Raw genomic sequence first — 461,373 nt, forward strand, 5'->3', positions numbered from 1 at the left:
GCCCAATTTAAGACCATGCAGGATGTTGTTAAGTCTTACTTGTAAGAGTTATGGAAGCTGTTAAATCATTGGTGATTCCGTTTATCTATGATCTTGATGGGATTCCCTTGGAGCAACTTAATAAGACACTTGCCTCCTCTGGGTTCTCGAGTAAAATAGATTAAATTGACTGGGAAGCATATCGTTATAAGCCTTCGGTGGATTTTTACCTAGCGCACAACAATCAGCATCTTTTCATATTTTACAAAGTAATTGAAGAAAATCACGAGCGAAGCATATAAACGAAAATAATGCCGTTTGGGGGTAGTTGTGTGGAGACGTTTATCTTGAAAGGTAAAAACGAGCGGAAATTCAATTTTGAAGCTAATTGTATTGAAACAGCCCTTGTTCGTTTTGGCAAAGGACGGCACAGTAGGTTTCATCCGGGGCCAGCCAATTTCCCCACTGGGGACTAATTATCATCAACCTGTTTTTTAGAGGGTTAGTATTGGAATAATGCCGATTAAAACAAAAGGGGGCTTTGTTGTCTGTATGGTAAAATTGATATTTTTTTCAGCCATTTGGTTTAGGATATCGATATGGAATATGATAAAATAACGATTGCAGAACATACCAAAGCATATGGGAAATCCGTTATCACTATCCGTGTGATTATACCAAACCAACCCTTATTCGGATTATGAGATTATTGTCTTTACTTGCCCTTGTCCTTTTGACAACCACATCAAGTTTATTTTCCCAGAACACCACTTATGAAAAACATTGGGAACACTTGTTCAGGAATGAACGAAAAGAAGCTTTGTCGACCTTGCGCAAATCAAAGGATGACGATATTGCCTATTTTTTATCGCAGGAGATCATAAAGGCGGAAAACGGAAATTTCACCAACCCTGATGATTTTATCCAACAATTGATGGCGTATAAGGATTTTGAGTATTACCTCTATGCGCTATGGACACAGAATTTCTTTTTCGACGGCTATATTGAAAGCGGTTTCAATAATAAGAACAGTAAGAATATCAAGGATATCGATCTGGGTCTCATAAAGAATCCTACGGTTTTGGAAGCCATGAAATACCTGAAATCCATAGTTGCAAGACATAATAACGACTGGGAGGGCTACTACCGGAAGAATTCGGAAATGGCATCCATTAAGAAATGGCAGTATTGTGGCACCTTTGAGAACCTGAATGGCAGTGGTTTGGATATTGCCTATGAGCCTGAGGAAAAAGCCTATTCCGAAGAGGATTTCAATGCCAATAGCAATGGTTTTGTCAATTGGTACAACAATGGTGCCTTAGCAAGGGAAGCCTATCAATTTTACTCCAATCATTCCGAATATGGGGCGGGTGTCAATTATGCGCAGACCTTTATTGCCAACCCTATTGGGCAAAGGGTGGTTTTGCGCTTGGGCAGTTCGGCCTTGGCAAAGGTTTGGGTCAATGATGTCGTGGTTTTGGAAAACACCAATGATGGCATCACCGACCTCGATGCCTATAATGTTGCATTTACATTGCCTAAAGGAGTAAACCGAATATTGGTCAAGAATGCCGACCAGAGTGGGATCGGGTATTTTATCGCCCGATTGACCGATGTTGACGGAAATGCACTCAACAACCTGGAAGTAGACCCAACATACCGTGCCTATAACAAAAGCAGCCTGGCCAGCTTGCAACCCGTAGGTGTTGATAATTCGGTGGAAGCCTATTTTAAGGTGAAAGTTGCCCAAAACCCAAATAACTTCTTTTATACCTATTGTTTGGTAAGTACGTATTTGAGGAATTCAAAATACACCGAGGCCAAAAAAATCATTCTGCCATTGATCAAAGCCCATAACAACAGCTCCTTTTTAAGGCGTTTGTTGATTTTGAGCTATAATTTGGAAAAGGATTATACCTCCTCCCAAGAACTTCAAAAGAACATTGAAAAAGACGATGGGAAATATTACCTGTCGTATGTATATCGCTTTCAGGAGTCTGGAGAACTTTTTAAGTTGCCCATCAAGGAATTCGAAAAGTTTACCGATGAGTTCAAGGCGGCAACCGATATGCCGATATTACAGCATTCGGCGGACTTGATGTTGAGTATCCGGAAAGAGGATAAGGGTGCTATCAAGGAAAAATTGAAATATATAACCACCAATTTCAAGGATCAGACAAAACTGATCAAGTTGTACATCTCATTGTATTCCGATTATTTGAACGAGGATGAAAATGCGATTGAGGTATTGGAATCGATCAATGACCTTTATTTCGACTATCCGGCCCTTAAAAAATTGGCTGGCTTCTATGACAAACAAAACAAAAAAGAACAGGTAATACAACTTTTCAAAGAACAGTACAACGATGTTAATAGTAGTAATTCCTACCTGAAGGACTATATTGAATACCTGCATGAATATAAGAAATATGAAGAATCGCTGCCCTTTATCAAAAAGGTATTGGACAATTATCCCTATTCCTTTATTGGGATGGAGTATATGGGAAATGCACTGGAGCAGTTGGGCAGGAAGAAAGAGGCCTTGGTGTATTACAAAAGGTCGTTGAAGCACAATGGTGGCAATAGTGCGCTCAGAAAGAAAATTGAAGACCTTTCCGGAACCAAGGATTATTTCGAGGACTTGGCAACTGGGGAGATTTATGATTTTATCGCCAAGAACCGGAATAAGGAAACCAAGAATAATTATGGGTACAATTATTTGCTCGATGAAACCTTGGTGCAATTATATGCTGAGGGTGGCTACAGAAACAAAAACAGTTATGTGGTCGAGATTACTTCGGAAAGTGGTATAGAATCAATGAAAGAACTTGATTTAGGACTTCGGGGGAATTATCGAATTACCAAGTCGGAAATTGTCAAACCCACCAAAACTGTGGTGCCTGCATCAAAAAATGGATCCAATCTGGTATTCGGTAAATTGGAGGTCGGGGATGTTATTTATATCGATTATGAAAGTAGCTCGAGTTCAAGTGGGAGGTTTTATAAGGATTATGTAGATTATTTTCAAATGGATTCGTATCACCCAATTCTAAAGAATTCACTTAAAATCTTAGTGCCAAAGGAAAAACCGTTCAAATTTCGCATGATGAATGGGGGAGTGCCCCACCAGGAAAGGAAAATGGACGATTACATTTGCCATATTTGGCAAATAGACAATCTGAAACCCCTGGAACAACAAGAAGATTACATGCCCAGTATGGCTGATATTGCAAGATATCTACACATAAGCACCATTGATTCATGGGATGATATTGCCACGTGGTATGCCGATCTTGTCCGCCCCCAAATGCAGATTAATTCCGATGTGGAGGAGGCCTTTAAAGAAATATTTCCCGAATCGGTCGATATGTATTTTGACAATGAAAAAGCGGAGCGGATCTATTACTACTTAATGGAGAACCTAAGTTATAGTTATGTAAGTTTTAGGCAAAGTGGTTATGTGCCACAGCGACCTGCAAAAACCATTAAATCCAAGTTGGGCGATTGTAAGGATTTTTCAACCCTATACGTGACCTTGGCGCAAATGGCGGGATTAAAGTCCCATTTGGTTTTGGTATTGACCTCGGATTATGGTAAGCAAGCAATGCTATTGCCAAGTCAGGATTTCAATCACTGTATCGTAAAGGTTTTTATTGATGGTAAGCCACAGTATTTGGAACTTACCGATAATAACCTGCCCTTTAAGTCCATACCCACAAGTTTGGAGAATGCCACGGCCTTGGACATCCCCAATAAAGTGGTTAAGGATGTTCATCAGGGGGTTTATTTACTTAATGACATTGCCCATACCCCAACTGTCATTGAGAGTAATATGGTATATCGGTTAAAGGACAAAGAACACCAACTGAAAATTGAATCGGTTTTAAAGGGTAGTATCAATTCGAATTACGCAAGTATCCTGAAAGAAGATAATTATGAGGTCATCAAAACAAAGATCACAGATGATTTTAAAGGAAGGTTATTAGAGGATTTTAGTTTGGATTCCATTTACGATATCCAGTATGATATAAAATCACCCGTAATCGCCTACACCTCGGATTTGACCATTAACGAAACCATTGATGAAATAGGAAGTATGAAGGTCTTTCGAATTCCGGCGGTGAACAATGCGTACAACAGTGGAATTATTTCGGATGAAAAAAGGAACTTCCCTATCGAATACATTTTCTATGAAAATGCCGATGTCTATAAATCATCCTATAAAATTTTACTGGGCGAAAATGAAAAATTTGTTGAGGTGCCTGAAAGTGTCGATTTTAAATACAGGAAGCACAGCTACAAAATCACTTATGAGTTGATAAAACCTAATGAATTGCAAATCGATATACTGGCAAATACCTCAAAGGAAAGGATTGAACCCAGCGAGTATGAAGCGTTCAAGTCTTATGTGAAATCGGTATTGGATACAAAAGAACAATTGATTGGCTATAAAAAGATAAAGCCACAGCCCTGATTTTGGCGAGAGGGTACCCAATACCCAAAAGTCTCCTTCTGCAATAGGGTAAATAACCTAAATAAGTTAACTTTATTTCGTTAAAGCATGCATTATGAAAAATAGGGTTATATCAGTCGATATTTTTAGGGGACTGACCATTGTGTTGATGATTTTAGTGAATACCCCGGGAACCTGGTCGCACGTGTATGCACCGTTATTGCATGCTCATTGGCACGGGTATACCCCGACCGATCTTGTATTCCCTTTTTTCCTTTTTATAGTAGGTACTTCCATTGCGTTTGCCTATCAGCATAAGACAGCGTCTGGGGCCACGTATAGGAAAATCATAGTACGTAGTTTAAAATTGGTCGGACTTGGATTGTTCCTAGGGGCGTTTACCATTACTTTCCCATTTATAAAGGACTTTGCCGACATCAGGTTTCCAGGGGTGTTGCAGCGTATCGGCGTGGTCTTCTTCTTTGCTGCCCTATTGTTCATGAATTTCAATTGGAAAAGCCTGATAGGTATCTGTGTGGCATTTTTGGTCGGCTATTGGTTGTTGATGGCCTATGTACCTGTTGAGGGGGTGGCATCTACTTTTGATCGGGCCCCCAATAATTTGGCGAATTATTTGGATGTCAAGATATTTGGTACCCACAACTATAAACCCGATTATGATCCCGAGGGACTGTTGAGTACCCTGCCCTCCATTGCAACCTCTTTATTGGGAATTTTTACAGGCCTGATCTTGACTTCTAAGAGGGAGCGTAAAGAAATGGTGCTAATGGGAATGGGAGCGGCTATGTTGGTCCTGGGGTATCTCTGGGATATGGTGTTCCCAATCAATAAAGCCCTATGGAGCAGTAGTTTTGTGTTAGTGACCGCTGGGTGGGCCAATATGTTCCTAGCCCTAATCTATTATCTCTCCGATGTTCGGGGAATTGCATTCGGGGGTATTTTCAAAAAAGTGGGGGCCAATGCCATCACCATTTATTTTCTATCGAGCTTTACCGGTAAGGTCATGGGTAGGATACCTGTAGGCGACACGTCCTTGCACGGGTGGCTTTTTCAGAAAGTCTATGTACACGATTTTATGTCTATGGAACTTTCCTCCCTTTTATACGGACTAACCGTGGTAAGTTTTTATGTACTACTTGCACATGTCCTCTATAAAAAGAAAATATTCATAAAGGTGTAAACCTTTTTATTGGGAAAGGGGTTGCATCATTCGAGCAACGTATTTTCCGATTACATCAAATTCCAAATTCACGGTACTGCCTACTTTATAGGTGTTGAACCTTGTGTTTTCGTAGGTATAGGGTATGATGGCCACACTAAAGGTGTTGGCTCCAGAATCAACTACGGTAAGGCTGACGCCATCAATGGTGATCGATCCCTTTTCGATGGTTACATTATTATAGGTAGTATCATATTCGAAGGTAAAGAACCAACTACCATCTTTTTGGGATACGGCAATGCATTTTCCTGTCTGGTCTACATGGCCCTGTACAATATGCCCATCCAATCGGGAACCAAGGACCATGGCCCTTTCCAAATTCACCTTGTCCCCCACTGTTAATTCCCCAAGATTGGATTTTTGTAAGGTCTCCTCAATGGCGGTAACAGTATAAACTGGACCCTCAATGGCCACCACGGTTAAACAAACACCATTATGGGCAACACTTTGGTCAATTTTCAATTCGTCGGTTATGCCCGACTTGATGCTGATATGAAGATTGCCCCCTTCTTTTTCCAGTTGTTGAACTTCTCCCAAAGATTCGATTATTCCCGTAAACATGTGTCGTTTAAATTAAGTAGTTTTGTGTAATTGAATTAGTGTTATTTTTTAGTAATAACCACTACACAAAGGTAATTATATAATGCAGGAAAGCCGAATAATAAGGGTAGGAATATCAATAGGGGATTTAAATGGAATTGGGTGTGAAGTGATACTCAAGACTTTTGAGGATACACGTATGTTGGAATTTTGCACGCCAGTGATTTTTGCTTCCAACAAGACCATAACCCACCAAAAAAACGCCTTGGGGATTACCATTAACTATAATGGGGTGCATGATGCGTCCAAAGCGATTGATGGTAAGACCAATGTAGTCAATGTTTGGAAGGAAACCCCTAAAATCGAATTTGGTAAAGAGACCAAGGAAGGTGGGGCTTATGCCATTAAATCGCTACGGGCTGCCGTAGAGGCACTAAAAGAAGATAAAATAGATGTATTGGTCACAGCACCTATCAATAAAAAAAATATACAGTCCGAGGACTTTAAATTCCCCGGGCATACGGATTATCTGGCCAAGGAGCTTGAAGGCGAAAGTCTTATGTTCATGATTACCGACGACTTAAAGGTAGGGTTGCTCACCGATCATATTCCGGTCAAGGATGTGCCGGCCTCCATCAATCCCATAGTAATACGGACCAAAACACGTATCATCGAGAAATCGTTACAAATGGATTTTGGTATACGAAGGCCTAAAATCGCACTTTTGGGCATAAATCCGCATTCTGGGGACCATGGGGTAATCGGTAAGGAAGATGAAGAGATAATGAAACCGGTCATTAAGGAGATGTCCGAAGCTGGCCACTTGGTATATGGACCTTATTCGGCAGATAGTTTTTTTGGGTCCGATGGGTATAAAAAATTCGACGCCATTCTTGCTGCCTACCACGATCAAGGACTCATACCTTTTAAAACACTGTCGTTTGGTAATGGGGTAAATTATACGGCCGGACTTTCGAAGGTGCGGACATCACCCGATCATGGTACTGCATACGAAATAGCCGGTCAAGGTAAGGCCGACCATAATTCGTTCAAGGAGGCGCTTTTTAAAGCGATACAAATATTCAAGAATAGGGAGGAATACCGTCAGTTGACGGAAAATGCCCTGCAAAAACAGAAGATTAGACGCTGATTTGGGGCACAATCAACCAAAATATGATTTTTTTGATGCCTTTTACGGGATAATTTCTTTCCAGTCAAAAGCAAATCAAAGATTTAGGTGTCAATAATTGGCGTTTTAGAAAAAAAAAGTATCTTTGCACCCGCCTTAATGTGGGCGAAAGTATTAAAAACAAGTGTTGAAGTGATGAAGCAAAAGGAGTTCAGTATTCCTTTCTCTGGTTTGAAGCAAGGAAAACACGAGTTTGATTATAATATAGACAATACGTTCTTTGAATCTTTTGGATATAATGAGTTTAATGATGCATCATTGGAATTGCATGTGGTTCTCAATAAAATGAGTACAATGTTGGAATTGGAGATGCAGACAGAAGGCACGGTGAATGTAGATTGTGATACAACCAGCGAACCCTATGACCAGGAAATTTCCGGTAGTATGGAGTTGGTGGTCAAATTCGGTGACGAGTTCAATGACGAGAATGATGAGATTATAATTATTCCCCATAGGGAACATCAAGTGAATATTGCACAATACGTTTATGAAATGTTGGTATTGGCCGTACCGCAAAAAAGGATTCATCCAGGTGTTTTGGATGGGACCTTACAATCGGAAGTACTCGATAGGTTGGCCGAACTTAGTCCAAAAGAAGAAAAAGACAATCGTGAAGATAGTGATCCCCGTTGGGATGAATTAAAGAAGTTACAAACGGATAAATAATTAATAATGGCACATCCTAAAAGAAAAATTTCCAAAACCAGGAGAGATAAGCGAAGAACGCATTACAAAGCAGTAGCCCCTACAATTGCCAAAGACCCAACAACTGGTGAAATGCACTTGTATCACAGAGCGCACTGGCATGAAGGTAAATTATACTATAAAGGACAAATTCTTATAGATAAGACCGAGGAAGCCGAGGCTTAGACTCGATTCTTAAGATAATAACGACCCCCTGCTTGGATAAAGCGGGGTTTTTTTATGTCTTAATGTCAATCAATTAGCACAAGAACTATTGGGGCATTTCAATATTGGGAGAATAATCTGACAAAGGTGAATATGCTCAAATTAGTCACAAACAATGACTTTTTGGACAGATAGTCGCAAAAAATCATTATTTTTCCCCACTTTTGATGCTTTTTTGAAAGTTTTTGATTTATAACATAAGCTAATATGGGTAAACTAAGTGCAGCGATCACAGCTGTCGGGGGATATGTCCCTAAATTCATCTTGACCAACCAAATGCTCGAGGGCATGGTTGATACCAATGATGAATGGATCACTACACGAACGGGCATCAAAGAGCGAAGGGTGCTTAAGGAAGAAGAGGGGCAAGGCTCTTCGTACCTGGCAATACAAGCCGTACATGATTTAATGAAAAAAGGGGATGTTGATCCCACCGAGATAGACTTGGTCATAGTAGCTACCGCAACCCCAGATAGCCTTGTAGCCTCAACAGCGGCTTTCGTAGCATCTGAAATAGGGGCGACCAATGCTTTTGCCTATGATCTTTTGGCCGCTTGTTCCAGTTTTTTGTTTGGTATGTCTACAGCGGCCAGTTATATTGAATCGGGTAAATACAAAAAGGTTTTATTGATAGGGGCCGATAAAATGTCCTCTATAATTGATTATACCGACAGAACAACATGTATTATCTTTGGGGATGGCGCCGGAGCCGTTCTTTTTGAACCCAATACCGAAGGTTTGGGCATGCAGGATGAGTATTTAAGATCGGATGGTGGTGGAAGGCCTTATTTAGGCATGGACGCAGGTGGGTCTTTAATGCCGGCAACGGAAGAAACCGTAAAGAACAGAAAGCATTTTATTTACCAGGAAGGTAGAACCGTATTTAAGTTTGCGGTTTCCAACATGGCTGAAGTCGCTGCCAAAATCATGGAGCGCAACGACCTTGATGATCAGGATGTGTCATGGTTGGTGCCCCATCAGGCAAATAAGCGTATTATAGATGCCACTGCCAATAGAATGGGATTGGACCAATCAAAAGTAATGATGAATATCAATAAATATGGTAATACAACATCCGCTACCTTACCTTTGTTACTTTATGATTATGAAAATCAGTTAAAGAAAGGGGACAATCTTGTATTCGCTGCTTTCGGGGGTGGATTTACTTGGGGTTCCATTTATCTAAAATGGGCATATAACAAATAAGCAATCAATTATATAAATTATTTTCCATGGATATTAAAGAAATTCAAAGCCTAATTAAGTTTGTCGCCAAATCGGGTGCGAGTGAGGTGAAGTTAGAAACTGATGATATTAAGATCACCATTAGAACAGGTTCAGCAACCAGTGGTCATGAGACTACTTATGTGCATCAAGTGCCAGTTGCCCAGGCAACCATGGCACCAGTTGCTGCTGAGGCACCTGCACCTACAGCCGCAGATCAAAGTAAGGCTGAGGAGGATTCTAAATTCATAACCATCAAGTCACCGATCATTGGTACATTCTACAGAAAACCTTCGCCAGATAAACCTTCATTTGTAGAAGTGGGGTCGACTATAGCCAAAGGGGATGTTCTTTGTGTTATTGAAGCGATGAAATTGTTCAATGATATTGAATCTGAAGTTTCTGGTAAGATTGTTAAGATATTGGTCGATGATGCATCTCCGGTAGAGTTTGATCAACCTTTGTTCTTGGTTGATCCATCTTAGTGCATTTTAAGTTGAAAATAAGTGCACTGCACTATTCAAAACGGAATGCTTAAACTTAAAACGACAGAAGATGTTCAAAAAAATACTTATTGCAAATAGGGGTGAGATTGCACTGCGAATTATTCGGACCTGTAAGGAAATGGGAATAAAGACCGTAGCTGTATATTCTAAAGCCGATGAGGAAAGTTTACATGTACGGTTTGCAGATGAGGCTGTTTGTATTGGTCCCGCACCGAGTAGCGAATCCTATCTTAAAATCCCAAATATCATTGCGGCGGCGGAAATAACCAATGCCGATGCCATTCATCCAGGGTATGGCTTCCTATCTGAAAACTCAAAATTCTCTAAGATATGCGCCGAGCACGATATTAAGTTCATTGGGGCTTCGGGAGAGCATATCGATCGTATGGGCGATAAGGCTTCGGCCAAGGAAACCATGAAAAAAGCCGGTGTACCCACCGTTCCGGGTTCTGAGGGTCTATTGAAAGACGTAGCTGATGCCAAGAAGATAGCCAAAAAAATGGGTTATCCCGTCATGATCAAGGCAACTGCCGGTGGTGGTGGTAAGGGAATGCGTGCCGTTTGGAAAGAGGAAGATATGGAAGACCTCTTCGACAGTGCGGTCCAGGAAGCTACTGCTGCTTTTGGCAATGGTGGAATGTACATGGAAAAATTGATCGAGGAACCACGCCATATTGAAATACAGATTATCGGTGATCAATACGGTAAGGCATGCCATTTGTCTGAACGGGATTGTTCCATACAACGAAGGCATCAAAAACTTACAGAGGAAACCCCTTCACCCTATATGACCGATAAACTTCGGGAAGATATGGGTAATGCCGCCGTAAAAGCAGCGGAATTTATTAAATACGAAGGAGCGGGCACTATAGAATTTCTAGTCGATAAGCACCGGAATTTCTTTTTTATGGAAATGAATACCCGTATCCAAGTAGAGCACCCGATTACAGAACAGGTGGTTGATTACGATTTGATTCGGGAGCAGATTTTGGTAGCTGGTGGGGTTCCCATCTCCGGAAAAAATTATTATCCAAAATTGCACGCTATAGAATGTAGGATCAATGCCGAGGATCCATATAATAACTTTAGGCCTTCACCAGGTAGAATTACGACACTACATACCCCAGGGGGCCATGGTGTGCGTATGGATACCCATGTGTATAGTGGTTATACGATTCCACCCAATTACGATTCTATGATCGCGAAGTTGATTACCACGGCCCAAACCCGGGAAGAGGCAATCAATAAAATGAAACGGGCACTGGACGAATTTGTTATTGAAGGGGTGAAAACCACTATACCTTTTCACAGGCAACTCATGGTGCATCCCGATTATCTGGCGGGTAACTACACCACCAAGTTCATGGAGGATTTTGTAATGGATCCCCCACCGGAAGAATAAAATGCAAAGCCCTGACGAAACCGTCAGGGCTTTTTTTTATCTTTCCGTATGAACCTGAGTTATTGGGAATATAAAACCTGGTTGTCCAATATCGATTTTACCATTGTGGGTAGTGGCATTGTCGGATTGAATTGCGCCTTGGTCTTACGTCAAAAATATCCTGAGGCCAAAATAATGGTGCTCGAAAAGGGTATTTTACCAGAGGGGGCAAGTACCAAGAATGCCGGTTTCGCTTGTTTCGGTAGTATTTCCGAGATAATCGCTGATTTAAACCGTCATTCTGGGGAGGAAGTGGTACAATTGGTAAGCCAACGATGGAAGGGAATCCAATTACTGCGAAAGAACTTAGGGGACTCCGCTATTGGTTATCAACGGTACGGGGGCCATGAGCTCTTTATGGAATCCAAGGAGGAGCTGTATGCCACATGCCGGGAAAGCCTTGAAAGGGTAAATACGCTTTTGAAACCGGTCTTTAAAACGGAGGCATTTCAATTGCAAGAGAACCGATTCCATTTTAAAAATATTAAGGAGCAGTACATTACAAACATCCTTGAGGCCCAGATTGATACCGGTAAAATGATGAGGGCCCTCCTACATTTGGTTGCTAAAAACGATATTCGGGTATGGAATGCCATACAAGTCGAGGAATTTCAAGAAACCGGTAATGGGGTGGAGGTAAGGACCAATGCTTTTGCCTATAAAACCAAGAAATTATTGATTGCCACGAATGGGTTTGCTTCCCAGCTTATAAAAGAAAAGGTGCAACCTGCACGCGCCCAGGTCCTGGTTACAAAACCTATTCCCAATCTTCATGTCAAGGGAACGTTCCATTTGGATGAGGGGTATTACTATTTTAGGAACATCGATAATCGTATACTTTTTGGGGGTGGTCGTAATTTGGATTTTAAGGGGGAGGAAACCTATGAACAAAGCGAGACACCATTGATTCAAAACCGTCTTGAAGAAATGTTGGCCGAAATCATTTTGCCCAATACACCTTTTGAGGTGGAAAGGAGATGGAGCGGAACGATGGGGGTTGGAGCCGTAAAAAAGCCAATATTGAAACAACTTTCAAACAATGTGTATTGCGGTGTGCGATTGGGGGGAATGGGAGTGGCCATTGGTAGCCAAATAGGGCGTGATTTGGCAGAACTTTCGTTTTAGAAAATTACCCATTGTACATTTTTATTTTTATATTGTAGGTCTGTTTGATCAATGACCTGCCCTAGGTCTTATTCTGCCTCAAAATCATTTATAAGTGCTATGAATAATTGTTATCGATGGTATCCGTGTACTATCGATACGTTTTTTTATATTTAAAATGATTTTTTATGACCAAGAGTACTTTGGGGAGATTTATTAAAACGGCTATCGCTGTTCTGTTTTTAATGGTTTTCGGTAGTTGCATTTCGTCCAAGTCAAATTATCAGCGGGAATATACGCGTCTGTGGAAAGAGATTATCAAGTCGGAAGCCTGGAAAAATTCGTTGGTTGCCGATAATTCCAAGGAAAGGCCCACATATGATCAACTTTATGCCACTACATCGGAAGACGTTATTCTAGAAGATGATTACACTACACATTTGGATAGGGAAGCCCTTTTTGAAGTGCGCTTCGAGTCCTTGGTCTCAAGGGCTTATTTTAAGATCATTGCGGAGGCAGAGCATGCTGATAGCCGGTTAAGGGCGGAATATGATCGTTGGAATTCGATGCAACAGGATTCAAGTATCGCCAAGGACAGGACATTCAGAAAAGATCTTGGAAAAATCATCAAAAAGTACAATGCCCACAAGCGCATGTTAGAAGGACTTAAATCATGGAATATTTTTAGCGAGTTTCGTTCCAATGATCTCGATTTCTTTAAGGCAGAGAACAAGAATGAAGTTTATAGGATGTATACTACTGGTAGTACGGAGGATCATATGATCGGTTATTTGATGTATCGATTGGCCGATTTGTACCACAATGATAATCATTGAGGTTGCATATCCAATTCCCGTAGTTTAATGAGCATTGAATTTAATTTTTGATTAATGAGCAGTTTAGACCTAAAAAAGAACTTATATTGGTTCTGTATGGATTTTGTACAGGAACGGATTTCCCGAATCCAATCCCAAATGGAAGAGGTTCAAGAAGCTTTGACTTCAGAAACGAAAAGTAGTGCTGGGGACAAGCATGAGACAGGTAGGGCCATGCTCCAATTGGAAAGGGAAAAATTAGGCAGGCAATTGGCAGAGGCTGAGAATATGTTGCAAGTATTGAATAAGGTTGATATATCCTCGAAAAAGGAAATAGCTTCCTTGGGTAGTTTGGTAAAGACAGCTGGGGCACATTACTTTTTGGCTATCTCTGCAGGGGAATATAAAATAGGGACTGAAAAGTATTATTGTATTTCCATGAATACCCCAATAGGCATTATGCTGTTTGGCAAAGGTGTGGGCGATACCCTTAATTTTAATGGGAATGAACTACGGATTTTGGAAATCGTTTAATTATATCAATCCAATTTTGGCCGACCACGGTTTGCCTTTTTTAAGGCATCCTTTTTCTTTTTGCGCAGTCTTTTTTCTACCGATGATCTCGAGGGTTTTGTCTTTCTACGCTTTTTTTGGATCTTAATGGCATTCTCCAATAGCTCCAAAAAACGTTTGATAACCAGTTCCTTGTTTTTAAATTGACTCCGGGTGGCATCGGCTTGGAGCATCAGGATATTGTCCTTGGTGAGTCTTTTGGCAAGTTTGTGGAGTACACGTTCTTTTTCGATGGAAGAAAGCGCGTTGGAGTTGGCGACATCAAAGGCAAGTTCCACTTTCGTTGAAACTTTATTCACATGTTGCCCGCCCGCCCCACTGCTTCTAACCGCTTTTAAATTTAGTTCTTGGAGTAGGCCGGCTTTATTCATAATGGCTATATATTCAATCGTTGGTTTATGGTATCGATCGAGACATTCAAAAATACTTTTTTATCGGCTTCCAAGGCTGTCCCATGGTTGAAAAAGATGCTTTGTCCTTCGTAGACACCTTCAATCATATAATACCCGCCCTTATAGTATGAACGTTTTACTTCGACCTCCAATCCCGATTTTTGGGACACCCTGAATTCATGGGCGTAAACAATGATACGACGTTGGGTGTCGGCATAGGATTTAATAATATTAATGGGTATTTGATTTGCTTCACCGAATAAACCTGCGATATATAGGTCTTTAGGATGTTCAAACAAATTCTTCGGGGTATCCTTGGCAATGATCTTCCCGTTTTTAAGTACCACCACGGTATCGGCAAAAGGCAGCATATCATTGTGGTCGTGAGTGGCCGTGATTACCGTCACCCCTTTTTCCTTTAGATAGCCGAAAAGGTTTCGACGGAGGCTATTTTTTCGAAAATTATCGATATGGCTAAAAGGTTCGTCGAGTAGCAATACCTCGGGACGTTGGGCTAGGACCCGTGCCAAGGCCACGCGCTGTTGTTGGCCACCACTTAAATATTTGACCTTTACCTTGGCAAATTCCGTCAACTCGATCATCTCGAGTAATTCTTGGGTGCGTTCCTTGAGCTGCTCGGGTTCAAAGACCGATAAAAACTGACTCACATTTTCCTCGACCATGGTAAAAGGCATGAGATCAAAATCCTGGGACAGGTATTTCATGTAGGGTTCGCCCGGCACCAAATTGAAATTGGGACCCAAAATACGGTTGTCATTCCAAAATAATGCTCCGTCCTCAACATGTAAAAGTCCGTAAATGATCTTTAATAAGGTGCTCTTTCCACATCCGCTTTCGCCAATAATAGAGACATGTTGACCCTGCTGCACTTTTAGATCGATGTCCTCAAGAACAGGGGAAGTATTGTAACGAAAGGAAACATGGTCCAATCTCAGCATAAAATGGTTCTTTTTAATGATATAAAAGTCCGTCTCAAAAGGGAAACGGACTTTGCGTTATTATATTGATGCAAAATTTGTGTTATTCCTTGAATTCTTTCAATACCGCTTTATTCGGTAGTTCCCCATACCCCATGTTGTACAGGGTAAACCCGAAAATGTCGGCATATTGCTCTATGGTTTTGCTCACGGGAGTACCCGCACCATGACCGGCATTGGTTTCTATTCGAATCAATGTTGGGTTTGTACCTGCTTGTTTCGCTTGGAGTTCCGCTGCAAACTTAAAACTATGGGCAGGCACCACCCGATCATCGTGGTCACCAGTGGTTATCAAGGTAGCAGGATATTCAGTTCCTTCTTTCACATTGTGTACGGGGGAATATCCCTTGAGGTATTCGAACATTTCCTTACTGTCTTCCGAAGTACCATAATCATAGGCCCAACCGGCACCTGCCGTAAAGGTATGGTAGCGTAACATATCCAAGACCCCAACGGCTGGTAAGGCGACTTTCATCAAATCCGGGCGTTGGGTCATGGTGGCTCCAACCAGTAGTCCACCATTACTGCCCCCGCGAATGGCCAAGTAGTCTTTGGAGGTATAATCATTGGCAATTAGGTATTCGGCTGCGGCAATAAAATCGTCAAAAACATTTTGCTTTTTCGTCTTGATACCTGCATCGTGCCATTTTTTACCGTATTCCCCACCCCCTCTAAGATTTGGAACGGCATATATGCCTCCTTGTTCCATCCAAACGGCATTGCCAATACTGAAAGATGGGGTTAGGCTGATGTTGAAACCGCCATAGCCATAAAGAATCGTCGGATTTTTGCCGTTCAACTCCAACCCTTTTTTATACGTGATGATCATGGGTATTTTGGTGCCGTCCTTTGAATGATAGAATACTTGGTGTGATTCGTAATCCTCTGGATTGAAATCTATTTCCGGTTTCCAGTATTGTTGGTATTCCCCGGTTTCTACATTGTATTTATACGAAGAGCCTGGAGTGTTGTAATTGGTGAACGAAAAATAAAATTCCTTATCCTCTTTCTTTCCACCAAAACCAGAGGCACTACCCAATCCGGGTAATTGTACCTCACGAACCAGTTTGCCATCATAATTATACTGGAATACTTTTGAAATGGCATCTACCATATATTCGGCAAAGAAATACCCACCACCAGTAGTTGGGGAGAGTACATTTTCTGTTTCAGGGATAAAATCCACCCAATGTTCAGGTGTGGGATTTGAGGCATCCACAGTGACGATTTTCTGGTTAGGTGCGTTTAAATTGGTAACGATATACAGTTTTGAACCTACATTGTCGATGACATGACTATCGGTTTCGGTATCATCCAAAATGGTTTGAAGCTTTGCGTTGGGTTGGGTCAGATCTTTTAGAAAAAGCTTATTCCCAGAGGTGGAGATCGATGCGGAGATATACAAGTAACGATTATCCTTACTGACGCTAGCGAAAACATACCGATGCTTTTCCGCTGGTTTGGCTCCGTAAATAACCTGATCCTCCTTTTGTGGAGTACCTATCTTATGGTAATATACTTTATGCTGGTCCGTTTTGGCAGAAAGTTCACTTCCTTTAGGTTTGTCATAACTGGAATAATAAAAACCATCATTGCCTTTCCAAGAAACGCCACTGAACTTGATGTCGATCAAGGTGTCTTCAACAACTTCCTTGGTTTTGGCATTTAAAACGATGGCTTTACGCCAATCACTACCGCCTTCTGAGATAAGGTAGGCAGCCATGGAACCGTCCTCGGTAAAATGAAGTCCGGCCAAGGAGGTAGTGCCATCTTCGGAGAAGGTATTGGGGTCTAAAAACACCTCTGGTTCCCCATCCCCCTTCTGGCGATAGACCACATATTGGTTCTGTAGTCCATCATTCTTATAAAAATAGGTATAATCCCCCTCTTTGAATGGGGAGCCCAATTTTTCATAATTCCATAATTTTTCAAGTCGGTTCTTTAGGTCGGCCCGAAAAGGTATTTTTTCCAAGTAGCCAAAAGTGGTGATATTCTGTTCCTTGACCCAAGCTTCGGTTTCGGGACTACGATCATCCTCTAACCAACGATAGGGATCTTTTACTTCGGTTCCAAAATAAGTGTCTACGGAATCGGCTTTATGGGTAGTAGGGTAATTCACTGTTATGGGTTCTTTTTGGGTTGTGGTATTGCATGCACCAAGGAGTAGGGCAGCAACCGGAAATAACATGTATTTTTTCATGGACCATGAGATTAATTGGTCCTAAAATTAATACAAAAAAACCTTTGGAACTAATTCGTATCCAAAGGTTTTAAGCGTTAAGGTTATCTAGAAACTTGGTTCTAGACCAATTTGTTTTCGACCAAATATTCCGCAATTTGTACGGCATTCGTTGCGGCCCCTTTTCTAAGGTTATCGGCAACAATCCACATGTTCAAGGTGTTTCTTTGGGTTTCATCCCTACGAATACGACCTACGAACACCTCGTCCTTATCATGGGCGTATATGGGCATGGGGTAGGTGTTGGTATCAGGATTATCCTGTACGGTTACCCCAGGGGTGTTGTTCAATAATTGACGGACTTCGTTCAAATCAAAATCGTTTAGAAACTCAACGTTTACCGATTCTGAATGGCCACCGGCCGTAGGAATACGTACCGCGGTTGCCGAAACGGAGAAAGTTCTGTCATTGAATATTTTCTGGGGCTCTTGGGCCAATTTCATTTCTTCCTTGGTATATCCATTTTCCAGGAATACGTCGCAATGCGGCAAAGCGTTGCGACCTATGGGATAGGGATATGCCATTTCACCCTTAATTCCGGCAATCTCATTCTCCAATTGTTGAACGGCTTTTACGCCGGTTCCTGAAACGGATTGGTAGGTAGAAACCACAACACGTTTCATTTTATACTTATTATGAAGAGGTGCCAAGGCCATCACCATTTGAATGGTAGAGCAATTGGGGTTGGCTATGATCTTATCTTCTGCAGTCAATTCGTTGGCATTGATCTCGGGTACGATCAATTTTTTTGTAGGATCCATACGCCAAGCAGAGGAATTGTCCACTACGGTGGTACCTACTGCGGCAAATTTTGGGGCCCATTCGGTGGAAGTATCCCCGCCTGCCGAGAATATGGCGACATCAGGCTTGGCTGCGACAGCATCGGAAAGACCGATAACCGTATGTTCTACTCCCTTATATTTTAATTTTTTACCTACAGAACGTTCTGACGCTACCAATAATAATTCGGTAATAGGGAAATTTCGTTCTGCCAATACTTTTAGCATTACTTCGCCAACCATTCCGGTGGCCCCGACAACTGCAACTTTCATATTAATTTAATTTAGAAGGCAAATGTAGTTCATGCGATCAGATCGAACAAGACAAATCAGTTCTATTAATCAAAATATAACATAATGTTACAAATATAACAATTGTTTGATTCACGTTAATTAGGTTTCCCAATAAGGCGCTAATATCCATGAATAAAAAAAACCGGCCCTTGCATAAGGACCGGTTGAGTTAGTTTCCAGTGTAGCGGTTGCCAGTAGTACAACTGGCATATATGTAGACTATTGTTTTTTCAACAAGTCCCTGATTTCAGCCAATAAATCTTCTTGACTTGGACCTGCTGGTGCAGCTGGTGCTGGAGGGGTTTTTGTTTTGTTGTAAGCCTTAACGATGATAAACATTACAAAACCTACGATCAATAAGTTAACGATAGTGTTTACCCATTTACCCCAACGAATTGCATTTTCAGCAACAAAACCTTCTGTTCCTTCAACTCCGGTAGCCTCGGTCAATACTATTTTTAAGTTGGCAAAGTCCATACCTCCTGCGAAGTGACCAACAATCGGCATAATGATATCTGCCACAAATCCGTTCACTACAAGGCCTACGGCTCCTGCAAGAATAACAGCAACTGCAAAATCAATTACATTGCCTGTCATAATAAAATTCTTGAATTCTTTTAACATTTTAAGTGTTTTTTTATAGTTAATTATTAATGTGCCTGCAATGTAGGTAAAAAAAGGATTGCTAACAAAATGTTAAATAGGATTTTATACCCCCTTGATTACCCTAGTAACCCGTTGTGAGATGGCGGTTAACAATTCATAGGAAATGGTATTGGCATATGCCGCAAAGGTATCTGCGTTGGGGTGTTCCCCGAAAATGACGACCTCATCCCCTTCTGAGCATTGAATATCGGTTACATCGATCATGATCATATCCATACAGACATTGCCTATAATGGGTGCCATTTTCCCATGTACATTGACAAAAGCCTTTCCATTACCGTATTGTCGGCCAATGCCGTCGGCATGCCCAATGGGGAGTGTTGCTGTTACCCGTTGGGTATTGGAGGAATAGGCCCTGTTGTACCCTACACTTTCATGGGGTTCTATTTTGTGGATTTGGGAAATGACCGTTTTTAAGGCGACAACGGGCTTTAATTGTGAATCAATTTCAGGTTCATTGCCTAAACCATAAAGTCCGATACCACTACGGACCATGTTAAACTGGGCTTCCGGATAATTGATGATACCAGAGGTGTTGAGGATATGTTTAAGTGGACTATAGCCCAGTTTTTCCTCAAAATCCAACACGATGTCAGTGAATGTATCAATCTGTTTGAGGGTAAACTCCCTTTCATTGGGATCTTCGGTGGCGGCCAAATGGGAAAGTAAGGATGTTATTTTCAGTTCCTCCCTATCCTTGAGCAGATTTAGGATATGATCAACATCATTCCTTGAAAACCCCAAACGATTCAAACCGGTATTGAATTTTATATGAACCGGGTAATTCTTTTGATTGTTCTGTTTTGCGGCCGCTATGAACTCTTGTAAGATTTTGGGGGAATATAGGCTTGGCTCCAAACAATTTTCGATAAGCGCATCAAAATGTATGGGTTGTGGGTGCAATACCAGTATAGGTTTGCCGATGCCGGCTTTGCGCAGGGCAATCCCTTCCTTAGTGTAAGCTACAGCAAAATAATCAATCCCTAAAGCCTCCATTTTTTTGGCAATACTAATTGCTTCGGAACCATAGGCAAAAGCCTTGACTACGGCTAAAAATTTAGTATTTGGTCTTAATCGGGATTTTAGGTACTTAAAATTATGTTCAAGAGCGTTAAGATCTATCTCTAAAACGGTTTCAAGGGTTTTTGGCATTGGTGTCTTTTTTAGTTTTAGGGATTTCCTCAACATCCACATCAATATCCCTTACCCTTTCCTTTAGCATTGCCTTGTAATAGGCGGCCCTGCTCAAAGGTTCATATTCGTTGGTTTCCCCCAGCATGACCAAGTCATCACTACTAGCTTTCCTAAAACTATAGTTCGCTAAATTTCCTGTTCGTGTACAAACGGCATGTACTTTGGTCACATATTCGGCGGTTGCCATTAAAGCGGGCATAGGACCAAAGGGATTGCCTTTAAAATCCATGTCAAGACCAGCAACGATAACACGTATCCCTTTGTTGGCCAGATCATTACATACAGTTACGATTTCATCATCAAAAAATTGGGCTTCATCAATACCAATAACATCGCAGGTGTCAGCCAAAATACGGATATTGGCAGCGGCAGGTACCGGGGTAGAACGTATTTCGTTCGCATCGTGGGAGACCACCATCTCTTCATCGTATCGCGTATCGATCATAGGTTTAAAGATCTCAACCTTTTGTTTTGCGAATTGTGCACGCTTTAGCCGACGGATCAATTCCTCGGTCTTACCGGAGAACATAGAGCCACAGATAACCTCGATCCAGCCGAATTGTTCTTCATGATTAACGGTATTTTCGAGAAACATTTTGTAATTTTAAGACGAAAATAAGGTCTTTTTTCGTTGTTTATAAATAGAAGGATAAAGTTATTCAAAATTGACCCACTTTTTTCCAAAAGAAAATAAAAGATGAAAAGAAAATTGAAAGAGGAATTGGTGAAAATGTCGAAGGACATAATCAATTCCAATAATTTAAATGAAATCAGTGAACTGTATGAGACCGCAAAGAGCCTCTATGAAAAATTGGCGGTATTGAAATTCATTGAAGAAGAATTGAACGATATAGAGGTAGATGTAACAAAGAATGTAATAGCAGCCAAGTTTGAAAAGATGGCAAATGCGGTGTTGAGCGCCAATTCATCGGTACCTGAAAGTAATCCGCATGAAGAGGATATCATTACCCCAGGGATGCAGACTATAAAGGATATGGTCTCTGAGATGCCCAGTGGTGAAGGCCTTGAAGAGGTCTTGAAAGAGTTTATGGGCAAACCCCAAGTAATGAAGGGCGACAAGGAGTTGTTTACGCCTACTGCGGATAGTGGCATACATAAGGATACAAAAGTAAAATCACTAAACGATAAGTTGGCAGAAAAGGAGTTGAAGATTGATTTGAATAATCGCCTAGCCTTTGTAAAGCATCTTTTTAATGATAGCACGGAAGATTACAACAGGGTATTGTCGCAATTGAACACCATAGATTCAGAGGAACGTAGTATTGCCTTTATTGATAATATGGTGAAACCGGATTATAACAACTGGAAAGGCAAGGAAGAATATGAGGAGCGATTTAAGGCTTTAATAGCCCGTAAATTCTCTTAGATTGTTCAAATAAAGATTAATACTTTGGCCGAAAGTTGGTTTGGTGACTTTCGGCTATTTATTTTTAGTGCATGGGTAAACTGTATATTGTACCGACCCCGATTGGGAATCTTGAGGATATCACCTTACGGGCCATACGGGTTTTAAAGGAAGTTGAACTGGTCTTGGCGGAAGATACCCGTACCAGTGGTAAACTGCTACACCATTTTGAAATTGGCACCCCAATGCAAAGTCACCATATGCACAATGAGCATAAAACGGTTGATAACCTAGTACAACGACTAAAAAATAGTCTAGGTGACATCGCCTTGATTTCGGATGCGGGTACACCGGCAATCTCTGATCCGGGATTTTTATTGACAAGGGCTTGTTTGGAGCATGGTATTGACGTTGAATGTCTTCCTGGGCCAACTGCATTCGTACCGGCCTTGGTGAACAGTGGGTTGCCCAATGACCGATTTGTATTCGAAGGCTTTCTCCCGGTAAAAAAAGGAAGACAGACCCGATTGAAACTTTTGGCAGAGGAATCGCGTACGATGATTTATTATGAATCGCCCCATAAATTGGTAAAGACCTTGACCCATTTTGCGGAGTATTTTGGGGAGGATCGATTGATTTCCGTTTCACGTGAACTGACCAAACTCTATGAGGAGACCATTCGGGGTACGGTTAAGGAAGTCCTCGGGTATTATACCGAAAAGCCCCCCAAAGGTGAAATTGTAATTGTGGTTTCGGGAAAAAAATAATGCAAAAATTACTTTCGGAAATACGAAGTTGCGAACTGTGTAAGGCCCATTTGCCATTGGGGCCTAACCCTATCGTGACCGCAGATCCAGCGTCCAAAATCGTGATCATTGGGCAGGCCCCGGGTATAAAGGTGCATAAAACGGGAGTGCCTTGGGATGACCCCAGCGGTAAACAACTTCGAAAGTGGTTGGGTGTATCGGATCGGGACTTTTATGATCCCACAAAAGTAGCGCTGATTCCAATGGGTTTTTGTTACCCTGGAAAAGGCAAGTCCGGAGATTTGCCTCCCAGACCCGAATGTGCTCCGCTTTGGCATAAACCATTGCTTTCTAAAATGCCCAATGTGGAATTGGTCGTTGTTATTGGTATGTATGCGCAAAAATACTATTTGGGTAGTGAAGCCAAAAGAACGCTTACTGAAACGGTGGGGGCATATAAAACCTACCTCCCTGATTTTTTTCCTTTACCCCATCCATCCCCAAGGAACCGATTCTGGTTGACAAAGAACCCTTGGTTTGAAGAAACGGTCATTCCTGAATTACAACATAGGGTTTCAAAATTGGTATAGTGTTGGGTCAGGGGCTCATGTCATTTCGACCAAAGGGAGCAATGGCATCCTGTGAATGGAAAAATGGGATTTCTCCTCACTGTTGTTCGTTCGAAATGACTTATGGTTTTTTTAATTCCAACTTAGGAGGTACATTCTGACCATTGCGTTGCCCATGATTCCTGCCGTCCACTAAAGTCGTTATGTATGGTGGTCATTTCGACCAAAGGGAGAAATCGCATCCCGCTGGTCATAGTATGGGATTTCTTCTCACGGTCATGGTCTAATAGCTAGACCCATCATGTTTCCCTTTTTCCCAGCCATATTTCCCCAGATACTGTTCACCACTTTCCACGGCGCCATCTTCAATGGAGGTTCCCATAGAATCGTTCCAACGGTTTAGGTAACCAAAGAGGGAAATAACCCCGAGCATTTCCACAATCTCCCCTTCATCCCAATACTGATAAAGTCGTTCCTTTATCTCGGCATTCATCGCATTCGGTACTTGGGATGCAGCCAGGGAAAAGTCCAACGCAGCCCGTTCCGCTTCCGAAAAAGCGGAATGGGTCCGGTACTCCCAAATATGGTCCAGTTGTTCCTGTTCCGCCCCATAACGTTCAGCAGCGCGTATGGCATGTGCCTGACAATAACGGCACCCGGCGGCATTGCTGCTTACCCAAGCGATCATTCGCTTCAGTGCGGATGTCACCTTGCCTTCATTGGCCATTACCGCCTTGTTCAAGGTGATGAACGCCTTTGAAATGGCAGGCCGATGCTGCATCGTTAGAACGGAATTGGGGCAAAAGCCCAAGGTCTCGTTAAAGAACTCGGCTAGCTTTTTGGTCTCAGGATCATGCTGTGGGTCAAGGGGTGTTACGAGTGGCATATTTTTGTATTAATATCGTATTTTTACACTTTACAAGAAACGAAAAATTATGGGTACTACAAATCATATTACCACCAAATGGTTGGGCGGAATGGCCTTCGAAAGTAATAATCCCTCAGGACATGATCTTCGAATCGATGCGGGGCCCGATAATGGTGGGGAAGGTAATGGCTTTCGACCTAAAGCCCTGATGTTATCGGCATTGGCCGGATGTTCAGGATTGGATGTTGCCTCACTTATAAAAAAGATGAAATTAAAGGTCGACGATTTCCAGATTGATACCATTGCCAATTTGACCGACGAACATCCAAAATATTACGATGCGGTGACGGTGGAATATCATTTTCATGGCAAGGATTTGGATGAAAAAAAATTGCAAAGGGCGGTTGACCTTTCTGTGGAAAAATACTGTGGGGTAATGGAAATGTTTCGACAATTTGCTAAGTTAGAGATCAAAACTATTTTTCATTCGTAGGGCTATCCCGTCACTTCACGTGATTTCGATTTAAACCGAAATAGTCTAGGGAAGTTCATAAAAATAGTCGAGGGCAAAAAAGGAAACCTTAATTAAAGGCGATTAAAAGGTTTTGTCCTATTTGGCCAAAAAGAAATTTCAATAACTTGTTCTCGGAACAATCGAACAGACGTTATTGATATAAACCCATTATTTGAACCCAAATAAAAGTATGCGTTGGACGCTTAAACCAAAACCGGAACCACAACAAATAGAACAACTTGCGAAAGCGTTGAAGGTTGATGGGTTGGTGGCACAATTATTAGTGCAACGAGGAATTACAACCTATGAGGAAGCCAAGAAGTTCTTTCGACCGGAGTTGACCGATTTACATGACCCCTTCTTAATGAAGGATATGGATTTGGCAGTGGCCAGGATCGAAAAAGCGATTGCCGCAGGTGAGAATATTCTGATCTATGGTGATTACGATGTGGACGGGACTACCTCCGTAGCTTTGGTCTCTTCTTATTTGTTGACCTATTATCCGAATGTAGCCACCTATATCCCCGATAGATATGATGAAGGTTATGGTGTTTCCTATAAGGGAATTGATTTTGCCCATGATAATGGTTTTTCTTTGATTATCGCTCTGGATTGTGGGATAAAGGCCATCGATAAAGTCGATTACGCTAAAGAGAAAGGAATCGATTTCATTATTTGTGACCATCACCGACCCGGGAGCCAATTACCCAATGCCATCGCAATCTTGGATGCAAAAAGGGACGATTGCTCCTATCCTTATGATGAACTTTGCGGTTGTGGGGTGGGATTTAAATTAATTCAGGCTTTGGGTTCCCGTCGTGGCGAAACCATTGATGATTTAGTCTATTATCTTGATTTAGTGGCTACTGCGATAGGTGCAGACATTGTGCCGATAACTGGGGAGAATCGAATATTGGCTTTTTATGGACTGAAAGTTATCAACGAACAACCTAGGATAGGGTTTAAGGCCATCATTAATCAGATCAAAAAAAAGGAATTGACCATTACCGATGTGGTATTCGTTATAGCACCACGGATAAATGCTGCCGGGCGGATGAAGCATGGGCAACATGCGGTTAATTTACTTGTAGCGGAACATTTGGATGCGGCTGAAAAATTCGCTAAGGAAATTGAACAATTCAATTTTGATAGAAAAAATCTTGATCAGGAAATAACGGCCGAGGCCTTGGCGCAGATTACGGAAAACGGGGAAGAAAAGCGATTTACCTCAGTGGTCTTCAAAGACACTTGGCACAAAGGAGTAATCGGAATCGTTGCCTCCCGTTTGATCGAGACCTTTTATAGGCCAACCTTGGTTTTTACCAAAAGCGGTGATCGGCTGGCAGCCTCTGCACGTTCGGTCAAAGGTTTCGATGTTTATAACGCCCTACAGGAGTGTGCCGATTGTATTGAACAGTTCGGGGGCCATAAATATGCGGCTGGGTTGACCTTGTTGCCAGAGCAGTACCTTCCTTTCAAGGAAAAGTTTGAGAAAGTGGTGACCGAGACCATTGCACCTCATTTGTTGACACCTGAGATTTTGGTAGACGCGACGATCCCCTTAAATGACATTACCCCTAAATTACTTCGAATCATTCAGCAATTCGCACCATTTGGCCCAGGTAATATGACCCCTGTTTTTATGGCGGAAGGGTTGTGTGATACAGGTTATGCCAAAGGGGTGGGGGAAGATGGGAAACATTTGAAATGTAGGGTGATCCAAAACAGTAATGTTTCCTCGAGCACGGTTGAGAGGTCCATTAATGCCATTGGTTTTGGTTTGGGGGACAAATTGCCGGCTGTACAAAATGGAAGGAACTTCAGTGCCGTTTTCTCCATCGAGGAAAACGAATGGAATGGCAACGTAAGCCTCCAATTAAAGTTAAAGGACATTAAAGAATAGTAGCATGAAAATCGAACATCTTGCTGTTTGGGTAAGGGATTTGGAAAGGATGAAGGATTTCTATGGCACTTATTTTGAGGCTGTCGCAGGAGAAAAGTATCACAATCCAAATAAAAATTTCACTTCTTATTTCTTAAGCTTTGACGAAGGTCCCCGATTGGAATTGATGTACAACCCCAATATTTCCGAGAACTTACCTGGGGATGTGGTACATTTGGGACTTGTTCATTTTGCCATATCCGTGGGGTCAAGGAAAAAGGTAGTTGAACTGACCGAAAAATTGAGAAATTCGGGTTTTGAAATAGTAGGAGAACCGAGGACCACTGGTGATGGTTATTACGAAAGTGTGGTCTTGGATCCTGAAAACAACAGAATTGAAATTACAGAATAATTAGCGATACCTTTTTTAGTCAATGGATCCGTATGCTGCTTTAAGGATTAAAGAGTTCAATGTTTTTTTGGGAGCTCGTTTTGCCATGGTTTTTGCATGGGCCATGCAATTTATCGTTATAGAATGGCAGGTCTATTCGCTAACCAAGGATCCTTTGTCATTAGGGATTATCGGACTAATGGAGGTGATTCCCGCTGTGTCCATGGCCTTGTTTGCGGGTCATATCGTTGATCAGAAAGAGAAACGGAACTTATTGGTAAAATGTCTTTTAGGTTTTTCCGTTATCAGTCTTGGACTTTTTATTTTAAGTTGGCCCGATCTTTCCACCCAGGTATCTTCCAAAACTATTCTCTGGTCTATCTATGTCCTCGTATTTTTGGGAGGTATCGTCAGGGCTTTTTTAGGGCCAACGATTTTCTCGTTGATGGCTTTGATCGTGCCGAAGAAATTATATCCGAACGCGGCGACCTGGAGCAGTACGACCTGGCAGTTTGCGTCGGTCCTAGGACCGGCCACAGCAGGATTTTCAATTGGCCTGATTGGGGTTCACTGGTCTATGTGCCTTATTTTTATATGTACGTTAATCGCCTTAACGGCCATATCCCGGATTTCCCGGAAACCAATTTTAAACCCTAAGATAGGGGAGCCTGTTTTTCAGAGTTTAAAGGAAGGGATTCGGTTTGTGTATAAGACAAAGGCTATACTCGGTGCACTTACCCTGGATATGATTGCCGTTCTTTTTGGTGGGGCTATAGCACTTCTCCCGATTTATGCACAGGATATTCTTAACGTGGGTGCTGAAGGGTTTGGTATTTTAAGGGCGGCCCCGGCAGTAGGGGCAGCGCTGACCATGGTTGGTTCAACCCGTTTCCCACTGCATAAGAATGCAGGTAAAAAGTTATTGTTGGCCATTTTTCTATTCGGTTGCTGTATCATTGTTTTTGGGTTGTCTACGTCATTTTGGTTGTCGGTGGGCGCCTTGTTTATAAGTGGGGCCGTTGATGGTGTTTCGATGATCATTCGCCAGACCATATTACAATTAAAGACACCCGATCATATGAGGGGTAGGGTGGCATCGGTCAACTCAATGTTCGTTGGGTCCTCAAATGAGCTTGGGGCTTTTGAAAGCGGGGCAACGGCAAAACTTATGGGAACGGTTACGGCAGTTGTTTTTGGTGGTTGTATGACCATATTCACCGTCGGGATTACAACACTGGCTTTACCTTCATTTAGAAGATTGGATCTACGAAAGGATATTGAAGAGCATGAAGAGGAAAAATAACCTATTGTTTTTCCAGTGTGAATTTTTCGCCATCGAAAACGCCATAAGTAAAGAAAGATAGCCAATCCCCTAGGTTGATGTACTTGGATTTTTCATTCAGGTCAATTTCCAATGGTAGATGGCGATGCCCGAACACAAAATAGTCGTAATGGTTTTGCTCCAATTTTCGGTGGCAATACTGTACCAACCATTCTTTGTCCTCCCCAAGAAATTTGACATCCTCATCACCGGAAATCAATTTGTTCTTTACCGAAAGGTGTTGGCCCAAACGTACTCCCAAATCGGGATGTAACCATTTGAAAAACCATTTGGCCACAGGATTGGTAAACACTTTTTTCATGCGTTTGAATCCTAAATCGCCAGGTCCCAATCCATCACCATGGCCAATAAAAACTTTGCGGTCATTAAATGTGAATTGTTGGGGTTTGTGATACACTGGAATATTCAGTTCTTCCTCGAAGTAGCCGTTCATCCAAAGGTCATGGTTTCCAACAAAATAGAAGACAGGTATGCCCGAATCCGTAATTTCGGCAAGCTTGCCCAACGTACGGGTAAAACCTTTGGGGACAACGGTTTTATATTCAAACCAAAAATCAAAAAGATCTCCCAGTAAAAATATCGCTGCTGCATCCTTCTTGACCACGTCTAACCAAGCCACGAATTTCTTTTCGCGTACCAAACTTTTTTCCATGGTCGGGGCTCCCAGATGGTTATCACTGGCGAAGTAGACTTTTTTGCCTTTGAGGATGTCGATAGATTTCATTAGTGTTGTAAATATAGGAAAATCCCGTTGCCCTACTAATTGTCAGAGGCATACCATTCCGCAAAGGAAGACTCGGTCTCCTGAAGTTTCAATGAATGTAGCTTAATGGATTCAGGAAGTCTGGCCTTGATTTTTTCTGCAAAATCGATGACCATATTTTCGCTTGTCGGTTGGTAATCCGCGAGGATTACATTATGGTCACGACGCATTAATTCCTTGGCCAATTCGAGATGTGGCGTGTTTTTGTTAAAAATGGTGGCGTGGTCAAAAGGGTCCACGATTTCTTCTTTTACGATTTTCTTTAAATCACCAAAATCGATGACCATACCCAATTTAACATGGGAAGTATCAGTAATCGGGGTGCCGATTACCGTGACGGATAGTTTATAACTGTGTCCGTGAACATTCCTGCATTTGCCATCATACCCATATAATGCATGGCCCGACTCAAAAGTGAATTGCTTGGTGATCCTAATATTGCTCATTGCTATGAATTACGGCGCGAAGTTAATCAATATCAAACATTTTTTTCCTTCATAATTGAATTGATTCGGTACAATCAAGAAATAAGTTTCTAAATTATTCTGGCTTGAAATATTCATTCCAAACGACGGTTTGTCCTGTTTTGGCAGCCTGTTTCGCCGCTTCCAAGATTTGAACCACAATCAAATTGTTTTCCATGGAGCCCAAATCATATCTTTTGAGCGGAAAGTCTTCCCTTACCAGTTTTGAAAAATAGGCAAAAGGATCATGTACTCCTTTGGGCAGGGGGTCGGCTTTTATCGATTTTGGACCATCTTTTTCATTGGCCATGATTTTCATGTCTTCGTTGTTTTCACAAATCACATAACCGTGTTTGCCATAGATCGCCATATCTTTTCTGCTGTGCGACCAATTCCATGAAGCCTGGATAACGACTTGGGTTTTAGGGTAGGTCAAGACAATGATTGCATCATCCTCTACCTTTGGGTATAGGTCAGGTTTTGTTTGTTGGGTTATGCAGGTAACCGTTTCCGGGGTTTCTCCCTTCATAATGTATGTGGATAGGTTTGCCCCATAACAACCAAAATCGGGTAAGGCTCCCCCACCATTCAATACGGGGTCGGTCAACCACGCTAAAAATTCCTTACTACAGCCTATTTCCTTTGGACCCGGATGACCCGTATTAAAAACGATTTTCCCTATTCCACCAATAGTATTGCCTTTATCGATAATCTCGAAGGCCTTGGCATTACTGGCATACCAGGAAGTCTCATAATTGGTCATTAAATGAATTTGGTGCTTTTTTGCCAAGGCAATCATTTTCTTGGCGTGGGCAACATTGACGGCCATGGGTTTTTCAACCATAATATCGATTCCTTTGGGGGCAAAGAATTCGACGACTTTCAAATGATCGTAAACCGAATTGAAGGCCATGACGGCTTCCGGTTTTCTGGCTTTGGCCATTTCTTGCATCGAAGCAAAAACCAAATCCATCGAAAATCCGTATTGCTTACTGTATTTAATGGCTAATGCCGTGTTGGGCTCAACAATGCCTACTATTTCAATATCCCCAATCTTTTCCCTACCTAATACCCAGTGTACATGATCATGCACCAACCCAATAATGCCAACTTTTAGTGGTTTGGTTTCATTATGGATTTGGGGATGAGTTGCACTATCTTTTGGAAAACCAGAACCAGTTGTGATCATCAGGATAAAAAAGGGAATTGTCTTTAGAAGTAGGCTGGAAGAATACATGGTCATTTAGTTATTGATGTAACCAAATATACTGAAGTATTGGTGCAATCTGAACCTATTGCGATAATATCAGCCCCTACTATACAACAAATAACTACCACCAAGTATCAAAAAGGGAGCTGCAATCATAAAACAAATGACGCTCCAACGGTATAACCCCCAGAAGGAAATGGTTTTTACGTCTTCGCTATTTTTCGGGTTATAGGTAATCTTTATCCTATCCCCAATTTTATACGGGGCTGGGTAAGAGCTAATGGAACTGATATAGGTGTGCTTGATCTGGGATCTATCCAAAAACTCAAAAACCGGTTTGTACATGGTGTTGTTTTCGCTTTGGGTTTCGATAAAGCCAACAACGGTAGCCATTGTTTTTGTGCCTTTAGCCAATAACCCCTGTGTTTGTCGGTATTGGGAATAGGCCAGATAGGATAATGAAGCCCCTATTAAAAAAAGGAATGCGTAGAAAAATACCCACATAGCATGGGAGTTAGTGGTCATGGCCAGCGTTGGTTAAAACGGAATTACCTTTTGTATTTTCTTCGGGAACGGATACGATTCACAAAATAGATCACCACAATAAAAAATGCCAATAAGGGAAAAACAAGGTTCCCGTTTAGGAAGTTCAATATCTCCATGTCGATGTTTTTTGATAAATAAAACGGATATACGTAAGGTTTATTATTTCTTGTATTTGGATAGAGCTTTTGATGTGAAATCGGATAATACCAATGATCCGGAAATTGCTGCCCTTTCGGTAAGTAGCTTATCCCAGTGGTCGGTATCTTCCCAAAGTACTTTTTTCCATTTATACAATGCTTCAGGATTGTAGTTGGATAATTGATGGGTAAAGAAATCGATCTCTTTGTCCATTTCCTTGATAGAATCGAAGACCTTGGCAAACAATCCTTTTTCTTTGGCCCAATAGGCATTTTGCCATTCTGTTGGGGCCAACGAGAGTTCGGATAAGGCCGCTGTCCCTATTTTACGTTGTACTGCAGGTGCAATCACCAATGGCGCTATGCCAATGGTTAATTCAGACAGTCGAATAGAAGCTTCAATCGAAGCGAAAACGTAGTCGCAGGCCGCTGCAAGACCAACCCCGCCCCCAACCGTTTTCCCTTGGACACGACCAATAATGACCTTTTTGCATTTGCGCATGGCATTGATGACATGGGCAAAGCCACTAAAGAATTTTTCGCCTTCTTCCAGATTTTCTATGGCTGTCAGTTCATCAAAGGATGCCCCCCCGCAGAAGGCCCGTTTGCCTTCAGAACGCAGGATAATGACGGAAATGTTTTCATTGTTGGACAAGGTGTTGATTTCAGTGGTAAGGCGATCCAATAATTCAGTAACAAATGAATTGCCCGCAGGATGGCCAAATTCAACTGTAGCCACTTTATTGTCAATTGTGGTATAAAGGCTTCCGTTTGCTCTGTCAGTACCCATATATATTATATTTTATTCAAAATTAGGTGTTTTGCAACAAGGGACGAAACTTTCTTCTAAACTTCCAAACCAATGCACCACCACGGATGACCATCCATACGGTAAGTGCTATCCATATTCCATATAAGCCCCAATGTGCATATTTGGTCAAGAACAATGTCGGTACAAAACCAAGGAAGGTTGCTGCCAACAATACATTCCTAAGATATTTCATTTCACCCAAACCTTTAAAAACACCATCAAAAACAAAGGCCATGGTGTTAATGGGCAGTCCAATGATCACAATGAAAAAGATACTGTAGAATGTTTGGAGCACAGCTGTCTCATTTGAGAAAATATGGCCGATAGGAGTATAAAACGCGAATCCCAAAAGCATCAATAGGATGCTTACTATAAAGCCATATTTCATTATTTTCTTTGCGAGTAACCAGAGTCCATCATAATTTCCTGCCCCAAACAAACGTCCTCCCATAATGTTGCCCGCCGCACCATAACCATCAATAAAAAAGGCAGAAAAAAGCCAAAGGTTTATGGCAATGGTATGTGCACCGATATAGTTGTCACCAAGAGCCGTTGCTTCCCTTACCGCTAAAATCAGGGCAACATTCAAGGCTATTGCCCGAACAAAAAGATTAAGGCTCATGAATATTAATCGATTTAATTCCTTGTGCAATGGAAATCGGATTTTCAGGCTTATATCCGTTTTGGTCAATAAAAGAACAAAAGCCATGATGGCCATGATTCCTTGGGCAATTAAACTGGCCCATGCGGCACCTTCCAGGTACATAGCCTCTACGATGCCATCTATGCCATATACCAACATAAAATCCAGGCCTATATTAAGTACGGCCCCTACAATGGCTATCAACATGGGATAATAGGTGTTTTGTAGGCCTCGAAATATGCCCATGACGGCAAACACGAATAATGTTAGGGGGAATCCCCATACCCGTATGGAATAATAGGAAATGCAATAGTTCAGTATTTTTCCAGAGGCGTTCATCAACTGAAAGATTTCGTCAACAATGAAAATGGTCGATAAGAGGATGATGATACTCAAAACGATATTCAAAAATATGGCCTGCGCGGGCAAGGTCTTTACCTCTTCCAATTTGCCGGCACCCAAATATTGGGAGATAATGGCAGAAATGGCACTGCGTGTCTGTCCCAAAATCCATATCAACATCGATAAAAAAGAACCTACGATTCCGGCAGCGGCAAGGGACTCGACACCGTCAACAGGGATGTTGCCTACGATGGCAGTATCGGTAATAGAGAGAATGGGTTCGGCAATACCCGCTATGGTGGCAGGAATCGCCAGTTTGTTGATTGTTTTAAAGTTTACGACTGTTTTCAAAAGTATATTTTGGGATTATAATACCAATTCATAACAATGAAATGGATGTTCACTTTGTTTGGGGAAATAAATGTCTGCAAGTTTACGATATCCACGGGCTTCATAAAACCTTTGGTTGCGTTTGTTTTGGCTGAATGTATCTAAACGAACAGATATAAATCCGTGTTCTCGGGCATGGTTCTCGGCATGGTCCATCAATTTTTGGGCAAAACCTTTCCCTTGTTGCCCGGGAAGTATGGCCAATCTGTGGATATAAATGTTCTTGTTGTTGGGGGTGAGCCATTGAATGGGGCGATATTCCTCGTCCATTAAAGTCGAGATAACGAGTGTGCCGATGATACGTTCTTCTTTCTCGAGCACATACAATTCGGAGCGTTCGATGTCTTTTTCAAAGGCTTTTTTAGAGGGGTAATTCCCATTCCATTGGTAAATGCCGTTTTGGATCATATATGCCGCACATTCCTTGGTAACATTTAAAATGTCATGAATTTCCGATATCTTTGCACGACGAATCACAAATAGGATTTATTTTAATTGTAAATTTAAAGTATTAATCAATAATTGCCGCTATGCGAAATATTCTTGTCCCCATTGGTACCTTACCCAACGTTACGGAAACATTACAATATGCTGTTGATTTTGCCGCTGATTTTTCGGCAAAAATATATGTGATGGATGCTTTTAATATTAGTGCAAAGGCGGGTAGCCTGGCCAATATTTCCGAAAGATTGGCGAAGAGCGGTAAAGAGCGGATCAAGGGCGTTATCGATCAAGTGGATTCCCGAAATGTTGATATCAAAATCGCAACATTCAATGGGGAGTTGGTCGATGGCATCATGAAAATAAACAAGGAACTAGGTATCGACCTGATCATACTTTCTCCCAAGAGTAACCATGTCCATGAAGGTCTTTATCTTGGCAACACCTCGGGTAAAATAATTAAAAGGACCGATATTCCTGCGTTGATTGTTCCTCAAGGCGCCAAATACATACCCTTTAAAAGTATCCTGACCGCATTTAAATCCGGTGTCTTAAAACGTAAGCGGATTTTGAATCCATTAATAACGATTCAGAAAAAACATGATGCGACAGTAAATTTGTTGTTGGTTAAAACACCCGAGTATACTGATGACGATTTAAAGGTGAATACGGCATTGATGGATTTATGTTCTAATCTTACCGTAACAGAGAATGCTACTACATATCTTGGTGTCATGGAGCATTTTCAGTCCAAACATCCCGATTTACTTTGTGTTTTCAGAAGAAAAAGGGGCTTTTTCGTTAAGCTATGGGAAAAGAATACCATCAGTAAATCTGAATTCTCGGTACCGATTCCGGTTTTGATCCTGAGTGTCAAGAAATATTGATTTTTAGGCGGTAAAGGATGAATCGCGAACCAATAGGCTGGTTTTGATTTCTACCGTTTTGATCGCTTCATCATTATCTGGGTTTTCTATTTCTTTAATCAGGTATGCAACGGCAGTACGCCCAATTCTATCACCAGGTTGGTCCACAGTGGTCAAGGCAGGTTGTATGATTGTGGAATTTACCGAATTGCTGAATCCCACCACGGCGATTTCCTGGGGTATCTTTACATTGAATTTATGAAGTGCTTTAATGGCCCCTATGGCTGCGTTGTCGGTAATGGCAAAAATGGCGTCGGGCCTTTTCTTTAAACTTAGGAGCATTCTGGTTAGTCTACTGCCATTCTTTAATGAAATGTCCTCAGTGCTGAGTATTATCTTTTCATCGATGGCTATTTCGTTGTTTCGCAAAGCTCTTAAATAGCCGGCATATCTTTTTTCAGAATTAAAGGAGTTTTCAGTTTCCTTAAGGATGGCAATCCTTTTTTTTCCTAGGTTGATAAGATGTTCAACGGCATTGTAAGCAGCTTCTTCTTCGTCGATTACAATTTGGGTACAGGGTATTTTATCAGAAACTTTATCAAAAAGGACCATAGGTTTATGGTTCAGGATTTGTAGAATGGCATCCAAGGCAGCGGTTTTTTTCGCTAATGACATTAAAATGCCGTCTACACCGAACTGGGTCATCGTTTTTAACATCTCAATTTGTTTGGATTCATTGTTCTGTGATTCGGAGATAATGACACGATAGCCTCTAAATTCGGCTTCTTCTAAAATACCTTTTAAAATTGTTGAGGTGAACAAGTGGGATATGTTTGGTACGATAACCCCTAAAATATGGGTTTCCTGCGACCGGAAACCCCTTGCAAAAAGATTCGGTGCGTAATGCTTTTTTTTCGCCAAATTTTTTACGATTTCCTTTGTGGCGGGACTAATATCAGGATGATCATTCAAAGCCCTGGATACTGTGGAAATGGAGAGCTTTAGTTCGTTTGCCAATTCTTTTAGGGTTGTAGTTCTTTTTTTGGCCATAATCTTATAATTCAAGGGTTTATGTGTTTTTAGGGCAGGAAAACTAAGTTACAAAACAAATTGCAAACGTTGTCGCAAACGTTTGCATAAGAATATGGCAATAAATTAGCATCAATAATGCGATATACCAATAAATTTACCGTCAGATTGTAGATATAGTAATATAACAGTCGAACTAATCACTATAAACTCAATAATTATGAAGAAAATTATTTTTGCGGTAATCGGTCTTCTAATAGGGACAATTAGCTTTGCCCAGACCGAAATCACAGGGAACGTAACTGACAGTTCAGGAGAGCCCATACCAGGGGCGAACATTATTCTAGTTGGAAGTACTTCGGGAACCACATCGGATTTTGATGGTAATTTTAGTTTTAATACCGATGCAGAAGGTGAACAAACCATTAGGATATCCTATCTGGGATATTTAACCGTTTCAAAAAGTATTCTACTTACCGGTTCCACGGTTAATATGGATTTTATTTTGGAAGAGGGAGGGGAACAATTGGATGAGGTTCTTTTAACGGCTACCTCCACAAGAAGATCACAAAAGGAAACACCATTATCTGTTACTTCATTGGGAGCGAAACAATTGGCGAAGGTGAATACGAGTAGTCAGGCCGATGTACTAAGAAGTGTGCCGGGAATCACCGCAGAGGGCGGCGGTGGTGAAGTGGCCTCCAATATTTTTGTGAGGGGTCTTCCCTCTGGTGGTCAGTATCAATTTAATCCTTTACAAATAGATGGAATGCCCGTACTGAGTACTTTTGGGTTAAATTCCTCAGCTCATGATGTTTATTTCAGAAATGACATCGGTATGAAAAGCTTGGAATTTGTCCGTGGTGGTTCCTCCATTTTGTATGGCGTTGGTTCTGTTGCGGGAATTATTAACTACACAAGTATTACAGGTACCGTTCAGCAAAAAACCACGATAAGGACCGAAGTGGCTTCCAATTCGAGGTATAAGGCTGATTTTGTTACCAGTGGCCCTCTTGGAGGCGGGGATTCCAAAACATTTTATGCGCTTTCCGGTTTTTACCGTTATGATGAAGGTCCACTTATCACAGGATTACCCACTGAAGGGTTCCAGTTAAGAGGTAATCTTAAACATATGACCGAAAAGGGCTCGATCACGATTTCAGGTCAGTTTATCGATGATCAGGTACAATTTTTCCTTCCTTATCCATTGGAAGGAGGTACCCGTAAACGACCCGTAGGCAATGATGGCAATAAAATATTTACGTTACAGACAGCGGAAGCCTCTGATATTTCCTATCAAACCCCCGATGGAATTTATAGTTCCCCAATTGAAGAAGGTGTGGCTACACAGGGGTCCTATGTTATGGCTAATTTTAAACATGGTTTTGACAATGACCTGAAGTTGGATGCCAAGTTGCGCTATTCAAAATATGAGCATCAGTTCAATTTATTTTTGGATGGTAGTGGGGTAGGCGGTGCCAAGGTAGTAGAGACCCAGCAAGAATATTTAGATGCAAGGGGATTGGCATCTGGGGATTTTACTTTTCTGAATGGCGAAGCCTTAGATTCCGATGCACTTCTTTTTGAAAATCGAATTTTAGATAGACAAAGGCCATTGAAAGAGCTGATGGCAGATATTAAGTTGACAAAAACAGCCGGGAACCACAATATTACACTGGGTACCTTTATGTCCCGTTCAAGTGCTGGGGATTTTAATGTAATCACCAATTATCTAGGGGAGTATAGCAATAGGCCAAGAATGGTGAATGTTTCTGATTATAGTATTAATGGTGTAACCAATAGGGGAACCGCATATACAAACAGAAATATTTCCAGCAATAAAATCGCAGCTTTTATTGCTGATGAGATTAAGTTGGACCGTTGGAATCTGGATTTTGGTTTGCGCTATGAAAGGGCTTCAGGGGATATTGAGAACGAAGGTACTGCTTCCTATGAAGTTGATGATACCGGAATTGCCAACTTGGATAATGTCACCTGGGGTAACGGTAGTTTTACAAGAGGTCATGTTTCAGCGAATGATTTTGCCCTGGCCGCTGCCGCATTATATAAGGTAAATGACAATTTGAGTGCATATGGTAACTTTTCCAGAGGGTATTTCTTTCCTGAATTAAGGGGTACCAAGTTTGATGCTTTAGGAAATCCTGCCTCTTATGAAACTGAGAAAATCCTTCAAGGAGAGTTAGGTGTAAAATATGGCAAGGGAAGTTTTTCAGGTACGGCTGCAGTATATTCAGTTAGTTTGAAGGATAGAAGGTCAATAAGCTTTGTGAATGCGCCTGGAGGGGGCTTCATAGAGGAAGTAGATACGCAGGACACAAGTACCATTGGTTTTGAAGGAACTTGGAATTGGAGATTGCTTGATGACCTTTCCTTTAATGGATCTTTTACCTACCAAGATCATGAAGTAACAAAGTCGGAAAATGACCCTTCAATTGAAGGAAATCAATTGAGAAGACAGCCAAAAGTAGTCAGTTCTTTCGGGTTTGATTATGATAATGCCATAGTTGATGCTGGCTTTAATTACAATTATACCGGTAAAAAGTTCACGAATGAAACCAATGCCATAGAATTGGATGCCATTGGGATAGCCAACCTTAACCTTGGGTATACTTTTGATCTGGGTGAAGATGGGGAAACATTACGGGTAGGTACACAAGTCTTCAATTTGTTCGATTCTGACGGTATTACAGAAGGTTCACCAAGATTAGGCAATAATCAGACCGAAGAAGAATTCTTTGTTGGCAGACCTGTTTTACCTACGCGTTTATTCTTTAATGTAACATTCACTTTTTAAAAATAGTTCCTGTTAGTTTAAGTTAGTTTTTTTAATTCTAAAGTCATTGGCGGTCTAAAGCCGCCAATGTTTTTATCAGATTCAATTTATGAAAGAAAATTTAAGAAAGAGGGCCATTGAGGTATTGGATGCCAATTTTCAAGAAGGTGGCTTTACAATTCCAAGTAAGGGACTTTATCCTTTTCAATGGAAATGGGATTCAGGGTTTATAGCCATAGGCTTTGCCCATTATGATGTTGAAAAGGCAAAAACAGAGATTCATTCGTTGCTGGATGCCCAATGGGAAAATGGTTTTATACCCCATATTGTTTTTCACAGTGATAATGACTCTTATTTTCCAGGACCCGATTTTCATCAGTCAGAACGGCACCCACTTTCCTCAAAAAAGTATAGGTCTACCGGGATGACACAACCACCGGTAACCGGTTTCGTTTTACAGGAAATGTATCGAATTGCTGAAGACAAGCAAGATATGCTGGCTTTTGTCAAGGACCATATTGATAAGGTTTATGCTAACCATGTTTATTTTTATGAAAATAGAGACCCCCATAACGAGGGTCTGGTCTATATATACCATAATTGGGAGTCAGGCACGGATAATTCCCCCGTTTGGGATGATATATGGAGTACGATGAATCCGCCAGAATACACTTTTGAACGTAGGGACACTACCCATGTAGATGCCTCCCAAAGACCAACAAAACGTGAATATGATCATTATTTATATCTTATTGATATTGCGAAGGAACATAATTATGATGATGCAAGAATTGCGGAATTATCACCTTTTTTAGTACAAGATCCATTGTTCAATGCCATGTTGATCAAATCTAATGAAGCTTTATTGGAACTTTATAAGCTTATAGGGGGTAATGGGGATAAAGAAAAGACCTTGCAACAATGGCAGAAAATGAGTATCCGAAATTTTAATAATAAATTGTTCGACTCAGAGCTTGGAGCTTACGTGCACTATGATTTAAGAAATGGCAAGCCTATTCGTTTTGTTTCTTCCTCCTCCTTTTCACCTTTGTTCGCCAATATACCGGATCAAGAAAGAGCTGAAATTTTGGTGAAAACCATGATGGAGAGGTTTGGGGGTGAGGGTAAATACCTCTGTGCTTCTTTTGACCCTACCAATGAACGGTTCAATCCCAAAAAGTATTGGCGGGGACCCGTATGGATCAATATGAACTGGGTTTTGTATTATGGACTGAAAAATTACCGTTTTGATGAAATTGCGGAACGTGTGAGACAAGATTCCATAGCTTTGATAGAACGTGATGGGTTTTTTGAATATTTCGATTGCAGAAAAGATACAGGGGAATCTCAGCGAACAGGCTATGGGGGCAATAATTTCTCGTGGAGTGCAGCATTGCTATTGGATCTTTTAAAAGAGGGATAATAGTGTCATGACCCACAATTATGCAGACCCTCATTTCACTAAGGATTGTATTTTAAGGATTAATTGCACGAAAAGAAGAAAACCGAATTAGTATTACAAATTAAGGTATGAACTATTTAGATTACATCATCATCGTCGTTTACCTTGTTGCATTTCTAGGAATAGGGTACTTTTTTAAAGAGAATAAGAATTCAGGTGATTATTTCTTAGGTGGTAGAAGTATGGGATGGTTGCCGTTAAGTTTATCCACGATGGCCACACAATTGTCTGCCATCAGTTTTATTTCCGCACCTGCATTCGTAGGATTAAAGGAAGGCGGGGGAATGCAATGGTTAACCTATGAGTTTGGGGTGCCGTTGGCGATGGCATTTTTATTGATTGCCATAATCCCCACCCTGTATAAATCAGGAATCGTAAGTGTTTATGAATATTTGGAAAAAAGATTTGATGCTTCCTCACGTTTGTTGATCAGTTTGGTCTTTCAAATCAGTAGGTCTGTGGCTACGGGGGTAATGGTCTATACTATGGCGTTGATTTTACAAGCGACCATTGGGGTCGACTTTTGGATTTCGGTATTGATCATTGGGGTAATTACCCTGATATATTCTTTTCAAGGGGGTATGAAAGCCGTCATTTGGGGTGATGTCATCCAAATGGTGATATTGTTTATGGGCATCGTTATTTGTTTGGTTTATGGTATTAGTGAGCTTGGGGGTTTTGAGAATTTCCTTACCCATGTAGACAAAGACCGTCTTACCGCCGTTGACTTTACCAAGTGGGGCTTTAGCAATGGGGATAAAAATGATGAATTCGGTTTTTGGCCTATGGCCATTGGTGGTTTTTTCCTTTATGCGTCCTATTATGGTACCGATCAGACACAATCACAACGCTTATTATCCGCTAAGGATATGCCAACCATAAAAAAGTTGTTGCTTGCCAATGGATTGGTGCGTTTTCCATTAACGTTGACCTATTGTATTATGGGGCTGGTATTGGGTACCTTATTGATGCAAGATGCGAATTTTCAGGAATTGATCAATAGTGTTTACCAGAGTAACATAAGTTCTTTAGAGGGTAAAAAGGCCGATTTAATGGTTCCTGTCTTCATTATAAAATATTTACCAAATGGCATTATCGGTATTCTGATCGTTGCGATCATGTCCGCAGCCATGTCTTCATTGAGTTCAACGGTAAATTCGCTTTCCGCAGTCACCATGGAAGATTTTGTTAAACGTTTTAAACCCGAAATGGAAGGTGACCAATATGTGCGTACATCCAGGTTTCTATCCATCTTTTGGGGACTGGTCTGTTTGTTTTTCGCTTTTTTTGCTGGTAATATAGAAGGAACGGTAATCGAAGTGATCAACAAGATAAGCTCTGTTTTCTATGGTCCTATCTTGGCTGCCTTTATCTTGGCAATCCTAACCAAAAGAACACATGCACTTGGTGCCAATATTGGTATCGTAGTAGGTGTGTTGTTCAATATTTATCTTTGGTTATATGTGCCCGAGATATTCTGGTTTTGGTGGAATGCACTAGGGTGTATTATGACCTTGGTAGTTGCTTATGTTATAAGTTTGGTGGTTAAAAGAAACGTCAACCAAGGCTTGGAGGTGGTTTATTATTCTGGGCGAAAGGAAGTGCTTATCTTGGTAGGGTTTTTTATTGCCATTGTCCTATTCAGTATTTTTCTACCTGAATTATTGCATTAATTTTAACCTATGAAATTTATAATCGCTCCAGACAAATTTAAAGGGTCCTTAACCGGATTCGAATTCTGCGATGCCGTGGAAGAAGGTCTTCTTATGGTATTCAAGGAAGCCGAAATCCTAAAAATGCCCTTAGCCGATGGGGGTGACGGAACCATGGAAGTCGCACGGCATTATATCAAGGGCGATAGGGTCTCGGTAACGGTTAATGACCCACTTTTTCGGCCTATTGGGGCATCCTATCTTTATTCCAGGAGTACCAAGATTGCCTATATTGAAATGGCCGAGGCATCCGGACTCAAGTTACTTCAAGAGGGTGAACGCAATTGTATGCATACGACCACATTGGGTACGGGCGAACTAATTGTCGATGCATTGGAAAAGGGCGCCAAGGAAATTATACTGGGTATCGGAGGAAGTGCCACCAATGATGGGGGTATGGGAATGGCAAATGCCTTGGGATATGGATTCTTGGATGATAAGGGGAAAGAATTGAAACCCATAGGAAGTAATCTTTCCGCGGTACGGAAAATCGATGATTCGAACAAAAACCCTAAACTCAATGGAGTAAAGGTAAAGGTCGCTTGCGACGTTACGAATCCGTTTTATGGCAAAAATGGTGCGGCCTATGTATATGCTGGGCAAAAAGGGGCATCAGACAATGAAATTGCACTATTGGATCAAGGGCTGAACAATTTTGCCAAGGTTATTGAAAAGCAGTACAATATAAATTTACAGGAATTGGGCGGCGTCGGTGCAGCCGGTGGGGTTGGAGGCGGTGCCCTCATTTTCCTTAATGGTGATTTGACTTCAGGTATTGATCTGATCAAGGAATTGGCGGACTTTGATAAAACAATCGAAGGTGCTGACTGGATTATCACAGGGGAAGGTCAGTTAGATGAACAAACACTCTCTGGGAAGACCATCGATGGGGTCGTTACCTCGGCAACATTAAAACAGATACCCGTAGCTGCCTTATGCGGATCGGTCAGTATATCCATAACACAACAACAAGCATTTAAACTCGATTATGTAGTTTCTATAGTGAGAGGAATATCCAATTTGAAGGAAGCTATGGAGAAGAGTTATGACAATCTCGTCAATGCCAGTTATAACTTTGCCAATCTTATAAAACAAAAGACCTCGAAATGAATTTGGAGGAGTATAAAAAGAATGCGATAGGCTTTTACAAAATGGCGTACGAAGGTAATCCCAGATAGGCTATTCAACAGATAATGGAAAAGGTCTTGAACAACAATAAAATGTATTGATTGAATTCAATGAAAAAGGTCAAAAGCAATTCACAAATCGATTATTGGGTCAGCCCATTTGATTTATAAAATACATCAATCAACTTTTTTCCAAAATCAGTTCATTTTTTAGGTTTTTCGATCACCTGTACTTCTTTATTTATTGGAAACAAGAAGAACATTATTAAGATAATCGCGGTGAGCAAAAACAATCCTATTAACCAATTGGACACTATTGGAAATACCGAAAAGACAAAAAAATAGGATTGGTTTTTGGCCCACAGAACGGCAAGAACAAGTAGTATCGATGAACTAAATTGTATCCATCGCAGCCCTAAGTGATTACCTGATCGTACTGTTAGTCTTCGTTTTTTCAAAGCGATTTCCTGTACGAAACTTCGCATTCGCCAGGCTAAAAAGAATAAGTAAGAACCAATAAATATCCATAGCACCCTTATTACCTGAACAATCTTACCCATTCCTATTGACGGAAATCCGTTCCATTCGGCCCAATCTGTCAAGACATAACCAAAAAAGGGCCAACTCCGCTGGCTATTGGTCAAGATAACAATACCATCGCCAGTTTGGGGAACGGATTGAAAATGGGTCATCCAGCCAGAACCTTGACCGCCATGTGATACTGATTTTAAACCATTTGGCAGGGTTTCTATAAAGTGGCCAAAGCCATAATAATCAAACACAAAGCCATAATATCCAGATAGTTCCACTTCGGGTTCGTAAAGTTTTTCTATACTTTGTACACGCAACACTTGGAGTCTTTTTTCGGAAAAGGCTGGCATTCCGGCAATAATAAAATTAGCAATATCATCAACCGTTGCGAAAAGTCCACCCGAGGCTTTATCAGGATATACATAGACAGGGATGGGTTTATTGTTCGAATCATAACCATTGGGGACTTCCGGTTTAAAATTATCGCTCCAAGAATAACTGGAATGGTGCATGCCTAAAGGAATTAAAACATTCTCCCTCATATAGGTATTAAAGTCTTGGGCAGTAAGCTCTTCTATGAGTAGTTCAAGAAGATTGAATCCGGTATTGGAATAGGAAAATGATTGTCCGGGCTCTTGGAATAATATGGCATCTTTGGACAATTGCTCTTTTAAGGAAGGCTTCTCGGCCGTTGGGGAATATCGTACGCCTATCGTACCTAATGGCATGCCAGATTGCTGACTTAGAAGTTGCCGTATGGTTATTTTTTCTTCGGAAAACTTAGATTCGGGAAGTTTCCAGCTTTTTTGATAATCGACAAGGGGACTGTCCAAGTTTATTCTGCCCTGTTCTGCCAATTTCATAACGCCCCATGCCGTAACCGATTTTGATATGGATTCAACCCTACAATAGGTATCATTGGTCATTCTACGTCCTTTTTCCAAGTCGGCATAACCATAGGCATGAGTCCAAACAATATCACCTTTCTTTACAACAGCTATGGTAGCACCTGGAATCCCATATTCCCTCATTAGGGAGGGAATACGTCTATTCATATAATCCGTAAATTCTTCCAAGGTAGTATCTGTATCAATTTTTTGCTTGGTGCACCCCATGAATGAGAAAATAAATAAGCACGATAACAATATGTTGAAATAAGAAGGTGGTTTTCTTTTCAAAGCGTATGGTATGGAATATTTGTCGTTCATATTTTTTCTGGCTTAAAAGGCCTCACCCAATGTCAAATAGAATCCACTGGTGTCTTTCCCAAATCCGAAATCGACCCGTATAAATGTTGAGTCTGCCTTATTGATATTGTATCGTAATCCAGTACCCAAAGTCCATTTTGCTTGGCTAAACGTTATATCGCCTAACTTAGGGGCAATGTTTCCTGTAGCCGCGAATAAAACCATCCCGAAACGACCTTTGATGAATTGGCGATATTCTGTTTGTATTTGAAGGCCCACTTTGTCCCTAAACCGACCTTCCATATATCCGCGCATCATCTTATTACCTCCCAAAAGGGACATATCTTGAAAAGGGACCTCCCCGATATTCAATTTTGAAAAAAATTGGAATGCGAGTACCCTTTTCCCATGGGTGTCAAAGTCAAAATATTTCCTAACATCCAAGGTGTAGGTTTGAAAGGAAAAATCGCTAAGCCAGTTTTTAGCATAGAACAACGCGGAAAATTCCACAAAATGGTTTTCCGTGGGGGTTAGGATACTGTTTCGTTTGTCCCATGTGCCACCAAAACCGATACCGATATTAGTGCCTCCGTCACCACCGGGTATATCGGAAATATCCAAGGGCTTCCCATCATCAACATTTTTAAGGTTGATATCGTACATGCTCCTGAAGTTGACTTTCGGTCCAATGTAGAAGCCATTATTTATATTTCTGTACAAACTTTGTTCAAAAGCGATATTCCTGTAGTCGATTGTAATTTCATCATCATCTTTGGTATTCGGGCCCACTCCCCAATAACGTATTGGCCATCTTTGAAAATAAACGGCCCCGTTCCATAGCCATTTCTCTTTTGGGAAAACAATATTGTAGTAAGTCTCTATACTGGTCTGTTTTTCAAAAGTGAAGGCCGCTGAGGCCATTAAATTTGATGGACGTGTCTCCAAGTCGGACTTTTTTGGCTTGAATTGGGCCAACATAAACGCACCTAACACCAGTCTGGTATCAGGGGAATAACCAATGTTGGGTAGGGGAGTGATTTTGGTTTTATAAACAGTGGAGTCTGTTGATACTTGGGCATCTACCGTCAGTACCACCGATAATAATAGTATCAGGAAAATACCGTTCACATTTTTCATGAGTCCCAATCAATTTTTATCCCATACTTTTTATTTCAATCGTAAGACACCCAAAATGGGGTTATAGCTACCATTTTTTTGGGTTTATAATTCAATGGGTTTTTTGGCATGTGAAAATGTGGCGTTTTGTTTACTGAATGTTTTCATCTTCTTTACTTATTTGGTTTGAAACATTATAATCAATATGCTTCACATTGAATTTCCCATATATAAATTCCCCGTCGGGATAATGCCAAATGGCCTCTCCGTAAGTTGGGAGATTGTAGCCGTTGATGTTTTGATAATTCTTTACAGGAGTGGAAAACGGAAAGGTTTTCATTTCCGAAACGGAGTAACGGTCGTTGGAAACAAAATTGACCAGTTGTCCTTTTTCATTAAAGTGTAAAATCGCGGAAATGCTTGTTCCGTTCGTGGTAAACGAAGCTCTGACCGATAGTTCGTCAATCGTTTCCCAGCGTATGCGGTCATCAATTAGTGCGGCCGGTGCAAAAAGGCATAGGTCATTGAGGAAAGTGACCGTCTCTGTAGGAAACATTTTGGGTCCATCGATATCGACCACCGGAAATAACGATAGTAATTTAATATGCATTCGGGCACCTTCGATATTGTATTTATGATACCCATTTATAGGTAGTCCTTTTATTTTGGCTTTCATAAAGAAAAAACGCGAGGGTGGTCGTATAAAATTGTATTGTTTCGAAGTGAAGTTGAACCAATCCTTTCCCTTATCCCTCATTTCTCCCTCAAATACAATTCTGACGTTGTTTATTTTGGGCATGTCCACTACCCCCACATACCTCAAATAATCTTGAACGATCTTGGGCAGCCCTATCAGGTCATTTTCAGAAACCGTTTTATTGGCCATAGTGGAATTATCCATTACGGACAGGACATCTTTTCTAAATGAATTATGGAAATTTTGGGTACCTAGACCAATGATCGCTGCCATCAGGATCATCATATTGGCAATGGTACCGAATTTGGCATCCTTCCAGGCTATAATGATCAAGATTTGTGATATGAGAACGGCGATGAGGGCGAGGATTGGCCATACGTCTTTTTTAAATACAATGAGTACAGAAGACAGCACGAACAATAATCCTGTTACCAACCATATAACACCCATGGGTAATGAAATCTGCTTGGAAAATTGCGTTAAATTTCCAAAATCGATGGCTTTGGCAAAGCCCAATACATGGATAAGGCCATGCATAAAAAGAAGAAAGGTCAGTACAGTTTTCATAATTTTTCAGAAAGCTATAGCTATTTCTACTCCAATAATCATATAATTCAAGTTTGGATCAAAAGTCCCAAAGCCATTTTTTTGGTTCTGGAAAAGGGTGTTTTGGCTGCATGCTGTCTTTAAAACCCGTAATTCCCTCACTGACATTGGTACCGTGTTGTCCATAACTATTTGTCCAAGCCAAAAGGAGTATGAACCCCGCTAAAACTTACTTGTATGGTTTTACATAGCAAGAATTGAAATTTCATTATAAAAATATTTTGACCTCGGTGGATTTGCAATGACGAATATCATGATGTCATATGTAGTTAACAACAATCTGATAATCAGGTGGTTAAAAAAACCTAGTTATGGATATGCCTGCTAAAAATTCCGTCACCGTCTTTATGGGTGGTCTTTTTCATTTGTTAAGTCCGCTTCATTCGCCATGAAAATTCATATACCGTCGTATTTTGCTGACGGTTGCCAGAGTAAAGGAAGCTGCCCAGAAAATATAGGTACGCGAGTCATGTTTTTTTATTTACATCATTGCCGTTCCCTCCCAAAAGGCAACCTAGCATTAAAAAAAACAAAGTCGCTGTAGGTGTATAATTTGTTTTGATAATTGAAAGTAGAAAAGGGGAGGTACAAAATATTGCGCCTCCCCATTGTTTATTTTTATGTCCTCGTAACCGTTATATGTGTTTTCTATATTAAAATACACCGATAAAGTGACTTCCTTCTACATTCACCAATTCCGCACCTTTAGTTACTTCTCCAGTTTCAGTATCTACAACGTAAATGTTTCCGTTTTGCCCTACAGCGCCTTGGGTGAGGTATATGTCTGTTCCATCAACCACAAAACCTTGGTATTGGAATAAGTAAAAGTCTGGATCATAAGGAATGGCATCAATTTTCTGAGCGGTTTTGGCGTTCAAATCAGCAAGGGCAAAAAATCCTTGGGCACCTGCTACACCTTCTGCAGACCCTGAATGACGGTACGCTATTACAGCTTTTCCGTTTCCTGCTGGTCTCCAAGCAAGAATATATGCCTCTTCTATGCCTAAAGCATCGTCTAGATTAAACACATAAGAATCGTCATATTGGTTGTCTGCATCAATTTTCAAAATATGAGATCCTTCTGGATCACTTTGATTTGCTTGATAAACACTTCCGTTTAAAAGGAAAGCATTGATACTTCGGTATCCATTCGTATTTCCGTGTCCAACGGTAGAGGTAATCACTGACGGATTCAATAAAGAAGGGTAATCCAATACAATGGTTTTAGAACCTAAAATAACGTAATTACTGTCACTTTCCGCAGTAGCGGGGTCCACCTTGCTTAAACGCGCACCGATATATAATTTATCTCCTGCAGCATTTAAAACGGGCATATCAATTCTAGAGATATAATAGCCGTTGGCTTCTTCCTCTGCACTTAAAGCTACACTGTGTTCTTGGAATTCCTTTATTGAAGAATTTACTAAATCCAAAGTCACTACACCGATGGTAGCCTCCGTACGCGTGTAATTATCGTCTTCGTCAAATTCGTTTTCTGTAGACACATATACGGCAGCACCTGTTTGATCTCCGTCAAATAGTTTTATCCATCTTGGAGCAGTACCTACGTATGGTGCAATACTGACTTCTGAACCTGTAGGGGTGAATGTTTGCCCACCCTCTACGGTGTATTTAGTATAGTTACCCCCCGTATCCCCTGCGTAGCTAATATTGAAAATAGTATTGCCATCTTCGGAAGATTGCAACCGTGCAGTTCTGTTCGAAGGTGCGATAAAGCCATTTTCAAAGGGTGCTATGGATACCGAAGGATCTTTGGCATCATCGCTAGTAACGGAATATATTAAAGTTCCTCCGTTACCGTCACCAGGGTTATCTCCCATTTTTGCTCCGGCAACGGTAATCCATCTAGCTTCTTCCGGTTCCTCAGTACCTGGTTCTGGGGTCACAACTGGATCATCATCACTGCTGCAAGCGGTCATTAGTCCGGCTGTTAGTATTAGGGTAGCAAAGGTTTTAAGGGTAAAAAGAATTCGTTTCATTTTTGGTATTGTTTAAAGAATTAGAATTTATTTAGTGTGTAATTTAATTTTAGGTAGAAAGCTCTTCCTGGTTTTTGTACGGATAAATTATCATAAACGGGTTCATCAAAAATATTTTTGATATCAAAACTCATCACGAACTTGTTGTTTGGGAATGTGTAACTAAGTCCGAAATCTTGTGCTAATTGTTGGGGCACGTCAAAAAATTCGTTTCCCACGGTATTTGATCCTTGTGCAGTCAAGAATGAAAATTTATCAGTGAAATAGATATTATAGAATAGATTTAATCGTGATTTCTTTTGAATCAAATTTTTTAAAGAGTAGCGTAAACCACCATTCATGGTGAAAAAAGGTGTGTTTGGAACGTCTATTTCCACTCCTTGATTGACAATCTTTAAATCGAAACGGGAAACATTAAAATTGAGGGTAAAATTGTTGTTGTAGGTATAATTCAATTGGGCGTCGATTCCTTTGGATGTGCCACTACCTTGATTTACATATACGATTAATTCATCATCAACATTTAATGATGTTTCAATGGGTAAGCCAATTCTATCTTTAATATTTCGAGTGAAAACATTTGTTGATACGGTAAAACTGTGCTTTTTGATATTAAATGATCCAAATCTGAATCCTAAGTTGTAGTTGTCACTACTTTCTGGATTAATACTTGAATTGGCCACTACATTATCTCCGTCATTACCAAATACCTCTGTTTCGTTAGGGAGTCTTATGGCTTTTTCCGCCGAAGTTAGAAGCGTAATATTTGGAATTATCACATAAGAAGCCGCAAGGCCATATCCGTCATACTTTTTATTGCTGATTACCACTTCATCCACTATCACATCGTTTCCATCTGTGTCTGATTCAATAGCAGGGTCACTACTTATCGTTTTTTGTTGATAATGCTTTCCAAATAAACTCGCTTTTAATTTTTCATTGAAAGCCGTTAACTCATAGGTTAAGGAATATATGTTTTTGTGTAAATCCCGTGTTCCAAGAAATGTGTTTTCCAATACAGATCTCAGGGCATCACTGTCTTCCCTGTCAATACCACTATATACATGATTCACTAATACCTTGTGATGGTCATTAATAGCGTAAGAAACCCCTGTTCTAATGGATGCAACATTTCTTTTGGTTTTAGCTAGTGTAGGGCCTCCTTCTTGTTGAGAACCCCATGTGTATTGGTATTCATCTCCCCTAAAATCAATAGCAGGTTCTCCGTTCCAACTATATGCCCAAGCAACGGTATCGTTTACCGCGCGGTTTCTTTTACCATATAAGCCGTTTACATTTACATCAAGTCCTTTGGTGAAAAGGTCTTTCTTTTGATAATTTAAACTTGCCAGTAGCGCATCAGATTCCAGGAACCTGTCTTTATAGGGAGTAATTGTCATAAAAGCACCGTGTTGTACCTCTTTATAATCATCTGAACCGGTAAGGCCAATGAAAAATTGGTCCGCCCATTTTACATCGGTATAACCTATTTGGGCCATTCCACCTGTAGACCTATAAGCGTCATTAAACCTTCTAGCGGTAATAGGAGTTTGTACACCTCCTAAACCGGTAACCACAACACTTCTGCCTGATACTTTATAGTCATTATCAGAGTAGTTATGGAAAAGGGATGCTTTTACTGTAAATCCTGATTTTTCGAAACGATAAAGCCCATTAACGCTGGTTTGTAGTGTGTTGAACGATCCATAGGAAACCGAAGCATTGAAATTGGTTTTTGCATCATTATGTAACACTATGTTGATGGCTCCACCTAAAGCGTCGTCTGCCAGATGCCCTGGAACAACTCCTTTGTACACTTCAATATTCTTGATCATTGAAGGAGGGATGCTGTTTAGGTTAAATGAATTACCATAAGTGGAGATTGGGATTCCGTCGATAAAAATGCGTACTGAGTTACCTGATAATCCATTTAAACTATAGCTGACATCAGAACCTAAGCCTCCATTCTGACGAATTTTAACACCAACTGTAGTATTTAACAATTCGTTGGTTTGGATATTTCGTAGACTAGCTTCCTCTGTTTTTATGGCATTTATGGCAAAGCCTTTGGTCTCAAGCACTGTCTCCTTGGTCTTACCGTTGACAATTACCTCATCTAGGTTCTCTACGGTTTCCTGTAGGGTAAAATCGATATTGATGTTACTTATGCTTTTGTTGACTTCAATGGTCTTTGAGCGTCTACCGTATCCGATAAATGAAACTACTACCCTGTATTTTCCGCGGGGTACCTTACTTATGGAGTATGCACCATTATCGTCTGTAAGAACACCAAGTTTTAGACCTTCTACCAAAACGTTTGCATAGGGTAATGGTTTCCCGGAAGCATCACTTACCGTTCCTGATATTGTACCGAAAGCTTCTTGACCTTGGGCAGACAAGAAAATAAAGAATAATGATGCTGAGAGTAGTTTTTTCATTAAATAGCCACTATATTAATTAAGATTAAGTCTAAATAAGTAACTTTACAAATCTAAAACAGCATTGTGCGGCGAAGTACCGTAAAAGGAATTTTTATATACGCAAAAGGAAGTAATGAGGTTAGGAGCGGAAAATGGTAATAGCAGACAATTATTACACAAGGAAATATATGTTGATAAACTGTTTAAAGACGGTTATATTGAAAATTCTGTTCAATTCAATAATGTTGAGGTCACCAACAAAGATGGTATCGCATTAATAAGCGGGATTGATTTTTCCAACACAAAACGGCTCTTTGAATTCGATTCGGAAATAGTTGTCACCAGTGATGAGCACTTGATAAAACTACACTTTTCCCTCGAAGGCACGTACTCTTATCAGCCTTTGAGCCATATAAAATATTTGGTTCAAATTCCTGAGAATCACTGCAACATGTTTTATTATCCGACTTCTGAGGGGCGGGATGTTTTTTTTAATGGTAATGCCAAGGTATTTGAGGTATATATTAAGCCCAATTTGTTGCAGAAACTCTTGGGTGCCGAATATAGAAGTTCATTCGGTAAATTAAAGGATGCAATTTCCAATTCCAACTCCTTTGTATTATGGGATAAAAGTAAGTTTATACCCCCTCATATACGAAGTAAGATCAATGAGATATTACTGTGCCCGTATAAAGGAGCGGTTCGAAAAAGATATTTGGAAAGCAGCTTGACCGTATTGCTTCTTGATTTTTTGCTGGGAAGACAAACTTCCAAAATTTCAAAAGGCAAAGTTAAATTACTAAATTCAGATTATTTGGCGCTTGTTAAGGTTGAGGCCTATATCAGGAATAATTTGAAGGAACCACTTAAGATTTCAGAACTTTCAGAAATAGCCGGATTCAATGCGACTAAACTTAAAAGGGATTTTAAAAAGGTATATGGCATCCCTGTTTTTAAATACATCACTGCGTTGAGAATGGAATTTGCTAAAACTTTAATTACCCAAGAAGGAGCATCTATCGCGCATGCAGCATACGAAGTAGGTTATGCAAATCCGCAGCATTTTACCACGGCCTTTAAAAGAACAATGGGGTATCTGCCAAGTCAGCTTAAGTATATCGTTTATTTTACATGCTCGTTTTTGTTGGAAGAGCCTATTTGTTTTATGGGGTTTTAAGAACTGTTGTTAATAAGTGACAAGTTGTAGAACCATATGCCCTATGTTTTGTTCTTGATTGCTTAGAGGGCTGAAATCAACTGTTTTCTTGATATTTGGATGTGCATTTTCCATAGCGAAACCAACATCTGGATAAGCGAACATTTCAAGATTAGTTTAAAAATAGCGAGGATCATTACTTCGTTGTATTTAAAACGCAGAAAAGCATTTCTTTAAAAGTCCCATTTGTCGTCTCGTTAACTGACTTTTAAAGAAATTGGATTTTTTAGTTGGGAATGGGGAAACATCAATTACAACAAAATGCATCAATCTTGATTCATAACTGGATGTGCGTGCAAATGAAAAAAGCTTCAAAAGTCAAAAACTCTTGAAGCCCTATAAAACTTGGTGGAGAATACCGGAGTCGAACCGGTGACCTCTTGCCTGCCAGCAAGAGGATTAGCATACCAAATAGAACCAAGACAACACATAACAGATTATAAATCAATATCTTAAATAAATATGTATTCGTTTGATATCAAACAAAACCATCTATTTGCGTGCAAATTGCGTGCAAATTTTTTTTACCTTTGATTAGGATGAACACTAATGTAAAACTTTCTTTGGATACCCGCAGGCAGAAAAAGGATGCCTCTTATCCAGTTATTTTACGATTGACTCATTTTCGCAAAACAACGTCAATAAGTTTAGGCCAATCTGTGCAAAAGGAGTTTTGGGACAATAAAAACGAGAAGATAAAAAGAGCGTTTAAAGGCACTTCATCCGTTAGTAAATTGAATAATCAGCTCTTGAAAGAAAAAACAAGAGCCGTAGATATAATTAATGATCTTCACGAAAAAGATGAGCTTAACTATTTATCAATCTTACAGCTTAAAAGTAAGATTATAAGAACTGCCTCATTTGATTCATTTTTTGAATTTAGCAAGAGTATTGTATTAGAGTTAAAGAAAGCAGAACGTTTTGGAAATGCTAATACATACTATGCTGTAATTAAAGTTTTGGAAAAATTTACTAGTGGAAATGATATTAAATTCAATGAAATAAATTATGATTTTCTCAAAAGATTTGAGAGCTGGCATTTTTCTAGAGGAAATTCTGTAAACGGCCTTTCAGCTTATATGAGAACAATAAAAGCCATTTTAAACAGGGCCATCAAAGCTGATGTCATTTCCTTGGATGCTTATCCCTTTACTAATTATAGAATTAAAACAACTCCCACCGAAAAAAGAGCTCTTGACATCAAAAGCATCAAATCTATAATGCTTTTAAAACTGGAAGAAACCGATAGCCTGTTTCATTACAGAAACTACTTCTTAGCATCTTACATGCTCTATGGTGTTTCATTTATGGACTTGGCTTTTTTAAAAGTTGAAAATATCATTGATAACCGCATTAAATTCCAGAGGAAAAAAACATCCAAACCCTATGATATAAATATAACATCACAGTTAATGGCGATACTTTCATTTTATCTTAAGAACAAGAGAAAATCAGATTTCATATTTCCGATAGTTAAAAGGGACACCTTTGAACTTCAGTATAAGGATGTGTTGTGGGCTCGGAAGAGATATAATAAGGGTTTAAAAAAGATTGCAAAAAAATGTAAGATAGACCAACGGTTGACATCGTATGTGTCACGCCATAGCTTCGCAACCCAAGCGATGTTACAAGATGTTCCTTTACAAGCAATTTCGGCCATGCTTGGCCATAATCGTTTATCCACTACCCAAATATATCTTAAGTCCTTGCCGAGTGAGATATTAGATGATTACAATAAAAAATTGGTTGAAATATAGATTTTAAGTAATAAGCCCCCCAAATCTTACCCTTAAACTTTGCGCATGGATTCTATGGAATTTTTGTAGTGTTCCAGTAGATAAGCGTCAAGCAAAAATTCCATAGGGCGCACCCTACTGTTTCTTTGGAACGCTATCTTTTTCTTTTATCCATTTCCGGTATGATTCGTAATGCTCGGGGTTTTGGTCAAAATATCCTTTTAGGTTTGAAATTACTTCTTGCTCACCTTCGGCGAAGGCCTTTTCTTTTAAATCATCTATTCGAGATACTTTGAAAGCTAAATAGCCGATAATAATCAAGGAAGTTATCCAGATAGAATAGTGGAGCCATACCTGTACTTTCGGAACCAATATTGCTTTTGAAATCTTCTCGGTAATACCTCGAACGGATTCATCAAGCCTTGAATTATTCGCCTTCTCGGAATTCAAATGTTCACGGAGCAACCTTTCTATTTCGGTGGTATCCGGTTTAATCTTGAGGTTATCCGTGTTTTGGGTCAACCGTTCCAGTCTGACAAGCGACTTGTTAAACCCGTCCAGCTCGTCGGTGAGCAGTTCCATTACTTCATCCAGTTTTTTATACCCCATAGTTTTCAATTTTAAATTCCGATTCCTGTATCAATGGCCTTCTTGATTGTTTTTTTATGATGTTTTTGGCGATGCTCGTAGCAAGATTGGTGCTCATTTCCACGGTTTTCCCCAATAACTGTATGGACTTGCCAACCTCTACTGGTTTTGTTATACCTCTATTTTGGGTAAGTTGCGCCATTATTCTTCCTCCGGACATGGGGCGGTGTACTTCGCTTGCCTTGAAGCTATGTCCCTGGTATTGAAACCGGAATCCTTGCAACTTATTAGATTTATTTATGCTTGGGATGACTTCCACATTCCTTTCCTGCATGGCCTTGATATAACTATCCAAGGTTTTTGGTCTTTGGTTCTCCATTACCCTCTGATGAATGTTTTTTATTTCTAGGCGTACTTTTATGGAATCCAGTTCCTTTTCCAATTGCACTTCCTTGACCGTGGTCAGCCCCATTTCCTTGGCCACGTTCTCGGCTGCCAGTTGACTCCGCTTTCCGATAAAACTGTCATTGTAGGCCTTACCATCGAATCCAATCCGGTTTACGTAGAGATGCACATGGGTATGCGCCTTGTCCCGATGCACGAATGCGATGGCCTGCCGTTCCTTCAGCTGCATTTCCTTAATGAACTTTTGGGTCAGCTCCCCTAGTTGTTCCGTGGATAGGTTTTTACCATCTTCCTGTGTCGGACTAAGAATAAAGCTCAGGGTGTTCTTTTGGCAACGGGTATTTTCTTCTTGGATAAGTCTGAACTCCTCGGTTATCTCTTGGGTATCGGTTCCCGCCAGATGTTGGCTAAAGACGATTTCCGCATCCTTCTCCTGGTTCCAACCGTATTCGATACTTGTCCCCGTGTGCGCTATGGAGGTTCCCTTTCCTATCATTACTTTGTTCTTTTGAAATTATAAAGGTGTGTGCGTATTTCCTCAGCCAATTGCTCGACCTCGCTTGCCAGTTTCGGGTTGTGTTTTTTGAACATATTTCCGATACGGGTAAAGTTGCTCTTGTACTTCACTAGCATTTTATAATGTGTCAATTGTTCGTCCGTCAACCGTTCGATGACGGAATTGCCGAAAGCGGAGTTACGGCAATATTCGGAAAGGGAAATACCCGCCCGTTCAGCTCTTTTTTTTAGCAGCTTTTTCTCATAGATAGAGCACCGGAACTTGATGTAGGTCCTTTTCATTTCTTTTTTACTTTGCGACCGCCGGGAGTAAAGCGAGTTTGTTTTTGTGGCAACAAAAACACATCTCGCGCTTCCTGACCAAGTCCCTTTTTAGCAATAGATATGAGCCATTCGTTCATATCCTTAAATCCTTTGCATATGGTTGATTTGTCAATGCAGTTATTCGAATGGGCAATCAAGTGTCCGGTGGTTTCCTTTCCATTTTTGTCATTATCCAAATAGAGGTCGATTTCGTTATATCCATCAATGACTTTTATCGCTTTCCGTAGAAACGCCGTAGAGTTTAAGACTAGAAAATCATATTCCAATTTTAAATCTTTAGTACTCTCCAAAATCGATAACAGGTCGAACATCCCTTCGGTAACGATAAGTTTTTTATTACCGTTTTTGATATGGGTGGTATCTTTCGGGGAACTGGAACTCTTATAGTATTTGTTCCGTAGTTCCCATCCTCCCGAATCATTCTTCAAACCGATGGCGAAGTATCGTCTTCCTTTATGTAGATAGTGGACTTCCTTACAAATGGTCGATGCCGTAGCAATGGAAATTTTTCGTTCAAAAAGATATCTTAACAGACCGTAATGCCGAATCGGTCGTACATGGAGAATCTGTAGGCCATTGCTGTTATCATTTATTAAAACTGGCCGCTGTTGAAAAGAGAAAGAGGTCTGGTCTTGTCCAATAAACTTTAAAGCTTCCTTTACTGACGATTTGTTTATCAGGCATATCAAGTCGATAACATTTCCACCTTTTCCAGCTCCATGGTCGTACCATCTATTGAGCTTCTTGGCCACCTTGAAAGAGGCTTGGGTCTCGAGCCGGAACGGACTCAGGAACCAAGCTTCTTTTTCGGTTGATTTGGTCGGAAAGTGCCCTAGTTTTGCCAGCGCTTTTTCGATGGGAAAAGCTCGGGCTCTTTCACACGATAATCCAATTGTTCTTTCTTTTTTCATAAGCCAAATAGTTTTGAGCAAAAAATTGATGTTTTGATGACAGAACATGGGAAAGCCTTTCTTTACTTAGGTTTCCGTAGCATCGTTTTCTTCATCGATTCATCATTTTTATATTTTTTCTATGTTTTCTTGTCATCGTTTTATTTTTTGATGAACAAATGATGATATAATGATGACAGCCCTGGCATCGATAGATATTAAGAAAAGTTCAATCTGTCATCGTTTCATCGAAATTGTCAAGCAAAAAGGATTTTTTCACAGTAAAATACCTCCCCTTGGCATCCAATAATTGCATGGAGGCATCCTGCCAGATTACCAGTTTTTGATAGCTCAGGGAGTTGTCCTTGTTCTCCAGTTTCCAATCCCTCTTCAGCAGTCTTCTGAGTTGTGTCAAATCGGTCTTTATCCGTGTCCTGTTCAACAGCTGTAATGCATCCAAAGGGCAAAGGTGTATTTCTTCGGTATCAAACTGTTCCATGGCCCCAAGCAGAATCGTGGCAAGTTCCTTTTCGACCCTATTGCGATTATTCTGTACCAACTTTTTCAAGGCTGGTGTCCGTATCTGTTTTGGAGTGAACCACATCCTTGTAGTATGCTTACTTGATAACTGTCGCTTTTGCAGGTGATGCAAAAAAGCCGGTATTTCCGACATCAATCGGTTCAAGAAATCGGTCTCCTCTTTTTTGAGCACGGGTATTTTCAGTACCCAAAAACGGGTCTCGTTCCCGTCTATCTTGATGAAATTGTCCTCATTGTTGCTGCATAGGACGAACTTGCCAAAGAACTCCACTTCCCGTTTATCCTTTCCCTTCGCCTCCAACTTGTTGATATTGGTGGTGCTCAGGTATTTGATACGTTCGGTCAGCTCTTCCTTGTTGAACAGTACTTCGTCTATACAGATGAGCAGCTTGTTCGCCCAGTCCGCATTGAACTGGCTACTAAAACTGTCATTGGTCAGATAGGTCATATTGTTATCGAAGATGGCCTTCAGCCATTTCAGAAAGGTGCTCTTGCCCGTGGAACGTTCCTTGGACACCAAACATAGGATTGGCAATACCTGTACCGGTTTTGTGTACAGTAATTGCAGGTAGTCCAATCCCAGATCATAGTGCTTACCAAAAATATGTTCGATGAAACTCAATGACGTACTGCATTCGCCTTCTTTGGGAATTGTGGGCAAAGGAGAATAGGTGTTATAGAACCCTTTATACTCCTGTTTAAAATCGACGTGGCTAGGGATGCAGGTAAAGCCATCATATTTTGGAACTTTGCTCAGGTAATCCTTGCCATGATCTTGGCGGATGGTCTCTATGTTCCAGTGTACCAGAATCTCATTGAAATGTCCGGCGATGGTCGGTGCCTGCACCAATTTATAGTACGAAGTGCCCACTCGTAAGTATGGTACTGTTTTCATAGAATAACGTTTTGAACACCAAGAGGATTCCCAAGATGTAGTTGTGAGTTGATAAAAAATTCAGAAATGGTATCGCCAGCTATTACCTAACGAACGGGCTCCGCTATCACTTCGATTTCCGGTATGGGTTTTCGTTCGTTTTGGAGTAGCCAATTGACGATCTTCTTCTTTTCGAAAAAAATCAGTTTTCCGTTGGGTTTTGAGTGGGGAATATTTCCCGCAGCGGTAAGTTTGTACAGATAGCTCCTGGATATCCCTGTATAGTCACAGGTTTCCTCAAAGGTCAGTACCTCTTTATTGGCAATCAACAGTTTTTCCAAACGGTCTAGCCGTTCGAGTATTAAAAAATTGTCCATTTTGTTTCTTTTTAGGGTTACGAAATGAACAAAAGCGCTTTTGTTTTCTTTCAATATTGCTATTGGATAAATGTATGAAAATAGGCAAACGGAGAAGTAGGAAAAAACAAATAGTTATTCACAAATAACTGATATACAACAAATTAAATTAAATATTGCCAAACTAGATAGTGCTAATGGACCGGAAGTTTTATTTGGTTTCATTTGATGCCAAAGGACACCAATCTAAATAAGGGTTTAGTTTGGGGTTTAGCAGAAAATTGTGGGTTATCAACAATGGGAACAGCAAAAACAAGAAAATAATAGCTTTAGAAAGGCAGGTTTTAAGATTTGGGTTATCTAAATCATGGTTCGATATTTTGTTACTGCGTGAAGAAAGATTGGCATTCTATGTAAAAATACTGTTTCAAAAAACCTTCCTTTTACAAAACTGTTGGCATAGAGGAGCTTTGCAACACAGTTGCATGTATTTCTTGCTATCTTCGCAAAGTGAAAATAATCGCAGTCATACTATCCTTATATTTTTTGGCACTCAACTTAGTGCCTTGCGGCGATGATGCTCAAATTTCCGATTCGGAAACAACCGAGTTTCAAGTGGGTTTGGACCATAATCAAAATCACGGCGATTGTGAACTTTGCTCACCTTTTTGTCAATGCCATTGCTGTCATTCGCACACCATTGTCTTTGATTTGGACATCTATGAGCCTATCGAACCTATGGTCATGCAAGAAAGTTTTTCCCATTTTGAAAGCGTAAGCGAAGACCCGGTATTTACCCTCTTTCAACCTCCGAAGATTATTGGCTAATTACATATGCGATGACATCATCGCCCTCCAAAAAAAATTAGTCAATTAAATTCAAATTACAATGAATAAATATGCAATAAGCCTTTGGCTTATGCTCATTTGCTGTGCATTCGGTTATGCGCAGAATACGCTGAAAATCAATATTTTTACAGCAGAAGAAAAAGAACCTTTATTCGGGGCGACCATTTTCATTGTGAGCCTGAACAAGGGAGTTACCACCGATTTTGATGGTATAGCCCTATTGGAGGATGTACCCGATGGTCAATACAATCTCCAAATCTCGTACTTGGGCTTCGAGACTTTGGAAACCAATATTGTTGTACCTACGGGAGACGATTTGGTATTTTATCTGAAGGAAAGTGCAAACGCCTTGGATGAAGTGGTAGTACAGTCCTCAAGAAGCACTCGAACCATACAAAGGATACCCACCCGAATAGAGTATGTCGGGGTTGAGGAATTAGGGGAAAAAGCGATAATGAACCCAACGAATATTTCCATGGTACTCCGTGAAAGTACGGGAATCCAGATGCAACAGACCTCGTTGAGTAGTGCCAACACCAATATTCGGATACAAGGTTTGGACGGTCGTTACACCCAGCTCCTTCGAGATGGTTTTCCCCTCTACGGAGGTTTTTCAAGCGGTTTGAGTATTCTACAAATACCACCGTTAGATTTGAGACAGTTTGAAATTACAAAGGGAAGTTCTTCCACATTGTACGGTGGTGGAGCCATAGCAGGTTTGGTCAATATGGTTTCCAAGACTCCAAACGAAGAACCTGAACTGGATATCATGCTTACCCAGACCCAGGCATTGGGAAGCACGGCCAATGTTTTCTATAGTGAACGTAATGATAAATGGGGATGGACACTTTACGGCTCTGGTCATTTACAAAAAGCTTTTGACCCTGAAGATGATGGATTTAGTAACCTTCCTCGTACCCGTTCCTTAAGTTTCAACCCCAAATTGTTCTATTATCCTTCTGAAAAAACTACGGTGTGGTTTGGTGTCAACGGAACCTACGATGATAGAAAAGGAGGTGATATTACTAAGATTGAAGAGGGTGAAAATGGAATTCATCAGTATACCGAAGAAAACCTGTCAAAGCGAATCAGTACACAAGCTGTTTTCGAAACCCATATGGATTCGACCCAATCCATTTCGATCAAGAACAGCGTTGCGTTTTTTGATAGAAGTCTTGAAATCCCTGACCTTTCTTTCAAAGGAACGCAATGGAACACTTTTTCGGAGGCTACATATCAGAAACAGGGCTTAACATCAGATTGGGTCTTGGGAGCCAACCTTTACACTACTTCTTTTTATGAAATGGAGAATCCCGTTGAACGTGATCAACGCGATATTACATACGGACTATTTCTAAATAGCATCCATGATCTTTCGGACCGATGGATTCTTGAAACAGGTGTTCGAACGGATTATGCTGAGGATTGGGGATTCTTTCCACTCCCAAGGGTCTCCTTGCTTTACAAATCAAACACTAGTTTTTCAAGTAGGCTCGGTGGTGGACTAGGGTATAAAATCCCTGATATTTTTACGGAAGAAGCAGAGTTCATCAATTTCAAGGATGTACTTCCCATTGATAGGGAAACTATGAAAGCCGAACGGTCGTACGGTCTGAACCTTGATTTTAACTATCAAACGCGATTATCTGACGAGCTGGGCTTTTCTATCAATCAATTGTTTTATTTGACCGCTATCAGAAATGGCCTATTGCTCAACTCTTTGGGTAATGGTTTGTTCCAGTTTGAAAATGCAACAGGGGAAATCTTGAGCAAAGGCTCAGAGACGAATATCAAATTCAATTTCAGGGATTTTCGATGGTTTTTAAATTACGCGCTTATCGACGCGAGATTGAATTATTTACCTGGCAATCCTCAAAAACCTTTGACCGCCAAGCATAATGCGGGAAGTATTTTAATGTATGAATCCGAAAAATGGCGTATTGGGTATGAGACCTATTACACAGGAAAACAATTACTATCAAATGGAACGGAAACTACTGATTTCGTAACCATGGGGCTCTTGTTGATGCGCAACTTTAAATGGGGAAGCACATTCATTAATTTTGAAAATTTCACGGACAGGAGGCAGAGCCGTTTTTCACCTTTGGTATTGCCCCCACACGAAAACCCTACCTTTCCAGAAATCTATGCCCCCACGGACGGATTTATCTTTAGCGTAGGCCTTATTTTTAAACCATTTGGAAACGAAGACAACGATTAATTGAAAATACAATGATACAAGCAGATAAATTTATGGAAGAAAAAGGGGTTCGCCCTACGGCAATGCGTTTGTTGGTCTTCCGGTTCTTGGCGGAAAGCAAAGCTGCGAAAACGCTATCGGATATTGAAAACACATTTGCAAAGGCGGATAGGACCACTTTGTATAGAACCCTCAAAACCTTTGAGGATAAAGCGATAGTACATCAGATAGATGATGGTACGGGCATGACCAAATATGCACTATGTGAAGAAGGCTGTAATTGCGAACTCGAACAGGATTTGCACCTTCATTTCCATTGTAACAACTGTAAGGAGACGGTCTGTCTTACGGAACATAAAATTCCATATATCAATCTTCCGGACGGTTACGTTGCAGAAGATGCGAATTTGGTATTGAAGGGAATCTGTGACAAATGTAGCGGACAATAAATGCACTTCTGTTGCATGGTTCCATAATGTACCTTGCATTAAAAAAGTAGTAATCCATGAAATTCAACACAACTATACCAAGCGGACTCAAAGGACATTACTTAAAAGAGATTGAACTGTATCGTTCATGCCTTCAAAAGAATGATTTAACAAGGGCATGGCATCATCTTGAACGTTCGCATGTTTTGGGGCAATCTTTTCCTTTGGAGCATACATATTCCCATTGGCTGATGCTTAAATTTGGTTTCAGACAGAGAAACCTAATAGAAGTCTTGGGACAACTACTTCGGTTGCTCGTTGGCGGTTGGAAATCGTTCATTGACCATGTTCCGCTTGGAAATACAGGTGGAAGTAATGTGCCACCTATGAAGATGATGGAAATACCACCAGACTTAACTCTTATTTTGAATAATCACGGAAAAGGTCAATGAAAAAGCTAAACATAAGAGACCTTGATACCCAAGAACATTTAGGGGAGCACAGTCATGATGACGGACACAATCACAGCAGTCCAGAAGAAGCATCCAATTTCAGAACGTATCTGCCTGCGATTTTCAGCTTCGTAATGCTAATGATAGGTATTGCGGTTGATTATTTCGATGCTATTCCTTTTTTCAAGGGATGGGTCAGAATTGTTTGGTACACGATAGCTTACATTCCAGTAGGGTTTCCAGTAATCAAGGAAGGATGGAATAGTATCAAAAATGGAGATTTCTTTACGGAATTTTTACTGATGTCCATTGCCACTTTGGGAGCTTTTGCGATAGGCGAATATCCCGAAGGCGTGGCCGTAATGTTATTCTATGCTGTAGGCGAATTATTCCAACAAGCAGCCGTTAATCGGGCGAAAGGGAACATCAAGGCATTATTAGATGTACGACCTAATGAAGCTCTGGTATCCCGCAATGGCGACTTCATTTCTGTTCATCCTGAAACTGTAGCGATAGGCGAAAAAATTCAAGTACGTGTGGGCGAGAAAGTACCTCTAGATGGAATTCTACTTTCAGATAAAGGTTCTTTTAATACTGCAGCCCTTACGGGAGAAAGCAAACCCGATACCCTCCAGAAAGGCGCATCTGTGTTTGCTGGAAGTATTAATCTCGATGGGGTAATAGAATTGGAAACTTCGAAAGAGTTCAAGGACAGTTCCATTGCGCGTATTCTCGATATGGTTCAAAATGCAACCGCTCGCAAATCTAAAACCGAACTTTTCATTAGAAAATTTGCTCGTGTTTATACACCTATCGTTGTTTTTCTCGCTATAGGTCTAACGTTGCTTCCCTATTTCTTTGTTGATGATTATGTATTAAGAGATTGGCTTTATAGGGCTTTGATATTCCTTGTGATTTCCTGTCCCTGTGCATTGGTCATTTCTATTCCTTTGGGTTATTTCGGTGGTTTGGGTGCAGCGTCCCGAAACGGTATCCTTTTCAAGGGCGCGTCCTTTCTCGATGCAATGACAAAGGTAAATACCGTAGTGATGGACAAAACAGGAACCGTTACCAAAGGTGTCTTTAAAATCAAGGAAGTGGTAAATAGTTCCACTTTCCCTGAGACGGAATTTATGCAATACCTGATGGCTATGGAAGAACAATCCAACCATCCGATTGCAAAAGCAATTTTGGAATATAAAGCCGAAGGTGCGGATTTTGAAGCGACTGATGTCTCAGAAGTTGCTGGAAAGGGATTGAAAGGAACTGTTAATGGGAAAACAGTTTTGGTTGGCAACAAAGCCCTAATGGCCTCGAACAATATAGAGGTGCCTTCAGAAACGGATAATATCATAGAATCAATTGTAATGGTCGCCATTGAAGGAAAATTTGCGGGTTACGTTACTATAGCAGACGAGTTGAAAGAAGATGCCCATCAAGCCATCAAACAAATTAGGGAATCGGGAATTTCCAAAATCATTATGCTTTCTGGGGATAAAGATTCCATTACCCAAAAAGTCGCCAAAGAATTAGGTGTCGATTGGGCAAAGGGTGGCTTATTACCTGAAGATAAACTCAATGAAGTAGAAAAGCTCAAAGAGCAACCAGATACAAAGGTTGCCTTTATAGGCGATGGTATCAACGATGCTCCCGTTTTAGCGGCAAGCGGCGTAGGTATAGCAATGGGGGGCTTAGGAAGTGATGTGGCTATTGAAACAGCTGACGTTATCATTCAAAATGACCAACCATCAAAGATTGCACGGGCAATTAAAATAGGTCGCTCAACAAGAAGTATCGTATGGCAGAATATTGCCTTAGCTTTTGGAGTTAAAATCATAGTACTTATTTTGGGTGCAGGTGGTCTCGCAACAATGTGGGAAGCTGTTTTTGCCGATGTGGGTGTGGCATTACTTGCAATTCTCAACGCGGTGCGATTGCAGAAGATGAAGTGGAATTAAATGTAAAGTATTGTTAAAGGGTACAACAAATTGTAATATTTCGTAGTTTTGTTTAACGAATGAAAGAAACACTACATAAAATCACCTCTACTTTAATGGCACTTATTGTGCTATTATCCACATTGTCTTTCTCTGTGGATATGCATTACTGTGGTGACCATTTGGTAGATTTCAGTATGTTCGACAAGGTAGACACCTGCATGATGAAAGCAGAAAAGTCGAAAGACTCTAATTCCTGTGAAGTTATGGAAATGGAGACCGAGACAAGCTGTTGTTCCGATATAGAAGTTACAATTGAGGGTCAAGATGATTTAAAAATCTCATTCGACAACCTTACTTTTGAACAGCAACAATTTGTTTATTCTTTTGCTTATTCCTTTATAAATCTCTTTGATGCGGTAGACGAAAATATAACTCCGTTTAGAGACTATGTCCCGCCTCCACTATTACGGGATGTTCAAATTTTAGACCAGACTTTCCTTATTTGATTATTAGACAGTATTAAGTGTGCCCTACGATAACTATCGTTTAGGGCTCAATTTGTTGTGTTTGTTTTTCTGTTTTCTAGAATTTCAAATCTTTCATAACTGTTTAATTATCAAATCACATGCTTAATAAAGCTATCAAATTCCTTATCGAGAACAAACTCGTTGCAGTATTAATGCTCGCCTTATTTGTAGGTTGGGGTATCGTAAATGCACCGTTTGGTTGGAATACAGGCTTTCTGCCTTCAAACCCCGTGGCCGTAGATGCTATTCCGGATATTGGTGAAAACCAACAAATTGTTTTTACGAAATGGGAAGGCCGTTCTCCACAAGACATTGAGGACCAGATTACGTATCCGTTAACCACTTCTTTGCTCGGTATACCAGGGGTAAAAACTATCCGTAGTTCTTCTATGTTCGGTTTTTCGAGCATCTATATCATTTTTGAGGAAGACATCGAGTTCTATTGGTCACGTAGTCGGATTTTAGAAAAGCTAAATTCATTGCCGGCTAATCTATTGCCAGAAGGTTTAAACCCAGCCCTGGGGCCTGATGCGACAGGATTGGGTCAAATCTATTGGTACACTTTAGAAGGGCGTGATGAAAATGGAATTGTAACTGGTGGATGGGATTTACAGGAACTACGCAGCATTCAAGACTACTATGTGAAATATGCGCTTTCAGGTGCTAGTGGTGTCTCGGAGGTCGCCTCTATTGGTGGTTATGTACAGGAATATCAAGTTGATGTGAATCCTGAGAAAATGCGCCAATATAAAATAAGTCTAAGCCAAATTGTAAAGGCAGTAAAGGAGAGCAATCAGGATATAGGAGCGCAGACCTTAGAAATAAACCAAGCTGAATATTTAGTTCGCGGATTGGGATATGTCAAGTCTATTGCGGATTTAGAAAATGCAGTTGTTTCTTCTGAAAATTTCACATCCTTACGTATTAAAGATGTAGCCAACGTAACACTTGGCCCTGCAACTAGGCGTGGCATTTTAGATAAAGAAGGAGCAGAAGTTGTTGGTGGTGTCGTTGTTGCTCGCTACGGTGCAAACCCAATGGAAGTCATCACGAATGTAAAGGCACAGATTGATGAGCTTAAAGATGGCCTGCCTTCAAAAGTACTGGCAGATGGCCGTACATCTCAACTTACCGTAGTTCCTTTTTACGACCGTACAGAGCTGATTGAAGAAACACTCGATACACTTAATGAAGCATTGACATTAGAAATTCTAATTACCATTTTGGTAATTATCATAATGGTCTTCAATTTAAGGGCGTCTATCTTAATTTCTGGATTATTACCCGTCGCTGTTTTGATGGTTTTTGTTGCCATGAAAATCTTTAATGTAGATGCGAATATAGTGGCGCTTTCAGGTATCGCCATCGCTATTGGTACCATGGTCGATGTTGGTGTTATTCTAGCCGAAAACATGATACGGCATATGGATGATAAAAAGTTGCGTTTTAGCGAAAACGGAACTGAATACACCACAAATGAAATTATCTATAATGCCACGTCTGAAGTTTCTGGAGCAATCTTAACTGCAGTCCTAACTACCATTATAAGTTTTGTGCCAGTATTTACGATGATTGGTGCAGAAGGAAAGCTATTCCGTCCCCTTGCTTTTACTAAAACAATGGCACTTTCGGCTTCATTGGTTATCGCCTTGTTCATAATCCCACCATTGGCGGCATATTTATTTAGAAAGCAGAACATAAAATCTTCGTTTAGCTATGTACTTCAAATTTCGCTTTTAGTATTGGGAGCAATCGCAATGTTTTCAGGCTATTGGTTAGGGATTGTTTTGATTGCTTTTGGTGTAACGGGACTTTTAAATTTAAGGGGTAATCTTAACAAGAAGAAAGTAAATCTGATTAACATTATTATATCGTCAACTGCTATAATATTTATGCTAGCAGAATATTGGAGACCCTTAGGCTTTGATAGAAGTGTATTTGTCAACCTGATTTTTGTAGCGTTAATTTGCTTTGGAGTTCTAGGGATATTTTCTGTACTGAGAAGGTATTATGGTCAGATTTTGGAATGGGCATTAGCGAATAAACTCTTGTTCCTAATCATTCCTGCAACAGTACTTATTTCTGGTGTCTGGATTATGAACAACACCGGAAAGGAATTTATGCCATCCCTAAACGAAGGCTCGTTCCTTTTAATGCCCACCTCTTTACCTCACGCTGGTGTAGAAGAAAACAAACGGGTATTGCAACAACTGGATATGGCAGTTGCTACTATTCCAGAAATAGAAACGGTGGTTGGTAAATCTGGCAGAACAGAATCCGCACTCGACCCGGCACCGCTATCCATGTATGAAAATATGATTCAGTATAAATCTGAATACATGCATAATACAAAAGGTAAAAAGCAACGCTATAAAATAAATGACGACGGGCTTTTTGTGCTGAAAGATGGTAATCTTGTTATCAACCCAAATACGGATATAGATAGTGAAAATTCGAGTTACGATGCATCAAGATTAAGAGACCCATTTGCTATTCATTCGAAGCATTTGGTTGAAGATGACGATGGCGAATTCTACCGTAACTGGCGACCAGAAATTAATAACCCAGATGATATATGGAATGAAATAGTTAAGGTGACCAAATTACCAGGGGTAACTTCCGCACCGAAATTACAACCCATTGAAACCCGATTGGTAATGCTACAAACAGGAATGCGAGCACCTATGGGAATCAAGGTTAAAGGGCAAGATTTAGCCCAAATAGAGGCCTTTGGTTTACAGTTAGAAGGTATTCTGAAACAAGCCGAAGGTGTTAAGGAGCAGGCTGTTTTTGCAGACCGTATTGTGGGTAAACCTTACTTATTAATTGATATCAAACGAGAGCAACTAGCGCGATATGGAATATCCATTATGGATGTTCAGCAAGTTCTAAAAGTAGCTGTTGGCGGAATGCCTTTGACGCAGACAGTTGAAGGTCGTGAGCGTTATGGAGTTCGTGTGCGTTACCCAAGAGAATTACGTGGGAATGAAGAAGACCTTAAAAACATTTATGTTCCTGTAGAAAAGGGAAGTCCCGTGCCATTGGGCGAACTCGTTGACATACGTTACGAACAAGGTCCACAAGTGATTAAAAGTGAAGATACCTTCCTAATCGGATATGTACTATTCGATAAGCTTGACGGTTTTGCTGAAGTAGATGTCGTAGAAAATGCTCAGGCTTTAATCAAGGCAAAAATCGCTGCAGGGGAATTAACCGTACCTAAAGGAATCAGTTATCAATTTACTGGAACCTATGAAAATCAGTTGCGAGCTGAGAAAACACTTTCAGTTGTAGTTCCGTTGGCACTAGCAATCATTTTCTTGATTTTGTATTTCCAGTTCAAATCTTTTTCTACTTCACTTATGGTCTTTACAGGAATAACGGTGGCTTTTGCAGGTGGTTTCATTATGATTTGGTTGTATGGTCAAGACTGGTTCTTCAATTTCAACCTGTTCGGAGAGAACATGCGTGACCTATTCAATATGAAAACCATCAATCTGAGTGTGGCGGTATGGGTCGGGTTTATTGCACTATTTGGTATTGCTACCGATGACGGAGTAGTAATGGCAACCTACCTCACACAAACCTTTGACCGCGATAAACCAACAGATAAAAAGGGTATCAGGCATTCAGCATTAGAAGCTGCGAAAAAGCGAATACGTCCTTGTCTGATGACCACGGTAACTACAATTCTTGCCTTACTTCCCGTATTGACATCCACAGGAAAGGGGAGTGATATTATGATACCAATGGCCATCCCAATTTTTGGGGGAATGGTGATTGATATTACCTCCTATTTCATTGTACCGGTATTGTACAGTTGGAAGGAAGAATTCAAACTAAAAAGAGCAAACTAATGAGAAATATAAATATGGTTATCTGTCTTTTGTTTGTTTCCGCTTTTGCGAAAGCGCAACAATTACAATCATTTATTAGCGAGGCGGTAGCTAATAGCCCTGAGATTAAGGCGTACAATCTTCGTCATAACATAGCTGAAGAAAAAGTAAACGAAGCCGACTGGATTCCGAATACAGAATTCAGCGCAGGCTATTTTGTGAGTGAACCTGAAACTAGAACAGGTGCGCAACGTGCTCGATTTTCGGCGAGACAAATGTTGCCTTGGTTCGGTACGATTACGGCTAGAGAAAATTACGCGAGCGCAATGGCAGATTCAGAATATGTAGAAGTCGTGATTGCAAGACGTAAACTGGCACTTGCGGTTTCTCAATCCTATTATAGACTCTATAGTATAAAGGAGAAACAAAAAGTACTTGATGAGAATATTCAGTTATTAAAAAACTATGAAAAACTGGCACTTACTTCTGTAGAAGTTGGAAAGGCATCTGCAGTAGACGTATTACGGTTGCAGATTAGACAAAATGAGTTGCAGCAGCAAAAAGAAGTATTAGATGAAGGGTATTTAGGCGAGCAAACATCCCTTAATAAATTTCTTAATCGAGATGGGAACACAGAAGTAGTTATTCTTGAAAAATTAATGCTCCCACATGAAGATGGCGTGTTTGCTGAGGATGCTTTAACACTTAATCCGGAATTGCTCAAATATGACAAACTCTATGAATCCGTAGTACAATCAGAAGAATTAAATCAAGCAGAACGCAATCCTATGATTGGCTTTGGATTGGATTATGTGCCAGTTTCCGAGCGACCTGATATGAGTTTTAGTGATAATGGTAAGGATATTTTTATGCCCATGGTCTCTGTTTCTGTACCCCTTTTCAATAATAAGTACAAGTCTACTTCAAAACAGAACGAACTGAGACAGCTTGAAATAACATCTCAAAAAGACAAACGCCAGAATGTTTTAGAGTCTGCTTTTGCTCAAGCGATATCACAACGCAATCAGGCTAGGATTAAATACAATACACAAGAGAAAAACTTGAAGCAGGCTAATGATGCGGAAGAAATCCTAATTAAGAATTATGAGACCGGTACTATCGATTTTAATGATGTACTCGATATTCAAGAACTACAATTAAAGTTTCAAATCAATCAGATAAGTGCCATCACAACTTACTATGCCCAAAGTGCAGTAGTCAATTATTTAATAACTCAATAAACACAAAAAAATGAAAAAATTCAGAACAATTTTAGGAGCAATGTTAGTAATAGCCTCAATTGCAATGGTCTCCTGTAAGGACAATAAAAAAGAGGTGATAACGGAAACAAACGCCGAGAACCAAGGTAAGGAATATACTTCGGCTTATGTATGCCCTATGCATTGCGAAGATAGTGGTAGCGATAAAGAAGGAAAATGTGGTACCTGCGGAATGACACTAGTAAAAAACGAAGACCATAAATCAAACGGTCATAAGCACGAATAAATTTTGTTAAAAGTATATCAGATGAAACACACCTTTCACATAGACGGTATGACCTGTAACGGTTGCCGTAATCACGTAGAGCGAACACTTTCTAAAGTGGAAGGTGTGACTAATGTTTCGGTAGATTTAGAGAAAGCAGAAGCAACTATCGAAATGGATTCACACATTGCTATTGAGACTTTTCAGAAAACGATGAAGAATGATGGCGGTGCATACAGCATTCATAAGCTTGGAGAGCATCATAAAACAACGGAGTCAAAAAAGGAAAAGTCCGTGGGCAAAGGAACAGGAACGTTTTATTGCCCAATGCATTGTGAGGGCGATAAGACCTACGATAAACCTGGCGATTGCCTTGTGTGCGGAATGGATTTAGTACCAATGCAGCCAGACCTTTCTTCAGAAGAGAAGACCTATAAAAAGTTACTCAAGAAATTCTGGATAGCTGTAGCTTTTATGCTGCCTATCTTCATAATCGCAATGAGTGAGATGATTCCTCACAATCCATTATACGATATAATGGAACAAAAATCGTGGAATTGGATTCAGTTTGCACTTTCTATCCCAGTCGTATTCTATGCAACTTGGATGTTCTTTGAACGTGCCTTTAAAAGTATAAAAACATGGAATCTCAATATGTTTACGCTGATTGGTATCGGTGCAGGTGTAGCTTGGCTATTTAGTGTTTTTGGGATGTTGTTTCCTGATTTCTTTCCTGAGCAATTCAAGACCGAATCAGAAGCCGTACATGTTTATTTTGAAGCTGCAACGGTAATACTTACTCTCGTATTAATGGGTCAGGTTTTAGAAGCTAGAGCACATAGTAGAACCAATTCAGCCCTAAAAGAATTATTGAAATTGGCACCTAATAAAGCAATACGAGTTGTTGATGGATATGAAGAAGAGGTTTCGATAGACCAAATTCAAAAAGGCGATGTACTACGTGTTAAACCAGGCGATAAAATTCCTGTGGATGGTTCAATTACAGAAGGTCATACAACAGTAGATGAATCTATGATTTCGGGCGAACCTATCCCTATGAACAAAGCTGAAGATGATAAAGTAAGTAGCGGAACTATCAACGGCAATCAATCCTTTTTAATGAAAGCCGAAAAAGTAGGTAGTGATACTTTGCTCTCCCAAATCATACATATGGTAAACGATGCTAGTCGTAGTCGTGCACCTATTCAGAACCTAGCAGATACTGTTTCAGGCTATTTTGTGCCTGTAGTAGTAATTATAGCTTTAATAACCTTTGGTGTTTGGGCGATTTGGGGTCCACAACCAGCATATGTATATGCGCTTGTAAATGCGATTGCAGTATTGATTATAGCTTGTCCTTGTGCTTTAGGGTTGGCAACACCTATGTCAGTAATGGTAGGCGTCGGTAAAGGGGCGCAGAACGGTGTTCTAATTAAGAATGCCGAAGCCTTAGAGAAAATGGACAAGGTAGATACTTTGATAGTTGATAAGACAGGAACGATAACAGAAGGAAAACCAACTGTTGAAAAAATGGGGTCGTTCAATGATTTATTTTCTGAAATTGAGATAACGCAACTTATAGCTTCCTTGAACAGTTCTAGCGAACATCCACTGGCCGAAGCTACCGTCAAGTATGGGAAAGAACAAAAAATAGAAATTCGTAAAGTGGATGGTTTTAGTGCCGTTACGGGAAAAGGAGTCGAAGGAAAAGTAGATGGTAAAAAGCTGGACTTAGGAAATGCCAAAATGATGGAGTATGCCAATGCAGCTAGATCATCAGCAATGGAAGCCGAAGCGCAATCATTTCAAAAACAAGGAAAAACCGTTTCCTATCTGGCAGTAGATGGCCATGTGTCTGGTTATGTAGTGATACGCGATAAAATAAAAGGTACAAGTGCCAAAGCCATTGCAGCACTTCAAAATAGAGGAATTTCAGTAATAATGCTTACTGGCGATAATCACGATACTGCACAAGCCGTTGCCACCGAACTCAACTTAGCAAACTTCAAGGCTGGAATGTTACCAGAAAATAAATTGGAAGAGGTAAAGAAACTACAAGACGAAGGTCATGTCGTAGCAATGGCAGGAGATGGAATCAATGATGCCCCAGCCCTCGCAAAAAGTGACGTAGGTATCGCAATGGGTACGGGAACAGATGTTGCAATTGAGAGTGCAATGATTACCCTAATAAAAGGGGATTTACATGGTATTGTAAAAGCAAGAAATTTAAGTGATAAAGTAATGCGGAATATAAAACAAAATCTATTTTTCGCTTTGATATATAACACTCTAGGTATACCCATAGCGGCAGGGGTTTTATTTCCTGTTTTTGGAATTCTCTTATCACCAATGATTGCCGCATTAGCAATGAGTTTTAGTTCAGTTTCGGTAATTGTAAATGCACTCAGACTCAAAACAAAATCAATTAATTAATTAGTTATGAAAAAGAACATCTTATATCTCAGTATTGCAGTAATTATTGGACTAATAGGAGGTTACTTAATATTCGGCAATAGCTCGGATTCAAGCAATCAAAAAATAACAGAAGTCCATGACCATTCTGAGGATTCAACGAATGAAATGTGGACCTGTTCAATGCATCCGCAGATTATGCAGCAAGAACCCGGTGATTGCCCAATTTGTGGTATGGAATTGATTCCTGCAGAGGCAAGTTCTGAAGGTCTATTGGCAAACCAAATTCAGATGACAGAAAATGCAATGGCATTAGCGAATATTGAAACTACCATTGTTGGAAACCTTATGGAAGGTAATGATGATGGGGTAATTTCACTATCTGGTAAAATTGCTACAAATGAGGAAAACAATGCTATTCAAGCAAGTTATTTTGATGGTCGTTTGGAGAAATTAAATGTAAGCTTTGAAGGGCAAGTAGTAAAAAGAGGGCAATTATTAGCAACAATCTATTCACCTAATCTTGTAGCTGCTCAACAGGAATTAATTACAGCGACTTCTTTAAAACAATCTCAACCGGCTTTATATAAAGCTGTTCGTAATAAGTTGAAACTATGGAAGCTTTCTGCAAGTCAAATCGACAATATAGAGTCAACGGGAGAAGTACGTGAAAACTTCCCCTTATACGCAACGGTTTCAGGAACAGTAGCGATGGTAATGGCGGCAGAAGGTGATTATTTAAAACAAGGTCAGCCTATTCTAAAAGTAAGTAACCTTAATTCAGTTTGGGCAGAATTTGATGCTTATGAAAATCAAATTTCACAGTTTAAAAAAGGGCAGAAAATAAAGGTTGCCACTAGCGCATATCCTAAAAAGGAATTTGATGCGGTCATATCATTTATTGACCCTGTGTTGAATAGTAGTACAAGAACTGTGACGGTGCGCTCAACCTTAAAAAACAATGAAAATTTATTCAAGCCTGGGATGTTTGTTTCTGGAAAGATAAAAGGCACAGCCCAATCTGCGGAAGAATCATTGAATATTCCAGCAAGTGCTGTATTATGGACGGGGGAACGCTCTTTGGTATATGTAAAACCAAATCCAAATAGGCCTGTTTTTGAAATGCGAGAAGTTACTGTTGGTCTTCGTAACGGAGATAATTTTACGGTTGTTTCAGGATTGGAAAATGGAGAGGAAATTGTAACCAATGGTACATTTACTGTAGATGCAGCGGCGCAATTACAGGGCAAGAAGTCAATGATGAACAAGTCTGGTGAGAAAACAATGACGGGTCACGAAGGTCATTTAGGAATGCAAGGAGATTCAGAAAATAAATCTGATGCTATTTCAACAATGAAAATGAAACTACCAATGGCATTTCAAACAGCTTTTCAAGCTGCATTAAAACCGTATTTTAAAATGGGGGATGCCTTTGTAGCAAGTGATGCGAGTCAAGTATCTGCTTTAGCAAAAACGGTATTAGCAAAAATGAAAGCGATAGAAGTGGGTGGTTTGGGCAAAATGGAAAAGTCTCATTTATCGAAAAGCATTGCAATGTTAGATGCAATTTCATCTAGTTCTGATTTAGAAAAACAAAGAGCTCAATTGGTTGTTTTAAATGAAAATACTGTGGCCCTTGCAATGAATATCAAATCACCTACAGAAACATTGTATGTTCAAAAATGTCCTATGGCCAATGGCAACAAAGGTGCAATTTGGTTAAGCACCGAAAAAGAAATCAAAAATCCATATTATGGGGATGATATGTTGACCTGTGGTAGTGTAATTGATAGTTTGAAATAAAAGGAATTTCTGTTGATAAACTTTTAGAGTTAATAAAGAATTTGACCATACAATTATGGTCTAGTTTTAAGAGAAAATCTTAATCCCCAAAGATGAAGAGGCTATGCCTCAATCAATATCCACTTATTTGCAAAATGGCGAAAATGCTTATGAAGGAGTTATTGAATTACAAGTTTTGAACTACAATTCGATTTCTATTATTTAACTCTTACACAAAATATCAATTTTTATTAATGTAAGGTCCTTTAAAACGGCCGTTTCGTAGGACACTTTTACAAAATGAAAACTCTTTTCTAAAAGATTCCCATTCTTGATCTCTTTTAGTATTCTCGTTAATTAACCTTTTGTAGGACATAAATTCCTTTATCTAATACTGAAGTTAAAGTATCTATTGGATGTGATACTTTTTCAAAAAAATATTCTGTAAAGGGTAAAGAAGTATTAAAATAGAACAATTTGTATCAAACAATACCAAGCTTAATTTAAAACCTGTTTGCGTGCAAATTGCGTGCAAATAAAAAAGGCTTCAAAAGGTAAAAACCCTTGAAGCCCTACAAAACTTGGTGGAGAATACCGGAGTCGAACCGGTGACCTCTTGCCTGCCAGGCAAGCGCTCTAGCCAGCTGAGCTAATCCCCCATGGCTTTAAGACGTCAAAGGAAATACTTTTTGTTCAAGTATCAAAATAGTATATTCGTTTTCTTTAACGGGTTCTAATAAAAAAAACAAAAATATGTCAAATTTAAGAGGAAAAGTAGCTTATATCACGGGTGGTTCCAAAGGAATAGGGTTCAGCGTGGCCAAAACATTGTTGGATGCGGGAATGAAAGTGGCCATTAGTGGTAGAAATATGGAAACAGTTGAATCCGCGGCCAAACAATTGAATGATGGGAATAACGTCCTTGCCTTACAATCCGATGTGTCCCAACTTGGGGATGAGCAGCGCGCTGTAAAGGAAATTTTGGATACGTGGGGGCAATTGGATGTTGTTTTGGCCAATGCGGGCGTAGGGCATTTTGCGCCTGTGGATGAGATGTCGGAGGATCAGTGGAACAGTATGATCAATACCAACTTATCCGGTGTGTTCCATACCTTAAAAGCCTCTGTGGAGGCCCTAAAGGAGTCTAAAGGGTATTATATGACCTTGGCGAGTTTGGCAGGAACGAATTTCTTTGCCAATGGAGCGGGCTACAACGCAACAAAGTTTGGTGTTGTGGGCTTTACACAAGCGGTGATGCTCGATCTGCGAAAATATGATATCAAAGTTTCTACCATAATGCCGGGATCCGTGGCTACCCATTTTAACAATAATGAGCCTTCGGATAAGGATGCGTGGAAAATACAGCCTGAGGATATTGGAAAATTGGTATTGGATCTATTAAAAATGCATCCACGTACGCTGCCAAGCAAAATAGAGGTAAGACCGACAAGGCCCGACAAAAAGTAATGTCATACTTCTTTTTCGATAAAGGGGATGTTGGGATTACAGATTTCCAGGACAAGTCGTTTTAATTCCTTGGTGAAATCGGAAAGGGTGTCGGGGGTAATGGCAATGTTTTTACCGGATCTGCTGTTTTTACTCGATTTTACCGCGAAATTCAATAATCCGGCACTAAGGTTCTTAAAGGAAATGATGCCAGCCTCAATCTCGTAGTCTTTTTTTCCTTCGGTGTACATCAAGGCATAACATAACAATTGGAAGGCCTTGCTGTATTTGTAATCTTCGGTAAGTATGGTCCAGTCAAATATTTCTACTTGATTGGCCAATACTTTACCGGATTTATAATCGATGATACGGAGTCTACCATCAATTTCGTCAATGCGATCCAATTTGCCTTTGAGATGTACTGGAAATCCCACTTCGGTAAAGCTCAAGGCGATTTCCATTTTTTGTTCCAGGCCAAGGATTTTGATCGCGTGATTTTCGCTTTCGCGGATCTCATAGTCGATAAAAGACTGTATGTATTTGAGAATAACATTGTATGCGATGAGGTTCTTGCCACGTAGCACTTCTATAGCGGCATACGACTTTGCGAAATGGTGTTGTACCAAGCCTTCTATTTGGCCTTTCATTTTTGTCAGAAGCTCTTTGTTCAAAAATTTACCGATCAGGGGGGTATAAAGGTCCTCCAAAGTGTCGTGGATAATAGTACCGAAAGTATTGGCGGCTACCGTTTCCTCAACTTCGGGAAGGTCATTGATCTTTAAAAGGTTCTGTTTATAAAAATCCAAGGGGTTTCTGATATAGTTACTTAGGGAGGAGGGGGAGAAACCTTTAAGGGCATGCCCTTGTATAAGCTGCAGTAACGCTTGATCCTTTTGAATACGGATTTCCTTTTCAGGTTCCACCTTTATATCCGGTATGGCAACATATTCGGTAATGTTGTTTTTAATATTTTCATCGGTTAATAGTTGTGTAATAAGGCGACTTCTTTCACCACCTTCCAATACATCGGGTTCTGTGTTGTAAATGAGGTAAATGTGTTTGGCACGCTGTAATAGGCGATAGAAATGATAGGTATAGACGGCGTCCTTTTCTTTAAACGTGGGAAGACCGAAATTTCTTTTTAAATCGAAGGGGATGAATGAGTTGTTCGATTTTCCAGCCGGAAGGATCCCCTCATTGACAGAAGAGAGTATGACGGTTTCAAAGTCGAGGTTTCTACTTTCGAGCATTCCCATAATCTGTAATCCTTCAATGGGATCACCTTTAAAATCAAGCGTTTCCATGGATACCAATTCCTGAAAAAGGGTTTGTAACGATTTCAGGTCGTTTATGAACTCGTGCTCTTCGAGTATCATGGCAATTTGATTAAAGATGCCATAAAAACGATACAATTCTTCCAATGCCAGTGAATTGTTATTGTTTTGGAGCTTGGTCTTTAAAATGGCCGTGATCTCTAGACAATGTCTTATGAATTCAATGGGGGAAGGAATAGGCTCGTAAAACAAGGTACCCAAAAAAGGGTGATCAATTTTTATGAGGGATAACAACTGGTGTCGGGTTAAAAAAGAGAGATTGTGTGTTGTTATTTCTTGTACTAAAACCTCGGATAGGGCGATATGATCATCATTTAACAATAAATGGGTGTACGGGTCGGAAAGGAATGACAAAATATTCTTGTAGTACCAGCCATGGGGTTGTTTATGTACGTAAAGATCAAAGAATTGGTTAAAGAAATTTTTAAATGAAGTCTTGTCCAACGGGAAACCCATTGTAATATTGACCTTTTCGATTTCTTTGGGTATCGAATTCAATAAAGGATTCAGTAATGACTCGTCATTGAGTACAACGGCCGTACTGCTTAGCTTACCATTTGTATTCAAGGCCATTTGCTTCAACAGCGAGCCAATATACTTGGTTTGGGATATATTCTTTGGTACCCCGATGATCTCAATCCTTTTGTCCTGGATAAAAGAGCTGCTTATGCCTTTAAGGGCGTGCTGTTCTAAATAAGGCCAGGTCTTTTTATGATTTCGTATAAAATATCCGGCGTCGTGTATTTGGTCTTTCAGGAAATACGAATCCAAATCCCAAAAAATATCGGCATTACCGGTTTGTAATATACTTTGAATTATAGTGCTCTCTGCCGTATTTAAGGCGTTGAAACCAATAAAAACATGGCGTTTGTGTTTCTGTGCAAGGATATAATCCTTTAATTTTTCATTCGCCTTACGGTATACTAGTCCTTGATGCCCAATATCTTTTTTGAGTAATCTTTTATTGAAGGAATGATAAAGCTGGTCAAGGGTATTCCAGAAATTGACATAGTCTTGCACCATTTTGGTTTTTTCCGCAGCGAGATACCAATGGTTTATTTCCTGTATGGCCGATAAGTTGGAAAAGAGGGACTTTTCATCAATAAGGTATCTATCGATTTCATTGAAATCCTGTAAGAGTGTTTGTCCCCATTTAGAGAAATCTAGAAAACTGTCCTGGTCTTTTTCCGGTTGCTCTAAGTAAGCGTAGTATAGTTCAAAAAGTTGCTGGGTGTTTGTTGCGGTGGAGAGGCCTGAGATCTCTGAAACAAATTCTTCGATACTATAGATGATCGGTGCGAATATAGGATTCTGCGTGATTTTCGCAATGCCCTTCTTTAAGTATGAACCGGCCCTCTTACTGGGAAGGACAAAAATGGTATTTTCAAAAGAACCTTGGTCCTTGTATATTGTAGATAAAACCTGTTCTAGAAAACTTTGCATGACCAAAAATAAAAAAAGCCCTGACGATATCGTCAGGGCTTTCCAAAATTATTTTTGAAATAATGTCTATAGAAGAATTATTTGATCAAGTTGATTTCAACCCTTCTGTTTTGTTTTCTACCGCTTCTAGTATTGTTTGTAGCGATAGGTTTTTCTTCACCGTAACCTACAGCAGACAATCTGAATGCATCGATACCTTTTTCTACTAAGAAGTCTTTTACAGAAAGAGCTCTTGATTCAGAAAGACTTTGGTTCAATTTAGCACTACCAACACTATCAGTGTGACCTTCAACAGCAAACTTAGCAGTTGGGTACTCTTTCAAGATTTGGATAATGTCAACCATTACTGAAGTAGACTCAGCTTTGATAGAAGATTTACCAGTGTCGAACAAGATAGTTCTTGCATAGTCGTTCAATTGTTTTTGAACTTCCTCAGTAACTTCAGGACAACCTTGGTTAGCAACAGTACCTGCTACTTCTGGACATTTATCATCTTTATCCAATACACCGTCGTTATCTTTGTCAGTCCAAGGACAACCTTTGTTTTCAGCAGGACCAGCTTCGTTAGGACAAGCATCATCTTTGTCAGCTACACCGTCACCGTCAGCATCAGGACAACCAGCAAGAGCGGCTACACCAGCTTCGTTAGGACAAGCATCATCTTTATCAGCTACACCGTCACCATCAGCATCAGGACAACCGTTCATTTCTTTAGAACCGGCAGCGTTAGGACAAGCATCCTTGCTATCTTCGATACCATCACCGTCAGCATCAGGACAACCGTTGAAAGCTTCAAGACCAGCAACTTCTGGACAAGCATCATCTTTGTCATAAACACCATCACCGTCAGTATCAGTTCCACCAAATTTAACAGAGATACCTGCTAGGTGTTGCATATGAGGTGCAAGATAATCTTCGAAAGCATGTTTGTATTGAGTCTGTAAAGTAAGACCAATGTTTTCTGTAAACCAGATATTAACACCAATTCCACCGTTAGCAGTACCAGCACCGATTTCGTCGATCCAAGTATATCCACCACCGATTTCTACGAAAGGATCGATAACCGTGTTTTTCAAAATGTTATATTTAATCGTACCATCAATAGAGTAGTATGATAAATCATCAACATCATTATCACCCCATTTGTCGATTTTATTTAAAGAACCTCTAGCACCTACAGAGAAACCATCTCCTACAGATTTAGATACACCAACGTAAGAAATAGAAGGAAGAATGTTCCAATGGTCAGTCGCATTAAAGTATTCATTCCCGAAAGAACTGCCTGGGAAGTCACCAGTAGGATACACATCAACGGCATTCACCCCAAAACTAATCTGCCAAGGGTTATTCTCGTCTTGCGCTTGTAAGTTGTTAACTCCTACAAAAAGTAGGGCAACAACCAATAATTTGCTAAGATGTTTCATGTTCAAAATTTTAAGTTTAAGTGTTTATTAGCTGCAAATGTAAGTTGTTAAATATTATTAACAAAAATAAATTCCTATTTTTTTTAACGTTTTTAATAGATAAAATAGCGCATTTAAACGATATTTAGTTGTTGCCCTACCTTGATGAAAGCTTTTATGGCCTTATTTAAATGCTCAATTTCATGTGCGGCGGATAGTTGAACACGAATCCGTGCCTTGCCTTTAGGGACTACCGGATAATAAAATCCGATTACATAAATACCCTCTTCAAGAAGTAAGTCTGCCATTCGTTGTGATAATTTGGCATCATATAACATTACCGGTACTATGGCGGAATCTCCATCTATAATGTCAAATCCTGCTTCTTTCATGCCTTTTTTAAAATATTCCGTGTTCGATTGTAGCTTGTCACGTAACGCGGTGTCATTGGCGAGCATTTCAAATACCTTTATAGAGGCCCCTACGATAGATGGCGCCAGGGAATTGGAAAATAGATAAGGTCTGGATCGTTGTCTCAGGAGTTCAATGATTTCTTTTTTCCCTGTTGTATAACCACCCATTGCACCGCCGAGGGCTTTTCCCAAGGTACCTGTAATGATATCTACCCGGCCCATTACCCCTTTTTCCTCCAAGGTGCCCTTGCCATGCTTACCGATGAAACCAGCGGCATGGCATTCATCTACCATGACCAAAGCATCATATTTATCGGCCAAGTCACAGATTTTATCCAAGGGGGCCAATAGTCCATCCATAGAGAACACCCCATCGGTAACAATGATCTTGAACCGAACCTTGTCTTTTTGGGTCTGTTTCAATTGGGCCTCCAAATCGGCCATATCACTATTGGCATAGCGATATCGTTTTGCTTTGCAAAGGCGAACACCATCTATTATTGATGCGTGGTTGAGCGAATCTGAGATGATTGCATCCTCAGGGCCCAGCAAGGGTTCAAAGACACCGCCATTGGCGTCGAAGGCAGCAGCATATAATATGGTGTCTTCGGTTTCATAAAATTCCGCTATTTTCCTTTCAAGTTTTTTATGGATATCCTGCGTACCACATATAAACCGAACCGATGACATTCCAAAACCGTGGGTGTCCATAGTGTCCTTGGCGGCTTGTATGACATCTGGGTGGGAGGAAAGTCCCAGATAGTTGTTGGCGCAGAAGTTGATTACCTCATCCCCGGTTGATAATGTAATTACGGCAGCTTGTGGTGATGTTATGATCCTTTCACTTTTGTAAAGTCCGTCATCCTTTATCGACGTCAATTCGTCAGTTAGATATTTTTTTATTTCTCCGTACATAGTGCGTTGGTTTTAAACATATTCTATAGTTACATCTTTATTGATATAGACGATTATCTTATTTGCAATGGTATAGCCCATGCGGTCCAAGACCTGGGCATATGTGTTCAATTGATTTTTATAGGAGGTGTTGTGCTTTCCGGTTTTATAATCAATAATAGTGGCGCTTTTGTTTGAAATGACCAAGCGATCAGGACGAAGCATTTCGCCATTTTCAGTAATGATTTCCTGTTCATTCATTATAATATTTCCCTTTGAGAAAAACGGCATTAGGGCATCATGTGCAATAACGGACATTATCTTCCTTTTTAAAGTGGGTGCCACTTCATCGGTAATCATTCCTTTATGTGTCAAATGCTCAAAAACGGCATCTACATCTTCCTGTACTTCGATCAATCCCAGGATATGATGTATGAGGTTTCCTTGCAGAATGGCCTCTTCCTGTACCGTATCCCAAAGCATTCCTGCATTTGTCATGATTTTGAAACTGGGATTCTCCTTATTGGTATACTGATAAGGAACGGATTTCTCCATTGTTTCGTTTTTTGAGGAAGGGGTATGGTTTTCCAGACTTCCAAAAGAATATATGGTTTCCGTGTCGTTCCAAAGTTGTTTGTTCTTTAGGTAATCTATAAAGACATCCGAATAATGGGTCTTTCTAGTCGATTGTATCGCCTTGGTATCTTTCAAGGAGATGATGAACAACGCCCTTTCTGCCCTGGTCAACGCTACATATAGTATATTGAAGGCATCCAACTCGAGCATGTGCTGTTCTTCCTCGTAGGCTATTGCGGCATTTTCATTGTAATCAACGACTTCCTTTTTCTTGTTGATCAACACCTCCTTAAATCCGTTATATTGGTCTTCGTCAACGGCAAGCCATAATTTGGGATCTATTTCCTTATAGATATTAGAATTGGCATAGGGGAAGATAACGATGGGGAATTCGAGACCTTTCGATTTATGAATACTCATGATCTTGACGGCATTCAAATTGTTGGGCGCCGCAATACTGTGTTTGTCCTTTTTCTTATCCCAATAAGACAGGAAAGTGACAATTCCGGTACCCTCCTTCTGCTCTACCTCCAGAACAATATCCAATAAAAAAGTAAGATAGGCATCGGAACCTTTTATAAGGTCGAATTTTTTGATGGCGAGTTCCAACCCATCATAAACAGACATGTTCTTAAATTCCGAAAACCTGAAATTGTATTCATCTTCCAGGAAACCCTCAAGATTATGCAGGTTGCCACTGATCAGTGAATGTTCGTCATTGCGTTCGCCTACCAGATAATACAGAATATTATAACTGGCTTCCATATCGTCTGCTTGGCTACTGAAATGTAAAAGATCGATTAAAAACCGCACCTTGCGGTCATTGGCGATCAATAAGGAATCTGGGGAAATAACCGGAATCTTATTTTCGGTCAAATAATCGGCCAAGATATACCCATGCTTGTTGTCCCGGACCAAGATCGAAATATCATTGAAAGAAAAACCCTCTGCCCTAACTTTGTCAATAGTACGAAGTACTTCATCGCAATACAGTAAATCCAAGTCCTGTTCCTCCGCATCCTCAAGAAAGGTAATCTGTACGTACCCTCCTTTTTTCGTGTTGGTTTTCTGTTGGTTTCCCTGTTCAAACAATTCCTTATAAAGTTGATTGTTGAGTAACGGACTGGTTACTGTGAAAAAGTCATTGTTGAAATTTATAACCTCCTCATGACTTCGATAATTTGAAGGAAGATTATAGGTTTTTGGGGGTATGACAAACGGATTGGTATGCTCATTGACCAAATTAAGGAATTGTTCCGCATTGCCACCCCGCCAACGATAGATGGCCTGTTTGGCATCACCGACCAAAAATAGGGAGCCCTTACCTCCTTGGTCATCTTCACTTTCCAGGGCATTACCCACTAGGGGGACTAGGTTGTTCCATTGTAATTCGGAAGTGTCCTGAAATTCATCGATGAGATAATGACGGTACTTTTCGCCCAAACGTTCATAGATAAACGGGGCAGGTTGGTTCTTTATCTCGTTTGAGATTAAGGTATTGAATTCAGATATTGATAGTTGGCTCCTCTCTTCTTGAAGCGATTTCACTTCTTTTTGAATGGCATTCAATACCGTTAGGGGCACTAGATTCTGATGAATATTGTTCAAGAACAGTGCTTGGTTATAGGTTTCCTTGATTTTGGAGAAAATAACACTGAATCTTGGGTGTAGCCCATCTATGATCGACTTTATGTTTTCTGGGCAGGATTTTATGTACAGTGGTTCGGTTTCGAAATTCCGTTTCCATCCAGCACCAAAATCAAGATCAAAATCCCCATTTGCGATTTTTACCATGAACTTGGGAAAATAACCGGATTTGAAATTACCATGGACCAGCCCATTCTCTTGCATCATGGCCAAGGTTTCATCAGCACTCGCCACTAAGTCGCTTTTGAACTTTTTGATTCTTTTTTGAATGATTTTCCTAAGTGTGATAAAATCATTTATTTCTTTCGGTTTCAAAAGATCGAGGTGCCCAAAATTGGTCTCGTTAAAAAGAAGTTTTCCGATTTTATATAGATCAAAGGAAATATCCCAGCTTTTGTCCTCATCGATCTTGTCCAAGGCAAACTCCATCAATACCCGGGTCAAGGCTTCATCCTGTCCTACTTTTTCCAAAAGATTGTCGACCGCTTCAAACAGTAATAGGTCAGTATCGAGGACAACCTCAAAATTCTGGGCGATCTTGAGGTCCCTGGCAAATGTCCTTATAAGCCTATGGTTGAATTTATCAATGGTCGATATATCGAAAAAACCATAGTTATGAAGAATGAGCTTCAGGGTAGTTTTGGCCTTTTGTCTCAGGGTTTCAAAATCAAGTCCCAATTCTTCGCGTAGGTCATTGAACATTACGGAAGCGGCGTCTTGGGATTGGGTTGTTGAAAATTCGAATAGGCTTTTTAGGATACGCTCCTTCATCTCGTTGACCGCCTTATTGGTAAAAGTAACGGCCAGGATTTGGCTGAACGAACGGTCCGAGGAAAGTACAATTTTGAGATATTCCTTGGTTAGGGTATGGGTTTTTCCCGAACCTGCCGATGCATTGTATATTTTAAAGGAATGTCCTAACACGGATTTTTATTCTGCAAATTACATAATCTATAATTGTTCTTAACAATTTATTGGCTGAATTAGTCTGTTAAAAAATGTAAATTTGATCAACATATTTTCTAACTAAAAAACTATAATTATGGCTTTTGAATTACCTAAATTACCTTATGCATACGATGCATTGGAACCACATATTGATGCCAGGACAATGGAAATACACCATACAAAACATCACAATGGGTATACCAATAATCTAAATGCGGCGATCGCCGGAACCGATTTGGATAAGAAATCAATTGAAGACATTTTGACCAACTTGGATATGGGTAACGGTGCAGTACGTAACAACGGAGGTGGTTTTTATAACCATTCCTTGTTTTGGGAAGTAATGTCACCAAATGGAGGTGGGGAACCTTCAGGTGAATTGGCCAGCGCCATTAATGATGCCTTTGGCTCTTTCGAAGCTTTCAAGGATAAATTCAGCAAAGCAGCAGGTACCCGCTTTGGTTCTGGATGGGCTTGGCTATGTGTACATAAAGGTGGAAAATTGGAGGTGTGTTCAACACCTAATCAAGACAATCCACTTATGCCAAATACAGGATGCGAAGGTTTTCCTATTCTTGGTTTGGATGTTTGGGAGCATGCCTATTATTTAAATTATCAAAATAGAAGGCCTGATTATATAAACGCTTTTTTCAATGTAATCAATTGGGAAAAGGTTGCAGCGCTTTATGCTACCAATAAATAAAAGACAATCTTGCAAAAAAGCCCTTTAAGTCCCTGACTTAAAGGGCTTTTTTATTGTCCAAAAAATAGAAAAGGGCGGAGAAGCCTCCACCCTTTTCGTCCCAAATCTTACCATAAACTTAACCTACTTATGCTATGGCGAGACTAAAATACTGGGTTTGTGGGAAATAAAAAAGGAATTTTAGCAAATTTTAGGCTTCTTTCATTCTCCCTATGTGGGTTTTAATTTGTTTAAAGTAAGGTTAAACCTGTTAATTGTTGGGCTTATGCAAATAAAAAAGGTAGGGCAACGCCCTACCTTTTTTCCCCAAATCTTACCATGAACTTAACCTACTTATGCTATGGTCCCACAAACATAGGGTATAACGTAAGGGTATGGAAAGGTATTAGGTAAACTTCCTGTTATTGGGTTGAAATGCTTTGGGTTGTGTTTAATGAAAATAGGTTTGGAAGAAAGCGGTTGGTGTAAAAATAAAAAGGTAGGGCAACGCCCTACCTTTTTCCCCAAATCTTACCATGAACTTAACCTACTTATGCTATGGTCCTACAAACATAGGGTATAACGTAAGGGTATCGAAAGGTATTAGACAAACTTCCTGATATTGGGTTGAAATGCTATTTTGGGATGTTTTATGGATGATCTGGTTTAGAGGGAGTGGAATAGTGTAAAAATAAAAAGGTAGGACATTGTCCTACCTTTTTCCCCAAATCTTACCATGAACTTAACCTACTTATGCTATGGTCCTACAAACATAGGGTATAACGTAAGGGTATCGAAAGGTATTAGACAAACTTCCTGATACTTGGTTAAAGTGTTCGATTAGATGGAAAAACTACTTGGCGTATGCAACCAACTTTAAGGATGCTCAGTGCTAGCGATATTTTTTTTGGATATAAATCGAAGGAAAGGAAGTTGGATTTAGTGCAATAAAAAAGGTGGAGAAGTCTCCACCTTTTTTGCCCCAAATCTTACCATGAACTTAACCTACTTATGCTATGGCAGGTCTAAAGTAGGTGGGTAGGTTTCGTTCTTGACTATAAAGACGATAAAACCCTTAAATTATCGATGAAATGCACATTTAATATGTATTTCATCGATAAAGTGTGCTAATAAGCTCTTTCGTTCTTTCCTTGGTAGAAGTTGATAAATGCCTTGTTTACAACCCTATTGCCCCCTTTTGTTGGATAGTTACCGGTAAAATACCAGTCCCCTAGGTTTTTAGGACAGGCTTCATGCAGGCTTTCTATCGTTTGATAAATAATCTTGACCTCGGCCTTAATATCGATAGGGCTCAAGAGCTCTCCTATTTTATCGGATATTTGTTGGGCGGTAAAAGGTGCGTAGAAATCCTTGACATAATTAACGATGTCATCATCCTTTACATTGAGCTGGGCCAGGCATTTATTGTAAATGGCTGTTACCTGATCCATGGTATTGTGGTCTTCATGAAGGGCGAGTGCAGCCTTAAAGGCAACGAAATCCTCCAATTTGGCCATGTCAATACCATAACAATCCGGATATCGAATCTGTGGGGCAGAGGAAACAACAATGATTTTTTTGGGCGATAAGCGATCTAATATCCGTAGGATACTTTTTTTAAGTGTTGTTCCCCGTACGATACTGTCGTCAATGATAACAAGGTTGTCATTCTTTTTTACGGAACCGTAAGAGATGTCATAAACATGGGCGACTAAATCATCCCTGCTACTGTCCTGGGTTATAAAGGTTCGTAGCTTGGCATCCTTTATGGCTACTTTTTCAATCCTAGGTCTTACCGCCAGAATTTCATGAAGCTCCTCGCTTGTGATTTTAGTACCGATGGATAATATTTGTTCCTCCTTCTTTTTGTTCAAATAATTCTGCGCCTCCTTGACCATGCCAAAGAAGGATGTCTCTGCGGTATTCGGTATATAGGAAAAAACGGTGTTTTTTATATCGTGGTTGATGGCCTTCAGGATCTGGGGAAAAAGAAGTTTCCCAAGTTTCTTGCGTTCTTGGTAGATTTCCTTGTCACTACCCCTTGAAAAATAGATGCGTTCAAAGGAACATGCTTTTCTTTCCTTTGGTTTCAATATCTCATTGATTGAAGAACTGCCATCCTTTTTGATGATCATGGCATGGCCCGGGTCAAGTTCCTTGACCTTTTCAAAAGGAACATTGAATACGGTTTGTATGGCCGGTCTTTCTGAAGCGACCACGACTACCTCGTCATCTTTGTAGTAATAGGCGGGTCTGATACCGGAAGGGTCCCTTAGCACAAAAGCGTCCCCGTGGCCCAACATACCGGCCATCGTATAACCACCATCCCAGTTCTTTGCGGCCCTTCGTAGTATTTTATTGAGCTTTAATCTTTTTGCGATTAAAGGTGAGGCTTCCATTTTATTGAAGCCTTCTTTCTTTATTTGTTTATAGAGTTTGGCTACGGCATCATCCAAAAAATGACCTATTTTCTCCATCACCGTTACGGTGTCGGCCATTTCCTTTGGGTGTTGTCCGAGTTGTACAAGATTGTCGAAAAGCTCATCCACATTGGTCATATTGAAATTACCGGCAACGATAAGGTTACGGTGCATCCAATTGTTCTGTCTAAGAAAGGGGTGTACGTTTTCAATACTATTCTTGCCAAAAGTACCATAACGTACATGTCCTAATAGTACTTCACCAATATAGGGTATGTTTTTTTTCTGTGCCGCAACATTCTCTTGGTATTCAGGGTGTTCCTTAAAAGCAGAATTGATACGGTCATTGATTTGATCAAAAATATCCTGAATGGGCTGTTGTTGTATCGAGCGTACCCTGCTCATATAGCGCTCACCGGGATCCATATCCAATTTGATACTCGCAAAACCAGCACCATCCTGACCGCGGTTGTGCTGTTTCTCCATCATAAGGTACATCTTGTTTACCCCGTAGAAAGCCGTACCGTATTTTTCTTTATAATAGGATAAAGGTTTTAGTAAACGGATTACCGAAATACCACATTCATGCTTAATTGCGTCGCTCATCGCTTCTTTAGATTAAAAAAGCCCTGGCAATTGTTGCAGGGCGTATCATTGTTATTGTATTTCAATATCAAATTGTGTCAATGCCTTGAATTGAAGCATTCTCCTGTTCACTTCATCCTTGTCCAGATTTTGCATTCTTTCGGTGCCGAAACGTTCAACACAAAAAGATGCTAGATTAGAGCCGTGAATGACCGCATTCTTAATATTGTTGAATGATGTGTTTTCCGTGGCTGCCAAATATCCCGAAAAACCACCAGCAAAAGTGTCTCCCGCCCCAGTTGGGTCGAAAACTTCTTCTAGCGGTAAGGCCGGTGCAAAGAAAACATTGTCTTCGTTGAACAAAAGGGCGCCATGTTCCCCTTTTTTAATCACTACATATTTAGGCCCCATTTCCTGTATTTTCCCAGCAGCCTTTACCAAGGAGTATTCATTGGTCAGTTGTCGTGCCTCTTCATCATTGATGGTAATGACATCGGTGTGTTTTATGACCTTCATCAATTCATCAAGGGTATTGTCCATCCAAAAATTCATGGTATCCAAAATAACCAATTTGGGTCTTTTGGTCATTTGGTCGATTACACTCATTTGAACATTGGGGTGCAAGTTGCCCAACATGACCACGTCGGCATCCTTGAAATCATTGGGTACCACAGGGTTGAAATCAGCCAAGGTGTTCAACTCGGTGACCAAGGTGTCCCTGGAATTTAAATCGTTGTGGTATTTCCCCTTCCAAAAAAAGGTCTTGCCGCCCTTCACCACTTCAAGTGATGAGGTGTCGATATTTTTATTTTTAAGAAGATCGATATATTCTTGCGGAAAATCGTCGCCAACTACGGAAACGATAGCTGATTGTACATCAAATTGGGAAGCCGAAAGGCCAATATAGGTAGCTGCACCGCCCAAAATCTTATCCGTTTTACCAAAAGGTGTTTCAATAGCATCGAAGGCGACAGTGCCGACAATCAGTAATTTGCCCATTACATTAAAATTTTGCTGCAAATATACATTAATGATGGGCTAAAATCCATAGGGATGTGGCCTTATTGTAAAAAGTTGTCAAAGCTTTATTTTCTTCCAAAATCTGCGGGAATTTCACCCCAAGCCTTGGTTTCCCACTTAACGATCGTTGTATTGTAAGTGTTTTTGTCCAACCAATCAAGGGCCCTTCGGACCAAATCGAATAGGTCTTTGTTCTTGGGTGTTTCCACTAACTTCGTATTACAGGTTTTTTTTCGGACCCAGCTCATAGCTGTTCTTGAGTCGGTATAAATGATACGGTCACTTTTCTGTTGTTTTAAAAAGGCCAACCCATGAACAATGGCCAAAAACTCCCCAATATTATTGGTTCCTTGTTGAAAAGGCCCTTGTTTAAACAGTACTTTACCGGTTTTGGTGTCGACACCTTGGTATTCCATAATACCGGGATTGCCACTGGATGCGGCATCTACCGAAATGGAGTGGTAATTTGGTTTCCCTATTTTCTGAAGCTGTTCCGGGGTTAATCTTGCGGTGGAACTCTTTTTGCCTTTATACGATTCGTAATCGGAGTTATAAGCCTTTTTTGCCATATCAAAGGTGGCAAATGACTTGTATTGGGCACCTTTGTAGCCGCTTATTGCAGCCTTGCAATCGCTCCAGGTGGTGTAAACCCCTGGGCGTTTGCCTTTCCAAACCACATAAAATTTCGACTTTTTTGCCATTATTGGGCCAATAACAGTTGTTCAATGACTTTGGGAAAATGGTCATACTCCAATGCGTGTACCTTCGCCGCGATGTCTTCCACCTTGTCTTCGGAAACTATTTTGGTTTTCGCCTGATGGATTATCGCTCCCTCATCGTAATGCTCATTTACATAGTGAATGGTGATACCCGATTCATCATCCTTGTTCATTTTTACGGCTTTGTGCACGTTGTCCCCGTACATACCTTTACCACCGTATTTTGGTAAGAGGGCGGGATGGATGTTGATGATCTTGTTCGGGAACGCTTTGATGATGTTTTCAGGGACTTTCCATAAAAACCCGGCTAAGACAATTAAATCCGGTTTGGCGCATTTTAAAATATCAAGGATGCAATCTGTTTCTTTAAATGCGGTTTTATTGAAGTATAAAGCATTGATATTTAATCTGTTGCATCGTTCTAAAACTTTGGCATTGCTTTTGTTAGTCAATACCATGGCTATAGTAACGTTTGGCTTATCCTGAAAATAGCGGATTATATTTTCAACATTGGATCCAGAACCAGAGGCAAATAAAATAATTTGTTTGGTTTTCAAAAGAGTAGGATTTTTTTAGAAGTATATAGTTTTTATTATCGGTAGGGCGACTAGGGAAAGAAACCGGGATTAGAGAACATAGCAGGCACTCTCAAATATTAAAAAGGGCTAAAATCCATAATCTTTGCTTTCCTTTTCCACACCGTTACCGAAGAAAATATTTTGGCTAAATTAATACACTTGTGTTTAAATTTCTTAAATTACTAACATTATTAAGCACAAAAGGTATTATTAACACCAAAGTTTTTTATTTTTGCCAACAATTTAAATTTTAAAAACCAAAATTATTATGTCAGACATTGCATCAAGAGTTAAGGCTATCATCGTTGATAAATTAGGAGTTGATGAAAACGAAGTGGTTTCAGAAGCGAGCTTTACCAACGACTTAGGGGCGGATTCACTGGATACGGTTGAGTTGATTATGGAGTTCGAAAAGGAATTTGATATTCAAATCCCTGATGATCAAGCTGAAAATATCGCAACAGTTGGCCAGGCCATAAGCTATATAGAAGAAGCGAAGTAATCATATGATTTCTTGAATACGTTAATAATTATCCATGCGGTACACATGCTGCATGGATATTTTTATTTAATTTCACTTGGCTTATTAATTTAAAGTTAGTTCAATGCAATTAAAGCGAGTTGTAGTTACAGGATTAGGTGCTTTGACACCTATTGGTAATAATATTGAGGAATATTGGGAAGGTTTGGTCAGCGGAAAAAGTGGTTCCGCCCCAGTGACCTATTATGATGCTGAAAAGTTCAAAACCAAGTTTGCCTGCGAACTTAAAAACTTCAAAGCTGAAGATTATTTCGACCGAAAGGAAGCACGTAAATTAGACCGGTTTGCCCAATATGCCTTGGTTTCCTCTGATGAGGCCATACTTGATTCCAAGTTAGATCTGAATGTTGTTGACAAATTTCGGGTCGGTGTAATTTGGGGAGCAGGTATAGGGGGTCTTGAGACATTTCAGAACGAAGTGATAAACTTTGCAAATGGGGATGGTACCCCAAGGTTCAACCCTTTCTTCATTCCTAAAATGATAGCGGATATTGCACCTGGTAATATTTCGATCAAACACGGTTTTATGGGACCAAACTATACAACGGTCTCAGCATGTGCCTCATCGGCAAATGCCATGATCGATGCCCTTAACTATATTCGTTTGGGTCATTGCGATGTTATTGTTACCGGAGGTAGCGAGGCAGCCGTAACCATGGCGGGTATGGGCGGATTCAATGCCATGCACGCCCTTTCGACTAGAAATGATAGTCCTGAAACCGCTTCAAGACCTTTTGATGCAACCAGGGATGGTTTTGTGTTGGGAGAAGGGGCAGGAGCTCTTGTTCTTGAGGAGTATGAACATGCCAAGGCAAGAGGGGCTAAAATATATGCCGAGGTACTTGGTGGAGGAATGACAAGTGATGCGTACCATATGACCGCACCGCATCCCGATGGGATTGGTGTTGTACAGGTTATGAAAAATTGTTTGGAGAACGCTGGTCTAAAACCGGAGGATGTCGATGCGATAAATACCCATGGTACGGCTACTGTTTTGGGAGATGTAGCGGAACTTAAGGCAATATCAGAAGTATTCGGAGACCATGCGCCAAAAATCAATATCAATTCAACAAAATCAATGACGGGTCATTTATTGGGAGCTGCCGGTGCGATTGAAGCCATTTCGTCTATCCTGTCCATGAAATATGGTATTGTGCCGCCGACGATAAACCATACGACTTTCGATGATAGAATTGATCCAAAACTGAACCTTACCTTGAATAAAGCGCAAAAAAGGGAAGTAAATGTGGCCATGAGTAATACCTTCGGATTTGGAGGACATAATGCATGTGTTGTTTTTAAGAAAATCAGTTAATAAGATTATGAATTTCCCATCCAATATATTTAATTCCCATCCTAAGCAGGATGGGGATTTTTTTTTGGGTGTCACGGATATCTTGGGTTTTAAGCCGAAGCGACTCGAAATTTATAAAAAAGCCTTTTTACATCGATCGGTAAATAGAAAAGATAAAAAAGGCAACCCAATGAATTACGAACGCCTCGAATTTTTAGGGGATAGTATGTTGGGAACCATAATTTCGAGGTACTTATATAATGAAGTGCCCGAAGGGGATGAGGGGTATTTGACCAAAATGCGCTCTAAGATTGTTAGTAGGGAACATTTGAATGAACTTGGTAAAGATCTAAATTTGATCAAACTTGTCGAAAGTAGAATTCCCAAAACCCATTTTGGGGATAATATCCATGGCAATGTTTTTGAGGCATTGGTAGGGGCCATTTATTTGGACCGGGGGTATAAATATTGCGAGAAATTCATCTATGATAGGGTTATAGGACCTTATGTTGATATTGAACAACTCGAGGGTAAGGTCATTAGTTATAAGAGTTTGATCATAGAATGGTGCCAAAAACAGAAAAAATCGTTCAATTATAATGTATATGAAGATACCGGCAAGGATGAATTGAAACATTTTGCCGTAAAGCTATCCATAGGGAATAAAGTTGTTGCAAAAGCGCGGGCAACATCTAAAAAGAAGGCTGAGGAGCGCGCTTCAAAACGTGCATTCTTTGCCCTTCAGGATAGGATAGGTTAATATTGCACTAATAAATTGAAAATATACCATTATTGTTTTAACAAAAATGGCTTTAGTCTATAGTCGCTTAGGCTGTATATTTTATTAATCATATATTTACGCTTTTGTACGCATATGGCAGCAGTGCATAAAATTAGTGGTGATTTTTACGAGGAATCCTTTACCCTAATCGCATTACATAGTTCTATGCAGGACTATTCGATTGTGTATGCCTTGAATATGGTGCTCAATTCATCATTTGTTAGGGCTTCGAAAGATTTGGAACTGTCTGAATATAAGTCGTTTCCTTTCTTCGAATGGCAAGACGACCAGCATGATCGGTATTGGACATTGATTGCCAATAAGAGTATAAAAAAAGAACTTTTGGTACGGGATGGACTTTTTCAAGATGAGCCTTCATTTGCAAAACACTATTTGGTACCAGAATATAAAGAGGTCGATTATTTTGTCAAGATTGAACATGATGATGATTTAGACTCATCCTTTCTGGTGAAAGATTTATTGACCATACCTAAAATAATAACTGCATATAGTTTGGATGCAGATACATTGAAATCAAGAAACAACTTAATTTTTTAATTGATGCCAAAAATAAAAAAGACGAAAATAGTTGCAACCTTGGGTCCTGCTACGAGTACAAAGGAAGTAATTGTCGATATGATAAAGGCCGGGGTTGATGTATTTAGAATTAATTTCTCACATGCCGATTACGAGGATGTAACGGCACGTGTAAAAATGATTCGTGAAGTCAATGCGGAAATGGAGACCAATATTGCTATTTTAGGGGATTTACAAGGCCCTAAATTGCGGGTAGGTGTAATGGCTGAAGAGGTAGTTGTGGCCCCTGGGGATGAAATTGACTTTGTTACCGGAACGCCTTTTGAAGGAAATGCTGAAAGGGTATATATGAACTATGCCGCTTTTCCTAAAGACGTAAACCCCGGTGAACGTATTTTATTGGACGATGGTAAGTTGATGTTCGAAGTGATATCGACCAATAGGAAAGATCTAGTACATGCCAAGGTAATCCAAGGCGGACCGTTAAAGTCCAAAAAGGGGGTGAATCTGCCTAATACGAATATTTCCCTGCCGGCACTTACTGAAAAGGATGTCAAAGATGCCATTTTTGCCATTTCATTGGATGTCGATTGGATTGCATTGTCCTTCGTGAGACATAGCCAGGACATCATTGATCTACAGAATATCATCAAGGAACATGGCCAACATAAAATTCCGATTATTGCAAAAATCGAAAAACCTGAGGCAGTCGATAATATCGATAAGATCGTATCGTATTGCGACGGTTTAATGGTTGCCCGTGGTGATTTGGGTGTTGAGGTTCCTGCGCATGAAGTACCCTTGATCCAGAAAAAATTGGTGCTAAGGGCCAAAAAAGCCAGGATTCCTGTGATAATCGCAACACAGATGATGGAGACGATGATCACTAGCCTTACCCCCACAAGGGCCGAGGTCAATGACGTAGCGAATTCCGTTATGGATGGAGCCGATGCCGTAATGCTTTCCGGGGAAACCTCTGTAGGTAATTACCCAGTCGAGGTTATAGAGAAAATGTCAAGCATTTTGTCAAGCGTTGAGAATTCGGAACTGATTATCGTGCCTCAAGAGCCACCACACATCAGAACCAATAGATATATTACAAAATCGGTCTGTTACCACGCCGCGATCATGGCGAATGAAATTAAGGCAAAAGCCATATCTACCTTGACCAATAGTGGGTATACGGCCTTTCAAATTTCGGCATGGAGACCTAGTGCCTATATTTTGGTGTTTACTTCCAATAGAAGAATATTAACCCAATTGAATCTACTTTGGGGTGTTAAGGCATTTTATTATGACAAGTATGTTTCTACCGATGAGACCATCGAGGATGTGAATGTCATTGCCTGTAAAAAAGGATTTTTGGAGGAAGGTGATATGCTCATCAGTTTGGCGGCCATGCCGATCAAGGATAAAGGTATGGTGAACACATTGAGGGTGACCGAAATAAAGAATTGTGGTTATTAATTGTAGCTAACCTAATGTTATAGGCCCAAACACAAGCGTGTTTGGGCTTTTTCTTTTAGTAAGTTTTCCAAACAGGGTTAGACTAATACTATGAGGTATTATAAAAACAAAGTATGAAGTTTGAATTTTACAACCGCAAATTGGGAGCTATTTTCGGTTTGACGGATGACATTAAAAATGAGGGACAAGGTTTTTCCATCACTTCAGGGACCATTAATTTCCTGTGGAATAGGAATCGCGAAAATCTGGAAATCCTTATTGATGGTCTTCCTGTCGTATTGCAACCAAACCAGTTGACCACGACAACCTATTTACAGCACATTTCTTATAAGAACACGAAGTTGCCGTTAACATCCTTTTTATTTAATAGGGAATTTTACTGTATTTCGGACCATGATGCTGAGGTCTCCTGTAATGGCATATTGTTCTTTGGAACACAAGACTTGCCGATAATAACCATACCTAAAGAACAGGAACGGAAGTTTAATACACTGTATGGGATTTTTGAGGATGAGTTTACGACATCGGATAAGATTCAAGGGGACATGCTTCAAATGTTATTGAAAAGATTGATAATAATGTCAACAAGGCTTGCCAAAGAGCAGTTGATACTTAAAAAACTCGATAATGATCAAATAGATGTTATCCGTAAGTTTAATGTCTTGGTGGATGAACACTTTAAAACAAAAAGAAAGGTAAGTGAGTATGCCGAGTTGCTTTTCAAAAGTCCAAAAACACTATCCAACCTTTTTGCGATCTACAATCAAAAATCCCCACAACAAATTATTTTGGACCGTTTGGCTTTGGAGGCCAAAAGGTTGATCAATTTCACAGACAAGCAAAATCAGGAAATAGCGTACGAGTTGGGATTTAACGATCCAGCACATTTTAGCCGGTTCTTTAAAAAAGTAACCTCTTATTCCCCAACGGAATACCGGGAAACCCACAATATCCTTCACTAAGGGAAATTTTTACAAGCAGTCGGGAAATGCGTAATAACAAAAAGCCTGATTGCTGTCACATCTTTGCATTGTAATTATAAAACAAGGCAAGATGAAAGTACATATCAAATCCATTTTCAACCTTATCGAGATTTTTGGTAAGACAAAAAGGGCAGAGCCCCAATCCCTTAATCTAGAAAACCATTGTGCGCATGAACGCCATCACGATTTCTATTGTGATGCGGAAAAACCGTTTATATCCTTCTAATCATTACCAATAACAGGGATTCAATAAGTCCCATTAAACAACAACATAAACATGAATGATTTTAATGTACCCAAAAGGGAAGAAGTAAGTGCTACGAACCAGGCAATTTTTGACAATCTGGAAAAGGCAGTAGGTTTTGTGCCAAATTTATATGCGACCTACGCATATTCTGAAAATGCACTGCAAAATTATTTGGCATTATCCAATGCTAAAACATCCTTAAGTGCCAAAGAGAAGGAGGTGGTGAATTTGGCAGTGAGTCAAGTTAACGATTGTTCATACTGTTTGGCAGCCCATACGGCAATTGGGAAAATGAATGGTTTTACCGATAGTCAGATTTTGGAATTGCGCTCAGGAAAAGCAAGTTTCGACACCAAGTTGGATGCTTTGGCAAGGTTGGCCAAAAACATTACCGAAAATCGTGGGGCTACCGATAAAGCTGTTATAGCGGATTTTTTCAGTGCAGGTTGGAGTAAAGGCAATTTAGTGGATACGATAGTATTGGTAGGCGATAAAACAATTTCGAACTATTTACATAAAACAACGGATGTACCGGTAGATTTCCCAGCTGCCCAAACATTGGAAGCTATAGAAGCATAAATAAGTATGAATAAGGAATAACAAATTTAAAACGATGAAAAAAATTATAACATTGGTAGTATTGGCATTTGGAACGGCATTTTCGGTAAATGCCCAGGATAAAATAATGAACAAGACCCAAAAAACGATTTCTTTGGAGCAAACATCCGGGGAGTTCACCCAAAAACAAATCACGGTTTCTGAAGGAACATACGTTTTTGAAATCGCAAATAATGCGGTGGGCCATGATGTCGGATTTGTGTTGGTTGAAAAGGGAAAGGACATTGGTAAACCGGAAAACCATATTCAAACGGCATATGTCACGGAGGCTGTGGCAACGGGTAAGACCCAAAAATCCAAACCTACGAAATTGGAAAAGGGGGAGTATGTGTATTTTTGTCCTTTAAACCCTACGGCAACAGACAATACCCTTATCGTAAAATAATTTCCAATAAACATGATAAAGAAAGCCTCGGTATAATATATATATCGAGGCTTTCTACATGATGTGCGTACCCAATGGCCCAACTGGAATGGCATATCGACTTTAACCCATTTTTGGTCCTCAGTGAAAAAGTGGCACTTTCAAATGTCATAATGACATTTTTTTTAATACTTCTTTAATAATTGGGAATTGACTTTCTTAAATTGTTTTAAAACTTTTCCCCCTACGTCATATTTTTTCAATTTCGGCACCCAATTTGTTGCTACTGCAATGATTTTTAAATAATTGTCTAACTTAAAAATTTTGTCGTTATGAGTAATTTGGTAACAGCAGGAAATGGAAGTTTGGCAAAAACAAATACCAGTGGCCTAACTTATCCAACATGGTCTGCATGGATAGATGAAATGTTCAATAGGGATCTACCTTCGATTTTCACATCCAATTTCAATACGGGAATTACGCTTCCCAAGGTAAATATCAGGGAAACCAAGGATGCCTATTATGTTGATATGGCTGTTCCGGGAATGAAAAAAACCGATTTCCATATTGATTTGGACAATAAGGTATTATCCATTTCAAAAGAGGTCCACGAGGATAATAAGGAGTCCAAAGGGAATATGGGGGATGAAGAAAACTACACACGAAGGGAGTTCGGATATGCTACATTCAAACGTTCGTTCTCTTTACCCGAAACCATAAAGGAAGAGAATATCAAGGCGGAATATGTAGATGGAATCCTCAGTATCCATCTTCCCAAAAAAGAGGAGGCCATTCAAAAGCCACCACGAATTATAGAGATTAAATAAGTTTTACATGGGAGGCCGGATGGGCCGGTCTCCCATTACATTTTAACGGTTAATCATAATTCTTCTTAAAGATGAAAGTATTTGGAAAAGAAATAGGAAAGGATTTTAAGATACCACCCTTTTTAGACAACTTTTTTGGAAAGCTATTGCCACATAAGAACAATGAGGAATTGGTCACCATCCCTTCAACGAACATTAGTGACGAAGAGAAGGTCTTTGAGCTTTCCATGGCCTTACCGGGATTGGACAAAAACGATGTGCAAATTCAAATAGAGGATGATTATTTGATCATAAGCGGGCATAAGAGCCAGAGCCTGGAGGAAAAAAATAAAAACTGGGTGCGAACAGAATTTGTGGGCAACTCATTTTATAGGGCATTCGCATTGCCAACGAATGCCGACCCAAATCGTATAGAGGCCAAAATGAAGAATGGAATATTGGATATTAAGGTGGGGAAGAGGCCCCAGGCCGAACGAAAAACCAGGATTATCGAGGTGGCCTAGTTTAACGGTTGCTTCATGTAATCGAAATTCATATGCGATGGAAAACCTTTTTAATTCGAATAAAATACTTTCTGGAATTGAATAGTGATTTTTTAAAAAGGATGACTATGAAAGTAAGGAAATTCAAACCCGGTGATTGGGTTAAGGTAAAGGGTAGTCCGGATACGACAAAAATGGAGGTCGTAAAATACATTTTAAACGACTTCCCAATTCTGGACAAGGTTAATGATGGTAATTATCTGGAGTGTGTTTATTACAGGAACGGGGAAAGGATTTCGAAAATAATTCATGAAAACCGCTTATTGAAACATTGGGAAACAGGCGGTATATATAAAACCTAGGATGTTGAATATAAGATCATTCAAAATAAATTTAGTAACCTTAAAATCATTGTATCATGAAAAAGTATATTGTATTGGCTATTTCGGCACTTCTAACAATAAGTTGCAATAGCCAGGAAAAGCAAAACAAGGATGATGTCCAAGGTGATACCAAAGCTGAAATTACCGAGGCACCTAAAGGTAGTTGGAAGGTCAATAGGGAGTTTGATGAACAGGGGAACCTCATTCGATATGACTCAATATATTCATGGTCTTCGAGTACCGACCTCGACAAACTGGCCAGTATGGACAGGGATAGCATTTTACAATCCATGCAATCTAGGTTTTATCACGGTTTTTCAAATTTTAACCATGAAGGATTTTCTGACCTGTTCTCTAAGGATTCATTGTTTGCCAAACAGTTTTTCAATGATGATTTCTTCGATAGCGATTTCGGCCATGATTTTATGGATATAGACCGTTTTCGTGAGCAAATGGAAGGCATGCAGCGCAAATTTTTGGAAAGGTACCAATCCGAGTTTGAGAAAATCGGGAATGAAGGTACAGGTGAAAAATCATAGGATTAATAAGGCCGTATGGGCCTTGCCATCTTGAATAGCGGTCAAAAGTCGAACTGTAACTGTACCAAGACCGAGTCTTTTTTAGTCTCGGTTTTATTTTTGTCGGTATTTAGATTGGCCAAGGAAATACCCAAAAGACGCACCGAATTTTCCATTTTTTCCTGATAGAGTAATTCTTTGGCCGTTTCCAAGATCAGCGACTTGTCGGTCACAAAATAGGGCAGGGTCTTACTGCGGGTTTGTAATGTAAAATCGCTATACTTGATTTTTAAGGTAATTGTTTTACCGGCAATTTTCGATTGTTTTAAACGTTTTTCCAATTCGTTCGCAATATGGTCTAGCCGTTCGAGCATAAAGATCTCGCTACTCAGGTTTTCACTGAAGGTACGTTCCGCCCCAACTGATTTGGGAATGCGATGTGGCTTTACTTCACTAGTATGGATGCCCCGAACGACATGAAAATAGTGGGAACCACTTTTCCCGAAATGCTCTTCGAGAAATTCAAGTGGTTTTTGTTTTAGGTCTTTCCCTGTAAAAATGCCCAATTTGTACATTTTCTCGGCGGTCACCTTGCCCACCCCATAAAATTTCCGGATTTCCAGGTCTTCCAGAAACTGGGGTACTTCCTCGGGGTTTACGGTTTTTTGGCCATTGGGTTTATTGAAATCACTTGCGACCTTGGCAATGAATTTGTTTATTGAGATGCCAGCCGAGGCTTTTAGTCCGACTTCATCAAGAATGCGTTTCCGGATTTCCTGGGCTAGCAAGGTTGCCGAAGGGTTTCCTTTTTTATTGGTGGTGACATCCAAATAGGCCTCATCCAAAGATAGGGGCTCTACCAAGTCGGTATAGTCGAAAAATATTTTCCGTATCTGTCCCGATATTTCCTTGTATCGGGCAAAACGCGGTTTTACAAAAGTGAGGTGTGGACAATTTTTCTTTGCCAAATACCCGCTCATAGCACTGTGTACACCAAATTTTCGGGCCTCATAATTGGCTGCGGATACAACGCCCCTTATTTCAATACCACCCACAGCAAGGGGTTTTCCGATTAATTCAGGATTGTCCAACTCTTCTACGGATGCATAAAAGGCATCCATATCTACGTGTATGATCTTTCGTAAGGGAAAATCCGTTTTCATGTTGTAAATTTATAATAACTTTTAACCAATTCAATAGCGGTGAAAACGGCAATAATCTTAGGGGCAACAGGATTGACAGGAGGTAGATTGTTAGAACTCCTGTTGAATGATTCCAGGTATTCCAAAATAAAATTATTCTCTAGAAGTTCTGTCGGAGTAACGGATCCCAAAATTGAGGAATATCTTGGTGATATGTTCAATTTGGAGGACTATAAGGACGATTTTAAGGGCGATGAGGTTTTTTGCTGTATCGGAACAACAAAATCGAAAACCCCTAATAAGGATTTCTATAAAAAAATAGACTTTGGTATTCCCAAAAGTGCGGCGTTACTCGCAAAATCAAATGCAATAAACACCTTTATTGTCATTTCGGCATTGGGGGCCAATGCGAACAGTTCCATCTTTTATAATCGCATTAAGGGCCAGATGGAAGAAGCGGTCTTAGAAGCGCATATTCCCAAGACCTATATTCTACAACCTTCATTGATAGGGGGCAAACGCGAGGAAAGAAGGTTGGGTGAATGGGTTTTTAAACAATTGATGAAAGTGGCCAATCTCGTAATGGCCGGACCCTTGAAAAAATACAAGACAATTCATCCTGAGACTATTGCCAAAGCCATGGTTTGGTTGGCCAATAATGATTTTGACGGGGATAGGATACCGTCTGATGCCATCCAGGAAATAGCCCAGCGTTTATAAATTATACGTACATGCCAATATTTCATTTATAATGATATTATGTATGGACATATGTACATGATAATTGTTATATTCGTGTACTCCTAATTATAATTAAGTATGATGAAAAGAAAAACATCCCAATTTTTAATTCCTGTCGAAAAAAAAGAACAGATTGATTCATCCTATAGCATTTATCCCTCGTTTTCTATTGAAAGTGGGGCTATCAATGAAGGGTATACCACTTTGGCTATGGAATTGGCCAAGTCAGACACTTTGGTTTTGGATGGTTATGTAGGTGTGGATTGGAATGAGGTAATTACCTCCTTGAATGCGGCGTTTCAAAAGATGGGGCTAAGTACCTCTATCCAGAATATTGATGGTTTCTTAAAATCGGAAGGGGAATTAAAGTCCATGGTAGACCCATTTTTGGGTGGTGATGATCCAATTTTCGGTTTTAGGACAAACTTGGAACTAAGTGATTATTTCGATAAAACTAGAATGTCCAATGTCTTGGATGACAAGGTTGATATTAAAATCGTTTATGGTACGGGAGCCAGTGAAATGGACTTGGACGGGAAACTTGTTTATTTTGACCTTCCCAAGAATGAGCTTCAGTATCGCATGCGGGCCAATGCCATCACCAATTTAGGTTTTGGTTCCCCTAAAGACCATAAACAAATGTATAAACATTTCTATTTTGTTGATTGGCCTATTTTGAACAAGGAAAAGAAAAAATTATTGCCGAATATTTCGATTATCGTGGATCAGCAAAGACCAGGGCATCCAGTTTGGATGAGTGGAAAAAAATTGAGGGATGGACTCAAAAGAATGTCCCAAAGTCACTTCAGGGTCAGGCCATGGTTTGAACCTGGTGTTTGGGGTGGCCAATGGATGAAAGACCGGTTCAAGGAGCTGAATCCGGATGTGCCCAATTACGCTTGGTCTTTTGAGATGATCGTACCAGAGAACGGTTTGTTGTTTGAAAGTGATGGGGCCTTGTTGGAAGTCTCTTTTGATATGTTGATGTTCCAGGAAAGTGAAAACGTTTTAGGTAAGGCAGCGCATAGGTTTGGTGATGAATTTCCAATTCGGTTCGACTTTTTGGATACTTTTCAGGGAGGAAACCTATCGGTGCAATGTCATCCGAAACCGGAGTATATCAAAAAGGAGTTTGGGGAGAATTTCACACAGGACGAAACGTATTACATCCTGGATGCCGGTGAAGATGCCGAAGTGTATTTGGGCTTCCAAGAGGGTATTGATCCCAATGGTTTTAAAAGGGCCTTGGAACATAGTTATACATCCAAGGAGGAATTGGATGTTGAGAAATACGTACAGAAACTTCCAGCACATAAGCATGATCTTTTTCTAATTCCCCACGGTACCATTCATTGTTCCGGGATTAACAACATGGTTCTGGAAATTAGTGCAACACCGTACATCTTTACCTTTAAGATGTATGACTGGCAACGTATGGATCTAGAGGGCAACCCTAGGCCTATGAATATTGATAAGGCTTTTGAAAACCTCAATTTTGATAGACAGGGGCCAAAGGTGTCCGACACACTGGTGGCAAAGCCTAAAACTGAAGTATCAGGGGATGATTGGGAGAAAATACACCTACCAACACACAAGGATCATTTTTATGATATCTATAGGTATGAATTCGATAGTAAGGTCGCTATAGGAACGAATGGTCAGTGTCATGTGTTGATGTTGGTCGAGGGTGAGTCCATTGAGTTGGAGGTCGAGGGCTGCGAAGCCCAAACCTTCCATTTTGCGGAAACTTTTGCGGTTCCCGCATCCGCCGAAAATTATTCCTTGGTGAATAAAGGGAAGACCAAGGCCAAGGTTATTGTATCTTTTGTAAAGGATGAAGCATGTTAAAACTAAAAAATATGAATTGTTTAAAGTTTCGATTTTTAATTATCGCGGTAGTATGGTTTACCACTTCGCAAGCACAGGATTCAACGGTTTGGAAAATCGGGGATTCCGATGATAGTAGCTCGGAATTTGCCTTGGCAAATTCTGGGTATACAAAGTTTTTGGAACATGATTTTGGATGGGAAGACCGGTTTTATTTAGTCGGTTTTTCCAATGAAAAAAAAGACTTTCCTTTTGTATTGCCAGGTGCAATGGATTATTGGGGAGGTACTTCGGGATTAGCGGGTATACGTCCACATGAAATAAATATTCTGTTTGGAATTAGCGAAAAACCAAGCAAGGGATCTTGGAGATTGGTAGTTGATGTTTTGGATTGTAACCCTGAAACACCACCCTTCTTTAAAGTAAGCGTCAATGATGAATCATGGAAGTTCAAGCTCGATAAAGGGCAGAATGCCGAAGCCTTAAAAGGGGTTAATAAGGAGACCAAGGAACAAAAATTGAGTATCCCTATTCCGGAAGGATTGATCAAACATGGTGGCAATAGAATACAATTGACGACCTTGGAAGGCAGTTGGTTGGTTTTTGACCAGGTACGTTTGGAAGGGCCTGAAAATGTGAAGTTGATAAAGCCCGAAAACGCATTCTTGAGAAATGTTACAGCTGCGGACTACGAATTGAAGATCGATAACAAAGAAGTCCAGCCTTTGTTATTGGATGTTCAGCATCTTTCAGGAAATCCATTGCTTCGGGTAGAGTTGGAAGGTAAGGTTATATTCAAAGAAACCGTAGAGCATGGTCGAAGCATTTATGAAGCACCCATGACGGCCGTGAAAACATCAAAGACCAGTAGTTACACGGTTTTATTGGATGGTAAACCAATTGAAAAGGGAACTGTGGAAAGGTTGCCTAAAAAGCAAAATCTATTAGTTGATTATGTCGACACCAAAATAGGAACAGGGCATTCTAGATGGATGATCGCCCCTGGACCATGGATGCCGTTCGGGATGGTTAAAATAAGTCCGGATAACCAGAAAAGTGGATGGCAAGCAGGATATCAACCTTCATTTGAAAGTGTAGGCACATTCAGCCATATCCACGAATGGACTATGGCCGGTTTGGGAACTTTTCCAACCAATGGCCCTTTGGTTACCGAGGTAGGGAACCCTGGAGAACCCGATTCAGGTTATCGTTCACGTGTTGACAAAAATACAGAGCAGGCACCGTTGGGGTACTATTCCGTGTTTTTAAGTGATTATAAGATCAAGGCGGAACTCACGGCTACTACGCGTGCTAGTTTTCAGCGGTACACCTATCCTAAGGATAAGCCCAACTCCAGAATACTTGTTGATTTACAAACACCTTCAGAATACAACTATAAGATTGAAGAAGCTTATATTAAAAAAGTAAGCGATTATAAGATTGTTGGTTATAGTAAGCAAATATCCCCTTCGGTTTGGGGAGAAGGTTATTATAGGAAACAATTTGTCGAAGATGGTGATAAGCCCAAGGAATGGGATGATATAGCACAGGAGTATACCGTACATTTTGTGATGGAGTTTGATGCCCCAATCAAGGATTTTGGTGTTTGGGTAGATGGCGATAAAGAAGGAAAGGATGATGCCGCCATTACGAATACTGCGGAATTTAAGGTTGAAAATCCGGAGGACGTAGTCGCCTTTGTTGAATTTGATACCACGGATAATCAAGTGGTACAGACAAGAACCGCTATCTCGTATGTAAGTATAGACAACGCTGCCCTCAATTTAGAGGAGGAAATAACAAAACCTTTTGGTTGGAGTTTTGAAAAAGTTCGGGAGAATCAAGAAAAGGCATGGAACGATTTATTCGAAAGGGTCCTGATTACATCGAATGACCGATTGGAAAAAACAAGGTTTTATTCAAATATGTACCGTGCTTTGGTAAGTAGGAATATTTTTAGTGATGTTGATGGTAGTTGGGTCGATGCCGAGGAGCAGGTTCAAAAAATTGAAGACCCCAATGGAGTGGCTTTAGGGTGTGATGCCTTTTGGAATACATTTTGGAATTTAAACCAATTTTGGAATTTGGTAACCCCGGATTGGTCATCGAAATGGGTGAATTCCCAGTTGGGAATGTATGATGCCAATGGCTGGTTGGCCAAAGGTCCGGCTGGAATGGAATATATTCCGGTAATGGTAGCAGAACATGAGATTCCACTTATCGTCGGGGCCTATCAAATGGGCGTTGGCAATATCGATGCGGAAAAGGCCTTTGAGGCTGTTTATAAAATGCAGACCACTTTAGGGCAAAAGGTAGGGAATGGTTATGCGGGGAATAGGGATTTGGAGCCCTATCTAAAATACCATTATGTGCCGTATAACAAAGGGCGTTTTTCAAATACCCTGGAATACTCTTTTGATGACTTTTCGGTGTCCCAATTGGCAAAGGCATTAGGTAAGGATAAGGAATATGACGAATTTATACGAAGAGGGTATTGGTGGAGAAATGCCATTAACCCAGATGGGGGCTTTGCCCATTTAAGGCATTCCGACGGTTCTTGGTTCCCCGATTTTGATCCTATTAAAACGGCAGGTAATTTTCAGTTTGTTGAAGGTAATGCGTGGCAATTGACATTTTTTGTTCCACAAGATGTCCCGGCACTGGCGGCCATCGTTGGTGAGGAGGAATTCGTAAAACGCTTGGATGATGGTTTTAATATCAGTAGTCCCTGGCGGTACAATGCGCCCAATGAGTTGTATTGGGATTTTCCGGTTACGCAAGGAAACCAGCAATCCATGCATTTTTCATTCTTGTTCAATTGGGTTAAAAAACCGTGGTTAACGCAGAAGTGGAGTAGGGATATTATCGATAGGTATTATGGTTTTGGTTTGTCCAACGCCTATTTGGGCGATGAGGATCAAGGGCAAATGAGCGCATGGTTCATGATGGCATCCTTAGGGCTTTTTCAAACAGATGGCGGGGTTCGTGTAGATCCCATCTATGAAATAGGAAGTCCTATTTTTGAAAAGGTGGAAATAGATCTAGGTGGGCGATACGGAAGGGGTAAAACTTTTGTTATTGAGGCAAAAAACACATCCTTCAATAATAAATACGTACAAAGTGCAACGTTGAACGGAAAAAGATTAAAGAACTTTTGGTTCCCTTCAAAGGAGCTGTTGAAAGGAGGGAAACTAGAATTGAAAATGGGCCCCAAACCCAATAAAAAATGGGGTGTATCAAGCCTTCCACCATCAACGTTAAACGATAAATAATTAAAAAATGAGAATACTGATCACTATTGTATTGGGTTTGGTCTTGCTAGGTTGCAAAGACCGTAATGAAAACAAGGAACTCGCCCAAAAAGTACTTTCCAACCAACAATTCGATGCCGTCAAAAAGCGGGCCTTGGCGGTTATCGAAACCGGTTTTAATGCTGGTGATGGCTATCGTGAGGTTTGGATTAGGGACTATAATACATTTATTGAACTTTCAGCGGAAGTATATCCGCCAGAGGAATTGAAGGAAAACCTTTTGGTGTTTTTTAGAATGCAGGGCGATGATGGCAATATTATCGATGGGTTTACACCTGCCGAAGCCATTACCAAAGAAGAAACCGATTTCAGCTACTTCGAATTGGAGCCCCGCTATGCAGGCCATAAGAACACTGTTGAGACCGATCAGGAAACTTCTTTGATCCAAGCTGTATACAAATATGTAAAGACGACAGGGGATAGCTCCATTCTCAACGTGGAAATAGGGGATAAAACAGTGGCCGAACGCATGGAGTGGGCGGTACAGTTTTTAATGGACAAGCGATTCTCTAGGGAATATGGACTTATTTGGGGGGCAACCACTGCCGATTGGGGAGATGTACAACCAGAGCATGGTTGGGGTGTCGATATTGATGGGAATACGCATAGGGCCATTGATATCTATGACAATGCCATGTTGATCATTGCCTTGGACAATATGCTTGAACTAATGCCAGACATCAAGGAACAATGGCTACCAATCAGGAGACGATTGGCAAAGAATGCCAAAAATCATCTGTGGGATGGTAAGGCCCAAAAGTTCATACCCCATATTTATTTGGACGGTTCTCCCTTTCCGGAGGATTTTAATGAGCGCGAAATCTACTACTTTGGGGGTACTGCAGTGGCCATAGAGGCGGGGCTGCTTTCAAAGGAGGAAATTAAAGTCTCTATCGATGAAATGGTTTCCAGGGTGAAACAGGCCGGTGCGGGATCGATTGGTCTAACCCTATATCCCCCATATCCTGAAGGATACTTTGAGAACCCAATTATGAATCCGGAATACAGCTACCAAAACGGTGGCGATTGGACCTGGTTTGGGGCAAGAATGATTCAACAATTGGTGAAATATGGTTTTGTTGAGGATGCTTATGAACAATTATTACCGATGACCGATAGGGTTATAAAGAATGATGGCTTTTATGAATGGTACACTGTTGATAATAAACCGGAAGGTTCAGGCACTTTTCGTGGTTCTGCTGGTGTACTTTACACAGCAATTCTTAACTTTGAAAAATGGGCGAATTCCCATAACGAATAGGTGAGGATGATCAACGACGGAATATGGAAAATGTTTGGTTATGGACTTTAAAATAGACCAAAATAGCCCTGTGCCACTTCATGCACAGATTGAGGGATACTTGAGGTCTTTGATTGTTCAGGAAAAATACCGAAGTGGGAAATGTTTTTTGCCAAAGGAAGTAACCTTGGCGAAAAAATTAGGCGTGTCCAGAAATACCGTACGCCAAGCCGTAAATACACTGGTTCAAGAACAACTCATTGAACGTAAAAAGGGGGTTGGCACCAAAGTCCTCAATAAAAAAATCGCTACACGACTCGATAATTGGATCAGTTTCACCAAAGAAATGGGGAAACTGGGTATTGAAGTCGTCAACTATGTGGTAAAAGCTTCCTTGGAAATTGCCCCGGACGAAGTTTACGATGCCTTATCCGTTTCAAGCTCAAAGAAAATCTGGAAGCTTGAAAAAGTACGTGGTTCGAACAAGGCGAAGTACCTATATTCTGTATCCTACTTTCATCCAAGGGTGGGGATAACGGGGGAAGAGGATTTCATTACACCACTTTACGAACTGTTAGAGACCGAACATGATACCATCGTAGCGACTTCCAAAGAGCGGTTAAGTGCGGTAAAGGCGGATCAAAATTTGGTTTCCATATTAGATCTTGCCCCGGAAGTACCTATTTTACGAAGGGAACGATTGGTATGCGATCCGGGGGATAGACCGGTTGAATTCAATATAGTGTTCTATAATACCGATTACTTTACATACGATATTGAAATAAAAAGGGATTTATGATGTGTTTTTTAAAAGATCTTATAAGATCTACCACCTTACTATATACTTAAATGAACTTTCGGGGATTAAATATCGGTGTTGCATTTCTGTCAATTTTAGTTTTGATTATTGTCCCATTGGGGTGTAATTCCGACATTGAAACGAAGTCTCCCCAAAAAGAAAATCTTTCACAATACGTAAACCCCAATATTGGTACCGCGCACAGTCGTTGGTTTTTTTATACCCCCGCTGCAATGCCCTTTGGTATGGCAAAATTGGCACCCTCGACCAATGGTTCTTATGGGAATAAAAGTGGATGGGAAGCTGTTGGTTATGACAGTCGGCAGAACAGTATAGAGGGATTTGCAAACTTGCATGAATTTCAAATAGGAGGATTTCTTTTTACGGGTATTACGGGTGGACTAAAAACAATTCCAGGTGCCTTGGAGAAACCCGATGAAGGGTATAGGTCCCGTTTCGATAGGAAAGATGAGGTTGCCATACCAGGTTATTATAAAGTACTCCTTAAGGATTACAATGTACAAGTGGAATTAACGGCGACAAAAAGGGTGGGTTTCCAACGGTACACCTTCCCGAAATCGGATAATTCCTATTTGCTTTTTGATATTGGGAACCAATTGGGGGAAAGTGGAAAAGTAAAGGATGCCAAGGTAACCTATAACAATGATGGTACCCTCCAAGGTTATGTGGTCACCTACCCCGAATATGTAAAAAAGTATCAAACCGACGGCGATATAAAAATGTTCTTTTACGCCGAAGTAAGTAGGAAACCCGAAGAGCATGGTGTTTTTAAGGGGGAAAATGTCAGTAAGGATGTAGATTCCATTACAGGTGTTGGCGCCGGAATGTTCTTTAAGTATAAAACCTTGGATGCCGATGAAATCACCATAAAAACAGGCCTGTCCTATACATCGGTAGAAAATGCGAAGATCAATCTTCGGACTGAGGCCGCAACCTTGGATTTTGATCAGGCAAAGGAAAAGGCCACCACAGCTTGGGAAAACGAATTTGATAAGATCAGGGTAACCGATTCTTCCAAGGTCAATAAGACAAAATTTTATACATCGCTCTTTCACGCCCTTTTAGGCAGGGGATTATCCAATGACGTCAATGGCCAGTTTCCACAAAACGATGGTACTGTTGGCCAATTGCCCTTATTGGCTTCGGGGGAACCAAAATACAATGTCTACAATACCGATGCGGTGTGGGGTGCATTTTGGAATCTAACACAATTATGGGCTTTGGTGTGGCCTGAATACTATAACGATTTTGTACAGTCCCAATTGGAAGTATACAAGAACTCCGGTTGGCTGGCAGATGGGATAGCCAATGGCAGGTATGTTTCTGGGGTAGGTACCAATTTCACAGGTTTGGTTATAGCTGCTGGCTATCAGACGGGAGTTCTTAAGGATAACATTGAACTTGCCTATGAAGCGGCATTGAAAAATGAAGTCGGATACCAAGACAGAAAGGAAGGAGCCGGCAAAATGGATCTAAAGAGCTTTATTGAAAACGGGTTTATACCCTACATTGAAAGAAAGAGGAACCATAGGGCAAATGTTCCTGAGGGGTCGGCATTTTCTGTTTCACATTCGTTGGAATACGCATTTAGTAGTTATGCAGTGGCCCAAATGGCCCATAAAATGGGAAAAATGGATGATTATCGCATGCTGATGCAATTGTCCCATGCATGGAAAGGATTTTACGATAAGGAAACAGGATTCTTTAGGCCTAGATTGAAAGATGGCGAATTCATCAAGGATTTCGATCCTTTGGCCCCATGGATCGGATTTCAGGAAGGCAACGCATGGCAATATACGTTTTACGTTCCCCATGAACCTGAGGCCTTGGTGGAATTGATTGGAAAGGAAAAATTCAATACCCGGTTGGATTCCATTTTTAGGATCTCTGAAAAAACGGCATTTGGTGGGGAGGGTATCGATGCCTTCGCAGGTATAAAAACGTTGTATAACCATGGGAACCAACCCAACCTACATATTTCATGGATGTTCAATTTTTCGGGAAAACCATGGTTGACGCAGAAATGGACCAGATTGATCGAAGATGGATTTTATGGTACAGGGGAAATACATGGGTATGGTTATGGACAGGATGAGGACCAGGGACAACTTGGTGCTTGGTATGTTATGTCGTCCTTGGGTATTTTCGATGTTAGGGGATTAACCGGTGAGGAACCAAGTTTCCAATTCGGAAGTCCTACGTTTGATAAGGTGGAGATCAAGGTTAAAAACGATAAGGGACAGCCTTTTACGATAACGACGTCCAACGCTAAAAAAGGCAACTTTTATATCGACAGTATTGAGTTGAATGGTAATCCGTATGATAAACTGGATATTCCTTTTAAGGAAATAACCAAAGGGGGTCATCTGAATTTTCATATGTCCGATGTCCCACAAATGAAGTTGAAAAATCAATAGAATGATTAATCCATTTTTTAATAAAAAGCGAACCTAAATAGAATAAATATGACCGATCAAATAGCAATTGGGGCAGATATTGGTGGAAGCCATATTACGAGCGCAGCTGTTAATTTAAGAACCTTTGAAATTCTTGAAAATACGACGTTTTCTGCAAAAATAGACAATAAGGCATCGAAGGATGTCATTATGCAAGACTGGAGTAAGGCCATTAACAAGACCATTGAGAGTGTTTCAATGCAGACCACGGCAGATATCGGATTTGCCATACCGGGTCCATTCAATTATAAAACAGGTGTTGCCATGTTCGAGGGGGAAAATGACAAGTACGAAAGTCTGCACAATGTTTCAGTACCCGAAGAACTGCCTAAATTCATCAATAGCGAAAAAGTAAACCTCAGGTTTCTGAACGATGCTACTTCTTTCGGCGTTGGGGTTTCTACCCAAGGAAAGGCGAAAAAATGCCAAAAGGTTATTGTTGTGACCCTAGGCACAGGTTTTGGTTCTGCCTTTATCAATAATGGTGTTCCCCAAGTGAATTCGGACGATGTCCCCCAAGATGGGTGTTTATGGGATAAACCCTATAAAACGGGAATAAGCGATGATTATTTCTCAACCCGTTGGTGTATTGAACGATATTTTGAACTCACCTCCCAACGTGTAAAGGGTGTAAAGGAAATCGCTGCGGCGGATACCGATGATTCAAGAAGGGTTTTCAATGAATTCGGTGTTAATATGGCAGAATTCATGATGCCATTCGTTAAAAAGTTCCAAGCGGAAATTATAGTTATGGGTGGTAATATCTCAAAGGCCAGCGACCTTTTCTTGCCTAGACTAAAGAGCGATTTACAAAAGGCGGGTTTGCAATTGGAGTTTGAAGTGTCTCCCTTGATGGAAGATGCGGCCATAATCGGTAGTGCCAAACTTTTTGTGAACGACTTTTGGAATGTAGTGAAAAATGAACTCCCTGAAATTTAAAATAATTATATATGGCTACCAATAAAATACAACTAAACAAGTTTTTCCCAGTATTCCTGACCTTCATTATTATGGGGTTTGTTGATATCGTGGGCGTTTCAACAGGATACGTACAGAAAGATTTCGATCTTTCGGATTCCATGGCACAGTTTATCCCATCCATGGTGTTCATATGGTTTTTCGTCTTTTCAATTCCCGTAGGTGTACTACAAGATAAAATAGGGAAAAAGAAAATGATGAACCTCGGTATTATGATTACTATTTTTGGACTTCTCCTACCGTTTATTTACTACTCTTTTGTGGTTATTTTGATTGCCTTTGTCTTTATGGGAATCGGTAATACCATTGTACAGGTCGCGGCAAGTCCATTGCTACAGGAAGTGACCCCAAAGGAGAAACTATCGAGTTTTTTAAGCCTTTCCCAGTTCATGAAGGCCATTACTTCCTTAACAGGGCCTATCATTGCCACCTATATGGCAATCACATATGACAAATGGATCCTTGTATTCGCAGTATATGCCTTAATATCATTGGCCAATTTGCTTTGGCTTTCAAGTACCAAGATAGATGAGAGCATAAAATCGGAAACTCCGGCTACCTTCGCATCGTGTATGAAACTGCTAACCAACAAGTTTGTACTTGCGATGGTAATCGCAATATTCCTTATTGTTGGGGCTGATGTAGGAATGAATTCGAACATTCAAGGGTTTCTTATGAAGCTTCACGGACTCACGCTCGAGAATGCATCCTACGGTATAAGTGTTTACTTTACAGCCTTAATGATCAGTAGGTTTGTTGGAGCCATTTTACTGCAATTCCTAAAACCTATTTTCTTTTTGGTAACGACTACGATTTTGGCTATTGTAGGAACCTTGATGATCATGTTCTCCACTACCGAAATGATGGCTTATATCGCTATTTTCATTGTAGGCCTTGGAGCAGGTAATCTATTTCCATTGATATTCTCCATCGCCATAAATAAAATGCCCTCAAGATCGAATGAAATATCAGGATTATTGATCATGGCAATCGTAGGTGGGGCCGTAATTCCACCAATTATGGGCTTTGTTAGTTCCAGCTACGGGATTATGGGAAGTCTTATTGTATTGGTTGCGTGTTTTGCATACATGTTGATCATACCATTTACGGCCAAGCAGGATAAGGTAGAAAAGGCCTAGCTTTTAATAGAATCACTTTTATATTCCAAGAATCCCCATATTATTTATGGGGATTTTTGCTTTCATTTACATACTTTTAGTTTTGAAGACCTTTCGATTATGGTAGAAATAGAACGTAAATATTTGGTTATGGACATTTCCTATCGGGAAGTGGCAATCTCCCAAAAAAGGATAGTGCAAGGGTTCCTTAATACCGACCCCAATAGAACGGTACGTGTGCGGATTAAGGGCGATGAGGGTTTCTTGACCGTTAAGGGTATTTCCAATGCGTCGGGAACTACAAGGTTCGAATGGGAAACGGGCATTAAGGTTGAGGAGGCAGAAGCGTTACTTCAACTTTGTGAACCATCGGTAATCGATAAAATAAGGTATGAAATCCCAAATGGGAAGTATTTGTTTGAGGTGGATGAATTTCATGGGGCCAATGAGGGATTGACCATCGCCGAAATTGAATTGGAGAATGAAAAAGACTTTTTTGAACACCCCGATTGGCTTGGAGAGGAAGTGACCGGTGATATAAGATATTATAATTCACAATTGAGCAAAAATCCTTTTACGGAATGGTAGCGGTTTTTCTCATAAAATAAACCCTTTAACATGAGTCAATTTGATTCATGCCAAAGGGTTTTGATTTCCTTTTTCAATAGTTTCTTGTACTTGGTTTAACCTATATTTTGTGGTTAAAGGCCATTAAAATAATCGTTACTGCCATCCACCACCCAATGAACGGTATAACTCCACGGTGGCCGATAATTGCGAAAGTTTATTGCTTACCAAACTCAATTCGGCATTCAAGGCATTTTCCCTGGCAGTCAATAAATCGAGATAGGTTAAGTAACCGCTGTTCAATAATTCTTGGGAATTATCCTCAGCCCTGCGTAATGCTACGACCTGTTTAGATATGAAAGTTTCTTTTTCGAGCGATATATTATAATCATACAAGGCCTCTGAAACTTCTTTTCCTGCAATTAAAAGGGCTTTTTTAAAGTCCAATAACGCTTGTTCCTGATTGGCTTTGGATACCTCATAGGCTGTTCTTACCTTCCTTCCATTGAATATGGGTTGGGTAAGTCCGCCCACCAAATTGGCAAAAATAGAACTGGAGTCTATCCAATTATCCAACTCCAAACTTTGAAAACCACTATTTGCAGAGAGTGTTATCGAAGGGTAAAAATTACTTCTTGCCACATTGGTAAGTTCAAAACTATTCACTAAAGCATATTCGGCCTGTAAAATATCGGGGCGGTTTCTCAATAATAGAGAAGGAACGCCAAGTTTCATTTCATTGGCCAATGTTTGGTCTTCGAGCGTACTACGAGAGTAGGATCGTGGTTCTTCACCCAATAATAAACTCAACGTATTTTCTGTGATGAAAAGCGAATTTTTAAGGTCTAACAATTGACTTTGGGCACCATAGAGCTGTGCGGCGGTTTGATCTACCCCAACTTGATTTGCTTGTCCCGCATCTTTAAGGGCCTTAATGGTCTCAAGGCTACTTGAACGGTTTATAATGGTTTCTTCAGTGACCTTTATCTGTTGATCTAGGGCCAAAAGCTGATAATAAGTAATCGCTATTTGTGCCACTAAGTCGGTTTTTACGGCCTTATGGGCAGCAACGGTTTGTAGATAACCGGCATCACTCGCTCTTTTGCTACTCCTTATCTTTCCCCAGATATCAGCCTCCCAGGATAAAGCCCCAGTAATATCAAACTGATTGTAAGGTTGGGTGAATAAACTTCCAAATTGTCCATTTTCACTGTTTCTCGCCGTCCTAGAAGCGGTTGCCGAAGCATTTAGGGTAGGAAAGTATCCGGCCTTGCCTTGTTTAACATAGGCCTCGGCAGCATTTATACGCTGCAATGCTATCCTAATATCCAAATTGTTCTCCAATCCTTTTTCGATGTAGGTTTTTAGATATTCATCGGTAAAAAGGTCTTTATAGGAAACTGAAGCGAACGAAACACTGTCTTGTGGCAGTTGATCGGTCCTAAATAGATTCCCGGTTTCCATGGTCGGCCTTTCGTATGTTTTAGCTACAAAACAGGATTGTAGCAAGAGCGGAAGAAAAGCGACTAGTATAAGTTTATTTGTGACTATTTTTTTCATCGTTATTGTTCTTTTATTTCTGGAATTTCTTGGTCAGGGGTACCGGTCAATCTTTCTTGTAATGTTTGGAAGATGACATATAGGGCCGGAATTATCAATACCCCGAATAGGGTTCCGATCAACATCCCCCCAACAGCACTCATACCAATAGATTGGTTCCCCACGGCACCGATACCTGTTGATAAGGCCAATGGCATTAAACCAAAGATAAAGGCGAATGATGTCATCAGAATGGGTCGAAGCCTGGCTTTGGCACCATCAATTGCAGATTCCATTATAGACATTCCGTGCTTTCTACGCTGTAGCGCAAATTCAACAATTAGGATTGCATTCTTGGATAGAAGACCGATCAACATGATCAATGCTATCTGGAAATAGATATTGTTCTCCAAACCTGCAAAATGGATAAATGCTATAGCACCGGCAATACCTACCGGTAATGACAGTAGTATGGAGAATGGCAAAATATAGGATTCATACTGGGCACTCAACAAGAAATAAACAAACACCAAACTCAATATGAAAATAAGGATGGTCTGGCTGCCTGCATTATTTTCTTCCTTGGTAAGCCCAGAGTATTCATACGTATAATTGTTCGGCAAAACCTTTGCGGAAACTTCTTCAATGGCCTTGATGGCATCCCCCGTACTATATCCCGGATTTAAGGCCCCGTTGATTTTCACCGAGCTGAGCAAATTGAACCTGCTCACCACTTCCGGTCCATAAATTTTCTTTAGGGACACGAACTGTGATACCGGCACCGATTCGCCCATTTTATTGGTTACGTACATATGGTTCAACGAACCCTCGTCAGCTCTATCCTCTGGTTTTGATTGGATCATGACACGGTATTGTTTCCCGAATTTGTTGAAATCCGTGGTATACAATCCACCGTAATATCCCTGCATCGCATTAAAGACATCGGTTACGGCTAAACCGGCTGATTTTGTTTTCTCTATATCGACCTGCAGTTCATATTGTGGAAAATTAGGATTGAATTGAGTAATGGCGTACTGCACCTCTGGCCTTGCATTCAAGGCAGCCAAAAATTGATTGGTGGTATTCCCTACCGTTTGCCAATCGTCTGCATCCTTACTCTGTAAGTTCATTTCAAAACCCGTTGAGTTTCCAAATCCCTGAACACTTGGTGGTGTAAAGAAGAAAATACGGGCATCTTTTAGTCCTGCTGTTTTAGCAAAAAGACTCCCCACAACGGCTTGTACGGATTGTGATGCTTCTTTTCTTTCGGCCCAGTTTTTAAGACGGAGTACAGAGAACCCATAGGAACCTCCATTTACCCTGTTCAATAAACTGAAACCGGTAACGTTCATTCTCGCATCTATAATATCCATGGAAGCATAGATGGAATCCAGTTTTTTAACCGTTTTCTGGGTCTGTTCCAATGTCGTTCCCGGAGGCAAACTAATATCGGCCATGATAAGTCCCCTATCCTCATTGGGAATAAACCCTGAAGGTGTGGTTTTGAATAATAGGATGGTTATACCTGTGAAAATAACCAGTGAGACTATTGTGATCCATTTTCTTTTGGCAATAAACCTTACGGAGCCTACATATTTATCGGTAATAGCATTAAATCCGGCATTGAAGGATCTATAGAAACGTTGTTTCAAACCCTTATCATGTTCTTCGGATGCTTCGTGCGGCTTTAAAAATAGGGCAGCCAAAGCCGGACTCAGGGTCAAGGCGTTCACTGCAGAGATTATAATGGCAATGGCCAATGTAATACCGAACTGTTGGTAGAAAACCCCTGAAGACCCATTTATAAAGGATACCGGAATAAATACGGCCGACATGACCAAGGTTATTGATATAATGGCCCCTGAAATTTCTGACATGGCTGTTTTCGTGGCCGTTTTGGCATTGGTAGCCCCTGCATCCATCTTGGCATGTACCGCCTCGACGACCACAATGGCATCATCGACCACAATACCAATGGCCAGTATCATGGCAAAAAGGGTCAACATATTGATTGAGTACCCAAATAAGGACAGGAAGAAGAACGTACCCACAATCGCTACCGGGACAGCTATTGCCGGTATCAAGGTAGACCTGAAATCCTGTAAGAATAGGAATACCACGACGAATACCAATAAAAATGCTTCAATCAATGTTTGTATGACGTGTGAGATAGAGGCATCAAGGAAATCTTTGGTATTATAAGGAATTACATAATCCAGTCCTTTTGGAAAATCCGCCTTACTTTCCTTTAGAATAGTTTCAATTTCGGTTATGATGTCGTTCGCGTTGGAACCAGAGGTTTGGAATACACCAACAGCGGTACCCGGTTTGCCCATACCTTCATTCTTGGTGCCGTAATTAAAGGCACCAAGTTCAATATCCGCAACATCCTTTAAACGTAAGAACTGCCCATTTTCTTGGGCTTTGATGATAATATCCTCATATTCGGATATTTCAGAAAGCCGTCCTTTGTATTTTAGTACATATTCGAAGACCCCATCTGCATTTTCCCCGATTTTACCAGTTGCTGCCTCAAGGTTTTGCTCAACAAGTGCACTTTGAATATCCGATGGCATTAGTTTAAAAGCAGCCATTTTATCGGGTTTTAACCAAATACGCATGGAGTAGTCCTTGGAACCGAATACGGTTACATTCCCAACCCCTTCGATACGTTGTAGCTTAGGTACCAAATTTATCCGGGCGTAGTTTTCAACGAATGTGGCATCATAATCCTTATTGTCTGAAAACATGGAGAAAAACAACAAGGCACTGGTTTGTGATTTTTGCGTCACCACACCTGTCTTTATAACAGCTTCCGGCAATACACTATTAGCCCTGGCGACCCTATTCTGTACGTTTACAGCGGCAATATCAGGGTTTATGCCCAGCTTAAAATAGACGTTGATCGTAGCAGCTCCGTCATTACTCGCATTGGAGGTCATATAGGTCATTCCTTCCACACCGTTGATCTGTTCCTCTAAAGGAATAACAACACTGTTGAGTACGGTTTCAGCATTTGCCCCTGTGTACGTTGTGGTAACCTGTACCGTAGGCGGTGCAATTTCTGGATATTGTTCAATCGGTAGGGAGGTTAATCCCAAGATTCCGAGTATGGCAATGATGACCGATATCACCGTAGATAGTACGGGACGATCTATGAATTTTTGAAACATGTTTTTTAGATTATATGTTGTGCGGAATATTTATTGAACGGGATTAATGGTCATTCCATCCCTTAATTTTGAGACGCCTTCAGTAACAATGGTGGTTCCAGGTTGTATGCCACTGGTTACAATGAACCCCTTTTCGGTATTTGCGGAAATCCGTATAGGCTTTGTGGTTATGGTGTTGTCATCCTTTACAATGAATATCAACTTATTGCCTTGTAGGTCTATGGTTGCTTTTTGAGGAATCTCAAAGGCATTTTTATAGAGATATGGGATTTTAATCTTACCTGTACTACCACTGGTTAACAGGTTGTTCGGATTTTTAAAATCAACTCGTGCCGTGGCACTCCCTGTAGTACTGTTGATAATTGAATTGATCATGGCAATCTTACCTGGTTCAGGATACTCTTCCCCATTGACCATCACCAATCGTGCGTCATTGGCATTCTCAAGGTCAAACTGGTTTTTCTGGTTTAAGGGAATGGACTCCTTAAACTTCAATAATTCTTTTTCGCTTAAGGAAAAGTAGGCACGAACCTCACTGATATCGGAAACAGTTGTTAGTGGACTTGCCATGGCAGAACTTACCAAGGCTCCGGTCTTATAGGGTATTTCCCCGATAAAACCATCTACCGGACTTGTGATTCTGGAGTAGTTTATATTTGAAACAATACTTTCATAATTACTTTGCGCTTGTTTCAGTTTTGCATCGGCAGTTTCCAATTGAACAGTACTGATAATTCCTTTTTCTACCAAGGGACGTAACTTATCCACTTCGACTTGGGCCACATTTACCGCAGCTTTGGCCGCTTTGGCATCTTGATTCATCGTTTGGGTCTCTAACTTGAACAATAGTTGTCCTTTTTTGATTTTCTGACCTTCCTCTACATAGATGTTTTGTATAAAGCCAGATACTTTTGGCCATATTTCCACATTTTGCTTGCCTTCAAGCGTAGTGGAAAATTCGTTGAATATGGTGATGTCTTTTTGGCTTAATGCTAGAACTTTAAGACTTGGGGCCGGCATTTTCGGGGCATTTTGCTGCTCTGGGGCCTTTCCAAAACAAGAACTTAATAGTATCAATAGACTAAGGGAACCTATAATTGATATTTTTTTCATTTTAAATGGATGATAAATTGTTATTAAAGTTTTGTTAATTCTGTTGGTTCGGTACAAAACGAACCAATGGTGTAAAAAAATTATTCTTTTAATGTATTCAGTTGATCTATGGTCTTTTGAAAAATATCCTTTTGTTCCTTTAAACAGTTCATATATATTTTCTTCATTTTTTGGCTTGATTTAAATTTTTCAGGATTGAACTTTTCGTTGTAATCCGCTAGTTTTCCCATCATTTTCTCTTCATTCTCTAGTTGTTTAAGTGCTTTGCTTAATTTTTTAACCATAAAGGAATCCTTTGCGGCTACGGTGTAGTATCGTTTTCTATCCCTTGATTTCGTGAAATATTTAATAAACCCCATCTGTAATAAAAGATTGAGCGAGGTTGATATTGAACTTTTACTTGCGCCTCTTCTTGTTAAGCAATCATCAAAAGTCAACCCGTCTTCTTCCGTCATAATCAACGAGGCAAAAATTCGGGCCGATAGAGGGGGCAAGGAATATTCATTTTCAAAATGAATTCCTAAATCCTCTATAAGTCCTTTTCGATATTCTTCCTTGTCCATAATGTTTAGAATTGAAGGGGCAAAGATATGGTTAGTTCGGAAACAACCAAACCAAACGAATTTAATTTTATGTTAAAAAAAATGAAATGATCTTAAAAACCTTAAAATACCTTTATGGTTTAATGGTTGATTTTAGGGAGTCGAAATGAATTATATGATTGTTGAAGACTTCAAATACGGACTATGTGGCGAATATTCCTGGTTTATGGATAATAGGGATATCAACCAGATTCCCTTCGGTAATGGTGTCCTTCCCGAAAAGGAATTTCCTTTCGTATAATTTACCCTCGGCAAAAAAAGTGACGAAAAATTCGTTGTTCAATTCGAGGACATCATCTTGAATGAGCTCTATCTTGGCGTATGATTTTGGTACCATGACGGCAATCGAATGTCTCATTGTTGAGGTTTTCCGATGTTCATCATATCCTTTTGAGACAACAAGAACCATATCAATAGGAGTGTCCCGGTCGTTCAGAATGTAAGCATTCCATTTTTTCTCCAGAAAATCATCGTTCCATTCCTGTATCAACGCAAGATATACGTCCTTAACAATGGGTATTTCTATATCCTTTTTCAAAAGGGAAAAATTAAAGGGTGCTTTTGAATTGATCCAAGAAGCGAACATCATTCTCACTCAATAATCGAATATCGGTAATTTGATGTAGCAACATGGCAATACGATCAATACCAACACCGAAAGCGAAACCGGAATAGATTTCCGGATCAATGCCACAATTGGTTAGAACATTAGGGTCAACCATACCACAGCCACCAATTTCCAGCCAGCCGGTACCTTTTGTGATCTTATAATCCGATTCGGTTTTCAATCCCCAATAAACATCAACCTCTGCACTTGGTTCGGTAAATGGGAAATACGAAGGGCGCAACCTTATTTTCGACTTTCCAAAGAGTTCGGTAGTAAAGATCTGTAAGGTCTGCTTTAGATCGGCAAAGGAAACATCCTTGTCAATATAAAGTCCTTCAACCTGATGGAAAAAGCAATGTGAACGGGCGGAAATGGCCTCATTTCGATATACCCTACCTGGTGATATTGTTCTGATAGGGGGTTTGTTGTTTTCCATATAACGCACTTGAACCGATGAGGTATGCGTACGTAGGAGGATATCGGGATCGGTCTGAATAAAGAAGGTATCCTGCATATCTCGCGCAGGATGATATTCGGGAAGGTTCAAGGCAGTGAAATTATGCCAGTCATCCTCAATTTCGGGACCTTCTGAAACATTGAACCCAATTCTTGAAAAAATTTCGATAATCTGGTTTTTCACGATGGAAATGGGGTGTCTTGATCCTAGGGCCATGGCTTCACCAGGTCTGGTCAAATCACCGTATTTCCCAACTTCCTCTGTCTGGCTGTCCAAGGTTTCCTTGAGCAGGTTGACCTTTTCATTCGCCGCTAATTTTAGGGTATTAATGGCCTGGCCAAATGCTTTTTTTTGGTCATTGGGTACGTTCTTGAATTCAGCGAAAAACTCATTCAGTAGCCCTTTTTTGCCTAAATATTTAATACGAAAGGTTTCAATAGCTTCCTTGGTGTCGGCATTGAATTTTTCTACTTCCGTAATATGTTCCTTTATTTTATCGATCATGATATTCAAGTGAGGGACAAATTTAAAATATTCTACGAAGAGGAGGGGGAATTAATTCAATAAAAAAACCGTGCCTTTATGGAAAGCACGGTCTTATAGGAGTATTACAATGACTTAATGCGTGTCTTTTACATGATTCTTGATCCAATCGGTACAGCGATCAAAGTTCTCGAAAATATGTTCTTCCGGAATGAAATCAGGAATAATATCAATACGTTCCATCATATATCTCGGCTGTCTTTGTAAATCTGTAAAGAGCACCGTTATATTGTTTTTATTCAATTCTTGAAGCACATCCTCCATGGCATACAGGCCGGATTGGTCCATGTACTGCATGCGATCTAAGCGAATAATAGCGTAAGAGGCTGTTTTTGGGATTTGATCCGCGAGTATTTGAAAATCGCTGGTTGTACCAAAAAACAAAGGTCCTTTTATGTGCTTGATAAAGACTTCTTCCTTAAGATTTTTTGGAAAGTTGGCTTCATCTGCCCACGCTTTTTCCTTGTCCAGCGACTTAACATCCGATCGTTCACCTGTAAGGTCCCCGATTTTTTTCATGAACATCAAAGAGGCGATTATCAGGCCGATACCTACCGCATAAACCAGATTCCATACCGTTGACAATACCAAAACAACGAGCATCACCACAACTTCGGAACTTAGTTTTAGAGGCCCGATTTTAATATCCTTTGGAAGGTTGGGAATAGCCTTGAGTCCCTTGTAATCCATGACCGAGATTCCTACGGTTATAAGTATTCCAGCCAAGACTGCTGCCGGGATTTGTGAGGCTATGGGCCCCATTGCAAGTAAGATGACCAACAACAATACACCGGCAATCATCCCTGAGAGTTTGGTTTTACCCCCCGAATTGATATTTACAACGGTACGAATCGTCGCACCGGCCCCTGGTAAACCACCAAATATGGCTGCTATCGTATTACCGATTCCCTGTCCAACCAGTTCCTTGTTTGGTTTGTGTTTGGTCTTGGTCATGTTATCTGCGACCACAGAGGTCAACAAGGAGTCAATGGCCCCCAATAGGGCCAGGGTCAATGCCGTGAAAATATAGGGTGATATGGCTCCAATCTTAAATTCCGTGAAGATTTGAAGATTGGGCATCGGAAATCCTTCCGGTATCTTTTCAATGGTTCTGTAATCGAGTCCTAGACCATACGCAATCCCGGATACCACGAGTAATGCTACCAAGGTACTGGGGACAGCGGTGGTAATACGTTTAAATCCGAAAATAATGATAATGGTAGCGAGGGCAAGCCCAAGCTCCAACCAATTGATATTCTGTAAGGCATTAGGCAAAACCTTTAAGGAGCCAATAACGCCGGATGCATTTTTGGCCGCTAAGGTTTTGGCCTCCTCGAGGACCGTCTCTTCGGTCACTTCGTTGGAGCGGGCAATGGTTTCCTTAAAGTCTTCCAATACCAAAATACCCTCCCCAGCTTCTTCACGGAGTATATTTTCGAGGATCAATTCCTCGGCTTGGGGCTTAAACGGTTCTACCCACGATTCATCCTCTTTGGGGTAATAACCCAAAGCAGGCAAAATCTGTGTAATCAGGATAATGAGGCCTATGGCGGTCATAAAACCGGAAACAACGGGATAGGGTATGTATCTGATATACTTTCCTATTCCAATAAATCCCAACCCTATTTGCATTAATCCTGCAAGTAGAAAAACAGTTAAAATGGCCGGTAGTGCTTTTTCCACGCTTCCGTCGAAAATGGCTACAATGCCGGCAATGACTACCATACTAACAGCAGTCATCGGAGCTGTGGGACCCGAAATTTGGGTATTGGTGCCTCCAAATAGTGCCGCGAAAAAGCTAATAAAAATAGCTCCATAGAGTCCGGCACTGGGGCCTAATCCGGAACTTACCCCAAAGGCCAGGGCCAAGGGTAATGCAACTATCCCTGCGGTTATCCCCCCTAAGAGATCACCTTTGAAATTCGAAAAGAAATTTTTCATAAAGTTAATTTTGTAATGTTATTTGGGTAGTAGCGAACTTTTCCAAAGGGATAAGTCTCCCCATTACCCTAAATAAGATTATTTTCTTGGTTTAAGGGCTGCCAAAGGGTAGCCCTTTATAATAAAAGGTGTTATGGTCAGGTTAATCCAAATGATAGATTTCCATGATATTGTGAAGGATTCCTTCAAAGTCAATTTTTAAATCTATCAACTTTCCGGTATGTATATCAAAGACCCACCCATATACTTTTAGATTCCTATCGCGGTATGCTTTCTGAACAGCAGCTGTTTTAATAAGGTTTACACATTGCTCCTGTACATTGAGTTCCACTAAGCGATCATATTTTTCGTTTTCATCCTTGATGTCTTTCAATTCATCCTTATGAATTCGATATACGTCACGAATATTACGAAGCCATGGGTTTAAAATACCGAGATCGGCAGATTGCATGGCTGCTTTAACACCGCCACAACCGTAATGGCCACATACAACAATGTGATTTACATTTAAGTGGTCAACGGCGTAATTGACAACGGACATGGCGTTAAGGTCAATACTGATGACCATATTGGCAATATTACGGTGAACAAATACTTCACCTGGACCCATGCCCATTAGGTCCTCTGCGGTAACCCTACTGTCGGAACAGCCGATATAAAGTAATTCAGGGTTTTGACCTTTGCCCAATTCGTCAAAGAAATCAGGGCTTATCGCTAATTTTTCCTTGATCCAATTCTCATTATTCTTAAATACGTTATCTATTTGCATGTTCAGTTTTTTTAAATTATAGTAAAAATTCTGCAAGTAGGATTGTCGCCAAAATACTCATGAAGTTAGGTTTTTTTACCCAACTAAATGGATGTTTTTACGATTAAATCGGGGATGCAGGGGCCCGTAGTGATAAATTCCTAAGACAAGTGTTATGCCATCAGGAATAAAGGACAACTAGCAAATTGGTTCTGGTGGAGGGAGCACGATTTCAGAATTACGATCGTAGTGACCCAATAGATAGAAATCATGGAAACCAAGGTTCTGTAGATGGGCAAGAAGATAAGCACTTGGCGAGTTGTTTTCCAAAATCAGTTTTTCACCAAGGTTCTTCTTTCCTTGTTCTTGTTGCTCTTCTTCGGTTATGTTGATTGATATTACCGCATTTCCTTCATCATTCAATAATGTGATGATAGGAGGGGCGAGTATGGCGAATATCCATACGGAAAGCAATACAATAAGGATGTTCAACCGAATCATTTAAAAGCATTTTGCACAAATATAATAGTATTGCTATTATAGTTAGTTAAGGAAATACTAAAAATCTTTTAACAATTTTATGCTTTCCGAGGGTATCCACCCGGTTTTGCCATCAGCGATTCTTATTTTTTTCCATTCGTTCAACCCATCAAGAACATTTACTTTCGTTCCTTCATGCAGTACGAATATGGGTTGACTTCCCTTGTTGGGTTCCGATTTTATACGAACCTCACTGGTAAAGACGATTGCAGGTTGGTCGGCCATAAAATCATTGTATTGGATAAAGGCGAAGACGACTGTCATTACCGATATGAGTAAACAGACAATACTTAGAATGAATGCGATACGTTTGTGCATGGCATATTTAAAATAGTAAAAGGCCAGATACAACAATACAAAGAGGATCATGAATATTACCGCAACATAACTCCATTGGTCAAAGGAAAGAAAACCGGTCAGTGTTTTGTATATTCTGGCAAGACCTGTTTCTGGCATTACCTCAATGGCATCAAGGGTCATGTTTTGTGCATAGCCCAGGTTGTTCTTGATTTCCCGATCGTTGGGGGAAAGTAAAAGCGCCTTTTCGTAATTGTATATGCTTGGGGCAATCTGGTTCAATTTATAATAGGCATTGCCCAAATTGAAGTAAAGTTCGGCCGAATGTTGGCCATTATCCAAAATACTATTGTAGTAATCAATGGCTTTTTGGTAGTCACCACTATTATAGGATTCCGTGGCCTTATCGAATAATGCTTCATTTTGGGCGGTCCCAATGAAGCTAATGAATACTACAATGATGTAAATTAACTTTTTCATTGTCTATAGTTGTTTGTCCAGGTTAGCGATTACTTTACTGGCCCTGTCATAATCCTGTTGCATTTGCACTTCTGAAAATGGACTGTACCGCGCCATCTCACAATTTTTCAATAACCCGATAAAACCATCAATGGTTTCTATATCAACATCCTTTTCGTTTAATAGGCTCGAAATTTTATCCTTACTGAATTCAGAGGTCTCAATTTTTAATTTGGCCTTTAGGTAATTATGCAATGCTTTTTCCATGGCAATAAAGAAAGCATCCTTTTGGCCTAAGGTCTTTTTGGCCTCCGACAAATATTTCCGGGCCAATCTGTTGGCTTTTTTAATTTTATTGCCTTCGACATCACTCGCTATGGCATCGCGCTTTTTGTGGAGTACAATAGCCAATGGTATCAATATAAGGGGGAGTAAAAGCCAAAGGTAAAAAGCCCTGGAACCAAAGAAATAATGGGTTCCTTTGGCCGTAAGATTAGGATTGAGTTTAATGAAATTGAATTGGTTTCCAGTGGTTACGACCGAATGTTTGGTATTCGTTGGGTTCGTATTGACATTCCCTTGGGAATTGGTAGGTCCCTCCAAAACATTGATCAGGATTTCCTTGGAATCCACGGTGTGGTACGATGCCGTATTTGGATTGAAATAACTGAAGGAAATACTAGGTACCGGATATTTGCCTTTAAAGGAGGGCACTATGGTGTAACTATCGCTTATCTTACCTCGGGTTCCGGCTAGAGTGGTGCGAACTTCCTCATTGTGTTCAGGGTCATAAACCTCAAGTGAACTGGGTAATTCGGGGGTTGGCAATTGGAATAATTTCAAATTTCCTTGGCCACTGACCTCTACAACGGCCTGAAGCGATTCGGATGCGTTTAAACTGGTCTTGCTTGTGGTGACCGAAAAATCGAAATCACCCACCGCGCCTCCAAAGTTCGCAGGTTTCCCAGCCGTAGGCAATGCCTTTACATTTATGGTTCGATTACCTGCCGAAACGGTTTTGTTTGTTTGGGTATATACCCTTCCGCCGAAAAAATCACGTTTGTTGGTAGGTACATCCACCGTAACATCCAAAGAGAGGGGTTCAATGTCAAGTTTTCCCGATTTTTGGGGATATAGTACAACCCGTTTCAGAACTACGTAACGATAGGCTTTGCCTTTATACGTTCCGTTTTCAGCATTCAAACGTTGTACGGGTATGTCCTGGCTCCAAAAATTATTGTATTTGGGATTATCCAACGGACGATAATTCGATACACGTATCGATGGACTCACATATAGTTTGTAGACCACAGTAATTGCTTCGTTCAAATACGGATTCGTTTTGGATACCTCCGCAACGAGATGTAGATTGTCATCGGCATAGTCATCGACATTCATATCGTCGTTTGGTTTTGCCACTGCGGCAGTGACCTCAACGGTTTTGGCCAAAGATTTATAGACTTTGCCATCAATAACAATCGAAGCCTGTTTAATGGTGAACTTACCCCGTTCTGTAGGGGCCAAGGTATAAGAATAGGTTTTAGAATAGGACCGGACACCGTTGATCCAAGAAGAACTTATGGCCTGTGATGGACCCATGAGTACCCGAAACCCTTTAAAATCCGGGGGGGAGAAATCATCGCCATCCTTGTTCATGGTGAACTCAACCCGTAACCTTTCATTGATACCGAGTTTTTCCTTACTCAGGTTCATTTCAAAGGTAACGGCATTATCTTGTGCGTTCATAACAAATGCTATGAACAAGAGAGGAAACAATGATATGAAATGTTTAAAATCGCTATACATTACCAATCTTTTTCATTTTTAACTTTAGCACCTTTGACCTTTTTGGCATCAATCTTTTCCTGCACTTTCTTTTCTTCGTTCTGCATGGCCTCTAACAGATTCTGGATCTGCTGCTTGGAAAGTTGATTGGGTCTTGGTTGTTGTTGCTGTTCTTGGGGCTTATCTCCTTGTTCGGGCTTTTTCTGTTCTTCTTTTTTCTCATCGCCTTCACCTTCCTTATTATCCTCTTTCTTTTCGTCTTCTTTATCCCCTTTGTCTTCTTGGTCCTTCTTATCGCTATCGTCTTTGTTCTTCTGGTCTTCCTTATTATCCCCGTCGTTCTTTTGATCCTGGTCTTTATCGTCTTTTTGGTCCTTGTTATCCTTATTGTCCTTGTTTTCGTCGTTCTTTTGCTGCTCGTCCTGCTGTTTTTTCAATAATTCTTTGGCAAGGGCTAGATTATAACGGGTTTCCTCATCCTTAGGGTTATTGCGTAAGGCCTCTTTATACGCCTCAACGGCTTTTTCATATTCCTTCTGCTTCATAAAGACATTCCCCATGTTATGGTAGGCCTTGTGCTTTTCTTCCTTGGCCGTTGCCTTCTCGCCCGCTTGCTTAAAACGTCCAAAGGCTTCTGCGTAGCTTTCTTTGTTATAATAGGCATTGCCTAAATTATAGGGGGCGACGGTATTCTCGTCACTTTTTGAAATAGCTTTACGGTAATCCACTTCAGCAGCGACAAAGTCATCCTCTGCAAGGTCTTTGTTCGCCTCCCAAGTGAGGTTGGTAGACTCGATTCGTGCCTTTTCCTTTAGTTTTTCCTCTTGTCCTTCCTGTGCAAAAGATATAAAGGCCACAAAAAACAATATGAATGCAATTTTTTTCATCTTATGCTGCTTCTTTATGGTTTTCGTTGAAAAGATTCAATTTTTGAAGCCATTTGGTTTTTCTGTCCAATACAAAAATGTCTAAAAATAGGAATAAGATCGCCCCTCCTAAAAACCATTGGAATTGATCTTTGTATTCGGAAAATTGTTTGGCTTCAAACTCGGTCTTATCCATTTCCAAAAGAATGTCCTTAATACGGTCAACGGCCTTTGCTGTATTGGTTCCATCAATATACTCACCATCACCATCATTCGCTATTTCCTGTAAAACGGTTTCATTGAGCTTCGTGATCACGACTTCACCTCGGGAATCTTTTTTAAGGCTTTCGACAATCCCATTTTTTTTGATGGGAATGGGCGCACCTTTACTTTTTCCAACACCAATGGTGTAAATACGAATACCTGCCTCAACGGCCTCGTCAACCGCTTTTGAGGTGGTGCCTTCCGAATGGTCTTCCCCATCGGATATAATGAACAGTACCCGATTGGTTTGCTCTTCATCATCGTAATAGGTTGTGGCCAAATCCAAGGCCTCATTTATGGCTGTACCTTGCGAAGTGAGCATATCGGTGTTCATGTTCTGCAGGAACATTTTTGCAGCACCGTAATCCGTCGTAATGGGTAATTGCGGGAAAGCTTGTCCTGCATAGGCGATTATGCCAATTCGGTCACTGGCCAATTGGTTGATGATTTCCGAAACCAGGCGTTTCGCTTTTTCCAAACGGTTAGGGGCAATGTCCTCAGCCAACATACTTTTAGAAACATCCACGGCAAATACAATGTCGACGCCCTCGCGTTTTACGGTTTCCAATTTCGTCCCGATTTTCGGATTCACCAAAGCCAAGGTTAAAAAAGTAATTCCCAAAAGGAAAAACAACAATTTCAAAACGGATTTAAAATTGGATTTCTCCGGGGTCAATCTTTTAAGCAGGGTGGATTCGGCGAATTTTTTCTGGGTCCGTTTTTTCCAAATTTGAAGAAATACGAACAGGACCACGATAACCGGGATTATCGCAAGAAGGTAGAAATATGTTTTTTCGTCGAATTGAATCATAATCTATATAAAACTTCTGAATAAGGTATTTCGGAGCAACCATTCAAACAATAGTAAAGCACCCGCCAAGAATACCCAAGAACGAAATTTTTCGTCGTATTTGTAATACTTGAATTCCTCTATTTCAGTTTTTTCCAATTTATTGATTTCTTCATAAATGGCTTCCAATTTTTCATTATCGGTCGCTCTAAAGTATTGTCCTCCTGTTGCTTTTGCGATGTCTTGCAATAGCTCTTCGTCAATTTCAACCTGTCGCATACCATATCGGAATGAGCCATCGGCATTGTAGGCGATGGGCGAAAGGGCATTGCCGTTGGTCCCTAGGCCTATCGTGTATGTTTTGATGCCGTATTCAACGGCTAGGTCTGCAGCTGTTTGTGGTTCGATAAAGCCGGAATTATTCACACCATCGGTCAATAGGATGATTATTTTACTGATTGCCTTGCTTTCTTTTAAACGGTTGACCGAAGTGGCCAATCCCATACCAATGGCCGTACCGTCATTCAATTGCCCATAGGTGATTTCACGTAGTGCATTAAGCACAATGGATTTGTCACTGGTGATAGGGGTTTTGGTATAGGCTTCCCCTGCATAGGCCACAAGACCTATTCTGTCGTTGGGTCGTTCCTTGATAAAATCCGCGGCTACTTCTTTTAGGGCGGATAATCGATTGGGCTTCAAGTCCCTGGCCAACATACTTGAGGAAACATCGATTGCCATTACAATGTCGATTCCTTTGGTGGTTTTGGTACGGGTTGAGATATCCTCGGTTTGTGGCCGGGCCATCGCAACAATAATAGCGGCCAAGGCCAATAACCGAAATACGAACAACAGCGGTTTTAGTTTAGGGAGCAGACCACTATTGGAAAAACCTTTTATACTCGAAATCTTAAGGGATGCCGTTAATTCCCTACGCTTAAAAAAATACCATAGGATAGCCAGTGGTAGCAATAAAAGCAACCAAAAGAACTCTGGATTCGCAAATGATATATTATCTAACATTTATACTTCAGTTTTAACTTCTACGGTACTTAATACCCGATTAAAGATTTCTTCCGCATAGGTATCCCCATCTTCCCAGGTTAGTAAGACCTGTTGTTGGAATCCTTTGCCACCAAAACTCAGAATGGCATATTTTCCTTTCACCAGTTCTTCGGAATCTGGGACCTTGAATTTGGCACTACCATAGGTTTTTAAGCCCTTAACCCCAGAAACAGTTACGAATTCCTCTTGTTTTGTGATTATGTTTTTGGCTCCTTTTGCTTCAAAATTACGCAAGAGTTGATCTATGGTTTTTTCGAAATCAGGTTCTACCGGTTGGGTAAAAGTCGTCGAGGTCGTTGCCAAGGTCAAAAAGGATTTATCTTCCCTAAACAAGAATGTTTGAAGGTCCTTTATGTTGGCTTTGGCCTCAGCAGGTATTTCCACTTCCTGGCGTACCAATACTTCCGGGGACTCCAAGCTTATAGGTGGGTATCCGTAGGAACTTGCGACCCATTCATTGTCCAGTAAAAGTTTGGAGGGATGTCCTGAAATCGTATCCCAAACCTTGACAGGGCCATAATATCCGATTAGTGCAATACCCGCAATCAAAAGCAGGCCTATGGCGGTAGTTCCCGCAATTACCCATTTTTTCTTTTCGCGTTTGCGGGCCAATTCATTTTGATATTCCTCTTGCGCCATTAATTCTTCCAAGGTTGGTTCCGGAATGGCCTCATGCGTTTTTACCACAATATGCTCAACTACCTTTCTGTCTTGCAGTGCTACATTGGTCGGTGGTTTTGATTTGGCGAATTTCACCAAATCGGCAGTCCTTAAAATGTTCTTGAACTGATTGATGGTATCTTTGTCGAGTTCAAGTTCCCCGGCATCCTTGAGCAGCTCCAATTTGTCGATCAACTCATCCGTAGTACTTTCCATGGCCGATACATTCGCATCTTCCTCAAGGTAAGAACGTACGATGTCCGTTAATTCGGAATAGTATTGTTTGTATTCGTCTTGGATAAGGTATTTGGAATTGTCCAATTTCTTTAATTCCAACAAAGCACGATCGTAAGGTGGCAATAGGGCTTCCTTTTCAGCATTGGTCAAGGGTTTCTTACGGAATACGAACCAATATAAAAGGGCGGCAGCCAAGGCCAATACCGCTAAAATCACTAAAAGGATCTTCCACCATCCCGGATTGGTTTTTTCTACCTGGATCAAGGGTTTAATATCGTACATCTTTTGCGCCATGGTATCAACCGGCACTGTGGCGACGTTTATGAGCAACGAGTCCGTAAAATATCCTTTCCCGTTGATATCAATTCGTTGCGCAGGCAATTTGTATGAACCGGAATCGAATTGTGTTAGTGCATAGGTTTTCAATAGGGTGATCCTGTCCTTTTTACGGGTGGTGTCGGTAGCAAATGCCTCGACGGTCTCTAAGGGCGAAAATGTTTGTCCTTCTGGAAAGATGACCATATCGGTCGAATCGACTTCAACGGTTACCTTGAATTTCAGTTGATCACCGATTTTGATAAAGGTCGTATCTACCGCTGAGGAAATTTTCGGTGTTGTTTGGGCAAACCCAAGACTACAGTAGCATAATGCGCACAGGAAGAAGCAGCGTACTAAAAAAGTACGCAAAACCCAGATTCGTATTTGGTAATTTTTGACACCCATCAACCTCTTCTTTTAAAATAGCCTAATAGCTTTTTAACGTAACTTTCATCAACCCTGCAATTCAGCACTCCGCATCCTGATTTGGTAAACGACTCCTGAAAATATTTTACCCTTTGACGATGGTGTTCCCCATATGCCATACGAACACTTTTTGATTGGGTGTTGACCAATTGTAGCTTGCCGGTTTCCGCATCCTCCATTTGAACCATACCGAGGTTTGGAATGTTTTCCTCCCGTTCGTCATAGATTCGGATACCGGTTACATCATGCTTGTTTCCGGTAATTTTAAGGGTCTTGACATAGTCATCATCAATAAAATCGGAAAGCACAAAGACAATGGCTTTCTTTTTCATGACATTGGTCAGGTATTTCAAGGCTTCGGCAATATTCGTTTTATTGCTTTTGGGTTTAAACTCAAGTAATTCCCTAATGATACGAAGTACGTGTGATTTTCCTTTTTTCGGAGGAATATAAAGTTCAACCTCATCTGAGAACAACAGGAGTCCTACCTTGTCATTGTTTTGCATGGCAGAGAATGCCAACGTAGCCGAAATTTCAGTGATAATTTCTTTTTTGAATTGATTGGTGGTACCAAAAAATTCCGAACCACTCACATCTACCATTAACATCATGGTCAGTTCGCGTTCTTCTTCAAAGACCTTTATGTAGGGTTCGTTGTACCTGGCCGTTACATTCCAGTCGATATTACGCACGTCATCCCCGAACTGGTATTGCCGCACTTCACTGAAGGTCATACCACGCCCTTTGAAAGTGGAATGGTATTCCCCTCCAAAAATATGATCGGACAGACGACGCGTCTTAATCTCAATCTTACGAACTTTCTTTAGTAATTCTTTGGTATCCATCTTTTATAACAAACAGTAATAAGTATTCAATAACCGAGTGTAGCCAATGTTCGGAGGAACGATACGGGCCACTGTATACTGCCTACTGTCTATGGTACTTCAACCTCATTGACAATCTTGTTGATGATTTCCTCGGAAGTGATATTCTCTGCTTCGGCCTCATATGTTAAGCCAATCCTATGTCTAAGCACGTCATGTACCACAGCTCTGACATCCTCAGGAACCACGTAGCCCCTGCGTTTGATAAAAGCGTAACATTTGGCAGCAACACCGAGATTAATACTTCCACGCGGGGAAGCACCAAAACTGATTAAGGGTTTGAGGTTCTCAAGATTGTATTTCTCTGGATAACGGGTCGCAAAAACGATATCCAAAATGTATTTTTCGATTTTCTCGTCCATATAGACCTCCCTTACCGCCTTTTGGGCACTTAAGATCTGTTGGGTGGAAATCACGGGATTGACTTTTTCATAAGCACCCAATAGATTTTGGCGCATGATCAGTTGTTCCTCGTTCATTTTGGGGTAGTCGATTACCGTCTTCAACATAAAACGGTCTACTTGCGCTTCGGGTAACGGATAGGTACCTTCTTGCTCTACCGGGTTTTGGGTCGCCATAACCAGGAATGGCTTGTCAAGTATAAAGGTTTCATCCCCAATGGTCACCTGTTTTTCCTGCATGGCTTCCAAAAGGGCCGATTGTACTTTTGCCGGAGCCCTGTTTATCTCATCCGCTAGGACGAAATTTGCGAAAATGGGACCTTTTTTAATTGAAAAATCATTTTCTTTTATATTGTAGATCAAGGTTCCTACCACATCGGCGGGTAAAAGATCGGGGGTAAACTGTATTCTACTAAAACTGCCTTTCACCGCTTTGGCCAGGGTGTTGATGGCAAGGGTCTTCGCTAATCCCGGGACACCTTCCAACAAAATATGCCCCTGTCCCAACAGACCTATGAGCAATCTTTCGACCATATGCTTTTGGCCGACGATCACTTTGTTCATTTCCAACATCAAGAGGTCTATAAAAGCGCTTTCTTGGGCAATTTTTTCATTTACTGCGCTAATGTCAATTGAAGTATTTTCTTCCATATATTTTATTGCATTTTTGGGTATTGGTCCGATTTGATCTTAACAGTGGTGCAAATTGAAAATTTATTCATAGTAACGCTGTTAATGTATGGTTAAAAATTCATGAAAGCCCTTATTTTTATGAAGTTTTTAAGTGATTTCTTTTTAATTTCACACGCCTATGGCAAACATAACCAAATTTTCGAAAACTATGTCTGGGACCATGACCTGGGGAAGATGGGGAAAGCAGCTTGGGAAAGATGGGATGACACGGCTAATAAAGCATTGTTTGGAGGTGGGAATAACCACTTTTGACCATGCCGATATCCATAGGGGCTATACCACCGAAGCCGAATTTGGAAATGCTTTTTCCAAGAGTGGGATTCCCCGTGTTGCAATTCAACCCATACCAAAATGCGGCATTCAATTGATATCGGGTAATCGTACGACTGGTTATTGTAAATCAATACAACTGATCCATGGAACGAATAAACAGGTTCCCCGTAGTCGAGGATTGATTCATTTTGTTGGAAACCGGCCATGGGCATCCTTTACCTAAAAATAAAGACCAATGAATAAAACAGTGTTAATAACAGGCGCTACTAGCGGAATAGGGCGTGCCACAGCAAAGCTCTTTGCGGCAAACAAGTTCAAATTGATTATCTGTGGAAGACGTCAAGATCGTTTACTCGAACTACAACAAGAACTAAGTGGTTTGACCAACGTGCATGCGCTTAATTTTGATGTTCGAAACAGGGGGCAGGTAACCGAACAAATCAACGCTTTACCCCCTGCATTTTCCGATATTGATATCTTGGTGAACAATGCGGGAAACGCCCACGGGTTAGACCCGATTGAGGAGGGTAGTTTGGATGATTGGGATGCCATGATCGATATTAATGTAAAGGGTTTGCTCTATGTGACGAAAGCGATTTTGCCAAAAATGGTGGCTAAAAAAGGCGGGCATATCATAAACATCGGCTCTACGGCGGGTAAGGAAGTGTATCCCAAAGGAAATGTGTATTGTGCCAGTAAGCACGCTGTTGATGCCATAAACCAGGGTATGCGAATTGACCTTAATCAGTACGGTATTCGTGTTGGGGCCATAAATCCGGGATTGGTAGAGACCGAATTCAGCCAAGTGCGTTTTAAGGGGGATACCCATAAGGCAGCCAAGGTCTATGAGGGGTTTCAAGCCTTGCGGCCTGAAGATATCGCCGATATCATTCTTTTTGTGGTCACCCGACCCTATCATGTGAATATTGCCGATTTGGTGGTAATGCCCACTGCACAGGCCAGCGCTACTATAGTAAATAAAAATAATTAGTGTCAATCAAGATTGTTTGAAAGAAAAGGTTTGAAATGATTTTTCATTTATTCGAACTTATAATCCATAATTCCTATGATTAACAAACGCCTCTTGGTAAAAAACCTTCTTGCCCATAATGATGAGAATAGCTTTTACGATAAAAAGCGTTTTATAGCCATTGGACACAAAGAGGGAAAGGCCAAATTCCTGAAACACGTTTGTGCCTTGGCCAATAGCAACCCCACGAACCATTCGTTTATCGTCATTGGGGTAGAGGATGTTGATAATACCATTGTTGGGGTCGATTTTTTCGATGATAGCAAGATACAGAACCTGATCAATGCCTATCTGGACAACCCCCCGTTGATAGCCTATGAGAATATTCCCTTTCCACACCTACCTGAAGGTAAGGTCGTCGGCTTGGTCACTATAAGTTCTACCGGGAAAGTCTGTTCTTTAAGAAAGAATATCTGGAAATATTATGGTGGTTCGGTTTTTTTCAGGGAAGGTAGTATCAGCATGCCCAAAGCTTATGATATTGAATTAAAGGACATCAATTCAGAGGTTGTTGCTACCATAGAGCTACATGCGCAAAACAATATTGAATTGACCTTGGATGGGGTCATCGATTTTATCAACCATAGGCATAAAGATCTGGAAAGCAACTATAAGGTGTTTAAGGAACAATTTGTGGTTTGTTGGGCAGGGCATACCAAAAAAGTGAAGGATAAGACTTATTTCTCACGGGTAGATATTGAGCTGATCAACGAGCAGGTAAGATTGTTCTACTCTACACTCGATGAGGTAAGGGTTGGCTATAATGAAGATAGTTTTACGATTACTGAATACGTGCAGTTAGGACTTGGTAAATCCCATGAATATTATCCTTTGGAAGAGGTGCAGATCATTTTTGAGGAGAATGGTACGTATCAGATCCAAAGCGAGATGATCTTTGAGCCCCCAAAGTACGATACAAAAACATTGCACCATATTTTCAATACGAACAAAGCCTTACTTATGAAGTTGGAAAATGGTGAGATCCTGAAACCTACCGAAAAGCACGATTTGACCCGTTTGCCGGCAACCTATCTTATTTGTTTTCTAAATGGATTTGAAGAAGCCAAACCCTTAATGGAAAAGGCACGTCCCCTATTAAAAAGGACAGACCAGACTACTTATAATTCCTTAAAGGAAACCTTGCGTATTTTAAGGAAGGTGAAGTATAATTAGGATCTATATGATTGTGTCTAACGGTATTCCGTGGAAATTTCCGTGATAGGTAAGAAGGCAAAATAAAGATAAATGAATGGGAAAGGGGAATGCATCAATTTTAAATCAGCTACCCTGGAAGGCCACAAAGATATTTTTTCAACAACGATTCAAATAGTTCGTGCCAAGGCGATACAATAATCCAAAAATATACGTATTTTGTATAGGTAGTGAACAATGGTGTAGTTGATGAAAAAGAGGAATGATAATTATGAAATTATAGGATATGAAGGTACAGTTTATATTGATTTTTGGAATGTTGGGCATACTAAGTTGCAATGAGCAAAAGGAGCTGAGTTCGATCAACCCTGAAAACTGGTCAAAGAGAACCATTGATATCAGTAAAAAGGACAGTTTGGAATATGGTAAATCCTATTTATCCATTTATTCACAGATCTATAGTACATCAGAACATAAAACGCATAACCTTACATCAATGGTAAGCTTGCGTAACACAAGCGATAAGGATACGATTTACGTTCTAAAGGCGAATTATTTTGACACCCATGGCAAACATGTTAGAACCTATTTTAACACACCGATTTATCTGAGTCCATTGGAAACTGCCGAGATCATCATTGATGAAGTCGATATTTCGGGAGGTACGGGCTCAAACTTTATTTTTGAATGGAAAGTGCCTTTGGGTTCTTCAGAACCCTTATTTGAAGGGGTTATGAATTCGACCATGGGACAACAGGGATTGTCCTTTACAACGCAGGCTAGGCGTATCGAATAGCCACACGCTTAAGGGGTTCTACTTGGTTTTGCCCAACCACAACATTTGATAGGGCATTAATCGCAACGTGCCATTTGGAAAGGTGATTTTTTCTCCCGAAATCAAGTCGGTGGGATTGGACTTGGATCCATAAGAACCAAGGGTGTTTTCGTATATGGCCTGAGGTACCTCATCAAAATTACAAACAACCAGTACCCCGTTGTTTTTACCCATAGGTCTTTCATAGATCAGGTAGTGGGGGTTATGGGCTTCATACAGGATTATGTTGTTCCGGTCGGCAAATGCAGGATGCTGTTTGCGCAATCGGATCAAATGCTGTAATGAATAGAATATTTGGGAATGATGGTTTTTTTGTGCATCAATCTGTGCTATGGTATCCCAATCTTGGTGTGGTCGATTGACCCAACGACTATCTTCTTTTTTATCATGGTCCTCCAAATACGAATAATCGTTTAAGGCCCCAATTTCATCTCCCGCATAGATAAGGGGAACACCGCCATAAGAGAGTATTATGCCATGCATCATGATTATTTTGGCTATGGCCTGTTCTATTTTGCTTTGATTCTCCTGTTCAAGGGCTTTTTCCAATCCCAGTAGGGATGCAGCACTTCCTGTGATCCTGCCATCGCCCGTTTTCGGATTGTACATGAACATATGTCCCTTGGCAGGGGACCAATCAATTTTCTGGCAGTAATAATCAAGTAGGAATTTGCGATGTGATTTCGCGTTCCAGCCAATTTCATGAATATGGTGGTCTTCAAATCCCAAACCAATATCGTCATGGCACCGAATGTAATTGATCCATGTGGTTTCTTTGGGTTTTTCTGGAAGGGAATGGATGTTTTTATAGAGCAACACTGCCTTTTTAGTGGCGATGGCATCCCATAATAGGGCCATTAAGGTGGCATTATAGGCGATTTCACATTCATTGCCTTTCATTGTCCCCGAACCAAAATATTTTATGATCTCTTTTGGGGCCACTATGGCCTCTGCCAAGAATATGACCCCTGGTGCGATTACTTGCAGGCACATCCTGAATAGAGAGATCAATGCATGGGCCTCGGGCAAGTTTTGGGATACGGTCCCTAGCTTTTTCCACATAAAGGCAAGAGCATCCAACCGCACAACATCAACACCAAGGTTCGCCAGTTTTATTAGATTGCCCAACATTTCGATAAAGACCTCGGGATTCGAGTAATTAAGGTCCCACTGATATTGGTTAAAGACCGTCATAACCCATTTTTTCATTTCGGTATTGAAGGTGAAATTACCCGGAGAGGTCATTGGAAATATTTCGGGAAGTGTTTTTTCAAACTCATCGGGCAAGGTGCGGTCTGGGTATATGTGGTAATAATTTTGGTATTTGGGGTCGCCTGCCATGGCCTTTTCGGCCCAAACGTACTCATTGGAGGTATGGTTTGCGACAAAATCGAGCATTAAATACATGTTTTTATCACGCATTTTTTGGGTTAAATCCAAAAGGTCCTCCGTGCTGCCGAATCGTGGGTCTACCTCATAATAACTATTAACGGCATAACCACCGTCATTTTCACCTTGGGGTCTAGGGGTAATGGGCATTAGATGGATGAAATTCACCCCAAGTTTTTCGAAATAGCCCAACTTTTTTTCCAGTCCCTTAAGATCCTTATTGAAATGATCCACATACAATTGCATGCCAACAAGCTGTTCGGATTGGTGCCAATTTCCTTCATTGATGCGTTGTATGTCGAGTAACTTCAGTGGCGATGGTCTTTGTTCAAAAAGGATGGGAAGCGTACGCAATAGTTTTACAAAGGATTTCTTATGGTCTTTTTCGGGATAGAGTGAAAAAAACAAATCCTTGATCAATGTAAGGTTGGTGGCCAACCGTTGTTCAAAGAGGGCTTCAACATCATTTGCTATGGTCTTTTTGGATTCCGTAGCAAGATATTTATGAATGGATGCTTGATTCATTAGTTTGCTTGAAGTTGTTCTTGATCAGGTAAGGATGGGATTGCCCCAAAATTCGTCGTGGTCAATGCTCCAGCCTTATTGGCTATTTTGACCATTCCAATCAACAGGTCGATATCTTCAAGTATTTCCTTGGGATCATGTAGGCCGGCTATTTGTTGTAACAGACAACCGATAAAGGCGTCACCTGCTCCTGTAGTGTCCACAGGGTTTACAGGTATGCTTGGAATGGTATGTTTGGAGTTTTCAGTACTTAATAGGGTACCTTCCCCTCCTAAAGTTATGGTAATGACCTTGGTGCCTATTTCGTGTAAGACCGCACAGCATTCTTCCAAATCGGTCTTTCCTGAAAGCAATTGTGCCTCTTCAAGACTAAACTTGGATAAATGGGCCTTTTGCACATAAGGCATACATTTTTTTACAAAGATATGTTCTTCCCCTTTCCAGAGGTCCCCCCGAAAATTAGGGTCAAAACTTATGAAGGCATTTTGTGTTAGGGCGTCAAAAAAATACCGTCCATAGGCAGCTTCCAAATCTCCACCCAAGAGGGCAGTGGCCGCACCAAAATGAACCATGTTGTCTTGAAACGATTTTTTAATGGTAGAATCGTATTTCAGTTTTTTATCGGCTCCGCGGCTAAAGACAAAATCGCGCTCCCCATCCTCAGCAATGGAAACGAAGGCAATGGTGGTAAAGTACTTAGATCGTTGAGCCAAGCTTATGTCGACATGGTTGTCTTCCAGTATGTCCAGTAAAAAGGAACCAAATTGATCACGTCCAACACAACCGATGAACTTACTTAATCCCCCGAGTTTGGCAATAGCGCAGGCAACATTGGCAGGAGCGCCTCCTGCTTTTTTGGTGAACACTTCGGCTTTGGCAAGATCCTTTCCTTGATTTTCGGCAATAAAATCGATTAATAGTTCTCCTATGCAGAATATTTTCTTCATAATGATTAGTGCTGATAGCTACCAAGGTAGTTACAAAAATAGGTTTATTCCAAAATAATATATGAATTTATGCGGAATATGCATTTTGAAGGATCGAGGTAAAATATATCTTATAAGTGAAAAACCATGGCAGTTGCAATGTTCTTATTTTGGATTTTACGGCCCTTTCCCAGAATTGCGTTTTGTTTTTTCGCCATTGAAAATGAAATTCAATAGAAAAACCGCAATGACCTTAAATGGGCATTGCGGTTTTTTGGGACTTCTATGTATCCTTTTGGCTATGTTTGAGGTTTAGCCACATTTAGAGGAGCCACAATCCGTACAGGTTAGGCATCCTTCTTGATAAACCAAATTGGTTGATTTACAATTGTCACATTTTTGCCCTTTTGCCATAGTGCCGTCTTCAACAAAACGTTTTAAAGCTCGGGTCACACCATTTTTCCAAGTATTTATTGATTCACCCTCCAATTGTAGGCTATTGATCAAATCAACGATTTTTTCAATAGGCATTCCATGACGTAGGGTGCTGGAAATCAATTTGGCATAATTCCAGAACTCTGGATTGAATTTATGTGAAAGTCCTTCAATAGTGGTCTTGTACCCTCTTTTGTTCTGATATTGAAAATCGTATCTGGAAGAACCGTCTTCTTTTCTGTTTTTGATGATCAATCCGTCTTCAACCCAACGAGGAATCAAGATGCCATCTTCGTCATCGGCCAAACCGGTAAAGATTTCATAGGGTTTGCCGTCGATGAGTCCAATAAAGGCTATCCATTTTTCCTTATTGTTCTGGAAGCGGACAACATCGGCTTCCAGCACTTGGGGACGTTTTGTAGGGAATGGGGTGAGGGTTTCCTCGGTTTCCGGTTCATTGGAAATCAATACTCCCGATCGGGAACCATCACGGTAAACCGTAACACCCTTACAACCTGCTTTCCAGGCTTCCAAATATAATTTACCTACCAATTCCTCAGGTGCGTCATTGGGTAAATTGATGGTAACACTGATAGAGTGGTCTACCCACTTTTGCACGGCACCTTGCAAACGTACCTTACTCAACCAATCAACATCATTTGAAGTTGCTTTGTAGTAAGGTGATTTCTTCACGATTTTATCGAGTTCGGCCTGACTGTATGATTTAGAGGTGTCGATGTCATTGGCTTCCATCCATTCCTTGAACCTATGGTGGAATACCACATATTCTTCCCAAGAATCACCAACCTCATCAATAAAAGTGACCTTTGAATTCTTGTCATTGGGGTTGACTTTTCTTCTTCGTTTGTAAACCGGAAGAAAAACAGGTTCTATACCCGAGGAGGTTTGGGTCATTAAACTTGTTGTCCCCGTAGGGGCGATGGTCAATAGGGCTATATTACGACGGCCGTATTCCAACATTTCATAATATAATTTCTCATCGGCTTCCTTAAGGCGTAGAATGAAAGGATTGTTCTTCTCCCTTTCTGCGTCAAAAAGCTCAAAAGCACCTCGTTCCTTAGCGCCATGCACGGAGGCCCTATAGGCTTCAATGGCGATTGTTTTGTGTACTTCAACAGAGAAGGTGTTGGCCTCTTCACTACCATAGCGCATACCCAAGGCAGCCAACATATCACCTTCGGCAGTAATGCCAATCCCGGTCCTACGGCCATTAATGGCTTTTTCCTTGATTTTTTCCCATAACCGTACTTCAACAGCCTTGGTTTCATCCAATTCAGGATCTTCAGCTATTTTGGCCAATATACCATCAACTTTTTCCAATTCAAGATCGATGATATCATCCATGATGCGTTGTGCGGCTGCAACATGTTTTTTGAAGAGGGCGGTATTGAAGGTGGCTTTTTTTGTAAAGGGTTGATCTACATAAGAGAACAGGTTTATGGCCAATAACCTACAGGAATCATAGGGGCATAAAGGAATTTCCCCACATGGATTGGTAGACACCGTTTTATATCCTAAATCCGCATAGCAGTCAGGTACCGATTCATTAATGATCGTATCCCAGAAGAGAATTCCGGGTTCTGCTGATTTCCACGCATTGTGAACAATCTTACTCCATAATTTATTGGCCTCGATTTCTTTTGTGAATCTTGGCTCACTACTTTGAATGGGGAATTTTTGCGTATAAGTCGTGTTATTGGCAACAGCTTTCATGAAGTCATCATCGATCCTTACCGAAACATTGGCACCGGTTACCTTGCCTTGTTCCATCTTGGCATCGATAAAATCCTCTGCATCGGGATGATTGATGGAAACCGATAGCATTAAGGCCCCCCTTCGGCCATCTTGGGCCACTTCCCTTGTCGAATTGGAGTATCGCTCCATAAAAGGGACAAGTCCGGTTGAGGTCAAGGCAGAATTCTTAACGGCTGATCCCTTGGGTCTGATGTGCGAAAGGTCATGACCAACCCCACCACGACGTTTCATTAATTGTACTTGCTCTTGGTCAATTTTCATGATTCCGCCATAGGAATCGGAATTTCCTTCGTTTCCGATCACAAAACAATTGGATAAGGAAGCGATTTGATAAGGATTGCCAATGCCGGCCATGGGGCTACCTTGCGGAACTATGTACTTAAAATTCTTGATTAAATCATAAACCTCCTTTTCAGAGAGGGGATTTGGATATTTTTTTTCAATACGACTTATTTCCTTGGCGATTCTGCGGTGCATATCGTCAGGATTAAGTTCGTAGATATTCCCTTCGGAATCTTTTAGGGCATATTTGTTTACCCATACTTGGGCTGCTAGGTCATCGCCTTTGAAATAGGCCAAGCTGGATTGGTAGGCTTCTTCTTGGGAAAAAGTTTTCCTACTGGACTGGACTGTTTTTAATTGCATTTGTGAATAATATGGTTTTAAGTGCTTAGAAAGAAAGTGTAAAAGTATGTAAAAAGAAAAGAATCGAATTATGACAGATATCATAAAGTGTACAAGAAAAAGTGGTTAAAACCCTGTAAAACAGCAAAATAAAAATTTATCAACAAAAAAAAGTTAACAAATTTATTTAATTTTCTTTATTTTTTGGCATTGGACAAAACACTGTTATTTTCAAATATTTATTGTGTTTTCGGCTTTGGAACATATAAAGAATTCCTTATCTTTTAACAAAATAAAAACACTGACAACATGAGCTTATTTGATGAAATAAAAAACAAACTAAGTCACGAATTTATCGATATCATCGAATGGATGGATGCTACAAACGATACGATCGTACATCGATTTGAAAGATATCAGAATGAAATAAAGAATAATGCGAAGCTAATTGTTCGCGAAGGTCAAACGGCGGTTTTTGTAAATGAAGGGCAATTGGCCGATGTCTTTACACCCGGCACATATACTTTGAGTACGAAGAACCTTCCCATTTTAACAACGTTAAAAGGATGGAAATACGGATTTGACAGTCCATTCAAAGCCGAGGTGTATTTTGTGAATACCCGATTGTTTACAGATGAGAAATGGGGTACCAAAAATCCCTTTATCCTCAGCGATGAGCGTTTTGGTTTGGTCGAGATCAGGGCGTTTGGAACCTATAGTTTTAGAATCAACGATCCGGGTAAATTTGTGGTCGATGTCGTTGGTACCGATGGTAATTTTACCAATTACGAGGTTAATGAGCACCTGAAAAGTTTAATTGTCACCCGTTTTACCGACACTGTGGGTGAGGCCAATTTGCCCATTGAGTTGTATGCCGCCAACACCAGTGAGCTTTCTGAAACCTGTCAGGATGTGATGCAGCCCGAATTTGGCCGTGTGGGTATTGAATTGGAGAAATTCTATATAGAGAACGTTTCCATGCCTGAAGAGCTCAAAAAAGAAATCTTTGAGTATAGTAGGTTGGATAAACTTGATATGACCAAACTTTCACAATTTAAGGCCGCCAAGGCTATGGAGGCCGCCGCCAAGAACGAAGGGGGTACGGCAGGAGCCGGTATGGGCATGGGTATGGGATTTGTGTTGGCCCAACAGATGGGCAGCATGATGGGTCAACCAACATCACAGCAACCTTTTGGGGGTCAACCCCAGCAAGTGGCTGCAGTGCCGCCGCCAATGCCTACACAGGTTTTGTACCACTATGCCGTAAACGGACAACAGGGCGGTCCGGTTACTTTTGATAAATTAAAGGAACTTTTTGCCAGTAGGACAATCAATAGGGATACCCTTATTTGGAAACAGGGTATGGCCGATTGGGTCGCCTTAAAGGATGTTGAGGAATTGAAGGTGTTCTTGGGAGGTAATACCCCACCGCCATTACCAACCGTTTAAACAGCCATATAGCTATTTATTGAATTTCCACATATTTGTGGAAAATGCAACATTTGTTTATGGAAAAAACCCTTAATTCCGAAGTTAATAAATCCTGTGCCAATTGTGGTGCGGAACTTAAATTCAAACCAGGTTCGCATCAGCTTACCTGTGAGTATTGTGGTTATGAGGAGTTTATTGAACAGGCCAAAAGCAGTTTTGAGGAGCTTGAACTTGAGCACTATCTTAAGGTAGTCGGGGAAAATGCCTATACGGAAACCATAGATCTGCTGCACTGCAAAAACTGTGGGGCAAACCAACATGTCGAGGAAAATTATAAGTCCCTCCAATGTGTCTATTGTGGCGAACCTTTGATTCGTGAGGATATAGAGAAAGAAGGTTGGATCCTCCCCGGGGCATTGGTGCCTTTTCAATTGGACACCAAAAAAGCCCGATCGATCTTTAAGAAATGGGTGGGTCAAATCTGGTTTGCACCCAATAATCTAAAGCGGGCTGCCTTAGATCCGGAAGGTATGCGTGGGTTATATCTTCCTTATTGGACCTTTGATGCGAACCTTTTTGCGGACTATCAAGGAAAACGAGGGGATTATTATTACGAAACACAAAGGATTAGAACCAAAAATGGGATGCAGACCCGACAGGTTCGAAAGACAAGATGGTCATCGGCATCTGGTACGGTAAATGGTTTTGTAGATGATATTCTCATAAATGCCTCAGAAAAAAAACGAAGGGAAATTCCCGGTAAGATCGCCTATTGGAATTTGAAGGAATTGGTTGCATTCAATTCAAAATATTTGGCAGGTTTTGTTACCGAAAAATACACGATTTCGTTGAAAGAAGGCCATCATCAATCTTTCCAAAAAGCCAAGGAAACTGCATATAGTTGGATCCGGAGGGATATCGGTGGGGACACCCAACGCATCAACCATGCCGATATTAAGTTGTCCGATGAGACTTTTAAGCACATATTGCTTCCTGTGTATATTAGTTCGTACCGATATAACGGAAAGGAATTTCTTTTTTATATCAATGGGCAAACAGGGGTTTTGAGTGGAACAAGACCCTATTCGTTCTGGAAAATTTTCTTTTTAGTGCTATTTATTCTTGTAATAATAGCACTTATTGCGATTTTTGCACAATGAGGACTTTAGTAATAGGTGATATTCATTCCGGATTAAAAGCGCTCGAACAGGTATTGTCCCGAGCCAAGATTTCGCGTACCGATAGATTGATTTTTTTAGGGGATTACGTCGATGGGTGGAGTACTGCCGTAGAAACAATTGATTTTTTAATCGGCTTGGAACAGACCCATGATTGTGTTTTCATAAGGGGAAACCATGACGAACTTTGTTTGAATTGGATTCAAACGGGGGAAGACAATCCTGTTTGGTTGCAACACGGAGGGGCATCAAGCGTAGCATCCTATGCCAAGGCCAATACATCGACTATAGATGCGCATATCGGGTTTTTCAATCGATTGGTCAACTATCACTTGGATTCGAATAACCGCATGTTCCTTCATGCAGGTTTTACAAATATCAAAGGGGTCGAACATGAATATTTCACAAAAACCTTTTATTGGGATAGGACCTTATGGGAATTGGCACTTTGTTTGAATCCCTTATTGGATAAAGACCACCCTTACTATCCGAAAAGGTTAATGCACTACGATGAAATATTCATTGGCCATACCCCGGTAACACGCATAGGGGAAACCACACCCCAAAAGGCGGCCAATGTTTGGAATATTGATACGGGAGCGGCTTTCGATGGACCTTTGTCAATCATTGATGCACACACCAAAGAGGTCTGGCAAAGTGATCCAGTACATACTTTTTTCCCCAATGAAAAGGGCAGGAACTAAAATTTAGGACAACTTTATCTAAATATTATTGATATAATTGTACATTAATAAAAAAGAAAATATGGTAAAGAAGAATATAAGATTAGAGGTAATGCAGGCAATTGAGCCTAAAGTGGGGGAGTTTATGGACTCATTTTTAATTCCCATCGATGATATTTGGCAACCATCTGATTTTCTTCCGGACCCTAAAAGTGATAGTTTTTTGAATGATATTGAGCAATTGCGTGAAGAATCCAAGGAATTGGGATACGACTTTTGGGTAACCATGGTAGCCGACACCATTACGGAGGAGGCCTTACCTACCTATGAGGCATGGTTGATGGATGTTGAGGGGGTAAACCAACATGATGGAAAAGAAAATGGTTGGTCTAAATGGGTGCGCGCGTGGACCGCAGAAGAAAATCGCCATGGTGACGTCCTGAACAAGTATTTGTATCTGTCTGGGCGCGTTAATATGCGTGAAGTGGAAATTACCACACAGCATTTGATTGCCGATGGTTTCGATATCGGTACCGATAGGGATCCCTATAAGAATTTTGTCTATACCTCATTTCAGGAATTGGCGACGAACATATCGCATAAACGGGTCGGACAAATGGCTAAAAAGAAGGGTAATGCCCTTTTGGGTAAGATGTGTACCATTATTGCGGGGGACGAAATGCGTCATCATTTGGCGTATCGTGAGTTTGTAAAACATATTTTCGGGGAAGATCCCTCAGGAATGATGTTGGCTTTTGCCGATATGATGAAGAAAAAAATTGTTATGCCCGCACATTTTTTGCGTGAATCCGGAGGGAGTATAGGTACCGCCTTTGAGAATTTCTCCAATTGTGCACAACGCCTAGGGGTTTATACGGCACAGGATTATATTGATATTCTTAGCAAATTGAATTCGTATTGGCAATTGGACGCTGTTAGGAATCTTAATGACGAGGCTGAAAAGGCCCGTGATTATTTGATGAAATTACCAAATAGATTACAGCGTATTTCGGAAAGGATGTCATTTCCTGAGGATCAATACCATTTTAAATGGGTTGAGGCCAACGGAACATTATAGCATAAAAAAAGCCCTGATAATTGTATCAGGGCTTTTTGTTGAATTACAGTTTATAGTTTTCCATGGTCGTGTTCATCTTGCCACTTGGCGAGTTCCTTCCATTTACCTTCGTAACACATTCTAGCTTGCATGGGCCATGAGGCGGGATCGTGAACCTTATAGCGGTCACCGCCACCATTAAGGATTTTTTGACAATCCGAAACTGCGGTCTCAGAAAGGGCTTTCCATGTTTTGATGCCCGCATCATTGAACATTCCGGATATTTTTGGGCCTATGCCTTCGACAACTTTTAAATCATCTTTCTTAATGACTTTCCCCATGGCGGCTTTAGCGGCAGCCGCATCAAAAGGAATTTCCTTTTCTTTTGCGGGTTCAGAGGTTAAAGAGGCAGCGGCTACAGCCCCACCAGCTGCGGCCATTGCGGCCCCGGCCGATAATTTCCCTTTACAGGCATCCAAATCTGCTTTAAGTTTCACATTTTTGTCCTGCAATAGTTTCAAATCCTGGGAATTGTCTATCGTCTTGGTATTGCCCTTTCCAATAAGGTATCCGAAATAGGCACATAGTAAGCCCACCAATAGTGGAATTAACCAGCACCAAATATTCATCGTTGAAAAATCCATTTTTTTATATTTTAGGTTAGTGATTTAATTTAAAGTAATTACTGTTCGTCTGTTCTGTGCTTTTCCTTCTTCGGTTGCATTGCTGACCAATGGTTCATCCGGGCCTTTTGAAGTGGCGTTTATTTTACTTTCGGAAATTCCGTTGCGCATCATATAGGCTTTAGCGAAATCAGCCCTTTCTTGACCTAATGCGATGTTGGTTGCCCTCTGACCGGTATTGTCTGTATGGCCCACCACATTTGCCGTAGCACCTTCTACCTTATCTAGATAGGTAGAGATATCGGCGAATTTTTGACGCTGTTCCGATGAGAGGTTTATGGAAGCCTCGGCAGTATTGAACTTAAGTGTTAATGGGTTGCTATTGATACGGTTGTATAACGCTTTCAATTTGTCATCGGCATCTTCGGGCCTTTCAGTCAGATTGTATCCTAACGGTCCCAAATAGATATTTCCCTTAGGAACAAGTTCGTTCTTTAAGGTGCCATAGATGTTTATTAACCGGGAAGGAATGCCCTTGGAGACAAAATAATTCTTTACCGCATTGGCACGTGCCAATCCTAAATTGGGGAAGGCAGAGTCATTTTCCTCATCGCTTTTATAATATCCGGTGACATCCACCACCTTATTCGAATTTTCGGTCAGGAAGGAGTTCAAACGGCCTATACCGTCTTCAATATCTTGGGTGACCGGCAAAAGGATGGTCGAGGAAGATGGATTGAAGTTAAAGTTGTTGTTTGCACTGTACGCAAATTCATCTTCGCTAAAAGCAAACGGATAGGACGTGGCCTCATCGGCTACCGGGGCCATTACTTCTTTGTCGGGTTCTTTTTTGGACGACATCCCACATTCACTGCAACAGGTAATGTAAAAATACGTCCCCGCCAGAATAGTAATGATTATCCCGAGTAGGTTTGTAGTTTTTTTTGTCATTGTTTATAATGATTTAGTGTTTAGTTTACAATGTATTAAAAAAATCTTAAAATTTTTTATAAAGCGGACACTAAATCCTCAAAATCAACAAGGTAGAATCGGGTTTTCCTGACCATGCCTATTGCATCCATGCGGATGTTCCGATCATAGGTGGCTATAATTTACAAGTTGTGCCAATATATCAGGATTAAACCCCACTCCTTCCGGCAAAGTTCCGGCATCGCGATAGGGGTCCGATTTATACAAGGAATGCCAAAAAAAGGGTCAAACATGACATCCATACAAAAGTCCCAACCACTTGTACATAAAAACTTGATTTCCAGTAATTGAACTGGTATATTTAATTATTCAGTAATGTTAGAACACATCATTATGAAAGCAAGAATAAAAAACATTATCACCTTTTGTTGTATGGTAGTTGTCCTTGGTACCCAGGCTTTGCTTGAAGGTAGTTGGAAAGTGGAGCCGCATAAAAGCAACAACTTGGAGTCCTGAGCTATAAGGTGATGATCGGAACAGTGTAACTTTTATTTATTTCTTTATAATTTGGGTTAGTTAGTTTAGTTGGTTATTAAAACCCGCTGACGATTTTGGGACGGTCTCACCTATGGCAAGACGGATTCTTTGAACGGTCAGCGGGTTTTTTATGTACTATAAATCAAATTTAATCCCTTGGGCCAAAGGTAGTTCGGTGGTGTAATTTATGGTATTGGTTTGTCTCCGCATGTATACTTTCCATGCATCGGAACCCGATTCACGTCCTCCACCAGTTTCTTTTTCGCCCCCAAAGGCGCCTCCGATTTCAGCTCCTGAAGTGCCAATATTCACATTAGCGATACCACAGTCGCTACCCGCACAGGACAGGAAATTTTCCGCTTCACGCAAATTATTGGTCATTATGGCTGAAGATAAACCTTGAACCACCCCGTTTTGTATTTCTATGGCATTATTGACATCCCCTGAATATTTAAGCAGATACAAGACGGGGGCAAAAGTTTCATGCTGTACTATTTCGAAATCATTATTAGCCTCGGCAATGGCTGGTTTTACATAGCATCCACTTTCATAGCCCGCTCCTTCTAAAACCCCTCCCTCAACAATTAATTTACCACCCTCTTCCACAACCTTGGTTAAGGCACTTTGATAATTGGCAACAGCATCGGTATCGATTAAAGGTCCTACGTGATTCTTTTCATCCAAGGGGTTTCCAATCCGTAATTGGCTGTAAGCTTTCACGAGTGCTTCTTTCACGGTCTCGTACATCGATTCATGTATGATCAATCTACGTGTTGAGGTACACCGTTGTCCTGCAGTACCCACAGCCCCAAAGACAGCACCGATTACGGTCATTTTGATGTCGGCGTCAGGAGTTACGATAATGGCATTGTTTCCACCAAGCTCAAGTAATGATTTACCTAATCGGGCTGCTACCGCTTGCGCTACGATCTTACCCATTCTTATGGATCCCGTTGCAGAGATCAAGGGTATACGCGGATCTTGGGTCATCATTTCCCCAACTTTATAATCACCGTTGATCAGGCATGAGATACCTTCGGGAAGCCCATTGGCTTTAAGTACCGAAGCTGCTATATGTTGACATGCAATACCGCATAATGGTGTTTTTTCTGAAGGCTTCCAGATACATACGTCGCCACATACCCAAGCCAAGGCAGTATTCCAGGCCCATACGGCAACCGGAAAATTGAAGGCTGAGATTATACCGACCACCCCTAAAGGATGGTACTGCTCATACATACGGTGGCCGGGACGTTCGGAGTGCATGGTCAACCCGTGGAGTTGCCTTGACAGTCCGACTGCAAAATCACAGATATCGATCATTTCCTGAACCTCACCTAAACCCTCTTGGTAGCTTTTTCCCATTTCATAGGAAACCAATTTACCTAGGGGTTCTTTAAGTTCACGTAGCTTGTTGCCAAATTGCCTAACAACCTCACCCCGTTGGGGGGCAGGCATTTTTCGCCAAGGCTTAAATGCTTGGGTGGCGGTAACCATGGCTTGCTCATAGTCGGTTTTTGTGGTGCTTTTTACTTTTCCGATAAGCGCGCCGTCTACCGGTGAATAAGAGGCAATTGCCTCACCGGATCCAAAATTGTTTGAGCCCGTAGAGGTACCTAGATTGATATCCTGGATGCCCAATTTTTTAAGGGCATCGTTGATGCCGAATTCCATTGCTATTTTTGACATAATATAACTTTTTAACCACGAATTGTTAAATATATGACAAAGCTACGAATAATCATGAGGTTTGTCATTGGGCAGGTTTTTAATATAAAGGGCTTACGGAAACTATTTGACCAAGAGCAGGATTATTGTTATAATCGCAGGTGCTGCCTGGAAAAGGAATATTTTCTTATCCGCTGTCATTGCCCCGTAAATACCGGCAACCGCTACGCAACCTAAAAAGAATAGGGCAATATTTGATTTCCATACGGGATCTGTGATAAAAAAGGTCCATAGGAGTCCAGCTGCCAGAAAGCCATTATATAACCCTTGATTGGCTGCTAGGGGTTTTGTAGGCTCGAATAGTTCCGGCGGAAAATTCTTAAAGATCCGCTTACCCCGTGTTGTCCAGGCAAACATTTCGAACCAAAGGAAATAGAGGTGCAATATAGCGACCAGTCCTACAAGAATGTCTATGGCTGTTCCCATGGTTTAATCCTCTGAAGTAAAACGTTCATCAACGGGCATTACCGTACCACAATTATCACAGGTGCGTAATTCCTTGGAGCCGTAAAAGTGTTTAAAGTGTGCCAAAAAATCCTTTTCTATATCGTTCAAGGTAAAGTATGCCTCGTATAATTTGTGGTTGCAATTGTCACAGAACCATAGTAAGCCATCATCAACGTCCATATTGGCCCTTTTACGTTCAATGACCAATCCTATCGACCCTTCATGCCGAACAGGGGAATGTGGTACTTTCGCTGGGTGTAGATACATGTCGCCCGGTCCAAGCTTCATGGTTTTTTTTTGTCCATTTTCTTGAATATGGACTTCTATATTGCCTTCCAATTGGAAGAAAAGTTCTTCGGTTTCATTATAATGGTAATCTTTACGGGCATTTGGTCCGGCAACGATCATTACAATATAATCACCTGATTCCTTATACAGATTCTTATTCCCTATGGGTGGTTTTAGTAAATCCCGATTTTGTTCGATCCACTTTAATAGATTAAAAGGGGGTGAAATAGCCATAATTGAAATTTGAATATTAATAACTTGCCCGTTGGTTTTCGCACCAAACTTATACAAGCCAGTAATTCAAATGTAAGAAAAGAAAATCGGACTTTAGGCTATCTTTTACCGATAGAAGAGCTGCGTAAAGTATAAATGGCCATCATTATCTTTTTTAACGCTAACTGCTGTATGTGTAAAATTACCTTCCATGGTTTTTTTATGTTCAGCACTGGCCAACCATTTTTCGAATGCCTCATACGCCGAAGCATAGTCCTTGGCAACATTTTCGGCAACCATTTCGGCATTGACCTCGGAAGAGATGCTTGAGGCCCTAGAACTAAAACCATCGTGGCTAAGACTACCGGTGGCTATCATGTGATCGTTGTGTTTGTTGGCGTACTCATAGGCAATGGCACTGAATTCCATAGACGAATAGCCCATGGACAGCCTGTGGCCATTAACGATATCCAAAAGGTCATTCTCTACTTCAATGGCATTCTTTGCCTCGATAATATCTGTATCATCCAATGATTCTTGTGAACAAGAATTTAGAATTAAAACAGATATAATGAGGAATGCTTGTGACAATCTCATTTTCATACAATGTTCTAAATTGTAAGTAGGTGTGTTCTTTTATAAGTAGGTGGAGAATTGGGGTCTCGTGTTCTAAAGTTGAATGGGGTGTCTCAACTGCTGTAATGATAGAAAATTTTGTGGTAACAACCTACTAGAAGATGTTTTTTTTCGATGAACTGCAACCTACTTTTTGGGATATGTTATCGATTGAGCCTATTTTTTATCAATTTGTAATCAAATAGGATCCGTATGGGAAGGAATCTTCACTCTTTTTCATGAATGGTGTTTTAAGCTCTAATTTTATTCTTTTGGGATTGGATTTTGTAAAATCCCTATTACTTTTATGGTAAATATCCATTTTATGAAATTTGCCCATTTAGTACGTTTGGCACTTCTTTCAATGCTACTTGTTGGATGTACCTCTAAAAAGGAATCTTCCATTGAACAATTCGATGATCTTAGTAAATACCAATCTTATATATCCGAGGTAACCCATGGTATTATTTCCGCGAAAAGTGATGTTCGCGTGGTGTTGAACCAAGCTGTTGGATCTTGGGAAAATGGTGATGGATTGGACAATAGTCTCCTTATGGTAAACCCCAAGGTGAAAGGAAAGGTGGTGGCCTTGAACAATAGGACAATAGCTTTTGTTCCCGAAGAAGGTTTTGATCAGGATACGGATTACACATTTACCTTGGCGTTGAAGGATATTATAGGCGAAGTGCCAAAAGAACTGAAGACCATGGTTTTCGGCGTAAAAACACAAAAGCAACAATTTAATGTTTACACGGAGCCATTGCAGTCCTATTCCAAAGACTTTCAGTACATAACCGGTCATGTGCGAAGTTCTGATATCATGCCTTTACAGGAATTGAAAGAGCTCATATCGGTAAGGCAAAACGGGAAGGATATAAAGCTCAAATTTGAAGGTGCAGTTGCGGAAGGCACGCAGTTCTTTTTTAAGATCGACAGCATACAGCGATTTGAAGAGGACTCATCGCTGGAAGTTGTCTGGGACGGAACAAAAAAAAATATCGAAAGCTCGGGCAAGAATACCATAAAGATTCCTGGTAAGAACAACTTTACGGTTTTGGAAGCCTTGGTACAAACCGGAGAAGATCAATTGGTTTTGGTCAATTTTTCCGACCCCATAAAAAAAGGTCAAAATTTAAAGGGCTTGGTGGTTTTGGAAGGAGCCTCCAATCCAAGGTTGGTCGTAGATGGCAATGTTTTAAGGGTCTATCCCAACCAAGAAATAAAAGGAACGGCATTACTAGAGGTTTTTGACGGGATCCAAAGTGCCGATGGGTATAAGCTCATGTCCAAATTTGAGGAGCGCGTGGCCTTTGAACAGATTAAACCCGAAATACGGTTGTTGGGCAATGGAACAATTTTACCATCATCGAACAACCTAAAGATAAATTTCGAAACGGTAAATCTTAAAGCTGTTGACATATCTGTTTTGAAGATCTACGAAAACAATGTCCTTCAATTCCTTCAGGGGAATTCCATTGACGGCACTAATAACTTGCGATCGGTAGCCCGTCCCATTGTCAGAAAGAAAATCAATCTACAAACCCATTTATCAAATACCAATGACAAATGGACGGCACATGCGTTGGATCTTAAAACTTTGATAACACCCGATCCAGGTGCGATTTATAGGGTAGAGTTCAATATTAAACCCTCATACAGTTCTTATGAATGCAGCACTACCAATTTCGGTTCTGATTCGGAAACAGTCGAGGATTTTGATGAGGCAGAGGAAGATAGTTCCTGGGATGGTATAGAAACCTATTATGAGGATTACTATTATAACTATGATTGGAACGAGCGGGACAATCCATGCCATACGTCCTATTACTACAATAAAAATGTCGGCATCAATGTTTTGGCCAGTGATCTTGGTGTTACGGTAAAAAAGGGAGTGAATAACAGTTATTTTGTGGCTGTCAATGATATTTTAAACACCAACCCTGTTCCCGGGGCAAAGGTTACCTTCTATAATTTTCAACAACAGCCCTTGGGTAATGTCGTTACCGATGCTGATGGTACATCTATTTTCGATGCCGAAAAGCTGGCTTATTTTGCCATTATTGAGAAAAATGGACAGAAAACCTATGTTAAACTCAACGATGGAAATTCCCTGTCGGTGAGTAAATTCAACGTAGCGGGGGTACAACTGCAGAAAGGCATTAAAGGTTTTATTTTTGGGGAACGTGGAGTATGGCGTCCAGGGGATCAAATCTTTCTTTCGTTTTTATTGAATGATAATGCGAATAAATTACCTGACAATCATCCGGTAAAACTTGAGTTATTGGACCCCTACAATAAAGTGGTCTTACGTGAGGTCCGAACTTCCGGCCTGAACAATTTTTATCATTTTACGATCAAGACCGATGAAAATGCACCGACGGGCAACTGGTTGGCAAAAGTGTCGGTTGGCGGGGCCACCTTTACGAAGTCTATTAAGATTGAGACCATTAAACCCAATAGGTTAAAGATAAAGACTACATTCAAGGAGGAGGTGCTCTCCAGTGCCAAACCAATTTCGGGCAATTTGGAAGTGAAGTGGCTCCATGGGGCTATTGCCAAGAATCTTAAAACAGATGTTACGGCTAAGTTCAATGCACAGAACACAAGTTTTAAATCCTTTCCAGGTTATGTTTTTGATGACCCAACAAGAACCTTTTCTTCGGAAGAACAACGTGTTTTTGATGGGAGATTGAATGCAGAGGGCAAGGTGGATTTCAGTATGAATGTCCAATTATCGAATAGGGCACCAGGAATGCTCAATGCCGCTTTTATAACAAAGGTGTATGAAAATGGTGGTGATTTCAGTACCGATGTATTTGTAAAACCGTATTCCCCATATGAAACCTACATTGGATTGAATACCCCCAAAGGGGATAAAAACAGGGGGATGTTACTGACAGATACCAAGCATCATTTTGAAGTGGTATCGGTTGATGAACAAGGAAATCCGAAAGCCGCAAAAAACCTTAAGGTGACCATCCATAAAATTAATTGGAGATGGTGGTGGGATACTTCTGCGGATAATCTTAGCAATTTTAGTAGTAGTAATTACCGTGAGAAGGTTTTTGATAAAACAATAAGCACTAATGCCAAAGGGATTGCCACCTTTGATTTTGAATTGAAATATCCCAATTGGGGTCGCTATTTAGTGCGTGTAGAGGATGTCAACGGAGGCCATGCAACCGGAAAGACGATTTATATCGACTGGCCAGGTTGGGCCGGAAAATCCAGGAAAAATGATCCTTCAGCGGCTACCATGTTGGTTTTTTCCGCGGATAAGGAAGTTTATAATGTAGGGGAAAAGGCCAAAGTGACTTTCCCTAGTTCCGAAGGGGGAAGAGCCCTGGTTACCATTGAAAATGGCAGTGAAGTCCTAGAGTCGCTCTGGGTTGAAACCACCAAGGGAGAGACACAATTCGAATTGCCCATAAAGGATCTTTATACGCCAAACGTATTTATCCATATTTCATTATTGCAACCGCATGCTTCAACCCTGAATGATTCCCCGCTTCGATTGTACGGCCTAATACCCCTTTCGATAGAGAATCCTACTACCAAATTAGAGCCTGTTATTGCAATGCCCGACGTGTTGCGACCAGAGGAGGGCATCACATTAAAAGTAAGTGAGGCGAACAAAAAAGCAATGACCTATAGTGTTGCCATCGTGGATGAAGGGTTATTGGACCTTACCCGTTTTAAAACCCCTAACCCATGGGATACATTTTATGCCCATGAAGCCCTAGGGGTAAAAACATGGGATGTCTATGATGATGTCATTGGCGCTTTCGGCGGTCGCATAGACCAAGTGTTTGCTATAGGGGGTGATAGTGAATTGGCGGGGGCCAAGAACAAAAAAGCAAACAGGTTTGAGCCTATGGTCGTTCATTTGGGGCCTTTTGAACTTAAAGAAGGTCAAACCAGGTCACATAAGATTAAAATTCCAAAATATGTAGGGTCGGTCCGAACCATGATCGTCGCAGGGGAAAATACCAATGGGGCTTATGGCAGTGTAGCGAAGACCACTCCGGTTCGAAAGCCATTGATGGTATTGGCTTCTTTGCCCCGAAAAATAACACAAGGTGAAAAAGTAACCCTTCCGATAACGGTTTTTGCGATGGAAAAAAAGGTGCGTAATGTTACCGTTTCCATCAAAGGGGATCAGGCGTTCACCATTGAGGGAGCGGCTTCCCAAACCATTTCGTTTGCCCAACCCGATGAGAAAATGGTCTATTTTAAGTTAAATGTGTCCGATTTTAAGGGGATAGGAAAAGTGAGGATAGAAGCTACGGGCAATGGGGAAAAGGCTTCATTTGAAATTCCGATCGATGTGGTCAATCCCAATCCGATGACCTCTACGGTACAGGATTTGGTACTTGATGCCCAAGGCAGTCAAACATTGGATCTTCAAACTTTTGGAATTGCAGGAAGCAATTCGGCCCAAGTAGAATTTTCGACCATACCACCGATGAATTTCAATGGGCGTATGAAATATTTGATTCGATATCCCCATGGTTGCGTAGAACAGACCACTTCGGCTGCTTTTCCCCAACTGTTCTTGTCGGATATCTTTGATCTGGATACCAATCGTAAAAGCCAAGTGCAAATGCACGTGGAAAGTGCCATTCAGCGATTGGGAGGCTATCAATTGCCTAATGGGGGATTCCCCTATTGGCCAGGACAGGGTAGGGTCAACGATTGGGGTACTTCCTTTGCCGGACATTTCTTGATCGAGGCGGAAAGTAAAGGCTATGTGCTGCCTATTGGGTTTAAATCGAGCTGGGTAAGTTACCAACAACAGATTGCGAAACAATGGAGAAGTGGTTCGGGGAATTCTGATTTGGCTCAGGCCTATCGTTTGTATACCCTTGCTTTATCCGGGAATCCCGATGTAGCTTCAATGAACCGTTTAAGGGAGACCCGTGGGCTTTCCAACGAATCAAAATACCGCCTAGCCGCTACCTATGCCTTAATCGGTCAAAAGCGGGTTGCGGAAGAGGTACTATCCGAAACCAATATGGATTTCACGAATGATGAATACGACTATTATACGTTTGGTTCCGAAAGTAGAAATAGGGCTATGGCTTTGGAAACATATGTATTGCTCAACGATAAATCCAAGGCAAGGGAATTGGCCAAAACCGTAGCCCAACGATTGGGGAAAAAACAATGGATGAGTACGCAAAGCACCGCTTATAGTCTATTGGCAATGGCTAAATTCGCTGGTATGGTAGGAGGCAAAGGCGTCAAGGCCAAATTAACGGTGAATGGTGCGATAACAGATGTGAATACGGCTAAGACCTTGGCAGAACATGAATTGAAAATCAAAGAAGGAAGCAATCGTATTGTGATATCAAATTTGGATCAGAACACTCTGTATGTTTCAATTGTGAATAATGGGAAACTACCGGTAGGTGAGGACCGGGAATTTCAGCGAAACCTTAAGGTTAGTTCGGTATTTAAAGGAAGGGATGGTTCGCGTATCGATATTTCGAGAATCATGCAGGGCACTGATTTTGTGGCTGAGGTTACCTTGACCAATACCACGGGAAATAAGATTGAAAATGTGGCTTTGACACAAATTTTCCCAAGTGGATGGGAAATTGTAAATACACGATTTACCGATTTTGGAGCGTTTGAACAAAACCAAGTAGACTATACCGATATACGGGACGATAGGGCTAATTTCTATTTTGATCTCAATAAGAATGAAACAAAAACCTTCAGGGTGTTATTGAATGCCTCTTATTTGGGAACCTATTATTTACCAGGGGTACAGGCAGAGGCCATGTATGACAATGATTATGCTGTAAGGACCAAGGGTAGATGGGTCGAGGTGGTACAATAATGAAGGAATGAATGTGCTCGGAATGGGGATGCCGTAAAGGGTCTAAAAAATTAAAAGGATAGGTGCGGTTGGATCAAAGGGAAACCCTTTTTATCCTGGATTTTAAAACTTCGGTGTTCGAAATTTTATCGACCCAGATTATGGAATCCTCCAAGGAGTTGAACCAGCGTGACTTTGTGTTTACGAACATTCTTTCAAGCATGGCATTAAAATAACCTGTCTTTGTATGGCTTATGATTCCGTACGCTTTAAGGTTATAACTCAATTTAAAAAATATCTTCCAGTCGGTAGGCACCAAGGAATAGTCGTTCACCCTATTCGAAATGTAGATGATATCCTTACCGTTATTATCATATAAATTAGACAACTCCTCGGCAATCATTTTTCCGTGTTCTTTCCAAGAAACATGAACATTATCATGGATTTCTCCAACAACAAAAGTGTCAAATAGGTAAAAATCACCGAAACTATAGTTGATTTCGTGAATTGCCCTGTAATAATATGGAGTATCTTTTAATTTTTTCAATGCGTCATCATTACCTCGTTAACACTTACAAAAGAATACAATCTGATTTAACCAAAGGTTTTAAATCGTTAAATAGCCATTAAATTCCCTAAACTGTATTAATTGGTGTTCTGCAATCATTCGTAAATTAAATGCCATTCAATATTTAGGGCCTTAACGTAGATCAAGGTCATGGTTGCTGGATGACCCGACCGAGCGGTTAAAAGATATGGCTTAGCGACAATTTACTTCAATAAAGCGGATAGCGGGGCAAGGAAAACACTATTATTCACAGACTATTCCCTTGGTTTGAATAAGGTTTGTAAGTATAGGGGTTTAGTTTCCTCTAAATTGATGGTATCTAAACATGGTTGTTGTGGCCTTTTAGGGAGGAATATTTGACCCGGTTATATTTAAAGTAAAACCGCCCTATTCTTCTTGGGATTCATTTTCATCCTTTTCCTTCAAGACCTTGGAGAAGACCAAGGCACCTATTTCCTTTACGGGTTCATAGAGTACGGATTCTTCCAACGTTTCGTTTTTCACCAGATTAACCGAGGAGTTGGCACGTTCAAAGAATACCAAAAGAGCACCAATGATCACAGCTACTTTTAAGGCGCCAAAAATAGCCCCTGCCAATTTGTTCAGCAGTCCCAACATGGCAAAATCAGCGATTTTGGTCAGGAATTTTCCAGCGAGGTGCACTATAATGACAATGATGATAAAAGTGATGATAAACGCGGTAATGTTCATATAGCGTTCATTCCACTCCATGTTTGAAGATAGGTAATCCCCTGCTATATATGAGAAATGTATGGCGCCATACAGTCCGGCAACCAATGCGATGATTGATGCGATTTCAACAAATAGACCGTTTATAAAACCTTTATAAAGTCCGTAAACCAATAATAGCCCCAAAATAATATCCAATACTCCCATCCTGATTGTTTTAAAAAGAGACCCCAAACGTGGTCTAGGGGAAACACAATTGTTTTAAACGGTAGTCAATAAATACCAAAACAAGTTTCATCAACAAATATAAAACATTGATTTGTACCTTTGAACCAGAAAACAAATCTATGTCAAGAGACCTACAATTAAAGGAACGATGGGAGCAATTGGTTGAAAAGCTTTCGAATCAGTTTGCCGATGGGGATGTATTGGAGTTGGATGCCATCATTTATTTGGTGGGCATACAAGAATTGGGTCAATACCAAAATACCTTTAAAAAGGATGAGAAATTGAATCTGATGCATATTGCCATCTGTCGTTTATTGGAACCTTATGGTTATTATGAATTCGAATATTTTGATGAAGAAGGATGGCCCCATTATACGATCAAGGAAGAATTACCACCATTGAAGGCAGGCGAACAATCCGTTCTTATGAAAGAGGCCATTGTATCGTACTTCTTGGAAAGGGAGTATATATATTGATGGTTATTATACGCTAGGTATAGGTTGAGAACCTGATCTAGGTTAATGGGAATCCACTGAACCCTATAGATTGGGGTCTTCGTACAACTTGACAACAACGAAATATGACAAAGCCCTATTATGCCGTGATTTTTACGAGCAAAAGAACCAGTGGAGATCATGGGTATGATGCGATGGCCCAGAAAATGGAGGATTTGGCCCGGCAACAACCTGGTTTTTTAGGTTTTGAAAGTGCCCGGGATGAAATAGGTATCTCTGTAAGTTATTGGGAGAGCTTGCAGGATATTGCCCATTGGAAATCGAATACCGACCATTTAATCGCCCAGGAAAAAGGTAGGACCGATTGGTATGCATGGTATAAGGTCAGAATTTGTTTGGTAGAACGGGAATATGGGATTGATCAATAAAATAATTCCTTTTAAACGTGGGGTCATTAAGGAATGGGTTAAAAAGCATCCCAGAAAAGTATTGGTTTCCGCGATTCTATTGCTTGCTTATTATTTTTGTTTGCCCAAAGATCTTTTTGTAGACCCCACTGCCACGGTAATCGAAAGTAAAAATGGGAAGCTTTTGGGAGCCATGATCGCGGATGATGGGCAGTGGCGATTCCCTGAGGTTGATAGTGTGCCATTTAAGTTCAAAACCTGTATTATTCAGTTCGAGGATGCTTATTTTTATCGGCATCCAGGCTTTAATCCCATATCCATGGCCAAAGCCGTGGCAGCGAATATAAAGGCAGGGAAATCTGTTCGGGGGGGGAGTACCCTGACCCAACAGGTAATCCGTTTGTCCAGAAAAGGGAAAAAACGCACCTATTGGGAAAAGGCGATAGAATTGGTTCTAGCGACCCGATTGGAACTTCGCCATACCAAGGAAGAAATTATAGGGCTTTATGCAAGTCACGCCCCTTTTGGGGGAAATGTCGTAGGGCTCGATGTGGCCGCTTGGCGTTTTTTCGGGTTGCAGGCCCATCAATTATCCTGGGCTGAATCGGCTACTTTAGCGGTTTTACCCAATGCCCCTAGTCTTATCTATCCGGGGAAGAATCAAGGACACTTGCTTCAAAAAAGAAATCGATTACTGCGAAAATTGTTCGAAAATGGCATTTTGGACCATACGACCTATGAGATGGCCTTGTTGGAAAAGTTACCCCGAAAACCATATCCTCTACCAAAATTGGCACCCCATCTCGTGCACTATTTGGCAAGGAGCCATAAAGGCGAACGGATCACTTCGACCATTGATAAAAATCTGCAATCCAATGTGAATGTTATTTTAAACAAGCACTATCAAAATCTAAAACAAAACCAGGTACATAATGCCGCAGCATTGGTATTGGATGTGCATACCAGACAAGTATTGGCCTATATAGGAAATACACCGACGGATAAGGATCATCAAAAGGATGTTGATATGGTCCATGCCATTAGAAGCACAGGAAGTACATTGAAACCATTATTATATGCTGCGATGATGGATGCCGGGGAATTATTGCCCGACATGTTGGTGCCCGATGTACCTACACAGATTGCCGGGTATAGACCAGAGAATTTCAATGAGGATTACAGTGGGGCCGTTGAAGCGAAAAAGGCTTTGGCGCGTTCTCTGAACATTCCTGCAGTTCGATTGTTACAAAAGTATGGTTTAGAGCGTTTTAGAGATCAATTGAATGCCTTCCATATGAAAGGTATTGATAAACCTGCCGATTACTATGGACTTACATTGATTTTGGGAGGTGCCGAAAGTAATCTTTGGGATCTTTGCAAAACCTATGCTTCAATGGCGTCAACCATCAATCATTTTAATACTTCATCGAGTGAATATTTTGATCAGGAGTTTACCAATCCGATTTTGATCAAAGGCCATACGATTGATTTTGGAAGAAAATCCACCGAAAAAACCATTTTTGATGCGGGCAGTATATACCTGACATTTGAGGCTATGAAAGAAGTGAACCGCCCCCAAGGCAATGAATCATGGGAGTTTTTCGATAGCAGTAAGGAAATAGCTTGGAAAACAGGGACGAGTTTTGGCAATAAGGATGCATGGGCCATAGGAACCACAAAAGACTATGTTGTCGGTATTTGGGTAGGCAATGCCGATGGCGAGGGCAGGCCGAATGTTACCGGGGTTTCGAGTGCCGCCCCTATACTTTTTGATGTTTTCGATGTGCTTCCGAAATCGGATTGGTTTGAAAAACCGTTGGATGAATTCGTGTCGGTGGAAGTTTGCCGAAATAGTGGTTTTTTAGCCACTAAGGATTGTCCGAAAAAGACAATTTCCATTCCGGATAAGAACAATTATGTTGAGGCTTGTAAGTATCATAGGATGGTTCTTTTAGACCAACAAAAACAATTTCGGGTTAATTCCTCCTGTGCCGATATATCCAGCTCCTACCGGGAACCTTGGTTCGTGCTCCCACCCTTAATGGCGTTCTATTATAAAAAAAGCCATCCTACCTATAAGAACTTGCCGCCCTTTAAGGAAAATTGTAAAAACGCCTTGGAGCCTACCATGGAGTTTATTTATCCAAAGAACAATGCCCAAATAAGTTTAACCAAAAATTTTGAGGGTAATTTGAATGAATTGGTGCTCAATTTGGCACACACGAAACCTGAAACATCGGTTTATTGGTATTTGGATGAAAAATATCTGGGTCAAACCAATGATTTTCATGAATTGGGCATATTGCCCACCACCGGAAAGCACACCATAATGGCTATTGATGAACTCGGGAACGAGGCTAAAATCAGTATTCAGGTAAAATGAGTACTTGATTTTGAATCAAGCACTTTCCAAATCGATTTATTTGGGCCTGGTTAAAGCCCAAGAACTTAGTCTATTTTGTTGGTCAAGGCTGCGAAAGTGCTTTTGGCATTTTTGCCAAGATAAAGCACGTCATATACCGCATCGATAATCGGCGTACGTACCTTACTTTTAAAATCCGCTTTTTGTTTGTAGGCGCTTTTGGTGGCATAATAACCTTCGGCAACCATACTCATTTCCATCATTGCACTTTTGACGGTATAGCCTTTTCCAATCATATTCCCGAACATTCTATTTCGACTGAATGTAGAGTACCCTGTGACCAATAAATCACCCAGATAGGCAGAATTATTGATATTGCGTTTCATTCGGTGTACACGTTTAATGTAGCGTTTCATCTCCCGGATGCTATTGCTCATAAGGACACTTTGAAAGTTGTCCCCATAACCCAAACCATGGAAGATACCCGCAGCGATCGCATAAATATTCTTTAGCATCGCGGCATACTCCGTACCGATGATATCGTCGGAGATCTTGGTTTTGATGTAGTCACTTTTTAGCGAATTGGCCACCAATTGGGCTTTGACCTTGTCGGCACAGGCGATGGTAAGGTATGAAAGACGTTCCAAGGCCACTTCTTCAGCATGGCAAGGCCCTGTGAGCACACCGATGTTCTCAAGAGGGATATTGTACATCTTGTGAAAGTGTTCACCCACGATCAAACCTGTTTCCGGAACGATTCCTTTTATCGCGGAAAATATGATTTTATCCTTTAATGAAACCGTCAATTTCTTCAATTCGGTATCAAGAAATGCCGAAGGTATGGCGAAGATGAGTACATCATTGTCCATTACGGCCGCATTCAGATCGGAGGTTAGGTTTAATTGATTGGTGTTGAATTCAACCGAACTTAAATAATTGGGATTGTGTTTTTGGGTTTTAATATGGGCTATGGCATCTTCATTACGCATGTACCATGTGATTTTTTGAAGGTTTTCAGTGAGCATTTTAACAATAGCCGTTGCCCAACTTCCGCCACCGAATACCGCAAATCGCAAATCTTTTTCCATATGAAATTATAATTGACACCAAAAGTAAATAAAATTAGAACAACAATCTAAGTAGCTGTAATACAGTAAATTGTGATTTATGGCACGGTGATTGGTCTGTGTAAGTTGAACAAACACAATCAGATAAAGGAATAAGCCGAAATAATTTTCGCTCTGCACCGAAAGGTTATTTGGCATATTATATTTAAAAAGTGGAACATATGAAAGCTATAAAACTTCACCTTGGATTATTATTGATAGGAATCTTAATGTCTTCTTGTTACACGGAAGTGATACTTGAGGATGAATTCATAGAGGAATCCGGTTTTAACACGGCCCAGGTATTGCAATCATTTGACCTTTGGTATATCGATATCAATGAGACTACAGGAAATGGGGAGGTTCCTTTTCTTCAACGAGCCTTTACCATTTCCTTTGATAATGGCAACGTATATGCGAACAATAATATCGCAGGACTTGGAAAGACCGGAAATGGCTATGGTATCCAAATTGGTTATTTTAATGCCTTTCCAGGAACTTTGGAAATAGACCATGATGTTGATGGGCGTTGGCTATTGGATGTGTTTGCAGTCAATGGTAACACATTGGAATTGTACGATTCCAATTCTAATACATCCTATTATTTAAGAGGCTATCAGTTGAACCGTTTCGATTTCGATTTGGTGTTTTATGACAACATAAAGTATTTATTACAGGAATATGATGTATGGGAGAAAACGTATACCAGTGAAGTAGGGGCATTGAATGAATTTGACAGGGAGAACTTTCTACAGTTTTTTGAGAGTGGGCAGGATGATGTTTTTAAATCGTCCATTGACCCGGTAGGTAGTGCCATAAACAACCTTCAATGGGATTATGAAGGGGTTTATACCGTTTATGATGTAGAAAACGATGAAACGCTTAAAACTTTAACGTTGGGGTATGATTTCATGGGCAATGATTACTTTGAGTTGTACGTTATTAATGATAGTACCATTGAGTTGTATCACCCCAGTAGTGGAACGGTTTATAGGTTTAAGGGAAGGGGTTACATTCAATACCTGAAATCCGATAAGACTTTGGATGGGAAGAAACGAAAGAAAACGATAAACCCTGTGATGCAGGTAAAACGAAGTAGGGAATAATATAATCAACGCTTTAGTGTAGTTAACGCGTTGTTCAAATAAGGACTTTTTGGTTGGTTATTTAGTTAAGAACCGCCCTGATCTAAACGATTGGGGCGTTTTTTTGTCCGTTTTTTTGGGATACAAAGAGGAGCTAAACACAAATGGAATGCTAGGTCCCCTCTCATTTGGATCAACCCATGCACGCCTTTTGGGACTGACCCGTCTATTGGTTTAGGATGTACTGACCCAAACACCAAGATTCATTGGTTCAGGTACCTCCTTCTGAATTCTGAAGGATTTTCATCGGTTATCTTCCTAAAGGTACGATTGAAATAGGACAAACTTTCGAATCCGCAAGCGTAACAGGTTTCACTTATGTTTTTTCCGGTCAAAAGCAATCTTTTCGCTTGACTGATACGATATTGGTTCAAGAATCCGATAAAAGTGGTTCCTGTTGCCTTTTTGAAATAACGGCAAAATGCAGGCTTCGTCATATGGCATAAAGTCGCAATCTCATCCAATGATATTTTATCCTGATAGCGCTCGTCGATCAGGCCATAGATTTTACGCAGGCGGCCTTGCTCTTTTTTACGGTATTTGTTTATAAATGGTTTTTTATGGAGCAACTCAAATTCCTTGCTCTGCGAAAGTAGTTTTAGGATTGTGACGACCCGCATAAAAAAATCAAAAGGCGATAGGGTGTGGAGCGTTTTCATAAGTTTACCGATTTCGGTCTTTGTACTTCCCGTAAATGCAATGCCATATTTTGAAAGTTCCAAAAGGTGCTCCAAGGATTGTAGTTCGGATGTCTGCTCAATAAAGTCCGTTTTAAAGGAGGGTTTAATATGCAATACTTCTTTCAAATAGTTGGTTTTTACACCATGGTCAAAATTCAAATGCGGAATATTGGATCCAATAAGTACCAAGTCATTGTTTTTGTAGTGTGATATATGGTCACCTACATGGCGCTTTGCACTGGCTCCCTCGATATAGACCAATTCAAATTCCGGATGAAAATGCCAGTAATACAGATGGTTCAATTTAGGGTCATGTAGCAACCGAAAGGGACTTTTGGTTGGCTGTTCGAAGGTTTCGAGTTGGATTTTCATACGCAATGGGCAACAAAATTATCCTAATTGGGGTATAAATGGGATTAAAATATCAATATAGTTCAAATATATATCAATATCAAGGTAGATTAATGCCGTGTGGATAAATAGTTTTACCCTATCGTTTCTAAATCATTTATCATGAAGAATACCCAAGAAAAATTAGGAATGGCCAATAAGCGCCATGAGGATATTCCTGGAAATCCATCCACGGCAACCAGTAGTAAGATAAAATTAAATGACCGATCCAATGGAATACCGTTAAGGGTTTTGAGTGAAGCCGATTGGGATTTCTGGACGCATAATGGATATATAATTATTAAAAATGCCGTTCCCAGGGAACAGGTTGAACAGACTGCTGAATTTCTATGGGAATTTGAAGAGAAGGAACCAGACAATCCGAATTCTTGGTATGCACCACCAAGGGCAGAAATGAAAATGAAAGAGCTTACCGGTACCGGAATGGTAGAGGTATATAATCACCAGCATTTATGGAACAATAGGCAAATGCCACGGGTTTATGATGCGTTTGTGGATATATGGGGCACCGAAAAATTATGGGTAACGATCGATCGGGCCAATTTAAACTTTCCAAATAAGCCCGGCCATGAACAAAAAGGCTTCATACATTGGGATTATGACCCGGAGACCCGACCACAGAATGTACAGGGGGTTTTGGCACTAGCAGACCAGACCGATGACCAAATGGGAGGTTTCCAGTGTATACCTTGGCTCTATAGAAATTATGATACTTGGAAATCGACACAGCCTAAGGACAGGGATCATTTTCAACCTGATATTAATGGTCTTGAAGACAAAATCGTAAAGGTGAAACTTGAAGCAGGGGATTTATTGATTTTCCATAGTGCACAGCCACATGGCATTCGACCGAACAGATCAAAGGATAAAGTACGCATTGCCCAATATATTTCTATGATGCCGGCAGAAGAGGATAACAGGGAATTAAGACAATGGCGTATTACGTCCTGGGAGAACAGAATTGCTCCTGAAGGGTATGCTTTTCCGGGAGACCCCAGAAATTGGGAACAAACGAAATACGATACTGCCAATTTATCCCCTCTTGGCGAAAAATTGTTGGGATTAAAGTCTTGGTAAGTTGTTAAATCCTTAATAATTTCGTGTTTTAAGGTCATCCCAACTATTAGCACTATTTTTGCGCCCTTTAATTATAGGGTATGAGGAAGTATTTGAATATATTCGATTTTAAACAGAAAGTAGATTATAAAACAGAGATCTTATCAGGTCTTACCGTGGCCTTGGCTTTGGTACCTGAGGCAATTGCTTTTGCCTTGATTCCTGGGTTCTCTCCTTTAACGGGTTTGTATGCCGCCTTTGTTTTGGCCTTGGTGACTTCTATCCTTGGAGGTAGGCCAGGTATGATATCGGGGGCTACTGGGGCTGTTGCCGTTATTTTCATTGGGTTGATCTTAGAACTTAAAAATACATTTCCGGGGATTGAACCTGAGACTATTTTACATTATGTTTTTGCGACGGTGATCATTGCCGGAGTATTACAGGTAATTGCAGGGTTTTTGCGTTTGGGTAAATTTATTCGATTGGTACCCCACCCCGTAATGTTCGGATTTGTAAACGGCCTTGCGATTATCATATTTATGGCCCAGTTTCCTAACTTCTATCAAAAAGGAACGGATGAACTTTTAACAGGTGCTTCCATGTATACCATGTTGGGGCTAACTTTTTTGACCATGTTGATCATTTGGGGGGTTCCAAAATTGACAAAGGCCATTCCTTCCTCCTTATTGGCCATTGTAGTGGTATCGGCAATCGTAATTGGCTTTAATGTTGATACGCTTACCGTAGCGGACACCATGAAAGAAGGACAAACCATTCAAGGTGGATTTCCACCATTATCCATTCCGAATATACCATTCACTTTGGAAACCTTGAAAATCATTTTCCCATTTTCCTTGATCGTAGCGGTCGTAGGATTAACAGAAAGTTTGCTTACCCTCAATATCATCGATGAAATAACCGAAACACGTGGTAGTGGTAACAAGGAGTGTGTTGCCCAAGGAACGGCAAACATCCTTTCCGGATTTTTGTCGGGTATGGGAGGTTGCGCCATGATCGGTCAGAGTTTGATCAATACTTCTTCGGGAGCACGTGCAAGATTGTCGGGAATTACCGCAGCTGTCATGTTGTTGGTTTTTATAATGTTTGGGTCCAGTCTTATCGAGCGTTTGCCTATGGCGGCTTTGGTTGGACTTATGTTTATGGTTGCTATCGGTACATTCGAATGGGCAAGTTTCAAGACCTTTCGAAAAATGCCCAATTCCGATGTTATTGTAATGGTCTTGGTAACCTTGATTACTGCCGTTACCCACAATTTGGCCGTCGCCGTATTATTTGGTGTAGTCATTTCCGCATTGGCGTATTCTTGGGAAAATGCAAAACGTATCCGGGCTAGGAAGTATGTTGATGAGCAAGGGATTAAGCATTACGAGATTTATGGACCGCTATTCTTTGCCTCTACTACGTTATTCAATGAAAAATTCGATGTTCAAAATGACCCTGAAGAAGTAATCATTGATTTTCGGGAGAGTCGAGTTGTGGATATGTCCGGTATTGAAGCTTTGAATAAACTTACCGAACGCTATGCCAAAGCAGGGAAGAAAATCCATTTAAAACATTTAAGCAAAGATTGTATTCTACTTTTGGAAAATGCGAATGACATTATCGATGTGAATGTATTGGAAGATCCAACATATAAAGTAGCTGTAGACAAAGTATAAAAAATGGTGTTGCCCTTCCTAATTGATAGGGCAACACCATTGTAAACTTTTAAGGGCAGTCCTTAAAGTGTACGCAAATACTCCGCAATCGCTCTTGCGTCATCCTTACTTAGGTTTTGGTTTAACATTATGGAATTATTGTATTCTTTCAATAGGGCTTTTGCGATAGGATCTTCTTTTAGCATACCATCGGGGTTTAAGATCATATTCATCACCCATTCAGGACTTCTCTTATCATAAAGGCCCTTCATGGCAGGTCCGATCATTCGTTGTTCGGCCATATGGCAGGCAACACAAATGGTCGAATAGATTTTTTCACCTTTGGCGGCCAATTCGGTATCTATTTCCGTACCGAACTCGACCGAGGTAATTGGTCCAACCCCTTTGTTGTTTAAATCTATGGGAACTTCCCCAGTGGTTTTTTCCGCTTTGACTTCTTTTTTGGTGCGGTTCATTTCAAAACCACCTTTCTTCTCTTCTTTTTTTTCGCCACAGCCTATAATAAGGCTTCCAACAACCAAGACAGTAAGTATTTTCTTCATATTGTTTTATTAAGCTGAGGGTACCCTGACAGCTATCGATTTTCGATTTACTAAGATAAGGTTTCGTGGTGAAATTTATAAGTCAGCAAAGAACTTTAGGGCTCTTTTTTCGGTATACGTAGTATTCTGACTTCCGTAAAAACCTACATGTCCACCCGAGTCTGGAATCTCTAAAAAAATTGAGTTGTTTTCTTCCGCTTCCTTATGCGGATAACATTCAGGGCCTAAAAAAGAATCGTTCTTGGCGTTGATTATGAGCGTGGAAATAGCAATCCTAGGCAGGAACTGTAACGAACTACATGTTTTGTAATAGTCGAGGGCATCTTTAAAACCGTGCGCCCTGCTTGTGTAAATATCATCAAAATCCTTTAGGGTTTTGATATTGGCAATATCGGCATCTGAGATTTTTGAAGGAAATACTTTTTGTTTCAGTCTCAATTTGGCAATTAAATGATCCTTGAAACGTAGGCTGTAGAGATAATTTTTCGGAAGCAATAATTGTTTTAGTGAACTATGTAGGTCACAGGGGGCAGAGACTGCCACGACCCCTTTTATTTGTTCGGGTAGGTCGCGACCTTCCCCAATATATTTCAGTGCCAGGTTTCCGCCTAGGCTAAAACCCTTGATAAAGATTTCGTCATAGGTGTTTTTTTTCAAAAGATGTTGTACAACGGCATCCAGATCTTCCGTGGCCCCAGAATGATAGGAGCGATACAAGGTATTGGTCACCCCGCTACACCCCCTATAATTAACGGCACAAACATCGTAACCTTGGGCGCTGGCCAATTTGGCACTACCTGTAATATAGGGTCTTTGGGCACTACCCTCTAGCCCATGCAGCAAGATGAGTACTTTATGACTGGGTTGTTGGGCATAGCTCCAATCCAAATCCAAAAAATCCTTATCGGGCAGTACTATTCGTTCCCGTTCTTGGTGCACCCCTGGAACCGTTCGTATCAAGCCCGAGTAAATGGTCGAGAAATGTCCGTTTTTAAACAGGAACGGAGGGTTGTAATCCGATGCGATTATGGGCATGGTGTTATGCGATAGGGTTATACTTTTTATTTCGGGAATGTTTCCAATACTTTTATCTGTTCCTCTATCGCTGCCTTAAATCCTATTTTTAAGTTGTCGACCAATTTCGCAACAGGTACGACATTTTCTATGGTTGCTACCCCTTGGCCCGCTGACCATATGGTTTTCCAAGCCTTGGCCTCGGTATCCAGTTCTTTTCCAAAATCTATTTTCCGGTCTTTTTTCAAATCTTCCTCTGTGATGCCTGCAGCTATAAGACTGGCCCCTAGGAAATTGGCATGTACCCCGGATATTGAGGCTGTGTATATTATGTCACTGGCACCGGAATCTATGATCATATTTTTGTAGTCATCCGTAGCCTTACTTTCCTCAACATTGATGAACCGGGTACCCATATAAGCCAAATCGGCACCCATTTGAAGGGCTGAGGCAATATCCCTTCCTGTAGTTATGCAACCGGAAAGAATAATGGTTTTATCATAGAATTTCTTGATTTCCGCCACCAGGGTCATGGGATTTATGGTCCCTGCATGGCCACCTGCCCCTGCAGCAACTAAAATGAGTCCGTCTACACCGGCCTCTGCAGCTTTTTGGGCGTGCCTTTTTTTAATGATGTCGTGGAATACCAGTCCACCATAACTATGAATGGCATCAACGACTTGTGAAACGGCACCAAGGGAAGTGATGATCAAAGGTACCTTGTGTTTTATACAAAGCTTTATGTCGGCTTCAAGACGTGGGTTTGTCGGGTGTACAATAAGGTTGACCCCAAATGGGGCCGCCTTTTTTCCGGTTTCTTTTTCAAAAGACTCCAAAGCTGTTTTTATTTCTATAAGCCATTCTTCAAAACCCTCGCTGGTACGCTGGTTTAAGGCTGGAAAAGTGCCCACAATACCACTTTTACAGCATTCAATAACCAATTTTGGTCCAGATATTAGAAACATTGGGGCTGCAATTACCGGTAGGGAAAGGTCTTTTATAAAAGGTGCTGAGGTACTCATAACTTTGGTTTTATTGTTTTAAAAGTAGGAATTTTTTTTGGGGATGTTATCCGTGGTTTTCCAAAACTATGGTATTTTTGCCATTCTTATGCATGCATAATAAAATAATTCAAAAAGAATGTATCTAAAAGAGTTTGAAGTTCGTTGGAGTGATGTGGATGCCAATCGCCATTTGGCCAATTCGGCCTATATTAATTATATGAGCCATACCCGTATGGCCTTTTTGTTGGATTTGGGCTTTGGTCATGAGGTTATGGTCGAAAACAAAATAGGCCCTGTGGTTTTTTATGAGCACATGTACTATTTCAAAGAGCTCTTTCCCGGTAAGCCAGTTAGGGTTTCATTAGAGGTAATGGGGATGAGTGAGGACGGTTGTTTCTTTGAATTTCACCATAATTTTTATGACAGTAAAGGCAAGAATGTCGCCCATTGCGAAATGATGGGTGCTTGGATCAGTTTGGAAACAAGACAACTCACGCCACTTTCAAAAGAACTACTGGCACGTTTTGAACAAATTGAGAGACCAGAAGGTTTTAGAACGCTAACGAAGGAAGATACCCGTAAGTATGCTAAAAAACCTAAGAATTTGGCCTAGTCTTTCTGCTCGATAAATATACCCCCAAAAACACCAATGATGCTGCTAGGATTTTCGTGGTGGTCAAGGCGTCTTTGCCTACGGCTATGGCAAAAATGATTCCTATCAATGGTTGTATATAGACAAAGGCACTCAGGGTTGATGCTTTTAGTTGGGTGAGTGCGAAAATATTGAATAGGTACGTGAAGAATGTGGTTCCTAGGATTACAAAGGCAATACGCCAAATAATATCAAAGGGCAAAAGCGACCATTCGATGGCTAGGAGTTCATCGTACCCAAATGGTAGACAAATAAGTATGCCCAAGGAAAACATCCATTTCATGAATGTGAATGGGTGGTATTTGGAAATCAGGATTTTGGCAAGTATTAAGTAGGTGCCGTAGAAAAAGGAATTCATTAGGATGAAAAAATTGCCCATCGGAATATTCGGGGCATCCTGTCGAAGTTCGGTACCGAACAGTATTAAGCCCATAGCCCCGAGAAGTCCAACAAAGATTCCAAATACTTTTCTGCCCGATATTTTCTCCTTGATAAGTATGGCTGAAAGGATCAAAACGATAATAGGTGTGGTGGTGATTAAAACCGCACTGTTTATTGGTGTTGAAAGGGATAATCCTTTAAAGAAGGCCAACATATTCAGGCCCATCCCGAAAATGGCACAAACAACGATCCGTAGGTAATCCTTCTTTTCAATTTTCTCCTTGGGGCCAAAAAGCGAGACACCCCAAAACAATGCGGCAGCACCAATGACCCTTAAAACGACAAAACCATAGGCCCCGACATAATTGGGCATTACCCCCTTGGCTATGGTGTGGTTTATTCCATAGATGATCGTGGCCCCAATGGCCGATAAAATGGCTAAAGTACGTTTGCTCAAGGATGAATGGTTTCTTTAGCGGCTTCAACCACCTTTTTGCTGTTTCCCACAAAGATTTTGTCATTAAAAATGATAACGGGGCGTTTTAAAAAGGTATAGTGTTCAAGGATCAACTTTTTATAATCCTCCTCATTAAGGGTTTTTTGGGCCAACCCTTTTTCTTTATAAAGTCTTGCCCTTTTGCTGAAAAGGGATTCATAGCTACCGGCCAATTTTTTCATTTCCCCAAGTTGGGAGGGGGTTATAGGTGCTGTCTTAATATCCTGTAATTGAAAACCGTCCAACGGATCCAATTCGTTCATTATCCTTTTACAGGTGTCACAGGTGCTTAGGTAGTATATTTTATTCATACTTGGGATATTTCGGTTTCCTTGCGATATAATGGTATACAAAGAAACCCAATTCCATTGGAATTTTTCTATTTTTACATCCACTTTATAAATTATATCCCTTGGAAAGATTATTTGACATTACGCTTCAAAACCGAAATGCACTTTATTCGATACTCACAAAAACGCCAAAAGAATTGTTATTGAAAATCCCCAGTGGATACCGTAACAATATCTGGTGGAATATTGCACATGTGGTTGTGACCCAACAGTTATTGGTTTATAAATTGAGCGGCTTGGATATGAAAGTTGCCGATCAATTGGTCGATAAGTTTAGAAAGGGTACGGTGCCCGATGGTAAGGCGACCGAAGAGGAACTGGATGCCATCAAAGGATTTTTGTTTTCGAGCATTGAATGGACACAGGAAGATTATGAAAATGGTGTTTTCAAGAATTTCAACGAATATACCACTAGCGCCAATGTTACCTTAAAGAACGTAGAGGATGCCATTGCCTTCAATTTGTTTCATGAAGGGTTGCATTTAGGGGTAGTGCTATCGTTGGAAAAGGTATTGTTGGCCGAGGATTAAAATTACTCTCCGATCTTATGGGTCAAATAGTTTTTTATCTCATTGAAGGGTAATACCAAGGTAATGGCTCCATCGGCATAGGAAGCCACTTCGTACTGGTTATAGAGTAAGACCATTCCTTCTTCGGTAAATCCAATATTTTCAGGGAGGTAGAACGTATCTCCCTCGAACATAAAACCTGTACTATTGATTGGTTCATCTAGGGGAATATCCTCCTGTATCCTAAATTTTGTCTCAGCAAAGTGCTCAAAGTCCTTGCGGTCTTTGAACAGTTCCCGATTTTCAATTTCCATTCCTTTGTTTTTGTCGAAATTCAAGAATCGTCGGGTCGTATATCCATGGGCCCCTCCAGTGAATAAATAGGAATTAAGGGCAATGGTCAGTACGTTCTTGTTCTCATATGAAACAGTACCTGTAATTTTGGCCTCCCATTTTACGGTTTCATCGGGGTATAGCTTTTGTAATTCATCATATCCGTTTTTAAAGGATTGAATGGCTTCGGATACGGTTGTTGCTTCCATCCCATCATCATAGACCAGTAAGGAAATCAATTCTTCGTCAAGGGCCGTGTTAATGGTCTCTGCAAGTTTGGTTTGATCCAAAACCTTCGGCATTTCAATCGAAATTTCAGGACATTCTTCACAGGCATCATCGGTAATCGTTTGGGGTTCAAAGGTGAGTTTGCCATCATTCTTACATCCAAGGAGTATTACAAGGCAAAACAATATGGTGATTGGGGCTTTCATTTATTTGTTGTGTTTCTTAGTTACAAAATTAAGGCTTCATTGCAATCTCCGAAAGATAACAATACTTTTATATGATAAAATTTAATGTATGGGCAAAAAAGACTTAAAATTCAACAGCAAGACCATCCACGGCGGACAAGAGCCAGATAAGGCCTATGGTGCGGTAATGCCTCCAATATACCAAACCTCGACGTATGCCCAAGCCACTCCGGGAGGACATAAGGGTTTTGCGTATTCACGCAGTGCCAATCCAACCCGTACGGCATTGGAAAATGCTTTGGCAAGTATTGAAAATGGGAAATATGGACTTGCCTTTGCAAGTGGCTTGGCGGCTATTGACGCCGTTATCAAATTATTGGATCCTGGCGATGAGGTGCTATGTACGAGCGATCTTTATGGGGGTAGTTATCGACTCTTTAAACGTATTTTTGAAAGATATGGCATTGTGTTTCACTTTGTCGATATGCAGACTACTGGTGATTTGGTTGGGATTATCAACAAGAAAACAAAACTGGTTTGGGTAGAGACCCCTACCAACCCAATGATGAACATCATAGATATAAAGGCAGTTGCCAAGATTACGGAAAAGCATCAATTGCTCTTGGTGGTTGATAATACTTTTGCGACTCCCTATTTGCAACAACCATTGGATTTAGGGGCCGATATCGTGATGCATTCGGCAACCAAATACCTAGGGGGCCACAGTGATGTCGTTGTCGGGGGATTGGTGGTAAAAGATAGGGTATTGGCCGATAAACTGTACTTTATTCAAAACGCAAGTGGGGCTGTTTGTGGACCCATGGATAGTTTTTTGGTGGTACGGGGGATTAAAACACTACATGTGCGCATGCAAAGGCATTGTGAAAACGGTATGGCCGTTGCCCAATATCTGGCAAATCACCCTAAAATAGAGCACGTTTACTGGCCGGGGTTCGAAGGACATCCGAATCACGATGTGGCAAAAGAGCAAATGAAAGGTTTTGGCGGGATGATTTCCTTCATACCCAAAGGAAGTAATCTGGAGGACACCATTCGCATTGTCGAAAAATTAAGGTTGTTCACTTTGGCAGAGTCATTGGGAGGAGTTGAGAGTTTGGTGGGCCACCCAGCAAGTATGTCGCATGCCGGTATTCCCAAAGAAGAACGGGAAAAAAGTGGTGTTCTCGATACATTGATTCGACTGAGTGTCGGTATAGAGGATAAGGAGGATCTTATAGCGGATTTAGAACAGGCATTAGGTTGATGTATTCGTAAATTTGGGAGATTCTGATTGGGAAGCGATTGCATAATATGCAGATTGCAGTCTATAAACTGAAATTAATTACAGTATTTTTAGAAAAACAAAGTTTAAATTATAGGAATAGTATAATTTTGACGTTATATTCTAAAATCAATAAAGACAAAAAGCATAATAAGTACTATATGGAGGCAAAAATCAAAGCATTCATGGATGAGGTAAAGACCAGAAACGGTCATGAGCCTGAGTTCATACAAGCAGTACAGGAGGTCGCTGAAACAGTGATTCCGTACATTGCGAGTAATGAGATTTATAATGGAAAGAACATTCTTTTGAGAATGGTCGAGCCAGAAAGATTGATTTCATTCAGGGTGGCTTGGGTAGATGATAAAGGTGAAATTCACGTGAACCGAGGTTACCGTATTCAAATGAACTCCGCAATAGGTCCTTACAAAGGAGGGTTGCGTTTTCATCCTTCAGTGAATGCGAGCATTCTTAAGTTCCTCGCCTTTGAACAAGTTTTTAAAAATAGTTTGACCACCTTACCCATGGGTGGGGGTAAAGGTGGTTCTGATTTTGACCCGAAAGGAAAATCAGATGACGAAGTAATGCGTTTTTGCCATGCATTCATGCTAGAGCTGAACAGACATATTGGACCAAATACCGATGTACCGGCAGGTGATATCGGTGTAGGGGCCAGGGAAATTGGATTCCTTTTCGGTATGTATAAGAAAATAAGAAACGAGTTTACCGGGGTTCTTACAGGAAAAGGCTTGTCTTGGGGTGGTTCTAAAATTCGTCCAGAGGCAACGGGCTATGGTACGGTGTACTTTGCACAAAGTATGTTAAAAACCAAGAACAATGATGTTAGCGGTAAAACCGTGGTTATTTCCGGCTCAGGGAACGTTGCCCAATATGCAGCGGAAAAGGTCATACAACTTGGAGGAAAGGTTGTGACCATGTCTGATTCCAGCGGATTTATCTACGATAAAGACGGTATCGATGAAGATAAGCTGGCTTTTATCATGGACTTAAAGAATAACAAGCGTGGCCGTATTTCCGAATATGTAGACACCTATTCCGCTGCTACTTTCCATAAAGGTGAAAAACCATGGGGAGTTAAGTGCGATATCGCATTTCCATGTGCGACCCAAAACGAATTGGGCCTTGAACACGCACAACAACTTATGAAAAACGGCTGTATCTGTGTGGTCGAAGGTGCCAATATGCCTTCTACAGCAGATGCGATCCATGCTTTTCATAAAGCCAAGATATTATTTGCACCAGGTAAAGCCTCCAATGCGGGTGGTGTAGCCACTTCTGGTTTGGAAATGTCCCAGAATTCGTTGCGTATCAGCTGGACAAGGGAAGAGGTAGATGAGCGTCTAAAAGGAATTATGTCTGATATTCACGATTCCTGTATTGAATTCGGAAAAGAGGATGATGGCTATTGCAATTACGTAAAAGGGGCAAATATTGCCGGTTTTGTAAAAGTTGCCGACGCTATGCTCGCCCAAGGGATCATATAATATTCGAACGTTTCAAAATAATCATAAGGCCTTCCTGATTTTAGGAAGGCTTTTTTTATACGCTGAATCATTTTGATAGTTTTATCTTTGAAAACCGCTAAGAGAACATCATGCAAGTAACTACCAAGGCTATTGTTTTATCTACCTTAAAATTTGGGGATACTAGTTTGATCGTAAGGGCTTTTACGTTTTCCGACGGATTGAAATCATATTTGCTAAAAGGGGTTTTGGCATCCAAAAAAGGGAAGTTGAAATCTGCCTATTTTCAGCCACTTACCCAATTGGAGATAGTCGCCAACCATAAGAATAAAGGTACTTTGGAGACGATTCGTGAGGTTAGGGTCTCTTATCCGTATCAATCCCTGCATTTTGATATATCCAAGAATGCCATGTCGCTTTTTTTGGCTGAAATGTTGACGAATAGTATTCAGGAGGAAGAGTCTAATGAAGGGCTTTTTTACTATGTGGAAAGTGCGCTTCAATGGTTGGATACAAACAACCATATAACCAACTTCCATATCTATTTCTTATTGGACCTGACCAAGTATTTAGGCTTTTATCCCGATGTAACCCAAATTTCGAAGGCTTACTTTGATTTACTCGAAGGGGAGTTTATCGATATGGCCAATTTAAACCCGAATATTTCGGGGGAAAATTTAAATTATTTTAAAAGGTTCTTAGGCACAAATTTTGATGCAATTCATAACGTCAAGATGAAGAAGGTAGATAGGCAGCAGCTACTACAAACAATAGTCCTTTATTTTGAATTACATTTGCAGGGATTTCGAAAACCCAAGTCTCTGGCTATTTTAAATGAAGTTTTCAGTTAATATGGATAAGGTAGTATTCCTTCTATTTTTTTTATTTTTAAATACTGTTACCGCACAAGAAATCAAGGTTCTGGATTATTATTCGAAAGAGCCTATCGTAAATGTCGCCGTCTATAACCAGGACAAGTCAAAAGCGGCACTTTCGGATCTTGAAGGGGTTTGTGATATTTCCGTTTTCTCGGAGAATGAACGAATTACCTTTAAGCATCTTAGTTACGAGGTTCATAAAGCCACAAAAAACCAGTTGTTGAGGAATGGCGCAGAGGTCTTTTTGGTGCTTAGGCCAGAACAGCTCGATGAGGTGGTCATGTCTATTTCAAAATGGGAACAACAAAAAAAGGATATACCCCATAAGATTGTTGCGCTAAATGCAAGGGCCATCGCATTTACAAACCCTCAAACCTCGGCGGATCTACTCCAAAACAGTGGTAAGGTATTTGTGCAAAAAAGCCAACTTGGGGGAGGGAGTCCTATGATAAGGGGTTTCGCGACCAATAGATTGCTGTTGACCGTTGATGGCGTTCGTATGAACAATGCCATATTCCGAGGGGGTAACCTTCAGAATGTCATTTCAATAGATCCTTTTAATATTGAGAAGACCGAAGTGATTTTTGGTCCAGGTTCTGTCATCTACGGTAGTGATGCCCTTGGTGGGGTTATGAATTTTTATACCAAAAGAGCCATTTTCTCCCACAAGGACAGTCTTGAGGTTTCTGGAAACTCGAATCTGAGATATGCCTCGGCCAACAATGAAAGAACTGCCCATTTTGATATTAACTTGGGCAAAAAAAAATGGGCCTTTCTAACCGGAGTATCCTATAATTATTTTGATGACTTGAAGATGGGTTCACATGGCCCGGATTCATATAAAAGGGAAAATTACGTCACTACCGAAAATGGTCTCGATGTCCTTACGACAAATAGCGACCCTAGAAAACAAGTAAGTACCGGTTACGACCAGTGGAATTTTATGCAGAAGATCACCCACAAACCTAATAATAATTGGGGATTGGACATGGGATTGTTTTATTCCGAAACTTCCGATTATTCGCGGTACGATAGGTTGATCCGACCCGACAAGGAAGGGTCGGGCCTACGGTCTGCTGAATGGTACTACGGCCCCCAGAAATGGTTCATGGGAAATGTACAGTTGAATAAGAAAGGAAAAGGGAAGTTCTATGACGGACTTAAAATAACAACGGCATACCAATATTTTGAGGAAAGTAGGAACGATCGGGGATTTCAAGACGCCATTTTATATTCGACAAAGGAAATGGTTCATGCTTTCTCGACCAATGTTGATTTTGAGAACAAGAAAATTGGGGATCTTCGATTGTATTATGGAGCGTCATATGTTTTAAACAAGGTGGGTTCCGATGGTAGTCAGAAGGACATTACCACAAATTCAATATCGGATGCCCCATCGCGGTATCCTGATGGGTCATCATGGCAAACGGCTGCGGCCTATTTGAACGGGGAGTATAAGGCAAAACCAAACTTCAGCCTGCTCTCAGGATTGCGATATAGTCATGTTTGGATCAATGCTGATTTTGATAAAACCTTTTATCCTTTTCCTTTTGATGATGCGAATCTCAGTACCGGTGCACTCACTGGTAGTATTGGTTTTAGTTGGTTTCCAAGGGCCAATTTACAGGTAACCTTAAATGGGTCAACAGGGTTTAGGTCGCCCAATATCGATGATGTGGGAAAGGTTTTTGATTCGGAACCGGGTTCCGTTGTTGTGCCGAATCCTGATTTAGAACCGGAATATGCCTATAATATGGAGTTGGGTATACAAAAAAACTATAATGATAAGGTCGTTTTTAAAGGGGCTGCCTTTTACACCTATTTGGTCGACGCCTTGGTGCGCAGGGATTATCTGTTCAACGGGGAATCTCAAATTGAATACAATGGTGAATTGAGTACCGTTCAGGCCATGCAAAATGCAGCCAAGGCGTATGTATATGGATTCGAATTCGGGTTGGAGGCCTTTTTGACAGAAAATATATCATTGGTTTCCAATTTAACGTTGACCGAGGGTATTGAGGAAGAGGAAGATGGCACCGATAGTCCGTCTAGACATGTGCCCCCCACCTTTGGTGACGTTCATTTTGTGTTTAAAAACCAGAACCTTAAGACCGATTTCTTCCTGAATTTTAATGGGGAAATAGCAAATGACGATTTAGCAACCTCTGAGCAGGCGAAAACATATATGTATGCCGAAGATGCTAATGGTTTGCCCTATAGCCCTTCTTGGTATACTTTAAACCTTCGTACCCAATACCGGTTGAACAAAGGATTTGCGATTACCTGTAGTCTAGAGAATATGACAAATCAGCTCTATCGGTCGTATTCCTCAGGTATAGCGTCCCCAGGAACCAATCTTATTTTAGGGGTCGACTATAGTTTTTAAATGAAAAAACCCTGACGGTCATCGTCAGGGTTCAATACTCTTAATGTGAAAAACGTTTAGTTTTTGATAACGTCTTTAGCATCTTTTGCAGTTTCTTTAACCTTATCAGCAGCGGCGTTACCGGCGTCTTTGGCTTTGTCAACAGCTTCACCGGCTGCATCTTTAACGTCTTCACCAACTTCTTTGGCTTTATCAACAGCTTCACCAGCGGCATCTTTTACTTCTTCAGCAGCGTTTTCACCAGCTTCCTTAACACCATCAACAGCTTCACCAGCTTTGTCCATGGCACTTTCAGCAGCTTCACCTGCAGCATCGGCAGCTTCGCCCATGGCTTCACCAGCTTTTTCTGTGGCTTCACCAGCTTTTTCGGCAGTTTCCCTGCATGATACAAACGATACGCTCATAGCGAGCATTAAAATTGCACTAAAAATTAATTTTTTCATTTTGGATATATTTATTTGATTTCAATTCAATGGATATACGTAACAGATTGGTTTTTGGATGCTTTATTTTAACATTTATCCAATATACCCCTAACTCGCTGTATTTCATTTGGTATAATATGAAATAAATTCAATCTAAATTTATAATTTTGCAGCCTTATTAAAACAGCAATACCAGAGACACAATGAAGTTTGCCGGATATAAAGGTTTGGATTTACCAAGAGTTGCAAAAGAAGAACTCCAGTACTGGAAGGAACACTCGATTTTCGAAAAGAGTATTTCCACCAGGGCGGGAAATCCCAGCTATGTATTTTATGAAGGCCCCCCTTCGGCAAATGGTATGCCGGGAATACATCATGTGATTGCCAGGACCATAAAGGATATCTTTCCCCGCTACAAGACCATGAAGGGTTTTCAGGTCAAACGAAAAGCTGGATGGGATACCCATGGCCTCCCCATTGAATTGGGAGTTGAAAAGGAATTGGGCATCACCAAGGAAGATATCGGGGTAAAAATATCCGTTGAAGATTATAATGCAGCCTGTAAAAAGGCCGTGATGCGATATACCGATGTTTGGAATGAAATGACCGAGCGTATTGGCTATTGGGTAGATATGGATGATCCCTATATCACTTATAAGTCCAAGTATATGGAGTCGGTTTGGTGGTTGTTAAAACAGATCTATGACAAAGGATTGATTTATAAAGGGTACACCATACAGCCTTATTCTCCCAAAGCGGGAACAGGGTTAAGTTCCCATGAATTGAATCAACCCGGTACGTATCAAGATACAACCGATACCACTGTCACCGCCCAATTCAAAGTGTTGAAGGAAACGCTTCCGGATGCGTTCAAAGGAATTGAGGGCGATATCCACATGTTGGCATGGACGACCACCCCATGGACGCTTCCTTCGAATACGGCGCTGACCGTAGGGGCCAAGATAGAGTACGTTTTAGTGAAAACATTCAATCAATATACCTTTGAACCCATTCAAGTGGTGCTTGCCAAAAATCTTGTAGGCAAACAATTCAGTGGTAAGTTTTTCGAGTCAGGTGAGGAAAGTGATTTTTCAAACTATACAAGTGCAGATAAAAAAATCCCTTACAAAATAATTGGAGAAACAGTACTAGGTAAGGATTTGTTGGGTACCCGTTATGAACAATTGTTGCCCTATACCCTTCCTTATCAAAATCCAGGGAATGCCTTTAGGGTCATTATCGGTGATTTTGTTACAACCGAGGATGGTACCGGTATAGTTCATACGGCACCGACATTTGGGGCTGACGATGCCTTGGTAGCAAAACAGGCTACGCCAGAAGTACCACCGATGTTGGTATTGGATGACAATAAGAACCCTGTGCCCTTGGTGGATCTGCAAGGTAAGTTCAGACCCGAGATGAAGGAGTTGGGTGGTAAATATGTCAAGAATGAGTATTATGATGACGGTACGGCACCCGAACGTTCGGTAGATGTTGAAATAGCAATTAGGCTAAAGGAAGAGAACAAGGCTTTTAAAGTTGAAAAATATGTCCATAGCTATCCTAACTGTTGGCGTACGGATAAGCCTATACTGTACTACCCATTGGATTCCTGGTTTGTTAAGGTAACCGATGTTAAGGATCGTATGTTCGAGCTTAACCAAACCATTAATTGGAAACCTAAGGCAACTGGCGAAGGCCGGTTTGGGAACTGGTTGGCCAATGCTAATGACTGGAACCTTTCCAGATCGCGATATTGGGGTATTCCTTTACCTATTTGGCGTACCGAGGATGGTACAGAGGAAATGATCATAGGTTCGGTTGGGGAGCTTAAGGCTGAAATGGCTAAAGCCGTTAAGGCGGGGGTTTTGGAAGCTGATATTTTTGACGGGTTTGTCGTTGGCGATATGAGTGAGGAAAATTATGAAAAGATAGACCTTCATAAGAATATTGTAGATCAAATTACCTTGGTTTCCGCTTCGGGAAAACCCATGAAAAGGGAAAGTGATTTGATAGATGTATGGTTCGATAGTGGATCAATGCCCTATGCCCAATGGCATTATCCTTTTGAAAAAAAGGATTTGATCGATAAGGGCCAGACCTTTCCTGCGGATTTCATTGCGGAAGGTGTGGATCAAACACGAGGGTGGTTTTATACCTTGCATGCCATAGCAACAATGGTTTTTGACTCGGTGGCTTATAAGAATGTAGTATCGAATGGATTGGTGCTCGATAAGGAAGGCAAAAAGATGTCGAAGCGATTGGGCAATGCTGTTGATCCCTTTGAAACCATGGATCTTCATGGGCCCGATGCCACAAGGTGGTATATGATTTCCAATGCCAATCCTTGGGATAATCTCAAGTTTGATATCGACGGTATCGTTGAGGTAAAACGAAAGTTCTTCGGAACCCTTTATAATACGTATTCATTTTTTGCCTTGTATGCGAACCTTGACGATTTTAAATATACCGAGGAAGACATTGCATTAAAGGAACGTCCAGAGATAGACCGTTGGATCCTGTCGGAATTGCACACCCTGATCAAGAAGGTCGATGAGGCCTATGCGGACTATGAGCCTACCAAGGCAGCTCGTGCCATTTCTGATTATGTACAGGAAAATTTAAGTAACTGGTATGTTCGTTTATGTAGAAGACGCTTCTGGAAAGGGGAGTATGGGCAGGATAAGATTTCGGCCTACCAAACCTTGTATACCTGTTTGGTCACAGTGGCTAAATTATCGGCCCCGATAGCACCATTCTTTATGGATCGCTTATATAAGGATATGGCAAATACGACCCATAAGGATGCATTTGAAAGTGTGCATTTGTCGCGTTTTCCTGAGTATGATGATACTTTTGTAGATAAAGAATTGCAGAGCAAGATGGCTAAGGCACAGACGATTTCGTCCTTGGTGCTTTCGATACGCCAAAAAGAAAAAATAAAGGTTCGTCAACCCTTGCAGAAAATCATGATTCCTGTTTTGGATGATCAACAGCGACATGAAATCGAAGCTGTGGCCGACTTGATCATGTCAGAGGTCAATGTAAAGGAAATTGAATTATTGGACGATGCCTCCGGTATCCTTGTGAAGCAAATAAAACCTAATTTCAAGGTTTTGGGACCAAAATTCGGTAAGGATATGAAATTGATTGCGCAGGAAGTAGGGGCTTTAGGACAGGAGGATATCCAAAAAATCGAACAAGAGGGCGAAATAACATTACAAATCAATAATAAAAGTATTAAATTACAGTTACAGGATGTAGAGATAACCTCCCAGGATATAGAAGGTTGGTTGGTTGCCAGTCAAGGTCCACTTACAGTGGCTTTGGACGTAACCATCGACGAAAATCTTAAAAGGGAAGGTATTGCCCGTGAACTGGTAAATAGGATTCAAAATATAAGAAAAGATTCCGGTTACGAAGTTACAGACAGAATTGACATAAGGATTTTGAGAGACGGCCTAGTAGAAAATGCGGTTGAGAGCAACCTTGATTATATTAAGACCGAAACATTAACAGCAGATCTTGTCTTTGAGGACACTTTGGAAAATGGCACGGCTATTGCTTTTGACCAAGTGAACACAAGATTGTTTATTGAAAAACACTAATTATGGCAGAAGATTTAAAAGTAAGATATTCCGATAAGGATTTGGCAGAATTCAAAGCTTTGATAGAGGAAAAGATTGTCAAAGCCAAAAGCGATTTGGAGTTGCTAAGGAGTTCCTATATGAACGACGGTAATAATGGCACTGATGACACCTCGCCTACATTCAAGGCATTCGAGGAAGGTTCCCAAACCATGAGTAAGGAGGCAAATACGCAGTTGGCCATCCGTCAGGAGAAGTTCATTCGCGATTTAAAGAATGCCTTATTGCGCATAGAAAACAAAACCTATGGTATCTGTAGGGTTACGGGGAAATTGATCAATAAGGATCGATTGAAATTGGTTCCCCATGCCACGCTGAGTATCGAGGCTAAAAATATGCAAAAATAATACGAACGCCCTTTTGGGCGTTTTTTTTCGAATGATAGGTAGATCTGGAAACATTTTTGTCATCTTTATACTGATGGGCATCACCACGTTGAACGCCCAAAAAATAGTAAGGAAATCCGTTCTTGACCCAGAAACATCATTTCTGGTTATAGATGCGGATAACTGCTTTAAAGTGGAGTTGGCAACCTCGGAATCAAGGGAGATTGTCGTAGAGGCACACATTGATGGCGAGTATCGTGATGATCTATTGGTCAAACTGGAACATAATGGCCCTATCGTAGAACTAAGTGCTGGTTTTTACCCCGATTTTATTCAACCCAATGATAAATTAAGCGCCCACAAGGTAATTTCCATAGCACTCCAAGTACAAGTTCCAAGGAATATGAGGGTTAGCATCTTGGGTACCGCTACCAATGTCTTTGCAAAAGGGAATTTTGATCATTTAAAGGTTGTTTTGGATGATGGTATTTGTAATCTTGATTTGTTTTATGGTACGGCCAAAGTAATCACGCGCAGTGGGGACATCAACGTGAGAACAAAGTCCGCAATGTTTAAAACAAAGACCGGTTTCGGGAAAATTGAAAGCGATTCCATTCCTAAGGGGGAGGATTTTTATGATATAAGCACCACCACAGGCGATATACATTTAATGAAAATGGAATAATATACCTATTTTTGGCAACCTATATTTTATCCGATGAATATTAAAAAATCCGTACTGATAATAATCTTGGTCCTGTTTATTGATCAAGTAAGTAAGATCTATATCAAAACGCACTTCGTCCTAGGTGATTCTTATGTGGTTTTTGATTGGTTCAAAATCCATTTTATTGAAAATTCGGGTGCTGCATGGGGCGCAAAACTAAATGATTTCTTACCGATTTCCGAACATACCGCAAAACTGATATTAACGGTATTTCGACTATTTGCGGTTGCGGGTATCGGTTATTGGCTTTATGATAGTATCAAAAAGCAATTTTCCGGAACCTTGGTTTTTGCGGTTTCGCTGATTTTTGCGGGCGCTTTGGGAAATATCATCGATTCAGTCTTTTATGGTGTACTCTTTAATGAGAGTATTGGACAGGTTGCGACGATGTTCACCGATGAACCTTACGGTGGATGGTTTTTTGGAAAGGTGGTAGACATGCTCTATTTTCCAATGATCGACACCACGTGGCCGAATTGGATGCCTTATTTGGGGGGTAAAAGCTTTAGCTTTTTCGATCCGGTATTTAACATAGCGGATATGTCGATCAGTACAGGGGTTGGTATTCTATTGGTATTCAATAAAAAGGCATTCGCACACAAAAAGGAAGACGATGCGATTGAAGAGAATCAGGATGCAGGGAATGAATAGGTTTTTAATGGAGTAATACAATAGTCCAAGGGGATGTCATCTTCAAAAACATCCTCAATCTGTTCTTCTGCCTCAAATAAGGATAAACCGACTTTAATTACATCGGGTCTGCATTGTTGTAAGAACCTATCATAATATCCCTTGCCATAACCCACCCTATTCCCTTTTATATCATAGGCAAGTAAGGGCATGAAAACTACATCGATTTTAGAAGGTTGTATGTCTATGCCATCAATGGGTTCAGGAACATTCCATTTATTCGGTTGAATTTTGGTATTGTCGGTAAGTAAAAAGTGGATTAATGTATCACCTTCCATCTTTGGAAGAACGACATGTTTGTCCCTTCCCTGTAAAATGGATAGTAAAAATTCGGTTTCGATTTCTTTTTTGCCGGGAATCGGCAAGAAAATGTGGTAAAACCCAAAATCCCAAATAGGAAGATCTAAAGTTTTGTTGGCAATCAATAAACTCAAATCAGAAATTTCCCCAGAAGGTATTTGGTTTCTTAATTTGGAATAACGCAATCGTAAATCTGACTTCATCATAAAAAGAAGATCGAATATTTACGATTAAAGATAATAAGTGCTTTTTATTCTTTTGCAGCTACTGCAATATAAATTTTAAAAAACAACATTAAGATCAAATAAGTACCGAGGGTTATAATATAATTGTCCATGCGAATTTTGATTTTGATACTTTAAATATAGGTAAAAAAATTATTAAAATCCTATTAAGTGCTCATTTTTATCGATGAAATGCACTAATTATAAGAAAATTTAACATTTTAATAAAGAATAGTCGTTGAACGACCACCGAGGAATATATATAAGGGTGGCTATGAACAAGAAGAAAAACGCGGTACTTTTGTAAAGTGGTACTTTACAAATGAGACTAAATATACCGAAAATAGGAAAGTGATGTCCTTTGGGAATGCATTTTATTTTCTGGAGGTATTGATTTTAGGAGTAGACTTTGTGTGGTTCGTGCTTTTGTTGTGCCACACAGCAGCGAATAATATCGAAACACCTTTTATTTGATTGAAAAGCGTAGTAAATTAACAGATAACTTAAGAATTTAATCCTCTTTCGAGCATCAATGACCCAACTGCCCTTAAATATACAGATCAGCACATTGCCGAGTAGTCCCGGGGTATATCAGTTCTTTGATGAGGAGGATAAGATACTGTATGTTGGCAAGGCCAAAAACCTGAAGAAAAGGGTGTCTTCATATTTCAATAAAAACCATGAATATGGAAAAACCCGTATTCTGGTAAAGAAGATCAAGAATATACGTCATATTGTGGTCTCCACGGAATCGGATGCCTTACTGTTGGAGAATAATCTAATAAAAAAGTATAGGCCGCGATATAATGTACTGCTTAAGGATGACAAGTCATATCCCTGGATCTGTATCAAAAAAGAACGTTTCCCGAGAATATTCACGACCCGTAGGATGATTAAGGACGGGTCAGAATATTTTGGGCCCTATACAAGTATGTATACAATCAAAACCTTGTTGGATTTGATTAAGAATATTTATCCCATTAGAACCTGCAATTACGATTTATCTGAAGCGAAGATCAAGGCCGGTAAGTATAAGGTATGCCTTGAATATCATTTAGGGAATTGTCTAGGTCCATGTGAGGGGCTGCAAAGTAGTGTTGAATATGATAAACAGGTCAATGAGGTTCGAGATATATTGAAAGGTAATTTTAAATCCTCATTACATTCTTTCAAAAACAAAATGAGGCTGCTTGCCGATGAAATGCGCTTTGAGGAAGCGCAGCAATTCAAGGACAAGATCGAAGTGCTTGAGAATTACCAGTCGAAAACGACCATCGTGAATCCGAAGATCAATAATGTTGATGTCTTTTCCATCATTACCGATGACGCTTTTGCCTACGTTAACTTTTTGCAATTGTCCCATGGTTCGATCATTAGGTCGCATACGATGGAAATCAAAAAGAAATTGGAAGAAAAGGATGGTGACTTGTTGCAATTGGCGATCTTTGAACTACGGCAACGTTTCAATTCAGAATCCAAAGAGGTCTACCTCCCTTTTAAGGTAGTTGTTGAGCCCCATATAAAAGTAACTATCCCCAAATTAGGGGATAAGCGCAAGATCTTGGATCTTTCGATTCGGAATGCCAAATATTTTAGGCAGGAAAGATTCAATCAGATCAAGATCATGGATCCGGAACGCCATACGAAAAGGATTATGGCACAAATGAAAAAAGACCTACGGTTATCCGAAGAACCACTGCATATAGAATGCTTTGACAATAGTAATATCCAGGGCAGTAACCCCGTAGCTGCCTGTGTGGTTTTCAAGAACGGGAAGCCTTCGAAGAAAGAGTATAGACATTACAATATAAAGACGGTCGAAGGCCCTGATGATTTCGCTTCGATGGAGGAGGTGGTTTTCAGGCGTTATAAAAGATTGTTGAATGAAGAGCAACCTTTACCACAATTGATCGTCATAGATGGGGGTAAGGGGCAGTTGTCCTCTGCCTTAAAGAGTTTGGACCTTCTTGGATTAAGGGGAAAAATAGCCATAGTGGGTATTGCCAAGAGATTGGAGGAAATTTATTTTCCTGGAGATTCCATACCCTTGTATTTGGATAAAAAATCCGAGAGCCTAAAGATTTTGCAGCAACTCAGGAATGAGGCCCACCGATTCGGAATTACCTTCCATCGGAATAAAAGAAGCAAGGCGGCCATAAATTCGGTTTTGGAAGGTATTGATGGGGTAGGTGAAAAAACAGCGAGGGATTTGTTGAAAAAATTCAAATCAGTGAAAAGGATCAGGGAAGCGTCGTTGGAAGATATATCCACTGTAGTAGGAAGCGCAAAGGCAAAAAAGATTTATGAGACATTTCACTAAAAATCACGACCCAATTATAGGCATGAAAGTATTACTTCCCTTATTGTTTCTCTTTTTTGTAGTTCAGGTCCATGCCCAAGAGCAAGATCAAGACAATGATGTAAAGATAGGTTTGGTCCTGAGTGGGGGCGGTGCCAAGGGGATGGCCCATATCGGGGCGCTGAAGGTTATCGAGGAGGCGGGTATTAAAATCGATTATATCTCGGGCACTAGTATGGGAGCCATTGTCGGGGGGCTTTATGCATCGGGTTATTCAGCATCCCAACTCGATTCAATATTCCGGAGCATTGATTTTACAAGTCTCATCAATGATAATCTTCCCAGGAGTGCAAAGACATTTTATGAAAAGGAGGATTCTGAGAGATATGCCATAAACTTACCGTTTAACAATTTTAAGCTTTCCGTACCCCAAGGATTTTCTGGAGGTCAGAATATTTATAACGAACTGGTGAAACGTTTGTACCATGTAAAGGATATCCACGATTTTAGTAAACTACCCATACCTTTTGTGTGCATTGCCACCAATGTGGAAACAGGGGAGCAGATCAAACTTGATAAAGGATATTTGCCGGAGGCGATCATGGCCTCTGGCACCTTGCCTTCTTTGTTCGAGCCTACCACTATAGATGGCAAAGTCCTTATTGATGGGGGTGTAGTCAATAATTATCCGGTAGAGGAAGTTAAGAAAATGGGTGCCGATCTGATCATCGGTGTTGATGTGCAACACGGATTGAGGGATAGGGGCTCACTTTTGTCCGCTACGGAAATATTGTTGCAGATCAGCAATTTTAGGACGGTGAAGAACATGGTCGAAAAATCGGAAATGACAGATGTCTATATTAAACCGGATATGATGAACTATTCGGTGATGGATTTTGATCTGGATGATGAGATCATCGAAAAAGGAAGGGTGGCAGCCGTTGAAAAATATGATGAACTACTAGAAATAGCCTCGAAGCAAACTTCGGAGTTTAAATTAAAAAAACATATAGTGCCTGCAGATAGTCTACTGATTACCCGATTAATATTGAGAGGGGATATCGAAAATTATACCCGTGGCTACGTAAAGGGTAAACTTAGGTTCAAGTTAGGGGAAGAGACTACATTCGAAAAGTTGCAACAAGGGGTGAGTAATTTAGCGGCAACAGGCAATTTCAGTACAATTCGGTATGAACTTTTATCCGATGGGGATGGGGAAGACCTCATTCTTAAGCTCAATGAAACCCCCAATAAAACCTTTCTTAGAATCGGAGCCCATTATGATGATCTGTACCATAGTGCGGCACTGATCAACCTTACACGTAAGAACCTCTTTTTCGGGGATGATGTTGCTTCCTTCGATTTGATTTTAGGGGACCAGGTGCGTTACAATATGCAATATTATATCGATAAGGGAACTTATTGGAGTTTGGGTTTTAATTCAAGGTATAATAACTTTGGAAAGGAGATTAATTTTGATTTGATCAAAAACTACTTTCAGATTCCTGCCAGCATCAATATCAATACATTGAATATGGATGTTCTGGATGTGACCAACCAAATTTACTTGCAAACCGTTTTACAAGAGGAATTCGGCTTTAGTTTGGGTGTTGAACATAAGTTTTTAAAGTATAGTACCACCACATTGGGGTCCATGACCGATGAGGATGCTGAATTATCCTCGAATTCCACGGAGGATCGCACCTATTTTGAAAAAAGTAATTATTTCAGTGCCTATGGACAGTTGAAGTTGGATACTTATGATGACAAATATTTTCCGACTAGGGGATTGTTTTTTGACGGGGATTTTCACCTCTATCTGTTTTCCTCCGATTTCAATGACAATTTCAAGGAATTTTCGATTGCAAAGGCCAAAATGGGGGCTGCTTTGCCCTTGACCAAAAAATTATCGTTGAATATAGAAACCGAGGGTGGCTTTAAACTAGGAACATCGGGGGTTGCCTCTATGGATTTTGTCTTGGGGGGATATGGTACTAATCTGATCAACAATTTCACGCCTTTTATTGGGTACGATTATTTGTCCCTTCCCGGTAATAGTTATGTGAAGGCCTATAGCCGCTTGGATTTTGAATTAGCACCCAAAAACCACCTGATGTTAATGGCCAATTTCGCCAATGTCGACGATGATCTTTTTAGGACTGGGGAATGGTTTGATGCTCCCAAATATTCAGGTTATGGTATAGGTTACGGACTTGAATCTTTTATGGGTCCCCTACAGATAATGTATTCTTGGTCCCCGGAAGGGACAAGTAGGTTCTTTTTTAGTTTAGGGTATTGGTTTTAAATACCTTAACAGGTTTATAAGCCGGTTTTTACGATATTTGTCTAAGAGCAAATATTGCATGGTTAAAAGAAGGATTGATATAACCGCCCATCTTAGGGCGATGTGGTAAGGCCAAAGGTTAAGTTTTCCCGAACAACCTTAGGTTAAAAATACACATCTCAATATCACTATAAAAATTCAGATATCATGTCAACTTTAGATAATACATCCCTAAAATTACCAAAAGAAAATCCAGGTGCGGAAGATTTCCTACCCTTATTGGGTACGGACTATGTTGAACTGTATGTTGGCAACGCCAAACAGGCGGCGCACTATTATATTTCCGCATGGGGCTTTCAGCCTTTGGCATATGCTGGTTTGGAAACAGGTTTAAAGGATAGGGTTTCTTACGTTCTACAGCAAGATAAAATTCGTTTGGTCCTTACATCCCCCTTAAAGTCGGGCGGCCCCATCAACAAACATATCGATGCCCATGGCGATGGTGTAAAGGTTATTGCCCTATGGGTCGATGATGCGACCCATAGTTATAATGAGACAACGGCAAGAGGTGCTAAAGCATATATGAAACCCAATCGGGTAAAGGATGAAAATGGGGAGGTTGTTTTTTCAGGCATACATACCTATGGGGAAACGGTACACGTGTTTGTCGAACGGACTAATTATCAAGGGGTGTTTTTGCCTGGCTATGTGAAATGGGATCCGAGATATAAAGCTCCTTCAGTAGGTCTAAAATATATAGACCATATGGTTGGCAATGTCGGTTGGAATGAAATGGATAAATGGTGTAAATTTTATGAAGAGGTCATGGGGTTTGCACAATTGATTTCCTTCGATGACAAGGATATTTCAACGGAATATACCGCTCTAATGAGCAAAGTGATGAGCAATGGTAATGGCAGGATAAAATTTCCGATAAACGAACCTGCCGAAGGTCGAAAGAAATCCCAAATCGAGGAGTATATTGAATTTTATAATGGGGCCGGGGTACAGCACATCGCTTTGGCTACGGATAACATTATCGAAACGGTAACGGCATTACGGAATAGGGGTGTAGAGTTTTTGACCGTTCCCCCAAGTTATTATGAGGATGTTTTGGATCGGGTAGGTGAAATAGATGAAAATCTGGCACCCCTAAAGGAATTGAGTATTCTCATTGATAGGGATGAAGAGGGGTATTTGTTGCAAATATTTACCAAGCCGATATTGGATAGGCCTACCATGTTCATAGAAATTATACAAAGAAAGGGGGCCAAGTCTTTCGGAAAAGGAAATTTCAAAGCACTTTTTGAGGCTATTGAAAGGGAGCAGGAATCAAGGGGGACACTATAAACGGATGGTATATTTCTTAACGATTTCCCAATTTTCCTTAGGCTTCCCTTAATAACTGTTAAGGGTTTAGTTAAAGTACGTTAAAAGGGTTTTGGGTACCATGGGGATGTATTAAATTTGCTCATGTAAGGGGTGGTTCCCTTACAACTTTAAGTATTGGTTTTTCATAATTTAAAGTTTGGTTGGTTATTTAGGAAAAGCCCAGTTGTAAGACTGGGCTTTTTTTTATACAATACTTTGGAACAAATATTGTTTAAGTAATTATAAATATGCAATCGGATTAATTCTCTTTTAGTAGATTTACTAAATCTTAAAGTATGAGATTATTACTAACAATATTATTTTTGACCATTTCATTTGGCTTGAATGCACAAAGTAATGAGTCGGTTTTTGAACCAGGGGAATGGTTGAAATTCCGTATGCATTACGGTTGGTTGAATGCTAGTTATGCTACATTACAGGTTAAATCGGCCAAAATTGAAGGCAAGGAGGTTTATCATGTAGTGGGCAAAGGTAAGACCACGGGTTTTGCGAGTATTTTCTTTAAGGTAGATGATACGTATGAAAGCTATTTTGATAAAAAGGATGGTAAGCCCTACCGGTTTATTCGAAAAATAGATGAAGGTGGTTATAAAAAGGATGTTGAAATCAATTTTGACCATAAAAGGGATAAAGCCATCCTTAATGATAAAAAAAACAAGAAAAAGATTAATTTTGCACTTCAAGATAGCATTCAAGATCTTATTTCCGCATTTTATTACCTCAGGAACAATTATGAGCCAGAGGATTTAGTAAAAGGGGAAGCCATAAAATTGAAATTATTGTATGATGATGACGGTATTTTCGATTTTCAATTAAAATATTTGGGTAATGAAACCATTAAGACCAAATATGGTAAGGTTGAATGTTATAAGTTTAGACCTTTGGTGCAATCCGGAAGGGTGTTCAAGGAAAAAGAGAGTCTGACACTTTGGGTTTCCAAGGATGAAAATAGGATTCCCATCCGAATCAAGGCCGACTTGGCGGTAGGTTCGATAAAAGCCGATCTTGATGGCTACAATGGACTAAAATACCAGTTTAAAATACTAATGGATTGACCATAAGATGGATAATAAAGAGAAGATCGAGTCCCAAATATCAAAACTAGAGGAAAAATATAAGGATTCCGGTCAAGATCTAAGTTCGTATTTAGACGGACTTCTTCATCAACGTTATCTTACGTATTGGGACTATATCCATTTAGATACCTTATTGAGCCTTCAAGTACCACGGACTTATTTTCCCGATGAGGAAATCTTCATAATGTACCACCAAATTACAGAGTTGTATTTTAAGCTTATACTTCATGAGCAAAAACAGTTTGTAGACCATAAGGCGCAGGATGTTGATTTCTATATAGAAAAGGCCAGGCGCATCAATAGTTACTTTGAAGCCCTGATATCCTCCTTCAGTATTATGATCAAAGGCATGGAACGGGAGCAGTTTCTGCAATACAGAATGGCTCTTTTGCCAGCAAGCGGATTTCAATCGGCCCAGTACAGGATGATTGAAGTGTATGCCACACCCTTGGAGCATCTGGTACACCATACGGAACGGGACCAATTTTCCCCCAATAATTCCATTGAGGATCTTTATGACCATATCTATTGGAAAAAGGGGGCCACTGATTTGGATACAGGAGAAAAGACACTGACCTTAAGGCAATTTGAATACAGGTATACACCAAGACTGATCCGAATAGCCAAACAAGTAAAGGGCAGTACGATATACCATAAATATTTAGAACTTACAGAGGATAAAAGGAATAATAAAGGGCTGATAAAAGCGTTAAGGACATTGGATATAAATGCGAACATTAACTGGCCGTTGATGCATATGGGTTCTGCCCATAGGTACTTAGGAAAAGAAAGTGGCGGGATAGAGGCTACAGGAGGCACAAATTGGAAGGAATATTTGCCACCAAGTTTTCAAAAAGTCGTATTTTTCCCAGAATTATATACACAAGAAGAGTTAAACGATTGGGGGAAACAATGGGTAGACCATTTGTTCAATCCGAATAAAATCATAAAACAATAATGCAAAAGTATTGGGGCATCTTTACAGCGGCATTGCTACTATTTATTTCCTGTAAGGAAGAAAAAGCAGAACAATCCATCAAGAATGATCAAAATGAAATGGCCATTGTTCAAGAACAGGCCATTGTAAAACGATATGGTTTCAACTTTGATGATTTCACGGTACAGCAAGACACGGTTCGTAATGGCGATAGTTTTGGGGAACTGATGTTGAGCAATAAGGTAGACTATCCTAAAATCGCTAAAATCTCACAGGATTTCAAAGACACTTTCGATGTGCGTAAGATTCGTGTGGGTAAACCTTATGTTATCTTAAAATCAAAGGATACCACAGAAACCGCACAAGTATTTATCTATGAGAACGATGCTATTAATTATACCGTGGTTGACCTCAGGGATAGTGTCGTGGCGTATAAGGATAAAAAGGAAGTCAAATATATAGAGCGGGAAGCTTCCGGTATTATAGAAACATCGCTGTCCGAGGCCATACTCGATCAAGGCATCGATTATAATATTACAAATAATTTATCCGAGGTTTATGCTTGGACTATAGATTTCTTTAGACTTCAAAAAGGGGATAGGTTTAAGGTGATTTATAAGGAAAGATACATCAACGATTCCATTTATGCCGGTGCCGAACCGATACAAGCGGCTTACTTTGAGCATAATGGCAGGCCCATTTATGCCTTTGCCTATGAAAATGACTCCCTGAAACGGTTGGTTGATTATTTTGATGAGGAGGCCAATAATCTGAGAAGAACATTTTTAAGGGCACCTGTTAAGTTCAGTAGAATATCTTCAAGATATAATCTTAAAAGAAGAATACGATATTATGGATATAAAATCCGTCCCCATAAAGGAACCGACTATGCGGCACCGATAGGAACGCCAATAATGGCTACTGCCGACGGTACGGTATCCGAATCGACCCGAAGGGGTGGTAACGGTAAATACGTAAAGATCCGTCATAATGGCACCTATTCTACCCAGTACCTGCATATGAAAAAGCAGAATGTTAAGAAAGGACAATTCGTACGGCAAGGAGATGTCATAGGATGGGTAGGTATGACCGGTAATACGGGAGGGCCACATGTATGCTACCGTTTTTGGAAGAATGGAAGGCAAGTAGACCCATTAAGAGAGGAATTACCTCAGGCAGAGCCTCTGGCGGAGGAGTTAAGACCTGATTATTTTGCTTTCATTGCCCCATTGAAAGAGCAATTGGATTGTATTGAATATATAGAAAAACCAAAAGAAGAAGAACTGCTAACACTTAACGAGTAACATGGCACTACAGAACACTGATCCGACAAAAACACAAGCCTGGAAAAAACTTACCCAACATTACGCAACTACCAAAAACTCGCAATTAAAGGACTTGTTCGTTGCGGATAGTGGTCGGGCGAAGGATTTCAGCATCCAATGGAATGATTTTTTATTTGATTTTTCGAAGAATAGGGTAACCAAAGAAACGTTATCATTATTGTTGGAGTTGGCCGATGAGGTTAATTTGAAGGATGCCATTTCAAAATACTTTGATGGCGAAGCTATAAATCAAACAGAAAACAGGGCGGTATTGCATACGGCCTTACGGGCCAAGAAGTCCGATACCGTTTTGGTTGATGGTGTAGATGTGATACCTGAGGTCTACGAAGTAAAGGAACACATACGTTCTTTCTCTAAGGCGATTATCTCTGGGGAGAAAAAAGGGTATACTGGAAAAGCATTCACCGATGTCGTTAATATTGGCATTGGAGGGTCGGATTTGGGCCCTGCCATGGTTGTAGAGGCTCTAAAATTTTATAAAAACCATTTAAAGACCCATTTTGTCAGTAATGTGGATGGGGACCATGTGCACGAGGTTTTAAAGGAATTGGATCCGGAAACGACATTGTTTGTCGTGGTGTCAAAAACGTTTACCACCCAGGAAACCTTGAGCAATGCCACAACAATTAAAAATTGGTTTTTAAAACAGGCTACCCAAGAAGATGTAGCCAAGCATTTTGCAGCCGTATCCACGAATACTGAAAAAATATCCGAATTCGGAATAGCTGCTGAGAATGTGTTTCCTATGTGGGATTGGGTCGGTGGCCGTTTTTCATTATGGAGTGCGGTTGGGATTACCATTGCACTAGCCGTAGGCTATGAAAATTTCGATGGACTCTTAAAGGGTGCCAACGCGATGGATGAACATTTTGAAAGCACGGAATTCGATAGTAATATTCCGGTGATTATGGCGTTGCTTAGTGTTTGGTATAATAATTTCCATAAGGCTGAAACCGAGGCGATAATTCCCTATACCCAATATTTGAGTAGGTTCTCTGCGTATTTGCAACAGGGTATTATGGAGAGTAATGGTAAGAGTGTAGACCGTAACGGTAACCCCGTCGATTACCAAACAGGAACCATTATATGGGGAGAGCCGGGTACGAATGCCCAGCATGCCTTCTTTCAATTGATCCATCAAGGGACCAAATTGATTCCTGCGGATTTTATTGGTTTCAAGGAATCCCTTCATGGCGATACCGACCATCACAATAAGTTGATGGCCAACTTTTTTGCACAGACCGAAGCTTTAATGAATGGCAAAACGGTTGATGAGGTTCGCAGTGAACTCGAAGGAAAGAATCTGTCTGAAGCAGAAATCTCAAAATTGCTTCCCTTTAAGGTTTTTGCGGGTAACAAACCCACCAATACCTTTTTGATAAATAAACTTACCCCACAGAGTCTTGGGGCTTTGATCGCGGCTTATGAGCACAAGATCTTTGTTCAAGGTGTGATTTGGAACATCTTTAGTTATGATCAATGGGGTGTTGAACTGGGAAAACAATTGGCAACGAATATCCTTAAGGATATTGATGGTTTGGAAATATCCGATCATGACACCTCTACATTGAATCTTTTGCAAAATTTTAAGAAATAAAGCAGATTATTTTCATTTCTTAATAAAGGTTGATAACTTATTGTCTGTCAGCCCGAATTAGTGTTTTTTTATGTTAATTTTAACACGCTAAATTTAACATAGGCTTAATATACGGTCCATTAAAAAAGATCACATTTGCACTTTGTATTAAACCAAATTAAACACTCAAAAAAATGAAAAGAATGTACATGGTCTTGGCAGCATTTTTAATGACTGCTATGGCATTTTCACAAGAAACGATCACCGGTACCATATTGGACGGTGAGACTAGTGATCCACTACCGGGTGCCAGTATTGTTGTAAAGGGAACAACAAAGGGCGCAACCACGGATTTTGATGGTAAATTTACTTTAAGTGTAACTGATGGTTCAGGAACTCTGGTTATTTCTTACTTGGGTTATGTAACCAAAAGTGTAGCTTTTAAAAGTGCTGGAAGTATTGGTTCTGTGACTTTAGAACCGGATGCCCAACAATTGGGAGAAGTTGTTGTTGTCGGTTCTGGTGTAATTGATTTGGCTGAAGACAGACAAACCCCAATTGCAGTAACTACTGTTACCGCTGCTGATATTGAACAAAAAACCGGAAATTTTGATTTACCGGAAGTTTTGAAATCTACACCTTCTGTACAAAACGTTAAAGGTGGCGGTTTCGGTGATGGTCAAATGTATTTAAGAGGTTTTGACCAAACGAATACTGCTTTCTTACTCAATGGTCAGCCTATCAATGGTGTCGAGGATGGAAAAATGTATTGGTCAAACTGGACAGGGGTATTGGACATCGCCAATGCTGTTCAGGTACAAAGAGGTTTGGGGTCTTCCAAATTGGCTATATCATCGGTGGGTGGTACGGTAAACATTGTTACCAAGACAGTTGACTTAAAAGAAGGAGGTTTTGTTAAATCAATGGTAGGTAACGATGATTACCTGAAAACTTCTGCTTATTACTCAACTGGTTTAATGGAAAATGGTTGGGCATTTTCTGCATTGTTAGGTCACTGGCAAGGTGATGGTTACATGCAAGGAGCTAAAGGTCAGGGACAGACTTATTTCTTATCTGCTGGGTATAAATTAAATGACAACCATATTTTCAACTTTTTAATTACTGGAGCTCCACAATGGCATGGATCAGCAGGAGGAGCCAGTATTTCTGATTATCTTGATAAAGGCCGTAGATACAATGATTGGTGGGGTTATTATAAAGGAGAAGAATATGCAGGAGGTAGAAACTATTATCACAAACCAATTCTTAACTTAAGCTGGGATTGGAAAATTAGTGAAGATTCTAATTTATCAACTGTAGCTTATGCTTCTTTTGGTCGAGGTGGATTTGCTTATCCTGAAGGAAGATCCTTTTACAGTTTTAGGGATGCAAACGATTTAATTGACTATGATGCTATTGAGGCAAATAATTTAGCTAATCCAGATGCGGATAATTATGTAAAAAGCTCAATAAATTCCCATAACTGGTTCGGGTTGGTTGCTAACTATGAAAAAGATTTCAATGAAAACTTGAGTTTTAATGTTGGGGTTGACGCGAGATCTTATAACGGAATACATTTTAGAACGGCTGCTGATTTGATGGGTGCTACACCAACTTACACAAGTGGATATAGTGGCACATATAATTTAACTAAGAGTTTAGGTTATAATCCTTGGTCCAATACCTTCAAATTAACAGACACTGATCATACAGATAGGTTTTCATACGATTATGAAGAAGTTATCAATTACATAGGTATGTTTACCCAATTGGAATATGCTACCGATAACTATTCTGTTTATGCCCAAGGTGCGGTTTCTAGCCAATCACACGTAAAAACGGATTATTGGAATTATGCAACCTCGGAAGAAGCGGAAAAAATTACAAATCCTGGGTTTAATGCCAAATTAGGTGGTTCATACAACCTTAATGAAGACAATATCGTTTATGCCAATGCAGGTTATTATTCTCGTCAACCTTTTCATGATGACTTATTTACAAATATTAGAAGTTCAAATGAGTTAAATCCTTTTGGGGATGAAAACCAAAAAATAACAGGCTTGGAACTTGGTTATAATTTTAAAAGTGAGTTTATTTCGGTTAATGCCAATGTTTACCATACCATCTGGGATAACAGAATTCTTTCTTCGGCCGATGATATAGACGGCGATAGCGTTTCCGATGAATTTACCCAATCTAGTGGTATCAAGGAAATTCACCAAGGTGTTGAATTGGAAGTGTTTACAAGACCAGTAAGAGGATTAAAGGTTAATGGTTTTGTATCTATCGGTAATTGGTATTATGACGGGAATGTAGAAACTAGAACGTATGATATCAATGATGTATTGTTGAGTTCAGGAGATATTGCGTATGTGAATGATGCTAAAGTAGGTAATGCGGCACAGATAACTGCTGGGGCAAACGCATTCTGGAATATTGCAGGAGGTTTTTCCGCAGATGCGTCATTTAATTATTACGATAATTTATATGCAAATATTGACTTGACTTCTACCGAGTTTGAAACACAGGATAATAGAGGTTCTTTACTTTTACCTTCTTATACTAACGTAGATTTAGGGGGTACCTATAAAATGTTTGTAGGTAAAGAAAAAGATAAGTCTCTTGCTTTTCGTTTAAACATCAACAACCTATTCGATGAATTTTATATTGAAAATTCTTCTACTAGTAATTATGCCGAAGCTGGAGATGATACTTGGAAAGGTGTGAATACCAGTAATAGGGTTGACTTAGGTTATGGTCTTACTTGGAATTTTTCAATACGATACAATTTCTAAGGATAGTATAAATAATATAATGTAAAAACCCTGACGGTAACGTCAGGGTTTTTTTTATGCTCAAAAAGCAACTGTTTTTGAAAGGCTAACTAATGGGTATCAATTTCGAACACTGATGTTATAGGGGCTATTTACCCTCGTTTTTTTTAACCGTTTCCTTTCTAGAGAGCAGCAGGGGCAAGGATACTCCAATAGTAATCGCTATTAGAATGAATAAGGTGGTAAAACCATTATAGAATATGGAAACGATCAATTCCACTTTTTGGGGGTTTCCTTCTTCCATAAAAGTAAAGGACATAATAGACAGTACGGTTTCATAGGCATAATACCCTGGAATCATTGGAATAACGGCAGGAATCGAAAAAACGACCGGCGGATGATGGACCTTGTGGGCCAAAGGGCTACTTAAAATCCCAACAAAACTGGCTGCCACTAAACTTGACAATACGATATTCACATTAAAATGAATAAGCAGGAATTTTACAAGACCTGCGGCGAACCCCAAAAAAAATACGACCAAAATGGTTTTACGGGGAATATTGAATAATATTCCAAATCCAACAGCCGCAATACCTGACCATATCGATAACTCCGATACCTTAATTATAGCTTCTTCCATCAATTCAATTGAAATAGTAACATAGTAAGAAAAAGTCCAAGGGCAATAGATAGAAAGGTCATTGCCCCATTTGTGAATCTAACCATGCCATTCAGTATGTTGTTGTCCAATAGATCCGTAAAGGAATTTATTAGGGGAACCCCAGGAACTAAAAACAACACAGAGGTTGCCAAGGCAGCTTGGGGGTGACTCCCTAAATTATACGACACACCCAATGAAGCAAGGAAAGAGGCGCAAAAGGAGGCCAGGAACGTTGCTATATAACCGTTGATTTTGTGGTTATGGGCGGTTTGTAGAATAAACAGGCCTAATAAAGTACTGATGAAGGCCACGAGCATATTTAGATAATCCCCCTTGAAAATATTGCAAAACCCCGCACCAGAGAGACTTACGGCTATAAGGACTATGGATCTGGGATACCTGGTATGTGATTTTATGATATGTAATTCTTTTTCTATTTGCGCTATGGTCCAATCATCCCTTAAAGCACTCCAACTCGCTCTGCTAATGGAAGAAATGGTAGAAAAATTGATTCGGTACTTAGGTATTTTCTTGACTCTCGTGAAAGTTGCCTCAGTTTCATTATCGGTAACGGTTAAAACCAGGGTTTTGTGGGTGACCATACTATAGGCCTGGCAATTTAAGGTGGAAGCGAATCGGGTAAGACTTAAATTTATTCTGTTTGTATTAGCTCCTGATACCATTAATAGGGAGGATATGTCCAACAGTAGATCCGCCGTTTTTTTAAGCTTGTCCATAATGTTTATGCATATGAGAAAAGAAAAAGCAAAATTACTGTTTTTGGAGGTTCGTGGTATAAGGCGTAGTTCTTATTTTTTATGCGTAAAAAGTAGTATTTTTAAGCAATCATATTAATCAACTTAAATATTATGGAAGAACCAGGACTTGCATATCAATGGGTACTGCAATTACACTCGTATTTGGCTTATGTGGCACTAGCTGTTTTATTTTTGGCCGTTGCCAATGCCATCATCGGTTTGGTAAGCAATAAAATGTTTTTACCGCAAAAAGATTTTAGATTGAGCCTATTCGCTCTTATCCTATGTCATTTACAACTTTTGGTAGGTCTTTTACTTTTCTTTGTATCCCCCAACGGTTTGAATGCTATTCAGCAATTGGGTATGGGAGGAATGGATTCGGCTTCCCGATTGTTGGCCGTTGAACATCCTTTTATCAACATTATTGCTTTGGTTTTGATTACCATAGGCTGGTCTAGGCATAAGAAGTTTATGGAAGGCAATAAAAAATTCAAAAGTATCGCTATATTTTACGGACTTGGCTTGGTACTTATCTTGAGTAGAATCCCATGGACACAATGGTTATAGGAAAATTTGACGCTACTTTTTAGCTTATAAAATAGAATTCAAATATAAAAACAACAATAATGAAAAATGTCTTACTAGTAGTAACCTTACTTTTTTCCATGCTGGGTTTTTCCCAAGAAAAATCATTGTTCAACGGTGAAGATCTTACCGGGTGGACGGTCTATGGTACCGAAAAATGGTATGCTGAGGATGGTTTATTGGTTTGTGAAAGTGGACCTGATAAACAATATGGGTACCTGGCCACTAATGAACACTACAAGGACTTTACACTTACACTGGAGTTTAAGCAGGAAGCGGATGGCAATAGTGGTGTTTTTATACGATCTACAGTAGAAGGTACTAAGGTTAGTGGCTGGCAGGTAGAGGTCGCTCCCCCAGGACATAACACGGGTGGTGTTTACGAATCTTATGGGCGTGGTTGGTTGATTAAACCGGACCCTGAGAAAGACAAGGCCTTGAAGATGGGGGAATGGAATGAGATGAAAATCCGCGTCTATGGTGATAAACTAACCTCTTGGTTGAATGGAGTGGAGATGGTCACCATTCGGGATGAAAAAATAGGTGCCGGTGAAGGGTCTATTGCCTTACAAATCCATGATGGTGGTGGTATAAAGGTCAAGTGGAGAAATATTAAGATCGCCTTGCCACAATAAAGCCTATTGCACGGGTTTAATGATATATAAATACACCGGGAAATGGTCACTGAACCCACCGGTATAACTGCCCCCTGCATAGGTGCGAAAAGGATAACCCTTGTAGTTGCCCTTTTTTGTAAATAAGTAGGGGGCGGTAAATACGTTTGCTTTCCAGAATTGGTAACCATCCTTGTTATTCAAGAAATTGCTTGTGAAATACATTTGGTCAAAAAGGTTCCATTGGTCCCTGTAGGCCAATGAGCCAATCCCTTTTCTGTATAGCTTCTCCATAGGGTTATAAAGATCGTTTTCCCCCAGTTTATTTTTGGAACCCTTGGTTTTGAGTATTTTCTTAAGGCTATCATCCACAGGGTCATCATTCAAATCACCCATACTGATTATTTTTGCCGAGACATCCTGCTTTACAATGGAGTCGATAATCCTTTTGTTCAAAGCTGCGGCGGCCAATCGATTTGGTTTGCTTCTTTCTGCACCGCCACTTCGTGAGGGCCAATGATTAACGATAAAATAAATTTGTTCGTCGTCCAATACACCACCGACAACCAGTTGGTCACGGGTATAATCCCGTTCACCATCGTCATTCTGTAGCAATAGTCTTCTGCTTTGAAAACTCGTAGGTAAAAAGGCTGAGTGCTTATACAAAAGGGCCACATCTATGCCACGTTCATCCGGGGAATCAAAGTGGACAATCCTATAATCCATTTTTTGTAGGCGGGGATGGTTTATCAAATCTTCTAAAACCCTTATGTTTTCCACTTCGCAAAGTCCTATGACATCGGGGGAGGTATGTGCTTCAATGCTGCCAATATCTGAAATCACCTTGGCTATATTTTCGATTTTATGGGAATATCTTTCTTGGGTCCAATGGTCTTTTCCATCAGGGGTACGGTCATCATCAAAGGTTAATGAATCATTTTGGATATCGAAGAGATTCTCAACATTGTAAAATGCTATTGATCTGATTTTGAAAGTGTTCCCTTCTTGTGGAAATAGGATTATTGGAAATAAAAATAATAGGAAAAGAAGTCTAATATTCATTGGTATTCGCAGTAATTCATCGAAAATATAATAATTATTAAGTAAATAGCTACATATTATTGCGTATTCTTAATATATTTAACAAGAAGATCAATCGAATATTTTAAGTTTTGCGACTTTTTTTAGCTTCATTTTTCGCATTGTTTATGTGCCAGATGATAATTGGTCAGGAAACGAATTATGTTTCTGGCACAGTGCTTTCGGCCTATTCGAAAGGCCCTATTTCTGAGGGTGTTATTACCTTGGAAGGGAGTAACAATTCCCTTAAGCCAGACAAAGAGGGGTTTTTTAAACTTCCCGTAATAACTAGGGGTAGTTTTATCTTGAACATTACCGTCCCTGGTTTTATGCCCAAACGGATTCCGGTCTTTTTCGAGGGTGATGATATCGCGTTGGGGACTATCTTCCTTGAACAGGATATTGAAAGGGATAAGATCGATAATCTTGTGACCCTTACCGATGCTGAATTTTCCGATGAGGATGATACCATGATCGCCGCTGGATTACTCCAGGCGACAAGGGATATATTCTTAAAGAGGGCGGCCTTCGATTTTGGTCAGGCCTTTTTTCGGGTGAGAGGATACGATTCCAGGAATGGTACGGTCATGATCAATGGAATATCCATGAACAAATTATTCGACGGCCGCCCACAATGGAACAATTGGGGAGGGTTGAATGATGTAACCAGAAACCAAAATTATGCCAATGGTCTGCATGCTTCGGAATATACGTTTGGGGGTATTTTAGGAAATACGAATCTGGATACCAGACCTTCTGGATTGCGTCCTGGATTTCGGTTTTCCGTATCGGCCTCCAATCGGACCTATACGGGTCGGGCCATGGCTACTTATACTTCCCCCAAACAAAAGAACGGACTTACATATTCTGTATCAACGTCTAGAAGATGGGCCAAGGAGGGTTATATCGACGGTACCCTGTATGATGCTTATTCCGTATTTGGTGCCTTGGAATTTGAAATAGATTCGAAAAATAGTTTAATGGCCACTGCAATTATGGCTTCCAATCGACGAGGCCGTTCCTCTGCAATTACGGAAGAAGTACAAGATTTGGTAGGCAACCGTTACAACCCCTATTGGGGATACCAAAATGGTGAAATCCGAAATTCTAGGGAACGTAAAATTGCAGAACCGATTCTAATGGTAAACCACTATTATGAAACCGATAAATTTAATTTGAATACAGGAATTTCGTATCAGTCCGGCATCCATTCCAAAAGTAGATTAGGCTATTATAACGCCCCAAATCCCGATCCAACATATTATCGGTATTTACCCAGTTTTTATATCAATAGCCCTATTGGTGCCAACTTTGTAAGTGCTGATTGGGCTAAACAAGGATTTTTGGGGAATACCCAAATGGATTGGGAAGCGATTTATACGGCCAATGCCGCGGAAAAAGCATCCTATGTCCTATATGATGATGTTGTCGAAGACCGGCAGTTGGTCCTTAACAGTGTTGGGAATATCCAAATTTCAGAAAATATGAAATTGGATGTTGGTTTAAATTTCAAGCAATTACAATCGGATAATTATGCCAAGATCGTCGATCTCTTCGGGGCTGAATATCATGAGGATATAGACCCATTCTCAAATACCGCCAATAATCTTGATGGAAACACGAATCGACAGGAGAATGAAATATTCAATTATAATTATGAACTGACCGCAAACCAATGGAACGCTTTTGTGCAATTGGGATTTACAAGAAAAAAATGGAGTGGCTTTGTTGCGGCGAACTATCTGGGTACCGAATATCAAAGAAACGGACTTTTTAGAAATGAGCGATATGTCGATGATTCTTTTGGGGAAGGACCTGCGGTGGACTTCTCCAACTTCGGATACAAAGGTGGAGTTTCCTATCAAATAACAGGGAGACATTGGATTAGGCTGAATGGAGGGGTTATTGAGCGACCGCCGGTTTTACAAAATACCTTTATCAACCCAAGGGAGAATAATGGGATTGTTTCCAATCTTCAAAGTGAAACGGTTTCGAGCATTGATTTTAATTATTTTCTGCGGTTACCGAAGCTAACAGGGCGGTTGACCGGTTTCTATTCCCGATTTCAAAATACCACGGATGTTAATTATTTCTTTGTGGACGCAGGGGTGGGTTCCGATTTTGTCCAAGAGGTGATTACCGATCTGGATAAATTGCACATGGGTGCGGAACTGGGGTTGGAGTATGAAGTGTCCCCTGCCGTAAAACTTTCTGCGGTTGCGGCAGTAGGTAAATATTTGTATGCGAGTGACCCTAATATCAATATCAATTTTGATACAGCCGGAGCCGAGGAAGAGTTGATAAATATTGAAGGAGCCATTGATTTGGGAATTGCAAAGATCAAGGACTATAAGTTGGCCCAAGGTCCGCAGAAAGCCTATGCCCTGGGAATAGAGTATCGAGATCCGAAATACTGGTGGGTGGGGGCCACAGCAAATTATTTAGCGGATAATCACGCGAATATCTCAATGATTACAAGAACTCGTAGTTTTTATTTGAATCCTGAAACCGGGCTTCCATTTCCCGATGCCACTGACGAGAATGTGGCACGATTATTAAAACAAAGTCCAATGGATAATTTTTATCTGTTGAATTTGGTTGGGGGTAAATCATGGTTGAGGAAAGGGAAGTATATCAGTGTTTTTGCCAGTATCAACAATGTGTTCGACACTGTTTTTAAAACGGGAGGTTATGAACAAAGTAGAAATGGCAATTACGGACAATTAAAACAGGATAATTTAAGTGGTAATCCGTCTTTCGCCACAAAATATTGGTATGGCTATGGGCGGACATATTTTTTGAATATAGCTTATAGTTTTTAAAAATCTGTAAAGGGTTTTTGCCAAAGCTAGGTTCTTATCGGCAAGGAATCCTCGCAAAACAGGTTCCTTGTAGGTCCAAGCATAAATAAGTTGGTATGGCATTAAAAATATCGAAATCAAAAATATGGATTACTATAGTAGTTATGGTGATGCACTTTGGTTGTGTCAAGGACCGAAGTTTTGATGCACCAAAGGAATCGTGTACCACGGAATTGGCGGCTACTACTTCTTATGCGGAGGTCAAGGCGCTGTATGTTGATGGCACCGTTCAAATTCAAGATGATTTGATTATTGAAGGATATGTTGTTTCATCGGATAGGGAGGGTAATTTTTTCAGTTCGCTTCATTTTCAGGATGGTTTGGAAAATCCGGAAGGGGGATTTCAATTGGATTTTGATCTTAGGGATTCCCATTTGTTCTTTCCCGTGGGGAGTAAAATAGTCATAAAATTAAAAGGACTCTATTTGGGCAAACAACAGGGGGTTTATAAATTGGGAGGGGTTTTTACTTCATTTGGTAACTTATCTGTAGGGAGGTTGCCGGCCTATGTTGTTTTCCAGCACGTATTTATCGCATGTGATGATTTACAGGTAATTGTCCCCCACAAAATAAGCCTTGACCTGTTGGAGGAGCAGATGGTCAACACCCTTGTACAATTGGATGATGTAGAGATCATTGAAAATGAATTAGGGCTTCCTTTTGCCGATCCAAAGGAAGAAACAGAACGAACCCTCATTGATTGTGACGATAATGAAATCATCCTGTTGAACAGTGGATATTCCAATTTTCAATCGACTTTATTGCCTGAGGGGAGGGGGTCGGTTGTAGGGGTACTTTTGAAGGATAATAGTGATTTTAAGCTGGTGATTCGGGAATTGGATGATATCGATTTCCAAAAGGAACGATGTGCGGACTTCATTGATGAATTCACTTCAAATTCAATATTCATTTCAGAATTGGCCGATCCCAATAATAATTCCGGGGCCCGCTTTGTAGAACTTTATAATTCAGGGACAGAAGTATTATCCTTAAAAGGGTGGTCCATAAATCGATTTACAAATGATAATACGGAAATAAGTTCAACCATTGATTTATCAGGGTATGAAATTGGGGCAGAAAGTACATTCTTGATTTCCCCCAATGCTTCTGAATTTGAAGCTGTTTATGGGTTTGCGCCCGATTTGGCCGTGGGTACCAACAGTCCGGCAGATTCCAATGGTGATGATAACCTACAATTGGTGGATCCTTTCGGGACTGTTATCGATACTTTTGGAATTATTGGGGAAGATGGCTCGGGCACCAATCATGAGTTTGAAGATGGGCGAGCCTTGAGAAATCTGGATAATACCCAAGCAAATGCGACCTATACGTTTAGTGAATGGATTATTTTTAATGATACTGGGGCCTCGGGTACCACGAATCAACCTCAAAATGCACCGGAGGATTTTTCACCGGGAATTCGATAAAGCCAGGGTCATTAGGCTACTTCTACGAGCACGTTTCGAAGATCTTGGTGTGTAATAGGTTTAAGTATGTAGTTGTGGACTATCTTGTACTCATTAACACGTTCAACATCACGTGGATCAACAGAGGAACTTATGATGTAGACAACGACATTGTCTTTATTGTGATTGGGGATTTTGACAAAGTCCTCTAAAAATTCCCATCCGTCCATTACGGGCATGTTCAGATCCAGAAAAATAATCGAAGGCAATTTTTCACCACGGGCGGTTATATTCAAAAGTCCGTCAATGGCTTCCTGACCGTTGTTGAATACTAGAATCTCATCACAAAATTCCATTTCTTTCATAATCCTTTTGGCTCCATAAACAAATATGGGGTCATCATCAATGATGCAAGTGCTCTTAATCTTTTTCATTTATTTGGGTGTTCTAGTTCATATGTTTCTACGGAGCATAAGTTTAAAGGTTGTTCCTTTATCCACGATACTCTCGACTTCGATACTGCCTTTCATTGCCTCAATTTGGTTCTTGGTGATAAAAAGCCCTATGCCCTTAGAGTCTTTATGCCTATGGAAGGTTTTGTACATTCCAAAGATTTTATTACCGTGTTTATCCAAATCTATGCCTTGGCCGTTGTCCGAAAACGTAATAATAACCTTGTTATTGTTTTGCTTTGCGGCTACATTGATAATAGGTGTTCTTTTAGGGGAACAGTATTTTAAACTGTTTGTGAATAAATTCAGGAAAATACTGTCCAAATAGGCGGGTACCGCCTGGATGAATAGGGAATCGTCTATGTCTATATTACAAACCGCTTCTTTTTCCTTTAGCAAGGCGCTAATATTTTTTTCCACATCCGTTACGGCCTGGCGAAGTTTGATTTTCTTCATCTTTTCGACCGAATTGGTCTTTACGTGCACCACCTCACTCAAATGTGTCACGGTCTCATTTAGACTTATCGACGCATCGGTCAACATTTTTATCAGACTCTTTTTTTCTTGCTCATTTTCCTCGGTATTTAAAAAGCTTGTGAGCATGGAGAGATTACTGGAGTGTGATCTTAAATTATGCGAAACGATATGGGCAAAATTCAATAGGCTTTCATTCTGTCCATTTGTGACTTCCAATAAATTTTTAAGTTTGCGTTCAGTAGTCTTAGTTTCTGTAATATCCCAAGTCGCACCGATCATTCGTGTGGGCTTGCCATCCTGGTAACGGCTAATGGTAAATTCAGAGCGAATATATCTTAACTCATCGTTGGGCCATTTAATACGGAATTCGATCGTACATTTCCTGTCTTCAGCAATGGCCATTACTATTTCATCATGGCACCTTGTTTTGTCCTCTGGATGTATTATGGCCTCCCAAGCATCGATTGTTTGGTCAAAATCATTTTTACCAACACCGTAAATGCGGTATAAATTATCATCCCAAGAAACCGTCTCGTTGGGAATATCATATTCCCATATGCCTATTCTCGCAGCATCGGTGGTGGCCATGGTCAATCTTTCGGAGATTTCCTTGTTATGGATTTCAATCTTTTTCTTTTCGTCAATATCTTGGAAGGTGCCAAAGATTCGAATACACTTATTGTTCACAATTTCACATTTCCCAATACTTCTGACCCAACGTTCATGGCCGTTTGCTGTTATGATTATCGTTTCAATATCCCATGGGGTACCATTGGTAATTGCCTTATTGACTACTTCTGTTATTCTACGACGATGTTCACCCTCTTTATAAAAATCAAGCCCTTTGTCGAGATTCATTTCATAATCCAAAGGCAGTTCATGTATTTTTTTGGTAGTATCACTTAAATAAGCCTTATTGGTTATAAAATCGAATTCCCATCCTCCTATATTTGCGACATTCTGTACATTCAAAAGGAGCTCCTCATTTTTTTTCTCCATGGTAATGTCTTCGGCTACAATCAATAAACCGCTTTGGTTGTGTTCCTTATTGTTCCACCCTTTTATTTGCCAATTCAGCCATTGAGGCCTTCCGTCAGGTTGAATGATTTTTTGAACTTTGTTCAGCTTTGTCCTATGTTGCAAACAAAATTCATGCATCTCTTTGATCTCCTGGGTAACATTGGGGACCACATCATAAAAAGATTTTCCAATTATATCAGGATCGGCAATATCCAAATCCTTTAACCATAGCTTGGAATGGTTTAAAAAACGCATTTGATGGTCTACCACTGCCATGGGGTAGATGGATTCTTTAAAAAGAAAGTTAAACGAACGGGTTCCCAAGAGATTAGTGTTTAGTTCATTAAAGATATAAAATTAACAGTATAACGTAAGAAAAGACCTTAAAAGTATGGGGCATTCAACCACTTTTATTTAAAAATACCTTAAAACATGGACCTTAATCCCATATTCGACAGTTTTAATCTACTGGTTTGACAGTCCGATTCTATGGGAATCTCGAAAATAGCCTGTACTTAGAGGAAGAATTCGATTCCATGGCTATGGTGCCATTTTCTTTTTAGCTAGGATTTTCGTTGCTTGGGTTTTACTGCATTGGATAATTTTCATGGGCCATAACTTCTTCCATTTGTAGTATATGCCGCTCTGTATGGCCACTTATGAATAGTAGTATTTGAAGTCCATCAATGGTGGCAAAAGGCAATTGGCCATAATGGTTTCTAAGGTCGTCTTTGGTGGTTTTCAAATATTCAATATGTTCGCCCCGTTTTTGTAAGAAGGCTTTTACCGTCTCATCGTGGGAACCGAATTTTCCGGACGGTTCAAAGGCTTTTCCTGTTTTCACTTTATTTTCCCGACTTGAAATCATAATCAAAAGATCCTCATCACTTAAGGTAACAGCGTCCCTCTTCGAAGGGTCGGCCGGTGTTTTCAAGGCTTCTGTCAACATCCCTCCTAGCATTTGTTCAGAAATTGATAAATGTTCCACGCATTCCGCGATCGACCAGGATTCAGGACTGGGTTTGTACTTAAGTTGACTTTCGGTAAGGCCTTCTAGGGTGTTTAATAAATAATCTTGGGTTCTCTCCAGCTCTGTAAGAGCCATATCCCGTTCCTCTTCGGTAATTCCTGAAGTGCCAATTCCAAAAGCAACAAGAGTCAATGCTATGATAGGTAAAATGATCTTTTTCATTTTTTTATGTTTATGCTAGTGTTAATCTACAATTTTAAGGCAAATAATTCATTGATTGACCACAATCGATTGGTAAATAAGATCGCTAAATCAAAAATAATAGATAAAATCTATCAATCAATAATCTATAAATATAATAAATCTATGTTGGATGTTATTCTATGTCGTATCTTTAAATGACTCTGATTTAACCTATAACAGGTTAGTTTTTAAAGATATAAAATCAAAAATAAACTAGAATATGGATCCAAAAAACAGTAAGGACAGTACACTTTCCGAAGTGAACAGTGGGGGAAAATGCCCGTTTCACCATGGGGGTAACACAGTGACCGGTACATCGGTAATGGATTGGTGGCCAAACGCACTCAATTTGGATATTTTGCACCAGCACGATACCAAAACAAATCCTTTAGGGGCTGATTTTGATTATCACGAAGAGTTGAAGAAGTTGAATATAGAGGAATTAAAGAAAGATTTGCGTGATTTGATGACCGATAGCCAAGACTGGTGGCCGGCAGATTGGGGTCACTATGGTGGACTAATGATCCGAATGGCTTGGCATGCAGCCGGATCATACAGAATAGCCGATGGTCGCGGTGGTGCAGGAACGGGGAACCAGCGTTTTGCTCCATTGAATTCCTGGCCGGATAATGTAAGTTTGGACAAGGCCAGAAGATTATTGTGGCCTATTAAAAAGAAATACGGAAATAAAGTGAGCTGGGCAGATTTGATCATCCTAGCGGGTACCATGGCCTATGAAAGCATGGGACTTAGAACTTTTGGTTTCGCATTTGGTCGTGAAGATATTTGGCACCCAGAGAAGGATGTGTATTGGGGTGCTGAAAAAGAATGGTTGGCACCTAGTGATGAGCGTTATGATGATGTTGATCATCCTGAATCAATGGAAAATCCATTGGCTGCCGTACAAATGGGATTGATTTACGTAAACCCAGAAGGGGTAAACGGTACACCGGACCCATTAAAGACTGCAGCCCAAGTGCGTGAAACTTTTGCGCGTATGGCTATGAATGATGAAGAAACCGTTGCACTTACTGCAGGAGGCCATACCGTTGGTAAAACCCATGGAAACGGTGATGCAAGTATTTTAGGGCCAGATCCAGAATCCGCGCCGGTTGAGGCCCAGGGAATGGGGTGGGCTAACCCACATAAAACAGGAGTAGGCCGATATACCGTGACTTCTGGTTTGGAAGGTGCTTGGACCACGCATCCAACAAAATGGGACGGAGGTTTCTTTGAAATGCTTTTTAAACATGAGTGGGAACTCCGTAAGAGTCCGGCTGGGGCTTGGCAATGGGAACCTGTAAATATTAAGGAAGAGGACAGACCGGTAGATGTGGAGGATCCCTCTATACGTCATAATCCCATGATGACAGATGCGGATATGGCAATGAAAATGGACCCGATCTACAGGGAAATCTCCCTAAAGTTTAAGGAAGACCAGGCGTATTTCTCTGAGACTTTCGCTAGGGCCTGGTTTAAGCTTACCCACAGGGATATGGGTCCAAAATCGCGCTATTTTGGTCCTGATGCACCTCAAGAGGATTTAATCTGGCAAGACCCGGTTCCTGTAGGAAAGACAGATTATAATGTGGAGGCTGTAAAGGCAAAAATCGGAGCGACCGGTTTGTCTATTTCAGATATGGTAGCCACGGCTTGGGATAGTGCAAGAACCTTCCGTGGTTCAGATATGCGCGGTGGGGCAAACGGAGCAAGAATAAGATTGGCCCCTCAAAAAGATTGGGAAGGAAATGAGCCAAAACGTTTGGCACGGGTTTTATCCGTTCTGGAACCAATCGCCTCAGAATTTGGCATAAGTGTGGCAGATACCATTGTGTTGGCAGGTAATTTAGGCGTGGAGCGGGCTGCTAAAGAGGCAGGTTTTAACATCGCTGTCCCCTTTGCCACCGGTCGTGGTGATGCAACAGATGAAATGACCGATGCTGATTCCTTTGCACCGTTGGAGCCATTGGCAGATGGCTACCGCAATTGGATGAAAAAAGACTATGTGGTGAGTCCAGAGGAAATGATGTTGGACCGCACGCAATTAATGGGACTTACAGCACCGGAGATGACTGTTTTGGTCGGCGGAATGCGTGTTATGGGCACCAATTATGGTGGTACAAAACATGGGGTGTTTACAGAAAACGAAGGAGCGTTGACCAATGATTTTTTCGTGAATTTGACAGATATGGGCAACGTTTGGAAACCCACAAGCAAAGAACTGTATGAGATCAGGGATAGAAAAACAGGGGATTTAAAATGGACCGCTACCCGTATGGATTTGGTTTTTGGCTCCAATTCCATACTTCGTTCCTATGCTGAGGTATATGCGCAAGATGATAATAAGGAAAAGTTCTTGATAGATTTCGTTGCCGCTTGGGATAAGGTCATGAATCTTGATCGATTTGATCTGGATTAAATCATTTTTTTAATAGAAGGATTCATTTCAATCCGAATACATAAAATGGAAAGCCATTGCATCAATATTTAGTTGGTGTGATGGCTTTTTACACACATATTTTTATGGCATACACGACAAAGGACTTTTTTGACGAAATCAGAAAAGGAAATTTAGAAAAGGTTATAGATATACATTCAGTCAATCCAGAGTTACGCAATTCAAAAGATGATAGGGGTTCTACCCCATTGATATTGGCCACGTATTACGGACATGCAGGGATTGCCCGGTTTTTGCTTGATAGTGGAGTGAAATTAGAGGACAAGGACGGCTCGGGCAATACCGCTTTATTAGGGGTTAGTTTTAAAGGGCATGTAGAAATGGTAAAGGAATTGATAGCCCGTGGTGCCGATGTGAATACGCAAAACGCCACAGGTGCAACATCCCTCATGTATGCCGTTTCTACCAATAAGGAAGAAGTTGTTAAAGTATTGTTGGGCAATAAGGCGGATGTTACCAAAAAGGATGCCCGTGGATTTACGGCTCTAGATCACGCAAAAATCAATGGTAATCCTACACTTATCCAATTGCTCAAAAATGAGTAATATTGGTCTATGGAAGTAGGTCGAGATCTTGAATTGATAAAACGGATAAAAGCTTTGGCAGATACCGGACTGGTGTATAACCAAGATGGGTATAACAAGGAGCGTTATGAAGAACTCCGTGAAATAAGCCTAAAACTCTTAAGTCATGTTTCCCAACAACCACTTCGTGTGTTGGAGGATTTTTTCATGCCCGAAAAGGATTATCCTACTGTAAAGGTAGATGTTAGGGGTTTGGTTTTGAATGATGCCGGTGAAATATTATTGGCGAAGGAACAGGTAGACAGTAAATGGACCCTTCCCGGAGGTTGGGCCGATATCGGTTATACACCTTCCGAAGTGGTCATAAAGGAGATCGAAGAGGAAACCGGCCTTCAATGTACCGCGGAACGCTTGCTGGCAGTCTACGATAAGCGTATGCATCCGCATCCGCCACAACCCTTTTATATTTATAAATTGGTATTTTTATGTCAATTGAAAGGTGGGATGCTGAAACATGGTTTCGATATGGATGGTGCCGCATTTTTTAAGGTGGGGGAACTACCGGAATTATCCGAGGATCGTATCTTGGAAACTCAGGTAAAACAACTTTACAACATGGTAATCAACAAGGATGTAAATGTGTATTTTGATTGATCTATGAAAAATAACGAATTGCATATAGCCCTGGTACAGACCAGTTTGGTTTGGGAAGACCCTGACCAAAACCGGGAAAACCTTAGTAAAAAGTTCACCTTGCTTCCGCAAAATGTCGATTTGGTCATATTGCCCGAAATGTTCATTTCCGGGTTTACCATGACACCCGGGAATATTAGTGGTTCAGAAGGCCAAAAAACGGTGGATTGGATGCTAATGGAAGCCCAAAAACACAATACCGCTATAACGGGCAGTATCCCATATTTTGGGAATGGACAATATTTTAACCGATTGCTTTTTGTTGAAGCCAATGGTAAGGTTTACCACTATGATAAACGCCATACCTTTATCTTGGCCGGTGAAGATAAGGTTTACCAAGCAGGCACAGAGCAGTTGATCATTGATTACAAGGGGTTTAGGGTCAATCCGATGATATGTTATGATCTGCGATTCCCAGTGTGGGCAAGAAACACTCAAGATTATGATGTTTTGATCTATGTTGCCAATTGGCCTAAACCACGGATCGTTGCTTGGGATGCCCTTCTTAAGGCCCGTGCCATTGAGAACATGTCTTATTGTATCGGGGTAAACCGTTGTGGTAAAGACCAAGCGGGTTATGAATATTCAGGACATTCGGCAGTTTATGATAGTCTCGGGGAGCGAATGGTTTTTACTGAAAAGGAAACGATTATTTATGCAACGTTGAAAAAAGGCCATATAGAAACCACAAGGAACAAACTAAGATTCCTTGAAGACCGTGATGAATTTATTCTGAAATTGTAAAAGATTGTTCCAGTTCCCAGTTGGCCCGTACTTCGATAACATCTGGATAATAGACTACCTTTTCGGGTTGTATTCTCTTGAGATAATTTCCGGGATCCCATTTGCCATTCCTATTCGAGTCGAAGATAATGCGCACCAAATATTTTGCCGGTTCAATATGTATGAATTCGACCGATTTCGGTTCCTCCGCATATAGTTCTTGTTTTACCTCCCCCTTTTCCGAGGTTAGTTGGATGATCATTGGGTAATTTCCTGGTTCGGACTTAATGTCCATACTTAGGTTGCCAAAATCGGCATAACTCTTGGTGCCCATCCGTATGTACATACTGTCGTTTTGAATACCAAAGAAGTCGGTTACCGCCCCTGGTAATAGTTCCAGTTCGTAGTTTTCTTCCGGTTTCTTTTCAAAGTCAAAGTCCACTTTGTTTTTTAAACTGTCCAAGGTGACCGTGAAATCAACACTTAGGGAATCCTTGTCCATAAGCCCCATTTTCGAGGTGTCTATAGCGACCAAAGGTGTGTTAGCCTGTATATTGAATGGCGTATTGAAACTCAGACTACCGCTGATATTCGGTTTTAGTTGTAACGAATCGAAACCTACTTTCCGTTTTTTTACCGTGAAGGTATCGATGATCTTTAGGGTTTCATTTTTCACTGTGAAAATCAAGGAGTCCATTTCAAAAGGGGTGAACCAAAAGTTAATGGTGTCCTTTTCACGTTCTTTGGTAATCGTGGTCTTGATCGAATCGGGCAATACCGATACGGGTGATATCCCAATATCCTTTCCATCGCCATAATAACCGAAAATAATCCTATTGTTGGCAACAAGACTGGGGACAGATACTTTGTAATCAGGGGTTTCTTTGAACAAGGTTAAAAGAAAGGTCGAATCGGTAGGTATCGATAGGGTGTCCTCTATAAATCCTATCTTATCCAAATTCTGGTCGAACATATAGTTCTTGTTCTCATCTTTCAAAGCGAACAGGGCATATTTTCCCGCCTTAATGTTTTTTAAGGTGAATATGACAGCACTATCCAGTGTGTTGGTCATATAATTGGGGGGTTTTTTGTAAATGGTCGAATCGGTATAGGCTGAGTCGATCTCATAGAGCATTACACTAACGAATTCATCGGCTTTTCGATTGAATGCATCCTTAATGGCTCCTTTGATCTCCAAAGAATCAATATAACTTCCAGTGGAAAAGACATATGTCAGGAAGCTATAGGGGTTTTCTTCATTGTTGTCCACGATACTCTGACCGAAGTTCATTGTATAGGTGGTGTTCTCCTGAAGGGTATCCTTTAAGATGATTTCAATAAATTTATTGGTTCCTCCCTGTGGTGTTATTATCGGGGTATATTTCAGTGGTGGTGAGATAATAAGTTGTTCCTGAACATCTTTTAACTTTACCAATTCGTCAAAATAGAGCCGTATCTTGGTCGCCTTGAAATTCGTCGACATATTCTCGGGTTCGGCTTTCAATAAGACTGGTGGGGTAATATCCTTCGGGCCTCCTGTGGGTCTTCCGCGCCTTGCACATTGCATTAACGCAGTGGCCATAAAGAAGAGAAAAATATATGCGAAAATTCGTTTGAACATCTATTTTATAATCTATTTGGCAAAGTAACACATAATTTGGAAATTGCATTCAAGAATTAACAAACCTTACAGATCTTATTGGCAATTATACCAAAGGAACCACGGCCATACTGGTAATGTAGATAGAGACACCTTGGGTTTCCGTCAAAGCCTTTGCGCAGGCCTCCATGGTAGCACCCGTGGTAATCACATCATCGACCAAAAGGATTTTCTTGCTTTCCAACAGTTTAGGATTCTCTACGATATAAAGCGCCTGATTATTCTGCCAGCGGGCGATTCTACTTTTCTTTGTTTGTGTTTTTGTATTGGCGGTCTTTACCAGCGCGTTTTCCAGAAATTCGGCATTTAGGTGATACGCTAACCGCTTCCCAAAAGCCGAAACTTGGTTATACCCCCTTTTTCTTAATTTTTTTCGATGTAGGGGAACGGGTACAACAAAATCTATTTTGTCCAAGTAATTGTTCTCGGCGATAATCTGTCCATGCCAATCCCCTAAAAAGGTTCCGATCTGTTCTTGGTTTTTGTATTTTAAGTGATGGATTAGGTTTTTTACAATGCCGTTTTCGATGAAAAAAAGGAAGGAATTTGCTTTTTTGATGTTAATTCTACCATAAAAGATACGGTCAACTGCATTTTCAACGTTAAAGGTATATTCGGTGAGAGGTAAATGATTCCGACAAACGGTACATAAGTGATTCTCTCCTCTATTTAATCGTGCATTACATCCAAAACACACCTTGGGTAACAAGATTGAGTTGATATCATTTAGTATCTTTGAAAGCTTGGAATGCACAATTCTTAACATTAAATAACCTACTTAAAGCCGACTTTAGATTGATGGACGGACAAGATACTAAATTCAACTACAAGATTATTCTTGCTGCTTTGGTTGCTGTAATCATAGGTATACTTATTGCCTTTTATTACAGTTATGCCCAGTCCCAAAATGAAATTAGTTTCTTGGAAAAGGAAAAAGAGATCATGGTTAAGGATCTTACCCTGATGAAGGCAGACGTTGACAGACTAACCGCATTGAATGAAGTTAATGAGATAGAGATCCAAGGTGCCCGATATGAGGTACAACAACTTTTGGATTCTGTAGGAAGACTTACGTTCACTATAGATAAATTAAGGGAATTCAAGTCAGAACTTCGTAGACTCGAAGCCAAGAACGATAGTTTGAAATTAAAGAATAATTTTCTGCGCTACAACAATATGCTTCTTACAAATAAGTATGAAGAGTCAAAAGCGCAGATGGAAGCTTTAAGGAAAGCCAGTAGTTCAATTGCCAAGGCCGAAGCCTTGCAACGCCAAAAGATCCTTGAACTGAACAAAGAACTCAAGACCAAGAGTTATTTGAAAATCCAAGGTGCAGAGGGGGCTAGTTTTCGATTACGTGGTGGTAAGCCCCTTAGAACGAACAAAGCTTCAACTGTAGAGAAATTGCGGGGATGTGTTACGATAATGGCAGACCCTACGATGATCCAAAAGGAAAAAGTATTGTATTTTCAATTTTTGGGACCTAATATGGGTGTCATTGAGGATAATGCCAATACCATTACTGTAAATGGCAATATTTATAGTAAGCGGGTAGAATTTGTGTTCATGGGGGAAGAGACCCAAGTATGCGACTTTATTACCATGCCAGAGGGGTCTTTGAAGGAAGGAAACTACATCCTGAATATCTTTGAGGACGAAAGATTGTTGGACTCCACAGAATTTCAGCTAAAATAATATCTAGCTTTTAGGGGAATATTCTATTTTTGCCAAATGGCAAAACAAGAAGACGATTTCAAAAAGGTAATTTCACATGCAAAGGAATATGGTTATGTATTCCAATCCAGTGAAATATATGACGGATTAAGTGCTGTTTATGATTATGCTCAAAACGGTGCGGAACTCAAAAAGAACATTAGGGAGTACTGGTGGAAAGCAATGGTAAATCTCAATGAGAATATCGTTGGGATCGATGCTGCCATATTTATGCATCCTACTACCTGGAAGGCTTCTGGTCACGTTGATGCCTTTAATGATCCGTTGATAGATAATAAGGATTCCAAGAAAAGATACCGTGCCGATGTTTTGATCGAGGACTATGTTGCCAAGATCGAGGCGAAAATTGAGAAGGAAGTAGCCAAAGCCTCAAAGCGTTTTGGGGATACTTTCGATAAAAAACAGTTCTTGGCCACCAACCAGAGAGTGGTGGAATATCAAGAAAAGGCTGATGCAATCCTCAAAAGAATGGGTAAGTCATTGGAAAATGAAGACTTGGCCGACGTAAAAAGCCTTATTGAGGAATTGGATATCGCATGCCCAATGTCAGGTTCCAAGAATTGGACCGATGTTAAGCAATTCAACCTTATGTTCGGCACTAAATTGGGTGCCTCTGCGGAAAGTGCGATGGACCTATATTTGCGGCCTGAAACCGCCCAAGGTATTTTTGTCAACTTTTTGAATGTACAGAAAACCGGTCGTATGAAAATTCCTTTTGGGATTGCCCAGACCGGAAAAGCATTTCGTAATGAAATCGTTGCCAGACAGTTCATCTTTAGAATGCGTGAGTTTGAACAAATGGAAATGCAATTCTTCATTCGTCCTGGCACTCAAAAGGAATGGTATGAAAAGTGGAAGGAAAATCGATTGAAATGGCATTTGTCTTTAGGTATGGGTGAGGAAAACTACCGTTTTCACGACCACGAAAAATTAGCCCATTATGCCGATGCCGCAGCCGATATCGAATTTAGGTTCCCCTTCGGGTTCAAGGAATTGGAAGGAATACATTCGCGAACCGATTTTGACTTGAGCCAGCACGAGAAATTCTCTGGAAAGAAATTACAGTATTTTGATCCCGAACTTAAGGAGAGTTATGTGCCTTATGTTGTAGAAACCTCCATAGGTCTAGATCGTATGTTCCTCGCCGTTTTCTCAAATTCGTTACAAGAAGAGGAACTTGAAAACAACACTACGCGAACCGTGTTGAAATTACCTGCTGTCTTAGCACCCACAAAAGCGGCCGTTTTACCCTTGGTAAAGAAAGACGGACTCCCAGATGTGGCGCACAAGATTATTGAGGACCTTAAATGGGATTTCAATGTGATTTATGATGAAAAGGATGCCGTCGGGCGAAGGTATAGAAGACAAGATGCGGCAGGTACGCCATTTTGTATCACAGTGGACCATCAGTCACTTGAAGATCAAACCGTGACGATTCGTCATCGCGATACCATGGAACAACACCGGGTTGCCATTTCAGAGGTTAAGTCCATTATCCACAAAGAGGTAGACATGCGTTCTTGGTTACAGCGAATGGGCTAGTTGTCCTTTGTTTTGATGCAGGGGTAAGAAGTTGTTTTTCGTAAAGTTGGCTTATCTGTAATTTAGGATTGGTCAGTGAATAGGTATGGAAATTAAGGGGGTCTATTCGATATGTATCGGACGCCAGACCCCACCATAAATCTCATCTTCAGTGCCAAAAGAATGGGTGCCTAAAATGTTTTTGCAAGGACCCGATAAAGCTTCGATCTTAAACCCATTGACTTCCTTTGCCATATTGATTTCCTTAAAAATGGTAAACGGCTTTTCCCTGTCGAGGGGATTGATTTTTCCCAGTTTATAGATAATGGAATAAAAGGGCCCTGTATCCCCAGGATCTTCTGATGCTGCGGCCCATATAACCCCTTCTTGGTCGAGATGAAAATCGGTAATACTCCTTTTGGTCGCTTTATTGGTCCAATGGCCAGGAGCATTGACAGGTATGCCTGTTATGCCTTCATTACTCATTTCGAACGTATGTTCCTGGATATTTAAAATACCCCATCGTACAAGGCCATTGGGATTGTTTTTTGAACCTCCCCGTTCTCCCAAAATCACGATTCTATTGTTTTTGTCATAGGGCAGGCACATAATTGCCTCATATTGGTCTCCGGTAACATCGAAGTCGTTTCTATAGTGCATCGGGATTTTCACAGTACCCAAAACACGGGCATCCAATTTTGAGGTATCAACCCGAATATGGAAGATGCGCCCTAATTCGCCTTGCCAATTTCCAGATTCAGCAATTAAATATTCATTGTCCTTGCCGGGAATGGCACATATGCTTTCCAAATCATTGGATATACCATCCTTGTCCCAACCATGGATTGGAATAGGGGAAACGGTCAAGGATTCATCATTGACCTTTATAAGTCCCAATCGAACATCCTCAGCGTTCTTTTTCAAATCATAAACAGCCAAATATGAGCAATCGTCTATTTGTTCCATACCACTTGATCCACCCGATTTTTTGAATGTTTGGGTCAGTGCATTGTTCACATTCGGTGATGGACTTACCACAGTTTTATTACTGGTGCAGGCAGCTAATGACAGAAGCAGGCAAATAGCAACCAAAAAAGGGGAGTGTTCAATTTTCAAGGTCATTGTTTAGGTGTTTGAACATTGCAGATCTATCATACTAAGTTAACCAAAACTTTGCTAAGGAAAGAATTCCTACAGGCTATATTTTAACAGTAAGGAACCGTAAAAATTCCTGTCATTGCCTGGATAAAAATACCGGGGGTCACTACCTCCAAAACCAACGGCGTTGATTAATACCGATTGGGCGTAGTGGGTATCGGTGAAATTGTTGATGCCAAAATCGATTCCAATGCGTAGTTTTTCGGAGAGCTGTTTTTTATAACCAAGACGCGTATGCCATAAATTAAAGCTGTCGCTAGAAAGGGTGTTCGCATCTGTGAGCGGAATGGAACCAACATATTGGTGGGTTGTATTCCAATAAAAACCATTTCGCCATTGAAGTTGCAACCCCGTATTCAATCGATGTTTTGGTACCCCGGTCAAAGGGTTGCCGGAATAGTCATTGTCACCATCAATAAAATCAACAAACTTATGGTTGCTGTAGGAATAGCTCATAAAAGGAGTTAATTTAAATTGGGAGGTAAGTTGTAGATTATAGTCGAGCATAAGCTCTATTCCTTGGTGTTTGGTGCTTCCGGCGTTCTTGCCTATAAATTCATCCTCGCCAATACGTTGGGCGACCAAAAGGTTTTTTATTGACATGCGGTAAAGTGCCACATTGATTTTAAGATTGTTGTTCACTAAAAACAAATCGCATCCCACCTCATAATTGGTGCCGGTTTCTTGGCTGATATCGGGGTTTATGATCCCGTCAGGGGTTAAAGTCTCCTCTAAGCTAGGATTGGAAAGCCCTCGGCTGATGTTCATATAAACTTCCTGTTTCGGATAAAAGGAATACCTTAAATTAAGGCTAGGTGAAAAAAGGGTGCCAAAACGTCGATTTCCACTGGTGTTTTCAGCCCCACTCTTGTATAAATCCCTAAAGTCATAAAAAGTCTTATTAATATTTAAACCCAGTTGGGCCGAAAAAAAATCGGCCAAAGGAAAGGTCAAGGTGCCAAACGCATTGAATTGGGTCCTGAATTCCTTGTTGTCACTTAATAGATTGCCTTTAATACTCCCTTCTTCAGTATTGGTTTCATAAAGGTTTTCATACGTGCTCCAATTGTATTCGTCCTTATATAGTTCGGCCCCAAATGAATATTGGGTAAGATGATCCCTGATCTTGAAATCGCCCAAAAAACGCGTTCTGAATCCATACCCATTGGTGAACTCATCCAATATATTGAAAGGCCGTGGTTCATAATGATCTAGATAGGTATAGAAAAGGCTGGTTGTATTTGAAAGCTTTGGATTGAAAGCATGGGTAAGGGAGATTCCGGCCAAGGTATACTTATTGGCTTCATAGCCTTTGGCGGCCTTCCAGGTAAATGCAGCTTGGGTGGGGTCCTCCTCAAAAGCATTCTGGCTGATTGAACTGGCTATTTGGGCGTTATAATCGACATGATTCAATAAAAACGCAATTTTGTTTTTTGTATTGATCGTATATGAAGTATTCAAAAGTATTCCATCGCGCTCAAAACGATTGTTCTCACGATAACCCTCCAAGGTCATATGGCCATAATGCAGTTCCAAGGCCAACCGATCATCGGAATGGGTAAAACCAAGACTGTTTTTTAATAACCCATAGGAGCCGACCGTAAAATTATTGCTTAAGGTGGTTTGTTGTAGTGCTTTCTTGGGGTTTAAAACAATAGCACCACCTAAATTGGCTCCAAAAGCTGTGCCTTTGGGACCTTTTATAACCTCGATGGAATTTATATTTTCAAGGTCATAGGCTTCTATCGTAGAAAAACCTGTGCCATTGGTAATTGGAATGTCATTGTAATAGAGTCTTAATTTATCCGTGCCATAAGGTGTTCTGGCCCCGACACCGCGAATTGTGATCCGGTTGGTGTTCAGTGCTCCAGAAAGCACATATACCCCTGGAATCTGGTTCAGGGAAGAGACCATTTCAACCGGACTGAAATTTTGAAAATTTTTGATATCGATAACTTGGGAGGGTGTTATACCTGTGGCTTGCTTTGCCTTTAAGGAATCGATCAACACTACTTCCTTTAATTGATTGATGCTGTCCTTGATCATGATATCCTGGCCAAAGGACATCATATGGAGACTAAAAAAAACCACACATACGACTAAAGATCTCATGGCCCCAAGATAGCTAACAAAAGGATGTTATAATAACAAAAAAGCATTCAGTTTATTAATGTACATTGGTCAATGTTAAAGGCTAAAGGGGTGTTGTGAACAAACAAAATCGATAAAAACATAAAATTCCTACAATAATTATAAGTGCTATTACAACATTTATGTTGGTTTTTACAACAATTTGCGGTTTATATACGTTTAATCCCGACAAGCTTCCCTATTTTAGAACCTTGTAGAAGTGAAATAGTAGTAAAAAGACTACGTGTAGAATTAAAATCCAATAGCAGAAAACACATGATTGCAAAACAAATATTTTGTCCTTTTATATTCATTTTGTTCTCTTTATCCATGTATGCCAAGGTGCCACAGTCTGAGAAGGAGGTACTACTAGCGTTGTACAATAATACCCAAGGGGAAAACTGGACGACCTCTTGGTCATTGAATAAACCCGTTTCCAAGTGGTATGGGGTTCAGGTTGAGGATGACCATGTTGTGGGCATTGACCTATTCAATAATAATCTGGTAGGGCAATTGCCTAATTCCATTTCCAAATTGGAGAAATTAAGGGAATTGAATCTCGCTTTCAACCGATTGAACGGAGAAATCCCCGAAGGGATAACCTCATTAAAGCATTTAAAGGTGCTAAGGATGGGTAAAAATTCATTGACAGGGTCCATCCCCGAAAATATAGGGAATCTACAATCTTTGGAGATTCTTGAATTGTTGGATAATGATCTTTCAGGTGAATTGCCTTCGAGTATAGGCAAATTGGTCAATATCAAGTCCATTGTATTATCCAGTAATGAATTGGAAGGGGAGATACCGGATTCAATCGGTAGCTTAACGCAATTGGAGGCTTTGGAACTAGGGGATAATAAGATCAAGGGCGAAATTCCAGAGAATATGGGAAAACTTTTAAACCTTAATCGCCTGGTGCTTTTAGAAAACCAATTGATCGGATTTGTACCAAACAATATTCTTTCATTGCCGAAATTGAGGTTGTTGCAATTGCAGAATAACAACTTGGGAATGGATATGGCATTTCAAAAATCGGGAAATGAAGCCAATTATGCCATTTTTGATGTGGGGCAAAAAATCTTACATTTTGACCAAAAGCCTATTCCTAAGTTCGAATTTAAGGCGGATACCAGAATGGCCGACACCAAGTTCGAGGATGAGGATTAAACCCAATAGCCCTACCTCATGGGTCTTAAATGTATAATTCAACTGATTACCGCATCGGTACACTGTTGGGACAATTCGTGAATAGGTTCATCTAAAACCGTATACCGATCGATAAGCCGGCACGGAACATAAAAGTATCCTGAAAATCCTCAGGGTTGATATTTCTTCCTACACCTGCGTTTATTTCCAAACTAAATTTTTCACTTTGGGTTACCCATTTGTTGCCAACCCCTAAACCGAGGGCCGTGGTACTATAATTGTTATTGCGAACCCCGAGATTGTTGTCCGGTATTTCGTCCTCCCCAGTATAGTAAAGTCCAAAAGCCTCGGCAAAGAAACCGCTTCTTGGCCTATAGCCAAAATAGGCCCTTAAATTGGGTCCTATTCCAAAATTCCCATTATAATCCGTTGCATCACTGTCAAAATACAAGGTTCCACCAATACTCGTATCCTCACTGAAAAAATATTCATAGGAGCCTTCCACCGTGCTATTGGCCAAAAATAGGCCAATATTGAACTTGAGTTCATTGTTGTTGGTAAACCTGGGATAGGCCTGTGCACTTAACACTCCTGCACTTAACAATGCGATTACAACATATAGATTTTTCATTGGGTAATGTATTTATCTTCCAAGAACGAATCAAATCCTGTTCCAAAGCGGTAAAAATAAAACCTATTCTCGAATTAATACTGATTGGTCAAGGTTTTTAGATAAGTGGGATAGCGGGCCATCGAACAAAAAACATTCGTTATTTTTAGGCAAAATTTAACGAAGTGAAAATAGCATCTTACAATGTAAACGGTATCCGTGCCGCTATGAAAAAGGGGTTTCTAGACTGGTTAAAGGCCGCTGATCCCGATGTAATATGCCTCCAGGAAATCAAGGCCATGAAAGAACAATTGGATCTTTCGTTGTTCGAGGAAGCCGGGTACGCGCATAATTATTGGTTTAGTGCACAGAAAAAAGGCTATAGTGGAGTCGCGATCTTAAGTAAAAGCAAACCCGAACAGGTTGAATACGGTACAGGCATTGAATCAATGGATTTTGAGGGTAGAAATCTAAGGGCCGATTTTAATGGGGTGTCTATTATGAGCCTATACTTGCCTTCGGGAACAAATATGAATCGGTTGGATTTCAAGTTGAATTATATGGCCGAATTTCAAAAATACGTGGATAATTTACGAAAGGAATATCCCAATTTGATTATCCTTGGGGATTACAATATCTGCCATCGGGCCATAGATATCCATGACCCTGTGCGTAACAAGAATGTTTCCGGATTTTTACCCGTAGAAAGGGAATGGATTGGAAACTTCATTAAAAGTGGATTTACAGACAGTTTTAGGCATTTTAATGAAGAGCCGGATAATTATACGTGGTGGACCTACCGTGCCAATGCCAGAAATAACAATAAAGGCTGGCGCCTGGATTACGGGATGGTGAGCGAACCTTTGGAAGAAAGGTTGAAGCGTTCCGTGATTTTGTCCGATGCCAAACATAGTGACCATTGCCCCATTATGGTCGAATTGGAATAAAAGGGAAATACCCAATGGGAAAGGGTGTATAAGTTGTATTTTTAACGTTTGAAAATTAAAAAAGGATTTGTTGGATGATTTATACCAAGTTACCGCATACCGATATTGAAGTAAGTAAATTATGTCTGGGTACCATGACCTGGGGCAATCAGAATAGTGAATCGGAAGGTCATCAGCAAATGGATTATGCCGTTGATCAAGGCGTTAATTTTTTTGATGCTGCAGAGCTCTATCCGGTGCCGGCACATCCCGATTATCAAGGCGAGACTGAAAAGATAATCGGTACCTGGTTTAAAAAAAACAAGAATCGCGATCAGATTGTTTTAGCCACTAAGATTGCAGGAAATGGGGATTACACCAAATTCATTCGAACAACGGGTTTTTCAAGGGAAGCCATAATAAGTGCCGTTGAAGGTAGTTTAGAGCGTCTACAGACCGATTATATTGATCTATATCAATTACATTGGCCGGAGCGCAATGCAAATTATTTTGGGAAACGGGGCTATCGACACGATATCACGGATTATTGGGAAGATAATTTTCATCAGGTCCTGGAAACATTACGCGATTTGATTAGCGAAGGTAAAATAAGGCAAGTGGGCATATCAAATGAGACCCCTTGGGGTACCATGCGCTATTTGGAGGAAAGTAAAGTGCATTCAAGTCTTCCGAGAATGATTACCATTCAAAATCCATATAATTTATTAAACCGATTGTTCGAAGTGGGTTTGGGCGAAATCTCAATGCGTGAACAAATAGGCTTGTTGGCTTATTCCCCTATGGGTTTTGGCGTTTTAAGTGGCAAATATTTAGGGGGTAATATACCAGAAAAATCCAGATTGGCCCTTTTTCCCAAACTTGATAGATATAGCAGTGAAAATGCTTTGTTGGCCACTCAAAAGTATGATGTGCTTGCCAAGGAGCATGGAATGACCTTGGCAGAGATGTCCTTGGCGTTCGTTACTTCAAGACACTTTGTGACCAGTACTATTATTGGGGCATCGACCATAGATCAACTTAAGGAAAATATAGGGAGTATCGATGTTCAATTAAGTGATGAACTGCTAACGGGAATTAATGCCATACATAATAAAATCCCAAATCCTTCACCATAAATAAAGTGATATGCATTTTCTGAAAGTAGGTTTCGGGCAGTTTTTGTTGATTATCGTAGTTATAGTCATTATCCTCGTTTTTGCGAGAATAATGCGGGATAAGCGTTAATCGAACAGACCGCTGACCACATCCTCTATCCGAGCGACAAGTTTAATATTGATTTTAGGATTTTTGAGACTGATTTTATTGTTTTTGGAAACATAGATTGTATCAAAACCTAATTTCTCAGCCTCAAGTATGCGTTGTTCTACCCGTTGTACGGGCCTGATTTCCCCTGCCAGACCGACTTCTGCGGCAAAACAGATTCCTTTTTCAATGGGAATATCGGAATTACTGGAAAGAATCGCTGCGATTACAGCAAGATCTATGGCCGGATCATCAACGGAGATACCTCCCGTGATATTCAAAAAAACATCTTTGGCCCCTAATTTGAATCCTGCCCGTTTTTCAAGTACAGCCAATAGCATATTCAATCTTTTGGCATTGTAACCCGTAGTTGATCGTTGGGGCGTGCCATAGACCGCCGTACTTACCAAAGCTTGTATTTCAATCATCAGGGGGCGCATACCTTCAACCGTGGAGGCTATGGCAGTACCACTTAGGCCTTCGTCATTTTTTGATATCAAGATTTCCGAGGGGTTGTTCACTTCACGGAGGCCACTGCCCTGCATTTCGTAGATACCGAGTTCTGCGGTTGATCCAAAACGGTTTTTGAGGGCCCTAAGAATACGATACACGTAGTTGCGGTCACCTTCAAACTGTAGCACGGTATCGACCATGTGCTCTAGGATCTTGGGTCCTGCAATGGATCCGTCCTTAGTGATGTGACCGATCAGTATCACAGGAGTATTGGTTTCCTTGGCAAATTTGATGAGTTCCGCGGTACATTCCCTTATTTGTGAAATGCTTCCGGCTGCTGATTCAATGTAATCGGAGTGCAATGTCTGTATCGAATCAATGACCACGATATCAGGTTCCATGGCTTCGATTTGTTGAAAGATATTTTGGGTTTTTGTTTCCGTAAGGATATAGCAATTTTCGCTATTGGGAAGAATGCGATCAGCCCGCATCTTAATTTGTTTTTGGCTTTCCTCCCCAGAAACATATAAGGTTCTATAAGGGAGTTTTAGGGCGATTTGGAGTAGTAAAGTACTCTTGCCAACGCCGGGTTCCCCTCCCAACAAAACCAAGGAGCCAGGAACGAGTCCGCCACCAAGTACCCTGTTGAATTCCAGGTCAAAGGTGTTCAATCTTAATTCCTTATCAATGCTAATCTCATTGACCCGTAAAGGTTTTGCTATTTTTTTTGAAGTGCCCGAGGGTGTTTTCCAGCTCTTTTTATCTTCTTTTTGAACAACTTCCTCCACAACGGTGTTCCATTCCTTGCAAGCAGTACATTGCCCTACCCATTTGGCATATTGGGTGCCACAGTTTTGGCAAAAAAAAGCAGTTTTGGTTTTGGCCATTACCTTGATTTTGGTTCTGGCTAAAGATAAAGCAAAGTTTTAAAAAAGTATGGACTTTAAGGTTTTTAGGTTGGGTTTTTCAATATCCAAAATCAGCTTTTAAGGCATCGATCTTCTCAAGGGCCATTTCTTTGGTCAGGAAATCGATTTCTTCCATACCGAATGCCTTTTCAAAAGTACGTAGTGCTTTTTTGGGTTCACCCAATTGTTCATAATATTCCCCTTCAAAATAAAAACCCAACATGGTTTCTGGAAACTCAGCCTTGCAAAGATCCGATAAAGGTTTTAGGGACTCGAAATCCTCTTTTTTCCTGGAACCGGCATAGATGGCCATTACGTCGTTGAGGTCAACAGGTTTTTTTATCCCAAACAGATTTTCGATACTGCTGTATTTGTTCTCCAAATAATTGAAGACCGGTTCTTCGGAGGTCAATATCTGTGTTTTGTATTCTTTGGGGCTAATGGGTTTGAACATCCCAAAAATATTGTCAAACGCCTTCCCGATGCCATAGGTGGGTACGGATAAATGATCGGCACTTGGGTACTCGTCAAAATAGTAATGCAAGGTTTCTTTGTCTATCGCTTTGATGGCCTTGTCCATTGCCAGGATTCTTGGGGTGTTTTTGCTTTTTTCGCCTTCGAGGATCAGCTGGTAGAAAATCTGTTGGTTCAAGGCTTCCAAACGCATGGGGATGTTGGTTTCCATATCGGGTGCCAACGTCGGTGAAATGTTGATGTAGGCATCAAAGAGAGGATGTTCCTTGAATAACCAATAGTTTTCAAAATTCCCCGTAATATCATAACCGACGATCATTTTAAAAGGGGCCGTATTGTAGTTTAAGTCAAGATATGGTATGATTTCCATTCCCAAAAACTCAAAGAATTGATTTCCTTTTTCCGCAGGTAAGCCAGTTTGGCTATCAAAAGCACAATCATCCAAACGAATACTTTCCTTACTTTGGTGAATACCGACAATGATGGATTCCGGCATACCATGGAATTTACTGTAATATTTTGCTGTTGCCACAACCTGTTCAAAAAGGTAATCGGCATCCAAAACGACGATGAGGGGGTGTTTTTTGTCTTTGTTATATTCCTCTGGGAAATAATAACTGACATCCCTTCTTTCCTGAAGTTTAAACGATTCGAATATTTCTTTGGTTATTTGGGCATTGACGCCATAGCATATAAGAAAGGTGAAAAGTACAAGTAAACGTTGCATAAAACAGCTTTTAGGTAACCTTGGGGGTTACCGGTTTCTGTTCAATAACGGCAATAATAGAAAAGATATTGCCCCAAAAACAACTACGACTACGGTTTGTGAAATCCACATGATCCATCCAAAGGCATCGCCCGATACGGAGGTAATCCCAAAAATGGCCAATGCCTTGCTTACGGCAATGGGGTATAGTCCTACCCCGCCATTGGTAGTGGTTATGGCAAAAGCTCCGGCCACAAAGGCCACCAAGAGTTGGCTAATGGTTAAATGGGTGGTTTCCGCAAGGGTGTTCTTGACTACTACGAACATACCGATATAGCAAGTCCAAATGAGTAGGGTATGAAACACAAAAGCCCATTTGTCTTTCATTTTAAAAATGCTTAATACCCCATCTAGAAGGCCTTTTACGAATTTTTTGATTTTTAGGGCTAAACCATTTGATGATTTTTTTATGAAAAGGAAGAAAATTAAGGCAGCGATGATTGCTGCCGAAAGTAACAAAAGGATTTTAGTGTAATTGAAACCTTTGTTTTCCAAGAACTCAACGATAATCTCGGTTTGCAATATTAGGGTGGTCGTGATTATCGACAAAAGCATGATCAAATCTATTACCCTTTCGGTGACAATGGTGCCAAACCCTTTTTCAAAAGGAACATCCTCGTAAGTGGTTAAGGCTGTTGCCCGTAGTATTTCACCAGACCTGGGTATACCCAGATTCGCAAAATAGGAAATTAAGATGATCAAAAGGTTATTGCTCAATTTTGGTTGGTATCCCAAAGGTTTCAGTAAGTAGTTCCAGCGAATGGCTCTTGAAACATAAGCAATGACCCCCATGAGTATTGAAATGCCCACCCAAAACAAATCGGCTTCCTTTATATGGTAGATAATTTGCTCCCGATCTGCCTCTGAGGTCGAATTGTACCAGTACCAAACCAAAAAAACTCCCAATGCGATTGGGAGTATGGTTTTTAAGCTCTTTTTTAGGGATGCGGTCAAAAAATCAGTTTAACAGGTTTGTCTCTTCATTCGGGAAAACCAAGGCTGGTTTGAATTTTTTGGCCTCTTCGATATCCATTCTGGCATAAGTGATCAATATCAGGATATCGCCAACGGCCACTTTACGGGCTGCCGCACCGTTCAGGGTAAGTTCACCACTACCCCTTGGTCCGGGAATGACATAGGTTTCCAATCTTTCGCCATTATTGTTGTTCACAATCTGCACTTTTTCACCTTGGATAATGTTTGCAGCATCCATCAAATCCTCATCTATGGTAATACTACCAATATAGTTAAGGTCTGCACCGGTAACTTTTACACGATGTATTTTAGATTTTACAACTTCTATTTGCATGGGACAAAGTTAATCAATTAAGGGCTATGTTGTCTATGAGCCGGACTCCTTCCGTATAAACGGCAATAAATGCCCTATATTTTTTGTTTTTTTGTTTTTTTACTACTGGTTTCAAAGTGTCTGCCTGGGCAATCGCTATATATTCCAATTCTAGTTCTGGGTGTTCTTCAAATTGTTTGGTCACCCACTCCGTAACATATACAGCACTTTCCGTGCCAAATTTCTTTTTGGCAGTTGTTAAAGTCCTATAAATGAAGGAGGCTTCTTTCCTCATATTTTCGGTCAATCTTTCGTTTCGGGAACTGAAGGCCAATCCGTTTTCTTCCCGCACTATTGGGCAACCGACTATTTCTACGGGAATATGCCGGATTTCTGTCAGTTTTTTAATGATTTGAAGTTGTTGGTAATCCTTTTCCCCAAAATAGGCCCTTGTGGGTTTGACCAAGGTCAATAGGGCTTCAACGATGGTGCCCACACCATCAAAATGCCCTTCTCTAAAAGCTCCTTCCATTACTTTGTCCAGACCATCGAAATCGTAAGTCGTCGATGTCACATTTTCCGCATACATTTCCTGTATGTTCGGTGCAAAGACAATGATATGGTTTGCGATTTTTTCTAGAATATCCAAATCGGCTGTCAACGTCTGTGGATAATTTTCAAGGTCTTCAGGATTGTTAAACTGCGTGGGGTTCACAAAAATACTCACGACAACAACGGAATTTTCTTGCACTGCCCGTTCAACTAAGGCCGCATGGCCTATATGCAAGGCCCCCATGGTCGGCACGAGACCTAGACTATCGTTTTTTTTCAACGAAGAAAGGTGGTCCTTTAGTTCTTTTCTGGTATTGATCAGCAACATAGGTTACATTTAAAAGGGAGCAAACTTACTATAAATACTGCTAATCTGCATAATTTTTGTAATTTTGCATCAATCTTTTCAAGATAAATAAAATATTGCTTTTATGAATGGTAAAAAGATATTGTTTGTATCTTCTGAATTAGTCCCCTACCTTCCAGAGAACGAAGTATCCTTAATGTCATACGAAACCCCAAGAATGGTCAACAGCAATGGCGGCCAAATTCGGATTTTTATGCCAAGGTATGGAAACATCAATGAACGTAGGCATCAACTGCACGAAGTCATTCGTCTATCAGGGATGAATCTTGTCATTAATGATATGGATATGCCTTTGATCATAAAAGTGGCCTCTATACCAAAAGAGCGTATACAGGTGTACTTTATCGACAATGAAGAATATTTCAAAAGAAAGGCAACCTTTACCGATACTGAAGGTAACCTTTTCGAGGACAATGACCAACGAGCCATTTTCTTTGCAAAGGGTGTGGTTGAAACAGTCAAAAAATTGAATTGGTCCCCAGATATCATTCATGTACATGGGTGGTTGGCTTCCCTTTTGCCCTTATATTTGAAAAAATACTATGCCGATGAGCCATTGTTCGGGGATAGTAAGATCGTTACCTCGGTCTATGGAAAGGGTTATGAGGGCGAGCTCGACAAGGACATGATTCATAAGATTGCCTTTGATGGCGTTTCAGAGGATAGTATAAGCGTCTTGAAAACTCCTAACTATAATAATTTGTTAAAAGTTGCTGTAGATTATTCCGATGCTGTTATTTTAGCTGCGGAAGAAATTCCAGAAGAATTAATAAACTATATATCCAACCTAGAAAAACCCGTGTTGCCTTATGTTCCTTTACAAGGTTTTGAAGAAGCATATGCCAATTTCTATAACACTGAAGTTTTAAAATAATCTAAATGAGTTTTTTTAAGCGATTTAAATTTCCTGCGCTGACGGGTGTTTTGTGTGTTCTTTTGTTTGTTTCCTGTGAAGAAGAGGTTACAACCTTAGGGTCGGAAGTTATTGGAGGTAAGGCTTTTACATCGAATAAGGCTGTTTTTGATGTGTTTGCATATAACAAAAAGCTAAAGGCGTTACGTACAAATAGATTACCGGTGTACCAATTGGGTGTTTTCAATGACCCCATTTATGGGAAGACCGAAGCAAGGATTACGACACAGTTGCTTCTGTCTCGTAGCAATCCTTCCTTTGGACTATTTAACCAAGAGATAGAGGATCAATCCGGTACCGATTCCAGTGTGATTACCATACCTGAAAATGAAACTGTTGATTCCGTTTATTTATATATTCCCTATTTAAAGAATCCGAAAGGCGACCTTGATAATGATGGCGTGGCGGATGCTTTCGATGTCGACCCGGAAGATGCGACTAGTGATACTGATGGGGATGGTTTAACGGATGCCCAGGAGAAGTTGGCAGGGACCGATCCATTGAATCGTGATTCTGACGGGGATGGTATCAACGATGCGGATGATGATTCAACCCAATCGAACAATTATGCACAAAGGGTTGATATCGATAGTGTTTATGTCAATGGTGGTAATTATGATGACAATGTGGAAACCTCTTTTAATTTAAAGGTAGAGCGATCAACCTATTTTTTAAGGGATTTAGATCCCAATGCTGATTTTCAGGAATCACAGGAGTATTATTCTTCCCAACAATTTTCACCAAATTTTGTTTCCGATGTGCTTTATGATGGGGAATATGTGATTGATGATGAGCAGTTCTTGTTGAAGCGACAGGATGATGAGAGTACTGATGATGATGAGTCGGAATTGTTCAATAAGTTAGATCCGGGAATCCGGGTGCCGCTTGATAAAACGTTTTTCCAGGAATACATTCTCGACAAGGAAGGGGAAACTGAGCTTTTAAGTCAGTCTAATTTCAATGATTATATCAGGGGCTTGCATTTGTCTATTGCATCCGGTTCGCAGGATGTGATGTTGTTGTTGGATTTAAGTGGGGCTTCGGTAACTATGTATTATCATTACAATAAAATCGATACGAACAGCACTACGGATGACACTTCGGATGATGAAGAAATACTAGAGCAGGCCGAGTTTGTGTTTAATCTGACGAGTCAGACTGCCAATTGGAATATGGTAAACACTTTTGATAGTGAACCCTATCCTGTTGAAATAGCCAATGCCTTGGATACTGGTGGGAATGCCCAAAGAATCTATGTCAAAGGTGGGGCTGGAACCTATGCCGAGTTAAAATTATTCGCGGAGGCAGCGGCGGATGCCCAGGAATTGATCGAACAAATCCAAAGTAACAATTGGATTATCAATGAGGCCAATTTGGTGTTTTATGTAGATCAAGAGGCCATAGCTGTACCGGGTGGTGTGGTTGAGCCACCGAGATTGTATTTGTATAATCTGGATGAGCAAGAGCCATTGATCAACATCAGTACGGAACAGAGTGATACAGGATCTTTGCCTTTGTTTGGTAGTTATCTTAATTATGATGGTGTTATTGAGAAATCATCCGATGATATTGGAGAGAAATATACCATAAGGATAACGGATTATATCAATGATATAATCATTAGGGATGAGGCCAATGCTACTTTAGGGTTGACAATTACTCCCGATATAAATCTAACCGTATTGAATGTGTTTGGTAATGCCGTCCTTGAAGATGGTGAAAAGGATTTGCCTGCAGTATCCGCCTTAACTCCTTTAGGTACTGTGCTCCACGGAGCTACCGAAGATAATGGGGCGAAAAGATTGAAACTCGAAATATTCTATACCGAAACAAACCAATAGTAATACACCTTCCCCCGAGTTATAATTTTCAAAATTTTTGTAGTGGTAATATACCACTTACAGAGTATTAGCGTTTTACATCTAACTTTGAAAGGATTTTTCGTCCTTAAGGGTATATTTGTAAAAATTCAGTTAAAACCATTCAACTAAAAAAAATAATATGTGTGGAATTGTAGGGTATATTGGACACAGGGACGCCTATCCCATCATAATTAAAGGACTTCAACGCTTGGAATACCGAGGTTATGATAGTGCGGGGGTTGCTTTGTTCGATGGTAACGACATTAATCTTTCAAAGACCAAAGGCAAGGTTGAGGATTTAAAAAATAAATGCAAATCCTCGATTTCGTTGGAAGGTAAGTTGGGAATTGGCCATACACGTTGGGCTACCCATGGTGTTCCAAACGATGTCAATTCACATCCACATTATTCCAATTCAGGTGACTTGGTGATTATCCATAACGGGATCATTGAAAATTATGAGTCCTTAAAGAAAGAATTGATAAATAGGGGGTATTCATTTACATCAGACACAGATACGGAAGTATTGGTGAATTTAATTGAGGAGGTACAAAAATCGGAAGGGGTTTTATTGGGTAAAGCTGTTCAAATAGCTTTGAACCAAGCAGTTGGTGCCTATGCCATCGCTGTTTTCGATAAGAAAAAACCCGATGAGATTGTTGTGGCGAAATTAGGTAGTCCATTAGCCATAGGTATTGGTGAGAATGAGTTTTTTATTGCTTCCGATGCCTCACCCTTTATCGAGTTCACGAATAATGCGGTTTATCTAGAGGATGAGGAGATGGCCATTATTCGTCTTGGCAAGGAGATTAAATTGAGAAAAATAAAGGATGATGCCATTGCCTATCCGAATATTCTGGAACTTCAAATGAATTTGGAGGAAATTGAAAAAGGAGGGTATGAACACTTTATGCTCAAAGAGATTTATGAGCAGCCCAGGGCCATTATGGATACTTATCGTGGTCGACTATTGGCAGACCAAGGTTTGATAAAAATGGCGGGTATTGATCAACATTTGGAAAAATTTCTCAATGCCAATAGGATTATCATTGTTGCTTGTGGTACTTCTTGGCATGCGGGATTGGTAGCAGAGTACATTTTTGAGGACTTGGCCAGGATACCTGTTGAAGTTGAATATGCTTCGGAATTCAGATATAGGAATCCCGTGATTACGGAAAAGGATGTTCTGATAGCGATATCCCAATCAGGGGAAACGGCCGATACTTTGGCGGCTATCAAATTAGCTAAGGAGAAAGGGGCTTTTGTTTTTGGGGTTTGTAATGTGGTTGGTTCCTCTATTTCAAGGGAGACCCATGCAGGAGCATATACCCATGCAGGACCTGAGATTGGGGTTGCCTCAACCAAGGCTTTTACGACACAAATAACAGTATTGACATTGTTGGCCTTAAAATTGGCGAAGGAAAAAGGAGAATTTTCAGCATCCCGATTCCATGAATATTTAACCGAATTGGAAACGATTCCGGCGAAAGTGGAAAAAGCTCTAGAGGCCAATCCGTTGGTTGAGATAATCGCCGACGTTTATAAGGATTCCCCGAATTGTCTTTATTTAGGGAGAGGGTACAATTTTCCCGTAGCCCTTGAGGGAGCCTTGAAATTAAAGGAAATCAGTTACATTCATGCGGAAGGATATCCAGCCGCTGAAATGAAGCATGGCCCGATAGCCTTGATAGATGAACAAATGCCGGTGATTGTTATTGCGACCAAAAAAGGACACTATGAAAAAGTAGTAAGCAATGTGCAAGAGATCAAATCACGAAAAGGTAAGATCATTGCAGTAGTGACGCAAGGTGATACACAGGTTACCCAACTTGCCGATCATGTTATCGAAGTACCTGAAACATTTGAGAGCTTAACTCCGTTATTGACAACCATTCCATTACAATTGTTATCGTATCATATTGCGGTGATGAGGGGTTGTAATGTAGACCAACCACGAAATTTAGCAAAATCTGTTACGGTGGAATAAGGGAAATAGCTTATAATAGTAAAGAAAAGGCCATGATCGATATCATGGCCTTTTTTGTTGAAATGTTATAGATTGTGCAATATTAGGGTCATTTTATTAGGAAAAAAGTACTATGCGCGCATAATTTTATGGGTTTTTCATTTTTCAATATGAAAAAATCTGTATATTGGCAACAAACTAATTTAACTTATAACTATAATGAGAGCGATACTTTTTTTATCCTTAATGATGTTGGGTGCCCTAGGGTTTTCCCAAACAACAACTTCAGGAACTGTTGTTGACCACAACAATGAACCTGTACCAGGGGCTAATGTGATTATTGTCGGTAAGGCAGTAGGAGCAGTATCGGATTTTGATGGTAATTTTACTTTGAAAACTTCTGAAACTCCCCCATTTCAATTAAAAATTTCTAGCATTGGTTACACCGATACCACGGTGGATGTGACTTCGAATAATGAGAAAATCACAATTGTACTCGATGAGTCACATACCATGCTTGATGAAATCGTTATTTCTGCATCCAGAACACCGGAGCGGTTGTTTGAATCACCTGTTTCCGTAGAGCGTTTTGGCTTAAAGGAAATACAGAATACAACTTCAGCATCCTTTTATGGTGGACTCGAAAATTTAAAGGGAGTAGACGTCAATACCAACAGTTTAACTTTTCAATCCATTAATACCCGTGGTTTTGCAAGTTTTGCCAATACCCGATTTATGCAATTGGTTGACGGCATGGATAATTCTTCGCCGGCATTGAATTTTGTACTTGGTAATCTAGTTGGTATGAACGATTTGGATGTGCAAAGTGTTGAGATATTGCCTGGTGCTTCCTCTGCTCTTTATGGGGCGAATGCATTCAATGGTATTCTTTTTATGCGAAGTAAAAGTCCTTTTGATTTTCAGGGAATCAGTTCGTATTTGAAAACGGGGATAACGTCCCAAGAAGCTGCCGGTGATAATGAGTATTATGATATTGGTATTCGTGCTGCCCATGCATTTAGTGATAAATTGGCGGTTAAGGCGAGTTTTTCCTTTATGGAAGGCACCGATTGGTATGCCGTAAGTGAGGAGGATTTGACTAATCCAGGTTTTACCAGGACTGATCCGGCTTATGATGGTTTGAATATATATGGGGATGAGGTGTCTACGGTTTTGAACTTTGATACCTTGGCAGGTCTTCCACCGGGTACTGTTGGCTCGGCTTTGGTGTCGAGAACCGGTTATTCCGAACGCGATTTGAACAGTTATGACGCTCAGAGTGTTAAGTTTGATGGTGCCATTCACTATCGTCCCTTTGCTGATGATTTCGAAATCATTTATAACGGTAGGGTAGGTCGTGGTTCTACCATATATCAGGGGGCCAATCGGTATTATATTGATGGTTTTTCCTTACAGCAACATAAACTGGAATTTAAGAATAACAACTTCTTTATTAGAGGATATATTACGGCTGAGAATGCAGGTGATTCTTATGACACAAGATTTGCAGGTATAAATGTAAACAGAAGATGGAAAGGGGATACCGAATGGTTCACGGATTATGCGACAACTTTTATAGGTGCAAAGCTCGGAGTGGGTACTGGCGTTCAGCTTGATGATGCTTCGGCACATGCAGCTGCAAGGGCGGCAGCGGATACGGGTAGATTGATCCCTGGAACTCCTGAATTTGAAGCTACTTTTAATTCGGTAATCTCCGATGGGGATTTAACAACAGGTGCACGTTTTATAGACAACACCAAACTCCGTCATGTAGATGCCAATTACAATTTCAGCCATTTGACGGAAGATTTTGCCGATATTCAAGTTGGTGGTTCTTATAGGGAATACGAATTGAATTCCCAAGGAACTATTTTTACAGATATGGATGGTGCAATTCCTTATGCGGAATATGGATTGTATACGCAACTCCAGAAAAAATTCATGGATGAACGTATCAAGTTCACCGGTTCGGTCCGTTATGACAAAAATGAACTTTTTGACGGATTTGTTTCCCCTAGGGCTTCATTGACTTATACGGTTGGGGAAAATAGAAACCATAATTTCAGGGGGTCCTTCCAAACAGGTTTTAGAAATCCAACAACACAAGATCTTTATATTGGATTGAACGCCGGTCGTGCATTATTGGTCGGCGCTGCAGAGGATAATTTGGATCGTTATGTGGTTGATGTTCCGTTATCGACCAATGGTGCTGCTCTTGTAGGGTCAAGCACGGTAACTATGACAGGTAGGGATGCTTATGAAAATGCATATTCCGCGACCTCGGTAGAACAGGGTGCTCCCGCAGCCGTGAATACACCCTTGGTGAAACCGGAAAAAGTGACGGCTTTGGAACTTGGATATAGGGGTCAGTTGGGACAAGTGGTCATCGATATTAGTGGTTATTACAATGATTACCAAGATTTTATTTCCCAAAAAATTGTATTAGCCCCTAAATATGGTGAGGCAGGTGATGGAGGTCTATCGTTATTGGCACTTCAGAATGGCGATTATCAACCTTTTAATGTGTATACCAATTCATTGGCCGATATCACTTCTTATGGAGTTACCGCCGGACTAGAAGCCCAAGTATTCGGTAATTTTGATTTCGGGGTCAATTATACGTTTTCCGATTTCGATTTTGATGAAACGTCCGATCCAGACTTTCAACCACAGTTCAATACACCAAAGCACAAGGTAAAGGCCTCTTTTGGCAATTCGGAGTTGTTTGAGAATTTCGGGTTTAACATCAATTACAGATGGACCGATGGATACCTTTGGGAGAATTCATTTGCCACAGGGGATATCCCTTCGTTCAGTGTGTTGGATGCGCAGGTCAATTACAGCGTGCCAAGCATTAAATCGATATTTAAATTGGGGGCTTCGAACCTCTTGGGTGAAGAGTATGTTACTGCTGTAGGTACAGGTTATATTGGATCCCAGTTTTATCTGTCATGGACGATAAACAATTAAATTAAAACAAGTTAACTAGTGATAAAGACGCTTAAATAGGCGTCTTTTCGCTTTTTGAAAAAAGGCAAGAAAAGCATTTCAATTTAAAATTGAAAAACATATCTTTGCAGCCTTTAGTGCAAGAAATAGAGACCTGTAAGGTCTAGAAACCAAAAACATAAATACGTTAGTAATGTCGAAAGTTACAGGTAAAGTTTCCCAGATCATTGGGCCAGTTGTGGATGTTGAATTTCAATCAGAATCAGATCTTCCAAAAATCTATGATTCACTTGAAATCATCAACAAAGATGGTTCAATCTTGGTTTTGGAAGTACAATCCCACATTGGGGAAAACACAGTTAGGACCATTTCTATGGATTCTACCGATGGTTTAAGCCGGGGAGTTGAGGTTGTTGCTACAGGAAACGCCATACAAATGCCGATAGGTGGTGACATTTACGGGCGTTTGTTCAATGTAATCGGTGATGCTATTGATGGTATCGGTAATTTACCTAAAACAGGTAAAGACGGTTTACCAATTCACCGTGAAGCACCAAAATTCGAAGATCTTTCCACTTCTACGGAAGTACTTTTTACAGGTATCAAGGTAATTGATTTGATTGAGCCTTATGCAAAGGGAGGAAAGATTGGATTGTTCGGTGGTGCAGGTGTTGGAAAAACAGTATTGATTCAGGAATTGATCAATAACATCGCAAAAGGACATGGTGGACTTTCAGTTTTCGCTGGGGTAGGGGAACGTACCCGTGAAGGGAACGATTTGCTTCGTGAGATGTTGGAATCAGGTATTATAAAATATGGTGATGACTTTTTGCATTCTATGGAAGAAGGCGGATGGGATTTATCAAAAGTAGATAAGAAAGCAATGAAGGAGTCCAAAGCGACCTTCGTTTTCGGACAAATGAACGAACCTCCTGGAGCACGTGCGCGTGTGGCACTTTCAGGATTGACCATTGCAGAGTATTTCCGTGATGGGGCAGGGGAAGGTCAAGGAAAAGACGTTTTGTTCTTCGTTGATAATATCTTCCGTTTTACACAAGCGGGTTCAGAGGTGTCGGCACTATTGGGCCGTATGCCATCTGCGGTAGGGTATCAACCTACTTTGGCAACCGAAATGGGTGCCATGCAAGAACGTATTACATCAACAAAAAGAGGTTCCATTACTTCAGTACAGGCGGTTTACGTGCCTGCGGATGATTTAACGGATCCAGCACCAGCAACAACATTTGCCCACTTGGATGCAACTACGGTACTTTCCCGTAAAATTGCTGAGTTGGGTATTTATCCTGCTGTGGATCCATTGGATTCGACATCAAGGATTTTGACAGCGGATATTTTGGGTAACGACCATTATGCCTGTGCACAAAGGGTAAAAGAGCTATTGCAACGCTATAAAGAGCTTCAGGATATTATCGCCATCTTAGGTATGGAAGAATTGTCAGAGGAAGATAAATTGGCCGTTGGTAGGGCAAGACGTGTACAACGTTTCCTTTCACAACCTTTCCATGTAGCGGAGCAGTTTACAGGTATCCCAGGTGTTTTAGTGGATATTAAAGAAACCATTAAAGGATTTAATATGATTATGGACGGTGAATTGGATCACTTGCCAGAATCTGCCTTTAACCTTAAAGGTACTATCGAAGAAGCTATTGAAGCTGGTGAGAAAATGTTGGCTGAAGCATAAATTAGTAGGCAGTGATCGGTTTACAGTTGGCATTAAGCTACTGAATACTGAATACTGAATGCTGAATATTGAAAAACTATGTATTTAGAAATTGTATCCCCAGAAGCTACCTTATTTGCAGGCGAAGTAAATTCGGTTACGGTCCCGGGTATTAACGGGGAATTTCAAATGTTGAAAGATCACGCCCCTGTAGTTTCGTTATTGCAACAAGGTAATGTTGTTGTAGATGGCACTATTACCATAGCGGAGGAGTATCAAAATAAATTCACACAAAACGCCAAAGGCAAGACGGTATTGGGCATTTCCAGTGGTACTGTTGAAATGAAGGATAATAAAGTCATTGTTTTAGCGGATTGAACATGAATAACGAATATATAAAGCCCTGACCATTCTGTCAGGGCTTTTTTTATAGCATATATTCCCGTGGATTGGTCCAGATGCCAAAAACATGGAAAAAAATGAATCTTCAATAGGAAGTAACACAAGCTATTCTAAATGGATTTTATAGGAAAGCGATATAGCGATTATAATTCTTTTGTAAAATTGCATTTTGGGGAACGGGTGCAAAAAATCTCCTTGGATGTTGGTTTCTCATGCCCAAATCGGGATGGTTCCAAGGGATATGGTGGTTGTACCTATTGTAACAACAATACCTTTAATCCGGATTATTGCGAACCCCAAAAAAGTATTGCGGCCCAATTGCAGGAAGGAATCGAGTTCTTTGCCAAACGTGGTAGGAACAAGAAATTCCTCGCTTATTTTCAGGCCTACACGAACACCTATTCAGATATAGAATCCCTTAAGGCCATGTACGAGGAGGCCTTAAATGTCCCTAAGGTGGCTGGTTTGGTCATCGGTACACGCCCCGATTGTATATCGGATGAAGTTATAGCCTATTTGGAAGAATTGTCGAAGGACTACTTTATTTCGTTGGATTTTGGGGTGGAAAGCACCAATGAAAAAACACTTTTGGATATCAATCGATGCCATACCTTTAGTGATACCATAGCAACGTTTGAAAAGTGCAAGGACAAGGGGTTTCATCTAGGGGCGCATATCATCATGGGATTGCCCGGGGAATCCAAAAACGATTTAATGCAGCATGCCGTGAAATTGTCCAAATTACCCATTGATACCTTGAAAATACATCATTTACAGATTGTAAGGAACTCCGTAATGGCAGTGCAGTATAAACGGAACCCTGAAAATTTCGACTTATTTACCTTGGAGGCCTATTTGGATTTTGTTACGGAATTTATAGGGTATTTACGGCCCGATATTATAATTGAACGCTTTATTAGTGAGGCCCCGAAAGATTTGTTGGTCGCCCCAAAATGGGGAGGTATCCGAAAACAGGAAATATTGGATAGGATCGACCAAAAATTAAAGGCCAAAAACACTTGGCAGGGAAAATATTATAAACCCGAAAAGGTCATAAGCCTTGGGTCTTAAAGAGAATGCCATCTTCGAGTAGACACGAGGATAATACCTTGAGTCCATTTAGTTGGAGTCTTTTTCTAGTTTCTGTACGGGCGTGATGCTGGTGCCCATCCAGTTTTTATTTACGGTTACTTCCGATATAATTTTATCATGGCCTAATAATATTTCCTCATTATTAATTCCCCCTTTGCCTGCACTGAGTGCAGTCGAAGTGAAGGGGGTGCCCACAGGGCGGGGGATGTGGTAAACCCATCACCCATCCTGCACAATCCTACCTTATGTAGGATCTTTACAATAGTCCACCCCCTTACCTAATGATGATCTTTCTCAGTGAGTTCCCGTAAGGTGTTTCGAGCAGTACGGCATATACGCCCGAAGGCAGTCCCGAGATATCGAAGGGGATGCTATAGGCGGTCTGTCCCTGTCCTTTTTCGGATGCCATCAGGGCATTGTTGGCCAGGCTAAACACTTTTATACTGATATTGCCACGTTCGGTGAGATTTACGTCAGCGGTGAACCTACCATCGGTGGGGTTGGGATAGACCAAGAAATCCTCGACCAGGCGTTGGCCGTTTTTGTTATCGTCCTCTTTGATCGTGGGGTCATTGGCGACCACGATGATGGTTTTGGTCTGTTCCGCCATGCATTGGCCTATCTTGGTAATGATGCCCACTTGATATTCCCCGGCCTCAGCGAATACGATCTCGGCCTCGTCGCTATCCTGTAGAAGTACTTGGGCTCCTTCGGGCAGGACCCATTCGGTGGTTTCGGGAAGGGGATAGCTGATGTCCACAAGAACGGCGGTTTCCCCAACAAAAACCTGACTGGACACTGCAAGTTCAGCGGATATCTCGGAGGTACTCTTATCGATGGAGATACTACCGGTGGCGGTACACCCTGTAGCGGATTGCACGGTAACCGTATAGTCACCTTTTTCATTCACTGTTATATATGGTTCCGCACTTATAAACCCATTATCGGAATACCAGGAATAGGTTGCGGTGGCATCTTCCACCGTTGCATCGAGGAACAGTTCCTGTTCGGCACAGAGTACGCGGTCATCCCCTAGGTCAACGTTCAGGGGCAATGGATTTTCCAAGATGTACGTTCTTTCTATGGTACCGTTGGGCAGTCCGGTAATGGTTACCGAATATTCCCCAGCAGGCAAGTTGGCAATACTATTGGTGGTTTCCCCTGTGGACCATGAATAGCCGTAATTGCCATTGCCTTGATTGACAAGCAAGGAGATACTCCCGTTGGATTCCCCTGAACATATCGGTTGCACTAGGGTCTCCTCAACGATATCGGGTTCGGTGATCTGGTAGGTCCCGGTCAAGGAACAACCATTATCATCCGTGATCAGTACGGTATAGGCATCTGCCGTCAGGTTTAATAACTCCGGCGTGTTCCCAATGTTCGCCCCGTCGGAGGCCCTTGACCAGGATATGTTGTAGGCGGGTTGTCCGCCACTTATTTCAAGGAGGATACGACCATCCTGGGCTTGATATTCGGAGGCATCGGTCAAGGTGACATTGCTGATCTCAAGGGGATTGTCCGGTGCGGATATGGTAATGGTCCTATCGGTGGAACAGCTGTTGGCATCCACCACTTCGATAGTATATTCGCCATTGGCTACATTGGTGATGTCTTCCGTATTGGCCCCATTGTTCCAATAGAATTCATAGGGCGTCGTACCCCCACTGACCGAAATGTCGATGGCCCCGGTCTCCTCACCGTTGCACATTACATTTGTAATATTCTCCAAGGTTATCTTCAAGAGGTCCGGTTCTGTCAATGTAATGGGATCGGAATCCTTGATGATCCCATTGGCATCCGTTACCCTCACGAAATAGGTACCTGCGGTCAGGCCACCTATGATCTCACTGGTTTCGGGAAGAAGGTCATTGGATCCATCGGTGGTATCGAACCATTCAAGCGAATAGGGGAATACCCCGCCTTGAACGGTAGCCGTGATCTCGGCAAAATCGTTCCCGTTACATTCCAGGAAAACGGTCTGTGCCAGGGACACTAAAAGTTCCCCAGGTTCGGTAATGGTGAAATCCTGTGTAAAATAACAACCTGTGGTCAGGTCGCCATTGAAATTGTCATCGGTAATCACAAGGGTATAGGTACCCCCTGGAAGGTCCGCGATATCATCACTGTTGTCCGTAGGAGGGGTAAATCCGGCAGGCCCCGTCCACGTATAGGTCAATGCACCGGTGCCCCCAAAGGCGGTAATGCTTATGGCCCCATCGGTGGCATTTGCCGCGGACAAGGATTGTTGTAGGTCAAGGGTAATGGCAATGGGTTGGGGTTCGGTAATGGTGAAATCGACGTCCACGGTACATAGATTGGCATCTTGTACCCTAACGGTATGGTTACCTGCTTCCAAACCGGGGAAGGAATTGCCGTTCTGATAGTTGATTCCCCCATCGATGGAATAGTTGTAACCGGGTGTTCCCCCATCGGGGGTTATCACTACACCGCCATCTTCCGCACCAAAGCAGGTGACATCCGTAGTGAACGCCTGGGCGGTGAGTTGGGTGGGTTCGGTAAGGGTTACCGATTTGGTTACCGAAGGGTTACTGGTCTCATCACTAACGGTAAGGGAATATGTACCTGGTCCAAGATTTGTTAAGTCAGGTCCCGTTTGACCATTAATGATAGATCCATCTTTTTCCCATACATAATCAATGGTGCCTGTGCCTTGAGCGGCGGAGTTAATAGCCCCGTCATTAGCCCCAGAACAACTGATATTTGTCGGATTCAGGTCGGGAAGGTTCAATGGTCCCGGTTCTGAAACAAAAAAAGTTTGGGTAAGATAACAACCATCAATTGCCCCCTGATTGCCTGGGGAGGTGATCTCTACCGTATAATTACCCGATGTTAACGCATCGATATCCTTTGTGGTCCTTGGGATTGTAATTCCAGGCCCTGTCCAACTGTAGGTATAAGGCGTTGCCCCCCCCGATACATCTATACTTATTTGGCCATCAGTGGCACCAGAAAAAGTTGCTGGGGTTACAAGGAAATCATCGATTTGAATCAAATCGGGTTCAATGATCTCTATTGTATCAGGAAGGTTATAAGTACATCCATTTTGGTCTATAATAGTTGCGGAATACGTACCGCTTGCAAGATTTTCAAACAAAGGGCTATTCTGTAATGGTCTACCGGTTATTTGATATTGTAAGCCTCCCGTTCCGCCGTTGGCACTGATCGTTATGGTTCCATCGGAATTTCCAAAGCATGATATTGGGGTTGAAATCGCTGTAGCATTTAAGGCTGCCAAAGGTCCGGCGATTTCTAAGGAGCCACTTGAAATTGGGCCGGCGTTGGAGGCATCATTTATGGTAAAAGAATAGTTGCCCACATTTATATTTTCTAAGAAGTCTTCTTCTCCTCGTTTGAGTTCAATACCTGTATCAACATTGTACCAAACAAACTCAAATGGGGGGGTGCCTGTGTAATTGGCGGTTATTCTACCCGTACTTTCACCAAAACACAAAATTGGATCTACAGTAGCTTCTGGCGTACCTAAACTTAAGGGACCTGGTTCGTCTATGAAAATAGTGTTTTCCAGTGTAGCGGTGCACCCCGAGCCATTGGTTTCCGAAACAATAACTTGATAATTTCCTGTTGGGAACCCTTCGAATTCATTGGCAGTAGCACCGTTTATCGGGGAGAAGGCACTTCCATCTTTATACCAAGCGTAGGTATAGTTGCCAGACCCTCCTGTTATGTTCAAAGTTATCGTTCCTTCATCACCACCATTAGTTGTAGCATCTGTTGAAGAGGCGGAAACCAAGAAATAATCATCAGGTTCATCAATAAAAATAGGGCCACCCGAAACACTACAATTACCATCAAATACTTCATAGGTGTGATTACCATATGAAAGTGTATTGTTGTCTTGAGGCCCTGGAGTAAGGGACCCGTCCCAAAACACCTCATAATTTCCGGTACCGCCCGATATATCGAGGGCTATTCGCCCATTATTCTCCCCTTTACACTCAATATCCGTGTTGTCGGAAATTGTTACTGTAAGAACATTTGTGATAGGATTTCCTGTATTGCGGTCTACATAATCAAGGTTATAGGTTGTTGTTGCTGTATTAAAGGCATCGTCCGTGACCTGTACCGAATATGAACCTGCCCCTGCGTTTATTGTATTTGTATTGCCCGATAGTGGTGTACCTGTATCTATGTCCCCTTTGAACCACATATAAGAGAAACCCGTACCAGACCCATTCGTCGGGTTTGCCCTAAGTTGCGCAGTATCACCCTCACAGTTGATCTCGCCAATAGGGGAAATACTTACTAATAGAGGAGGAAAGGGCTCTAGGGTTATGGTTATGAGATCGGTATTACAACCTATGGCATCGGTTGCAAAAACAGTATATACCCCATACCCTAAGTTTTCCAGTCTGTTGGATGTTTGGGGTAGGGCAACATTGTCTTTTTTCCAATTGAAAGTGTATGTTGGATTGCCACCAGTTGCTGAAACCTCTATTGTACCAGCCCCATCTACGATTTGCTGAGTATAATCAGTTGTTAGCATTACGGGCCCACTAACTGGGTCTTCTAAAGTAATTGTTTTAGACACAAAACAATCTAGATTTCCTAGTTCTGCCACCTCGATTATATAAACTCCGGCACTCAAATTCGAAAAAGCAGGTGTAGTCTGTAGAATTGGGGCAAAGTTGTTGTCTGATGGTTTTTTTAAACTGTAGCGAAACATGCCAATACCTTGGGGTTCAATAGTAACAGAACCATCGTTCCCGTTTCTACAGAGGGGATCGACTATAATTTCGTTAAATAAAATCTCATTGGGCTCATCAATAGAAAAATCAGAACTAACCCCTTCAGCACTCCCGTCATCATACAGCCATTCTAGTCTATAAAGTCCATCTTCCAAACGAGTATTGGGGCTAAAGGTATAACTTCTATTATTGAAATCGCTGGAAGTAAGCGTTATTTGTGGACCTACCGATGAGTAATCCGTTGCCGTATCTTTTTTGTAAAGCCCGACAATGAGATTTTTGGTTGGTTCCAGCTCTTCTTTTAGTGTCATGTTTATGCTAGCATCGGTTGCACCATAACAACTGGGGTTGTTAACTAGAGGCGGATCTTGTTCCAGTTCTGGCGGACAGGGCACAAAGCTATATATGATTTCATCCGATGTATCATAATCGTTCACAGGGTTTTCTACATATTCTACCCAAACCTGGAATGGTTCATTATAAGGCACATTGGCCAGAGCTCCTGTTCTAGTCAATAATGCATGTGAGGAATGCTCTGCGTATTCTAAGACGGTAACTTCCGATCCATTATTCAATCTAGCTTTTAATCTGTATTTAAAATTCCAAATGGGATTTACGACAGCAACATTGACACCATTACAATCAATTTGATTTGAGCCTGGGTAAATTCTATCTCGTAAGTCTATTAAATTCTCAAGTTTTAAAATGGTTGATTCTCTAACAGTAACATTTACGCAGCCAAAAAATTCCGTAGGTGGAATATATGCACCATAATATGGAACATTTCGACTTTCATTACATGTTTCTGTCATCATGTTTATATAAAAATTGGATGAAATTGTCCAATCGGTCACCGAAAAAGGGTATTCTTTGACTTCATCCATAATTACTTGATTGCTTCCCATGGTTGTTCCCATATCAGTAGAACCAACACTAACTAAGGTCCTGGAGCCTGGATTTGTTTTAATAGAATATGACCCAAAACTAGTGCCATTTCTAGGCACATCAACGTCTAAATCAAATTCTACCTTATATCTTGTAGTTTGAGCATTTACAAAAGAGAATATTGAAGCTGAGAATAACAGGGCCAATAATAATCTTATAAATCTTATATTCGTTTTCATAGGCATCATCTTAATAAACAACCTCCGTTTCTTGCCATTCACTAACTGTACCATCTTCAAAAATAGCCTTTAGGCCATAGGTGTATATAGTATTAGGTGTCAGTTTGGCATCAATAAATCGGGTGCGATTACCTGTAAAGGTTTGGTATAGGGAGAACTCTGATTCGTTTTGTTTTTTGTACAGTAGAATTTCTACTATATTACTGGCTTTTAATCGCCAATTTAAATGAATTATTCTATTATCACGGTCTACAGTATTGTTAAAACCACTAATGGCCGTCTTGGTCTGTTCTCCTAAACTAATAATCGAGATTGGCGGGGATGGTTGACTTTCAAGACCGGTTTGGTCGATGGCGATAACGGTATAATGATACTTTGTATTTCCTGCAATTGTATCGTCCAAGTAGTCATTGGTGTTTAAATCCGTAATCTCAAAAATCTTTTCCCACTTAGTATTTTCTGATAGATTTTTTTTACGATAGATGACATGTTTTACGACGTCTTCCGAAATACTATTTATCCATGTTAATTGAATACCTTTTTCTTGTAATTCATAATTGGTGATAAGGGGATTCATTGGAGGTATTTTATCAGGTCTTTTCAGAGGCAAAACTTCAGAAGGTGCTGATGCGTTATACCTGTTATCTACGGCATCAATTTTATAATAAACGTTTTTGTTAAAGGATTTCAAATTGATGGTGTCTTTGTACAGGGTTTTCTGGATTTGGTACTTGTTCAAACGTGTAAACTCTTGATTCGGTCTGTTAGCGCGAAAAATTGTATATCCTTTTAAATCCAATTCCTCATTTTTGGCCCATGTTAGAGTAACAACTCCTGTTGAATCTATTTTTCCTGTCAGCTCTTTTGGTTGAGTAGGGGGTATGGAATCAATTGGTTGAATCATGCTAGGTGAAGAATCTATATAATCCCCGGCAATGCCTTTGGCCCTAATTTTAAAATAATTAATATCTTGAAGCTCACTATACTTGAATGTCCTAATATTGGGTTCTATGTTTTTTTTAATCTGGTTATAAGGGCCAATAGGTTTATCTGATCTTAAGATATCAAAACCGGTAAGTTTCCATGCCTCATCTTTTGCGAAATCCCATTTTAAAATTGCTTCCTTATCTGAAATAATTTCGCTCTCTTTTAATTCTGGAGCAACGAGCAATTTTTTATAAGCTATTATGGAAATGGTATCAGAGGGTTCGCTTATTTCATTAAAGATCGTTCTTCCTTTTATCCTATACCAATACTTCTTTTCATATACAGGGATACTATCGGTAAATGCTATACCACTAGATCGGGAATCCATTAATTTGGTTATTGGTGTGATGTTCAATTTCCTGAACGAAATACCATCATCAGATCGCTCAAGATCATAGGAGTTATAAAAATGGACTAGTGCGTCATATTCCCAAATTAGAACAAAGGCATCATTATAATAATATCCGGCAAAATCATATGGTTTAGGTAATTTAACTGGGTTTGATGTAGTGATGATTATACCTGTTTCTTTGGGTAGATTAGTACCCTCAGGGGCTGCAATTTTAATATTGTACATATATCTTGTATTCTCCTTAACGCTGAAGTCTGTAAAACCGAGTCCGGCATATTGTGCGGCAGTGTAGTCTTGGTCTATCGCGAACATTGAAAAAGCAAAACGTTGCTGTAGCTCAGAACTCTGATTAATAATTTGACTTACCTTGCCCTTATTTTGGGTATTGGTATCCAAAACAAAGTTTTCACCATAAATTGCTTGTGCTGCTACCCCGGCCATGTCATTCTTTTCTATGAGTTCTTGCCAATCGCTCAAGGGTCTGGGCTTAATTGGGCCACCTGAAAGAATCACCTCTTCAGGGGTGGTTACAGGGCTTCCGTTTTGTTCAAGGGTTATTCTTTCTACTAAATACCCGTATTCGTTGCCTAGTTTCCAAATATTTTTGTCATTGACCCCCCATCTTAGCATTATGGCATCATTGGTAGGTCTTGCCTGAATCACTAATTTCATTGTATTTGGAGTCTCATAGCTTATGCTATCTATTTGGGCATTTAAACCTGAAGCTACCCATAGAAAAAAGACAACTACTATATATTTTGATAAGTAAACCATTTTAGAACGCTTTTTCATAATCGATAGTTTCAGAGTTTCCAGTCGAGTTATTTGGTAAAATATAGCTGAACTCAACTTTATATGTGTCTTTTCTTGCAAATGGGAATCCAGTGAACATCAAGTATTTGTACTTTTCTCTTTTGTTGTCATCCACTCCAGGTTTGTATCGGTTTGAAATAGTATATTGTAAATGAATGTAATCCATATAATAAGTTATGGGCAATCGCCATCTGAATGGGAAAAGGGTTTTTAGCATGGGATGATTCGGTTGATTCGTGGCAAAAGTTCTATAGGTCTCTATTACAGACAGAGACCTTGTTGGAGGGACTCCCAGAATATCGGGGTTTCGATTTACACTTATATCTCTGTCAAGGGGATACTCTTGATATAGCAGAGGATAGATATCATCCGTATAATATTTATCTGTCATAAGGGCATTGTAATTGATCAATGGTTTGTTGGCTGTATAAACCGTACCACTTATGTCATTTATACCAAAGGGTTCATAATCCTTTGCATGTAAGGTTATTTTTCCAACATAAGCAATTGATTCTGTTGTACCAGGGTATTCATCTAAATCAGTTATCGTATAGTTAGTATTAATGCTGCGCATTTTCTGTTTAAACGTATTGTGCTTACTCGTTTTAAACGAAAAATTCAATCGGCTAATAAACGCTCCATTGGAGACACTGCCGGTAAGGGTATTGTTCGATATTTCCAAGTCTTCAGATATTTTTGTGAACTCCACCGTGGATAACACTTGATCTTCTTCTATATCACCTGGATTTAAAGTAACCAAGGCATAGGTATAGTTGGTTTCATTGTTTAAGTTGGGTATGGAGAAATTCAGCCTTTTTTCGGGAGCATTATAGCTAAAAGAAGCTTTGGTCTTATTACCGGATTCATCTATGAAATATAATTCATCACTAAAACCATTACCGAAAAGATATTGTTGTCCCTTGTCCAATTGTACAAAGCCAACATTCGATTCTTTTGGGAGCATATACTGTTGGTCCACTATAGGGTACATGAATTCGATATTTTTGTAAGGGATTTTCCTTGGGGCATCCCCGGTCGTGAAAGTAACTACCTTTTCTTCGATAACAGGGATCCCTTCACTGGTTACAGCCACCCAATTACCACTTATTTTTTCATCAAACGAAACCCGGACCAAAACAGTTATTTCCTGTTCTGGAGGAAGGATCTCATCGGTATTGTAAATAAGGATATCTTTCTCATTGTTATATTCAAAAGACCCTTGGAGTTCCGCTCCTTCAGTTTTAACTGATATTTCTTTTAGGCCAATGCGGTATGTTTTTCTTCCTTCATTATCCTCAAAAGGTATTTCACTATCGACCGGGGCATTGAAGGCCACTTGAATCGCATCGAAAACATCTACATTGGTTAGACCATCCCTAGGAGTAATATCAGAGATCATTACGATATCCTGTAAGCCGGTTTTTCCGATTATCTCACATTCTTCCCCAATAATTACTTTTAAGCGGGTATGGATTTTCACAACGCCAAGAACTTTTATATCTACACCGGCGTAACCTTTGATGAACCATGGGTTCGGTAATTGCGCTTGTGCCAAAACGGCAATACCCGCAGATAATATGGGTACTTTTTTCCTGATTCCGAATAGTTTGATCTGGGCTCCGATCTGGCCTTGTAAATAAGCGTACATTTGGCCGGTAGCATACCATCCATCCATACCAAGGGGGCCTTCTTTCCCTTTACAATGAGCATCCCCAAAATCGCGCATCATTAAATCAAATCCGGCACCTGCGGTCACATCGGCATATACAATGCCCCAATCAAAGCCCATTCCCAATTCAAATTTTGCACCAAAGGCATATCCTGTACCTCTCGCCAATTCTTGGTCAAAATTTCTTCCGAACAAAAGTTCATCTCCAGAAAGGTGTAAGAGATTAATAACATTCTGGGGAGGTGCGGCGGGATCGGGTAAAATGGTACCCGTCATAAAATACAGGTTAACACCGGCTTTAAATGGACCAATGGGAATATCGGCCAGCCCAAAGCGGTGGGTCGGGGTACCTACATAAATGTACCAGTCCTCTGGCGCATTGTAGTATTCAAGTCGACCCAAAAGGTTCTTTTCACCTTCCCCCCTAATGGTTCCTGCATTGAGGTATACGTCAAGAAGGCCCCAATAGGCCCTATTTCTGAAATCTAGATCAATGGCAACCTGGGCGGCAAAGAGTTCTTCGCCTGTCAATAGTTCAGGGAAAACGTTATCAGCGAAATACTTTAGGCCTTCTTTATCGATGGAGAGTTCATGAAAATTAGATAAGGAACTTTCCTTTGATGCAACGGTTTGTTGCATTTCATCTACGGTGCCGAAAGGGGTTTGGGGGTTGCTACCCTCACTTTTACCTTGTATGAGCATGGCTGCACCATAAAAACCGACCCTACTTACACCGCCACCAGCCGACTGTGAATTAAATGCTATTTCAATACCTGCCAATGCGGTAAAGGAAGCTCCGTTTTTAACTTCGAACGCCCCCAAGGCCTTAAAGCCTATGGAGGTATTGATATCAGGTTGATAATTGATGCCCGACAAGGATGTTGTCTCTTCATTCATACCGGCCTTGCGCATATGATGATAGACCCCACCGCCAATATCGAAAATGGTGAAGTTCTTATTATTGTCCTTAGTAGGTCGTCCGTGACCATCTACGAACCAATAACGGTAGTCGTCCGTGGCACCAAAGAGCCCTCTGGCACCCACCTCAATACCTAAATCTTCCGCATATAATTGCAGATCACCGGCAAAACCTTTACCGTAGACAGGGTTGTCCTTAAAGAAATCCAACTGCCCATAAAATTCAAAGGATTTTCTCTTTACATCAATCTCCACAGAACTTACTTCAATACCTTTATACCTCCACTTTAGATAGTCAGTTTCTTTTAGCTCTCCAATTACACTAAGCCGAACATCACCGTGAATGCCTGAGTCATCTAGGTTTACAAAGGAGTTTAAAGCTAGAACAGCATTGTCTTGTTCATCGGTTTCAATACTTATATCGTAAAAGCCCAACTCAAATCCCGCAACTTTTGGGAGTGTGATCTCATCTTTAAAACCTGCGTATTCAATATTTAAATATGGTCTTTGTCTAGTCTGTATTTTAAAGTTTTGAAAAGAAAGCCCATCAAATTCCAAGTCCACTACATCTGTGGAATCATTGAGGGATTCTGAGGAAAGTTCGTTAAATTCTTTGTCTTGTTTTGCATTAAAAGACATTAACCCCGTGAGGTTGGCCTCAGGATAAAATGTATTGTTTTCTACCTCTAGTTTTATATACGAGCCATTGAATATTTTGGCTTTTGCTTTGAAAACGTCGAAACTCACATCTTCAACTGCCTCTACGTTAACCGAATAAAACTGATCTGCGGAGATTAAACCTTTATAGGCTAAAGTGCCTCCTGAAGAATTTTGATCACTTATGGGTAAGACGATTTTCCCGTTAAATCCGGCTTTTATAAAGCGATTAACTTTTAAATCCACTCCAATGGAATCAACCGAAATCTGCCATTTGCTGGCATCACCTTCGTTAATATCTAGGACATTGGTGGCGAAAAAATCTCCGGATACCCCATAATTATCTATGAATAGATTACGGGCACCGATAGAGATCCGTTGTTCCGAACCTTTCTTTTTAAATTCTGGAGGAAGGGTAACCCTTACTTCTTGTGAATGAAAGCCGCGCCATAGATTATCATTACCTTGTAATAGCCCTTGGTTCTTATAAATATCTGGAAAATCGATACCTGCCACATTTTGGGTGTCGCTCAAATCCAAAATGGTGTTTTCCATTTTAAAACCCCAGTTGGGCAGGGCCTTTAGTTCGAACATAGGTAGGTTCAGCTCTATTAGTAAACCACCAAGTTCATCGGTTTCCAAGGAAAAAGAAGTGCCCAAATAAGTATCGTTGTCTTTTGGTGATTCACCTGTTCCTGGCTCTATACTGTTTGGGAATTTATGGGTCCCGTCCTCGTTTATGGGTATGGCAACGGATTTTGCAATTCGAACATCAAGGTTCAGACCTATTTTTTTTACCTTACCTTCACAGTCGATATCTATATACGTTGATCCTGTACCCTTCCCGGTTTTGGCATCTTTTCCTCCTTTAAAGATGAATAACCATTGTCCCCCGTTCTGGCCCACATAGGCATCTTCCAATAGGGTTAGACGGGCTTCGCCGTAAATTCCCCCATCTTTGGAAATTTTTACATTGTTGGCAGCAAAAAGTAAATTTTCCACCCCTAATTCACCTAAGTTTAATTTGGCGAACATATCTACTACGGTATAAGTAGGGTGGTACTCCATACGAACAATACCCAGCGTAATATCTGAGCTGGCCGTAATACTTTTATTGATGCCTACAGGTAATTGGGTTACTTCATTACCTCCTATAATATTTATGAAGTTTTGGTTTTCTTCCAATATTTTGAATACGTTTTCACCGGCTTCGAGTACTTCCTTTGAGTTGTTGTCCAGTTTGGCCCTAGCATTCGCTTTAAGCTGATCTACATATTCTGTGGTAAATTCCGAGAGTATTTTTATAATACCGTCTTTTACGCCATCGGTATATTTATCCAGTTCAGGAAAACTTTTGAATTTCCGGTTTTCAACTTCTGAGGTCAATTGTACAGGCGTTGCCTTTTCTTTTTGCCAGCGCGCCATTATGGGGCTCATTTCAGTATGACCCAATGGGGCGGTTTTTAAAGAATCTGATTTTTTAATAGTTACCGAGTCTTTAGTCCCAAATAGGTGTGTAACATCCCCATCCCCTTCACTTCGACTGCGCTCAGTACTGGCATAGGGGGAATTGGTTGCATTGGCGCTAAGAAGGCCGCACCAAAGGAATAGGATGATATATAGGTAGTTGTTTTTCATACTACGTTAAGTTTATCGTGTTTAAGTACCTCCAAAAAAATTATAGGAGGCTATATCTTTTTTATTCATCTTTCTGTTTTTCCTTCTATCTACATCGGTTCGATCCTACATCCCCCGCCCTTCGGGCACCCCCTTCGAAGGGGGATTTATTGTCCCCTTTGAGGGGACGGTAAAGTAGAGGGGGCACTACTTTACAGGGGTGTTTATTTACGTCTTATAATCATTGTTTCCTCATTCTTTTACCCAATACAAGCGTGACGCTCGCGCTAGCGGGGGCATCAATTTATTTTCTGCCTTTTTTATATTTTAGAACTCCATTTCTTATACTTTTAAAACCAATAAAAAGGATAATAATTACAATCAAATATTTCCACCAACCACCTTCTACCTTTGAAACAAAAGCAATTATTGCCTTGTATTTGTTTGGTCCCCCTTCTATTTCATCATTTCCGAGAAAACTTTCTGCCATAGCAGTAAAACCATTGAATAAAAGGGTTATCGCAATGGCAATGTCTATCATGCCAAAGAATATTGCCTCATGCCACTTATCTTCCTTTTCCTTATGCGTGTTCATCTTTTTCAAAAATGTGCAACGTTTTTTCGTTGTCTAAAATATATAGTTTGTTTTCGGTTAGCTGCGGAGTGTTGAAACTAGGTATAAATTTATTTTCATCTACTCCGAAAAGCTCGTGCACCCAAATGATTTTTTTCTCTGCTATTGAGAATAGACCTATGATTTTGACCCAAGAAGTTCCATAAAAACTTGCAATGAATGAGATATTTTGACCTTGAACAGAACTTGATCTTATTTCAATCTTATCTCCATTATGAAGCTCATCAACTAGTAAATTGTTTGACTCAATTTGAAGTGTCTTGGTATTTATTTTTATAAAATAGGCTCCAAGACTATAAATATTATTATCCTCTTCATAAATGAAAGCATCAGTTGGGTTGGGGCGATACCTTTTACCATCTACATATTCGTCTTCCCATTCAAATGTCTTTGTCAAAACACCTGTTTCCGTATTTATGGCAATGAGGCTCCCACTTTTTGCTAAGACCCATAGGTTATTATGTGCAACTCCAATAAATTTTTGAAACCCATCCATCTGATTTTCGGTTCTTCCTTCAAGTTCTCCAAGATGTGAGAGGACATGTTTCCAAACAACTTTATAATTATAATCTATTCGCTCAACAGTTGAATAACTTGAGTCAAATACCAATCCTTGCGAGACATGAATATTTGAATAAGGAAGGTCTGTTTGAAAATCTTTTTCATTTTCCAAGAACCCATAGGTTCTAGGAGTAGTCTTCTTATAGAAATATAAAATTTTATCTATGGATTTTCGAATACGTAATTCTTTGAAATTTTGATTGGGTATTAGTTCATAAGAATTGTCAAGAACATACTCTACCTTATTTAAATCATTCAATAGAAGTAATTTATCATTCCAAACAACAATTCGTTCAACATTTTCAGAACACATAAACACCTCTCTATTGTCCACATACAATTTGCAATCTTTGAGGAAAACAATGGATTCAAAAGCGAATTTTACATCCTTAATCTGAGATATTTCTTGAATTTTTATCATTTGGTAACTTGTAAAATTAAATCGGTTACTTGCGAGTTAAACTTTTCCGTTCCAATAAAAGAGGCAAAATCTTCCCAATCTTCTATAAAAGTTTTGTTCTCCACATTCTTAAGACTTTTAAATAAATTTTGGTTTGCATCAAATACTCCTTTTGCATCATTTTTAATTGCATTTATAAATGCATTTTTCATTTTGTCGATGGTTACATTTGGAGGACGATTTTGTTGTATAATTTTAAGTTCATCGAAGCTTTTGACTTTAGCTAAGTAAGCCTTAAACTGTTTCATTCCTGAATCACTAAAAACCCCGGAGATATTTTTATAATTTTTAGTATCAACAAGAATTTCTATTACTTCTCCAGAATTAGTTTTAAATTTTATGTCAAACCTGAATCTACCGCTATTTTTTATCGCAGAGATAGCATCTTCTAAACCAATTAACTCAACACCTTGGTTAAAATACTTGTTGGGATTCGTAATAACCTCTAAAGAAGTTGCTGCAGCTTTAAATTTATTAGCAGATTGCATCATTTCATCTACAAAATCTCTAAGATTATTTTCGCCTTCAAGTTTTTGTGTGTTTTTTAAAAGATTATCTAAATCTTCAATAACATCATCATATGATTTTATTGCTGTCTTATCGACATTTTCAAACAAATCTTCAAAAGCGTCTTTGAACGCTGCTTTATTAGCATATCTAATAGCTCTATTAGGGGTCGAATTAAGGTTTTTAAGCTTTTCAAATAACTCATCGAATTCTTTGCCATTTAATATATCATCTAACTTGTTACTTCCTGTCATGAGTTCATCTGCGGACTGATCAACATCATCTATTATTTTTTCGATTTCCACATCATCAAAACCCATTTTTTTGAGCCCTTTCGTTATCTGGGTTTTTGAGTATTTTGCAAGAATTTTTAGATACTTCGCAACTCTATTTGCAATAAAAGCCGCAGCTACTCCTTTACCACATTCGCCAACATTAAAATCATCTCTAAAACCATTTGCATCTGTCCAACCATTTACAAAGCAACCATTTAGTGCGGAGATTCCATATGCAGCATATTTGTTCTGGATGTCTAAAGCACTTTCCCCTGCTGAAGCAGCTACAGAAATTAGGTTTATATTTGCAGGATTTGATGCGTCCTTAAAATTATTTTCAAAACGGGGGTCAAAATAATAGTTCATAGTGGCCTGCATGCCATAATCGATTATGGCGCCCAACATCATATCCTTGCCTTTTTCCCTAATTATTTGTGCGGCTAGTCCTTCACCCAAATGAACTATAAGTTGCTGAACCAAAAAAGCACCGTGAGTTACTACTAGTCGATGAACCATGAAAGCTGCTAATGGTTCTTGTGCAAACCGTGCACTCCATTCGGCTATAAAGTAAAACGCCGAATCGGTATCGTATTTATGATAATACTGGTCATAAAATTCTGTTTGACTCACTGAAGAAGCTTGACCTAGCTCTTCAGTATCTAAGATTATTGTTTTTATATTACGATAATCAGGATCATTAAAAGCTTTATGTCGGGCGAAAAGGTCATTTAAAGAATAGTGATATTTATCTTCAACACCATTGTCTTCAATTAAGTAATCAAAAGAGTTAAGGTTATATGTGTTGAGATCAAGATTTTCCCAAAGGTCAATTGAAGAATAATAAAATGTAAAATCATTTTTTCCATCAATATAATTTCGGGCATAATTTCGATACGGAAATACTTCATCAAACTCTTCTTTTGTTTTAATATTTTTTTCGCTTATTGCAGTTATAAGATCATCAATAACTTCACAATTATATTCTATACACCCAATATCAACTACAAACTTTTCGTCCTTATAATTTTCAGTAAGAAAATTAGCAAGTTCTATCAATTTTTTATCCTCTTGACTACCTGTTGTAAATTGATCAGCGTAAAGTTGATATATTTCTTGACCTATTCCTGTTTCTAACCCTTCTACAGAAGGCAGTAAAATGTAATTTTCCAATGCGTTGACGACACTTTCCAATCTTACTTCCGCAAACCTATATAAGTTACTTTTATCTGGTTCTGTTTTAAACCTTTTATATAATTCGGTTAAACGTGCTTTATCTATAGCTCCATTTTTTTTCTTTGGATGCATTCCCCAAGTGAAAAACTGTTTTTTTAGAGCATCACCTTCATAATTTGCAATAGTCTCATACGTAATGTTCATCACATAAGCCAAAAAGTGATTTGATTTTGTGGAAGTTTTAAAGGCAGTTGTTCTGTCGTAAATCTTATCAAGAATATCAGTTTTAACAGCATTGAAATTTTTCATGGCAGATTCTGCTAATACTAATTCCGTTCTTTCTGGGCTATCTCCAGTACCATCAGTAACTGATCTTTGCGATTGTATTTCCTCAACATGCTCATTTATCGTTTTTCCTTTAAATAAAGAAACAACTTTTAAAGTTTTCTCATAATCAGTTAGAGCAGCGTAAACCTCATGGGTTGGATTTTTTGAATTTAAATCTCTTAATTTGTTATTTAATGCCGTTAATTTAGTTTGATCATATTTATCATTATACTGCGATTCCTGAATTATGTATTCTAATTCTTCCAAATTACTTCCTAAAAAGAAAATGTACCATTTGTTTTGGTTCTCAGTTTTATTTCGATTGTAAAGAAAATCTAACTGAACTGCAGAATCTTGGTAAAACTGATCTGATAGTTCAATTATAGAATCCCTTTCAGTTGCAAATGAAACCTTGAAAAAACATAACAAAAAGAGCGTTAAAATATATTTTTTTATCATTTCAATAGTATTTTAATAAATACGATTCGTAATTCCTCCTTTAAGAGTTCTATAACTTGTTCTTTAGGAGTATCTTGATTTTCTGAAATTATATTAGAAAAATCACTGCCAGTTTCTCTTGCGTTTTCTAAAAATGCAGAAAATAAATCACTTTCAACTTCCTCAGATAAAACTTTTGAGAAAAGATAAACTGCATACGTTTTTTCTATATCAAATGCCTCTACAGTTTGACTATCTAATTTCTCTTTTTCGACAATACCTTGGTCAATTACTGAAAAACCAAATTCAATAATAGAATCTTCATTATTCTGAGTGGAATCAAAAAGCAACGCATTGTATTCAGATACAATAACATCTTTAATATCTCTACCCTCTCTATATAAATCCAAAATAGCTTCCTTTAGTAAGTCAGCCACCTCATCTTTATATTTTTCCACTTCTTTTTGAGCTTCTTTCAAATTACCTTGAGCAGTATTAAAATTGTTTTGAGCAGTTTCTGCTGCTGTTGTATCACCATTTGCAATAGCATTATCATATTGCTCTTTTGCTTCTTTCATTTGTGCTGCTGCAGTTTCAATTTTATTTAGAAGTTCCTCTGGTAAATCTTCATTATTCATGTTAGCTACCATGGCGTCCACAATTTGATTTACTTTTTCTTTAGTGTCTTTACTTATATCTAAATTAAGTGCCTCTCCAATTGAGTTGGCCAAGTCAGTAATAGCATCCACTGCATTATCTACAGTCTCAATGGTCTCATCAACGCTCAACATATTCTTCCATGTAGGGTCATAAACGGTATTTACGGTGCCTTCGGCCATTTCTTGGTCGGTATTGATCAAGATATTGGTGAACTCAACAGCTACTTTAATATTTTTTAAATAGGGTAGAGATACAAAACCTTTACCGGTAAAACGACCATTACTGCCACTGACCTCTGTAATTTTTACTGGAAAATCACCTGCTTTAAAAGAGGTTCCTGTACTAATACTGGCCAAAGGATCCGTATTGGTTAAATTAATATCGGGTGAGATACCACAGTCTATCACACTTTCTTCTTCAAACTCCAATGACGTTGTAAACTCCTTGGCTAGGCTCCAGTCGCTCCCGGTAACCGTACATTTTTTCTGTATTTGGTACTCATAGGTCGTTCCTGCCTTTAGATCCCAAAGGGTAAGCTGGTTGGTCGTTGTCTTGGAAAGAAACCATTCATTGTCATTGCCTTTCTTGCGATAACGAACCGTGTATTCTGGAATATCGGTGGTAAAATCGTCCCAGAAAATATTGGCATTGGTACTGCCTTTTACCTCGTGGTTTAGACTTAAGGGTAAATCGCAACTGCCGGCATAGCTAAAAGAGAAAATCTCGCTATACCCCTCGTTTTTAAAAAGCCCTATTTCTTCAATGCCTTGTTTGGCCCTTGCCTGTACCCGCCACGCATAATTCTTGCCGGACAATAATAAGGGGTCTACCGGGCCATACACATAGGTGGTTGCCGTTGTGGTGGTTTGGAATACGGGGGGAGAACTTAAAAAAGCGGCTTGGGGGTCTATTTGGGTATCCCAGATTTCCACAAGGCTCAATTCATATTCCACATTGGTGACATTGATACTTCGTGGGGTCCATTGAAAAACAATGCTCTGGGGATTTATCTCTTCAATATTGGTCTTATCACGGGGCATGACCAAAAAGGGCGGCTCGTTTTGGAATACGACCGTGGTGGCACAACTTTTGTTCGAAAGCCGGTTCCCCGATAATACATCATAAACCTCAAAACAGAATTGATAGGCGCCTTCGGGAATGGCTTGCCCATAAACGTTGGGGGAAATTCCCGTAATGTTCTGGAATTGGAAGTATGGGGCCAACTCCACATTGGTCAATATTAAGGGTACCCCGCCTTCTAAAAACAAGGGGTCGGCACCGACGACGATATCATTACTTTGGAATGTAATGCCATTGCCTTGAAAATGGGCTTTTAGGCGTACCTCGCGATTGGCGATCTCCAGGTCATTAAGGATGATCTGTACCCGTAACGGACTACTGACGGTACTGGCATCGGCATAATCGGAAAAATGAATAGGAGCGGGGGGTATGGCCTGCGGAATGACCTGTACGGGGAAGTTCTGTGAATAACCTAGAACAGTGTACAATGTACATAATACCATAAGGCTTGTTTTTCCAAAAAAGGAAAATATGTACTTAAATATGTTTAACATCTTATTCATTTTCTAACTTATACTTGTAACACTCAACGTTGAGTTTGAATCAACCCTTTTACATCCCCCGCCTTTCAGGCACCCCCTTCAAAGGGGGAATTAATATGTCCCCTTGACTATGCCTCCCCCTTTCAAAAGAGGAATAATTGTCCCCTTGAGGGGACTTTAGGGGTGTTTTTGTTTATCACTTAAAATATCAATTGTTTGTTCCACTTTTAATAATACACTGAACATTTCTTGTTTCACTTCTTTATCCGATAATCGTAAAAAACATACTCCTTCTTTTTCCAATCTATTTTGTCTTTTACTATCGTATTCGTATTTATGATCATGGCTATTTCCATCAACCTCTATGGCCAACATTAACTCATGACAATAAAAATCAACTATATAATTTAATAGGGGTACTTGTCTATGAAACTGAACCCCGTAAGCTCTATTTTTTATCTTTTGCCATAACAATACCTCGGACAAGGTGCTGTTTTTACGTAACTGCCTTGCCAGTTGCTTTAATTTTGGGTCATATGGAATTATTTTGTTTTTCATTATTTTTTAATTATCCCCTTGAGGGGATTATAGGGGTGTAATTCAATTTCCCCCATTTTACATTAACACCTTCTTACTCCCCCCTCGAGGGGGGAATACATTCCCCGTTCTGCGGGCACCCCCTTCAAAGGAGGAATACATCCCCCGCCTTGCAGGCACCCCCTTCAAAGGGGGAATTAATACGTTCCCTTGACTATGCCTCTCCCTTTCAAAAGAGGAATAATTGTCCCCTTGAGGACGGTGCAGTGATAACTGCTCGCGAGTTCTGGCGTTGGCGAGGGGTGTTTTCATAATAGCTTTTTATCATTTATACATTTTAATTTTCTTAACTGCCTACTGCCTACTGCCTACTGTCTACTGCCTACTGCCTACTGCTTTAATTCTTATTGATATATTTCAATTGGAAATTATCTGGGTTCACGATTCCCAAGGATTTCTGGTAATAGAAGTCAATGATTTCCGTTTCCAGATAGTACTCCAACGCATCCAAATCCCCATTCGCCTCAAATTTTTTGAAAGCTTCCGCATTGGTTTGTTTCACAAACTGTTTTAAATATCCACTTGGGTTTTCAATTTCTTCAAGACTGTTGAAATTCTTGAAGCGTTGTTCCATCCAGCGGTGTCCTACGAGCTTCTGCAGTCGTTCTTCCTGTTCTGCAATAAGCTCCTTATAGGTGGTCCATTCTTCCTCACTAACATCTTTCTTGTCAGGATTGGTCTTTAAAATATGCTTGTCTACATTTACTTTGGTTTGTACAAAGCTGTTTTCAAGTATCATATCTATTCTGCGCATATCGTACTTTACGCGCTTTATGACACTGAAAAGTGCGTTGTTATAGGTGCTTAGAAAGTCATCATAGGCGTAGAGTTCCTTTAGAAATACCATGGCATTTTCCTTATAATCCGCTTCTTTTTTCTGCTCTTTGGTGATGGCCAAAAGAAGGGCAAGGTCATCTTTCTTAAATGGTGGAATGGCAGCGAATTGAGAACTTTGGAATACATTCGTCAACTGTTCGTTCAGTTCAGGAATGGTTCCGCTATATGATACATTGCGATATCTGAAACTCAAGGTGCCCATGCGGTTCCTAGGGTCACGCTCGTTGGGATATCGGTTGCCTTTTCTTATGTTCAGTTTAAAATTGTCAAAAGCATAACTGTATCCAAAGGTAATCGTGAGGTCCCTACCGGTATTCAATGTGGAATTTCGGAATAACGCCAAAAAGTTTAGACTGAAATTGTGTTTCTGTAACCATAGATAATTACCCCCCAATCTAAAATTATAAACGTTGTTCTGTTGTTCCCCATTGGCGTAGGAAGTGTTATATGAGCTGGATAAATTGGTACGCAGCTGTTTGTCGAAAAACTGCTTACCGATGGCCAAGGTAGGGCCCAGGGTTAAATTGTTGTCCTCGGCAACCGTATTGTACGATGCATTTGCAGCCAATGATATGCTCAATGCCTGCTCGGGATAGCCCAAGGTGTAGGCAGCAACCCCATTATAAAACGAGTTTTTTCCACCTTCGATGGTTTCACCCTCTTGTTGGTTGTTACTGTTTTGGTATACCAAGTTGAGGTTGGTGCTGTGCTGTTTGGTTTCTGTCTTTTTAAGGATATAGTTGATACCCAAATTGGCATTTTGTGATATTTGGCGATAATTCAGGGTATCCACATTGTCAAATTCCCCTACTTGGTTAATGTAATCAAATTGATCCCGGATATTGGTGTAGGATTGGAAGTTGGAATAGGAACCATTAAGACCCAATCGTTCCGAAGCCGTATAATTAAGGTTTACCGAACTTACGATACGTTGTTGGTCCGAAGTTTTGGCATTGTTAAGGTTATCTTGTTGAAGTCCGGCATTAACACTGATATTCAACGCATTGTTGAATAAGGTTTGATTGGCGTTAACCGTAATGTTCTCAAGGTCATTGTTGAAATAATAGGCGCCCAAGGTCTTGTAATCCGGGTCAATGCGTTCATAGCCTACACCAAGGGTACCGTTACCGGCAGGATAGTCCAAGGATACATTCAAGGCATTATAATAATCGGTGCTGATGTTCTCATCCAATAAGAAAGAAAGCAACCCGCTATCAGCTCTGGCATCGGTAAGCCTTGTATCTTCGGTTACCCCGGAAATGGCATACTCCATCCTCAATTGGGCTTTTTCGAATAACTTGAATTGGGATTCAAAGGAAAGTACGGCATTGTCTTTGGGAGAAAGCCCCAATTCTATGGGAAAAGGGTTTTCCAATGATTCTTCTTCGTCGGAAGCCTTGAAGAGGATAACACCGAATTTAGCAAAATCAAAATCGTAACTGGCCTTAACACCATATCCCATTCTTTTATAGGAGGTAATGGCCCTGGGTTCTTCCCCATTGTATTCCGTTGCCCTTAAAAACCGGCCATACATTCCGCTTATGCTGAATTTTCCTTCCGGTGCCAATTCAAAACCGGCACCTGTAAATTGGTGTCCACTTAAGGTGTATGGGGAAAAGGTCATACTAACATCACCCAAATGCGCCGTTGCCCATTTATAGGAAGGGTGTAGGCTTAGCCTATTGAACTTAAAAGGACTGGGAAAGTCGAAATTTTGATTGGAATAAGTGAATGATAAGGGTATGTTGTAAACCCCGGCAATATTGAAATTCAGGTTTCCCGTTAGGTAATAGGTCAAGTCTTGCCTGTTCGCCGTACCGTCATAGAAGACAGCATTGGCAGCGACACCACCATTATACCTAAGCCATTTCTCTTTACCCAATTGGTCAAAGTTTATACTTTGGGAGAAACCTAGTGTACCACACATGAGGAACAGGAGTAAAATTTTATTCAAAAGAAATTCACTTAAAACTGTTAAAATACGTTAAAATTAACATTTCGTTATAATTTATTCGATGAGTTGCACATATTTTTTTAACATTTATATTGGTTAAGGGAGTAAATTAAATAGTATTTATGGTGTAGTTAAAGTCTTATTAATATATATGGTAAGTGGTTAATTACCGGATACTTGGGGGATTTGAATTTTTGTGTGATTATTTTTGGAAAGAATAATTGTGACATTCGAAGTGGGTTAAAACGATTTGGAGTTGTTGGGTAAAAGTCAAAGCGTTCCAAGCCTAATCATTTTCCATTCCTGCCATCTGAGGTGTGGGTATTTTTAAGTTCGAATCCGACCGAGTAATGGACTAGTAATGAACGTTGGTTTTTTGCAGCTATTTCGATACTTACGGTAAGGCCGTGTGGTGTCGGTGCAGCCCATACTTTCCCTTACCGTGCCTGCGGGTTAGGAACGTTTACGTTTTGCCCAAATAATTACAATACACAGAAAGAAATAAAAATGGTTTTATAATTTTTGAAAAAGTACCTTTAACCCTATGGAGGAAAAGTTTTATATCCTGGCTTCTTTTGAATTCGTTGCCGATGTGCAAATATTGAAAGGAAAACTCGAGTCAGAGGGTATACCGGTTTTTTTGAAGGATGAAAATACTTTGAATTCGGACCCTTTGATCAGTCATGCTATAGGCGGAGTTAAATTGCAGGTATATGCCAAGGATAAGGAAAGGGCCCTTGAAATCTATAACGAGGTACGGGCCTATGCCATCGATGATGACGGTAACCCCATTGTCTGCCCCAATTGCAAGGCCCAAAAATCGGAGGCCTATTTTGAACGAAAGACCATTTTTTATAAACTTTTTCCTTTTTTCGAAGATAAAAAATACAAATGCTTAAATTGTGGCATCATTACTAAACCAGATAAGCATGTATAGGATTTTTGTAACAGGGATTTCAACGAAAGTGGGTAAAACGATGGTTTCGGCCATTATAGCCGAGGCATTGGAAGCCGATTATTGGAAACCGGTACATGCAGGGGAATTGGATAATACCGATAGTCATAAGGTGGCCCGATTGATTTCCAATAGTACATCGAAGATACACCCCTCCGATTATGAACTCAATACGCCGATGAGTCCACATGCTGCTGCGGAAATCGATGGTATCACCATAGATGTCAATGGGATCTATGAACCTGGGACCGAAAACCATTTGGTGATTGAAGGGACAGGTGGGTTGTTAGTGCCGATGAACGATAATGATACGGTGCTCGATATGATATTGCCCAATTACAAGGTAATCGTGGTTTCCCGCCATTATTTGGGAAGTATAAACCATACCTTATTGACGGTAAATTGGCTTCAACTAAAAGGGTATGATGTGTCATTGATTTTCAGTGGTGATGAAAACCCCACTACGGAAAGCATCATACTAAAAAAGACCGGGGTAAAATCCTTGGGTAGGATCAGTGAGGAAGAAACGTTTGACAAAGCCGTCATTAAAAAATATGCCGATCAATTACGTCCGGCTTTGCTATCGCTCTAAGCGTTGCAAAATTTCTGCTTTTTCCACCGTAGCAACTACTTTATAATGTTTTACTAAATAGGCATCAATATAGCTGTTTTCGTCTTCTTCCTTTTTATCGAAGACACGTCTGTTTTTTCTCGTAACTATGGTTTTGGGTTGAAGGGTTTCCATGATATACCGAAGTTCTTCCATCGAAGTGGTTCTTACGTTATTGTGGAAAGGAAATAATTCATCACGACAAATATTACTGGGGTGGGTAGCCGCTTTTGTGGGAGGCTTGGCATCCAACGCCCAATATCCTATATGGTATCCCAGAAACAGGATGTTTTTGGTGTCTAGATTGTTGTCTTGAATATATTTGGGCACCGATATCCCCTCACCATTGAAAAAAGTATCCCGCTCATACTTGTTTTTGGCAATATTGATATACTCCAGATAGGTTTCCATCGGAATCAATAAGAGTATAAAAAGGTAATAAGGTTTCCATTTGATCCTTTTGAAAACTTCCATTTTGTTTAGCGCTATAGCCACCAATACTAATAGCATGGGATGAAGTTGGATCAGGTAGTGCCCGTTGATTCGCCCTCCTTTGTAAAAAGCGAAAAGTACACCCAATACTGCCACAAGTACGTATTGTATAGGTACTATCTTAAAATTGAGTAGTTGCTTTTTCCATGTATAAAAGAAAAAGCCGGCCAATACCACAAAAGTGGGCGCTAGTTTAAGAATGGAATATCTGCGTGCACCTATGTAGGCCATTGGAGCCTTGAATACCGATGACACCCATAATTCTGAAATTCCTTGTAAATAATAGGGTAATAATGTCAAGGCAATGATCAGGAGAATACCCAATCCAAATAACGAGGAATACCCTATTGCTTTGGTCCAATGCTGTTTTTTATTATGGTCATAAAATATAAAGATCCCGAGGAATAAAAGGGCGTAGGCAATATTCATTTTGGTCATAACGGCTATACCCAAAAGCAATCCCGCTAGGAGTGTCGTTTTCCATTTTTTGTACTTTATCAAAAGATATAATCCTGGCATAAAAAAGGCCATACAAATATGTTCCGACATAACCCCTTGTAAGCTTCCAAATAAAGAAAGGAGTATCACGGTGGAAAGAGCGGCCCAAAGACCTGTTTTTTTGGAATGGGCCTCTTGGCCGATCTTATAAGTGAAAAATGCGGTACTGGTTACCAGTAGTACCCCAAGCAAGCGAATGGCGATAAAACTCTTCCCGAAAACATAAATGATCCCTGCAAAAACAAGGAAAGTAATGGGTGGTTTTAAATCCCAAAGTTCGGTATAGGGCAAATGCCCTTCTACCCAGGATTGTCCCATGAGAATGAATGTGCTTTCGTCCCGGTCAATGTAATCCCTAAAGAAAAAGGGGAGGCGTATAAAGAGTGAAACGCAGGATATAATCAAGAAAACCGTTCTATCCTTTAGTTCGGCATGGTTCTTCAAAATCGAATTTATAAGCGTGTAAGACATGTATTTTCTTGGGATTGTTTCCCATCCTTGCAAGATATATATAATACCAAATGATTTGCAAAAGGACCGAAAAAAAATTGATTTATTTTTTGTTCAGATGGGATTGAAAATCTAAGTGTTGCCTAGGTTTGGGTGCTATGTGCATTGTTCGTTTCGAGAGAGGCTATGAGGAATTAGGCACTATGGATTCCAATGCTGTTGATATTGTCGTTGTGCATGCTCCGGGAACCGTTCGTGGGGATTGATTGGAAAAAATGGCAATTGATAAAATATTCTACAACAAATTACCGTTGCTTACTACAGATAAGTGGAAAGTGGGTCGTACTTTTGGTGCTTCGGGAATGTTGAGTTTGGAATTTACCCTCCTCATGTTACGGCATAATGAATTTATTGATATTCCATTTGGTGTGGAAGATAAAAGACCCGGGAAAATTAGGAAAGTAATGGTGAATGCCGTTGGTTTTGGAGGAAATGCAATATCGGTTTTACTTTCCGTTTAATGAATAGGATTATTCTTATTAAATTCAGTATCTTTCTTATACCAACCTAAAATCAAGATTATGGAACAATGGTTTGCCGCATTGACTTCGTTTGAAAAAATCTATTGGATTGTCGCTATAGTATCATCAATTGTTTTATTGATCCTGCTGGCCATGACCTTTATAGGGGGCGATGTTGATGATTTGGGCGGAGATGTCGATACCGATATAGAATCGGATACAGGTATTGATTTCCAGTTTTTATCCTTTAAGAATTTAATGGGGTTTTTCACCATTTTCGGATGGGTAGGTGTCTCATGTTTGGAAAGTGGGTATTCCAAAGCAACGACCATTGTGATTTCCGTTGTTTGCGGTTTATTGATGATGTTGGCCATGGCTTCGCTGTTCTACTATTTGAGTAAATTGCAAAGTAGTGGAACCTTAAAACTTAAAAATGCCCTTAACCAAATCGGGGAGGTATATTTGACCATAGGGGCCAATAGGTCTACCATAGGTAAGGTGAGTATAAGTGTGCAAGGGACTTTACGTGAACTTGATGCGCTTACCGAGGAAGATAAAGACTTGCACCAAGGAGATGTGGTAAAGGTTACGGAGGTCACCGAAAACGGAATATTGATTGTTCAACTCTTAAATAAATAACCAAAATGTTCTTATTACCATTACAACTGGGCGCTGGCGCCTCATTGCTGGCCATTGGTTTTGCAATTCTTTTCTTTTTCATCATTATCATTTCATTTATACGTAGGTATAAGCGCTGTCCATCGGATCGTATTCTTGTCGTCTATGGTAAAGTTGGTGGTGGGAATTCTGCAAAATGTATCCATGGTGGTGCTGCATTCATCTGGCCTGTGGTCCAAGATTACCAATTTTTGGATTTGACCCCTATTTCAATAGAAGTTAATTTGGTCAATGCCTTGAGTAAGCAGAATATCCGTGTGAATGTGCCTTCGCGATTTACCATTGGGGTTTCTACAGAACCCGGCATTATGCAAAATGCGGCAGAACGACTTTTGGGTCTTGGTCAAAATGAAATACAGGACCTAGCCCAGGAAATCATTTTCGGTCAGCTACGTTTGGTAGTCGCTTCTATGGATATTGAGGAAATCAACTCGGATAGGGATAAATTCCTGACCAATATTTCCCAGAGTGTAGAATCCGAATTAAAAAAAGTAGGTTTAAAGCTCATCAACGTGAATATTACCGATATTGTTGATGAGTCTGGTTATATAGAGGCTTTGGGTAAGGAAGCTGCGGCACATGCCATTAACGCAGCAAGAAAATCGGTAGCAGAGAAAACCAGGGATGGTTCTATTGGTGAGGCCAATGCCGTACAGGATGAACGGACACAAGTTGCTGCGGCAAACGCCAAAGCGGTAGAAGGGGAAAACATTGCCAAGATCAATGTGGCGAATTCCGACTCCCTAAGAAGACAACGTGAGGCGGAGGCCGAACGTACCGCAATCGCTGCGGAAAAAGTTCAGGCAGCGAAAGCATTGGAAGAATCGTATGCTGCTGAAAAGGATGCGGAGATTGCCAGGGCGGAAAGGGAGCGTAGTTCCCAAATGGCGGATATTGTGGTCCCAGCGGAAATAGATAAGAAAAAAGTGGAGATCGATGCAGAAGCCGATGCGGAAAAAACCCGTAGAATAGCAAAAGGGGAGGCAGATGCCATACTTTTTAAAGCGCAGGCAGAAGCAAAAGGTATGTATGAAGTATTGACCAAGCAAGCTGCAGGTTTAGAGCAGATTGTAAAAGCAGCAGGGGATAGTCCTAAAGATGCCGTACTGTTATTGGTGGCTGATAAACTTCCTGAGCTCGTTAGAACACAAGCAGAGGCCATCAAGAACATAAAAATAGATAAAGTCACGGTATGGGATTCAGGGGCTAAGACAGCCGATGGAAAAGGTTCTACTGCCAATTTTATTTCTGGAATGTATAAATCTGTACCACCATTGCAGGAAATGTTCAATATGGCAGGAATGCAATTACCTGAATATCTAAAAGGAAAAGATGTTGTTGATGCGGCCATGGCAGAAGAAGATGAATCTAATAAAAAAGAAGAGTTAAAAGACGATTCGGAAAAATAGGTAAAGGATTGTCCTTTAAGTAGAAATAAACCTGGTTGCTGTGAAAAGCGACTAGGTTTTTTTGTAAAATAAACGTATTCGCCAAAAAAACCAGTACTATGGGTAATGCCAGGGAAATGGCACCTTGAAAAATTGAATAACTCTTTTTTATTCTAAACTACTAAGTCCCAATTATTTATATTGCGCTTTTGGCGCAGGTCTTCAATACAAATGTGATGATTGCAAAAACTGAATGTCCTATCAAAGATCAATGACCTTATTATAGGCACTTTTCAGCTTCTTGATTACGATTTCCAGTTCTTCTTCATTTAAATGCCCAAAACCGAAACGGATAGCACAGGTATTTTTATCTTGATATAAAATGGTTTTTGGCAGGAATAAATCTAATTTTTCGGCTTCCTCGGTAAGTTTCACCAATGATATTGTTTCTACAAATTGCAGCCATATCGCCAAACCACCTAAGGGTATTTCCCAAGTGATGACACCTTCAAAATAATAGTTTAAAAAATGGCACAAACTATCACGACGCTGTTTGTAAGTGACTATATTTTTTTTCTTAAGTCTATATATTTCGCCTTCAGAAATCAATTCAGAAAGCATTTGTTCTTGTATTAAATCGCCTTGTTTATCCAGTAATTGCAGGTAATTTTTAGCTTCGGAAATTAAGTTTTCCGGTGCCACGACAAAGCCCGTGTGAAAACTTGGAAATAACGACTGTCCCAACTTGCCCAAATAAATAACCATTCCGTTGGCATCTGCACTGGCCATGGGTAACATTGCAGAACCTTCAAACTGAAAATCATAATCGTAATCATCTTCTATAATGGCAAATCCATGTGTCTTTGCGAATTGCAATAATTGTAATCGTCGTTTTGCACTCAACGTTACGGTTGTAGGATAATCCCTATTGGCACAAACATACACACAGCGTATACTTCCTTTAACAAAATGCTTTTTGATATACTCTATATTTAAACCTTCACTATCTACAGGAATCGTTCTAATGGTTGCGCCTGCTTGTTGAAAAATCATGTTGGCTGCATAATTACTCAACTGCCCAACCAGCACCAAATCATCCTGTTTAATTAATAGTTGTGAGACTATATACAGACTCATTTCCGTGCTACGTGTATTTACTAGATTATTTGGTTTTATATGAAATCCTCGTGTTGCGTTTAGATAATTACAAAGTTGTGTACTAAAAACCGAAGGAATCAACGCACTTGTCTTATTCCATTTATTAATTAATGGTTTTCGTTTCATGGCAGCACTATACCATCTGGAAAATTGATGTACTGGATGCAAACGCAAATCGGGCTTACCATCGTTAATGGAATATTTAGCCGTCGTTTCTTGTACTGTTGAAGCCAAATGAAATGATTGTTGAAACGGAAAACCAACCACTTTCGGATACGTATAAGCCTGATGGATATGTTGGGCTGTTGCCTTGATTTTTACAGTGGATTCCTCCGGCACCAAAACGAAAGTCCCTTTATTGGCTATAATATCTACCCAACCTTGTGAGGCCAATTCTTCGTAAATAGCTACAGCTGTATTGCGATGGATGTTTAAAAATTGACTTAAAACACGTGTTCCAGGTAACTTACTGCCTTTTTCTAAATAGCCACGTTGTATCGCATTTATAACTTGTTGTGCTACTTGTATATAAACAGGTTGCGCAATCGCTTTGTCGAATGTGACAAGTTGTTTTAATATGTCAATAACCGGACTATTCATTGTTTTAAAACTGGACTAGTTTAATCGTCCGGAAAGTTACGACTTTTGCAGTATTAAATTAATTGATGCAATGACGACCATTGCAAAATTCAAATAGATGAAAAATACAGTCTTACTTTATACATTTTTACTGATTTGTGCATTTCAATTACATGCTCAACAAGAACAGCCTATCATAAAAATCGATTCTTTAAGTGAAGTTGTGGTTACTTCAACACGAATTGATTTACCCTTCAAGGAGAATTCCAGGACCATAAATATTATTACGGCAACTGATATTAAAAATAGTTCTGCCGTTACCATTGCAGATTTATTACAACAAGTTGCTGGTATAGACATTAGAAGACGTGGCACTGGCGGAAGTCAGGCTGATTTATTTATTAGAGGTGGTGGTTTTGATCAAACACTCTTATTGATTGATGGTATAAAAATGGACGACGCACAAACAGGTCATCACACCATGAATGCTTCTTTGCCGCTAGAAGTTATAGCGCGCATAGAAATTATTAAGGGTCCTGCAGCTAGAGTTTTTGGGCAGAATGCTTTTACAGGTGCTATTAATATTGTCACGAAATCGAACTTAAACAATGCTGTTTCCGCAAATCTTGAAGCTGGTTCTTTTGGTCAGCTAAATGGTTCCGTAACCGTAGGTTCTGAATTGGAGAATTCAACACATATTTTTCATGCTGGAAAAATGACGTCCGAAGGGTATAGAAACAATTCAGATTATAACAATTCCAACTATTTCTTAAAAAGCGTTTTCAATAAAAAAGATCAACCTATTGAAATGATTGCCACATTTTCTGAACGTAAGTTTGGTGCCGAAAATTTTTACACCACCAATCCAGCTTTTAATGAATACGAAGAAACCCAAAACAGTTTAATGGCATTGACCACGAAATTTCAATCTGAAAAATTCAAAATCCAACCTCGTGTGTATTGGAAACGCAACCAAGATATGTTTCTGTTAAAACGTTTTGAACCTAATTTTTTCAGAAACTTCCATATTTCGAATAAAATTGGAGCAGAAGCCAATGCGTCTTATAAATCGGAATTAGGTGAAACTGGTTTTGGAATCGATATGTCTAAAACGTATTTACGAAGTAATAATTTAGGCCAACGTAATCGTTTTATGACGACGCTATTCTTAGAACACAGATTTCAGTTTATAGATAACCGATTGGACATTACTCCTGGTGTTGCCGTAACGTATTTTTCAGATTTTAAATTTAATGGATTCCCTGGATTGGATGTAGGGTTCGATATTACCAATAACCTGAAAGCTTATGGAAACATTGGTTTCACCTATAGAATTCCAACCTACACCGATTTATATTACAGCGACCCAAGAACTAATGGAAATGAAAATTTAGAACCAGAAGAAGCCTTTGCCCAAGAAATTGGCATTAAATATAATTCACCAAGCATTAGAGCAAGTCTATCTGTATTTAATAGAGATGCAAATAATCTTATTGACTTTGTAAGACCCAATACTATTGAAGAAATTTTTACAGCAACCAATATTGCAGAAGTGAATACCAAAGGTCTGGAAATTGATGTGGCCTATAATTTTAAGCTGAATAATTTCAATCAAACTTTAGCAATCGGTTATGCTTTTTTGGATGATAATATTTTAGAGCAAAACGAGGAACTGTCGCGTTATGCTTTGAACACCTTAAAGCATCACTATACAACCAGATTAAGCACACAGTTGTTTAAAAACATTAGTCAAAGCATCGTTTACAAATATGCTGAACGCACCACAGGGCAAACGTATAACGTTTGGGATGCTTCTATAATGCTTCAATTAAAACAGATGGAACTTTCTATATCGGCAAACAATATTTTTGATGCTGATTATATTGAATCGGGTTTTACACCAATGCCACCAAGTAACGTGTTATTTGGTTTGCGTTATAGTTTTAAATAGCAATCATAATTTAGATACTTCTATAGATTATTATGAAGATGTGATTTCTACAAGGGCTTTTGAATACCTATTTTAAGGGATTTCATACATTTGTTGGATAATTCAACCCAATTGAACTTGAACTTAAACGAAATACCTAGGGTAAAAACCATTACCAAAGAGGCTTTTTTAAACACATATTTTAAGCCTCAAAAACCTGTTGTGATCGAACGGTTCATTGAGGATTGGCCTGCCTATTCCAAATGGGATTTGGAATATATGCGTAAAGTCGCTGGGGATAAGGTGGTTCCCTTGTACGATGACCGTCCCGTACATCACGAGGATGGGTTTAATGAACCCCACGCCAGGATGAAGATGTCCGATTATATCGACCTGCTTCAAAAAGAGCCTACCAAATACCGCATTTTTCTTTGGAACATCTTAAAGGAGGTGCCCGAATTGCAAAAGGATTTTACCTATCCCGATTTTGGACTTCGATTAATGAAAACCTTGCCCATGCTTTTCTTTGGAGGGCGTGATTCTTATACTTTTATGCATTTTGATATTGACCTGGCCAATATTTTCCATTTCCATTTTGAGGGTGAGAAGGAGTGTATCCTGTTTCCGCAATCCGAGAGTGATCATTTATACAAAGTACCTCATTCATTGATTACCCATGAGAGTATCGATTTTGCCAATCCTGATTTTGACCAATGGCCTGCCTTAAAGAATGCCAAAGGGTATAAGACCCATTTAAATCACGGGGAGGTCTTATATATTCCCGAGGGTTATTGGCACTATATGCGGTATGTGACACCGGGGTTTTCCATGAGCTTGCGTTCCATTGCCAGGAGCCCAAAAAATCTATTTTCCGCTTTTTACAATGTCATAGTAATGCGTAATTATGACGGATTGATGCGAAAATTACAGGGTCAAAAATGGATAGATTGGAAAAACAAACAGGCTATTGAAAGAACCAATAAGCTATAGTGCTTTCCCTGATCGGGAATTCTGACTTTTGTCAGGCTGCGTTTTATATTCTAAATTGTTACTAATCTGATAAATAGTCATCAATTACTTCAGGCAGAGACGCTAAGTCAGAAATTATAAATGAAAAGGTCTCGAATTCGCTCGACCGGACATAGAGAGTGAAATGAACTTACATCATTTAATGAGTTCCTGTATTTTTGCATATACCAAATGGCTTTCCCAACCACGGTAAAGCAGGTAATCGGCAAGTTTTCGCCTTCGTTTTTGAATATCGGTGTCCTTTAGCGAATCCAACCTTTTTTGGGCAAGGGCATCCAAGGTTTCCAGATAGCGGTTATCATCGATTTCCTTTAAGGCGGATTTGATATTATAGCTTGTTATATGTCGTTGTTTCAACTCATTTACAATCCTATTTCTTCCCCATTTTTTTATATTGAATTTACCACGTGCAAAACTTTGGGCAAAGCGTTCCTCGTTCAAATAATTCTCTTGGATCAAATGGGTCACTATTTGGTCTATCGCCTCTGGAATCATACGCATTTCCTTCAGTTTTGTAGTCACATCCTTGTGGCAACGTTCCTGATAGGCACAATAGCGTTCCAATTTTTTGGTCGCTTCTAATAATGTGTATGACTTTGATTTTTGGAACAAGGTTCGGATTTAAGTTTTATAAGATTGAAAATGGGTCATACCAAGGCCAAATAGGATAATTTAAATGACAACGACAAAATAAGGTTATTTGGTATTAAGTTAAGAAAGATTGGATAAAACTTTGAAGTTGGTGTCAACAAAAAAAGCGACTCCGTTTCCGAAGTCGCTTTGTATTGGATATCTCTCTATTTAGAAATTTGAAAGACCCTGAAAATTAGGCTTCAGGGTTAGTTAAACTTACTATTTTCCATTTGGAAAACAGGGTTTCACTAATATATTGTTTTGCCGTTCTTGTCTTTAAAACGGTATTCGAGATACGTGTAGGCATCCCTAGGTTGGATCTTGATCCATTTCTTATGTTCCATAAACCATTTTGAACGGATTGATGGAAAACCTTTGGTAAGGTAAGCCGCAATAAAGGGATGTATGTTCAAAGTGATCTTACTGTCCTTTTTAGGGCCTTTCAAAAGTTTTTCTAGGTCTACATTAATTTTGTCTATTAAAACAATCGGAGCTTCTACTTCTAGACCCGCACGATTAGGATCTACTTCTGTTGTTTTAATATTCATTTCGGGTCGTACCCGTTGTCTGGTGATCTGTACAAGGCCAAATTTACTGGGCGGCAAGATCTTGTGCTTGGCGCGATCATCTTTCATTTCATCACGAAGATGGTCAAAAAGTTTTTTTCTATGAGGGGCTTTTACCATATCGATAAAATCGATAACGATAATTCCACCCATATCGCGCAGGCGTAGTTGTCTTGCTATTTCCGAAGCTGCCAGCATATTTACCTCTAAAGCAGTATCTTCTTGATTTTTTGCTTTATTGGATCGGTTTCCGCTGTTCACATCAATAACATGTAAAGCTTCAGTGTGCTCTATGATCAAATAGGCTCCTTTACTCATAGTGGCCGTACGGCCGAAAGAAGTTTTGATCTGTCTCTCTATCCCAAATTTTTCAAATAAGGGAACAGGAGAGTTATAGAGTTTTACAATGGATTCCTTGCCTGGGGCAATTTCCTGTACATAATCCCTGACCTGGTTATAAAGCGTTTCATCATCAACATGTATTCCAGTAAAGGAATCGTTGAAGACATCCCTTAATATACTGGAGGCCCTATTGAGCTCTACCAATACCTTTGATGGGGTGGGTGCTTTATACAATTTTTTACACATTGCTGACCATTTGTTCAGCAAATTTTCTAAATCTTTGTCCAGTTCGGCGACTTTCTTGCCTTCGGCGACTGTTCGGATGATGACACCAAATCCTTTAGGTTTAATGCTTGTTACAAGCCTTTTTAACCTATCCTTTTCCTCCTTGCTGGCGATCTTTTGAGAGACCGATACGCGTTCGGAAAAAGGCACCATGACCAAATAACGTCCGGCTAACGATAGCTCAGAACTTATTCTTGGCCCTTTGGTGGAAATGGGTTCCTTAACAATCTGTACTAATAGGGATTGATTCGATTTTATGACATCATTGATGGTGCCATGCTTATCAATATCTTTTTCCAACGGAAAGTCCTTCAGGGAATAATCCTTGAGCTTTCCGGTGCTCACTTGTTTTATGAATTTTAACATCGTGGATAATTGCGGCCCTAGGTCATGATAATGCAGAAAGGCATCTTTTTCATAACCTACGTTTACAAAAGCAGCATTAAGACCGGTAACGGGTTTTCTTACTTTGGCCAAAAATATATCGCCAACAGAAAAATCGTTATTGTCTTCCTCTTTGTGTAATTCAGTGAGTTTTCCTTCTTTTAGTAAGGCAAAATCGACGGCGTTGGAACTAGATCTTACGATTAATTCTCTATTCACCTGATTTTATTTATATCTGTCCACTACAGCCAATTTGGCGTACGAACAAATAGATTAAACAATAGTAATTACAGGTTGTATAAACCCGTCGAAATTCGATTTCGAATTTCTATGTCAATGAACGTATTAAACGAAAAAGTAGTTGGTTACAACTACTTTTTCTTGTGTCGGTTAGCTCTTCTACGCTTCTTGCGCTTATGGGTAGCTACCTTATGTCTCTTTCTTTTCTTACCACTCGGCATAAAGTTCTTATTTAAAGATTATTATATTATTTTACTTGTACGTTACTTTTGACACCCTCTACAAAAACCTTGGCAGGTTTAAATGCCGGAATATTATGTGCCGGTATTTTTATAGTAGTGTTTTTTGAAATGTTTCTACCAGTTTTTTCCGCTCTGGTCTTTATGATAAAACTACCAAATCCTCTTAGGTATACATTATCGCCACTTTCCAAAGAAGTCTTTACTTCCTCCATAAAGGATTCAACCGTTGCTTGCACATCTCCTTTTTCAATTCCCAGTTTGTCTGAGATTTTCGATACAATTTCCGCTTTCGTCATTTTGTGTATTATATTATCTGTGTATTTTTTCGGCTTGCAAATATATAAATTAAATTCATTCTTTTGCCCTAATCAACTAATTTTAAGTCTATAAACAGCTACTTTTATCATATAGTATTGACGTGCATGATTTTTTCACATAAAATTCTTCTTTGGTATGCTCAGAATAAACGGTCATTACCATGGCGGCAAAGTACGGATCCCTATAAGATCTGGCTTTCAGAGATTATCCTTCAGCAGACGAGGGTGGCACAGGGTTTGCCCTATTATTTGAAGTTCATAAACCGGTTCCCGACCGTTGAGGATTTGGCACGTGCCTCAGAGGATCAGGTGTTGAAATTATGGCAGGGGTTGGGGTATTATTCCAGGGCAAGGAATTTACATGCAACCGCAAAAATGGTAGTCAATGAATATGGAGGGGTGTTCCCCGATACCTTTAAAGGACTTCTTGGTTTAAAAGGAGTGGGTGATTATACGGCCAGTGCCATTGCCTCTATCTGTTTTGATATTCCTGAGCCTGTGGTCGATGGCAATGTTTATAGGGTGCTTTCCAGGTATTTTGGTATCGGAACGCCGATCAACAGTTCTGAAGGTATTCGTTATTTTAAGCAAATGGCAAGGGAGGTCATGGATGTTGGGCAAATACGGGACTACAATCAGGCCATAATGGAGTTTGGTGCCATACAGTGTGTTCCAAAAAATCCCGATTGCCAAGGTTGTCCACTGAATCAGGGTTGTGTGGCGCTTCAAAAGAAACGGGTTGATGAACTTCCGGTAAAACAAAATAAGACGAAGGTCAGAAAAAGATATTTTAATTATTTGGTCGTTATCGATTCGGAAAATAGGACCTTGTTGCAACAGCGTAAAGGGAGGGGGATTTGGCAGAATCTTTGGGAGTTCCCCTTGTTGGAAACCAAAGGGAATATCAATTTGGCCGAAATGGAACAAAGGTATAACGAGGTAATTACCATTGAGGACGCCCCGGAAATCCATCAATTTAATCAAGATGATATTGTGCATAAATTATCACATCAGCATTTATACACTAAATTCTGGATCGTAAAAACAGATTCCTATATGGGGAATGGAATTGATTTCGGAACTTTGGAGGCATATCCCGTACCGGTTTTGATAGCTGATTTTATTAAAACATTTAAAATTTAGTACTTTTGGACATTAGACGAAAATTATGAGTGGAACATTGAATAAAGTAATGCTCATCGGGCATTTGGGTGACGAAGTGAAAATGCACTATTTTGAGGGTGGTGGTAGTATAGGGAGGTTTCCTATTGCAACCAATGAGTCCTATACCAATAAACAAACAGGTGAACGTGTGACCAATACCGATTGGCATAACATTGTTGTGCGCAATAAGGCCGCCGAAATTTGTGAAAAATACCTTAGTAAAGGGGATAAGATATACGTTGAGGGACGATTAAAGAATAGGCAATGGCAAGGTGAGGATGGCAATACGCGCTATACCACCGAAGTGCATGTGCAGGATTTCACTTTCTTAAGCACCAAAAAGGAAAGTATGGCCAATGCACAGGCAACCGGTCAACCATCGCAAACCACCCAATCATCGAAACCAGCACAACCGGTACAACATAACGAACCGACAAGGCCTGCTGAACCAACACCATCAGTTGAACCCGATGATGATGATTTGCCATTTTAGACCCTATAAAAATTAAAATTTGACTGTTGGACCCAGAACCCCTTAGTTTTTCCCTGAATTCTATAGCTATGGAGGGTGCTTTTGTACTCAATGTTACCATGCTAATCATATTATTGTTTTGTTCAGCCCTTATTTCCGGTGCTGAGGTGGCCTTCTTCGGTTTGTCCCCAACAGACATTAACACCATAGAACAGGATAAGACGGCCAAGGGCAATATTGTGGTGAAATTGCTCGAACGTCCCAAAAAATTATTGGCGACCATATTAATTGCCAACAATGCCATCAATATTGGAGTGGTACTTATTTTTAACTTGATTGGGGACACCTTGTTCTCAAACATCAATTATTTTCTGTTCAATTTTATTTCGGTACGTTTTCTTTTGGAGGTTGTTGTGGCAACTTTTTTGATTCTGATGTTTGGCGAGATTTTACCCAAGGTCTATGCTAATAGAAATAGAGTGAGTTTTTCCCATTTTATGGCGTATCCACTTAAAGTGCTCGATTTTCTTTTTTCCCCCTTGAGCTTGCCTATGCGCTCAAGTACGATATACCTAAACAAAAGATTGGGCACACATAAATCGAGTCTTAGTGTGGATCATTTGTCCCAAGCCTTGGAATTGACATCTGAGGGGGATACCACAAAGGAAGAGCAAAAATTATTGGAGGGTATTGTTTCCTTTGGTAATACCGATACCAAACAGGTGATGCGCCCGCGCATCGATTTGTTCGCTTTAAGTGAGGATATGAAATTTCCCGATGTGCTCAGTGAGATAAAAAAACAAGGCTACTCCAGAATTCCCGTATTCTCTGAGAACATGGATAATGTCTTGGGTGTACTTTACGTAAAAGACCTTTTGCCCTTTATAGATCGAAAGTCCTTTAATTGGATTTCCTTGATCCGGGAACCCTATTTTGTTCCGGAAAACAAGAAGTTGGATGATCTTTTGTTGGAGTTCCAGGAAAAGAAAAACCATTTGGCCGTGGTGGTCGACGAATATGGGGGTACTTCGGGTATCGTTACCCTTGAGGATATTATTGAGGAGATTGTGGGTGATATCAGTGACGAATTTGATGATGAGGATTTGGTATATTCCAAATTGGATGATTATAATTATGTCTTTGATGGAAAGACGGCCTTAAAGGATTTTTATAGGGTGGTGAAGATGGATGACGATGGCGATTTCGAGGAACAAAAAGGGGAATCCGAGACCATTGCCGGTTTTGTATTGGAGATAGCCGGAAGCTTTCCCAAAAAAGGCGATAAGGTAGAATTTAAGAATTACGAATTCATCGTAGAAAGTCTGGATAAGAAAAGATTGAAACAAATTAAAGTGATTTTGCCACATGAGAATTAAGCGTATCCTTTTTTTATTGTTTTTTATTGGTATTGTTATGGGTTGCCAAGATGAGGTGATTCCCAAGCCTAAGGCCAAATTGCGATTGGAATACCCTAAATCGGATTACGGAACCATTGAAACAGATCATTTTAAGTTTCTAAAGAACCAAACTAGCATTTTCAGTCAAAAGGATGCCAATTCAATGACCTTGGATTATCCGGCCTTGAAAGGCTCGCTGTTTGTGACCTATAAGGATGTCAATGGGGATATTGACAAATTATTGATGGACGCCCAAAAATTATCCATAGAACACTCCGCTAAAGCTGATGGTATTGTGCCACATCCCTTCGTGAATGAAAAGGATCGGGTATACGGAATGTTCTTCGAGGTTGTAGGGAATGCCGCTTCACAAGCCCAGTTTTATGTTACCGACAGTACCGATCATTTTGTGACCGGTTCCCTTTATTTCTATGTGAAGCCCAATTATGATTCCATATATCCCGCTGCTACTTATTTGCAGAACGATATAAAGAAGTTCATGGAAAGTGTCCGTTGGAAATAAGCGCACTAGAAACCTACCCCTATTTTTTTATAGGGGATAGCTAACCACAATAATTGTATGCCGTTATTCCGTGCCGAGTAGTTTTTCGGCATTGGCGATGCTGGTATTGATCTGTTCGCGAAGGGCTTTTATCTTTACTTCCTCTTCATCCAGCCAACTTTGTTTTTGCGGCGTAAGTGCCTTTCCGTTCAAAATCTCATCGGAATCAAATCGGTTGCCAAAGCCTTGCATCCAATCCATCATGGCTTTATGGGCATCTTGCAAGCCCTTTCTGGCATTCTTGTATTGTAACCCCAATTCAGTACTATCTTCCTTACTGCTCAATTCTCCGACCATTTTACCCATTACACTCATTTTGGGCATTACTTCATCATGAATGGCCATGACCTTTGCCATCTGGTTTTCAGAGGCATTTTCGTCAGCCTTTTTTTCATCTTTGCACGAGATGTTCGAAATAAGGAATACTACGGCTATAAGGCTTAAAAACTTTTTCATTCTATTGTTTTTTTAATTTTTACAAATTTAATTATAGTTCTTTATTCTGATGTTTGGGGTTGTTTCCGCAATATCATCGGTATTCCCTTCGGCAGGGGTCAGCGTTATGGTTCTACTTCCGTTTCCCAATAGGGACTGATCATCTTCCTTTTTCAAAAATACATAATACCTATTTGTTTTTATGACAAATCGTATCTGTTATTGCATCGAATCCATTTTTTTTGATGTTTGTTTATATAATCCGAATCCAGGTGGAACGACTATCAATCCAAAATTCATATAAAACCTGGGTATCCATAGCAATTAGTATGTTTATGGGACACCTGGTAATACACTGTCTACGGCGACCAATGAAAACCGAAAGGCATCAATTTATTGTCTCAAAGGCTTTGCGCGTCCCCATCCGGGGTAGCGATGCCATTTTCAAGCAGGTATATTTTTTTATTTACCTGAAAGGGAATCTTTTATAGGATTAAAATTACATATTAATCACCTTTTAATTGGATCTAAAGTTTCACTTTTGTAAAAATTGAATCGGTGAACGAAGCAGTCAGAAAATGGATCTATCTCATTGTTCTTTCATTGGTATGGGGCTCTTCCTTCATATTGATTAAAAAGGCGTTGATCGGCCTTAGTGCCATTCAGTTGGGAGGGTTGCGTATTGTTCTTGCTTCTTCTTTCCTATTCGTTTTTGGTTATCGCAGTGTATGGGGATTGACTTTGAGGGATTGGAAGTGGATTTTTTTTGCTGGCTTATTGAGTTCGTTCTTTCCACCATTTCTGTTCGCTCTGGCACAAACCCAACTGGATAGTGGGGTTACATCGATCTTTAATTCTGTGGTTCCTTTATTGACTACCATTGTTGGGGTTGTACTGTTTGGTGTGCTTGTCACCAAAAAACAGATTTTAGGAGTGGTTATTGGACTTTTGGGAACTTTGGTCCTGATTGTCACAGGAATGGAGTTTAGTCAAGATCAAAACTATTGGTATTCAATTTATATTATACTATCAGCTTTGGGCTATGCCTTGAATATAAATATCATAAAAAAACATTTGGCTCATTTGAGTCCATTGGCCGTAACCACGGGAAGTTTTGCAGTGGCATTTGTCCCTGCTTTGGCCATAGTCCATTATACGGGCTTTTTTGGTAGTATTGGTAGTGATGGGGAAATGCAGCGATCGATGTGGTTTTTATTGATTTTGGCCGTATTGGGCACGGCGGTGGCCAATATCTATTTTAATAAATTGATTCATTTGTCAAGTCCGGTTTTTGCGGCCTCGGTCACCTATGTAATTCCTATCGTGGCCGTACTTTGGGGTGTTTGGGATGGGGAGTCTATCAATGTATATCAACTGATGGGTGGTGTGGTCATACTTTTTGGAGTGTATTTGGTAAACCGAAAAAAAAGACCGTCATAAAATAACGGTCTTTGTTCGATTTTTCACCCCCATCAAGATTTGGGGTTTTTATTGTAAAAACAAGTCATAGGATCTTAAACGATGTCAGTCTCAAAACTTAGGTTTTTCTGTGTTTTTAGCGAATTTATCATAATATTTTACCGGGACCTTTTCACCATTGAAGGTGATCTTTTCCAAGTTTTCAATGACCTCGCTTCCTTTTCCCGTGACCACTACACGGGCATTATTGATGCTCATGTACTTTTGGGCGGCTTTTTGCACATCTTCCTTGGTAACGGCATTCAGGCGTTCCAAATATGTTCTGTAATAATCTTTTGGCAGTCCTTCAGTCTCAATATTCAAGGCATATCGGGCAATGGTTTCCGGCTTTTCCAAGGCCAGTACAAAACTCCCTACGTATTTGGCCTTCGCATCTTTTAATTCCTCATCGGTGACAGGTTGTTTCACGATGTTGTCAATCTCCTTTAAAATTTCAACCACCGCACTATCGGTAACCACGTTACGGACTTTTGCACTGGCGGTAAAAGGAGAGGGTGCATATTTGTCATTTCCGATTTGCGAATAGGCACCATAGGTATACGCCTTGTCTTCCCTTAGATTTAAAAATAGGCGGGCTTGTGCACCACCACCAAGGATTTTATTGGCCAGAAGAGCAGCTAAAAAGTCATCGTTCTTCATTTGGAGGTCGGCTAAACTTTCAACGATGACTTCGGATTGTACGGCATTGGGAACATCGACAAAGTTGATTTGGGTATATTGGACATTGGAGGGTTTAGAGAAGGATAAGGAAGGTGGAGTTGCTTTTATCCAAGGGGTAAAATATTCATCGACCAAGCTTTTCACCTTGTTGAATTCAACATCCCCAACAACGACCAAATAGGCATTGGCGGGCACAAAATAATCTTCATAAAATTGGACGACATCGAGCAAGGTTACATTCTTTACCGTTTCTTCGGTAACATATTCCCCGTAAGGGTGGCCGGTACCGTAGGCCAAGGCATTGGCCACGCGGTTGGAAATCGCGGAAACATCCTTTTCCATTGATTTTAGGGAAGTGAGTAATTTCTGTTTTTCCTTTTCAAATTCTTCCTCGGTAAAATTGGGGTTAATGGCAGCATCGGCCATAAGTTCGAAGATCCTTGGGAAATATTTTGATAATGAACTGGCATAGGCACTTTGGGAACCAAAATTGATACGTGCTCCTAGAAAATCCACCTCCTCGTTAAAATCATCTTTTGGGATGGACTTGGATCCATTGCCCAAAAGACTGGCGGTAAGGGCCGAAACCCCAGCTTTTTCACCTTCAAGTGTTGGCGGGTTGTCTATAAGCAATTGCATGGATACCCGTGGCAATTTGTGATTTTCGACCACTAAGACCTTAAGTCCGTTTTTGAGTTCGTAATGTAGTGGTTCACTCAAATTGATTTCTGGGGCAGGGCCAGGTTCAGGCATCTTACTTCTGTCAATCTGGGCCTGTAAATTAAAGGCGATAAAACCAAGGATCAAGGTTATATATAACTTTTTCATTGTTTTTTAGTTTTCTGTTGCTTCTAGGGGTAAATATTCCAACGCTACTCGTTGATTCGGTTTAAGGTACTTATTGGATACTTCCAATATTTCCTCCCTTGTGATCGATCGGTAAATTTCGATTTCATTATTGATCAAGCCCGTGTTGTCGTATAGCATATAATATCTCGCCAGTGAATTCGCTATGCCCGAAATACTGCTATTTGAGTTTACGAACATATTCTCAAATTTATTCTGAAGTTTTTGATAATCCTTTTCGGATATCAATTCGGATTGTAACTTCCCGATTTCCTCGTCGATATCTTTTTGAAGGTCTTCCAATGAGGTTTCCCCAACCGGGAGTGCACCAACAACATAGGCTCCATAATCTTCCTGCGAACCATTGAAAGCAAACACCTGAAGGGCCTTTTTCTCTTCATCGACCAATTTCTTGTAAAGTTTGGAACTTTTGCCATCACTTAAATACGTAGAGACCATGTCTAACACATAGGCATCCCTATTGGTTTGTGCGGGAGTTCTGTAGCCGAGGAAAATAGCGGGGATCTGTATATTCGGGTCACGGTATTCGGCCTTTATTGGGGTGGTAATGGGGTCTTCTACGAACGTTTGGCGCTGAATGTCCTTCCCTTTTGGGATGGGTCCAAAATAATCCTGCACCATTTTTTTGGTCTTTTCCAAGGAAATGTCCCCCGCGACGACCAATACGGCATTGTTGGGTACATAATAAGTTTTGTTGAACGCTTTAAAATCATCCAAAGAGGCATTGGCCAAATGCTCCAGGGAACCAATGGTCTGCCAGCGATATGGATGTTTTTTGAAAAGGTGTATGAACATTTGTTCGCGCCATCTTCCATAAGGGGAATTGTCATAACGCATCCTTCGTTCCTCTTGAACCACCTCGCTTTGGGTATCTACCCCGATTTGGTTGATTATAGGGTGCATCATTCGTTCCGATTCCAACCAAAGACCCAATTCTAAATTGTTTGAAGGGAATACCTCATAATAATAGGTACGGTCCTGGGTGGTGTTTGCATTGTTTTGGCCTCCGTTCGAGGACACGATCTTAAACCATTCCCCACGTTTTATGTTTTTCGTGCCTTCGAACAATAAATGTTCGAAAAAATGGGCAAAACCTGTTTTCTCTGGATTTTCATCCTTGGCACCTACATGGTACATGACCGATGTGGTTACCACAGGGGCGTTATTGTCTTGGTGTAAAATTACGTGAAGACCGTTGTCAAGGTCATATTCTTCGAAAGAAACCTCTTGGGCAGAGATGGTTGGCAAAAAGAATAGGGCCAGCACACCTAGTAGCGATGTTTTTATTCTCATAGGATTATGGGTTATTATATTGGACAATGAGCTTTTATTATTGGATATGCTAATATATATTTTTAAGGATAAGCATCCGATTGTTCCTTGGTCTTTAACAAGATTTTAAGCCGAATTGAATATATAATGCTTATTTTAAGGGAATTAACCAAAAATAACCAGTTCAATGAAGCATTTTTCCCTACCCATTCGATTCGGAATAGCCACTAGCGGATGCCTGATTGCCTATTTTTTGATTTTGTCCTTGTTCGGTGTGCATACGAATGTGTTTTATAGTATTTTTAATGGAGTTATCACAGGATTTGGTATTTATGAGGCCATAAAGTTCTTTAAGATCAAAGAGGCCGAACGGTTTAATTACGGTAAAGGATTTAAGGCCGGTATGGTAACCGGAAGCGTCGCCACGATAATATTCACCTTTTTCTTTGCGCTCTACGCAACAGAACTCAATACCGAATTTCTGATTGAGTTGTCCAAAGCTTGGTCGGGGGAGTTCAAGAATTTTGAGGCTATCGTATTTTTTACGGTGGGTATAATGGGTTTTGCCACCACCTTGGTAATTACATTGACCATTATGCAACTATTCAAGTCGAACAAATAACCCGGAAAGCAAGAATATTATAAGACGTTGGACAGCCGTGGTTTTTAGGTCATTTTTTATTTGTAAATCGCTTGTACATTAATGAATTAGCAGTATATTTGCACCCGCCTATCCAAAAAGGTAGGCTTAAAATTTAACTAATATATACGCTATGTATGCAATTGTAGAGATGGCAGGGCAGCAATTTAAAGTTGCGAAAGACCAGAAAGTATATGTTCACCGTTTGCAAGCGGAAGAAGGGAAAAAGGTAACTTTTGACAATGTACTTCTTTTGGATGATGGTAAGAACGTTACTGTTGGCGCCCCAGCTATAGACGGAGCCGCTGTTGAGGCTAAAGTCGTTAAACACCTAAGAGGTGACAAAGTTATTGTCTTTAAAAAGAAAAGACGTAAAGGTTATGCTGTAAAGAATGGCCATCGTCAATCTTTTACTGAAATCGTTGTTGAGAGCATTGTTGCTTCCGGAGCGAAAAAAGCAGCTCCAGCAAAAGCCGCGGCAGCACCAAAAGCTAAAGCAGCACCAAAAAAGGCAGCTGTAAAGGCAGAAGCGCCCAAAGCTAAAGCAGCACCAAAAAAAGCGGCTCCCAAGAAAGCCGATGATTTGAAAAAAGTTGAAGGTATTGGACCTAAAATTGCAGAGACCTTAATCGCTGCAGGAATATCAACTTTTGCTGAATTGGCAAATACCAAGGCGGATAAGATCGCTGAAATCATTGCAGATGTTCGTGGCAACCACGTAACAGACACTTGGCCGGCACAAGCTAAATTGGCTGCTGAGGGTAAATGGGATGAGTTGAAAAAATGGCAAGACGAATTAGACGGTGGCAAGGCATAATAGCCAAACCATTAAGTATAACAATAAAAACCGAAAAAAATGGCTCACAAGAAAGGTGTAGGTAGTTCGAAAAACGGTAGGGAATCAGAATCGAAACGCTTAGGGGTTAAGATTTTTGGTGGCCAGGCGGCCATCGCTGGTAATATCATCGTTAGACAACGAGGTACTAGACACAATCCAGGAGAGAATGTCTATGCAGGTAAGGATCATACCTTACATGCAAGAGTAGACGGAATCGTAAAATTTCAAAAGAAAGCAGGAGGGAAATCCTATGTTTCCATAGAGCCTTTTGAGGCCTAATATCTTGTATTTTCAAGAAATAGAAAACCCTTTCCAGAAATGGAAGGGGTTTTTCTGTTTGTATATCATCTAGAGTAACTTTTCCCCGATCTCTTCCCATGTATCGGCCCTTTCGAAACCATTGGTGTAGGCATTGTGTGGGGATGAATACAAGATTGATCTACCGTTGAACATTTCAAGGTTGTAGCTTCGGTCATCAATTAATACGTCCCCTTTTAAGATGTGTTTGTGTCCGCATAAGATCCTGTTTTGCCATGGGATAAAAGGGAAATGTTCATCCAGCCACTCGCTTTTTTCCTCTAGCGAATTCGGAAATTGCATGGCTGCCGAAGCGATATATACATTATACTTTTCAGCAAGTTCCTTTAAAATATCCTTACTGCCTTCAATAGGGTTGAGATTTTTAAAGAAACCCCTTCGGGTTGCGTGTTTCCGTATACTTTCCTGATGGGCTTTGGGGACCATTTTCCAAACTTCGGATCCCTTACAGGCTTCTGGGGTAAGGTTTCCATTGAATTCAGTATTGTAAATTTCAATATGTGCGCCAAACGTATCGGCAATCACCTCATCCATGTCCACAAAAATTGTCATATCGTTGAATTTTGTACGAAGTACCGAAAAAATGATTTGACCCGAAAATGATTCTTAAAACTAAATCGTTAAGCTGGGCTTTTTCTTTAAACGGTAGGCTTTTGGAATACCAAAAGGTTGCTAGGTTTTCTACTGTGCTTATTAACATATTCTTATGTGTCTGGGAATATGGATTCCCCATATTGCGTTTTATCTTTGATGTAATAATTCTAAAAGTTAATACTATGAAAATGTTCAGGTTAATGGCCGTGATGTCTATGATATTGATGATGAGTGTTGCTACAGGACAGACACGGAGTGAGAAGAAGTTAATGCAGGATGCCACAAAGGCTAAAAAAACCATGTTGAAGACAGATGCGGGCATAGAAAAGTTTTTTGATACATCTGCAGGGTTTGTGATTTTCCCTAATGTGGGTAAAGGTGGATTTATTATCGGTGGTGCTTCCGGAAAGGGAGTCGTCTATGAGAAGGGGGATGTCGTGGGAATGGCTGACCTAAAGAAACTGAATATTGGATTGCAGGCTGGCGGACAGGCGATTATCGAAGTGATCTTTTTTGAAACCCCGACAGACTTAGCCCGGTTTAAGGAAGGGAAGTTCCAGTTTGCAGCGGAAGCTTCGGCTGTTGCCTTGAAGTCCGGAATTGCCGTTAATGCCAAATACAAAGACGGTGTAGCCGTGTTTGCCCTACCAAAGGCTGGTTTAATGGCCGATGCATCGGTTGGTGGCCAGAAATTTGGTTATGATCCTTTTTAAGGGTTTATGGGTAAAACGAAAAAAAACCTTGTTCTATGTAGAACAAGGTTTTTTTGTATCCAATACCTGTGCTTTGTGAAGCACGTGGCTTATTCTAGTACCTGTAATAATCGGGTTTAAAAGGACCTTCTACGGTTACCCCGATATATTTTGCTTGGTCTTCACGGAGCTCTGTAAGCTCGGCACCCAATCTTGATAAATGCAATTTAGCAACTTTTTCGTCCAGATGTTTGGGTAGCATATATACCTTGTTTTCATAGGCGTCACTATTTTTCCAAAGCTCTATCTGGGCCAAGGTCTGATTGGTGAACGAGTTGCTCATTACAAAACTTGGGTGGCCAGTGGCACATCCAAGGTTGACCAAACGCCCTTCTGCCAAAACGATAATGTCTTTGCCGTCAATGGTGTATTTGTCTACCTGTGGTTTTATTTCATCCTTGGTATTGCCATAGTTGGTGTTCAACCAAGCCATATCGATTTCATTGTCGAAATGTCCGATATTACACACGATTACTTTGTCCCGCATGGCTTTAAAATGCTCTTCCCTAATAATATCTTTATTTCCTGTGGTTGTGATTACAATATCAGCATTGCCGACCACATTCTCTAATTTCTTCACTTCAAAACCGTCCATACAGGCTTGTAAGGCACAGATAGGATCGATCTCGGTAACGGTTACAATAGCGCCTGCACCCTTAAATGAAGCGGCTGTGCCCTTACCTACGTCGCCATACCCGGCGACTACGACGCGTTTACCGGCCAACATGGTGTCGGTTGCCCTACGAATGGCATCTACGGCACTTTCACGACAACCGTATTTATTATCGAATTTAGATTTGGTTACCGAATCGTTTACATTGATGGCGGGCATTGGCAAGGTGCCATTCTTAACCCTTTCGTATAAACGATGGACTCCAGTTGTGGTTTCTTCCGATAATCCTTTTACCGCAGAAGCGAGTTCAGGATATTTGTCCAAAACCATATTTGTAAGATCCCCACCATCATCCAAGATCATATTCAACGGTTTGCGGTCTTTACCAAAGAATAAAGTTTGCTCTATGCACCAGTCAAATTCCTCTTCGTTCATCCCTTTCCAGGCATACACAGGAACACCAGTGGCAGCAATGGCAGCGGCGGCATGGTCTTGAGTTGAGAAAATATTACAGGAACTCCAGGTGACATCGGCACCAAGCGCAACCAAGGTTTCGATTAAAACCGCAGTTTGTATGGTCATATGCAAGCAACCCGCAATTCGGGCCCCTTTAAGGGGTTGTTCATCCTTGTATTCTTCCCGAAGTGCCATAAGCCCTGGCATTTCTGCTTCGGCCAAGGTAATCTCTTTTCTTCCCCAATCCGCTAGGGTAATATCTTTAACCTTATTGGGCACATATGAAACGGTTTTGGTAGCCATATCCTTTTTTCTTTTTACTTTCGTTGTTAACTATTGCTCTTTTTTTAAGAATTGCAAAGTTACGAATATCCTAAATAACAACATGCCTCTTTACAAGACAATAGAAGTTACCCCGTCGATCAAAGTATATATTTGGAAGATAGAAGAAACCGAAAAGGAACTATCGAAGGCCGTTGAGCTTACCGAACACTGTCAAAACCGTATGGATGGCATGAAGTCCGAATTGCACCGCAAGGGCTTTTTAAGTATCCGCCATTTAATGGCCGAGGCCGGCTACGAGGACAAGGATTTATACTATGACAAGGTTGGCAAACCACATTTATATGATGGTAACCACATCAGTATTACCCATTCGCATCAATTTACCGGGATTATTATAAGTACGGATCAGGAGGTCGGCATCGATATTGAGATGCAACGCGATTTGATTACCCGTATAGCACATAAATTCACTCCGACCGAGGCCTATGCCCACATTAAGGACAGGAAAGACCTCGTTCGTAAATATACCGTAATCTGGGGCTGTAAGGAATCGCTGTATAAGATCTATGCTACGGTGGGACTTAGTTTCCTAAGCCATATTTACATCAATGATTTTGAATTTTCGGACGAAATATTGGAAGGAGAGATCAATTATAAAGGGGATACAACCTATTACAGGCTTAAATTTCTGGAATTTGAAGGCTTCACCTGTGTTTATGCCGTTAAAAAATAAATTTATATTACAATCATGGAAATATCAGTAGAACTTACTTTTTCACCACTACAGGATGATTTTGAACAGCATATCATCAACTTTATTAAAAAATTAAGGGCATCCGGACTAACGATTTTGGAGAATCCGTTAAGCACCCAAGTATACGGGCCTTATGATGAGGTGATGAAGGTGTTGAACACCGAGATCAAAACGGCTTTTGAATTGATGGATCGCGGTCTGCTCTATATGAAATTGGTAAAATCTGACCGTAGCGCGTATGAGCCCCATTTTTGAGTTTTTGTTCGGGCAATATGCCGACTATGAAACTTATTATATTGTTTTAGAGATTGTTGCGGTTATTTTTGGACTGCTATCTGTCTGGTATTCAAAACAAAACAACATTCTGGTTTATCCCACGGGATTGATCAGTACCTCCATTTACGTCTACCTTCTTTTTAAATGGGGATTGATCGGGGATATGATGATCAACGGCTATTATTTTATAATGAGTCTCTATGGGTGGTATGTTTGGACACGAAAAGTCGACGATTCACATTTTACACCAATAACAAGAACAACTAGTAAAGAGCATAAAATATCAATCTTGATTTTTATGGCCACCTTGGTCTTTGTTTTTGTCGTCTATCAAATGTTCGATAAATGGACAAGCTGGACCGCCTATGTAGATACCGTAACAACAGCGGTTTTCTTTGTGGGGATGTGGCTTATGGCCAAACGGAAGGTTGAAAATTGGTTGTATTGGATCGTGGGGGATATAATTTCGGTTCCCCTATATTTTTATAAAGGATTTACGTTTACAAGTTTTCAGTATCTTATATTTACAATAATAGCTATATTCGGATACCTCGCATGGAAGAGAAATTTAGACAGCAACCCGCTGACATTGTCAAAATAGTATTATTCGGTCCGGAATCTACGGGGAAAACCACCCTTTCGGAACAACTGGCACGACATTACCACTCTGTTTGGGTACCAGAATATGCAAGGGAATATCTTCAGGATAAATGGAATAACGAACGAAAGACCTGTGAGCCCGAAGATCTATTGCCAATTGCCGAAGGGCAAATGCTTCTTGAGAATGATTTGGCCAAAAAAGCATCGAAAGTCCTAATTTGCGATACCGATTTATTGGAGACCAAAGTGTATTCCGAAGCGTATTATCTTGGGTACTGTGATCCACTTCTGGAAAAGTATGCCTTGGAAAACCAATATGATCTTTATTTACTTACATACATTGATATCCCTTGGGAGAAAGACGATTTAAGGGACAAGCCCAATGAACGTGAACGGATGTTTTTGTATTTTAAAGACACATTGGAGAAGTATAACAGGAAATTCATTATCTTAAAAGGGGATAAAAAAACCCGTTTAAAAACCGCAGTCGAACATATAGATAACCTATTGGAAAAATGATTCAATTTACCGAAAACGATTTAAAACAATTGGCCGAAAAAGGCATTGATAAAGAAAAAGTCAGAAATCAAATTCAGATTTTCGAGGAAGGGATTCCCTTTGTGAATTTAGTTAAGGCGGCCGTTGTCGGTGATGGTATTCTTAAATTTACGGTACGTGAACAGAAAGAGTTGGCCAATAAGTTCGAAGAGGCCAAAAAAGGCTTGTCACTTCTGAAATTCGTACCTGCTTCGGGGGCTGCGTCCAGGATGTTCAAGGCTTTGTTTAATTTCTTGGAAGCCTATGATCCCGCAAAGGAAAGTTTGGAACAATATTTCGAGCGAACCCATGATTCTGATTTACGGGTTTTTAGGGATGGATTGAAAAAATTCCCCTTTTATGAAACCATCATGGAACGGATAAAAGGAAAGACAACCAATCCCGATGAGGAGCTCTATCTTTTTGTAAAGGAAATGATGTCTGAGGAAGCTTTGAATTACGGCTTCTATCCTAAAGGACTTTTACCTTTTCACAACTACGGGGAACATACGGCAACGCCTTTCGAGAAACATTTGAAGGAGGCGTCGAATTATGCCATGGTCGATGGGGAGGCGCATTTGCATTTTACGATTTCCGAACAGCATATCGATATGTTTACGAAGGAATATGCCAAAATCAACGAGCGATTGCGCAAAGCCACAAATACGGTTTTCCATGTCACTTATTCCTATCAAAAAAGCTCAACGGATACCATTGCGGTTGATATGGATAATAAACCTTTCCGCAATGCTGACGGATCGCTTCTTTTTAGACCTGGAGGTCATGGGGCCTTGATCGAGAACCTAGATGAGGAGGATGCCGATATCATATTCATTAAAAATATCGACAATGTGGTTGTGCCCAATGCCCAGGAAGAACTTACAAAGAGTAAAAAAATGTTGGCAGGCCTATTGTTGAAAGTACAGGAGAAAGCATTTGCCTATGCCAAAAGAATCGATGACAATAATTTGACGGCAAATATCATGTCGGAAATCAAGGAATTCCTAGAGAACGAACTCAATGTGCGTTTTGTGGATAAATACTCGAGTTTCAGTATCGGGGAGCAGATTGAAATATTGAAAGACAAGATAAATAGACCGATCCGCATTTGCGGTATGGTCAAAAATGAAGGGGAGCCCGGTGGCGGTCCTTTCTGGATCAAGAATTCGCATAATCATGTGTCCTTACAGATTATTGAATCTGCCCAGATCGATATGTCCAATACAAAGCAGGTTGATATTCTTAAAAATGCCACACATTTCAATCCTGTGGATTTGGTCTGTGGTGTGAAGAACTATAAAGGTGAAAAATATAGTCTATTGAATTATATTGATCATAAGCAAGGCTTTATCACTGAAAAAACAAAAGAGGGCCGTCCTCTAAAAGCTTTGGAATTACCAGGTCTTTGGAATGGGGCCATGGCATATTGGAACACGATTTTTGTTGAGGTGCCACTGGCAACATTCAATCCTGTGAAAACAGTGAATGACTTATTGAAACCCACACATCAGGTTTCCTAAGGCCGAACCAAGTTCGATATTCTTCAAAAGTGTATAATTTTTATACACTTTTTTTTATTTAAACACATTTTTATACAGTTTGCCATTTTTAATGATTTCGTGTAAAAAACTAGGAATCAATCGATTAAAAAGGAATAACACCCTTGATGGGTTTTGGCATTGTTTTGTCATAACGTTAATCAAGAATGTTTAATTAAAATCTATAAAAATGAAAAAATTAGTTTTTGCAACAGCATTGGTTTTAGGAGGTTTAACCGTTAGTACTGCCGCTTCCCCTATTTTCCACGATGGAATAATGGAAGAGGTTCTTGTGCAGGATTTTACTGAAATAGAAATTTCAGAAGTCCCTGAGGCCATAACCAGCGCTTTGGAAGAAGCATATCCTGGCGTAACGTTGGTCAAAGCATATAAAAATGGCGAGGAGCAATTTAAATTGGAAGTTTCTTCCGAAGATGGTAGTACAACGGAATTGTACGCCGATGCCGAAGGGAACTGGATCGAGATGTAAGACGTATTTGGGTTTCGAATCTTAAAGCTGCCTTCGGGCAGTTTTTTGTGATCGACATTCGATTTATATGATGAATAGGTTTTTAGCAAGTGCACCGATCAACGACCTTAAAAAAATGCACGGCAATTAAAATTCTATTTATCACCATTTAAATCTTACCTATATTTTTTTACGGTGGCTTTACAACCACACCCCACTTTTGTTTCGTTGGTTTGGTCGTAAAAAGGGTAGCATTTTGCTACCCTTTTTCATTTTAACAGGATTGTATATCGTTTCAATATTTACGGCAATGACATTTTAGGTTTAGAATAATTTTAGATACCATATAGCTTACTTGTGGTAATTTTACGTACATACCTATGATGAATAACGCTATGCCTAAAATCTTGATTATTGAGGACGATACCACGTTTGCCCAGATGTTGCAAAAGTTTTTGATTAAAAAGGGATATGGGGTGGAAATCGGTTTTACGGTGAAGGAAGGAAGACAGAAATTAAAACAAAACGCGTTTGATCTAGTGTTGACCGATTTAAGATTGCCCGATGCCGAAGGAATAGAGTTGATCACGGACATGCAACAGAAGGTGCCTGTGATTATAATGACAGGTTATGCCGAGGTAAGTTCCGCAGTCACGGCCATGAAAAAAGGGGCTTATGACTATATATCAAAACCTTTTACCCCCGAGGCCGTATTAAAAATTATCGGTTCTGCCTTAAGTACAACCCCGAAAACGGAAACATCACAAAAAGGACAAGTTGCCCCTAGGGAAAATTTGGAACCCCAACAGCCTTCCTCGAAAATTATCGGTAGTCTCAATTTAGTGAGCCCAGCATCTAAAAAGTTGGAAGAATATATTGGCCTCGTCGCGCCAACCGACATGTCAGTGTTGATTACAGGGGAGAGTGGCACAGGTAAGGAGGTTACGGCAAAGTCTATCCACGACCGTAGTGAAAGAAGTGGTAGACCCTTTATCGCCGTGGATTGTGGGGCCATTCCCAAAGAATTGGCCTCTAGTGAGTTCTTTGGACATTTAAAGGGAAGTTTTACAGGTGCGATAAATGATAAGGTAGGGACATTCGAGGCGGCAAATGGGGGCACGCTCTTCTTGGATGAAGTAGGCAATCTGCCTTATGACAACCAGATACAACTTTTGCGGGCATTGCAAGAACGTAGGATTAGGCGTATCGGAAGCACTAAGGAAATTGATGTGGATGTTAGGATACTTACGGCAACCAACGAGGATTTGAAGGTTGCGGTAAAGGAGGGAAGGTTTCGGGAGGATTTGTACCACAGGCTGAATGAATTTTCACTTCAGATACCTTCCTTGATAGATAGGCAGGGAGATTTGGTGGTTCTTGTGGAACATTTTCTGGAAGTTTCCAATAAGCGCTTGAATAAAGGGATTACCGGATTCACGAAGGAAGTTTGGGATATTTTTGAATCCTATGGCTGGCCGGGAAATATTCGGGAACTGCAGAATGTTATACAACGTGCCGTACTGTTGACTGGGGACGGTGAAATAACATTAGAAGCCTTGCCCACCGAAATTATCGAAACACCTACTGTAAACAACGATAATGGGGATATCTCCAAATCCGAATTTGAAAAGGAGCAAATTATAAAGGCGCTTAAACGTACCAATTATAATAAGTCCAAGGCAGCCAAGCTTCTTCAGGTTACAAGAAAGACCTTGTACAATAGAATCAGTCACTATGATCTGGATGTGTAGCCACACGTTTCCTTAGTTCTTCTAGCAACGGGGTAATATGGTTCATTAGGCTATCATAGGTTTGAAGTAAATCCATGGAACCGGATGCCGTACTTTCCAATTTACACAGTAAATCAATACAGGAGGGGTCAACTTCCAATTGCCTGAACATTGGTAACATTCTATGGGCTGTATTTTTGCTTTTCTGATAATTATTTTGGGTAGCGGCCTCTTTTAATGTTTCCATGCTCTTAGAGGTGTCCTTTATAAATGTTTGCAATACTTCGTTAATTGATTTATCGTCATCACCCAAGAATGAACGAAGGATCCTTAGGCTATAGGTCGTACCTTCCTCTTCGGTTGGCAAAGGTTTGGCCGAGGTCATTTTATAGCTGTTTATTTCCAAAGAAAGAAAGGGTTGTAGGGTGTGGAATAGTTGGGTGTTGGAAAATGGTTTTTGTAGTACGGTTGTAAATCCGTGGGACAGAAAAAGATGTTCGTTTAAATCCCGTCTTCCGGTCATGGCTATAATGGGCTGGTCCGAATAATGGCCGTATTTACCCGACTTCAATTGGGTCAGTACCTCAAATCCGGTAATCGAAGGCATTTCAATATCGGTCAGTACTACTCCATATTCCAAACCTTCTTTTTGTAGGGTGCTGAAATCGGTGCACAATATGGGTTCAATATTCTTCGATTTTAAAAACTCACCCACCATTTGTATAAATGATGCATCATCATCAATGATAAGTATGGTCGATTTATGGTGTAGGGTTTTTTCATGGCTAGGGATTTTGGGCTGGGTAGGTGCTGTTGTAAAATCGAACGGCAGGGTTATGGTAAAGGTACTGCCAACCCCCAAAGTACTCTCCAAGGTCATTCTACCTCCTAGTAAATCCACAAGTTTTTTGGAAATGGTAAGTCCTAGGCCGTATCCGCCGTATTTTTTCTCCGTATCGATTTCTGCCTGCGTAAATTCCTTAAAGATCAGTTGCTGTTTTTCTTTATTGATACCAATACCCGTATCCGAGATTTGAATTTGGATCAGGTTATCTGAAAAACGGTTTTTCAATCGATGGGCTTTAATGGTAATGCTTCCTTCTTCCGTGAATTTAAAGGCGTTACCCAAGAGGTTGTTTATAATTTGACGTAATCGGATGGGGTCGCCCAGGATGTCCCGGTCCAATTCATCATCAATATCCAATATAACGAAGATATCCTTGTCCTTATATTGTACCGAAAGGTCATGTGAAGATTCCTTGATGAGCTGCGAAAGGTTTAAGGGTACTTTTTTGATGTTGATTTTCCCCGTTTCCAATCTTGTGAAATCGAGGAGGTCATTTACCAGATTATTGACATAACCCGCCGCCGACTTAATATGGGTCAGGTATTCGTTTTGGTTTGGGGATAGTTTTGATTTCTCTATGATTTCTGAATACCCCATGATGGTATTCAAGGGGGTTCTAAGGTCATGGCTAACGGTTTTGATAAGCTGCTCCCGGCTTTTTAACAAGGATTCGGAGAACCTTTTTTCCTTTTCCAGTTTTTGTCGGTATACATTGGCCTTCCAGAAATCCCGGTTAATGATGAAAGTGAATATCCCAACCACAAGAAAGCTCAATATAGCGGCAATTACGGCCAATTGAATGCTTCGTTTTAAGGCGGCTTCCCTATTGATGTTGTCATTGATGCTACTTACCAGTACCTCTTTTTCCAATGAAGTGATGATATTGCGCAATTGTTGGGAAAGCTCTAGGTCGGTTTGGTTGATTTTCGATTCTTGATAGGTTTGGGAGTTTTCATTGATGGTATTGTCCGCTTTGATTCCTTTTATAAGCTGCTTTGAAACCTGTAGTATGGAGTCTGTTTTTTTTGACCTGTTGATTTCCGTTTCATCCGAGGGGATGTTTTCATTCAAATAATTGGCCATTTTACGAATGGATTCTTGGGCTTTGGGAGGTAGTTCATTAAAATTTGGGGCCAGGTTTTCGGCAGTAATGATCCCTAGGGAAGCCTCCATTTTGTTGAGCTCGTCAAGGGCGTTGTTTATAGATTCTCCGGTTTTGTTCTCGGTTTTTAATTTTCGTAAAGCGTTGTTGTTGGTTACCTTTTTCTCCAATAAGTAACATAAACTATCCAATAGCGCGGCTTGGTTCTTGCTTTGTGATAGGTTTTTAAGGCTTTCAATATCGGTGAATATGGAATCTATTTTTTTTGAGTAGGCAAGGATGTTTTTCTTTTCACGATGTTGAATGGCTCGTTTCGATAAACTTTCCGCTTCATAGATATCGGTAAGTAATGCACTGGTCTTTAGTAATTTGGTCTCATTATTGTCGAAAGTGTCGTTGGAGATATAATTCCGTATTTCCAAAAAAATGTAGAATGAGGCAATGGACGCTAGCAAGATCAGCAGTAGATAACTGAGGGCGATCTTAATAGTGAATTTATTTTTGGACTTTTCCATAGCGTCTTTTTCTTATCTTAGATACGTACGAATCCGATATACAGGATCGAATGGTAGCAATAATTTGTAACCTTTCCCCTCTTGTGGATTGACGTGAAATATTTTTGCTTTTTTTTATGAAAGATTAAAAAGGCTGTATTACATTTGCACCATCTCAAAGGGGTGCTTAACCCTCGAACTTTAAACAGGACTTTTCTTAAGAAGATCGGGATAAGCTGAGATTATACCCAACGAACCTGGGCAGGTAATGCTGCCAAGGGAGGCAAAGGTTGCCATTTGGATTATCATAACGTTTCCATTGGAAACAAAAATCATTTTTAACCAAGAATAACGCCCCTTTTATTCGTAATAAACCTATTACGAATGAAATTGCTCTATTCCTTTTCTAATGCAAGAACTGCAAATTCGAAGTGCGGTTCAATGCGATCGGCAACGATTGAAAAAAGCCATCGCATTAAATTTTTATCCATCTCATTGGGCCTTATGGCCTTGGGGCTTACAGCCCAAGAAACCAAAACCGATTCTTTGGAAGGCAAAAAAATTGCCTTGGATGAGGTCTTTGTATCTGCCGTGAGGGCTACAAAGGAATCGCCTGTCACCTTTACCAATCTTACTAAGGAAGATTTAAAACCGAGGAACTTGGGACAGGATATTCCGATTTTATTGAATTTTATGCCTGCCGTGGTCACTACGTCCGATGCCGGGGCCGGTGTTGGCTATACGGGAATCAGGGTTCGTGGTAGTGATGCCACTAGGGTGAACGTAACCATAAACGGTATACCCTATAACGATTCTGAATCGCATGGAACATTCTGGGTGAACATGCCCGATTTTGCCTCCTCTACCGAAAGTTTGCAATTACAGCGTGGCGTAGGTACATCAACCAATGGGGCTGGGGCCTTTGGGGCAAGTCTTAACATTGCGACTGACGGGGTGTCCGAAGAGGCCTTTGGTCGTATTTCTTCCTCAGTAGGGAGTTATAATACCTTACGGAATAACTTAAAGTTCAGTACCGGCCTATTGAACGATCATATGGAGATTTCCGGGCGATTGTCCAGAATCACTTCGGATGGTTATATCGATAGGGCCTCCTCAGAACTCGATTCCTACTTTTTGCAGGGGGCGTTTAAAAACGGGAATACCATTTTAAAGGCTGTTCTTTTTGGAGGACATGAAGTTACCTATCAGGCATGGAATGGTATTGATGCCACCACGTTAAAAAGTGATAGAACCTTTAATCCCGCTGGGATATACACAGATGGCAATGGGAATACCCAATTTTATGATAATGAGGTCGACGATTATAAACAAAACCATGCCCAGCTCCTTTGGAATCAAAAATTGAACGATAATTGGAATACGAACTTAGCATTGCATTATACCCGTGGTAGGGGCTTTTTTGAGCAGTTTAAAGAGGATGATGATTTTGAGACCTATGGTTTTGAACCTTTATTGGTCAATGGGGAAGAGGTGAATTCGACAGACCTAGTGCGAAGAAGATGGTTGGATAACGATTTCTTCGGAACCGTTTTTTCGGCCCATTACAATAAAGGAAATTTAGACCTTATCTTAGGGGGTGGCTGGAATACCTATGAGGGCGATCATTATGGGGAAGTAATTTGGGCCGAATACGCCCCAAATAGTTTTATACGTGATCGCTATTATGACGATTCCTCGAAAAAGACCGATTTTAATGTTTTCACCAAGGCCAATTATAATTTAGGTGATCATTGGAGTCTCTTCGGAGATCTACAATATAGAACAGTAGGGTACACGGCAAATGGCGATGATACCGGATTGGTCGATGATACCTTCAATTTCTTTAACCCGAAATTCGGGGCATCCTATGACCTGAACCAAAACAACAATTTCTATCTTTCTTTCGCCGTAGCAAATCGGGAGCCCAATAGAAATGATTATGAGAATGGGAGTCCTAAACCAGAGAAGCTAAATGACCTGGAATTGGGTTGGAGGTATGTTTCACCGAATGTGCAGGTAAGTACCAATGTGTATTACATGAAATACAAGGACCAATTGGTACTCACTGGTGAGCTGAATGATGTGGGGGCACCGCTACGGGCCAATGTTGGTGATAGTTATCGATTTGGATTGGAGATTGATGCCCATCTTGCCTTAGGCGATAAATTCAGTCTAAATCCGAATGTTGCATTGAGCTCCAATAAGAATAAGGATTTTGTTTTTCAACGCGATGGGGTTCTTGAGGATTTAGGAAATACCGATATTGCCTTTTCCCCTGATGTTATTGTGGGGAATGCCATTTCATACATGCCCAATGAAAACTTGCAACTTTCACTCTTGAGCAAATATGTGGGTAAACAGTATATGGGAAATATCGATTCTGACCGATCTGTATTGGATGACTATTCACAAACCGATTTCAATGCCCAATATACGATTGAGACCAATTCCTTTGTAAAACGGCTGACCCTTTCTTTGTTGGTGAACAATATCTTTGATGCCAAATATGTTTCCAACGGTTATTTCTATACCTATGACGACACTTGGTCAAACCCAGGACAAACGGCAACCATAGAAGGTGCGGGCTATTATCCACAGGCAGGTACTAATTTTTTACTCGGTGTCACCTTTGATTTTTAATAGCATTCGCGTTTAAGGCGATTCACAATAATAACATGGCACTTAACCTCGGTTTTGTGCCATGCTCGTTTATTTGTAGTTTTATCATCCAATCATGGATACTATGGATGTAGGTTTTGGTATTTGGCAAATCTTGTTTTTAAATCCATTGGGTACCATGCTTTATTTTTTAATGGGAAAAGATCAGAAAATCAGTAAGGACGATAATTGATTTTTTCATAACGATATACTGAAATACAGAGAGTAATGAAAGAGGATAAGAATATAAGATGGGGCATAATCGGTTGCGGGGCAGTGACAGAAGTGAAGAGTGGGCCAGCTTATCAGAATACAGAGGGGTTTGAGGTTCGTGCCGTAATGCGGCGCAACAAGGAAAAAGCCGCAGATTATGCAAAGAGACATGGTATAGCTAAATTTTATACCAACGCAGATGATTTGATAGCCGATGAGGAAATAGATGCCGTTTATATCGCCACACCACCGGATTCCCATAAAGCCTATGCATTGAAAGTGGCAGCGGCGGGTAAGCCGTGTTGTATCGAAAAGCCAATGGCACCCAACTATTCCGATAGTCTAGAAATCCACAAGGCCTTCAATGATAAGAAATTGCCGTTGTTCATTGCCTATTACAGGCGTTCTTTACCTCGTTTTGATAAAGTAAAAGAATGGTTGAACGATGGAAAAATCGGGGAGGTAAGGCAGATCTGTTGGCAATTGTCCAAACAGCCCAATGATTCGGATCTTAGTGGGGAGTACAATTGGCGAACCGATGCCAAAATCGCGCCAGGTGGTTATTTTGATGACTTGGCAAGTCATGGGCTCGATCTATTTGTTCATCTATTAGGTGATATTTCGGAGGCCAGTGGTATTGCCACCAATCAAATGGGATTGTACACGGCAAAAGATGCGATTATGGGCCAATGGAAACATGAAAGTGGGGTCTTGGGTTCCGGTAGCTGGAATTTTGGCTGTTATGAGCGGGAAGACAAGGTTGAAATATACGGGAGTAAAGGCAAAATCATATTTTCTGTTTTTGATGAAGCCCCGATTATCCTGATAAATCCAAACGGAGAAGAAAAACTCGAAATCGAAAATCCGAAACATATTCAACAGTTTCATGTGGCGAACATCAAAAATCACTTATTGGGTGTTAAAGAACATCCTTCCTTGGGGAAATCAGGATTGCATGCCAGTTGGGTCATGGACAGGATTTTAGGGAATATTTAAAATCCCTTACCATGAATGGTGTACATGTTTACGAATCAATCGGTCGTAAATGGCATCTACTTGCTGGTGTTGCCCTTCGGTTAGTGGCGGTAGGTCACTTGCGGTAATATTCGATAGTAAATGTGCCTCTTTTGATGCCCCTGGAATAATACATCCTACTTCCGGGTGATCCAAAATCCATCGTAAGGCGATAGGAGCTAAATTCGTGTGGTTCGGAAATAGTGCTTTTAGCCCTTCCACAGCTTTAAGGCCTAAATCATAAGGAATTCCGGAAAATGTTTCACCTTTATCGAAGAAGGCACCATCCCTATTGAAATTTCGATGGTCATCCGCATCAAAGGTGCTTGCTGCACTGAATTTGCCTGTTAATAGACCACTGGCCAAAGGTACGCGAACGATCACCCCGACATCCCTTTTTTTTACCTGTTCAAAAAACAGTTCTTTGGGGCGTTGCCGAAACATATTGAAGATAATCTGTACGGTAGCGACGTTTTCATATTCGATTCCTTTTAAGGCTTCCTCAATTTTTTCAACACTTATGCCAAGGTGCTTTATTTTCCCTTCATCCTTTAAGCGATCGAATAATTCAAAAATCTCAGGTCGGTAGAATACTTCGGTAGGCGGACAATGGAGTTGTATGAGGTCCAAACATTCCAATCCCATATTCTTCAAGCTGTCCTCAACATATTTACGAAGTACTTTGGGTTGGTAGTTTTCGTTGGTATGGGGGTTGATTTGCCGCCCGCATTTTGTAGCCACATAGACTTCTTCCTTTCTGGATCTTACGACCCTTCCAACAGCGGCTTCACTCAATCCTGCTTCATAAACATCCGCAGTGTCGATAAAATTGATTCCGTTGTCAATGGCGGTATTGATGATTTTATCCGCGGAGGAATTGTCGAATCCACTTCCCCATGAACCTCCTACCTGCCAAGTTCCCAATGATATTTCCGAAACGCTGAAATCGGTTTTTCCAAGTCTTCTGTATTTCATTTTGGCTACTTTTAGTTATGTGGATGAACCATAAGTGTTAATTATAAACCCTAACTATGTTATTGTTATAGGTGTTATTGTAAATCAGCATATCGTAATAACGACCACCATCATCCGGTCTGTTGAGCATTTGCCCTGTAAACAAACTGTATTCATAATCATCGCAAGGACATGTGGCCGTCTGGCCATTAAGAATCATTGTTGAACAATCGTTGGGAGCATGGTTAGGGCAGCTGGCTTCTGATGCGACGAATTGGTTGAACCCTGAGTTAATGACAAAAATGCCTGCAGTACCTACACCCTTCGCTCCTACATATACCGAGGATCCAGTATTTGTCAAAGGGCTATATAAAGGTAAGTTCAAATTCATTTCGTAGCTAAACGAGATTTCTTGTAAGTATGGATTTCTATTGGTACCGCTACTGCTGCAACCCAAAATCAAGAACAATAAAAATAGGGGATAAATACGATTCATATTTCAATTTCTATATAATAGAACAAATACAAAATTGAACAAAAAATATGTATATTTGCGTTAAATCCTCTTTAAAATAAGGGGATTTTCCTATTAATGAAACCCTGTGATGGGAAAAGTGCTTTCTAAGGCATTCATCGTAGCTGGGTGGATTAATCCCGCGACATGGCGGATTGTTTTAGAGTACTGAGGGAAATTCTTCGAGTATGACTTAAAAATGGATAAATTATGAGTAACGTATCATATTATACTGCTGAAGGTTTAAAAAAATTAAGGGACGAATTGAATTATCTTAAAGACGTTGAACGTCCAAAGGCTTCACAGGCTATTGCCGAAGCTAGGGATAAGGGTGATTTGTCAGAGAATGCCGAGTATGACGCTGCCAAGGAAGCCCAGGGACTTTTAGAGCTTAAGATTTCAAAAATGGAAGCCACTTTGGCCAATGCACGATTGATTGACGAATCACAATTGGATACGTCCAAGGTCTTGGTGCTGTCTACGGTAAAATTGAAAAACCAAACCAATGGTATGGAAATGAAATATACCTTGGTGGCAGAGAGCGAGGCGGATTTGAAATCGGGAAAAATTTCAGTGAGCTCACCAATAGGTAAAGGGCTATTGGGCAAGAAAGTGGGGGATACCGCGGAAATTTCTGTGCCAAATGGCAAAATAACCTTTGAGATTTTAGAGATATCGAGGTAATAAAAATCAATAATTCTTTATCTTTAAACCTATCATTAACGATAGGTTTTTTTGTACTTATTTTAAATGAATTGACCATGGCAAGTATCTTTACAAAAATCATCAAAGGGGAAATCCCATGTTATAAAATAGCCGAGGACGAGAATTTCTTTGCCTTTTTGGATATTAATCCGAATGCTAAAGGACATACGTTATGTGTGCCTAAAAAAGAGGTCGATAAGATTATGGACTTGGATGAGGAGACCTATATGGGATTAATGGCTTTTTCAAGAAAGGTGGGTAAAGCCATTGAGGCAGCTATCGATTGTAACCGGGTGGGTATGACGGTAATTGGGCTCGAAGTGCCCCATGTGCATGTGCATTTGATTCCCTTGAACCAAATGAAGGAAGCTACCTTTCAGCACAAAGTGGCATTGACACAGGATGAATTTGTTGCGATAGCCAAAAGCATTTCCTCTAAAATTGAATAATTCCGGATAGCCAAAGATAAAGGCCCAGTCCAATTACTGCCAATAGGGAAACCAAAAGAATATAGAATAGGGGTGTAAACCGGATTATCGACTTTTCAGGTGTGACCATTTTTTGATAATAATTGAAAATGCGTTCTATATCCTCCGTCCAATTCACCGGATAGATAATGGAGTCGCATTTATTGCACCTAATGGTGTGTGTGACCTCACTGGTTGTTCTATCGTAAAGCTTCCCGTATTTATGTTTCTGTTTAAAGGTTATCTTCATGTCCTGATTAAAACACTCGGGACAATTATTGGTGATATTGGCTTCCTTTATGACAACTAACTTTTCCTTTGACATGGTTTACTTATTTACTTTTAAGGAGATTTGCATGATGGTACCTTCCTTACCGGAAGAAAGCACCCTTACCTTTCCCTTATGATATTCTTCCACGATTCTTTTTACTAATGACAGTCCTAAACCCCATCCGCGTTTTTTGGAGGTAACCCCTGGGTTAAATATATTCTGGTAATTACTTTTCGGGATACCGCCACCCGTATCGGCGATCAGGATGTTCACATACTTTCCAGCAGGGATAATATCGATGGCGATACTTCCTTTGCCTTTCATGGCATCAATACCGTTTTTGACCAGATTTTCAATGGTCCAATTGTACAAGGCATGGTTTAGGAGTACGGGTAATTTTTCAACTCTTGAATTAAACGAAAAATGGATCAATTTGGAACTCCGTAATTTCAGGTATTCGTAGGCTTCCTTTGTTTCTTGGACGATATCAACCTCCTTTAACTCGGGCAAAGACCCGATTTTGGAGAATCGTTCGGTAATGGTTTCCAAGCGACCGATATCCTTGGCGATTTCCTTGGTGATCTCTGGATTTATTTTTTCGGACCTCAATAGTTCGTTCCACCCTAGAAGGGAGGATAATGGGGTGCCGATTTGGTGTGCGGTCTCTTTGGCCATACCTGCCCACAACTTGTTTTGTTCCGAAGCCTTGTTCGTTTTGAAGAAAAAGAAGATGACAGCCGCAAAAAGTAAAATGATCAACAAAAGGGCTATGGGGTAATATTTTAATTTATTCAACACCTCCGAATTCCCGTAGTAAAGGGTGGCAAGGTGTTCTCCTTGTTGGTCAATGAATATGGGGGTGTTCTCACTTTCGAATTTCTGGATGTTTCGTTGCACGTACAAAGAATCCTTTGCACTTTCCTCAGGCATGTTATTGGTCTTGACCGAGCCATCCTTGTTTACCAATATCATTGGGGTTGAGGTGTTGTTTTGCAATACCTTTATGGTGAGGTTGCCCATGTCCATATCTTCCGAATATTGCAATAATTCAGATTGGGCGGTAGCCCATATTTCCATTTTTAAACGTTCTTCCTCTTTGAACTTTTTAAAGAAACTATTGGTGTTCCACAGAATCAAACTCACAATGGCAAAGGCTATGGCCAATAAAATAAAGTTCGAGGTCTTCTTTTTTGGGTTAAATTCCATCCAACCGGTTTAATGCTTTAAAGATAACGTAAAATGAGCATAAATGGTGTGTGGGGTAGATGGCTATCTGTTTTTAGTCGCAGTCAAATTGACTACATTTGTTATACTATGGATGATATGATCTCGATAATTCCAAAGGATATCACGACCCAAGAATTGCATGGATACCTTTTAGGTGCCATTGGGCCCAGACCTATCGCTTTTGTCAGTACCATTGACGAAAAGGGAAGACCTAATCTTTCGCCATTTAGTTTTTTCAATGTATTTAGCGCCAACCCGCCCATATTGATTTTTTCTCCTGCGCGTAGGGTTCGCGACAATACCACAAAACACACCCTGGATAATGTTGAAAAAGTGGGTGAGGCCGTCATTAATGTAGTTACGTATGAAATCGTTCAACAAATGTCGCTCTCAAGTACCGAATATCCTGAAGGGGAAAATGAGTTTATAAAGGCAGGTCTTACCATGTTGGCGTCCGATTTGGTCAAACCCTTTAGGGTAGCCGAATCACCCGTTCAGTTTGAATGTAAGGTGACCAAGATCGAACCGTTGGGAAAAGAAGGTGGCGCCGGGAATCTGATTTTTTCCGAAGTGGTCAAAATACATTTGAACCCTAACGTATTGGACGAAAATGGTAGTATAGACCAATATAAGATCGATCAAGTTGCCCGAATGGGTGGCAATTGGTACTCACGGGCCAATAAAGGGATGTTCGAAGTGCCCAAACCACTGTCCAGTTTGGGAATTGGTGTTGATGCCATTCCGGAAGGAATCAGGAACAGTACGGTTTTAACAGGCAATGACCTTGGAAAATTGGGTAATGTGGAAAAATTGCCTTCAAGAATCGAAATTGGGGAATTTATCGGTTCACAGGAAGGGATATCTTCTTTGGCAGCTAACAAAGACCTTCAATCCATACATCGTAAAGCCAAGGAATATCTTGACCGGAACGATGTACTTTCAGCGTGGAAACTACTTTTGGCAAACGAATTGTAAATAACTATTTGGTCAGTTTTTATGAAGCCAATGGTAAAACCCTTAACTTGGCAGCGAATTGTTTTTACCTGATTTAATCCGATACTTCCGATCTGAGGTGTGGTATGGACAGGTTTTGTGACCTGGATTGTACACCGTGCATGATTTGGTTTTTCTCCTTAACGGAGTGGGGTCGGAAAGGTATTCATGAATAAGGGACAAGCAATTCAAAAAAATGGAAAGAATCAATGAATTTGTCTCTTGGGACTTTCGAAATGAATACATTAACACTAATCGCGATTACATAATTATCAAAAGATGGAAATACAAGGAAAAATCAAAAAGATAGAAGAGACCAAAACCTTTGGAAATAATGGTTTTAGAAAAAGGGAAGTGGTAATAACCACCGAGGAGCAATACCCACAACAAATCCTGGTCGAGTTTGTACAGGATAAATGTGATTTATTGAACAGCTATCAAGTAGGGCAGGATGTAAAGATCAGTATAAACATCAGGGGACGTGAATGGACAAACCCACAGGGTGAGGTAAAATACTTCAACTCTATTCAAGGTTGGCGTATCGAGAATCTTCAGGCAGCGGAAAGCAATGCCGATATTCCACCAGTACCGCCTATGGATGCTTTTGAACCAGCCGATAACATCAATGAGGAAGATCATGACGATCTGCCTTTTTAATGGGTATTGGACCAACAAAATAGAAAAGACCCTTTTTGGGTCTTTTTTTTATCCTTGTTTTTGGATAACTTTCGGTATTGAATCAATTTGAATTTTAAAAACCCTGAGGTGAAAAAGAATGGTAATCGTAAACCATTGATATTCCTGACCGATGAAATAGACTTTCCTCCGGTAGCGGATGCCCATATCGACGGATTGGTGGCTGTTGGTGGGGACCTTTCCCCAGAACGTTTGTTACTGGCCTATAAGCGGGGAATTTTTCCTTGGTTCAACGAAGGCTCAATGGTAATGTGGTGGAGTCCCGACCCTAGAATGGTATTGTACCCGAACCAAGTGAGGATTTCGAAAAGTATGCGTAAGGTCTTGAAGGGGGGGCAATTTCAATTGACCAAGAACACATCGTTTGAACAAGTGATCGATCAATGTGCAACGATAAAACGCAAGGGTCAAGACGGTACGTGGATTACCCAGGATATGAAGAAGGCATATCTGAAATTGCATGCTATGGGGGTTGCACAATCGTATGAGGTTTGGGAAGAAGGTCGTTTGGTTGGCGGACTTTATGGGATTGACCTAGGCCATGTATTCTGTGGGGAAAGCATGTTCAGTACTGTGAGCAATGCGTCAAAGTTTGCCTTTATCAATTTGGCTAGGGAACTAGATCAAAAAGGATGTCGCCTTATCGATTGTCAATTATATACCAGCCATTTGGAAAGTCTCGGGGCCAAGGAAATCCCAAGAGAGGATTTTATGGGAATTTTAAAGAATGAATAAGGGTTTTTATGGGAGGTTTTGTTACCTGTAGTCCTTTATTTTTTATTTTCTGTTTGATTTATTATTTCTAAAGCCAAAGAGTCCATTTCTTTATAATGATTTATCATAACAATATTCCATAATAATTTTCCTTGATATAAATTCTCGAATTTCAAATCGTGGAACACTTTATAATAATCAGCAGCATTAAAAAGTTCCGTTTTTTTATCAATTCCAACATTCTCATAAATGTTCAAGTTTTTCATCGATATGTTCCTGTCCAAATATGGAATTAACTGAGTGGAAGTTTGCAAATCTTGATTCTTGAAATCCTCATCAGCGTCTTCAATTGATTGCAACCAATTAAATAGATTTTCTTTCAGGGAACTGTCTGGGATTAGACCAAGTTTTCCTGAACTTATTAACTCCTGTATTGTGCTATTTGCTGGGTTGTAATTTCCATATTTCAAAGACTCGTTGATTATACTGTCAACGCTTATTAATTCAAATTCGGTTTCACTTTTATTTATTAAACTCAATACAGAGCGAACATAATTGTTGGCAGCCTTTAAATCTTTGATTCTTTTTTTTAATATTATTCTGTTATTTAAAAATTCAGCGTTTAATTCGTAATTGATTTTATTTGTTTCAGCGTTGTCTTTTCTTATTTCATTCCAATTGTTTATTTGTAATGCAATTAAAATTCCAATAACAACAAGAACAATTTCTCCGATTGCGTAAAGTAAATATTTGCTAAACTTGTTTTCGGTTAAAACTTGTTGCCTTATTCGTCTAAAGAATTTTATCATAGGTTATTGGTTGGTCATAATGAGGCACAATGGTTCGTCTAAGCGTAGTTGCGTGGGTAAGCACTAAATTTAGTAAATAAATCACAGATTGAAAGTCCGCGAGCCCTGACGCTTCGGGGTTCGTAGTAGGCTCTAACTAGCAATGGATTATACACATCTTAAGCTATCACCTTTAGACTTTCTTTTAAAACCTCTAAATGCAGTACTACAGGGTTTGTTCTCCTCAATTCGCCATCCAACTCAAAAATGATTTCTATGTCCTGATTTTCTATTTTCATTGTAGCATTTTCAACCCTATGATAAGAATATTCCTTGATCTTATGTTCGGATCTGAGTAGAAATAAAAATGTGAGATAAAGGATTTTAAATTTATTCAATCGATCGATTATCACAACATCCAGAAAACCGTCATTTAAAATTGCCTTTCTTGTAATGGAGAAATTATAGCCCATGATATTGGTGTTCGATACGAAAACTAAAAAAGGGTGTAAGACCGCTTCTTTCCCATTAATTTCAATTGTGTATTTCGCATCATTTTTAAATGACCTGATTGATTGTAAAGTTGCTCTTAGATACGTGATCAATCTTCTGTTCGAAGAACTTTCAAAATTTGAAATCGTATTGGCGGCAAATCCAAAACCAATGTTGCTGAAAAAATATTCCCCATTGATTCTACCTACATCAATAGAGGTAGCTTTTTGCCCTTTGATGCGTTGAATGGCTTTATTTATGTTTTTCGGGATTTTAAGGTTTCTTGCCAACCCATTACCTGAACCTATAGGGATAATCCCCAGTAATATCTTAGAATTGACCAAACAGGATGCTACTTCGTTGATCGTACCATCACCCCCACAGGCAACGATGATTTCAGCTTTTTCGTTTATGGACTGTTGTACTAAAAGTGTCGCATGTCCTTTATAGGAGGAATGTTTTACAACAATTGAATAATAGTTCTTTTCAAAGTATGCCGATAGATATTGCTTTGTAATTTGGGATTTCCCTTTACCGGCAATTGGATTTACTATGAAGTGGACAATTTTCATTCGTTCACTTTTAAGGATAGTCCGTTATTATTGTAAAGATGGTCGGCCACTTGGAAATAGGAAATGGTTTCTTTAAGAAAATCCTGGTTCATAGGCTTTGCAACCAAACTATTGTCATCTCTTTTCCAATTATAGAAATTAGCCTGTTTTTGATCCCCTAAGACCATAAGTTCATGACCCTTTAATAGTCCTAATTTTCTATAGTTGCCAATAAAGGCACGTTCATCAGTCTCTTCCATTTTTAGAATGTCCTGTCCAAAAAGGTTACTTTCATAAGTCCAACCCAATTGTGCAAATAATGTGGGGAAGATATCGACTTGGGAACAAAGTCTGTCAATATGCTGTTTTTCTACACCATCAAGATTTAATATCATTGCCGGAATATGATAATTGGCTACATCGAGTTCCCAACGACCAGCACTGCTGGCACAATGGTCGGCCATTAATACGAAAACGGTATTTTTAAACCAAGGTTTTTGTTTTGCATTTCTTAAAAATTCTTGAATTGCGAAATCGGTATACTTAATGGCTCCGTATCTTCCTGTACCTGATGGAATACCAATCTTATTGGCAGGATAGGTGTATGGCTTATGGTTCGAAGTCGTCATTATAAAATCAAGGAAAGGCCGTCCTATGGCAAAAGCCGAATCGGCTTCTTTTAGCACCTTTTTATAAATATCCTCATCACAAACCCCCCAGGCATTTTCAAAAGTCACTTCTTCATCCGCGATATTCTTACGATTGGTCACAATATCCGCAGATGGCAGAAATCCTCTTCCCCTGTCCACAATGTCAAATCCATTACCACTGAAATATTTGTCCATATTGTCAAAATATCCGTCGCCCCCATAAAAGAACGTCCTTGTGTATCCTTTACCCCTGAATATCTCGCCAATGGTAAAGAGATTATTGTTTTTCTCTCGTTTAACAATACTTCTCCCAGGCGTTGGGGGAATTGAAAGTGTAATGGCTTCCATTCCGCGAACTGTCCTAGTGCCAGTTGCCATTAAATTGTCGAACGATAGTCCCACTTGCGATAAGGAATCCAATGTTGGGGTCAACATATTATCATTGCCAAAAGCTCCCAAATATTTTGCGCTTAAACTCTCAATGCATATAAAAATAATGTTAGGTTTCTTCTCTTTACCATCATTCCTAATATACCTCCGTATGCCCGTAGATGGCGTATAGATGCTGTCTTGAAAGGTCTTTATGTTTCCATTTACCTTTAAGAACGCTTCTTCGATCGGCTCGGTTTTGTAAAACTCAGGATAGCTAAGTTCATTATTCCGAAAAGCTGCAAAAAAAGAATAAATACCTGCTTTTGAAAGCTCATTGTTATAGCGATTATCTGAAATCTCGGCATTTTCATTTTTGATAAACAAAGTAAAAATCAACGCAATACCCAATATGATTACACTTGGTAGCAAGCGGATTTTAAATGGATCCGTACTTTCAAAAGTTCTTTTGAATATCCGTAATCTTATAAAGAGTAAAACCGTAAGCATTACAAGTATTCCAATACTTCCAACCAAAATAGGTATAGGGTATGATTCATTTATATTCTTAACTACCTCGTAAGTGTATATTAAATAGTCAACTGCAATAAAATTGAATCTTCTCTGAAATTCGTCCCAAAAAGTGATTTCTGCAAAGAATGAAAAGAAGATTATTAGCACGCCCACTATAAAGCCTGAATAACAAATAACCCTATCGGCCATAGTACCAATAAGACCTTTGGGTACTATCAAAAAATATAAAGTAGCGATTAGGGCAAAAAATGAAACGGTTCCGATATCGTAAAAAAGCCCAATAAGGAATGTGGTAAACACGGTAATAACACCATGGTCGATTTCCGAAAAATTCCAAATAAGAAAAATGACTCTCAATAACAAGGAAATTCCTAGGAACAAAAGGATGAAGCCTTTTAACAATTCGAACCGTTTTGTAAATGCTATTTTCATCTTATTCGTATTAATTGTTTTAGTTTGTTTAAATTTTCTTGTTTCCCTTTTTCCAAGACCTCTTTGCCATATGCGGTCTTAAACCGATACTCCTCCAGAAATTTAATATTGAGGAGATGCCATTCTTTATCGGTCATAACGGTGTCACAAAATAGTTCCCATTCCTTTCGCAAGAGCATATTCCTGTACATGTAATTAGTTGTTCCCAAATGGAACAAATCGGCATCGCAAAGTACTTTGTCATATACATTCAAAGGGTTTTGGGGCATCTTTGTGGCATCGATACAAGAAAGCACCCTTTCAATTTCGGTTTGTGAACAATTGGTTTTTGAAAGATATTGAGCAGCCAATCGTTTACTTACTTCTTCGTGTCCTTCATAGGTTTCCGAGAAACCTGTATCATGAAAGCAAGCCGCAATAGCTATGAAATCCACTTCTTTTGGTTGTAATCCTATGGCATTGGAAATCAGAAAAACGTTGTCGATTACTTCTTGCGTATGGGCAAAGTTGTGGAAGGGGAGATTCTTGCATTTGTCATTTTGAAGAATCTCCGAACAATACCTCGTAATGCTTTTAATTGTCATCGCTGTCATTGTCCGCATCTAAATGAATCATATCAGCATCATGTCTAATTTCGGTATGGCGAATCACACCTCCGCTCAATCCTACATATTTGGAAATTATTGTCGAGGCCATAGCGAATAGCAAAACAATTGAAAAACCATATTTAGTGTATTTCGATTTTTTGTAGTGTAAAAACAAAGCGGCAAGGGACACCCCACCTAAAATCACAATAGTTGTAAAAAACAATTCTGCATATTCTTCATGGTTATGTAAAAGTGTTTCGCTTACTCCAGAAAAATCCCCAACAATTTCCGCTGCCCCTTCACCTGTATTAAAGGAAGCAATGGATGTCAAAGCACTGAATACAAAAATACCCAGTGATGTATTTTTTACTTGGTGGTTCTTTATGATATAGCCTGAAATCAATACCAGAAAACCAACCAAAACACCAACAATGGGTAGATGGTTTGCCACTAAATGTAAATGTGAGTCGTTCATCATATTGTTTTTATTATTTAGGTTCCTGTTTTACTCTGTTATCAAGTTAAATGCTCCATTGGTTAGAAATTCCGTATTTGGTTTAAAATCAGCTGCATTAAGGATTTGGGTAAATCCATTGTTTGTAGCACCTATTTTGACCAATACCCTTTTGAAGTTTGTATTATCTTTTTTTACAAGTACAAAAAAGTCATTATCAATGTTGGCAACAGCTTCGGATGGTAATGCAGGATGTTCTGCTGAAGTGGTCAGGATTTCAGCCTCAATGTACATTCCAGGGGCAAATAGTTGTACTTCCTCATCATTTACAAGATCCCCATGTATCTCCACGGTTCTACTTTGGGCATTTATCGACTTGTTGACTAAATGAACCACACCTTTATATACATTGTTCATGTCATTTTGCAACCTTACATTGATTTGCTGACCTTTTTTAACCATAGGTAGGTCCTTTTCAAAAATCTTCAATTCTATGTGAAGGTCGTCGGTATTGGTGACGGTTAAAGCAACATCAGAAGGGTTTAGGTACATTCCTTTACCTGCGTTTATTGTAGTTGAATAACCTGATAATGGCGAAACCACACTAATGACTGATTGAATATTTTCGCCCGTAAGGGTATTCGGATTGATGTTCATAAGGCTCAACTTCTTTTTAAGGGATTGGTATTGTGCCATGGTCACGGTATATTCCGATTCGGCCTTTAAGAAATTCTTTTTTGAAGTCACATTATCGGCCATCAATTCTTTTTGGCGTTCATAATCGGATTTTAAATAGCTCAAACGTCCTTTGGCTTCCAAGAAATCTTGTTGCACCTGAACATATTCCGGGTTTTCAATGGTGAACAATACTTGACCTTTTTCAACCTTATTCCCAGGCAATAGACTGATGTCCTTTACGTAGCCGGCAAAATAGGCGCTAACATCGGCTTGGTTCTGTGGAGGCACTGCGAACATACCGTTCGCTTTCACAACAGTATTAAACTCCTGCATCGATATTTTCCCCAAAGCCATTCCACCCGATTTAAATTGATTTTCGGTAATTATTATTGCATCTTGGTCTTTAATCCCCGTCGTTACATCTGTGTTGGCCGTTTCTGGTTTTGCTTTTGGGTTACAGGAAGCCAATGTTAGTGTCAGTAGTAAAAGAATGCTTGTTAAACTTATAACATGGGTAAAATTGTTGACTATATTTTTCATCATTAATTGATTAGATAATTTAATTCTAAAACTGTGGCGTTATACTCATTAAGGTTCTGTAAATAGGTGATTTGAATATTTTTGGCACTTTCCAATAGCTGTACATACTGTAAGAAATCTATCTCTCCGTTTAGAAATGATTTTGATGCACTTGTCGTTAATTCTTCTGCAAGTTTGCCGTCAGAGGTTTCATAATAATCAACGGCTTCTTGGAATTTCTTTAAATCGGATAGCAAGCCTTGATACTTTGATTCCAGTTGTATTTTGTAATTTTCAGACTCATCGGCTATTATCTTAGTCTCTGTTTTTGCCGCATTGATTTTTGCCTTGTTCGCCCCGAACCATAACGGAATCGACACACCCGCCTGAAAACCATTGTATCGCTTGGCATTAACACCATTATTAGTGCCCTGGAAGACTGACATATGTAAATCTGGAAGTAATCTTTGCCTTTCCAAAGAGAGAGAGGATCGACTCAATTTTTGAGCGGAATCGTAATACAGTATTCCAGGATGATTAACAAAATTCGGTTGTTGTAATTCCAGTTTGGGTAAGCTGTTCTCTTCTACGATAATCAACGAATCTGTCTGCATCCATTGATATAGCATCGTAAATGCTTTTGCCAAGCCTGCTTTGGTTTGTGCAAGCAAAATGGATATTTCTTTTTGCTTGGCCTCTGCGGTAAGTTTTTCCAATAAATTGGTTGCCCCTACAGCATATCGCTTATTGGCAGCTTTGGAAAATTGACCATAGAGACTATCTAAAAATTTGTATTGTTCTACAAGACTATTATTGTATACCACATTGTAATAGGCTTTATAAACCTCTTTGGTCAAGGTTCTTTCATTTAATCGGTACTGTTGGTTTGATAACTCAACCTTATATTTTTCCACCTTGCGTTGAGCACCGTAAATCGTTGGGAACTGTAAGGACTGGCTAATCCCGAAAACATCCAATGGAAGCCCGTTATCCGCAATATTATTTTGGTCGGAACTATAATAAACCTGGGTTTTATCCAAGTTAAAGGCACTTCCAACCAATTGTTCGGATTGCTGCACTCTTTTGGCAGAAGCTTTAAGTCCATAATTGTTCTCAATCGCAATCTGAACTGCTTGTTCTGCATTGATAGTACTCTGTTGGGCACTTCCTACAACCGGGAGGAATATTAAGGCTATGATGCCAAGTACTTTTAAATTTATTTTTTTCTTGATCTTAGGATGATGCCCCTTCCTATCGAACATTGCATATAGGATAGGTAGTACGATTAGGGTCAAAGCTGTTGCCGTAATCAGTCCACCCACAACAACTGTTGCCAATGGTCTCTGTACCTCTGCCCCTGCTGAGGTCGAAATTGCCATAGGCAGAAAGCCTAAAGCTGCTGCTGCTGCTGTTAACAATACAGGCCGCAATCTATTGTTCGTGCCCATTAAAATCCGTTTATTGATGTTGTTGACACCGTGTGCCTTCAACTCTTTAAATTCTTCAATCAATACAATACCGTTCAATACGGCAATACCGAATAGAGCAATAAAGCCAACACCTGCCGAAATACTAAAAGGCAAACCGCGTATGTAAAGTAACATTACACCACCAATGGCCGATAAAGGAATTGCACTATAAATCATTAAGGCTTCCTTTACGGAATCGAAAGCAAAATAGAGTAGGACAAAAATCAGAACCAGTGCGATAGGTACGGCGATTTTTAATCGGGCCGTTGCGGTACGTAGATTTTCAAATTGCCCCCCATAGCTTATAGAATAGCCGGTTGGTAGTTTAACGTCCTTTTCTATTATAGACTGTACATCCTTAACCACAGATTCTAAATCGCGATTACGAACATTCACGCCTACCACGATGCGCCGTTTGGTATTATCGCGCGAAATTTTAGCTGGTCCCTTGGTATAGCTTATTTTTGCGAATTCACTTAATGGTAATTTCATTCCATTGGGTAATGATACCGAGGCTGTTTCAATATTTTCAATATCCCTTCTGTGGGCATCATCATAACGAATCACCATATCGAATTGCTTTTCACCTTCGAAAACAGTTCCTGCGGGCATACCTGCAAAACCCATGGTGACAACTTTATTCAAGTCTTCGATATTCAAGTTGTACTTAGCGATTTTTTGCCTGTTATATTTTACGGTCATTTGAGGTAACCCAGCGGTTTTCTCTACGGAAATATCTGCGGCCCCCTCCACGTTTTGGATTGCTTTTTCTATTTCTAAGGCTTTAGTATAGAGAACATCCAGATTCTCACCGAAAACCTTAATGGCCAAATCTGCACGTACTCCTGTAATCAACTCATTGAATCGCATTTCGATGGGTTGTGTAAATTCAAAATCAACACCTGCTATCTCCGATAAGGCTTCCTTGAATTTATCGGCTAATTCATCCTTCGTTGCTGCAGAAACCCATTCCTTTTTTGGTCTTAGTTTTATAATAACATCACTTTCTTCCATTGACATTGGGTCTGTTGGAACTTCAGCAGCGCCTATTCGACTTACAACCTGCTCCACTTCGGGGAATTTCTTCAATATTTTTTCCATTCGAGTAGTAGCTTCAATGGTTTTACTTAAGGATGTTCCCGTTTTCAATACAGGTTGAATCACAAAATCACCTTCGTCCAATGTAGGCACGAATTCGCCTCCCATTCTAGTGTATAGGAATGCAGTAATTGCCAATAAACCTATGGCCATACCCAATACCAGTTTCTTTTTACGTAATGCCCAAGAAATAGTGGGTTGGTATTTTTCTTCAAGAAATGCGATTAGTTTGGATGAAATCGTTGGTTTTTCGGTATTTGAAGGTTTGATAAATAAAGAAGCCATTACTGGAATGTATGTGAAACACAGTACCATGGCACCTGTGAGTGCAAAACTGAATACCAAAGCCATTGGGCGGAACATTTTACCTTCTACATTTACCAAAGAAAGAATAGGAATGAATACGATGATAATGATCAACTGCCCAAAAACTGCAGAGTTCATCATTTTAGACGCCCCTTGATATGTGATTTGATCTATTAAACCTTGCCTCTGGTTTTTTGGAAGAGCCAATAATTTAGTTCGTTGATTGGTGATTTTAAAGGCAATAAACTCAACAATGATTACTGCACCATCGATGATTATTCCAAAGTCTATCGCCCCTAAACTCATCAAGTTGGCATCTACCCCAAAAATGTACATTAAGGAGAGGGCAAAAAGCAAGCTCATTGGAATAACCGATGCTACCACTAAACCAGAGCGTAGGTTGCCCAAAAGAAGTACTACTACGAAAATTACGATTAAACATCCCAAAATCAGGTTTTCGGCAATAGTAGCTGTGGTTTTTGCAATAAGTTCGCTCCGCTCAAGAAAAGGATTAATAGAAATACCAGGAGGCAATGATGATTGTATTTCGGCCACACGTTGTTTAACTGCTTCTATAACGGCATTGGAGTTGGCATCCTTCAGCATCATTACCTGTCCCAATACTTTTTCTCCTTCGCCGTTTCCTGTAATTGCACCAAAACGGTTGGCATGACCAAAGCCTACTTTAGCAATATCCCTTACAAAGACGGGTATATTTCCCGTACTTGTGACTACAATGTCTTCAATATCCTGTATGGAACCCACAAGTCCTTCACCTCTAATGAAGTAGCTTTCATTTGCTTTTTCAATATAACCGCCCCCGGCAACGCTATTGTTTTTTTCCAAAGCACTGAATACATCAAAGATGGATACGTTCATGGCGCGAAGTCGTTCAGGGTTAATAGCAACTTCATAGGTCTTTAAATAGCCTCCCCAAGTATTTACTTCTACTACACCTGGAATACCGGAAAGTTGACGTTTTACCAACCAATCCTGAATGGTACGCACATCCGATAATGAATATTGTTCCTTATGTTTTGCATCAACATCTATTACATATTGATAAATTTCACCCAAACCTGTGGAAACAGGGCCCATAAATGGTTTGCCAAAACCCGCGGGGATTTTTTCTTCGGCACTTTTTATTTTCTCTGCGATTAGCTGACGGGGTAAATATGTGCCTAAATTATCATTGAAGACGACTGTAACAACCGATAGACCAAACTTGGAAACGGAACGTATTTCTTTTACCCCCGGTAAGTTTGCCATTTCTAACTCTACAGGGTAAGTCAAAAACTTTTCTACATCTTCAGTAGCCAGATTTCTCGAGGTTGTGATGACCTGTACCTGATTGTTGGTTACATCGGGTACCGCACCTATAGGAATATTGGATAAGGAATATAAACCAAAGCCAATAATACCCGCAGTAAACAAGAGAACTATGAGTTTGTGGTGTATACTGTATTGGATAATACGTTCTAACATTTTTACTGGATTATTAATTTATATCCCAAATGTATTTGGTGTACCTAAGAGCCATCTAAATGGTTTCTTAAGATTTGCTTAAGAATGGTTTCCCTTTGGTAAATGATAAAAAACAAAAGCCCTGAAAATTATTCAGGGCCTTTGCCAATCGCTACTAAACACTAACCATCAATCAAAAATCTTTATAGCGCGTCTATTTTAATAAATAATTTTGCATCGGTCATGGAAATTTCACAGCGCGATGGTGCTGTGGTCGCATAGGTGTTTCCGCAAGTTGGGCATAGATAATACACTGAAGGCAATGATTTTACATTTCCTTCTTCCAAAACTTTTAAAGCATTTATATAAAAATCCCTGTGCTTTTGTTCTACTTTGTATGCATAAGTCAAACTTATTTGTGCCATATAATTACCTGCTGCATTGGCATCCTTGATGAAGTTTGGGTACATTGTATTAAACTCATAGCTTTCGCCTTCAATGGCATTCTTTAAATTCTCCTTGGTTGTTCCTACACTAAATTCTGGAGTAACGGTTGGTATTTCCTCTCCCATTCTTTGAATAACGACTTTATGATTATTGGCGTGTATCAATTCCGCCCCGGATGCCGCCTTGAAAAGCAGCGCTATTTCCGGGTAGCCTTCTTCAGCCGCTTTTTTACTGAAAGCGGCATATTTAGCATGTGCGGTCGTTTCACCTTTAAATGCATCTTTCATATTTTGAATGGTTGATTTTTGAGGGTCCTCTTTTTCTTTAACTACCGCCATGGCTGTTTCAGCCACTTCTTTTGACGGTTTGATTTCAATTTTGTCTACTGTATTATTCTTACAAGATTGAAAAAGCATACTTGTGAATACCATTCCAATTGCTAATACCACTACTGATTTTTTCATTTTATTTATTTTAAATATTTGACTAAGTGTATGCCCACATTTTCGTGGATTTTCTATGTCTTTTTTAAGATTCGATTTTAGTTGGTTGATTGATCTCCAAAATCGGGTAGTGCCAATTCTATACCTGCCCCGTGTTGAAAAACCAATTGTCCACCTAAATATCCTGTTCGTGCCACTGAACCAACTAAGGCCGTAAATAGGATGACCCCTACCCATTTAGACCATGTTCTTTCATATTTGAAATAGTACAATGACACACGAAATAATGCCGTTATACTAGCAAGCCATAACGTTATGGTTGCAGCTTCCTCGTGTAGTTCCATGGGTTTTTGTAGAATACCATCCATCATACCGTCCCCAGCATAACTTCCGCTTATATAAGCTACTATTGCCCCCAAAGCACCTAATAGCAAAAGATAAAATGAGGTATTTTTTAAAAACTGTTTTTTACTGATAAGAGCTATGATTTCTGAGAAAAATCCAACTAGGATCAGGGCAATTGGAAAGTGGATAACCATTGCGTGAATGTGTGGTGATGTTAACATTTTAATGTGATTTTGAATTACACATCAAATGTATAGGCACCAACTTAAGGCTGAATTAAGTGAAACTTAAGTTTGGCTTAAAATGAGATGGTGAACGTTGTACCTACACCAAATTCACTATCTACATAAATTTTGGCGTTTATGGCATCGGCGGCCTTTTTGGCTATGGATAGACCTAAACCGTTTCCCGGGATGTTTTTATGGTTTAGGGCATCGGATCTAAAAAAGCGTTTGAACACATTATTTAGATCCTCTTTTTTAATACCGATACCTTCATCTTGGATTTTACAGATTATTTTTGAATCCATACGTGCGATTTCGATATGTATTGTGGAAGCCTCCTTAGCATATTTTATGGCATTTCCTATAATATTTTCCATGATCAATGTGGTGTAATATTGAGGTGCCATTTCTTCCAATAAAACCCCTTTCTGGAAAGCTATTGTAAGTTTCTTTTGTAAGATAGGAGTCTTGTGCCTAGAAAGAATTTCGTCTATTATGTGAGGTAAAGGGACCAAAGAACGGTCAACTGTTCTTGAATTGACATCTAACCTGGCAAGCAGTAAAAGTTGTTCAATCGTGGCGGTCATCCGATCTATTTCCGTAAGACTACATTTGATTTTATCCTCATATTCCGATCGCTCTCTGGGCTTTCGAATCAATACCTCAAGCGTACCTTTTAATGTTGATAAAGGTGTTCGTAATTCGTGGGAAGCGTCAGAGGTAAATTGCCGCTTTCTTTCGATAGTATTTTCAATACGCTGTAATAGCTCGTTAATGCTAAACGACAAATCGTAGAGCTCATCTTTGTTATGTGGAAGAATAACCCTTTCATTCAAACTATTCTGCGTAATTCTTTTTGTTGTTTCGGTTATAACCTTTACAGGTATAATCCCTCGCCCTGCCAAGTATCTGGACATGAAATATAGTCCCGCTAAAAGAAATAAATAAGAAACAATCAAAACATTTCTTAGATTAAGCAATACCATTTTTGAGGATTCCAAGGACATGGCCGCTAGAATAAAGCCTTTGATCTTTCCATTCTGCTCGATAGGGATTTGAACTTGTCGGATAGCCCTATTGTTGAGGGTTTCGTTAAAGTGACCGCCAAATTTTTGCTCAGGATTGTAAGCGAGGACATGATTTTTCAGGTTTGGGGAATTATCCATAAATTTCCCGTTTTTATCCAATATTTGGATAAAAACAGGGTTTATCTGTACTTCTAGGTGTTCCCTTTCTTCCCACTCCTTTTTGTTCTTTATCTTAATACTATCCCCGACAATCCTTATTTCGTCGGTATGTTTTTCAGCCTCGAAAGATAGGTCATTGTCAAGATTTTGGTATACCGTTCCCTGTACTACAAAATAAACAACTGTAAAAGCCACGGCCATGGTCACGGCGGTGGCAATCATATAATGTAATGCTATTCTGTTTTTAAAACTTAATCTCATATTTCTTTAGCTACATAGCCTACCCCACGGACGGTTTGAATATAGTTTTCATCTTCACTTAACTTTAATTTTTTTCGAAGTGCATTAATATATACGTCAATCACTCCAGTATTGTATTCGAAATGGATATCCCAAACACTTTCAATGATTCGGGTTCTTCGGCAAACGATACCCTTGTTCCGCATTAGATATTCCAACAAGGCAAATTCTTTTTGGGTAAGACTAATTTCTTCTTCAGATTTAAAGACTTGATGGGTTGCAGTGTTCAAGGTAATGTTCCCAAGTTTAAAAATGGAATGTTCCCCGGATTTAGGTCTTAGTTGGACCTTTATCCGTTCCAAAAGTTCTTCAAAATGAAAAGGCTTTTTGATATAATCGTTAGCGCCGGATTGAAGACCGAAAATGGTTTCATCAACGGTGTCTTTTGCTGTTAAAAAAATAACTGGCGTTTCTTTATACTCCTTTCTGAATAAACGACAGATTTCAATACCACTGACACCAGGTAACATCCAATCCAATAGCAACAAATCATATTCCCCGGAAAGAGCCAGTTGAAGACCTTTATTGCCCTCATCGGCAATATCCACTGCATACGATTCTTCTTCCAATCCTTGTTTTAGGAAGTTGAATATACCTGGCTCATCTTCTACGATTAATATTCTCATACTACAAAAGTTACGTATTTAAATTAAAGCGACATTAGACTTTTCTTAAGATTTGCTTAAAAAGGTTTTGCAATAATCCATGGGTATTGAAAATGAATCGACTTGGTGTAAACTGAAGGTATTACAATTAACTGGGGGGGAATTCACTTGTTAATTAAAACAAAGAAGTTTCCGGTCTAAATTATTAGATATATTGTTACCGAATAATGTCGTTTTGTAACCTTACGCTTTTTGAAGCATACCCTAAAACTTTATAACATCAGAATTTCGTAATTCATCCTTAATTTGATCCTATATAAAAATAAGAATTCCATATTATGAATTATTTGCGAATTCGGTAAGGCAACAAAGGGTAGGGTAAAACCACCATATCTGAAAATGGGGGATTCAATCGCTTAGATGCCATTTTATAGTATGTAAACCAAACTAAAGGGTTTTCTTGTCCAAATCAAGTAAATAACCCACGGATAGGTTAAAAAAACCGGTTGTTTTTAAATCAGTTTCTGATTTTACGGGAGAAGGAAGGTTAATGTTATACCCAGCCTCAAAATCCCAAGATTTGGTAGATATCGAAAAAGGCAAGTTAATTTGGGTGTTCAGCAAATCGAAAATATCATCATAAATAATTTCGGTTGACGGTTCAGTGACTTGAGCGTTTAATTGCTCCAATGCAATGGTTTGTTGTGCGATAAGAAAATTGATTTTAGGTCTAAATTTCACTACTGACTTTTTTTGTCTTGCAATGGTTATGTTGGCATATGTTCGGGATGATATTTGAAAAGATCCATCAGTACCGAACAAATAGGAAATACCGAGTGTAGTTCCTAGGTTTCGTTTTTTGGTTCGTAAACCGACACCTAAACTTAACGAGTTTGTAAAGGTGTCCCAACCATCGGCATAAAAAAATCGGGTATATTCAGCATTATAGGTCACCCGTTTATCCTTTCCCATAGTGTTGAAATAACCCACTGACACATTGGTATAATCCCAGTTTGGTTCAAAGGTTTCGTACAAAATACCGGAAACACTTACATTGAATCCCGAAGAATTATAATAGGATACTTGTGGAACGATACTGAATTGGTCAATGCCGGAATCGCGACCAGAGAAAAACGTATTATTATAAAACGATGTGTTTACGTAAATGAAATTATAGGTATTGAATGCGTTTAAAATATCATCTATAAATTGTTGTTCGTTAAAGAAAAGTTCATCCAAAAGTAAATCTATTTCATCCTCTTCCGGTTCTTGGGCATATAAATCAACAGAGGTTGCCACTGTAAACAGTAGCAACCAAACTGCGAGTAACCTTTTGTTCAATATGGCACGATGGGGTTTCATCTTCTAGTGGATATTAATTTCCTCCTCCATTTCCGTTCCCGTTTCCACTACCGGAACCTTGTCCGTTTCTACCGCGTTCACCATCACCTCCAAAACCATTTTGATTTCTCATTTCACCTTGACCGCTAGATTGCCTGTTTTGTTGTACGCGTTCACGTAACATTTGGCGTTGCTCTTGAGTCAAGGATTGTCTGAATTGGTTTCTTACTTGACGCAACTGACCTTCTTGATTTTCACATAATTGGTTTTGTTGATCGGAGAAAGATTCCCTTAATCGTAATCTTATTTGTTCCCTTGTTTGGGTTTTGTCCTGTAAAATGGCCAACTGTTCATCGGTCAACGTGGCTCTCAGTTGTTCCCGATTCTGTAACATCAATTTGCGTTGTGTTTGTAGCATTTCTTGTTGTTCCGTTGACAACTGGTTCATGATCGGGGAAAGATCGGTTTCTTGTGCAAAAAGAAAACTACTTGAAGTTAAAAGCATGACAAAACCGAAAAGTGCGATTAATGTTTTTACTGTTGTTTTCATGATTATGATTTTATATTGTTAAGTGCTTTTAATTATTAGAACCTGAAAGTTTGAAAAAGTTTGTTTTAAATTTTATAAAACGACATTTTCAATAAGGCTTTTGTCGATGTAACTATTTATTAATGAATCTTCTATAAGAAGGGAATTGATAAATATATTTTCCAGTTGTTGTTCTGATAATTCCGCATCAACGATAATTTCATTCAAAATAATTTCATCTATGAATTCATCCATATCGGCATCTTCGACAAGCAATGAGGATACTAGAAAATCATCGGAATATACATCCATTGAATTTATTTGCTCAACATTTGCATTTTGTTGTTCAATGGTTGTTGGGTCATTTTGCAGCCAAATAGTAAAACCTATCAGTAAAACAATTGAAGCTGCAATCGGATAGGCTATCATTGGTTTTAGCCCAAACACGGTTCGTTTTTGTTCTTTTTCCATGGGTAAACTTTTTAAAATATTGTTATTGGATATAGAGAAATAGTTATCCGGAACATCCATTCCTAGATACTCTTTATGCTTTTGGGCAAGTTCTTTTTTATCGAAATTATCTTTTAAAAAGCCATTTCCGTCCTGCCCAATATGGTTCTTACTGTTTTTATTCTTCTTTGCCATGGTATATATTAGACCTTTTGATTTTCAATTAGTTTGTATCGTATCGCAAACAATTTCCTTTTCGATTGTTTTTACTGCGCTATAATAAGACGATTTTAAGGTGTTCTCGCTCACATCCAATATTTCAGATATTTCATGAAAGCTCAAATCATCAAAATATTTCATTTGAAATACCCGTTGTTGTTTTTCCGATAGACGGGATATGATAGCGTGAAGTTTTAACTGGATTTCTTCCCCATCAAAATAGGAGTCCTGGGTTAAATTTTTGAGGTAATCACTATTGCCGTCGTTTTGGTTAAAAGCTGATTTTATTTTGTTCTTTTCCAAAAATCGGATGCATTCATTATATGCAATCCGGAACATCCAAGTGTGTAGTGCGCTATTTTCCTTAAAATCCTGAATGCCCTTATAAACCCTAATGAAGGTATTTTGGAGTACATCATTGGCATTGTCGTGGGTCAGTACAATTTTCCGGATATACCAATAGAGCCGTTCTTGATGAACATCAAGTAAATCCTTGAAAGCCTTATTTTTTAACTTTGGATTCTTTAATCTTCTTATGAGCTCGGTTTCTCCTTTTATGGGTTTCATTGCCATGAGGCATCCTTTGCTTATTAGACCCTATACTTATCGAATAGTTTGTTTTATATTTAAAAGATACTCGAAATTAAATTCAGGACCTTCAAAAATGGGCAATCTTATCGTTTATTTGAACTTTAGGGGATTGGACTAGGCTTTTTATAGGAGGTTTTGTCAACTGTAGTGTTTTACTAATACTAACACGACTAACATAGACCAAAACAATAAAATTATAAATAATGCAATTACGGTTTGAAAGCGACTTTTATGTCCAATACTTGTGTTTATTGAAGGGTTGCTTTTTAAAGCAAAAACGTTAATAGTATTCCCTACTTTGTATTTTTTACTTTCAGGATACTTAATTTCTTTGTGTTTGGAAATGCAATTATAACTTGAGTTATTTAGCAGGAAAGAACATTTTACCAAAACATCTTTTCCTTCTCCAAAAACTAACTCGGTAGATGCACGTCTAAAAGGTTTGCAATAAGTCAATTCTTTTATAATACCTGCCGTTTGTATCGATTTGTATCTAAATCTATAATATCGAAAGAAATAAAGTGAAAACGCCAGAGCAAGTATAAGTTCAATTATGGAAACATAATAAATCATTTTATAATTTCTTTTGTTAACGCTTTGATAGTATAGGTGAAATGGCCTAGACCTGTTTCCCAGGTATGTTGATGATCAGTGAAATGACCAATATTCCAAATCGTTGTAAAAAGGTCCTTTTGGATAAAAATAAATGGCGGTTTATTATCATACCCATTTTTTGGCATAAAATGAAATTCAAGTTCCACAATGGATCTAGGTTTATTTAAGGACTCAAATCCTCTACTTTCCCAAAATTCAATTACTGTTACTAGGTTCATTTAAATTACAGCCAACAGGCTTGTGTGCAGTTGTATTTACTACCAAAATTTCCACCAAGGTTTCGAACCATTGCTAGGAATATTGGCTTTTTCGGCAATCTTTGTATTAGTTGTTTTTTTAGATGCACTAGAGAACTCTGGAGGATACGTTTTTGTACCTTCAATATAATGGTAAATTGCAGTTCCAAACCCTTCTTCTGGTGTAATGTTACCACTTTGCTGGATAATAAATGCTGTTGCAATTGCTCCAGATTGTGCCATTTGTTCATAGCTTAAGTCATTTTTTTTCATAATTTCTAAAGCTGGATTTTGAACTTTATTGATTATGTCTACAAAATTACTTTCCGCTTGTTTTTGGTTTCCACTGGACATTTTGCTATTGTCAATTTGTATTCCAAAGTTTTGTAACACTGCTTGAGTAATATTAACTAATTGAGGACCTTTCGTATTGGCCACTTCAGATAGCATCACAGTTCCAGGTTTTGCATCATTTATTTCAAATCCGAATGACCTGAATAAAAAGCTTCCTGCTAATCTCGCTGTACTCGAAATTGCCTCGGTAGTGTCTATTTCCCTTGATCCGTTGCCGATTACAGCTACAACCATTTCAACGATGTCGTTAACTGCTTTATTTTGATTGTTTGTTATTTCCATTAATTGTAATTCATTCTTTTAATACACACCAATTGGATATCGTAACAAGTTACTATATCTATCAAATTTAAGGAATATAGTTACTAGTGCTAATATATATTTTTTGTAAATGCTTATTATTCAGTGTATTTTCCATCCTTTATGCAATCTTTTCCATCCCATTGTTTCACCGGGAAGGTAACCCCTACCATATCATCGATCCATCAGGCGAAGCGCTTCGCGTCGACTTAAGTTGGCCAATTCGTTATTCGCGACGAAGTCTTTGACCCACTCCGGGTTGGTTCTGCTGTATTCCCTTAAGATCCATCCAATGGCTTTATTGATAAAAAACTCCTTGGAGCCCAAAAGTCGTTGTATGATGAGGCTTAATCTAAAAGTGTCGATGTCGTCCTTTCGTTTTAATTGATACAGCAAACAACAACGTTGCAACCAAATGTTCCCCGAAGCCAACCATTTTTCAAGGTAGGTGTCCAATTGCTCAGGATAAAGCACAAAATAGGGACCGATCAATTTAACGGCAATATAATCCACCGTGTCCCACCAAGATTTGTGGGTAACCATATACTCCAATATTGAAATATCGCTTATGCTGAATTGTTTGATGTATTTGAAAACCAATTCTTGGGCAAAGAATTGATATTCCCGTTGCGGTTTTTGCCATAGGGTTTTGACCATGGCGTGCAGCTTTTCTTTCGGGGGTAAATACGATTGCGCTAAAAAAGGTCTCTGGATTTCCCTCCGTTTTGGGGATGTTAGCCCATAAAATTCAAACTGATGGCGCATATAGGCTTTTTGCCCTTCTGCAATCTGGGCATTTGAATTGGCCTCAAATTCCTTTTCCAACGTTTGAAGAAAATCCGTCATTTTTTCAGGGTTACCATATGGTCAATACAGAATATGGTCATGGTTCATGGGCAACGCAATTCTTTTATTTATCAGATGACCTTCCGCGTTGAACCAAAAGTCGTATTCGTTTTTAATACCGTCCTTTTTGCCAATAACCACAAGTTTATAGATAATACTTGGTAATAAAAGATTTTGAAACGTACTGGTCAATATCGATTGGTCGTTTCCATCATGGATGGAATACTGTTGGTAAATCCGCTTGATGCTAAATTTGTTGAACGATGCCGATAAATGGTTTTCCATGGCAAGAAAAGTTTCATCGGGAATATCCACTTCATTTACCCGAAAACCTGTTTTTTTTAACGTTCCATCCTTATCGAAGGATAGGGCATAGTGAAGGCGATCTTTCTTGAATTTTAGAATATAGTTGGTGCCTAGACTATCTACTTCTTTATAGAAGCGTTTCCTTTTAATGTTATGCCCGGCTAGGGACGAATCCAATGGTATATCGGGAAACTGGGATTTTTTTATACGGAATTCCCGCTCGTAATTATCCTGACCTTGACATATAAGTGTCCCACAAAATACCAGAATCATCACTTTTAATATGGAAGTCATTGTTGATGTATGCATCACCTTAATTTATTTTATCTTGTAATATATACTCAGAAAATGGAGCTTAGCCTTTAAACCTCATTATATCTAAAACAATCGATTTCATGGTCGTTGACCATACCTATGGCCTGCATAAAGGCATATACCACGGTGCTGCCGACAAATTTAAACCCTCTTTTTTTGAGGTCTTTGCTCAGTGCATCCGAAATTGCCGTGGTTGCAGGTCCGTCTTTATAGTTTTCAATATTGTTTTTTAAGGGTGCGTGATTAACGAATCCCCAGACATAGGTACTAAAACTTTCAAATTCATCCTGTACTTTCATAAACGCTAAAGCATTGGAAACTGTTGCACGAACCTTTAATTTGTTTCTGATGATTCCGGCATCCTGCAATAGGGTTTGAATCTTATCTTCTTCATAAGTGGCAATTTTCCTGTAGTCGAAGTTGTCAAATGCCTTCCTGAAATTTTCGCGTTTTTTAAGAATGGTGATCCAACTTAGTCCGGCCTGAAAGGTTTCCAATACCAAAAATTCAAAAAGTAAGGCATCATCCTTTACGGGTGACCCCCATTCATTATCATGGTAGGCTTCATAAAGGGCATCACCCAAGCACCATCCACATTTGTGTTTATCCATGTCATTTATCTATAGAATAAAGATATGGATTAATATGATTTTCAATATACCGGTTTTATGTTTTCTAACCGATGTGGTTTATGGTTTTAAGTAGGGGTAAAACATGTTCTTTCCGCTTTGCCGATGGATCGGCACTTGCCTTATATCCACGAGGTGGAAAAACACGGAAAGAACATGTTCCATGGTTTGGGTTATATGGGTATTAATTCACCGCGTCCCAAAGCCTTCTCGTAGTCCGCTTTCACCTTGGGGAAAACCTTGAAGAAGCGTTGACCATCCAAAGGTTTAAGAATTATTTCCGTTTCACCGTTTTGGGATGATACCACTTGGGAAACTTCAACTTTTTTACCTATGATTTCTTTATAATCGGCGATTCCACCTCTTTTAATGATAAAATTCCTTTTTGGGAAATGAATGTATTTAAATTCCAACCCGGAAGAAGGTGTTCCTAAAATAAAAATACTCCCTTTCTCTATGGGAAATTCAGTCTGTTGTCCTTTAACCCATCCAAAACATAATAAAACAGTGGTTAAAAAAATTAGCTTTCTCATAAAAATTGTGTTTAAAAATTAATGATTTGATTATAAATTAAGCTGAAATCAAAAATAATAAAATAGATAGTAAAACAATCGTTAAAAAATAGTTAAACAACCATATAATGATAGTAATGCTATTATATTTGATCAATGTAAAAATTGAAGATCATGGATCGTTTATTGCAGTCTGTTAAAATCAATATCAACGAGAAAATTTATGTTAAGGACCCAGAATCCTCTGATTTGGGTAGGCGAATCATTGAGGAGAGTATCCTTATGATCCACGATATGGGTTTCGAAAGTTTCACCTTCAAAAAGTTGGGTGTTAAGATCGGTTCCAACGAGAGCTCCATTTACCGCTATTTTGAGAACAAGCACAAATTGCTCTTGTATTTAGCCTCTTGGTATTGGGGATGGCTGGAATACCAGTTGGTCTTTGCAACCAATAGTATAAGCAACCCAAAAGAGAAACTCGAAAAGACGATCGAAATCGTTACCAAGGGTACTGAGGAGGATTCCTCTTTTTCACATATCAACGAGGTGTTGTTGAACAAGATCGTTATTAATGAGTATTCCAAATCCTATTTGACGAAGGAGATTGATGCCGAGAATAAAGAAGGCTATTTTATAATCTATAAAAGATTGGTCACGAGGATTAGCGATATGATCAAGGCTATCGATGCTGATTATCCCTATGCATCAAGTCTTGCCAGTACAATCCTGGAAGGATCGCTGCATCAGTATTTTCTACGAGATCATTTTCCTTCATTGACCGACTGTCATGCGAAAAATGCCCCAACAGCCTATTTTTTGAACTTGGTTTTCAGCATTCTAATACCAAAAACTAAATGACCAAAACAATTATGACCACATGGCAACGGTTAATAGGGCTGTTGCGCTTGGATAAAAGGGATATTTTTCAAGTTTTTTATTATGCGATATTTGCCGGTGTTGTTAACCTATCCTTACCGCTGGGTATTCAGGCCATCATCAATTTATTACAGGGTGCCCAAATAAGTACTTCATGGATCGTACTTGTGGTATTGGTCACCATAGGAGTGGCATTTGTTGGGATATTGCAATTAATGCAAATACGGATTATTGAAAATGTACAACAGAAGATATTCACCCGTTCTTCTTTCGAATTTGCCTATAGGTTTCCCAAAATAAAGATGAGTGAGCTAAGTAATTACTATCCGCCGGAACTGGCGAATCGGTTTTTCGATACACTTACGGTCCAAAAAGGAATATCAAAGATCTTGATTGACTTCCCGGCAGCTTTGTTGCAGATCATACTGGGTCTTTTGCTGCTTTCATTTTACCATCCCTTCTTTATCCTTTATGGCATCTTGTTGTTGCTGTTGATCTACGTGGTGTTCAAGTTTACGGCACAGAAAGGTTTGGATACGAGTTTAAATGAGTCTAAGAGTAAATATAAGGTAGCCCATTGGCTGCAGGAGGTGGCGCGATCTATCGTTAGTTTTAAACTTTCAGGTAAAACCTCCCACGCCCTGGACAAGAATGATGAACTGGTTTCTGAATATCTAAAATCAAGGGAGGGCCATTTTAGGATTTTGGTCCTGCAATACATCCAGATGATTGGGTTCAAGGTTTTGGTGACTGCCGGTCTGCTCATCATTGGGGGGCTGTTGGTTTTGAACCAAGAGATGAACATCGGGCAGTTTGTGGCGGCCGAGATCATTATTCTATTGGTTATTGGTTCTGTGGAAAAACTGATTTTGGGGTTGGAGACTTTTTATGATTTATTGACCTCCTTGGAAAAGTTGGGACAGGTCGTTGATAAGGAATTGGAGCCACAGGAGGGCGAAATTTCCTTTGGGGAAGATGTGCCCCTAACCGTGGAGTTGGAGCATGTTTCGTATAAAGTGCCAGGAAGTAAAAAGATGGTTATCGATGATGTGAGTCTAAAGATCACACCCGATTCCAGGATGCTCATTAGGGGTAAAAGCGGTTCTTTAAAGACCACTTTGTTGCGGATTATATCCGGCATATTGGAACCGGATTCCGGAGGTGTATATGTGAATGGTAACTCTTTGGATGCTTTGAACCTTAACAGTTATCGTTCCCAAATAGGACAGACCTTACCAGGGGAATCCCCTTTTGAAGGCACCATCAGGAACAATATTACATTTGGTGATACCTCTATTTCACAGGAACGGATCAATTGGGCCATTGACAAGGTTGGCCTAAATCAATTCGTCAAAGAACAACCCCAAGGGTTGCAAACGGTCCTTTATCCTGAAGGGCAGCAAATACCGTTTACGGTGTCTAAAAAAATCGTCCTTGCGCGCAGTATTGTGAGAAATCCGAAATTACTCCTCTTAAAAGATCCCTTAGATCAATTTGATAAAAAGGAGGCAATAGATCTTATTCACTTTTTAAGTGATCCCGATAATGGTTGGGCCTTAATCGTAGTTAGTGAAAATAAACGGTGGATCGATCATTGTACGCATATCGTAACCATGGAAAGAGGAAGAATAATCAATGAAAAAGTAATCTGATATGTTGAATATCTCACACAACAAATTAAACCAAAAGGTTTCTTTGGAACGGTTTTCTTCTGCCCAAAAGGTATTCCATCAAAGGCACTATAAACATTTCAATCGTTTTTTACTGGCCTTTGCACTGGCTGGTTTCATTATTCTTTTTTTGCCGTGGACACAAAACATCAATAGCAAAGGATACGTAACCACCCTAAAACCTGATCAACGCCCACAAACCATTCAATCACCAATTCCGGGTAAAATTGAGGAATGGTACGTTCAGGAAGGTGATTACGTTAAAAAAGGGGATACGATCCTACACATCTCCGAAATAAAAAACGAATATTTCGATCCTAGGTTGGTAGAACGTACAGGGCTTCAAATCAGGGCGAAGGAAGGTTCGGTCACTTCTTATGAAGGTAAGGTGAAAGCATTGAACAATCAAATAGGGGGGCTAGTCAGGGAAAGAGGGTTGAAGTTAGAACAAGCCAAGAACAAATTGTTGCAGTCAAAACTGAAGGTAAAGAGTGACAGTGTTGATCTTGAGGCAGCAAGGACGAATATCGAGATCGCCCAGCGACAATACGACCGTATAGTACAATTGCAAGCGGAAGGTTTGAAGGCGATGACCGATGTAGAACAAAAACGACTAAAGCTTCAAGAGACACAGGCCAAGTTGATTTCCCAGGAAAACAAGTTGTTGTCCGCCCGAAATGGGATTTTGAATGCCCAAGTTGAGATAAGTCGGGTAATGGCCGAATACACCGACAAAATATCAAAGGCAGAGAGTGATATGTTTACGGCACAGTCGAATCAATTCGACTCTAAGGCACAGGTAACCAAATTGGAAAATCAATTTACCAATTATCAGATGCGTAATGACCTGTACTTTATTCGTGCTCCCCAAAACGGATATATCAATAAAGCGATACAGGCTGGTATTGGAGAGACTTTTAAAGAGGGTGATCGATTGGTGGGTATTATGCCTGCCGATATTGACATGGCCGTGGAGAGCTATGTGCAACCTTTGGACCTTCCCCTATTGCATATCGGGGAAAAGGTACGTGTTCAATTTGACGGTTGGCCTGCCATAGTCTTCAGTGGATGGCCCAATGTTTCCTATGGTACCTATGGTGGGAAAGTAGTGGCTATAGAAACCTTTATCAGTGAAAATGGTATGTACAGGGTATTGTTGGCCCCTGACCCTGATGATCATCCATGGCCAGAGGCAATTCGTGTGGGTTCAGGGGCAAGTACGATAGCCCTTTTGGAGGATGTTCCCATATGGTATGAGTTATGGAGGCAGTTGAACGGTTTCCCCCCGAATTACTATCAGCCAAACAACGTAAAATCAGGATCCAAAAAGAAATAGGCATGCGCAATTTTATTATTTTCCTATGCCTTGTATGGTGCGTTTCGCTTCAGGCACAAACACAGGATACATTGGTTTTAAGGTTCAATGAGTATTTGGGGTATGTGAAAAAGTACCATCCTATAGCAAAACAGGCCGAATTACAATTGAGTATTGGGCAAGCGAATTTAATGAAGGCCCGTGGTGGTTTTGATCCCAAAATAGAAGTTGATTACGGTCAAAAGAAATTCAAGGGGACCGAATATTACGATCGTTTGAATGCTACCTTCAAGGTTCCAACATGGTATGGTGTTGAACTCAAAGGGAATTTCGAACAGAATGATGGGGTCTATTTGAATCCTGAAAATACCGTTCCCCCAGACGGTTTGTATAGTGCAGGTATTTCAATGTCTGTCGGACAAGGTTTATGGATCAACGACCGAATGGCCACCTTGAAAAAGGCGAAATATTTTAGGAATCAGTCCAAGGCCGATCGTGACCTCTTGGTCAATCGAGTGCTTTTTGAAGCTTCGTTGGCCTATTTCGATTGGTTGAAAGCATATCATGAGGCTTTGGTGTATCATAACTTTTTGGAAAATGCCAGAATAAGATTTGAGGGAATAAAAAGTAGTGCCAAGGCGGGTGAAATAGCGGCCATCGATACGGTAGAGGCAAAAATAGTCATGCAATCCAGGGCATTGGGACGTGAGCAGGCCAATGTAAGGTTAATGAAACAAACACTAGAGCTTTCCAATTTCTTATGGTTGAATGAAGGCATACCTGTTGAATTGCAATCGAATGTGGTTCCTGATACCTCCATAGAAAGGGAAATTGATCGTACATTGGAAATATTGGGAAAGCCGCTCGATAGTTTTTTGCTCGAGGATCATCCTAAATTGAAATCATTGGGATATAAAATAGATGGCTTACGTGTGGAAAAAAGGCTAAAAGCGAATCGATTGTTGCCGAAGATAAATCTAGAGTATAATTTTTTGACAGAGACCCCAGAACTTGTCAATTCGTTTCAAACCACACAATACAAAGGTGGGTTCAGTTTTCAATTGCCCCTATTTTTACGAAAGGAGCGAGGGGATTTGAAGTTGGCCAAATTCAAATTACAGGATGCCCAATATGAGTTGGATAATACAGAAATCCAGATCAAGAACAAGATTTTGTCCATTTACAGGGAATTGGAATCCTTTGAGGACCAAAACCCGCTTATCAACGAAATAGTTCAAAATTATAATACGCTTTTAAAGGCAGAGGAACGCAAATTCAGTTTTGGGGAAAGCTCATTGTTTTTGGTCAATTCCCGAGAGGGTAAACTCATCGATGCTGAATTAAAGAAGATAGAGGTACGGAACAAATACTATATCGCCAAAGCGAAACTATTCCAAAGTCTTGCCGTGAACCCCAGTAATTTATGACCATATCTAAATAAGTAATAAATATAAGGGTTGGTACAGGCTGATTACTCCTTCATTGATGTTGACCAAAGAACAGGATTCGATATTGTAAGTTTTTCGTTGAAATACCTACCAATGTGACCTAAGTTACCAATGGAATTTAGATTCATAAGTAACTTTGCAGTTTTTAAATATAATACTATGGATACAAACGTTTTGGAGAATTTGGAACTTACTACGGAGGAAATTGTACAAGGAGGAATAGCAAGGGGAATGTCATATCTTGACTATAGATTGTTAATGGATGGTTTGGCAGCAGAAGGTAAGGCCACAGGAACCGAAGTATCCGAGGATATGGTCAATTATACCCTCCTGAACCAACGACGTATGAAGCGTTTGGACAAAACCTTGAAAATCGATGAAGCATCCGCAGATAGGATAAAAAGTTACGCGGGTAAAAAGGTAACTTGGTTGGTGTTGACCGAAAGTTGGTGTGGGGATGCAGCACAGTCCTTGCCAATGATCAATAAAGTAGCTGCCTTAAATGACGATATCTCCCTGAAAATAATCTTACGGGATGAAAACCTTGGGATTATGAACCGATTTTTGACCAATGGGGCCATGAGTATCCCTAAATTGGTCATGGTCGATGATGCTTCGGGCAATGTTGTTGGTGAATGGGGTTCTAGACCTAAAATAGCCCAACAAATGGTCGTTGATTATAAAAACCAACATGGGATGTTAACACCTGAATTTAAGGAAGAACTACAAGTTTGGTATAATAAGGACAAAGGTCAAAGTATGCTTAATGATCTTTTGGAGTTACTTGCCTTGAAATAGGTACGTGATCGTTCCTTTTTGCATTGCTTTTGAGGAGGTGTCAAACTTAGCTTTAAGGGCATAGGTAATCGCATTATCTACCAGACATCCATTGGATGTACCGGAACTTTTTTCGTTGAAGCTGGCATCGGTCACATTACCGAGTGCATCGACTTCAATATTGATGACTACTTTTCCCCCTTCGATACACGTATAGATTGGTGGGGGTAATTTATAATTGTTCCTGTCCACAAGTGAATAGGATACTGAAGTTCTCCTTGCGGCGAGAAAATTGGTCCGCTCTTCTTTTTGGGCTTCCCTTTCCCCCAGCAATTGTTTTTTCTCCTCCCTTTGTTTGGCCAATTCCTTTACCTTGGCCACATAGTCGGAATCCATACCATCATATTCCGATGCATCATCGGATGCATTCATGGCTTTTTCCTCTAAAATCTCTTCAAGGGTTTTCAAGGGTTCGGGATTCCCAAAACTTGGTTTTGCGGTTTCATTGAAGGCCATATGGCTTTTAATGGGGTCTTGGTTCTGAAGTTCCTCCAACATTTTTTCCTCATCCTTGATCAATTCCTCAAGCATTTCCTCGCTCATGACCAATTCTACCACATACTCATCCTCCTCTTGTTGTCCGCCAAGATGAATGTTGTAAAGCCCCAGGACCACAATGGCCATGGAGAATACGGTTATGAGTAATGATAACTGTTGACGGTTAAGTTGCATAAGGCTATAACCAAGATTTTGGTAAAATATTTTAATTTTTCGTTGAAATGGATTCTTTTTAATTCTGATCCAAACTACCCCCTTGGTCGAGCAGTATTTCTGCAAAATCATTGGGGTCAGTTGCAATATCTACGTTATAATCACCTATTTTGGTTCTTCTCAATGTAGATAAATGCCCTCCTGATTGCAATGCCTTGCCAAAATCATGGGCTAAAGAACGAATATAGGTACCCTTGCTGCAGACAACCCTGAATTCGATTTTAGGTAAATCTATTTTGGTGATTTCAAATTCTGAAATGGTTACCCTACGTTTTTTTATTTCAACTTCCTTGCCTTCGCGGGCATATTCATACAATCGTTTCCCATCCTTCTTTAAAGCGGAGAATACGGGCGGTACCTGTTCAATCTCCCCAATAAAACCTGTTGTGGTCTCGTGGATCAAAGTATCTGAAATATGGTCAATCGGAAAGGTTTCATTCACTTCGGTTTCCAGGTCAAAGGAAGGTGTTGTGGCTCCCACGGTAATTGTTCCCGTATATTCCTTTACTTGCCCCTGAAGGTCGTTTATTTTCTTGGTGAATTTACCTGTGCAAATCAGTAAGAGGCCTGTGGCCAAAGGGTCTAATGTGCCGGCATGTCCTATCTTGATTTTTTTTAGTGAGAATTTCTTGCGAATGGCCCACTTGAGTTTGTTGACTGCTTGGAAAGATGACCAGCCCATAGGCTTGTCGATCAAAAGCAATTGCCCTTCTAAAAAATCTTCTTTTGACAATGATTTCATTAAAAGGCGTTTTTAGGTTTTTTCAAAGTTGGTGGATAAAGAAATTTAAACCCAGTAACTATATGCAATGGCAATGAGTCCAACGATCAAGCAGTAAATGGCAAAATAGCTCAATTTGCTTTTCTTTACCAATTGGATCATCCAAGTACAGGCTGCCAAACCGGCAATGAACGCCGCAATGAACCCTGCTCCCATGGCAAAGGTATCCTCACTTTGGACGCTTAGTTCCCCACTCATTATGTCTTTGGCCATTTTACCGAATATTAAGGGGACTACCATTAAAAATGAAAAACGGGCCGCTTTGGTCTTGTCCACTCCCAATAAAACAGACGTCGAAATCGTAGCTCCTGATCTAGAAATACCCGGTAGCATGGCAATCGCCTGGGAAATACCCACGATGAGTGCATTTTTATAGGAAACTTTCTTATCGGTGTCCTTGGCCTTATCGGCAAAATACAGCAATACCGCAGTAATCAATAACATAAAACCAACAAAGCGGATATCCCCCCCAAAAAAGGCTTCCAATTGTTTTTCAAAAAAGAGGCCAATCAATACGGCAGGTATCATTGAGATTATGATTTTTAAGGTAAAACGGGTTTCCTCGTTCCATTGTAACTGAAAAAGCCCTTTAATGATCTCCCAAACGTCTTTTCTGAATACCACCATAGTACTGAGTGCAGTTGCAAAATGCAGTACCACGGTAAACAACAAACTTTCTTCGGGAACCGAGTGGTCTCCCAATATGGCTTTTCCTAATTCTAAATGTCCACTGGATGATACCGGAAGAAATTCGGTCAGACCTTGGATGATTCCAAGGATAATTGCGTCAAATGTTTCCAATTACTTGCTTTTCTTATGGGGATTCAACAAAATGGCATAGATTTCAATACCAAGACCGATCAATACCAAGGTAGGAGCCAATCGGATTCTACGAAAATTAAAAATGTCCTCATTAAAGACATTCGGATCGCTGCTACCACCCCCGGACATGAGTATAAAACCCAAGGCGATAAAGGCAATTCCTAGAAACATGAACAAATAATTCTTTTTATGGAATATGAATTCATGCTTAACATCTTGTCCACTTGAAATGTTTTGCTTGTTGGCCATGTGGCAAATTTAATGAAGTCAGACTTATTATTTTTATTTAACCGGGAATTTATGTTTTTATTACAATTTCATGGCTTTTTTTGAGAGCCTTGGCATTGGTCATCTGATATTCCACACAAAAAACGATGGTGATATGTTAGTAATAAAGCTCGTCGGTCCTGAGGTTCAAGAAGCGTTGTGTGGCAAAATAGGTGCTTATCAAAGAGATCAATACCCCTAAAACGAAAACACCGACAAACAGTAAAATAATCACGGTACTATCCTGTAGCAGATTGAATTCGGTAAAATTGCTGTCCAGATAAAACAAGACGGCACCTAAACCTATTAATGCAATCAGCGCTCCCAACATGCCCAACTTTATGTTTGTCCAGATAAAAGGTCTTCGGATAAAAATCTTGGTAGCCCCTACCATTTGCATGGTTTTTATGATAAAGCGTTTGGAGTAGATGGATAACCTAATGGAACTGTTGATCAATAATACTGCAATAAACGTGAAAATGGCACTTGCCACAAGGATCCAAAAACTGATTTTCTTTACATTATCGCTTAGTAGGCCAACCAAGGGTTTGTCATAACTTACCTCGTCTACATAATTCTTTTTGGATATCTCGGTGGCGATTTCCTCTATTTGTTCCGGCGAAACAAAATCGGCATTCAATTGAACATCAATGGAATTCTTCAATGGGTTGTACCCTAGGAAATCGATAAAATTCTCACCAATATCAGCACTATGCTGTTCGGCGGCCTCTTCCTTGGATACGTATGTAGCCGTTTTGGTGTATTCGGCCATGGCCAAACTCTTTTGTAATTGATCGACCTCGACCTCTTTGGCATTTTCCTTTAAAAAAACCGAGACGGTTATCTGTTCCTTGAAGTGATCGGCCATTTTTTTGGTATTCAGTACCAATAAACCAAGAATACCTAAAAGGAAAAGTACCAACCCAATACTTAAAACCACGGAGAAATACGAAGAGATTAATTTTCGTTTTTGGTATCGTTCAAAAGATTTGCTCATGCCTGGAATACTTCAATATGTAAAAATAGGAAAGTAAATTGATATTCACGCCTATAAAAATAAGCAGGGTTTTATCTTTTTAAACTAAAATGCCCTTTTAGCACTTTTCCATCGATATGTATGGCGTACCAATAATCATCCGAAGGAAGGGCTTTGTTGTTAAAACGGCCATCCCACTGAAATGAGGTGTTTTTCGTGTGTTTGATAAGCATGCCGTAGCGATTGAAAATCATGACCTCGTAACTTGCATAGGCTTCAATACCCTCGGGAATAAAAATATCATTGACCTTGTCTCCGTTGGGGGTAAAGAATTTTGGGATAACAAGATGAACATAGTCCATAGGGGTGGTGCCGCATCCGTTTTTTTCGCTTACAAAAACGGTATAATGTCCGCCCGGCGTATTCTCAAAGACAGGACTCCCCTGATAGGAGTAACCGTCTATGGAGTAAGCGAAATTTCCTGAATTTCCCATATGGATCTCAAGGGTGTAATCATCCGAGGTGATATAATCGATTATCGGGGCATTCAGCTGGGTTAGTTGTATTGTCTTAATGGCTGAACAACCATTCGCATTGGTTATTTTAACGGTGTATTGTCCTGGGGCCATTACCTCGATATCGGGAGTGGTTTCCCCGGTACTCCAATCGTATGCCATATGGTCTATTCCTGCAGCAAGTACGATAGTGCTTCCTTCGCAAAAGGTCAAATCCTCATCAATCGGCATAGGGGGCGTATCGAAGTCTACCGTGATTGCCGTACGGGCGCTGGACGTGCATTCTACCATCGTTGATACCGCCTCTGCATAATAGGTGCCTGGGAGTTGCGGGCTGTAAGAATTGTTGTTTTCAAGCAGGGGGGTGCCGCCTGAGGGTACATCATACCAATTCACCGTGGTATTCGACGGAACCGTTACCGAAATAACCTGACCTTCGTCAGGGCATAAGGTCTTTAGGGTGTAATCGCTACTAGGAGGGTCGGGTTTGGGGATAATAATGATATCGAAGACCTCCGATTGGGTATTACATAAAGCGTTGTTCAAATTTATAATGTCCTCAGCTACCTTTACCCTATAGAATATGGTTGAGGTTAGTAGTGGTGGAGTGTAATCCTGATTGGTTTCCCCAACAATGTCATTCCAATTTTCACCATCGGTGCTTTCTTGCCATTGATATACATGGGTGGGGTAAATCGAATAATCGGGATGGGCGGTAAGATGTGTGCTTACAGGTCCGTAATCTTCGCAGACCAGTATGTTCGTTTCGTTTTGGTCATTGGTGATATCAATAAAATCGCCACAAGTTTTAAAGACGATATCATCAATAGCGAGGTCGTTACCGCATCCACCGGCACCATTGTTCAGCATTTTCAGGATAACCGCGGTTTGTCCCGGGAGGGTTTGGAACACAAGGGCGTATTGTTCCCAAACGGGTGAAGATTTGTCAGCAATGGTTCCAGTATCACCTGATGCCAATAAATCGGTTCCTGTATTGTCCCAAATCTGAAATCTAACGTTGATGGGAATGCCATTGCGATTGCAGCCGGATACAGGGTGTAAATTTATCAGCCATGATGAAAATTCATAGGAGGTATTCTCACACAATCCGGTTACGGTTCTTTGGTAAAACTCCCCCGGGGTATAACTCGCATTCACGATAAACGCTTTTCCGTTGTTGTCGTTCGGGGTATGGTCGGTGGTGTTGAACCAATCGTAATATGCGGTATGGCTAGAGATGGTGTATTTGCCATCTATGGGTTCCCCATCGATATACGTATACGAGGTGGTTCCAGCGGGTAAAGGAGGTCCGTTGGTCGTGCCAGCCCCAAAATCCTCAGTAAAAATAGGATCCCCTGAATTGCCGCCACAAAATCCCAATTGTGCATGCGCCACAAAAATCGATAATCCCCAAAAAATGAGGGCAATACCGATTAAATTATAATTTGATTTCTTCATGGTTACTCTAAGAACGGGCAAATGATGCTGCATTTTGCCGAAATCCGCAACTGATGGGTATCAAAGATAATCTTCACAATCCGGAAAACCATACCCAATATTCTCAGATTGTAAGTCCATATAATCTTTTCCCTTTCAAGGATTAAACTTATTTTTGCCCGGTATAGTTAAGAAAGATAAGACATGCAGTACAATTTCAATGAAATTGAGGCCAAATGGCAGAAATTTTGGGCCGAAAACCAAACTTTTAAGGCAGAGAACAATTCCGATAAGGAAAAATTTTATGTATTGGATATGTTTCCTTACCCTTCAGGGGCGGGATTACATGTTGGGCATCCGTTAGGGTATATTGCCAGTGATATATATGCGCGTTACAAACGCCACAAGGGGTTCAATGTGTTACATCCCATGGGATATGATTCTTTCGGACTTCCTGCAGAGCAATATGCTATTCAAACAGGACAGCACCCTGCGATTACCACCGAGACCAACATCAATAGGTATCGGGAGCAACTGGATAAAATCGGTTTCTCCTTTGATTGGAGCCGGGAGGTACGTACCTCAAACCCGAAATATTATAAGTGGACCCAATGGGTTTTTATTCAATTGTTCAATTCTTGGTACAATAAGGATTCGGACAAGGCTGAGGATATTGAATCTTTGATTGCCCAATTTGAGAAAGAAGGTAATTCAAAGGTAAATGCGGTATGTGATGATGATATCGTGGAATTCTCGGCAGCGGATTGGAAAGGGTTCTCGAACACACGGCAACAAGAAATATTATTGCAATACCGATTAACGTACTTGGCGGAAACCGAAGTAAACTGGTGTCCTGGTTTGGGTACGGTTTTGGCCAATGATGAGATTGTAAACGGGGTTTCGGAACGTGGTGGCCATCCTGTGGTTCGTAAAAAAATGACCCAATGGAGCATGCGGATCACCGCGTATGCCCAGCGTTTATTGGATGGTTTGGACAAGATCGATTGGCCACAACCCTTAAAAGATTCACAGACCAATTGGATCGGGAGAAGTGAAGGGGCATCCGTCACTTTTAAAACAATGGTTTCCGATACTGTCGGGAAGTCCTATCCTATAGAGGTGTTCACGACCCGGCCCGATACCATTTTCGGGGTTAGTTTTATGACTTTGGCCCCAGAACACGAGTTGGTGCCCCAAATAACCACCCCGGAACAAAAAGCTGAGGTAGAGGCGTATATAGAGGCTACGGCCAAACGTTCGGAACGTGATCGTATGGCTGATGTAAAGACCATTTCGGGTGCATTTACCGGTGCCTATGCAGAGCATCCGTTCACAAAAGAACCGATTCCTGTTTGGATCGGGGATTATGTGTTGGCAGGTTATGGTACGGGAGCGGTAATGTCCGTTCCATGTGGGGACCAGCGGGATTATGATTTCGCGAAGCACTTCAATATTCCCATTCCCAATATTTTTGAGGGAGTCGATATTTCTGAAGAGGCTTTTTCAGATAAGGGTTCTGCGGTAATCGCCAATTCGGATTTTCTAAACGGATTGCCTTATAAGAAAGCCGTGAAAAGGGTCATTTTTGAGTTGGAGAAAATGGGCCAGGGAAAAGGAAAGATAAACTATAGATTACGGGATGCGGTTTTTAGCCGTCAACGCTATTGGGGCGAGCCTTTCCCAGTGTACTATGTAGATGGTTTACCGCAAATGATCGATACGGAACATTTGCCCATAACCTTGCCCGAAGTTGAAAAATATTTACCTACCGAAACCGGTGAGCCACCCTTGGGCAATGCCACGGTTTGGGCTTGGGATACGAAGGAGAACAAAGTCGTCAGTAATGATTTGATTGACCATAAAACCATTTTTCCTTTGGAACTCAACACCATGCCCGGTTGGGCGGGGAGTTCCCAATACTTTAACCGGTATATGGATCCCGGTAACGACGAGGCGATATTTTCACAGGAAGCGATTAACTATTGGCAAGATGTGGATTTGTACATCGGTGGTAGTGAGCATGCTACAGGGCATTTGTTGTATTCCCGTTTTTGGCAAAAGTTCATGTTCGATAAAGGTTTTGTGCCTAAGGATGAGTTTGCCAAAAAACTCATTAACCAAGGGATGATTACCGGTACAAGTGCTTTCATTTATGTTTATGACGGTGGTTTTGTAAGCAATGATGCAGATTCGGAAAGGGATTCAACTAAAAATTTAATTTTGAGTTTTGGAGTTTTACAACTTGTACGAGAGAATATAAATCTTTTGCACGATCTATGGAAAAAAGCTCCTAAATCTGATTTTGAAATTTGTGAAGAGTATAGTTTGAAAATTGATGACCTGAACTTGATTAAGAGATTGTATCAAACATTGTTACAAGCGGCCGAAAGATTAGGTTACATATCCATTGCATGGTTCAGAGATTTTATTCCTATTAGACCAATCCATGCAGATGTGTCATTAGTAAACAGTTCAGATGAGTTAAATATTGAGGGATTAAGAAATTGGAAGCCTGAATTTAAAAATGCCATTTTTGTTGGTGAAAATGGAAGTATTATAGATGGTGAAAATGACCGGTATATCGTTGGACGCGAAGTCGAAAAAATGTCCAAATCCAAATACAATGTGGTGAGTCCGGATGAGATTTGTGAGGAATACGGGGCCGATTCGTTGCGATTGTACGAGATGTTCCTAGGGCCTTTGGAGCAGTCCAAACCATGGAACACGGCAGGTATTACAGGAACACACGGTTTCTTGAAAAAAATGTGGCGTTTGTATTTCGATGAAAACGGTGCCAAGTTCAATGATGCCGAACCTACAAAGGATAACCTTAAGACCTTGCACAAGACCATTAAAAAGGTGGAGGAAGATATTGAGAATTTCTCTTTCAATACCTCAGTGTCCACTTTCATGATCTGCGTAAACGAACTTTCTACACAAAAATGTACCAGTAGGGCCATTTTGGAGCCTTTGGCCATTTTGGTATCACCCTATGCGCCCCATATTGCGGAAGAGCTTTGGTCGCAGTTGGGACATAGCGAGTCAATTGCCACGGCACCTTTCCCTGTTTTTGATGAAAGTCATTTGGTGGAGAGTAGCAAGCAATATCCCATATCTTTCAATGGTAAAATGCGCTTTATGTTGGAGTTGCCGTTGGATTTGGATAAAGACGGAATCGAAGCGGCAGTAATGGCCCATGAAAAAACACAGAAGCAATTAGAGGGTAGAACCCCTAAAAAAGTCATTGTGGTGCCAGGTAAAATCGTGAATATCGTGGGGTAATAACCTGCTTTTAAAATACTTGAAGCCGCCCTCCATTTTTGGAGGGCGGCTTCTTTTTTTTTAGAAAAGTAATTTTTATAAATTAAATGAATTACCCCCTATAAAAATGTAGTATATCTATTTAAAAAGTTAAAAAAATAATTACACCCCCTAAAAAATAGGGGTATATAATGATATAACAATGTATTTTGTCGAATTAACCCCCTGTTTTTCAATACATAATTTTTTTATTCCAAACAATTGTCACAATTTTACCTGCATATTCTAAAAATCATATCCAATGACAGTAGGTATTCCAAAAGAGATTAAGAACAACGAAAGTAGGGTGGGCATGACGCCTGCCGGTGTTTTTGAATTGGTGCACAAGAACCATAAGGTGTATGTGCAATCCGGAGCTGGGGAAGGCAGTGGCTTTTCCGATGATGATTATAAACAGGTGGGTGCCATTATATTGGATACAATTGGTCAGGTGTATAGTCTAAGTGAAATGATCGTAAAGGTCAAGGAGCCTATTGAGGAAGAATATGGCCTCATTCAAAAAGGACAGGTTGTTTTTACTTATTTTCATTTTGCATCCAGTGAACCTCTGACCAAAGCGATGATCGAAAGGGAAGCCATATGTATTGCGTATGAGACCGTGGAGGATGAGGAAGGTACATTGCCGCTGTTAACACCCATGTCCGAAGTTGCGGGCCGAATGGCGATTCAGCAAGGCGCTAAATATTTAGAGAAGCCCAAAAAAGGGCGTGGTGTTTTACTAGGGGGTGTTCCCGGTGTACCTCCAGGTAGGGTCTTGGTTTTAGGAGCTGGTGTCGTTGGAATACAGGCCGCTAAAATGGCTGCTGGTTTAGGGGCCCATGTCACAATCCTCGATATCAACATGAAACGCCTACGGTATGTCAATGACGTAATGCCAAGTCATGTGGTCACCGAGTTTTCGAATGAATATAATATTCGAAAGCATGTTAGAACCCATGATTTGATTGTAGGTGGGGTATTGGTCAAAGGGGCTAAAGCTCCTAATTTGATAACCCGTGACATGCTTAAAACGATGCATCCTGGTACGGTAATCGTCGATGTTGCCGTAGATCAAGGGGGATGTGTGGAAACCACTAGGCCTACCACCCATGAAGATCCTATTTATATTATTGATGATGTGGTTCATTATTCAGTGGCCAATATGCCGGGTGCGGTACCGTACACTTCTACAGTGGCCCTTACCAATGTGACCTTGCCCTATGTTTTGGCCTTGGCCAATAAGGGGTGGAGAAAGGCCTGTGCTGAAGATGAATCTTTGAAAAAGGGGTTGAACATCGTTGAAGGGGAAGTTATTTTCAAAGAAATCATTGAAGCCTTCGGTTGGGATGCTGCAATGGCATAAAAAGTACATTTTGTCAGTAAAATCAACCCCGTCAATTTTGGCGGGGTTTTTGTTTTAAACAGTATCCATCCTTTAAAGATGGGAAACTTTAGTATTTTAGTTGATAATAGTAAAAACAGAAAAGTTATGATGGGATATTATATATTGATTGGTGCCATTGCCTTAGTGAGTTGGCTGGTGAGCAGTAAACTGAAAAGTAAATTCAAGTTCTACTCCAAAGTACATTTGCAAAATGGAATGAGCGGTGCGGAGATTGCGGAGAAAATGTTGGCGGATCATGGAATCAGGGATGTAAAAGTGGTCTCTACCCCGGGAATGCTGTCGGATCACTATAATCCAAAGAATAAAACCGTTAATTTGAGTGAAGGGGTTTATAATCAAAGAAACGCCGCCTCAGCGGCCGTTGCTGCCCATGAATGCGGCCATGCCGTTCAGCATGCCCAAGCCTATGAGTGGTTGACCTTAAGGTCTAAGTTGGTGCCTATTGTCAGTGTTACCTCAGGAATGTCTATGTGGGTTGTTTTTGGAGGATTGATGCTCGGTGCAGCTGCTGGGGTAGGATTCGGATATTGGGTAGCCGTTGCAGGTTTGGTAATGATGGGCATGGCCACTTTATTCAGTTTTATAACCTTGCCAGTTGAATATGATGCCAGTAATAGGGCATTGGCATGGCTAAAGGCAAAACATATAGTGACACAGGAAGAATACAAAGGTTCGGAAGATGCTTTGAAGTGGGCTGCCCGTACTTATTTGGTGGCAGCCATTGGTTCCTTGGCCACTTTGGTGTATTGGGGATTGCAAGTATTGGGAGGTAGGGATTAATTGTCTCCCAACAATAATATGGAAAAGACGCCTATGGCGTCTTTTTTTATATGGTGATCTGTCTGTCGATCTGTTGGTTCAGGGAAATAAAGGTTTCTGTCCTTGAGACACCTTCGATTTGTTGTATTTCTTTATTCAATACATGCATTAAATGCTCATTATCCTTACAGAGTACTTTGATAAGGATCGACCAATTTCCGGTGGTGTAATGGCACTCCAAAACCTCTGGTATTTTTTCCAATTGTTTTACGGCGATAGGATTGCTCATGGCCTTATCCAGATAGATGCCTATATATGCCATTGTGGTGTAGCCTAACACCTTTGGGTTGATGATGAATTTAGAGCCCGACAATAACCCCGAGGCTTCCAGTTTTCGTAGGCGTTGGTGGATTGCGGCACCGGAGATGCCAATACTCCTGGCAATCTCAAGAACTGGTTTTCGGGCGTCATTCATTAAAAATCTTAGGATTTCCTTGTCAATTCCATCGATTTTTACATTTTTATCGTCAGATTTCATAGTTACGTTTCAAAATGAAAGTAAAAATACGGAAATTAGATGAAATGTTAATTGCCTACACTATCCGGGTTGTAACCTAAATACGGTACCTCGTATTCCTTGAAATTGATTCCATAGTTCTTCAATTCCTTTAAAATAGGGTCATAGACCTCCTTGGATATGGGTATTTGAACTCCGGGGGTCTTGATCTTTCCGTTTAAAATCAATAGGGTGGCAATGGCAACCGGGAGTCCCACGGTTCGCGCCATAGCCGTATGAAAGCGGTTTTCGCCAATGACGACCATATTGGAATCGATCTGCAATTTTTTACCGTGGAGTTCATAGCCAAACTTATGGTACATCACGATCATATCCTTATCGTCCTCATCCAAGGTCCAGCTATCCTCAAGTATCAATTGTAGGATTTGTGCCGGGGTGGCATGGTCTAAGGGAATGGTCTTTTTTGAATCAAAAAGATTCAGTTCGGATAGCATTTCCCATTTGCTGTCATCCTGGTCTATTTTGAGATAATGTCTTAGTTTCAATTCAACCGAATCGGTTGGGGAATAGGGCAGGAATAAATTCGTGAATTCACGGTATGACATTCCTTTTGAGTTTTCAATGGTATAGCTGTCATCGGTCATGCCCAGCTGTACGAACATATTCCATGCTTTGGAAAATCCTACCCTGCGCATCGTGCCCCTGTAAAGGGTAAGGGCATCCTGTAATCCGTATGCCTCACGGTATTTTAGGGAATCACGATTCGCATAACCTTCGAACTTACCGTATCCCTCAATTTCGAAAAATTCGGTTCGTCGAAATAGCTTATGGTAGGGTATGTATTTATAGGTGCCTTCCTGAATGAATTTTGCTGCACCACCCTGTCCGGCCAAGACAACATTCCTAGGATTCCAAGTGAATTTGTAGTTCCAGAGGTTATTGTCACTTTCGGGGGCGACCAAGCCTCCGGTAAACGATTCGAAAAGGATTATTTTTCCGCCTTGATCCGTAATTTGGTCAATGACCTGCATAGCGCTCATGTGGTCGATTCCTGGGTCTAGACCGATCTCGTTCATGAAGATGAGGCCTTTTTTCCGTACGGTTTCATCAAGGGCCTGGATTTCATTACTGATGTAGGAGGCGGTAACAAGGTTTTTATTCAATTCGACGCAATCCTCTGCAACTTGGATATGAAAACGGGCAGGTAGCATAGAGACCACAATATCACTGTTTTTAATGGCCTTTTTGCGATCGTCATTCTTTAGTATGTCTAAATGGATTACCGTACAATTGGGATGGTCCATTACCGAAGAAGGAATCCCTTCTGGATGTATGTCGCCAATGGTAAGGTGCAGTTTTTCGGAAATGGATTTCTCCAAGAAGTAGTCCAGTAAATATGAAGTTGATTTACCAGCACCTAAAACAAGTATTTTTCGCAACATGAACTTTGATTACTTTTACGGTTAAAACGGTTAACTAAGGTATCAAATTGTGATATATATAAATAATTAGGCAGATTAAGTTATGAACAAAACAATTTTTAGTACGGGTATTCTCTTAGGGGTGCTTGCTGTTATTTTGGGTGCTTTTGGGGCGCACGGTTTGGAAAAAATGGTTGATGCGGATGCGATACAGACCTATGAAACGGGTATTCGGTATCAAATGTACCATGCCTTGTTCCTGATGATTTTGGCGAATACGCGTTTTGTGGGGGAGGAGAAGAAGAAAACTGTGTTTTACCTTATACTTATTGGGGTTGTGTTGTTTTCGTTTTCGATTTACCTTTTGGCAATCAATGCATTGGTCGCTTTCGATTTTAGAAAAATAGCCTTGTTGACCCCGTTAGGAGGAACCTTATTGATTGTAGGTTGGTTGGTGTTGGCGTATCGGGTGATCAAGGGTAACCCGAAGGTGGATCAATAGTATGGCACGGTGTTTTTTATGCGTGCCGTGTGGATATATTGCTTGACGGTATTGCGTCATAAAAAAGGCCTCAAAATTGAGGCCTGATATTTATTTTTTGTTTACCGTGGTTATATACTTCTGTAGCGCCATGGTCATTGATGGCGTGTCGGGTGTCGGCGCTTTAATGTCTATGCGCAGACCAGCCCCTGTGGCCGCTTTCACTGTGGAATTTCCAAATACGGCAATGCGTGTGTCCTTTTGTTCAAAATCCGGGAAATTCTTAAGCAATGATTCTATTCCCGATGGACTAAAGAAGACCAAAACATCGTAATATACATCCCTCAAATCAGAAAGATCACTGATAACCGTTTTGTAAAAGATACCTCTTTTCCAGTCAACACCAAGTTCATCCAAGGCTTCTGGCACTTGTGATTTTAAAACATCGGAGGAAGGAAGAAGAAACTTTTCATCCTTGTATTTTTTGATCAAAGGAAGAAGGTCGATAAAATGCATTTTACCTACATAGATCTTACGTTTTCGGTAGACCACATATTTTTGTAAATAATAGGCAACCGCTTCGGACTGGCAAAAATATTTCATGGAGTCCGGTACTTTGAAACGCATTTCATCGGCTATCCTAAAGAAATGGTCTACAGCATTTCTGCTACAAAGAATGATGGCCGTGAAATTCTTTAAATCTATCTTTTGTTGACGAACGCTTTTGGCATCAACTCCTTCAACGTGAATAAAAGGTCTGAAGTCTACTTTAACTTTTTCCTTGTCAATGAGTCTGGAATATGGGGAATTTTCCATTTTAGGCTCAGGCTGCGATACCAAAATTGTCTTTATTTTCATAAATCCTAGTCTTTTAGATAGCTCCCGATGAGGATTAACGGTGCGATTTCAAGAGCGCAAAGGTACAAAATAAAATAGAAAAAATAGCTTGTGATCAATTTTTGATGATTCCTCAGGATTGTGATCCAGCCGATTATGTTTACCAATAAAATTAGGAGAATGGCCACATATACCACAGGTTTGGAGCCTAATAGGATGTAGGTTAGAATGATATTGGCCAAAAACATGATCATACCACTGTAATTGAAATAGGACAATTTCTTGAAAAGGACCTCAGTAATCATTTTTTTAATGCCAAAAATGTATCCATTACCCAGCTGCAATCCCAATTTAAGGAAGATATAGACGATAACGGCCCCTATAATCCACGGAAAGGCCAAAGCCTTACTGGAATGGTCGTTTTCCATTATGATATTCAGGGCCAGGTATATGAAAAGGGAAAAGTTGATAATCAGGAACAAGCCCCAAAACAAATTAAACCAATTCATCAGTTTCTCCTTTTTGTTGTACATGAAAATGTACTTGTTGTTAAAAGGAAGTATGATGAAATTCAAAAATCGGGAATAAAACACATTTTTTGCCAAAACCAAGAATAGAAGGCTTAGCACCACCAAGATGGTTATCCAATCGTTCGTAATCGTATTTCGAAGAATGGCCTCCATTAGTCCAATTTTATCGTTTTACTGTTCAAGCCGTATCGCAAACCGTTTTCAGAAATTACAATTTTAAAATATTTTGGGGCGTCGGTTTTCTTCGGCTTTGGTAGTTTAAACGTGAAAAGTGTGGAATCATTGGAAGAAAGATGCATTAATTGTGCATTTTCGGGAACCAGGTCCACGCCAACAAGTTCCTTAAATTGCTTTGCTTCATTCAAATAGGCAATGGCGAACTTCAATTTTTTCAAGGCAATATCCTGGTCATAAGGATTATACAGCTTTACCACATGCCTTTCATCATTCAATTCGAATTTTTCATCTTCGACAATACAGCGTAATTTTCTGAAGGATTCAAAATCATCCATAAACATACCATAATATATGCTGCCACTGTCCTTAGGGAAGGCAATGTCCTTTTTGTCCAGGTATTTTGAAATGTAGAGTACCTTCTTGTGTTGTACCGCTTCTTCCGAATTATCTATTGAATATTGGTTCTGCCGATAGTTGATGTTGTTCAGGGAATAGGAGGTTTTTCCTGTATAAAAAGCATACATGGGCGCATTGCGGTATGAGTTTTCAAAGACCACGGGGTTATCACCTGCCTTTGATTGTATTAGAGCCATCCAGGCTTTATTACCGTGTGTTTCGTAATGGATGGGGAACAATGGTTCGTAAATTAATCCGATCCTGAGAATAAGGATAATGGCAATGTTTATAAGGGCAAGCCTAAAGAGCCATTTACGGATATTTTCGTGCTCCAACATATAGGAAAAGACAAGAATGGCCATAGGTATTGAAACAACGATGATCCATTGGGTCTGCACCCGTCGGTTGAAACTCGATATAAAAAAGAAAATCAAGACGCCATAAGTTAGATAAAGTAGGGCCTTTGTAAAGAGGTCCTTGGCACGGCTTTTAGCCAGGGCATAGTAAACGAACGGGAATGTAAGTCCGAAAATCGCCACCAGGTTCACCAAAAAACCCAAAGTGTATTTGTTGAAGTTATATGGGGCATTGGGACGTTCGAAAAGATGGTATTTTATGGAGATGTAATCGTGTTCATATAGCCATAAAAAATGGGGGAAATAGCATAATAAAGCTGTGATTACGGCTAGCCATGCATATTTGTTAAGGACCAATTTTAGGTTTGAGAGCAGCACAAAGAAAATTACCAGGACAGCATGGTATTTACTGTACATGAGTGCAGCCATGATCACTCCCAATAGAAGCCCAAGGACAAAGGATGGTTTTTCAATGAATTTCTTGTATACCAATAGAAATAATGCGGTAAAAAAAAGCAACGGAGTATCCGGTAAGGTGAAAAATCCGTAGGCATTGAGCAAGGTCATCGAGAAAACGAGGGCAAAAAAATGAGGCACGTACTTTTTCTTGTTGGGATTGTCAATGGCCAGCCACAATAAAATAAAGGTACCGGCCGATAAGAGGCAACTAACAAAACGCACCCCTAACTCACCATCGAAGAAATAACTGCCGATTTTAATCATTAGGGCAACCATGGGAGGATGGTCAAAGTACCCCCAAGCCAGGTTTTTGGCATAATGCCAATAATAGGCTTCATCAAAAATCAGTTCTGTGAAGTTGGCCTGTAAAAGGTTAAGGATCAATATGGATCCCAACAGGTAATAAAATAGTTTAGGTAATTTCAATGACATTGATGATTGTTGGTTTGGGCGTAAAATTACAAATTCTACATGGTAACCAAAAGGTTAAAAAAAATGATAAATAGGAAGTTCGAATTTCCCAAAAGCGTTTAAAAGACTATTTTTGTGTAAATTGAAAGAAGTTTATGGCAGGTAGTTTGGTCATTATCCCCACGTATAATGAGATTGAGAATATTGATGCGATTATAAGGGCTGTTTTTGCGTTGAAGAAAGATTTTCATGTGCTGATTGTTGATGATAATTCACCCGATGGCACAGCTGATCATGTGGTGGGGATGCAAAAGGAATTCCCCGATAGGTTGTTTTTGGAAGTACGTCACGAAAAATCAGGATTGGGTACGGCCTATATTCACGGGTTTAAATGGGCGATTGCCAAGAAATATGATTATATTTTTGAGATGGACGCCGATTTCTCACACAACCCAACCGATCTTTTGCGATTGCATAAGGCTTGTGAAAGCGGGGCTGATGTCGCTGTGGGCTCCCGGTATAAAAAAGGGGTTAATGTTGTTGACTGGCCGTTGTACCGCATATTGCTTTCCTATGGGGCGTCGTTTTATGTAAAATTGATCACGGGAATGCGTGTTCATGACCCAACAGCCGGGTTCGTATGTTATAGACGTCATGTGCTCGAAAGTATAAATCTGGATTCCGTAAGGTTTGTAGGCTATGCTTTCCAAATTGAAATGAAATTTAGGGCCCACCTTAAAAAATTCAAAATAGAGGAAGTATCGATTATTTTTAAGGATAGGGAAAAAGGGAAATCAAAAATGAGTTCTTCGATAATAAGTGAGGCTGTTTTTGGGGTTATGAAAATGAAGCTTAAAAGTATTTTCCAAAAAAATCAATTCTGATTATGGGTAGGGTTCTGATTAAAAATGTGAATATCGTCAATGAGAACAGGGTTTATGAATCCGATGTTCTGCTCGAGGACGAGATCATTCTTAGGATAGCCCCATCCATTAGCGATGCCAACGCAAAGGTTATCGATGCATTTGGTAAGTTCCTACTCCCAGGCCTTATCGATGATCAAGTACATTTTAGGGAGCCCGGGCTAACCCATAAGGGTGATATTGCCTCGGAAAGTAGGGCTGCTGTTGCAGGGGGAATTACTTCCTTTATGGAACAACCGAATACCAACCCCCAAACTACGACCCTTGAAAAACTCGAAGAAAAATTCGCAAGGGCGGCAGAAACTTCCTTTGCCAATTATTCTTTCTTATTCGGGGGTACCAATGATAATCTGGAAGAAATAAAACGACTGGACAAGAATGCCTGTTCGGGTATTAAGCTCTTTTTAGGATCTTCCACGGGGAATATGCTGGTCGATAATGAGGTGGTTATCGAAAACATCTTTAGAAATACCGAAATGGTTATCTCCGCACATTGTGAGGATGAAACGACCATAAAACGAAATTTGGCCGAATACCGGGAAAAATACGGCGACGACATTCCTATTAAATACCATCCGCTGATTCGAAGTGCCGAAGCTTGTTATCTTTCTTCCTCAAAAGCGATTGCCTTGGCGAAGAAAACCGGAGCAAGGTTTCATGTTTTCCACCTATCGACGGGTATTGAGACCGATTTGTTTCGCAATGACATTCCGTTAATGCAAAAGAAGATTACCGCGGAAGTATGTATACACCATCTTTGGTTTTCAGATGCGGACTATGATGCCAAGGGCACATTGATCAAATGGAACCCTGCGGTAAAATCGGCGGGGGACCGTAGTAAACTTTGGGAAGCACTACTTGATGATCGTATCGATGTCATTGCCACGGATCATGCGCCCCATACCTTGGAAGAAAAGAACAATGTGTATACCCAGGCCCCTTCAGGAGGTCCATTGGTACAACACGCATTGCCCGCAATGCTTCAAAAATACCATGAGCAAGTGCTGTCCTTGGAAAAATTGGTCGAGAAAATGTGCCATAATCCAGCAGTGTTATTTGATATTGATAAACGGGGTTTTATCCGGGAAGGGTATTATGCCGATTTGGTTTTGGTCGATTTGGACGATCCTTGGAAGGTTACCAAGGAAAATATCGCCTATGAATGTGGTTGGTCCCCTTTCGAAGAAACTGTCTTTACCTCAAAAATCACCCATACCTTTGTAAATGGCCATTTGGCCTATGAACATGGGGAGTTCTCAAAACAGCGAAATGCAAAACGCTTAACTTTCAACAGGTCGTAATGAAGAATTTTATAGTAGTGGTTTTTGTTCTGATTTTGTGTTCCTGTGGGGAGAAACTGATCAAAGAACCGGATGGTTTAATCCCAAAGGACGAAATGGTCGATATCCTTAGTGATTTGGCCATTTTAAATGCGGCTAGGAATGCCAACCCGAAGATATTGGAGGAACAGAATATAGAGCCTACACGTTTCGTTTTTGAAAAATATAAGATAGATAGCCTGCAATTTGTCACCAGTGATACGTACTACGCATCCTTGCCTAAAGAATATGAGGCGATGTACTTGGAAGTCGAGGAGCTTCTCAATAAAATAAAAGATAGCATGACTGAGGCCAAAAAGATAAAGGACAGCTTGCTGATGGACAGTAGGAATAAAAAAAGTCCCATAAAAAAACCGAATATAAAAGAGGCTAAGGATTCTCTTCCTTGAATATTTTACAACAAAAGTTGATGGTTTCCTTCATGTCCTCAAATTGAAAACCAAGTGTGTCTTTGATTTTTTGATTATCATAGACCTCCGGTTGCATTAAGGATTTTATGGTCTTCTTGGTGATTTTTCGCTTACCACCGGTCATGAGGCTTCGTAAATAGTCAAAAAACCGGGCCAAATTCAATTGCCATACCCTTAATATTTTGGATGGAGCTTTTTTCCCCAATGCTTTGGCCAATATGGACAATATCTCTTTATAGGTTATGTTTTCTGCAACGGCAATGAATCGTTGGTTGACAATTTCTGAATGCATGAGGGTGGTCATCATTTTAACAACATCGTTCACGGTAATGAAACCAGTACCTCCCGGCGGGTAGTAATTTTTGGCATTGTTGGCGATCGAGAAAAGATTGCCACTGCCTTGTTGCCAGAACCCAGGGCCGATAATTACGCCCGGATTTATGATAACAACGTTTAGACCTTCTTGCGAACCACGCCAAACTTCCATCTCGGCCCTGTGTTTCGTTAGTGCATATACATTTGCCTCTTGGCCAGACCAATCATTTTCCTCGGTGGCTTTATGGCCTTCTACACTTTTTCCAATCGCCCCGATGGTACTCACATAACACAGTTTCTTGACCTTATTCGACAGGCAAAGGTTTACAATATTGGCAGTGCCCAGGGCATTTACCTTCTTTAGTTTGTAATAATCCTTAGGGTCAAATGAAATTAGTGCGGCAGCATGGTAAACGTAATCCACATTCTTGAATGCAGTCTCCAAGGCAGGGATGTTATTGATGTCGGCCAATACCCAATCAATAGCGTCAAAAAGCTCCGAAGCTTTCTCTTTTACGTAGTAAGAAAATACTTTTTCAACCTGTTTTAGATTACTGTCCTCCCTGTAAATTGCACGGACTTTGGTGTTGTTTTGAAGCAAATGCAACAAAAGATGTGCCCCAACCAATCCCGTACCACCTGTTACCAAAACCATAGTCCAAATTTAGGTAAATAAAGGCTAATAAAACCAATTTCAAATAGGGAATGGCAATGTAATTCCTTTTATATTTGCAGTTGTTATCAAAATAAATACAGAAATGCGCACAAATTTCGTCGAAGAATTAGGATGGAGAGGAATGTTACATGATGCGATGCCAGGCACCGAAGAACATCTAATGAACGGTATGCAATCGGCCTATGTGGGGATAGACCCTACGGCTGATTCACTTCATATTGGTCACTTGGTAGGGGTAATGATGCTACGACACTTTCAATTGGCAGGCCATAAGCCTTATGCTTTATTGGGAGGTGCAACGGGTATGATCGGTGATCCATCGGGAAAATCACAAGAACGGAATTTGCTGGATGAGGCTACTTTGCGTACAAATCAAGAAGCACTTAAAGCCCAATTAAGCAAGTTTTTGGATTTTGATAGTAACGCTGAAAACGCGGCGATCTTGGTCAATAATTATGACTGGATGAAGGACTTTTCGTTTTTGGGGTTCATCAGGGATGTTGGGAAGCATATCACCGTAAATTATATGATGGCTAAGGACTCCGTTAAAAAACGGTTGTCGAGTGAGTCCAAAGAGGGTATGTCTTTTACAGAGTTTACCTATCAGTTGGTTCAAGGCTATGATTTCCTCCATCTGTATCAGCATAATAACTGTACCCTTCAAATGGGGGGTAGTGACCAATGGGGGAATATCACCACGGGTACCGAGTTGATTCGACGAATCGGAGGCGGTAAGGGTTACGCTTTGACATGTCCTTTGATCACCAAGGCCGACGGTACGAAATTTGGAAAAACAGAGGGCGGTAATGTCTGGTTGGACCCAAATAGGACCTCACCTTATAAATTTTACCAATATTGGCTGAATACTTCCGATGAAGATGCCGCAAAATATATCAAGATTTTCACCTTCCTTACAAAAGAGGAGATTGATGGTTTGATTTCCGAACATGGGGAAGCGCCACATTTAAGGCTCCTACAAAAGCGTTTGGCCGATGAGATCACGGTTATGGTGCATTCCCAGGAAGATTTGGAAAATGCCAAAAAAGCGAGTAATATCCTTTTCGGAAAATCAACTTCGGATGATTTGAAAGGTTTGGATGAGAAGACGTTTTTGGATGTTTTTGAAGGTGTGCCCCAAGCTAATATCCCAATGTCAGAATTGGATAGTGGTTTGGATATGATTGGGGCCTTAGCGGCCAAAACAGGATTTCTAGGTTCCAATGGGGAGGCCCGAAGGGAACTGAAACAAAATTCGATTTCGGTAAATAAAGAGAAAGTCAAGGAGGATTATTTGATAACTGCCAAGGACTTGATTAGCGATAAGTTCGTGCTGTTACAACGCGGTAAAAAGAATTATTTTCTTTTGGTGGTTGGTTAGTGAACCAATTTACATGACCATTAGGTTGCAGCCACGAATATCGGAATGGTCAAAACGACCCAATATTTCAAAGGATCGGTCTTTGGATTTCTTACCAAGATCTTGTGTTGCTATGAACGAACAGGAATTGATATTGGCAAGGTCAATGACATTGATTCCGCCAGTTTTTCCATCGGGGAGGTAACTCAATGGATCTTCGGTATCCCTGATCAATACCTTCATCCAGGGTGGGGTCTTGAAGATGCCATTTCCTTTGGAATAGGCTTGGGAAAGCAATTCCGTCATACCGTACTCAGAATGGATTTCTGATACCCCAAAGCCTTTTTTCAGGATATCATGAAGTTCTTCCCGGATCAATTCCTTTCGTCGGCCTTTCATGCCTCCCGTTTCCATGACCAGTGTATTGTTAAGTTGCAAAGTGTGTTCTTCAACTACATCCAATAAGGCGAAAGAAACACCGATTAGCAATGTTTTTACGCCTTGGTTATCGAGTCTGGTCAAGGTTTCGACCAATGCGTCAATTTCTTTCAAATAAAACCCACTGTCGGCATGGTTGCTTTTTTCAATCAGGTCATTGACCATGTAGATCAATGAAGATCCACTGCGTTCCAAATAGGAGGGCAGAAGGGCTAAAATGCAATATTGGGAGACATCGCCATAGAAATGATCAAACCCCTTGGTAAAGCTTTGCCCATACAGTTTCAATTGGGTCACGTAATGCTTGCTGGTAACCTGTCCCGTTGTTCCGCTGCTCGAAAAGACAATCTGTTCCTGGTCTTTGGTCGCAACGACTTTTTTTGATTTGAAAAAATCAATGGGCAAAAAAGGAATTTGCTTAAGTTCTTTGACGTTGGATTCCGTTTTGTCCAAATAATGGCAGAATTCCTTGTAAACGGAATTGTTCCTCAGCTGAAACCTGAATACATCGATGGCCATGGATTCAAACTCCTTTTCAGTGCTGATGTTGAATATTTGGGTAGTGTCGATCATTGGTTTTCTAACCGCAAAGATAATGATACGACAAATTGATTTCAGCTAAAACGGGACTTATTTCACTACCAGTTTTCGGGTAATGGTATTGTTGTCCTCAGTTAGCTGTATCACATATACCCCAGGTACCAACCTGGAAATGTTCAAGGAAGTATTGGTGGTTCTTTCGGTTAAGACCACCTCGCCAAAGACATCATAGACGATGATTTCCTTACGCGCATTTTTCTCGGTAGTCACGTAGACCACATCATCGTATGCGGGATTTGGATAGAGTTTAAAGCCTGGGATTTCCTCTTTTCGGTCAGTTGTGAAATCCACGGATTCTTGCGCATAAAACACAAAGGAGCATAGCATAAGTAGGATAGCGTAGATTTTTTTCATAAGTATTGATTTGGGATCAACACCATAAAGGTAATGAAAGGGGTTCCTTGCAATTTAGAATTGTTGTGAAATTCGATAAAATGTAGGTGAATAAGAGCAGAGGTGCTTTTTGTCGATGTTTTTTGCTTTTCATCGAAGGGGTGATTCCCGCTTCAACACCTTAAAAAGGGAATAACTACTTAATAATCAGTTTTCTGGTGGCGATTTTGTTCTTTTCGAATACGCGTAGTACATAGACCCCGGCATCCAATTCAGAAACATTCAATTCTTCCCTAAGTAGGGTGGTTTCCATAACCTGTGTTCCCAAGACATCGAAAATAAGGATTTTTTTAGGGGCTTTTTCCGTGGTAATGATATATACCTTGCCATTGCTAACGGGGTTGGGATATAATTTAAAACCATCAATATCCCCATTGGGCTTGGCATCTTGTGCATAGCCTATCGAAATAAAAAGTAAAAAGAAAACGAAGTATAGTTTCTTCATATAGAGTTTATAGCAAATGGTATACCACAAATATACTAATATTTGTACTTGATGGTTGGTGTAACACTGGTATTGCAATAAAAAATCGATGAAATGCATAAGTAGGTAAATTGATCTTCGGGGGTGTGTAACCTTTTCATAATCTAAATGTTATGATAACGTTACGAATTGGAGTGCCTGTCAAAGGGTTCCGTGTAATAGTATTATCTTTACTTTTACGCTTAGTAATGAATTCAAACTATAAATGAAAAAGAAGGACCTTAAAATACTTTTGATCGATGATGAGCCCGACATCTTGGAAATAGTGGCCTACAACCTCACTACAGAAGGTTATCAGGTTTTTACAGCCAAAAATGGTGTTGAGGGTGTGGCTGTGGCAAAGAAAAAATTACCCCATTTGATTATTTTGGATGTAATGATGCCCGAAATGGATGGCATCGAAGCGTGTGGTATTATCCGTAAAATCCCTGAGTTGGAAAATACGATTATTACCTTCCTTACCGCCCGTGGTGAAGATTATTCCCAATTGGCGGGTTTTGATGCGGGAGCTGATGATTACATTACAAAACCGATCAAGCCCAAGGTTTTGGTCCGTAAGGTAACGGCACTTCTCAGAAGGTTCAAGGAAGAGACTCCCGTGGCAGAGGAGATTTTTAAGGTTGGGAATATTGTGATCAACAGGGAAGAATATAAAATTGTCAATAACGGTACCGAGATCATCTTACCTAGAAAAGAGTTCGAATTATTGTCCCTGCTCACCTCTAAACCCAATAAGGTGTTTAAACGTGAAGTGATTTTGAATAAGGTATGGGGCAATGAGGTTGTTGTTGGTGGACGTACGATTGATGTTCATATTCGGAAACTTCGTGAAAAAATCGGTGACGAACATTTTAAGACCGTTAAGGGTGTGGGCTATAAGTTTGTGCTATAATGGCTACCCATGTAAAAAAGTCCTATAGGTTTGCCCTAAGATCGGCATTCTTTATTACCGTATTTTCCTCTTTGGTGCTTTTTGGTCTACTCTGGTTTTTTGAAACCTTAAACCTTATTCTTTTAGGGGTATTTGCGGTATCCACATTTGTAAGTTCATTGATTGTCTTACAGATGCGGATAGAAAAATTCATATACAGGAGAATAAAGAAAATATACGATGATGTGGCCCTATTGGAGTCGACCAGTCTTACTTCCGGTCCTATAACCACGGATATGAAGACACTTACGGCGGAGATCGAGAAATTTGCCAAAGACAAGAGAATTGAAATCGACACCCTGAAAATCAGGGAAGCTTACCGAAAAGATTTTCTCGGCAATGTCTCCCATGAATTAAAAACGCCACTCTTTACCGTGCAAGGGTATATTTTGACCCTGCTCGACGGGGCCATGGAAGACAAGAACATCCGTAAAAAATATTTACAAAGGGCGAGTAAAGGGGTTGAGCGCCTTATCTATATTGTAAAGGATTTGGATATGATCACCAAACTTGAGGTTGGTGATTTGAATCTGGAACGGGTTGATTTCGATATCATTGAACTGATTGAGAATGTTTTCGATCTGTTTGAGATGAAGGCAGCTAAAAAGAAGATTGTGTTGACCTTCGATATGGAATATAAGGACCCTATCATGGTGTATGCCGATCGCGATAAGATACAGCAGGTTTTGACCAATCTATTGGTGAATTCAATCAAATATGGGCAAGAAAACGGTACTACGGAAGTAAGCGTGGAGAACTTGATCAAGAATAAGGTGATCGTTCGGGTGACCGATAATGGCGAAGGAATTGCCGCGAATCATATACCCAGGTTGTTCGAACGGTTTTATCGGGTTGATAAAAGTGGTAGTAGGGCTGAAGGTGGATCAGGCTTGGGACTTTCCATCGTTAAACACATTATGGAGGCCCATGGTGAAAAAATATATGTAGAGAGCGCGGAAGGGGTTGGGTCAGAATTTTCCTTTACCCTGGAAAGAAGCCATTCCTAAAACAAAAGGCAAGTTGATTTTGCCAAAAAGTATTTCCTTAGATTTGCCGCAGGATTTAATATAACGTGCAGTGGGAAGCAAGAACAAGCTAAAAAGATTTAAGGAAAACGAGACATTCAAAAATGTGGTTCAACCCAGTCGGAAGGAAATAGAGGATGGTTCCTTTCCGTTAAAGGGGAATTGGAATACCCATTTTGGCAATGATAACCCGATAGTTTTGGAATTGGGTTGTGGCAAGGGGGAATACACGGTGGGGTTGGCCCGGATGTATCCCGATAAGAATTTTATAGGGATCGATATCAAGGGGGCCCGTCTATGGAGGGGCGCCAAAACAGCCATCGAGGATGGCATGGGTAATGTGGCCTTCCTTAGGACACAAATTGAACTTGTAGATCGTATTTTTGAACAAAATGAAGTGGCCGAGATTTGGATTACCTTTCCAGACCCACAAATAAAATACAAGCGCACAAAACATAGAATGACCAATGAGGTTTTTCTTAAAAAATATGCTCAGATATTGGTTGAGCGCGGATTGGTCCATTTAAAAACCGATAGTGAGTTTATGCATGGCTATACTTTAGGGCTTTTGCATGGCACAGGTCGTGAAGTGATCTATGCGAATCATGATGTGTATAAGAATGAAGGGAGCCCCAAAGAAGTATTATCAATACAAACTTTCTACGAAAAGCAGTATCTTGAACAAGATAAACCAATAACCTATATCAAGTTCCGGATAAATTAACCCATGACACATCTGCTTATTCTTTTTTTTGTCACCTTTTCAGCGGCGTTCATGGCCACGGTTCCGCCTGGGCTTTTGAACATGAATGCGGCGAAAACCAGTGTTGAAAAAGGGAAATTGAATGGGATTATCTTCAGTCTGGGTGTCTCTACCATGATTATGATACAGGCTGTGATAGCGGTTTATATCTCTAAATATTTACACAGAAACCCTACCGTTGTCGAGGTTTTGCTTAAAATCGCGGTGTTGGTATTCGCCTTTTTGGCCATTTACTTCTTTATGGCGGCAAGAAGCAATAAAAAGAAGGTCGTAAAGCAGGTCAACATCAGTAAACGCAACAGCTTCTATAAAGGCATGCTTTTGGCGGCCATCAATTTATTGACCATACCCTATTACAGTGGATTGAATATTATGTGGAATGCCTCAGGATGGATAAATTTCGAAGTTTGGGATATCGTGGTGTTTGTGTTGGCTGCGGGTGGGGGAACCTTTTCGGTCCTTTATATGTATACGGTGTATTTCAATAAATTAGAGAACAAGACCGATCGATTTTCAAAGAATTCAAACTATATATTAAGTGCGTTGATGGTCGTCCTTTTATTGATTACCATTTATAGGATTTTTAACCGATGAAACCTGATAATACCAATTTTTTCCAAAAAGTCTATGAGGTTGCCAAGCTCATCCCATATGGAAGGGTGACCTCCTATGGGGCCATTGCCAAATACCTCGGTGCTGCCCGTAGTGCGCGAATGGTCGGTTGGGCTATGAACGGATCGCATAACATGCCCGATGTGCCCGCACATAGGGTTGTGAACAAAATAGGGTTGCTTACCGGGAAACATCATTTTGACGGGACAAACCTTATGCAGCAGCTGCTCGAAAGTGAGGGTGTAAAGGTTGTGGACAATCAGATCATCGATTTTGAAAAACACTTTTGGGACCCTTTTAAGGAGTTGGGATAATTCAATAGAAATCATCTATATCCGAACATCACTTTTCAATACAATAACTTTAGCTTCTCAGCCCTAAGGCGTATCTTTGTTTTTTTAGATTGAATTTATTTTAAGAACAATTACCGCTATGAAATTGAACAAGCAAGATATCTTAAAAGCCTTAGAGCATATTACGGTTCCTGGGGAAGGTAAAAACATGGTAGAGAGTGGCGCCGTAAAGAATGTGCAGATATTCGGCGATGAGGTTGAAATTGATATTACCATTAACAATCCAAGCCTTCAGGCGCGTAAAAAGACGGAAGTCGAAATTCTTAAGATCATTCATCAAGAAGTCTATGAGAAAGCCAAGATAAAAATAAACCTTACCGTTGATGCACCGGCCAATCCCAAGGTCAATGAAATCAAGGGAAAACCAATTCCGGGTATCCAGAATATTATAGCGGTGGCTTCAGGTAAAGGGGGTGTGGGTAAATCCACAGTAACGGCGAATTTAGCGGTTACCTTGTCTAAAATGGGCTTTAGTGTAGGATTGTTGGATGCGGATATTTATGGTCCATCAATGCCTATAATGTTCGATGTTGCCCAAGAAAAACCTTTGGCTGTTACCATAGATGGCAAGTCTAAAATGAAACCTGTTGAGAATTATGGGGTTCAATTATTATCCATAGGATTCTTTACCGATGCCAATCAGGCTGTAATCTGGAGAGGTCCCATGGCTGCCAAGGCCCTTAATCAAATGATCTTCGATGCCCATTGGGGCAATCTCGATTTTTTATTGATCGATTTACCTCCAGGCACTGGGGATATCCATTTGAGTATTATGCAGGCGATGCCGGTAACCGGTGCCGTGGTCGTAAGTACCCCCCAAGAGGTAGCACTTGCGGATGCGCGCAAAGGGGTAGCGATGTTCCAACAGGAAAGTATCAACGTTCCGGTTTTGGGTATTGTTGAAAATATGGCTTATTTCACTCCTGATGAATTGCCTGATAATAAATATTATATCTTTGGTAAGGAAGGGGCCAAAAATTTGGCTGAAGATTTAAATGTTCCATTTTTAGGGGAGGTTCCCTTGGTGCAAAGTATTCGTGAAGCAGGTGACGTAGGTCGTCCTGCCGCATTGCAGGAATCCAGTCCTATTGCAGCCGCCTTTGAGGATATTACCAAGAAGGTTGTTCAGGAAATGGTAAACAGAAACGAAAATCTGCCTCCTACCGAGGCTATAAAGATCACAACCATGGCAGGTTGCTCTACAGTAAATAAGTAAAGCGTATGACATCGAATGATATAAGGATCAATGTTGAGAAAGCCCTTGAGGAAATCCGCCCATTTCTACAAAGTGATGGGGGGGATATTGAGCTTATTTCGATAGATAACGATAGTTCCGTCAAGGTCAGGTTACAAGGGGCCTGTGTTGGCTGTACTGTAAATCAAATGACCTTAAAGAGCGGGGTGGAAATGACCATTAAGAAATACGCCCCCCAAATCGAGGAGGTAATCAATATTATTGATTAGTCTGTTTTTATCTTATTAGATCCTGGCCTGATAGGTAAATAGGTTATAGTAACGACCTTCTTTGGCAATAAGTTCATCATGCGTTCCCTGTTCTGCGATTATCCCATTTTCTATGACTAGGATTTGATTGGCCTTTCGAATGGTACTAAGCCTATGGGCAATCACGAAAGTGGTACGCCCTTCGGTGAGTTTGGCCAAACTCTTTTGAATGAGGGCTTCGCTCTCGGTGTCCAAGTTGGAGGTGGCCTCATCCAATATCAATATTCGGGGATTGGCAAGAACGGCCCTAGCGATGGCGATTCGTTGCCGTTGTCCACCGGATAGTTTAATACCACGCTCTCCGATCAATGTATCCAGGCCATCATCAAAGCGATCGGTGAATTCATCAACATAGGCCGCCTTTACGGCACTTATCAATTCTTCCTCACTGGCACTGGGCCTAGGGAATAATATATTCTCACGAATGGTACCTTCAAACAGAAAATCGTCTTGCAGAACGACCCCCAAGTATTGGCGAAAACTGTTAAGGTCGACCTTGGAGAGATCTTTGCCATCAATTCGGATCTTACCCGATTGCGGATTTAGGAAACTGGCCGCCAAACCTGCAATGGTACTTTTGCCAGAACCTGAACTCCCGACCAATGCCACTACGGATCCCGATTTTACCTCAAACGATATATCGTGAAGTACCTCTTTGTCTTCCTCGTAAGCAAAGGAAACATGCTCAAAGGCCATATCCCCCTTAACATCATCCAGTACAATGGTACGTTGGGTTTCATCAGCCTCCGGTGTCATATTCATCAATTCTTCAGTACGGTCCAATCCGGCCAAGGCTTCGGTCAATTGACTTCCTATATTACTCATTTGTACGATAGGGGCCACCATGGTTCCCAACAACACGGTGAACATTAATAGATCCCCAATAGTCAGTTCACCCTGCATGATCTTATAGCCTCCAAAACCCATTACCCCCGTGGTGGCAATGCCAATCAGGAAGGTAGAGGAGCTGGTCATAAAGGCTGTTGTAGTCAAGCTTTTCTTTACATTCTGGAATAATTCATCAACCCCGGCCTCAAACACCTTATGTTCCTGTTCTTCAGCATTGAATCCTTTGATTACCCGAATACCTCCCAGGGTCTCTGTCAATCTTCCTTTAACCTCCGCATTGATTTTACCACGATTACGAAAAATAGGACGAATGATCTTAAAGGCCTTAAGGGCGATTATCCCGAAAACCGATAAGGGTACAAACGTAAATAAGGTCATACTGGGACTGATCCGAAGTAATAGAACCAAGGATACAATTGCCGTGATAATGCCACCGACCAACTGTACCAGGCCTGTGCCAATAAGGTTACGTACCCCTTCAACATCGGACATTATACGAGAAACCAAAGCCCCGGATTTGGCGTTGTCAAAGTAACTAATGGGCAACGAAAGTACTTTTTTCTGAACCTGTGCCCTTAATTCCGATATCATATATTGGGCTTGTACGCTTAGGATCTTGGTCAAAAGGAAAGAGGTGACCGACTGTACCAAAATCGCCAAAATAACTACTGCGACCAATACCTTTAGCATTTGAACATCATTGTTGGCAATAACATCATCAATCAGATATTTGGAAGCGACTGGGGTAACAAAACTTGCTGCCCTGCTGATAATAATCAATAACAAGCCAATAAATACTAGATTCCTCCTTGGCCAAATAATGGTTTTAAAGGCAGTTAGTATACTTACTTTTTTATGCGACATTTATAGGGTTTCAATTTTAGGAGCCTGCAAGTTACTCCAAAAAATTCGGGATTCGAATCCTAGCTTATTACGGAGTGGTTTTTTGTGTAAAAATTAGCATTTCAATGTTCAGTCCATTACATTCACAATACCCAAGTCGATTGATGTCTACTTTTTTTAATAGTATAGAAACCAATGATATGAAGATATTTTATTTTTTGATTTTTTTAGGTTTGTGTTCCTGCGAAACAGAAGAACTAGCAACGGAACTTGCCGCTTGGGAGGCCCAAGCCGATAATGTTACAATCATCCGGGATGATTTTGGCGTACCCCATATTTATGGAAAAACGGATGCGGATGCGGTTTTCGGACTGCTATATGCCCAATGCGAGGATGATTTTAACCGTGTGGAGCAAAATTATATTTGGGCTACTGGCCGATTGGCTGAGGTAGATGGGGAGGAAGCCCTGTACAGCGATCTGCGTGCAAAATTATTCATGACAGAGGAAGAGGCCAAGGCCAATTATGAAAATAGTCCGGAATGGTTGAAGAAGTTGTGCAATGCCTTTGCTGATGGGATAAACTATTATTTGTACACCCATCCTGAGGTTAAACCAAGATTATTGAACCATTTTGAGCCTTGGATGCCTATGTATTTCAGTGAAGGTTCCATCGGAGGGGATATTGAGCGTATATCAACCGAAAAGGTGAAGGCTTTTTATGAAAGCGGAATGCAGATACAAGCAATGGAAGCACTGCAAATCAAAAAAGAAAAGGAAATCGCCGAACCCCAGGGGTCTAATGGAATTGCGATCTCAGGGAAGTTGACAAAATCGGGCAATACAATGCTTTTAATCAATCCACATACGTCATTTTATTTCCGGGGAGAGGTGCATGTGGTCAGCGAGGAAGGGCTCAATGCCTATGGGGCCGTTACTTGGGGACAGTTTTTTGTGTATCAGGGATTCAATGAAAAAACAGGGTGGATGCATACATCTACCTATACCGATGTTATGGATGAATTCAAAGAGACCATTGTAAAAATGGAGGATAGTCTCATGTATCGGTATGGGGAGGAATTACGTCCAGTCAAGGAATCGAAAATTACGTTACGGTATAAGAAAGGGGATACATTATTGGCGAAAGTATTTCCTATCTACCGTACCCATCACGGTCCTATTACCCACATGGTCGACGGGCAATGGACGGCTTCCGCCATGATGTGGGAACCTGTAAAAGCCCTTGAGCAATCCTATATACGTACCAAGCAGGACGGTTATGTAGGGTTTCGGAGAATGATGGATATTCGCACCAATTCCTCCAACAACACGGTCTACGCCGATGCAGGGGGTAATATTGCTTATTTTCACGGAAATTTTGTGCCTAAACGGGATACGCAGTTCGATTATTCCCAGCCTGTTGAGGGCAGTAACCCTAAAACCGATTGGCAAGGGTTACATACGGTAGATGAGAATATCTTACTGCTAAACCCAGAAAATGGTTGGTTGCAGAATTGCAATTCCACGCCCTATACGGCTGCCTTGGAATTTAGTCCGAAAAAGGAAAACTATCCTGCCTATATGTCTTTAGACCGTGAGAACTTTCGGGGGGTGCATGCTATAGGTCTTCTAAAGGATAGAAGCGGTTATACCTTGGACAGTTTGATCCAACTGGCCCATGACCCCTATTTGCCCGCTTTTGAAAAATTGATTCCTACATTGGTCACTGCCTATGGCAAGCATCGGGGTGCCCATCCTGGATTGGGAGCTGCTATCAATGTTATGCGTAAATGGGATTTCAAAACTTCAAAAGAATCGGTGGCCATGACCTTGGCCCATTATTACGGTACAAAGGTCTTACACTGGAGCCGTTCATTAAAAATGCAAAAAAGGCCAACCCAAATGGAATTGTTCAACCATGTGGAAAAATACATTTCAGCGGAAGAAATGTTGTCCTTGTTCGAATCGGTAGTATCCGGATTGGAGAAGGATTTCGGTACTTGGGAAATGCCCTGGGGTGAAGTGAACCGTTATCAACGTCTCAATGGGGCTATTCGCCAACCTTTTGATGATGCCAAACCCAGTATTCCGATTGGTTTTGCCTCAGGGCGTTGGGGGGCTTTGGCGGCTTATGGGGCCCAGTATACCAACAACACGAAAAAAATCTATGGCACTCGTGGCAATAGCTTTGTGGCCGTTGTCGAATTTGGTGACCGCGTTAAGGCCAAAAGTATATTGGCCGGCGGACAAAGTGGCGACCCCGAATCCCCTCATTTTGATGATCAAATCGAACGGTATGCCAATATGCAGTTTAAAGACGTTGCTTATTACAAGGAAGATGTCCTGAAAAAAGCAAAAAGAACCTATAAACCTGGGGAAAGGAGGTGATTACTGTGTTTACTATTAGGGTTACTTAAAAACCACTTGACCTAAATGCAGGAAGCAGCCATAACCCAATGCAAATGTATTTAGGGATTTGTTTTTAGGGATTTAATGGATATCTTCCAAAAGTATTTACTTTTTAAAAGCTACTAATTTTTAAGTGGTTCAAATCTTAGGATAATGCAACAAGAAAAAGCGCTGGCGATTTTAAAATCGGGCAAAAATGTTTTCCTTACAGGTTCCGCTGGTACGGGAAAGACCTATGTACTCAATAAATATATCTCTTATTTAAAGGAGCGTAAGGTGCCCGTGGCAATTACTGCTTCTACGGGGATTGCCGCGACCCACATGAATGGAATGACTATACACTCATGGGCGGGATTTGGTATTAAGGAAAGGTTGACCAGAGCCAATTTGGTGACAATGCGCACCAAGAAATATCTTAAAAAACATTTGGAAGAGGCCATGATCCTTATCATTGATGAGATTTCAATGTTGCATAAAAATCAATTGGATATGGTCGATGAGGTACTTCGTTTTTTTAAGGAGGACGATCGTGCTTTCGGGGGTGTTCAGGTTGTATTATGTGGCGATTTTTTTCAATTGCCTCCAATAGGAAGGTACGATGAGAAAAGTAAGGACAAATTTTCATTTATGTCCCAAGCATGGTTAAATGCGGATTTAAAAATATGTTATTTGACCGAGCAATATCGTCAAGAAGAAGATAATGTCCTGAACGGAATCTTAAGTGAGATCCGGTCGGCAGCTATTTCGCCTCGGATCATAGAACTACTTAAGAAAGCGGGGACAAATGTTTTGGGTAAAAAGGAAACACCGACCCAATTGTTTACGCATAATATGGATGTAGATCGGCTAAACACCTTAGAGTTGGAAAAACTGTCTGGCCGTTCAAGAAAGTTCAAAGCCTCTACCAAAGGCAATAAAAAGTTGGTAGAGACCTTGAAAAAATCCGTTTTGGCCCATGAGTTTCTCGAGTTAAAAATAGATGCCAAGGTTATGTTCGTCCGTAACAATCCTGAGCAGGGCTATGTCAATGGGACTTTGGGTACGGTCATCGATTTTACCGAAGAGGGATTCCCTCTTGTAAAGACATTTGATAAAAAGCGCATAACCGTAAAACAAGAAACCTGGGGCATTCATGATGATTTTGGTAAGGTGTTGGCAAGCTTGGACCAAATACCACTACGATTGGCATGGGCCATTACCGTTCATAAATGTCAGGGTATGACCTTGGATACCGCCTTGATCGATCTTTCCAAAACCTTTGAACGGGGGCAGGGTTATGTTGCACTTTCCCGATTGAGGGACATTGAAAATTTACAGCTTTCGGGGTTTAATGAAATGGCCCTAAGGGTCGATGGACTGGCACTCAAGGCCGATATACGTTTTCAGGAACTTTCCCAAATCGCAGATGCCGAGTATGATGATAAAACTTTGGAAGAAGAAACGAGGCAATTTATCAAAGCATGTGGTGGACTTACAAATATTGACGAAATCAAAAAGCACTCAAAAAAAATTAAGGAGAAGAAAGTAAAAAAACGATCGACTTATGAAATTACCTTGGGATACCTAAAACAAAAAATGCCTTTGGAAAAAATCGCCGAAGAGCGTGGATTGTCAAAAGGGACCATTTCAGGTCATTTAATCCGATTGCGAAAAGATTTCCCGAACGAGGACCTTGATTTTTACAGACCTGATGCTGTATTGCTTGAAAAAGTAGCGAACGCCAGAAAGAAAATAAAAGAAGATACCACAAGTTTAAAACCGTTACATTTTGCACTCAACGGAAAGGTAGATTATGAGGATATTAAATTGGCATTGGCTTTTTTGTAGGTAAAGCATTCTTCCTTAATTGGGTAAGCTCCGTTCCCAAATTACAAATCGATAAAACTAAAAGAACTACCCAAAGCTACTCCTTTGTAATGATCAAGGTTGCTTTAGAGCCCTCGGACAGTAACCATTTATTGGAATATATTAAATTACCTAGATCATCGTACACATCGACCTGTGCGGTATTAGGGCTGGAAGAACCTTCGTTCAGTGCTTCAAAATCCAAGCGGTTAAAGCCTTTTTCCAAGTCTACGTTTATTCCTTTAAAGCTGGCTGTTAAAAGCACATTGTAGTCTACGATTTCACCGTTCAATGAGATTTTCACCCGGTCGCCATCCACGTATTCATGGTCGCGACAGACGATGCCCACGAATTTTCCATTGCTTTTGATATCACCTAGATATTGATCGCCGAATTTTTCCTTGGTACCTCCCTGTTTCTCGGAGCGCCCTACTTTTGGGTCCAGTTTTAAATTATGGCCAGCTTGGAGCATTCCATTATCAAGATTCATATTAACAGGCATTCTGGTGAGTGAATCCCTTAGGTTGATATTCGGTTTAGGGTCAATTATGGAAGGAATATTCAAGGCAGCACCCTTGGATGTGTTATTGTTGTTATCGGGGGTCGTAAGTGGTCCGATTTCCAATGGGGTACTATTGGGAATATCGGTTTGTGCCGTCGCATGGAAGGACAGCATCAGCAATAAAGTAAAAATGAAAACAGTTCTTATGTACATTACTCAGCCGTAAATTTCGGAATAAAGATAGCAATTACCCTGCCATAGGGACTTAAAGGCCTGTTAATTTCGTTCAGTTGTTGATGTGGCGGGGCATTTATAGTGCTAAAAAGGAGTCCATGCCCTTTTCTTACAGCTCTATTTAACTTAGTTTATTCCTTCCAATTGCTGCAGGAATGCCTTGTAATTTGTATTGTTCGGATATAACTGAACAAGTTGGTTTCCGAATTCCTTGGCTTTTTGGGTTTCGCCGTATTTTGAATAGAAAAATGCCAAGGTGTATAACAGATCTTCATTGGTGGGTGAAACCTTCAATCCTTTCAACAGTGTATTTTTGGCCTTTACCCGCTCATTGGCCTTATCGTACAACAAACCGAGATTGTAATATACCCTCATGTTTTCCGGCATATATGTAATGGCTTCCTCAAGTTGTGTAACCGCTTCATCGGTTCTTCCTTGTTCAGCCAATAACAATGCCAAAGAGTAATAGGTCGGTCCGTAATCGGGTTCTTGTTCAATAACGGTCTTAAAAGCATTTTCGGCCTTGTCCAAGGCACCATTTCTATAGTATAAATTGGCTAGACTGGTTCTGACCATATTATTCAGAGGGTCTATTTCCAATGCTTTTTCATAATTATCTATGGCTTTGGGCAGGTCCCCTTTCTTAAGGTAGTAATTGGCTTTTTTGGCCAATCCCCCTACAAAATCGGCAGTAGCGTACAAATAGGTAAAAAACTCTTTTTTAACTTTTGCATAGACTTCCTTATACTGGGCTGGAATTTGGTTTTCCTTTAAATCACCTAAGGCATAAAAGGCTTTGACCCTTACGGACCTTTTACCATCCTTAAGTAGCGGTAAGAGGTAGGTCGCGTAATCGGTGGTGTTGATGTTGCCCAAAACGTCGAGAGTGGCCCCTCGGACCATAGGGGAAGAGTCCTCTAAAAAGGTCATTAGATTGTTAAGATCATTGGCGTTGATATAATATTGTAGCCCGTTTACGGCAGATGCCCTTGCAATCTCAGGCTGTAGGGTGTCGTGCATCAATTCCAAAAGGGCTTCCTTTCCATTCGGGTCGCCGTGAAGGCCAGGGGCCAGCAATTCAGAAAAGTGTTCATAATCCGGGGTGCCGTGTTGGTCCTTAAAGGCCTCCCAGGCCCATTCATTATCCTTGTCCTTATGACAACCTACACAGGCATTCGGAGTGTCATATTTTAGGCTTAGATCGGGTCTTGGTATTCTAAAGCTATGGTCCCTTCGAAAATCATTGCCCATATAGTAGCGGCCAGGCATATGGCAATTTATACATTGCCCACTCTCTGAATCTACGTCATGAAAATGATGTTCCGGTGTGTTGTATTTTTCGGGAATATGGCATTGGGCACATAAATCATTGCCTTTGAATTTAAGCTCAAGCGAATGCGAATTGTGACAATCGGAACATTTTACATTGTTCTGGTACATCTTACTTTGGACAAAGGAGCCGTAAACATAGTCCTCATCAAGAATCTGCCCATCGAGGTAATACAAACGATCGGTAATCAATTGCGGGTAATAGTGGTCTAACATCGTGCCTTCAAAATTGAAGAATTCCGAAATTTGTTCACGTCGCATGTGGCATCTGGCACATTGATCCACCAACTCCTTGGGATTGGTTTTTGATGTCATATGCATGGCACCGGATGCTTTATAGTTCTCCCCCAATTGGGAGGCTTTTTCAACATGATCCTTGCCGGGCCCATGACAAGCCTCACAATTCACGTTGATCAAGGCGTATTTGGTATCATAGCCCTTGGTTTTTGGGTCATAATTTTTTCTGACATTGGTCGAATGGCAATCCGAACACATGGTGTTCCAGTTTAATCCACCCCTTGACCAGTGAAGCCATTCGGAATGAACGACCTTAAAATCAGGGTACAGATCAAACCATTTGTTTTTTACGGAATCCCAGGCTGTTCTAAGACATTGGAATCTGCCTTTAGGGAATTCAACAATGTATTGTTGTAGGGGGGTTAAACCAAAGGTATAGACGATTTTATAATCATGATACTTGCCATCGGGTCCCTCGGTATTCACGAAAAAATCGTCGCCTTTACTGTAAAACCGGGATGTAACGCCCTGACTCGTAAATTTTTCCCCTTTGAAATCAGCCAATATGGTTTCCCTGTTGGCCAATTGCATGGCCTTATCGTGGTGCGAACCTTCCCAATCCTTATATTCCTTTTGATGACATTTTTTACAGGCATCATCCCCTAAGAAATCAGCATCGGGAATTTGATGGGTCGATGCGAAAATAGCATCCAAGTCTTCGGGAGGTATCTCAATGTACTCTTGGTTTCTATCTTCCTTGCAGGAGATAAAAACAATTAAAATGAATACAGTAATGATGCGTAAAAAAATGTTCATTATGAATATGCTATGTATAAAAAGACATTTTCGTAAACCTGTGTTTTTCTTTCAATCGAAATTTATACGATTTACATAATTCCTTTTTCAATTTATTTTGATTGAAACTTCTTGAAGGATGTTTCTTGAAGAGTTTCCGATTTTTAGGATATAGGTTCCCTTTTCCACTACCCAATTTTTTGATGCTTCTTGGTAATAAGCCAATTCCTTAACGGGAATGTTGATTGCGATGTTTTGTGATTCCCCGCTTTTTACAAAGACCTTTTTGAATCCCTTTAATTCCTTTGCTGCCTTTTCCACAGCCGATTCTGAATGGGAAACATAGAGTTGGGCCACTTCTTTCCCGTCGCGGTCCCCAATATTTTTGATTGTAAAATTTATTTGGATTTCTTCATCCTCTGTATAAGAATCCTTGCTTGTTGAAATATCGGAAAACTCGAAATCGGTATAGGACAGACCAAAACCAAAAGGGTATAATGGTTCTACTTTTTTAGTATCGAACCAACGGTAACCTACCAATATGCCCTCTTCATAAGTGACAGATTCGTTCCCGGGAAAACTATGTGTAGCATGGGCAGGGGAATCTTCGATTTTTTTAGGCATGGTCCATGGTAGTTTTCCAGAAGGGTTTACATTCCCTAAAATGACATCGGCCAAGGCATTGCCTCCTTCAGAACCATTGAACCAACTCCAAATAAGGGTAGATGATTTCTCTTTGATCATATTGATGTCAAATGGAGCGCCGGCTATCATAACAACAAGGGTATTCGGGTTGACTTCAAGGACTTTCTCGATCAACTCCTCTTGTCCAAAAGGTAGGGAAAGGTCTTTGCGGTCAGAGGCTTCTGTCTCATAATCACGATTGGATCCCGCAAAAATAATGGCCATATCCGATTTTTTAGCCGCTTCCAATGCTTCGTTTAATTTGTCCGGATCTAATTCGGTTACGGTTCTAGGGGTGTTCAACGTAAGTTCCTCCTTTTGATTGTTATCGTTCTGCGTATATCTTTCCAAATAGCCTTCGGCATAGTTTATCTTGATATTTTCAGGTAGTTTATTCTTGAGTCCGTCTAAAGGAGTTACTTCCCTTTTTGTTTTTACCCCGGCACCAAATCCGCCCAAGGCATTCTTTTTGGTCGCATTGTTGCCGATTACGGCTATGGAATGTACATCGTCTAACCGCAAGGGCAATAGGTTGTTATCGTTCTTTAATAAAACAATGGATTCTGCCGCGATATCATAGGCATCTTTGTAGTGCTCCTCTGTGGCCAGACTTCCTTTTGTCCTATCTGTACTGTCAATGGCTTTAACCTGAAATAGCACCCTTAGAATCCGGCGAACATGTTTATCTATTTCCTCTTTCGAAATCTCCCCAGCCTTTGCTGCGGCTATTAATTTATCGGCCAGGAAATACTCGTTGAATGGTTTTCGGGTTCCCATTTCAATATCAAGTCCGTTTTCCAAAGTCTTCACGGTACTATGCACGGCGGACCAGTCGGAAACTACGATGCCCCTAAATCCCCATTCATCCCTTAGGATTTTGTTCTGCATATAATCGTTCTCGCAAAGAAAATCACCCCGGAACTTATTGTAGGCGCCCATTACACTATAGGCATTGGCTTCGGTGACCGAGGCTTTGAAAGCGGGAAGGTATATTTCTCGTAAAGTGCGTTCATCGGTATTCACATCGACAAAATCGCGGTTGGTCTCCTGGTTGTTAACGGCAAAGTGTTTGACACAGGCCATAACATCATTATCCTGAATACCCACAATAAAAGGAACCGCCAGTTTTTTGTTTAAAAAAGGGTCTTCGGTAAAATATTCATAGGTACGGCCACCCAGTGGGGTTCGGATTATGTTGATGGCTGGTGATAGCAACATATCCTTGTTTCTGGCTCTTGCTTCTTGTCCAACACTGTTACCGAATTTATAGGATAATTCAGGGTTCCATGTGGCAGCCACGCTTCCCGCGGCAGGATAATACGTGGCAAAGTCATTGTCCCAGCCTGCCGGGGCCCAACTATCTTGTGATATTTCTTCACGAATTCCTAATGGGCCATCGGTCATATGTAGTTTCGGTATGCCCAAGCGTTCCACACCACCATTGGCGAACATACTTTGGCCATGCAACATCCCTATTTTTTCCTCTAGGGTCATTAAGGCAATAAGTGAGTCTATTTTTTTTTCGTTGTCCAGGCTAATTTCCTTTCCCTGGAATTTTGTTTTTATTGTTGTTTCCACCTTCGTGGTTTTCATGCCGTTAGTACATGAGGTAATCGACAATGTTGCCGCTAAAAACAATAAAAAAGCATGCTTAGTACTCATTTGAATTGATTGATAATTAAATCGTTGTTACTAATTGGAACCCCCTTGCTGTGCCATCTTTACTAAAGGTTTAATCCTTGGTGCAGGGTTAAAACGATATGGATGGTATACCAAGCGGTAAAAATACAAATTTTCAATGCTTATTTAACCCCCAAAGAAGGAGGTTTTGTTGCCCGCTGAAGTATGTGCACGGACCTTGTGTAGAATAGGTTGTTGAATATATAGGTTATCGCTCCTGCTTGTGGATTTTTTGACGATAGTCTTGCTACCTTACAGTGGATATTTGTTTGGTAAGGACTGAAATCCATAGTGCAATGCATGAAGGAATTTGGATTGCCATCATGTGGAAAAGGTAGGATATTACCCCATGTAAAGGAATGGTTTGAACGGACTTGTAACGTTAGTTTGCATTAAATCCAAGTGCCAATCCCTTACATAGGGTTCTTTCCAATATGATCTTTGTTCCCGTTGACAATTCAATCTTTACGAAAAAGATTAAAATACATTGTAAATGTCGCCAGAGAAAAACAAATCGTCGGTTTTCTTAAAGTTTGAATCCGATTTGACTTGGGCGGTAAGGGCATCTTCCCTTTCTTCCAAGGTAACGTCATCAAAGGCTCTAATGATACCGGTAACCATAGGATATTCCATACGTACTAACATCTGGTGCAATGTAGGGTCTTGTTCCTTGGCGTCATGAACCAAAATATCGGTTTCCGTTACTCCGTTCTCACCTATGGTCACAACTTCCAATTTTAAGCCATTCAAGACCAGTCCCTTGTTGCGTTCCTTGCCAAAGATCATGGGTTTGTCATGTTCGACAAAAAGCATTCGGTCTTCCCTGACGGCCTTATCGTTGAATTTGGAATAGGCGCCATCATTGAAAATGGGGCAGTTTTGTAAAACTTCGATGAGCGAGGTTCCCTTGAATTTTTCGGCATCGATGAAAATCTGGGTCATTTCCTTGGGTGTATTCCCTGATATTCTTCCGAAAAATCGGGCATGTGCCCCCAAAGCCAATTCCCCTGCGGAAAAAGGAGGTTGTGTATTGCCATATGGTGATGACTTTGTCTTTTGGCCAACTAATGAGGTTGGGGAAAACTGTCCTTTGGTGAGTCCGTAAATCTCATTATTGAACAAGACGATATTCAGGTCGATATTTCTTCGCAATACATGTATAAAGTGATTGCCACCTATAGCCATTGAGTCACCGTCACCCGTGATGACCCAAACACTAAGGTCTGGATTCGTCAATTTTAGACCCGTTGCAATGGCTGGGGCCCGACCATGGATACTGTGCATCCCGTAGGTGTCCATATAATAAGGAAAACGTGAAGAACACCCAATTCCTGAAATAAAGACGACATCTTCTTTTTTTACCCCCATTTCAGGAAGTGCTTTTTGCATGGAACGTAGAATTACATAGTCGTCACAACCAGGACACCATCGTACTTCTTGATCACTTGCAAAATCCTTGTAAGTATATTCTTTTACTGCTGCTTCCATATTTATTAGACTAGAGATTTAAACTTTTCCACCAATTCATTGTTCGCGAATGGCAGACCTTGTATTTTGTTGAATTGAAGAAAATTGAATTCACTGCAATTAATTTTCAATACTTTGACGAATTGTCCGCTGTTCAACTCACAAACGATTATTTTCTTATACTTGCTGAATACCTCACTGGTATTTTTGGGTAGGGGGTTAATGTAGTTGAAATGTGCAAATCCGATATTGTTATATCCTTCTTCATTCAATTCCTTTACCGCCGAATGTAAGCTACCATAAGTACCTCCCCATCCTACGACCAATAAATCCCCTTCCTCAGTAAATTCAGGAACAACATCCGGTATGTAGTTTTGGACCCTTTTTACTTTTTCAGCCCTAATTTTTGTCATGTACTCATGATTTTCAGGCACATAGGATACATTGCCCGATACGCGGTCTTTTTCTAAACCACCGACTCTGTGCTCCAAGCCTGGGACGCCTGGAACGGCCCAATTTCTTGCTAGTGTGTCCTTATCCCGATTGTAAGGGTGCCAATCTTCTTCAGCTTCCTTGATGATGTTGTTCTTTATTTCAGGCATACTGGCCACGGATTTTATTTTCCATGGTGCCGATCCATTGGCGATATAACCATCGGTTAACAACAGTACGGGTGTCATATGTTCTATGGTCAGTTTTGCAGCTTCATAGGCATATTCAAAACAATTGGAGGGAGTACTTGCCGCGATTACGATGATCGGGCTTTCACCGTTTCTACCATACATGGCCTGTAATAAATCTGATTGCTCTGTTTTTGTCGGTAATCCGGTTGAAGGTCCACCACGCTGTACATCCACGATGACCAAGGGTAATTCTATCATCATAGCCAATCCTAGGGCTTCTGCCTTTAAGGCCAATCCAGGCCCTGAGGTTGTTGTTATGGCCAAATCACCTGCAAAAGAGGCCCCGATTGCAGAACTGATACCTGCAATCTCATCTTCTGCCTGTAAGGTTTTAACCCCAAAGTGTTTGTGCTTTACCAATTCGTGTAAAATATTGGAGGCTGGGGTAATGGGATATGATCCCAAGAACAATTCCAACCCTGATTTTTCTGCCGCTGCCAAAAAGCCCCATGCAGTGGCTTGGTTCCCCATGATTATCCTATAGGTGCCCGGAGCCATTTTGGCAGGGGCAATGGTATAGGCATTGGGAATCAATTCCAAGGTTTCGGCAAAATAGAAACCTGCGTTCAATACCTTGGTATTCGCCTCGATGACCTCGGGCTTCTTTTTAAATTTCTTGTTGAAGAATTCCGTGGTATATTCCCTGGAGCGGCCATACATCCAGTAAACCATTCCCAAGGCGAACATATTCTTACTACGGGTAATGGTTTTATTGTCCAATCCTTCCACATCCTTCAAGGCTTCCTTGGTCAATGAAGTCATGGCCACTTCTATGACCCTATAGTTTTCGAGACTTCCATCTTCCAATGGATTACTTTCATAAAGGGCCTTTTCCAAGTTCTTTTTGGTAAAGGAATCGGTATCCACTATAACCGTGTGCCCCGGTTTAAGCGCGTGCAAATTGGTTTTTAAGCCTGCAGGGTTCATGGCCACCAATAGATCCACATCATCGCCCGGTGTGTTGATTTCAACACTGCCTATATGTACTTGGAAGCCTGAAACCCCATATAAACTACCTTGTGGGGCCCTTATTTCTGCCGGATAATTGGGGAATGTCGCAACATCATTGCCGAACATTGCCGATGTATCGGAGAATTGAGTGCCCGTTAATTGCATACCATCTCCCGAATCACCTACAAAACGGATGATTACTGCATCTATAACTTTCTGCTTTTTCTTTTCTGTGGTTGCAATCATATGATTTTATTTTTCTTAAACGAATTCTATTAATTTTTGGTAAATTTAGGGACTAAAATTTAATTCACCTTAAGTTTCGAAATATGATATTTATCATTAAAAGGTATTATCCTATATACTAACTTCGTTATCTTAAATAAAATTAAGCAAAATGGCTATAAAAATTACAGATGAATGCATTAATTGTGATGCTTGCATTTCTGAATGCCCAAACAATGCGATTTACGAACCAGATCAAGAATGGGCTTATTCCGATGAGACCGCTTTAAGTGGTACGGTAACTACACCTGATGGTAGGGAAGTAGATGCTGATTCCGAGAATGAACCTATTTCTGATGAGTTCTATTTTATCGTAACCGATAAGTGTACTGAGTGTAAAGGATTCCATGATGAACCACAATGTGCTTCGGTTTGTCCTGTTGACTGTTGTGTTCCTGATGAGGACCATGTTGAGACAGAGGAGACCTTGTTAGAGAAAAAAGCTTGGTTGCACGGGGAATAGATTAATAATCATTCCTCCTTTAAGGTTTGTTGAATGGGGTATTTTATACTTTATGAAATACCCCATTTTTTTTATTGGGTATAAAACCCGATTATTTCTTTCTTCTATATTGTAGTGCAATATGTCCAGCACTGGAAATGGAACAGGATTTTTATGTTCTTGTTTTAATGCGACTCTTCAACCCCTACGGGCGCTAGCCGATTCTTTTCTTTTTATTTTCTATTGATTAACCTGACAAATGTCATAGTCTGCCCGTATAAGTGTCTCTAATTTTATGGAAATTTTAAAACCGATACCTCGGCAATAGGTTTCTGCAAATCGTATAGGGTTCTTTCCCCGATTTTGCTTAGGTGTCTTAAAAACAAGCGAAAATCATCATGGAAAAAAAATCCAAAAAGTTAATTTGTGACGCGAATGAAGCGGTTGCAAGAGTGGCACACAAGACCAATGAGGTTTGTGCCATTTATCCCATCACACCAGCTTCGCCCATGGGCGAGCATGTTGATGTGTATAGCTCTAAAGGACTGGAGAACATATGGGGCAATGTCCCTAGGATTGTTGAAATGCAAAGTGAAGGAGGAGCTTCAGGTGCAGTTCACGGTTCGTTGCAAGCAGGTGCTTTGACTACGACATTCACAGCTTCCCAAGGGTTGCTGCTAATGATTCCTAATATGTATAAAATGGCAGGGGAGTTGTTGCCTTCTGTTATCCATGTTGCAGCAAGGACCATTGCCACCCACGCATTGTCGATTTTCGGAGATCATTCCGATGTTATGGCAGCGCGACAAACAGGATTTTCCATGTTGTTTAGTGGCTCTGTACAGGAAGCGCAGGATATGGCGTTGATTTCCCAAGTTGCTACATTGAAATCAAGAATTCCATTCATGAATATTTTTGATGGATTTAGAACTTCCCACGAGATTTCCAAAATTGATTCCATTCCAGACGATGTTATAGTCGATATGATGCCGGAAGACGAAATAATGGCACATAAAAAAAGGTCTTTGGATCCAGATAATCCTGTTCTAAGAGGTACTTCACAAAACCCCGATGTATTCTTCCAAGCAAGGGAGGCTGCTAACCTTTATTATGATAAGGTTCCTGGGATTGTTGAAGATACAATGGATGAATTTTACAAACATACAGGCAGAAAATATAGTTTGTTCTATTATGTAGGACATCCTGAAGCCGAAAAAGTTATCGTAATCATGGGTTCTGGTCAAGGTCCTGTTATGGAGGCCATTGACACCATGGTGAAAAATGGGGAAAAAGTCGGTGCGATCATCGTACGTCTGTTTAGACCATTCTCTATTAGTCATTTTGTTGATGCCTTACCGGAAACAGTTAAAAAAGTAGCTGTTTTAGACCGAACCAAAGAACCAGGTAGTTTGGGTGAACCACTTTACCAGGACGTTGTCACTGCCTTTATGGAAAGTGATAGGACTATGCCACAAATCATTGGTGGCCGCTACGGATTGTCTTCCAAAGAATTCGATCCAGCCATGGTAAAATCGGTTTATGATGAGTTGGATAGGGAACAACCATTGAAACACTTTACAGTGGGTATCAATGATGACGTTTCTTTCAAAAGTCTTCCACTAGGAGGTAGATTGGAAACTGTCAAGAATACCTTTAACTGTATGTTCTATGGTCTTGGTGCTGATGGTACGGTAGGAGCGAACAAAAACTCTATTAAGATTATTGGGGAAACAACGGATAACTACGTACAGGGTTATTTTGTTTATGATTCTAAAAAAGCCGGTGCACAAACCGTATCACATTTACGTTTCGGGCCAGAGCCTATCTATTCTACCTATTTAATCCATAAGGCAAACTTTATCGCTTGTCATCAATTTAATTTCATTGAAAAATACGACATCTTAAAAAGTATCAAAAAGGGAGGAACCTTCTTATTGAACTCTCCTTTTGATAAAGATGCCATTTGGGATGTTCTTCCTAAAAAGATGCAAGAGCAGATTGTTGGGAATGAATTGGAATTTTATGTAATCGATGCCACTAAAGTAGCCCAAGAGGCTAATTTAGGTAAGCGTACGAATACGGTTCTACAAACCTGTTTCTTTGCGATTTCCGGTGTGCTTCCTAAAGATGAGGCCATTAAGAAAATTAAAGAGGCTATTGTTAAGTCCTATTCTAAAAAAGGAGATGCCATTGTTCAAATGAACTTTAATGCAGTGGATAAATCCTTGGAGAACCTTCAAAAAGTCGATTATCCTAAACAAGTCACAAGTGAAGCCGAGCTTAAACCAATGATGACCGGTGATGCCGATCCCTTTGTAAAAGAAGTCCTTGGAAAAATATTGGCTGGTAATGGTGATGAGCTTCCTGTAAGTGCCTTCCCCGTAGATGGTACGTTCCCAACAGGAACTACCCAATTCGAGAAACGTGGTATTGCGATCAACGTGCCGGTTTGGGATGGCGAGGATATATGTACACAATGTAATAAGTGTGTGGCCATTTGTCCACATGCCGCCATTCGGGCCAAAGTGGTTTCCAATGAAGAATTGGCAGGAGCGCCTTCAACCTTAAAATCGGTTCCGGCCAAAGGTAGACCATTCAATGGTGCTGAGGAATCCTATGTATTGCAGGTATCTGCCCAGGATTGTACTGGTTGTGATCTTTGTGTAGCTGTTTGTCCTGCAGTAAGTAAAGAGAATCCAGAATTCAAGGCCATCAACATGCATGATAAGCTTGAAGTTGAGGCTGTCGAGGATCAAAATTGGGATTACTTTATTGATCTTCCCGATTATAACAGAACAGAATTGCAAATTACCAATGTCAAAGGATCTCAGTTCCTTGAACCCTTGTTTGAGTTCTCAGGAGCGTGTTCCGGTTGTGGTGAAACACCTTATATTAAACTATTGACCCAATTGTTCGGCGACAGTATTTTAATAGCGAATGCAACAGGTTGTTCTTCCATTTATGGCGGTAACTTACCCACAACACCCTATAAGAAGAATAAATTTGGTAGAGGGCCAGCATGGGCCAATTCCTTATTTGAGGACAATGCCGAATACGGATTGGGTATGAAGTTGGCATTGACCAAAAAACAGGAAATAGCGGTTAGCTTGTTGAAAAGTCTTGAATCTGAGGTAGGCAGCGAATTGATCGAGGCCATTTTAAACAATTCAGAAAAAACAGAGGCTGAAAAACAAGAAAACTTCGAAAACCTTGATAAGCTTAGGGCCAAGTTGGCTAATATAGATAAACCTGAAGCCAAAAAGTTATCGCAGTTGACTGATTACTTACGTAAGAAATCGGTTTGGATACTCGGTGGTGATGGTTGGGCTTATGATATAGGTTATGGTGGGGTTGACCACGTATTGGCCTCTGGTGAAAACATCAATATCATGGTCTTGGATACAGAGATTTATTCCAATACCGGTGGACAAATGTCCAAAGCAACACCATTGGGAGCAAGTGCGAAATTCGCCGTGGCAGGAAAACGTACCGGAAAGAAAAGTTTAGCCTTACAGGCGGTTTCTTATCAAAACGTTTATGTTGCCCAAATAGCGATCGGGGCCAAGGATTTACAAACCCTGAAAGCGCTTGAGGAAGCAGAAGCATATGACGGACCTTCATTGATCATTGCTTATTCACATTGTAACGATCATGGTTACAATCTTAAGGATGGGGCAATGCATCAGGAAAAAGCGGTTGAAACTGGCTACTGGCCATTGTTTAGATTCGATCCAGCGAAACCAAAAGGTAAGAAGTTTAGATTGGATTCCAAGGCGCCATCAGCACCATTAGAGGAGTTTATGTATATGGAAACACGTTTCTCCAGAGTTGTTAAGGATAACGCCGAATTAGGGGCCGAACTTCTTAAACAAGCCCAGGAAGAAGTGGACTCTAGATGGGAAAAATTGGAGCTATATAGAGGAATGTAGTCCGAAGTATAAGTGTAATTACTTTAAAAATTGACTTTGTTTTTTGAAACCATACATTCTGGATTGTTTTAGTTCAGGATGTATGGAACAAAGTTTAATCATAAAATCATTTCAATGATGGAAGATAAAGCCAAAAAACTGTACGAAGATGCAGTGGAAAAACTAAAGGAGGCCAACAAAGAATTGTGTAGACCAGAGGAAGATGTGGTGGCACAATTGGTCTGTAATCATGCCCAATGCGCTATTTTAAATTATTTAAGGGGTTTTCTTATGGAAAACGGTATAGAAAGTAGCCCTAATGATTCGATAGAGAATCTTTACGAGGAATGTAAGATCATTAACCCACATTTTTCGGAAGTAAATCTTTCCGGGTTCAAATGTAACGCCCATAAGGATGAATCAAGATTTTGCAATGACTCTTCACGGTTCAGCAGATGCTTTGACATCGCGGATAGTCTGGATACTTTTTTAAGACGGGAAAAAGTAATCGCACAATAGATCAAACAAGCATTCAGGATTTATTTCCAGGTTCTTTCTAGGAACCCTAAGAAGTTTTTGTGCATAATGTTTTCAATATCATTTGGGGAATATCCCCTTTTTTGAAGCATATTAGGAACTTTTTGAATATCGGAAATCGTATTGAGGTCGGAAGGACATTGTTCTGTTCCAAAACCTCCATCCAAATCGGTTCCTATTCCCACATGATTTGTGTTCCCTGCCAATTGACAGATATGATCCATATTGTCGATCATGTTATGAAGGGTTACACCAAGTCCTTTTGGGGTCGATATACCTCGAATCCAATTTGGGGCCAGCATCCAGGCATCCAAGGCCATTCCAATGACTGCTTGCCTTTTAATAAGTTCCTTGATCTGTATATCGGATAATTGCCTATTGTGGTCTACGAGGGCCCGACAATTGTTGTGACTTGCCCATACGGGTCCGTTATAGATTTTAAGGGTTTCCCAAAAGCTCTGGTCATTCAAATGGGTAACATCCAAAATCAAGTTTAAGCGCTCGATTTCCTTTAAAAGCGTTTTGCCTTTAATTCCTATTCCACCTTCCCCATTGGTGCCTTGGGCATACGTACCGGGACCATAATGGGCTGGACCAATCGCCCGTAACCCTTGTTCATAGGATTTTTCAAGATAGTCTGTGGAAATAATGGAATCGGCTCCTTCCAAGCTTAAAATATAACCTATGGGTTTTTTTTCTTTGGGAGTTTCCCAAAGCTGTATATGGGCCTTCAGTTGTTCAAGATTGCATATTTGAACCATTTCGCCAATATCTTCCATGGATTTGTACCAAGCCAATTGGCCTTGGGTCTGTGCCCAGGCTTGTTGGGGTGATTTCCATCCGGGTAGTGGGTTGGTCTTTTTGGTAAACCTCGCAATTTGCGTCGCCACACAAAGCCCTATATTCCCGCGTCGCATGGCTTGTAATGATACCGTATTCTTATTGCGGTCCGGTTTATCGGTCATACCGATTTCACTTGTGCGAATGGCTGTTACCGGCCATGTTAATTCCCGGTTCCACTCCATGGCGTTCATGGCCAGGTCTAAATGTGCATCAAATACAAACATATTAGATCGTAATTTTTTGGTTTCTCGCAGCGACCTTCCAAGAGCCGGTTATTTTGTGGTCCTCAACAGTGGAAACACTTTCGTATTTTGCCACTGTGGGACAAATATGCATGGGAATGGCATAGTATGTGTCACCAATTTCATGGTTATCGGCATTTTTACAGCGGACGACCAAATGTTCCTCACTTTGACCTATTTGTTCACAATGTTCCAATCCGAAAATTTTTACCCTTGGAAATGGCATTTCGGGAGCAATCGATTTATGTCCCAAATCAAAACAAAGTAAATCGGATCCGGGCTTACTGATTATTCGGGTTATTAATACAGATGACGTAAGAAAATACATATCCTTTAATATAGTACTATAACGTTCATCCCATAATAATGTTGTGCCGGGCGACGTTTCGATATTTGCCCTTTTACTATGGAAGGGAAAGGTAGGACTTCCCCCAATGACCATATTAACGGGTCCTAAGCCTTTGCTTTCCAATCTTTGTCTCAATTTTGAAACAGGTTCAAATGCTGCATCACAGACTTTTTTTCGTTCATCGAAATCGGATTGATTGATATGGCCGTCGTAGGCATGCAATCCTCTTGCGTTTATGTAGGGATTGTCGACCATCCTTTCATAAAGTGTTTCGGCCGTCGATCCAACAGGTATTCCCGTGCGATGCATGCCATTGTCAATATCCAACCAAAGGTCAACAGTGGTGTTCTTTGATGTCGCCTTGCCAATGAACGCATCCAGGGTTTTGGAATTATCGATCAAGGTAGAGAATTTGGATTTTGAATAAGTTTCCATCAATGTAAAAAAGCGGTGCATATTGGTTGCGACCGGTTGCATGGCCAAGAGAATATCCTTAGCGCCACATTGGCCAAGCAATTCAGCTTCGGCAATAGTGGCACATTTGAACTTGAAGATTCCTGCATCCATCTGTAATTGCACTATTTCGGCCATTTTGTGCGTTTTTATATGGGGCCGTAAGAACTCGGTACCACCGGCAATTTCAACCATTTGTTGAATGTTCTTTTTAATCCTTTCAGGATAAACCAATAATGAAGGGGAAATAACCTCGGAAGTGTTATTTAATTGATACCATTTTGAACGCTGCATAATCATTATTTGTGTAATTCGAATACTGCTTCTATCTCAACAGGGATATTTCCCGGAAGCATCATACCTACCGCACTGCGTACCCCGACCCCGTTGTCGTTGCCAAAAACATCGGCCATGAGTTCACTGAAACCATTGATAACCAATGGATGTTGGCCAAAATCGGGTGTTGAATTCACCATACCCAATACTTTGATTATCCGTTTTATTTTGTCCACGGAACCAAAATGGGTCATTATGGTCGATAACATGGTGAGTCCAACCTGTTCCGCTGCCAATTTACCTTGTCCTAGATTAAGGTCTTCACCCACGCGACCGACCATTAAACTACCATCGGCCTTCATAGGCCCTTGGCCTGAAACGTATAGGAAATTATCGACCACCAAAACAGGTTTGTATAAGCCAGCGGGTGGTGGTGCGGGTGGTAGAAGCAACCCCAAGGCCTTAATTCTTTCTGAAGGTAAATTTTCCATATGATTTTTTTAAATAAATATATCCAAAACAAGTACACCTAAAAGTCCCATTACGCCAACGGTGGTTTCCATAACCGTCCATGTGCGTAAGGTGTCTTTGACCGAAAGGTTGAAATATTCCTTATAGAGCCAAAATCCGCCATCGTTGACATGTGATAACATCAGACTGCCCGAACCAATGGCCAAAACCATTAATTCCGGACTCACCCCAGACGATGACAATAAGGGCAAGGCTATACCCGCAGCTGTTAGGCCAGCAACGGTTGCTGAGCCAACGCAAACGCGAATTACGGTCGCTATCAACCAGGCAAGTATCAAGGGTGAAATGGTGGAGCCTTTGAGTAAATCCCCTATGTATTCACTTACACCACTGTCGATAAGGACTTGTTTTAATCCTCCTGCGCCCGCAATGATCAATAAAACCATGGTAATACCGGCTACAGCGTGTGCAACCGAATCCATGACCTCTTTCATGGTACGCCCACGATTCAGACCTAAGGTGAAAATTGCCAAGAGTACAGATAGCAGCATGGCGATAATTGGATCACCAATCGTAGAAGTGATTTTCAGGAGAAGACTTCCTTCAGGTAAAATTAGGTTGGCCAGTGCAGCGATTCCTATTAAAATGACGGGGAATAGTGCTGTAATTATACTTGTTGCCGTGCTGGGCATTTCTTTTTCGGAAAGAACTTTGGGGTTCACGAATTCTGGCAAGGGAGTAGCCTTTATGTTCTTAATGGTTCTCGAAAATAAAGGGCCGGCGATAATTATAGCGGGTACGGCCACAATTAATCCGTATAACAGAGTTTTGCCAATATCGGCATTGAACATTACGGCAATTCCTGTCGGGGCCGGATGTGGGGGCAAATAGCCGTGTGTGACCGATAAGGATGCCAACATCGGAAGGCCTACATAGAGCAAGGGTAGGCCCGTGGCAGCGGCCACTGTAAAAACCAATGGTATAAGAATCACAAAACCTACAGTGTAGAACATGGGAATACCGACGATAAAGCCCGTTAAGACTACGGCCCATTGAATGTTCTTTTTACCGAATTTATCAACCAATTTCGTTGTAATGCGTTGGGCGGCACCACTATCGGCTACCAATTTACCAAGCATGGCACCAAACCCCAAGATCATGATCAGGCTCCCCAAGGTCTTGCCGACCCCGTCTTGGATAGAATCAAGTACTTTAAGGAAGTCCATTCCCTCTGCCACTCCGACAACAAGGGATACAATGATAAAAGAGATAAAGGCGTTGAGCTTAAATTGGGCAATAAGTAAAAAGAGCAATAGTATTCCTAAGATTACAATGAGTAATGGCATAAAAAACGGGATTAATTAAGAGATAATCATTAAATATACCATTTAGATAAAAAAAAGGGGCTAATGCCCCTCTTTTTTTTAATCCTTTTCTGGGGATAAATATTTATATACTACTCCTGCGAGTAGGGCTCCGATAATGGGTGCGACCCAAAATAACCAAAGTTGGTCCAAAGCCCAATCCCCCGCAAAAAGGGCCTGACTTGTGCTTCGGGCTGGGTTGACCGATGTATTGGTAACCGGAATACTGATGAGGTGGATCAATGTAAGACAAAGACCAATGGCCAAACCGGCCAAATACTTGGGGGCCTTGGAATGTGTCGCTCCCAAAATGACAAACAGGAATATAAACGTCATAACCACTTCGCTTACCAAGGCAGCGAGTAGGCTATAACCACCGGGAGAATGTTCTCCATAGCCATTGGCCGCGAATCCCCCAAGCTCAAATCCGGGTTGGCCAGAGGCAATTGTAAATAGAATGCCGGCTCCTGCAATGCCACCCAGAACCTGGGCAATAATATAGGGAACCAATTCTTTGCCTTCGAAACGTCCTCCCATCCATAGGCCAATAGAAACGGCCGGATTCAGATGACAACCGGAAATGTGTCCTATGGCATAGGCCATGGTAACCACCGTTAAACCAAAGGCAAGTGCCACGCCGACAAACCCAATTCCCAATTCAGGGAAACCTGCTGCCAGGACAGCACTTCCACAACCACCGAGTACCAGCCATAAGGTGCCGATAAATTCTGCTACTAATTTTTTCATTTGTAATGTTTTAGTTAATGATTTATTTATGTTAGTGTTCCCTAAGATATAAAAATTAAGATTGGTATTAATAATTTGGAAATGAGAATTTTAGAAGCTGACGAGTACTTTGGTTTGACCAAAAGTTTATTTGTAAAAGACCTGCCAAATAGGAGGATATCAGGAGGGAGTCAATCTGTTATTTCAGCAGCAGCCTGGGCATTCAAAGCCAATGCCGAATCAACGACGATTGGAACAAAAAATAGCCAACGATTTCTGAAAGAAACGGATCTTATCGTTGGAACATAGGATTAAAAGCGATACGACTTGCCTTTTATTACTTCATTTTGGGAAGTAAATGCGACTTATTTCCCGTCATCTCCCATTGCCCCATTGACGTAGGTATATTGCCCATGGTATTCAACCGATCAAAAAATTCCTTTAACACAAAAGGTTCGTTTTTGGATTCTTTCATCCGTGCAAACTCGGCCATAGCATTTTCAAGAAGGTACTTCCCTGTAATATAGCTACTGCCATAACCAGGTTGGCGTAGGTATAAATGCTGTTCGAACAACAATAGTTCTTTTTCTGTTTTCATCCATCCGCGGGGGGTATATTCGGAATGTATGCCACCAGCCTCTTCCATAGACATTTCATTGGCATGGGCGTAAAGCGACCCCAAACCCCTTGCTGCCCGTTGGGCGATCATAATATAGACCAATTCCTTCACCCTAGGGTTGTCTTCGTACAATCCGGCCTGCATGAACATTTCCTCCACTGCGGTAGCGGTTCCTTCATTTCGCGAATCAAAAATATTGTAAAGCAATGCCCCACGTCGAATCTCACTCTGATGTGGTTCATTGTCCATTCGTGCCAGTTCAAACCAATGGTAAAAATGGGAATATAAGGGTCTTTGGTCATGGTGGGCTATAATCCAGAAGAAATTCTGTTTTTCCTTAGGGACATATTGTCCTAAATGCTGACGTAATGCGGGCTCGAAATACTCCTTTACGGTTACGATTTCGTCTTTTTCAAGGAAGCTGAGTAGGCTCTGTGTTGATTTTTCAGCCCTTTCCGCATACATTTCCGGGGAGTTCGCCTCCTTGAGTTGGGGCAGGTCCCTGTTTTTGTGCTCTTCCAATTTTAAGGAAGACCATGCCCGTGCAAGTTCGCGTTTCAAAATCATCACTTCATCTTCCCAGGTCAATGGTACTAAATGTACATTTTGTAAATACCAGGTATAATTTTCCTTTCCGATGCCTGAAGGACCTGTTTTTGAGGGCGCTTCCTTTTGCAGCCAGTCAATAAGACTTTGTGTAGAGCGAATGGCGTTCTGTACCGCTTTGGATAAAGCGCGATCGTTTTTTATTTCTGCCCGTTCCAAAAGTTCCTCTAAATCATTGCGTTGGAATTGGATTTCCCGAATACCCGCAATCCACAAGTCTTTCGCATTTCCATTTAAATTTATTTTTGCCTGTTCGTTCAAGGGCGGAATTACACTGAGGTCGGTTAACAATCGAGCTTTTTCCGCTTTATCCAAGGGGAAGTCGTAGGTCCATAATTCTGTTGTGGCATGGTGGGTGGGGCCCTCATGTGCAGGTACGTCACTCCGGTCCATCCATAATGATTTGTAAAAAGCAGGGTCCCTTGCCCAGGGTTTAAGAATGCGGTGGTTAAAATCATAACCATTCATTTCAGCCTTTACCAGATTCCAATCCACTTGCTGGGCTATGGGCCAATCCGAAATCCCCATGCCCAATAATCTCGACTGAAGGTCTTTAAAAGCTGGCCAGCGTTTTTCAAAAGTGGCTGCGGTATAATCGGGGGCACCTTCCCGTAATGGTGGTTTTTCAAAAGTCCGCCATTCCTTAAAAAGTTGTACCAAACCGTCGTAAGTAGCTGTCGTTTTATTTTGGGCCATCCCGTGTTGACCTAGAGATAGGATAAAAATGGTGATTAGGAAAGGAATAAAGGAATTTGAGATTTTCATGATGGTTGTTTGGTATGCTGTTAAGTGCGAGGAAATTTAAATCAATGATAGAAGGCCAGATCTTTAATTGGGGATATTGAATATCCATGAAGGCTTAACTAGTGGTTTTGGCCTATTATAATTTCCTCACCCATATATTCCTGAATTGTGTTTTGTTCCCATGGTCCTGGAGGGTGATAACATCGTCCCCATGGGCCTCTGGGTAATGATGAAGTCCAATATAGAGGGTTAAGCCATTAATGGTGACGTTGTTCTGTACCAAAACCCCATTATGGAAAACAGTAATCCTAGCAGGGGAATCCAAACGGCCATCTGCCTTAAAACGTGGGGCCGTATAAACCACGTCGTAGGTGTTCCATTCCAAAGGTCCCCTCATGGCATTGACCAAGGGGGCGTGGTCTTTGTAAATACTTGCGGCTTGTCCGTTACTGTAGGTTCGATTATTGTAGGAGTCGAGAATCTGTAATTCGTATCGTTTCTGAAAAAACACCCCACTATTACCACGACCCTGACCATCGCTCTCCACTTTGTCCGGGGCACTGAACTCTATATGTAATTGGCAGTCCCCGAACTTCATTTTGGTTTGGATAAAACCAGAGCCTGGGACTACCTCCATATGGTCATTTTCCACGATTTTCCATGGAGCGGGTTGGGTTGGGTCATTTTGACTTACCCATTGGTCCAAATTACTGCCATCAAAAAGAACAATGGCATCTGAAGGGGCATCGCCTAATTTTTTGGCTGGTGTTACCACGGGTACTTCAGGTTCCCAAATCTCTGTCATTTCAGGTTTCATCGGCATTGGGGATACCTCAGGAGGTGTGTTGGGATATTGATGTTGTGCCTGGGTGTTAAAACTAACGGTAAAAGTAGCTAAGGCAAGCCAGAGGTGTAGCGGTTTCATAAATTATGTTGGTTTAAGGTAGTGTAGGTATAAATATATTATAAAATTTGGTAAGGCGTTGATTAAGTATCTTTGTTATTATAATACCAAGCCTATGAAGTTATTGCATGTTGCTCCTTTAGTATTGTTCTTCTCTGTGCTTTCCACCGAGGCCCAATTGGTAAATATAGAGGCAAAACGTATGCAAACCGATTCTACCCGATTTGTACTCAAGAGTGATCTGCTTTTTAATTACACAGATAATAATGGAGAATATGTACTGCAATTTGATTCAAATATTTCTACCCAGATTAAATCCAAGGATTTGGAAAAGATCTATTTTTTGGTCTTGAATTATAGTTTGGTCCGTACCGATGAAAAGGATGTTCAAAATGCTTGGTTTTTACACGCTCGCTATAACCATGAACTTTCCGATTTTTTTAGGTTGGAAGGGTTCCTACAGAACCAGAACAATACCCAATTGACTATAATAAGCAGAAATCTGGTGGGAGCGGGGGTGCGTTTTAAATTTATCAATAAAGAAAAGACCAAAGCCTATTTTGGAAATTCATACATGTATGAAATTGAAAAATTAAATGGGATTGACCAGTGGTTCTATAATCATAGGAACAGTAGTTATCTGTCCTTGACACGGACCTTTGAAAAGATTCATCTCGAACTTGTTTCAACTGTTTATTTTCAACCCCTTTACAGCGACATTGGCAACCATAGGGTGTTGGGTCAGCTTAAGGCAGAGATACCTTTAACGGACCACATTAGCCTTTCGGCATTATACAATTATTTTCACACTAATTTTTCTTCAGCATTGCAAGATGATCGTTCCTCAACGATCAAGGTAGGACTTACCTTTAATATTTAAATGGAAGGACCTTTATTGTTTTACTAAATTTTCAATGAGGCCAACAGGGAAAGGGAATTCTCGGGTTTTAATGCATTGACATTTATTCACCATACCTCTATTGTTTAATGTTGCACAATTTTTGAATATGACAAGAATTGAAAGACCACGGTCTAATTAGGAATAAAGTCATAATCAATCTTTTTGGGTCGTCTATTTTCATCTACCGATGCAAATACAAAAATACCCTCAATGGCCTTTTTTCGTAATTGCCCATACATTTCCTCAACATAGATTTCAACCTTAACCCTCAGTTTTATGGGATGCACTTTTTCTATCCTACCAACAACCTCGACTATTGAATTGGGTTCTATGGCTTTCAAAAACCTAATTTTTTCGGTATTGACGGTGAACATTCGTTGACGAGTGAAACGTGTAGCGGTAATATAGGCCACTTCATCCATCCATTGCATTGCCTGTCCACCAAAAAGTGTGTTGTTGGAATTTAAAGTATTCGGGAAAATTGCCTTAAACTGGCGCGTTTCACTGTTTCTAATATGCTCTTCCATAATGGAAAACTAAATGTGTGTGACAAAAATACAATTAGTTATGAGAATATGCTCATAATTAATGATGTTCTTGAGACATCTCAGTTGAATATAACAATGCCACGACCAAAAAGCATTCGAACCCTTGAGCCACTACCCATTATGGAGGGGTTTACATCTTTTGGATTATCAGGGGTTTACGCCATGGTGATCCGTTGAACAAATGAATTGATACTTTGGTCTTGCCGAATCATGTATCTAAAGCGATTCAAAAGCACTACGAAAATCAAATAAAAATGATGGCAGGTAATGTTGCTGTGGATTTTATGTTCAACATTGATTAAATTTGTTTCCCATGAAAAAGAAGAAACCCAGTTTCAGTACGATTGTTTTCGGGGTTTTGATCATCTTAATGATCATTCCCCAAACCCGTATGCCCATACAGGAAGGCATAAGTAAAATCCGTGTGGCATTGTTCTCCCCAACTGCCATGGATGAGGACGAACAAACCCAGTTAGAACCTTTTACATATCGATTGGCTACCCTGGAGGGTGCTCCGGCAGATGTTGGGATAGGAAAGGGGAAGGTAACATTTTTGAGTTATTGGGCCACCTGGTGTCCTCCATGTAGGGCCGAACTCCCTAGTATCCAAAAATTGTATGACGATTATGGGGATAAGGTCGATTTTGTGTTGATCACCCATGAGGATCCCGATGTTATCCAAACTTTTTTGAACAAAAAGGAATTTGATTTTCCAGTCGTACTACCAAGGATGGAGACCCCGGCAGAACTATTGGAACGCACCATTCCCACAAATTATGTCATTGATAAAACCGGTAAGGTGGTGGTCAAGGAGCAAGGGGCGACGGATTGGAACAGCCAAAAAATACGCAATACATTGGATACCCTTATTGGGGAATAGATTTCCAATAATCAAGAAAGGAACGGGTTGGTGAATGTTGTTGGGTTTTATACGCCCAATTCGTTAATTTTTTTCTCGTATAGTTTTTTGCTTTCAACCACGGCAACGTTCAGCTCCTGCATAATACCATCGACGCGGCCTTCAATACTTTTCATCTGATCGTTGATGTTGTCAAAGGAGTTAAGGGCTGCAGCCACTTCCAAGGCTTTTACCACTTCTACGGCATCCCCATGTAATAGTTTCAGTTTGTCAATAGCCTTTGATGTATTGGCCAAGGTTCCATTGTATTTGGTACGGGCCTTATTTATCGCCTTTAAAAGGGTTTTTTTGGCAGTCTCATCACTTAGGCTATTGGTCTGTGTCTCCATAGCGGTAAAAAGGTTCGAAGCCTTTTCCTTTAAATCCTCATATTCCTTATTAAGGTTTTCTACCCTTTTGTTTACTTTTTCCCAATCACCATAGACTTTGGCGAATTCCTTATCTTCATTTTTAGTGTCCTCCAAGGCACTTTTTAAGGCATTTAAGGTTTCTAGCCCTTTGTTTACATTCTTGTTCGCATTTTCCTTTTTTCTTTCAAAATCCTTGACCTGTGATTTGAACTGTTCTTTAAGGCGAATTAGGTCTTCAGGACTTTTGTCCTTCCAACAGGAAATAAACAATAGGCCCATAAGGGCGAAGAGGGAGACTTTTTTCATGGTATAGTGTTTAGGCAAATATGCGCTAAAATAATGATTTTAAGCAATTTCGTGTTTTTAAGTTATCCATGGGTCTTAAAACCAGCAATCAAACCTGACAAAAATCATGTTTATTACTGTGTTTATCTGGTAATTTCGGTATTTTTATGGGTCTAAATTTCTTTAGGACTAACCAAACGTATAACCTATTTACATCTTCTGGGTATGGTAAAAATTAGAAATGAAAAGTTTTTAACGAATAGTATGGTGCTCTTACGGCTTTTCATCGGATGGCACTTTCTTTATGAAGGCATCATAAAATTATACAATCCTGATTGGACTTCATTTGGATACCTTGCCTCAGCGCAGGGTCCTTTCCGTTCCTTTTTTATTTGGATGACGGGTGATTCGATTATTGGTGTGGCCGATTGGGGCAATATGATAGCATTGGTTTTTGTGGGCCTTACCTTGTTGTTGGGCATTTTTGAGAAATGGGGTGCTATCGTGGCGGCCTTATTATTGGCTTTGTACTATTTGGCGCATCCTTCATTTCCGTGGGTAGCACAGGTGAATGTAGAGGGCAGTTATTGGTTCGTAAACAAGAACTTGATTGAGCTTGTCGCCTGTTTGGTGATTTATCAAATACCAACTTCCCACTATTTTGGGTTACAGCGCTTGTTCCATAAAAAAGAAACACTGTCCCAGGCAAATTGATATAAATGTAATACGCTTCATCCTAAGAAGCCGAAAGGTTGAATGGGATGTGTGTCGAAATATATGTAACACTTAAAAGCATTAAAGATCTACAGATGAAATTTACAAGAAGAGACGCATTAAAGGGTTTAGGAGGTATTCCGCTAATGGGAGCGGTTTGGTGGGCCGGTGCAGCCAGTAGCGTGGCCAAGAAAAAGGAACGTTCCGCCATTTTGGAACAATTGAACATACAACCATCCTTACCTTCAGCCGTACCGGGTATTGGGGGTGAACCCATTCGTGTGGGTATAATTGGTTTTGGAATTCGGGGGGAACAGCTTTGCCGGGCCCTGGGTTTTGCCACGGAGGAATGGAAAGAGGAGATGCGCTTGGCAGCACAGGAAGACCCCAAACATACGGCTCTGTCCGATTTTGAGTCCCAAGACAAATTGAATGTGCATTTGGCAGGAATCTGTGATATTTTCGATTACCGAGCGAATAAGGCCTTAAAATCCTTTAATACGCCCGATAATAAGATGGAGCGTTTTAGAACCCATCAAGAGATGATCCGTTCAGGTAAGGTCGATGCTGTGGTGATTGCCACCCCAGATCATTGGCATGCACCAATGGCCATAGATGCCTTGGAGAACGATATACACGTATATGTTGAAAAACCCATGACGCACAATGTTTCGGAAACCTATCGTTTACGCGATGTGGCCATGAACTCCAAAGCCGTGTTACAGGTAGGTCACCAACATAGACAAACCTTGAGTTTCCAGACAGCCAAGGATATTATCCACAAAGGAACCATCGGACATGTATCATTGATACAGACCAATACGAATCGTAATGATGATAATGGCGCTTGGATGTATGAAATTCATCCCGATGCCAGTCCGCAGACTATTGATTGGGACATGTTTTTGGGTTCTGCGCCGAAAATCCCCTTTAACAAGAACCATTTTTTTAGATGGCGTAAATGGTGGGCCTATGGTTCAGGCCTTTCAGGTGATCTTTTGTCCCACGATTATGATCGATTGAACTGTGTTTTGAATATGGGTATACCCAATTCAGTCATGACCTCTGGGGGAATCTATACCCATAGGGATGGGAGAAACGTTCCCGATGTATTGCAAGTGAACATGGAATATCCCAATTTCAGTACAGGAAGTAGCCAGCCTAAAGGGAAGGAAAAAGGAATGACTTTTGTGTACAGTGCAACCTTAGGCAATGGTTTTAGCCGGCCAACCATTTTAATGGGGCATGATGGTACCCTGGAACTGGGGAACCAACTCACCATTTGGCCCGATGGACGGTCAACGCGTTATGCCGATATGATCGAATCTGGAAAAATGAATCCTGACGTGCCGATTTATCAATATAATCCTGGGGCTTCGACTCCCGACGGGGTAGCTTCGGCAACCTCCCAATACTTTGCCGATAAAGGGTTGATGTGGACTTATATCAATGGTGCACGGGTAGATTCCACCTTTTTGCACTTGAGGGAGTGGTTGAGTACTAGCCGTAACGGTGGAAAGGTGAGTTGTGGCGTAAAAGAAGGCTTTGAAGAGGCGATTTCATCACATATGGCAGGACTATCCTATAAATTGGGAAGACGCATTGAATGGGACCCTGAGCAGGGAAAATTAAAAGATATAGAAGGAATTGACTTTGATGAAGCGCTACTTGCTCCCATGTAGGGATCGAGTAATGTTTTCATTACATTTGTTGAATTGGATGTAAGCGGGCCCCTGGGGTCCGCTTTTTTTATTTTCTATTTTGCTATCCGTAACGTGCTATGGAGAATGACCCTTTGCCCCTTGTCAGCGTCTATGGAATTAGGGCTGCAGAACGATGGATTTGTTTTTTTTGTACGACCATGAATACGGTTTGAAATTTCTTATTCATTCTTTTTTGGAATTTTCTCTTTTTTATCGATTAGGCTGGAAAGGAATTAATAATCGTTGATTTAATGGGGATTATGATAAGGAATTCTTAAAATCCGGTGTCTTTTTATGTCTTTTATTGATTGATTTGTCAGTAGTTCCCCCTTATAATTCACACATCCTTAAAAAAAATCAAAATGATCATGAATTCAAAAAAAAAATTAGCTTGAAACTGATAAATATCATATTTAGACCTCAATAATGATCGTACTTTTGGGTAATTCATAAAACAAATGTCATGCAAGTAAAGAAGAACCCTAGTGCCGATTTAAATAAAAATAGTGGCCTCTACTTTGTCATAGGCTTAACCTTAGTCCTATTTCTCACTTGGAGGGCTCTGGAATTTAAATCATACCCAAAACAAGACAAGATAGTTGAAATGTTAAATGTGGTAGAGGATTTGAAGGAAGATGTTCCTATTACAGAACAGATCAAAACACCACCACCACCACCACCACCATCAGCGCCGGAAATTATTGAAATCGTGGAAGATGCTGCGGAAATCGAAGAGACAGTCATCGAAAGTACCGAGTCTAGCCAGGATCAAGTAATTGAGGAAGTTGTTGAGGTTGATGATGTTGAAGTAGGTGAGGAAGAGGAAGAGATTTCAGTTCCCTTTGCCATTATTGAGAATGTACCTATATTTCCCGGTTGTGAAAGCGCCAAAGGAAATGCAGAACGTAAAGCATGTTTCCAACAAAAAATCCAGGAACATATTAAAAAGGAATTCAGATATCCACAAGTGGCTGCTGAAATGGGTATCCAAGGAAGGGTATTCGTACAATTCGCCATAAACTCCAAAGGATATATTGATGCCATCAGAACCCGTGGTCCAGATCCAGGATTGGAAAAAGAAGCTAGTAGGATCGTATCATCCTTGCCAAAAATGACCCCAGGAATGCAAAGGGGTAGGGCGGTGACCGTACCTTACAGTATTCCGGTTAACTTTAAGTTGGCTGACCAATAGAGTGTAAATAAGTTCCCCCAATAACAATACGGAACTGTTGGAAGGGTTATTCTTCTAAAGCTATTTGATAATCGATTAGTTTTTGAGGCCCTTCCAGCAGTATACGTACAACTTGCAAAGTGCCATCATTCTTGGTGGCAATTTGCCATTTTATAAGGGATATCGTCCCGTTTTCTATTTCGATTCCCGTAATACTACGAGGATGGACACAACTGCCATCATTGAAAAAAGGAATATCACCGGGTTCAGGAAATCGAGGCCTGTGGGTATGTCCGACGATAGTGATCATTAATTGGTTCTTCAATATCCATTTCTTAATACGTCTTTCTACCTTGATCAATTCCTTGTAGTTTCTTGCTGGGCTCGTTGGGTCGGCAATGCCCCATACTTGTAGAGGTTTCCATAATACCCTTACCAAAAAACGACCCCATCTCCAAAACGTGTAATTCCACCAATCGGCTTGGTGTCCGTGGGTTAAAAAGAGTTCCTGTTGGGTGTCTCTGTGTTTTAAGATGACCCCTTCATGATATTTAATGCCTTCGAATAGATCCTTGTCCTTGTTGTCAATTGGTTCAAAATAACTCGAAAGATTCTTTTTTACATAGGCTTCATCCTTATAGACCATATCGTGGTTTCCCCATAGCATGTGTAAACGGTCTTCGAGGTGGAATTTGCGTAGCAGTTGAAAAACGTTCTTATGGGCTTCAAAAATAGGTTCGAAGGAAAGGTTTTCCCAAAGTTCATCCCCATCGCCAATCTCACAGTATTCAAAGCCGTTGTCGTAATAATGCCTTAAAGCATGGAAATAAATGTTTCTATTGTTGGCAAATTCATCGGCAAAACTATTGTCGCCCCTATGGCAATCACTAAAAAGAATGAATTTTGAAGTGTCGTCAAACGGGACCACTTTAGCATTCGTATAAGCTCTTGATAATCTAAAATTCGATGACATGCCTGAAATTTCTATAAATATCCTAAAAAACAGGGAATGACGTAGGGTTGGCAAGATAAAAATCGTTTAGTATTTTGTAATTTTGTAGGTCCATTGGAGACAAAGCTTGTGTATGGGACAATTTTACGATGATGAATTTCCTTTAGACCGTTTGATCAGTTTCAACAAATTGTTGGAAGTGTATGATCGAATGGCGGAAAGCAAGGACGAGTATTTAGCTTCCAAAGCCAAATACGTTTTAGAGGCACAGGCGCCATATCCTGAACTTCGGGAAGGTTTTAAGGACCCTTCCTTGCTTAAGAAATATGAGAAGGTCATAGAGATTATTTTGCAGGATTCCTTCTCTGAGGTATTGACCCAAAACGAGATCAAGGTTGCTTCCTTACCTTATTACGATTTGATCTTTAGCGGCTCCCAACGATTTAAGAAAATATTGGAAGCGGCCGGGGATGATTTTGAATTGAAGGCGCGAGGGGTTCCTGAACATCTTACCTATATTATGGGATGTACCATAATCTTAAGTTTCTATTACGGTTTCAACCTCGATTTTAAACGGCCGCTTTTTTATGACATTCCTGATGAAAATGGGGTAATGAAACATTATCGCATTCTTTATAATGCCGATTTTATGGAATTGATTCCTACCGAGAAGGCTAAAGATCTTACCCAGGAAGATGTTGATGAATTATTGGATAATTTCGATAATGTAGCGGTGTGGAAGGATAAGATTCCTCCAGGCAGTTTTATCGCTAGGGGATTTGTGATTTCAAATATGTTCGATGCCACCACTGAATATTCCATTTCCGAGATCAAATCCGGTCTTATTTCAAGGGATAAAAGAGTCAGTGATAATTTCATCGAAAATCTTCAGGAAGTTTTTAGGTCATTCTTTAATATGAAGGATTTAAAAGTGGGGTTTGTGGGTTATAATCCGGATGAGGATTTATTTGAAAAACTCCACAGTAAGGAAATGACCAGTTATTTGCTGCATGATAAAATGATGGAAACCTGTTCCGCCGCATTGTGCCAAAGGTCATACAGTAAGCTGTTGGACCAACACGATTACTTTACGGTTGCCAATGTAGATAAGTATTATGAAATGTGCGGCGGGGAACTCCCCGCAAAAAGTCTAAAGGAGCAAGGTATTAAAAGTGCCATTTTTGCACCCATTTCGAATGGAGACAAGCTTTTGGGTATTTTAGAATTGGTTTCTACCAAGGTCAATGCACTAAATAGCGTTAATGCCCAAAAATTAGGGGATATAATGCCCTTTATCGTTACCGCGGTAATGCGCTCAGCGGCTGAGGAGGAGAATTTGATAGATGCCGTCATCCAAAAGGAATGTACCACGGTACACCCATCGGTATATTGGAAGTTCAAAGAACAGGCGAAACGGTTTATTTGGGATGAATTCGATGGAAAACAGCCTTCTTTTAATGATATCGTATTTAAGGATGTACATCCCTTATATGGCCAAATAGACATCAAGGATTCCTCAAAGGCCAGGAATTTGTCCATTCAGAAAGATTTGATCATCCAACTTTCGAAAATCAATAAGATAATGACGGTAGCTTGGGAAAAGCAAAAGTTGCCCATTTATGAAGAGTTGATTTTTAGGATCAACAATCTATTGGAAGAAATCGAGGAAGTTCTGAATACCAATAGTGAGCAGGCCATATTTGATTTTATAAAAGTAGAAGTTATCCCGATTTTCGATTATTTGAAAAGTTCGGATGAACAATTGGAAAAGATGATCTTGGCTTATGAAGATGCGATTGATTCCAAAACCGAGACCTATTACAATCATCGTAAAAAATATGATGATAGTGTAATGATGATCAATAAGAAACTTGCTTCGGTCATCGATAAGAAACAAGAAGATGCCCAAGCGATGTTTCCCCATTACTTTGAACGGTATAAAACCGATGGGGTTGAGCACAATATGTATGTGGGGCAATCCATTGCTGGTCAGTTACCGTTCAACACCCTGTATTTAAACAACCTGCGATTATGGCAATTACAGGTAATGTGCGATATGGAAAATACCCACTATAGGCTAAAATCAAAATTAGCGGTTCCTTTGGATGTGGCGTCACTTTTATTGGTATATAGTACCTCACTTTCGATACGTTTCCGTTTGGATGAGAAACGTTTTGATGTGGATGGGACGTACAATGCCCGTTATGAGGTCATTAAGAAACGTATTGACAAATCCTATATCAAGGGTACCAGTGAACGTTTAACGCAAAGTGGAAAGCTCTCCATCGTGTATTCACAGAAAAAGGAGGAATTGGAATATCTGAGATATATAGGCTTCCTAAAGGCGAAAGGATATTTCACCAATAATATAGAAATCGTTGAACTGGAAGGTTTACAGGGTGTGACCGGACTTAAGGCAATACGTGCCGAAATTCTTTATAAGCAAGATAGTGGGGACGGAAAAACATATACCTACGATGATTTAATGGATGAGTTGAGGGCTTAATCCAAGGTTGCTCCCCAACATGCCTTATTTTGTTCCGTAAAGTTGAAAAGAAACAGCAAAGGCTATGACCGAAACTAGGGTGCCGATCATAAAGATGGTGTACGTCCAACGTAAAATCTTGTATTTGCGGTTCAAGACCAATCCCAAGTAATACAGGTCCTTGGTTAAACTAGAGTAGATATAATCCTTGTCTTTGACCAATTCATTGATGGCCCATTCATATTCCGATAATTTCATTTTGTGGAAATTACCAAAGAACAGGAGGTTCACTTTTTTGTTGACCACATCTTCCTTTGTGAATTCACCGCTTGTTACATTGGGTCTGGTGGCCAATACGGCTAAAATCATCGATGCTACAGAGAAAAAAACAAAAATTACGGTAGGGATGATCAAATAATGGTTGGAAGGATTATCAAGCTTGGGAATTAAGTTCGATAAGGCCATGGAGATAATAATGGCGTTTACCGAGAGAAGGATATTCGCTTTGGTATCGGCAATGTCACTCAAAGTTAAGTGGTTTTTTAACGTAACCCTGAATAACGTTTGTATGCCGCGATCTGGACTTTCACTTTTAAATTTGGCCTTCAGGGCTTCTTTTTTCGCAATAGTCTTAATCGATTTATATTCCTTATTCAGTCGTTTGAGGTTTTTGTCCTTACCGGGCTGCCAATGCTCTTTGGCATAATCGGTATAATATCCATGCTCATTTCCCAAAAGCATTATGTTGGTTTTGATCCAATTTTTTTGGCTATACTTGGCAATCCCCAATAGAGCCAACTCTTCCCGTAATAATTCACAGGTTTCCATATAACTGTTCTGTGCAAAATGGGAGGCATCTGCATCCCTTATTATTTCCTCTTTAAGGTTTGTTGGTATATGGTCTCTTTTTGTGGCTAGGATGAGGCTGCCGATTTCTTGGGTCACTTCCTTGTCATATCCTTGTTTTTCAAGGAATTCCCCAGCAATGGCAACACTTTTTTCCTCATGGTCCTCACCACCCTCTGTATAGCCGGTATCATGCAACCATGCAGCTAGGATCAGGGGCTCGGCCTCTTTGTCTTCAAGGTTGAGGGAATCTAGGATTTCTTTAGTACTTTTAACGACTCGTCGGGTATGGGTTAGATTATGGTACAAATAGTTGGGGTCTAACTTACTAGTCAATAAACCTGTAACAAAAGATTTAGTTTTCTCGATTATATCCGACATATATAGCATTTAATGGTAAGCCAAATTACAAAAATTAGATTTCACTTGATTTAATATGCATAAATATTACTTTCTGATCACTTTGTTTTTGATAGCGAGCAGTTGTGCTACTTATAAACCTAAATATGCCGACGAACCTGGCAAGGAAGCTATACCTGTGGCAAAGGAGGTTTCCCATACCTTTTATTTAATTGGCGATGCAGGTCAGTCGCCTATGGGGGATATGAATCCGGCCCTTAAACTTTTTAAGGACAGATTGGGGCAGGCTAGTGCCAATAGCACTGCTATTTTTTTGGGAGACAACATTTACCCGGCAGGAATGCCACATAAGAAAGATTCCACAACAGCTTACCTTAAGGCCAAAAACAACATTATGGCCCAGTTGAACACCTTGGAGGGTTTTAAGGGGAGTCCCATTTTTATTCCAGGAAACCATGATTGGTACAATGAAGGTGTTAGAGGGTTGGAAAGGGAACAAAAGTTTATTGAGAAAAACCTTGATAGTAAGGACGTGTTTTTTCCGGAGGATGGTTGTGCCATTCAAAAGATAGATATAAATGATAATGTCGTTGTCATCGCCATTGATACGGAATGGTACCTTGCCAATTGGGATAAGAACCCTACCATAAATGATAATTGTGAAATAAAGGATAGGGAAAAGTTCTTTGAGGAGTTAGAGGGGTTGATTAAAAAAAATGCGGATAAGACCACCCTTATCGCCCTACACCATCCTATGTTCAGTTATGGCCACCATGGCGGACAGTTTTCCCTTAAAAAACAATTATTTCCCTTAGGAAATAAATTGCCATTGCCGATTATCGGAAGCTTGATCAATCTGTTGCGTAAGACAACGGGAGCCCCAGAAGATCTTAACAATAAAAATTATAGGGAACTTAGAAAACGTATTGTCACCCTTGCACAATACTCCGAGAAGGTGATCTTGGCTTCTGGCCATGAGCACACCTTACAATACATCGTAGAGGATAATACCCCCCAGATAGTGAGTGGGGCAGGGGCCAAGGAAGGTGCTACCCGTTTGATCAATGGTAGCAAGTTCTCTACAGGGCAAATGGGTTATGCTATTTTAGAGGTCTATAGCGATGGGTCTTCAAGAATTAAATATTACGGGGTAGGTGCCAATGGGGAAGAAGCGTTTCTCTTTAGCACAGAGGTATTGCCTTCGGATAAGAGAACCGTAAGCCATGTTTACCCCAAAACATTTCCTGCGGAAGTACAAGCTTCGGTCTATACCGAGGAGGAAGTTGATAAAAGTAAGTTGTTTAAGACAATATGGGGTGAACGATACCGCGATGTGTATGCGAAGAAAGTCACGGCCCCTACTGTGGACTTGGACACGTTATTTGGAGGGTTGACCGTTAAGAGAAAAGGTGGAGGGCACCAGTCGCGATCCCTGAGATTGGTCGATCAAAAGGGCCGGGAATATGTAATGAGGGCCTTGAGAAAAAGTGCTGAAATATATCTACAGGCCATGGCTTTTAAAGAGCAATATGTGGTTGGTGAATTTGAAGGCACCTTTACCGAAAGTATTTTGGAGGACTTTTATACGGGGGCACATCCATATGCGCCATTTACGGTAGGCGAATTGTCTGATGCGGTTGGTATTTACCATACCAATCCAAAACTTTATTACATTCCAAAGCAGGAAGCGATAAAAGATTACACCGATGAATTTGGCGATGAGCTATATATGATCGAGGAACGTACTGACGATGGCCATGGAGACCAAAAAAGCTTTGGTTATTCCAATTCAATGGATAGTACTGACGATATGCTGAAAAACCTCAGGAAGGATGAAAAATACCAAGTCGATGAGGAAGCCTATATAAAGGCAAGATTGTTCGATATGATGATTGGGGATTGGGATAGGCATACCGACCAATGGCGATGGGCCCGTTTTAAGGATAAAGAAAAGGGAAAGGTTATTTATAGGCCTGTGCCCAGAGATCGCGACCAGGTCTTTTCGATAATGGGTGATGGTCCGTTGATGAACCTGTTGACCCGTATTGTACCGGGACTTACACTTATGGAGGGTTTTAATGAGGAAATACGAAGTGTCAAGGGATTTAATGGGTCGCCCAAAGCCCATGCCTTGGATAAGGTGCTTTTATCGGAGACTACTAGTGAACAATGGTTAAAACAGGCGCGTTTTATACAAGATAAAATAACAGGGGAGGTCATTGATAGGGCGTTCAAGGCTTTTCCGGAGGCCGTACGTGATACGAACCTTGTAAGAATCAAAAGAGTATTATTGGCCCGGAAGGCGAATCTGTCCATAACAGCTACTGAATATTACGACTTACTTAATAAGTATGCCATGGTAATAGGTACCGACAAGGATGATTATTTTACAATTACCGAAAGATCGAATGGCCTTGTCCAAGTGGTTGGGCAACGTATTAAGAAAGGGGAAAAATCAGAAGTTTTTTTTAAAAAGGACTTTGATCCAAAGATTACCAAGGAGGTGTGGATTTATGGTCTGGATGATGATGATCAATTTGAGGTGGTAGGAAAAACAGGGGCCATAAAAGTACGATTGGTCGGTGGTCAGAATAATGATGTTTACCTGGTGAACAACAGTAAAAAGGTATATATCTACGATCAGAAAGCGAAAAAGAACACCTTTAAGGAAGTAGGGGCTGCCAAGTTGCGACTGACCAACGAGTATGAGACCAATACCTACCAACCCATAAACTATAAAAAGAGTACGAATCAGATTATACCCACTATAGGTTCCAATCCTGATGACGGACTCAAAATCGGGTTTACCGATATATATACCTTTAACGGGTTTCAACAACACCCATTTACAAATCAACATACCTTTAAGGCAGCCTATTATTTTGCGACCCAAGGATATGATTTTGGATATAAGGGGGAATTCGCCCATGTACTCGGTAAAGCTAGCTTTGTCATTGATACAAAGTTTACCAGTCCCAATTACAGTATCAATTTCTTTGGCTGGGGCAACGAAACCGAAAATTTCGATGATGACTTGGGTCGCGATTATAACCGAGTGAAATTGCAGACCATACAATTGAGTCCTTCCTTGGTTTGGCGGGGTGATTTAGGGGCTAAATTCAGCATTGGGGTCAATTACGAAAGCTTGGAGGTCGAAGAAACCAGGGATAGGTATATCAACACTTTTTATGTGGCCAGCGGTGAAGAAAACCATAAGAATTTCATAGGGGCAGATGTAGCCTATTCTTTTTCGAACACCGACAATATTGCCTTTCCCACGATGGGAATGTCAACCTCATTATTGGTAGGGTATAAAACCAATACAGCTGATGCGGATCAAAGTTTTGGTTATGTGGTTCCCAGTCTGTCTTTCGATTACAAACTGGTCCCTAGTGGTAAATTGGTTTTAGGGACAAAATGGAAGGCCTATTTTAATTTGGGTGACGCATTCGAATTTTATCAAGCGGCTAGTATTGGAGGGGTAGATGGATTACGTGGATATAGGAACCAAAGGTTTTCCGGTAAAAAATCATTCTATCAAAATACGGATTTAAGATATAGCTTTAAACGTATGCGAACAGGGCTTTTGCCTGTGAATATGGGAATTTATGGAGGTTTTGATTATGGCCGCGTATGGATGCCCGATTTCGATTCGAACACCTGGCATACCTCCTATGGAGGAGGGTTTTTCTTGAATGCTTCGGATATAATGTCCTTGACCTTTGCCTTGTTCGACAGTGATGATGGTGCCCGCTTTACCTTCGGACTTGGTTTTGGATTTTAAGTCTTAGGGGTTAAGAATCGATGTGCTAATATATTTTTATAGCGGTCAGTAGATAAATACTTTCCAAAACAAAATCATAGGATATTGGCAATTAATGTTTAGAAAACGCCTATCTGTCCGTTCGAGCGCAGTCGAGAACTTTTTGGTCACAACAAATAGGTTTCGACTGCGCTCAACCTGACATTCAGCACAAAATTTGCAAAATTCAATAAGTAACTAGCTACTGACCTCCATAATTTTATTTTGAAATTTTAATGGTATAGAGGTTTCCTCCGGTGTCATCCCTAACTTCATCGGAAAGCAATAAAGTTGCATTATCCAAAAAGCTTACTGATTCCAATTGGGTCGAGATTCCAAGGTCGATGGTTTTCATTTTTCCCTTTGAAAAATCGTCCCATTCAAAGGCAGAGAACAACCATAACTTGCCATATCCCAATAAGGCAATGGTAGATCCATCGGGCGAAATATCGGCAGCAGTGACCCTGCATTCCCCTTCTTGTTTGCAGGTAATGAATTCACCGATGAATTCGGCTTTGTACTCCCCTGGAGTTGCCGGTACTTTATAGATAGAGGCTACTCCGGTAAAAGGTTTCGTCCTGTTTTTGGAGATGATGTAAAGTGCATCATTATGATGAAAGAAAGCTTCCGCATCAAAATTCATTTCGGCTGCAGAAGGAGGAAATTCTTTTTGATTGGGATAACTGAATTTGATTTTCTCCGCCTCAGTTTTTTTGTCCTTGGTGATTTCGGGATTGGGTATCTTGTAAATTGTTAGGTCCTTTCTTTTGTTGTCGTTATTCCCAAAATCCCCAATAAATATATTCTTGTTTAAATCCTTTGTCAAATCTTCCCAGTCTTCATTATGGGCATTTTTCACCTTTAATTCACGAACCAAATTTCCTTTGAAATCTACTTGATAAATTTCATTCTCGTTGCCATGGTCCTCAATCAACCAGACCAAAGAGTCATTCAGGGTAATCATGCCTGAATTCTCTTTAAGTTTTTTGGGAAGTTTTGCAACATATGAAAGCTGGCCGTAATTAGCGCAGCTGTTGAGCATGAAAACTGAAAGTAAGGCTATTGTTGTTTTCCACATTACGTTTACTTCGAAGCCAAATCCTTATCTGCGGTCATCTTCAAATTCGTAAGCAAAAATTGGCTCAGATCCCTACCTTGTTTTATACCCACCTCGATAGCCGAACGATAATGTATGCCACCGTACATTCTACTGATGGCGGCCTCATTCGCTGCTTGGTTAAAGGAGGTAAAGCTCCTTATAGGGAGTCCGTATGGTACTTCAGAATCATCATCAAAAGCAAAATCATCACCAAAAATGTCGGTCAAGGCCGAAGCTGCGGCACCAGAGACGACACTATGGCCACTTGTATATTCGGGAAAGGGAGGTGTTTGTAATACGGGTTTCCAATTCTCATCCAAATGTTGGTTGATAAGGGTTTCTGGCCGAATAAGGTTACTGCGATATTTTTCTGCCCAACAGCTGATAAAGGCATCCGCTATTGCCAATGAGGTTTTGGTATAGGCATAAACCGTTTTGTCAAAATCACTTTTGGTCTTTCTGCTGGCAATTTTGGCAATCCCGATCCAATGTGCCCCGGGAGAGATTTTCTTAGTGGCAAACATCAAATGGCCACGGGTAACTGAAACATAAGGGTTGCAATCCCAGAATTGGGCAATCTTAATTTCTTCGGATTCATCACCCTTTTGGGTTATTTCATTTCCTTTATCGTAAACTTCCTTCAATTCCTTATAAAAATCGGAGCCCTCTTCCAAAGAAAATGCTGGTGGGGGAATGGGTTTGAACTGTTGGGCAGAGTCTATCACAAAAGGGCGTATTTTGTCCCAATGGGGTTCAATACCATCCATGTATGCCGGTGGGGTGGGTTGCCATCGTGTCTCGTCATCGGTATTTACCGTAAACTTGGGCATCGTCCGGGTCTGATTATAATTATCCTTGTTCATCCAATCACCGATATGGTCGGCAACTTGTAAACCATAGTCCCTTGATGCCAAAAAAGTGGTTTCATTTTTGGCACTCCATACGCTGTAAAGACTATCCCTAAAGACTTCTAAATCCTGTTCGGAGAAAATCAATCTTTTACTGAGTTCCATATGGGCCACTAATGCAGCCAGTTGATAATTGATGGGTTTGTTGGCATCTGGTTTGGGAATGGCCGTAAGTTCATTGACCTGACCTTCCAAAGAAATGTACTTGTCATTGTTTAGGGAAATGATTTCATAGGCGGCAACATTGGGGTAGGCAAAAACCCGGCTTGCCACCGGAGGTGAAAAAATATCGTGGATCATGATTTCGACGACCTTGTCCACTGCGGTATGCAGCTCTTCCGGACTAATGACCAAAGGTTCCTCCGTTTTTTTATCACTACAGGAAATAAGAAGAGTGATAACGGTCATCAAGGAAAAAATTCTATTCATTGTATTTCAATTTTCAATGTGAGTCTCTAATGATATTCAATGTAAATGCAAATAGATTAGCAATTTAAAAAAACCCAATGGACTTGAAATATAGAAAATGTTAATATTTAAGTCAAGCTTTATGGGTAAGTGCTATAATAAATCCATGATAAAGGTAAACCTTTGAAAACGGTAAGGCCAAGAAACCTCCAGAACCATATTCGATCTTGGGTTTCCCCTTATTTCCAAAAGAGACTGTACAAGACCACCAGGATGAGCATAACCGCAAACGCACCAATGTTGAATACGGGACTGGTTTTGAACAATGTCTTGGTCAAAGGAATTCCTTTTTCGTCATTTTTACCCTTATGTTGGATGAGACTTGCCGTTATAATGACGATCATGGTCAAAATCAGGGTATACCCCATTTGATCCATAAATGGGATATCCACGAAGAGTGGGTTGGAAGACCATCCTTTTGGACCTACCTTAAAATACATAGCAATGGGAATGGATGCCAATGCACCGATAATGGCGCCTTTATTGGTGGTTTTTTTCCAGAAAAGTCCCAATAGGAATACGGCTAGGATACCAGGACTTACAACCCCTGTATATTCTTGGATAAATTGAAAAGCTTGGTCAATACCCCCTAGTAATGGAGCCATAATACCAGCAATCACTAAGGCAACCCCTGCAGAAATCCTTCCAGTTGTTACTGTAGCCTTATCACTTGCATTTTTATTGATGTATTGCCTGTAGATATCCATGGTGAAAATCGTGGAAGTAGAGTTAAGCATAGAAGCCAGGGAAGAGACTATGGCGGCCGCCAAGGCTGCAAATGCAATGCCCTTCAATCCTGTAGGCAAAAATTGGAGAAGCCAAGGATAGGCTTTGTCAGCTTGTTCGAGCGAAGGTAGGTTATGTTGGGCTACATCACCCAAACGGGCCATAATTTCAGGATCATTGATGATAACGTAAGCGGCAATTCCGGGAATGACCACAATCAAGGGAAGAATCAATTTTAAAAATGCAGCCAATAAAATCCCCTTTTGGGCTTCCTTCAATGATTTGGCGGCCAGGGTACGTTGAATGATATATTGATTGAATCCCCAATAATAGAGATTGGCAACCCATAATCCTCCGACAAGAACGGCAATACCAGGTAGATTCCTGTATTCTGGATGTGATTCGTCCAAAATCATTACAAAGCGTTCCGGTGCGGTTTCATATACTATTTTAAAACCTTCAATGATTCCTTCCCCTCCCGAAACAGTATTTAAGGCCAGGTAGGTAGTGACCAGTCCACCGAGAATCAAAAAGACCACTTGTATAACATCGGTCCAGGCCACGGCCGAAAGACCTCCATAAAGGGAATAGGCAGCGGCGAATAGGGCAAGTCCGATGACGCCATACAGCATGGGGATGCCCATAATCGTTTCAAGTGCCAAGGCCCCGAGATAGAGAACGGAAGCTAGATTGACAAAAACATAAAGACCTATCCAAAAGACAGCTAAAATGGTCTTTAAATTTGTGGAAAATCTTTTTTCGACAAACTCAGGGATGGTATATAAACCTTTTTCAATAAAAATGGGAAGAAAAAATTTACCGACTATTATTAGGGTCAGAGCCCCCATCCACTCATAGGAGGCAATGGCCAGTCCTGAGGCAAATCCCGAACCCGACATACCAATGAACTGCTCGGCGGAAATGTTTGCTGCAATCAAAGAGGCCCCGATGGCCCACCAGGGTAAGGATTTACTCGCGAGGAAATAGTCTTCCGCATTTTTTTGATGGCCCTTTTTGTCCCTTGAGACCCATAGGCCAACACCAAGTATTAATAGGGCGTATGAAATGAATATAAAGTAATCCCAAAATCCGAAAGCTGAAGTCATGTTGGTTGTGGTTGGTTTGTTTTTATTGGAAATCGATCAAATTAAAAGAAGTATCAAAATAACTGATTTTTATCGATTAAACATATGAATCTTTTATGTTTTCTATTTAATCATGCATAAGTAGAACAACCCTGTAGGAAAAGCCAGACTTTTATTTGATTAACGGTAAATACACCTCCGTTTTCCATTTTAATGCATCCCCTCCCATATTGGGGTTATTGTGGAAAACTTCAACAGGTAATGCCTCTATCTTTAAATTATTATCCTTGGCATAATCCAATAAGGCGTACCAAGCCCTGTCTGAGGTGATATAATTCCCAAAGTATTCAGCCTTGATTGCCTTTGTTGAAGGGAAGTTCCTGTAGGTTAATTCTGGATGTTGTGGCAATGTTTCCGATTTTACAATTGGATAACAAAAGTTGAATGTTACACTGTCTTTTACCCTATCCCAATGGGTGATTTCCAAAAAGGGTCTTCCATTTAATCTCAGGCCATTGTTCACAAGAAAACCATCCAATAGCGGATAGTCTTTCATCATGCCTTTCGCTTTGCCAAACTGGGTCGTCGTTTGGGTGGTACAAGCGCAATAAGTTGAATTGATTTCTTCCTCACCAATTACCCTTACTTTAAACTGGGAAATATGTTCGTTCAATAATTTATTAAAATCGATTAAGTTTTTTCGAGTGCGTTTTTCAAAATCGGTATCTGAAAAAGGGATAGTCAGCTTGTTTTTCAGGCTGTGTTCAGGGTCTTTCGCATATACCTTCACATTTGAAGTTGAGTCTGTTTCAGGGATAATATTCCATGTATAAATATGGATGGAATCCCCGAATTGAAATTGCTGTTTTAACTCCAATAAATCTTCGTTGCCACTTTCGAGTAATTCTGAATTATCACTGGTATTGCTCCAAGTCTTGATCATTTGATTAATCGGGCCAGGAAATGTTTTTGCCTTGAAATTAACTTGATAATCGTGAGGTTTGATGAATAAATACCAAATGGTGGCACCAAAAAGGATAAATCCTATATAAAAAATGATTTTCTTCATTTCTTTTAAGATGTTTTATAATGTTGATTTGAATTCATTTTAAGATTGTTCATGTCGAATATCCCTAAATCCCTGTGTTTTTCATCCCAGCATTTGATAATCGCCATTGTTGGGTTTTTAAGTACATAAATTTTCTTATCGAAGGAGGTGCCACCGCTTTTGGCAATATTCACCACCATGTCTTGGACATCCTTGGAATCTTCATAAATATCTGTTCCTTTTTTCATTGAAAATGGGAGGGTGGTTTAATTTGACTAACGAAAACTATTGCATTCAGGTATATCTTATTGCATTGGTTTCAATGCCGTTCACGAATGCTGGAGGTGTTGGTTGACAGCTTGAAAAACCATTTGTGACTCCCGTATATTTTGGCATCCTAAGGGTTTGGTCAGAATGGTCAGTATTCATCCAATTTTTTCGAAGAACATTGACTGTTAGGGCATATTCCTTGGGGTCATTGAGTGGCTCCAAATTGGTGTTGCTCCAAAGCCCATCAAAGCTATCCAGTAAGGTTGTTGTCCTTTCTTTAGGGGTAAACACGGACTTGCTAATATTGCTATAGGCTAATGTAGTTAATTGAGGATTTATGTTTTTCATATTTCTATCAATTACTTTATCAATCCATATACTTGAACGCTGTCATTATTTATGGTTACCATTAGATAATCTCGATTGTCCAAGTTTATGATATTCAGATGTCGTACGGATTTTAGGGTTAAATCCAAGCCGAGATTATCTCCTAATATAATATCATTTTTGCTTTTTACCATGGCTCCGGAAAATGAATCAAACCTACCATGAAAGGGTTTAACGCCAAAATAGTTACCGGCCAAAAGAGCTTCTTTTTTGCCGTCGGAATCAAAATCGAATATTAACATGGCGGTTATTGGGGAGACTTGTAACTTGTCTGTAAAGGGGACGAAGGAATAATTGCCGTTGTTGTTTTCGAGATACCCGGAACGCAATTCATTGACTTCGAGAACAGTTGCTTTGTTTAAGGTTTTGCTGTCCCAGATTTCATCAATCGATTTTCCTGCGAAACTATAATATGTGACAAACTTTTTTCTAAGATACTCCATTTGGACAGCCAAGGCATCCAACCCTTCAATTGGATAGTATTTTCCATTTTTCTCTATGGCGACAATAGTTTCAGTACTTCCATTATCGTCTATATCATCATAGTACATTTTCATTGGGGATTTTTCCGAAGCTTTAAATTTGCTATTGGCCCCCCAATTCCCTAAAAGATAATCAATATCCCCATCCTGGTCGATATCGAAAGGTGCGATACTCTGCCAAAGACCGTTCAATTTTTTGTCTAGGACGCTCACTTGGGATAGTTCCCCATTCTTGTTTTTGAAAAATTTCGGAGACATCCATTCACCAATCACAATAAGGTCTTCTACCCCATCATTATCAAAGTCATCCCATAATGCATCGGTAATCATACCAGCATGTTGAAGCTCTGGATTGTCGACAATGGTAAAGCTTCCTTTGTTGTTTTGCAATAGATAGGAATTAGGGGTTTTTGCAAAATCATTGGTGATCACTTGATTTCCCAAGAAAAGATCTAAATCCCCATCCCTATCATAATCATAAGGCTTGAGTGTAGAGGCGTTCTCAAAATATCCAGGTAATGCTTGAGGTTCAAAACCGTCGTTTTTTTGAGTGTAATAACTATCGCTTAAAGGTTTCATTTGACCATAAAAATCAGCTCCACCGGTTCCTATAAACAGATCTGGTTTGTGATCCGAATTAAAATCCGCTATAACGGCACTAATATCTTCTTTTACAGAATCCTTTGCGATTTCCATTATCCTACTTTCTACAAAAGCTGAATCTGTTTGAAAATAAATTTTAGACGAGTGGAACTTTGATCCTCCGAAAAAGAGGTCAGCCTTATTGTCATTATTTAAATCACCAATTGCCGTGGCAGGGCCTCGATCGGATAGTTGGTACGGGATTAATTTCTGTCTGTTGAAATCTATATAGTTATCCTCGATATGGATAAAATCTATACCTAGGTTGTCTTCTATTTTATTGAATAGGGGTTTTGTCTTCGGGTTTAATGAGTTGTAATCAAAGGGAGCTGTGTTTTCTGGCGCAATCGTAATGGTCTTGTTTAGGCTTACATTTTTCACCACCTGATATGACTTGTCTGGCCATATTATTCTTAACGAATCGACTTTATTTGCTTTGCCATACCCAAAATGGATTATAGGTTCAGAGGAAGCTTGAAATCCTCGAGCTGTATAAAGCTCCTTATACTGTAATTTTCCTTGATGGTATGAAAATACTTTTGTTCCAATCCCAAACTTATTGGGGTTTTTATAATTGAACCTTATTTTAAGGTAATTTGCATTTTCATTGGTCTTGTTGATATATACCGTAGCAGGGCGATTAATGTTGTTGGTTACAATATCGATATCACCATCCAGGTCCAAATCGCCAATGGCGGTCGCTCCGGAAATTATTGTATCGTTGACCATCCAATTGGCTGACATATCCTCAAAATGTAGATTTTCATTCCCTTTGAATATATAATTATGTACAGCTCCTGAGGGCATCATATCCAATGCTATGGGGTCAACTAATTTGGTGTTATTGATTTTACTCCTGATTTGGTCATTGGAGACGAAATTAATATAGTCAAGATCGTTAGGCCGTTTAGGAATGCCGTTGGCAATAAAAATGTCTTGTTCGCCATCTTGGTTGTAATCCCCAAACAAGGCACTCCAACTCCAATCTGTCGCAGCTACGCCCGACATTAAGGCAATTTCCGTATACGTACTATGGGGTTGGTTCAAAAATAGCATGTTTCGTTCAAATTGATAGTGATATCCAAAACGTTCAATCTTCATTTTCTGTACCTGTATACCTGTGCTGTTTTCTGAAGATTTCAATACTTTTTCGTCATCTGGAAGCATATCCAATGAAATGATATCCGGCCATCCATCATGATTGATATCACTTACGTCATTACCCATTGAAGAGCGGGTAGTATGCCCAAAATACTTCTTTAAGCTCTCGGTAAATGTGCCATCAGTGTTGTTCAGATAATAATAATCATCTTCTTGAAAATCGTTGCCAACATAAATATCAGGAAAGCCATCTTGGTTGAAGTCCGCTACAGCGACACCTAGCCCATAACCATTTATGCCACCATAAATCCCAGCTATTTCACTGACATCGGTGAATTTGCCATTATCATTTCGAAGGAGTTTGTCACCGGCTTGAAAATTTCTTTTAAGTCGTATGTTGGAGTTTCCGAAAGATTCTTGGGTGTGTATCGCATGGTTGAGTAGGTATATATCCAAATCACCATCCAGGTCATAATCAAGAAAAGCTGCGGATGAACTGTAGGTATCATAATCGAGACCATATTTTGATGCACTTTCGGTGAAAGTCGCGTTTCCATTATTAATATAAAGTTCATTGTGACCATTGAATCCTTTAATGCCTACAACCGCACAAACATAAATATCCAATAATCCATCACCATTAACATCGCCCATTATAGCCCCAGTGTTCCATGTACTATTGCCTTCTACTCCAGCAGAAAGTGTAATATCCTCAAATTGCAGGTTTCCCTTATTAAGGTATAATTTGTTTTTCACTTGGTTACCGGTAAAGAAAATATCGGGAAGTTCATCCCCATTGATATCCCCGATAGCTACACCCCCACCATTATAGAAATATAAATAATCCAGAATATTCAGGTCTTCTGTTTCGGTTAGAACATTCGTGAAAGTAATACCAGTTTGTAGCTTGTCTGGAGTTTTATATAATGTCCCCTCTTTATCGGTACATCCTACGAAAGGTAACAAGACAACAACTATTTTAAAAAGGGAATTATTCATTAAGGGTAAATATTTTTGGTTTACTATCATTTATAGCTGCAACTAGGTAGATCTTACCTTTTTTATCCTTGAATTGCCGTATATGTTTTATCTCCTCCCGAACGAATAATCCGCTCATGTCGTAATCTTGCCACTCAAAACTTAATTTACCATCACCTAATAGGATACTACCATAGTTGGCATCCAATCTAGAATATTGTGGTTTAAACTCAAAGTTGTTACCTCCCAATATTAAATCTAAATTACCATCATTATTGACGTCTGTACATGTAATGCCACAAACGCAGGAGAGTTGAACCCTATAGGGTAGTTTGATAATCGTAAATTTGCCACCACCATCATTGACAGCGATTACGGATTCGGAAATAGAGGATAATTTTACAATTGAATTTTCAATTATTTCATTTGAAAACAATTCGTTGACAGTTTTAATCGCATATTCCGAGGCTTTTAAATTCTGTTTCTTTAACAACGATATTTGCTGGGTCAATTCTTTTTTCTGATGTATGGGATAATCCTTCCCATCAATGTTTTGCGTTACGATCTGCTCAATGGTTCCATTGTTGTCAAAATCGTTGATCCACATTTTCATCGGATTTTGAGCCGAAGGTTTGTAGTGTAGGTTGTTTCCTTGGTTCCCTAGAACCAGATCTTGGTCGCCATCACCATCCAGATCGGCGGTTTCAACAACATTCCACATGCCATAAAGGCTATCCAATGAAGTCTTTAATAGGGACAGGCGCCTACCTGAGTTTTTATAGATTCTTGGGGTTCCCCATTCTGAAACGGTTATAAGGTCTTTTATGGAATCCCCGTCGATATCGGACCATGACGCACCTGTAATCATACCGGCATCTTTTAAGTCATATGCCAATCTCTCTGAAGCATCCGTAAAGGTGCCATTGCCATTGTTTTCCAAGAAAAGGTGATTGGGGTCAACCCCATAGGTTCCTACAACATTTCTTGAGCCAATAAATACATCGATATCTCCATCAGCATCAAAATCAAAAGGATTAATTGTGGATATGTTCTTAAATGTAGAGGGAAGTTGTTGTGTTGATTTTTCAAAAATACCGTTGCCATTGTTCAGATATAATCGGGCACGATAAGTTTGTTCTTCACCAACTTGATTGCCACCAGATCCAATCATTAAATCCATATCATTGTCTCCATCTACATCAAAGAATGCGGCAGCAGTATCTTCAAATGTTGCATCGGATGATAAGGCAGGTTGTTTACTGGGACTTAATTTTCCGTTACCAGAATGTTTGTATACAACACCTGGAAGGCCTTTGGCACCTCCAATGAAAACGTCTTCATTTCCATCCCCGTCAACATCGGCTACCGCCAGTGAGGGGCCTTCCTGTGAGAGTAATTTATTGATTAGGCCTTCATTGTCAAAGTCACGGTAATTGTTTTCCTTATGGGTGATCAAGGGTGCATTTGAGAGTTCCTTTAACAGCGGTTTGATATTGTTTTCCTTTATTGGAGTATACTTTCCGGTAGCTTCTGAAATTTTTAGATTAAGGGTTTGGTTCGTATTTACCGAAAGCAGCTTTTGTGTACTGTCATCTGGCCAAATAACCCTTATGGAATCCAATACCGAAATATTTCCTAAACCTATGGTCATTCCATAATCCATTGAGGATTGAAATCCTCTAAAAGGATTCAACTCTTGAATGAATACCTTGTCTTCGGCATAAAGTAGCACCGAAGTGCCTACCGCAAATTTATTCTTGTCTGACCCTTCAAAATGAATTTTTAAGTACTTGTTCTTTAGCTGTTCATTTGTTTTGTTTTCATAGACAAAAGCTTGCATATTAACATTATTGACCACAATATCGAGGTCCCCATCATTGTCAAGGTCCCCATAGGCAGCTCCGTTTGACATACTTGGTTTTTCAAAACCCCAATCAGAATTGGCGTTGGAAAAGGTAATATCGCCATTGTTTTTATATGCGTAATTGGGTTGGGGTCTTATGGGCATTTTATTGATAATGGAATCTATTGATTCCTCTTTACCCGTCAATACCATCCTTTGAATGATTTTATTCGCAAAAAAATCAATAAAATCCAAGTCGGTGAGATCGTGATTAATGCCATTGGTAATATAAATATCCCGCAATCCATCATTGTTCATGTCAAACAACAATCCTGCCCAACTCCAATCAGTGGCATCAACGCCGCTATAATAGGCTACTTCTGAAAATGAACCATTACCGTTATTTAGTTGTAGTGTGTTTTGTATGTATTGCTGATAAAAATCCTTGCTTTGTTTTAATTTATAAACATTGTATCCTTCGAACTCCATTACCGCCTTTACACGTTTGTCCGCTTCCGGCAACATATCCGTAATAAAAATCTCAACATTGCCATCATTATTGATATCGGCCATATCCACTCCCATTGCGGATAACGATAAGTGGGAAGTCCATTTCTTGATTTCTTCCCTGAAAGTTCCATCTTGATTGTTTATGTATAAATAATCCCTTTCATAAAAATCATTGGACACATAAATATCAGGGTATAGGTCTTTGTTCAGGTCAGTTATGACTACGCCCAGCCCAAAACCGATAAGGCTGCCATAGATTCCTGCTTTTTCACTGACATCAACGAATTTTCCATCATCATTTCTCAATAGCATATCGCCAACACCCTTAAAAATATCCGGAACGCCCTCCCAATCCTGGGCCCTAACCTCTCGTTGTCCTGCATAGCCTAGGCTACTCACTGGGATATTGCTATTGTTCAAGATATAGGCATCAAGGTCCCCATCCTTGTCGTAGTCAAAAAAAGTGGCATGTGTTGAAAAGCCTGTTTTAGCTAAGTTGTATTCATTTGCTTTTTCAGTAAATGTCAAGTCTCCATTATTGATATAAAGGTCATTATCATGGTTATTGCCTTTCATGTTTCCGGCATTACTGACATAAATATCCAAAAGACCATCTTGATTGATATCGACCATGGCGACACCGGTAGACCATGGTTTGTTGCCTACGATACCTGCTGCCAATGAGATATCCTCGAATTTAAGATTGCCTTTATTCAGATATAGTTTGTTGTCTCCCATATTGGCGGTCATGTATATATCCACAAGGCCATCATTATTGATGTCGCCAATTGCAACTCCCCCGCCGTTATAAAAATTCCGGTATTTGAAGATGTTGAAATCTTTCTGATTTTTTACTTCATTTATAAAATCAATTCCAGTCTTATCAGAGGAAAGTAATGAGAATAGTGTATCGTCCTTACGATCCTGACCTGGATCCACTTTTTCCTTTGTGGTACAAGAAACATATAAAGAAAGTAATATTAAAAAGCTTACTACTTTAAGGGTTATTTGTTTTGTCATGTTTGTTATTTGCGCTTTTTAAACAAATTATGTTTTGTGTTCAAAAGTATTTTGATGACCAATAATAATATTTATATTCTAAATATTGAAGTTTTTATGTACGGTCTGATTTCATCAAAACTATGAACTAAAATCTAATGGATTCTTATTTAAGACATTTCGTAAATGTACTGTGCTTAAGGTTTTTATCCTACTTGAAATGGTGCTAATTTCGTGTAAAAACCCAATATTCAACTCGTTGTTCCAACCAAGTATCACAGATGTGGTACCCGATACATGCCCTGTTAAATAAAACATTGGAAGCTATAATCCTTAGGTTATCAATGAATGTCGATCAAATGTTCATACAATATAACAGGTCATTGAAATTCGGTCTTTTGCCAATAGCGACTTATCAAAGTATTCTAAGCTATAAAACATCGATTGAAGCCATGATTACATGAAAGGCTCGATGGTTTGCCATTGAAAGAAATCTGTTCATGCAAGGTGGCCATAAGCAAAAAAACCCCGACGCTATACGTCAGGGTTTTATTATTGTAATGGATAAATACTAATACCCTGGGTTTTGAACTAAGTTTGGATTGGCGAGCACATCCGAAGTCGGTATTGGAAATATCTGTAAATGCGAATCACCTTCGTTTTTGAGGTTCCAAGCCCTTAAAAATTGACCAAATCTAATAAGATCTTGTCTTCTTGCCAATTCTTGATATAACTCCCTTCCTCTTTCTGCCAACAACTCTGTTTCTCCAACTGAACTTAAGTCTTCAGCCCCCCTTATATTTCTTAAGGTGTTAATCATTGTTGTGGGGTCATCACCCATTCTAAACATAGCCTCTGCTTTCATTAAATAAGCGTCAGCAAACCTATACTTGACAACGTGTCTTCTTCTATCGCCACCTTCTTCATTAGGGTGGTATTTTAACATTCTTGTCCCAGCGGTTTCCAATACGGCATTATCGGCTGGGGCTGAGTATTCTGCTTTTTCAACTTCTTTGGTGAATACCAAGGGAACACTACCCACATCCGCTCTAGAGGTTAACGGCGTTCCGTCTTGTTCATACTGCTGACCGATCAAGAAGCCATAACCGATACCTAGGTTGTCGGCATTGGCTGTAGTGGCATCAGGCACCCATCCTCTTCGTTCTTCTTGTCCGTCACCTACATAATTTGTATCGGGGTCTCCTTCAAATGATTGATAGAATTCTGAAAGCGTGGCAAAACCATTCCAACCACCACCGTCGTTACCGGGGGAGTTTTGGTTATAATGTAAGGTTGGCCAAATTTTTTCACCAGCGTCACTAGGAGACCACCAAATTGTTTCAACATCATTACTTGGTCTAAAAATATCAAAGAAGTCTCCGGAAGCGGCTAAGGAATAGCCATCAGCGGAAATTTCATCTACGGCACTTATGACCGCCTGCATATCGGTAGTCGCTGGTTCTTCACCCAAGTATACATGTTTATTTAAATAAACCCTTGCCAATAGATGTCTGGCAGCAGCCTTACTGGGAGATGATTTTAAACCAATAGCATCACCGGCAGTCACCGCAGGAAGATCGGCAATGGCCGCATTCAGGTCGTCAACTATATAATCTATTGCAGCTTGCCCTGTTAGCACTTCAGGAATGGCACTATTCGGTAGATCAACATCCCTTAAGGGTACTTGTCTCCACATGTCCAAAATCCAAGTCATGGACCAAGCCCTGTAAAACCTGGCTTCTGCCTTTAACTGGGATACCTCTCCACTGGCAGTACTTACACTTTTATCGTTTATAACGCGGGTAGCATTGATGGTAATACTGTTTAACTGTTGCCATGCATTGATAATATCGGAAAGTTCAGCATTCCACGTATGCTGATGCATAGACAACCATCTACCATTATCTCCCCAATCCGTTCCTCGAGTGGCTACTAAGTATTCGTCTGAAGAAACCTCGTTTAGTCCAAAAAGGCCTCCAGAATTTGCCAAGTCACCTCCAGCAACTATGTTGGAAATATTTGCAACTTCACCTTCAATATTGGCAACTCCTGCAAAACCATCGCTAATCAACGAGTCTGTTGCTTCTATTTCCAAATTTGTACAAGAAAAAATCAAGACAATTGGAAGCGTTAGACACAAATAATTTACTATTTTTTTCATAATTATATTTTATGTTTTTTAAAAGGTAACGTTAAATCCAAAACTAAATGTTCTTGGTCTTGGGTAGGATAGATAATCTATCGAAGCAGATGGTAATCCATTTGCTGGGATGTTGGAAGTACTGACCTCTGGATCTAGTCCACTGTAATCAGTAATTAAAAATAGATTCTGTCCAATGGCGCTAAAACGCATGCTTTTGAACAGTCCGTCTCCGCTTAAAGGAACATTGTAGGAAATCGACGCCGTTTGGAGTCTTACAAAGTCTCCTTTTTCCAAGAAGAAGGTACTTGGGTTCGTTGCGGATAAGATAATTCCATTGTCAACAACACTTTTTAGATTATTTCTACTTCCTATCTGAGGCGATGCAAAAAGTGCATTAGCCGTGTTATTATAGACATAAAAGCCAAATTGACCTGAGAAAAACAAGGAAGCATCCCAGTTTTTGTAATTTACACTGGTAGACAGCCCGCTTATGACTTTGGGCAGACCTGATTTGTCAAGTATGGTCGGGTCAGCGTCTACGTTGTAGTTTTCATCTACCAAACGCAGGTTGTACGTATAAAGTGGTTTACCGTCGGTCAAGATTTGAGAAGTACTTCCTGAAAGACCCTGGCCATATAAATTACCTGCTTGTAGGTTCGGGCCATTGTAATCCTGAAGTTCATTTTGGTTGTACGAGATGTTGAAATTAGTGTTCCATGTGAAATTTTCATTACGTACAATATCATAATCCAATCCCAATTCAATACCTTGATTTAGAATGGTACCATCAACGTTTTGGAAAACGAAGGGGGAAGTGGCTGGCTGTACAGCAGGTAAATTCAAAAGGATATCCGTTGTTTCTTTTCTATATACATCGATATTACCGGTAAAGCGGTCATTGCCGAAACCAAAGTCAATACCGAAACCGTATTGTGCGGTCTCTTCCCATTTAAGATCAGGATTGGCAAAAGCGATCTCGGAGGTAGCGGGTGATGATAATTGGGAAGCTGCATCAATTCCAAGTGCATCCCATCTTGTTCTATTGACAAAATTACCATAGCCAAGTCCATCCTGGTTACCGGTAATACCCCAACTTAGTCTTAGTTTTAAGGTGGAGAAAACATCTTCATTTACGAAATCTTCCTGATTTAGTTTCCAAGCAAAAGCTGCGGAAGGAAAATATCCGTATTGGTTATTACCACCAAATTTTGAAGAGCCATCTGCCCTAAAGGTCGCTGTAAACAAGTATTTGTCATAAAGCGTGTAATTCAATCTACCAAAGAATGACTGTAACTCGTCGGTATAATCAAAGGTGTCCACGGAAAAGGCGTCGATTGGAATGTTAGGTAAATTTCCAGTATTTTGATTAATGTTGGGAAAAAGCCCTAATGTTCTGAATTGATCTCCTGCATCCGGGTCGTCCTGAAAGGTTCCTATACCATAGCCTTGGTAATTGTCTGCAAGATTTCGGGTGTTATCATAGGTTTGCTCGGTAGTTCTTACGATTCCGTTCAAATCAGATGAGCCATAGCCTTGCCCCAGAATATTTTGCCCTTTTCTATTGAAATCTTGAAATGAATAACCTACAAGTGCATCCAAATGGGAATTTTCATATTTTTTATTGTAGTTCACTGTGATTTCCATCAAATTGTTTTGGGTATCCAAATTACTGACCGATGCCCTTCCATTATTTTGAGCACCATTGTCTATAGCTAGAATTTGTGGTCCTGCAACCTGGCCTCTAGTAGATTCTGATGTGTCAATCCCTAAATTTAGTTTAGCGGAAAACTCGTCTGTAAAGGAATAATCGAAAGATAAATTCCCAAGAAATCTGTCCGTATGGGTGTTGTCATCGTAATAGGCCAAAAGGTTCGCTGGATTCCTATCCGGTGCAGCACTGGAATTTGGATTTGCATTCCTTGTAGGATTGGAGTAATAGGTGGCTGCTAATAAATCACCGGTACTTCCAGAAGTTCTACTTATAAAAGGCGCTTTATCATTTATTCTTGAAATCGTTGTTTGTAAACCAACCTTTAACTTATCATTTAAAAATCTCTGGTTCCAATTGATCCTACCCGTGATACGTTCTAAATCTGTATTTTCAATAATACCAAATTGTTTAGAATAGCCAAAGGTGGCTCTAATGTTTCCGGATCCGTAATTCCTGGAATAGGATAAGTTATTGTCCGTTGATGCGCTGGTCCTGAATAAAAAGTCTTGCCAATCAGTTGCGCCACCTAGGTTGGCACCACCCCTTTCAATAAATTCATTTGTCGTCAAAAGGTCATAGCGGTCTGCCGACTTAGAAATATTCAAGGTACTAGAAAAGCCCCATTGTCCATCTGTTCCACCACCTTTACCGGATTTTGTGGTAATAACCACAACACCATTAGCACCTCTAGAACCATAAATGGCAGTAGCAGAGGCATCTTTTAAAATACTCATGCTTTCAATATCACTTGGATTCAAGAAGTTTAGTGGGTTTTTGGCACCACCAGATCCAACACCGACATCAGCAGCCGAAGCAGATACGCTTTCGTTAGAGACAGGTACACCATCGATTACGAACAATGGGCTGTTGTTACCTCTAACTGAGCCAGTACCCCTGATTCTTAAAGCGATACCTGCACCGGGTTCACCACTTGACTGTGATATCTGAACTCCCGAGGTTTTACCTTGAATCAACTGTTCAGGCGAGGAAATAACCCCTTGGTTGAAATCTTTGGAGGTAACTGAGGAAACAGAGCCGGTTGCATCTTTGACCGTAGTCGTTCCATAGCCGATTATTATGACCTCTTCCAATGCCTGGGCATCTTCAGCGAGCGTAACAACGATATTGGTTTGTCCGTTTACAGCTATTTCCGTAGTACTGAACCCTACATAGCTAAAGACCAAAGTGGCGTTTTCACCAACGTTGATGGTAAAATTACCATCAAAATCGGTTTGGGTTCCGTTTGTTGTCCCTTTTTCGACAACACTTGCCCCAGGTAAGGGACCATTGGCATCCGAAACAGTTCCGGAAACCTCCTGAGCTTGAGCCCATCCAAAGCATATAAATGCCCCGATAAGCAAAAAGCTTCGTAGTAATGTAATCTTCATAAAGAATTGATTTAAGTTGAGTTAATTATAATCTAGTTTCTAAATATATATAAATAAATGTTAAAAAACGGTTGTAGGAAATTCAAAACATCACGAAAACGTTTTCGTGTTAATAACTTCCAGTTTTTAAGATAAAAATATTTAACAGCTTCAATATATGACGATAATACAAAACTATAGAAGCTAAAGTGAGGATATTTGATATGGTATCAAATATATGCAATTTTATTTATATGCAATTTCATCCCTATTTTTTGTTGAAAATGCTTAATTTTAAGAAGGTGAATTTTACATTTGAATTCAATTGTTTGGATTAAATGGGAGTATTGCATTATGAAAAGGAAGATTACATTAAAGCACATCGCACGGGAGTTGGAGGTTTCAATTTCCACGGTCTCAAAAGCCCTCAAGAATAGTGCGGAAATTAGCGATGATACCAAACAGAAAGTCCAGGCATTTGCGAAGCTATATAATTATAGACCCAATAATCTTGCCATAAGTCTCAAGAGTAGACGTACCAATAATATCGGTGTGATCATACCTGACATTGTACATTATTTTTTTACAACGGTTTTTAGGGGTATAGAACAGTACTCGAAGAAGCATGGTTATAATGTTATCGCGTGTGTTTCGGATGAATCCTTGGAAAAGGAGATCGTTAATATGGAAATGTTGGCGAACGGTAGTGTTGACGGTTTTATTATGGCCTTATCGGCAGAGACCCAAAAAACTAAAGATTTCGATCATTTAAGGCAGATTAAGGATTTGGAGATTCCGCTTGTTCTTTTTGACCGGATCACCGACGAAGTTGAATGTGATAAAGTATTGATCAATGATAAGGAAGCTGCTTTTACTGCAGTGAGGAAATTTATAGATAATGGTAGAAAAAGGATAGCCTTGATTACTACCGAGGATTATTTTAGTGTAAGTCAGGGGCGTGAGGCAGGGTATAGGCAGGCACATGAATCCTGCGGGTTAGCCATAGATGAGGATCTTATTTTAAGGTTGTCTTTTAGGGATTTGGATGAAGGTGACATCAATGCATTTTTCGATGCAAGGGATGTCGATGCCGTACTATGTGTCAATGAGATTTTCGCGGCCCATAGTATGAACCTCGTTCAACAAAAAGGGGTCAAAGTACCTGAAGAAATGGAATTTATCGGTTTTACGGATGGCATTTTATCCAAGTATGCCAAACCAGGGCTTACTTCAATGGCGCAGCATGGTTTTAAGATGGGGGAGATTGCTGCGAAAATGTTAATTGATAGGGTGGAAAGCAATCTTGGGGAGGAAGAGGAGCCTTATCGAACCGAGATTATAAAATCTACCTTAGTCGAAAGGGGATCTACCTTAAACACAATTCCAGCGAAATTGGTATAGCTTGGTTACATTTTATTACCGCTTCATGCTATACTATGAAGGATGGGGAATATGGATTCCAATACTTATTCAACCTCGATGATCATAGCGCCCATAGCTTTGACCGATATTTTTTTTGCCTTAGTGAATTCCGTACCGGATAATACATCCTTCCCAGTCAATTGGTCGCCAAGAATTTCTTTGTATGGTTTAAGGTCCAGTTCCATGTCCTTGGTATTCTTATTCAGAACGACCATTATTTTTTCTTTGTCGTCATAACGGAACATGACATAGGTCTCGTCCTGGTTTTTTGGTGCGAAATGCATCAATTTACCACTATGGACCAAGGTTGAATTTTTTCTCCAGTTCATCAGTTTTTTTACAAATCCCTGGGCTTCTTTCTCCTTAGCCGATAGGCCTTTTCCCGTGAAGGCATTAACCTTGTCGTTTTTCCATCCCCCGGGAAAATCAGATCGTATGATTCCGTGGTCATCGGTACCGGGATTTTTCATCAAGATTTCAGTGCCGTAATAAATTTGGGGTATACCCCGAACCGTGGCGATATAGGTCAGTGCCAATTTGTATTTGTCAAAATCCTCGTTCAATTGGGTGTAGATTCTGCCCATATCATGATTGTCAGGGAAAACTACCAGATTATTGGGGTCGGGGTAAAGATAATCCTGTCCGAGGGTTTCGTATAGATCGGTCCAAGAGGATGCCCAGGTTTTCTCCTTGTTCAATGAAGTGACCAAGGCATTTTGCAAAGGAAAATCCATAAGACTTTTTAAATATGACGTATATCCATTTTGGTTTTTCTTTCCTTTTTGCCAATAGGAAACAATCGTAGGTCGCGTTACCCATTCTTCCCCAACGATATTAAAATTGGGGTATTCATCCATCACCGCTTTGGTCCAATCACTCATAAAATACATATCGGGATAGGGGTAAGTGTCCATTCGAATACCGGAAATGCCGGAATACTCAATCCACCATAGGGTGTTTTGTATCAGGTATTTGGCCATGGATTCGTTGCGTTGGTTCAAATCGGGCATACTGGGTACGAACCATCCGTCGAAGAATTGCTTGTAGTCTATTTTTGAGGCGTAGGGATCTAGGATTACTGTTTTTTTGTGGTTGGTCTCGGTATATTCGGGCCATTGATTGATCCAATCCTCTGATGGTAGGTCTTGCATCCACCAATGATCCAATCCACAATGGTTGGCAATCATATCCATAATGACCTTCATGCCTTTGTCACGGGCTTCCTTGCACAACGATTTAAAGGATTCATTACTACCATACCTTGGGTCTACCTTGTAAAAATCGGTGGTGGAATAACCATGGTAGCTATAGGTTTGCATGTCATTTTCCAGAATAGGATTGATCCAAATAGCCGTAAAACCTAGGTCTTTGATGTAGTCCAAACTATTTACGATGCCTTGTACATCACCGCCATGTCTCCCTCCCTTAAAGGTCCTATCCGCTTTTTCCTTGAGTCCGTCCACAGTGTCATTCCCAGTATCACCATTTACAAATCTATCGGGTGTGATCAGGTAAATGGCATCTGAGGAATTGAAACCTGCTACATTTTTGCTTTCCGGGTCCCTTTTCAATAAAGGGTAGGAGTGAATAACGGGTTCGGCTTCATTTTTGGTAAATCGGAGAGTAAGGTTTCCAGGTCGTGCATTCCCATCGATCTTCAAATCTAAAAATAGGTAATTTCTGTTCGGTACCTGTTTGATTTGTTTTAAGGTAACCCCTTCGTAATCATCCAAGGAAACGGAATAGGAAGCGATATCCTGTCCGTAGACCATTAATTCCACCTCATTGTATTGCATTCCAATCCACCAGTTGGGTGGCTCAACGCGATTTATAGGTTGCTGTCCGTAGCTCGTTGAACTTTGTAGAAGAACTACTGTTAGTATAAATAGAATCCTTTTCATTTGGTCCGATTTTAGCTGCTTTGATGATTTATTGCATATTGATGGATTCAAAACCTTTAATTCACCTTAAATTGGAAAATTTCAGAGGTTGATGTATTCCCGGCCGTATCATTCGTTACTACTTTCCAATAGTACACCTTTCCGGATACGGCTTCAAAAGCAATGCCGTTCGAGGTGGTATTCCCAAATAAGGTGGATGGTGGATTACTTTCATCAATGAAAATGTCATAAGAAACAATATCGTTATCCACATCACTACCGGTCCAACTTAAGGTCATATTCCCTGCATTTATACTGGATCCCATTGTAGGGAACTCCACATCTGCTGGGAACGGGGCGTAATTCTCTACGGCCGGTCCTGCGTTATAGAATTTCCAAAGGGCACTTTCCGCAGTTTCATCTGTGTCGTTGGCTTTGGAAGTTACTGTCCAAGAATAAGGCGTTCCCCTGAGTAGGGTAATTTCCAGTTCATTGGTGCTTGCACTCAAGGTCTGCGAAGTATTGGTATTTAAATTCCGGAGATTTACGGTATAGGAATCCGTATGGTCGGAAGCATTCCATAAGAAGGTAACACTGCTTTCGGTGTCCGATATATTGGTGCCTTCAAGGCATTCGGTGTTGTTTTCAGGAAAAACCAATGTTGCCGCATCGGGGGGTGTTATCATCACAGGGTCCGGATTGTCATCATCCCCACCACCTCCGCAGGAAATTAAAATGCCAATGAGTAGTATTGAAAGTGTATATTTTACGGTTTTCATCATTTTACGATTTTGTAGTGATAGGTTTTTTGCGCTGTATGTACTTTTAAAACAAACAATCCGTTAGGAATGTTCGATACATTGATCTGTACCTGACCATTGTTGACGTAATGATCCGATATGGAAATCTGTCGACCCGAAAGTGTATAGATTTCAACGTTTACAGAAGGGTCGCTTATAGATCCAAGTTCCAGGTACAACAGATTATCTTTTACAGGGTTTGGATATACCGAGATTTCGCTAGCCAAAACAATGGTTTCCTCATAGAAACCTTGGCAATCCTTATCGGTAGAAACATTTATGGTGTTTGTCTGTGCTTCTAAATCCAAGGTAATTTCGTTTTGGGTCGTAGTGAAAACTTTACCGTTCAGGTTTATGGTATAGATTTTACCCCCTTTAAAGTTCAGCGAAACCTTACCTGTACTTGTGTCTACTTTAGAACTTACCGATAGGTCCTCAGGTTCTGTGATGGTGAGGTCATAACATTGTTCATAATCGGTTTGCCCTTCAACGGTGATGCATACCGTATAATTGCCTGCGGAAAGTCCGGAAAATTCCGTGTCCGATGTAAAAACATTGGTGGCATCTGCGGTACCGGAAAGGGTTGCCGAATAATTGTAGTTTTCAACAGCAGTAATTGAAATGCTGCCATTATTGCTAGAGCGACATGTTTCACTGCCGGATTTAATCGAGAAATTGGAAGTTGGCAACGAGAATAATGCACAACCATTTACATCGACCGTGGCCCCAAATGGCGTATCCGCACAAAGGTCATCGGTATTGGGGACACCATCGGCATCCAAATCGTTGGGGTCAATTAATGCGAGACTGGGATTATCCGCAAAAACGATGAATTCCCCAGGTTGAAGCGCAATAGTGCTGGTAGTATTGGTTACTTCCCAGGGGTCATTATTATTCAATAGATTATACCAAGTTCCCGTTTCTTGAAAATCGGGAACGATCTCTTGTGACGTAACACCAAAATTCCCAACAATGGTAACGTATTTGATTTCATCACCTGTAGCGGTGTTGTCTGTTAGGTGAATCGTTTTAAGTCCGGTTGCGGCATCCAGATCTAATGAAAAGTCCGTGGTCGCAAAAATCGGCTCCTCCAGTTTTAATGCAATCAGATCTTGCCAAGTTTCATAAATGGCATAGCGGTCTGGTTCAGTGGCATATTCCCATAAGATGGGTTTGTTCCCTGTTCTTCCACCTTCATCAATAGATATGTCATAACCTAATTCTCCGAATTGCCATATCATTTTTGGCCCTGGAACGGTAAAGAAGAAAGCTCCCGCGGTCTGCATTCTACCCAAGGCAGTACTTTCATCAGTGATATCATAGGAACCCTCGGAATTACCATAAAGCAGGTTTTTATACATAAGTCGTTCCTCATCATGGCTTTCCATATAGGATACGGCGGAAGGTTGGTCAAAACCTTTTGAAACATAGGAAACATTCGAAAAATCAGATTTACTACTTTCATTGTAGCCCATGGTAGCCTCGTTGTAGGGGTCGGACATTTTATTCCATAAAAGGATACCCTTGCCTTCATCAACCCTATAATTGGCCCATTGTTCTTCTTCCTCAATTTGTCCCAGATGTTCAAAAATCACATAAAAATCCTCATCCGAAGCCCATTGGTTATCCGCATAACCTTTTAAAACTTCTATTCTATCAGGTTGTGTGCTATTGGTACAGTTTTCGTCTGATGAGGTACAGTTCTGTGTAAACCCTTTTGTCAAATCCCATCGCATACCATCGATTTTGAATTCATTGATCCAGTAGGTAACGGTTCGGTTTACATAATCTTTTGTGGCCTGTTGTTGATGGTTGAAATCATTGAAAACACTATAGGAATGGGTAGCGGTGGCATTAAAGAACGGATTGTCATCGCTTGCTTGCCCGCCTGTTCCGCCATTATCCGTGTTCCACATACGGTAATACGGATTTTGGCCAGATGCATGGTTGTAAACCACATCCAATATTACGGCAATGTCGCGGGAATGGCATTCGTCTATAAATGATTTTAGGGCATCTTTGGTGCCGTAATATTTATCCAATGCCATATGGAATGACGGATTGTAGCCCCAACTCTCATTGCCGTCAAATTCGCTTACCGGCATAAGTTCAATGGCATTTATACCCAATGCTTCCAAATAGTCCAATCTGTTTTTTACGGCATCAAAAGAATGAAGTGCGTCAAAATCACGGATTAAGATCTCATAAACCACCAAATCTTCCTTTGCAGGTGGGTCAAAGTCAGTAGTTTGCCATGTATAGTCAGTTTCCCCTGTACGTAAAACGGTTATCGCATGTGATTGTCCTGTCGGATAGGAGGGAAGGTCGGGATACGTGGTGTCATCAATATAATCATCATTGCCATACCCATCCAAAATCAAAGTGGAGTACGGATCGGCAATATTGATGTCAAATTCCACAAGATATTGATAGAGGTGATCGAAATCAGGTGTGAGCCCAGTCAGTTCAATCCAAAAACGATCTTGGGAGGCATCTTTTTTCATTAGGTAGTTGTCATCTATTTCCCAATTGTTGAAATCGCCTATCACGTGCACAAATTCCTTTCCGGGCGCGTAGAGCACCAAGGTGGCTTTTGTGGGGTCACTTTCATTAAAATTGATACCATCCAATAGTCCATCGGGTAGGGCTTCTTCGGTAACAGCCGGACGCACTGCCAATGTAAAGGTTTCCGTTAGGGTATCGGTACCATTGGAAACTTCCAATTCAAAATTTGTAGTAGTGTTTACGATGTAACTGAATGAGTATGTGGTGGCCGAAGTAACTGAATTATCCACTAGGGTGCCATTGGCCGAAAGAACGAAGCTTGAATTGGCTGATGCCGTTGCTTCGATGGTATAATCCGTTCCTGAGGTAACAATGGTCGTTGTTTGGCTTGGTGCCGTCAATACCAATTGGTAACCTCCCACCTCTTTGGTGAAATCCTGTGTTTTTTTATCCCCTGTACCGTCTTTGGCCTTTACGAGCATTCCTATTTCTGAAATGTCGGTGGCTCCATAAAATGTTGAGGGCGTCAGGGTATAACTGTAGCTGCCGTCGCCATTATCGGTCATTTTTTGGGTTTCATCGGAGCTTGTCCATGTACCATTGGTTGGGGAATCTGCTTGGCTACCATTACTATCTGTATACCACGCCCATAAATAAACATCGGATACACCCCATTCCGAAAGATCTACGTTAGAAACCGTAATGGTTATTTCATCATTTTCGGTAAACGTTGTCGGTGTTGTGGAAAAAACACCATTTTGAACTTGGGCGAAACCAAAGTTCAGGAAAAGCGTAAACAGAACTAAAACGAATAACTTTTTCATGTTTTGTAGTTAAAGATTCGAATAATGGTAAAGGCCTAATGTATTACCCATATAAAATAAGGTAAAAAGGGCTGTATAGAACAGCCCTTTTTTTATAATAGTATTAATTGGTTAGTTTATGGAATAGGTTCCATTGGTGATATCTAACCGAATTCTATAGTTTCCAGCTGTTGATGGGATATTTTCCCCACCGGCATCCAGTGTGCCATCTGCACCGTCATCACCAAAATCAGTGTCCCAGGCATTATTGATTCGGAACTTGATCTCGCCATCCAAAAGAGGAACGATTTCAGCAATCCAAATACCAGGATTTACTTCGGTAAACGTAAAATCAGGAGTAGCACCCCAGTCATTGTAACCGGAACCTACAACACCCCAAAGATCAGCGGCTTCAATGGTGTAGGTATTATCGTTAAGGTTCATACGAATCGTATAATGCCCTTCTGATACCGCAATGTTTTCACCACCACTTTCCAATGTGCCATCGGCGCCATTGTCACCAAAATCAACATTCCATTCGTTGTTCATCCTGAATTTAATCTCTCCTTCTACCAGTCTAACACCAACGGTAAAAGTGTCGGTGGTATAATCATAGTAGAATTTGGCATCCGGAGTAGCACCCCAGTCATTATAACCGGAACCTACAACGCCCCAAGAGTACGCTTCAATGGTGTACGTGCTATCATTAAGGTTCAATGTGATTTTATAATCCCCCGCTGTTACGGCAATATTCGCGCCACCAGCTGCCAATGTACCATCGGTATCACCTTCTCCTAAGTCACTTGCCCAATCGTTATTTTCCCTGAATTTAATTTCTCCGTCTATCAAAGTAGCATAGGAAACAATAACTCCGGGGGTTGTTGTGGTATAGAATGGAGCATCTGGTCCTGCACCTCCCCAATCATTATAACCGGAACCTACAACACCCCAAGTAGAGATTTCTACTCCAGTGCTACCACTACTTTCTTCCAATATTGAAATGTTCAAGGTCATGACATCGGAATAGGAGTCAACGGCATCTGCACCTTCCCCAGAACCGGCAAAGGCCCTAGCCCTAAAATACACTTGTCCACTGTCACCGGCTTCCAAACCTAAAAGAGTGGCAAGGTTGCTTAAATCAGAGACTTTGACTTCGGCATTGGTCACACTTAAGGTTCCTGAATCATATTCAGTTGTTGGGTCATATGCTGCAAAAGTATTGTCTATAGAACCTTGTAATTGGTAGTTGATTTCAGTCTGTACGCCAAAATCAACATTATTCCAGACGAATCTTTCTGCTACGTTGTCCATGGTGCCTGTGGATATCAAATACTCATCGGCGGCTGAAAAAGAAAATGCAACATTTTCTGAGGCCTGTGATAACGTGAATTCAGGAACTACATCATCATTTTCACAGGAGCTAATAAGCCATGCCCCTAATATAAAGGGCAGAATTTTAAAGAAGTTTTTTATAATAGTTTTCATAGTATGTACTGTTTAGTTATTTTTTAGAAACCAGGATTTTGATTTAAGTTAGGGTTTGCTTCCAATGCGGATAATGGAATTGGGAATAGGTTGTAATAATCCGGGATGGAAGTTCCCTGTGCAGTGTTTCCTTTCCATGGCCATACATAAGAATTGCCTGTAAACTTCCCAAAACGGATTAGGTCTGTTCTTCGTTGTCCTTCCAAATTCAACTCCCTAGCGCGTTCATCCAGAATAAAATCGAGGGTCAATTCAGACGATCCAATGGCATTGGCATTAGAGCGTTCTCTAACTGCATTCACATAGTTCAGTGCCTGGGCGGCATCTCCGCCAGCCGCGCCGCGTAACACACATTCCGCATAGATCAAGTAGGCATCGGCCAATCTGTAAAGCGGAAAATCGGTACTTGAAAAAGTAGTCGCAGGAAGTGTTGTTGAAAATCCTGAATTGCGAAATTTTACTGAAGGATAACCGTCTGTCCATGCTTTATAGTCGGCCATTTCATAGTTGTGCCCTTCGGTCCAGAAAAGTTCGCCCCTATCATCATTATCATCATATAATCCGTACCAAGCTTTGGTGGCCCTATGGCCAGACCAGCCTTCCGCGGCTCCAAAGTTTATAATAGGCATTGTTTCTGTACCCATACTACCGTTTACGATATAGGTCGTGTTCCCATAACTCTGACTGGTTTCGGAATCTGCAATTAAAGTAAAAATAATTTCAGGAGAAGCGTCATTATCCCCTGAAAAATTGCTTACAAAATCTGGGGCTAAGGTATAGCCGCCTTCATCGATTACCTTCTTAATAAAGGTCAAAGCCTCAGTGTATCTATCTTCACCTATATAAACTTCGGCATTAAGATATAGTTTTGCCAATAACATTTGAACGGCGGCTTTGTTGGCCCGGCCATATGATTTAGTATTAGACATCAGTGCTTCAGCCTCTAGTAGGTCATTTTCGACGAAAGTGAAAAGCTCAGCTCTGGTAGCTTCAGGTAAAGGGGCGGAAACCCCGATTTCATTTTCAGTCACCAAAACACCTTTACCAAAAGTATCGATGAGATAATAATAAGCGAGTCCTCGTAAAAATTTTACTTCCCCGACTACTTGATCTTGGCCATCTATGCTTACCGAATTTAAAACAGACAATAGGTTATTGGCCTGTGGTATGGTATAATAGACCCTATTATACATGTATCCGAAAAACTTATTGTTTTCATCCCAGTCGGAAGTAGTGGTCAATTGATCCAAGCCATCATCCCCCCAACGGTTTTTCATGCCATCTGCAGTAAAATCCTGTAGATTGATGATTCCTCTTAAAAATGGGGATTCCCCAGTGTCACCACTAATGTCACCACTACTGGGACCATCAGGTCCAGAGAGGGCAAACGATGCATATAAACGGGATAAAATTCCTGAAACCGCATCGGGATCATTAGCTAATAAGTCGTCTAACGACTGTTCTACCAAAGGTTCTGTGTTCAAATCATCAGTACACCCTTGAACGCTTGCTAGTATGCAAAAAAGAATTAATATTATTTTCTTCATAGTGATTTATATTAAAAGTCTACGCTTAAACCAAGGGTGAATGACCGTGGTCTAGGATAAAAATTGTTATCTATTGCATTAAAGTTCTCAGGGTCTTGACCACTGTAGTTGGTAATGATAAACGGATTGTTTACAGCACCGTAAACCCGCATTGAAGTGTTTTTCAAGATGTCGTCCAAACGATAGCCCAATACGATATTCTCACACCTTAGGAATGTCGCGTCTTCCAGAAAATAATCTGAAAAGGGAACATTGCCCTGTATGTTGACAAAATTATAGTTGGCTGCGCCTGAATTAAAGTCCAAGACGTTGCTTAGGCTGTTTGAGTTGTTTGGAACAGCCTTGTCGACCCATCCTGAAGTCAATCGTCTGGAATTATAAACCTGTCCGCCGATTTGGCCTCTAAAACTGGTACTTAAATCGAACTTGTTATAATTGAAGTTAAACCCGAAACCAAAGGTCCAGTTAGGTCGTAACGATTTGAAATAGCGGTCATCGTTATCGGTTATGCCATCCCCATTGAAATCGGCAAAAGCACCGTGGATAGGATTACCCGCAGTATCATACAATTGTCTGAATACCCAAGCGGAATATGGTTGGTAACCCACAGTGTGGTACCCTATGTTAACCCCTGTACCTGTAGGGATTCCTGAACCGTCAGCGGAAATCCGGGTAACATCCTGAAGATTTGTGACCTCGGCCCTACTATACGAAAGGTTGGAGTAGAATTCCAGATTGGTACTTTCATTACTTAAGAGGGTGGCATTTAAGATTACCTCAAAACCTTTACTTTCCGTTTCCCCAACATTTTTAACAAATGAATCCGTTAGCCCTTGGCCCGGTGCTACCGGTACTTTTGCAAGTAGGTCGGAAGTTTCCCTATAGAAAACATCGAAAGAACCATTGATCAATCGGTTTTCGAAAAGTCCAAAATCTATCCCGGCGTTATAAGTAGTGGTTTTTTCCCAAGTCAAGTCTTCATTGAAAGGCTTGGCGGAATAAAGTGCAACCCCTTGGAGGTATTGTCCGGTACTGGAACCAGCTTCAAATAATGGAACCGAAGGATAGAAGCCTACAGCGCCTGTAATATCCTGTTGCCCAGTTTTACCCCAACCTAAACGCAATTTAAGGTCATTGATTACTTGGGAATCTTTTAAGAAGTCCTCTTCATTCACTTTCCAGGCCAAAGCCGCCGCAGGAAAGTACCCCCATCTATTGTCTTTACTGAACAAGGAAGAACCATCGGCCCTAAAGGAAACGGTTACCAAATATTTATCCAATAGATTCAGATTGGTTCTACCAAAGAAAGACTGCAGATTAAGTTCATTAAAATAACGGTTGTTCGGGTTTTGTGCATCGATCTGCAATTCGCGTATACCCGTGTCGTTATTGTATCGGTATTCTTCTTTGTTACCATCATTCCTGAAATTTTGATAGGAATATCCTCCCTGAACATCAAAGTTGGTCAAGAACCCTTCTTCATACCGTTTTGCATAGACCAAATAGGCATCCATAGTCTGGTTGGTGATACTTTGGTTTTCCCTATAATTGACCCCCGGATTGAAAACATAATTGGTGTTGATGTCATTGTTCGAGGAGTCGAACTTATAAGTTGCCAAGGAATTATCGGAGAAAGACTCCTCAATATCCGCTGTTGAAGCTTCAAGGCCTAAGTTAAGTACAGCCCGAAGTTCTGGGAGAAAGTGCATTTTATAGTCGAATTCAACGTTACCAAGGATTTTCTGTACCTTTTCAGGACGTGTTCTTTGTAACAGTAATGCTAAAGGGTTCCATTGACCATCAAGTAATAATCGAGTAGGATTATCAACATCATCCAAAATGGTGTTTTGATAAAAACCTCCAAAACGGTTATCTGGGGAATTATCGTAAATAGGTTTTGTGGGATCCATGTTGACAGCACCTCCCAAGGCACCACTTTCATCAACTGCATTTTTCTCAGAACTGATACCTTTCGCGTTGATATCAATCTTTAAATGATCATCGAAGAAAGTAGGTGTAAATTTAACCGAGGCGGTATACCGCTCATAATCATTGGTTTTTACTAATCCTTCAGTGTTGTTATAGCCAAAGGAAAACCTAGTAGGCACTTTATCAAAAAGGTTGGCCCTAGCACTAAAGTTGTGGTCCGATGATACTGCGGCCCTGTAAATAGCATCTTGCCAGTCGGTATTCGAAGTGCCCAATAGATTGGCATACGTAGGATGGTACTCATTAATGAACTTGGTATATGTTGGCCCGTCCATTAAATCGATTTTACTACTGACGGTACTAATACTCGTATTTGATGAAAAATTGAACTTAGGACCACCCGAAGTTCCTTTTTTAGTGGTAATGATAATAACCCCGTTTGAAGCCCTTGAACCATAAATGGCAGCTGCTGATGCATCCTTAAGGATGGAAAAGCTGTCAACGTCATTTGGGTTAATCAGGGAAAATGGGTTATTGACCCCAGCCGGATTGGTGTTGTCAATGGGTACACCGTCAATTACGATAAGTGGACTATTGTTCGCGCTTAGTGAAGCTCCACCCCTTATTCGAATGTTTGGAGCGGCATCTGGCGAACCACCTGAACTGGTAATTCGTACACCTGCCGCCTTACCGGTCAAAAGTTGGTCGGTACTAACAATGGCACCTTTGTTGAAATCCTCCGAGGTTACCGCGGTTAATGATCCCGTGGCATCCTTAACTGTTGTGGTACCATATCCAATGACCACAACTTCATCCAGTTGCGCCCTGTCCTCTTCCATTACAAGGTCTAGATTAGGGCCTGTAACTGGAATATCCACGGTTTTGTATCCGATGTAAGAAAATTGCAATACTGCACCATCGTTTACAGTAAGCGTGTAGTTTCCGTCAAAATCAGTCGTAGTCCCTGTGGATGTTCCTACGACTATTATACTGACACCAGGTAAGGGACCACCAGTTACCTGGTCGGTCACGGTACCATTTACGGTGGTCTGTGCAAAAATCCCTATGGGAATCATAAACACGGCCAGTAAGAGGCACTGTTTGATTTTTTTCATAGAACGTTAATTAAAATTAGTTTTGTTTAGTTTGAAACTTTAACTTTATTTCTCAACTAACGAAATTATGTAAAATTTAAGTTAATTTAAGATAAGGTCAATAAATACGGGCACTTACAACGTTTTCGGGTTGATAACTTTTAATTTATTTTTGTTAAAATGATAAAAAATCATACTGTTGTAAATTGATATTCTATTTTAAAGCCTTTCCTTTTATCAAACCCATATTTTTATGAAGCCGAAAATGACCTTGAAAAGAATTGCCAAAGAATTGGGGGTGTCCATTTCTACCGTTTCCAAAGCACTTCATGACAATAAGGAAATAAGTCAGGATAATCGGGATAAAATCCAAGCTTTTGCAAAATTCTATAACTATCGTCCCAATAATATCGCCTTAAGTCTAAAGAACAAGAAGACAAAGACCTTAGGTTTGATCATTCCCGATATCGTACATAATTTTTTCTCGAAAGTAATAAGTGGTATCGAACATGTGGCCAACCTTAATGGGTACAATGTTATCATAGCCGTTACCAATGAATCATTTGATAAGGAAGTGATCAACATGGAGCTGTTGGTCCAAAGCAATATTGATGGTTTTATTATGTCCTTGTCCAAGGAAACCCTGCTTAAGCAAGATAAGCATCACTTACAAGAGACTATTAATCAGGGTATTCCCATAGTCATGTTCGATCGTGTGCTTCATGAAATAGCGTGTGACAAGGTAATCGTGGACGATGTTGAGGGCTCAAGGATTGCCACGCAAAAACTTATTGATACCGGTTGTAAAAAAATACTATTGCTGACCACTGGGGACTTTATCAATATAGGGAAGTTAAGGACCCAAGGATATTTAGAGGCATTGGGCAATAACAATATAACGCCTGATTCGGATATCATATTGAAAATAAATGATTTAGGTAATTTAGAGAAAAAACAAGACAATCGTGATCTTGAAAGGGATATCAATCAGATATTTGAGAAGGTTCCGGATATTGACGGGGTTTTTGCCGTTAACGAAATTTATGCCATAAAGGCATTGAATGTAGCACGGCAAAGGGGACTTAGGGTGCCAGAGGATTTGTCAGTGGTCAGTTTTTCGGATGGTATTCTTTCCCAGCATTCATGGCCCAGTCTCACGACTATTAGTCAGCATGGATTTAAAATGGGGGAAAGGGCAGCCTCCATATTGATAAATCGCTTGGCTTTGGAGGATGAAGAGAAAGAATTTGTGACCGAGATTATAAAAACTGAGCTTATTGAAAGGGATTCAACTAGATAGAGTATTGGAAATCAAAAAAAACTTTTTACTTTTGACCCAATCAAAACTTTAATTTTACTTCTCAACTATAATAAGTTTTGAATAGGCTTTTGGTAATTTTAACTGGTAAATTCTTTTTAACCAATAGTTTTAATATTTCAGACATTCTATTCAATCGTTAAGACATTTTTTCATTCCGTATGGTTTTATATGGAATGTCGCTTGTCTTTTCCATTATGCAAAAATTAAAAATGAAGAAAAAAGGATTTATTTTCGATTTGGATGGTGTTATTGTCGATACTGCAAAATACCATTACCTGGCTTGGAAAAAGCTGGCCAATGAATTGGGGTTTGTTTTTACAGAAGAACAGAACGAATTATTCAAAGGGGTGAGTCGCAAACGTTGTCTCGAGATCTTATTGGATATTGGTAAGGTAAAGGCTACCCAAGAACAATTTGATACTTGGATGGTAGAGAAGAACGAAGACTATCTTGCCTATATTGATGAAATGGATGCCTCCGAGATCTTACCCGATGTTCCTAAAATACTTAAATTCCTTAAGGACCAAAACGTGCCCATTGCACTCGGGTCTGCGAGCAAGAATGCAAAGCCCATTTTGGAAAAGGTGGGGTTGTTGCATTACTTTGATTATCTCGTTGATGGAAACAGTGTGACCAAAGCTAAGCCGGATCCAGAGGTTTTTCTTATTGCCGCCCAGAAATTGGGGGTCGACCCCAAGGATTGTATCGTTTTTGAGGATGCCGTTGCAGGCATACAAGCTGCCAATAGTGCGGGCATGACCAGTATTGGTATTGGTGATGCGGGTATTTTGGCGGATGCGGATTATAATTTTAAGGATTTCACTGAAATCGATTTGGGTTTTATTAAAAAATTATTGAAAAGTAGATGAATCAAGAATATATTAAAGCAGACAATTGGTCGATCATAGAGGAAGGTTTTGACCAAGAAACGGTAAAGTCATCTGAAAGCCTTTTTAGTTTAGGAAATGGGGCCATGGGACAACGGGCCAACTTTGAGGAACGCTATTCCGGACCTACTTTTCAAGGCAGCTATATTGCGGGGGTCTATTATCCGGATAAAACCCGTGTAGGTTGGTGGAAAAACGGTTACCCCGAGTACTTCGCCAAAGTGTTGAATGCCCCGAATTGGATAGGAATCGATGTCCTAGTCAATAAGGAGTCATTGGATTTGTCCACCTGCACCTCGGTTGAAGGCTTCCGCAGGGAATTGAATATGAAGGAAGGTTGGTACAAACGTGCCTTTAGGGCGACCCTCCCCAATACCATAAGAATTCAAGTTGAAATCACCCGGTTTTTAAGCCTTGAACTAGATGAAATTGGCGCTATTAGCTATAGTGTAGTCCCATTGGATCAAGATGCTGAAATCGCTTTTATTCCATATTTGGATAGTGGTATCACCAATGAGGATAGTAATTGGGACGATAAGTTCTGGAATACGACCTCAGTGGATTCCAAAGATAATAGGGCCTATATCCAAGCCCATACCATGAAGACCGATTTTAAGACATGTACCTTCATGGGTGCGGAATTGAATCTTGATGGGAAAAAAGTAAATATCGATCCCGAAGTCTCCCAAAAGGATACTTGGATCGGGCATGCCTATACCCAAGGGGTAAAGCAAGGTGAGACACTGACATTGATTAAGTTTGGAGGGTACACCGTATCCCGAAACCATAAAGCGGATACTTTGGTAGATGCTGCCGATATGGTATTGGATAAAGCCTTTGAATTAGGTTTTGAGGCGTTGTTGCAAAGTCAGAAAAAAGCCTGGGCAGCCATTTGGCATTTGAGTGACATCACCATAGAAGGTGATGTTAAGGCCCAACAGGGTATTCGTTTCAATATATTCCACCTGAACCAAACCTATTTAGGTACCGATTCCCGGTTGAATATAGGTCCCAAAGGATTTACAGGGGAAAAATACGGAGGAAGTACCTATTGGGATACCGAGGCCTACTGTATTCCTTTTTATATGGCGACCAAGAATCAAGAGGTGGCCAGGAACTTATTGAAATATCGCTACGATCATTTAGAGAAGGCTATCGAAAATGCCCAGAAGTTGGGATTTGAAAAAGGGGCAGCCCTTTACCCCATGGTGACCATGAATGGGGAAGAGTGCCACAATGAATGGGAAATCACCTTTGAGGAAATCCACAGGAATGGGGCTATAGCCTTCGCCATATTCAATTATTATCGTTTTACAGGGGATTATACCTATATCCCGGAAATGGGATTGGAGGTCTTGATCGGTATCTCCCGTTTTTGGTACCAACGTGCCAATTATTCGGAGGCCAAGGAAAAATATGTCATTCTCGGGGTAACAGGTCCGAACGAATATGAGAACAACGTAAACAATAACTGGTACACGAATTATTTGGCGAAATGGTGTATTGAGTATACCATGAAACAGTTGCATAAAGTAAAAGATGGGTATCCCGATGATTACGAACGAATCATAGGACATACCCAATTAACTTCGAATGAAACCGATAAATGGCAGGAAGTCGCTGAAAATATGTATTTCCCTTATTCCGAGGAGTATGGGGTATACTTGCAACAAGATGGCTTTTTGGACAAGGAGCTGATTACCGTTGCAGAATTGGATAAACTGGAACGTCCCATTAATCAGAAATGGAGTTGGGATCGTATTCTTAGGTCCCCTTATATAAAACAAGCCGATGTACTTCAAGGATTTTATTTCTTTGAAGATCATTTTACCGTGGAGGAACTGGAGAAACATTTTGATTTTTACGAATCCTTTACCGTTCATGAATCGTCACTTTCTCCCTGTGTTCACAGTATCCAAGCCGCTAAATTGGATCGTATGGATCAGGCTTATCGGTTTTATCTGAGAACTTCAAGGTTAGATCTCGATGATTACAATAAGGAAGTTGAGGAAGGACTCCATATTACATCAATGGCAGGTACTTGGATGAGTATTGTTGAAGGCTTCGGGGGGCTTCGGGTCATTGATGATAAATTATCCTTTACCCCAAGAATCCCTAAGGAATGGGAATCCTATTCCTTTAAAATAAACTTTAGAAATAGGGTCATTAAGGTTACCGTATCGGATGGTGAAACCAAGTTTAAATTGGAAGGAAACGAGCAAATGTCCATACGATACAAGGGAAAACGACTCGAATTGAATCCTAATGAGGAAATTTCGGCTTAAATGAACAATTCCAGCATCTTTAGCGCCATGCTTGTGATCCTCATGATTCAAGGGTGCGCCAAACAAAATGAAAACAAACAAATGGTAGCCAAAAAAAAAGTTAGAAAAGAAGTTGTGTATCAGGTTTTTACGCGGCTTTTTGGCAATACTAATACGAACAACAAACCTTGGGGGACCATAGAAGAGAATGGTGTTGGCAAGTTTTCCGACTTCTCGGAAAAGGCCTTGAAGGAAATCAAGGATCTTGGGGTGACCTATATTTGGTATACCGGTGTACCACACCACGATGTGATCACTGATTACAGTGCCTACGGAATTTCAAATGATGATCCGGATATTGTAAAGGGAAGGGCAGGTTCGCCCTATGCCGTTAAGGATTATTATAATGTAAATCCCGATTTGGCCGATGACCCCAAAAACCGATTGGAAGAGTTTAAGGCGTTGATCGATAGAAGCCATAAGGCCGGACTTAAGGTGCTTATCGATATTGTTCCGAACCATGTGGCCCGTAATTACGAAGGAAAATCAACACCCGATGGTCTCGAACCCTTCGGTGCTTCGGATGATACTTCGGTTGAGTATAAAAGGGACAATAATTTCTATTACATTCCCAACGAGGCCTTTAAGGTGCCGGAATGGCAAAATGGTTATTTGCCCTTGGGCGGTGAGGCACATGCATTGGCCGATGGTAACTTCGATGAAAACCCGGCAAAATGGACTGGCAATGGGTCACGTATGGCGCAACCCGATATGAATGATTGGTACGAGACCGTGAAGATCAATTATGGTGTTCGACCCGATGGTTCATATGATTTTGACAGGCTTCCGGAAGGTTTCGATCTACAGGATTATCCAAAGCATTATGAATTTTGGTCCAATAAGGATGTACCCAGTTCCTGGGTGAAATTTAAGGATATCGCTTTGTATTGGTTGGGTATGGGTGTTGATGGGTTCCGCTACGATATGGCCGAGATGGTTCCGGTGGAGTTTTGGAGCTACATGAATTCGCATATCAAAATGAGCAACCCCAATGCTTTTCTTTTGGCCGAGGTCTATAATCCTGATTTGTATCGTGATTATATCTTTAAGGGGAAAATGGATTATCTCTACGATAAGGTAGAGATGTACGATTCTTTAAAGCATATTATGCAAGGACATGGATGGACAGACCATATTCCGGTCGTAGCGAATAATTTGAAGGATATTGAACATCACATGCTCCACTTTTTAGAGAACCACGATGAACAACGTATTGCGAGTCCCGATTTCGCTGGCGATGCCAAAAAGGGAAAACCAGCCATGGTCGTTTCAGCAACCATAAGTACATCACCGACCATGATCTATTTCGGACAGGAGGTTGGTGAGCCTGGTAATGAGAATGCCGGATTTGGCCAGCCTACACGTACTTCTATTTTTGACTATATCGGAGTGCCCCATCACCAACGTTGGGTAAACGACAAGAAATTTGACGGCGGACAATTATCCGATGAGGAAAAAGACTTGAGACAGTTTTATAGATCCTTATTGAACTTTACCATCAGCAGTGAGGCCTTAATGGGCAATTATGGGGATATTCATTATTACAATAAGGACCATACCGAGAATTATAACCACAGGGTGTTGTCCTTTGTGAGGTGGTCTGCCAACGAAAAGTTGGTGGTAATTGCCAATTTTGACGCTAATGAGGCCTATGGCTTTGAGTTGAAAATCCCCAAGGAAATTATCTCAATGTGGTTGCTTAAGGATGGTGTCTATGGTTTAAAAGATCAACTGTATCTCAATTATGAACCTAAACTTACTGTTGAGGGTGGTGTGGGTAAGATACAGGTCAAGATTGCACCCTTGGAATCTTTTATTTTGAAATTAAATTTGGATTGAAAAACATTTTTTTTGGTCAGAAAATGTATCTTACCTCTGTGATAAGATTTAATCCGTAAACATTTAATTTGAAAATGATCAAATGAAAAAACCAATTGTTTATTTTTTACTATTGTCCTTACTACTGACTCAAAGTTGCAAAATGAATGACGAACCCTTGGTCATAGGTCATCGTGGGGCGATGGGTCATGAAACCGAAAACACCGTAGCTTCCATACAGAAGGCCTTGGAACTTGGTGTAGATATGATTGAAATAGATGTGTTCAAGATCAAAAGTGGGGAAATCGTCGTTTTCCATGATGATACCGTGGATCGTTTGGCCAATGCAACAGGGAAAATTGAGGAATTCGATATTTCCCAAATAAAACAGATGGTGCTCGAGGGTAACCAAACCATTCCATTGCTAAAGGATGTTATTGATGTCTTGGACGACGATGTTCGATTGAACATTGAACTCAAAGGGGCAGGGACCGCTGATAAGGTGAATTCAATTGTCAATGAATTTCTGGAAAAAAAAGATTGGGACTTGGATAAATTTATAATATCCAGTTTTAATTGGGAGGAATTGAAATCTATGAGGAGGGTTAACAAGGATATTCCGATAGCCATTTTAACCGGTGATGATATTGAGGGGTCCATTGCGCTCGCCAAGGAATTGAATGCTGAAGCGGTTAACCCAAGTTTCAAGGGTTTGGATATGGATTCGGCCAAGAAGATCAAGGAGGCGGGATTTAAGATTTATACATGGACAGTCAATAAACCTGAAGACATAGACCTTGTAAAGTCGTTCGATGTAGATGGTATTATAACGAATTACCCAGAGAGGATCAATTGATGTTCGATGTAATAATAATAGGCGGGGGCGCATCTGGGTTCTACGCCGCAATCCATATCGCCGAGACAAATCCCGACCTTAAAATAGCCATATTCGAAAAAGGAAAGGAAGTCCTTAAGAAAGTCAGTATTTCTGGGGGAGGACGATGCAATGTTACCAATGGTGAATCTGATCCCATGGCCTTGTCCAAAAACTATCCAAGGGGGTCCAAAGAACTTATAGGTCCTTTTTATGCCCATGGCCCACAAGAAACAAGGCAATTTTTTGAAAGTCGGGGGGTACCTTTAAAATCGGAGGATGATGGTAGGGTTTTCCCCGTATCCAATTCCTCCCAATCAATTATTGATTGTTTTCTAGGGGAAACCAATCGTTTGGGTATTGCCGTTTACAGACAAAGTTCGGTCACTGCCATTGCATCGAAAACAGGCGCAGAAAACGATATAACCTGGAAGGTTACTACCATTAAAAAAGAGTATTTCTGTAAAAGGTTATTGGTGGCTGCCGGCAGTAATCCGAAAATTTGGAAACTGTTGGAGGGCTTGGGCCATACTATTGTACCTCCCGTACCCTCCTTGTTCACTTTTAATATCAAGGATGACCGCATTTCGGGAATACCCGGTGTGAGTACGCCCGCCCATGTTGAGGTCCTTCCAAGGAATGGGTTTAAACCCGAGATTAAGGTAAAGCTTAAAAGTAAGCGAAGTGAGAAACCCCTATTTAGTGCGGAAGGTCCTGTCCTTATTACACATTGGGGGCTAAGTGGCCCGGCCATATTACGGTTGTCCGCATGGGGGGCCCTTCAGTTGCACGATTGTAAATACCGTTTTCCGATTAAGGTCAATTGGCTTCCCGAGTATCACCAGAATTCGGTTTTATCCTTGTTGATGGAGGTCAAAGAGGTCGAGGCCAAAAAGACGGTTGTGCGTACGAAAGTGTTTGAAATCCCCAAACGATTATGGACGGGTTTGGTAAACGCATCTGACATCGCCAAAGAGGATAAATGGGCCGAGGTGACGAAAGAGAAATTACAACACCTTGCGGGCCAATTGACCAATTGTAGGTTTATGGTGGAAGGTAAGAGTGTTTTTAAGGATGAATTTGTAACCGCTGGAGGGGTAGATTTAAAAGAAATCAATTTCAAGACCTACGAAAGTAAGATTTGCAAAGGACTCTATCTTGCAGGTGAAATCATCAATGTGGATGCCATTACCGGTGGATTCAATTTTCAGAATGCCTGGACAGGGGGGTATCTCGCTGCGATGGCAATCTCAAACGATTTGAATACCCAATGAACTATATAGCGCTTTTAAGGGGAATCAATGTTGGTGGGCATAAGAAAATAAAAATGGCCGATCTGCGTGTGCTCTTTGAAAATTTAGGGTATCGCGACATCATTACCTATATACAAAGTGGGAATGTGGTTTTTAAAAGTGAAGATCAAGACATTGTGGAACTTGAGGGTCGAATATCCAAGGGCATTTTTGGGCGATATGGTTTCGATGTTCCCGCCATCGTAAAAAAAAGGGAAGAAGTCGAACGGATATTGGTACATAATCCTTTTACCGATCCTGAGGACATTCAGGCAAATAAGGTGTATTTTGTTTTATTGAAAGAGCGGCCAACACAGGAAGGCCTTTCTACTTTGTCTTCAATGCAATTTGATAACGAGCAACTTGTAGTGACCCCGAACTGTGTCTATCTAAAATGTAATTTAGGGGCAGGTAAGGCCAAATGCAATAACAATCTGATAGAGCAAAAACTTCAAGTGGCAGCAACCTCACGCAACCATAGGACCTTAATGAAATTATGGGAATTATCGGCAGATTAATTCAATTCCCAGATCTTGTAATTCAGAACGGTGGCAAAGCAAACCCATAGCAAATAGGGAATCAGTAACCAGGATGCGGATTTGCTTACGATCCTGAACCAACGCATGGTCAAGACAATAAGACAGAGTAAGGTTATAATCACCACAAGGCCCCAAAAGGGTTGTTTAAAGCCGAAAAAGACGATGCTCCATGCGGCATTTAAAAGTAATTGAAAACCAAAATGATACAAGGCCGTCTTTACCCATAAATGGTGAAAACCCTTGGCCCAAACAATTCCTGCGGAAACCCCCATCATTATATAGAGTGCGGTCCAAACCGGTGCGAAAAGCCAACTGGGCGGATTAAAACTGGGCTTGTTCAAGGTAACGAACCAATCATTTACCGAGCTTTGGGTTGCAAAACTGGATAAAAAACCGACCCCTAGGCAGATACCTACCATTATGGCGATATAGATTAGCTTTCTTTTCACTTGGTTGATTATTGTCCTCTAAAATAAGTATTAAATCCATTGGAAATACAACTAATTCACTTAAAAACTATCTTTGCATAAATTGTGTTTTAATGACGTATACAGAATTCCTCCCTTCAAAATATACCAAAACGGTTGAGGAAGGGACGGTAACCTATAAAGCCCCCAGCAATATTGCCTTAGTGAAATATTGGGGAAAAAAAGCTGATCAAATTCCCGCGAACCCTTCCATCAGTTTTACATTGGACGCTTGTGCTACGACCACTTCGATGACCTATTCAAGACGAAAGGAGAAGGGAGCCGACTTTTCTTTTGGGTTATGGTTTGAAGGGAAGCCCAAGCCAGATTTTAGACCTAAGATAGAGGCGTTTTTTAGTCGTATTGAAAGTTATATGCCTTTTTTGAAAGAGTATGATTTAAAGATTGAAACCTCCAATTCATTCCCCCATAGCAGTGGTATCGCCTCATCGGCCAGTGGTATGTCGGCATTGGCCTTGGGGCTTATGTATATCGAGAAGCAATTGGACCCAGGAATGGATGATGGTTATTTTCACCGAAAGGCCTCTTTTTTGGCCCGCTTGGGGTCAGGGAGTGCTTGTCGTAGTATAGAAGGGGATTTGATTCAATGGGGTCACCATAAAGGTATTACCGGTAGCTCAGATCTTTTCGCCATCAAATATCCTTATCAAGTACATGAGGTGTTCCATAAATACCACGACACTATTTTGTTGGTAGACAAAGGACAAAAACAAGTCAGTAGTACGGTAGGACACGATTTAATGCATGGGCATCCCTTTGCGGAACAGCGCTTTGCCCAAGCCCATGACAATATAGCCAAACTAAGGGAGGTTTTCGCGACGGGGAATTTGAATGATTTTATACGGATTGTGGAAAGCGAGGCACTGACGTTGCACGCTATGATGATGACCAGTATACCCTATTTTATTTTAATGAAACCGAATACCTTGAAGATCATTGAAAAAATCTGGGCATTTAGGGCTTCTTCGAAGACCCATCTTTGTTTCACTTTGGATGCGGGTGCGAACGTGCACGTATTGTATCCACAAGAAGAGAAGAAGGAAGTACACCAATTTATTAAGGATGAGTTGGTTGTATATTGCGAAAACGGACAGTATATTTGCGACAGAATTGGCTTTGGAGCTAAAAGATTATTACCTTACAAGTAATAATTTATAAGGATAAACCGCGTTTGTTAAAAGAACTACCGGGAATTGGTTAAGCGGTTTTTTTGATAAGATCGATTATATTGTTTATCTTTATTGTAAATTAATTAAACAAAACGGATTTGAAAGTAATGTTCTTGCCCGTTTTTAGAAATAAAGAGACAAACAACTGAAATTTTGGAATTAGCGATAGGATGATGTACATGTCACCTATTGATTCTTAATTTTTACTATGAAAGGACCATTATTTTATTCTAAAATCCTTCTATTTGGGGAGTATGGCATCATCAAGGATTCCAAGGGACTTTCCATTCCCTATAATTTTTTTAAGGGAGCCTTGAAAAAGGATGGCAATGCATCCCCGGAAGCCTTAAAGTCAAATGGGTATTTAAAGGATTTTGTCGTTTATCTCGAGGGTATTGTGGATCAAGAACCGGAATTGGTCGCTTTTGATTTCGAAAACTTAAGAGGTGATGTGGTAAGTGGAATGTATTTCGATAGTTCTATTCCGCAAGGTTATGGGGTAGGCAGTAGTGGGGCTTTGGTCGCTGCCATCTATGATAAATATGCATTGGATAAAATTACGGTTCTTGAGAATTTGACCCGTGAAAAGCTACTGCGACTAAAGGCTATCTTTGGTAAAATGGAATCTTTTTTTCATGGTAAATCATCAGGATTGGATCCTTTGAACAGTTACCTAAGTTTGCCTATTCTTATCAATTCCAAAGACAATATCGAATCTACGAGTATACCTTCCCAAAATAAGGAAGGGAAAGGGGCGGTATTTTTACTGGATAGTGGTGCCACTGGGGAAACAGCGCCTATGGTACAGTTATTCATGGAGAAAATGAAACAGGAAGGTTTTCGGCAAATGCTGAAAAATCAATTCATCAAACATACCGATGCTTGTGTGGAGGATTTTATCAGTGGTAATGTTAAATCACTTTTTGGAAATTTAAAGCAATTGTCCCACGTAGTCCTTGACAACTTCAAACCTATGATTCCGGTAAAGTTCCATCAACTTTGGCAACAGGGCATAGAAACCAACGATTACTATCTTAAACTTTGTGGCTCTGGTGGTGGTGGCTATATTTTGGGCTTTACCCAGGATATTGAAAAGGCTAGGGATGTACTTCGGGATTATAAATTGGAAGTAGTCTATAACTTCTAAGATCACACACACATGCTTAGCAGAAAGAACAAGCTCTTACTACTTAAGTTATTGAGCCTGTTTTCTATTGTGCGTGGTTATAATATTTTGGTGATAGCATTGGCCCAGTATTTGGCATCAATCTATATTCTGGCACACCAACTTCCATTGCGAAGCGTGGTCTTTGATCTTAATCTTTTTTGCATTGTACTATCCTCTGCCTTGGTTATCGCTGGCGGATATATCATCAATAGTTTTTATGATTCGGAGAAAGACCTGATAAACAAACCTAGAAAGAGTATGCTAGACCGCTTAGTGGGGCAGCGCACAAAACTTTCGGCTTATTTTACCCTTAATTTTCTCTCTGTATTTTTCGCAAGCTATGTATCCTTTAGGGCGGTTTTGTTTTTCTCGGCTTATATTTTCGGCATTTGGTTTTACTCCCATAAACTAAAAAAAATACCTTTTTTGGGTAATTTTATTTCAGCGACATTGGCCATTGCACCCTTTTTTGCGGTATTTGTTTACTATAAGAATTTTGACACGGTTATATTCGTACACGCCATATTCCTTTTTCTATTGATATTGGCGAGGGAAATGATCAAGGACTTAGAGAATATTGCCGGTGACCTGGCACAGAATTATAAGACCATTCCCATTTTATATGGGGAAAGGACCTCAAAAACAACAATTACCATTTTAATTTCATTGACCCTTATTCCATCACTTTTGCTTATCAATAATTTTGATGTGGGTTACATGTACCTTTACTTTATGGCATGTATCTTTTTTTTGGGGGTTTTTCTTGTTCTTTTATGGAGGGCAAGAACGAAGTTTCATTATGTTTGGTTGCATAATATATTAAAGCTGATCATTGTTCTTGGGGTTTTCAGTATTTTATTGATTGATATTCATCTGGTATTAAATAGAATTTTATAATGGATAACGTATTGAAAGTAGCCCTCGCCCAAATTGCGCCCGTTTGGTTGGACAAGTTGGCGACCCTTAAAAAAATCGAGGCGACTATTGTTGCGGCAGCCAAGGAGAATGCGGAACTCGTTGTTTTTGGGGAGGCATTGCTGCCAGGCTATCCTTTTTGGTTGGCTTTGACCAATGGGGCAGGGTGGGACTTGAAGGTAAACAAAGAGCTACACGCCCATTATGTGCGAAATGCCATTCAAATTGAAGCCGGCGAATTGGATGGTGTTTGTAAATTGGCAAAGGAACACCAAATGGCCATTTATTTGGGTATTATTGAAAGACCAAAGAATCGGGGCGGGCATAGTATTTATTGTTCCCTGGTCTATATTGACCAAAATGGGAACATCCAATCGGTACACCGCAAATTACAGCCTACCTATGATGAGCGATTAACATGGGCCCCAGGCGATGGGAACGGGTTGCAGGTACATGCCCTGAAGCAATTTACGGTGGGTGGACTCAATTGTTGGGAGAATTGGATGCCATTACCTCGAACGGCACTGTATGGTCAGGGTGAGAACCTGCATATAGCCGTTTGGCCTGGCAGTGACCACAACACCAAGGATATTACCCGTTTTATCGCTAGGGAATCGAGAAGTTATGTGATTTCGGTATCTTCATTAATGAAAAAGGAAGATTTTCCAACGGATACCCCACATCTCAATGCGATTCTGGAAAATGCCCCTGATGTACTTGCCAATGGGGGGTCATGTATAGCCGGTCCCGATGGGGAATGGTTATTGGAGCCGGTACTTAATCAAGAAGGACTCCTTTTTCATACGTTGGATTTTAATCGGGTCTATGAAGAACGTCAGAATTTTGACCCCGTAGGGCACTATTCCAGACCCGATGTTACGAAACTAATTGTAAATCGCGAAAGACAATCTACGGTTGAATTTGAAGATTGAGATTATTTAATCAATCCTTATTGAATTCATTACCTTTGCAAAAAATTGGAAGATAATGGGAAGGTCAGATTCAAACAAAGACAGTAAGGCATCAGGGCGTCAGGGCGGTACTTTTAGAAAGAAGAGTTACGCAAGGGGTAACGCACCGATTAAAAAGAAAACCGAGCCTCAAAAACCGTCAGACCCCAATTTAATCCGTTTAAACAAGTATGTGGCAAACTCAGGGGTATGTTCCCGAAGGGATGCCGATATCTATATCGCTGCGGGTAATATTACCGTTAATGGTAAACCTATAACCGAAATGGGCTATAAGGTTAAAAAGACAGATACCGTTAAATTCGATGGGCGTTTACTTAACCCCGAAAAGAAAGAATACGTTTTATTGAACAAACCCAAGGATTTCTCGACTACCATCCGGGATGAAAGAGGTAGACGTAATGTCAATGGCCTAATCTCAAATGCGTCCAAGTCAACATTATTACCTGTTGATAAGATGGGTAAAGAGGAGACTGGACTTTTACTGTTCACCAATGATGGTGATATGACCAAAAGATTGAAGAATCCTAAAAATGGTCTTCGTAAAATCTACCATGTGGTTTTAAACCGGGAACTTCGTAGTGCCGATTTGAAGAAAATACAGGATGGGGTGATTTTGGATGAAAAACCCGTACGTGTACAAGACATTAGTTTTATTGATGACGCTCCAAAACGCGAAGTAGGGATTGAGATATTCAGTTCAAAACATAAAATTGTCGAACGTATTTTTGAGCATTTGGAATATGAAGTGGTTAGAATAGACCGGGTTGCTTATGCCGGTTTGACCAAAAAGGATCTTCCAAGGGGTCATTGGCGATTTTTAACCGAACAAGAGGTCATTAACCTAGGTATGATTCGTTAGTTGATTTTCTCAATTGTACAGGAAATTGGAAAAAATAGGGGTCTTAGTACAGGTTGACTTATTTTTCCTCAAACAAAAGCCAATAATCTGGATCTAATACAATGGTGTCAGGTTTGGTATCTACATTGATTTCGAACACTTCAGACTGTTCGTCCACTTCTACTTGTACGATTTTTATTTCATCGTCCTGTACAATGCCAATTTCGATGGGAAAATGGAAGGTATGATGGTCTTGTACTTGTTCGAGGTTGATTTTCACCTGACCATTCCCGTAAACCCATTCCCATTTAATTTCAGGGTGGCCTTTGGTAAACAACCATTGTTGAAAAAAGGATTCTAGATTCTCCCCGGAAGTTTTTTCCATGGATTTTTGAAAATCCACTGTCAAAACGTTCGCATTTTGATACGTCTTGTAATAGTCTTGTATACCTTTCCAAAACAGATTATCCCCCAACTTATGACGAAGCATATTCAATACCCAGCCCCCTTTTTGATAGCTGTTTATACTTAAGACACGCATAGGGTCTTTAATGGTAAGGTCAACAATGGGTGATGGATTCTGTTGGTAGTAATCAATGACCTGTTTCCTGTCCAACGCCAAGGCATCCTTTCGTTTTTCATCACCATATACATGCTCCATATATAAAATGGAAAAGTAGGTAGCGAAGCCTTCACTTAACCAAACATGGTTCCAATTGTTCTCGGTAGCCGAATTACCAAACCACTGGTGTGCAATTTCATGTGCAATTAAATCCTCAACCGTATTCATTCCGGTCACCGAATCCTCGAAATAAGCTATGGTTCCTGCATTTTCAAGTCCACCCCACTGTGTTTTTGCCTGCATATTCGCTAATTTGGCAAAGGAATAAGGCCCAATGTTATCAATAAAATAGGCAAGGACTTTTGAAGCCACCTTATAATCGGAAAACCCTTCCAAACGGTTTTCAGGATATACCCAAGCGGTTACGGGAATATTATGGACTACGTCCAATAATCTCGTTGCGAATTTGGTTACGCCGATGGTAACGACCTTCATGGCAACCGGTGCAGGTTCTTTGTACACGGTTAATTTTAAACCATTTCCTAGATTGCTTTCCTCTATTTTTTCACCAGTGGCAACCACATCATAATCCTCAGGTGCGGTAATTCCAAATTGAATACTGGCCTTATCGTATGGGTGGTCGACCGAAGGCAACCAATGACGGGCCAAATTGGGCCAATTGTCCCCAAAAAAGGAACGACGACCATATTTTGTCTTATCGATGACAAGTCCTCTTTGTGGTATGCCTTCATATAGAACTTTAAAGGTTTTTAAGCCTTTATCGTTGGTTGATGGGTTGATGGTTATTCTATTGTTCTCGAAAGTGTAATGGGCGGTTTTATCACTTTCAAAAACTCCGGTAACCTCCATACCATATATACCTGATTTACCAACAAGGTCCAATTCGAATGAATCTTCCTTCTCTTTAAACAAAACATGGATTATAGCCTCTCCTTTGATTTGGTCGGTATCGTCATTCAAGGTGAGATTAAAGATATAATCCTGGACATCTATCTTTTCGTTTTTTGGGTAGAGGTCCTGTGCTGTGATCTGCACAATACCCAATAGCAAAAATGCCGCGATCCAGATGTGATTTTTAAGGCTTACGATAAACAGTTTCATTCGATTATATTTTGAGGGGCATAGTGCGAGTAAAGTTATAATGTTTTTTTCATCTTTTCGCGAATCCCATCCAAACATAAGTTACCTAAACTACCTTCATGGGTATGTTCAATATCTCGTTTAGGAGAGAAAGTACCTTCGTTGATTTCCATTCCCATTTTTTTATAGGCATCACGGAAAGGCATTCCGTTTTGTACCAATTCGTTCAACGTATCCACACTAAAGAGGTAATCGTATTTGGGGTCTTCGAGAATGGTGTTGTTGATCCTTATTTCCTTTAGGCTAAAGGTTAAAATTTCCAAACAGGCTTTTAGATCCTGTATTGCAGGTACGATCACTTCTTTGACCAATTGGAGGTCTCTATGATAGCCGCTTGGCAAGTTATTGGTGATCAATATCAATTGATTGGGTACCGCTTGTAGTTTATTGCACTTGGCCCTTACCAATTCGAAAACATCGGGGTTCTTTTTATGGGGCATTATACTACTCCCTGTTGTCAGTTCATCGGGAAATGATATGAAATTAAAATTCTGGCTCATATACAAACAGATATCCATGGCCATTTTTGATAGGGTCGCGGCAATACTACTCATGCCAAAAGCAGTAGCTTTTTCTACCTTGCCACGGCTCATTTGGGCGGCGACAACATTGTATTTCATGGTTTCAAACCCCATTTCCTTGGTTGTGAAAGTCCTATCGATAGGGAAGGAGCTTCCATATCCGGCAGCGCTTCCCAATGGGTTCTGGTCGGCTACTTTATAGGCCGCATCGATAAAATAAAGATCATCAATCAAACTTTCTGCATAGGCAGAGAACCATAGTCCAAAAGAAGAAGGCATGGCAATCTGTAGGTGGGTGTAACCTGGTAGCATAATGTCTTTATGCTTTTCGGCCAAATCCATCAATAAATTGAATAAGGTGATTGTTTCAGTCTTTATTTCTTGCAGTTCACTTTTTAAATAGAGGTGCATGGCTACCAATACTTGGTCGTTACGTGATCTTGCGGTATGTATTTTTTTACCGGTATCCCCCAATTTTTCAGTCAGTAGATACTCTATTTTGGAGTGCATGTCCTCAAAAGAATCCTCGATGGTGAATGTACCATCTTCGATGGTTTTGGCAATAGCATCCAATTCATTGACCAAATCTGATGTTTCGGAATCCGTCAATAAACCGATTTTCCCCAACATTTTGGCGTGTGCTTTAGACGCGATGACATCGTATTTTGCCAATAGCAAATCCAATTCGCGGTCATTGCCTACGGTGAAATGATCTATTTTTTTGTCCGTACTAAATCCTTTGTCCCAGAGTTTCATTTGTTAGTTATAAGTTTTTGGAATATAGTTAAAAGTCACTATACTTTTTGATTAAGGTTATGGTTATTTTCTGGATTTCATCACATAAATCAAAGATGCTTTCGAGCTCATCCTTGGTGAGAAATCCAATTCTTTTTGAAATTTCCAATTGTGTTTTCAGTTCGTTGATAGACCCGTTAGAGATTTCTAAGAAGTTACGAAATACTTTTTTTGATTTTCTACCGGCCCCTTCGGCTATATTACTTGGTATGGAAACCGCACATCTTCTAATCTGACTTGTTAGACCGAATTTTTCCTCAAGGGGAAAAGAGGCTGTTGCGGTATAAACCTTTTCAACCAAGTCCATTGATTTTTGCCAAACAATAAGCTCTTTGTAATTGTACATCCAACTTCTATTAACTTCTAACTTAGGAACTATTGACCATTAAGGAATCCTTGTAATAATTTAATGTAAATAGCGATGCCCTCTTCGATTTCATTCACGTAAATATACTCATCTGCGGAATGGGAACGGGTACTGTCACCGGGACCTAACTTCATCGATTGACAGGTAAGTGCTGCTTGATCGGATAGGGTGGGAGAGCCATAGGTTTCCCGTCCCAATTTTATGCCGGATTGTACCAAAGGGTGGTATTTGTCTATAGAGGACGAATTCAATCGAAGTGACCGTTCTTGTAATTCACAGGGTGCTTCTGCTTTCAATATATCCGCTATTTCCGTATTGCTGTAGCAATCGTTGACCCTCACGTCGATAACCAAATCGGTATGGGCAGGAACCACATTATGTTGGGTGCCGGCATTGATTTGGGTTACGGTGAGTTTTACCTCGCCCAAGGCTTCGGATACTTTTTCAAACGTATAGTTTTTGAACCATTCCAAGACTTTTATGGTCTTGTAGATCGAATTGTCGTCGTTCGGATGGGCGGCGTGTGACGGAGTACCTTTTACAACGGCATCAAAAACAACCAATCCTTTTTCTGCAATCGCCAGATTCATCAGGGTCGGTTCGCCTACAATGGCAACATCGATTTTGGGTAAACTAGGCAATAATCCCCGGAGACTCTTAGGGCCTGCGTTTTCTTCCTCAGCGGTGGCCGCAATCAACAGGTTATGGCTTAGGTTCTCTTGGTCATGGAAGTTTGTGAAAGTCGCTAGTAAGGATACCAAGGCTCCACCGGCATCATTACTTCCCAAGCCATAGAGTTTGCCATCCACAATCTGGGGGTCATAGGGGTCTCGGGTATAAGCTTTGTTAGGCTCCACCGTATCGTGATGGGAGTTTAAAAGCAATGTAGGCTTGGTGTCATCCCAATATTTGTTTTTCGCAAATACATTGTTGTTTTCCCGTTGGAACGGAATATCAAATGCCTTGAACCAATTTTCAATGGCCTCGGCCGTATGATGCTCTTCCCCAGAAAATGATTGGATGGAAATAAGCTCCTTTAATAGTTCTATTGCTTTTTCAGT

General features: G+C 40.4%; 382 protein-coding genes and 1 tRNA gene (2 of these 383 only partly in view). 191 read left to right on the forward strand and 192 right to left on the reverse strand.

Annotated elements, in window-relative coordinates; genetic code table 11:
• The 4 genes from LX92_RS01525 to LX92_RS01545 form a co-directional block, all read left to right on the forward strand.
• Nucleotides 1-45: the end of a phosphotransferase enzyme family protein gene (locus LX92_RS01525; protein ID WP_109648507.1), read on the forward strand. It extends 1,044 nt beyond the left edge of the window; only the last 45 of its 1,089 coding nucleotides appear in the window; its start codon lies off the left edge, out of view; the stop codon is at nucleotides 43-45.
• 245 nt (nucleotides 46-290) lie between these two features.
• Nucleotides 291-455, forward strand: a complete 165-nt coding sequence (locus tag LX92_RS23030) for a carbohydrate-binding family 9-like protein (RefSeq protein ID WP_109648509.1) — start codon at nucleotides 291-293, stop codon at nucleotides 453-455.
• Between the two features lie 224 nt (nucleotides 456-679).
• Nucleotides 680-4,453, forward strand: coding sequence for a transglutaminase domain-containing protein (locus tag LX92_RS01540; RefSeq protein ID WP_109648510.1), 3,774 nt, complete (start codon nucleotides 680-682; stop codon nucleotides 4,451-4,453).
• A 94-nt stretch (nucleotides 4,454-4,547) separates the two neighbouring features.
• Nucleotides 4,548-5,633, forward strand: a complete 1,086-nt coding sequence (locus tag LX92_RS01545; protein WP_109648511.1) for an acyltransferase family protein — start codon at nucleotides 4,548-4,550, stop codon at nucleotides 5,631-5,633.
• Nucleotides 5,634-5,639: 6 nt separating this feature from the next.
• Here LX92_RS01545 and LX92_RS01550 read toward each other — a convergent pair whose 3' ends face one another.
• The gene (locus LX92_RS01550; RefSeq protein ID WP_109648512.1) at nucleotides 5,640-6,233 is read right to left on the reverse strand and encodes a riboflavin synthase; all 594 of its coding nucleotides are present in this window, start codon (nucleotides 6,231-6,233) and stop codon (nucleotides 5,640-5,642) included.
• Nucleotides 6,234-6,315: 82 nt separating this feature from the next.
• Here LX92_RS01550 and pdxA point away from each other — a divergent pair, with 82 nt between their 5' ends.
• From pdxA to LX92_RS01595, 9 genes are all read left to right on the forward strand, one after another.
• On the forward strand, nucleotides 6,316-7,362 hold the full coding sequence (pdxA, locus tag LX92_RS01555; RefSeq protein WP_109648513.1) for a 4-hydroxythreonine-4-phosphate dehydrogenase PdxA: 1,047 nt from the start codon (nucleotides 6,316-6,318) through the stop codon (nucleotides 7,360-7,362).
• A gap of 174 nt (nucleotides 7,363-7,536) precedes the next feature.
• Nucleotides 7,537-8,067 (forward strand): YceD family protein, encoded by a 531-nt coding sequence (locus tag LX92_RS01560; protein ID WP_109649031.1) that lies wholly within the window; start codon nucleotides 7,537-7,539, stop codon nucleotides 8,065-8,067.
• A gap of 6 nt (nucleotides 8,068-8,073) precedes the next feature.
• A complete protein-coding gene (gene rpmF, locus LX92_RS01565) occupies nucleotides 8,074-8,271 on the forward strand; it encodes a 50S ribosomal protein L32 (RefSeq protein ID WP_109648514.1) in 198 nt (65 codons plus the stop codon).
• A gap of 246 nt (nucleotides 8,272-8,517) precedes the next feature.
• A complete protein-coding gene (locus LX92_RS01570; protein WP_109648515.1) occupies nucleotides 8,518-9,516 on the forward strand; it encodes a beta-ketoacyl-ACP synthase III in 999 nt (332 codons plus the stop codon).
• 26 nt (nucleotides 9,517-9,542) lie between these two features.
• A complete protein-coding gene (gene accB / locus LX92_RS01575; protein ID WP_109648516.1) occupies nucleotides 9,543-10,019 on the forward strand; it encodes an acetyl-CoA carboxylase biotin carboxyl carrier protein in 477 nt (158 codons plus the stop codon).
• A 70-nt stretch (nucleotides 10,020-10,089) separates the two neighbouring features.
• Nucleotides 10,090-11,442 (forward strand): acetyl-CoA carboxylase biotin carboxylase subunit, encoded by a 1,353-nt coding sequence (gene accC, locus LX92_RS01580; protein WP_109648517.1) that lies wholly within the window; start codon nucleotides 10,090-10,092, stop codon nucleotides 11,440-11,442.
• A gap of 48 nt (nucleotides 11,443-11,490) precedes the next feature.
• Nucleotides 11,491-12,606 carry an NAD(P)/FAD-dependent oxidoreductase gene (locus tag LX92_RS01585; RefSeq protein WP_109648518.1) on the forward strand — a complete coding sequence of 372 codons (1,116 nt, stop codon included), beginning with the start codon at nucleotides 11,491-11,493 and terminating at the stop codon, nucleotides 12,604-12,606.
• Between the two features lie 167 nt (nucleotides 12,607-12,773).
• On the forward strand, nucleotides 12,774-13,421 hold the full coding sequence (locus LX92_RS01590; RefSeq protein ID WP_109648519.1) for a hypothetical protein: 648 nt from the start codon (nucleotides 12,774-12,776) through the stop codon (nucleotides 13,419-13,421).
• Nucleotides 13,422-13,475: 54 nt separating this feature from the next.
• Entirely contained in the window at nucleotides 13,476-13,934 is a 459-nt protein-coding gene (locus tag LX92_RS01595) for a 3-oxoacyl-ACP synthase (RefSeq protein WP_109648520.1), read from the forward strand.
• Nucleotides 13,935-13,939: 5 nt separating this feature from the next.
• Here the strand turns inward: LX92_RS01595 and arfB are convergent, their stop codons facing one another.
• The 7 genes from arfB to LX92_RS01630 form a co-directional block, all read right to left on the reverse strand.
• Nucleotides 13,940-14,344 (reverse strand): alternative ribosome rescue aminoacyl-tRNA hydrolase ArfB, encoded by a 405-nt coding sequence (arfB, locus tag LX92_RS01600; RefSeq protein ID WP_109648521.1) that lies wholly within the window; start codon nucleotides 14,342-14,344, stop codon nucleotides 13,940-13,942.
• Nucleotides 14,345-14,349: 5 nt separating this feature from the next.
• Nucleotides 14,350-15,324: an ABC transporter ATP-binding protein gene (locus LX92_RS01605; RefSeq protein ID WP_109648522.1), complete on the reverse strand. Its 975-nt coding sequence runs from the start codon at nucleotides 15,322-15,324 to the stop codon at nucleotides 14,350-14,352.
• A gap of 82 nt (nucleotides 15,325-15,406) precedes the next feature.
• Entirely contained in the window at nucleotides 15,407-17,551 is a 2,145-nt protein-coding gene (locus tag LX92_RS01610) for a prolyl oligopeptidase family serine peptidase (RefSeq protein WP_394340338.1), read from the reverse strand.
• A gap of 113 nt (nucleotides 17,552-17,664) precedes the next feature.
• A complete protein-coding gene (locus tag LX92_RS01615; protein ID WP_109648524.1) occupies nucleotides 17,665-18,654 on the reverse strand; it encodes an aspartate-semialdehyde dehydrogenase in 990 nt (329 codons plus the stop codon).
• A gap of 240 nt (nucleotides 18,655-18,894) precedes the next feature.
• Nucleotides 18,895-19,299, reverse strand: coding sequence for a large conductance mechanosensitive channel protein MscL (gene mscL / locus LX92_RS01620; RefSeq protein ID WP_109648525.1), 405 nt, complete (start codon nucleotides 19,297-19,299; stop codon nucleotides 18,895-18,897).
• Between the two features lie 84 nt (nucleotides 19,300-19,383).
• Nucleotides 19,384-20,493 (reverse strand): alanine racemase, encoded by a 1,110-nt coding sequence (gene alr / locus LX92_RS01625; protein WP_109648526.1) that lies wholly within the window; start codon nucleotides 20,491-20,493, stop codon nucleotides 19,384-19,386.
• Nucleotides 20,477-21,130: a thymidine kinase gene (locus tag LX92_RS01630; protein ID WP_109648527.1), complete on the reverse strand. Its 654-nt coding sequence runs from the start codon at nucleotides 21,128-21,130 to the stop codon at nucleotides 20,477-20,479. The genes alr and LX92_RS01630 overlap by 17 nt, the downstream gene beginning before the upstream one ends.
• Nucleotides 21,131-21,232: 102 nt before the next feature.
• On the opposite strand from LX92_RS01630, the gene LX92_RS01635 reads away from it, so the two are divergent.
• From LX92_RS01635 to LX92_RS01645, 3 genes are all read left to right on the forward strand, one after another.
• Nucleotides 21,233-21,922, forward strand: a complete 690-nt coding sequence (locus LX92_RS01635) for a hypothetical protein (RefSeq protein WP_109648528.1) — start codon at nucleotides 21,233-21,235, stop codon at nucleotides 21,920-21,922.
• Nucleotides 21,923-21,993: 71 nt separating this feature from the next.
• The gene (gene rsmI / locus LX92_RS01640; RefSeq protein ID WP_109648529.1) at nucleotides 21,994-22,668 is read left to right on the forward strand and encodes a 16S rRNA (cytidine(1402)-2'-O)-methyltransferase; all 675 of its coding nucleotides are present in this window, start codon (nucleotides 21,994-21,996) and stop codon (nucleotides 22,666-22,668) included.
• Entirely contained in the window at nucleotides 22,668-23,237 is a 570-nt protein-coding gene (locus tag LX92_RS01645; RefSeq protein WP_109648530.1) for a uracil-DNA glycosylase family protein, read from the forward strand. Before rsmI ends, LX92_RS01645 begins: the two co-directional genes overlap by 1 nt.
• A 262-nt stretch (nucleotides 23,238-23,499) precedes the next feature.
• Here LX92_RS01645 and LX92_RS01650 read toward each other — a convergent pair whose 3' ends face one another.
• On the reverse strand, nucleotides 23,500-24,102 hold the full coding sequence (locus LX92_RS01650; RefSeq protein ID WP_109648531.1) for a carboxymuconolactone decarboxylase family protein: 603 nt from the start codon (nucleotides 24,100-24,102) through the stop codon (nucleotides 23,500-23,502).
• Nucleotides 24,103-24,151: 49 nt separating this feature from the next.
• Between LX92_RS01650 and LX92_RS01655 the strand changes: the two genes are divergently transcribed.
• The 4 genes from LX92_RS01655 to LX92_RS01670 all read left to right on the forward strand — a co-directional run bounded on the left by LX92_RS01655 (nucleotide 24,152) and on the right by LX92_RS01670 (nucleotide 28,174).
• Nucleotides 24,152-24,577 (forward strand): OsmC family protein, encoded by a 426-nt coding sequence (locus tag LX92_RS01655; RefSeq protein ID WP_109648532.1) that lies wholly within the window; start codon nucleotides 24,152-24,154, stop codon nucleotides 24,575-24,577.
• A gap of 211 nt (nucleotides 24,578-24,788) precedes the next feature.
• Nucleotides 24,789-26,501 (forward strand): single-stranded-DNA-specific exonuclease RecJ, encoded by a 1,713-nt coding sequence (gene recJ, locus LX92_RS01660; RefSeq protein WP_109648533.1) that lies wholly within the window; start codon nucleotides 24,789-24,791, stop codon nucleotides 26,499-26,501.
• A gap of 4 nt (nucleotides 26,502-26,505) precedes the next feature.
• Complete coding sequence (locus LX92_RS01665; RefSeq protein ID WP_109648534.1) at nucleotides 26,506-26,892, forward strand: VOC family protein; 387 nt, start codon at nucleotides 26,506-26,508, stop codon at nucleotides 26,890-26,892.
• 22 nt (nucleotides 26,893-26,914) lie between these two features.
• Complete coding sequence (locus tag LX92_RS01670) at nucleotides 26,915-28,174, forward strand: MFS transporter (protein ID WP_109648535.1); 1,260 nt, start codon at nucleotides 26,915-26,917, stop codon at nucleotides 28,172-28,174.
• A 1-nt stretch (nucleotide 28,175) separates the two neighbouring features.
• Here the strand turns inward: LX92_RS01670 and LX92_RS01675 are convergent, their stop codons facing one another.
• The 7 genes from LX92_RS01675 to LX92_RS01705 all read right to left on the reverse strand — a co-directional run bounded on the left by LX92_RS01675 (nucleotide 28,176) and on the right by LX92_RS01705 (nucleotide 33,996).
• On the reverse strand, nucleotides 28,176-28,937 hold the full coding sequence (locus tag LX92_RS01675) for a UDP-2,3-diacylglucosamine diphosphatase (protein ID WP_190263530.1): 762 nt from the start codon (nucleotides 28,935-28,937) through the stop codon (nucleotides 28,176-28,178).
• A 35-nt stretch (nucleotides 28,938-28,972) separates the two neighbouring features.
• Complete coding sequence (locus LX92_RS01680) at nucleotides 28,973-29,422, reverse strand: 6-pyruvoyl trahydropterin synthase family protein (protein WP_109648536.1); 450 nt, start codon at nucleotides 29,420-29,422, stop codon at nucleotides 28,973-28,975.
• A gap of 94 nt (nucleotides 29,423-29,516) precedes the next feature.
• Entirely contained in the window at nucleotides 29,517-30,677 is a 1,161-nt protein-coding gene (locus tag LX92_RS01685; RefSeq protein ID WP_170117776.1) for a Gfo/Idh/MocA family protein, read from the reverse strand.
• 69 nt (nucleotides 30,678-30,746) lie between these two features.
• Nucleotides 30,747-31,175 (reverse strand): DUF3592 domain-containing protein, encoded by a 429-nt coding sequence (locus LX92_RS01690; RefSeq protein WP_109648538.1) that lies wholly within the window; start codon nucleotides 31,173-31,175, stop codon nucleotides 30,747-30,749.
• Nucleotides 31,176-31,355: 180 nt separating this feature from the next.
• Nucleotides 31,356-32,123: an enoyl-CoA hydratase/isomerase family protein gene (locus LX92_RS01695; RefSeq protein WP_109648539.1), complete on the reverse strand. Its 768-nt coding sequence runs from the start codon at nucleotides 32,121-32,123 to the stop codon at nucleotides 31,356-31,358.
• A 22-nt stretch (nucleotides 32,124-32,145) separates the two neighbouring features.
• A complete protein-coding gene (locus tag LX92_RS01700; RefSeq protein ID WP_109648540.1) occupies nucleotides 32,146-33,480 on the reverse strand; it encodes an MATE family efflux transporter in 1,335 nt (444 codons plus the stop codon).
• Between the two features lie 15 nt (nucleotides 33,481-33,495).
• Entirely contained in the window at nucleotides 33,496-33,996 is a 501-nt protein-coding gene (locus tag LX92_RS01705; RefSeq protein ID WP_109648541.1) for a GNAT family N-acetyltransferase, read from the reverse strand.
• Between the two features lie 53 nt (nucleotides 33,997-34,049).
• Between LX92_RS01705 and LX92_RS01710 the strand changes: the two genes are divergently transcribed.
• Entirely contained in the window at nucleotides 34,050-34,847 is a 798-nt protein-coding gene (locus LX92_RS01710; protein WP_109648542.1) for a universal stress protein, read from the forward strand.
• Between the two features lie 3 nt (nucleotides 34,848-34,850).
• Here the strand turns inward: LX92_RS01710 and LX92_RS01715 are convergent, their stop codons facing one another.
• Complete coding sequence (locus tag LX92_RS01715; RefSeq protein ID WP_109648543.1) at nucleotides 34,851-35,876, reverse strand: LacI family DNA-binding transcriptional regulator; 1,026 nt, start codon at nucleotides 35,874-35,876, stop codon at nucleotides 34,851-34,853.
• A gap of 199 nt (nucleotides 35,877-36,075) precedes the next feature.
• Here LX92_RS01715 and LX92_RS01720 point away from each other — a divergent pair, with 199 nt between their 5' ends.
• The 4 genes from LX92_RS01720 to LX92_RS01735 all read left to right on the forward strand — a co-directional run bounded on the left by LX92_RS01720 (nucleotide 36,076) and on the right by LX92_RS01735 (nucleotide 42,933).
• The gene (locus tag LX92_RS01720) at nucleotides 36,076-38,670 is read left to right on the forward strand and encodes a TonB-dependent receptor (RefSeq protein WP_109648544.1); all 2,595 of its coding nucleotides are present in this window, start codon (nucleotides 36,076-36,078) and stop codon (nucleotides 38,668-38,670) included.
• 88 nt (nucleotides 38,671-38,758) lie between these two features.
• On the forward strand, nucleotides 38,759-40,072 hold the full coding sequence (locus LX92_RS01725; RefSeq protein WP_109648545.1) for an MGH1-like glycoside hydrolase domain-containing protein: 1,314 nt from the start codon (nucleotides 38,759-38,761) through the stop codon (nucleotides 40,070-40,072).
• Nucleotides 40,073-40,179: 107 nt separating this feature from the next.
• The gene (locus LX92_RS01730) at nucleotides 40,180-41,784 is read left to right on the forward strand and encodes a sodium:solute symporter (protein ID WP_109648546.1); all 1,605 of its coding nucleotides are present in this window, start codon (nucleotides 40,180-40,182) and stop codon (nucleotides 41,782-41,784) included.
• 9 nt (nucleotides 41,785-41,793) lie between these two features.
• Nucleotides 41,794-42,933, forward strand: a complete 1,140-nt coding sequence (locus LX92_RS01735) for a glycerate kinase (RefSeq protein WP_109648547.1) — start codon at nucleotides 41,794-41,796, stop codon at nucleotides 42,931-42,933.
• A 220-nt stretch (nucleotides 42,934-43,153) separates the two neighbouring features.
• Here LX92_RS01735 and LX92_RS01740 read toward each other — a convergent pair whose 3' ends face one another.
• From LX92_RS01740 to LX92_RS01760, 5 genes are all read right to left on the reverse strand, one after another.
• The gene (locus LX92_RS01740; protein ID WP_170117777.1) at nucleotides 43,154-44,596 is read right to left on the reverse strand and encodes a serine hydrolase domain-containing protein; all 1,443 of its coding nucleotides are present in this window, start codon (nucleotides 44,594-44,596) and stop codon (nucleotides 43,154-43,156) included.
• 105 nt (nucleotides 44,597-44,701) lie between these two features.
• Nucleotides 44,702-45,805 (reverse strand): BamA/TamA family outer membrane protein, encoded by a 1,104-nt coding sequence (locus LX92_RS01745; RefSeq protein ID WP_109648549.1) that lies wholly within the window; start codon nucleotides 45,803-45,805, stop codon nucleotides 44,702-44,704.
• Between the two features lie 130 nt (nucleotides 45,806-45,935).
• Complete coding sequence (locus LX92_RS01750; RefSeq protein WP_109648550.1) at nucleotides 45,936-47,048, reverse strand: DUF6544 family protein; 1,113 nt, start codon at nucleotides 47,046-47,048, stop codon at nucleotides 45,936-45,938.
• A gap of 692 nt (nucleotides 47,049-47,740) precedes the next feature.
• Nucleotides 47,741-49,087 carry a hypothetical protein gene (locus tag LX92_RS01755; protein ID WP_109648551.1) on the reverse strand — a complete coding sequence of 449 codons (1,347 nt, stop codon included), beginning with the start codon at nucleotides 49,085-49,087 and terminating at the stop codon, nucleotides 47,741-47,743.
• 20 nt (nucleotides 49,088-49,107) lie between these two features.
• The gene (locus LX92_RS01760) at nucleotides 49,108-51,525 is read right to left on the reverse strand and encodes a TonB-dependent receptor (RefSeq protein ID WP_109648552.1); all 2,418 of its coding nucleotides are present in this window, start codon (nucleotides 51,523-51,525) and stop codon (nucleotides 49,108-49,110) included.
• A 115-nt stretch (nucleotides 51,526-51,640) separates the two neighbouring features.
• On the opposite strand from LX92_RS01760, the gene LX92_RS01765 reads away from it, so the two are divergent.
• A complete protein-coding gene (locus LX92_RS01765) occupies nucleotides 51,641-52,684 on the forward strand; it encodes a helix-turn-helix domain-containing protein (RefSeq protein WP_109648553.1) in 1,044 nt (347 codons plus the stop codon).
• A 9-nt stretch (nucleotides 52,685-52,693) separates the two neighbouring features.
• On the opposite strand, the gene LX92_RS23035 is transcribed toward LX92_RS01765, so the two are convergent.
• Nucleotides 52,694-52,828, reverse strand: a complete 135-nt coding sequence (locus tag LX92_RS23035) for an HAD hydrolase family protein (protein WP_109648554.1) — start codon at nucleotides 52,826-52,828, stop codon at nucleotides 52,694-52,696.
• A 434-nt stretch (nucleotides 52,829-53,262) separates the two neighbouring features.
• Here LX92_RS23035 and LX92_RS01775 point away from each other — a divergent pair, with 434 nt between their 5' ends.
• Entirely contained in the window at nucleotides 53,263-54,480 is a 1,218-nt protein-coding gene (locus LX92_RS01775) for a site-specific integrase (protein WP_109648555.1), read from the forward strand.
• A 114-nt stretch (nucleotides 54,481-54,594) separates the two neighbouring features.
• Here the strand turns inward: LX92_RS01775 and LX92_RS01780 are convergent, their stop codons facing one another.
• From LX92_RS01780 to LX92_RS01805, 6 genes are all read right to left on the reverse strand, one after another.
• On the reverse strand, nucleotides 54,595-55,068 hold the full coding sequence (locus LX92_RS01780) for a DUF6730 family protein (RefSeq protein ID WP_109648556.1): 474 nt from the start codon (nucleotides 55,066-55,068) through the stop codon (nucleotides 54,595-54,597).
• Nucleotides 55,058-55,948 carry a relaxase/mobilization nuclease domain-containing protein gene (locus tag LX92_RS01785; RefSeq protein WP_109648557.1) on the reverse strand — a complete coding sequence of 297 codons (891 nt, stop codon included), beginning with the start codon at nucleotides 55,946-55,948 and terminating at the stop codon, nucleotides 55,058-55,060. Before LX92_RS01785 ends, LX92_RS01780 begins: the two co-directional genes overlap by 11 nt.
• Nucleotides 55,948-56,250, reverse strand: a complete 303-nt coding sequence (gene mbpA / locus LX92_RS01790) for a mobilization protein MbpA (protein ID WP_109648558.1) — start codon at nucleotides 56,248-56,250, stop codon at nucleotides 55,948-55,950. The genes LX92_RS01785 and mbpA overlap by 1 nt, the downstream gene beginning before the upstream one ends.
• Nucleotides 56,247-57,203: a toprim domain-containing protein gene (locus LX92_RS01795; RefSeq protein WP_109648559.1), complete on the reverse strand. Its 957-nt coding sequence runs from the start codon at nucleotides 57,201-57,203 to the stop codon at nucleotides 56,247-56,249. Before LX92_RS01795 ends, mbpA begins: the two co-directional genes overlap by 4 nt.
• A 208-nt stretch (nucleotides 57,204-57,411) precedes the next feature.
• The gene (locus LX92_RS01800; RefSeq protein WP_109648560.1) at nucleotides 57,412-58,617 is read right to left on the reverse strand and encodes a primase-helicase family protein; all 1,206 of its coding nucleotides are present in this window, start codon (nucleotides 58,615-58,617) and stop codon (nucleotides 57,412-57,414) included.
• Between the two features lie 86 nt (nucleotides 58,618-58,703).
• Complete coding sequence (locus LX92_RS01805) at nucleotides 58,704-58,973, reverse strand: helix-turn-helix transcriptional regulator (protein ID WP_109649033.1); 270 nt, start codon at nucleotides 58,971-58,973, stop codon at nucleotides 58,704-58,706.
• Between the two features lie 489 nt (nucleotides 58,974-59,462).
• On the opposite strand from LX92_RS01805, the gene LX92_RS01815 reads away from it, so the two are divergent.
• The 11 genes from LX92_RS01815 to LX92_RS01865 all read left to right on the forward strand — a co-directional run bounded on the left by LX92_RS01815 (nucleotide 59,463) and on the right by LX92_RS01865 (nucleotide 74,884).
• The gene (locus tag LX92_RS01815) at nucleotides 59,463-59,780 is read left to right on the forward strand and encodes a DUF6660 family protein (protein ID WP_109648562.1); all 318 of its coding nucleotides are present in this window, start codon (nucleotides 59,463-59,465) and stop codon (nucleotides 59,778-59,780) included.
• Between the two features lie 61 nt (nucleotides 59,781-59,841).
• Nucleotides 59,842-62,022 (forward strand): TonB-dependent receptor, encoded by a 2,181-nt coding sequence (locus tag LX92_RS01820; RefSeq protein WP_394340335.1) that lies wholly within the window; start codon nucleotides 59,842-59,844, stop codon nucleotides 62,020-62,022.
• A gap of 11 nt (nucleotides 62,023-62,033) precedes the next feature.
• Nucleotides 62,034-62,450 carry a Fur family transcriptional regulator gene (locus LX92_RS01825; protein ID WP_109648563.1) on the forward strand — a complete coding sequence of 139 codons (417 nt, stop codon included), beginning with the start codon at nucleotides 62,034-62,036 and terminating at the stop codon, nucleotides 62,448-62,450.
• Between the two features lie 56 nt (nucleotides 62,451-62,506).
• Complete coding sequence (locus LX92_RS01830; protein ID WP_109648564.1) at nucleotides 62,507-62,881, forward strand: DUF3703 domain-containing protein; 375 nt, start codon at nucleotides 62,507-62,509, stop codon at nucleotides 62,879-62,881.
• Nucleotides 62,878-64,839 (forward strand): heavy metal translocating P-type ATPase, encoded by a 1,962-nt coding sequence (locus LX92_RS01835; RefSeq protein WP_109648565.1) that lies wholly within the window; start codon nucleotides 62,878-62,880, stop codon nucleotides 64,837-64,839. The genes LX92_RS01830 and LX92_RS01835 overlap by 4 nt, the downstream gene beginning before the upstream one ends.
• 59 nt (nucleotides 64,840-64,898) lie before the next feature.
• A complete protein-coding gene (locus LX92_RS01840) occupies nucleotides 64,899-65,327 on the forward strand; it encodes an HYC_CC_PP family protein (protein ID WP_109648566.1) in 429 nt (142 codons plus the stop codon).
• Between the two features lie 119 nt (nucleotides 65,328-65,446).
• Nucleotides 65,447-69,205: an efflux RND transporter permease subunit gene (locus tag LX92_RS01845; RefSeq protein ID WP_109648567.1), complete on the forward strand. Its 3,759-nt coding sequence runs from the start codon at nucleotides 65,447-65,449 to the stop codon at nucleotides 69,203-69,205.
• Nucleotides 69,205-70,425, forward strand: coding sequence for a TolC family protein (locus tag LX92_RS01850; protein ID WP_109649035.1), 1,221 nt, complete (start codon nucleotides 69,205-69,207; stop codon nucleotides 70,423-70,425). The genes LX92_RS01845 and LX92_RS01850 overlap by 1 nt, the downstream gene beginning before the upstream one ends.
• 10 nt (nucleotides 70,426-70,435) lie before the next feature.
• On the forward strand, nucleotides 70,436-70,690 hold the full coding sequence (locus LX92_RS01855; RefSeq protein WP_109648568.1) for a heavy metal-binding domain-containing protein: 255 nt from the start codon (nucleotides 70,436-70,438) through the stop codon (nucleotides 70,688-70,690).
• A 21-nt stretch (nucleotides 70,691-70,711) separates the two neighbouring features.
• Nucleotides 70,712-73,102 carry a heavy metal translocating P-type ATPase gene (locus LX92_RS01860; protein WP_109648569.1) on the forward strand — a complete coding sequence of 797 codons (2,391 nt, stop codon included), beginning with the start codon at nucleotides 70,712-70,714 and terminating at the stop codon, nucleotides 73,100-73,102.
• A gap of 6 nt (nucleotides 73,103-73,108) precedes the next feature.
• Nucleotides 73,109-74,884 (forward strand): efflux RND transporter periplasmic adaptor subunit, encoded by a 1,776-nt coding sequence (locus LX92_RS01865; RefSeq protein WP_109648570.1) that lies wholly within the window; start codon nucleotides 73,109-73,111, stop codon nucleotides 74,882-74,884.
• 561 nt (nucleotides 74,885-75,445) lie between these two features.
• On the opposite strand, the gene LX92_RS01870 is transcribed toward LX92_RS01865, so the two are convergent.
• Nucleotides 75,446-75,522, reverse strand: a tRNA-Ala gene (locus LX92_RS01870).
• Nucleotides 75,523-75,616: 94 nt separating this feature from the next.
• Between LX92_RS01870 and LX92_RS01875 the strand changes: the two genes are divergently transcribed.
• A complete protein-coding gene (locus LX92_RS01875; protein WP_109648571.1) occupies nucleotides 75,617-76,330 on the forward strand; it encodes an SDR family oxidoreductase in 714 nt (237 codons plus the stop codon).
• A gap of 2 nt (nucleotides 76,331-76,332) precedes the next feature.
• On the opposite strand, the gene LX92_RS01880 is transcribed toward LX92_RS01875, so the two are convergent.
• The 4 genes from LX92_RS01880 to LX92_RS01895 form a co-directional block, all read right to left on the reverse strand.
• Nucleotides 76,333-79,086 carry a PD-(D/E)XK nuclease family protein gene (locus LX92_RS01880; RefSeq protein WP_109648572.1) on the reverse strand — a complete coding sequence of 918 codons (2,754 nt, stop codon included), beginning with the start codon at nucleotides 79,084-79,086 and terminating at the stop codon, nucleotides 76,333-76,335.
• 77 nt (nucleotides 79,087-79,163) lie between these two features.
• Nucleotides 79,164-80,510, reverse strand: a complete 1,347-nt coding sequence (locus tag LX92_RS01885) for an OmpA family protein (RefSeq protein WP_109648573.1) — start codon at nucleotides 80,508-80,510, stop codon at nucleotides 79,164-79,166.
• Nucleotides 80,511-80,623: 113 nt separating this feature from the next.
• Nucleotides 80,624-81,817: a glycine C-acetyltransferase gene (gene kbl / locus LX92_RS01890; protein WP_109648574.1), complete on the reverse strand. Its 1,194-nt coding sequence runs from the start codon at nucleotides 81,815-81,817 to the stop codon at nucleotides 80,624-80,626.
• 12 nt (nucleotides 81,818-81,829) lie between these two features.
• Entirely contained in the window at nucleotides 81,830-84,943 is a 3,114-nt protein-coding gene (locus LX92_RS01895) for a UvrD-helicase domain-containing protein (RefSeq protein ID WP_109648575.1), read from the reverse strand.
• 118 nt (nucleotides 84,944-85,061) lie between these two features.
• On the opposite strand from LX92_RS01895, the gene LX92_RS01900 reads away from it, so the two are divergent.
• Entirely contained in the window at nucleotides 85,062-85,670 is a 609-nt protein-coding gene (locus LX92_RS01900; RefSeq protein ID WP_109648576.1) for a superoxide dismutase, read from the forward strand.
• A gap of 1,106 nt (nucleotides 85,671-86,776) precedes the next feature.
• Here LX92_RS01900 and LX92_RS01905 read toward each other — a convergent pair.
• The 4 genes from LX92_RS01905 to purN all read right to left on the reverse strand — a co-directional run bounded on the left by LX92_RS01905 (nucleotide 86,777) and on the right by purN (nucleotide 90,950).
• Entirely contained in the window at nucleotides 86,777-88,675 is a 1,899-nt protein-coding gene (locus LX92_RS01905) for an amidophosphoribosyltransferase (RefSeq protein ID WP_109648577.1), read from the reverse strand.
• Between the two features lie 51 nt (nucleotides 88,676-88,726).
• On the reverse strand, nucleotides 88,727-89,653 hold the full coding sequence (locus tag LX92_RS01910) for a PfkB family carbohydrate kinase (protein WP_109648578.1): 927 nt from the start codon (nucleotides 89,651-89,653) through the stop codon (nucleotides 88,727-88,729).
• Between the two features lie 86 nt (nucleotides 89,654-89,739).
• The gene (locus tag LX92_RS01915; RefSeq protein ID WP_109648579.1) at nucleotides 89,740-90,375 is read right to left on the reverse strand and encodes a ribonuclease H1 domain-containing protein; all 636 of its coding nucleotides are present in this window, start codon (nucleotides 90,373-90,375) and stop codon (nucleotides 89,740-89,742) included.
• Entirely contained in the window at nucleotides 90,375-90,950 is a 576-nt protein-coding gene (gene purN, locus LX92_RS01920) for a phosphoribosylglycinamide formyltransferase (protein WP_109648580.1), read from the reverse strand. The genes LX92_RS01915 and purN overlap by 1 nt, the downstream gene beginning before the upstream one ends.
• 289 nt (nucleotides 90,951-91,239) lie before the next feature.
• Here purN and LX92_RS01925 point away from each other — a divergent pair, with 289 nt between their 5' ends.
• The 13 genes from LX92_RS01925 to LX92_RS01980 all read left to right on the forward strand — a co-directional run bounded on the left by LX92_RS01925 (nucleotide 91,240) and on the right by LX92_RS01980 (nucleotide 100,034).
• Complete coding sequence (locus LX92_RS01925) at nucleotides 91,240-91,473, forward strand: acyl carrier protein (protein ID WP_047247024.1); 234 nt, start codon at nucleotides 91,240-91,242, stop codon at nucleotides 91,471-91,473.
• A gap of 103 nt (nucleotides 91,474-91,576) precedes the next feature.
• The gene (gene fabF, locus LX92_RS01930; protein ID WP_109648581.1) at nucleotides 91,577-92,827 is read left to right on the forward strand and encodes a beta-ketoacyl-ACP synthase II; all 1,251 of its coding nucleotides are present in this window, start codon (nucleotides 91,577-91,579) and stop codon (nucleotides 92,825-92,827) included.
• 7 nt (nucleotides 92,828-92,834) lie between these two features.
• Nucleotides 92,835-93,566 (forward strand): ribonuclease III, encoded by a 732-nt coding sequence (gene rnc / locus LX92_RS01935; RefSeq protein WP_109648582.1) that lies wholly within the window; start codon nucleotides 92,835-92,837, stop codon nucleotides 93,564-93,566.
• A gap of 114 nt (nucleotides 93,567-93,680) precedes the next feature.
• Nucleotides 93,681-94,145 carry an IPExxxVDY family protein gene (locus tag LX92_RS01940; RefSeq protein ID WP_109648583.1) on the forward strand — a complete coding sequence of 155 codons (465 nt, stop codon included), beginning with the start codon at nucleotides 93,681-93,683 and terminating at the stop codon, nucleotides 94,143-94,145.
• A gap of 3 nt (nucleotides 94,146-94,148) precedes the next feature.
• Nucleotides 94,149-95,591: a pyruvate kinase gene (pyk, locus tag LX92_RS01945; RefSeq protein WP_109648584.1), complete on the forward strand. Its 1,443-nt coding sequence runs from the start codon at nucleotides 94,149-94,151 to the stop codon at nucleotides 95,589-95,591.
• 113 nt (nucleotides 95,592-95,704) lie between these two features.
• Nucleotides 95,705-96,553, forward strand: a complete 849-nt coding sequence (locus LX92_RS01950; RefSeq protein ID WP_109648585.1) for a helix-turn-helix domain-containing protein — start codon at nucleotides 95,705-95,707, stop codon at nucleotides 96,551-96,553.
• Between the two features lie 91 nt (nucleotides 96,554-96,644).
• Entirely contained in the window at nucleotides 96,645-96,800 is a 156-nt protein-coding gene (locus LX92_RS22370) for a hypothetical protein (protein WP_170117778.1), read from the forward strand.
• Between the two features lie 51 nt (nucleotides 96,801-96,851).
• Nucleotides 96,852-97,400, forward strand: a complete 549-nt coding sequence (locus tag LX92_RS01955) for a carboxymuconolactone decarboxylase family protein (protein WP_109648586.1) — start codon at nucleotides 96,852-96,854, stop codon at nucleotides 97,398-97,400.
• Between the two features lie 34 nt (nucleotides 97,401-97,434).
• Nucleotides 97,435-97,824, forward strand: coding sequence for a cupredoxin domain-containing protein (locus tag LX92_RS01960; protein WP_109648587.1), 390 nt, complete (start codon nucleotides 97,435-97,437; stop codon nucleotides 97,822-97,824).
• 311 nt (nucleotides 97,825-98,135) lie between these two features.
• Nucleotides 98,136-98,630: an Hsp20/alpha crystallin family protein gene (locus LX92_RS01965; protein ID WP_109648588.1), complete on the forward strand. Its 495-nt coding sequence runs from the start codon at nucleotides 98,136-98,138 to the stop codon at nucleotides 98,628-98,630.
• 71 nt (nucleotides 98,631-98,701) lie between these two features.
• Entirely contained in the window at nucleotides 98,702-99,133 is a 432-nt protein-coding gene (locus tag LX92_RS01970; RefSeq protein WP_109648589.1) for an Hsp20/alpha crystallin family protein, read from the forward strand.
• Between the two features lie 107 nt (nucleotides 99,134-99,240).
• Nucleotides 99,241-99,474: a hypothetical protein gene (locus LX92_RS01975; protein ID WP_109649036.1), complete on the forward strand. Its 234-nt coding sequence runs from the start codon at nucleotides 99,241-99,243 to the stop codon at nucleotides 99,472-99,474.
• A gap of 56 nt (nucleotides 99,475-99,530) precedes the next feature.
• A complete protein-coding gene (locus tag LX92_RS01980) occupies nucleotides 99,531-100,034 on the forward strand; it encodes a hypothetical protein (protein WP_109648590.1) in 504 nt (167 codons plus the stop codon).
• A gap of 41 nt (nucleotides 100,035-100,075) precedes the next feature.
• On the opposite strand, the gene dinB is transcribed toward LX92_RS01980, so the two are convergent.
• Nucleotides 100,076-101,176 (reverse strand): DNA polymerase IV, encoded by a 1,101-nt coding sequence (gene dinB / locus LX92_RS01985; protein WP_109648591.1) that lies wholly within the window; start codon nucleotides 101,174-101,176, stop codon nucleotides 100,076-100,078.
• Nucleotides 101,177-101,215: 39 nt separating this feature from the next.
• Between dinB and LX92_RS01990 the strand changes: the two genes are divergently transcribed.
• The 9 genes from LX92_RS01990 to LX92_RS02030 all read left to right on the forward strand — a co-directional run bounded on the left by LX92_RS01990 (nucleotide 101,216) and on the right by LX92_RS02030 (nucleotide 114,234).
• Nucleotides 101,216-101,875: an NAD(P)H-binding protein gene (locus LX92_RS01990; protein WP_394340336.1), complete on the forward strand. Its 660-nt coding sequence runs from the start codon at nucleotides 101,216-101,218 to the stop codon at nucleotides 101,873-101,875.
• Between the two features lie 99 nt (nucleotides 101,876-101,974).
• Nucleotides 101,975-103,744 (forward strand): class I mannose-6-phosphate isomerase, encoded by a 1,770-nt coding sequence (locus tag LX92_RS01995; protein WP_223308307.1) that lies wholly within the window; start codon nucleotides 101,975-101,977, stop codon nucleotides 103,742-103,744.
• An 11-nt stretch (nucleotides 103,745-103,755) separates the two neighbouring features.
• Nucleotides 103,756-106,995 carry a GH92 family glycosyl hydrolase gene (locus LX92_RS02000; protein ID WP_109649038.1) on the forward strand — a complete coding sequence of 1,080 codons (3,240 nt, stop codon included), beginning with the start codon at nucleotides 103,756-103,758 and terminating at the stop codon, nucleotides 106,993-106,995.
• A 7-nt stretch (nucleotides 106,996-107,002) separates the two neighbouring features.
• On the forward strand, nucleotides 107,003-108,295 hold the full coding sequence (locus tag LX92_RS02005; protein ID WP_109648593.1) for a GH36-type glycosyl hydrolase domain-containing protein: 1,293 nt from the start codon (nucleotides 107,003-107,005) through the stop codon (nucleotides 108,293-108,295).
• A 40-nt stretch (nucleotides 108,296-108,335) separates the two neighbouring features.
• Complete coding sequence (locus LX92_RS02010; RefSeq protein WP_109648594.1) at nucleotides 108,336-109,073, forward strand: GntR family transcriptional regulator; 738 nt, start codon at nucleotides 108,336-108,338, stop codon at nucleotides 109,071-109,073.
• A 50-nt stretch (nucleotides 109,074-109,123) separates the two neighbouring features.
• Nucleotides 109,124-111,511: a GH92 family glycosyl hydrolase gene (locus LX92_RS02015; RefSeq protein WP_109648595.1), complete on the forward strand. Its 2,388-nt coding sequence runs from the start codon at nucleotides 109,124-109,126 to the stop codon at nucleotides 111,509-111,511.
• Between the two features lie 48 nt (nucleotides 111,512-111,559).
• Nucleotides 111,560-112,489, forward strand: coding sequence for an ROK family protein (locus LX92_RS02020; protein WP_109648596.1), 930 nt, complete (start codon nucleotides 111,560-111,562; stop codon nucleotides 112,487-112,489).
• Nucleotides 112,490-112,500: 11 nt separating this feature from the next.
• Entirely contained in the window at nucleotides 112,501-113,667 is a 1,167-nt protein-coding gene (locus LX92_RS02025) for an MFS transporter (RefSeq protein WP_109648597.1), read from the forward strand.
• A 99-nt stretch (nucleotides 113,668-113,766) separates the two neighbouring features.
• Nucleotides 113,767-114,234 carry a CYTH domain-containing protein gene (locus LX92_RS02030; RefSeq protein WP_109648598.1) on the forward strand — a complete coding sequence of 156 codons (468 nt, stop codon included), beginning with the start codon at nucleotides 113,767-113,769 and terminating at the stop codon, nucleotides 114,232-114,234.
• Nucleotides 114,235-114,369: 135 nt separating this feature from the next.
• Here the strand turns inward: LX92_RS02030 and LX92_RS02035 are convergent, their stop codons facing one another.
• The 17 genes from LX92_RS02035 to LX92_RS02115 all read right to left on the reverse strand — a co-directional run bounded on the left by LX92_RS02035 (nucleotide 114,370) and on the right by LX92_RS02115 (nucleotide 134,579).
• Nucleotides 114,370-115,773 carry a TolC family protein gene (locus LX92_RS02035; protein WP_109648599.1) on the reverse strand — a complete coding sequence of 468 codons (1,404 nt, stop codon included), beginning with the start codon at nucleotides 115,771-115,773 and terminating at the stop codon, nucleotides 114,370-114,372.
• Between the two features lie 2 nt (nucleotides 115,774-115,775).
• Nucleotides 115,776-118,925, reverse strand: coding sequence for an efflux RND transporter permease subunit (locus tag LX92_RS02040; RefSeq protein ID WP_109648600.1), 3,150 nt, complete (start codon nucleotides 118,923-118,925; stop codon nucleotides 115,776-115,778).
• A 30-nt stretch (nucleotides 118,926-118,955) separates the two neighbouring features.
• A complete protein-coding gene (locus LX92_RS02045) occupies nucleotides 118,956-120,038 on the reverse strand; it encodes an efflux RND transporter periplasmic adaptor subunit (protein ID WP_109648601.1) in 1,083 nt (360 codons plus the stop codon).
• Nucleotides 120,039-120,118: 80 nt separating this feature from the next.
• Entirely contained in the window at nucleotides 120,119-120,601 is a 483-nt protein-coding gene (locus LX92_RS02050) for a GbsR/MarR family transcriptional regulator (RefSeq protein ID WP_109648602.1), read from the reverse strand.
• A gap of 181 nt (nucleotides 120,602-120,782) precedes the next feature.
• Nucleotides 120,783-121,178 carry a hypothetical protein gene (locus LX92_RS02055; RefSeq protein ID WP_109649039.1) on the reverse strand — a complete coding sequence of 132 codons (396 nt, stop codon included), beginning with the start codon at nucleotides 121,176-121,178 and terminating at the stop codon, nucleotides 120,783-120,785.
• Between the two features lie 10 nt (nucleotides 121,179-121,188).
• On the reverse strand, nucleotides 121,189-122,208 hold the full coding sequence (gene pheS, locus LX92_RS02060) for a phenylalanine--tRNA ligase subunit alpha (RefSeq protein WP_109648603.1): 1,020 nt from the start codon (nucleotides 122,206-122,208) through the stop codon (nucleotides 121,189-121,191).
• 114 nt (nucleotides 122,209-122,322) lie between these two features.
• Nucleotides 122,323-124,188, reverse strand: a complete 1,866-nt coding sequence (locus LX92_RS02065; RefSeq protein WP_109648604.1) for a SulP family inorganic anion transporter — start codon at nucleotides 124,186-124,188, stop codon at nucleotides 122,323-122,325.
• Nucleotides 124,189-124,330: 142 nt separating this feature from the next.
• Complete coding sequence (locus tag LX92_RS02070) at nucleotides 124,331-124,957, reverse strand: carbonic anhydrase (protein ID WP_109648605.1); 627 nt, start codon at nucleotides 124,955-124,957, stop codon at nucleotides 124,331-124,333.
• A gap of 177 nt (nucleotides 124,958-125,134) precedes the next feature.
• Nucleotides 125,135-125,437, reverse strand: coding sequence for a hypothetical protein (locus LX92_RS02075; protein WP_109648606.1), 303 nt, complete (start codon nucleotides 125,435-125,437; stop codon nucleotides 125,135-125,137).
• Between the two features lie 57 nt (nucleotides 125,438-125,494).
• A complete protein-coding gene (locus tag LX92_RS02080; protein ID WP_109648607.1) occupies nucleotides 125,495-126,253 on the reverse strand; it encodes an SH3 domain-containing protein in 759 nt (252 codons plus the stop codon).
• Nucleotides 126,254-126,256: 3 nt separating this feature from the next.
• Nucleotides 126,257-127,978, reverse strand: coding sequence for a BatD family protein (locus tag LX92_RS02085; RefSeq protein ID WP_223308308.1), 1,722 nt, complete (start codon nucleotides 127,976-127,978; stop codon nucleotides 126,257-126,259).
• 59 nt (nucleotides 127,979-128,037) lie between these two features.
• Nucleotides 128,038-128,904 carry a tetratricopeptide repeat protein gene (locus tag LX92_RS02090; protein ID WP_109648609.1) on the reverse strand — a complete coding sequence of 289 codons (867 nt, stop codon included), beginning with the start codon at nucleotides 128,902-128,904 and terminating at the stop codon, nucleotides 128,038-128,040.
• A 1-nt stretch (nucleotide 128,905) separates the two neighbouring features.
• A complete protein-coding gene (locus tag LX92_RS02095) occupies nucleotides 128,906-129,958 on the reverse strand; it encodes a VWA domain-containing protein (RefSeq protein ID WP_109648610.1) in 1,053 nt (350 codons plus the stop codon).
• Between the two features lie 3 nt (nucleotides 129,959-129,961).
• Nucleotides 129,962-130,960 carry a vWA domain-containing protein gene (locus LX92_RS02100; RefSeq protein WP_109648611.1) on the reverse strand — a complete coding sequence of 333 codons (999 nt, stop codon included), beginning with the start codon at nucleotides 130,958-130,960 and terminating at the stop codon, nucleotides 129,962-129,964.
• Nucleotides 130,961-132,622: a BatD family protein gene (locus LX92_RS02105; RefSeq protein ID WP_223308309.1), complete on the reverse strand. Its 1,662-nt coding sequence runs from the start codon at nucleotides 132,620-132,622 to the stop codon at nucleotides 130,961-130,963.
• Nucleotides 132,622-133,488 (reverse strand): DUF58 domain-containing protein, encoded by an 867-nt coding sequence (locus tag LX92_RS02110; RefSeq protein ID WP_109648612.1) that lies wholly within the window; start codon nucleotides 133,486-133,488, stop codon nucleotides 132,622-132,624. The genes LX92_RS02105 and LX92_RS02110 overlap by 1 nt, the downstream gene beginning before the upstream one ends.
• An 89-nt stretch (nucleotides 133,489-133,577) precedes the next feature.
• Complete coding sequence (locus LX92_RS02115; protein WP_109648613.1) at nucleotides 133,578-134,579, reverse strand: AAA family ATPase; 1,002 nt, start codon at nucleotides 134,577-134,579, stop codon at nucleotides 133,578-133,580.
• Between the two features lie 190 nt (nucleotides 134,580-134,769).
• Here LX92_RS02115 and LX92_RS02120 point away from each other — a divergent pair, with 190 nt between their 5' ends.
• From LX92_RS02120 to LX92_RS02135, 4 genes are all read left to right on the forward strand, one after another.
• Nucleotides 134,770-135,117 (forward strand): aldo-keto reductase family protein, encoded by a 348-nt coding sequence (locus LX92_RS02120; protein ID WP_244915916.1) that lies wholly within the window; start codon nucleotides 134,770-134,772, stop codon nucleotides 135,115-135,117.
• A gap of 12 nt (nucleotides 135,118-135,129) precedes the next feature.
• Nucleotides 135,130-135,885, forward strand: a complete 756-nt coding sequence (locus tag LX92_RS02125; protein ID WP_109648615.1) for an SDR family NAD(P)-dependent oxidoreductase — start codon at nucleotides 135,130-135,132, stop codon at nucleotides 135,883-135,885.
• Between the two features lie 75 nt (nucleotides 135,886-135,960).
• On the forward strand, nucleotides 135,961-137,097 hold the full coding sequence (locus LX92_RS02130) for an ATP-binding protein (protein ID WP_109648616.1): 1,137 nt from the start codon (nucleotides 135,961-135,963) through the stop codon (nucleotides 137,095-137,097).
• Nucleotides 137,098-137,362: 265 nt separating this feature from the next.
• Complete coding sequence (locus LX92_RS02135) at nucleotides 137,363-137,872, forward strand: DUF3124 domain-containing protein (protein ID WP_109648617.1); 510 nt, start codon at nucleotides 137,363-137,365, stop codon at nucleotides 137,870-137,872.
• Between the two features lie 18 nt (nucleotides 137,873-137,890).
• Here LX92_RS02135 and LX92_RS02140 read toward each other — a convergent pair whose 3' ends face one another.
• From LX92_RS02140 to LX92_RS02155, 3 genes are all read right to left on the reverse strand, one after another.
• A complete protein-coding gene (locus LX92_RS02140) occupies nucleotides 137,891-139,825 on the reverse strand; it encodes an amylosucrase (RefSeq protein WP_109648618.1) in 1,935 nt (644 codons plus the stop codon).
• Nucleotides 139,825-140,772 carry a carbohydrate kinase family protein gene (locus LX92_RS02145; RefSeq protein WP_109648619.1) on the reverse strand — a complete coding sequence of 316 codons (948 nt, stop codon included), beginning with the start codon at nucleotides 140,770-140,772 and terminating at the stop codon, nucleotides 139,825-139,827. The genes LX92_RS02140 and LX92_RS02145 overlap by 1 nt, the downstream gene beginning before the upstream one ends.
• 291 nt (nucleotides 140,773-141,063) lie before the next feature.
• Entirely contained in the window at nucleotides 141,064-143,607 is a 2,544-nt protein-coding gene (locus LX92_RS02155; protein WP_109648621.1) for an adenosylcobalamin-dependent ribonucleoside-diphosphate reductase, read from the reverse strand.
• 288 nt (nucleotides 143,608-143,895) lie between these two features.
• Here LX92_RS02155 and LX92_RS02160 point away from each other — a divergent pair, with 288 nt between their 5' ends.
• The 4 genes from LX92_RS02160 to LX92_RS02175 all read left to right on the forward strand — a co-directional run bounded on the left by LX92_RS02160 (nucleotide 143,896) and on the right by LX92_RS02175 (nucleotide 147,956).
• Nucleotides 143,896-145,035 (forward strand): SPFH domain-containing protein, encoded by a 1,140-nt coding sequence (locus tag LX92_RS02160; RefSeq protein ID WP_109648622.1) that lies wholly within the window; start codon nucleotides 143,896-143,898, stop codon nucleotides 145,033-145,035.
• Nucleotides 145,036-145,094: 59 nt separating this feature from the next.
• Entirely contained in the window at nucleotides 145,095-146,177 is a 1,083-nt protein-coding gene (locus tag LX92_RS02165; RefSeq protein ID WP_109649041.1) for a DNA helicase PriA, read from the forward strand.
• A complete protein-coding gene (locus LX92_RS02170) occupies nucleotides 146,174-146,899 on the forward strand; it encodes a metallophosphoesterase (protein WP_109648623.1) in 726 nt (241 codons plus the stop codon). Before LX92_RS02165 ends, LX92_RS02170 begins: the two co-directional genes overlap by 4 nt.
• A gap of 61 nt (nucleotides 146,900-146,960) precedes the next feature.
• Nucleotides 146,961-147,956: an acyl-ACP desaturase gene (locus tag LX92_RS02175; RefSeq protein ID WP_109648624.1), complete on the forward strand. Its 996-nt coding sequence runs from the start codon at nucleotides 146,961-146,963 to the stop codon at nucleotides 147,954-147,956.
• A 50-nt stretch (nucleotides 147,957-148,006) separates the two neighbouring features.
• On the opposite strand, the gene LX92_RS02180 is transcribed toward LX92_RS02175, so the two are convergent.
• The 6 genes from LX92_RS02180 to LX92_RS02205 form a co-directional block, all read right to left on the reverse strand.
• Nucleotides 148,007-148,579 carry a hypothetical protein gene (locus tag LX92_RS02180; protein WP_109648625.1) on the reverse strand — a complete coding sequence of 191 codons (573 nt, stop codon included), beginning with the start codon at nucleotides 148,577-148,579 and terminating at the stop codon, nucleotides 148,007-148,009.
• 24 nt (nucleotides 148,580-148,603) lie between these two features.
• Nucleotides 148,604-149,509 (reverse strand): OmpA family protein, encoded by a 906-nt coding sequence (locus LX92_RS02185; RefSeq protein WP_109648626.1) that lies wholly within the window; start codon nucleotides 149,507-149,509, stop codon nucleotides 148,604-148,606.
• Nucleotides 149,510-150,160: 651 nt separating this feature from the next.
• Nucleotides 150,161-151,714, reverse strand: coding sequence for an L-piperidine-6-carboxylate dehydrogenase (amaB, locus tag LX92_RS02190; RefSeq protein ID WP_109648627.1), 1,554 nt, complete (start codon nucleotides 151,712-151,714; stop codon nucleotides 150,161-150,163).
• Nucleotides 151,715-151,816: 102 nt separating this feature from the next.
• A complete protein-coding gene (locus LX92_RS02195) occupies nucleotides 151,817-152,179 on the reverse strand; it encodes a DUF1304 domain-containing protein (RefSeq protein WP_109648628.1) in 363 nt (120 codons plus the stop codon).
• Nucleotides 152,180-152,182: 3 nt separating this feature from the next.
• Nucleotides 152,183-152,722 carry a 3-hydroxyanthranilate 3,4-dioxygenase gene (locus LX92_RS02200; protein WP_109649042.1) on the reverse strand — a complete coding sequence of 180 codons (540 nt, stop codon included), beginning with the start codon at nucleotides 152,720-152,722 and terminating at the stop codon, nucleotides 152,183-152,185.
• 105 nt (nucleotides 152,723-152,827) lie between these two features.
• On the reverse strand, nucleotides 152,828-153,304 hold the full coding sequence (locus LX92_RS02205; protein ID WP_109648629.1) for a CAP domain-containing protein: 477 nt from the start codon (nucleotides 153,302-153,304) through the stop codon (nucleotides 152,828-152,830).
• Between the two features lie 337 nt (nucleotides 153,305-153,641).
• Between LX92_RS02205 and LX92_RS02210 the strand changes: the two genes are divergently transcribed.
• The gene (locus LX92_RS02210; RefSeq protein ID WP_109648630.1) at nucleotides 153,642-159,161 is read left to right on the forward strand and encodes an alpha-2-macroglobulin family protein; all 5,520 of its coding nucleotides are present in this window, start codon (nucleotides 153,642-153,644) and stop codon (nucleotides 159,159-159,161) included.
• Between the two features lie 73 nt (nucleotides 159,162-159,234).
• On the opposite strand, the gene LX92_RS02215 is transcribed toward LX92_RS02210, so the two are convergent.
• Both LX92_RS02215 and LX92_RS02220 read right to left on the reverse strand, forming a co-directional pair.
• Entirely contained in the window at nucleotides 159,235-159,687 is a 453-nt protein-coding gene (locus tag LX92_RS02215; RefSeq protein ID WP_109648631.1) for a hypothetical protein, read from the reverse strand.
• Between the two features lie 408 nt (nucleotides 159,688-160,095).
• Nucleotides 160,096-160,605, reverse strand: coding sequence for a CvpA family protein (locus tag LX92_RS02220; protein WP_109648632.1), 510 nt, complete (start codon nucleotides 160,603-160,605; stop codon nucleotides 160,096-160,098).
• Nucleotides 160,606-160,745: 140 nt separating this feature from the next.
• On the opposite strand from LX92_RS02220, the gene LX92_RS02225 reads away from it, so the two are divergent.
• The 3 genes from LX92_RS02225 to pbpC all read left to right on the forward strand — a co-directional run bounded on the left by LX92_RS02225 (nucleotide 160,746) and on the right by pbpC (nucleotide 163,871).
• Nucleotides 160,746-161,102: a hypothetical protein gene (locus tag LX92_RS02225; protein WP_109648633.1), complete on the forward strand. Its 357-nt coding sequence runs from the start codon at nucleotides 160,746-160,748 to the stop codon at nucleotides 161,100-161,102.
• 104 nt (nucleotides 161,103-161,206) lie between these two features.
• Entirely contained in the window at nucleotides 161,207-161,509 is a 303-nt protein-coding gene (locus tag LX92_RS02230; RefSeq protein WP_109648634.1) for an antibiotic biosynthesis monooxygenase family protein, read from the forward strand.
• A complete protein-coding gene (pbpC, locus tag LX92_RS02235) occupies nucleotides 161,493-163,871 on the forward strand; it encodes a penicillin-binding protein 1C (protein ID WP_190263531.1) in 2,379 nt (792 codons plus the stop codon). The genes LX92_RS02230 and pbpC overlap by 17 nt, the downstream gene beginning before the upstream one ends.
• A 65-nt stretch (nucleotides 163,872-163,936) precedes the next feature.
• On the opposite strand, the gene LX92_RS02240 is transcribed toward pbpC, so the two are convergent.
• A complete protein-coding gene (locus LX92_RS02240; protein ID WP_109648635.1) occupies nucleotides 163,937-164,938 on the reverse strand; it encodes an NAD(P)H-dependent glycerol-3-phosphate dehydrogenase in 1,002 nt (333 codons plus the stop codon).
• A 200-nt stretch (nucleotides 164,939-165,138) separates the two neighbouring features.
• On the opposite strand from LX92_RS02240, the gene LX92_RS02245 reads away from it, so the two are divergent.
• On the forward strand, nucleotides 165,139-166,062 hold the full coding sequence (locus tag LX92_RS02245) for a nicotinic acid mononucleotide adenyltransferase (protein WP_109648636.1): 924 nt from the start codon (nucleotides 165,139-165,141) through the stop codon (nucleotides 166,060-166,062).
• Nucleotides 166,063-166,304: 242 nt separating this feature from the next.
• On the opposite strand, the gene LX92_RS02250 is transcribed toward LX92_RS02245, so the two are convergent.
• On the reverse strand, nucleotides 166,305-167,153 hold the full coding sequence (locus LX92_RS02250; RefSeq protein WP_109648637.1) for an AraC family transcriptional regulator: 849 nt from the start codon (nucleotides 167,151-167,153) through the stop codon (nucleotides 166,305-166,307).
• A gap of 141 nt (nucleotides 167,154-167,294) precedes the next feature.
• On the opposite strand from LX92_RS02250, the gene LX92_RS02255 reads away from it, so the two are divergent.
• Nucleotides 167,295-168,269: a phytanoyl-CoA dioxygenase family protein gene (locus tag LX92_RS02255; protein WP_109648638.1), complete on the forward strand. Its 975-nt coding sequence runs from the start codon at nucleotides 167,295-167,297 to the stop codon at nucleotides 168,267-168,269.
• A gap of 80 nt (nucleotides 168,270-168,349) precedes the next feature.
• Nucleotides 168,350-169,927 carry a SulP family inorganic anion transporter gene (locus LX92_RS02260; protein ID WP_109648639.1) on the forward strand — a complete coding sequence of 526 codons (1,578 nt, stop codon included), beginning with the start codon at nucleotides 168,350-168,352 and terminating at the stop codon, nucleotides 169,925-169,927.
• A gap of 62 nt (nucleotides 169,928-169,989) precedes the next feature.
• On the opposite strand, the gene LX92_RS02265 is transcribed toward LX92_RS02260, so the two are convergent.
• The 3 genes from LX92_RS02265 to LX92_RS02275 form a co-directional block, all read right to left on the reverse strand.
• Nucleotides 169,990-170,469 (reverse strand): c-type cytochrome, encoded by a 480-nt coding sequence (locus LX92_RS02265; RefSeq protein ID WP_109648640.1) that lies wholly within the window; start codon nucleotides 170,467-170,469, stop codon nucleotides 169,990-169,992.
• Nucleotides 170,470-170,544: 75 nt separating this feature from the next.
• Entirely contained in the window at nucleotides 170,545-171,504 is a 960-nt protein-coding gene (locus LX92_RS02270; RefSeq protein ID WP_109648641.1) for a YheT family hydrolase, read from the reverse strand.
• A gap of 26 nt (nucleotides 171,505-171,530) precedes the next feature.
• Nucleotides 171,531-172,505, reverse strand: coding sequence for an NAD(P)H-dependent flavin oxidoreductase (locus LX92_RS02275; protein WP_109648642.1), 975 nt, complete (start codon nucleotides 172,503-172,505; stop codon nucleotides 171,531-171,533).
• A 118-nt stretch (nucleotides 172,506-172,623) separates the two neighbouring features.
• Here LX92_RS02275 and LX92_RS02280 point away from each other — a divergent pair, with 118 nt between their 5' ends.
• Entirely contained in the window at nucleotides 172,624-173,100 is a 477-nt protein-coding gene (locus LX92_RS02280; protein WP_109648643.1) for an acyl-CoA thioesterase, read from the forward strand.
• Here LX92_RS02280 and LX92_RS02285 read toward each other — a convergent pair.
• On the reverse strand, nucleotides 173,084-173,977 hold the full coding sequence (locus LX92_RS02285) for a DMT family transporter (protein ID WP_109648644.1): 894 nt from the start codon (nucleotides 173,975-173,977) through the stop codon (nucleotides 173,084-173,086). The genes LX92_RS02280 and LX92_RS02285 overlap by 17 nt on opposite strands.
• Complete coding sequence (locus LX92_RS02290) at nucleotides 173,974-174,327, reverse strand: arsenate reductase family protein (protein ID WP_109649044.1); 354 nt, start codon at nucleotides 174,325-174,327, stop codon at nucleotides 173,974-173,976. Before LX92_RS02290 ends, LX92_RS02285 begins: the two co-directional genes overlap by 4 nt.
• Before the next feature lie 101 nt (nucleotides 174,328-174,428).
• Between LX92_RS02290 and LX92_RS02295 the strand changes: the two genes are divergently transcribed.
• On the forward strand, nucleotides 174,429-174,896 hold the full coding sequence (locus tag LX92_RS02295; protein WP_109648645.1) for a DinB family protein: 468 nt from the start codon (nucleotides 174,429-174,431) through the stop codon (nucleotides 174,894-174,896).
• A 2-nt stretch (nucleotides 174,897-174,898) separates the two neighbouring features.
• Here the strand turns inward: LX92_RS02295 and LX92_RS02300 are convergent, their stop codons facing one another.
• A complete protein-coding gene (locus tag LX92_RS02300; RefSeq protein WP_109648646.1) occupies nucleotides 174,899-175,642 on the reverse strand; it encodes a DUF3298 and DUF4163 domain-containing protein in 744 nt (247 codons plus the stop codon).
• Between the two features lie 88 nt (nucleotides 175,643-175,730).
• Here LX92_RS02300 and LX92_RS02305 point away from each other — a divergent pair, with 88 nt between their 5' ends.
• From LX92_RS02305 to LX92_RS02320, 4 genes are all read left to right on the forward strand, one after another.
• Nucleotides 175,731-176,885 carry a cystathionine gamma-synthase gene (locus LX92_RS02305; protein ID WP_109648647.1) on the forward strand — a complete coding sequence of 385 codons (1,155 nt, stop codon included), beginning with the start codon at nucleotides 175,731-175,733 and terminating at the stop codon, nucleotides 176,883-176,885.
• A 179-nt stretch (nucleotides 176,886-177,064) separates the two neighbouring features.
• Complete coding sequence (gene gdhA, locus LX92_RS02310) at nucleotides 177,065-178,408, forward strand: NADP-specific glutamate dehydrogenase (protein WP_109649045.1); 1,344 nt, start codon at nucleotides 177,065-177,067, stop codon at nucleotides 178,406-178,408.
• Between the two features lie 110 nt (nucleotides 178,409-178,518).
• The gene (recO, locus tag LX92_RS02315; RefSeq protein ID WP_109648648.1) at nucleotides 178,519-179,238 is read left to right on the forward strand and encodes a DNA repair protein RecO; all 720 of its coding nucleotides are present in this window, start codon (nucleotides 178,519-178,521) and stop codon (nucleotides 179,236-179,238) included.
• Nucleotides 179,222-181,651: a TonB-dependent receptor plug domain-containing protein gene (locus LX92_RS02320; RefSeq protein WP_109648649.1), complete on the forward strand. Its 2,430-nt coding sequence runs from the start codon at nucleotides 179,222-179,224 to the stop codon at nucleotides 181,649-181,651. The genes recO and LX92_RS02320 overlap by 17 nt, the downstream gene beginning before the upstream one ends.
• 56 nt (nucleotides 181,652-181,707) lie before the next feature.
• On the opposite strand, the gene LX92_RS02325 is transcribed toward LX92_RS02320, so the two are convergent.
• Entirely contained in the window at nucleotides 181,708-182,094 is a 387-nt protein-coding gene (locus LX92_RS02325; RefSeq protein WP_109648650.1) for a hypothetical protein, read from the reverse strand.
• 185 nt (nucleotides 182,095-182,279) lie between these two features.
• Between LX92_RS02325 and ileS the strand changes: the two genes are divergently transcribed.
• From ileS to LX92_RS02345, 4 genes are all read left to right on the forward strand, one after another.
• On the forward strand, nucleotides 182,280-185,684 hold the full coding sequence (gene ileS, locus LX92_RS02330) for an isoleucine--tRNA ligase (RefSeq protein ID WP_109648651.1): 3,405 nt from the start codon (nucleotides 182,280-182,282) through the stop codon (nucleotides 185,682-185,684).
• A 2-nt stretch (nucleotides 185,685-185,686) separates the two neighbouring features.
• On the forward strand, nucleotides 185,687-186,070 hold the full coding sequence (locus LX92_RS02335) for a TraR/DksA family transcriptional regulator (RefSeq protein ID WP_109648652.1): 384 nt from the start codon (nucleotides 185,687-185,689) through the stop codon (nucleotides 186,068-186,070).
• Nucleotides 186,071-186,143: 73 nt separating this feature from the next.
• Nucleotides 186,144-186,734: a hypothetical protein gene (locus LX92_RS02340; RefSeq protein ID WP_223308311.1), complete on the forward strand. Its 591-nt coding sequence runs from the start codon at nucleotides 186,144-186,146 to the stop codon at nucleotides 186,732-186,734.
• A gap of 33 nt (nucleotides 186,735-186,767) precedes the next feature.
• A complete protein-coding gene (locus tag LX92_RS02345) occupies nucleotides 186,768-187,427 on the forward strand; it encodes a lipoprotein signal peptidase (RefSeq protein ID WP_109648654.1) in 660 nt (219 codons plus the stop codon).
• Here the strand turns inward: LX92_RS02345 and LX92_RS02350 are convergent.
• Nucleotides 187,406-187,972 (reverse strand): 5-formyltetrahydrofolate cyclo-ligase, encoded by a 567-nt coding sequence (locus LX92_RS02350; RefSeq protein ID WP_109648655.1) that lies wholly within the window; start codon nucleotides 187,970-187,972, stop codon nucleotides 187,406-187,408. The two genes, LX92_RS02345 and LX92_RS02350, sit on opposite strands and share 22 nt — an antisense overlap.
• Before the next feature lie 550 nt (nucleotides 187,973-188,522).
• On the opposite strand from LX92_RS02350, the gene uvrC reads away from it, so the two are divergent.
• The 8 genes from uvrC to LX92_RS02390 all read left to right on the forward strand — a co-directional run bounded on the left by uvrC (nucleotide 188,523) and on the right by LX92_RS02390 (nucleotide 201,695).
• Entirely contained in the window at nucleotides 188,523-190,310 is a 1,788-nt protein-coding gene (gene uvrC / locus LX92_RS02355; protein WP_109648656.1) for an excinuclease ABC subunit UvrC, read from the forward strand.
• A complete protein-coding gene (locus LX92_RS02360) occupies nucleotides 190,294-192,594 on the forward strand; it encodes a patatin-like phospholipase family protein (protein ID WP_223308312.1) in 2,301 nt (766 codons plus the stop codon). Before uvrC ends, LX92_RS02360 begins: the two co-directional genes overlap by 17 nt.
• A gap of 186 nt (nucleotides 192,595-192,780) precedes the next feature.
• Nucleotides 192,781-193,923, forward strand: a complete 1,143-nt coding sequence (hppD, locus tag LX92_RS02365) for a 4-hydroxyphenylpyruvate dioxygenase (protein ID WP_109648658.1) — start codon at nucleotides 192,781-192,783, stop codon at nucleotides 193,921-193,923.
• A 317-nt stretch (nucleotides 193,924-194,240) separates the two neighbouring features.
• Nucleotides 194,241-195,020, forward strand: a complete 780-nt coding sequence (locus tag LX92_RS02370; protein WP_109648659.1) for a DUF3108 domain-containing protein — start codon at nucleotides 194,241-194,243, stop codon at nucleotides 195,018-195,020.
• A gap of 7 nt (nucleotides 195,021-195,027) precedes the next feature.
• A complete protein-coding gene (locus LX92_RS02375; protein WP_109648660.1) occupies nucleotides 195,028-195,999 on the forward strand; it encodes a tryptophan 2,3-dioxygenase family protein in 972 nt (323 codons plus the stop codon).
• The gene (locus tag LX92_RS02380) at nucleotides 195,999-197,282 is read left to right on the forward strand and encodes a M23 family metallopeptidase (protein WP_109648661.1); all 1,284 of its coding nucleotides are present in this window, start codon (nucleotides 195,999-196,001) and stop codon (nucleotides 197,280-197,282) included. Before LX92_RS02375 ends, LX92_RS02380 begins: the two co-directional genes overlap by 1 nt.
• Nucleotide 197,283: 1 nt before the next feature.
• Entirely contained in the window at nucleotides 197,284-198,921 is a 1,638-nt protein-coding gene (pgi, locus tag LX92_RS02385) for a glucose-6-phosphate isomerase (protein ID WP_109648662.1), read from the forward strand.
• Nucleotides 198,922-199,094: 173 nt separating this feature from the next.
• Nucleotides 199,095-201,695 carry a TonB-dependent receptor gene (locus LX92_RS02390; RefSeq protein WP_109648663.1) on the forward strand — a complete coding sequence of 867 codons (2,601 nt, stop codon included), beginning with the start codon at nucleotides 199,095-199,097 and terminating at the stop codon, nucleotides 201,693-201,695.
• Nucleotides 201,696-201,822: 127 nt separating this feature from the next.
• Here LX92_RS02390 and LX92_RS02395 read toward each other — a convergent pair whose 3' ends face one another.
• Both LX92_RS02395 and LX92_RS02400 read right to left on the reverse strand, forming a co-directional pair.
• Nucleotides 201,823-202,314 carry a threonine/serine exporter family protein gene (locus LX92_RS02395; protein ID WP_109648664.1) on the reverse strand — a complete coding sequence of 164 codons (492 nt, stop codon included), beginning with the start codon at nucleotides 202,312-202,314 and terminating at the stop codon, nucleotides 201,823-201,825.
• Nucleotides 202,314-203,072: a threonine/serine exporter family protein gene (locus LX92_RS02400; RefSeq protein ID WP_109648665.1), complete on the reverse strand. Its 759-nt coding sequence runs from the start codon at nucleotides 203,070-203,072 to the stop codon at nucleotides 202,314-202,316. Before LX92_RS02400 ends, LX92_RS02395 begins: the two co-directional genes overlap by 1 nt.
• Before the next feature lie 132 nt (nucleotides 203,073-203,204).
• Between LX92_RS02400 and LX92_RS02405 the strand changes: the two genes are divergently transcribed.
• Both LX92_RS02405 and LX92_RS02410 read left to right on the forward strand, forming a co-directional pair.
• Nucleotides 203,205-203,660 carry a hypothetical protein gene (locus LX92_RS02405; RefSeq protein ID WP_109648666.1) on the forward strand — a complete coding sequence of 152 codons (456 nt, stop codon included), beginning with the start codon at nucleotides 203,205-203,207 and terminating at the stop codon, nucleotides 203,658-203,660.
• Between the two features lie 59 nt (nucleotides 203,661-203,719).
• Nucleotides 203,720-204,313: a 3-keto-disaccharide hydrolase gene (locus LX92_RS02410; RefSeq protein ID WP_109648667.1), complete on the forward strand. Its 594-nt coding sequence runs from the start codon at nucleotides 203,720-203,722 to the stop codon at nucleotides 204,311-204,313.
• Nucleotides 204,314-204,316: 3 nt separating this feature from the next.
• On the opposite strand, the gene LX92_RS02415 is transcribed toward LX92_RS02410, so the two are convergent.
• The gene (locus LX92_RS02415; RefSeq protein ID WP_109648668.1) at nucleotides 204,317-205,354 is read right to left on the reverse strand and encodes an endonuclease/exonuclease/phosphatase family protein; all 1,038 of its coding nucleotides are present in this window, start codon (nucleotides 205,352-205,354) and stop codon (nucleotides 204,317-204,319) included.
• Nucleotides 205,355-205,500: 146 nt separating this feature from the next.
• On the opposite strand from LX92_RS02415, the gene LX92_RS02420 reads away from it, so the two are divergent.
• Both LX92_RS02420 and LX92_RS02425 read left to right on the forward strand, forming a co-directional pair.
• Nucleotides 205,501-208,194 carry a peptidase associated domain and porin domain-containing protein gene (locus LX92_RS02420; protein ID WP_109648669.1) on the forward strand — a complete coding sequence of 898 codons (2,694 nt, stop codon included), beginning with the start codon at nucleotides 205,501-205,503 and terminating at the stop codon, nucleotides 208,192-208,194.
• 95 nt (nucleotides 208,195-208,289) lie between these two features.
• On the forward strand, nucleotides 208,290-209,660 hold the full coding sequence (locus tag LX92_RS02425; protein WP_109648670.1) for a DUF5689 domain-containing protein: 1,371 nt from the start codon (nucleotides 208,290-208,292) through the stop codon (nucleotides 209,658-209,660).
• Between the two features lie 11 nt (nucleotides 209,661-209,671).
• On the opposite strand, the gene LX92_RS02430 is transcribed toward LX92_RS02425, so the two are convergent.
• From LX92_RS02430 to LX92_RS02440, 3 genes are all read right to left on the reverse strand, one after another.
• Nucleotides 209,672-210,073 carry a response regulator gene (locus tag LX92_RS02430; RefSeq protein WP_109648671.1) on the reverse strand — a complete coding sequence of 134 codons (402 nt, stop codon included), beginning with the start codon at nucleotides 210,071-210,073 and terminating at the stop codon, nucleotides 209,672-209,674.
• Nucleotides 210,074-210,091: 18 nt separating this feature from the next.
• Nucleotides 210,092-211,912 (reverse strand): PAS domain-containing sensor histidine kinase, encoded by a 1,821-nt coding sequence (locus LX92_RS02435; protein WP_146197787.1) that lies wholly within the window; start codon nucleotides 211,910-211,912, stop codon nucleotides 210,092-210,094.
• Between the two features lie 262 nt (nucleotides 211,913-212,174).
• Entirely contained in the window at nucleotides 212,175-212,780 is a 606-nt protein-coding gene (locus LX92_RS02440; RefSeq protein ID WP_109648673.1) for a DinB family protein, read from the reverse strand.
• Between the two features lie 241 nt (nucleotides 212,781-213,021).
• Here LX92_RS02440 and katG point away from each other — a divergent pair, with 241 nt between their 5' ends.
• The 4 genes from katG to LX92_RS02460 all read left to right on the forward strand — a co-directional run bounded on the left by katG (nucleotide 213,022) and on the right by LX92_RS02460 (nucleotide 217,220).
• A complete protein-coding gene (gene katG, locus LX92_RS02445) occupies nucleotides 213,022-215,220 on the forward strand; it encodes a catalase/peroxidase HPI (protein ID WP_109648674.1) in 2,199 nt (732 codons plus the stop codon).
• Between the two features lie 104 nt (nucleotides 215,221-215,324).
• Nucleotides 215,325-215,804, forward strand: a complete 480-nt coding sequence (locus LX92_RS02450) for an ankyrin repeat domain-containing protein (protein ID WP_109648675.1) — start codon at nucleotides 215,325-215,327, stop codon at nucleotides 215,802-215,804.
• 9 nt (nucleotides 215,805-215,813) lie between these two features.
• Nucleotides 215,814-216,437, forward strand: coding sequence for an NUDIX hydrolase (locus LX92_RS02455; protein ID WP_109648676.1), 624 nt, complete (start codon nucleotides 215,814-215,816; stop codon nucleotides 216,435-216,437).
• A 3-nt stretch (nucleotides 216,438-216,440) separates the two neighbouring features.
• The gene (locus tag LX92_RS02460; protein ID WP_109648677.1) at nucleotides 216,441-217,220 is read left to right on the forward strand and encodes a nitrilase family protein; all 780 of its coding nucleotides are present in this window, start codon (nucleotides 216,441-216,443) and stop codon (nucleotides 217,218-217,220) included.
• On the opposite strand, the gene LX92_RS02465 is transcribed toward LX92_RS02460, so the two are convergent.
• Nucleotides 217,204-218,820, reverse strand: coding sequence for an Ig-like domain-containing protein (locus LX92_RS02465; RefSeq protein ID WP_109648678.1), 1,617 nt, complete (start codon nucleotides 218,818-218,820; stop codon nucleotides 217,204-217,206). The genes LX92_RS02460 and LX92_RS02465 overlap by 17 nt on opposite strands.
• A gap of 85 nt (nucleotides 218,821-218,905) precedes the next feature.
• The gene (locus tag LX92_RS02470) at nucleotides 218,906-219,625 is read right to left on the reverse strand and encodes a ComF family protein (protein WP_109648679.1); all 720 of its coding nucleotides are present in this window, start codon (nucleotides 219,623-219,625) and stop codon (nucleotides 218,906-218,908) included.
• 32 nt (nucleotides 219,626-219,657) lie between these two features.
• On the opposite strand from LX92_RS02470, the gene LX92_RS02475 reads away from it, so the two are divergent.
• Nucleotides 219,658-220,554, forward strand: coding sequence for a hypothetical protein (locus LX92_RS02475; RefSeq protein ID WP_109649046.1), 897 nt, complete (start codon nucleotides 219,658-219,660; stop codon nucleotides 220,552-220,554).
• Between the two features lie 36 nt (nucleotides 220,555-220,590).
• Nucleotides 220,591-222,135: a glycine--tRNA ligase gene (locus tag LX92_RS02480; protein WP_109648680.1), complete on the forward strand. Its 1,545-nt coding sequence runs from the start codon at nucleotides 220,591-220,593 to the stop codon at nucleotides 222,133-222,135.
• A 102-nt stretch (nucleotides 222,136-222,237) separates the two neighbouring features.
• On the opposite strand, the gene LX92_RS02485 is transcribed toward LX92_RS02480, so the two are convergent.
• Both LX92_RS02485 and LX92_RS02490 read right to left on the reverse strand, forming a co-directional pair.
• Nucleotides 222,238-223,236: a hypothetical protein gene (locus tag LX92_RS02485; protein ID WP_109648681.1), complete on the reverse strand. Its 999-nt coding sequence runs from the start codon at nucleotides 223,234-223,236 to the stop codon at nucleotides 222,238-222,240.
• Nucleotides 223,237-223,305: 69 nt separating this feature from the next.
• Nucleotides 223,306-225,384, reverse strand: a complete 2,079-nt coding sequence (locus tag LX92_RS02490; RefSeq protein ID WP_109648682.1) for a TonB-dependent receptor family protein — start codon at nucleotides 225,382-225,384, stop codon at nucleotides 223,306-223,308.
• 294 nt (nucleotides 225,385-225,678) lie between these two features.
• Here LX92_RS02490 and LX92_RS02495 point away from each other — a divergent pair, with 294 nt between their 5' ends.
• Nucleotides 225,679-226,569 carry a leucine-rich repeat domain-containing protein gene (locus LX92_RS02495; RefSeq protein ID WP_146197788.1) on the forward strand — a complete coding sequence of 297 codons (891 nt, stop codon included), beginning with the start codon at nucleotides 225,679-225,681 and terminating at the stop codon, nucleotides 226,567-226,569.
• 91 nt (nucleotides 226,570-226,660) lie between these two features.
• Here LX92_RS02495 and LX92_RS02500 read toward each other — a convergent pair whose 3' ends face one another.
• Nucleotides 226,661-227,179, reverse strand: coding sequence for a hypothetical protein (locus LX92_RS02500; protein ID WP_109648684.1), 519 nt, complete (start codon nucleotides 227,177-227,179; stop codon nucleotides 226,661-226,663).
• A 164-nt stretch (nucleotides 227,180-227,343) separates the two neighbouring features.
• On the opposite strand from LX92_RS02500, the gene LX92_RS02505 reads away from it, so the two are divergent.
• Together LX92_RS02505 and LX92_RS02510 are read left to right on the forward strand one after the other, a co-directional pair.
• Complete coding sequence (locus tag LX92_RS02505) at nucleotides 227,344-228,105, forward strand: exodeoxyribonuclease III (protein ID WP_109648685.1); 762 nt, start codon at nucleotides 227,344-227,346, stop codon at nucleotides 228,103-228,105.
• A 74-nt stretch (nucleotides 228,106-228,179) separates the two neighbouring features.
• On the forward strand, nucleotides 228,180-229,220 hold the full coding sequence (locus LX92_RS02510; protein WP_109648686.1) for an aldo/keto reductase: 1,041 nt from the start codon (nucleotides 228,180-228,182) through the stop codon (nucleotides 229,218-229,220).
• A 105-nt stretch (nucleotides 229,221-229,325) separates the two neighbouring features.
• Here LX92_RS02510 and radA read toward each other — a convergent pair whose 3' ends face one another.
• The 5 genes from radA to panC form a co-directional block, all read right to left on the reverse strand.
• Nucleotides 229,326-230,687: a DNA repair protein RadA gene (radA, locus tag LX92_RS02515; protein WP_109648687.1), complete on the reverse strand. Its 1,362-nt coding sequence runs from the start codon at nucleotides 230,685-230,687 to the stop codon at nucleotides 229,326-229,328.
• A gap of 79 nt (nucleotides 230,688-230,766) precedes the next feature.
• Nucleotides 230,767-231,909, reverse strand: a complete 1,143-nt coding sequence (locus LX92_RS02520) for an alpha/beta hydrolase (RefSeq protein ID WP_109648688.1) — start codon at nucleotides 231,907-231,909, stop codon at nucleotides 230,767-230,769.
• A gap of 27 nt (nucleotides 231,910-231,936) precedes the next feature.
• Nucleotides 231,937-232,902, reverse strand: coding sequence for a lysylphosphatidylglycerol synthase transmembrane domain-containing protein (locus LX92_RS02525; RefSeq protein ID WP_109648689.1), 966 nt, complete (start codon nucleotides 232,900-232,902; stop codon nucleotides 231,937-231,939).
• A 4-nt stretch (nucleotides 232,903-232,906) separates the two neighbouring features.
• On the reverse strand, nucleotides 232,907-233,257 hold the full coding sequence (panD, locus tag LX92_RS02530) for an aspartate 1-decarboxylase (RefSeq protein WP_109648690.1): 351 nt from the start codon (nucleotides 233,255-233,257) through the stop codon (nucleotides 232,907-232,909).
• A gap of 13 nt (nucleotides 233,258-233,270) precedes the next feature.
• On the reverse strand, nucleotides 233,271-234,116 hold the full coding sequence (gene panC, locus LX92_RS02535; RefSeq protein WP_109648691.1) for a pantoate--beta-alanine ligase: 846 nt from the start codon (nucleotides 234,114-234,116) through the stop codon (nucleotides 233,271-233,273).
• Nucleotides 234,117-234,219: 103 nt separating this feature from the next.
• Between panC and LX92_RS02540 the strand changes: the two genes are divergently transcribed.
• From LX92_RS02540 to LX92_RS02570, 7 genes are all read left to right on the forward strand, one after another.
• Nucleotides 234,220-235,029 (forward strand): glycogen/starch synthase, encoded by an 810-nt coding sequence (locus tag LX92_RS02540; RefSeq protein ID WP_109648692.1) that lies wholly within the window; start codon nucleotides 234,220-234,222, stop codon nucleotides 235,027-235,029.
• 5 nt (nucleotides 235,030-235,034) lie between these two features.
• Nucleotides 235,035-236,909: a DUF4270 family protein gene (locus LX92_RS02545; protein WP_109648693.1), complete on the forward strand. Its 1,875-nt coding sequence runs from the start codon at nucleotides 235,035-235,037 to the stop codon at nucleotides 236,907-236,909.
• Between the two features lie 160 nt (nucleotides 236,910-237,069).
• Complete coding sequence (glmS, locus tag LX92_RS02550; RefSeq protein WP_109648694.1) at nucleotides 237,070-238,917, forward strand: glutamine--fructose-6-phosphate transaminase (isomerizing); 1,848 nt, start codon at nucleotides 237,070-237,072, stop codon at nucleotides 238,915-238,917.
• Nucleotides 238,918-239,115: 198 nt separating this feature from the next.
• A complete protein-coding gene (locus LX92_RS02555) occupies nucleotides 239,116-241,866 on the forward strand; it encodes a TonB-dependent receptor (protein WP_170117779.1) in 2,751 nt (916 codons plus the stop codon).
• Nucleotides 241,867-242,038: 172 nt separating this feature from the next.
• Complete coding sequence (gene atpD, locus LX92_RS02560) at nucleotides 242,039-243,547, forward strand: F0F1 ATP synthase subunit beta (protein ID WP_109648696.1); 1,509 nt, start codon at nucleotides 242,039-242,041, stop codon at nucleotides 243,545-243,547.
• Nucleotides 243,548-243,625: 78 nt separating this feature from the next.
• Entirely contained in the window at nucleotides 243,626-243,904 is a 279-nt protein-coding gene (locus tag LX92_RS02565; protein ID WP_109648697.1) for a F0F1 ATP synthase subunit epsilon, read from the forward strand.
• A gap of 138 nt (nucleotides 243,905-244,042) precedes the next feature.
• Nucleotides 244,043-244,999 (forward strand): TIGR01212 family radical SAM protein, encoded by a 957-nt coding sequence (locus tag LX92_RS02570; protein WP_109648698.1) that lies wholly within the window; start codon nucleotides 244,043-244,045, stop codon nucleotides 244,997-244,999.
• A 295-nt stretch (nucleotides 245,000-245,294) separates the two neighbouring features.
• On the opposite strand, the gene LX92_RS02575 is transcribed toward LX92_RS02570, so the two are convergent.
• The 9 genes from LX92_RS02575 to LX92_RS02615 form a co-directional block, all read right to left on the reverse strand.
• Complete coding sequence (locus tag LX92_RS02575) at nucleotides 245,295-250,874, reverse strand: T9SS type A sorting domain-containing protein (protein ID WP_170117780.1); 5,580 nt, start codon at nucleotides 250,872-250,874, stop codon at nucleotides 245,295-245,297.
• A gap of 10 nt (nucleotides 250,875-250,884) precedes the next feature.
• Nucleotides 250,885-253,005 (reverse strand): fibronectin type III domain-containing protein, encoded by a 2,121-nt coding sequence (locus tag LX92_RS02580; RefSeq protein ID WP_146197789.1) that lies wholly within the window; start codon nucleotides 253,003-253,005, stop codon nucleotides 250,885-250,887.
• Nucleotides 252,989-257,908, reverse strand: a complete 4,920-nt coding sequence (locus LX92_RS02585) for a hypothetical protein (protein ID WP_109648701.1) — start codon at nucleotides 257,906-257,908, stop codon at nucleotides 252,989-252,991. Before LX92_RS02585 ends, LX92_RS02580 begins: the two co-directional genes overlap by 17 nt.
• Nucleotides 257,909-258,191: 283 nt before the next feature.
• On the reverse strand, nucleotides 258,192-258,491 hold the full coding sequence (locus LX92_RS02590) for a hypothetical protein (protein WP_146197790.1): 300 nt from the start codon (nucleotides 258,489-258,491) through the stop codon (nucleotides 258,192-258,194).
• Nucleotides 258,469-259,503 carry a hypothetical protein gene (locus LX92_RS02595; protein ID WP_109648703.1) on the reverse strand — a complete coding sequence of 345 codons (1,035 nt, stop codon included), beginning with the start codon at nucleotides 259,501-259,503 and terminating at the stop codon, nucleotides 258,469-258,471. The genes LX92_RS02590 and LX92_RS02595 overlap by 23 nt, the downstream gene beginning before the upstream one ends.
• The gene (locus LX92_RS02600; protein WP_109648704.1) at nucleotides 259,500-262,283 is read right to left on the reverse strand and encodes a hypothetical protein; all 2,784 of its coding nucleotides are present in this window, start codon (nucleotides 262,281-262,283) and stop codon (nucleotides 259,500-259,502) included. Before LX92_RS02600 ends, LX92_RS02595 begins: the two co-directional genes overlap by 4 nt.
• Entirely contained in the window at nucleotides 262,280-264,445 is a 2,166-nt protein-coding gene (locus LX92_RS02605; protein ID WP_170117781.1) for a fibronectin type III domain-containing protein, read from the reverse strand. The genes LX92_RS02600 and LX92_RS02605 overlap by 4 nt, the downstream gene beginning before the upstream one ends.
• A gap of 216 nt (nucleotides 264,446-264,661) precedes the next feature.
• Nucleotides 264,662-265,042, reverse strand: coding sequence for an endonuclease domain-containing protein (locus LX92_RS02610; RefSeq protein ID WP_109648706.1), 381 nt, complete (start codon nucleotides 265,040-265,042; stop codon nucleotides 264,662-264,664).
• A gap of 376 nt (nucleotides 265,043-265,418) precedes the next feature.
• Nucleotides 265,419-267,872, reverse strand: coding sequence for a TonB-dependent receptor (locus tag LX92_RS02615; protein ID WP_170117782.1), 2,454 nt, complete (start codon nucleotides 267,870-267,872; stop codon nucleotides 265,419-265,421).
• A 544-nt stretch (nucleotides 267,873-268,416) separates the two neighbouring features.
• Between LX92_RS02615 and LX92_RS02620 the strand changes: the two genes are divergently transcribed.
• Together LX92_RS02620 and bioD are read left to right on the forward strand one after the other, a co-directional pair.
• Entirely contained in the window at nucleotides 268,417-268,809 is a 393-nt protein-coding gene (locus LX92_RS02620; RefSeq protein WP_109648708.1) for a putative signal transducing protein, read from the forward strand.
• Nucleotides 268,802-269,419 (forward strand): dethiobiotin synthase, encoded by a 618-nt coding sequence (gene bioD, locus LX92_RS02625; RefSeq protein ID WP_109648709.1) that lies wholly within the window; start codon nucleotides 268,802-268,804, stop codon nucleotides 269,417-269,419. The genes LX92_RS02620 and bioD overlap by 8 nt, the downstream gene beginning before the upstream one ends.
• Here the strand turns inward: bioD and LX92_RS02630 are convergent.
• Complete coding sequence (locus LX92_RS02630) at nucleotides 269,408-270,898, reverse strand: ArnT family glycosyltransferase (RefSeq protein ID WP_109648710.1); 1,491 nt, start codon at nucleotides 270,896-270,898, stop codon at nucleotides 269,408-269,410. The two genes, bioD and LX92_RS02630, sit on opposite strands and share 12 nt — an antisense overlap.
• A gap of 254 nt (nucleotides 270,899-271,152) precedes the next feature.
• On the opposite strand from LX92_RS02630, the gene LX92_RS02635 reads away from it, so the two are divergent.
• Genes LX92_RS02635 through LX92_RS02645 form a run of 3 tightly spaced genes read left to right on the forward strand, consistent with a single transcriptional unit; the run spans nucleotide 271,153 to nucleotide 273,485 of the window.
• Nucleotides 271,153-271,398, forward strand: coding sequence for a hypothetical protein (locus tag LX92_RS02635; RefSeq protein WP_109648711.1), 246 nt, complete (start codon nucleotides 271,153-271,155; stop codon nucleotides 271,396-271,398).
• A 60-nt stretch (nucleotides 271,399-271,458) separates the two neighbouring features.
• Nucleotides 271,459-272,037: a hypothetical protein gene (locus tag LX92_RS02640; protein ID WP_109648712.1), complete on the forward strand. Its 579-nt coding sequence runs from the start codon at nucleotides 271,459-271,461 to the stop codon at nucleotides 272,035-272,037.
• A gap of 5 nt (nucleotides 272,038-272,042) precedes the next feature.
• Nucleotides 272,043-273,485, forward strand: coding sequence for a flotillin family protein (locus LX92_RS02645; RefSeq protein ID WP_109648713.1), 1,443 nt, complete (start codon nucleotides 272,043-272,045; stop codon nucleotides 273,483-273,485).
• 240 nt (nucleotides 273,486-273,725) lie between these two features.
• Here LX92_RS02645 and LX92_RS02650 read toward each other — a convergent pair whose 3' ends face one another.
• Nucleotides 273,726-275,222, reverse strand: coding sequence for an aminotransferase-like domain-containing protein (locus LX92_RS02650; RefSeq protein ID WP_109648714.1), 1,497 nt, complete (start codon nucleotides 275,220-275,222; stop codon nucleotides 273,726-273,728).
• 97 nt (nucleotides 275,223-275,319) lie between these two features.
• On the opposite strand from LX92_RS02650, the gene LX92_RS02655 reads away from it, so the two are divergent.
• A complete protein-coding gene (locus LX92_RS02655; protein ID WP_109648715.1) occupies nucleotides 275,320-277,152 on the forward strand; it encodes a TonB-dependent receptor plug domain-containing protein in 1,833 nt (610 codons plus the stop codon).
• A gap of 111 nt (nucleotides 277,153-277,263) precedes the next feature.
• Complete coding sequence (locus LX92_RS02660; RefSeq protein ID WP_109649047.1) at nucleotides 277,264-278,121, forward strand: cupin-like domain-containing protein; 858 nt, start codon at nucleotides 277,264-277,266, stop codon at nucleotides 278,119-278,121.
• A gap of 174 nt (nucleotides 278,122-278,295) precedes the next feature.
• On the opposite strand, the gene LX92_RS02665 is transcribed toward LX92_RS02660, so the two are convergent.
• The 3 genes from LX92_RS02665 to LX92_RS02675 form a co-directional block, all read right to left on the reverse strand.
• Nucleotides 278,296-278,772 (reverse strand): regulatory protein RecX, encoded by a 477-nt coding sequence (locus LX92_RS02665; RefSeq protein WP_109648716.1) that lies wholly within the window; start codon nucleotides 278,770-278,772, stop codon nucleotides 278,296-278,298.
• Nucleotides 278,773-279,041: 269 nt separating this feature from the next.
• Nucleotides 279,042-280,589, reverse strand: coding sequence for an Rne/Rng family ribonuclease (locus LX92_RS02670; RefSeq protein WP_109648717.1), 1,548 nt, complete (start codon nucleotides 280,587-280,589; stop codon nucleotides 279,042-279,044).
• A gap of 268 nt (nucleotides 280,590-280,857) precedes the next feature.
• Nucleotides 280,858-281,148, reverse strand: a complete 291-nt coding sequence (locus LX92_RS02675) for an HU family DNA-binding protein (protein WP_013306152.1) — start codon at nucleotides 281,146-281,148, stop codon at nucleotides 280,858-280,860.
• A 126-nt stretch (nucleotides 281,149-281,274) separates the two neighbouring features.
• Between LX92_RS02675 and mutY the strand changes: the two genes are divergently transcribed.
• The 4 genes from mutY to gldD are packed head-to-tail and all read left to right on the forward strand — an operon-like array spanning nucleotide 281,275 to nucleotide 284,725.
• Nucleotides 281,275-282,312 (forward strand): A/G-specific adenine glycosylase, encoded by a 1,038-nt coding sequence (gene mutY / locus LX92_RS02680; protein WP_109648718.1) that lies wholly within the window; start codon nucleotides 281,275-281,277, stop codon nucleotides 282,310-282,312.
• A gap of 25 nt (nucleotides 282,313-282,337) precedes the next feature.
• A complete protein-coding gene (locus LX92_RS02685; protein WP_109648719.1) occupies nucleotides 282,338-282,826 on the forward strand; it encodes a single-stranded DNA-binding protein in 489 nt (162 codons plus the stop codon).
• 26 nt (nucleotides 282,827-282,852) lie between these two features.
• Entirely contained in the window at nucleotides 282,853-284,181 is a 1,329-nt protein-coding gene (locus LX92_RS02690; protein ID WP_223308313.1) for a gliding motility-associated protein GldE, read from the forward strand.
• Nucleotides 284,171-284,725, forward strand: a complete 555-nt coding sequence (gene gldD, locus LX92_RS02695; RefSeq protein ID WP_109648721.1) for a gliding motility lipoprotein GldD — start codon at nucleotides 284,171-284,173, stop codon at nucleotides 284,723-284,725. Before LX92_RS02690 ends, gldD begins: the two co-directional genes overlap by 11 nt.
• A gap of 63 nt (nucleotides 284,726-284,788) precedes the next feature.
• Here the strand turns inward: gldD and LX92_RS02700 are convergent, their stop codons facing one another.
• Together LX92_RS02700 and LX92_RS22885 are read right to left on the reverse strand one after the other, a co-directional pair.
• The gene (locus tag LX92_RS02700; protein ID WP_109648722.1) at nucleotides 284,789-285,220 is read right to left on the reverse strand and encodes a hypothetical protein; all 432 of its coding nucleotides are present in this window, start codon (nucleotides 285,218-285,220) and stop codon (nucleotides 284,789-284,791) included.
• Nucleotides 285,221-285,247: 27 nt separating this feature from the next.
• Nucleotides 285,248-285,376 (reverse strand): hypothetical protein, encoded by a 129-nt coding sequence (locus LX92_RS22885; protein ID WP_262509836.1) that lies wholly within the window; start codon nucleotides 285,374-285,376, stop codon nucleotides 285,248-285,250.
• Between the two features lie 381 nt (nucleotides 285,377-285,757).
• On the opposite strand from LX92_RS22885, the gene LX92_RS02710 reads away from it, so the two are divergent.
• On the forward strand, nucleotides 285,758-286,639 hold the full coding sequence (locus tag LX92_RS02710) for a DMT family transporter (RefSeq protein WP_109648724.1): 882 nt from the start codon (nucleotides 285,758-285,760) through the stop codon (nucleotides 286,637-286,639).
• Nucleotides 286,640-286,729: 90 nt separating this feature from the next.
• On the opposite strand, the gene LX92_RS02715 is transcribed toward LX92_RS02710, so the two are convergent.
• On the reverse strand, nucleotides 286,730-288,166 hold the full coding sequence (locus LX92_RS02715) for a M16 family metallopeptidase (protein ID WP_109648725.1): 1,437 nt from the start codon (nucleotides 288,164-288,166) through the stop codon (nucleotides 286,730-286,732).
• Between the two features lie 6 nt (nucleotides 288,167-288,172).
• On the reverse strand, nucleotides 288,173-289,498 hold the full coding sequence (locus LX92_RS02720; protein ID WP_109648726.1) for a M16 family metallopeptidase: 1,326 nt from the start codon (nucleotides 289,496-289,498) through the stop codon (nucleotides 288,173-288,175).
• A 166-nt stretch (nucleotides 289,499-289,664) separates the two neighbouring features.
• On the opposite strand from LX92_RS02720, the gene LX92_RS02725 reads away from it, so the two are divergent.
• The 3 genes from LX92_RS02725 to rpmA all read left to right on the forward strand — a co-directional run bounded on the left by LX92_RS02725 (nucleotide 289,665) and on the right by rpmA (nucleotide 291,234).
• Complete coding sequence (locus LX92_RS02725; RefSeq protein ID WP_109648727.1) at nucleotides 289,665-290,099, forward strand: DUF4199 domain-containing protein; 435 nt, start codon at nucleotides 289,665-289,667, stop codon at nucleotides 290,097-290,099.
• Nucleotides 290,100-290,250: 151 nt separating this feature from the next.
• Entirely contained in the window at nucleotides 290,251-290,934 is a 684-nt protein-coding gene (rplU, locus tag LX92_RS02730) for a 50S ribosomal protein L21 (protein WP_109648728.1), read from the forward strand.
• A gap of 39 nt (nucleotides 290,935-290,973) precedes the next feature.
• Nucleotides 290,974-291,234, forward strand: coding sequence for a 50S ribosomal protein L27 (gene rpmA, locus LX92_RS02735; protein WP_109648729.1), 261 nt, complete (start codon nucleotides 290,974-290,976; stop codon nucleotides 291,232-291,234).
• Between the two features lie 69 nt (nucleotides 291,235-291,303).
• On the opposite strand, the gene LX92_RS02740 is transcribed toward rpmA, so the two are convergent.
• Nucleotides 291,304-291,825, reverse strand: coding sequence for a 5' nucleotidase, NT5C type (locus LX92_RS02740; protein WP_109648730.1), 522 nt, complete (start codon nucleotides 291,823-291,825; stop codon nucleotides 291,304-291,306).
• A gap of 224 nt (nucleotides 291,826-292,049) precedes the next feature.
• Here LX92_RS02740 and LX92_RS02745 point away from each other — a divergent pair, with 224 nt between their 5' ends.
• Nucleotides 292,050-292,580: a lipid-binding SYLF domain-containing protein gene (locus tag LX92_RS02745; RefSeq protein WP_109649048.1), complete on the forward strand. Its 531-nt coding sequence runs from the start codon at nucleotides 292,050-292,052 to the stop codon at nucleotides 292,578-292,580.
• Nucleotides 292,581-292,674: 94 nt separating this feature from the next.
• Here the strand turns inward: LX92_RS02745 and ahcY are convergent, their stop codons facing one another.
• Nucleotides 292,675-293,991, reverse strand: coding sequence for an adenosylhomocysteinase (gene ahcY / locus LX92_RS02750; RefSeq protein WP_109648731.1), 1,317 nt, complete (start codon nucleotides 293,989-293,991; stop codon nucleotides 292,675-292,677).
• Nucleotides 293,992-294,073: 82 nt separating this feature from the next.
• Between ahcY and LX92_RS02755 the strand changes: the two genes are divergently transcribed.
• From LX92_RS02755 to LX92_RS02785, 7 genes are all read left to right on the forward strand, one after another.
• A complete protein-coding gene (locus LX92_RS02755; protein WP_109648732.1) occupies nucleotides 294,074-294,706 on the forward strand; it encodes a 4'-phosphopantetheinyl transferase family protein in 633 nt (210 codons plus the stop codon).
• A 15-nt stretch (nucleotides 294,707-294,721) separates the two neighbouring features.
• The gene (locus tag LX92_RS02760) at nucleotides 294,722-294,982 is read left to right on the forward strand and encodes a thiamine-binding protein (RefSeq protein WP_109648733.1); all 261 of its coding nucleotides are present in this window, start codon (nucleotides 294,722-294,724) and stop codon (nucleotides 294,980-294,982) included.
• Entirely contained in the window at nucleotides 294,966-295,604 is a 639-nt protein-coding gene (gene pnuC / locus LX92_RS02765) for a nicotinamide riboside transporter PnuC (RefSeq protein WP_109648734.1), read from the forward strand. Before LX92_RS02760 ends, pnuC begins: the two co-directional genes overlap by 17 nt.
• Nucleotides 295,559-296,122, forward strand: a complete 564-nt coding sequence (locus LX92_RS02770) for an AAA family ATPase (protein WP_109648735.1) — start codon at nucleotides 295,559-295,561, stop codon at nucleotides 296,120-296,122. Before pnuC ends, LX92_RS02770 begins: the two co-directional genes overlap by 46 nt.
• Nucleotides 296,119-297,660: a DUF4301 family protein gene (locus tag LX92_RS02775; RefSeq protein WP_109648736.1), complete on the forward strand. Its 1,542-nt coding sequence runs from the start codon at nucleotides 296,119-296,121 to the stop codon at nucleotides 297,658-297,660. The genes LX92_RS02770 and LX92_RS02775 overlap by 4 nt, the downstream gene beginning before the upstream one ends.
• Before the next feature lie 208 nt (nucleotides 297,661-297,868).
• Nucleotides 297,869-298,168, forward strand: a complete 300-nt coding sequence (locus LX92_RS02780; protein ID WP_109648737.1) for a hypothetical protein — start codon at nucleotides 297,869-297,871, stop codon at nucleotides 298,166-298,168.
• A gap of 359 nt (nucleotides 298,169-298,527) precedes the next feature.
• On the forward strand, nucleotides 298,528-299,898 hold the full coding sequence (locus LX92_RS02785; protein ID WP_317047045.1) for a sigma-54-dependent transcriptional regulator: 1,371 nt from the start codon (nucleotides 298,528-298,530) through the stop codon (nucleotides 299,896-299,898).
• On the opposite strand, the gene LX92_RS02790 is transcribed toward LX92_RS02785, so the two are convergent.
• A complete protein-coding gene (locus tag LX92_RS02790; protein ID WP_109648738.1) occupies nucleotides 299,873-302,341 on the reverse strand; it encodes a hybrid sensor histidine kinase/response regulator in 2,469 nt (822 codons plus the stop codon). The two genes, LX92_RS02785 and LX92_RS02790, sit on opposite strands and share 26 nt — an antisense overlap.
• Before the next feature lie 483 nt (nucleotides 302,342-302,824).
• Here LX92_RS02790 and LX92_RS02795 point away from each other — a divergent pair, with 483 nt between their 5' ends.
• Complete coding sequence (locus LX92_RS02795) at nucleotides 302,825-304,960, forward strand: TonB-dependent receptor (RefSeq protein WP_223308330.1); 2,136 nt, start codon at nucleotides 302,825-302,827, stop codon at nucleotides 304,958-304,960.
• Between the two features lie 246 nt (nucleotides 304,961-305,206).
• Complete coding sequence (locus tag LX92_RS02800) at nucleotides 305,207-306,187, forward strand: Gfo/Idh/MocA family protein (protein WP_109648740.1); 981 nt, start codon at nucleotides 305,207-305,209, stop codon at nucleotides 306,185-306,187.
• A gap of 6 nt (nucleotides 306,188-306,193) precedes the next feature.
• Here LX92_RS02800 and LX92_RS02805 read toward each other — a convergent pair whose 3' ends face one another.
• Complete coding sequence (locus LX92_RS02805) at nucleotides 306,194-307,180, reverse strand: aldo/keto reductase (protein ID WP_109648741.1); 987 nt, start codon at nucleotides 307,178-307,180, stop codon at nucleotides 306,194-306,196.
• 37 nt (nucleotides 307,181-307,217) lie between these two features.
• Complete coding sequence (locus LX92_RS02810; protein WP_170117783.1) at nucleotides 307,218-307,655, reverse strand: Rieske (2Fe-2S) protein; 438 nt, start codon at nucleotides 307,653-307,655, stop codon at nucleotides 307,218-307,220.
• Between the two features lie 228 nt (nucleotides 307,656-307,883).
• Between LX92_RS02810 and greA the strand changes: the two genes are divergently transcribed.
• Nucleotides 307,884-308,357: a transcription elongation factor GreA gene (greA, locus tag LX92_RS02815; RefSeq protein ID WP_109648742.1), complete on the forward strand. Its 474-nt coding sequence runs from the start codon at nucleotides 307,884-307,886 to the stop codon at nucleotides 308,355-308,357.
• Between the two features lie 77 nt (nucleotides 308,358-308,434).
• Nucleotides 308,435-308,827, forward strand: coding sequence for an HIT family protein (locus LX92_RS02820; protein ID WP_109648743.1), 393 nt, complete (start codon nucleotides 308,435-308,437; stop codon nucleotides 308,825-308,827).
• On the opposite strand, the gene LX92_RS02825 is transcribed toward LX92_RS02820, so the two are convergent.
• Together LX92_RS02825 and LX92_RS02830 are read right to left on the reverse strand one after the other, a co-directional pair.
• Nucleotides 308,814-309,170: a hypothetical protein gene (locus LX92_RS02825; RefSeq protein WP_109648744.1), complete on the reverse strand. Its 357-nt coding sequence runs from the start codon at nucleotides 309,168-309,170 to the stop codon at nucleotides 308,814-308,816. The two genes, LX92_RS02820 and LX92_RS02825, sit on opposite strands and share 14 nt — an antisense overlap.
• Before the next feature lie 3 nt (nucleotides 309,171-309,173).
• Entirely contained in the window at nucleotides 309,174-310,322 is a 1,149-nt protein-coding gene (locus LX92_RS02830; protein ID WP_109648745.1) for a sensor histidine kinase, read from the reverse strand.
• Nucleotides 310,323-310,439: 117 nt separating this feature from the next.
• Between LX92_RS02830 and LX92_RS02835 the strand changes: the two genes are divergently transcribed.
• The 3 genes from LX92_RS02835 to aat all read left to right on the forward strand — a co-directional run bounded on the left by LX92_RS02835 (nucleotide 310,440) and on the right by aat (nucleotide 312,767).
• Nucleotides 310,440-311,318, forward strand: a complete 879-nt coding sequence (locus LX92_RS02835; RefSeq protein WP_109649051.1) for a flavin reductase family protein — start codon at nucleotides 310,440-310,442, stop codon at nucleotides 311,316-311,318.
• Between the two features lie 297 nt (nucleotides 311,319-311,615).
• Nucleotides 311,616-311,993, forward strand: a complete 378-nt coding sequence (locus LX92_RS02840) for a DUF3127 domain-containing protein (RefSeq protein ID WP_109648746.1) — start codon at nucleotides 311,616-311,618, stop codon at nucleotides 311,991-311,993.
• A 108-nt stretch (nucleotides 311,994-312,101) separates the two neighbouring features.
• The gene (gene aat / locus LX92_RS02845; protein WP_244915917.1) at nucleotides 312,102-312,767 is read left to right on the forward strand and encodes a leucyl/phenylalanyl-tRNA--protein transferase; all 666 of its coding nucleotides are present in this window, start codon (nucleotides 312,102-312,104) and stop codon (nucleotides 312,765-312,767) included.
• A 35-nt stretch (nucleotides 312,768-312,802) separates the two neighbouring features.
• Here the strand turns inward: aat and LX92_RS02850 are convergent, their stop codons facing one another.
• The 21 genes from LX92_RS02850 to LX92_RS02955 all read right to left on the reverse strand — a co-directional run bounded on the left by LX92_RS02850 (nucleotide 312,803) and on the right by LX92_RS02955 (nucleotide 333,952).
• Nucleotides 312,803-313,555 carry a DUF6090 family protein gene (locus tag LX92_RS02850; RefSeq protein WP_109648747.1) on the reverse strand — a complete coding sequence of 251 codons (753 nt, stop codon included), beginning with the start codon at nucleotides 313,553-313,555 and terminating at the stop codon, nucleotides 312,803-312,805.
• Between the two features lie 158 nt (nucleotides 313,556-313,713).
• Nucleotides 313,714-314,598 carry a diacylglycerol/lipid kinase family protein gene (locus LX92_RS02855; RefSeq protein WP_109648748.1) on the reverse strand — a complete coding sequence of 295 codons (885 nt, stop codon included), beginning with the start codon at nucleotides 314,596-314,598 and terminating at the stop codon, nucleotides 313,714-313,716.
• The gene (locus tag LX92_RS02860; RefSeq protein ID WP_109648749.1) at nucleotides 314,595-316,562 is read right to left on the reverse strand and encodes an LTA synthase family protein; all 1,968 of its coding nucleotides are present in this window, start codon (nucleotides 316,560-316,562) and stop codon (nucleotides 314,595-314,597) included. The genes LX92_RS02855 and LX92_RS02860 overlap by 4 nt, the downstream gene beginning before the upstream one ends.
• Nucleotides 316,559-317,155, reverse strand: a complete 597-nt coding sequence (locus LX92_RS02865; RefSeq protein WP_146197791.1) for an HD domain-containing protein — start codon at nucleotides 317,153-317,155, stop codon at nucleotides 316,559-316,561. Before LX92_RS02865 ends, LX92_RS02860 begins: the two co-directional genes overlap by 4 nt.
• A complete protein-coding gene (locus LX92_RS02870) occupies nucleotides 317,136-317,627 on the reverse strand; it encodes a hypothetical protein (protein WP_223308314.1) in 492 nt (163 codons plus the stop codon). The genes LX92_RS02865 and LX92_RS02870 overlap by 20 nt, the downstream gene beginning before the upstream one ends.
• 27 nt (nucleotides 317,628-317,654) lie before the next feature.
• Entirely contained in the window at nucleotides 317,655-318,824 is a 1,170-nt protein-coding gene (locus LX92_RS02875; RefSeq protein WP_223308315.1) for an efflux RND transporter periplasmic adaptor subunit, read from the reverse strand.
• The gene (locus LX92_RS02880) at nucleotides 318,824-323,158 is read right to left on the reverse strand and encodes a CusA/CzcA family heavy metal efflux RND transporter (RefSeq protein WP_109648752.1); all 4,335 of its coding nucleotides are present in this window, start codon (nucleotides 323,156-323,158) and stop codon (nucleotides 318,824-318,826) included. The genes LX92_RS02875 and LX92_RS02880 overlap by 1 nt, the downstream gene beginning before the upstream one ends.
• Nucleotides 323,159-323,340: 182 nt before the next feature.
• Nucleotides 323,341-324,048, reverse strand: a complete 708-nt coding sequence (locus tag LX92_RS02885; protein WP_211315826.1) for a rubrerythrin family protein — start codon at nucleotides 324,046-324,048, stop codon at nucleotides 323,341-323,343.
• A gap of 77 nt (nucleotides 324,049-324,125) precedes the next feature.
• Nucleotides 324,126-324,593, reverse strand: coding sequence for a DUF2231 domain-containing protein (locus LX92_RS02890; RefSeq protein ID WP_109648753.1), 468 nt, complete (start codon nucleotides 324,591-324,593; stop codon nucleotides 324,126-324,128).
• 77 nt (nucleotides 324,594-324,670) lie between these two features.
• Nucleotides 324,671-326,044 carry a sensor histidine kinase gene (locus LX92_RS02895; protein WP_109648754.1) on the reverse strand — a complete coding sequence of 458 codons (1,374 nt, stop codon included), beginning with the start codon at nucleotides 326,042-326,044 and terminating at the stop codon, nucleotides 324,671-324,673.
• A complete protein-coding gene (locus tag LX92_RS02900) occupies nucleotides 326,041-326,709 on the reverse strand; it encodes a response regulator transcription factor (protein WP_109648755.1) in 669 nt (222 codons plus the stop codon). The genes LX92_RS02895 and LX92_RS02900 overlap by 4 nt, the downstream gene beginning before the upstream one ends.
• Nucleotides 326,710-327,135: 426 nt before the next feature.
• Nucleotides 327,136-328,050, reverse strand: coding sequence for a hypothetical protein (locus LX92_RS02905; protein ID WP_109648756.1), 915 nt, complete (start codon nucleotides 328,048-328,050; stop codon nucleotides 327,136-327,138).
• 13 nt (nucleotides 328,051-328,063) lie between these two features.
• Nucleotides 328,064-328,579: a hypothetical protein gene (locus LX92_RS02910; protein WP_109648757.1), complete on the reverse strand. Its 516-nt coding sequence runs from the start codon at nucleotides 328,577-328,579 to the stop codon at nucleotides 328,064-328,066.
• A gap of 72 nt (nucleotides 328,580-328,651) precedes the next feature.
• Nucleotides 328,652-329,203 (reverse strand): hypothetical protein, encoded by a 552-nt coding sequence (locus LX92_RS02915; RefSeq protein WP_109648758.1) that lies wholly within the window; start codon nucleotides 329,201-329,203, stop codon nucleotides 328,652-328,654.
• 24 nt (nucleotides 329,204-329,227) lie between these two features.
• Nucleotides 329,228-329,800, reverse strand: coding sequence for an RNA polymerase sigma factor (locus LX92_RS02920; protein WP_223308316.1), 573 nt, complete (start codon nucleotides 329,798-329,800; stop codon nucleotides 329,228-329,230).
• A 587-nt stretch (nucleotides 329,801-330,387) separates the two neighbouring features.
• Entirely contained in the window at nucleotides 330,388-330,651 is a 264-nt protein-coding gene (locus tag LX92_RS22375; protein ID WP_109648760.1) for a hypothetical protein, read from the reverse strand.
• A gap of 39 nt (nucleotides 330,652-330,690) precedes the next feature.
• Nucleotides 330,691-331,305 (reverse strand): hypothetical protein, encoded by a 615-nt coding sequence (locus LX92_RS02935; RefSeq protein WP_109648761.1) that lies wholly within the window; start codon nucleotides 331,303-331,305, stop codon nucleotides 330,691-330,693.
• A 192-nt stretch (nucleotides 331,306-331,497) separates the two neighbouring features.
• Entirely contained in the window at nucleotides 331,498-332,169 is a 672-nt protein-coding gene (locus LX92_RS02940; protein ID WP_109648762.1) for a DNA alkylation repair protein, read from the reverse strand.
• 21 nt (nucleotides 332,170-332,190) lie between these two features.
• Nucleotides 332,191-332,784: a hypothetical protein gene (locus LX92_RS02945; RefSeq protein WP_146197792.1), complete on the reverse strand. Its 594-nt coding sequence runs from the start codon at nucleotides 332,782-332,784 to the stop codon at nucleotides 332,191-332,193.
• Nucleotides 332,785-332,837: 53 nt separating this feature from the next.
• Entirely contained in the window at nucleotides 332,838-333,401 is a 564-nt protein-coding gene (locus tag LX92_RS02950; protein ID WP_109648764.1) for a DNA-3-methyladenine glycosylase I, read from the reverse strand.
• Nucleotides 333,402-333,592: 191 nt separating this feature from the next.
• Nucleotides 333,593-333,952, reverse strand: a complete 360-nt coding sequence (locus LX92_RS02955) for a hypothetical protein (protein ID WP_109648765.1) — start codon at nucleotides 333,950-333,952, stop codon at nucleotides 333,593-333,595.
• 153 nt (nucleotides 333,953-334,105) lie between these two features.
• On the opposite strand from LX92_RS02955, the gene LX92_RS02960 reads away from it, so the two are divergent.
• The 5 genes from LX92_RS02960 to LX92_RS02980 all read left to right on the forward strand — a co-directional run bounded on the left by LX92_RS02960 (nucleotide 334,106) and on the right by LX92_RS02980 (nucleotide 340,038).
• A complete protein-coding gene (locus LX92_RS02960) occupies nucleotides 334,106-334,789 on the forward strand; it encodes a TetR/AcrR family transcriptional regulator (RefSeq protein WP_109648766.1) in 684 nt (227 codons plus the stop codon).
• Nucleotides 334,786-336,459, forward strand: a complete 1,674-nt coding sequence (locus LX92_RS02965; RefSeq protein ID WP_109648767.1) for a peptidase domain-containing ABC transporter — start codon at nucleotides 334,786-334,788, stop codon at nucleotides 336,457-336,459. Before LX92_RS02960 ends, LX92_RS02965 begins: the two co-directional genes overlap by 4 nt.
• A gap of 1 nt (nucleotide 336,460) precedes the next feature.
• Nucleotides 336,461-337,813, forward strand: coding sequence for an HlyD family secretion protein (locus tag LX92_RS02970; protein ID WP_109648768.1), 1,353 nt, complete (start codon nucleotides 336,461-336,463; stop codon nucleotides 337,811-337,813).
• A gap of 2 nt (nucleotides 337,814-337,815) precedes the next feature.
• A complete protein-coding gene (locus LX92_RS02975; protein ID WP_109649056.1) occupies nucleotides 337,816-339,219 on the forward strand; it encodes a TolC family protein in 1,404 nt (467 codons plus the stop codon).
• Nucleotides 339,220-339,399: 180 nt separating this feature from the next.
• Nucleotides 339,400-340,038, forward strand: a complete 639-nt coding sequence (locus LX92_RS02980; RefSeq protein WP_109649057.1) for a thioredoxin family protein — start codon at nucleotides 339,400-339,402, stop codon at nucleotides 340,036-340,038.
• On the opposite strand, the gene LX92_RS02985 is transcribed toward LX92_RS02980, so the two are convergent.
• From LX92_RS02985 to LX92_RS03010, 6 genes are all read right to left on the reverse strand, one after another.
• Entirely contained in the window at nucleotides 340,021-340,749 is a 729-nt protein-coding gene (locus LX92_RS02985; RefSeq protein ID WP_109648769.1) for an energy transducer TonB, read from the reverse strand. The genes LX92_RS02980 and LX92_RS02985 overlap by 18 nt on opposite strands.
• Before the next feature lie 58 nt (nucleotides 340,750-340,807).
• On the reverse strand, nucleotides 340,808-341,530 hold the full coding sequence (gene truB, locus LX92_RS02990) for a tRNA pseudouridine(55) synthase TruB (protein WP_109648770.1): 723 nt from the start codon (nucleotides 341,528-341,530) through the stop codon (nucleotides 340,808-340,810).
• Nucleotides 341,531-341,575: 45 nt separating this feature from the next.
• Nucleotides 341,576-342,370: an undecaprenyl-diphosphate phosphatase gene (locus LX92_RS02995; protein WP_109648771.1), complete on the reverse strand. Its 795-nt coding sequence runs from the start codon at nucleotides 342,368-342,370 to the stop codon at nucleotides 341,576-341,578.
• On the reverse strand, nucleotides 342,371-342,640 hold the full coding sequence (locus LX92_RS03000) for a DUF3098 domain-containing protein (RefSeq protein ID WP_109648772.1): 270 nt from the start codon (nucleotides 342,638-342,640) through the stop codon (nucleotides 342,371-342,373).
• Nucleotides 342,641-342,776: 136 nt separating this feature from the next.
• Nucleotides 342,777-343,655 (reverse strand): cell division protein FtsX, encoded by an 879-nt coding sequence (locus LX92_RS03005; RefSeq protein ID WP_109648773.1) that lies wholly within the window; start codon nucleotides 343,653-343,655, stop codon nucleotides 342,777-342,779.
• Between the two features lie 71 nt (nucleotides 343,656-343,726).
• Nucleotides 343,727-345,607 carry a T9SS type B sorting domain-containing protein gene (locus tag LX92_RS03010; protein WP_170117784.1) on the reverse strand — a complete coding sequence of 627 codons (1,881 nt, stop codon included), beginning with the start codon at nucleotides 345,605-345,607 and terminating at the stop codon, nucleotides 343,727-343,729.
• Between the two features lie 183 nt (nucleotides 345,608-345,790).
• Between LX92_RS03010 and LX92_RS03015 the strand changes: the two genes are divergently transcribed.
• From LX92_RS03015 to LX92_RS03025, 3 genes are all read left to right on the forward strand, one after another.
• Complete coding sequence (locus LX92_RS03015; RefSeq protein ID WP_109648775.1) at nucleotides 345,791-348,868, forward strand: leucine--tRNA ligase; 3,078 nt, start codon at nucleotides 345,791-345,793, stop codon at nucleotides 348,866-348,868.
• Nucleotides 348,869-349,148: 280 nt separating this feature from the next.
• Nucleotides 349,149-350,249, forward strand: a complete 1,101-nt coding sequence (ald, locus tag LX92_RS03020) for an alanine dehydrogenase (RefSeq protein ID WP_109648776.1) — start codon at nucleotides 349,149-349,151, stop codon at nucleotides 350,247-350,249.
• A gap of 126 nt (nucleotides 350,250-350,375) precedes the next feature.
• A complete protein-coding gene (locus LX92_RS03025; RefSeq protein WP_109649058.1) occupies nucleotides 350,376-351,071 on the forward strand; it encodes a zinc metallopeptidase in 696 nt (231 codons plus the stop codon).
• Nucleotides 351,072-351,117: 46 nt separating this feature from the next.
• On the opposite strand, the gene LX92_RS03030 is transcribed toward LX92_RS03025, so the two are convergent.
• Together LX92_RS03030 and LX92_RS03035 are read right to left on the reverse strand one after the other, a co-directional pair.
• Nucleotides 351,118-351,588 (reverse strand): Lrp/AsnC ligand binding domain-containing protein, encoded by a 471-nt coding sequence (locus tag LX92_RS03030; RefSeq protein ID WP_109648777.1) that lies wholly within the window; start codon nucleotides 351,586-351,588, stop codon nucleotides 351,118-351,120.
• A gap of 47 nt (nucleotides 351,589-351,635) precedes the next feature.
• Nucleotides 351,636-353,009, reverse strand: coding sequence for a saccharopine dehydrogenase family protein (locus tag LX92_RS03035; RefSeq protein WP_109648778.1), 1,374 nt, complete (start codon nucleotides 353,007-353,009; stop codon nucleotides 351,636-351,638).
• Nucleotides 353,010-353,091: 82 nt separating this feature from the next.
• Between LX92_RS03035 and LX92_RS03040 the strand changes: the two genes are divergently transcribed.
• Nucleotides 353,092-353,490 (forward strand): DUF423 domain-containing protein, encoded by a 399-nt coding sequence (locus LX92_RS03040; RefSeq protein WP_109648779.1) that lies wholly within the window; start codon nucleotides 353,092-353,094, stop codon nucleotides 353,488-353,490.
• A gap of 90 nt (nucleotides 353,491-353,580) precedes the next feature.
• On the opposite strand, the gene LX92_RS03045 is transcribed toward LX92_RS03040, so the two are convergent.
• The 3 genes from LX92_RS03045 to LX92_RS03055 are packed head-to-tail and all read right to left on the reverse strand — an operon-like array spanning nucleotide 353,581 to nucleotide 356,656.
• Complete coding sequence (locus LX92_RS03045; RefSeq protein WP_109648780.1) at nucleotides 353,581-354,327, reverse strand: uroporphyrinogen-III synthase; 747 nt, start codon at nucleotides 354,325-354,327, stop codon at nucleotides 353,581-353,583.
• A 5-nt stretch (nucleotides 354,328-354,332) separates the two neighbouring features.
• Nucleotides 354,333-354,989, reverse strand: coding sequence for a DUF4271 domain-containing protein (locus LX92_RS03050; protein WP_109648781.1), 657 nt, complete (start codon nucleotides 354,987-354,989; stop codon nucleotides 354,333-354,335).
• Nucleotides 354,989-356,656, reverse strand: a complete 1,668-nt coding sequence (locus LX92_RS03055) for an ArnT family glycosyltransferase (RefSeq protein WP_109648782.1) — start codon at nucleotides 356,654-356,656, stop codon at nucleotides 354,989-354,991. Before LX92_RS03055 ends, LX92_RS03050 begins: the two co-directional genes overlap by 1 nt.
• A gap of 134 nt (nucleotides 356,657-356,790) precedes the next feature.
• On the opposite strand from LX92_RS03055, the gene LX92_RS03060 reads away from it, so the two are divergent.
• The 3 genes from LX92_RS03060 to LX92_RS03070 are packed head-to-tail and all read left to right on the forward strand — an operon-like array spanning nucleotide 356,791 to nucleotide 359,287.
• Nucleotides 356,791-357,519 (forward strand): polyprenol monophosphomannose synthase, encoded by a 729-nt coding sequence (locus LX92_RS03060; protein WP_109648783.1) that lies wholly within the window; start codon nucleotides 356,791-356,793, stop codon nucleotides 357,517-357,519.
• Nucleotides 357,520-357,521: 2 nt separating this feature from the next.
• Entirely contained in the window at nucleotides 357,522-358,859 is a 1,338-nt protein-coding gene (locus tag LX92_RS03065) for a dihydroorotase (protein WP_109648784.1), read from the forward strand.
• Entirely contained in the window at nucleotides 358,859-359,287 is a 429-nt protein-coding gene (locus LX92_RS03070; protein ID WP_109648785.1) for a DUF4296 domain-containing protein, read from the forward strand. Before LX92_RS03065 ends, LX92_RS03070 begins: the two co-directional genes overlap by 1 nt.
• On the opposite strand, the gene LX92_RS03075 is transcribed toward LX92_RS03070, so the two are convergent.
• A complete protein-coding gene (locus LX92_RS03075) occupies nucleotides 359,268-360,278 on the reverse strand; it encodes an NAD-dependent epimerase/dehydratase family protein (protein WP_109648786.1) in 1,011 nt (336 codons plus the stop codon). The genes LX92_RS03070 and LX92_RS03075 overlap by 20 nt on opposite strands.
• Nucleotides 360,279-360,381: 103 nt before the next feature.
• Here LX92_RS03075 and tyrS point away from each other — a divergent pair, with 103 nt between their 5' ends.
• A complete protein-coding gene (gene tyrS / locus LX92_RS03080; protein WP_109648787.1) occupies nucleotides 360,382-361,677 on the forward strand; it encodes a tyrosine--tRNA ligase in 1,296 nt (431 codons plus the stop codon).
• 9 nt (nucleotides 361,678-361,686) lie between these two features.
• On the opposite strand, the gene LX92_RS03085 is transcribed toward tyrS, so the two are convergent.
• The 3 genes from LX92_RS03085 to LX92_RS03095 all read right to left on the reverse strand — a co-directional run bounded on the left by LX92_RS03085 (nucleotide 361,687) and on the right by LX92_RS03095 (nucleotide 363,532).
• Nucleotides 361,687-362,667, reverse strand: a complete 981-nt coding sequence (locus LX92_RS03085) for a LuxE/PaaK family acyltransferase (RefSeq protein ID WP_109648788.1) — start codon at nucleotides 362,665-362,667, stop codon at nucleotides 361,687-361,689.
• A gap of 57 nt (nucleotides 362,668-362,724) precedes the next feature.
• The gene (locus LX92_RS03090) at nucleotides 362,725-363,048 is read right to left on the reverse strand and encodes a T9SS type A sorting domain-containing protein (RefSeq protein WP_109648789.1); all 324 of its coding nucleotides are present in this window, start codon (nucleotides 363,046-363,048) and stop codon (nucleotides 362,725-362,727) included.
• Between the two features lie 175 nt (nucleotides 363,049-363,223).
• Nucleotides 363,224-363,532: a T9SS type A sorting domain-containing protein gene (locus tag LX92_RS03095; RefSeq protein WP_109648790.1), complete on the reverse strand. Its 309-nt coding sequence runs from the start codon at nucleotides 363,530-363,532 to the stop codon at nucleotides 363,224-363,226.
• A 244-nt stretch (nucleotides 363,533-363,776) separates the two neighbouring features.
• On the opposite strand from LX92_RS03095, the gene LX92_RS03100 reads away from it, so the two are divergent.
• The 7 genes from LX92_RS03100 to LX92_RS03130 all read left to right on the forward strand — a co-directional run bounded on the left by LX92_RS03100 (nucleotide 363,777) and on the right by LX92_RS03130 (nucleotide 368,719).
• Nucleotides 363,777-364,463 carry a response regulator transcription factor gene (locus LX92_RS03100; protein ID WP_109648791.1) on the forward strand — a complete coding sequence of 229 codons (687 nt, stop codon included), beginning with the start codon at nucleotides 363,777-363,779 and terminating at the stop codon, nucleotides 364,461-364,463.
• Entirely contained in the window at nucleotides 364,463-365,509 is a 1,047-nt protein-coding gene (locus tag LX92_RS03105) for a sensor histidine kinase (protein WP_109648792.1), read from the forward strand. Before LX92_RS03100 ends, LX92_RS03105 begins: the two co-directional genes overlap by 1 nt.
• 70 nt (nucleotides 365,510-365,579) lie before the next feature.
• Nucleotides 365,580-366,251 carry a tRNA (guanosine(46)-N7)-methyltransferase TrmB gene (trmB, locus tag LX92_RS03110; RefSeq protein WP_109648793.1) on the forward strand — a complete coding sequence of 224 codons (672 nt, stop codon included), beginning with the start codon at nucleotides 365,580-365,582 and terminating at the stop codon, nucleotides 366,249-366,251.
• A 3-nt stretch (nucleotides 366,252-366,254) separates the two neighbouring features.
• Nucleotides 366,255-366,884 (forward strand): LysE family translocator, encoded by a 630-nt coding sequence (locus tag LX92_RS03115; protein ID WP_109648794.1) that lies wholly within the window; start codon nucleotides 366,255-366,257, stop codon nucleotides 366,882-366,884.
• The gene (locus tag LX92_RS03120; protein WP_109648795.1) at nucleotides 366,881-367,216 is read left to right on the forward strand and encodes an MGMT family protein; all 336 of its coding nucleotides are present in this window, start codon (nucleotides 366,881-366,883) and stop codon (nucleotides 367,214-367,216) included. The genes LX92_RS03115 and LX92_RS03120 overlap by 4 nt, the downstream gene beginning before the upstream one ends.
• 118 nt (nucleotides 367,217-367,334) lie before the next feature.
• Nucleotides 367,335-368,471 carry an Mrp/NBP35 family ATP-binding protein gene (locus LX92_RS03125; protein ID WP_109648796.1) on the forward strand — a complete coding sequence of 379 codons (1,137 nt, stop codon included), beginning with the start codon at nucleotides 367,335-367,337 and terminating at the stop codon, nucleotides 368,469-368,471.
• Nucleotides 368,472-368,476: 5 nt separating this feature from the next.
• Nucleotides 368,477-368,719 carry a NifU family protein gene (locus tag LX92_RS03130; RefSeq protein WP_109648797.1) on the forward strand — a complete coding sequence of 81 codons (243 nt, stop codon included), beginning with the start codon at nucleotides 368,477-368,479 and terminating at the stop codon, nucleotides 368,717-368,719.
• Nucleotides 368,720-368,734: 15 nt separating this feature from the next.
• Here LX92_RS03130 and LX92_RS03135 read toward each other — a convergent pair whose 3' ends face one another.
• A complete protein-coding gene (locus LX92_RS03135) occupies nucleotides 368,735-370,471 on the reverse strand; it encodes an ABC transporter ATP-binding protein (RefSeq protein WP_109648798.1) in 1,737 nt (578 codons plus the stop codon).
• 179 nt (nucleotides 370,472-370,650) lie between these two features.
• On the opposite strand from LX92_RS03135, the gene LX92_RS03140 reads away from it, so the two are divergent.
• Together LX92_RS03140 and LX92_RS03145 are read left to right on the forward strand one after the other, a co-directional pair.
• Complete coding sequence (locus LX92_RS03140) at nucleotides 370,651-372,837, forward strand: acylase (RefSeq protein WP_109649059.1); 2,187 nt, start codon at nucleotides 370,651-370,653, stop codon at nucleotides 372,835-372,837.
• A gap of 174 nt (nucleotides 372,838-373,011) precedes the next feature.
• A complete protein-coding gene (locus LX92_RS03145; protein WP_109648799.1) occupies nucleotides 373,012-374,685 on the forward strand; it encodes an AAA family ATPase in 1,674 nt (557 codons plus the stop codon).
• Between the two features lie 76 nt (nucleotides 374,686-374,761).
• Here LX92_RS03145 and LX92_RS03150 read toward each other — a convergent pair whose 3' ends face one another.
• From LX92_RS03150 to LX92_RS03170, 5 genes are all read right to left on the reverse strand, one after another.
• Entirely contained in the window at nucleotides 374,762-375,418 is a 657-nt protein-coding gene (locus LX92_RS03150) for a hypothetical protein (protein ID WP_223308317.1), read from the reverse strand.
• 147 nt (nucleotides 375,419-375,565) lie between these two features.
• On the reverse strand, nucleotides 375,566-377,821 hold the full coding sequence (locus LX92_RS03155; RefSeq protein WP_109648801.1) for a tetratricopeptide repeat protein: 2,256 nt from the start codon (nucleotides 377,819-377,821) through the stop codon (nucleotides 375,566-375,568).
• Between the two features lie 87 nt (nucleotides 377,822-377,908).
• Entirely contained in the window at nucleotides 377,909-380,146 is a 2,238-nt protein-coding gene (locus tag LX92_RS03160) for a glycoside hydrolase family 3 C-terminal domain-containing protein (protein ID WP_109648802.1), read from the reverse strand.
• A gap of 495 nt (nucleotides 380,147-380,641) precedes the next feature.
• Nucleotides 380,642-381,652: a 2-oxoacid:ferredoxin oxidoreductase subunit beta gene (locus LX92_RS03165; protein WP_109648803.1), complete on the reverse strand. Its 1,011-nt coding sequence runs from the start codon at nucleotides 381,650-381,652 to the stop codon at nucleotides 380,642-380,644.
• A gap of 5 nt (nucleotides 381,653-381,657) precedes the next feature.
• A complete protein-coding gene (locus LX92_RS03170; RefSeq protein WP_109648804.1) occupies nucleotides 381,658-383,511 on the reverse strand; it encodes a 2-oxoacid:acceptor oxidoreductase subunit alpha in 1,854 nt (617 codons plus the stop codon).
• 151 nt (nucleotides 383,512-383,662) lie between these two features.
• Here LX92_RS03170 and LX92_RS03175 point away from each other — a divergent pair, with 151 nt between their 5' ends.
• From LX92_RS03175 to LX92_RS03185, 3 genes are all read left to right on the forward strand, one after another.
• Nucleotides 383,663-384,013: a 4Fe-4S binding protein gene (locus tag LX92_RS03175; protein WP_109648805.1), complete on the forward strand. Its 351-nt coding sequence runs from the start codon at nucleotides 383,663-383,665 to the stop codon at nucleotides 384,011-384,013.
• Between the two features lie 377 nt (nucleotides 384,014-384,390).
• Complete coding sequence (gene nifJ, locus LX92_RS03180; protein WP_109648806.1) at nucleotides 384,391-387,921, forward strand: pyruvate:ferredoxin (flavodoxin) oxidoreductase; 3,531 nt, start codon at nucleotides 384,391-384,393, stop codon at nucleotides 387,919-387,921.
• Nucleotides 387,922-388,035: 114 nt separating this feature from the next.
• Nucleotides 388,036-388,419, forward strand: a complete 384-nt coding sequence (locus LX92_RS03185; RefSeq protein WP_223308318.1) for a HEPN domain-containing protein — start codon at nucleotides 388,036-388,038, stop codon at nucleotides 388,417-388,419.
• A 20-nt stretch (nucleotides 388,420-388,439) separates the two neighbouring features.
• On the opposite strand, the gene LX92_RS03190 is transcribed toward LX92_RS03185, so the two are convergent.
• From LX92_RS03190 to aqpZ, 5 genes are all read right to left on the reverse strand, one after another.
• Nucleotides 388,440-389,504 (reverse strand): dipeptidase, encoded by a 1,065-nt coding sequence (locus tag LX92_RS03190; RefSeq protein ID WP_109648807.1) that lies wholly within the window; start codon nucleotides 389,502-389,504, stop codon nucleotides 388,440-388,442.
• A gap of 1 nt (nucleotide 389,505) precedes the next feature.
• On the reverse strand, nucleotides 389,506-390,618 hold the full coding sequence (locus LX92_RS03195; RefSeq protein WP_109649061.1) for a D-TA family PLP-dependent enzyme: 1,113 nt from the start codon (nucleotides 390,616-390,618) through the stop codon (nucleotides 389,506-389,508).
• A 5-nt stretch (nucleotides 390,619-390,623) separates the two neighbouring features.
• Complete coding sequence (locus tag LX92_RS03200) at nucleotides 390,624-391,091, reverse strand: RidA family protein (RefSeq protein WP_109648808.1); 468 nt, start codon at nucleotides 391,089-391,091, stop codon at nucleotides 390,624-390,626.
• A gap of 9 nt (nucleotides 391,092-391,100) precedes the next feature.
• The gene (locus tag LX92_RS03205) at nucleotides 391,101-392,417 is read right to left on the reverse strand and encodes a gluconate:H+ symporter (protein WP_109648809.1); all 1,317 of its coding nucleotides are present in this window, start codon (nucleotides 392,415-392,417) and stop codon (nucleotides 391,101-391,103) included.
• 78 nt (nucleotides 392,418-392,495) lie between these two features.
• Entirely contained in the window at nucleotides 392,496-393,212 is a 717-nt protein-coding gene (gene aqpZ / locus LX92_RS03210) for an aquaporin Z (protein ID WP_337956422.1), read from the reverse strand.
• Between the two features lie 51 nt (nucleotides 393,213-393,263).
• On the opposite strand from aqpZ, the gene LX92_RS03215 reads away from it, so the two are divergent.
• Nucleotides 393,264-393,470 carry a hypothetical protein gene (locus LX92_RS03215; RefSeq protein WP_109648811.1) on the forward strand — a complete coding sequence of 69 codons (207 nt, stop codon included), beginning with the start codon at nucleotides 393,264-393,266 and terminating at the stop codon, nucleotides 393,468-393,470.
• Between the two features lie 28 nt (nucleotides 393,471-393,498).
• Here LX92_RS03215 and LX92_RS03220 read toward each other — a convergent pair whose 3' ends face one another.
• Both LX92_RS03220 and LX92_RS03225 read right to left on the reverse strand, forming a co-directional pair.
• Complete coding sequence (locus tag LX92_RS03220; RefSeq protein WP_109648812.1) at nucleotides 393,499-395,151, reverse strand: hypothetical protein; 1,653 nt, start codon at nucleotides 395,149-395,151, stop codon at nucleotides 393,499-393,501.
• A gap of 115 nt (nucleotides 395,152-395,266) precedes the next feature.
• The gene (locus LX92_RS03225; protein WP_109648813.1) at nucleotides 395,267-396,055 is read right to left on the reverse strand and encodes a 3-keto-disaccharide hydrolase; all 789 of its coding nucleotides are present in this window, start codon (nucleotides 396,053-396,055) and stop codon (nucleotides 395,267-395,269) included.
• 94 nt (nucleotides 396,056-396,149) lie between these two features.
• Here LX92_RS03225 and LX92_RS03230 point away from each other — a divergent pair, with 94 nt between their 5' ends.
• Complete coding sequence (locus LX92_RS03230) at nucleotides 396,150-396,914, forward strand: DUF481 domain-containing protein (RefSeq protein ID WP_109648814.1); 765 nt, start codon at nucleotides 396,150-396,152, stop codon at nucleotides 396,912-396,914.
• A 152-nt stretch (nucleotides 396,915-397,066) separates the two neighbouring features.
• Here the strand turns inward: LX92_RS03230 and LX92_RS03235 are convergent, their stop codons facing one another.
• A complete protein-coding gene (locus LX92_RS03235) occupies nucleotides 397,067-397,462 on the reverse strand; it encodes an acyl-CoA thioesterase (RefSeq protein ID WP_109648815.1) in 396 nt (131 codons plus the stop codon).
• A gap of 334 nt (nucleotides 397,463-397,796) precedes the next feature.
• Here LX92_RS03235 and LX92_RS03240 point away from each other — a divergent pair, with 334 nt between their 5' ends.
• Nucleotides 397,797-398,363 (forward strand): TlpA family protein disulfide reductase, encoded by a 567-nt coding sequence (locus LX92_RS03240; protein ID WP_109648816.1) that lies wholly within the window; start codon nucleotides 397,797-397,799, stop codon nucleotides 398,361-398,363.
• A 47-nt stretch (nucleotides 398,364-398,410) separates the two neighbouring features.
• On the opposite strand, the gene LX92_RS03245 is transcribed toward LX92_RS03240, so the two are convergent.
• Complete coding sequence (locus LX92_RS03245) at nucleotides 398,411-399,058, reverse strand: hypothetical protein (protein ID WP_109648817.1); 648 nt, start codon at nucleotides 399,056-399,058, stop codon at nucleotides 398,411-398,413.
• 204 nt (nucleotides 399,059-399,262) lie between these two features.
• Here LX92_RS03245 and LX92_RS03250 point away from each other — a divergent pair, with 204 nt between their 5' ends.
• From LX92_RS03250 to LX92_RS03260, 3 genes are all read left to right on the forward strand, one after another.
• Nucleotides 399,263-399,751 carry a DoxX family membrane protein gene (locus tag LX92_RS03250; protein ID WP_109648818.1) on the forward strand — a complete coding sequence of 163 codons (489 nt, stop codon included), beginning with the start codon at nucleotides 399,263-399,265 and terminating at the stop codon, nucleotides 399,749-399,751.
• Between the two features lie 95 nt (nucleotides 399,752-399,846).
• Entirely contained in the window at nucleotides 399,847-401,433 is a 1,587-nt protein-coding gene (locus LX92_RS03255; RefSeq protein WP_109648819.1) for a Gfo/Idh/MocA family protein, read from the forward strand.
• Between the two features lie 484 nt (nucleotides 401,434-401,917).
• Nucleotides 401,918-402,646, forward strand: coding sequence for an energy transducer TonB (locus LX92_RS03260; RefSeq protein WP_109648820.1), 729 nt, complete (start codon nucleotides 401,918-401,920; stop codon nucleotides 402,644-402,646).
• Nucleotides 402,647-402,692: 46 nt separating this feature from the next.
• On the opposite strand, the gene LX92_RS03265 is transcribed toward LX92_RS03260, so the two are convergent.
• Complete coding sequence (locus LX92_RS03265) at nucleotides 402,693-403,598, reverse strand: metallophosphoesterase family protein (RefSeq protein ID WP_109648821.1); 906 nt, start codon at nucleotides 403,596-403,598, stop codon at nucleotides 402,693-402,695.
• Nucleotides 403,599-403,710: 112 nt separating this feature from the next.
• Between LX92_RS03265 and LX92_RS03270 the strand changes: the two genes are divergently transcribed.
• Nucleotides 403,711-406,083 (forward strand): GAF domain-containing protein, encoded by a 2,373-nt coding sequence (locus LX92_RS03270; RefSeq protein WP_109648822.1) that lies wholly within the window; start codon nucleotides 403,711-403,713, stop codon nucleotides 406,081-406,083.
• Nucleotides 406,084-406,107: 24 nt separating this feature from the next.
• On the opposite strand, the gene LX92_RS03275 is transcribed toward LX92_RS03270, so the two are convergent.
• The gene (locus tag LX92_RS03275; RefSeq protein WP_109648823.1) at nucleotides 406,108-407,289 is read right to left on the reverse strand and encodes a Pycsar system effector family protein; all 1,182 of its coding nucleotides are present in this window, start codon (nucleotides 407,287-407,289) and stop codon (nucleotides 406,108-406,110) included.
• A gap of 55 nt (nucleotides 407,290-407,344) precedes the next feature.
• On the opposite strand from LX92_RS03275, the gene LX92_RS03280 reads away from it, so the two are divergent.
• Complete coding sequence (locus LX92_RS03280; protein ID WP_109648824.1) at nucleotides 407,345-411,052, forward strand: metallophosphoesterase; 3,708 nt, start codon at nucleotides 407,345-407,347, stop codon at nucleotides 411,050-411,052.
• Between the two features lie 238 nt (nucleotides 411,053-411,290).
• On the opposite strand, the gene LX92_RS03285 is transcribed toward LX92_RS03280, so the two are convergent.
• From LX92_RS03285 to LX92_RS03330, 10 genes are all read right to left on the reverse strand, one after another.
• The gene (locus tag LX92_RS03285; protein WP_109648825.1) at nucleotides 411,291-412,148 is read right to left on the reverse strand and encodes a hypothetical protein; all 858 of its coding nucleotides are present in this window, start codon (nucleotides 412,146-412,148) and stop codon (nucleotides 411,291-411,293) included.
• Between the two features lie 5 nt (nucleotides 412,149-412,153).
• On the reverse strand, nucleotides 412,154-413,506 hold the full coding sequence (locus LX92_RS03290; RefSeq protein WP_109648826.1) for a vanadium-dependent haloperoxidase: 1,353 nt from the start codon (nucleotides 413,504-413,506) through the stop codon (nucleotides 412,154-412,156).
• Nucleotides 413,507-413,724: 218 nt separating this feature from the next.
• The gene (locus LX92_RS03295; protein ID WP_109648827.1) at nucleotides 413,725-415,377 is read right to left on the reverse strand and encodes a sodium/sugar symporter; all 1,653 of its coding nucleotides are present in this window, start codon (nucleotides 415,375-415,377) and stop codon (nucleotides 413,725-413,727) included.
• A gap of 151 nt (nucleotides 415,378-415,528) precedes the next feature.
• A complete protein-coding gene (locus tag LX92_RS03300; RefSeq protein ID WP_109648828.1) occupies nucleotides 415,529-416,425 on the reverse strand; it encodes a transcriptional regulator in 897 nt (298 codons plus the stop codon).
• Between the two features lie 5 nt (nucleotides 416,426-416,430).
• On the reverse strand, nucleotides 416,431-416,652 hold the full coding sequence (locus LX92_RS03305) for a hypothetical protein (protein ID WP_109648829.1): 222 nt from the start codon (nucleotides 416,650-416,652) through the stop codon (nucleotides 416,431-416,433).
• A 46-nt stretch (nucleotides 416,653-416,698) separates the two neighbouring features.
• Nucleotides 416,699-417,022 carry a hypothetical protein gene (locus tag LX92_RS03310; RefSeq protein WP_109648830.1) on the reverse strand — a complete coding sequence of 108 codons (324 nt, stop codon included), beginning with the start codon at nucleotides 417,020-417,022 and terminating at the stop codon, nucleotides 416,699-416,701.
• Nucleotides 417,023-417,033: 11 nt separating this feature from the next.
• Nucleotides 417,034-420,285, reverse strand: a complete 3,252-nt coding sequence (locus LX92_RS03315) for a VCBS repeat-containing protein (protein WP_109648831.1) — start codon at nucleotides 420,283-420,285, stop codon at nucleotides 417,034-417,036.
• A complete protein-coding gene (locus LX92_RS03320) occupies nucleotides 420,278-423,637 on the reverse strand; it encodes a VCBS repeat-containing protein (RefSeq protein ID WP_109648832.1) in 3,360 nt (1,119 codons plus the stop codon). Before LX92_RS03320 ends, LX92_RS03315 begins: the two co-directional genes overlap by 8 nt.
• A 550-nt stretch (nucleotides 423,638-424,187) precedes the next feature.
• The gene (locus tag LX92_RS03325; RefSeq protein WP_109648833.1) at nucleotides 424,188-425,777 is read right to left on the reverse strand and encodes a RagB/SusD family nutrient uptake outer membrane protein; all 1,590 of its coding nucleotides are present in this window, start codon (nucleotides 425,775-425,777) and stop codon (nucleotides 424,188-424,190) included.
• A gap of 18 nt (nucleotides 425,778-425,795) precedes the next feature.
• A complete protein-coding gene (locus LX92_RS03330) occupies nucleotides 425,796-428,858 on the reverse strand; it encodes a SusC/RagA family TonB-linked outer membrane protein (RefSeq protein ID WP_109648834.1) in 3,063 nt (1,020 codons plus the stop codon).
• A 333-nt stretch (nucleotides 428,859-429,191) separates the two neighbouring features.
• Between LX92_RS03330 and LX92_RS03335 the strand changes: the two genes are divergently transcribed.
• Nucleotides 429,192-430,238, forward strand: a complete 1,047-nt coding sequence (locus LX92_RS03335; protein ID WP_109648835.1) for a LacI family DNA-binding transcriptional regulator — start codon at nucleotides 429,192-429,194, stop codon at nucleotides 430,236-430,238.
• Between the two features lie 65 nt (nucleotides 430,239-430,303).
• On the opposite strand, the gene LX92_RS03340 is transcribed toward LX92_RS03335, so the two are convergent.
• The 6 genes from LX92_RS03340 to LX92_RS03365 all read right to left on the reverse strand — a co-directional run bounded on the left by LX92_RS03340 (nucleotide 430,304) and on the right by LX92_RS03365 (nucleotide 442,323).
• Complete coding sequence (locus LX92_RS03340; protein ID WP_109648836.1) at nucleotides 430,304-432,160, reverse strand: glycoside hydrolase family 13 protein; 1,857 nt, start codon at nucleotides 432,158-432,160, stop codon at nucleotides 430,304-430,306.
• 56 nt (nucleotides 432,161-432,216) lie between these two features.
• Nucleotides 432,217-432,921: a hypothetical protein gene (locus LX92_RS03345; protein WP_223308319.1), complete on the reverse strand. Its 705-nt coding sequence runs from the start codon at nucleotides 432,919-432,921 to the stop codon at nucleotides 432,217-432,219.
• Nucleotides 432,918-436,268 carry an alpha-amylase family glycosyl hydrolase gene (locus LX92_RS03350; RefSeq protein ID WP_109648838.1) on the reverse strand — a complete coding sequence of 1,117 codons (3,351 nt, stop codon included), beginning with the start codon at nucleotides 436,266-436,268 and terminating at the stop codon, nucleotides 432,918-432,920. Before LX92_RS03350 ends, LX92_RS03345 begins: the two co-directional genes overlap by 4 nt.
• A 111-nt stretch (nucleotides 436,269-436,379) precedes the next feature.
• A complete protein-coding gene (locus LX92_RS03355) occupies nucleotides 436,380-437,732 on the reverse strand; it encodes a SusE domain-containing protein (RefSeq protein WP_109648839.1) in 1,353 nt (450 codons plus the stop codon).
• A gap of 23 nt (nucleotides 437,733-437,755) precedes the next feature.
• Nucleotides 437,756-439,279 carry a RagB/SusD family nutrient uptake outer membrane protein gene (locus tag LX92_RS03360; protein WP_109648840.1) on the reverse strand — a complete coding sequence of 508 codons (1,524 nt, stop codon included), beginning with the start codon at nucleotides 439,277-439,279 and terminating at the stop codon, nucleotides 437,756-437,758.
• An 11-nt stretch (nucleotides 439,280-439,290) separates the two neighbouring features.
• Nucleotides 439,291-442,323, reverse strand: a complete 3,033-nt coding sequence (locus LX92_RS03365) for a SusC/RagA family TonB-linked outer membrane protein (protein ID WP_109648841.1) — start codon at nucleotides 442,321-442,323, stop codon at nucleotides 439,291-439,293.
• Between the two features lie 232 nt (nucleotides 442,324-442,555).
• Between LX92_RS03365 and LX92_RS03370 the strand changes: the two genes are divergently transcribed.
• The 7 genes from LX92_RS03370 to LX92_RS03400 all read left to right on the forward strand — a co-directional run bounded on the left by LX92_RS03370 (nucleotide 442,556) and on the right by LX92_RS03400 (nucleotide 451,336).
• Nucleotides 442,556-443,602: a LacI family DNA-binding transcriptional regulator gene (locus LX92_RS03370; RefSeq protein WP_109648842.1), complete on the forward strand. Its 1,047-nt coding sequence runs from the start codon at nucleotides 442,556-442,558 to the stop codon at nucleotides 443,600-443,602.
• Nucleotides 443,603-443,832: 230 nt separating this feature from the next.
• Complete coding sequence (gene pgmB, locus LX92_RS03375) at nucleotides 443,833-444,492, forward strand: beta-phosphoglucomutase (protein ID WP_109649062.1); 660 nt, start codon at nucleotides 443,833-443,835, stop codon at nucleotides 444,490-444,492.
• On the forward strand, nucleotides 444,489-446,795 hold the full coding sequence (locus LX92_RS03380) for a glycoside hydrolase family 65 protein (RefSeq protein ID WP_109648843.1): 2,307 nt from the start codon (nucleotides 444,489-444,491) through the stop codon (nucleotides 446,793-446,795). The genes pgmB and LX92_RS03380 overlap by 4 nt, the downstream gene beginning before the upstream one ends.
• On the forward strand, nucleotides 446,796-448,673 hold the full coding sequence (locus LX92_RS03385; protein ID WP_109648844.1) for an alpha-amylase family glycosyl hydrolase: 1,878 nt from the start codon (nucleotides 446,796-446,798) through the stop codon (nucleotides 448,671-448,673). It abuts the gene before it with no gap.
• Between the two features lie 82 nt (nucleotides 448,674-448,755).
• On the forward strand, nucleotides 448,756-449,508 hold the full coding sequence (locus tag LX92_RS03390; protein WP_109648845.1) for a glycerophosphodiester phosphodiesterase: 753 nt from the start codon (nucleotides 448,756-448,758) through the stop codon (nucleotides 449,506-449,508).
• Nucleotides 449,508-450,800 carry a BaiN/RdsA family NAD(P)/FAD-dependent oxidoreductase gene (locus tag LX92_RS03395; RefSeq protein WP_109648846.1) on the forward strand — a complete coding sequence of 431 codons (1,293 nt, stop codon included), beginning with the start codon at nucleotides 449,508-449,510 and terminating at the stop codon, nucleotides 450,798-450,800. The genes LX92_RS03390 and LX92_RS03395 overlap by 1 nt, the downstream gene beginning before the upstream one ends.
• Nucleotides 450,797-451,336 carry a DUF1697 domain-containing protein gene (locus LX92_RS03400; RefSeq protein WP_109648847.1) on the forward strand — a complete coding sequence of 180 codons (540 nt, stop codon included), beginning with the start codon at nucleotides 450,797-450,799 and terminating at the stop codon, nucleotides 451,334-451,336. The genes LX92_RS03395 and LX92_RS03400 overlap by 4 nt, the downstream gene beginning before the upstream one ends.
• Here the strand turns inward: LX92_RS03400 and LX92_RS03405 are convergent.
• The gene (locus LX92_RS03405) at nucleotides 451,333-451,776 is read right to left on the reverse strand and encodes a TspO/MBR family protein (RefSeq protein ID WP_223308331.1); all 444 of its coding nucleotides are present in this window, start codon (nucleotides 451,774-451,776) and stop codon (nucleotides 451,333-451,335) included. The genes LX92_RS03400 and LX92_RS03405 overlap by 4 nt on opposite strands.
• A gap of 122 nt (nucleotides 451,777-451,898) precedes the next feature.
• Here LX92_RS03405 and LX92_RS03410 point away from each other — a divergent pair, with 122 nt between their 5' ends.
• From LX92_RS03410 to LX92_RS03430, 5 genes are all read left to right on the forward strand, one after another.
• Nucleotides 451,899-452,993, forward strand: a complete 1,095-nt coding sequence (locus tag LX92_RS03410) for a diphosphomevalonate/mevalonate 3,5-bisphosphate decarboxylase family protein (RefSeq protein WP_109648849.1) — start codon at nucleotides 451,899-451,901, stop codon at nucleotides 452,991-452,993.
• Nucleotides 452,994-453,222: 229 nt separating this feature from the next.
• Nucleotides 453,223-454,161 carry a mevalonate kinase family protein gene (locus tag LX92_RS03415; RefSeq protein WP_109648850.1) on the forward strand — a complete coding sequence of 313 codons (939 nt, stop codon included), beginning with the start codon at nucleotides 453,223-453,225 and terminating at the stop codon, nucleotides 454,159-454,161.
• A 12-nt stretch (nucleotides 454,162-454,173) separates the two neighbouring features.
• The gene (locus tag LX92_RS03420) at nucleotides 454,174-455,079 is read left to right on the forward strand and encodes a geranylgeranylglycerol-phosphate geranylgeranyltransferase (RefSeq protein ID WP_109648851.1); all 906 of its coding nucleotides are present in this window, start codon (nucleotides 454,174-454,176) and stop codon (nucleotides 455,077-455,079) included.
• On the forward strand, nucleotides 455,079-456,029 hold the full coding sequence (locus tag LX92_RS03425; RefSeq protein ID WP_109648852.1) for a carbon-nitrogen hydrolase family protein: 951 nt from the start codon (nucleotides 455,079-455,081) through the stop codon (nucleotides 456,027-456,029). The genes LX92_RS03420 and LX92_RS03425 overlap by 1 nt, the downstream gene beginning before the upstream one ends.
• Nucleotides 456,030-456,084: 55 nt before the next feature.
• Nucleotides 456,085-456,927 (forward strand): pseudouridine synthase, encoded by an 843-nt coding sequence (locus LX92_RS03430; RefSeq protein ID WP_109648853.1) that lies wholly within the window; start codon nucleotides 456,085-456,087, stop codon nucleotides 456,925-456,927.
• Nucleotides 456,928-456,985: 58 nt separating this feature from the next.
• Here LX92_RS03430 and LX92_RS03435 read toward each other — a convergent pair whose 3' ends face one another.
• The 4 genes in view from LX92_RS03435 to LX92_RS03450 are tightly spaced (at most 35 nt apart) and all read right to left on the reverse strand, a layout consistent with a single transcriptional unit that may run on beyond the window.
• A complete protein-coding gene (locus tag LX92_RS03435; protein ID WP_109649063.1) occupies nucleotides 456,986-458,590 on the reverse strand; it encodes a M1 family metallopeptidase in 1,605 nt (534 codons plus the stop codon).
• Nucleotides 458,591-458,625: 35 nt separating this feature from the next.
• Nucleotides 458,626-459,906 (reverse strand): argininosuccinate lyase, encoded by a 1,281-nt coding sequence (argH, locus tag LX92_RS03440; protein WP_109648854.1) that lies wholly within the window; start codon nucleotides 459,904-459,906, stop codon nucleotides 458,626-458,628.
• Nucleotides 459,907-459,934: 28 nt separating this feature from the next.
• The gene (locus LX92_RS03445) at nucleotides 459,935-460,291 is read right to left on the reverse strand and encodes a four helix bundle protein (protein WP_109648855.1); all 357 of its coding nucleotides are present in this window, start codon (nucleotides 460,289-460,291) and stop codon (nucleotides 459,935-459,937) included.
• 29 nt (nucleotides 460,292-460,320) lie between these two features.
• Nucleotides 460,321-461,373: the 3' portion of a M20 family metallo-hydrolase gene (locus tag LX92_RS03450; RefSeq protein WP_109648856.1), read on the reverse strand. The gene runs 24 nt beyond the window's last position; 1,053 of the gene's 1,077 nt are visible here — the last part of the coding sequence; its start codon lies beyond the right edge, outside the window; it ends in the stop codon at nucleotides 460,321-460,323.

The sequence above is a fragment of the Maribacter polysiphoniae genome (assembly GCF_003148665.1).
Taxonomy (GTDB): Bacteria; Bacteroidota; Bacteroidia; order Flavobacteriales; family Flavobacteriaceae; genus Maribacter_A; species Maribacter_A polysiphoniae.

Coding starts and splice junctions, on each gene's coding strand:
- pgi (WP_109648662.1), top strand. CDS start 197,284: ATGGCACTACAGAACACTGATCCGACAAAAACACAAGCCTGGAAAAAA.
- LX92_RS02825 (WP_109648744.1), bottom strand. CDS start 309,170: ATGTCAAAGGAAAAGTTAGTTGTCATAAAGGAAGCCAATATCACCAAT.
- LX92_RS03330 (WP_109648834.1), bottom strand. CDS start 428,858: ATGAAGATTACATTACTACGAAGCTTTTTGCTTATCGGGGCATTTATA.
- LX92_RS01610 (WP_394340338.1), bottom strand. CDS start 17,551: ATGTTATTTCCGGTTGCTGCCCTACTCCTTGGTGCATGCAATACCACA.
- LX92_RS01570 (WP_109648515.1), top strand. CDS start 8,518: ATGGGTAAACTAAGTGCAGCGATCACAGCTGTCGGGGGATATGTCCCT.
- LX92_RS01785 (WP_109648557.1), bottom strand. CDS start 55,948: ATGATAGGAAAGGGAACCTCCATAGCGCACACGGGGACAAGTATCGAA.
- atpD (WP_109648696.1), top strand. CDS start 242,039: ATGTCGAAAGTTACAGGTAAAGTTTCCCAGATCATTGGGCCAGTTGTG.
- LX92_RS02345 (WP_109648654.1), top strand. CDS start 186,768: ATGAATATTAAAAAATCCGTACTGATAATAATCTTGGTCCTGTTTATT.
- LX92_RS02270 (WP_109648641.1), bottom strand. CDS start 171,504: ATGCCCATAATCGCATCGGATTACAACCCTCCGTTCCTGTTTAAAAAC.
- LX92_RS03005 (WP_109648773.1), bottom strand. CDS start 343,655: ATGAGCAAATCTTTTGAACGATACCAAAAACGAAAATTAATCTCTTCG.
- LX92_RS02380 (WP_109648661.1), top strand. CDS start 195,999: ATGCAAAAGTATTGGGGCATCTTTACAGCGGCATTGCTACTATTTATT.
- LX92_RS02425 (WP_109648670.1), top strand. CDS start 208,290: ATGGCATTAAAAATATCGAAATCAAAAATATGGATTACTATAGTAGTT.
- LX92_RS03220 (WP_109648812.1), bottom strand. CDS start 395,151: ATGAAAATCTCAAATTCCTTTATTCCTTTCCTAATCACCATTTTTATC.
- LX92_RS02165 (WP_109649041.1), top strand. CDS start 145,095: ATGGAAAAAACCCTTAATTCCGAAGTTAATAAATCCTGTGCCAATTGT.
- alr (WP_109648526.1), bottom strand. CDS start 20,493: ATGCCAAAAACCCTTGAAACCGTTTTAGAGATAGATCTTAACGCTCTT.
- LX92_RS02045 (WP_109648601.1), bottom strand. CDS start 120,038: ATGAAAAAAATATCAATTATAGGTTCCCTTAGTCTATTGATACTATTA.
- LX92_RS02360 (WP_223308312.1), top strand. CDS start 190,294: ATGAGACATTTCACTAAAAATCACGACCCAATTATAGGCATGAAAGTA.
- LX92_RS03425 (WP_109648852.1), top strand. CDS start 455,079: ATGGATAACGTATTGAAAGTAGCCCTCGCCCAAATTGCGCCCGTTTGG.
- LX92_RS22375 (WP_109648760.1), bottom strand. CDS start 330,651: ATGAACCTAGTAACAGTAATTGAATTTTGGGAAAGTAGAGGATTTGAG.
- LX92_RS02955 (WP_109648765.1), bottom strand. CDS start 333,952: ATGAGAAAGCTAATTTTTTTAACCACTGTTTTATTATGTTTTGGATGG.
- LX92_RS01615 (WP_109648524.1), bottom strand. CDS start 18,654: ATGAAAGTTGCAGTTGTCGGGGCCACCGGAATGGTTGGCGAAGTAATG.
- LX92_RS01710 (WP_109648542.1), top strand. CDS start 34,050: ATGCGAAATATTCTTGTCCCCATTGGTACCTTACCCAACGTTACGGAA.
- LX92_RS01715 (WP_109648543.1), bottom strand. CDS start 35,876: ATGGCCAAAAAAAGAACTACAACCCTAAAAGAATTGGCAAACGAACTA.
- LX92_RS01825 (WP_109648563.1), top strand. CDS start 62,034: ATGATACAAGCAGATAAATTTATGGAAGAAAAAGGGGTTCGCCCTACG.
- LX92_RS02875 (WP_223308315.1), bottom strand. CDS start 318,824: ATGATGAAAAATATAGTCAACAATTTTACCCATGTTATAAGTTTAACA.
- LX92_RS03030 (WP_109648777.1), bottom strand. CDS start 351,588: ATGAAATCTGACGATAAAAATGTAAAAATCGATGGAATTGACAAGGAA.
- dinB (WP_109648591.1), bottom strand. CDS start 101,176: ATGAAAACGGATTTTCCCTTACGAAAGATCATACACGTAGATATGGAT.
- LX92_RS01880 (WP_109648572.1), bottom strand. CDS start 79,086: ATGCAAAGTTTTCTAGAACAGGTTTTATCTACAATATACAAGGACCAA.
- LX92_RS02755 (WP_109648732.1), top strand. CDS start 294,074: ATGCCTCTTTACAAGACAATAGAAGTTACCCCGTCGATCAAAGTATAT.
- LX92_RS01755 (WP_109648551.1), bottom strand. CDS start 49,087: ATGAAACGAATTCTTTTTACCCTTAAAACCTTTGCTACCCTAATACTA.
- LX92_RS02580 (WP_146197789.1), bottom strand. CDS start 253,005: ATGAAAAAGCGTTCTAAAATGGTTTACTTATCAAAATATATAGTAGTT.
- LX92_RS03430 (WP_109648853.1), top strand. CDS start 456,085: ATGGGAAGGTCAGATTCAAACAAAGACAGTAAGGCATCAGGGCGTCAG.
- LX92_RS02095 (WP_109648610.1), bottom strand. CDS start 129,958: ATGATTCAATTCGACGAAAAAACATATTTCTACCTTCTTGCGATAATC.
- LX92_RS01605 (WP_109648522.1), bottom strand. CDS start 15,324: ATGCTGAGATTGGACCATGTTTCCTTTCGTTACAATACTTCCCCTGTT.
- LX92_RS01850 (WP_109649035.1), top strand. CDS start 69,205: ATGAGAAATATAAATATGGTTATCTGTCTTTTGTTTGTTTCCGCTTTT.
- LX92_RS03405 (WP_223308331.1), bottom strand. CDS start 451,776: ATGGTAGGTATCTGCCTAGGGGTCGGTTTTTTATCCAGTTTTGCAACC.
- LX92_RS02085 (WP_223308308.1), bottom strand. CDS start 127,978: ATGAACGCACAAGATAATGCCGTTACCTTTGAAATGAACCTGAGTAAG.
- LX92_RS03215 (WP_109648811.1), top strand. CDS start 393,264: ATGAGAATTTTAGAAGCTGACGAGTACTTTGGTTTGACCAAAAGTTTA.
- LX92_RS03095 (WP_109648790.1), bottom strand. CDS start 363,532: ATGAAGAAACTATACTTCGTTTTCTTTTTACTTTTTATTTCGATAGGC.
- LX92_RS01595 (WP_109648520.1), top strand. CDS start 13,476: ATGAGCAGTTTAGACCTAAAAAAGAACTTATATTGGTTCTGTATGGAT.
- LX92_RS02170 (WP_109648623.1), top strand. CDS start 146,174: ATGAGGACTTTAGTAATAGGTGATATTCATTCCGGATTAAAAGCGCTC.
- ald (WP_109648776.1), top strand. CDS start 349,149: ATGACAGTAGGTATTCCAAAAGAGATTAAGAACAACGAAAGTAGGGTG.
- accB (WP_109648516.1), top strand. CDS start 9,543: ATGGATATTAAAGAAATTCAAAGCCTAATTAAGTTTGTCGCCAAATCG.
- LX92_RS02005 (WP_109648593.1), top strand. CDS start 107,003: ATGAGAATACTGATCACTATTGTATTGGGTTTGGTCTTGCTAGGTTGC.
- LX92_RS02970 (WP_109648768.1), top strand. CDS start 336,461: ATGTTGAATATCTCACACAACAAATTAAACCAAAAGGTTTCTTTGGAA.
- LX92_RS03250 (WP_109648818.1), top strand. CDS start 399,263: ATGGTAAAAATTAGAAATGAAAAGTTTTTAACGAATAGTATGGTGCTC.
- LX92_RS03175 (WP_109648805.1), top strand. CDS start 383,663: ATGGCTATAAAAATTACAGATGAATGCATTAATTGTGATGCTTGCATT.
- LX92_RS02495 (WP_146197788.1), top strand. CDS start 225,679: ATGATTGCAAAACAAATATTTTGTCCTTTTATATTCATTTTGTTCTCT.
- LX92_RS02745 (WP_109649048.1), top strand. CDS start 292,050: ATGAAAATGTTCAGGTTAATGGCCGTGATGTCTATGATATTGATGATG.
- LX92_RS01955 (WP_109648586.1), top strand. CDS start 96,852: ATGAATGATTTTAATGTACCCAAAAGGGAAGAAGTAAGTGCTACGAAC.
- LX92_RS03415 (WP_109648850.1), top strand. CDS start 453,223: ATGAAAGGACCATTATTTTATTCTAAAATCCTTCTATTTGGGGAGTAT.
- LX92_RS02465 (WP_109648678.1), bottom strand. CDS start 218,820: ATGTTCAAACGAATTTTCGCATATATTTTTCTCTTCTTTATGGCCACT.
- LX92_RS02040 (WP_109648600.1), bottom strand. CDS start 118,925: ATGTTTCAAAAATTCATAGATCGTCCCGTACTATCTACGGTGATATCG.
- LX92_RS02035 (WP_109648599.1), bottom strand. CDS start 115,773: ATGAAAAAAATAGTCACAAATAAACTTATACTAGTCGCTTTTCTTCCG.
- LX92_RS02275 (WP_109648642.1), bottom strand. CDS start 172,505: ATGAGTACCTCAGCACCTTTTATAAAAGACCTTTCCCTACCGGTAATT.
- LX92_RS03365 (WP_109648841.1), bottom strand. CDS start 442,323: ATGAAAAAAATCAAACAGTGCCTCTTACTGGCCGTGTTTATGATTCCC.
- LX92_RS02870 (WP_223308314.1), bottom strand. CDS start 317,627: ATGATGAACGACTCACATTTACATTTAGTGGCAAACCATCTACCCATT.
- LX92_RS02510 (WP_109648686.1), top strand. CDS start 228,180: ATGATTTATACCAAGTTACCGCATACCGATATTGAAGTAAGTAAATTA.
- LX92_RS03100 (WP_109648791.1), top strand. CDS start 363,777: ATGAAAAAGAAGGACCTTAAAATACTTTTGATCGATGATGAGCCCGAC.
- LX92_RS02350 (WP_109648655.1), bottom strand. CDS start 187,972: ATGATGAAGTCAGATTTACGATTGCGTTATTCCAAATTAAGAAACCAA.
- LX92_RS02065 (WP_109648604.1), bottom strand. CDS start 124,188: ATGAAAAATTTCTTTTCGAATTTCAAAGGTGATCTCTTAGGGGGGATA.
- LX92_RS02980 (WP_109649057.1), top strand. CDS start 339,400: ATGGATACAAACGTTTTGGAGAATTTGGAACTTACTACGGAGGAAATT.
- LX92_RS02795 (WP_223308330.1), top strand. CDS start 302,825: ATGGCCTTGGGGCTTACAGCCCAAGAAACCAAAACCGATTCTTTGGAA.
- LX92_RS02700 (WP_109648722.1), bottom strand. CDS start 285,220: ATGAAAAAGTTTTTAAGCCTTATAGCCGTAGTATTCCTTATTTCGAAC.
- LX92_RS03310 (WP_109648830.1), bottom strand. CDS start 417,022: ATGAAAAACATAAATCCTCAATTAACTACATTAGCCTATAGCAATATT.
- LX92_RS03015 (WP_109648775.1), top strand. CDS start 345,791: ATGCAGTACAATTTCAATGAAATTGAGGCCAAATGGCAGAAATTTTGG.
- LX92_RS02895 (WP_109648754.1), bottom strand. CDS start 326,044: ATGAGATTAAGTTTTAAAAACAGAATAGCATTACATTATATGATTGCC.
- LX92_RS02110 (WP_109648612.1), bottom strand. CDS start 133,488: ATGGATACCAAAGAATTACTAAAGAAAGTTCGTAAGATTGAGATTAAG.
- LX92_RS02255 (WP_109648638.1), top strand. CDS start 167,295: ATGAAGAATACCCAAGAAAAATTAGGAATGGCCAATAAGCGCCATGAG.
- LX92_RS02975 (WP_109649056.1), top strand. CDS start 337,816: ATGCGCAATTTTATTATTTTCCTATGCCTTGTATGGTGCGTTTCGCTT.
- LX92_RS02920 (WP_223308316.1), bottom strand. CDS start 329,800: ATGGCAATGAAACCCATAAAAGGAGAAACCGAGCTCATAAGAAGATTA.
- LX92_RS01940 (WP_109648583.1), top strand. CDS start 93,681: ATGGCAGCAGTGCATAAAATTAGTGGTGATTTTTACGAGGAATCCTTT.
- LX92_RS02015 (WP_109648595.1), top strand. CDS start 109,124: ATGAACTTTCGGGGATTAAATATCGGTGTTGCATTTCTGTCAATTTTA.
- LX92_RS02545 (WP_109648693.1), top strand. CDS start 235,035: ATGAGTTTTTTTAAGCGATTTAAATTTCCTGCGCTGACGGGTGTTTTG.
- LX92_RS03260 (WP_109648820.1), top strand. CDS start 401,918: ATGCAAGTAAAGAAGAACCCTAGTGCCGATTTAAATAAAAATAGTGGC.
- LX92_RS03245 (WP_109648817.1), bottom strand. CDS start 399,058: ATGAAAAAAGTCTCCCTCTTCGCCCTTATGGGCCTATTGTTTATTTCC.
- LX92_RS02675 (WP_013306152.1), bottom strand. CDS start 281,148: ATGACGAAAGCGGAAATTGTATCGAAAATCTCAGACAAACTGGGAATT.
- LX92_RS01885 (WP_109648573.1), bottom strand. CDS start 80,510: ATGAAACATCTTAGCAAATTATTGGTTGTTGCCCTACTTTTTGTAGGA.
- LX92_RS02405 (WP_109648666.1), top strand. CDS start 203,205: ATGGAAGAACCAGGACTTGCATATCAATGGGTACTGCAATTACACTCG.
- LX92_RS02585 (WP_109648701.1), bottom strand. CDS start 257,908: ATGAAAAACAACTACCTATATATCATCCTATTCCTTTGGTGCGGCCTT.
- LX92_RS02555 (WP_170117779.1), top strand. CDS start 239,116: ATGAGAGCGATACTTTTTTTATCCTTAATGATGTTGGGTGCCCTAGGG.
- LX92_RS03010 (WP_170117784.1), bottom strand. CDS start 345,607: ATGAAGAAATCAAATTATAATTTAATCGGTATTGCCCTCATTTTTTGG.
- LX92_RS03170 (WP_109648804.1), bottom strand. CDS start 383,511: ATGATTGCAACCACAGAAAAGAAAAAGCAGAAAGTTATAGATGCAGTA.
- LX92_RS02540 (WP_109648692.1), top strand. CDS start 234,220: ATGAATGGTAAAAAGATATTGTTTGTATCTTCTGAATTAGTCCCCTAC.
- LX92_RS01905 (WP_109648577.1), bottom strand. CDS start 88,675: ATGAGCGACGCAATTAAGCATGAATGTGGTATTTCGGTAATCCGTTTA.
- LX92_RS02140 (WP_109648618.1), bottom strand. CDS start 139,825: ATGAATCAAGCATCCATTCATAAATATCTTGCTACGGAATCCAAAAAG.
- LX92_RS02090 (WP_109648609.1), bottom strand. CDS start 128,904: ATGAAAAAAATTGCATTCATATTGTTTTTTGTGGCCTTTATATCTTTT.
- LX92_RS01670 (WP_109648535.1), top strand. CDS start 26,915: ATGGATCCGTATGCTGCTTTAAGGATTAAAGAGTTCAATGTTTTTTTG.
- LX92_RS02325 (WP_109648650.1), bottom strand. CDS start 182,094: ATGAAAAAATTAATTTTTAGTGCAATTTTAATGCTCGCTATGAGCGTA.
- LX92_RS01845 (WP_109648567.1), top strand. CDS start 65,447: ATGCTTAATAAAGCTATCAAATTCCTTATCGAGAACAAACTCGTTGCA.
- LX92_RS03400 (WP_109648847.1), top strand. CDS start 450,797: ATGAACTATATAGCGCTTTTAAGGGGAATCAATGTTGGTGGGCATAAG.
- LX92_RS02865 (WP_146197791.1), bottom strand. CDS start 317,155: ATGACAGCGATGACAATTAAAAGCATTACGAGGTATTGTTCGGAGATT.
- LX92_RS03435 (WP_109649063.1), bottom strand. CDS start 458,590: ATGAAACTGTTTATCGTAAGCCTTAAAAATCACATCTGGATCGCGGCA.
- LX92_RS03070 (WP_109648785.1), top strand. CDS start 358,859: ATGAAGAATTTTATAGTAGTGGTTTTTGTTCTGATTTTGTGTTCCTGT.
- LX92_RS02905 (WP_109648756.1), bottom strand. CDS start 328,050: ATGAAACCCCATCGTGCCATATTGAACAAAAGGTTACTCGCAGTTTGG.
- LX92_RS02375 (WP_109648660.1), top strand. CDS start 195,028: ATGGATAATAAAGAGAAGATCGAGTCCCAAATATCAAAACTAGAGGAA.
- rplU (WP_109648728.1), top strand. CDS start 290,251: ATGTATGCAATTGTAGAGATGGCAGGGCAGCAATTTAAAGTTGCGAAA.
- fabF (WP_109648581.1), top strand. CDS start 91,577: ATGCAATTAAAGCGAGTTGTAGTTACAGGATTAGGTGCTTTGACACCT.
- LX92_RS02965 (WP_109648767.1), top strand. CDS start 334,786: ATGACCAAAACAATTATGACCACATGGCAACGGTTAATAGGGCTGTTG.
- LX92_RS01760 (WP_109648552.1), bottom strand. CDS start 51,525: ATGAAAAAACTACTCTCAGCATCATTATTCTTTATTTTCTTGTCTGCC.
- LX92_RS03085 (WP_109648788.1), bottom strand. CDS start 362,667: ATGATCGACACTACCCAAATATTCAACATCAGCACTGAAAAGGAGTTT.
- LX92_RS02830 (WP_109648745.1), bottom strand. CDS start 310,322: ATGGAATTTAACCCAAAAAAGAAGACCTCGAACTTTATTTTATTGGCC.
- LX92_RS03315 (WP_109648831.1), bottom strand. CDS start 420,285: ATGAATAATTCCCTTTTTAAAATAGTTGTTGTCTTGTTACCTTTCGTA.
- LX92_RS03270 (WP_109648822.1), top strand. CDS start 403,711: ATGGGACAATTTTACGATGATGAATTTCCTTTAGACCGTTTGATCAGT.
- LX92_RS23035 (WP_109648554.1), bottom strand. CDS start 52,828: ATGTTCGCTTATCCAGATGTTGGTTTCGCTATGGAAAATGCACATCCA.
- LX92_RS02780 (WP_109648737.1), top strand. CDS start 297,869: ATGAAAAAATTAGTTTTTGCAACAGCATTGGTTTTAGGAGGTTTAACC.
- ahcY (WP_109648731.1), bottom strand. CDS start 293,991: ATGGCTACCAAAACCGTTTCATATGTGCCCAATAAGGTTAAAGATATT.
- LX92_RS02630 (WP_109648710.1), bottom strand. CDS start 270,898: ATGTCTTACACGCTTATAAATTCGATTTTGAAGAACCATGCCGAACTA.
- LX92_RS02595 (WP_109648703.1), bottom strand. CDS start 259,503: ATGATAAAAATTCAAGAAATATCTCAGATTAAGGATGTAAAATTCGCT.
- LX92_RS02885 (WP_211315826.1), bottom strand. CDS start 324,048: ATGAAAAAATCAGTAGTGGTATTAGCAATTGGAATGGTATTCACAAGT.
- LX92_RS02950 (WP_109648764.1), bottom strand. CDS start 333,401: ATGGATAAACACAAATGTGGATGGTGCTTGGGTGATGCCCTTTATGAA.
- LX92_RS01795 (WP_109648559.1), bottom strand. CDS start 57,203: ATGAAAAAAGAAAGAACAATTGGATTATCGTGTGAAAGAGCCCGAGCT.
- LX92_RS01680 (WP_109648536.1), bottom strand. CDS start 29,422: ATGAGCAATATTAGGATCACCAAGCAATTCACTTTTGAGTCGGGCCAT.
- LX92_RS02500 (WP_109648684.1), bottom strand. CDS start 227,179: ATGAAAAATCTATATGTTGTAATCGCATTGTTAAGTGCAGGAGTGTTA.
- amaB (WP_109648627.1), bottom strand. CDS start 151,714: ATGTCAAAAATAGCAATGGAATTCGGCATCAACGATGCCCTTAAAAAA.
- LX92_RS23030 (WP_109648509.1), top strand. CDS start 291: ATGCCGTTTGGGGGTAGTTGTGTGGAGACGTTTATCTTGAAAGGTAAA.
- LX92_RS03445 (WP_109648855.1), bottom strand. CDS start 460,291: ATGTACAATTACAAAGAGCTTATTGTTTGGCAAAAATCAATGGACTTG.
- LX92_RS02175 (WP_109648624.1), top strand. CDS start 146,961: ATGGTAAAGAAGAATATAAGATTAGAGGTAATGCAGGCAATTGAGCCT.
- LX92_RS01900 (WP_109648576.1), top strand. CDS start 85,062: ATGGCTTTTGAATTACCTAAATTACCTTATGCATACGATGCATTGGAA.
- LX92_RS01950 (WP_109648585.1), top strand. CDS start 95,705: ATGAAGTTTGAATTTTACAACCGCAAATTGGGAGCTATTTTCGGTTTG.
- LX92_RS01645 (WP_109648530.1), top strand. CDS start 22,668: ATGCAAAAATTACTTTCGGAAATACGAAGTTGCGAACTGTGTAAGGCC.
- LX92_RS02220 (WP_109648632.1), bottom strand. CDS start 160,605: ATGGGAGTATTGGATATTATTTTGGGGCTATTATTGGTTTACGGACTT.
- LX92_RS03045 (WP_109648780.1), bottom strand. CDS start 354,327: ATGAAAATAAAGACAATTTTGGTATCGCAGCCTGAGCCTAAAATGGAA.
- LX92_RS02250 (WP_109648637.1), bottom strand. CDS start 167,153: ATGAAAATCCAACTCGAAACCTTCGAACAGCCAACCAAAAGTCCCTTT.
- LX92_RS02100 (WP_109648611.1), bottom strand. CDS start 130,960: ATGTTAGATAATATATCATTTGCGAATCCAGAGTTCTTTTGGTTGCTT.
- LX92_RS03025 (WP_109649058.1), top strand. CDS start 350,376: ATGATGGGATATTATATATTGATTGGTGCCATTGCCTTAGTGAGTTGG.
- LX92_RS02125 (WP_109648615.1), top strand. CDS start 135,130: ATGAATAAAACAGTGTTAATAACAGGCGCTACTAGCGGAATAGGGCGT.
- LX92_RS02645 (WP_109648713.1), top strand. CDS start 272,043: ATGTTCTTATTACCATTACAACTGGGCGCTGGCGCCTCATTGCTGGCC.
- LX92_RS02935 (WP_109648761.1), bottom strand. CDS start 331,305: ATGGAAATAACAAACAATCAAAATAAAGCAGTTAACGACATCGTTGAA.
- LX92_RS02790 (WP_109648738.1), bottom strand. CDS start 302,341: ATGGAAAAGTCCAAAAATAAATTCACTATTAAGATCGCCCTCAGTTAT.
- pheS (WP_109648603.1), bottom strand. CDS start 122,208: ATGATCGATAAAATAAAGGAACATATTACGGAAGTAGAAAAATTCAAT.
- LX92_RS03335 (WP_109648835.1), top strand. CDS start 429,192: ATGAAAAGGAAGATTACATTAAAGCACATCGCACGGGAGTTGGAGGTT.
- LX92_RS03090 (WP_109648789.1), bottom strand. CDS start 363,048: ATGAAAAAAATCTACGCTATCCTACTTATGCTATGCTCCTTTGTGTTT.
- LX92_RS01855 (WP_109648568.1), top strand. CDS start 70,436: ATGAAAAAATTCAGAACAATTTTAGGAGCAATGTTAGTAATAGCCTCA.
- LX92_RS02890 (WP_109648753.1), bottom strand. CDS start 324,593: ATGTTAACATCACCACACATTCACGCAATGGTTATCCACTTTCCAATT.
- LX92_RS03165 (WP_109648803.1), bottom strand. CDS start 381,652: ATGGAAGCAGCAGTAAAAGAATATACTTACAAGGATTTTGCAAGTGAT.
- LX92_RS03350 (WP_109648838.1), bottom strand. CDS start 436,268: ATGAAAAAGTTATTCGTTTTAGTTCTGTTTACGCTTTTCCTGAACTTT.
- LX92_RS03120 (WP_109648795.1), top strand. CDS start 366,881: ATGAAACCTGATAATACCAATTTTTTCCAAAAAGTCTATGAGGTTGCC.
- LX92_RS02300 (WP_109648646.1), bottom strand. CDS start 175,642: ATGAAAGCCCCAATCACCATATTGTTTTGCCTTGTAATACTCCTTGGA.
- LX92_RS01780 (WP_109648556.1), bottom strand. CDS start 55,068: ATGGGGTATAAAAAACTGGATGAAGTAATGGAACTGCTCACCGACGAG.
- LX92_RS02785 (WP_317047045.1), top strand. CDS start 298,528: ATGATGAATAACGCTATGCCTAAAATCTTGATTATTGAGGACGATACC.
- LX92_RS02900 (WP_109648755.1), bottom strand. CDS start 326,709: ATGAGAATATTAATCGTAGAAGATGAGCCAGGTATATTCAACTTCCTA.
- panC (WP_109648691.1), bottom strand. CDS start 234,116: ATGTTGCTGATCAATACCAGAAAAGAACTAAAGGACCACCTTTCTTCG.
- LX92_RS03140 (WP_109649059.1), top strand. CDS start 370,651: ATGAAGATATTTTATTTTTTGATTTTTTTAGGTTTGTGTTCCTGCGAA.
- LX92_RS02370 (WP_109648659.1), top strand. CDS start 194,241: ATGAGATTATTACTAACAATATTATTTTTGACCATTTCATTTGGCTTG.
- LX92_RS03150 (WP_223308317.1), bottom strand. CDS start 375,418: ATGTACATAAGAACTGTTTTCATTTTTACTTTATTGCTGATGCTGTCC.
- LX92_RS03300 (WP_109648828.1), bottom strand. CDS start 416,425: ATGAAGAAAATCATTTTTTATATAGGATTTATCCTTTTTGGTGCCACC.
- LX92_RS01835 (WP_109648565.1), top strand. CDS start 62,878: ATGAAAAAGCTAAACATAAGAGACCTTGATACCCAAGAACATTTAGGG.
- LX92_RS02720 (WP_109648726.1), bottom strand. CDS start 289,498: ATGAGAATAAAAACATCGCTACTAGGTGTGCTGGCCCTATTCTTTTTG.
- LX92_RS02600 (WP_109648704.1), bottom strand. CDS start 262,283: ATGATAAAAAAATATATTTTAACGCTCTTTTTGTTATGTTTTTTCAAG.
- bioD (WP_109648709.1), top strand. CDS start 268,802: ATGTATAGGATTTTTGTAACAGGGATTTCAACGAAAGTGGGTAAAACG.
- LX92_RS01830 (WP_109648564.1), top strand. CDS start 62,507: ATGAAATTCAACACAACTATACCAAGCGGACTCAAAGGACATTACTTA.
- LX92_RS03185 (WP_223308318.1), top strand. CDS start 388,036: ATGATGGAAGATAAAGCCAAAAAACTGTACGAAGATGCAGTGGAAAAA.
- LX92_RS02455 (WP_109648676.1), top strand. CDS start 215,814: ATGGAAGTAGGTCGAGATCTTGAATTGATAAAACGGATAAAAGCTTTG.
- LX92_RS02490 (WP_109648682.1), bottom strand. CDS start 225,384: ATGAGATCTTTAGTCGTATGTGTGGTTTTTTTTAGTCTCCATATGATG.
- tyrS (WP_109648787.1), top strand. CDS start 360,382: ATGCGCACAAATTTCGTCGAAGAATTAGGATGGAGAGGAATGTTACAT.
- LX92_RS02605 (WP_170117781.1), bottom strand. CDS start 264,445: ATGGTATTATGTACATTGTACACTGTTCTAGGTTATTCACAGAACTTC.
- pbpC (WP_190263531.1), top strand. CDS start 161,493: ATGGGATTGATCAATAAAATAATTCCTTTTAAACGTGGGGTCATTAAG.
- LX92_RS03000 (WP_109648772.1), bottom strand. CDS start 342,640: ATGGCCAACAAGCAAAACATTTCAAGTGGACAAGATGTTAAGCATGAA.
- LX92_RS03290 (WP_109648826.1), bottom strand. CDS start 413,506: ATGAATAGAATTTTTTCCTTGATGACCGTTATCACTCTTCTTATTTCC.
- kbl (WP_109648574.1), bottom strand. CDS start 81,817: ATGTACGGAGAAATAAAAAAATATCTAACTGACGAATTGACGTCGATA.
- LX92_RS03280 (WP_109648824.1), top strand. CDS start 407,345: ATGCATAAATATTACTTTCTGATCACTTTGTTTTTGATAGCGAGCAGT.
- LX92_RS02945 (WP_146197792.1), bottom strand. CDS start 332,784: ATGCATACATCAACAATGACTTCCATATTAAAAGTGATGATTCTGGTA.
- LX92_RS02850 (WP_109648747.1), bottom strand. CDS start 313,555: ATGATAAAATTCTTTAGACGAATAAGGCAACAAGTTTTAACCGAAAAC.
- LX92_RS02030 (WP_109648598.1), top strand. CDS start 113,767: ATGGTAGAAATAGAACGTAAATATTTGGTTATGGACATTTCCTATCGG.
- LX92_RS02070 (WP_109648605.1), bottom strand. CDS start 124,957: ATGCAAATAGATAACGTATTTAAGAATAATGAGAATTGGATCAAGGAA.
- LX92_RS02470 (WP_109648679.1), bottom strand. CDS start 219,625: ATGTTAAGAATTGTGCATTCCAAGCTTTCAAAGATACTAAATGATATC.
- radA (WP_109648687.1), bottom strand. CDS start 230,687: ATGGCCAAAACCAAAACTGCTTTTTTTTGCCAAAACTGTGGCACCCAA.
- LX92_RS01980 (WP_109648590.1), top strand. CDS start 99,531: ATGAAAAAGTATATTGTATTGGCTATTTCGGCACTTCTAACAATAAGT.
- LX92_RS01560 (WP_109649031.1), top strand. CDS start 7,537: ATGAAGCAAAAGGAGTTCAGTATTCCTTTCTCTGGTTTGAAGCAAGGA.
- LX92_RS01730 (WP_109648546.1), top strand. CDS start 40,180: ATGAACTATTTAGATTACATCATCATCGTCGTTTACCTTGTTGCATTT.
- LX92_RS02395 (WP_109648664.1), bottom strand. CDS start 202,314: ATGGAAGAAGCTATAATTAAGGTATCGGAGTTATCGATATGGTCAGGT.
- LX92_RS02120 (WP_244915916.1), top strand. CDS start 134,770: ATGTCTGGGACCATGACCTGGGGAAGATGGGGAAAGCAGCTTGGGAAA.
- LX92_RS03195 (WP_109649061.1), bottom strand. CDS start 390,618: ATGCAGCGTTCAAAATGGTATCAATTAAATAACACTTCCGAGGTTATT.
- LX92_RS01960 (WP_109648587.1), top strand. CDS start 97,435: ATGAAAAAAATTATAACATTGGTAGTATTGGCATTTGGAACGGCATTT.
- LX92_RS02770 (WP_109648735.1), top strand. CDS start 295,559: ATGGAAGAGAAATTTAGACAGCAACCCGCTGACATTGTCAAAATAGTA.
- LX92_RS02075 (WP_109648606.1), bottom strand. CDS start 125,437: ATGATTCGGTTGAACATCCTTATTGTATTGCTTTCCGTATGGATATTC.
- truB (WP_109648770.1), bottom strand. CDS start 341,530: ATGAAATCATTGTCAAAAGAAGATTTTTTAGAAGGGCAATTGCTTTTG.
- LX92_RS02050 (WP_109648602.1), bottom strand. CDS start 120,601: ATGGACAAGGAAGAATATCGAAAAGGACTTATAGAGGATTTAGGAATT.
- LX92_RS03355 (WP_109648839.1), bottom strand. CDS start 437,732: ATGAAAACTATTATAAAAAACTTCTTTAAAATTCTGCCCTTTATATTA.
- LX92_RS02860 (WP_109648749.1), bottom strand. CDS start 316,562: ATGAAAATAGCATTTACAAAACGGTTCGAATTGTTAAAAGGCTTCATC.
- LX92_RS02160 (WP_109648622.1), top strand. CDS start 143,896: ATGAGCTTATTTGATGAAATAAAAAACAAACTAAGTCACGAATTTATC.
- LX92_RS02480 (WP_109648680.1), top strand. CDS start 220,591: ATGGCAAAACAAGAAGACGATTTCAAAAAGGTAATTTCACATGCAAAG.
- LX92_RS03130 (WP_109648797.1), top strand. CDS start 368,477: ATGACATCGAATGATATAAGGATCAATGTTGAGAAAGCCCTTGAGGAA.
- mbpA (WP_109648558.1), bottom strand. CDS start 56,250: ATGAAAAGGACCTACATCAAGTTCCGGTGCTCTATCTATGAGAAAAAG.
- LX92_RS02775 (WP_109648736.1), top strand. CDS start 296,119: ATGATTCAATTTACCGAAAACGATTTAAAACAATTGGCCGAAAAAGGC.
- LX92_RS01745 (WP_109648549.1), bottom strand. CDS start 45,805: ATGAAAAATGTGAACGGTATTTTCCTGATACTATTATTATCGGTGGTA.
- LX92_RS03065 (WP_109648784.1), top strand. CDS start 357,522: ATGGGTAGGGTTCTGATTAAAAATGTGAATATCGTCAATGAGAACAGG.
- LX92_RS02420 (WP_109648669.1), top strand. CDS start 205,501: ATGTGCCAGATGATAATTGGTCAGGAAACGAATTATGTTTCTGGCACA.
- LX92_RS03160 (WP_109648802.1), bottom strand. CDS start 380,146: ATGAGTACTAAGCATGCTTTTTTATTGTTTTTAGCGGCAACATTGTCG.
- LX92_RS03060 (WP_109648783.1), top strand. CDS start 356,791: ATGGCAGGTAGTTTGGTCATTATCCCCACGTATAATGAGATTGAGAAT.
- LX92_RS02335 (WP_109648652.1), top strand. CDS start 185,687: ATGGCAGAAGATTTAAAAGTAAGATATTCCGATAAGGATTTGGCAGAA.
- LX92_RS03075 (WP_109648786.1), bottom strand. CDS start 360,278: ATGGTTTTGGTAACAGGTGGTACGGGATTGGTTGGGGCACATCTTTTG.
- LX92_RS02010 (WP_109648594.1), top strand. CDS start 108,336: ATGGACTTTAAAATAGACCAAAATAGCCCTGTGCCACTTCATGCACAG.
- rnc (WP_109648582.1), top strand. CDS start 92,835: ATGAATTTCCCATCCAATATATTTAATTCCCATCCTAAGCAGGATGGG.
- pyk (WP_109648584.1), top strand. CDS start 94,149: ATGCCAAAAATAAAAAAGACGAAAATAGTTGCAACCTTGGGTCCTGCT.
- LX92_RS02200 (WP_109649042.1), bottom strand. CDS start 152,722: ATGGCTATTTCACCCCCTTTTAATCTATTAAAGTGGATCGAACAAAAT.
- LX92_RS01865 (WP_109648570.1), top strand. CDS start 73,109: ATGAAAAAGAACATCTTATATCTCAGTATTGCAGTAATTATTGGACTA.
- LX92_RS02835 (WP_109649051.1), top strand. CDS start 310,440: ATGATCTCGATAATTCCAAAGGATATCACGACCCAAGAATTGCATGGA.
- LX92_RS01775 (WP_109648555.1), top strand. CDS start 53,263: ATGAACACTAATGTAAAACTTTCTTTGGATACCCGCAGGCAGAAAAAG.
- LX92_RS03145 (WP_109648799.1), top strand. CDS start 373,012: ATGCAACAAGAAAAAGCGCTGGCGATTTTAAAATCGGGCAAAAATGTT.
- LX92_RS01725 (WP_109648545.1), top strand. CDS start 38,759: ATGAAAGAAAATTTAAGAAAGAGGGCCATTGAGGTATTGGATGCCAAT.
- glmS (WP_109648694.1), top strand. CDS start 237,070: ATGTGTGGAATTGTAGGGTATATTGGACACAGGGACGCCTATCCCATC.
- LX92_RS02430 (WP_109648671.1), bottom strand. CDS start 210,073: ATGAAAAAGATTAAGAGCACTTGCATCATTGATGATGACCCCATATTT.
- mscL (WP_109648525.1), bottom strand. CDS start 19,299: ATGTTAAAAGAATTCAAGAATTTTATTATGACAGGCAATGTAATTGAT.
- LX92_RS01925 (WP_047247024.1), top strand. CDS start 91,240: ATGTCAGACATTGCATCAAGAGTTAAGGCTATCATCGTTGATAAATTA.
- LX92_RS01975 (WP_109649036.1), top strand. CDS start 99,241: ATGAAAGTAAGGAAATTCAAACCCGGTGATTGGGTTAAGGTAAAGGGT.
- LX92_RS02240 (WP_109648635.1), bottom strand. CDS start 164,938: ATGGAAAAAGATTTGCGATTTGCGGTATTCGGTGGCGGAAGTTGGGCA.
- LX92_RS01765 (WP_109648553.1), top strand. CDS start 51,641: ATGAGGTTAGGAGCGGAAAATGGTAATAGCAGACAATTATTACACAAG.
- pgmB (WP_109649062.1), top strand. CDS start 443,833: ATGAAGAAAAAAGGATTTATTTTCGATTTGGATGGTGTTATTGTCGAT.
- LX92_RS01875 (WP_109648571.1), top strand. CDS start 75,617: ATGTCAAATTTAAGAGGAAAAGTAGCTTATATCACGGGTGGTTCCAAA.
- LX92_RS02290 (WP_109649044.1), bottom strand. CDS start 174,327: ATGAATAAAATATACTACCTAAGCACCTGTGACACCTGTAAAAGGATA.
- LX92_RS02810 (WP_170117783.1), bottom strand. CDS start 307,655: ATGAATCGTATTTATCCCCTATTTTTATTGTTCTTGATTTTGGGTTGC.
- LX92_RS02245 (WP_109648636.1), top strand. CDS start 165,139: ATGAAAGCTATAAAACTTCACCTTGGATTATTATTGATAGGAATCTTA.
- LX92_RS02320 (WP_109648649.1), top strand. CDS start 179,222: ATGAAGTTTTCAGTTAATATGGATAAGGTAGTATTCCTTCTATTTTTT.
- LX92_RS02725 (WP_109648727.1), top strand. CDS start 289,665: ATGAAGCATTTTTCCCTACCCATTCGATTCGGAATAGCCACTAGCGGA.
- LX92_RS01970 (WP_109648589.1), top strand. CDS start 98,702: ATGAAAGTATTTGGAAAAGAAATAGGAAAGGATTTTAAGATACCACCC.
- LX92_RS01635 (WP_109648528.1), top strand. CDS start 21,233: ATGAAAAGAAAATTGAAAGAGGAATTGGTGAAAATGTCGAAGGACATA.
- LX92_RS02400 (WP_109648665.1), bottom strand. CDS start 203,072: ATGGACAAGCTTAAAAAAACGGCGGATCTACTGTTGGACATATCCTCC.
- LX92_RS02450 (WP_109648675.1), top strand. CDS start 215,325: ATGGCATACACGACAAAGGACTTTTTTGACGAAATCAGAAAAGGAAAT.
- greA (WP_109648742.1), top strand. CDS start 307,884: ATGAGTAACGTATCATATTATACTGCTGAAGGTTTAAAAAAATTAAGG.
- LX92_RS03360 (WP_109648840.1), bottom strand. CDS start 439,279: ATGAAGAAAATAATATTAATTCTTTTTTGCATACTAGCAAGCGTTCAA.
- LX92_RS03395 (WP_109648846.1), top strand. CDS start 449,508: ATGTTCGATGTAATAATAATAGGCGGGGGCGCATCTGGGTTCTACGCC.
- LX92_RS22370 (WP_170117778.1), top strand. CDS start 96,645: ATGAAAGTACATATCAAATCCATTTTCAACCTTATCGAGATTTTTGGT.
- LX92_RS01540 (WP_109648510.1), top strand. CDS start 680: ATGAGATTATTGTCTTTACTTGCCCTTGTCCTTTTGACAACCACATCA.
- LX92_RS02570 (WP_109648698.1), top strand. CDS start 244,043: ATGGATTTTATAGGAAAGCGATATAGCGATTATAATTCTTTTGTAAAA.
- LX92_RS01995 (WP_223308307.1), top strand. CDS start 101,975: ATGATGAAAAGAAAAACATCCCAATTTTTAATTCCTGTCGAAAAAAAA.
- ileS (WP_109648651.1), top strand. CDS start 182,280: ATGAAGTTTGCCGGATATAAAGGTTTGGATTTACCAAGAGTTGCAAAA.
- LX92_RS01690 (WP_109648538.1), bottom strand. CDS start 31,175: ATGACCACTAACTCCCATGCTATGTGGGTATTTTTCTACGCATTCCTT.
- LX92_RS03190 (WP_109648807.1), bottom strand. CDS start 389,504: ATGTTTGTATTTGATGCACATTTAGACCTGGCCATGAACGCCATGGAG.
- rpmA (WP_109648729.1), top strand. CDS start 290,974: ATGGCTCACAAGAAAGGTGTAGGTAGTTCGAAAAACGGTAGGGAATCA.
- LX92_RS01675 (WP_190263530.1), bottom strand. CDS start 28,937: ATGAAATCTATCGACATCCTCAAAGGCAAAAAAGTCTACTTCGCCAGT.
- LX92_RS01820 (WP_394340335.1), top strand. CDS start 59,842: ATGAATAAATATGCAATAAGCCTTTGGCTTATGCTCATTTGCTGTGCA.
- LX92_RS02390 (WP_109648663.1), top strand. CDS start 199,095: ATGAAAAGAATGTACATGGTCTTGGCAGCATTTTTAATGACTGCTATG.
- LX92_RS02880 (WP_109648752.1), bottom strand. CDS start 323,158: ATGTTAGAACGTATTATCCAATACAGTATACACCACAAACTCATAGTT.
- LX92_RS02635 (WP_109648711.1), top strand. CDS start 271,153: ATGGCAATTGATAAAATATTCTACAACAAATTACCGTTGCTTACTACA.
- LX92_RS02260 (WP_109648639.1), top strand. CDS start 168,350: ATGAGGAAGTATTTGAATATATTCGATTTTAAACAGAAAGTAGATTAT.
- LX92_RS01805 (WP_109649033.1), bottom strand. CDS start 58,973: ATGGACAATTTTTTAATACTCGAACGGCTAGACCGTTTGGAAAAACTG.
- LX92_RS02020 (WP_109648596.1), top strand. CDS start 111,560: ATGACCGATCAAATAGCAATTGGGGCAGATATTGGTGGAAGCCATATT.
- LX92_RS02130 (WP_109648616.1), top strand. CDS start 135,961: ATGATTAACAAACGCCTCTTGGTAAAAAACCTTCTTGCCCATAATGAT.
- gldD (WP_109648721.1), top strand. CDS start 284,171: ATGAGAATTAAGCGTATCCTTTTTTTATTGTTTTTTATTGGTATTGTT.
- LX92_RS02210 (WP_109648630.1), top strand. CDS start 153,642: ATGAAATTTGCCCATTTAGTACGTTTGGCACTTCTTTCAATGCTACTT.
- LX92_RS03385 (WP_109648844.1), top strand. CDS start 446,796: ATGAACAATTCCAGCATCTTTAGCGCCATGCTTGTGATCCTCATGATT.
- panD (WP_109648690.1), bottom strand. CDS start 233,257: ATGCAAATAGAAGTTGTAAAATCTAAAATACATCGTGTAAAAGTTACC.
- LX92_RS03295 (WP_109648827.1), bottom strand. CDS start 415,377: ATGACTTCAGCTTTCGGATTTTGGGATTACTTTATATTCATTTCATAC.
- recO (WP_109648648.1), top strand. CDS start 178,519: ATGCAAGTAACTACCAAGGCTATTGTTTTATCTACCTTAAAATTTGGG.
- LX92_RS02520 (WP_109648688.1), bottom strand. CDS start 231,909: ATGCAACGTTTACTTGTACTTTTCACCTTTCTTATATGCTATGGCGTC.
- LX92_RS02685 (WP_109648719.1), top strand. CDS start 282,338: ATGAGTGGAACATTGAATAAAGTAATGCTCATCGGGCATTTGGGTGAC.
- LX92_RS03115 (WP_109648794.1), top strand. CDS start 366,255: ATGACACATCTGCTTATTCTTTTTTTTGTCACCTTTTCAGCGGCGTTC.
- LX92_RS02230 (WP_109648634.1), top strand. CDS start 161,207: ATGACAAAGCCCTATTATGCCGTGATTTTTACGAGCAAAAGAACCAGT.
- LX92_RS01685 (WP_170117776.1), bottom strand. CDS start 30,677: ATGTATTCTTCCAGCCTACTTCTAAAGACAATTCCCTTTTTTATCCTG.
- uvrC (WP_109648656.1), top strand. CDS start 188,523: ATGACCCAACTGCCCTTAAATATACAGATCAGCACATTGCCGAGTAGT.
- LX92_RS01915 (WP_109648579.1), bottom strand. CDS start 90,375: ATGGCAAAAAAGTCGAAATTTTATGTGGTTTGGAAAGGCAAACGCCCA.
- LX92_RS03055 (WP_109648782.1), bottom strand. CDS start 356,656: ATGTCATTGAAATTACCTAAACTATTTTATTACCTGTTGGGATCCATA.
- LX92_RS02800 (WP_109648740.1), top strand. CDS start 305,207: ATGAAAGAGGATAAGAATATAAGATGGGGCATAATCGGTTGCGGGGCA.
- LX92_RS01965 (WP_109648588.1), top strand. CDS start 98,136: ATGAGTAATTTGGTAACAGCAGGAAATGGAAGTTTGGCAAAAACAAAT.
- rpmF (WP_109648514.1), top strand. CDS start 8,074: ATGGCACATCCTAAAAGAAAAATTTCCAAAACCAGGAGAGATAAGCGA.
- LX92_RS03200 (WP_109648808.1), bottom strand. CDS start 391,091: ATGGAAAATTTACCTTCAGAAAGAATTAAGGCCTTGGGGTTGCTTCTA.
- LX92_RS03345 (WP_223308319.1), bottom strand. CDS start 432,921: ATGATGAAAACCGTAAAATATACACTTTCAATACTACTCATTGGCATT.
- LX92_RS03305 (WP_109648829.1), bottom strand. CDS start 416,652: ATGAAAAAAGGAACAGATATTTATGAAGATTCCAAGGATGTCCAAGAC.
- LX92_RS03040 (WP_109648779.1), top strand. CDS start 353,092: ATGAACAAAACAATTTTTAGTACGGGTATTCTCTTAGGGGTGCTTGCT.
- LX92_RS01840 (WP_109648566.1), top strand. CDS start 64,899: ATGAAAGAAACACTACATAAAATCACCTCTACTTTAATGGCACTTATT.
- LX92_RS03230 (WP_109648814.1), top strand. CDS start 396,150: ATGAAGTTATTGCATGTTGCTCCTTTAGTATTGTTCTTCTCTGTGCTT.
- LX92_RS03325 (WP_109648833.1), bottom strand. CDS start 425,777: ATGAAAAAAATAGTAAATTATTTGTGTCTAACGCTTCCAATTGTCTTG.
- LX92_RS02840 (WP_109648746.1), top strand. CDS start 311,616: ATGGAAATACAAGGAAAAATCAAAAAGATAGAAGAGACCAAAACCTTT.
- LX92_RS02575 (WP_170117780.1), bottom strand. CDS start 250,874: ATGAAAACGAATATAAGATTTATAAGATTATTATTGGCCCTGTTATTC.
- LX92_RS02760 (WP_109648733.1), top strand. CDS start 294,722: ATGGAAATATCAGTAGAACTTACTTTTTCACCACTACAGGATGATTTT.
- LX92_RS01545 (WP_109648511.1), top strand. CDS start 4,548: ATGAAAAATAGGGTTATATCAGTCGATATTTTTAGGGGACTGACCATT.
- hppD (WP_109648658.1), top strand. CDS start 192,781: ATGTCAACTTTAGATAATACATCCCTAAAATTACCAAAAGAAAATCCA.
- LX92_RS02640 (WP_109648712.1), top strand. CDS start 271,459: ATGGAACAATGGTTTGCCGCATTGACTTCGTTTGAAAAAATCTATTGG.
- LX92_RS02305 (WP_109648647.1), top strand. CDS start 175,731: ATGGGCAAAAAAGACTTAAAATTCAACAGCAAGACCATCCACGGCGGA.
- LX92_RS03320 (WP_109648832.1), bottom strand. CDS start 423,637: ATGACAAAACAAATAACCCTTAAAGTAGTAAGCTTTTTAATATTACTT.
- LX92_RS03225 (WP_109648813.1), bottom strand. CDS start 396,055: ATGAAACCGCTACACCTCTGGCTTGCCTTAGCTACTTTTACCGTTAGT.
- pdxA (WP_109648513.1), top strand. CDS start 6,316: ATGCAGGAAAGCCGAATAATAAGGGTAGGAATATCAATAGGGGATTTA.
- LX92_RS01695 (WP_109648539.1), bottom strand. CDS start 32,123: ATGGGTACTGACAGAGCAAACGGAAGCCTTTATACCACAATTGACAAT.
- LX92_RS02740 (WP_109648730.1), bottom strand. CDS start 291,825: ATGACAATTTTTGTGGACATGGATGAGGTGATTGCCGATACGTTTGGC.
- arfB (WP_109648521.1), bottom strand. CDS start 14,344: ATGAATAAAGCCGGCCTACTCCAAGAACTAAATTTAAAAGCGGTTAGA.
- LX92_RS02000 (WP_109649038.1), top strand. CDS start 103,756: ATGAATTGTTTAAAGTTTCGATTTTTAATTATCGCGGTAGTATGGTTT.
- LX92_RS01655 (WP_109648532.1), top strand. CDS start 24,152: ATGGGTACTACAAATCATATTACCACCAAATGGTTGGGCGGAATGGCC.
- LX92_RS01740 (WP_170117777.1), bottom strand. CDS start 44,596: ATGGGGTGCACCAAGCAAAAAATTGATACAGATACTACCTTGGAAGAA.
- argH (WP_109648854.1), bottom strand. CDS start 459,906: ATGAAACTCTGGGACAAAGGATTTAGTACGGACAAAAAAATAGATCAT.
- LX92_RS02655 (WP_109648715.1), top strand. CDS start 275,320: ATGAAAAATACAGTCTTACTTTATACATTTTTACTGATTTGTGCATTT.
- LX92_RS03380 (WP_109648843.1), top strand. CDS start 444,489: ATGAATCAAGAATATATTAAAGCAGACAATTGGTCGATCATAGAGGAA.
- LX92_RS03255 (WP_109648819.1), top strand. CDS start 399,847: ATGAAATTTACAAGAAGAGACGCATTAAAGGGTTTAGGAGGTATTCCG.
- LX92_RS01735 (WP_109648547.1), top strand. CDS start 41,794: ATGAAATTTATAATCGCTCCAGACAAATTTAAAGGGTCCTTAACCGGA.
- LX92_RS03285 (WP_109648825.1), bottom strand. CDS start 412,148: ATGTGGAAAACAACAATAGCCTTACTTTCAGTTTTCATGCTCAACAGC.
- LX92_RS03265 (WP_109648821.1), bottom strand. CDS start 403,598: ATGTCATCGAATTTTAGATTATCAAGAGCTTATACGAATGCTAAAGTG.
- LX92_RS01665 (WP_109648534.1), top strand. CDS start 26,506: ATGAAAATCGAACATCTTGCTGTTTGGGTAAGGGATTTGGAAAGGATG.
- accC (WP_109648517.1), top strand. CDS start 10,090: ATGTTCAAAAAAATACTTATTGCAAATAGGGGTGAGATTGCACTGCGA.
- LX92_RS03240 (WP_109648816.1), top strand. CDS start 397,797: ATGAAAAAGAAGAAACCCAGTTTCAGTACGATTGTTTTCGGGGTTTTG.
- LX92_RS02340 (WP_223308311.1), top strand. CDS start 186,144: ATGGGCATCACCACGTTGAACGCCCAAAAAATAGTAAGGAAATCCGTT.
- nifJ (WP_109648806.1), top strand. CDS start 384,391: ATGGAAAAAAAATCCAAAAAGTTAATTTGTGACGCGAATGAAGCGGTT.
- LX92_RS03135 (WP_109648798.1), bottom strand. CDS start 370,471: ATGTCGCATAAAAAAGTAAGTATACTAACTGCCTTTAAAACCATTATT.
- LX92_RS02155 (WP_109648621.1), bottom strand. CDS start 143,607: ATGCAATTAAAAACAGTCCAGTCCAGTAGGAAAACTTTTTCCCAAGAA.
- LX92_RS02205 (WP_109648629.1), bottom strand. CDS start 153,304: ATGAAAATGAGATTGTCACAAGCATTCCTCATTATATCTGTTTTAATT.
- LX92_RS02115 (WP_109648613.1), bottom strand. CDS start 134,579: ATGGAAGAAAATACTTCAATTGACATTAGCGCAGTAAATGAAAAAATT.
- LX92_RS03155 (WP_109648801.1), bottom strand. CDS start 377,821: ATGAACATTTTTTTACGCATCATTACTGTATTCATTTTAATTGTTTTT.
- gdhA (WP_109649045.1), top strand. CDS start 177,065: ATGGAGGCAAAAATCAAAGCATTCATGGATGAGGTAAAGACCAGAAAC.
- LX92_RS02485 (WP_109648681.1), bottom strand. CDS start 223,236: ATGACCTTGAAAATTGAACACTCCCCTTTTTTGGTTGCTATTTGCCTG.
- LX92_RS02025 (WP_109648597.1), top strand. CDS start 112,501: ATGGCTACCAATAAAATACAACTAAACAAGTTTTTCCCAGTATTCCTG.
- LX92_RS02610 (WP_109648706.1), bottom strand. CDS start 265,042: ATGAAAAACAAAATAATTCCATATGACCCAAAATTAAAGCAACTGGCA.
- LX92_RS03235 (WP_109648815.1), bottom strand. CDS start 397,462: ATGGAAGAGCATATTAGAAACAGTGAAACGCGCCAGTTTAAGGCAATT.
- LX92_RS02940 (WP_109648762.1), bottom strand. CDS start 332,169: ATGACGGATTTTCTTCAAACGTTGGAAAAGGAATTTGAGGCCAATTCA.
- recJ (WP_109648533.1), top strand. CDS start 24,789: ATGCGTTGGACGCTTAAACCAAAACCGGAACCACAACAAATAGAACAA.
- LX92_RS02985 (WP_109648769.1), bottom strand. CDS start 340,749: ATGCAACTTAACCGTCAACAGTTATCATTACTCATAACCGTATTCTCC.
- mutY (WP_109648718.1), top strand. CDS start 281,275: ATGATTTTTTCACATAAAATTCTTCTTTGGTATGCTCAGAATAAACGG.
- LX92_RS01720 (WP_109648544.1), top strand. CDS start 36,076: ATGAAGAAAATTATTTTTGCGGTAATCGGTCTTCTAATAGGGACAATT.
- LX92_RS01750 (WP_109648550.1), bottom strand. CDS start 47,048: ATGAAAACTGTACTGACCTTTCTTCTTTTTATGCATGGCCTTATCCAT.
- LX92_RS02185 (WP_109648626.1), bottom strand. CDS start 149,509: ATGACAAAAAAAACTACAAACCTACTCGGGATAATCATTACTATTCTG.
- LX92_RS02105 (WP_223308309.1), bottom strand. CDS start 132,622: ATGGGTGTCAAAAATTACCAAATACGAATCTGGGTTTTGCGTACTTTT.
- LX92_RS02195 (WP_109648628.1), bottom strand. CDS start 152,179: ATGGGAACAGCCATAGACATTCTTGTAGGACTGGTCGCTATATTGCAC.
- LX92_RS01550 (WP_109648512.1), bottom strand. CDS start 6,233: ATGTTTACGGGAATAATCGAATCTTTGGGAGAAGTTCAACAACTGGAA.
- LX92_RS02650 (WP_109648714.1), bottom strand. CDS start 275,222: ATGAATAGTCCGGTTATTGACATATTAAAACAACTTGTCACATTCGAC.
- LX92_RS02805 (WP_109648741.1), bottom strand. CDS start 307,180: ATGAAATACAGAAGACTTGGAAAAACCGATTTCAGCGTTTCGGAAATA.
- pnuC (WP_109648734.1), top strand. CDS start 294,966: ATGAGCCCCATTTTTGAGTTTTTGTTCGGGCAATATGCCGACTATGAA.
- LX92_RS02960 (WP_109648766.1), top strand. CDS start 334,106: ATGGATCGTTTATTGCAGTCTGTTAAAATCAATATCAACGAGAAAATT.
- LX92_RS03050 (WP_109648781.1), bottom strand. CDS start 354,989: ATGGAGGCCATTCTTCGAAATACGATTACGAACGATTGGATAACCATC.
- LX92_RS02415 (WP_109648668.1), bottom strand. CDS start 205,354: ATGAATATTAGACTTCTTTTCCTATTATTTTTATTTCCAATAATCCTA.
- LX92_RS03205 (WP_109648809.1), bottom strand. CDS start 392,417: ATGCCATTACTCATTGTAATCTTAGGAATACTATTGCTCTTTTTACTT.
- LX92_RS03125 (WP_109648796.1), top strand. CDS start 367,335: ATGAAATTGAACAAGCAAGATATCTTAAAAGCCTTAGAGCATATTACG.
- LX92_RS03035 (WP_109648778.1), bottom strand. CDS start 353,009: ATGTTGCGAAAAATACTTGTTTTAGGTGCTGGTAAATCAACTTCATAT.
- LX92_RS03410 (WP_109648849.1), top strand. CDS start 451,899: ATGACGTATACAGAATTCCTCCCTTCAAAATATACCAAAACGGTTGAG.
- LX92_RS02855 (WP_109648748.1), bottom strand. CDS start 314,598: ATGAAAATTGTCCACTTCATAGTAAATCCAATTGCCGGTAAAGGGAAA.
- LX92_RS03390 (WP_109648845.1), top strand. CDS start 448,756: ATGAAAAAACCAATTGTTTATTTTTTACTATTGTCCTTACTACTGACT.
- LX92_RS03420 (WP_109648851.1), top strand. CDS start 454,174: ATGCTTAGCAGAAAGAACAAGCTCTTACTACTTAAGTTATTGAGCCTG.
- LX92_RS02915 (WP_109648758.1), bottom strand. CDS start 329,203: ATGGCAAAGAAGAATAAAAACAGTAAGAACCATATTGGGCAGGACGGA.
- LX92_RS03275 (WP_109648823.1), bottom strand. CDS start 407,289: ATGTCGGATATAATCGAGAAAACTAAATCTTTTGTTACAGGTTTATTG.
- LX92_RS01800 (WP_109648560.1), bottom strand. CDS start 58,617: ATGAAAACAGTACCATACTTACGAGTGGGCACTTCGTACTATAAATTG.
- LX92_RS02910 (WP_109648757.1), bottom strand. CDS start 328,579: ATGAAAACAACAGTAAAAACATTAATCGCACTTTTCGGTTTTGTCATG.
- LX92_RS02475 (WP_109649046.1), top strand. CDS start 219,658: ATGGACGGACAAGATACTAAATTCAACTACAAGATTATTCTTGCTGCT.
- LX92_RS02265 (WP_109648640.1), bottom strand. CDS start 170,469: ATGAAGAAAATACTTACTGTCTTGGTTGTTGGAAGCCTTATTATAGGC.
- LX92_RS01910 (WP_109648578.1), bottom strand. CDS start 89,653: ATGGGCAAATTACTGATTGTCGGCACTGTCGCCTTCGATGCTATTGAA.
- LX92_RS02460 (WP_109648677.1), top strand. CDS start 216,441: ATGAAAAATAACGAATTGCATATAGCCCTGGTACAGACCAGTTTGGTT.
- LX92_RS03370 (WP_109648842.1), top strand. CDS start 442,556: ATGAAGCCGAAAATGACCTTGAAAAGAATTGCCAAAGAATTGGGGGTG.
- LX92_RS02565 (WP_109648697.1), top strand. CDS start 243,626: ATGTATTTAGAAATTGTATCCCCAGAAGCTACCTTATTTGCAGGCGAA.
- LX92_RS02145 (WP_109648619.1), bottom strand. CDS start 140,772: ATGAAGAAAATATTCTGCATAGGAGAACTATTAATCGATTTTATTGCC.
- LX92_RS02080 (WP_109648607.1), bottom strand. CDS start 126,253: ATGAAAAAGTTAATTTACATCATTGTAGTATTCATTAGCTTCATTGGG.
- LX92_RS01650 (WP_109648531.1), bottom strand. CDS start 24,102: ATGCCACTCGTAACACCCCTTGACCCACAGCATGATCCTGAGACCAAA.
- LX92_RS02180 (WP_109648625.1), bottom strand. CDS start 148,579: ATGGATTTTTCAACGATGAATATTTGGTGCTGGTTAATTCCACTATTG.
- LX92_RS01585 (WP_109648518.1), top strand. CDS start 11,491: ATGAACCTGAGTTATTGGGAATATAAAACCTGGTTGTCCAATATCGAT.
- LX92_RS02440 (WP_109648673.1), bottom strand. CDS start 212,780: ATGAAAAAGATCATTTTACCTATCATAGCATTGACTCTTGTTGCTTTT.
- LX92_RS02225 (WP_109648633.1), top strand. CDS start 160,746: ATGTCAAGAGACCTACAATTAAAGGAACGATGGGAGCAATTGGTTGAA.
- LX92_RS01590 (WP_109648519.1), top strand. CDS start 12,774: ATGACCAAGAGTACTTTGGGGAGATTTATTAAAACGGCTATCGCTGTT.
- LX92_RS01630 (WP_109648527.1), bottom strand. CDS start 21,130: ATGTTTCTCGAAAATACCGTTAATCATGAAGAACAATTCGGCTGGATC.
- LX92_RS03105 (WP_109648792.1), top strand. CDS start 364,463: ATGGCTACCCATGTAAAAAAGTCCTATAGGTTTGCCCTAAGATCGGCA.
- rsmI (WP_109648529.1), top strand. CDS start 21,994: ATGGGTAAACTGTATATTGTACCGACCCCGATTGGGAATCTTGAGGAT.
- LX92_RS02620 (WP_109648708.1), top strand. CDS start 268,417: ATGGAGGAAAAGTTTTATATCCTGGCTTCTTTTGAATTCGTTGCCGAT.
- LX92_RS02820 (WP_109648743.1), top strand. CDS start 308,435: ATGGCAAGTATCTTTACAAAAATCATCAAAGGGGAAATCCCATGTTAT.
- LX92_RS02715 (WP_109648725.1), bottom strand. CDS start 288,166: ATGAAAAAGTTATATATAACCTTGATCCTTGGTTTTATCGCCTTTAAT.
- LX92_RS02280 (WP_109648643.1), top strand. CDS start 172,624: ATGTATCTAAAAGAGTTTGAAGTTCGTTGGAGTGATGTGGATGCCAAT.
- LX92_RS03340 (WP_109648836.1), bottom strand. CDS start 432,160: ATGAAAAGGATTCTATTTATACTAACAGTAGTTCTTCTACAAAGTTCA.
- katG (WP_109648674.1), top strand. CDS start 213,022: ATGGATCCAAAAAACAGTAAGGACAGTACACTTTCCGAAGTGAACAGT.
- LX92_RS02135 (WP_109648617.1), top strand. CDS start 137,363: ATGAAGGTACAGTTTATATTGATTTTTGGAATGTTGGGCATACTAAGT.
- LX92_RS02410 (WP_109648667.1), top strand. CDS start 203,720: ATGAAAAATGTCTTACTAGTAGTAACCTTACTTTTTTCCATGCTGGGT.
- LX92_RS01860 (WP_109648569.1), top strand. CDS start 70,712: ATGAAACACACCTTTCACATAGACGGTATGACCTGTAACGGTTGCCGT.